The sequence below is a fragment of the Streptomyces sp. HUAS TT7 genome (assembly GCF_051550175.1).
GTDB lineage: Bacteria > Actinomycetota > Actinomycetes > Streptomycetales > Streptomycetaceae > Streptomyces.
Map to the genome: position 1 here is coordinate 1,699,473 of NZ_CP196175.1, position 449,268 is coordinate 2,148,740.

The 449,268-nt window shown below is 70.2% G+C and carries 403 protein-coding genes, 1 tRNA gene, 3 rRNA genes and 18 pseudogenes (1 of these 425 cut by a window edge); 190 read left to right on the forward strand and 235 right to left on the reverse strand.

The features are described 5' to 3' along the window. Positions 1–14: 14 nt before the first annotated feature. The 5 genes and pseudogenes from ACSHXC_RS07435 to ACSHXC_RS07455 form a co-directional block, all read right to left on the reverse strand. Positions 15–497 carry a hypothetical protein gene (locus ACSHXC_RS07435; protein WP_438290803.1) on the reverse strand — a complete coding sequence of 161 codons (483 nt, stop codon included), beginning with the start codon at positions 495–497 and terminating at the stop codon, positions 15–17. Between the two features lie 42 nt (positions 498–539). Next, positions 540–1,316 (reverse strand): hypothetical protein, encoded by a 777-nt coding sequence (locus ACSHXC_RS07440; RefSeq protein WP_438290804.1) that lies wholly within the window; start codon positions 1,314–1,316, stop codon positions 540–542. Between the two features lie 16 nt (positions 1,317–1,332). Next, the gene (locus ACSHXC_RS07445) at positions 1,333–2,052 is read right to left on the reverse strand and encodes a hypothetical protein (protein WP_438290805.1); all 720 of its coding nucleotides are present in this window, start codon (positions 2,050–2,052) and stop codon (positions 1,333–1,335) included. A 450-nt stretch (positions 2,053–2,502) separates the two neighbouring features. Further along, positions 2,503–3,069 (reverse strand): annotated as a pseudogene (locus ACSHXC_RS07450) (O-acetyl-ADP-ribose deacetylase). An 85-nt stretch (positions 3,070–3,154) separates the two neighbouring features. Further along, positions 3,155–4,579 (reverse strand): phytoene desaturase family protein, encoded by a 1,425-nt coding sequence (locus ACSHXC_RS07455; RefSeq protein WP_438290806.1) that lies wholly within the window; start codon positions 4,577–4,579, stop codon positions 3,155–3,157. An 80-nt stretch (positions 4,580–4,659) separates the two neighbouring features. Between ACSHXC_RS07455 and ACSHXC_RS07460 the strand changes: the two genes are divergently transcribed. Further along, positions 4,660–5,478 (forward strand): nucleotidyltransferase family protein, encoded by an 819-nt coding sequence (locus ACSHXC_RS07460; protein WP_438290807.1) that lies wholly within the window; start codon positions 4,660–4,662, stop codon positions 5,476–5,478. Between the two features lie 43 nt (positions 5,479–5,521). Here the strand turns inward: ACSHXC_RS07460 and ACSHXC_RS07465 are convergent, their stop codons facing one another. Further along, the gene (locus ACSHXC_RS07465; protein WP_438290808.1) at positions 5,522–6,382 is read right to left on the reverse strand and encodes a helix-turn-helix transcriptional regulator; all 861 of its coding nucleotides are present in this window, start codon (positions 6,380–6,382) and stop codon (positions 5,522–5,524) included. Between the two features lie 53 nt (positions 6,383–6,435). Here ACSHXC_RS07465 and ACSHXC_RS07470 point away from each other — a divergent pair, with 53 nt between their 5' ends. Beyond that, positions 6,436–7,263 carry an SDR family NAD(P)-dependent oxidoreductase gene (locus tag ACSHXC_RS07470; protein WP_438290809.1) on the forward strand — a complete coding sequence of 276 codons (828 nt, stop codon included), beginning with the start codon at positions 6,436–6,438 and terminating at the stop codon, positions 7,261–7,263. Positions 7,264–7,439: 176 nt separating this feature from the next. On the opposite strand, the gene ACSHXC_RS07475 is transcribed toward ACSHXC_RS07470, so the two are convergent. Further along, positions 7,440–8,267 (reverse strand): inositol monophosphatase family protein, encoded by an 828-nt coding sequence (locus tag ACSHXC_RS07475; RefSeq protein WP_438290810.1) that lies wholly within the window; start codon positions 8,265–8,267, stop codon positions 7,440–7,442. Positions 8,268–8,471: 204 nt separating this feature from the next. On the opposite strand from ACSHXC_RS07475, the gene ACSHXC_RS07480 reads away from it, so the two are divergent. Next, entirely contained in the window at positions 8,472–9,527 is a 1,056-nt protein-coding gene (locus ACSHXC_RS07480; RefSeq protein ID WP_438290811.1) for a lipoate--protein ligase family protein, read from the forward strand. 23 nt (positions 9,528–9,550) lie between these two features. Further along, positions 9,551–10,444 carry a hypothetical protein gene (locus ACSHXC_RS07485; RefSeq protein WP_438290812.1) on the forward strand — a complete coding sequence of 298 codons (894 nt, stop codon included), beginning with the start codon at positions 9,551–9,553 and terminating at the stop codon, positions 10,442–10,444. Here ACSHXC_RS07485 and ACSHXC_RS07490 read toward each other — a convergent pair. From ACSHXC_RS07490 to ACSHXC_RS07530, 9 genes are all read right to left on the reverse strand, one after another. Further along, positions 10,408–11,925, reverse strand: coding sequence for an NCS1 family nucleobase:cation symporter-1 (locus ACSHXC_RS07490; RefSeq protein ID WP_438290813.1), 1,518 nt, complete (start codon positions 11,923–11,925; stop codon positions 10,408–10,410). The two genes, ACSHXC_RS07485 and ACSHXC_RS07490, sit on opposite strands and share 37 nt — an antisense overlap. A 71-nt stretch (positions 11,926–11,996) precedes the next feature. Beyond that, complete coding sequence (locus ACSHXC_RS07495) at positions 11,997–12,995, reverse strand: TIGR03842 family LLM class F420-dependent oxidoreductase (RefSeq protein ID WP_438290814.1); 999 nt, start codon at positions 12,993–12,995, stop codon at positions 11,997–11,999. A 7-nt stretch (positions 12,996–13,002) separates the two neighbouring features. Continuing rightward, positions 13,003–14,406, reverse strand: a complete 1,404-nt coding sequence (hydA, locus tag ACSHXC_RS07500; RefSeq protein ID WP_438290815.1) for a dihydropyrimidinase — start codon at positions 14,404–14,406, stop codon at positions 13,003–13,005. Between the two features lie 47 nt (positions 14,407–14,453). Then, positions 14,454–15,737, reverse strand: coding sequence for an aspartate aminotransferase family protein (locus ACSHXC_RS07505; protein WP_438290816.1), 1,284 nt, complete (start codon positions 15,735–15,737; stop codon positions 14,454–14,456). Further along, a complete protein-coding gene (locus ACSHXC_RS07510; RefSeq protein ID WP_438290817.1) occupies positions 15,734–16,576 on the reverse strand; it encodes a nitrilase-related carbon-nitrogen hydrolase in 843 nt (280 codons plus the stop codon). Before ACSHXC_RS07510 ends, ACSHXC_RS07505 begins: the two co-directional genes overlap by 4 nt. A gap of 173 nt (positions 16,577–16,749) precedes the next feature. Beyond that, positions 16,750–17,250 carry an HAD family hydrolase gene (locus ACSHXC_RS07515; RefSeq protein ID WP_438290818.1) on the reverse strand — a complete coding sequence of 167 codons (501 nt, stop codon included), beginning with the start codon at positions 17,248–17,250 and terminating at the stop codon, positions 16,750–16,752. An 84-nt stretch (positions 17,251–17,334) separates the two neighbouring features. After that, the gene (locus ACSHXC_RS07520; protein ID WP_438290819.1) at positions 17,335–18,603 is read right to left on the reverse strand and encodes an alginate lyase family protein; all 1,269 of its coding nucleotides are present in this window, start codon (positions 18,601–18,603) and stop codon (positions 17,335–17,337) included. Positions 18,604–18,696: 93 nt separating this feature from the next. Continuing rightward, positions 18,697–18,957, reverse strand: a complete 261-nt coding sequence (locus ACSHXC_RS07525) for a helix-turn-helix domain-containing protein (protein ID WP_438290820.1) — start codon at positions 18,955–18,957, stop codon at positions 18,697–18,699. 131 nt (positions 18,958–19,088) lie between these two features. Beyond that, positions 19,089–19,604, reverse strand: coding sequence for a winged helix-turn-helix transcriptional regulator (locus ACSHXC_RS07530; protein WP_438290821.1), 516 nt, complete (start codon positions 19,602–19,604; stop codon positions 19,089–19,091). Between the two features lie 109 nt (positions 19,605–19,713). Here ACSHXC_RS07530 and ACSHXC_RS07535 point away from each other — a divergent pair. After that, positions 19,714–20,883 (forward strand): annotated as a pseudogene (locus ACSHXC_RS07535) (thiolase family protein). Between the two features lie 59 nt (positions 20,884–20,942). Next, the gene (map, locus tag ACSHXC_RS07540; RefSeq protein ID WP_438290822.1) at positions 20,943–21,710 is read left to right on the forward strand and encodes a type I methionyl aminopeptidase; all 768 of its coding nucleotides are present in this window, start codon (positions 20,943–20,945) and stop codon (positions 21,708–21,710) included. Between the two features lie 179 nt (positions 21,711–21,889). Here map and ACSHXC_RS07545 read toward each other — a convergent pair whose 3' ends face one another. Together ACSHXC_RS07545 and ggt are read right to left on the reverse strand one after the other, a co-directional pair. Beyond that, positions 21,890–22,591 carry a glycoside hydrolase family 75 protein gene (locus tag ACSHXC_RS07545; RefSeq protein WP_438290823.1) on the reverse strand — a complete coding sequence of 234 codons (702 nt, stop codon included), beginning with the start codon at positions 22,589–22,591 and terminating at the stop codon, positions 21,890–21,892. A gap of 149 nt (positions 22,592–22,740) precedes the next feature. Further along, positions 22,741–24,555, reverse strand: a complete 1,815-nt coding sequence (gene ggt, locus ACSHXC_RS07550) for a gamma-glutamyltransferase (protein ID WP_438290824.1) — start codon at positions 24,553–24,555, stop codon at positions 22,741–22,743. 306 nt (positions 24,556–24,861) lie between these two features. Between ggt and ACSHXC_RS07555 the strand changes: the two genes are divergently transcribed. Further along, positions 24,862–25,605, forward strand: coding sequence for a hypothetical protein (locus ACSHXC_RS07555; protein WP_438290825.1), 744 nt, complete (start codon positions 24,862–24,864; stop codon positions 25,603–25,605). On the opposite strand, the gene ACSHXC_RS07560 is transcribed toward ACSHXC_RS07555, so the two are convergent. The 8 genes from ACSHXC_RS07560 to ACSHXC_RS07595 all read right to left on the reverse strand — a co-directional run bounded on the left by ACSHXC_RS07560 (position 25,602) and on the right by ACSHXC_RS07595 (position 33,979). Then, the gene (locus tag ACSHXC_RS07560) at positions 25,602–26,834 is read right to left on the reverse strand and encodes a cytochrome P450 (protein ID WP_438290826.1); all 1,233 of its coding nucleotides are present in this window, start codon (positions 26,832–26,834) and stop codon (positions 25,602–25,604) included. The two genes, ACSHXC_RS07555 and ACSHXC_RS07560, sit on opposite strands and share 4 nt — an antisense overlap. A 38-nt stretch (positions 26,835–26,872) precedes the next feature. Then, the gene (locus ACSHXC_RS07565; RefSeq protein WP_438290827.1) at positions 26,873–27,646 is read right to left on the reverse strand and encodes an alpha/beta fold hydrolase; all 774 of its coding nucleotides are present in this window, start codon (positions 27,644–27,646) and stop codon (positions 26,873–26,875) included. Between the two features lie 115 nt (positions 27,647–27,761). After that, positions 27,762–28,364 (reverse strand): hypothetical protein, encoded by a 603-nt coding sequence (locus tag ACSHXC_RS07570; protein ID WP_438290828.1) that lies wholly within the window; start codon positions 28,362–28,364, stop codon positions 27,762–27,764. A gap of 130 nt (positions 28,365–28,494) precedes the next feature. Continuing rightward, positions 28,495–28,995, reverse strand: coding sequence for a hypothetical protein (locus tag ACSHXC_RS07575; RefSeq protein WP_438290829.1), 501 nt, complete (start codon positions 28,993–28,995; stop codon positions 28,495–28,497). After that, entirely contained in the window at positions 28,992–30,458 is a 1,467-nt protein-coding gene (locus ACSHXC_RS07580; protein WP_438290830.1) for an ATP-binding protein, read from the reverse strand. Before ACSHXC_RS07580 ends, ACSHXC_RS07575 begins: the two co-directional genes overlap by 4 nt. Further along, positions 30,455–31,147 carry a response regulator gene (locus ACSHXC_RS07585; protein ID WP_438290831.1) on the reverse strand — a complete coding sequence of 231 codons (693 nt, stop codon included), beginning with the start codon at positions 31,145–31,147 and terminating at the stop codon, positions 30,455–30,457. Before ACSHXC_RS07585 ends, ACSHXC_RS07580 begins: the two co-directional genes overlap by 4 nt. Before the next feature lie 34 nt (positions 31,148–31,181). Then, positions 31,182–32,822 (reverse strand): murein biosynthesis integral membrane protein MurJ, encoded by a 1,641-nt coding sequence (gene murJ / locus ACSHXC_RS07590; protein ID WP_438290832.1) that lies wholly within the window; start codon positions 32,820–32,822, stop codon positions 31,182–31,184. After that, on the reverse strand, positions 32,819–33,979 hold the full coding sequence (locus ACSHXC_RS07595; protein WP_438290833.1) for a lipid II:glycine glycyltransferase FemX: 1,161 nt from the start codon (positions 33,977–33,979) through the stop codon (positions 32,819–32,821). Before ACSHXC_RS07595 ends, murJ begins: the two co-directional genes overlap by 4 nt. Positions 33,980–34,227: 248 nt before the next feature. Between ACSHXC_RS07595 and ACSHXC_RS07600 the strand changes: the two genes are divergently transcribed. Together ACSHXC_RS07600 and ACSHXC_RS07605 are read left to right on the forward strand one after the other, a co-directional pair. Further along, positions 34,228–35,433: a L,D-transpeptidase gene (locus ACSHXC_RS07600; RefSeq protein WP_438290834.1), complete on the forward strand. Its 1,206-nt coding sequence runs from the start codon at positions 34,228–34,230 to the stop codon at positions 35,431–35,433. A gap of 111 nt (positions 35,434–35,544) precedes the next feature. Continuing rightward, complete coding sequence (locus tag ACSHXC_RS07605; RefSeq protein ID WP_438290835.1) at positions 35,545–37,152, forward strand: CocE/NonD family hydrolase; 1,608 nt, start codon at positions 35,545–35,547, stop codon at positions 37,150–37,152. Between the two features lie 36 nt (positions 37,153–37,188). On the opposite strand, the gene ACSHXC_RS07610 is transcribed toward ACSHXC_RS07605, so the two are convergent. The 9 genes from ACSHXC_RS07610 to ACSHXC_RS07650 all read right to left on the reverse strand — a co-directional run bounded on the left by ACSHXC_RS07610 (position 37,189) and on the right by ACSHXC_RS07650 (position 45,070). Further along, the gene (locus ACSHXC_RS07610; RefSeq protein ID WP_438290836.1) at positions 37,189–38,061 is read right to left on the reverse strand and encodes an amino acid ABC transporter permease; all 873 of its coding nucleotides are present in this window, start codon (positions 38,059–38,061) and stop codon (positions 37,189–37,191) included. Next, on the reverse strand, positions 38,058–38,702 hold the full coding sequence (locus ACSHXC_RS07615) for an amino acid ABC transporter permease (RefSeq protein WP_344374848.1): 645 nt from the start codon (positions 38,700–38,702) through the stop codon (positions 38,058–38,060). Before ACSHXC_RS07615 ends, ACSHXC_RS07610 begins: the two co-directional genes overlap by 4 nt. Before the next feature lie 7 nt (positions 38,703–38,709). Then, on the reverse strand, positions 38,710–39,615 hold the full coding sequence (locus ACSHXC_RS07620; protein ID WP_438290837.1) for a glutamate ABC transporter substrate-binding protein: 906 nt from the start codon (positions 39,613–39,615) through the stop codon (positions 38,710–38,712). A gap of 18 nt (positions 39,616–39,633) precedes the next feature. Continuing rightward, entirely contained in the window at positions 39,634–40,377 is a 744-nt protein-coding gene (locus ACSHXC_RS07625) for an amino acid ABC transporter ATP-binding protein (RefSeq protein ID WP_438290838.1), read from the reverse strand. A 144-nt stretch (positions 40,378–40,521) separates the two neighbouring features. After that, positions 40,522–40,956 carry a DUF6278 family protein gene (locus tag ACSHXC_RS07630; RefSeq protein WP_438290839.1) on the reverse strand — a complete coding sequence of 145 codons (435 nt, stop codon included), beginning with the start codon at positions 40,954–40,956 and terminating at the stop codon, positions 40,522–40,524. Positions 40,957–41,038: 82 nt separating this feature from the next. After that, positions 41,039–41,818, reverse strand: coding sequence for an exodeoxyribonuclease III (locus ACSHXC_RS07635; protein WP_438290840.1), 780 nt, complete (start codon positions 41,816–41,818; stop codon positions 41,039–41,041). Positions 41,819–41,848: 30 nt separating this feature from the next. Next, a complete protein-coding gene (locus tag ACSHXC_RS07640) occupies positions 41,849–42,487 on the reverse strand; it encodes an MBL fold metallo-hydrolase (protein WP_438290841.1) in 639 nt (212 codons plus the stop codon). A 44-nt stretch (positions 42,488–42,531) separates the two neighbouring features. Continuing rightward, entirely contained in the window at positions 42,532–43,842 is a 1,311-nt protein-coding gene (pcaDC, locus tag ACSHXC_RS07645) for a bifunctional 3-oxoadipate enol-lactonase/4-carboxymuconolactone decarboxylase PcaDC (RefSeq protein ID WP_438290842.1), read from the reverse strand. A gap of 19 nt (positions 43,843–43,861) precedes the next feature. Next, positions 43,862–45,070, reverse strand: coding sequence for a tyrosine-type recombinase/integrase (locus ACSHXC_RS07650; protein WP_438290843.1), 1,209 nt, complete (start codon positions 45,068–45,070; stop codon positions 43,862–43,864). Positions 45,071–46,164: 1,094 nt separating this feature from the next. Here ACSHXC_RS07650 and ACSHXC_RS07655 point away from each other — a divergent pair. Continuing rightward, the gene (locus ACSHXC_RS07655; protein ID WP_184351227.1) at positions 46,165–46,746 is read left to right on the forward strand and encodes a TetR/AcrR family transcriptional regulator; all 582 of its coding nucleotides are present in this window, start codon (positions 46,165–46,167) and stop codon (positions 46,744–46,746) included. 59 nt (positions 46,747–46,805) lie between these two features. Here the strand turns inward: ACSHXC_RS07655 and ACSHXC_RS07660 are convergent, their stop codons facing one another. Beyond that, on the reverse strand, positions 46,806–47,537 hold the full coding sequence (locus ACSHXC_RS07660; protein ID WP_438296476.1) for a transposase: 732 nt from the start codon (positions 47,535–47,537) through the stop codon (positions 46,806–46,808). Here ACSHXC_RS07660 and ACSHXC_RS07665 point away from each other — a divergent pair. After that, positions 47,421–47,720, forward strand: a complete 300-nt coding sequence (locus ACSHXC_RS07665; protein ID WP_438290844.1) for a hypothetical protein — start codon at positions 47,421–47,423, stop codon at positions 47,718–47,720. The genes ACSHXC_RS07660 and ACSHXC_RS07665 overlap by 117 nt on opposite strands. Positions 47,721–47,846: 126 nt before the next feature. Here the strand turns inward: ACSHXC_RS07665 and ACSHXC_RS07670 are convergent, their stop codons facing one another. The 4 genes and pseudogenes from ACSHXC_RS07670 to ACSHXC_RS07685 form a co-directional block, all read right to left on the reverse strand. Further along, the gene (locus ACSHXC_RS07670) at positions 47,847–48,374 is read right to left on the reverse strand and encodes a hypothetical protein (RefSeq protein ID WP_438297104.1); all 528 of its coding nucleotides are present in this window, start codon (positions 48,372–48,374) and stop codon (positions 47,847–47,849) included. A gap of 284 nt (positions 48,375–48,658) precedes the next feature. Continuing rightward, positions 48,659–48,877: pseudogene (locus ACSHXC_RS07675) on the reverse strand (transposase); the annotation flags it as partial. Continuing rightward, a complete protein-coding gene (locus ACSHXC_RS07680; RefSeq protein WP_438290845.1) occupies positions 48,822–49,322 on the reverse strand; it encodes a transposase family protein in 501 nt (166 codons plus the stop codon). The gene ACSHXC_RS07680 and the pseudogene ACSHXC_RS07675, both read right to left, overlap by 56 nt. Positions 49,323–49,441: 119 nt before the next feature. Then, positions 49,442–50,152, reverse strand: a pseudogene (locus tag ACSHXC_RS07685) (transposase); the annotation flags it as partial. 144 nt (positions 50,153–50,296) lie between these two features. Between ACSHXC_RS07685 and ACSHXC_RS07690 the strand changes: the two are divergent. The 6 genes and pseudogenes from ACSHXC_RS07690 to ACSHXC_RS07715 all read left to right on the forward strand — a co-directional run bounded on the left by ACSHXC_RS07690 (position 50,297) and on the right by ACSHXC_RS07715 (position 54,402). Further along, positions 50,297–50,710 (forward strand): nuclear transport factor 2 family protein, encoded by a 414-nt coding sequence (locus ACSHXC_RS07690; RefSeq protein ID WP_438290846.1) that lies wholly within the window; start codon positions 50,297–50,299, stop codon positions 50,708–50,710. Positions 50,711–50,876: 166 nt separating this feature from the next. Then, positions 50,877–51,455 carry an SRPBCC family protein gene (locus ACSHXC_RS07695; RefSeq protein WP_438290847.1) on the forward strand — a complete coding sequence of 193 codons (579 nt, stop codon included), beginning with the start codon at positions 50,877–50,879 and terminating at the stop codon, positions 51,453–51,455. A gap of 115 nt (positions 51,456–51,570) precedes the next feature. Then, a pseudogene (locus ACSHXC_RS07700) lies at positions 51,571–52,089 on the forward strand (DUF2867 domain-containing protein); the annotation flags it as partial. Positions 52,090–52,279: 190 nt separating this feature from the next. Further along, complete coding sequence (locus tag ACSHXC_RS07705) at positions 52,280–52,891, forward strand: DUF2867 domain-containing protein (RefSeq protein ID WP_184351231.1); 612 nt, start codon at positions 52,280–52,282, stop codon at positions 52,889–52,891. Continuing rightward, positions 52,875–53,336, forward strand: coding sequence for a DUF6463 family protein (locus ACSHXC_RS07710; RefSeq protein WP_438290848.1), 462 nt, complete (start codon positions 52,875–52,877; stop codon positions 53,334–53,336). The genes ACSHXC_RS07705 and ACSHXC_RS07710 overlap by 17 nt, the downstream gene beginning before the upstream one ends. A gap of 70 nt (positions 53,337–53,406) precedes the next feature. Then, a complete protein-coding gene (locus tag ACSHXC_RS07715; RefSeq protein ID WP_438290849.1) occupies positions 53,407–54,402 on the forward strand; it encodes a hypothetical protein in 996 nt (331 codons plus the stop codon). Between the two features lie 88 nt (positions 54,403–54,490). Here ACSHXC_RS07715 and ACSHXC_RS07720 read toward each other — a convergent pair whose 3' ends face one another. Together ACSHXC_RS07720 and ACSHXC_RS07725 are read right to left on the reverse strand one after the other, a co-directional pair. After that, positions 54,491–55,195: a ubiquinone/menaquinone biosynthesis methyltransferase gene (locus ACSHXC_RS07720; RefSeq protein WP_438290850.1), complete on the reverse strand. Its 705-nt coding sequence runs from the start codon at positions 55,193–55,195 to the stop codon at positions 54,491–54,493. Between the two features lie 102 nt (positions 55,196–55,297). Then, entirely contained in the window at positions 55,298–56,020 is a 723-nt protein-coding gene (locus ACSHXC_RS07725) for a hypothetical protein (protein ID WP_438290851.1), read from the reverse strand. Between ACSHXC_RS07725 and ACSHXC_RS07730 the strand changes: the two genes are divergently transcribed. Together ACSHXC_RS07730 and ACSHXC_RS07735 are read left to right on the forward strand one after the other, a co-directional pair. Beyond that, a complete protein-coding gene (locus tag ACSHXC_RS07730) occupies positions 56,006–56,251 on the forward strand; it encodes a hypothetical protein (protein ID WP_438290852.1) in 246 nt (81 codons plus the stop codon). The genes ACSHXC_RS07725 and ACSHXC_RS07730 overlap by 15 nt on opposite strands. Position 56,252: 1 nt before the next feature. Next, positions 56,253–56,378, forward strand: coding sequence for a hypothetical protein (locus ACSHXC_RS07735; protein ID WP_336417093.1), 126 nt, complete (start codon positions 56,253–56,255; stop codon positions 56,376–56,378). Here the strand turns inward: ACSHXC_RS07735 and ACSHXC_RS07740 are convergent. The 4 genes and pseudogenes from ACSHXC_RS07740 to ACSHXC_RS07755 form a co-directional block, all read right to left on the reverse strand. Next, positions 56,373–56,750 (reverse strand): DUF6463 family protein, encoded by a 378-nt coding sequence (locus ACSHXC_RS07740; protein ID WP_336417094.1) that lies wholly within the window; start codon positions 56,748–56,750, stop codon positions 56,373–56,375. The two genes, ACSHXC_RS07735 and ACSHXC_RS07740, sit on opposite strands and share 6 nt — an antisense overlap. 109 nt (positions 56,751–56,859) lie before the next feature. After that, on the reverse strand, positions 56,860–58,089 hold the full coding sequence (locus tag ACSHXC_RS07745; protein WP_438290853.1) for a hypothetical protein: 1,230 nt from the start codon (positions 58,087–58,089) through the stop codon (positions 56,860–56,862). 1,196 nt (positions 58,090–59,285) lie between these two features. After that, the gene (locus tag ACSHXC_RS07750; RefSeq protein ID WP_438290854.1) at positions 59,286–59,735 is read right to left on the reverse strand and encodes a hypothetical protein; all 450 of its coding nucleotides are present in this window, start codon (positions 59,733–59,735) and stop codon (positions 59,286–59,288) included. Between the two features lie 80 nt (positions 59,736–59,815). Continuing rightward, positions 59,816–60,259: pseudogene (locus tag ACSHXC_RS07755) on the reverse strand (transposase); the annotation flags it as partial. A gap of 562 nt (positions 60,260–60,821) precedes the next feature. Between ACSHXC_RS07755 and ACSHXC_RS07760 the strand changes: the two are divergent. After that, positions 60,822–61,934 (forward strand): helix-turn-helix domain-containing protein, encoded by a 1,113-nt coding sequence (locus ACSHXC_RS07760; protein WP_438290627.1) that lies wholly within the window; start codon positions 60,822–60,824, stop codon positions 61,932–61,934. Between the two features lie 3 nt (positions 61,935–61,937). Then, on the forward strand, positions 61,938–63,101 hold the full coding sequence (locus ACSHXC_RS07765) for a hypothetical protein (protein ID WP_438290628.1): 1,164 nt from the start codon (positions 61,938–61,940) through the stop codon (positions 63,099–63,101). 14 nt (positions 63,102–63,115) lie between these two features. On the opposite strand, the gene ACSHXC_RS07770 is transcribed toward ACSHXC_RS07765, so the two are convergent. Then, on the reverse strand, positions 63,116–63,733 hold the full coding sequence (locus ACSHXC_RS07770; protein ID WP_438290629.1) for a hypothetical protein: 618 nt from the start codon (positions 63,731–63,733) through the stop codon (positions 63,116–63,118). A 669-nt stretch (positions 63,734–64,402) separates the two neighbouring features. Here ACSHXC_RS07770 and ACSHXC_RS07775 point away from each other — a divergent pair. After that, a pseudogene (locus ACSHXC_RS07775) lies at positions 64,403–64,826 on the forward strand (TraM recognition domain-containing protein); the annotation flags it as partial. Between the two features lie 71 nt (positions 64,827–64,897). After that, positions 64,898–65,725 (forward strand): hypothetical protein, encoded by an 828-nt coding sequence (locus tag ACSHXC_RS07780; protein WP_438290855.1) that lies wholly within the window; start codon positions 64,898–64,900, stop codon positions 65,723–65,725. Between the two features lie 32 nt (positions 65,726–65,757). Here ACSHXC_RS07780 and ACSHXC_RS07785 read toward each other — a convergent pair whose 3' ends face one another. The 3 genes from ACSHXC_RS07785 to ACSHXC_RS07795 form a co-directional block, all read right to left on the reverse strand. Continuing rightward, entirely contained in the window at positions 65,758–66,051 is a 294-nt protein-coding gene (locus tag ACSHXC_RS07785; RefSeq protein WP_438290856.1) for a DUF1330 domain-containing protein, read from the reverse strand. Between the two features lie 33 nt (positions 66,052–66,084). Continuing rightward, on the reverse strand, positions 66,085–67,434 hold the full coding sequence (locus ACSHXC_RS07790) for an MFS transporter (RefSeq protein WP_438296477.1): 1,350 nt from the start codon (positions 67,432–67,434) through the stop codon (positions 66,085–66,087). Between the two features lie 68 nt (positions 67,435–67,502). Further along, positions 67,503–67,865: a MarR family winged helix-turn-helix transcriptional regulator gene (locus ACSHXC_RS07795; RefSeq protein ID WP_014173936.1), complete on the reverse strand. Its 363-nt coding sequence runs from the start codon at positions 67,863–67,865 to the stop codon at positions 67,503–67,505. 185 nt (positions 67,866–68,050) lie between these two features. Here ACSHXC_RS07795 and ACSHXC_RS07800 point away from each other — a divergent pair, with 185 nt between their 5' ends. After that, positions 68,051–68,335, forward strand: coding sequence for a hypothetical protein (locus tag ACSHXC_RS07800; RefSeq protein WP_438290857.1), 285 nt, complete (start codon positions 68,051–68,053; stop codon positions 68,333–68,335). A 123-nt stretch (positions 68,336–68,458) separates the two neighbouring features. On the opposite strand, the pseudogene ACSHXC_RS07805 reads toward ACSHXC_RS07800, so the two are convergent. Then, positions 68,459–68,620: pseudogene (locus ACSHXC_RS07805) on the reverse strand (Tn3 family transposase); the annotation flags it as partial. Positions 68,621–69,143: 523 nt separating this feature from the next. On the opposite strand from ACSHXC_RS07805, the gene ACSHXC_RS07810 reads away from it, so the two are divergent. After that, a complete protein-coding gene (locus ACSHXC_RS07810) occupies positions 69,144–69,449 on the forward strand; it encodes a hypothetical protein (protein ID WP_438290858.1) in 306 nt (101 codons plus the stop codon). Between the two features lie 629 nt (positions 69,450–70,078). Here the strand turns inward: ACSHXC_RS07810 and ACSHXC_RS07815 are convergent. After that, complete coding sequence (locus tag ACSHXC_RS07815; protein ID WP_438290859.1) at positions 70,079–70,285, reverse strand: hypothetical protein; 207 nt, start codon at positions 70,283–70,285, stop codon at positions 70,079–70,081. Positions 70,286–70,395: 110 nt separating this feature from the next. After that, entirely contained in the window at positions 70,396–70,677 is a 282-nt protein-coding gene (locus tag ACSHXC_RS07820; protein WP_438290860.1) for a hypothetical protein, read from the reverse strand. 26 nt (positions 70,678–70,703) lie between these two features. On the opposite strand from ACSHXC_RS07820, the gene ACSHXC_RS07825 reads away from it, so the two are divergent. Beyond that, positions 70,704–70,979 carry a helix-turn-helix domain-containing protein gene (locus ACSHXC_RS07825; protein WP_438290861.1) on the forward strand — a complete coding sequence of 92 codons (276 nt, stop codon included), beginning with the start codon at positions 70,704–70,706 and terminating at the stop codon, positions 70,977–70,979. Between the two features lie 307 nt (positions 70,980–71,286). Further along, positions 71,287–71,619, forward strand: coding sequence for a hypothetical protein (locus tag ACSHXC_RS07830; protein WP_438290862.1), 333 nt, complete (start codon positions 71,287–71,289; stop codon positions 71,617–71,619). Between the two features lie 745 nt (positions 71,620–72,364). On the opposite strand, the gene ACSHXC_RS07835 is transcribed toward ACSHXC_RS07830, so the two are convergent. Next, a complete protein-coding gene (locus ACSHXC_RS07835; protein ID WP_438290863.1) occupies positions 72,365–73,603 on the reverse strand; it encodes an IS110 family transposase in 1,239 nt (412 codons plus the stop codon). 553 nt (positions 73,604–74,156) lie between these two features. Between ACSHXC_RS07835 and ACSHXC_RS07840 the strand changes: the two are divergent. After that, a pseudogene (locus ACSHXC_RS07840) lies at positions 74,157–74,249 on the forward strand (IS5/IS1182 family transposase); the annotation flags it as partial. 602 nt (positions 74,250–74,851) lie between these two features. Beyond that, on the forward strand, positions 74,852–75,148 hold the full coding sequence (locus ACSHXC_RS07845) for a hypothetical protein (RefSeq protein WP_438290864.1): 297 nt from the start codon (positions 74,852–74,854) through the stop codon (positions 75,146–75,148). A 675-nt stretch (positions 75,149–75,823) separates the two neighbouring features. On the opposite strand, the gene ACSHXC_RS07850 is transcribed toward ACSHXC_RS07845, so the two are convergent. Further along, positions 75,824–76,846 (reverse strand): hypothetical protein, encoded by a 1,023-nt coding sequence (locus ACSHXC_RS07850; protein WP_438290865.1) that lies wholly within the window; start codon positions 76,844–76,846, stop codon positions 75,824–75,826. A 765-nt stretch (positions 76,847–77,611) separates the two neighbouring features. On the opposite strand from ACSHXC_RS07850, the gene ACSHXC_RS07855 reads away from it, so the two are divergent. After that, the gene (locus tag ACSHXC_RS07855; RefSeq protein WP_438290866.1) at positions 77,612–78,136 is read left to right on the forward strand and encodes a GNAT family N-acetyltransferase; all 525 of its coding nucleotides are present in this window, start codon (positions 77,612–77,614) and stop codon (positions 78,134–78,136) included. 1 nt (position 78,137) lies between these two features. Here ACSHXC_RS07855 and ACSHXC_RS07860 read toward each other — a convergent pair. Both ACSHXC_RS07860 and ACSHXC_RS07865 read right to left on the reverse strand, forming a co-directional pair. Further along, positions 78,138–78,320: pseudogene (locus tag ACSHXC_RS07860) on the reverse strand (IS256 family transposase); the annotation flags it as partial. 302 nt (positions 78,321–78,622) lie between these two features. After that, the gene (locus ACSHXC_RS07865; RefSeq protein ID WP_438290867.1) at positions 78,623–80,341 is read right to left on the reverse strand and encodes a S53 family peptidase; all 1,719 of its coding nucleotides are present in this window, start codon (positions 80,339–80,341) and stop codon (positions 78,623–78,625) included. Positions 80,342–81,145: 804 nt separating this feature from the next. On the opposite strand from ACSHXC_RS07865, the gene ACSHXC_RS07870 reads away from it, so the two are divergent. Then, a complete protein-coding gene (locus tag ACSHXC_RS07870) occupies positions 81,146–81,472 on the forward strand; it encodes a hypothetical protein (protein ID WP_438290868.1) in 327 nt (108 codons plus the stop codon). Positions 81,473–81,523: 51 nt separating this feature from the next. On the opposite strand, the gene ACSHXC_RS07875 is transcribed toward ACSHXC_RS07870, so the two are convergent. The 5 genes from ACSHXC_RS07875 to ACSHXC_RS07895 form a co-directional block, all read right to left on the reverse strand. After that, on the reverse strand, positions 81,524–81,832 hold the full coding sequence (locus ACSHXC_RS07875) for a hypothetical protein (protein ID WP_438290869.1): 309 nt from the start codon (positions 81,830–81,832) through the stop codon (positions 81,524–81,526). A gap of 61 nt (positions 81,833–81,893) precedes the next feature. Then, positions 81,894–82,295, reverse strand: a complete 402-nt coding sequence (locus ACSHXC_RS07880; RefSeq protein ID WP_438290870.1) for an SdpA family antimicrobial peptide system protein — start codon at positions 82,293–82,295, stop codon at positions 81,894–81,896. Positions 82,296–82,399: 104 nt separating this feature from the next. Continuing rightward, complete coding sequence (locus ACSHXC_RS07885) at positions 82,400–83,641, reverse strand: LCP family protein (protein ID WP_438290871.1); 1,242 nt, start codon at positions 83,639–83,641, stop codon at positions 82,400–82,402. A 90-nt stretch (positions 83,642–83,731) separates the two neighbouring features. Continuing rightward, positions 83,732–85,840 (reverse strand): bifunctional polysaccharide deacetylase/glycosyltransferase family 2 protein, encoded by a 2,109-nt coding sequence (locus ACSHXC_RS07890; protein WP_438290872.1) that lies wholly within the window; start codon positions 85,838–85,840, stop codon positions 83,732–83,734. Beyond that, entirely contained in the window at positions 85,837–86,229 is a 393-nt protein-coding gene (locus tag ACSHXC_RS07895) for a hypothetical protein (RefSeq protein WP_438290873.1), read from the reverse strand. The genes ACSHXC_RS07890 and ACSHXC_RS07895 overlap by 4 nt, the downstream gene beginning before the upstream one ends. Positions 86,230–87,165: 936 nt before the next feature. Here ACSHXC_RS07895 and ACSHXC_RS07900 point away from each other — a divergent pair. Continuing rightward, positions 87,166–87,342, forward strand: a complete 177-nt coding sequence (locus tag ACSHXC_RS07900; RefSeq protein ID WP_438290874.1) for a hypothetical protein — start codon at positions 87,166–87,168, stop codon at positions 87,340–87,342. 338 nt (positions 87,343–87,680) lie between these two features. Beyond that, complete coding sequence (locus tag ACSHXC_RS07905) at positions 87,681–88,973, forward strand: CAP domain-containing protein (protein WP_438290875.1); 1,293 nt, start codon at positions 87,681–87,683, stop codon at positions 88,971–88,973. 104 nt (positions 88,974–89,077) lie between these two features. Here the strand turns inward: ACSHXC_RS07905 and ACSHXC_RS07910 are convergent. From ACSHXC_RS07910 to ACSHXC_RS07930, 5 genes are all read right to left on the reverse strand, one after another. Continuing rightward, positions 89,078–89,154 (reverse strand) — tRNA-Pro (locus ACSHXC_RS07910). Between the two features lie 292 nt (positions 89,155–89,446). Beyond that, the gene (locus ACSHXC_RS07915; RefSeq protein ID WP_438290876.1) at positions 89,447–93,916 is read right to left on the reverse strand and encodes a NucA/NucB deoxyribonuclease domain-containing protein; all 4,470 of its coding nucleotides are present in this window, start codon (positions 93,914–93,916) and stop codon (positions 89,447–89,449) included. A gap of 293 nt (positions 93,917–94,209) precedes the next feature. After that, positions 94,210–95,235 carry a helix-turn-helix domain-containing protein gene (locus tag ACSHXC_RS07920; protein WP_438290877.1) on the reverse strand — a complete coding sequence of 342 codons (1,026 nt, stop codon included), beginning with the start codon at positions 95,233–95,235 and terminating at the stop codon, positions 94,210–94,212. Positions 95,236–96,262: 1,027 nt separating this feature from the next. Next, complete coding sequence (locus ACSHXC_RS07925; protein WP_438290878.1) at positions 96,263–96,841, reverse strand: DUF6461 domain-containing protein; 579 nt, start codon at positions 96,839–96,841, stop codon at positions 96,263–96,265. 212 nt (positions 96,842–97,053) lie between these two features. Further along, the gene (locus ACSHXC_RS07930) at positions 97,054–97,500 is read right to left on the reverse strand and encodes a peptidoglycan-binding domain-containing protein (protein WP_438290879.1); all 447 of its coding nucleotides are present in this window, start codon (positions 97,498–97,500) and stop codon (positions 97,054–97,056) included. 563 nt (positions 97,501–98,063) lie between these two features. Here ACSHXC_RS07930 and ACSHXC_RS07935 point away from each other — a divergent pair. The 4 genes and pseudogenes from ACSHXC_RS07935 to ACSHXC_RS07950 form a co-directional block, all read left to right on the forward strand. Further along, a pseudogene (locus ACSHXC_RS07935) lies at positions 98,064–98,219 on the forward strand (NAD(P)/FAD-dependent oxidoreductase); the annotation flags it as partial. A 64-nt stretch (positions 98,220–98,283) separates the two neighbouring features. Next, entirely contained in the window at positions 98,284–98,829 is a 546-nt protein-coding gene (locus ACSHXC_RS07940; RefSeq protein ID WP_438290880.1) for an N-acetyltransferase family protein, read from the forward strand. A gap of 79 nt (positions 98,830–98,908) precedes the next feature. Beyond that, positions 98,909–99,268 carry an ArsR/SmtB family transcription factor gene (locus ACSHXC_RS07945; protein ID WP_438290882.1) on the forward strand — a complete coding sequence of 120 codons (360 nt, stop codon included), beginning with the start codon at positions 98,909–98,911 and terminating at the stop codon, positions 99,266–99,268. A 113-nt stretch (positions 99,269–99,381) separates the two neighbouring features. Next, the gene (locus ACSHXC_RS07950; protein WP_438290883.1) at positions 99,382–100,746 is read left to right on the forward strand and encodes an MFS transporter; all 1,365 of its coding nucleotides are present in this window, start codon (positions 99,382–99,384) and stop codon (positions 100,744–100,746) included. A gap of 40 nt (positions 100,747–100,786) precedes the next feature. Here the strand turns inward: ACSHXC_RS07950 and ACSHXC_RS07955 are convergent, their stop codons facing one another. After that, positions 100,787–101,191 carry an ArsR/SmtB family transcription factor gene (locus ACSHXC_RS07955; RefSeq protein ID WP_438290884.1) on the reverse strand — a complete coding sequence of 135 codons (405 nt, stop codon included), beginning with the start codon at positions 101,189–101,191 and terminating at the stop codon, positions 100,787–100,789. 96 nt (positions 101,192–101,287) lie between these two features. Here ACSHXC_RS07955 and ACSHXC_RS07960 point away from each other — a divergent pair, with 96 nt between their 5' ends. Then, positions 101,288–103,282, forward strand: coding sequence for a heavy metal translocating P-type ATPase (locus ACSHXC_RS07960; RefSeq protein ID WP_438290885.1), 1,995 nt, complete (start codon positions 101,288–101,290; stop codon positions 103,280–103,282). Between the two features lie 217 nt (positions 103,283–103,499). Here ACSHXC_RS07960 and ACSHXC_RS07965 read toward each other — a convergent pair whose 3' ends face one another. Beyond that, positions 103,500–104,768: an MFS transporter gene (locus ACSHXC_RS07965; protein WP_438290886.1), complete on the reverse strand. Its 1,269-nt coding sequence runs from the start codon at positions 104,766–104,768 to the stop codon at positions 103,500–103,502. Continuing rightward, the gene (locus ACSHXC_RS07970) at positions 104,765–105,919 is read right to left on the reverse strand and encodes a PLP-dependent cysteine synthase family protein (RefSeq protein ID WP_438290887.1); all 1,155 of its coding nucleotides are present in this window, start codon (positions 105,917–105,919) and stop codon (positions 104,765–104,767) included. Before ACSHXC_RS07970 ends, ACSHXC_RS07965 begins: the two co-directional genes overlap by 4 nt. 820 nt (positions 105,920–106,739) lie before the next feature. Between ACSHXC_RS07970 and ACSHXC_RS07975 the strand changes: the two genes are divergently transcribed. From ACSHXC_RS07975 to ACSHXC_RS07995, 5 genes are all read left to right on the forward strand, one after another. Further along, a complete protein-coding gene (locus ACSHXC_RS07975; RefSeq protein ID WP_438290888.1) occupies positions 106,740–107,168 on the forward strand; it encodes a hypothetical protein in 429 nt (142 codons plus the stop codon). 104 nt (positions 107,169–107,272) lie between these two features. Further along, positions 107,273–108,196: a hypothetical protein gene (locus tag ACSHXC_RS07980; RefSeq protein ID WP_438290889.1), complete on the forward strand. Its 924-nt coding sequence runs from the start codon at positions 107,273–107,275 to the stop codon at positions 108,194–108,196. Positions 108,197–108,711: 515 nt separating this feature from the next. Next, positions 108,712–109,632 (forward strand): hypothetical protein, encoded by a 921-nt coding sequence (locus tag ACSHXC_RS07985; RefSeq protein WP_438290890.1) that lies wholly within the window; start codon positions 108,712–108,714, stop codon positions 109,630–109,632. A gap of 594 nt (positions 109,633–110,226) precedes the next feature. Then, complete coding sequence (locus tag ACSHXC_RS07990; RefSeq protein WP_438290891.1) at positions 110,227–110,739, forward strand: RICIN domain-containing protein; 513 nt, start codon at positions 110,227–110,229, stop codon at positions 110,737–110,739. Positions 110,740–110,973: 234 nt separating this feature from the next. Further along, positions 110,974–111,558, forward strand: a complete 585-nt coding sequence (locus tag ACSHXC_RS07995; RefSeq protein WP_438290892.1) for a DinB family protein — start codon at positions 110,974–110,976, stop codon at positions 111,556–111,558. Positions 111,559–111,667: 109 nt separating this feature from the next. On the opposite strand, the gene ACSHXC_RS08000 is transcribed toward ACSHXC_RS07995, so the two are convergent. From ACSHXC_RS08000 to ACSHXC_RS08030, 7 genes are all read right to left on the reverse strand, one after another. Then, entirely contained in the window at positions 111,668–112,255 is a 588-nt protein-coding gene (locus ACSHXC_RS08000) for a hypothetical protein (protein WP_438290893.1), read from the reverse strand. Next, positions 112,255–113,424, reverse strand: a complete 1,170-nt coding sequence (locus ACSHXC_RS08005; protein WP_438290894.1) for an ROK family glucokinase — start codon at positions 113,422–113,424, stop codon at positions 112,255–112,257. The genes ACSHXC_RS08000 and ACSHXC_RS08005 overlap by 1 nt, the downstream gene beginning before the upstream one ends. A gap of 75 nt (positions 113,425–113,499) precedes the next feature. Next, positions 113,500–114,342, reverse strand: coding sequence for an ATP-binding cassette domain-containing protein (locus tag ACSHXC_RS08010; protein ID WP_438290895.1), 843 nt, complete (start codon positions 114,340–114,342; stop codon positions 113,500–113,502). Then, the gene (locus ACSHXC_RS08015) at positions 114,339–115,376 is read right to left on the reverse strand and encodes an ABC transporter permease (protein ID WP_189964628.1); all 1,038 of its coding nucleotides are present in this window, start codon (positions 115,374–115,376) and stop codon (positions 114,339–114,341) included. The genes ACSHXC_RS08010 and ACSHXC_RS08015 overlap by 4 nt, the downstream gene beginning before the upstream one ends. After that, positions 115,373–116,386 (reverse strand): sugar ABC transporter substrate-binding protein, encoded by a 1,014-nt coding sequence (locus ACSHXC_RS08020; protein ID WP_438290896.1) that lies wholly within the window; start codon positions 116,384–116,386, stop codon positions 115,373–115,375. Before ACSHXC_RS08020 ends, ACSHXC_RS08015 begins: the two co-directional genes overlap by 4 nt. 98 nt (positions 116,387–116,484) lie before the next feature. Further along, on the reverse strand, positions 116,485–117,489 hold the full coding sequence (locus tag ACSHXC_RS08025) for a substrate-binding domain-containing protein (protein WP_438290897.1): 1,005 nt from the start codon (positions 117,487–117,489) through the stop codon (positions 116,485–116,487). 124 nt (positions 117,490–117,613) lie between these two features. Continuing rightward, positions 117,614–118,363, reverse strand: coding sequence for a GntR family transcriptional regulator (locus ACSHXC_RS08030; protein ID WP_438296480.1), 750 nt, complete (start codon positions 118,361–118,363; stop codon positions 117,614–117,616). Positions 118,364–118,487: 124 nt separating this feature from the next. Here ACSHXC_RS08030 and ACSHXC_RS08035 point away from each other — a divergent pair, with 124 nt between their 5' ends. Next, entirely contained in the window at positions 118,488–119,489 is a 1,002-nt protein-coding gene (locus tag ACSHXC_RS08035; RefSeq protein WP_438290898.1) for a Gfo/Idh/MocA family protein, read from the forward strand. Position 119,490: 1 nt separating this feature from the next. Here the strand turns inward: ACSHXC_RS08035 and ACSHXC_RS08040 are convergent, their stop codons facing one another. Further along, positions 119,491–120,693, reverse strand: coding sequence for a cytochrome P450 family protein (locus tag ACSHXC_RS08040; protein ID WP_438290899.1), 1,203 nt, complete (start codon positions 120,691–120,693; stop codon positions 119,491–119,493). Between the two features lie 11 nt (positions 120,694–120,704). Next, entirely contained in the window at positions 120,705–121,133 is a 429-nt protein-coding gene (locus tag ACSHXC_RS08045; protein WP_438290900.1) for a PaaI family thioesterase, read from the reverse strand. 90 nt (positions 121,134–121,223) lie between these two features. Here ACSHXC_RS08045 and ACSHXC_RS08050 point away from each other — a divergent pair, with 90 nt between their 5' ends. Then, the gene (locus tag ACSHXC_RS08050; RefSeq protein ID WP_438290901.1) at positions 121,224–121,997 is read left to right on the forward strand and encodes a hypothetical protein; all 774 of its coding nucleotides are present in this window, start codon (positions 121,224–121,226) and stop codon (positions 121,995–121,997) included. A gap of 21 nt (positions 121,998–122,018) precedes the next feature. Here the strand turns inward: ACSHXC_RS08050 and ACSHXC_RS08055 are convergent, their stop codons facing one another. From ACSHXC_RS08055 to ACSHXC_RS08065, 3 genes are read right to left on the reverse strand one after another with little or no spacing between them, the layout of a single operon-like run. Next, positions 122,019–123,209 (reverse strand): cytochrome P450 family protein, encoded by a 1,191-nt coding sequence (locus tag ACSHXC_RS08055; protein ID WP_438290902.1) that lies wholly within the window; start codon positions 123,207–123,209, stop codon positions 122,019–122,021. A 25-nt stretch (positions 123,210–123,234) separates the two neighbouring features. Continuing rightward, a complete protein-coding gene (locus ACSHXC_RS08060) occupies positions 123,235–123,912 on the reverse strand; it encodes a response regulator transcription factor (protein ID WP_438290903.1) in 678 nt (225 codons plus the stop codon). Further along, entirely contained in the window at positions 123,909–125,132 is a 1,224-nt protein-coding gene (locus ACSHXC_RS08065; protein ID WP_438290904.1) for a sensor histidine kinase, read from the reverse strand. Before ACSHXC_RS08065 ends, ACSHXC_RS08060 begins: the two co-directional genes overlap by 4 nt. Positions 125,133–125,279: 147 nt before the next feature. Between ACSHXC_RS08065 and ACSHXC_RS08070 the strand changes: the two genes are divergently transcribed. Then, a complete protein-coding gene (locus ACSHXC_RS08070) occupies positions 125,280–125,486 on the forward strand; it encodes a hypothetical protein (protein ID WP_438290906.1) in 207 nt (68 codons plus the stop codon). Here the strand turns inward: ACSHXC_RS08070 and ACSHXC_RS08075 are convergent, their stop codons facing one another. Both ACSHXC_RS08075 and ACSHXC_RS08080 read right to left on the reverse strand, forming a co-directional pair. Beyond that, the gene (locus tag ACSHXC_RS08075; protein ID WP_438296481.1) at positions 125,487–126,401 is read right to left on the reverse strand and encodes a DMT family transporter; all 915 of its coding nucleotides are present in this window, start codon (positions 126,399–126,401) and stop codon (positions 125,487–125,489) included. It abuts the gene before it with no gap. 197 nt (positions 126,402–126,598) lie between these two features. Continuing rightward, a pseudogene (locus tag ACSHXC_RS08080) lies at positions 126,599–126,847 on the reverse strand (AIM24 family protein); the annotation flags it as partial. 115 nt (positions 126,848–126,962) lie between these two features. Here ACSHXC_RS08080 and ACSHXC_RS08085 point away from each other — a divergent pair. After that, on the forward strand, positions 126,963–127,703 hold the full coding sequence (locus tag ACSHXC_RS08085) for an SDR family NAD(P)-dependent oxidoreductase (RefSeq protein ID WP_438290907.1): 741 nt from the start codon (positions 126,963–126,965) through the stop codon (positions 127,701–127,703). A 203-nt stretch (positions 127,704–127,906) separates the two neighbouring features. On the opposite strand, the gene alc is transcribed toward ACSHXC_RS08085, so the two are convergent. Further along, on the reverse strand, positions 127,907–129,022 hold the full coding sequence (alc, locus tag ACSHXC_RS08090; RefSeq protein ID WP_438290908.1) for an allantoicase: 1,116 nt from the start codon (positions 129,020–129,022) through the stop codon (positions 127,907–127,909). Positions 129,023–129,026: 4 nt separating this feature from the next. Next, the gene (gene allB, locus ACSHXC_RS08095; RefSeq protein WP_438290909.1) at positions 129,027–130,364 is read right to left on the reverse strand and encodes an allantoinase AllB; all 1,338 of its coding nucleotides are present in this window, start codon (positions 130,362–130,364) and stop codon (positions 129,027–129,029) included. 327 nt (positions 130,365–130,691) lie between these two features. On the opposite strand from allB, the gene ACSHXC_RS08100 reads away from it, so the two are divergent. Continuing rightward, positions 130,692–131,495, forward strand: coding sequence for an IclR family transcriptional regulator (locus tag ACSHXC_RS08100; protein ID WP_438290910.1), 804 nt, complete (start codon positions 130,692–130,694; stop codon positions 131,493–131,495). A 51-nt stretch (positions 131,496–131,546) separates the two neighbouring features. Here ACSHXC_RS08100 and ACSHXC_RS08105 read toward each other — a convergent pair whose 3' ends face one another. The 3 genes from ACSHXC_RS08105 to ACSHXC_RS08115 form a co-directional block, all read right to left on the reverse strand. Further along, entirely contained in the window at positions 131,547–133,196 is a 1,650-nt protein-coding gene (locus ACSHXC_RS08105) for an alkaline phosphatase family protein (protein ID WP_438290911.1), read from the reverse strand. A 164-nt stretch (positions 133,197–133,360) separates the two neighbouring features. Next, positions 133,361–134,056, reverse strand: a complete 696-nt coding sequence (locus ACSHXC_RS08110; RefSeq protein WP_438290912.1) for an ABC transporter ATP-binding protein — start codon at positions 134,054–134,056, stop codon at positions 133,361–133,363. Beyond that, positions 134,053–135,096 carry an ABC transporter permease gene (locus tag ACSHXC_RS08115; protein WP_438290913.1) on the reverse strand — a complete coding sequence of 348 codons (1,044 nt, stop codon included), beginning with the start codon at positions 135,094–135,096 and terminating at the stop codon, positions 134,053–134,055. The genes ACSHXC_RS08110 and ACSHXC_RS08115 overlap by 4 nt, the downstream gene beginning before the upstream one ends. 133 nt (positions 135,097–135,229) lie before the next feature. On the opposite strand from ACSHXC_RS08115, the gene ACSHXC_RS08120 reads away from it, so the two are divergent. The 4 genes from ACSHXC_RS08120 (at position 135,230) to ACSHXC_RS08135 (ending at position 139,250) form a co-directional block, all read left to right on the forward strand. Continuing rightward, positions 135,230–136,414, forward strand: coding sequence for a sensor histidine kinase (locus tag ACSHXC_RS08120; RefSeq protein ID WP_438290914.1), 1,185 nt, complete (start codon positions 135,230–135,232; stop codon positions 136,412–136,414). After that, on the forward strand, positions 136,411–137,052 hold the full coding sequence (locus ACSHXC_RS08125) for a response regulator (RefSeq protein ID WP_438290915.1): 642 nt from the start codon (positions 136,411–136,413) through the stop codon (positions 137,050–137,052). Before ACSHXC_RS08120 ends, ACSHXC_RS08125 begins: the two co-directional genes overlap by 4 nt. A gap of 223 nt (positions 137,053–137,275) precedes the next feature. Further along, positions 137,276–138,556, forward strand: coding sequence for an RNA-guided endonuclease InsQ/TnpB family protein (locus tag ACSHXC_RS08130; protein ID WP_438290916.1), 1,281 nt, complete (start codon positions 137,276–137,278; stop codon positions 138,554–138,556). Positions 138,557–138,689: 133 nt separating this feature from the next. Next, the gene (locus ACSHXC_RS08135) at positions 138,690–139,250 is read left to right on the forward strand and encodes a hypothetical protein (RefSeq protein WP_438290917.1); all 561 of its coding nucleotides are present in this window, start codon (positions 138,690–138,692) and stop codon (positions 139,248–139,250) included. 64 nt (positions 139,251–139,314) lie between these two features. Here the strand turns inward: ACSHXC_RS08135 and ACSHXC_RS08140 are convergent, their stop codons facing one another. After that, positions 139,315–139,806, reverse strand: a complete 492-nt coding sequence (locus ACSHXC_RS08140) for a universal stress protein (RefSeq protein WP_438290918.1) — start codon at positions 139,804–139,806, stop codon at positions 139,315–139,317. Further along, entirely contained in the window at positions 139,803–139,931 is a 129-nt protein-coding gene (locus tag ACSHXC_RS08145) for a hypothetical protein (protein ID WP_386156043.1), read from the reverse strand. The genes ACSHXC_RS08140 and ACSHXC_RS08145 overlap by 4 nt, the downstream gene beginning before the upstream one ends. Positions 139,932–140,031: 100 nt before the next feature. On the opposite strand from ACSHXC_RS08145, the gene ACSHXC_RS08150 reads away from it, so the two are divergent. Beyond that, a complete protein-coding gene (locus ACSHXC_RS08150) occupies positions 140,032–141,519 on the forward strand; it encodes a PLP-dependent aminotransferase family protein (RefSeq protein ID WP_438290919.1) in 1,488 nt (495 codons plus the stop codon). Positions 141,520–141,577: 58 nt separating this feature from the next. Here ACSHXC_RS08150 and ACSHXC_RS08155 read toward each other — a convergent pair whose 3' ends face one another. Next, positions 141,578–141,895: a DUF5955 family protein gene (locus ACSHXC_RS08155; protein WP_438290920.1), complete on the reverse strand. Its 318-nt coding sequence runs from the start codon at positions 141,893–141,895 to the stop codon at positions 141,578–141,580. A gap of 153 nt (positions 141,896–142,048) precedes the next feature. Here ACSHXC_RS08155 and ACSHXC_RS08160 point away from each other — a divergent pair, with 153 nt between their 5' ends. Together ACSHXC_RS08160 and aceB are read left to right on the forward strand one after the other, a co-directional pair. Next, positions 142,049–142,663, forward strand: a complete 615-nt coding sequence (locus tag ACSHXC_RS08160) for a nucleotidyltransferase family protein (RefSeq protein WP_438290921.1) — start codon at positions 142,049–142,051, stop codon at positions 142,661–142,663. A gap of 266 nt (positions 142,664–142,929) precedes the next feature. Further along, positions 142,930–144,549 (forward strand): malate synthase A, encoded by a 1,620-nt coding sequence (gene aceB, locus ACSHXC_RS08165; RefSeq protein WP_438290922.1) that lies wholly within the window; start codon positions 142,930–142,932, stop codon positions 144,547–144,549. Positions 144,550–144,628: 79 nt separating this feature from the next. On the opposite strand, the gene ACSHXC_RS08170 is transcribed toward aceB, so the two are convergent. Next, on the reverse strand, positions 144,629–146,242 hold the full coding sequence (locus tag ACSHXC_RS08170; RefSeq protein WP_438290923.1) for a YfcC family protein: 1,614 nt from the start codon (positions 146,240–146,242) through the stop codon (positions 144,629–144,631). Further along, positions 146,239–147,597 carry a M20/M25/M40 family metallo-hydrolase gene (locus ACSHXC_RS08175; RefSeq protein WP_438290924.1) on the reverse strand — a complete coding sequence of 453 codons (1,359 nt, stop codon included), beginning with the start codon at positions 147,595–147,597 and terminating at the stop codon, positions 146,239–146,241. The genes ACSHXC_RS08170 and ACSHXC_RS08175 overlap by 4 nt, the downstream gene beginning before the upstream one ends. A 157-nt stretch (positions 147,598–147,754) precedes the next feature. Between ACSHXC_RS08175 and ACSHXC_RS08180 the strand changes: the two genes are divergently transcribed. After that, positions 147,755–148,957, forward strand: coding sequence for an FAD-dependent monooxygenase (locus ACSHXC_RS08180; RefSeq protein ID WP_438290926.1), 1,203 nt, complete (start codon positions 147,755–147,757; stop codon positions 148,955–148,957). Positions 148,958–149,022: 65 nt separating this feature from the next. Here ACSHXC_RS08180 and ACSHXC_RS08185 read toward each other — a convergent pair whose 3' ends face one another. Further along, positions 149,023–150,021 carry a fibronectin type III domain-containing protein gene (locus ACSHXC_RS08185; RefSeq protein ID WP_438290927.1) on the reverse strand — a complete coding sequence of 333 codons (999 nt, stop codon included), beginning with the start codon at positions 150,019–150,021 and terminating at the stop codon, positions 149,023–149,025. Between the two features lie 215 nt (positions 150,022–150,236). On the opposite strand from ACSHXC_RS08185, the gene ACSHXC_RS08190 reads away from it, so the two are divergent. Further along, on the forward strand, positions 150,237–150,845 hold the full coding sequence (locus tag ACSHXC_RS08190; RefSeq protein ID WP_438290929.1) for a TIGR03086 family metal-binding protein: 609 nt from the start codon (positions 150,237–150,239) through the stop codon (positions 150,843–150,845). An 84-nt stretch (positions 150,846–150,929) separates the two neighbouring features. On the opposite strand, the gene ACSHXC_RS08195 is transcribed toward ACSHXC_RS08190, so the two are convergent. Further along, entirely contained in the window at positions 150,930–151,769 is an 840-nt protein-coding gene (locus ACSHXC_RS08195) for a pentapeptide repeat-containing protein (protein ID WP_438290930.1), read from the reverse strand. 51 nt (positions 151,770–151,820) lie between these two features. Continuing rightward, positions 151,821–152,177 carry a hypothetical protein gene (locus tag ACSHXC_RS08200; RefSeq protein ID WP_438290931.1) on the reverse strand — a complete coding sequence of 119 codons (357 nt, stop codon included), beginning with the start codon at positions 152,175–152,177 and terminating at the stop codon, positions 151,821–151,823. 219 nt (positions 152,178–152,396) lie between these two features. Between ACSHXC_RS08200 and ACSHXC_RS08205 the strand changes: the two genes are divergently transcribed. Both ACSHXC_RS08205 and ACSHXC_RS08210 read left to right on the forward strand, forming a co-directional pair. Continuing rightward, positions 152,397–153,263 (forward strand): chitosanase, encoded by an 867-nt coding sequence (locus ACSHXC_RS08205; RefSeq protein ID WP_438290932.1) that lies wholly within the window; start codon positions 152,397–152,399, stop codon positions 153,261–153,263. A 186-nt stretch (positions 153,264–153,449) separates the two neighbouring features. Further along, a complete protein-coding gene (locus tag ACSHXC_RS08210; RefSeq protein ID WP_438290933.1) occupies positions 153,450–153,908 on the forward strand; it encodes an excalibur calcium-binding domain-containing protein in 459 nt (152 codons plus the stop codon). 4 nt (positions 153,909–153,912) lie between these two features. Here ACSHXC_RS08210 and ACSHXC_RS08215 read toward each other — a convergent pair whose 3' ends face one another. The 11 genes from ACSHXC_RS08215 to ACSHXC_RS08265 form a co-directional block, all read right to left on the reverse strand. Then, complete coding sequence (locus ACSHXC_RS08215; RefSeq protein WP_438290934.1) at positions 153,913–154,161, reverse strand: DeoR family transcriptional regulator; 249 nt, start codon at positions 154,159–154,161, stop codon at positions 153,913–153,915. After that, positions 154,155–155,084 carry a DUF7916 family protein gene (locus tag ACSHXC_RS08220; RefSeq protein WP_438290935.1) on the reverse strand — a complete coding sequence of 310 codons (930 nt, stop codon included), beginning with the start codon at positions 155,082–155,084 and terminating at the stop codon, positions 154,155–154,157. Before ACSHXC_RS08220 ends, ACSHXC_RS08215 begins: the two co-directional genes overlap by 7 nt. Before the next feature lie 2 nt (positions 155,085–155,086). Then, positions 155,087–156,355, reverse strand: a complete 1,269-nt coding sequence (locus ACSHXC_RS08225; RefSeq protein ID WP_438290936.1) for a PTS transporter subunit EIIC — start codon at positions 156,353–156,355, stop codon at positions 155,087–155,089. 208 nt (positions 156,356–156,563) lie between these two features. Next, complete coding sequence (locus tag ACSHXC_RS08230; RefSeq protein WP_438290937.1) at positions 156,564–157,976, reverse strand: nucleobase:cation symporter-2 family protein; 1,413 nt, start codon at positions 157,974–157,976, stop codon at positions 156,564–156,566. Positions 157,977–158,396: 420 nt separating this feature from the next. After that, the gene (locus ACSHXC_RS08235) at positions 158,397–159,788 is read right to left on the reverse strand and encodes an 8-oxoguanine deaminase (RefSeq protein ID WP_399493509.1); all 1,392 of its coding nucleotides are present in this window, start codon (positions 159,786–159,788) and stop codon (positions 158,397–158,399) included. 51 nt (positions 159,789–159,839) lie between these two features. After that, positions 159,840–161,240 (reverse strand): nucleobase:cation symporter-2 family protein, encoded by a 1,401-nt coding sequence (locus ACSHXC_RS08240; RefSeq protein ID WP_438290938.1) that lies wholly within the window; start codon positions 161,238–161,240, stop codon positions 159,840–159,842. A gap of 68 nt (positions 161,241–161,308) precedes the next feature. Beyond that, on the reverse strand, positions 161,309–162,232 hold the full coding sequence (pucL, locus tag ACSHXC_RS08245; protein WP_438290939.1) for a factor-independent urate hydroxylase: 924 nt from the start codon (positions 162,230–162,232) through the stop codon (positions 161,309–161,311). Positions 162,233–162,237: 5 nt separating this feature from the next. After that, a complete protein-coding gene (gene uraH / locus ACSHXC_RS08250; protein WP_386139083.1) occupies positions 162,238–162,642 on the reverse strand; it encodes a hydroxyisourate hydrolase in 405 nt (134 codons plus the stop codon). Beyond that, positions 162,642–163,154 (reverse strand): 2-oxo-4-hydroxy-4-carboxy-5-ureidoimidazoline decarboxylase, encoded by a 513-nt coding sequence (uraD, locus tag ACSHXC_RS08255; protein WP_438290940.1) that lies wholly within the window; start codon positions 163,152–163,154, stop codon positions 162,642–162,644. The genes uraH and uraD overlap by 1 nt, the downstream gene beginning before the upstream one ends. Before the next feature lie 166 nt (positions 163,155–163,320). After that, complete coding sequence (locus ACSHXC_RS08260; RefSeq protein ID WP_438290941.1) at positions 163,321–163,692, reverse strand: helix-turn-helix domain-containing protein; 372 nt, start codon at positions 163,690–163,692, stop codon at positions 163,321–163,323. Next, complete coding sequence (locus ACSHXC_RS08265; RefSeq protein ID WP_053725798.1) at positions 163,689–163,940, reverse strand: hypothetical protein; 252 nt, start codon at positions 163,938–163,940, stop codon at positions 163,689–163,691. Before ACSHXC_RS08265 ends, ACSHXC_RS08260 begins: the two co-directional genes overlap by 4 nt. 124 nt (positions 163,941–164,064) lie before the next feature. On the opposite strand from ACSHXC_RS08265, the gene ACSHXC_RS08270 reads away from it, so the two are divergent. From ACSHXC_RS08270 to ACSHXC_RS08300, 7 genes and pseudogenes are all read left to right on the forward strand, one after another. Further along, entirely contained in the window at positions 164,065–164,898 is an 834-nt protein-coding gene (locus tag ACSHXC_RS08270) for a TIM barrel protein (RefSeq protein WP_438290942.1), read from the forward strand. 61 nt (positions 164,899–164,959) lie between these two features. Beyond that, positions 164,960–165,850 carry a 2-hydroxy-3-oxopropionate reductase gene (locus ACSHXC_RS08275; protein ID WP_438290943.1) on the forward strand — a complete coding sequence of 297 codons (891 nt, stop codon included), beginning with the start codon at positions 164,960–164,962 and terminating at the stop codon, positions 165,848–165,850. A gap of 203 nt (positions 165,851–166,053) precedes the next feature. Further along, on the forward strand, positions 166,054–167,520 hold the full coding sequence (locus ACSHXC_RS08280; RefSeq protein WP_438290944.1) for a catalase: 1,467 nt from the start codon (positions 166,054–166,056) through the stop codon (positions 167,518–167,520). Between the two features lie 433 nt (positions 167,521–167,953). Beyond that, positions 167,954–168,106: pseudogene (locus ACSHXC_RS08285) on the forward strand (methyltransferase domain-containing protein); the annotation flags it as partial. Positions 168,107–168,426: 320 nt separating this feature from the next. After that, a complete protein-coding gene (locus ACSHXC_RS08290; protein WP_438290945.1) occupies positions 168,427–168,894 on the forward strand; it encodes a hypothetical protein in 468 nt (155 codons plus the stop codon). A gap of 173 nt (positions 168,895–169,067) precedes the next feature. Next, complete coding sequence (locus ACSHXC_RS08295) at positions 169,068–169,253, forward strand: hypothetical protein (RefSeq protein WP_438290946.1); 186 nt, start codon at positions 169,068–169,070, stop codon at positions 169,251–169,253. A gap of 115 nt (positions 169,254–169,368) precedes the next feature. Next, positions 169,369–170,028 (forward strand): HAD family hydrolase, encoded by a 660-nt coding sequence (locus ACSHXC_RS08300; RefSeq protein ID WP_438290947.1) that lies wholly within the window; start codon positions 169,369–169,371, stop codon positions 170,026–170,028. Positions 170,029–170,288: 260 nt separating this feature from the next. On the opposite strand, the gene ACSHXC_RS08305 is transcribed toward ACSHXC_RS08300, so the two are convergent. Next, entirely contained in the window at positions 170,289–171,476 is a 1,188-nt protein-coding gene (locus tag ACSHXC_RS08305) for an alpha/beta hydrolase family protein (RefSeq protein WP_438290949.1), read from the reverse strand. Between the two features lie 293 nt (positions 171,477–171,769). Next, positions 171,770–171,991 (reverse strand): hypothetical protein, encoded by a 222-nt coding sequence (locus tag ACSHXC_RS08310; protein ID WP_053725806.1) that lies wholly within the window; start codon positions 171,989–171,991, stop codon positions 171,770–171,772. Between the two features lie 231 nt (positions 171,992–172,222). Between ACSHXC_RS08310 and ACSHXC_RS08315 the strand changes: the two genes are divergently transcribed. Next, positions 172,223–173,020 carry an ArsR/SmtB family transcription factor gene (locus ACSHXC_RS08315; protein ID WP_438290950.1) on the forward strand — a complete coding sequence of 266 codons (798 nt, stop codon included), beginning with the start codon at positions 172,223–172,225 and terminating at the stop codon, positions 173,018–173,020. Between the two features lie 66 nt (positions 173,021–173,086). Here the strand turns inward: ACSHXC_RS08315 and gcl are convergent, their stop codons facing one another. Then, complete coding sequence (gene gcl / locus ACSHXC_RS08320; protein ID WP_438290951.1) at positions 173,087–174,877, reverse strand: glyoxylate carboligase; 1,791 nt, start codon at positions 174,875–174,877, stop codon at positions 173,087–173,089. Between the two features lie 286 nt (positions 174,878–175,163). On the opposite strand from gcl, the gene ACSHXC_RS08325 reads away from it, so the two are divergent. After that, positions 175,164–175,859, forward strand: a complete 696-nt coding sequence (locus ACSHXC_RS08325) for a hypothetical protein (protein ID WP_438290952.1) — start codon at positions 175,164–175,166, stop codon at positions 175,857–175,859. On the opposite strand, the gene ACSHXC_RS08330 is transcribed toward ACSHXC_RS08325, so the two are convergent. The 5 genes from ACSHXC_RS08330 to ACSHXC_RS08350 form a co-directional block, all read right to left on the reverse strand. Then, on the reverse strand, positions 175,860–177,467 hold the full coding sequence (locus tag ACSHXC_RS08330; RefSeq protein WP_438290953.1) for an AMP-binding protein: 1,608 nt from the start codon (positions 177,465–177,467) through the stop codon (positions 175,860–175,862). A 61-nt stretch (positions 177,468–177,528) separates the two neighbouring features. After that, a complete protein-coding gene (locus ACSHXC_RS08335; RefSeq protein ID WP_438290954.1) occupies positions 177,529–177,669 on the reverse strand; it encodes a hypothetical protein in 141 nt (46 codons plus the stop codon). Between the two features lie 330 nt (positions 177,670–177,999). Next, positions 178,000–179,226, reverse strand: coding sequence for an MFS transporter (locus ACSHXC_RS08340; protein ID WP_438290955.1), 1,227 nt, complete (start codon positions 179,224–179,226; stop codon positions 178,000–178,002). 148 nt (positions 179,227–179,374) lie between these two features. After that, entirely contained in the window at positions 179,375–180,916 is a 1,542-nt protein-coding gene (locus ACSHXC_RS08345) for an AMP-binding protein (RefSeq protein ID WP_438290956.1), read from the reverse strand. Positions 180,917–181,051: 135 nt separating this feature from the next. Then, on the reverse strand, positions 181,052–181,867 hold the full coding sequence (locus tag ACSHXC_RS08350) for a helix-turn-helix domain-containing protein (RefSeq protein ID WP_438290957.1): 816 nt from the start codon (positions 181,865–181,867) through the stop codon (positions 181,052–181,054). A gap of 63 nt (positions 181,868–181,930) precedes the next feature. Here ACSHXC_RS08350 and ACSHXC_RS08355 point away from each other — a divergent pair, with 63 nt between their 5' ends. Continuing rightward, entirely contained in the window at positions 181,931–183,157 is a 1,227-nt protein-coding gene (locus ACSHXC_RS08355) for an MFS transporter (RefSeq protein WP_438290958.1), read from the forward strand. A 16-nt stretch (positions 183,158–183,173) separates the two neighbouring features. On the opposite strand, the gene dmpI is transcribed toward ACSHXC_RS08355, so the two are convergent. Beyond that, complete coding sequence (gene dmpI, locus ACSHXC_RS08360; protein ID WP_382590468.1) at positions 183,174–183,356, reverse strand: 4-oxalocrotonate tautomerase DmpI; 183 nt, start codon at positions 183,354–183,356, stop codon at positions 183,174–183,176. Positions 183,357–183,504: 148 nt separating this feature from the next. Then, on the reverse strand, positions 183,505–184,389 hold the full coding sequence (locus ACSHXC_RS08365) for a LysR substrate-binding domain-containing protein (RefSeq protein ID WP_438290959.1): 885 nt from the start codon (positions 184,387–184,389) through the stop codon (positions 183,505–183,507). Between the two features lie 135 nt (positions 184,390–184,524). Between ACSHXC_RS08365 and ACSHXC_RS08370 the strand changes: the two genes are divergently transcribed. Continuing rightward, on the forward strand, positions 184,525–185,184 hold the full coding sequence (locus ACSHXC_RS08370; protein WP_438290960.1) for a LysE family translocator: 660 nt from the start codon (positions 184,525–184,527) through the stop codon (positions 185,182–185,184). Positions 185,185–185,492: 308 nt separating this feature from the next. Beyond that, positions 185,493–185,843 carry an SAV_915 family protein gene (locus ACSHXC_RS08375; RefSeq protein WP_438290961.1) on the forward strand — a complete coding sequence of 117 codons (351 nt, stop codon included), beginning with the start codon at positions 185,493–185,495 and terminating at the stop codon, positions 185,841–185,843. Here the strand turns inward: ACSHXC_RS08375 and ACSHXC_RS08380 are convergent. Further along, on the reverse strand, positions 185,840–187,009 hold the full coding sequence (locus ACSHXC_RS08380; RefSeq protein WP_438290962.1) for a winged helix DNA-binding domain-containing protein: 1,170 nt from the start codon (positions 187,007–187,009) through the stop codon (positions 185,840–185,842). The genes ACSHXC_RS08375 and ACSHXC_RS08380 overlap by 4 nt on opposite strands. 263 nt (positions 187,010–187,272) lie before the next feature. Between ACSHXC_RS08380 and ACSHXC_RS08385 the strand changes: the two genes are divergently transcribed. Together ACSHXC_RS08385 and ACSHXC_RS08390 are read left to right on the forward strand one after the other, a co-directional pair. Further along, positions 187,273–188,445 (forward strand): magnesium and cobalt transport protein CorA, encoded by a 1,173-nt coding sequence (locus tag ACSHXC_RS08385; RefSeq protein WP_438290963.1) that lies wholly within the window; start codon positions 187,273–187,275, stop codon positions 188,443–188,445. Positions 188,446–188,679: 234 nt separating this feature from the next. Further along, the gene (locus ACSHXC_RS08390; protein ID WP_438290964.1) at positions 188,680–189,186 is read left to right on the forward strand and encodes a hypothetical protein; all 507 of its coding nucleotides are present in this window, start codon (positions 188,680–188,682) and stop codon (positions 189,184–189,186) included. Between the two features lie 69 nt (positions 189,187–189,255). Here ACSHXC_RS08390 and ACSHXC_RS08395 read toward each other — a convergent pair whose 3' ends face one another. The 3 genes from ACSHXC_RS08395 to ACSHXC_RS08405 all read right to left on the reverse strand — a co-directional run bounded on the left by ACSHXC_RS08395 (position 189,256) and on the right by ACSHXC_RS08405 (position 191,361). Further along, positions 189,256–190,503, reverse strand: coding sequence for a tyrosine-type recombinase/integrase (locus ACSHXC_RS08395; RefSeq protein WP_438290965.1), 1,248 nt, complete (start codon positions 190,501–190,503; stop codon positions 189,256–189,258). A 46-nt stretch (positions 190,504–190,549) separates the two neighbouring features. After that, complete coding sequence (locus tag ACSHXC_RS08400; protein WP_438290966.1) at positions 190,550–190,867, reverse strand: helix-turn-helix transcriptional regulator; 318 nt, start codon at positions 190,865–190,867, stop codon at positions 190,550–190,552. Between the two features lie 209 nt (positions 190,868–191,076). Beyond that, positions 191,077–191,361, reverse strand: coding sequence for a helix-turn-helix domain-containing protein (locus ACSHXC_RS08405; RefSeq protein WP_438290967.1), 285 nt, complete (start codon positions 191,359–191,361; stop codon positions 191,077–191,079). Positions 191,362–191,621: 260 nt separating this feature from the next. Here ACSHXC_RS08405 and ACSHXC_RS08410 point away from each other — a divergent pair, with 260 nt between their 5' ends. The 7 genes from ACSHXC_RS08410 (at position 191,622) to ACSHXC_RS08440 (ending at position 197,519) form a co-directional block, all read left to right on the forward strand. After that, a complete protein-coding gene (locus tag ACSHXC_RS08410; protein ID WP_438296483.1) occupies positions 191,622–192,506 on the forward strand; it encodes a hypothetical protein in 885 nt (294 codons plus the stop codon). Continuing rightward, on the forward strand, positions 192,503–193,219 hold the full coding sequence (locus tag ACSHXC_RS08415) for an ATP-binding protein (protein ID WP_438290968.1): 717 nt from the start codon (positions 192,503–192,505) through the stop codon (positions 193,217–193,219). The genes ACSHXC_RS08410 and ACSHXC_RS08415 overlap by 4 nt, the downstream gene beginning before the upstream one ends. A 259-nt stretch (positions 193,220–193,478) precedes the next feature. After that, positions 193,479–193,640 carry a hypothetical protein gene (locus ACSHXC_RS08420; RefSeq protein WP_438290969.1) on the forward strand — a complete coding sequence of 54 codons (162 nt, stop codon included), beginning with the start codon at positions 193,479–193,481 and terminating at the stop codon, positions 193,638–193,640. Continuing rightward, positions 193,637–194,608 carry a DUF2637 domain-containing protein gene (locus ACSHXC_RS08425; RefSeq protein WP_438290970.1) on the forward strand — a complete coding sequence of 324 codons (972 nt, stop codon included), beginning with the start codon at positions 193,637–193,639 and terminating at the stop codon, positions 194,606–194,608. The genes ACSHXC_RS08420 and ACSHXC_RS08425 overlap by 4 nt, the downstream gene beginning before the upstream one ends. Before the next feature lie 296 nt (positions 194,609–194,904). After that, positions 194,905–195,333, forward strand: coding sequence for a plasmid mobilization protein (locus ACSHXC_RS08430; RefSeq protein WP_438290971.1), 429 nt, complete (start codon positions 194,905–194,907; stop codon positions 195,331–195,333). Between the two features lie 4 nt (positions 195,334–195,337). Next, the gene (locus ACSHXC_RS08435) at positions 195,338–197,038 is read left to right on the forward strand and encodes a mobilization protein (protein ID WP_438290972.1); all 1,701 of its coding nucleotides are present in this window, start codon (positions 195,338–195,340) and stop codon (positions 197,036–197,038) included. 100 nt (positions 197,039–197,138) lie between these two features. After that, positions 197,139–197,519, forward strand: coding sequence for a hypothetical protein (locus ACSHXC_RS08440; RefSeq protein ID WP_438290973.1), 381 nt, complete (start codon positions 197,139–197,141; stop codon positions 197,517–197,519). Between the two features lie 153 nt (positions 197,520–197,672). Here the strand turns inward: ACSHXC_RS08440 and ACSHXC_RS08445 are convergent, their stop codons facing one another. Next, complete coding sequence (locus ACSHXC_RS08445) at positions 197,673–198,230, reverse strand: flavoprotein (RefSeq protein WP_438290974.1); 558 nt, start codon at positions 198,228–198,230, stop codon at positions 197,673–197,675. Continuing rightward, entirely contained in the window at positions 198,227–199,489 is a 1,263-nt protein-coding gene (locus ACSHXC_RS08450; protein WP_438290975.1) for a helix-turn-helix domain-containing protein, read from the reverse strand. The genes ACSHXC_RS08445 and ACSHXC_RS08450 overlap by 4 nt, the downstream gene beginning before the upstream one ends. A gap of 176 nt (positions 199,490–199,665) precedes the next feature. Here ACSHXC_RS08450 and ACSHXC_RS08455 point away from each other — a divergent pair, with 176 nt between their 5' ends. The 7 genes from ACSHXC_RS08455 (at position 199,666) to ACSHXC_RS08485 (ending at position 205,923) form a co-directional block, all read left to right on the forward strand. Beyond that, positions 199,666–200,103, forward strand: a complete 438-nt coding sequence (locus ACSHXC_RS08455) for an ATP-binding protein (protein WP_438290976.1) — start codon at positions 199,666–199,668, stop codon at positions 200,101–200,103. After that, positions 200,100–201,428: a UDP-N-acetylglucosamine 1-carboxyvinyltransferase gene (locus tag ACSHXC_RS08460; RefSeq protein WP_438290977.1), complete on the forward strand. Its 1,329-nt coding sequence runs from the start codon at positions 200,100–200,102 to the stop codon at positions 201,426–201,428. Before ACSHXC_RS08455 ends, ACSHXC_RS08460 begins: the two co-directional genes overlap by 4 nt. Then, a complete protein-coding gene (locus tag ACSHXC_RS08465; RefSeq protein WP_438290978.1) occupies positions 201,425–202,633 on the forward strand; it encodes a metallophosphoesterase in 1,209 nt (402 codons plus the stop codon). The genes ACSHXC_RS08460 and ACSHXC_RS08465 overlap by 4 nt, the downstream gene beginning before the upstream one ends. After that, on the forward strand, positions 202,630–203,169 hold the full coding sequence (gene dcd, locus ACSHXC_RS08470) for a dCTP deaminase (RefSeq protein ID WP_438290979.1): 540 nt from the start codon (positions 202,630–202,632) through the stop codon (positions 203,167–203,169). The genes ACSHXC_RS08465 and dcd overlap by 4 nt, the downstream gene beginning before the upstream one ends. Further along, complete coding sequence (locus ACSHXC_RS08475; RefSeq protein WP_438290980.1) at positions 203,166–203,702, forward strand: dCTP deaminase; 537 nt, start codon at positions 203,166–203,168, stop codon at positions 203,700–203,702. Before dcd ends, ACSHXC_RS08475 begins: the two co-directional genes overlap by 4 nt. Then, positions 203,699–204,796: a glycosyltransferase family 4 protein gene (locus ACSHXC_RS08480; protein WP_438290981.1), complete on the forward strand. Its 1,098-nt coding sequence runs from the start codon at positions 203,699–203,701 to the stop codon at positions 204,794–204,796. The genes ACSHXC_RS08475 and ACSHXC_RS08480 overlap by 4 nt, the downstream gene beginning before the upstream one ends. Before the next feature lie 83 nt (positions 204,797–204,879). Next, a complete protein-coding gene (locus tag ACSHXC_RS08485) occupies positions 204,880–205,923 on the forward strand; it encodes a serine hydrolase domain-containing protein (RefSeq protein WP_438290982.1) in 1,044 nt (347 codons plus the stop codon). 851 nt (positions 205,924–206,774) lie between these two features. Here the strand turns inward: ACSHXC_RS08485 and istB are convergent. Further along, on the reverse strand, positions 206,775–207,506 hold the full coding sequence (istB, locus tag ACSHXC_RS08490; protein WP_438290983.1) for an IS21-like element helper ATPase IstB: 732 nt from the start codon (positions 207,504–207,506) through the stop codon (positions 206,775–206,777). A gap of 123 nt (positions 207,507–207,629) precedes the next feature. Continuing rightward, complete coding sequence (locus tag ACSHXC_RS08495) at positions 207,630–208,214, reverse strand: Mu transposase domain-containing protein (RefSeq protein WP_438290984.1); 585 nt, start codon at positions 208,212–208,214, stop codon at positions 207,630–207,632. Positions 208,215–208,672: 458 nt separating this feature from the next. Here ACSHXC_RS08495 and ACSHXC_RS08500 point away from each other — a divergent pair, with 458 nt between their 5' ends. After that, positions 208,673–209,572 (forward strand): SGNH/GDSL hydrolase family protein, encoded by a 900-nt coding sequence (locus ACSHXC_RS08500; protein WP_438290985.1) that lies wholly within the window; start codon positions 208,673–208,675, stop codon positions 209,570–209,572. Between the two features lie 82 nt (positions 209,573–209,654). Here the strand turns inward: ACSHXC_RS08500 and ACSHXC_RS08505 are convergent, their stop codons facing one another. The 5 genes from ACSHXC_RS08505 to ACSHXC_RS08525 all read right to left on the reverse strand — a co-directional run bounded on the left by ACSHXC_RS08505 (position 209,655) and on the right by ACSHXC_RS08525 (position 223,373). Further along, positions 209,655–210,851: a glycosyltransferase gene (locus ACSHXC_RS08505; RefSeq protein ID WP_438290986.1), complete on the reverse strand. Its 1,197-nt coding sequence runs from the start codon at positions 210,849–210,851 to the stop codon at positions 209,655–209,657. Further along, on the reverse strand, positions 210,848–211,687 hold the full coding sequence (locus tag ACSHXC_RS08510; RefSeq protein ID WP_438290987.1) for an alpha/beta fold hydrolase: 840 nt from the start codon (positions 211,685–211,687) through the stop codon (positions 210,848–210,850). Before ACSHXC_RS08510 ends, ACSHXC_RS08505 begins: the two co-directional genes overlap by 4 nt. A 1-nt stretch (position 211,688) precedes the next feature. Beyond that, positions 211,689–212,024: an acyl carrier protein gene (locus tag ACSHXC_RS08515; protein WP_438290988.1), complete on the reverse strand. Its 336-nt coding sequence runs from the start codon at positions 212,022–212,024 to the stop codon at positions 211,689–211,691. Between the two features lie 61 nt (positions 212,025–212,085). Continuing rightward, a complete protein-coding gene (locus ACSHXC_RS08520; RefSeq protein WP_438290989.1) occupies positions 212,086–216,546 on the reverse strand; it encodes a beta-ketoacyl synthase N-terminal-like domain-containing protein in 4,461 nt (1,486 codons plus the stop codon). An 8-nt stretch (positions 216,547–216,554) separates the two neighbouring features. Beyond that, on the reverse strand, positions 216,555–223,373 hold the full coding sequence (locus ACSHXC_RS08525) for an SDR family oxidoreductase (RefSeq protein ID WP_438290990.1): 6,819 nt from the start codon (positions 223,371–223,373) through the stop codon (positions 216,555–216,557). Positions 223,374–223,886: 513 nt separating this feature from the next. Between ACSHXC_RS08525 and ACSHXC_RS08530 the strand changes: the two genes are divergently transcribed. From ACSHXC_RS08530 to ACSHXC_RS08540, 3 genes are all read left to right on the forward strand, one after another. Continuing rightward, on the forward strand, positions 223,887–224,279 hold the full coding sequence (locus tag ACSHXC_RS08530) for a DUF742 domain-containing protein (protein ID WP_438290991.1): 393 nt from the start codon (positions 223,887–223,889) through the stop codon (positions 224,277–224,279). A 258-nt stretch (positions 224,280–224,537) separates the two neighbouring features. Then, a complete protein-coding gene (locus tag ACSHXC_RS08535) occupies positions 224,538–225,884 on the forward strand; it encodes a hypothetical protein (RefSeq protein WP_438290992.1) in 1,347 nt (448 codons plus the stop codon). Positions 225,885–225,962: 78 nt separating this feature from the next. Beyond that, positions 225,963–227,219, forward strand: coding sequence for a helix-turn-helix domain-containing protein (locus ACSHXC_RS08540; RefSeq protein ID WP_438290993.1), 1,257 nt, complete (start codon positions 225,963–225,965; stop codon positions 227,217–227,219). Here ACSHXC_RS08540 and ACSHXC_RS08545 read toward each other — a convergent pair. Next, positions 227,174–227,845, reverse strand: a complete 672-nt coding sequence (locus tag ACSHXC_RS08545; RefSeq protein ID WP_438290994.1) for a hypothetical protein — start codon at positions 227,843–227,845, stop codon at positions 227,174–227,176. The genes ACSHXC_RS08540 and ACSHXC_RS08545 overlap by 46 nt on opposite strands. A gap of 430 nt (positions 227,846–228,275) precedes the next feature. Between ACSHXC_RS08545 and ACSHXC_RS08550 the strand changes: the two genes are divergently transcribed. Further along, positions 228,276–230,636, forward strand: coding sequence for a polysaccharide lyase 8 family protein (locus tag ACSHXC_RS08550; RefSeq protein WP_438290995.1), 2,361 nt, complete (start codon positions 228,276–228,278; stop codon positions 230,634–230,636). An 83-nt stretch (positions 230,637–230,719) separates the two neighbouring features. After that, positions 230,720–231,607: a polysaccharide lyase gene (locus ACSHXC_RS08555; protein ID WP_438290996.1), complete on the forward strand. Its 888-nt coding sequence runs from the start codon at positions 230,720–230,722 to the stop codon at positions 231,605–231,607. Positions 231,608–231,650: 43 nt separating this feature from the next. Here the strand turns inward: ACSHXC_RS08555 and ACSHXC_RS08560 are convergent, their stop codons facing one another. Continuing rightward, positions 231,651–232,334 carry a response regulator gene (locus ACSHXC_RS08560; RefSeq protein ID WP_438290997.1) on the reverse strand — a complete coding sequence of 228 codons (684 nt, stop codon included), beginning with the start codon at positions 232,332–232,334 and terminating at the stop codon, positions 231,651–231,653. Continuing rightward, complete coding sequence (locus tag ACSHXC_RS08565; protein ID WP_438290998.1) at positions 232,331–233,530, reverse strand: sensor histidine kinase; 1,200 nt, start codon at positions 233,528–233,530, stop codon at positions 232,331–232,333. Before ACSHXC_RS08565 ends, ACSHXC_RS08560 begins: the two co-directional genes overlap by 4 nt. 203 nt (positions 233,531–233,733) lie before the next feature. Between ACSHXC_RS08565 and ACSHXC_RS08570 the strand changes: the two genes are divergently transcribed. Then, positions 233,734–234,081 carry a hypothetical protein gene (locus tag ACSHXC_RS08570; RefSeq protein WP_438290999.1) on the forward strand — a complete coding sequence of 116 codons (348 nt, stop codon included), beginning with the start codon at positions 233,734–233,736 and terminating at the stop codon, positions 234,079–234,081. A gap of 31 nt (positions 234,082–234,112) precedes the next feature. Continuing rightward, positions 234,113–234,898, forward strand: a complete 786-nt coding sequence (locus ACSHXC_RS08575) for an RNA polymerase sigma factor (RefSeq protein ID WP_438291000.1) — start codon at positions 234,113–234,115, stop codon at positions 234,896–234,898. A 96-nt stretch (positions 234,899–234,994) separates the two neighbouring features. Here ACSHXC_RS08575 and ACSHXC_RS08580 read toward each other — a convergent pair whose 3' ends face one another. The 4 genes from ACSHXC_RS08580 to ACSHXC_RS08595 form a co-directional block, all read right to left on the reverse strand. Next, entirely contained in the window at positions 234,995–236,029 is a 1,035-nt protein-coding gene (locus ACSHXC_RS08580) for a PucR family transcriptional regulator (RefSeq protein ID WP_438291001.1), read from the reverse strand. Between the two features lie 221 nt (positions 236,030–236,250). Then, the gene (locus ACSHXC_RS08585) at positions 236,251–237,276 is read right to left on the reverse strand and encodes a TolB family protein (RefSeq protein WP_438291002.1); all 1,026 of its coding nucleotides are present in this window, start codon (positions 237,274–237,276) and stop codon (positions 236,251–236,253) included. Then, complete coding sequence (locus ACSHXC_RS08590; RefSeq protein WP_438291003.1) at positions 237,270–238,607, reverse strand: MFS transporter; 1,338 nt, start codon at positions 238,605–238,607, stop codon at positions 237,270–237,272. The genes ACSHXC_RS08585 and ACSHXC_RS08590 overlap by 7 nt, the downstream gene beginning before the upstream one ends. Before the next feature lie 2 nt (positions 238,608–238,609). Next, complete coding sequence (locus tag ACSHXC_RS08595; RefSeq protein WP_438291004.1) at positions 238,610–239,572, reverse strand: alkaline phosphatase family protein; 963 nt, start codon at positions 239,570–239,572, stop codon at positions 238,610–238,612. Positions 239,573–240,090: 518 nt separating this feature from the next. Between ACSHXC_RS08595 and ACSHXC_RS08600 the strand changes: the two genes are divergently transcribed. The 4 genes from ACSHXC_RS08600 to ACSHXC_RS08615 are packed head-to-tail and all read left to right on the forward strand — an operon-like array spanning position 240,091 to position 243,983. Then, the gene (locus ACSHXC_RS08600; protein WP_438291006.1) at positions 240,091–242,499 is read left to right on the forward strand and encodes a nitrate- and nitrite sensing domain-containing protein; all 2,409 of its coding nucleotides are present in this window, start codon (positions 240,091–240,093) and stop codon (positions 242,497–242,499) included. Beyond that, positions 242,496–242,933, forward strand: a complete 438-nt coding sequence (locus ACSHXC_RS08605) for a roadblock/LC7 domain-containing protein (protein ID WP_438291007.1) — start codon at positions 242,496–242,498, stop codon at positions 242,931–242,933. The genes ACSHXC_RS08600 and ACSHXC_RS08605 overlap by 4 nt, the downstream gene beginning before the upstream one ends. Further along, positions 242,930–243,346, forward strand: a complete 417-nt coding sequence (locus ACSHXC_RS08610; protein ID WP_438291008.1) for a DUF742 domain-containing protein — start codon at positions 242,930–242,932, stop codon at positions 243,344–243,346. Before ACSHXC_RS08605 ends, ACSHXC_RS08610 begins: the two co-directional genes overlap by 4 nt. After that, a complete protein-coding gene (locus ACSHXC_RS08615) occupies positions 243,327–243,983 on the forward strand; it encodes a GTP-binding protein (RefSeq protein ID WP_438291009.1) in 657 nt (218 codons plus the stop codon). Before ACSHXC_RS08610 ends, ACSHXC_RS08615 begins: the two co-directional genes overlap by 20 nt. A 40-nt stretch (positions 243,984–244,023) precedes the next feature. On the opposite strand, the gene ACSHXC_RS08620 is transcribed toward ACSHXC_RS08615, so the two are convergent. Continuing rightward, on the reverse strand, positions 244,024–244,869 hold the full coding sequence (locus ACSHXC_RS08620) for a PucR family transcriptional regulator (RefSeq protein WP_438291010.1): 846 nt from the start codon (positions 244,867–244,869) through the stop codon (positions 244,024–244,026). 215 nt (positions 244,870–245,084) lie between these two features. Between ACSHXC_RS08620 and ACSHXC_RS08625 the strand changes: the two genes are divergently transcribed. Then, positions 245,085–245,654 carry a hypothetical protein gene (locus ACSHXC_RS08625; RefSeq protein ID WP_438291011.1) on the forward strand — a complete coding sequence of 190 codons (570 nt, stop codon included), beginning with the start codon at positions 245,085–245,087 and terminating at the stop codon, positions 245,652–245,654. Between the two features lie 115 nt (positions 245,655–245,769). Here the strand turns inward: ACSHXC_RS08625 and ACSHXC_RS08630 are convergent, their stop codons facing one another. Both ACSHXC_RS08630 and ACSHXC_RS08635 read right to left on the reverse strand, forming a co-directional pair. Beyond that, positions 245,770–247,407: a sigma-70 family RNA polymerase sigma factor gene (locus ACSHXC_RS08630; RefSeq protein WP_438291012.1), complete on the reverse strand. Its 1,638-nt coding sequence runs from the start codon at positions 247,405–247,407 to the stop codon at positions 245,770–245,772. A 37-nt stretch (positions 247,408–247,444) separates the two neighbouring features. Beyond that, the gene (locus ACSHXC_RS08635) at positions 247,445–249,067 is read right to left on the reverse strand and encodes a sigma-70 family RNA polymerase sigma factor (RefSeq protein ID WP_438291013.1); all 1,623 of its coding nucleotides are present in this window, start codon (positions 249,065–249,067) and stop codon (positions 247,445–247,447) included. A 674-nt stretch (positions 249,068–249,741) separates the two neighbouring features. Between ACSHXC_RS08635 and ACSHXC_RS08640 the strand changes: the two genes are divergently transcribed. The 4 genes from ACSHXC_RS08640 (at position 249,742) to ACSHXC_RS08655 (ending at position 253,315) form a co-directional block, all read left to right on the forward strand. Then, positions 249,742–251,124 (forward strand): sugar porter family MFS transporter, encoded by a 1,383-nt coding sequence (locus ACSHXC_RS08640; protein ID WP_438291014.1) that lies wholly within the window; start codon positions 249,742–249,744, stop codon positions 251,122–251,124. A 64-nt stretch (positions 251,125–251,188) separates the two neighbouring features. Next, positions 251,189–252,103, forward strand: a complete 915-nt coding sequence (locus ACSHXC_RS08645) for a 2-hydroxy-3-oxopropionate reductase (RefSeq protein ID WP_438291015.1) — start codon at positions 251,189–251,191, stop codon at positions 252,101–252,103. Continuing rightward, positions 252,100–252,888, forward strand: a complete 789-nt coding sequence (locus tag ACSHXC_RS08650; protein WP_438291016.1) for an HpcH/HpaI aldolase family protein — start codon at positions 252,100–252,102, stop codon at positions 252,886–252,888. The genes ACSHXC_RS08645 and ACSHXC_RS08650 overlap by 4 nt, the downstream gene beginning before the upstream one ends. A gap of 175 nt (positions 252,889–253,063) precedes the next feature. Then, positions 253,064–253,315 (forward strand): hypothetical protein, encoded by a 252-nt coding sequence (locus ACSHXC_RS08655; protein WP_438291017.1) that lies wholly within the window; start codon positions 253,064–253,066, stop codon positions 253,313–253,315. 586 nt (positions 253,316–253,901) lie between these two features. On the opposite strand, the gene ACSHXC_RS08660 is transcribed toward ACSHXC_RS08655, so the two are convergent. Together ACSHXC_RS08660 and ACSHXC_RS08665 are read right to left on the reverse strand one after the other, a co-directional pair. Further along, positions 253,902–254,354, reverse strand: coding sequence for an integrase (locus tag ACSHXC_RS08660; protein WP_438291018.1), 453 nt, complete (start codon positions 254,352–254,354; stop codon positions 253,902–253,904). Beyond that, the gene (locus ACSHXC_RS08665; protein ID WP_438291019.1) at positions 254,329–255,057 is read right to left on the reverse strand and encodes a tyrosine-type recombinase/integrase; all 729 of its coding nucleotides are present in this window, start codon (positions 255,055–255,057) and stop codon (positions 254,329–254,331) included. Before ACSHXC_RS08665 ends, ACSHXC_RS08660 begins: the two co-directional genes overlap by 26 nt. Positions 255,058–255,784: 727 nt before the next feature. On the opposite strand from ACSHXC_RS08665, the pseudogene ACSHXC_RS08670 reads away from it, so the two are divergent. After that, a pseudogene (locus ACSHXC_RS08670) lies at positions 255,785–255,976 on the forward strand (CorA family divalent cation transporter); the annotation flags it as partial. A gap of 441 nt (positions 255,977–256,417) precedes the next feature. Here the strand turns inward: ACSHXC_RS08670 and ACSHXC_RS08675 are convergent. The 6 genes from ACSHXC_RS08675 to ACSHXC_RS08700 form a co-directional block, all read right to left on the reverse strand. Then, on the reverse strand, positions 256,418–256,849 hold the full coding sequence (locus ACSHXC_RS08675) for a hypothetical protein (RefSeq protein ID WP_438291021.1): 432 nt from the start codon (positions 256,847–256,849) through the stop codon (positions 256,418–256,420). Between the two features lie 667 nt (positions 256,850–257,516). Next, the gene (locus tag ACSHXC_RS08680; protein ID WP_438291022.1) at positions 257,517–257,876 is read right to left on the reverse strand and encodes an ANTAR domain-containing protein; all 360 of its coding nucleotides are present in this window, start codon (positions 257,874–257,876) and stop codon (positions 257,517–257,519) included. 317 nt (positions 257,877–258,193) lie between these two features. Beyond that, positions 258,194–258,442 carry a hypothetical protein gene (locus ACSHXC_RS08685; protein WP_438291023.1) on the reverse strand — a complete coding sequence of 83 codons (249 nt, stop codon included), beginning with the start codon at positions 258,440–258,442 and terminating at the stop codon, positions 258,194–258,196. Next, positions 258,439–258,732, reverse strand: a complete 294-nt coding sequence (locus ACSHXC_RS08690) for a DUF5994 family protein (RefSeq protein ID WP_438291024.1) — start codon at positions 258,730–258,732, stop codon at positions 258,439–258,441. Before ACSHXC_RS08690 ends, ACSHXC_RS08685 begins: the two co-directional genes overlap by 4 nt. A 445-nt stretch (positions 258,733–259,177) precedes the next feature. Then, positions 259,178–259,345, reverse strand: coding sequence for a hypothetical protein (locus ACSHXC_RS08695; RefSeq protein WP_344374667.1), 168 nt, complete (start codon positions 259,343–259,345; stop codon positions 259,178–259,180). 34 nt (positions 259,346–259,379) lie between these two features. Then, positions 259,380–259,736: a PRC-barrel domain-containing protein gene (locus ACSHXC_RS08700; protein ID WP_438291025.1), complete on the reverse strand. Its 357-nt coding sequence runs from the start codon at positions 259,734–259,736 to the stop codon at positions 259,380–259,382. 306 nt (positions 259,737–260,042) lie between these two features. On the opposite strand from ACSHXC_RS08700, the gene ACSHXC_RS08705 reads away from it, so the two are divergent. The 4 genes from ACSHXC_RS08705 to ACSHXC_RS08720 all read left to right on the forward strand — a co-directional run bounded on the left by ACSHXC_RS08705 (position 260,043) and on the right by ACSHXC_RS08720 (position 262,053). Next, complete coding sequence (locus ACSHXC_RS08705; protein ID WP_438291026.1) at positions 260,043–260,210, forward strand: hydrophobic protein; 168 nt, start codon at positions 260,043–260,045, stop codon at positions 260,208–260,210. Positions 260,211–260,301: 91 nt separating this feature from the next. Further along, positions 260,302–260,475 (forward strand): CsbD family protein, encoded by a 174-nt coding sequence (locus ACSHXC_RS08710; RefSeq protein WP_438291027.1) that lies wholly within the window; start codon positions 260,302–260,304, stop codon positions 260,473–260,475. A gap of 52 nt (positions 260,476–260,527) precedes the next feature. Further along, on the forward strand, positions 260,528–260,890 hold the full coding sequence (locus ACSHXC_RS08715) for a PRC-barrel domain-containing protein (RefSeq protein WP_344374661.1): 363 nt from the start codon (positions 260,528–260,530) through the stop codon (positions 260,888–260,890). A 314-nt stretch (positions 260,891–261,204) separates the two neighbouring features. Then, the gene (locus tag ACSHXC_RS08720) at positions 261,205–262,053 is read left to right on the forward strand and encodes a hypothetical protein (RefSeq protein ID WP_438291028.1); all 849 of its coding nucleotides are present in this window, start codon (positions 261,205–261,207) and stop codon (positions 262,051–262,053) included. Between the two features lie 160 nt (positions 262,054–262,213). Here the strand turns inward: ACSHXC_RS08720 and ACSHXC_RS08725 are convergent, their stop codons facing one another. The 3 genes from ACSHXC_RS08725 to ACSHXC_RS08735 all read right to left on the reverse strand — a co-directional run bounded on the left by ACSHXC_RS08725 (position 262,214) and on the right by ACSHXC_RS08735 (position 263,515). Continuing rightward, positions 262,214–262,618, reverse strand: coding sequence for a DUF1003 domain-containing protein (locus tag ACSHXC_RS08725; protein WP_438291029.1), 405 nt, complete (start codon positions 262,616–262,618; stop codon positions 262,214–262,216). A 199-nt stretch (positions 262,619–262,817) separates the two neighbouring features. Further along, on the reverse strand, positions 262,818–263,228 hold the full coding sequence (locus ACSHXC_RS08730) for an ANTAR domain-containing protein (RefSeq protein ID WP_438291030.1): 411 nt from the start codon (positions 263,226–263,228) through the stop codon (positions 262,818–262,820). 17 nt (positions 263,229–263,245) lie between these two features. After that, entirely contained in the window at positions 263,246–263,515 is a 270-nt protein-coding gene (locus ACSHXC_RS08735) for a hypothetical protein (protein WP_438291031.1), read from the reverse strand. Positions 263,516–263,847: 332 nt separating this feature from the next. Between ACSHXC_RS08735 and ACSHXC_RS08740 the strand changes: the two genes are divergently transcribed. The 3 genes from ACSHXC_RS08740 to ACSHXC_RS08750 all read left to right on the forward strand — a co-directional run bounded on the left by ACSHXC_RS08740 (position 263,848) and on the right by ACSHXC_RS08750 (position 265,083). After that, on the forward strand, positions 263,848–264,054 hold the full coding sequence (locus ACSHXC_RS08740) for a hypothetical protein (RefSeq protein WP_438291032.1): 207 nt from the start codon (positions 263,848–263,850) through the stop codon (positions 264,052–264,054). Positions 264,055–264,177: 123 nt separating this feature from the next. After that, positions 264,178–264,348 (forward strand): hydrophobic protein, encoded by a 171-nt coding sequence (locus tag ACSHXC_RS08745; protein ID WP_438291033.1) that lies wholly within the window; start codon positions 264,178–264,180, stop codon positions 264,346–264,348. Between the two features lie 138 nt (positions 264,349–264,486). Further along, on the forward strand, positions 264,487–265,083 hold the full coding sequence (locus ACSHXC_RS08750) for a hypothetical protein (protein WP_438291034.1): 597 nt from the start codon (positions 264,487–264,489) through the stop codon (positions 265,081–265,083). A gap of 454 nt (positions 265,084–265,537) precedes the next feature. Here the strand turns inward: ACSHXC_RS08750 and ACSHXC_RS08755 are convergent, their stop codons facing one another. The 7 genes from ACSHXC_RS08755 to ACSHXC_RS08785 form a co-directional block, all read right to left on the reverse strand. Beyond that, positions 265,538–266,602: a fatty acid desaturase family protein gene (locus tag ACSHXC_RS08755; protein WP_438291035.1), complete on the reverse strand. Its 1,065-nt coding sequence runs from the start codon at positions 266,600–266,602 to the stop codon at positions 265,538–265,540. 17 nt (positions 266,603–266,619) lie between these two features. Continuing rightward, positions 266,620–267,708, reverse strand: a complete 1,089-nt coding sequence (locus ACSHXC_RS08760) for a ferredoxin reductase (RefSeq protein ID WP_438291036.1) — start codon at positions 267,706–267,708, stop codon at positions 266,620–266,622. Between the two features lie 389 nt (positions 267,709–268,097). Beyond that, a complete protein-coding gene (locus ACSHXC_RS08765; RefSeq protein WP_438291037.1) occupies positions 268,098–269,489 on the reverse strand; it encodes a diacylglycerol/lipid kinase family protein in 1,392 nt (463 codons plus the stop codon). A gap of 149 nt (positions 269,490–269,638) precedes the next feature. Beyond that, positions 269,639–270,067 carry an STAS domain-containing protein gene (locus ACSHXC_RS08770; protein ID WP_438291038.1) on the reverse strand — a complete coding sequence of 143 codons (429 nt, stop codon included), beginning with the start codon at positions 270,065–270,067 and terminating at the stop codon, positions 269,639–269,641. 370 nt (positions 270,068–270,437) lie between these two features. Continuing rightward, on the reverse strand, positions 270,438–270,710 hold the full coding sequence (locus tag ACSHXC_RS08775) for a hypothetical protein (RefSeq protein WP_398877286.1): 273 nt from the start codon (positions 270,708–270,710) through the stop codon (positions 270,438–270,440). Between the two features lie 111 nt (positions 270,711–270,821). Next, positions 270,822–271,043, reverse strand: a complete 222-nt coding sequence (locus ACSHXC_RS08780) for a hypothetical protein (RefSeq protein ID WP_438291039.1) — start codon at positions 271,041–271,043, stop codon at positions 270,822–270,824. A 5-nt stretch (positions 271,044–271,048) separates the two neighbouring features. Beyond that, positions 271,049–271,621, reverse strand: a complete 573-nt coding sequence (locus ACSHXC_RS08785; RefSeq protein ID WP_438291040.1) for a DUF5994 family protein — start codon at positions 271,619–271,621, stop codon at positions 271,049–271,051. Positions 271,622–271,939: 318 nt separating this feature from the next. Here ACSHXC_RS08785 and ACSHXC_RS08790 point away from each other — a divergent pair, with 318 nt between their 5' ends. The 10 genes and pseudogenes from ACSHXC_RS08790 (at position 271,940) to ACSHXC_RS08835 (ending at position 279,453) form a co-directional block, all read left to right on the forward strand. Then, entirely contained in the window at positions 271,940–272,422 is a 483-nt protein-coding gene (locus tag ACSHXC_RS08790; protein WP_438291041.1) for a DUF5994 family protein, read from the forward strand. Between the two features lie 288 nt (positions 272,423–272,710). Further along, positions 272,711–272,848 carry a hypothetical protein gene (locus ACSHXC_RS08795; protein ID WP_438291042.1) on the forward strand — a complete coding sequence of 46 codons (138 nt, stop codon included), beginning with the start codon at positions 272,711–272,713 and terminating at the stop codon, positions 272,846–272,848. Between the two features lie 570 nt (positions 272,849–273,418). Beyond that, a complete protein-coding gene (locus tag ACSHXC_RS08800; protein ID WP_438291043.1) occupies positions 273,419–273,868 on the forward strand; it encodes an STAS domain-containing protein in 450 nt (149 codons plus the stop codon). After that, positions 273,865–274,530: a hypothetical protein gene (locus ACSHXC_RS08805; RefSeq protein ID WP_438291044.1), complete on the forward strand. Its 666-nt coding sequence runs from the start codon at positions 273,865–273,867 to the stop codon at positions 274,528–274,530. Before ACSHXC_RS08800 ends, ACSHXC_RS08805 begins: the two co-directional genes overlap by 4 nt. Then, the gene (locus ACSHXC_RS08810; RefSeq protein WP_438291046.1) at positions 274,527–275,276 is read left to right on the forward strand and encodes an ANTAR domain-containing protein; all 750 of its coding nucleotides are present in this window, start codon (positions 274,527–274,529) and stop codon (positions 275,274–275,276) included. The genes ACSHXC_RS08805 and ACSHXC_RS08810 overlap by 4 nt, the downstream gene beginning before the upstream one ends. Positions 275,277–275,365: 89 nt before the next feature. Further along, complete coding sequence (locus ACSHXC_RS08815) at positions 275,366–276,082, forward strand: GAF domain-containing protein (protein ID WP_438291047.1); 717 nt, start codon at positions 275,366–275,368, stop codon at positions 276,080–276,082. Between the two features lie 65 nt (positions 276,083–276,147). Next, positions 276,148–277,605 carry a PP2C family protein-serine/threonine phosphatase gene (locus ACSHXC_RS08820; RefSeq protein WP_438291048.1) on the forward strand — a complete coding sequence of 486 codons (1,458 nt, stop codon included), beginning with the start codon at positions 276,148–276,150 and terminating at the stop codon, positions 277,603–277,605. A 443-nt stretch (positions 277,606–278,048) separates the two neighbouring features. Next, positions 278,049–278,338 (forward strand): annotated as a pseudogene (locus ACSHXC_RS08825) (PRC-barrel domain containing protein). Positions 278,339–278,623: 285 nt separating this feature from the next. Continuing rightward, on the forward strand, positions 278,624–279,202 hold the full coding sequence (locus ACSHXC_RS08830) for a DUF5994 family protein (protein WP_438291049.1): 579 nt from the start codon (positions 278,624–278,626) through the stop codon (positions 279,200–279,202). A gap of 5 nt (positions 279,203–279,207) precedes the next feature. Continuing rightward, the gene (locus ACSHXC_RS08835; RefSeq protein ID WP_438291050.1) at positions 279,208–279,453 is read left to right on the forward strand and encodes a hypothetical protein; all 246 of its coding nucleotides are present in this window, start codon (positions 279,208–279,210) and stop codon (positions 279,451–279,453) included. A 9-nt stretch (positions 279,454–279,462) separates the two neighbouring features. Here ACSHXC_RS08835 and ACSHXC_RS08840 read toward each other — a convergent pair whose 3' ends face one another. Then, positions 279,463–280,050 carry a hypothetical protein gene (locus ACSHXC_RS08840; RefSeq protein WP_438291051.1) on the reverse strand — a complete coding sequence of 196 codons (588 nt, stop codon included), beginning with the start codon at positions 280,048–280,050 and terminating at the stop codon, positions 279,463–279,465. Positions 280,051–280,178: 128 nt separating this feature from the next. Between ACSHXC_RS08840 and ACSHXC_RS08845 the strand changes: the two are divergent. Further along, a pseudogene (locus ACSHXC_RS08845) lies at positions 280,179–280,709 on the forward strand (transposase family protein); the annotation flags it as partial. Between the two features lie 20 nt (positions 280,710–280,729). On the opposite strand, the gene ACSHXC_RS08850 reads toward ACSHXC_RS08845, so the two are convergent. Beyond that, the gene (locus tag ACSHXC_RS08850) at positions 280,730–281,995 is read right to left on the reverse strand and encodes an IS110 family transposase (RefSeq protein WP_438289952.1); all 1,266 of its coding nucleotides are present in this window, start codon (positions 281,993–281,995) and stop codon (positions 280,730–280,732) included. Positions 281,996–282,453: 458 nt separating this feature from the next. Between ACSHXC_RS08850 and ACSHXC_RS08855 the strand changes: the two are divergent. Further along, positions 282,454–282,675: pseudogene (locus ACSHXC_RS08855) on the forward strand (transposase family protein); the annotation flags it as partial. Positions 282,676–283,340: 665 nt separating this feature from the next. Further along, positions 283,341–283,970 carry a class I SAM-dependent methyltransferase gene (locus tag ACSHXC_RS08860; RefSeq protein WP_438296485.1) on the forward strand — a complete coding sequence of 210 codons (630 nt, stop codon included), beginning with the start codon at positions 283,341–283,343 and terminating at the stop codon, positions 283,968–283,970. Positions 283,971–284,021: 51 nt separating this feature from the next. On the opposite strand, the gene ACSHXC_RS08865 is transcribed toward ACSHXC_RS08860, so the two are convergent. From ACSHXC_RS08865 to kdpF, 6 genes are all read right to left on the reverse strand, one after another. After that, positions 284,022–286,562, reverse strand: a complete 2,541-nt coding sequence (locus tag ACSHXC_RS08865; RefSeq protein WP_438291052.1) for a DUF4118 domain-containing protein — start codon at positions 286,560–286,562, stop codon at positions 284,022–284,024. A 53-nt stretch (positions 286,563–286,615) separates the two neighbouring features. Beyond that, positions 286,616–287,299, reverse strand: a complete 684-nt coding sequence (locus ACSHXC_RS08870) for a response regulator (protein WP_438291053.1) — start codon at positions 287,297–287,299, stop codon at positions 286,616–286,618. A gap of 112 nt (positions 287,300–287,411) precedes the next feature. After that, on the reverse strand, positions 287,412–288,086 hold the full coding sequence (locus tag ACSHXC_RS08875) for a potassium-transporting ATPase subunit C (RefSeq protein WP_438291054.1): 675 nt from the start codon (positions 288,084–288,086) through the stop codon (positions 287,412–287,414). 6 nt (positions 288,087–288,092) lie between these two features. Beyond that, the gene (gene kdpB / locus ACSHXC_RS08880) at positions 288,093–290,231 is read right to left on the reverse strand and encodes a potassium-transporting ATPase subunit KdpB (RefSeq protein ID WP_438291055.1); all 2,139 of its coding nucleotides are present in this window, start codon (positions 290,229–290,231) and stop codon (positions 288,093–288,095) included. Next, a complete protein-coding gene (kdpA, locus tag ACSHXC_RS08885; RefSeq protein WP_438291056.1) occupies positions 290,228–291,892 on the reverse strand; it encodes a potassium-transporting ATPase subunit KdpA in 1,665 nt (554 codons plus the stop codon). Before kdpA ends, kdpB (ACSHXC_RS08880) begins: the two co-directional genes overlap by 4 nt. An 8-nt stretch (positions 291,893–291,900) precedes the next feature. After that, positions 291,901–291,990 (reverse strand): K(+)-transporting ATPase subunit F, encoded by a 90-nt coding sequence (gene kdpF / locus ACSHXC_RS08890; protein ID WP_063801986.1) that lies wholly within the window; start codon positions 291,988–291,990, stop codon positions 291,901–291,903. Between the two features lie 417 nt (positions 291,991–292,407). Here kdpF and kdpB (ACSHXC_RS08895) point away from each other — a divergent pair, with 417 nt between their 5' ends. Further along, on the forward strand, positions 292,408–294,573 hold the full coding sequence (gene kdpB, locus ACSHXC_RS08895) for a potassium-transporting ATPase subunit KdpB (protein ID WP_438291057.1): 2,166 nt from the start codon (positions 292,408–292,410) through the stop codon (positions 294,571–294,573). Positions 294,574–294,601: 28 nt separating this feature from the next. Here kdpB (ACSHXC_RS08895) and ACSHXC_RS08900 read toward each other — a convergent pair whose 3' ends face one another. Both ACSHXC_RS08900 and ACSHXC_RS08905 read right to left on the reverse strand, forming a co-directional pair. Continuing rightward, positions 294,602–296,122 (reverse strand): DEAD/DEAH box helicase, encoded by a 1,521-nt coding sequence (locus ACSHXC_RS08900; RefSeq protein WP_438291058.1) that lies wholly within the window; start codon positions 296,120–296,122, stop codon positions 294,602–294,604. 385 nt (positions 296,123–296,507) lie between these two features. Further along, positions 296,508–296,711: a cold-shock protein gene (locus ACSHXC_RS08905; protein ID WP_100580096.1), complete on the reverse strand. Its 204-nt coding sequence runs from the start codon at positions 296,709–296,711 to the stop codon at positions 296,508–296,510. 431 nt (positions 296,712–297,142) lie between these two features. Between ACSHXC_RS08905 and ACSHXC_RS08910 the strand changes: the two genes are divergently transcribed. From ACSHXC_RS08910 to ACSHXC_RS08925, 4 genes are all read left to right on the forward strand, one after another. After that, positions 297,143–297,907: an SDR family NAD(P)-dependent oxidoreductase gene (locus ACSHXC_RS08910; protein ID WP_438291059.1), complete on the forward strand. Its 765-nt coding sequence runs from the start codon at positions 297,143–297,145 to the stop codon at positions 297,905–297,907. A gap of 32 nt (positions 297,908–297,939) precedes the next feature. Further along, the gene (locus ACSHXC_RS08915) at positions 297,940–299,052 is read left to right on the forward strand and encodes a sensor histidine kinase (RefSeq protein WP_438296487.1); all 1,113 of its coding nucleotides are present in this window, start codon (positions 297,940–297,942) and stop codon (positions 299,050–299,052) included. Then, positions 299,049–299,711, forward strand: coding sequence for a response regulator (locus ACSHXC_RS08920; protein ID WP_438291060.1), 663 nt, complete (start codon positions 299,049–299,051; stop codon positions 299,709–299,711). The genes ACSHXC_RS08915 and ACSHXC_RS08920 overlap by 4 nt, the downstream gene beginning before the upstream one ends. A 113-nt stretch (positions 299,712–299,824) precedes the next feature. Further along, positions 299,825–300,463, forward strand: a complete 639-nt coding sequence (locus tag ACSHXC_RS08925) for a GOLPH3/VPS74 family protein (RefSeq protein ID WP_438291061.1) — start codon at positions 299,825–299,827, stop codon at positions 300,461–300,463. Positions 300,464–300,482: 19 nt separating this feature from the next. Here ACSHXC_RS08925 and ACSHXC_RS08930 read toward each other — a convergent pair whose 3' ends face one another. The 6 genes from ACSHXC_RS08930 to ACSHXC_RS08955 form a co-directional block, all read right to left on the reverse strand. Continuing rightward, complete coding sequence (locus ACSHXC_RS08930) at positions 300,483–301,595, reverse strand: ABC transporter substrate-binding protein (protein WP_438291062.1); 1,113 nt, start codon at positions 301,593–301,595, stop codon at positions 300,483–300,485. Between the two features lie 33 nt (positions 301,596–301,628). After that, positions 301,629–301,991 carry an IMP dehydrogenase gene (locus ACSHXC_RS08935; protein WP_438291063.1) on the reverse strand — a complete coding sequence of 121 codons (363 nt, stop codon included), beginning with the start codon at positions 301,989–301,991 and terminating at the stop codon, positions 301,629–301,631. Then, on the reverse strand, positions 301,922–303,250 hold the full coding sequence (locus ACSHXC_RS08940; protein ID WP_438291064.1) for an RNA-guided endonuclease InsQ/TnpB family protein: 1,329 nt from the start codon (positions 303,248–303,250) through the stop codon (positions 301,922–301,924). The genes ACSHXC_RS08935 and ACSHXC_RS08940 overlap by 70 nt, the downstream gene beginning before the upstream one ends. 251 nt (positions 303,251–303,501) lie before the next feature. Beyond that, entirely contained in the window at positions 303,502–304,386 is an 885-nt protein-coding gene (locus ACSHXC_RS08945; RefSeq protein ID WP_438291065.1) for a polysaccharide deacetylase family protein, read from the reverse strand. 372 nt (positions 304,387–304,758) lie between these two features. Continuing rightward, positions 304,759–305,991, reverse strand: coding sequence for a GNAT family N-acetyltransferase (locus tag ACSHXC_RS08950; RefSeq protein ID WP_438291066.1), 1,233 nt, complete (start codon positions 305,989–305,991; stop codon positions 304,759–304,761). Positions 305,992–306,071: 80 nt separating this feature from the next. Then, positions 306,072–307,316 (reverse strand): MFS transporter, encoded by a 1,245-nt coding sequence (locus ACSHXC_RS08955; protein WP_438291067.1) that lies wholly within the window; start codon positions 307,314–307,316, stop codon positions 306,072–306,074. 56 nt (positions 307,317–307,372) lie between these two features. Here ACSHXC_RS08955 and ACSHXC_RS08960 point away from each other — a divergent pair, with 56 nt between their 5' ends. Beyond that, complete coding sequence (locus tag ACSHXC_RS08960; RefSeq protein ID WP_438291068.1) at positions 307,373–308,371, forward strand: DUF5937 family protein; 999 nt, start codon at positions 307,373–307,375, stop codon at positions 308,369–308,371. Here ACSHXC_RS08960 and ACSHXC_RS08965 read toward each other — a convergent pair. The 5 genes from ACSHXC_RS08965 to ACSHXC_RS08985 form a co-directional block, all read right to left on the reverse strand. After that, complete coding sequence (locus tag ACSHXC_RS08965; protein ID WP_438291070.1) at positions 308,368–309,519, reverse strand: XdhC family protein; 1,152 nt, start codon at positions 309,517–309,519, stop codon at positions 308,368–308,370. The two genes, ACSHXC_RS08960 and ACSHXC_RS08965, sit on opposite strands and share 4 nt — an antisense overlap. Positions 309,520–309,565: 46 nt before the next feature. Then, positions 309,566–311,029, reverse strand: coding sequence for an NCS2 family permease (locus tag ACSHXC_RS08970; protein ID WP_438291071.1), 1,464 nt, complete (start codon positions 311,027–311,029; stop codon positions 309,566–309,568). A 353-nt stretch (positions 311,030–311,382) separates the two neighbouring features. After that, a complete protein-coding gene (gene pucD, locus ACSHXC_RS08975) occupies positions 311,383–313,788 on the reverse strand; it encodes a xanthine dehydrogenase subunit D (protein ID WP_438291072.1) in 2,406 nt (801 codons plus the stop codon). Between the two features lie 2 nt (positions 313,789–313,790). Then, the gene (locus tag ACSHXC_RS08980) at positions 313,791–314,384 is read right to left on the reverse strand and encodes a (2Fe-2S)-binding protein (protein ID WP_344374583.1); all 594 of its coding nucleotides are present in this window, start codon (positions 314,382–314,384) and stop codon (positions 313,791–313,793) included. A 2-nt stretch (positions 314,385–314,386) separates the two neighbouring features. Further along, positions 314,387–315,283: an FAD binding domain-containing protein gene (locus ACSHXC_RS08985; protein ID WP_053726063.1), complete on the reverse strand. Its 897-nt coding sequence runs from the start codon at positions 315,281–315,283 to the stop codon at positions 314,387–314,389. Between the two features lie 263 nt (positions 315,284–315,546). Here ACSHXC_RS08985 and ACSHXC_RS08990 point away from each other — a divergent pair, with 263 nt between their 5' ends. Further along, on the forward strand, positions 315,547–317,217 hold the full coding sequence (locus ACSHXC_RS08990; protein WP_438291073.1) for a PucR family transcriptional regulator: 1,671 nt from the start codon (positions 315,547–315,549) through the stop codon (positions 317,215–317,217). Between the two features lie 141 nt (positions 317,218–317,358). Then, positions 317,359–318,132 carry a hypothetical protein gene (locus ACSHXC_RS08995; protein ID WP_438291074.1) on the forward strand — a complete coding sequence of 258 codons (774 nt, stop codon included), beginning with the start codon at positions 317,359–317,361 and terminating at the stop codon, positions 318,130–318,132. Positions 318,133–318,171: 39 nt separating this feature from the next. On the opposite strand, the gene ACSHXC_RS09000 is transcribed toward ACSHXC_RS08995, so the two are convergent. Beyond that, positions 318,172–318,456: a hypothetical protein gene (locus ACSHXC_RS09000; protein WP_438291075.1), complete on the reverse strand. Its 285-nt coding sequence runs from the start codon at positions 318,454–318,456 to the stop codon at positions 318,172–318,174. Between the two features lie 146 nt (positions 318,457–318,602). Continuing rightward, on the reverse strand, positions 318,603–319,361 hold the full coding sequence (locus ACSHXC_RS09005; RefSeq protein WP_438291076.1) for a GntR family transcriptional regulator: 759 nt from the start codon (positions 319,359–319,361) through the stop codon (positions 318,603–318,605). 124 nt (positions 319,362–319,485) lie between these two features. Between ACSHXC_RS09005 and ACSHXC_RS09010 the strand changes: the two genes are divergently transcribed. Together ACSHXC_RS09010 and ACSHXC_RS09015 are read left to right on the forward strand one after the other, a co-directional pair. Continuing rightward, a complete protein-coding gene (locus ACSHXC_RS09010) occupies positions 319,486–320,334 on the forward strand; it encodes a (2Fe-2S)-binding protein (protein ID WP_438291077.1) in 849 nt (282 codons plus the stop codon). A 236-nt stretch (positions 320,335–320,570) separates the two neighbouring features. Next, the gene (locus ACSHXC_RS09015; RefSeq protein ID WP_438291078.1) at positions 320,571–321,629 is read left to right on the forward strand and encodes a DUF2637 domain-containing protein; all 1,059 of its coding nucleotides are present in this window, start codon (positions 320,571–320,573) and stop codon (positions 321,627–321,629) included. Between the two features lie 12 nt (positions 321,630–321,641). On the opposite strand, the gene ACSHXC_RS09020 is transcribed toward ACSHXC_RS09015, so the two are convergent. Beyond that, on the reverse strand, positions 321,642–322,118 hold the full coding sequence (locus ACSHXC_RS09020; RefSeq protein ID WP_438291079.1) for an ATP-binding protein: 477 nt from the start codon (positions 322,116–322,118) through the stop codon (positions 321,642–321,644). Between the two features lie 140 nt (positions 322,119–322,258). Between ACSHXC_RS09020 and ACSHXC_RS09025 the strand changes: the two genes are divergently transcribed. Then, entirely contained in the window at positions 322,259–325,366 is a 3,108-nt protein-coding gene (locus tag ACSHXC_RS09025) for an alpha-mannosidase (RefSeq protein WP_438291080.1), read from the forward strand. On the opposite strand, the gene ACSHXC_RS09030 is transcribed toward ACSHXC_RS09025, so the two are convergent. The 3 genes from ACSHXC_RS09030 to ACSHXC_RS09040 all read right to left on the reverse strand — a co-directional run bounded on the left by ACSHXC_RS09030 (position 325,363) and on the right by ACSHXC_RS09040 (position 330,871). Continuing rightward, a complete protein-coding gene (locus ACSHXC_RS09030; protein WP_438291081.1) occupies positions 325,363–327,225 on the reverse strand; it encodes a serine/threonine-protein kinase in 1,863 nt (620 codons plus the stop codon). The genes ACSHXC_RS09025 and ACSHXC_RS09030 overlap by 4 nt on opposite strands. Before the next feature lie 169 nt (positions 327,226–327,394). Continuing rightward, positions 327,395–329,137 (reverse strand): pyruvate dehydrogenase, encoded by a 1,743-nt coding sequence (locus ACSHXC_RS09035; protein WP_438291082.1) that lies wholly within the window; start codon positions 329,135–329,137, stop codon positions 327,395–327,397. Positions 329,138–329,164: 27 nt separating this feature from the next. Continuing rightward, a complete protein-coding gene (locus tag ACSHXC_RS09040) occupies positions 329,165–330,871 on the reverse strand; it encodes a protein phosphatase 2C domain-containing protein (protein WP_438291083.1) in 1,707 nt (568 codons plus the stop codon). Between the two features lie 475 nt (positions 330,872–331,346). Here ACSHXC_RS09040 and ACSHXC_RS09045 point away from each other — a divergent pair, with 475 nt between their 5' ends. The 3 genes from ACSHXC_RS09045 (at position 331,347) to ACSHXC_RS09055 (ending at position 333,303) form a co-directional block, all read left to right on the forward strand. Further along, a complete protein-coding gene (locus ACSHXC_RS09045) occupies positions 331,347–332,327 on the forward strand; it encodes a helix-turn-helix domain-containing protein (protein ID WP_438296489.1) in 981 nt (326 codons plus the stop codon). Between the two features lie 58 nt (positions 332,328–332,385). Next, positions 332,386–332,868 carry a DUF456 domain-containing protein gene (locus ACSHXC_RS09050; RefSeq protein WP_438291084.1) on the forward strand — a complete coding sequence of 161 codons (483 nt, stop codon included), beginning with the start codon at positions 332,386–332,388 and terminating at the stop codon, positions 332,866–332,868. A gap of 69 nt (positions 332,869–332,937) precedes the next feature. Next, a complete protein-coding gene (locus ACSHXC_RS09055; protein ID WP_438291085.1) occupies positions 332,938–333,303 on the forward strand; it encodes a PPOX class F420-dependent oxidoreductase in 366 nt (121 codons plus the stop codon). 8 nt (positions 333,304–333,311) lie between these two features. Here ACSHXC_RS09055 and asnB read toward each other — a convergent pair whose 3' ends face one another. From asnB to ACSHXC_RS09070, 3 genes are all read right to left on the reverse strand, one after another. Next, positions 333,312–335,153 (reverse strand): asparagine synthase (glutamine-hydrolyzing), encoded by a 1,842-nt coding sequence (gene asnB, locus ACSHXC_RS09060; RefSeq protein ID WP_438291086.1) that lies wholly within the window; start codon positions 335,151–335,153, stop codon positions 333,312–333,314. 184 nt (positions 335,154–335,337) lie between these two features. Continuing rightward, on the reverse strand, positions 335,338–336,438 hold the full coding sequence (locus ACSHXC_RS09065; RefSeq protein WP_438291087.1) for a calcium:proton antiporter: 1,101 nt from the start codon (positions 336,436–336,438) through the stop codon (positions 335,338–335,340). A 42-nt stretch (positions 336,439–336,480) separates the two neighbouring features. Further along, complete coding sequence (locus tag ACSHXC_RS09070) at positions 336,481–337,854, reverse strand: bifunctional transcriptional activator/DNA repair enzyme AdaA (RefSeq protein WP_438296490.1); 1,374 nt, start codon at positions 337,852–337,854, stop codon at positions 336,481–336,483. A 167-nt stretch (positions 337,855–338,021) separates the two neighbouring features. On the opposite strand from ACSHXC_RS09070, the gene ACSHXC_RS09075 reads away from it, so the two are divergent. Further along, positions 338,022–338,414 carry an ANTAR domain-containing protein gene (locus ACSHXC_RS09075; protein WP_438291088.1) on the forward strand — a complete coding sequence of 131 codons (393 nt, stop codon included), beginning with the start codon at positions 338,022–338,024 and terminating at the stop codon, positions 338,412–338,414. A 38-nt stretch (positions 338,415–338,452) separates the two neighbouring features. Here the strand turns inward: ACSHXC_RS09075 and rsgA are convergent, their stop codons facing one another. Further along, positions 338,453–339,586, reverse strand: coding sequence for a ribosome small subunit-dependent GTPase A (gene rsgA, locus ACSHXC_RS09080; RefSeq protein ID WP_438291089.1), 1,134 nt, complete (start codon positions 339,584–339,586; stop codon positions 338,453–338,455). A 353-nt stretch (positions 339,587–339,939) separates the two neighbouring features. On the opposite strand from rsgA, the gene ACSHXC_RS09085 reads away from it, so the two are divergent. The 3 genes from ACSHXC_RS09085 to ACSHXC_RS09095 all read left to right on the forward strand — a co-directional run bounded on the left by ACSHXC_RS09085 (position 339,940) and on the right by ACSHXC_RS09095 (position 344,501). Next, complete coding sequence (locus ACSHXC_RS09085) at positions 339,940–341,025, forward strand: hypothetical protein (RefSeq protein ID WP_438291090.1); 1,086 nt, start codon at positions 339,940–339,942, stop codon at positions 341,023–341,025. A 322-nt stretch (positions 341,026–341,347) separates the two neighbouring features. After that, a complete protein-coding gene (locus tag ACSHXC_RS09090; RefSeq protein ID WP_438291091.1) occupies positions 341,348–343,093 on the forward strand; it encodes an ABC transporter permease in 1,746 nt (581 codons plus the stop codon). A gap of 28 nt (positions 343,094–343,121) precedes the next feature. After that, complete coding sequence (locus ACSHXC_RS09095; RefSeq protein ID WP_438291092.1) at positions 343,122–344,501, forward strand: ABC transporter ATP-binding protein; 1,380 nt, start codon at positions 343,122–343,124, stop codon at positions 344,499–344,501. A gap of 111 nt (positions 344,502–344,612) precedes the next feature. Here the strand turns inward: ACSHXC_RS09095 and ACSHXC_RS09100 are convergent, their stop codons facing one another. After that, complete coding sequence (locus tag ACSHXC_RS09100; RefSeq protein WP_438291093.1) at positions 344,613–345,017, reverse strand: ArsR/SmtB family transcription factor; 405 nt, start codon at positions 345,015–345,017, stop codon at positions 344,613–344,615. Positions 345,018–345,165: 148 nt separating this feature from the next. On the opposite strand from ACSHXC_RS09100, the gene ACSHXC_RS09105 reads away from it, so the two are divergent. The 6 genes from ACSHXC_RS09105 to ACSHXC_RS09130 all read left to right on the forward strand — a co-directional run bounded on the left by ACSHXC_RS09105 (position 345,166) and on the right by ACSHXC_RS09130 (position 352,480). Next, a complete protein-coding gene (locus ACSHXC_RS09105) occupies positions 345,166–345,639 on the forward strand; it encodes an NADH-quinone oxidoreductase subunit B family protein (RefSeq protein WP_386104655.1) in 474 nt (157 codons plus the stop codon). Further along, positions 345,636–347,630 (forward strand): proton-conducting transporter transmembrane domain-containing protein, encoded by a 1,995-nt coding sequence (locus ACSHXC_RS09110; RefSeq protein ID WP_438291094.1) that lies wholly within the window; start codon positions 345,636–345,638, stop codon positions 347,628–347,630. The genes ACSHXC_RS09105 and ACSHXC_RS09110 overlap by 4 nt, the downstream gene beginning before the upstream one ends. Beyond that, positions 347,627–348,580 (forward strand): respiratory chain complex I subunit 1 family protein, encoded by a 954-nt coding sequence (locus ACSHXC_RS09115; protein ID WP_438291095.1) that lies wholly within the window; start codon positions 347,627–347,629, stop codon positions 348,578–348,580. Before ACSHXC_RS09110 ends, ACSHXC_RS09115 begins: the two co-directional genes overlap by 4 nt. 4 nt (positions 348,581–348,584) lie before the next feature. Beyond that, positions 348,585–349,250: a hypothetical protein gene (locus ACSHXC_RS09120; RefSeq protein ID WP_438291096.1), complete on the forward strand. Its 666-nt coding sequence runs from the start codon at positions 348,585–348,587 to the stop codon at positions 349,248–349,250. Between the two features lie 141 nt (positions 349,251–349,391). Next, positions 349,392–351,005 (forward strand): proton-conducting transporter transmembrane domain-containing protein, encoded by a 1,614-nt coding sequence (locus tag ACSHXC_RS09125; protein ID WP_438291097.1) that lies wholly within the window; start codon positions 349,392–349,394, stop codon positions 351,003–351,005. Further along, the gene (locus ACSHXC_RS09130) at positions 351,002–352,480 is read left to right on the forward strand and encodes an NADH-quinone oxidoreductase subunit C (RefSeq protein WP_438291098.1); all 1,479 of its coding nucleotides are present in this window, start codon (positions 351,002–351,004) and stop codon (positions 352,478–352,480) included. Before ACSHXC_RS09125 ends, ACSHXC_RS09130 begins: the two co-directional genes overlap by 4 nt. Before the next feature lie 18 nt (positions 352,481–352,498). Here the strand turns inward: ACSHXC_RS09130 and ACSHXC_RS09135 are convergent, their stop codons facing one another. Then, complete coding sequence (locus tag ACSHXC_RS09135; RefSeq protein ID WP_438296492.1) at positions 352,499–353,173, reverse strand: DUF4389 domain-containing protein; 675 nt, start codon at positions 353,171–353,173, stop codon at positions 352,499–352,501. A gap of 217 nt (positions 353,174–353,390) precedes the next feature. Here ACSHXC_RS09135 and ACSHXC_RS09140 point away from each other — a divergent pair, with 217 nt between their 5' ends. Beyond that, complete coding sequence (locus ACSHXC_RS09140) at positions 353,391–353,783, forward strand: VOC family protein (protein ID WP_438291099.1); 393 nt, start codon at positions 353,391–353,393, stop codon at positions 353,781–353,783. On the opposite strand, the gene ACSHXC_RS09145 is transcribed toward ACSHXC_RS09140, so the two are convergent. Both ACSHXC_RS09145 and ACSHXC_RS09150 read right to left on the reverse strand, forming a co-directional pair. Then, positions 353,723–354,445: a helix-turn-helix domain-containing protein gene (locus ACSHXC_RS09145; RefSeq protein ID WP_438291100.1), complete on the reverse strand. Its 723-nt coding sequence runs from the start codon at positions 354,443–354,445 to the stop codon at positions 353,723–353,725. The two genes, ACSHXC_RS09140 and ACSHXC_RS09145, sit on opposite strands and share 61 nt — an antisense overlap. A gap of 38 nt (positions 354,446–354,483) precedes the next feature. Further along, complete coding sequence (locus ACSHXC_RS09150) at positions 354,484–355,671, reverse strand: YihY/virulence factor BrkB family protein (RefSeq protein WP_438291101.1); 1,188 nt, start codon at positions 355,669–355,671, stop codon at positions 354,484–354,486. A 17-nt stretch (positions 355,672–355,688) separates the two neighbouring features. Here ACSHXC_RS09150 and ACSHXC_RS09155 point away from each other — a divergent pair, with 17 nt between their 5' ends. From ACSHXC_RS09155 to ACSHXC_RS09220, 14 genes are all read left to right on the forward strand, one after another. Next, positions 355,689–357,323 (forward strand): acyl-CoA dehydrogenase family protein, encoded by a 1,635-nt coding sequence (locus tag ACSHXC_RS09155; RefSeq protein WP_438291102.1) that lies wholly within the window; start codon positions 355,689–355,691, stop codon positions 357,321–357,323. Positions 357,324–357,643: 320 nt separating this feature from the next. Next, positions 357,644–358,897: a GAF domain-containing protein gene (locus ACSHXC_RS09160; RefSeq protein WP_438296494.1), complete on the forward strand. Its 1,254-nt coding sequence runs from the start codon at positions 357,644–357,646 to the stop codon at positions 358,895–358,897. A gap of 43 nt (positions 358,898–358,940) precedes the next feature. Further along, positions 358,941–359,528, forward strand: coding sequence for a GNAT family N-acetyltransferase (locus ACSHXC_RS09165; protein WP_438291103.1), 588 nt, complete (start codon positions 358,941–358,943; stop codon positions 359,526–359,528). 70 nt (positions 359,529–359,598) lie between these two features. Next, a complete protein-coding gene (locus ACSHXC_RS09170; protein ID WP_310591794.1) occupies positions 359,599–359,682 on the forward strand; it encodes a putative leader peptide in 84 nt (27 codons plus the stop codon). A 114-nt stretch (positions 359,683–359,796) separates the two neighbouring features. Beyond that, positions 359,797–361,494, forward strand: a complete 1,698-nt coding sequence (locus ACSHXC_RS09175) for a nitrite/sulfite reductase (RefSeq protein WP_438291104.1) — start codon at positions 359,797–359,799, stop codon at positions 361,492–361,494. Then, positions 361,491–361,670: a hypothetical protein gene (locus ACSHXC_RS09180; protein ID WP_053726037.1), complete on the forward strand. Its 180-nt coding sequence runs from the start codon at positions 361,491–361,493 to the stop codon at positions 361,668–361,670. Before ACSHXC_RS09175 ends, ACSHXC_RS09180 begins: the two co-directional genes overlap by 4 nt. Further along, on the forward strand, positions 361,667–362,380 hold the full coding sequence (locus tag ACSHXC_RS09185; protein ID WP_438291105.1) for a phosphoadenylyl-sulfate reductase: 714 nt from the start codon (positions 361,667–361,669) through the stop codon (positions 362,378–362,380). The genes ACSHXC_RS09180 and ACSHXC_RS09185 overlap by 4 nt, the downstream gene beginning before the upstream one ends. 32 nt (positions 362,381–362,412) lie before the next feature. Further along, positions 362,413–362,958, forward strand: coding sequence for an adenylyl-sulfate kinase (gene cysC / locus ACSHXC_RS09190; protein ID WP_438291106.1), 546 nt, complete (start codon positions 362,413–362,415; stop codon positions 362,956–362,958). After that, a complete protein-coding gene (gene cysD, locus ACSHXC_RS09195) occupies positions 362,955–363,890 on the forward strand; it encodes a sulfate adenylyltransferase subunit CysD (RefSeq protein ID WP_438291107.1) in 936 nt (311 codons plus the stop codon). The genes cysC and cysD overlap by 4 nt, the downstream gene beginning before the upstream one ends. A gap of 1 nt (position 363,891) precedes the next feature. Beyond that, on the forward strand, positions 363,892–365,241 hold the full coding sequence (locus ACSHXC_RS09200; protein WP_438291108.1) for a sulfate adenylyltransferase subunit 1: 1,350 nt from the start codon (positions 363,892–363,894) through the stop codon (positions 365,239–365,241). Positions 365,242–365,498: 257 nt separating this feature from the next. Next, positions 365,499–366,611, forward strand: a complete 1,113-nt coding sequence (locus ACSHXC_RS09205) for an aliphatic sulfonate ABC transporter substrate-binding protein (RefSeq protein WP_438291109.1) — start codon at positions 365,499–365,501, stop codon at positions 366,609–366,611. 42 nt (positions 366,612–366,653) lie between these two features. Next, positions 366,654–367,448 (forward strand): ABC transporter ATP-binding protein, encoded by a 795-nt coding sequence (locus ACSHXC_RS09210; RefSeq protein ID WP_438291110.1) that lies wholly within the window; start codon positions 366,654–366,656, stop codon positions 367,446–367,448. Then, the gene (locus tag ACSHXC_RS09215; protein WP_438291111.1) at positions 367,435–368,340 is read left to right on the forward strand and encodes an ABC transporter permease; all 906 of its coding nucleotides are present in this window, start codon (positions 367,435–367,437) and stop codon (positions 368,338–368,340) included. The genes ACSHXC_RS09210 and ACSHXC_RS09215 overlap by 14 nt, the downstream gene beginning before the upstream one ends. Positions 368,341–368,347: 7 nt before the next feature. Further along, complete coding sequence (locus ACSHXC_RS09220; RefSeq protein WP_438291112.1) at positions 368,348–369,088, forward strand: sirohydrochlorin chelatase; 741 nt, start codon at positions 368,348–368,350, stop codon at positions 369,086–369,088. Positions 369,089–369,410: 322 nt separating this feature from the next. Here the strand turns inward: ACSHXC_RS09220 and ACSHXC_RS09225 are convergent, their stop codons facing one another. The 3 genes and pseudogenes from ACSHXC_RS09225 to ACSHXC_RS09235 form a co-directional block, all read right to left on the reverse strand. After that, positions 369,411–372,065: a fibronectin type III domain-containing protein gene (locus ACSHXC_RS09225; RefSeq protein ID WP_438291113.1), complete on the reverse strand. Its 2,655-nt coding sequence runs from the start codon at positions 372,063–372,065 to the stop codon at positions 369,411–369,413. Positions 372,066–372,324: 259 nt separating this feature from the next. Further along, positions 372,325–372,450: pseudogene (locus ACSHXC_RS09230) on the reverse strand (maleylpyruvate isomerase N-terminal domain-containing protein); the annotation flags it as partial. A 68-nt stretch (positions 372,451–372,518) separates the two neighbouring features. Further along, a complete protein-coding gene (locus tag ACSHXC_RS09235) occupies positions 372,519–373,151 on the reverse strand; it encodes a mycothiol-dependent nitroreductase Rv2466c family protein (protein ID WP_438291114.1) in 633 nt (210 codons plus the stop codon). A gap of 161 nt (positions 373,152–373,312) precedes the next feature. Here ACSHXC_RS09235 and ACSHXC_RS09240 point away from each other — a divergent pair, with 161 nt between their 5' ends. Further along, positions 373,313–374,164, forward strand: coding sequence for an aldo/keto reductase (locus tag ACSHXC_RS09240; RefSeq protein WP_438291115.1), 852 nt, complete (start codon positions 373,313–373,315; stop codon positions 374,162–374,164). A gap of 132 nt (positions 374,165–374,296) precedes the next feature. Here ACSHXC_RS09240 and ACSHXC_RS09245 read toward each other — a convergent pair whose 3' ends face one another. From ACSHXC_RS09245 to ACSHXC_RS09265, 5 genes are all read right to left on the reverse strand, one after another. Further along, positions 374,297–374,857 (reverse strand): DUF1697 domain-containing protein, encoded by a 561-nt coding sequence (locus ACSHXC_RS09245; RefSeq protein WP_438291116.1) that lies wholly within the window; start codon positions 374,855–374,857, stop codon positions 374,297–374,299. A 77-nt stretch (positions 374,858–374,934) separates the two neighbouring features. Continuing rightward, entirely contained in the window at positions 374,935–376,143 is a 1,209-nt protein-coding gene (locus ACSHXC_RS09250) for a S8 family serine peptidase (RefSeq protein WP_438291117.1), read from the reverse strand. Positions 376,144–376,686: 543 nt separating this feature from the next. After that, positions 376,687–377,958 (reverse strand): ABC transporter substrate-binding protein, encoded by a 1,272-nt coding sequence (locus ACSHXC_RS09255; protein ID WP_438291118.1) that lies wholly within the window; start codon positions 377,956–377,958, stop codon positions 376,687–376,689. Positions 377,959–377,996: 38 nt separating this feature from the next. Next, entirely contained in the window at positions 377,997–378,836 is an 840-nt protein-coding gene (locus ACSHXC_RS09260; protein WP_438291119.1) for a carbohydrate ABC transporter permease, read from the reverse strand. Then, positions 378,833–379,750 (reverse strand): carbohydrate ABC transporter permease, encoded by a 918-nt coding sequence (locus ACSHXC_RS09265; protein ID WP_438291120.1) that lies wholly within the window; start codon positions 379,748–379,750, stop codon positions 378,833–378,835. The genes ACSHXC_RS09260 and ACSHXC_RS09265 overlap by 4 nt, the downstream gene beginning before the upstream one ends. 142 nt (positions 379,751–379,892) lie before the next feature. On the opposite strand from ACSHXC_RS09265, the gene ACSHXC_RS09270 reads away from it, so the two are divergent. Continuing rightward, positions 379,893–380,804, forward strand: coding sequence for a phosphotransferase enzyme family protein (locus ACSHXC_RS09270; protein ID WP_438291121.1), 912 nt, complete (start codon positions 379,893–379,895; stop codon positions 380,802–380,804). 10 nt (positions 380,805–380,814) lie between these two features. On the opposite strand, the gene ACSHXC_RS09275 is transcribed toward ACSHXC_RS09270, so the two are convergent. Together ACSHXC_RS09275 and ACSHXC_RS09280 are read right to left on the reverse strand one after the other, a co-directional pair. Beyond that, complete coding sequence (locus tag ACSHXC_RS09275) at positions 380,815–381,540, reverse strand: 3'-5' exonuclease (protein ID WP_438291122.1); 726 nt, start codon at positions 381,538–381,540, stop codon at positions 380,815–380,817. 106 nt (positions 381,541–381,646) lie between these two features. Further along, complete coding sequence (locus tag ACSHXC_RS09280; RefSeq protein WP_438291123.1) at positions 381,647–382,882, reverse strand: SAV2148 family HEPN domain-containing protein; 1,236 nt, start codon at positions 382,880–382,882, stop codon at positions 381,647–381,649. Positions 382,883–383,205: 323 nt separating this feature from the next. Between ACSHXC_RS09280 and glgX the strand changes: the two genes are divergently transcribed. Further along, positions 383,206–385,326: a glycogen debranching protein GlgX gene (glgX, locus tag ACSHXC_RS09285; RefSeq protein WP_438291124.1), complete on the forward strand. Its 2,121-nt coding sequence runs from the start codon at positions 383,206–383,208 to the stop codon at positions 385,324–385,326. Positions 385,327–385,435: 109 nt separating this feature from the next. On the opposite strand, the gene ACSHXC_RS09290 is transcribed toward glgX, so the two are convergent. Further along, positions 385,436–386,698 carry an MFS transporter gene (locus ACSHXC_RS09290; protein WP_438291125.1) on the reverse strand — a complete coding sequence of 421 codons (1,263 nt, stop codon included), beginning with the start codon at positions 386,696–386,698 and terminating at the stop codon, positions 385,436–385,438. 81 nt (positions 386,699–386,779) lie between these two features. On the opposite strand from ACSHXC_RS09290, the gene treY reads away from it, so the two are divergent. Continuing rightward, a complete protein-coding gene (gene treY / locus ACSHXC_RS09295) occupies positions 386,780–389,131 on the forward strand; it encodes a malto-oligosyltrehalose synthase (protein ID WP_438291126.1) in 2,352 nt (783 codons plus the stop codon). On the opposite strand, the gene ACSHXC_RS09300 is transcribed toward treY, so the two are convergent. Both ACSHXC_RS09300 and ACSHXC_RS09305 read right to left on the reverse strand, forming a co-directional pair. Further along, positions 389,091–389,261 (reverse strand): hypothetical protein, encoded by a 171-nt coding sequence (locus tag ACSHXC_RS09300; RefSeq protein ID WP_438291127.1) that lies wholly within the window; start codon positions 389,259–389,261, stop codon positions 389,091–389,093. The genes treY and ACSHXC_RS09300 overlap by 41 nt on opposite strands. Before the next feature lie 75 nt (positions 389,262–389,336). Continuing rightward, positions 389,337–390,269, reverse strand: coding sequence for a LysR family transcriptional regulator (locus ACSHXC_RS09305; RefSeq protein WP_438296495.1), 933 nt, complete (start codon positions 390,267–390,269; stop codon positions 389,337–389,339). Between the two features lie 147 nt (positions 390,270–390,416). Here ACSHXC_RS09305 and lpdA point away from each other — a divergent pair, with 147 nt between their 5' ends. Next, positions 390,417–391,862 (forward strand): dihydrolipoyl dehydrogenase, encoded by a 1,446-nt coding sequence (lpdA, locus tag ACSHXC_RS09310; RefSeq protein ID WP_438291128.1) that lies wholly within the window; start codon positions 390,417–390,419, stop codon positions 391,860–391,862. Between the two features lie 130 nt (positions 391,863–391,992). Here lpdA and ACSHXC_RS09315 read toward each other — a convergent pair whose 3' ends face one another. Next, positions 391,993–392,550, reverse strand: a complete 558-nt coding sequence (locus ACSHXC_RS09315; RefSeq protein WP_399492249.1) for an FHA domain-containing protein — start codon at positions 392,548–392,550, stop codon at positions 391,993–391,995. Positions 392,551–392,741: 191 nt separating this feature from the next. On the opposite strand from ACSHXC_RS09315, the gene ACSHXC_RS09320 reads away from it, so the two are divergent. Both ACSHXC_RS09320 and treZ read left to right on the forward strand, forming a co-directional pair. Beyond that, a complete protein-coding gene (locus ACSHXC_RS09320; RefSeq protein ID WP_438291129.1) occupies positions 392,742–393,695 on the forward strand; it encodes a GNAT family N-acetyltransferase in 954 nt (317 codons plus the stop codon). Between the two features lie 73 nt (positions 393,696–393,768). Beyond that, positions 393,769–395,508, forward strand: coding sequence for a malto-oligosyltrehalose trehalohydrolase (treZ, locus tag ACSHXC_RS09325; RefSeq protein WP_438291130.1), 1,740 nt, complete (start codon positions 393,769–393,771; stop codon positions 395,506–395,508). A 37-nt stretch (positions 395,509–395,545) separates the two neighbouring features. Here the strand turns inward: treZ and ACSHXC_RS09330 are convergent, their stop codons facing one another. From ACSHXC_RS09330 to ACSHXC_RS09340, 3 genes are all read right to left on the reverse strand, one after another. Further along, positions 395,546–396,676 (reverse strand): M24 family metallopeptidase, encoded by a 1,131-nt coding sequence (locus ACSHXC_RS09330; RefSeq protein ID WP_438291131.1) that lies wholly within the window; start codon positions 396,674–396,676, stop codon positions 395,546–395,548. Between the two features lie 104 nt (positions 396,677–396,780). Continuing rightward, positions 396,781–397,734 (reverse strand): hypothetical protein, encoded by a 954-nt coding sequence (locus tag ACSHXC_RS09335; protein ID WP_438291132.1) that lies wholly within the window; start codon positions 397,732–397,734, stop codon positions 396,781–396,783. Positions 397,735–397,775: 41 nt separating this feature from the next. Then, positions 397,776–398,408 carry a nucleoside/nucleotide kinase family protein gene (locus ACSHXC_RS09340; protein ID WP_438291133.1) on the reverse strand — a complete coding sequence of 211 codons (633 nt, stop codon included), beginning with the start codon at positions 398,406–398,408 and terminating at the stop codon, positions 397,776–397,778. Between the two features lie 58 nt (positions 398,409–398,466). Here ACSHXC_RS09340 and ACSHXC_RS09345 point away from each other — a divergent pair, with 58 nt between their 5' ends. After that, positions 398,467–398,859 (forward strand): VOC family protein, encoded by a 393-nt coding sequence (locus ACSHXC_RS09345; RefSeq protein ID WP_438291134.1) that lies wholly within the window; start codon positions 398,467–398,469, stop codon positions 398,857–398,859. Between the two features lie 122 nt (positions 398,860–398,981). Here the strand turns inward: ACSHXC_RS09345 and rrf are convergent. The 3 genes from rrf to ACSHXC_RS09360 form a co-directional block, all read right to left on the reverse strand. After that, positions 398,982–399,098 (reverse strand): 5S ribosomal RNA (gene rrf, locus ACSHXC_RS09350). A gap of 92 nt (positions 399,099–399,190) precedes the next feature. After that, a 23S ribosomal RNA gene (locus ACSHXC_RS09355) occupies positions 399,191–402,313 on the reverse strand. A 285-nt stretch (positions 402,314–402,598) separates the two neighbouring features. Next, positions 402,599–404,124, reverse strand: a 16S ribosomal RNA gene (locus tag ACSHXC_RS09360). The 16S, 23S and 5S rRNA genes sit together here, the layout of an rRNA operon. A gap of 612 nt (positions 404,125–404,736) precedes the next feature. Here ACSHXC_RS09360 and ACSHXC_RS09365 point away from each other — a divergent pair. Together ACSHXC_RS09365 and ACSHXC_RS09370 are read left to right on the forward strand one after the other, a co-directional pair. Beyond that, positions 404,737–405,471 carry a 4'-phosphopantetheinyl transferase family protein gene (locus tag ACSHXC_RS09365; protein WP_438291135.1) on the forward strand — a complete coding sequence of 245 codons (735 nt, stop codon included), beginning with the start codon at positions 404,737–404,739 and terminating at the stop codon, positions 405,469–405,471. A 239-nt stretch (positions 405,472–405,710) separates the two neighbouring features. Next, on the forward strand, positions 405,711–406,004 hold the full coding sequence (locus tag ACSHXC_RS09370) for a chorismate mutase (protein WP_438291136.1): 294 nt from the start codon (positions 405,711–405,713) through the stop codon (positions 406,002–406,004). Positions 406,005–406,061: 57 nt separating this feature from the next. Here ACSHXC_RS09370 and msrB read toward each other — a convergent pair whose 3' ends face one another. The 4 genes from msrB to ACSHXC_RS09390 form a co-directional block, all read right to left on the reverse strand. After that, the gene (gene msrB, locus ACSHXC_RS09375) at positions 406,062–406,463 is read right to left on the reverse strand and encodes a peptide-methionine (R)-S-oxide reductase MsrB (RefSeq protein ID WP_189965676.1); all 402 of its coding nucleotides are present in this window, start codon (positions 406,461–406,463) and stop codon (positions 406,062–406,064) included. Positions 406,464–406,483: 20 nt separating this feature from the next. Beyond that, positions 406,484–407,878: a UDP-N-acetylmuramate--L-alanine ligase gene (murC, locus tag ACSHXC_RS09380; RefSeq protein ID WP_438291137.1), complete on the reverse strand. Its 1,395-nt coding sequence runs from the start codon at positions 407,876–407,878 to the stop codon at positions 406,484–406,486. 99 nt (positions 407,879–407,977) lie between these two features. Continuing rightward, positions 407,978–408,445, reverse strand: a complete 468-nt coding sequence (locus tag ACSHXC_RS09385; RefSeq protein WP_438291138.1) for an indole-3-glycerol phosphate synthase — start codon at positions 408,443–408,445, stop codon at positions 407,978–407,980. A 153-nt stretch (positions 408,446–408,598) separates the two neighbouring features. Beyond that, positions 408,599–409,381, reverse strand: a complete 783-nt coding sequence (locus ACSHXC_RS09390; RefSeq protein WP_438291139.1) for a pyrimidine reductase family protein — start codon at positions 409,379–409,381, stop codon at positions 408,599–408,601. Here ACSHXC_RS09390 and zapE point away from each other — a divergent pair. Beyond that, entirely contained in the window at positions 409,380–410,486 is a 1,107-nt protein-coding gene (gene zapE, locus ACSHXC_RS09395) for a cell division protein ZapE (RefSeq protein ID WP_438291140.1), read from the forward strand. The genes ACSHXC_RS09390 and zapE overlap by 2 nt on opposite strands. A gap of 66 nt (positions 410,487–410,552) precedes the next feature. Beyond that, on the forward strand, positions 410,553–410,978 hold the full coding sequence (locus ACSHXC_RS09400) for an OsmC family protein (protein WP_189965666.1): 426 nt from the start codon (positions 410,553–410,555) through the stop codon (positions 410,976–410,978). A gap of 143 nt (positions 410,979–411,121) precedes the next feature. Here the strand turns inward: ACSHXC_RS09400 and ACSHXC_RS09405 are convergent, their stop codons facing one another. Next, complete coding sequence (locus tag ACSHXC_RS09405) at positions 411,122–411,874, reverse strand: hypothetical protein (protein ID WP_438291141.1); 753 nt, start codon at positions 411,872–411,874, stop codon at positions 411,122–411,124. Positions 411,875–412,119: 245 nt separating this feature from the next. Here ACSHXC_RS09405 and ACSHXC_RS09410 point away from each other — a divergent pair, with 245 nt between their 5' ends. Then, positions 412,120–412,965 carry a polysaccharide deacetylase family protein gene (locus tag ACSHXC_RS09410; RefSeq protein ID WP_438291142.1) on the forward strand — a complete coding sequence of 282 codons (846 nt, stop codon included), beginning with the start codon at positions 412,120–412,122 and terminating at the stop codon, positions 412,963–412,965. A 14-nt stretch (positions 412,966–412,979) separates the two neighbouring features. Here ACSHXC_RS09410 and ACSHXC_RS09415 read toward each other — a convergent pair whose 3' ends face one another. From ACSHXC_RS09415 to ACSHXC_RS09430, 4 genes are read right to left on the reverse strand one after another with little or no spacing between them, the layout of a single operon-like run. Continuing rightward, entirely contained in the window at positions 412,980–413,210 is a 231-nt protein-coding gene (locus ACSHXC_RS09415) for a hypothetical protein (RefSeq protein ID WP_438291143.1), read from the reverse strand. Positions 413,211–413,242: 32 nt separating this feature from the next. After that, the gene (locus ACSHXC_RS09420) at positions 413,243–413,911 is read right to left on the reverse strand and encodes an ABC transporter (protein WP_438291144.1); all 669 of its coding nucleotides are present in this window, start codon (positions 413,909–413,911) and stop codon (positions 413,243–413,245) included. Continuing rightward, a complete protein-coding gene (locus ACSHXC_RS09425; RefSeq protein WP_438291145.1) occupies positions 413,908–414,810 on the reverse strand; it encodes an ATP-binding cassette domain-containing protein in 903 nt (300 codons plus the stop codon). The genes ACSHXC_RS09420 and ACSHXC_RS09425 overlap by 4 nt, the downstream gene beginning before the upstream one ends. 23 nt (positions 414,811–414,833) lie before the next feature. After that, on the reverse strand, positions 414,834–415,511 hold the full coding sequence (locus ACSHXC_RS09430) for an AIM24 family protein (RefSeq protein WP_438291146.1): 678 nt from the start codon (positions 415,509–415,511) through the stop codon (positions 414,834–414,836). A gap of 70 nt (positions 415,512–415,581) precedes the next feature. Between ACSHXC_RS09430 and ACSHXC_RS09435 the strand changes: the two genes are divergently transcribed. From ACSHXC_RS09435 to ACSHXC_RS09460, 6 genes are all read left to right on the forward strand, one after another. Then, a complete protein-coding gene (locus tag ACSHXC_RS09435; RefSeq protein ID WP_438291147.1) occupies positions 415,582–416,310 on the forward strand; it encodes a peptidyl-tRNA hydrolase in 729 nt (242 codons plus the stop codon). 322 nt (positions 416,311–416,632) lie between these two features. Continuing rightward, entirely contained in the window at positions 416,633–417,238 is a 606-nt protein-coding gene (locus tag ACSHXC_RS09440; RefSeq protein ID WP_438296496.1) for a DUF4142 domain-containing protein, read from the forward strand. An 84-nt stretch (positions 417,239–417,322) separates the two neighbouring features. Beyond that, positions 417,323–418,609, forward strand: a complete 1,287-nt coding sequence (locus ACSHXC_RS09445) for a DUF692 domain-containing protein (RefSeq protein ID WP_438291148.1) — start codon at positions 417,323–417,325, stop codon at positions 418,607–418,609. A 187-nt stretch (positions 418,610–418,796) separates the two neighbouring features. Further along, complete coding sequence (locus ACSHXC_RS09450; RefSeq protein ID WP_438291149.1) at positions 418,797–419,576, forward strand: DUF4142 domain-containing protein; 780 nt, start codon at positions 418,797–418,799, stop codon at positions 419,574–419,576. Positions 419,577–419,657: 81 nt separating this feature from the next. Further along, positions 419,658–420,416, forward strand: coding sequence for a TIGR04222 domain-containing membrane protein (locus tag ACSHXC_RS09455; protein WP_438291150.1), 759 nt, complete (start codon positions 419,658–419,660; stop codon positions 420,414–420,416). Between the two features lie 107 nt (positions 420,417–420,523). Further along, the gene (locus ACSHXC_RS09460; RefSeq protein WP_438291151.1) at positions 420,524–422,122 is read left to right on the forward strand and encodes an alpha/beta hydrolase; all 1,599 of its coding nucleotides are present in this window, start codon (positions 420,524–420,526) and stop codon (positions 422,120–422,122) included. 157 nt (positions 422,123–422,279) lie between these two features. Here ACSHXC_RS09460 and hemQ read toward each other — a convergent pair whose 3' ends face one another. Both hemQ and hemG read right to left on the reverse strand, forming a co-directional pair. After that, entirely contained in the window at positions 422,280–422,996 is a 717-nt protein-coding gene (gene hemQ / locus ACSHXC_RS09465; RefSeq protein WP_399493710.1) for a hydrogen peroxide-dependent heme synthase, read from the reverse strand. A 4-nt stretch (positions 422,997–423,000) separates the two neighbouring features. Next, the gene (hemG, locus tag ACSHXC_RS09470; protein ID WP_438291153.1) at positions 423,001–424,431 is read right to left on the reverse strand and encodes a protoporphyrinogen oxidase; all 1,431 of its coding nucleotides are present in this window, start codon (positions 424,429–424,431) and stop codon (positions 423,001–423,003) included. Between the two features lie 206 nt (positions 424,432–424,637). On the opposite strand from hemG, the gene ACSHXC_RS09475 reads away from it, so the two are divergent. Continuing rightward, positions 424,638–426,014, forward strand: a complete 1,377-nt coding sequence (locus ACSHXC_RS09475) for an FAD-dependent oxidoreductase (RefSeq protein ID WP_438291154.1) — start codon at positions 424,638–424,640, stop codon at positions 426,012–426,014. A gap of 14 nt (positions 426,015–426,028) precedes the next feature. Here the strand turns inward: ACSHXC_RS09475 and hemE are convergent, their stop codons facing one another. Beyond that, positions 426,029–427,096: a uroporphyrinogen decarboxylase gene (hemE, locus tag ACSHXC_RS09480; RefSeq protein ID WP_438291155.1), complete on the reverse strand. Its 1,068-nt coding sequence runs from the start codon at positions 427,094–427,096 to the stop codon at positions 426,029–426,031. A 91-nt stretch (positions 427,097–427,187) separates the two neighbouring features. On the opposite strand from hemE, the gene ACSHXC_RS09485 reads away from it, so the two are divergent. From ACSHXC_RS09485 to ACSHXC_RS09510, 6 genes are all read left to right on the forward strand, one after another. Continuing rightward, entirely contained in the window at positions 427,188–427,841 is a 654-nt protein-coding gene (locus ACSHXC_RS09485) for a DUF3000 domain-containing protein (protein ID WP_438291156.1), read from the forward strand. Positions 427,842–428,113: 272 nt separating this feature from the next. Further along, the gene (locus tag ACSHXC_RS09490) at positions 428,114–428,776 is read left to right on the forward strand and encodes a helix-turn-helix transcriptional regulator (protein ID WP_053729434.1); all 663 of its coding nucleotides are present in this window, start codon (positions 428,114–428,116) and stop codon (positions 428,774–428,776) included. Between the two features lie 78 nt (positions 428,777–428,854). Then, positions 428,855–430,138 (forward strand): HRDC domain-containing protein, encoded by a 1,284-nt coding sequence (locus ACSHXC_RS09495; protein ID WP_438291157.1) that lies wholly within the window; start codon positions 428,855–428,857, stop codon positions 430,136–430,138. Positions 430,139–430,286: 148 nt separating this feature from the next. Continuing rightward, the gene (locus tag ACSHXC_RS09500) at positions 430,287–433,898 is read left to right on the forward strand and encodes a beta-galactosidase (protein WP_438291158.1); all 3,612 of its coding nucleotides are present in this window, start codon (positions 430,287–430,289) and stop codon (positions 433,896–433,898) included. 394 nt (positions 433,899–434,292) lie between these two features. Further along, entirely contained in the window at positions 434,293–435,519 is a 1,227-nt protein-coding gene (locus ACSHXC_RS09505) for a thiolase family protein (protein ID WP_189965629.1), read from the forward strand. Next, positions 435,516–437,648 carry a 3-hydroxyacyl-CoA dehydrogenase NAD-binding domain-containing protein gene (locus tag ACSHXC_RS09510; RefSeq protein ID WP_438291159.1) on the forward strand — a complete coding sequence of 711 codons (2,133 nt, stop codon included), beginning with the start codon at positions 435,516–435,518 and terminating at the stop codon, positions 437,646–437,648. The genes ACSHXC_RS09505 and ACSHXC_RS09510 overlap by 4 nt, the downstream gene beginning before the upstream one ends. 165 nt (positions 437,649–437,813) lie before the next feature. On the opposite strand, the gene ACSHXC_RS09515 is transcribed toward ACSHXC_RS09510, so the two are convergent. The 9 genes from ACSHXC_RS09515 to ACSHXC_RS09555 form a co-directional block, all read right to left on the reverse strand. Continuing rightward, positions 437,814–438,965 carry a hypothetical protein gene (locus ACSHXC_RS09515; protein WP_438291160.1) on the reverse strand — a complete coding sequence of 384 codons (1,152 nt, stop codon included), beginning with the start codon at positions 438,963–438,965 and terminating at the stop codon, positions 437,814–437,816. A 402-nt stretch (positions 438,966–439,367) separates the two neighbouring features. Next, a complete protein-coding gene (locus ACSHXC_RS09520) occupies positions 439,368–440,816 on the reverse strand; it encodes an amino acid permease (protein WP_438296498.1) in 1,449 nt (482 codons plus the stop codon). Between the two features lie 195 nt (positions 440,817–441,011). Beyond that, the gene (gene dxs / locus ACSHXC_RS09525; protein ID WP_438291161.1) at positions 441,012–442,937 is read right to left on the reverse strand and encodes a 1-deoxy-D-xylulose-5-phosphate synthase; all 1,926 of its coding nucleotides are present in this window, start codon (positions 442,935–442,937) and stop codon (positions 441,012–441,014) included. Between the two features lie 177 nt (positions 442,938–443,114). Beyond that, positions 443,115–444,419, reverse strand: coding sequence for a sugar ABC transporter permease (locus ACSHXC_RS09530; protein WP_438291162.1), 1,305 nt, complete (start codon positions 444,417–444,419; stop codon positions 443,115–443,117). Then, entirely contained in the window at positions 444,416–445,204 is a 789-nt protein-coding gene (locus ACSHXC_RS09535; RefSeq protein WP_399493699.1) for an ATP-binding cassette domain-containing protein, read from the reverse strand. Before ACSHXC_RS09535 ends, ACSHXC_RS09530 begins: the two co-directional genes overlap by 4 nt. A gap of 204 nt (positions 445,205–445,408) precedes the next feature. Then, a complete protein-coding gene (locus ACSHXC_RS09540) occupies positions 445,409–446,512 on the reverse strand; it encodes an ABC transporter substrate-binding protein (RefSeq protein WP_438296500.1) in 1,104 nt (367 codons plus the stop codon). A gap of 133 nt (positions 446,513–446,645) precedes the next feature. After that, the gene (locus ACSHXC_RS09545) at positions 446,646–447,845 is read right to left on the reverse strand and encodes an ROK family transcriptional regulator (RefSeq protein WP_438291163.1); all 1,200 of its coding nucleotides are present in this window, start codon (positions 447,843–447,845) and stop codon (positions 446,646–446,648) included. Positions 447,846–448,071: 226 nt separating this feature from the next. Then, entirely contained in the window at positions 448,072–448,983 is a 912-nt protein-coding gene (locus ACSHXC_RS09550) for a carbohydrate ABC transporter permease (protein ID WP_438291164.1), read from the reverse strand. 10 nt (positions 448,984–448,993) lie between these two features. Next, positions 448,994–449,268: the 3' portion of a carbohydrate ABC transporter permease gene (locus ACSHXC_RS09555; RefSeq protein ID WP_438291166.1), read on the reverse strand. The gene runs 652 nt beyond the window's last position; only the last 275 of its 927 coding nucleotides appear in the window; its start codon lies beyond the right edge, outside the window — the gene reads right to left on this strand; the stop codon is at positions 448,994–448,996.

Below are 449,268 nucleotides of genomic sequence, written 5' to 3' on the forward strand. Positions count from 1 at the left end.
CGTCTTCGTATCCGTCACGCCGCTTCCCGCAGATCTTTCCCTTCGTGCACCCGCCAGGCGTAGACGGTGTGTACGGGAAAGGCCGTGTCGCCCGAGCGGCGGCCGAGTCGCTGAAGGATCAGCGCGGCGAGCAACGCTGTTCCGGGCCGGGTGATCGGCCTCGGGTGCTGACCCACGTACAGGAATCCACCCCGCCCCATCGGCGGAGCTCCCTCCTGCACGGTGACCGCCAGAGCCAGGCAGAAGCCCCACAAGTCGGCTCTGAGCCCCGCGGGGAGGTCGGCCCGGACGCAGATCCACGGTTCGGCGACGCCAGCGGCGACTGCCGCCCCCACATCCCAGGGCAGGACCGCTTCTCCCGGCAGAATGTCTTCGGCGGTCCCGCCCAGGGTGTCAGTGATCAACGAGCGTACGGCCAGGATCACTTCCCGGTCCGGCTGCCAGCCGTCGCGCGGGGCCCACTGTCCCCCTCTGTACTGCTGTAGAAAGTCCCGCATCCTGGTGTGTGCCTCCCTCCGGTGCTTCGCCTTCTCCTCAAGTCATGCAGCAGCCGATGTGTCCGCCCCGTCCCATGGATCGTGAGGTGTCGAGGCAACTCCAGGGACGAGAAGGTACGCAGCCAGCCTCTCCTCTGCTCGTGCCCTGCCCGCCCGGCAGCTGAGGTAGCTGGTCTGAGCCTTGCGCGCCGCTTCGGTCAGGCCTTCCTCACCGAGGCGTGTACGCCCGATGAGATCCGCTTCGTCAGCGCTGAGTACACCGCTGCGGACCGCTCGTGCCAGGACTTCGTCGGGGTGCCCTTCCGGCCGCGGCCGCACCAGCGCGGCCATCCAATCCTCGTACGGGACAACGCCGCCACCCGGCCGGTACGTCGGGCGAGTCCTCAATCCGCAGCGGTAGGCAGCCCACCAAAGACGTCCGGGTACACCGGCGGCCTCGACGTCCACAGTCATCAGCTCGGTGAGAAAACCCTCGACCACATCCGCCTCGATGTCGACGTACGGGGCCCGTCCGCCCAGAAGGATTCGCCGTATCGCCTTGCGCAGCCCAGGCGTCATCAGCCACACCGCACCCACCGCCCAGTCCTGGTCACCCACCTGTGCCCGGAAGGCCACCTCGGCCCAGAGCAGCTCACGTAGTCGCCCCGAAGGTGCGGAGTTGAGCATGCGCTCGCGGAGTTCACGCAGCCCGATGCTCCGCACAGGGAGCCCCTCTCCCAGCTCTGAACCGTCGATGGTCAGCGCGTGCCGGCTTCCCTCAAGCGCGCGGAATGACCATTCGACACTGTCAAGCAGGGACTTGTCGCGTTCCCAGCGCACTGCGGCCTCCCGCACATCACGCGGCCGCGTCGATCGCGCCGAAGCCGTCCAGGCCTTCGGGCGATGCCGCCTGAAGGGCACCGGTCGCACTGGCGACTCCCACACCGAGAGGCGGTGCACATCCAAGGCAGCGCACGACACGACGCTCGGCCCGGCCACGTCGCTGTTTGCACGCCTGATAACTGATTCCCAGACGCTGAGCGGCCTTCGCCAGGGATTCCCCTTCGAGCCGGGTGCGCGCGATGAGCTCCTCCTCAGCGGTGGTAATCACACCACCGCGCCGCATCCGAGCCAGGGCCAGATCGGGGTGGCTGATGGCCACAGCCGACGGAATCGGACGCTCGACGGGACTCTCCTCAAGTTCATGGGCGGCTACGGCCTGTTGTGTCACGACGCTCCATGCACAGCGCTTGGCGGACCACCAGAGGCGATACGGAAGGCGTTCCCTGGTCAGATCGGCCTCGCTCAGGTCCGACAGGAACCGGGCTACCAACTCCGCATCCAATTCCTCCTGATCCCTGACACGAAAGCCGCCGAAGCGCCTGCTGAGCTTCCGGAGCCCGGGCAGCATCACGCCGAGCGCGGCCAGCATCCACGTCTGGGCCTCCGGACCCCTGCGAGCACGCAGGGCCAGCTCACGCCAGATCGCGTCGCACAGGCCCAGCGAGGGGCGCTGCAGCAGGAGCGCCCGAACCTCGCCGAGGGTGACCGCTCGCGCGGGCAGCCCGAACCCCACAGCTCTTCCGTCCAACGTCAGCGGATCCGGGCCAAACGCGAGGCGCTGAAAAGCGTCCTCCACTGCCCCCAACACCGAGTGCCCCGCAGCAGTCCTCATCGGTACGTCTCCCCATGTCGTTGCGTGCGACCACATCCACGCGTGCGTCTCGGCCCCAAGATCGGCACTCGTCGACGGGCGGTGGCATTCCACCCGTAGAGATAGACCGGCGAGAGTGCACGCAGGGAACAGCCTCATCGCAAGCGCCCCGAGATGTACCACCCGTGTACGGCTGTGACCGCTCTTCGACCGAAGTAAGCCGCACCCAGGCGGCTCCCCGACCGCTTTGGTCGAACTGGCTACAGACGCCCTTCTCTGGGAAACAAGGAGCCCATCCCGACGGATCGCACAGCCACAGCAGAAGCCGCACAGCGCGACACCCTTCTCAGGGTCACGCTGCGCGGCCTCCTGTCATGGGGACTCAGGCAAGCCGGGATCTCCGCCCCTGGACCTCGACGACCGGATCTGCTCCGAGAACACCTGGTGTGCCCGCTCGTCGAAGAGCACGAATCTGATCTCCTCGACGTCGGTCTCCGTGTCCCGCACCGTCTCCACGGCGATGCGAGCGGCGTCCGCCATCGGCCACCCGTAGGCACCGGTCGAAATGGCCGGGAAGGCGACTGTGCGCGCGCCCAGTTCGTCGGCGACTCGCAAGGACTCCCGGTAGCAGGAGGCCAACAGCGACGGGTCGCTGTTGGCCTCCTGCTACACCGGGCCCACGGTGTGGATCACATGGCCGGCGTGCAGCCGCCCGGCCGTGGTGGCGACGGCCTGTCCCGTCGCCAGGCCTTTGCCGTACTGCGAGGCCCGCAGCTTGCGGCAGTCCTCCAGGATGGCGGGGCCGCCGCGTCGGTGGATCGCGCCGTCAACCCCGCCGCCGCCGAGGAGTGAGGAGTTCGCCGCGTTGACGATGACGTCCACGGTCTGCTCGGTGATGTCACCGCGTACGAGGACGATCTCGGCCCGGGTCGATGTCATCGCTGGTCGGCCTTTCGCAGGGTTCGGTACACGGCCGGCGACGTGAGGTGGCCGCGCAGCAGCACGGTCTCCGCCCCCGTCGCCGTCATCGCTGATCCGCCTTCCGCAGGGCTCTCCACACCGCCTTCGCCGCATTGTGCCCCGACATGCCGTGCACGCCCGGGCCCGGCCACGCTGCCGACGAGCACAGGAACACCGACGGGTGGCGGGTCGCGTACGGGAACAGGGAGATCTTCGGGCGGAGCAGCAGCTGGATGCCGCGGGCCGCGCCGCAGGCGATGTCGCCGCCCACGTAGTTGGCGTTGCGCTCGGCGAGTTGGGGCGGACCCGCGGTCGCGCGGGCGAGGATCCGGTCGCGGAAGCCGGGGGCGAAGCGCTCGATCTGCCGCTCGATGGCGTCCGTGAAGTCGCCCTCCCACCCGTTGGGAACGTGCCCGTACGCCCAGAACACGTGCTTGCCCTCGGGGGCGCGGGACGGGTCGACGAGGCTGGGCTGGGCCGTGATCAGGAAGGGGGTGTCGGGGGCCGTGCCGCCGGAGGCCTGGCTCAGGGCGGTGGCGATGTCGCGGCTGGAGGGGCCGATCTGGACGGTCCCGGCGAGCCTGGGCTCCTGAGCCGTCCAGGGCACGGGCCCGTCCAGGGCGTAATCGATCTTGAAGACGGCGGCGCCGTACTTGAAGCCGTCGTACGCGCGGCCCAGTCCAGCGATCCGGGCCAGCGCGGTGGGCGAGGTGTCGAAGAGGTAGGTGCGGGCCGGCGGCAGGTCGTCGAGCCGCTTGACCTCGAACCCGGTGTGGACGGCGCCGCCCAGGTCGCGCAGGTACGCGGTGAGGGCGTCGGAGATCGACTGGGAGCCGCCGCGCGGCAGCGGCCAGCCGTTCTCGTGCGCGGCCAGCGCGAAGAGCATCCCGACGCCGCCGGTGGCCAGACCGCTCAGCGGGGCGATGACATGGGCGACGAGCCCGGCCATCAGGGCCCGCGCCCGGTCGTCCCGGAAGCGCCGCATCAGCCAGCTGTACGGCGGCAGGCCCACCGTCCCGAACCGGGCGAGGCCGATCGGGTCGCGCGGCAGCGCGGTCAGCGGCAGCGACATGAAGTCCCGTGCCAGGACGTCCCACTTGCCGAGGTAGGGGGCGAGGAGGCGGCGGTACGTTCCGGCGTCGCGCGGCCCGAAGGACGCCGCGGTCTCGGCGACCGAGCGGGAAAGGACCGCGGCCGTGCCGTCGTCGAAGGGGTGCGCCATCGGCAGCTCGGGGTGCAGCCATTCCAGGCCGTACCGGTCGAGCGGCATGTTCCGGAAGGCGGGCGAGCCGATGCCCAGGGGGTGGACCGCGGAACACGGGTCGTGGCGGAAGCCGGGGAGGGTGAGCTCCTCGGTCCTGGCGCCGCCGCCCACGGTGTCCTTGGCCTCGAAGACCTCAACGCGCAATCCCCTCCTGGCCAGTTCGACCGCAGCGGTCAGCCCGTTGGGTCCCGCCCCCACGACGACGGCATCGAGCATCGACGGCACCTAGGACTCCTCACGCCACGGCCAGGACCCCCAGGATATTCCGGTGCGCCGACAATCCCGCCCGGGGTAGCGTCCGGCCGGTGAACTCGCACACGGACGCCGCCTTCAGCCACCGTATTTCCGCAGTCGCCGAGCGGCTCACCGAGGTGCCCGGGGTGCGGGCCGTCGCCCTCGGCGGCAGCCGCGCCCGCGGTACGCACCGCCCGGACTCCGACTGGGACCTGGGTCTCTATTACCGGGGTGACCTGGACGTCGCCGCCCTCGCCAGGCTGGCCGAGGAGATCACGGGCGCCCGGGTGGAGGTGGCCGGGCCCGGCGGCTGGGGGCCCTGGGTGAACGGCGGGGCCTGGCTGACGCTCGACGGCGTCGCGGTCGACTGGATCCTGCGCGACCTCGACCGTGTCGAGCGCGTCTGGGCGGACTGCCGGGAGGGCCGGTACGAGGTCGGCGTACAGCCCGGCCATCCGCTCGGCTTCTGGTCGCCGACGTACCCCGGCGAGGTGGCCCTGGCTCGCGTACTGGCCGACCCCCACAGCGAGTTGACGGCCCTTCAGAAGGTGGTGCGGGACTATCCCGAGCCGTTGCGGGCGGCGCTGGTCGCGGCGTCCTGGGAGGCGGATTTCTCGGTGACGGTCGCCCGCAAGTCGGCCGGGTCCGGCGATCCGCTGCATGTGTCGCTCTGCCTGTCCCGGGCCTTCGGGATCCTCACCCAGTCGTTGCACGCCCACCACCGGCGCTGGCTCCTGAACGAAAAGGGAGCGCTGGCCTCGGCGGCGGCCCTCCCGGCGGCCCCGCCGGACTTCGCCGAGCGTGCGACGGCAGCCCTGACCGCCCTGGACGCGGAGGCGGTGGAGCTGGCGGCGGCCCTGGTGAGCGAGGTACGGGCAGCCATGTCCTGACCACCCCGGGGCTCCCGCCCAGGGTCGGGCCCGAGGCAGAGGGTCAGCCCGACACGCCCATGCGCTGTGTGCCGACGACCGACAGCAGACGCAGGGCCGCTTCCGACGGCGAGCCGGGTGCGGCGGTGTAAATGACGACCCGCTGGTCCCGGTCGGCGATGTCGAGGACGTCGCAGTTGACGGAGACCGGACCGACGACGGGGTGCTCGAAGGTCTTGCACAGGGTGGGACGGGCTGACACGTCATGGGTCGCCCAGAGCCGGGCGAACTCCGCGCTGCCGGCGATGAGCTCCTCGACCAGACCGGACACCTCCGGGTCATCGGGGTAGCGAGCCGCCGCGGCACGCAGGTGCTGGGCCGAGGTCCGGGTGAACTCGTCCGCGTCCGAGACCCCGTACAGCCGCCGACCGTTCCGGTACGGGCCGAGGAAGGCGCGCCGGATGAGGTTGCGGTCCCGGCGTGAGAGGCCGGAGAAGTCCTCCAACAGGGCAGCGGCCAGCTCGTTCCAGGCGATGACCTCGTACGTCGCCGAGATCACGACCACCGCGGCCTCCGGCAGCCGGTGCAGCAGGTCGACGATGCTCTGCCGGACCTCCCGCGAGGGCCCGGGCGGCGGTCCGGGCGGAGTACCGGCGAGGTGGTGGAGGTGGTCGCGCTCGGCGTCCGACAGGCGCAACGCGCGGGCGACTTGGGCCAGCACCTCGCGGGAGGGATGCGGGGCGCGGGCCTGCTCCAGGCGCGTGTAGTACTCGGTCGAGATGAACGCCAGCTGCGCCACCTCCTCGCGACGCAGCCCCGGGGTTCGGCGGCGCGGCCCTGCGGGCAACCCGACATCGGCGGGGGCGATCCGCTCACGCCTGGTGCGCAGGAAGTCACCAAGCTCTCGTTTTGCTCGTCGATCCACCTCCCCAGTGTGCGCGGCGCCGACGCGCCAAGCCAGGTACTGCCGGTGCCTGGATGAGCGGGGCGGCCGGCCCCAGGCTCGTCGGCATGAACGACACACCGATCACTCCCACCACGGCCTCGGGCCTGCTCGCCGACAAGGTCGCCTTCCTCACCGGTGCCGGACGCGGCATCGGCGCGGCGGCGGCGCGGCTGTTCGCCCGGGAGGGTGCCCGGGTACTCCTCGCGGCCCGCACGGAGGCCCAGCTCAAGGCGGTGACCGAGGAGATCCGGACGGCCGGCGGCAGCGCGGACTACGTGGTGTGCGACCTGGCCGACCCGGAAAGCGTCCGTGCCGCCGTCGACCGGTCCGTGGAGCTGTACGGCCGGCTCGACGTGGCCTTCAACAACGGTGCGACGGGCCAGCCGCCCGGCCCGATGGACCAGCTGTCCGAGGCCGACTTCGACCACGTCTGCGCTGTCGACTTCAAGGGCCCGTGGCTGGCCATGACCGCCGAGATCGCCGCCATCCGCGCCACCGCGAAACGCGGGGCCATCGTCAACACCTCCAGCGTCGGCAGCCTGATGGGCAACCCCTGGCTGCCCGCGTACGGCGCGGCGAAGCGGGCGGTCAACAGCCTCACCGAGTCGGCAGCCGTCACGTACGGCCCGGAAGGCATCCGCGTCAACGCCATCGCGCCGGGCACCACGCTCACCGAGATGCTGCACGAGTGGGACGAGAGGTCCCCCGGCACCATTGAGCAGCTCAACGCCCGGACGCCGCTGGGCCGCGCCGCCGATCCGGACGAGATCGCCCAGGCGGCTGCCTGGCTCCTCAGCGACCGGTCCTCCTACGTCACCGGCACGGTGCTGCGCGTCGACGGCGGCATGCAAGCCCAGTAGTCGAGCAAGTCCGCCGTTCCTTCAGACGCACAGGGGGAGGGTCTCACCGGTCGATGTGTGACGAACGACCGAGACCTTCCCGTACCTGCCGCGGCAATGGGGCTGCAACAAACGACGCGACGCCGTGTGACGTTCGGCCTGATCAAGCGGGTCGTGCGGATGCCCGCCGGCCGGCCTCACTTCCCCGCGAGCAGTCCCCGCATGCGCTCCGCCGTAGCCGCATCCCGCGCCGCCGTGAACGGAAGCGCGTTCCCTCCGGCGATCCGGAACGGCTCACCCGCGATCGTGGTCTGGGCGCCGCCCGCCTCGGCGACCAGGAGCAGGCCCGCCGCGTGGTCCCACGCGTACTCCCACGAGAAGGCGAGCGCGTCGAGCTCGCCGCGGGCTATCGCCAGGTATTCGAGACCGGCCGAGCCGCACGGACGCGGCTGGACTCCCTCGGTGCGCAGGCCGAGGAGGGCCCGCTTCTGCTCGGGCGTCGTGTAGTCCGGGTGGGACGTCGCGACCTCCAGAATCGCGCCGGGTTCGGGTGAACCGGCGTGCAGCGGCTCGCCGTTGAGGGTGGCGCCCCGGCCCCGTATCGCCACGGCCATCTCGTCGAGAGCCGGCGCATACGTCCAGGACGCGAGCAGCTCGCCCCGGTGGGCGAGGGCGACCAGCGTGCAGAATCCGGCTTCGCCGCGGACGAACTGACGGGTGCCGTCCACCGGGTCGACGATCCACACCGGCGCGTCGCCGCGCAGCGCGTCGTACACCGCCGGGTCCGCGTGCACGGCCTCCTCGCCGACCACCACCGAGCCGGGAAGTATCGCGGTGAGGGACGCGGTCAGGTGCTCCTCCGCGAGCCGGTCGGCGACCGTCACCAGGTCGTGCGGGCCGTTCTTCTCGACGATCTCGTGCGCGGCGAGCTGCCGGAAGCGCGGCATGATCTCGGCAGCGGCCGCCTTGCGGACCGCCTCTTCCACCGCTGCCATGTCACCTGCGAGAAAACCTTCGTCGATCATGCCTCCAGGAAAGCACGCACCACTGACAATCAGCGAGCCCCGTCCGAACCCCCGGCCAACACCACACGGCTTCGGCGTGAACGCCCCAGCCCTTGATCGAACCGCCCGATCCAGCTCCCGGTCCGCCCCTGCGGGGCCACCCACCCCGGAATACCCCCCACCCGATTACCGTTGAGCCCGCTCGGAGCAGATGGAGGCAAATCGGTGCACGGTGAATACAAGATCCCCGGCGGCAAGCTCGTCGTGGTGGACCTCGACAGCCGCGACGGGGTCCTGCGGGACGTGACGGTCGCGGGGGACTTCTTTCTCGAACCCGACGAGGCGATCCTGGCGATCAACGGGGCGCTCGAAGGCGCCCCCGCCGACACCGACGCTGCCGGGCTCGCGGCACGGATCGACGCTGCGGTGCCGCCGGGCACCACCATGTACGGGCTGACCTCGGAGGGCGTGGCGGTCGCCGTGCGGCGGGCGCTCGCCCACGCCACCGACTGGAACGACTACGACTGGCAGCTGATCCACGAGGCCCCGCAGTCGCCCGCGCTGCACATGGCGCTCGACGAGGTCATCACCGCCGAGGTCGCCGCCGGGCGCCGGCCGCCCACCCTGCGCGTGTGGGAGTGGGGCGCGCCCGCCGTGGTGATCGGCAGCTTCCAGTCGCTGCGCAACGAGGTCGACCCGGAGGGCGCCGAGCGCCACGGCATCACCGTCGTGCGCCGGATTTCCGGTGGGGGTGCCATGTTCATCGAGCCCGGGAACACGATCACGTACTCCCTTTCCGTGCCCGACGCCCTCGTGCAGGGCCTGTCCTTCGCGGACAGCTACGCCTATCTCGACGACTGGGTCCTGGGCGCGCTCGGCGACATGGGCGTCAAGGCCTGGTACCAGCCGCTCAACGACATCGCGACCGAGGCGGGCAAGATCGCGGGCGCGGCGCAGAAGCGGATGGTCGCGGACGACGGCGCGGTGCTGCACCACGTGACGATGGCGTACGACATCGACGCGGACAAGATGCTGGACGTGCTGCGCATCGGCAAGGAGAAGCTGTCCGACAAGGGCACCAAGAGCGCGAAGAAGCGCGTCGACCCGCTGCGGCGGCAGACCGGGCTGCCGCGCGAGGCCGTCATCGAGCGGATGATCGCTTCGTTCCGTTCCCGGTACGGTCTGTCCGAGGGCAAGGTCACCGACGAGGAGATGGCCCGGGCCCGCGAGCTCGCGGCGACCAAGTTCAGCAGCGAGGAATGGACTGCGCGCGTGCCGTAGCCCGGGCGGGGAGGGAGCGGGACATGGCGGAGCAGTCGCTGTACGTCGACGGGCCCGCCGTTCCCGCGCTGCGGGTCGAGACCGCGTCCGGCAGGCGGCTGCTCGTCCGCCAGGGCGCGGCCCCGGTCCTCTTCGCGGTCCAGCGGGCCACCCACCGCGGGCTGTACTACGCGAGGACCGGCCGCTATGTCTCGCCGGTCCCGCCGCTGCGGGCCACCCTCGCCCGCTCCTTCCGGGCATCGCCCGAGTGGTCGGCCCGCTGGGCGCACCATTTCGCCGCCGAGCTCCGCACGAGCCCCAACGGGCCCCTTCACCAAGGGAGTTGGCAGCTCCTTCGCTCACTTCCGAACTGGTTCGCCGACGTCAACTGGTCCAAGCTGCTCTCCCACGATCCCGACCGGGGCCACCTCACCTGGTTCGGCTACGGCGACCCGGTCGAGGACGCCCGCGACCTGCTCCCGCTGCGAGGGCTCTCCGCGCCGGACGCCCCGCGCGTGAAGGCCTACCGGCGCCAGTACCGCGAGGGCGTGCTGCCCCCGGTGCTCCTGTGGTGGGTCAGCGGGCTCAACTCCCCCGTCGTGCTCGACGGCCACGACCGCCTCACGGCCGCGCTCGCGGAAGGCGCCCGCCCCGAACTCCTCGTGCTGACCCGCGCGACGCCCGACGGCTGGGCCGAGCAGGCCATGCGCCAGCGCATCGAGGCGTACGAGCAGCAGGTGCGGGCGGAGGAGGTGAGGGGCGGGCCGCTCGCCTCCACGCGCATCTCCCATGCGTCCCGCAGGCTCGCGGACGACCTCACCGGCCTGGACGACGCCGCCGACCTCACCCGCGCCTGGCCCCTGCCGGGCGGCCCCGAGGCCTGGCAACGGGCGGTCGACGGCTACGCGCCGGGCTGGGAGCCGGGCCCCGAGGACTGACGGCGCGTCCCCGCCGACAGCACGACGTACAACAGCAGCGCCGAGCCGAGCCCCACCGCCCAGCCGTAGTCCGCGAGCGGCTTCAGGAACGGGATGAGGCCCTCGGTGGGGAACGGGCCCGCCTTGGCGCCCTTGTCGTCGAGGGTGGAGTACGAGCCGCCGATCGCGAGCACCCCGCCCGCCAGGAACGCGGCCACCGCCCGCCAGTTCCAGCCGCCCGCGTACCAGTAGCGGCCGCCCGGCCGGTACAGGTCGGCCACGTCCAGAACCGTGCGGCGCACCACCCAGTAGTCCGCGATGAGGATCCCGGCGACCGTGCCCAGCAGCCCGCCCACCACGCCGAGCCAGGTGAAGATGTACAGCTCGGGCGTCGAGGTCAGCTTCCACGGGAAGATCAGGACGCCGACAACGCCCGTAATGAGCGCTCCCCGGCGGAAGTCGATGAGTTTCGGGGCCAGGTTCGCCAGGTCGTACGCGGGAGACACGACATTCGCAGCGATGTTCACCGAGATCGTCGCCACCAGGACGGTCAGCAGCGCGAACAGCAGGCCGAAGACGTTGTCCGTCTTGGCGACCAGGTCGACCGGGCTCCAGATCGGCACCCCGTACACCGCCTGCGAGCCCGAAGTGACCAGGACCGACAGGAGGGCGAAGGCCGTCATCGTCGTGGGCAGGCCCAGCGTCTGGCCCCAGACCTGGGCTCGCTGGCCCTTGCCGAAGCGGGTGAAGTCCGGGATGTTCAGCGACAATGTCGCCCAGAACCCGATCATGCCCGTGAGGGACGGGAAGAAGACGGGCCAGAAGTCGGGGCCCCAGCCGTGCTTGGAGGGCTGGTCGAGGAGCGGGCCGAAGCCGCCCGCCTTGTGCGCGATCCAGACCAGCAGGACCAGCGCGCCGACGATCACGAAGGGCGCCGCCCAGTTCTCGAAGCGGCGCAGGGTGTCCATCCCCCGGTGGATGATGGCGAGTTCGAGCGCCCAGAAGAGCAGGAAGCAGAGCCAGAGGGTCCAGGGCTGGCCGCCGACCGACGCCACGTCCGCCCAGCCGCCGAAGATCTTGCCGAGCAGTACGAAGATGCCCTGGCCGCCGATCCAGGTCTGGATGCCGAACCAGCAGCAGGCGACGGCGGCACGGATCATCGCGGGAAGGTTGGCGCCGCGCAGCCCGAAGGAGGCGCGGGCCAGGACCGGGAACGGGATCCCGTATTTGGGGCCCGCGTGCCCGGTCAGGAGCATCGGGACCAGAACGATCAGGTTGGCGAGTGCGATGGTGAAGACCGCCTGCTTCCAGTCCATGCCGAGCGCGACCAGACCGGAAGCAAGCGTCCAGGAGGGGATGTTGTGGGCCATGCCGACCCACAGGGCGGCGAAGTTGTACGTCGTCCAGGTGCGCCCCTCGGGCGGCACCGGCCGCAGGTCCTCGTTGGTGAAACGGCCGTCCCGGCGGCCGACCGTGTCGGGTATGGCGGTGGTGTCGGTCATGGGCAGGCCATTCGTTCGGGGAGGACGGTGAGGGGCGAACGGGCCGTGCGGATGCGAGAGTTGACGGTACGTCAGCGCAGCGCGGGGATGACCTGCTGTCCGTAGGCGTCGATGGCTTCCTCGCGGGCGTCGTGCATGGCGTACAGGGCGAACTGGTCGACGCCGAGGTCGCGCAGTGCCTTCAGTTTGTCGATGTGGGCCTGGGGCGGGCCGAGCAGGCAGAAGCGGTCGACGATCTCGTCGGGGACGAAGGCGGTGTCGGGGTTGTCGGTGCGGCCGTGGTGGCTGTAGTCGTAGCCCTCGCGCGCCTTGATGTACTCGGTGAGCGCTTCGGGGACGAGGCCGGAGTGTTCGCCGTAGCGGGCGACGAGGTCGGCGACGTGGTTGCCGACCATGCCGCCGAACCAGCGGCACTGCTGGCGGGCGTGGGCGAGGTCGTCGCCGATGTAGGCGGGGGCGGCGACGCAGATCGTGATCGCGGCGGGGTCGCGGTCCGCGTCGGCGGCGGCCGTGCGGACCGCCTTGACCATCCACTCGGTGAGGAAGGGGTCGGCGAGCTGGAGGATGAAGCCGTCGGCCTTCTCGCCGGCGAGCGCGAGGGCCTTGGGGCCGTACGCCGCCATCCAGATGGGCAGCTTGCCGTTCTTCACCCAGGGCAGTCGCAGGCGCTGCCCGTCGACGTCGGCCTCGCGGCCCTCGGCGAGGTCACGGATGACGCCCATCGCCTCGCCAAGGCGGGCCAGCGTGTTGGGCTTGCGGCCCGCCACCCGCATCGCGGAGTCGCCACGCCCGATGCCGCACACCGTGCGGTTGCCGTACATGTCGTTCAGGGTGGCGAAGGTGGAGGCGGTGACCTCCCAGGTGCGGGTGCCGGGGTTGGTGACCATCGGGCCGACGGTCATCTTCGTGGTGTGTTCCAGGATGCGGCTGTAGATGACGAACGGCTCCTGCCAGAGCACCGCCGAGTCGAAGGTCCAGCCGTAGCGGAAGCCGTTGCGTTCCGCGCGCCGCATCAGGCCGACGACGGCCGAGGCGGGCGGATCGGTCTGCAGGACGAGTCCGAAGTCCATGGTGCTCCTAGCCGAGGTACTGACAGGTGGCGCGCGGTACGTAGCAGCCGTGCCCGGCCCGTCCGGTGAACTGCCGGTCGTGGATGACGGGTTCGCCCCGCGAGAGCACCGTCTCGACGCGGCCGGTGACCCGCCTGCCCTCGTACGCCGAGTAGTCCACGTTCATGTGGTGCGTCTCGGCGGAGATGACCTGCTCGGCGTGCGGATCGTAGATGACGACGTCGGCGTCGGCGCCCGGCGCGATGGTGCCCTTCTGCGGGTAGAGGCCGAACATCCGGGCCGGGGAGGCGCAGGCGATCTCGATCCAGCGGCGGCGCGAGATGTGCCCGTCGACGACCGCCTGGTGCAGCAGGTCCATCCGGTTCTCGACGCCGGGGAGCCCGTTGGGGATCTTGGAGAAGTCGCCCCGGCCCAGCTCCTTCTGCCCCGTGAAGCAGAACGGGCAGTGGTCGGTGGACACCACCTGGAGGTCGTTGGTGCGCAGGCCCCGCCACAGCGCGGCCTGATGTTCCTTGGGGCGCAAGGGAGTTGAGCAGACGTACTTGGCGCCCTCGAAGTCCGGCCCGGCGAGGTTGTCGGTGGACAGGAACAGATACTGCGGGCAGGTCTCGCCGAAGACCGGGAGCCCCTTGTCGCGGGCGCCGGCCAGTTCGGCGAGCGCCTCCTCGGCCGAGACGTGCACGACGTAGAGCGGGGCGCCCGCGACCCGGGCGAGCTGGATGGCGCGATGGGTGGCCTCGGCCTCCAACAGGGCCTTGCGCACCTCGCCGTGGTAGCGGGGGTCGGTCTCGCCGCGCGCGAGGGCCTGCTCGACCAGGACGTCGATGGCGATGCCGTTCTCGGCGTGCATCATGATCAGCCCGCCGTTGGCGGCCGAGCGCTGCATCGCGCGCAGGATCTGCCCGTCGTCGCTGTAGAAGACGCCCGGGTACGCCATGAACAGCTTGAAGGAGGTGATGCCCTCCGCGACCAGCAGGTCCATCTCCTTGAGCGAGGACTCGTTGACGTCGGAGAGGATCATGTGGAAGCCGTAGTCGATGGCGCACCGGCCGTCCGCCTTGGCGTACCAGGCGTCGAGCCCGGCCCGCAGGGCCTGGCCCTGCGACTGCACGGCGAAGTCGACGATGGTGGTGGTGCCGCCCCACGCGGCGGCGCGGGTGCCGGTCTCGAAGGTGTCGGAGGCGAAGGTGCCGCCGAAGGGCAGTTCCATGTGGGTGTGGGCGTCGACGCCGCCCGGGATCACGTACTTGCCGGTGGCGTCGAGGGTGCGGTCCGCGGTCCAGGCCTGGGCCGCGGTCGAGCCGTGCGCCGCCATGGCGGCGATCCGGCCGTCCTCGATCAGTACATCGGCGTGTGTCTCGTCGGCGGCGGTGATGACCAGGCCGCCGCGGATGAGGGTGCGGGTACTCATGGGTGGAGCTCCCTTTTGTACACGTACAGGTGCTTGAGTTACGTGAACTACACGGTGCGCAGGGCGCGTTCGAGGATCGCGGCGCCCTCCTCGGCCTCCGCGACGGTGAGCGTGAGGGGTGGTGCGACGCGCAGCACGCTGGTGTCGTGGCCGCCGCCCTTGCCGATGAGGAGGCCGCCTTCGCGGGCGGCTTCGAGGACGGCTGCGGCGGCTTCGGGATTGGCCTCCTCGGTGCCGGGCCTGACCAGTTCGATGCCGGCCATCAGGCCCCGGCCACGTACCTCACGGACGACGGGGAGCTGGGCGCCGATCGCGCGCAGCCGCTCGATGAGCAGTCCGCCGACGCGCCGGGCATTGCCCTGGAGGTCGTGTTCGAGGAGGTAGGTGAGGTTGGCGAGGCCGGCCGCCATGGTGACCGGGGAGCCGCCGAAGGTCGAAATGGAGTTGGCATCCAGGCAGTTCATGACCTCGGCGCGGGCGACGACACCGCCGATGGACATGCCGTTGCCGATGCCCTTGGCGAAGGTGAGCAGGTCGGGCGGGCCGCTCTGTGCGTGTGCCTGCCAGCCCCAGAAGTGGTCGCCGGTGCGGCCCCAGCCGGTCTGCACCTCGTCGGTGATCCACAGGATGCCGTGCCGGTCGAGGACCTCGCGGAACGCGGCGTACAGGCCGTCGGGCGGCGAGGTGAAGCCGCCGACGCCCTGGATGGGCTCGGCGATCAGCGCGGCCACGTTGCGGGTGTGGCCGAGGAGGTCTTCGAGGTCGGCGACACAGGCCTCGATGAACTGGCTGTCGCTGAGGTGCGCGTACGGGCCGCGGGCGCGGACGCCGCCGTGCACGTACAGCGTCTGGAGCGGCGAGAGGCCGGTCGGGGACCAGGCGTGGTTGCCGGTGATGCCCACCGCGCTGAAGGAGCGGCCGTGGTAGCTGTTGCGCATCGCGAGGATCTGGTTGGAATTGCGGTACGCGGTCGCGAGCAGCAGGGCGGTGTCGTTGGCCTCGGTGCCGGAGGTGGTGAAGAAGACCCGGGCGTCGGGGATGCCGGACAACTGGGCGACGCGCTCGGCGAGTTCGACCATCTGCCGGTTGAGGTAGAGGGTCGAGGTGTGGATGATCCGGCCGGCCTGCTCGGCGATGGCCTTGGTGACCTCGGGCAGGGCGTGCGCGGTCATCGTGGTGAGGATGCCGCCGAAGAAGTCGAGGTACTTGTTCCCGTCGGCGTCCCAGACGTGCCGGCCCTCGCCGTGGGTGATCTCGACGGGCTGCTTGTAGTAGAGCGCGAGCCAATCCGGCAGGACGGCGCGGTGGCGGTCGTGGAGGCGGCGGGTCACGGCTTCACCAGGCCTTCGTAGGCGTCGGGGCGGCGGTCGCGGTAGAACGCCCACTGCTGGCGCACTTCCTCGATGAGACCGAAGTCGAGGTCCCTGACCAGGAGTTCCTCCTCCTTGTCGCTGGCGACCTCGCCGACGAACTGCCCGCGCGGGTCGACGAAGTAACTCGTCCCGTAGAAGTCGTTGTCGCCGTACTCCTCGCGGCCGACCCGGTTGATCGCGGCGATGAAGTACTCGTTGGCGACGGCCGAGGCGGGCTGCTCCAGCTGCCACAGGTACGCGGAGAGGCCGCGCGAGGTGGCCGAGGGGTTGTAGACCAACTGGGCGCCGTTCAGGCCGAGTTGGCGCCAGCCCTCCGGGAAGTGGCGGTCGTAGCAGATGTACACGCCGACCTTGCCGACGGCCGTGTCGAAGACCGGCCAGCCCAGGTTGCCCGGTTTGAAGTAGTACTTCTCCCAGAAGCCCTTGACCTGGGGGATGTGGTGCTTGCGGTACTTGCCGAGGTAGCTGCCGTCGGCGTCGATGACGGCGGCGGTGTTGTAGTAGAAGCCCTCGCCCTCGATCTCGAAGACCGGGACGACGACGACCATCCCGGTTTCGCGGGCGAGTTCCTTCATCCGGGTGACGGTCGGGCCGTCCGGGACGGGTTCGGCCCAGCGGTAGTGCTCGGCCTCCTGCACCTGGCAGAAGTAGGGGGCGTTGAACACCTCCTGGAAGCCGATGATCTTCGCACCCTGGCGGGCCGCCTCGCGGGCGTGTTCCTCATGTTTGGCGATCATGGAATCGGTGTCGCCGGTCCAGGTCGCCTGAACCAGTGCGGCGCGCACGACATTGGCCATGAGCTGCTCCTTCGACGGGTCGTCAGCCAGCCAAATCCACACGCGTAGATCCGTGTGTGGATGAGACCGTAAGGCGCGTCACGCACCGTGGCAAGACCATCGCAGTTACGGCGAGGCTAATTGCGGCGCCACAGGTCAACCCCGGGTGGACGGACCGCTGACCTGACGCCACGTCACCTCGGACGGGGCTCGGCGGCCGGGAGGCGGCGCCAGTTGCCGCGCCGGGCGTGCCGCAGCAGGACCGGATCGTCGCCGACCACCACGGGGTGGCCGACCTCGGCGAGCAGCGGCAGGTCCGCCGCCTCGTCCGCGTACGCGTAGCAGCGGGCGGCCGGGATGGCGTGTTCACGCAGCAGGGCGCGGGCCGCGTACCCCTTGCCCTGGCCGATCATGGGGGCCCGCGGGCGGGAGCAGAGCACGGCGTCGGGGGCGAGGTGCTGGACGACCGGTTCGAGTTCGGCGGCGCTCGCGGGCGAGACGAGCACGACGAGGTGGCCGAGCGCCGCGTGGCCGTGCAGCGCCGCGAGGACCGGCGGGTGCCACAGCCGGCCGAGCGGCCCGGTGGCACCGGCCAGGTCCGGCGCGGCGAGCAGGGTGCCCTCCACGTCGAAGAAGGCGGCGGCGGTGGGCCGCTGCGGGCGGTCGTCGGGCCGGAGGCGGCTGGTCGTGTCCATTGCTACGGACCATGCCCAGCCCACCGCTCGGCTCAATCCCCAATCTTCAACATTCTGTTGAACTCGTCCGGAAATCCGCCCGCCCTACACCGCCGTTCCCGGATTCTGCGCGTGGGTCAGCGTCTCCCAGGCGACGAAGAGGTCATCGGTGCCGCCGGGGCGCTGCCGCTCGGCGAGCTCCCGCGTCTCGGGCAGCGTCGCGTGCAGCCGGTTCTGGAGGTGGTTGAGCAGGACCTCGACGTCCGGGCCCATGGTCCGCTGGACGTCGCCACCGCACAGCCAGGCCGGGGCCTGGGCGCCCAACTGGTAGCGGGCGTGGAACTCCAGTGCCGCCTTCAGCCGCTCGGCCGTCGGCCCGTACAGGTCGACGCCCTGCTGCCAGGCGGTCTCGGCGATGTGCCCGGAGGCGGCGAGGGAGTACCCGACGTGCATGAAGTTGCGGCAGGTCTCCTGGCCGAGCCCGTCCCTGTACGTGCGCTGGCCGAACCAGTACGCGGCGAGCTTGTCCGGGGTGTTCATCGAGCCGCCGGGCGGCGGCTTGGGCAGCTTGCCGTCCGAGGCGAGGTAGAAGTAGGCGGGAACCCGCGCCCGGTAGCGGTCGAGGGCCTCCGTGAAGACCTTGTGGTCCTCGACGAACACGGCGATTCCGATGGCCGCGTCCGTCATCGCGAGTTCCCAATTCCCGTTGTAATCGGGGACCTTGGCGGTCACGGCGGGCAGATACGCCTTGCGCAGCATCCATTTGAAGCGCTGCACGGCCGGGGCCTGCCACTGCGGATAGCCCGCGTGCACGATGTCGGCGGCGCGCGCCCAGGTCGAGCCCGCCCAGGCGGTCTGGAGATCGGCATTGCCCTCGGTGTGCCGCTCGATCACCTGTGCCCAGCCGTCCATGATCTCGACGGCCTTCCTGGCGTGCGCCGAGTTGCCGTTGACGCTCCACAGCAGCGCCTGGGTGTACGCGGCGATGGCGTCCTCGCGTTCCGCGAGACAGGCGGGCGGCCCCGCGTTCGGCGGGCACGGGACGACCTCGGCGGGGTGCGGGGTGTAGGCGAGCGAGCCGTAACGGCTGGTCCGCATCTGCTCGTACGCCGAGCGCCACGGCTCCTGGCCGGCCCGCACCTTCGCCCGCATCGTGTCGAGCTGACTCCTGCCGACGACGACGCCGGGGTGGCGGAAGACCAGCGCCGCGGGGGTCGCGTGGCCCGCGGCGGAGGCGGAAGAAACGTGCGGGCCGGGCGCACAGGCGGCGAGCAGCGCGAGCACGCTGAGAGCGGCCACCAGCACGGGACGGCGGCGGCGCTGAGGGGACTGCAACGGATTGGCCACGCTCCAACGGTCGCCCCGGGCACCCATCCGCGCAGGATCTGTTGCGCCGAACAGGCAGCGCCGGGGCCCCTCTCCGGGCGCGGCGCGCCGGCTACCTCGGCGTACGAGGCCTCGGCGGCGTCACGCGGCCACCGCGGGCGGCATCTCGCAGTCGCTCACGATCTCGTCCATGGACAGGCCGAGGACCGAGGCCAGTGCCGCCACCGTGAAGAACGCGGGTGTCGGGGCGCGGCCCGTTTCGATCTTGCGGAGGGTCTCGGCGGAGAGGCCCGCCGCGGCAGCGATCTCCGTCATGCTGCGGTCGCCCCGCGCCGAGCGGAGCAACCGGCCGAGCCGCTCACCACGTTCTCGCTCTGCGGGGGTCAGGGGGGTGCGGACCATTCTGGGATTCTAGGCGTTCGCGTGCCTGTGCGGTGAGTCGTCCGCGGGTCCGCCGCGGCTGGGCTATCCCCCAAGTTCTCGACTTCTCCCCCATCGCGGCGGAGCGGCACGATGTCACAGCCCCGCACCCCTCAAGGGCGCTCGCCCTCGGGCCCCTGCTCCGACCAGCCCGGCACCTCGAACCGTACGGTCATGTCCCTCCGGTGGACCTCTTCACCGCAGTCCCGGCACGTCACCGCGGGGTCCAGGTCCGCGCCGCACTTGTGGCGCCACACCGTCGGGGGGACCTCGGCGAGGTGGCGGTCGCCCCAGTTCATGAGCATCAGGAGGACCGGGCGGAGCTCCTGGCCCGCCGGGGTCGCGCGGTACTCGTAGCGGGCCGGGCGCTCGCTGTAGAGGGCGCGTTCCAGGACGCCGGCGTCCACCAGGGTGCGCAACCGGGTGGTGAGGATGTCGCGGGGAGCGCCGGTGTTCTTGGCGATCGCGTCGAAGCGGTGCACGCCGAAGAAGACCTCGCGCAGCACGAGCAGGGAGTACTTCTCGCCGACCACCGAGAGCGCGTCGGCAATCGAGCACGGCCGGGGGTTCTTGCCCCGGGCGGTACGCGACGGCTCGGGCTTCTGCTGCGGCTGCTCGGACACGTTCATGGGGCCACGGTAATCGAGCCGGACCCAGTCCGTTGGATTTTCCTACTCGCGGAGTTACAGTGAGTCCAGTTTTCCAACCTACTCATGAGTAGAGCCGAGGGAGCGCATCATGCGTGACGCCGTGATCGTGGAAGCCGTACGCACACCGATCGGCAGGGGAAAGCCCGGCGGGGCCCTGTCGGGGACCCATCCGGTCGAGCTGCTCGCCCACACTCTGCGCACCCTGGTGGAGCGCAGCGGGATCGACCCGGCGCTCGTCGACGACGTCATCGGCGGCACCGTCGACCAGGTCGGCGAGCAGGCCATGAACACCACGCGGTACGCCTGGCTGTCGGCCGGGTTCCCGGACTCCGTGCCCGCGACGACGGTCGACCGGCAGTGCGGGTCCTCGCAGCAGGCGGTGCACTTCGCCGCGCAGGGCGTGATCTCCGGCGCGTACGACCTGGTCGTGGCCTGCGGGGTGGAGTCGATGAGCCGGGTGCCGATGTGGTCCAACGTGCCTGCCGGGAAGGACCCGTTCGGGCCCGGGGTCGCCGCACGCTTCCCGGAGGGGCTCGTCCCGCAGGGGATCAGCGCCGAACTCATCGCCGCCAAGTAGTCGATCGGGCGGGGGCAGATGGACGAGTTCGCCACCGCCTCGCACCAGAAGGCCGCGCGCGCCTGGGAGAGCGGCCTGTTCGCGGCGGAGACCGCGCCGATCGCGGGCCTCACGCGGGACGAGTCCGTACGCCCGGCCACCACCCCCGAGATCCTCGCCGGGCTCAAGCCGTCGTTCGTGGACCCGGCCTTCGCCGAGCGGTTCCCCCAGATCGACTGGTCGGTGACGGCGGGGAACAGCAGCCCGACCAACGACGGGGCGTCGGCGGTCCTGATCACCTCCAGCGAGACGGCCGCCCGGCTCGGACTGCGCCCGGTCGCCCGGCTGCGCAGCTTCGCCGTGACCGGCTCCGACCCGGTCCTCATGCTGACCGGGGTCGTCCCGGCGACCGAGAAGGTACTGCGCAAGGCGGGGCTCGACCTCGGCGACATCGACCTCTTCGAGGTCAACGAGGCGTTCGCCAGCGTGGTCCTGGCCTGGCAGCAGGAGACCGGCGCCGACCCGGCGAAGGTGAACGTGCACGGCGGCGCGATCGCGCTCGGCCACCCGCTCGGCGCGAGCGGCACCCGCCTGATGACCACGCTGGTGCACGCGATGCGGGAGCGCGGGGCGCGCTACGCGCTGCAGACCATGTGCGAGGCGGGCGGCCTCGCCAACGCGACGATCCTGGAGGCCATTTGAGGTGACCCCGACGAGGACCCGGGCACCCACCCCATTCAAATACCGGTATAGTAATTGGAATGGTGGAGATCAAGAGCGATACCCAGATGGATGCGATGCGCGAGGCCGGTCGCGTGGTGGCCCAGGCCCTTGCGGCGGCACGGGAGGCGGCCGACGTCGGCGTCAGCCTCGTCGAACTCGACGCCGCCGCGCGGGAGATCCTGTTCAAGGCGGGCGCCACGTCGCCGTTCCTCGACTATCACCCCGAGTTCGCGCCGGTCCCCTTCCCGGCCACGGCATGCGTCTCCGTCAACGACGCGATCGTGCACGGCATCCCGGACGGCTACCGGCTGCGCGACGGCGACCTGGTCAGCGTCGACTTCGGCGCGGTCCTCGACGGCTGGGCCGGGGACTCGGCGATCAGCTTCACGGTCGGCCGGGCCCGGCCCGAGGACGTACGGCTCGTCGAGACGGCGTTCCGGGCGCTGGACGCGGGGATCGCGGCGGCGGTCGTCGGCAACCGCATCGGCGACATCGCGCACGCGATCGAGAAGGTCTGCCGGGGTGCGGGCTACGGCATCCCGGACGGGTTCGGCGGGCACGGCATCGGCCGCCACATGCACGAGGACCCGGCCGTGCCCAACGAGGGGCGGGCCGGGCGGGGCATGGTGCTGCGGCACGGGATGGTGCTGGCGATCGAGCCGATGCTGATCGCCGACGGGAGCGATGCGTACTATCCGGCGGCTGACGGGTGGACTCTGCGTGCCCTTAGCGGGGCTCGGGCGGCTCATGCTGAGCACACTGTTGCCATCACCGATGCGGGGCCTCGTATCCTCACCCTGCCCTAGCGGGGCGCGCTGTTCGCTTCCACGTGTTGTTGGTTGGGGGCGGGCCGTCTGTGGCTGGTCGCGCCCACGCGGCGGAGCCGCACCATGTCACAGGCCCGCGCCCCTTAAAGGCTGACGCGGCTGGCCCGCTCACACGGCGGAGCCGCACCATGTCACGAGCCCGCGCCCCTTCCAGGCAATCAGTTATTGGCCAGGAATCGCTGGGTCAGGTCGTGGCCCAGAGTCCTTGCCGCGCCGTGGCTTTCGATCGGCTTCGCCTGGGAGTTCTTGAACAGGATGTACGTGACGCCGGATGCCGCGCCGCCCGTCCTCGGGTCGGGGTCCATGCCGAGCGCCTTGGCCGTCGCGTACGACGCCTCGCCGATGGTGTTGCTCGGGCCCAAGTCGCCCACGACGGCGTACTCGACCTTGTTGCCGTAGATGACGGCGACGACGCCGCCGCCCTTGATGCCGTCCGAGGCGTAGTTCCAGATCGAGCCGGCGCTCGGCACCACCACGTACGGCAGCTGCTCCGCGCTGAGCGGCATGCCGTTCGACTGGTGGAAGGTGGTGTCGGGCTGGAACCAGGGGTCCGTGTTCTCGTTGCAGGCCTCGGTGATCTGGCCGTCGCAGTCGATGCCGAGTCCGGCCTTCCAGAACACGGCGCCGTCCATGCCGCAGACCGGCACAGCGGCCGCGGCCGAGGTGTCCGTCTTGTACTTGCCGTGGGAGATCTGGGAACAGGTCGCCACCTTGGCGAGGAGTTCGGCCGCCCCGACCGGGCCCGCGGCCGCCGAAACGGGCGCGGTGACCCGGAACGTCGCCGCGGTGCCCCGGAACGTCGCCGCGGCGAGCAGGGCGGCGCCGGATGCCGCAGCGAGGGCGAGCCTTCTGGTACGCACCCGGGGACCCTTCCTTCAGAAACGTTTCCTTAGCTTTTTCGCACGTGCGCTGCCGCCAACCGTGATCGCCGACCCCACGCAACAAGAGGCCCATGGTTCCCGGCCGTTCAGGACGGGACCATGGGCCTCACCGGCGACGTCAGCCGGGGCTACCGCTTTCCACTCGGATGGACCACCAGCGCCGAGCCGCCGCCCCGCCGCACCTTCTCGGCCGCGGCGAGCCAGCGCCCGTCCGGCAGCCGCTGCACCCCGGTCGCCGCCCCGATCTCCGGGTTCAGCGAGAACGAGTGGCCGAGCGCCTCCAGCCGGGCCCTCAAGGGGCTGTTGTAGAGGGCGGGTTCGAGCTCGGTCCGGGCCGCGTTGCGCTGGCTGGCGCGCGGTGCCGCGATCGCGTCGACCAGCGGCATCCCCCGGTCCAGATGGTTGATCAGTGTCTGGAGAACGGTGGTGATGATGGTCGCGCCGCCCGGTGAGCCGAGCGCGAGCACCGGCTTGTCGTGCCGGTCGAGCACGATCGTCGGCGAGATGGAGGAGCGCGGCCGCTTGCCCGGACCCGGCAGGTTCGGGTCGTGGACGGCCGGGTTCGCCGGGACGAAGGAGAAGTCGGTCAGCTCGTTGTTGAGCAGGAAGCCCCGGCCGGGCACGGTGATGGCGCTGCCGCCGGTCTGCTCGATGGTGAGCGTGTACGCGACGACGTTGCCCCACTTGTCGGCGACCGTCAGATGCGTGGTGTTGTCGCCCTCGTACGTGGTCGGGGCGGCCGGGCCCGACGTCTCGCACGCCGCGGGGTGGCGCGGGTCGCCGGGCGCCAGGGGGCTGGTCAGGACCGCGTCGTCCTTGATCAGGCAGGCCCGCGAGTCGGCGAAGCGCTGCGAGAGCAGGCCCTTGACCGGCACGTTCTCGAAGTCCGTGTCGCCGACCCAGCGGCTCCGGTCCGCGAACGCGATCCGGCTGGCCTCGATGTAGTGGTGCAGGAACTGCACGTCCGAGGCCTTCGACAGGTCGGTGTTCTCCAGGATGTTGAGCGCCTCGCCGACCGCCGTGCCGCCGGAGGTGGAGGGGGCCATGCCGTAGACGTCGAGCCCGCGGTAGTCGACCTTGGTGGGCGCCTGGAACTTAGCCTCGTACGCGCGCAGGTCCTTCTCGGTCAGGTCGCCGCTGCGCACTTTGCGGGTCGACTTGGGGTCGACGGGCGGCTTGCGGACGGTCTTGACGATGTCGTCGCCGAGGTCGCCCCGGTAGACCGCGTCGACGCCCTTGCGGCCCAACTCCTCGTAGGTGCGCGCCAGATCGGGGTTCTTGAAGGTCGAGCCGACCACCGGGAGCTGCCCGCCCGGCAGGAACAGCTTGGCGGTGTCGGGGAAGTCGGCGAACCGGGCCTGGTTGTCCTTGGTCTGCGAACGGAAGGTGTCGTCGACGGTGAACCCGTCGCGCGCGAGGCGCTCCGCGGGCTTCAGGAGCGTACGCAGCGACTTGCTGCCCCACGCGTCCAAAGCCCGGTCCCAGGTGGCCGCGGTGCCCGGGGTGCCGACGCCGAGTCCGCTGGTCACGGCGTCAGCGAAGGGCAGCGGTTTGCCGTTCTCCACGAACAGCGAGGACGTGGCGGAGGCGGGCGCGGTCTCGCGGCCGTCGAGGGTGTGCACGGAGCGCGAGGCGGCGTCGTAGTAGACGAAGTAGCCGCCTCCGCCGATGCCCGAGGAGTACGGCTCGGTGACGCCGAGGGCTGCGGCGGTGGCGACGGCCGCGTCCACCGCGTTGCCGCCGCCCCTGAGAACTTCGAGGCCGGCGGCGGACGCGTCCGCGTCCACGCTGGAAACCGCTCCCCCGTAGCCGACCGCCTCCGGAACCTTGGCCGGGGTCCGGCCGGGCGGCGCGGCCGTCGTGGGCGGCGCGGCGGCGACCGAGGCCGCGACGGCGGCCGCCGCGGCGAGGAGGGACAGGGTGCGGGCAGCAGGACGACGCATGCATACCTCCCGTTGGCGAACGTCCGCGCAGCGTAACGCCGCCCCGGGGTTCGCGTCATGGGCATGTCGAACAGGGGCACGAACTCCCGCGAGGCGCTCCGCGGGACGTGGAGACTCTGCGCACCGGTGGGGGCGATCGCTCCCCCGAGTTCTCGGCTTCTCCCCCAAGGCCTAAAGGGCCAGGGGACCCCCCTGAACAGGGGGACCCCCATCGCGGCGGAGCCGCACCGTGTCACAGGCCCGCGCCCCTTTCGGGGCGTGCCCCACTGCAGCGAACTTCGCGAAGACCGCCTAACATCCCCGCCCATGAATGACGACGTACGCAACATCGTGCTCGGCGTGGTGGCGGCGGGCATAAGCGCCGCCCTGGGCTGGGTCGCCCGGAACTATCTCTGGAAGCGCAAACTCCGCCGCAAACAGGCTTTCTTCGGGCTGCCCGACCACTCGGAGTGCCTGCTCGTTGTCAACCGCGACGCGGGGCACGACGGTTCGGTGCACCGCTTCGACGTGTTCGCGCTGCTCGAACTCTCCTCGCTCATCAAGGACTGCGGAGCGCACGCCCAGATCATCCAGCACGACCTGGCCCAGCAGGGCTTCGGCGAGCGCACCGAGTTCTGCCTCGGCGGGCCGGGCTCGAACCGGCGGATGGCGGCCCACCTCGCCTCGCTCCTGCCCGGCGTGAAGATGAACGTGGACACCGAGCCGGGCCCCGACCGGGGCGCCTTCCAGATCGGCTCGGAGCGCTACCGCCTGGAGGGCGGCGTCGCCGAGTACGTGATCCTGGCCCGGGTGACCGTCGGGCAGAACTCGCGCCCCGTATTCCTCTTCTGCGGCCAGCGCGCGATCACCAACCAGGCCGCCACCCGCTATCTCGCCCGGAATTCCGAGAGGCTCGCCCGCAAGCACGGCAACAATTCGTTCTGCCTGCTCCTGAAGGTCGTCAACTCGCATGCGTACGGGCCCGATGTGGTGGAGCTCGTCGCCGATGTGACCCGGGCGGCCCAGGAACCGGCCCCGGTGATCCGCACCTCGCACCGGGCGGGCAGTTAACCCACCCTCAGCGGCAGGGACTTGATGCCGTTGATGAAGTTGGAGACGAGCCGGCGCGGCGGGGCCGCGACTTCGGTGCGGGGCAGGATGCGCAGCGCCTCCTCGTGCAGCACCCTCAGCTGCAGCCGGGCGAAGTGCGCGCCGAGGCACACGTGCGGGCCGTCGCCGAACGAGACGTGCGGGTTCGGGGTGCGGGCGAGGTCCAGGCGGTGCGGGTCGGCGAAGACGCGCTCGTCGTGGTTGGCGGAGGCGTGGAAGACGACGACCTTGTCGCCGGCCGCGACGGGCTGCCCGGCGAGGACGGTGGCCCGGTCGGCGGTGCGCCGGAAGCTCAGCACCGGCGGATGCCATCGCAGGAGCTCCTCGACCGCCACGTCCAGAGGGACACGACCCTCCGTCAACTTCCTGCGCGCATCCGGGTGTTCGGCCAGTGCGAGCAAGCCTCCGGGGGCCGCGCTGCGTACGGTGTCGTTGCCCGCCACCGTCAGCAGGAAGAAGAACATCTCCAGCTCGGCGTCGGCGAGTTCCGAGTGGGCGAGCGAGGTCATGATGTCGTCGGCCGGACGCTCGCGCTTGTACGCGGCGAGCTCCTGGGCGTACGCGAACATCTCCGCCAGCATCGCGGGCGAGCGCGGGTTGACCGGCCGGCCGTCGGGGCCGGGCACCGGCGGCTCGTCCGGGTCCTGGTAGGCGATGACGCGCTCGGTCCACTCCAGGAGGAGGCCCCGGTCGCCCGGCGGCACCCCGAGGAGGTCGGCGAGGTTGAGCAGCGCGTAGTCGTCGGTGACGTCGGCGACCAGGTCGGCCACTTTGTCCTCGGCTCCGTCGCGGGCCCCGGTGAGCAGGGCGCGGGCCCGCTCGCGCGCCAGTGCCTCGAAGCGGTCGATCCGGCCGGGCGTGAAGGCGCGGCTGACCAGGCGGCGGAGCCTTCCGTGCTGCGGAGGGTCCTGGTTGAGCATCATGCGGCGGATGAACGGCAGGTCCGCGGGGTCGGGGTCGCGGATCTGGGTGGCCCCGAGCGCCGAGGAGAAGGTGCCCGCGTCCTTGAGGACCCGTACGACGTCCGCGTGGCGGGTGACCGCCCAGAAGCCGGGGCCGGCCGGCCAGCCGAGCACCTCGGGCTCCTCCTGCCACGCGACCGGGTGGTGGTCGCGCAGCTCGCGGTAGGCGGCGTGCGGCGGCCCGGCCGCGTACAGGCGGGGGTCGAAGACGTCGGGGGTGTCAGCCATGGTGGGGATGGCCCGGCCTGTCGGGGACATCGTGCGGGTCAGACATGGTCGGCTCGCAGGAAGTCCTCGACGGTGCGGATCAGGTCGAGCGGCGCCTCGTCCATGGCGTGGTGCCCGGCGTGGGGCAGTTCGACGAGCTGGCCCGCCGGGTACCAGCGCAGCCAAGTGGCGCGCAGGAACTGGGCGTTGAGGGCCGGGTCGAGCGCGCCGGTCACCGCGAGCGCGGGCACCGGGGAGCCCTCGGTCTCCTCGTGGAAGTCCTCGCCGGACCAGGAGTCGAGCCAGGCGCGGAACGCCTTGGCGTCGCTGCGGTCCACCGAGCGCCGGGTCATCCGGTCCAGCCAGGCGTCGGGGCGGTCGCCGCCGGTGGTGAGGTCGATGATGGCGCGGCGGTTGGCGGGGTGCTCGGCGGCCTCGGTGAACAGTTCGCGGGTCGCCTCGTCCATCGGCATGCCGCTCGCCGGGACCGGCGATATGCCGACCATGCGGCGCACCCGGTCGGGGGCGGCGGCCAGGACCCGCTGGACGACGGCGCCGCCCATCGAGTGGCCGATCAGCGAGAACCGGTGCCAGCCGAGCCGGTCGGCGAGGGCCAGGACGTCCTCGGCGCCCTCGCTCGTGGTGAACGCGCCGGTGGCGTCCCTGGCCTCGCCGTAGCCGCGCAGGTCGACGAAGGCGTAGGTGAAGGCTGCGGCGTCGAGGTCGGGCAGCACGGCGGCGTAGTCGCCGCGGTCGGCGAGCCAGCCGTGCACGGCGACGACCCGGTGGGCGCCGTCGCCGTGGAGGGTGTGGGGCAGCGTGAATCCGGCCATGGGCACTCCGATTCCGGGCAGCGGTCGTCGGCGTACGGCTCGCTGGTGGTGCTGTCGGCGCGCGAGACGTACGCGTACACGGTGGCGCTCGCCCTGCCACCTGGCAAGAAGCCGGTCAGAACTCCCAGGGACTCTCGGCCGGTTCCACCGTGCGGTTCTCGACGACGACCTCGGCGGGCGCGAACCCCCGCACCGCATCGAGCAGTCCGGCCGCGTCGAAGTCGAAGATCTGCTCCTCGAAGCAGAGCCCGTGGGCGTCCTTCGCGCGGCCGAGGACGGGCGCCAGGCGCCGGTACATGGAGCGCGGGCGGCTGATGTAGGGCAGCGCGGGTGAGCGCAGGTCCACGACGAGGAAGCGGCGCACCTTGTGGCCGGTCCGTACGGCGACCGCGGTCACGGCGGTCACGTCGTCCCAGTCGATACGGTCGGCCGGCCAGGTCGGCAGCCGCACGGTGAGCGCGTCGGCGTCCAGGCCGAGCCGCAGCGGGCGCAGCAGGTAGCCCGCGAAGGTGACCGCGGCGACCAGGACGGCCACGCCCGACACGGCCATCACGGGGCCCGCGAACCCGCTGTTCGGCCCGTCGAAGACGGAGGCGGCGGCGATGCACCAGATCACGGCCACGGCGATCGCGGCGAGCGGGACCCAGATCAGGGTGCGCCGCAGCCGCAGGACGATCGGGGCGGCCCCGGGCTGCGTTGCGCTGGCTGAATTCTCCACACGGAGAGCTTGGTCCGTCGGCAGCCCGGACGCCAGAGTGTTACCCATGGGTTTACTGAATTGAAGTCAACAATCCAAGATCATCCCGGCGTCTTTCCGGGGCAGGCGCCTTTCTCGGATCGGCGCCTTCTCAGGCCGGGCAGGCAAGGGGGCTGAGGGAGCTGTGGTCGTCGGTGCCGGTGATCGTCACCTTCAGGCGCCCGCCCGGCGCCACCGACTGCACGACGGTGCAGGCGATCTGTTGCTGGGCGAGCGGCGTGAGCCCCGCGACGTCCTGGTCGAGCGCGACCGTGATCATGCCCTGCGCCACGCGCATCCTGGGGACGCCCGAACCGGGTGGCAGTTCCGTACGGATCCCGGCGGCCGCCTCTTCCTTCGTGGGACCCGCGAAGAGCAGCGGGAGCTGCGGCCCGGAGCGCACCGGCCGCAGCACGGGCATCAGCCCGTCCGGTCCCGCGAAGTAGAGCACCGTCCCGTTCGCGTCGGCGTCGGGCGGCACGGCCTGCGCGCTCGCGGGCCCGCCCACCGCGATGACGTCGGTGGACTGGATGCCGCAGCCGGCCGCGAGGAGTCCGGCCGGGAGCAGGGCGAGCGCGGCCAGCGCACGGGGCCCGGCGGTCCTGGGCCTCATCGCACCGCCTCCGCGGGGGCGGCCGCGAGCAGCCCGGTGGGCAGCTCGACCCTGAAGACCGCGCCACCGTCAGGGCCGTTCGTCGCGCTCACCGTGCCGCCGTGCAGCCGTACGTTCTCCATCGTGATGGCGAGGCCGAGGCCGCTGCCCGCCGAGCGGGTACGGGCCGCGTCCGCCTTGAAGAAGCGGTCGAAGATGTGCGGCAGCACGGCCGCGTCGATGCCGGGCCCGCTGTCGGCGACCTCCACCACCAGCGGCCCGTCGCCGGAACCCGGACGCAGCCGTACGGTCACCGGCTCCGAGCCGTGCCGCAGGGCGTTGCCAACGAGGTTGGCCACCACGATGTCGAAGCGCCGCGGATCGATCATCGCCCGTACGCCGTCCGGGAGTTGAGTGACGACGCGGTCCTCCCAGCGCCGCCTCTGGAGGGTCTTGCGGATGGTCTCGGCGACATCGACCTCGTCGGCGTTGAGCTCGGCGGCCTTGGCGTCGAAGCGGGAGATCTCCATCAGGTCCTCGACAAGGGTGGCGAGCTTGCCAGTCTCGGCCGAGATGAGGCGCACCGCGCGCGCCGTGTCCGGGTCGAGCCCGTCGGCGTCCTCGTCGAGCACCTCGGTCACGGCGAGCATGCCGGCCAGCGGGGTGCGCAGCTCGTGCGAGACGTCGGAGGCGAACCGCCGCGCCCGCGCCTCGGCCTTCTGCAGCTCCTCGACGGAGCGCTCCAGTTCCTCCGCCGACTCGTTGAACGTCCAGGCCAGATCGGCGAGTTCGTCCGATCCCTTGACCTCGATGCGGGTGTCGAGCCGGCCCTTGCCCATGCTGCTCGCGGCCCGCCGCAGATCGCGCACCGGCCGCAGCACGCTGCGCGCGGCGAGCAGCGCCGGGACCACGGCGACCGCGAGGGCGGGCAGTGCCCCGTTCTTGGCCGCCGAGACCATGGCCCGGATGGTGACGCCCTCCGGCCTGAGGTCCATCACGGCGTACAGGTAGACCCCGCTGCGCTGCTGGTGGCCGTACTGGTCGAACATCACCGGCATGCCGATGGTCAGATACGGGGTGCCGTCCTGGACCACCCGCTGGAACGAGGCGTGGGTGTTGGCGTGGGTCTGGCGGCGCAGATCGTCGGTGATCACGGTCGAGGTGGGCCGCATGGTCGAGGACGCGCGCAGGCTGCCGTACTCGGCGAACACGATCCAGGGGCGCGGCTTGCCCGCCCTGGCCAGCGCCTGGCTGACGTCCTTCAGCACCGCGGGGGAGGGGGGCAGCCCGAAGTGCTGGTTGGCTATCTGCTCGCGGAACTGCTCGACGGCCTGGTCCTGGGTCTGCTGGAGGATGGCTGAGCGGGCCGACTGGTAGGTGAGGGCCGCGGTCGTGACCGCGCTGACCGCGGCCACCAGGAGGAACGCGGCGATCAGCCGGGTGCGCAGGCCGAGGCGCAGGGCCCGGCGGACGGGGAGTCTCACAGGGGCCCGAAGCGGTAGCCGAAGCCGCGCACGGTCTGGATGTAGCGGGGGCCGCCGTCGGGGCCCGCGGTGTCGCCGAGCTTCTGCCGCAGCCGCCGTACGCAGGCGTCGACCAGGCGGGCGTCGCCGTGGTAGCTGTGCTCCCACACCGATTCGAGGAGCTGCTGGCGGCTGAAGACCTGCTCGGGCGAGGCCGCGAGGTGCAGCAGGAGTTTGAGTTCCGAGGGGGCGAGCGCGAGCCGTTCGCCGTTCTTGGCGGCGGTCAGGCCCGCCCGGTCGAGGGCGAGCTCGCCGTGGAACTCGGGGCCGGGGCGGGCAGTCGTGGGGTCGGCGAGGCGGCGTAGTACGGCCCGGATGCGGGCCTCTATGACCTCAGTGCGGGCGGGTTTGACGATGTAGTCGTCGGCGCCCGCTTCGAGGCCGACCACCACGTCGAAGTCGTCGCCGCGCGCGGTGAGCATGATGATCGGCAGCTGGCTGGTCTCGCGTATCCGGCGGCAGACCTGGACGCCGTTCATGCCGGGCAGCATCAGGTCGAGCAGCACGAGGTCGGGCAGGAAGGTCTTGAGCGAGCCGAGTCCGGCCTCGCCGGTCCCGGCCGCCAGCACCTCGTGGCCGCGCCTGCGCAGCCCGAGCTCGACCCCTTCACGCACGGAGGGGTCGTCTTCTATGAGAAGCACGCGTGGCATGGAGGTCAGTATCCCAACCGTCTCTTTTGTCCCGTCACCGGGTTCGGCGGCGGCCGCCGCGGACCTTGGCGATCACGGCGTTGATGTCGGTGAGGCCGAGCGGCCGGGCCAGCACGGCGAGGGCGAGGGCGAGCGTCACCGCTCCGGCGCCCGCCGCCGCGACGCTGCCGAGCGGGTCGGCCGCGCGGGCAGCCGCACAGCCGAGCGCCGCCGCGGGGACGCACCCCAGGAGCAGCCGCAGATGGGCGAGCAGCGCCGGGGAGCGGAGCAGCGGGCCGCCGCCGATCCTGCGGTTCAGGGTGTACGCCGTGACCGCGAGCCCCGCGAAGAGGGCCACCGTGTAGGCCCCGGCGATCCCGGTCACCGCCCAGCGCGCGGGCAGCACCAGGTAGGCGACGACGGTGAGGCCCGCGTTCACCCCGGCGATGACGAGGTTGAGCAGGAACGGGGTGCGGGTGTCGCCGAGCGCGTAGAAGCCGCGGGACAGGACGTACTGGCCCGACAGCGCGATCAGGCCGGGCGCGAACGCCATGAGCATGCCCGCCATCACCGTGATGTCACCGGCGCCCGTCCTGCCGTACTCGTAGACCGAGCCGAGGATCCAGGGCGCGAGCGCGAACAGCGCGCAGGCCGCGGGGACGATCACCGCGGCACACGTCCGCAGCCCGTACGAGAGGTCCGCGCGCACCCCCGCGAGGTCGCCGTCCGCCGAGGCCCGGCTCATCCGGGGCATGAGCGCGGTGACCAGGGACACGGTGACGATGCCGTGCGGCACCATCCAGAGCACGTACGCGTTGGTGTACGCGGTGTATCCCGCTCCCCCGCCGACGCCCTCCGCCACGGCTTCGGCCCCCGCGGTGGTGGCGAGCCGGGTCACCACCCAGTACGCGAGCTGGTTGGAGACGACGAGCAGCACCGCCCAGCCCGCCGACTTCAGCGGCCGGCCGAGCCCGCTGCCGCGCCAGTCGAACCGGGGCCGCCAACGGAACCCTGCCGAGCGCAGCGAGGGGACGAGGGCGAGGGCCTGCACGGCTATGCCGGCCGTGGTGCCCCAGCCGAGCAGCCGGGCGTCGCCCGCGCTCAGCGTGCCCCCGCCGGACGCGGCCAGGGCGAGGTAGAGCCCGAACACCCCTATGACGACAAGGTTGTTGAGCACCGGCGTCCACATCATGGCGCCGAACCGGCCGCGCGCGTTGAGGACCTGGCCGAACAGGGTGAACAGGCCGTAGAAGAGGATCTGCGGCAGGCAGTAGCGGGCGAGCGCGACCGTGAGGTCGGCCTGGGTGCCGGTGTAGTCGGTGTACGCGCCGACGATCCACGGCGCGGCGAACACCGCGAGTGCCGTGAGACCGACCAGCGCGGTGGTGCAGGCGGTCATCAGCCGGTCGGTGTAGGCCGCGCCCCCGTCGGCGTGCTCCTTGGCGGCGCGCACCAGCTCGGGCACGAAGACCGCGTTGAGGGTGCCGCCGATGAGCAGCATGTAGAGGATGTTGGGGACGTTGTTGGCGACCGCGTAGCCGTCGCCGAGCAGGCCCACACCGAGCGCGGCCGCGATCACCGCGGAGCGTACGAAGCCGGTCGCGCGCGAGACGATCGAGCCCGCCGCCATCAGCGCGCTGCTGCGCAGCAGGCCTGAGCTCTTGTCCACGGCCTCCGCCGTGGCGGTCGCGGTCACCGGCGAGCCATATACGCCTGGAACGCGCGGTACAGCGCGTTGTTGGTGGTCCCGCCCATGGATGTCTCCCACTCGCCCAGCGTCTCGACGACCTGCCCTCCGGTGCCGAGCTTCCAGCGCAGGAGGCCGAAGGGCCGGTCCCGCGGATCAAGAGTGGAGGGTACCCCGCGCATGTCGTACACCTCGGCGCCCAGCGCTCGGGCGTCCTGGATCATCTGCCACTGGAGCGCGTTGCTGGGGCGGACCTCGCGGCGGTGGTCGGCGGAGGCACCGGTCTGGTACCAGACCCGCCGGCCCACCGTGATCATGGTGTGCGCGGCGAGCACCTCGCCCTGGTGGACGGCGAGGCAGAGCCGCATCCGGCCGGGCTGTTCGGCGTTCAGGGCCGCGTACTGCTGCTCGTAGTACGCGAGCGAGCGGCCGAGCCGGAACCCGTCGCGCTCCTCGGTGATCCTGAGCAGCCGGTAGAACTCGGGCAGGTCCCCGGCTCCCCCGGCGACGACCTGCACCCCGGCCCGGTCGGCGGCGCGCACGTTGCGCCGCCACTCCTGGTTGAGCCCGGCCCACAGCTCGTCGGTGCTGCGGCCGGCCAGGGGCAGCCGGAAGACGTGGCGGGGCTGGGCGTCCGCGTCGCCGTCGTCGTCCCCGCCGCACCGCTTCCAGCCCCGGGTCCGCAGGCGTTCCGCGACCGCGGAGCCGAGCGGGTCGACCTCGGTGGCCAGGACGTCGCCGATCCTGCGGCCGGTTCCGGTGGAGGCCTTCAGGCGGGCGGCGTCCCAGCGGCGGTAGGCGGGCGTGGGCCCGATCCGTACCGCGAAGGCGCCCGCCCGGCGCAGGTGGCGCAGCAACGGCTGGAGCCAGCGGTCCATTTCGGGGTCGGCCCAGTCGGCCACCGGGCCTTCCGGAAGGTAGGCGAAGTATTTCCGGGTGCCGGGGAATTGCCGGTAGAGGATCTGGGCGACCCCGGTCAATTCACCGTTGTCAAGGGACCATCCGACCCTTTCCGAGAACCATTGGTCCTTCACCTCGGCCCACGAGGGGCATTGCAGAAAGCTGACGTCGGCGCGGCCCGCGAGAAAGGAGCGGTACTCGGCGGCGGTGAGGCCGCGGACCCCGGCGTCCTGGTCGCGGTCACCGGTCACCAGCAGTGCGGACACGTCTGTGGCCTCCCAAGTGCGCCCCGCCGTCGGCCCGTCGGGGATGCACAGGATGCTCACAGCGATCCGTGACCGCCCTGCACTACGAATGTGACGGGACCATGACCATGGCGCTGCGGTCCTTGTCACACAACGAATCGAGAGTTTCCCGGCGCGTCCTGCAACCTAAAGTCCAGCTGGTGACTCTCACCTACGGAAAAGCATTTGCAACGGAGGTTTTCCAGTTGAGCCGCATACGCCGTCACACTTTGCCCCGCCGACCGGTCCGCCTGGCCGCCATAGCCGGAACGGCGGTGCTCGCCGCGGCGCTGACCGCCTGCGGCGGCGGCGATTCCTCGTCCGGCGCGAAGTCCGATCTCAAGTCCGACAAGAAGACCGAGATTTCGGTGAATCTGACGGGCAAGCAGGCGAAGGCGGGCGAGCCGGTGAAGGTGACGCTCGCCGACGGCAAGCTGCAGAGCGTCACGGTCACCGACACCAAGGGCGGCAAGCTCGACGGAAAGATATCCGCCGACGGCAAGACCTGGACCTCGGACCGGAAGGCCGCGCCCGGCACGTCGTACGCGGTCGAGGCCAAGGACGACAAGGGCGGCAGCGCGAAGGCCGACTTCGCGACCGCGGCCCCCGAGAAGGAGAACAAGCTGAGCCTGGCGCCCGGCAAGGACTCCACGGTCGGCATCGGCCAGCCGCTCTCGATCGTGTTCGACCACCCGGTGAAGAACAAGGCCGAGGTGGAGAAGCAGCTGAAGGTGACCACCTCCGACAACACCGAGGGTTCCTGGGGGTGGATGGAGGACTACTCCGGCAAGTCGCGCATCGACTGGCGTCCCAAGGACTACTGGAAGCCCGGCACGAAGGTGACCCTGGAGGCCGACCTCAACGGTGTGGACTCGGGCCCCTCGGGCGGCTGGTTCACCAAGGACTACAAGACCGGCTTCACCGTCGGCAAGAACCAGCTCGTCAAGGTCGACCTCGACAACCACCGCCTCAAGCTGTTCCGCGACGGCCAGTTGGTGAAGGACATCGCGATGTCGGCGGGCACCCCCGGCGGCGACAAGGCGTCCTGGCGCGGCAAGACCGTCCTCATGGCGAAGGAGGGGACGATCAACATGAACTCGGAGACCGTCGGCCTCGGCAGCTCGTACAACAAGATGGTCGACTACTCGATGCGGCTGACCTGGTCGGGCATGTACGCACACGCGGCGCCGTGGAACTCCGGCTACTTCGGCTCCGCCAACAAGAGCTCGGGCTGCATCGGCATGAGCGACTCCGACGCCAAGTTCGTGTACGACTCGGTGCAGGTGGGCGACCCGTTCGAGATCACCGGCGACGACGCGAAGGGCACCCAGGCCCTCAACAACGGCTACGGCGAGTGGAATCTGTCGTACGACGCCTGGAAGGCCAAGAGCGCACTCACGGGCAACACCGGCAACACAGGTACCACCGGCAACTGACACCCCGTCCAATAATCGTTACCCTCGCGTAACTTACCGACCAGTTACCTCAGGTAAGTCCTCACGGTTACCGTCGGGTCACTTTGCACCGGCGCGAGCGAGGAGCGATTCATGGCCCCCCACCACCTGTCCGGCCGGCCGTCCAGGACCACGGCCGCGGCGGTCACCGCCGCGGCCCTGTTCGCGGGCGCCGCCTTCGGCCTCGCCCCCGCGGCCGAGGCGGCCCCGGCGAGAGCCGCGGCCGCCGCCTCGGCGAGCAGCGGCCTGAAGTTCTACGACATCCCCGGCTCCGGCGGGATCACCCTCAAGGGCAATGTGTTCACCCCGGCCGGGGCCAAGGCCGGCGACAGGTACCCGCTGATCGTCTTCCCCACCAGCTGGGGCATGCCGCAGATCGAGTACCTCGCCCAGGCCCAGAAGCTCGCCGACGCGGGCTACACGGTGGTCAGTTACACCTCGCGCGGCTTCTGGCTCTCGGGCGGCAACATCGAGGTGGCGGGCCCGCCGGACGTCGCCGACGTCTCCTCCGTGATCGACTGGGCGCTCGCCCACACCCCCTCCGACCCCGCGCGGATCGGCATGGGCGGCGTCTCGTACGGCGCGGGCATCAGTCTGCTCGCCGCCGGTCACGACAAGCGGATCAAGGCAGTGGTGGCGATGAGCGGCTGGGCCGACCTCATCCAGTCCATCTACAGCGGCCGCACCCAGCACCTCCAGGCCGCCGCCATGCTGGGCGCCGCGGGGCAGATCACCGGCCGCCCGAGCGCCGAACTGAACCAGATCCTCAAGGAGTTCCTCGGCTCCGACCTGTCCAAGGAACAGGACATGATCGACTGGGGCAGGAAGCGCTCCCCCGCGACCCATCTGGACCAGATCAACAAGAACGGCGCCGCCCTCATGCTCGGCAACGCCTGGGGCGACAGCCTCTTCCCGCCCAACCAGTACGCCGACTTCTTCTCGAAGCTGACCGGCCCCAAGCGCCTCGAATTCCGCCCCGGCGACCACGCCACCGCCGAGGCGACCGGCCTGCTCGGGCTGCCCAACGACGTGTGGAGCGACGCCCACCGCTGGTTCGACCACTACCTCAAGGGCGCCGACAACGGCATCGACAAGGAGCAGCCCGTCCAGCTCAAGTCGCGTACCGACGGCTCGTACGAGGGCTATCCCAGCTGGCAGGCGGTCGGCGCGGCCACGGATAAGCTGGCGCTGAACGGCACGCAGAAGATCTGGGCGAACATCGACTCGGGCGCCGACGGCGGGATCATCTTCCTGTCCAGCATCCTGGACCAGTTCGCGAAGCTGCCGCCGATGGCGTCGATCCCGCTGCTTCCGCGCTCGTTCGCGGCGGTGTGGCAGTCCCCCGCGTACGGCGAGGACCGCAGGATCCGGGGAACCGCCAAACTGCACACCACACTCACCTCGACCAAGGAGAGCGGCACCCTCGTCGCATACCTCTACGACGTGGGCCCGCTCGGCCTCGGCAAGCTGGTCAGCAACGCCCCCTTCACCTTCCACGGACAGACGCCCGGCAAGCCGTTCCCCGTCGACCTGGAGCTCTTCTCCACGTCGTACGACGTTCCGGCCGGCCATCATCTGGCACTGGTGGTGGACACCGTCGACCCGCTCTACATCGAGCACAACCCGCTCGGCGCGCAGCTGACCTTCTCCTCGCCCGCGTCAGACCCGTCCAGTCTGACGGTCCCTCTCCGCGAGAAGTGATCACCGGCTGCTGCCGGGCGGGCTCTTGCCCCTCAGCTACTGCACACCCGGCAGCAGCGTCCCTGGTTCAGCCGGTGCGACGTCCACGGCCTCCGTCTTGGGATTGCGCTTCTGTCTCCTGGCCATCCAGGTGGCGAACCAGGAGAGCAGCATGCACATCCCGATGTAGATCGGCGAGATCACCATCACCACGGGGATGAACGGCAAATCGTAGTCGAGATTCGATGCGATGAGTTTCCCCGCGTGCAGGAACTCCTCATAGGTGATCAGGTAGCCGAGCGAGGTGTCCTTCAGGGCGACCACCAGCTGGCTGATGATGGTCGGCAGCATCGCCCGGATCCCCTGCGGGACCAGCACGTACGTCATGACCTGCGTCTTGCGCATGCCGAGTGAGAATGCCGCCTCCTTCTGGCCGCGTTCCACGGAGTTGACGCCGGTTCTGAAGACCTCGGCGAGCACCGAGCCGTTGTAGAGCGTGAGCCCGGCCACCAGGGCGGGCAGCGGCTGCACCTTCAGCGCCACGAAGATGAAGAAGATCATCACGAGGACGGGCATCGCGCGGAAGAACTCGACGAGCAGGGTCGCGATCCAGCGCAGCGGCCGGTGGTCGGAGAGCCGTCCGGTGGCGAGGACCGCGCCGAGCGCGATGGAGAACACCGAGGCGAACGCGAAGGCCCGCAGCGTGTTGCCGAGCCCGCGGAGCAGCAGCTCCTGGATGCCCTTGTACTCGAACGGCATCCACTTCGCCGAGGTGAACTGGTCGGTGTCGAAGAGGAGATAGACGACCCAGCCGAACAGGGCGAGGATCAGGGCCGTCGAGATGACCCCGTAGACCAGGTGCCGCTGCTGGGTCCTGGGCCCGGGGATGTCGTAGAGGGCGGTGGATTCCTTGGCCAGTGGCGCGGTCATCGGGCGACTCCCCAGCGCTTTTCGAGGATGTTGAAGACGGCGCTGATGAAGAGGGTGATGATCAGGTAGCCGATCGCGATCCAGACGAAGGTCCAGATGATGTTGTAGCCGAGCTCGCTCAACGTCTTGTACGTGCCGAGGAGTTCGGTGACGCTGAACGCCCCGGCGATCGCGGAGTTCTTCGCGAGTGCGATCAAGGTGGAGCCGATCGGCGGGATCACGGACCGGAAGGCCTGGGGAAGCACCACCGTGGACAGGGTCTGCCCGAAGGTCATCCCGAGGCTTCTGGCCGCCTCGCCCTGCCCCTTGGGCACGGTGTTGATGCCGGAGCGCAGCGCCTCGCAGATGAACGACGAGGTGTAGCAGCCGAGCGCGATCACCGCGAAGAGCTGGAAGGGCAGCACCAGGCCGAAGCGCGGCAGGCCGAGCAGCACGGCGAAGAACAACAGCGTCAGCGGGGTGTTGCGCAGCACGGTCACCCACACCGTGCCGAGCACCCGGAACGAGCCGACCGGCGAGACCCGGCAGGACGCCATGACGAAGCCGAGCGCGAGCGCCAGAACCGAGGCGTAGACGGTGAGTTCGACGGTGCCGAGGAATCCCTTGCCGTACAGCGAGAAGTTCTTGGTGAGTACGTCCATTGCGGCCTCAGCTCGCCGGGTAGCGGTCGATGGGCGGGGCGGGGGCGGCGGGGCGCCCGGACAGGCCGAGCGTCGCGGCGTACGCCTTCTTCCAGTCGCCGTTCTTCTCGTGGGCCTCGATGGCGTCGTCGAGCGCGAACCGCAGCGTGTTGTCGCTCTTGGGCACGCCGACGCCGTACGGCTCCTTGGAGAACGGCTTGCCGACGACCTTGAGTTCGTCGGGCACCTTGGCCGCGTAGCCGCTCAGGATGGTGTCGTCGGTGGTGACCGCGGAGACCTGGAAGGTGAGCAGGTTGTCCACGCACACGGAGTACGTGTCGTAGGCGACCATGTCGACCTTCGGGTAGTCCTTCTGCATCCGCTGGAACGGGGTCGACCCGGCGGCCGAGCAGACCCGCTTGCCGTCGAAGTCCTGGGGCGCGGTGAGGCCGTTCTCGTCCTTGCGGACAAGGAGGCCCTGCCCGGCCATGTAGTACGGGCCAGCGAAGCCGACGAGCTTCTTGCGCTTGTCGTTGATGGTGTAGGTGCCGACGTAGTAGTCGATCTGGCCGTTCTGCAGAGCGGTTTCGCGGTTCGCCGAGGCGATCGTCTTGAACTCGATGGTCTTCGGGTCGAAGCCGAGGGACGCGGACATCATCTTGGCGATCTCGATGTCGAACCCGGTGTAGACGCCGGTGGCCGGGTCCTTCTCGCCGAGATAGGGCTGGTCCTCCTTGGCACCGACGATCAGGTGGCCGCGGTTCTTCGCCCGCCGCCACACGGAGGACTCGGGGAGGCTGATGTCCTTGGCCACCGTGTAGTGCGGCAGCAGTTCGGCCTTCGGGCCCTTCACCGGCGGGCTGCCCGATTTGCCGCAGCCGGCCACGGCCAGGGCGAGGAACAGGGCGGCGAGCGCGCGTCGTGTGGCCATCATCGTTGCGTACACCCCCGCTCAGTGCTTGAGGATCTTGGAGAGGAAGTCCTTGGCCCGGTCGCTCTGCGGGTTGGTGAAGAAGTCGTCGGGGGTGCGGTCCTCGATGATGCGGCCGTCCGCCATGAACACGACGCGGTTGGCGGCGGAGCGGGCGAAGCCCATCTCGTGGGTGACGACGACCATGGTCATGCCGTCGCGGGCGAGCTGCTGCATGACTTCGAGCACCTCGTTGATCATCTCCGGGTCGAGCGCGGAGGTGGGCTCGTCGAAGAGCATGACCTTGGGGTCCATGGCCAGGGCGCGGGCGATGGCCACGCGCTGCTGCTGGCCGCCGGAGAGCTGGGCGGGGAGCTTATCCGCCTGCGAGGCGAGGCCGACCCGGTCCAGAAGCTCGCGCGAACGCTTGTCCGCGTCCTCTTTCTTGCGGCCCCGGACCTTGATCTGGGCCAGCGAGACATTGGCGAGGACGGTCTTGTGCGCGAAGAGGTTGAACGACTGGAAGACCATGCCCACTTCGGCGCGGAGCTCGGCGAGGCCCTTGCCCTCCTCGGGGAGGGGTCTGCCGTCGATGGCGATCGAGCCGGACTCGATCGTCTCCAGCCGGTTCATCGTCCGGCAGAGCGTCGATTTGCCCGAGCCGGACGGGCCGATGACCACCACCACCTCCCCGCGCCCGACGGTGAGGTTGATGTTCTGGAGGACGTGCAGCGTCCCGTAGTGCTTGTTGACGTCACGCAGCTCGATCAACGGATCGACGGCCATACGCTGTCCTGCCCACTCATCGCGGTGTCGAGGTCAGCGCAAACTATCCAGCCCGGTAGGGCACTTCATCTCGACACGCATAAATAGGGCATAAAGCGTATTTTGGCCGCGCCGGATCCGCAGGGCGCTCAGGTGCGGAGCCGGTCAGGCCTCCGAGGCCTCGGCGTACACCTGGAACAGCTCGGGAGCGCCCGTCGCGGCCCAGGTGAGGCCCGCGTCCACGACGTCGATCTCGCGGCCGGAGGCGAGCCGCACCACCGGCTGACCGCTGGGCCACACGTCCCAGCTCGCGCCCGGGACGGTGCGCACGATGACGGTGCCCAGATACAGGCCGGCGTCGTTGCCGAGCCAGGGCAGCTCCTCCGGATCCTCGCGCCAGCGCGGGGGCAGCTGGTCGAGCGCCTCCAACGACGTCGGGGAGTCGTCGAGTTCGAGCTTGTTCTGCCAGGCTCTGGTCCGCAGCAGCTCGCACTCCGAGAGCAGCTCGGCGACGCCCTCGGGATCTTCCCGGACGGCCCCGTAGACCGCCACCCCGGGCTCCGTTGTGTGCCGCTTTCGCCAGTTCTGGAGGAAGTTCATACGATCCAGACTCCCATTCGAGGCTCGGTTGCACTACAAGGCACGCGGGGTGCCACGTCAACCCCGGGGTGACCCGCGGCCCTCAGACCTCTAGGTCCACCACGACCGGCGCGTGGTCGGACGCGCCCTTGCCCTTGCGCTCCTCGCGGTCCACGTAGCTGTCCTTGACGGCCTTGGCGAACGGCGCGTTCCCGTAGACCAGGTCGATGCGCATGCCCCGGTTCTTGGGGAACGCCAGCTGGCGGTAGTCCCAGTACGTGTAGGGACGGTCGTACTTGAGCGGGCGGGGCACCACGTCGGACAGGCCCGCCTCGCGCAGGGCGGCGAGGGCCGCGCGCTCGGCGGGGGTGACATGGGTGAGGCCCTCGAAGACCGCCGGGTCGTAGACGTCCTCGTCGGTCGGCGCCACGTTGAAGTCGCCGAGCACCGCGAACGGGCGCTGGCCTGCGGCGTCCTCGGCGACGGCCGCCTTCAGGGCCTCGAACCAGGTCAGCTTGTACGCGTAGTGGTCGTGCTCGACCTCGCGGCCGTTGGGCACGTAGACCGACCAGAGGCGGACGCCGCCGCAGGTCGCGGAGATGGCGCGCGGCTCCTCGGTCCCCTCGTAGTCGGGGCCGCCGGGCAGGCCGAGCACGACGTCGTCGAGGCCGACGCGGGAGACCAGGGCCACCCCGTTCCACCGGCCAGTGGCGTTGACCGCGGACTCGTAGCCGAGCTCGCGCAGCTCGGCGGCGGGGAAGCCCTCGGCGGTGGTCTTGGTCTCCTGGATGCACAGCACGTCCGTGCCGGTGCTCTCCAGCCAGGCCAGCAGGCGGGGCAGCCGGGCGGTGATCGAGTTGACGTTCCAGGTGGCGATGCGCATGGATCCCAACCTACCGCCCGGCTCCGACACTCACAGCTGCGTCGAGTCCCCGGGCGTCAGACGCGCGTGCTCGGCGCCGCCGAGGCCGCCGATCTGCGAGTCGTAGATGGGCCGGGCGAGGTCGGTGAGCAGGGCGTCGTGGATGTCGATGGCACGGCGCGGCTTGACCTCGCGCACGTAGTCGATGACCTCGGAGATCTTGTTCCAGGGGGCCATCACCGGAAGCATCAGGGTGTCCACGGCGTGGTCGGGGACGGTGAGGGCGTCGCCGGGGTGGAAGACCGAACCGTCCACCAGGAAGCCGATGTTGGTGATGCGCGGGATGTCCGGGTGGATCACCGCATGCAGCTCGCCGTGGACCTGGATGTCGAAGCCGGCAGCGCTGAAGGCGTCGCCGTGGCCGACCGTGTGGACGCGGCCGGGAAAGGCCGCCGAGATCTTCTCCGCGACGCTGCGCAGGGTCCAGATCTCGGCGGCGGGGTTGGCTTCGAGGCCGGTCCGCAGCCGCTCCTCGTTGAAGTGGTCGAGGTGCTCGTGGGTGACCAGGACGGCGTCGGCACCGAGCGCCGCGTCGCTCTCGCTGAACGTACCCGGGTCGATGACGAGGGTGCGGCCGTCCTTCTCCAGCCGGACGCAGGCATGGGTCTTCTTGGTCAGCTTCAGGCTCATGCCCCCATCCTGCTCCCGGCGCCGCGGATGGGCGCGGAATCAGGTCATCCGCGCGGGGTCGTCTCCTCCCGGATGACCGCGCCGGCGACCCGGAAAGCGGCGTTCGCCGCGGGAACGCCGCAGTACACGCCGGTCTGGAGCAGCACTTCCTTGATCTCGTCCGGGGTGAGCCCGGCGCGCAGCGCGGCGCGGGTGTGGGCCGCGAGGTCGTCCAGGTGGCCGCCCGTCGCGAGCGCGGCGAGGGCCACCGCGGCCCGGGTCCGCCGGTCGAGGCCGTCGCGCGCCCACACCTCGCCCCAGGCGTGGCGGGTGGTGAGCTCGTCGAAGTCGGTGCCGAAGGCGTCGGCGCCGGCCGTCTCCGCGTCCACATGGGCATCGCCGAGGACTTCGCGCCGGATCTTCATCCCGAGCTCGTACGCGTCCGGCGTCACGGGCGGCTCGACGGGGGCGGGGGCCGCTTCCTCGGCCGGAGCCTCCGGCGCGAGCGATGCGTCGGGGGCCATGGGTGCCATCGGCGCGGCCACGGCGGGCGGCGCCGGAATCGCGGTGAGCCCCGTCGTTGAATCGGGCGCAGCCTGCCAGGCCGTCGAGAAGTGGCGTACGAGGAGGTCGGTGACGGCCGCCGGCTGCTCGACCGGGGCCAGGTGGGACGCACCCGGCACCACGGCGAGGCCGGCGCCGGGGATGCCCGCGACCAGCGTGCGCGCGTCCCCGGGCCCGGTCACCCGGTCCTCGGCGCCGACCAGGGCGAGCGTGGGGGCGGTGATACGGCCGAGCTCGGCGCGGATGTCGAAGGCGGCGAGCGCCTCGCAGGCCGCGATGTAGCAGGCGGGGTCGGTGGTGCGGACCATCTGCACGGCCCACTCCACGATCGCGGGCTGGGCGGCGGCGTAGGCGGGGGTGAACCAGCGCTCGGGCGCGGAGCGCGCCATCGGGTCCATGCCGTTGGCGCGGACGATCACACCGCGCTGGCGGAACTCGTCGGCGGTGCCGAACCGGGGAGAGGCCGCGACCAGGGCCAGCGAGGCGACCCGGTGCGGGTGGCGCAGCGCCAGATCGGCGCCGATCGCGCCGCCGATGGAACAGCCGGCGTAGCCGAAGCGCTGGACGCCGAGGCCGTCGAGGGTGGCGATCAGCCGGTCGCCAAGGTCGGCTATGGAGTGGGCCGGCTGGGCGGGGGCGCCACCGTGGCCCGGCAGGTCGAACCGGACGACCCGCCAGCTACCGGCCAGCTCGGGTATCTGGCGGTCCCACATGTGCCATGTGGTACCCAGGGAGGGGCCCAGAACCAGAACTGGAGCGTCTTCTGGCCCGTCAATGCGGTATTGCAGGGTATTCGCAGTCGTCTCACTCACCTGACCACGCTCCCACGTCTCACATTTCTCTCACGACAGGGGTCGGGGCACCGGTCAGACCACTCCAGACATCCGCCGCCGAGCGGAGGTCTTCCACGTCCGGCTTCACGTACCAGCGCTTCGTGGTCCTCACATCGGTGTGCCCCGCCCATCGGGCAAGGAGATGGTCGGAAACCCCGTTGTTCGCCAGGTAGGTGAAGCAACTCGCACGGGCATCGTACAAACGAACCCGTCGCAGCGCGTTGTCAGCCATGACCTTGTACGCCTGCTCACGCAATTGCTTCACGGTGAGCGGCATCCCGAGTTCGTCCACCAGCACGTACCCACTGTCCTCGTACGCCTGCCCCGCCGCCCGCTTTTCAGCAGCCTGGGCCGCCTTGAACCTCCGGAGGGCTTCTCTCACCGGAGCCGGCAGCGGGAGGTCCCGTTCCCCTGCGAGCGACTTCGTGTCCTTCTCGACCACGGTCTTGTTCCCCATCAGCGTGCGCGTATTGGCAACGATCAGGGTGGCTGTGTCCAAGTCCAGATCGACCCAACGCATGCCGCACACCTCCGCCGGGCGCAGGCCCATCAACGACAGGAGGAGCGGGGCGTACAGCCTGTGGTCCCTCACCGTGAGGACGAAAGCATGGACCTCCGCGAGACTCCAGGGCGGTACCTCAGCCTTGGCCTGCCGCTCCGCCTTGCGCACCTTTCGGGGGATCCTGACCTCCTGGGCCACGTTCACCGCGACCAGGCGGCGAGACACTGCCCGGTTGAGGGCTTCCTTCAGCCGCGTGAAGGACATCTCTACCGAGGTCACTCCCAGGCCGGAGCCCGCCTTCGTGGCACGTACGCGGCCCTCCCGAAGCGCCCACAGCATCCATGCTTCGACATCGTCCTCTGTGAGCTCTTGGAGCCGGATGTGCCCAAGCCTGCCCCGGACACGGTCCAGGGTCACGCGGTAGGTGGAGATCGTGGTCTCTTCCAGGTCTTCCGCCTTCTTGGCAAGCCACTGATCGAGCCACTCGTTCACGGTCATCTTGTTGCGCGACACGAGCGCCCCATTGTGGCGACGGACCGCAATACCTGCGTACTCGGCCTGCGCCTCCTTGAGCGTCCCGAGGGTACGGGTCAGCTGCTTGCGCTTCCCGGTGGCCGGGTCAGTCCCGACGTCAACCACAAACCGGTACCGGACGTGGCCCTTCGCGTTCGGCGGCAGCTTCTTGATCGGTTGAGACAGGGGCACTCACTCTCCTTGAGGGCGTAGAAACTCCACGTTGGCGGCGCCATCGCTGCCTTTCAGCGAAGGGACACCGCAGTCATCAGGGCAGCAGACAACAGCGCCCTCCTCGCGCGGTTTGCAGCGCTGTCTGCTTCGTCCGCCACGGCTCCACTGCCAAGCACAACCGAATGCGAACACCCTCAATACTCGGGACGATCCCCGGTTTCGCTAACCGGGGATCGTCTGCTATGTATCGCCCTGCACGACGAGACCTTGCCCGTCGCAGTCATAGCGGCCTCCTTCAGGAGGCCGCCTGGCAGAACTGCAGAACAGGGAAGACGCAGCGCGCGTCGAACACAAGTAATCCATCGCTGGTGACCCGATCGAGGACACAGGCCACAACGCATATTGAAGTACCAACGACGCGGGTATCGCACCGCGTCACCAGCCCGGAATCCAACGCTCAGCCTCACCCACTCATGTATTTCACGGCGAGCGCGCTGTTACGCACGCAAGGCAGTAAGAGACGACGCATTCCCGCCGGGTCTTGTCCAATTCGGCCCGAGTCCGCAGGGTCCGGTGGGCGGGGGCACGGTCTTCAGGCCGCAGGAAGCACAGTTCCTCGCGCCGCAAAGCCGCGTCATAGGCGAGGGCGACCATGACGCAGTAACGTCTTCTCAACGAAGGGGAGTGTCATCCCTGAAAGGGCGAGGCCGGTCAAGCCTGAGTCTTGTACAGGTTTTCCTGCTGAGCTGCTGGTCGTGAGCGTACTTGAGTAGGGGAACGGGTGTCCCCGTCCCTGGGGTGTGCTGTGGTCCCGCGGTGGCGGGGATGTAGGTGTGTGCTCTTCACCAGGTGTGATGCTGAGGTGGCGGCGCTCCGGCTGCCTGTCATCCCTCCGCCGCGCCCGAGGCGTACGAATTCCGGTGCGGCATGGTGTAGTTCGGCACACGGCCGACGGGATCAATCATGAATCCGGCCACGCCGCAGTGCGGGGGCCATACACTCCAGCGATCTCGCGTCGACCGCGGCTCCGGATGCTGCTCACACCGGGTCCCGGCGGACCAGGCAGCGACCACGGCTCGCTCCACCGCAATGTGGAGCGTACTCTCTATTTCATGGCCCGACCACCTCGCTACGACGAGACCCAGCTGCTGGACACCGCCGTGCGGATCGCGGCCGACGCGGGCCCGGCGGCGGTGACGATGTCGGCGATCGCCCGCGCCAGCGGCGTGCCTAACGGCTCCATCTACCACCGGTTCCCGCAGCGGCTCGCCCTGCTGGCCGAGTTGTGGCTGCGGACCGTCGAACACTTCCAAACCGGATACTTCGCCGCGCTGCAATCCGACGGGGATCCGCTGCGGGCCGGGGCCGCCGCGGCCCGACACGTCGTCGCCTGGAGTCGGCAGAACCCACGGGAGGCCGCGGTGCTCTTGCACGGGCCGCAATCCTTCGGCCGCGACGAATGGCCGGAGGAGTACGCACGGCGCGCCGACGACGGCAACAAGCGGGTGCTGGAGGCGGTGGCAGAACTCGCCGAGCGCGGGGGGGCCACCGCCGAGCTCGAAGTCGACCGGGTCATGCTGGCAGTCATCGAACTGCCGCTGGCAGTGGTCCGACGATATCTGCGCGCGGGTCGGCCGCTGCCCCCGCACGCCGAAGAACTCGCCGAGCGCTGCGCAGTGGACCTGCTGGCCTAGAAGATCACTGAAAACCTTGCCTGGTCAGTGGTAGTTTTCGAGGTGGGTGCACCCTGGCTTCAGGCGGTGGCGGCGTTGATCGTCCAGCTGTTTGCGGTGCGGGTGAGCCCGAGGTCGATCAGTCGGCGGAGGTTGAGAGCGGCGGCCCGGTGGTGGAGCCAAAGCTCGTTCTTGATGACGCCCCGGTAGCGGAGTCTGCGGTTGCCGTGTGCGACCAGCCAGGCGATGGCGCGCTCGACCGGGGGCCGCCAGCGGCGGTACCCGGCCCGCCAGACGGGATGGGTGGCAGCCTGGCGGGCGGCCGCCAGTTCGGCGTAGCGGGGGTGGATGTTGAGGAGCCGTTTGGTCTTGGAAGTGGTGCAGCGTTCCCGCAGCGGGCAGGTGGGGCAGCCCTTCTTGAACTGGGCGGTGCAGACGCCGCCTGGTTGTAGCCGGCCGAGGTTGACGGTGTGTCCGGCCGGGCAGGTGGCCGTGCCGGCGGCGGGGTCGATGTGGAAGTCGTCGATGGTGAAGCCGTCGGTGATGGCCTGGCGTTTCGCGGCGGGTTTGATGACCGCGGTGTGGCCCTGCCCGGCCAGCAGGACACGGAGGTCGCCGGTGCCGTAGGCGGCGTCGCCCAGAACCGTCAGCCCGGTCTCCTCGGCGGCCAGTAACTCCTGTGCGACCGTGGCCTCATGGTTGTCCGCGCCGTATCCGCAGGTCAGGGTGACAGCTGTGAACAGGCCCGCCTCCGGCTCGAAGGAGACGTGCCCTTTGAAGCCGTCCTGGTGGTGGGTGCGGTTCTTGTGGATGTGCCGGGATTCAGGGTCGACGGTGGAGATGATCCGATCGTGGGCGGTGCGGCGGGCGATCCGCCACCGTCCGTCGCTGCCGTCGGAATCGTCGGCGGGCTCGATGTCTTGACCCGCGACCAGCGCCAGGATGCCGACCGCTGTCCGCGTACAAGGATCGTGGCTGTGGCAAGATTTTCGTAGCCGAAGATCAGCCCGGGATGGGTGAGTTGGGTTCGGGGTAGCGGCGTCGGAGGTGTGCGATCTGCACGACTCGTTGCCGCAGTAGTGGGACTCCGGCCTGGCCTCCCATGATCCGTTTCTGGAGCTTCAGTCCGTGATGCGGCCTTCGTTCATTCCGGAGCTGAACGGCATGGTGATCCCTTGCACGACCGCTGCCTCGTCCTCGCGGATGGCCTTGACCATCCCAGCCAGGACCGGGAGACCGGCCGTGGTGAGGTGGTCGAGCCAGCCCAGCAGCAAGGCGGCGTCCTGGGCGTCGAGCATGTCGGCGAACTCGCGGACCAGGTCGTCGGCGCGCCGCAGTTCCGGGCAGTGTTCCAGCAGACGGGCCAGCCGCTGACCGGTCTCCAGAGTGTGCCAGTCCGGGTTGGTGGCGATCCAGCGGGCCACTTCCCGTGAGGAGGGCGGCCGTTCGTGTACCTCCTCCAGCGGCAGGTCACGGCGCAGGGGCTGGACGGCCATCTTCACCCGCTGGTAGTGCCCGCGATAGCCCTTGGCGACGATCTCCTGGTGCAGTATGAGGGCGTTGTGCTCGCCCTCCTCCCACCGCTGGCGCAGGTAGCCGAGGTAGGGGTCGAGAGGGTGGGCCTGCGCGGGGAGCGGCGACGGACACATTCCTGCCAGGTGGTGGCCCGCGCGTACTTGCGCACGGTGCGCCGGTTCAGCCCCAGCTCACGCGCTGCGGAGTGGTGGCTGCGGCCGGTGTCGGTCACCCCGTGCACCGTCTCGAACAACCGCTTCGCGTGCCGCCGGGCGGGTGTCTCAGCCGCATCAGGATCCTCAACTGCCTCGGGGCGAGGTGCGGCCGGTTCGGGCTCGGGGACGGCGGCGGGTAAGCAAGCGCGATGAGCTGCCGCGACCTCCTGCACGCGTCGGGACAGCCCCTGCCACAAGTGAAATCGGTCGCTGACCTGCAACGCTTCCGGTGCGCCGTCGGTGATTCCCTGCCGGTAGGCGAGCGAGCCGTCCCGGCACACCACCTCAACGCCGGGATGTTCCCGCAGCCACTGGCCGAGCGTCTCGGCGTCACGGCCCTCCCACAAAGTCAGTGTCAGCCGCGTCTCACCGTCCACCAGCAGCGTGCCGTACGTGTGGGCGTACAGTGCGAAGTCGTCCACGCCCAGGACCCGGGGCGTGGACGGTGGGCGGGAGCGGCACTCTCATCAGCTGGAATAGCACGCTGGTGCGCGAGAGCGTCACGTTCAGGATGCGCAGCAGCCGGGCGCCGCCCCGGCCGGCAAGGAGGATGCCGACGATCTCCACCAGGTGCTGCAGCAGCGGGGTGCGACGTTGATAACGAACCGTCAGGCGGTCGATCTGCTCGGCGAAGGTGGCCTTCGGGCAGGACGGATTCTCGCAGTACATACGGCGGACACTCAGGTCGATGCGCACCGGACGACCGCCGAGCGCAGCATCGGCGAGGTGGCGTAGGTAGCGGCTGTGGCACCAATCGCTCACAGTGCCGCAGCCCGTACACCGCACAGGAACGCCGTCGCGGGTACGGGCTTCGACGATCACCACAGGACCGGTCGCGTCGACAGAGACGACCACGACAGCCGTCAAGTGCGGAAGCAGCTCGAACAGTTCACTTGTACACGAAAAGAGGATTCCCCCGGTCTGCGTACCGGGCTGATCTTCGGCTACGAAAATCTTGCCACAGCCACTCAGACGAGTACGGGGACAACCGCGTTCGCGGCCTGCTCGCCCAGGGGCTGCTCGGGCAGCTGCCCGAGCACCTTGAAGGCATCGGTGACCAGCGCGTCGACCAGAGCGGCGCGGGCCGCCTCGTCGTTCCAGGCGATCTTCGGCTTGCCCGGAGTGGTGTAGTCGTGGGCGGTGCAGTACTTGGCGACGACCTCACGCGCGCCGGGGACCTCGCGGGCCACGGCCCGGATGGCAGAGACCAGCTGGGTGACGGTGTCCTGGGTGGCCACCGCATCCTCGAAGACCGTCGAGTCCAGCGCCCGCCGGCGCTTCCCCTTAAGTACACCGGTGGCCGCCACGACCTCCCTGACCTTGCCGAACAGCCGGTCCGGGGCTGGCGAACGCTGCAGGCGGCGCCGGAAGTAGGTCAGCAGCAACGGATCGAAAGCCGTATCGAGCAGACCCAGCCCGCACGCGGCCTTCCACCGCAGGTCACAGCGCAGTTCCAGGACCGTCTCGAAGCCCGACAGCCCGTGCAGGCTCTGCAGCACCACGGCAGCGGCCAGCACCTGCGGCGGCATGGACGGCCGCCCGTTGGACGAGGGATACATATCGGCGAACATCCCCGGCGGGAACAGCACTTCACGGTGCTCGGCCAGGAACGCGAAGACGCTGCCCGGCGGGATCAACTCCCGGCAGGTCTCCCACACATCGGGTCCGACCGGCTCCCCGGCCCACTCGCCCTGCATACCCACCAGACTGGCCCCGGCCGGGGCATCCGGGGCAACGCGGTCCTCACGGTGGCGCAGGCCGCCCAGTCCTGACGCCAAGCTCGGCCGAATCCCCGTCGAACGATTCGCCCAGCTGAGACGATCATCACGAAGGAGCAGGGAATGAGCACCATCTTGGACCCCAAGGCAGTCGTCGTCCGCTACGTCGAGGCCGTCCGCGACCGCGACGCGCAGGTCGTCATCGACAGCTTCGCCGAGGACGCCACCTGGCTGTACCCGGGCAGCCTGCCGATCTCCCGGTTGCGGGAAGGCCGCGAGGCCATCGTCAACGACTTCCTCGGCAGCATGGGCCGCCACCTGGACCCCACCGCGCCGGTCGTCATCGAACTCATCAACGCCTTCGCGGACGGCGAACAGGTGCTCGCGGAGTGGATCTCGAAGGCCACCGCTGCCAACGGCGCGGTTTATGACAACAAGTGCGCCGGAGTCTTCACCGTTCGGGACGGGAAGATCACCTCGGTGACGGAGTACGCCGACACCCACCACGTCGCAGCGACCCTGTTCGCCCAGGACTGACCAGGCAGGACAGGGGCTCGGCCGGGCCGGAACCGCGTCGGCGGCATCGGCTTCTCTGCCTCGCCATCCGGCAGGGTCCTCACAGCCGGTTGGCCCAGCTCTGAAATAGAGAGTATTCTCCATTTCAAGTGGAGAGATTTCTCTAATATCCGGGGAGGGCTGCACCATGGCAGTGCTGAACGTCCACGAGCGCTGGATTCCGGCGACACCCGAGCAGGTCGGTGCCTTGATCGATGCCTTGGCCGGCGACGACGACCCGCTGTGGCCGTATCCGGCCTGGCCGAGGATGAGGTTCGACCAAGGGCTGCGCGTCGGTTCGCGGGGCGGTCACGGCCCCATCGGCTACACCGTCGCGGCATACGTGCCCGGTCAATGGGTGAGGTTCCGCTTCAGTGCCCCGCGCGGCTTCGAGGGGTTCCACGAGTTCACCGTCGAGTCCGACGAACCGGGCAGCACCGTGCTCCGCCACGTCATCGCGATGCGATTGCACGGAACCGCCCGGTTCGCCTGGCCGCTGGTCTTCCGCTGGTTGCACGACACTCTGATCGAGGATTGCCTGAACCGGGCGCTTCACGCCTTCCGGCCGGACGACGGCGATCACCGCAAGATGACGGCACATGTCCGGATGCTGCGTCGCCTGACCTCGCAGACGGCCGCCCGGGCGAAGCCGCCGGTGGTGGAGCCGGAATCTCGTCCGGCCCCGGCGGCGGGTGCCATGACGGCGCCGGCGGCACCCGCGCCGTGACCGGACCGCGCTTCGACGTGACCGAGTGGCGGAGCGTGCGGAGCGCGGCCACAGCGGGTCCACCCTCACGAGAACCCCGATGAGCAGCACCATGCATGTCGATCGGAGTGCATCCATGCGCCTGCCGAACACGGCCCACGAGACACAGCCCTGGCTGATCCACCAGATCGCTCCCGACTTCCGGTTGGAGGATGTCTGGGCCCTGCCGACCCCCGGCGGCCCGGACGGCTTCACGGCTCTGGTGTCGGTGCTTCAGGACGGCGACTTCCAGCAGGACGCCCCGCCGGTCGCGCGCATGCTGTGGCAGCTGCGCTGGAAGCTCGGCGCCGCTTTGGGCCTGGACCGGGACCGGGGCGGACTCGACACCCGGGTGCGGTCCCTGCGCCACCGCCTGCCTCCGACGCTGCCTGAAGCGGCCGCCATCCACCCCGGCGACGGTCGGTCGCCGTTCACCTTCCTCTACCAGTCGGGCAATGAACGTGCCGCAGAGATCGCCAACCGGACCATGCACGGAGTGGTGCACCTGGGCTGGGTCCCCGACGAGCAGGGCGGCTGGCGCGGCCAGATGGCCGTCCTGGTGAAACCGAACGGCCGTCTCGGGACCGCCTACATGGCCGCCATCAGGCCTTTCAGGCACCAGGTCGTCTGCCCCGCCCTCATGCGCTCCTGGGAGCGCCGCTGGCAGCGCCAGTGGGAGCGCGACACCCGCCCGGCGCCGACCGGACAGCACGACGCCCCGGCGGCCGTTCAGCCTTGCCCAAGGAGGTCTCAAACATGGTGGTCCACCCATCCGACTCTCCATCTCGCCGCAGGGGTGATGCGATATGAGAATGCCCATCGAGGCCCACACCTCGCGTCCCTGGCTCATCCACGAGATCGCACCGGATTTCCGGATCGAGGACGTCTGGTCGTTCCGCACTCCCGGCGCCGGACCGGACGACTTCCCCGTGATGCTGGCCGCGCTGGAGGCCAGCAACCGGCCCGGGAAGACGACCTGGCCGACCCGGTTCCTGTTCGCGGTGCGCTGGAAACTCGGCGCGGTGTTCGGCTGGGACAAGCCGCAGGCCGGCCTGGACGCCGCCGTGACGTCCCTGCGGGATCGCCTTCCGGAGGACCTGCGCCGCTGCCCTGGACACAAGGATCCGAACATCCCGTTCACGCCGGTGTACCAGACCCATGACGAGTGCGTGGAGGAGATGGCCAACACCACCGCCCACATCGTGTGCCACCTGGGCTGGGTCGCGACCGACGACGGCGGCTACGAACTCCGGATGGCCGCCCTGACCAAACCCGGCGGCCGGCTCGGCCGGTTCTATCTGGCCTTCATCAAACCCTTCCGCTACCTGGTCATCTACCCAGCCCTGACCCGGCGCTGGGAGAGAGCCTGGCTCGACCGCGACCTGGACAAGAAGGTGCACCATGACCGCGAAAGCTGACTCAGGGCCGTCCCGGAACCGGCAGCTGATCACCTGGGCCGGATGGCTCCTGGTGACATTCGGAACAGCGCACACAGTGCTCGCGCTGACCATCGAGCACGCCGCGAGCCACGCCGGCGACTGGTTCAGCGGGAAGCTGTGGGGCTCCGACCTGGCCGCGATGAGCCCGGCCGGAAGCGCATATTGGCTGACCTACAACAGCTTTGGCCCGCCGATCGTCATCATCGGCTTGACAATCATGTGGCTGAACCGCCGCGGCATCGCCCCGCCGCCGTTCATCGCCTGGGCCCTGCTGACCTGGACGGTTGGCGGCACGGCGCTCGCCGGGTTCGCACCCCCGCTCGACTTGGCCGCGGAGATCCTCCTGCTCGTCGCCGCCCACCGTGCCAAGCAGGCGCCCCGGACGGACCCGGTCCACCACGCTACCGGACCACAAGGATCCTGATGGTAGAAGCATGACAAAGGAATTGAATTCACACCCCATGAAGCCTTCGGCAGGACCCGATGCGGACTTCGTGACGGAGCAGGCCCCTCCGATCAGTCGCCTGCGCGTCATCGCCTGCTACGGCACCATCGCGGCAACGTTCCCCAACCTCGCCCTCAAACTCGCCTGGGCCGCCGGCAGTCACATCGACGTCAAGGGCGACGCGATGGAGAACCCGACGATGGTCGGGGCGAATCTCGCGACACTGGGCATGGACGCCGCCGCCGCGACGCTGGCGCTCGCGCTCATCAGGCCCTGGGGCCGCCGGATCCCGGCCTGGCTGCTGGTGTTCCCACTGTGGGTCGCCACCGGATTCATCGGGCCGATCCTCATCGGCGCCCCACTGTCCGGCCTGGTGGCGGCGATGACCGGGACCGCGGGCGGCGAGCCGCGGCACGACCCGGCAGACGACATCGCCGGCTGGGTGTTCGGGATCGTCTACACCGGCTTCATTCTGCAGGGGATCGGCCTCGCGATCGGGTTCTTCCTCTACGCGCGCTCCCGCTGGGCCCCGGCATTCCGGCTGCAGCTTTGGGATCTGCCCACGGGCCCGACGTTCGCCGTGCAGAAGATCACGATCACCGGCGTCGCGGCCTTCAGCCTGCTCCCCGCCGGGATCCACCTGTACTGGGCGGCCGGCGGCACGAGACTGCGGCCGGACCTGGACCAGACATGGCAGGTACGGCTGGTCATGGAAGACGTGTTCGCGCTGCTGCCACTGACCGGGACCGTCGCCATGCTGATCCTGGCCGGCAGCCGAGACGCACGGCCGGCGCGCACGACGCTCGCCGCAGCCTGGCTGGGCACCGGCGCGCTCTTCTCATGGGGCTTCTGGTGGATGGTCTGCGCCTCCTTGAAGGTGCCGTTGTCGGAGGGCAAGGACATGCGCGGCCTGGGCCTGGTCGGCGGGATGATGACGCTGGCCGGAGCGGTGCTGGCGTCGGGGCTGGCGCAAACCGTGGCCACGGCGCTCGCGAAACGTGCACAGACTTCGAGGACTGAGATGGCTACCGCCGAGTCGTCGTAGCAGGGCGCCTCCGTCGGGCCGCACGCCCCTTCGTAGGGCGTGCGGCCTTGCGGCGTCGGTCGCATGCGAGCGCTGTCGCCGCCGTTCGTCACGCCGTCTTGGTGGCCCACATGATGACGTTGGTGCCGAAGAACGTCTTACGCCACCCGATGTCCTCGAAACCGAGCCCGTGCAGCACCTCGGCGATGCGCTGCGGCGACATGAAGTCCCGCGTGCTGGATTCGAGATAGGCATAGGACGTGCGGTCGCGCGCCACGACCTGTCCCAGCAGCGGAACGATGACACGCATTCCCCACTGCACGACCGGCTTCACCGGGCCGCTCGGGGGGCACGTTTCGAGGATCACGAGGCGGCCGCCGGATTTGAGGACCCGGCGCTGTTCGCTGAGCGCTCGGTCCAAGTCCTCGACGTTCCTGAGGAGGTAGCCCTCGGTGATCCCGTCGAAGGACTCGTCTTCGAAGGGCAGACAGGCCGCGTCGGCATGCTGCCAGCGCACCGCGGCGGCCCCGGGTTTGGCTTTCGCCCGGCGCAGCATCTCCTCCGAGAAGTCAAGGCCGGTCACCGTGGCGGCGGGGTACCTGCGAGCGGCCTCCAGAGCGATCGCGCCCGTCCCAGTCGCCAGATCCAACAGCTTCCCGCCTCCGGACGGCGCGACGAGAACGGCCACCTCCCGGCACCATTTCTCATGACGGCCGAGCGTCATGACGAAGTTCATCCGGTCGTAGTACCCGGCGATCTTCTGGAAGATCCCATGCACTTCGGAGTCCTTGCCGCGACGCGTGTGGGAACTCATCACCTGTTCTGCCTTTCTCTGCTGGAACGGCTTCTGCCGGATCGTCCGGGAAAGGCGACACGACTCCCGACGGCTTCGGGCTGAGCCGTTGACTTCGAACGCTCAGTGGTCACTGCTGTCGGGATCCCGGGTCGGATGCATGAGTTGGGAATCCATGCGGTCGACATGATCCGAGAACATCCACCTCGATAGCTTGGCCCGGATCTTCAGCGACCGATTCCTGGGCCGTGGCGCGCCGTTCTCATCGGTGTCCGGCTGGAGTTCCAGCGGCTTCTGCACCTCATGCGCGGTCAGCCGGTACCGTTCGCCTGCGGATAGCGGCTCATGGACCTCAGTGAACTTGCCTCCCACCGAGACCTTGATGATGCCGGTCTCACGACCGTGGAGGACCTTTTCCTGGTCGCGATGTTGCAGGCCGAGGGCGATGCGCTTGGTGCGCCAGAACGCGATGACCGGGCCGACGAAGGCCAGGACACGCAGCGTCCAGCTCAGGGTCTCCACTGAGAGGTGGAAGCGGGTCGCGATCAGGTCGTTGCCGCCGGCGAGCCACAGGACGCCGTAGAAGGTGACGCCGGCCACGCCGATCGCGGTGCGGGCCGGGCGGCTGCGTGGACGGTCCAGCAGGTGGTGCTCCCGCTCGTCGCCTGTGACCCACTGCTCGAAGAACGGCCACAGTGCCAGGCCGGTGAACAGGATGCCAGGCACAATCACCGCTGGGATCAGGAAGTTGAGGGACAGCGTGTGACCCCAGAGAGAGATCTCTCTCTGGGCGCTGCCGCTGAACGTGTGCTGGAACTGCTCGAGCAGGACATGGCCGCCGCCCACGGCCTGATCACCGGCCCGATCGGCCGCGAGGGCCTGATCGGGCTGCTGGCGATGTCGGTGGAGATCTCGGCGAAGCAGCACCGCAACCGGTACCTGGCGGTGTACGAACTCTCATTGGAAGCCACCCGCCGCCCCGCCCTGCAGCAGACCTTCGACGCCATGAAGAGCTCGGCGGTCGACTTCACCCGCGAGCAGCACCAAGCCCTCGGGCTGACCACATCGCGGGGCTGACGTGGAAACCCTGATCACCCTGTTCGGCGGTGCACTGTTCAATCTGATCACCGGCCAGGCCGGCGAAGTCGACGGTGCTACGTGCACCGCACTGGCCCGCACCATGGTCGCCGGCATCGCATCATGACCCGGCGGGGCGCGCGGACCGACGGACTCCCACCAAGAGCAGAACGGATGCGGCTGTCGCCAGCGGCGCGGGGGACGGCTCCACGCTGACCGTACAGACGACAGTCCACGGGAGCACCACCCAGGGGAGGAAGACCGGCGGCGTTATGCCGCGTCGATCCATCCACGTCACCAAGAGGCCGATGACGAACAGCGGCAGACCGAAGCCGGCCGGGCTGCCCCAGAAGGCATTGGCCGCGCGGGTGTCCTCCCACCAGTGGCCCCAAAGCCGCAAGAACAGCCAATCCCCGAAGTAAGTCCGGCTGAGCAGCAGTCCGACGAGAAGGTGTACGGCGCCGATGAACGCCAGAAGCCGGCCGGCCCATTTGATCATGCGAGTAAACGCTCCTGTCGCAGGGTTCATCGTTGGTTGTGGAGTTTCGGATGGGCGATTTGTGCAGGCCGACGAGGAATGCTGCGATCGTCGGCCACGCCTTGAGGACTCAGGCGCGATGGCGCCGGTAATAGGAGAAGGTGACGGCCGCGAGCAGCGGGCCCCAGAGCACCAGGGGCTGATAGCAGACTCCTACGATGTCGCGCCAGGGTCCCTGGAACGCCGGGTGGTGCTCATGGGACCACCACAACGCGAAGCCGCTCCAGATGGCCATGAGAGCCAGTGAGCCGAGCGCGGCGGGAATGACGGCCGCCAGCGGGTGAACACGTCGCCCTCCGATGAACGGTATCCAGCGTGGTACGACCTCGCCCCACGGCCGGACCAGTCCAAGGGTGAGCAGGGCCAGGGCCTCGGAGACCACGCTGAGGCCGATGACGGCGACACTGCCCCAGCCCGGGATCTGGAACGACCGGTGAAGTTCGGCATCGCTGTAGCCGACAGGCAGGCCGAACCCGAGAGCTATCCGCCACAGGCCCGAGGGCACGGCGGTGAGGGCGGCCGCGTGGGCGGCACGGACGGCCCATCGGGGAGCCGGGAGCGGAGTACTCCGGAAGGCGGCCTTGCGCTCGTGATCTCCGTCATGGCCAGCGCCGGGATCGGCCGGAGGGGCCGTCGTCGAACCAGAGACGTCACCGACGGAAGCCGACGTCCGCCGTCCGCGCCGGTCGGCGGTACGGCCACTGTATGTCCGGGTCCGACGCTGGTAGGACAGCGAACAGACGCCGAGGGAAAGGCCGATCGCGAAGAAGTTGACGAACCCGATGACGAACACCGTGGGAGACAGACCGGCCAGGTGCGCCGTGAACAGACCGCCGGTGGCCATGACGACAAGGCCAAGGCCCCCATAAGGCGTCAGCGTCGCTGCGACCGCCCAGCCGGGAGCCAGCAACAGCCACCGCGGGACCCGTCGGCCCCGGAGCCCCGGCACCCAGCGCGGGAAGACCTGACCCCACGGCCGGACGAGCGCGGCGAGCAAGGTGATGGCCAGCAGAATGCCGATCGCGGTGAAGTCGAGGCCGTGCCGCTCCATCCACACCAGGAAGCGGGGCGCCCCGTTCTTGGCGAACTCGTCGGCAAGGTCCATCCCGGCGGGCTTCCCCGCGGTGCCGCCCCAGGCCCAGTAGACCTTCATCGCGACATACGGGAGGGCTCCGACTGAGCCGGTGACCGCCGTCCACGCGGCTGCGCGTCCCGCGGCGACGATGGTGGCGTCGGTCCCCGCCAGCGCCCGCCCACGCCTTGGCGGAATCCGACGGTCACCGGAGTACAGCACGGTCATGGCCCAACCCTTCCGGAGGTATTAGAGAGATCGATCCAATTAATATAGAGGGTACTCTCCATTTGGCCGGGACTGGGACGCGGGACCCCTCCTACTTGGACGCCGGCAGGCGGCGACCCTATGCGGGCCCCGAGGACTTCGCCGGTGCGGTCGAGGCCGGTCGCCGGGGCGTGAGCCAGATGGTGACCGGTAACAGGGCACCCGTCGCAACCCCGGCTGCGGGGTATGCCGGTTTCGGGTCGAACACGGCCCGGTCTGACCGCTTCGTGCACCGCGCGTGGTGGCGAGTGATCCCATCACGGCGAAGCCGAGGACGGCTTGCCGGGAGGTGCCGACGGTTGCGGAGGCCAGGCTCGTGCGGGAGCGGAGCATGGCGGTCATCGCGATGTCGGTGAGCAGCGTGTTGGCCAGGCTCGCGCCGAGCAGCGGATAGACGGGTTCGGCGAACACCTGGTCGGCGTGGCCGTCGGCAGGACCAGCAATGCCGAGGCGCGGTCAAGGTGGTCGCGGCGGTCAGCAGGACGGGCCGCACCCGAGGTGGCGCCAGGCGCCCGGCGGCAATGCGGCCCAAGGCCAGCGCGGCGGGAGCGAGCAGCAGCCTCAGGCCGGCCTGCATCGGGGACAATCCGCGCACCTGCTGCAGTTGCAGAGAGTTGATGAACACGGTGCCGTTGAAGGCCAGGTGGTGCAACACCGTGAGCAGACTCGCGCCGGCGAAGGCCCGGTCCCGATACAGCGCCGGATCGATGAGCGGATAGTTCGATCCGCAATCCTCCGCACCGAAGCATCCGTATGTAGGAGCCAGCCTCAGCAGACGAATGACTAGGGCAGGGTCATGATCTCTGAAGCCGTTGCTCTGTCGATCATGGTGGGCGTCAGTTCGACTGGGATGACACGGTCGAATGATCGGCGGCGTGCGCGCACATGAAGACAGGGCCCCCGAGGCAGTGCGGAGTTGTTGATGCAAGGCCCGCCCCGGAGGCCCTGATGCCGCAGTCTTTCGTCTCGTTGCTGGCCGCGTCCAACTGGCCCCCTCTGTCGTGTGATTGTCTCGCCCACCGGTTCGGGAACGCGGCCGACCATTCGGACCGGCGGCCGGTGTACCCCACGGACATGCCGGACGCGGAGTGGGCGGTGGTGCGCGACGCGATGCCGGTTCCGGGCTGGCTGGAGGGGCGCGGCGGGCAGCCGGAGGGCTACTGCCACCGGCAGATGATCGACCAATGCCACGAAGTTATGGATTCGGTGATGGCGTCAAAGTGCCAGGGAGGGGGATCTTGTAGGTGCTCGGCGCGGTTGCGGATGAGTCGGCCGTTGCGGGCCCAGTAGCAGATCTGTGCGGTGAGGCTGCTCAGGGGGCGCCCCGCGGTGGGGAGTCCGAGATGGCGGGCGACGTCCCGGGTGTGCATGGCTTGGTTGGAGTTCGCGGCCAGGATCTGGCAGACCTGGCCCCAGCGTCCGGAGAGGGTCGGGCTCGAGTCCTGCGCGCTTGGCAGGGTTGGTGGGTGCACGGTGATCTCGATGGCGGTGATCCGGGTGCTGTCGCGTGGGCGTCCGTCGCGGTTCCAGATGGCGTAGCGGGAGGTCCCGCACTTGACGATGCGGGCGGACAGCCGCATCCGGCGCTCGGGAAGCAGTGCCTGCAAGACATGGGCGCCGATGTGTCCGACCAGGTCGGGGTGGCTGCCCGGGCCTGAGGCCGCGGTCGTCCCGGCGAGGCTGACGCCGCGGCGTTCTCGTGCGCGGAGGCCGCCAGGACGACGACCGCGATGACCAGGCCCAACGTGTCCACAGCCAGGCATCTCTTGCGGCCCGGCACCTTCTTCCCGGCATCCCGGCCCGTCGTGGCGGCCGGCACGCCGACGGAGGCATGGATACTCTGCGTGTCCAGAACGACGAGGCTCGGGTCGGCTAATCGCCGCTTCTTCTCCCGCAGTTGCCATCGCAGCAGATCATGAATGGTCTGGTCGGTGCCGTCGTCGCGCCACTTGTAGAAGTAGTACTTCACCGCACCGGCGGGCGGCAGGTCGTGGCGCAGCAGGTCCCACTGGCAGCCGCTGCGGTTCTGGTACAGGACCGCGTTCACGATCTCCCGCATCGCGTACTTGCCCTGGTGACCACTGACCGAGCGGTGCCCGGACTTCCACGCTGTGATCACGGGCTCGACCAGGGCCTACTGCTCGTCGGAGACGTCACTCGCGTACGGCTTGCGATCACTCATCCCACCACCCAGCGAACCACGAACGCTTGACCGGCAATGATGCCTCAACGTCACCCCATCGAGCGATGACAAGTCAGACATAAGGTCACGTACCGCACTCTCAGGAGTCGGACCCTGGATCTGGGACAGGACCCGCCGATCCTCCCGCCCCCACAGCATCCGCACCCGGCGTGCTCAAACTCGACCGCCGACCGCACCTATGCGGCAACTGATGTTCGTTGATGACGACGAACGTCCGAGAGGCACAGCAGCGACGAATGCAACGCGGCCGCTCCGCCTTCCTAGACAGAGCGACCTCCTGATCTGTGCAGCGATCCACCGTCTCGGGCTGCTCGTGTAGGCGAGTCCTTCACCCCGGCCCAACAACGGTCAACAGGCTTGCAGTTGGGGTGTCAGTGGCGCGTGATATCCCTGAAGGCACCACACTCTGCGGATCATGTGCGGAATATTTTGAGGCATAAAAGCGTTTATCCTTACTGGAATTGAGACTTGCCAGGGATGGGGGTGGACCGTGAGTGATCAGAAGGAGTTGCTGGCGGATCCCGCCATGCTCGCCTTGGCGCGCGACTCTCGGGGGTGGACCCAGTCCGAGCTTGCCGAGCGGATGTCGCACGTGGAGGGCAACCGCATCTCACAGGGGTACGTAAGCCGGGCCGAAGCCGGACGCATCCCGGTCCGGGCCGATCGGGTGCTCCTGTTCGCCGCCGCGCTTCGCTTCACCCCCGAGATGCTGTGCCAGGCCGCTGATACGGCCGGGGTGGGCATCGGGCTGATGCACCACCGGAAGCGGGCCTCGCTGGGTGCCCCTGCGCTGCGCCGGATCCATGCGACGCTGGCGCTCACCCGCCTCCAGGTCGAAGCGGTGACGCAGGCGGCAGCCCTCCGTCGCCCCCACCGGTTCAGGCCCATTGCGGTCAACGATTTCGACACTCCCGCGGACGCCGCGGAGACGGTACGCGAAGAGTGGAACGTTCCCTCCGGCCCCATCGACGACCTGGTCGCGCTGCTCGAAGACGCCGGCGCCCTGGTCGTCGTCCGCGATCTGGGCACCACCGACCTCGACGCCGTCAGCCAGTGGCCGCACGACCGGACGCCGCTGGTACTCCTCAACTCCACTGCGTCTGGAGACCGTTCACGCTTCAGCCTCGCTCACGAGCTGGGCCATCTGATCATGCACCGCGAACCGGGCGAGGGACGCACACAGGAGACCCAAGCCGACCGGTTCGCCGCCGAGTTCCTCATGCCGCACAAGGTGATCCTGAGCGAGCTCAAGCCCGGTATCGACATCGCCCGCCTCATCGACCTCAAAGCCCGCTGGGGGGTCTCCATGGCCGCTCTCATCCGGCGGGCCGTGGACCTGGGCGTGATCAGCGAATGGCAATACCGCACGCTCATGGTCGAGTTGTCCGCACTCGGCTACCGCACCAACGAACCAATCGCCATCCGGCGCGAGACCCCGCGCCATATCGCTCAGGCCGTCACCCGGCTTGAGGAACAGCACCACCTCAGTGCGACCGAGACCGCTCACCTGGCGGGCCTGGGCCGTGAGGAGTTCCACGAGATCTACTTGTGCGCTTCTTCTCCGTCCGGACACAAGGACGTGCCGGACCCTTCTGCGAGGTGATTCATGAGCAACGCCCCCGGTCCCAGGCGGCGACCGCCCGCCGTGAAGACGCTCGACCACACCGTGGCCGCGGTGCCGCTCCTACAGGGACGCGTACTGCTCCACGAACACGCCCAGTACACTCCCCGACCTCGCCGGGCCCTCAATGACGGCCTGAGCGGCGTGGTCATGACCGGCGCCAACGCCGACGCACGCGCCTTCCAGCTCCGCGCCGACGTCGGCTACCAGGGCACGCTGCTGATCGACAGCGCCGTGTACACCACCTACACGGCAACGGCGGAGGAGCCGTTCATGGTTCCCCCCGACGAACTGTTCGGCGCCGTGGACGACTCCTTGGACTTCCAGAAGGCTCGGGGAGCAAGCGCAGCACTGACACCCACCGGCTACATACCGCCGGCGAACTCCCGTGCCCTCAAGGCAGTACTGCGGGAAGCCAGCCAGATCGAGCGAGCGGACACCCTGGTCTCCTTGCCGATTGATGTCACCTGGCTGAACCGGGAGAACATCGGGCAGCTGATCGCGGTCTGCGCCAAGATCCACCACCCCAAGGCCATCATCCTCTTTCGCCAGTTCGACCCGCTGGAACAAGCGAAGGACATTCCGGCCAACCTGCGGCGGCTGTTCACCGAGGTCGAGCACATGGTGCTGCTACGCACAGACCTCGCAGCTCTCGACGTGATGGCGCACGGCGCCCTCTGCGCAGGGATCGGCGTTCAGAGTTCGCTCCGTCACGCGATACCGCCCGACGAGAAGGCCCGGACAGGCAAGCGCGGTGGCGGGCCCACGTTCCCGCACGTGCTGATGCCGCAGTTGATGTGCTTCAAGGGCGCCGAGTCGCTGTCCACCCTCTACGCCAACGCAGATCCAGCAGCCTGCGCCTGCGAGGAGTGCAACGGGCGCAGCCTCGACCGCTTCTTCCTGTCCGACGGAGAAACGCGGCGTGAGGCTGACAGCCACAACATTTTCACCTGGAGTGAATGGGTCAGCGATATGGCCGGCTACCGGGCGGGCACCGAGCGCAAGACGTGGTGGCGCAACAAATGCGCCGCAGCTGTCGACCGCTACGCCCTGGAAAACCAGCGCATCGGGCAGGGAGCTGCCCCCAGGTCCGGATTCCAAGTACCCGCGCCGCTCAAGGCATGGGCGACGCTGCCCGTCATGCCATAGCCGAACGCGAGACCTCAGGCCAGCTGGCGGTGGACGTCTTCCAGGAACTTCCAGCCGGCAACCGTATGGCGCCTGCGCACGAAGGGACTTGGCGGCACAACAACCTCGACCGCAGCCCCCTGAACGTGCAGCAATCCAATGCCGTAGAAGTCAGCGCGCATCACCGCCTCGTCCTTGCGCCGCAACACACCATCGATCAATACGGAACGAGCTGTGAACGGTGTGAACCGCTCGGCCTGCTCCATCGCCGACTCCCAGCGGCGTCCGGGCACCAACACCATGTCGACGTAGACCGGCTGGGTGGCCAGACGGGTAATCAATCCATCGCGTCGGACCACCGCCCCCTTCGGGAGGCACTTCAATGCCCGGCGCTCCCTGTCGCTCAGTGATCCGGCAGGAACAGGCTCGCCGAGTGGCAACGCCATCAAGAGGTTCAGGGCATCCGGTCGCGTCAGCGGAGCCATCCCCTCCGCTGCCCGTCGCTCCCGCTCTCGCGACTCGAAGCGGTAGGCCGCGACGGCCTTCACCCCAAAGGCTTCAACAACCGCCAGGCTCGCTTCGCGGGGTACAAGATCGCCAGGAGCCAGCGCTCCCGCAACCACACCCAGGGGCTCTCGTGCCGCGATTGCCATCGACCAACCCGCTCTCGTCCTGCACCGACGCTCTCCCCAGCAGGGCTGTACGCACTCATCCTTACCGCTTGCCCCGCGCCACCGGAAGCAGCCTCAACAACAAAACCAACCGCCCTCGACCGGCCCCAGACACAGGAACGCGTCCAAACGAACGGCAAGGCCAGTACGGACACCCGTGCGATCATCAGCCGCCTCCCGGATAGCTCCGCATCGGCCATCCGCCACCCTCTCGCTGCGCAATCTGCATCCACAACAGGTCGCGTACGGGCAACTCCGACCTTAGCCATCCCGCGCCACGATGCCCACAGTTGTTCGAATTCTTGCACCGCCCCGACCTACCGAGAGCATCTACTCCCAAACCGCAGCCGACCAGCGCCGCGCCATCAGCCCGGGAAGACAGAACCCCCGCCGAACTAGCCGACGGGGGCAACGTCTGTCACGCCCGAGTCACCAACAGCATTGACGGGCCTGGACGACAAGATCCGAACTCGCTCAAACGCTCCCGATCTGGACCACGTGGACGCCAGAAGACGGTTTCGCCCACCTGTGCCATGTCGTCCCAAGGGACGGGCCCACGACCAGGACCGGGGCGTCTTCTGGCCCGTCACAGCGGTATTGCAGGGTATTCGCAGTCGTCTCGCTCACCCGCCCGACCCTCTCATCCGTCACTTGCAGAGCTACCGCCAGGGCTAGAAAGTCTGGGGGCGCGAGCATGGACGCCATGTGGTCCGCGTCCACCATCAAGGTCATCGGGTCCGGCATTGACGACCCCGACTTCGCCGACAAGCTCTCCCGGCTGATCGGCGACCACGACGTCGAGACGACCTCCACTTCGCACTCCGAGTCCGGCAAGTCCACGTCGGTGTCGATGCGGCAGGAACGCATCCTGGCCGCCGACGCCATCCGGGCCCTGCCCAAGGGCACCGCGCTCGCATCGCCACCGGCATGCGCGCGGCCATGCTCGACCTGCGCCCCTTCCGACGCCTCCGCCCGCGCCTCCAAGGGCATCACCGCCCGCGCCATCGCCAAGGCCGCCCCACAGCAGAGCGACTTCGGCTCTGCCATCGCGCAGGCCGCCACCCGAAGCCGCTGAACCCTCACAGGAGCCGTCCCATCCCCACGCCCCCACTCGACCTGAACGAACAAGTCCGCCAACTGCGGCAGTTGGCGCGCGACTTCGAAGCCCTCAAGGCGCGCGTGCGCGACGTTTCCTACACGCCCGGCACGGACGCACTGCGCCACATCAGCCCGCTCCTCCTGCAGGCGCAGGACCTCACGGCCACCGCCCTGGTGCGCCTGACCACACTCGACAACAGCACGTACACCCACATCCCGGGCAGCCGGGCCAGCCTGGAGCTGCTGGCCTCGGTCGTTTCCTCGTCGTCGCTCGCCGGCACCGACCTGGCCCACGTGGTGCTCGCCAACCCGTACGAGGGCGCGCAGTTCGCCGGCTACCCGGCCGACGACGAGGCGGTGCGCACCGCCCGCCATGCAGAGGCCGTTCCGAAGATGAACGGGCACCTCGACGATGCCGCCCACCAGCTCGACCTGTGCGCGACTGGCTGTCACTATCTCGCCCACGGCATCACCGAGGACCTGGCCGCCGAGCGGCAGTACAAGCCGGAGGCCGTACGGCAGACAACCGGCCCCGCACTGGCCCCTGCCCAGTACGACGCCCTCACCGCCCTGAACGGCGGAGGCCAGCTGTATGAGAGCGCAGCTCGCGGGCCGGGCGTGACCCGGGTCGCCACCGACGACGGCACCCGCGCCCCCATCGCCACCTACCGAGCCCTGGCCAGACGCGAACTCGTCACCCGCGACACCAGCACCTCCCCGGCCGTCGGGCAGAAGATCACCGTCACCGAGCAGGGGCAGCAGGCCCTGGCCCGGCCGCGCCGACGACCGCCGCCGCCCGCTCATGTGCAGGAAGGCCCCGCAGGTGCTCGGCCGCAGCGTCCAGGTAGCGGGTCGTCCACAGGACGGTGGCCTTGAGGACCTTCACTGAAGATCCGACTGGACCTCGGTCAGTCGATGCCCTCGACGATGCGGAAGTCGCGCTCGACGCCGTCGGAGAGCGCGACCAGCGCCTCCTGGTAGGCCGCACTCTCGCGCGCCGCGACGGCCTGCTCGAAGCTGTCGAACTCGATCAGGATGGTGCGCTCGGCTATTCCGGCGTCATGCACCACGACCCGACCGCCACGGGAGAGGACCCGGCCGCCCCCGGCCCGGACGGCCGGACCGGCCAGCTTGTCGTAAGCAGCCAGCTTCTCGGGGTCTGAAATGGTGCGGTAGACGCTGACCCAGTAGCCCTTGGGCATGGAACCTCCAGTGTTGGGATGAGTGCATCCGACTTACGGGTTGGTCTCGGACGAGCGTCGGCGGGCGAGAGCGAGGCTTGCCAGCGTCGTGATCGCCATGGCGCCGATGCCGACCAGCGCCGCGGTGGTGTAGGCGCTGTCGTCGGGGAAAAGGTGGCCGGGGCCGGTGCCCGCGGCGAGGATCAGGCCGCCGATGGCGCTGCCCAGGGAGTACCCGACGCTGCGGACGACGTAGTTGAAGCTCATGGCGCTCGACGTCTCGCTCTTGGGGGTGACGGCCAGGATGACGCCGGGCATCGCGGCCGAGAAGCCGCCGACGCCGAAGCCGAGTACGCCCATCGCCACGAACAGTTCGGCCAGGTCCGACCGGGCCGCCACGAACAGGGCGAACCCGCCGCCGACCACGACGGCGCTGCCGGCCAGGAGCAGGGGGTCGGCGATCCGCGTCCGGACCCGCGGCGTGAGCTTGCCGGCGACGAACCCCAGCACCGAGAACGGGATGAGGACCAGCCCGGCGACGAAGGTCGTCAGCCCGAAGCCGTAGCCGGCGCCGTGCGGCGTCTGCGCGTACCGGGTGATGAGCGTGAGCAGGAGGTACATGCCGATACCGCCGACGAACATGGCGAGGTTCGCCCCGGCGACCGCCAGGTGCCGCACCGCCCGCACATCGACCAGGGGTGTCGTGCTGCGCAGCTCGATGACGGCCCAGACGCAGAGCAGCACCACATCGACGACGGCGAGGCCCGCCGCCACGGCGAGGTGCCGGCTCCACAGCTTCCGTTCACCGGCGAGGAACAGCACCAGGAGCAGCGCAGCGGCCAGGACGACCGCGCCTGCCACGTCCACGCGGGCGGAGCGGCCTTCGGGGGCTTCGGGCATGGAGCGCCACGCGGTCAGGAGGGCGGCGGCGGTGACGGCCAGGCCGAGGCCGTAGGCGGCCCGTACCCCGCCGAGCTCGGCGAGCAGTGAGGCCAGCGGGTAGCCGACGCCGACCCCGATGATCGAGACCACCGAGATCAGGGCGATCACGGCCGCGCTGCGCTCCTCGGGGAGGTGGTCCCGGGCCACGCCCATCATCAGCGCCGTCAGCCCGAGCCCGACGCCCTGGGCCGCCCTGCCGGCCAGCAGCCACACGAACGGCAGCGGCAGCACGGTGAGCGCGCTGCCTGCGACGACGACCGCCAGCGTGGCGAGGATCGTGGCCCGCCGGTACGGGCTGGCTCCGAGCCGGCCCAGGACCGGCGTGGCGACGGCGCCGCTGAGCAGCGCGACGGTCAGCGTCCACTGCGCGCTGCCGAGCGAGACGTGGAACGTAGTCGCCACGCTGGTGATGAGCGGCGCCCCGAGGCTGGCGACCGCCGCCACGACCAGAGCGATGAACATCAGGGCGGGGACCAGCAGCCGCGCCTCGGAACGCGCCACCGGGAACGCCTTCACCGCGATCCCGCCGGTCACTGCTTCGGCCCTTCGCGGTCCTGGCTTTCGAGCTCTGCCAGATGCTTCAGCGCCGGAAGGGCCGCCACCAGCGCCTCGACCTCGTCGCCGGTGAGCTCGCCGATCAACCGCTCGAACGCGTGGACACCCGCCTGGCGCCGCGTCCGGACGTAGGAGGCGCCGGCCTCGGTCAGGCACACCAGCGTGACCCGCTTGTCGGACGCGTCGCCCCGCCGCTCGACCAGGCCGGACTCCTCCATCACCCGGACCAGGGCGGTCATCGCGGGCTGGGTGACGCCCTCGACCGCGGCCAGATCGGTGATGCGCCGCGGGCCGGTCCGGTCCAGGGTGGCCAGGGTGGCGGCGGACGTCAGGCTCATGTCCCGGGGCAGGCGTCTCGCGGCCCTGGTGGCCAGGCCGTAGAGGGCTGCCCCGATGGCGGCGGACGCGCCAGGCGCGGTGTCTTGACGACTCACGCTCGAAGCATAGCATTTTTATATTCATAGTCTATGGAAATGTTCGACGGTCGAGGCAGCCTCGACCGCTGGGAGCCGGTGACGTCTCAGTGCCCAAACTGCTCGCCGCCCTCGCCCCGTTCCTCACCGATGACGTAGACGACGCCGTCCTCTCTCCGAAGGAGACGGCCGTTTTCAACGACCTGCGCATCGCCTGCGGGTACGGCGACACCGATGAGGCCAACCGACTTCGCACCCAGGCCCGTTCCCTCACCCGCGAGCTCGTGCAGGCCCAGCCACGTCGGCTCACCACCACCGAGGCCGGATGGGCACTGTTCGACGCGCTGCGCGTCTACGCGGCGGGCACGGTCACCGAGGACTCCCGAGACGCGTGAACTGCGACTCGCGCGTCATTCCTCGGCACCGTCGTCTTCGCCGAGGTGGACGGTCGATGGATCGCGCAGGGGCCGTAGCCCTTCGCGCGGCGGGCGAGCGGCGAAACCGTAGCGGCCCAGGCAGTTGACCTTGTTGCGGGCCAGGTCCTCCAGCGGCCCGTAGTCGCCGGTCTCCACGCCGGGCATCTCCGCCCGCCAGAACCGTTGGTCGCCCAGGTCCTTGGAGCGCGGCGAGAAGTTGTAGCCCAGCATCGCGAACAGGCCGAACACCATGTCGGAACATGAAGGCGGGGCCTTCTGCCCAGCCCGTGATTATCCGATTCTCAACGGGCCGATCGGGGGTTCGCCGACTGGCCGAAAAAACAACGGAGTAGGCCCTCGCCGTGAACGCCGCCGACTCCAAGAGGCGACGTGCCCCTGTTCGGAGGCCGCTTCCCACGCTGTCGGAGATCGTTGCCCGCGGTACGCGGCGCGTGACGTCGTCGAGATGCGCCGTCATGAGACGAACTCGGCGACGTCGCACGGGAGTTTCGTCGGCGCCCTGGGGCAGTGACGAAGAGCCTGGATGCCGCACGCTCGTGACGCGGCCACACGGGTGGTTCTGTGCGGAGCGCTTACGCCCGCGTCCGGCTTCTTGATGCCTTGGCCGTACAGGGAACTTGGGCCGGTCGCGGGGCCGGCACGCCTGCTCGGGGTCAGACGATCCGGCGCGCCGACAAACAGATCTCGGGCAATTGCGCATTAACCTCTCGTCACCTTATGACGTGGCGGAATCGCGTACGCGTCCGCTTCAACGCTCGGAGAAGATATGCGCAAGCCTCGAAAGACCGCTGTCGTAGCCGTCCTCATCAGCGCCATCGGCTTCCTCGGCACCGGCACCGCCTACGCCCACGGAGACGAACACCAGCACGCCGGCCAAGAGACCAAGACGCTCATCGTCAACCAGAGCAACGAATGCAGCACGGTCGAAAAGAACGAGGACGTACAGGGCCAGTCCGGGGTCCAGAACGGCCTGGAGGGCAACCGGTCCGGCGGCAAGGGCTCGCCCGGCACGCAGAACACCAACGTCGGCTCAAGCCAGGGCTGCGACAACACCGTCGTCTTCGGCAAGTAGCTCACGCGGGTCCCGGCTCCCGGGCGGCGGTGGGGAAGGCGGATCCGCAGCCGACATCGACGAAGTGCGGCTGGGACAGTACGAATCCGCCCTGGTCTCGGGGCGCGATGCGGTGGCCGTCTCACGGACTGCGCGGAACGGATTCAGCACACATGAGGCCGGGAAACCCTGGGAACATGCAAGAACCACTGAGGCATGTTTCCCCAGGCCAAACGCAGTCATGATGACGTTTCCCCAGGCCACGGCCTGATCAGGGAAACCTCCTAAAGCGGGTGTCGCAGGTTCGCATCCTGCCGGGGGCACCAGAGAAGTATCAGGCCAGAGGCTCTGCCGCCCTAGCGGGCGGCAGAGCCTCCTAGGAGACACATCAGGTGCCATCTCTACGGCCGCCCCGTCGTCCCGAGTTCACAAGGACTATCGCTCCCGGCTAATCGGCCTCGCACCCAAATATGTATCCGCCAAGGTGCTGCAACACAGCAGGTGGATCCCCGGTTACCGAAACCGGGGATCCACCCGCATCCTTGTAGCTCCACCGCCATTCCCTGGCCGCCGCGTCGAAGGGCAGCGCCGCGACAGCGGCCCACAACTGCACATCCCGGCCGCACACGACCGCGCCGGCCACCGGCCTGTTACGCCGCGGCGTAGCTGAGGCGGAACAGGTCCTGGGCCTGTTCCAGATCCCGCTCCGTACGCAGCTGCGGCTCCAGGTCGCCGGTGCCGTGGTGACCGAGCCCCGTCATGTCCCGGGTGAAGCCCGGAACGGGGCCGACCTCCTTCGGGTCGGCCTTGACGGCCTTGAGGTAGACGAGGAGCTTGGTCTGCTGCGGCGCGAGCATGCAGGCGAAGTTCCGCAGTCACTGGTAGGCGCGATACTGCTCGCGCTGGACCCGGGTGACGCCTGCCCCGAGGCCGACCAGCACCTCGTCGACCGCCGCGGCCAACTCGGTCATCGCACCGTACTGCCGTGGAACCGCCGGAAGTCCGGCCGCCCGCCGTCGAAACAGTCGATGACGTACTCGCTCGCCAGGAATGTGACGCCCAGCATCGTCTCCATGTGCGCCTCGACGAGATCCCGCACATCCGCCTCGACCTCCGCGAGACGCGGCATCACCTCGGCCACGCCACCTGCCGTACTGAACAGCTTCAGACCGACCACTCCCCCACTCGCGAACACGATGCCAGAGGGGAACGCCGCACCGCTCAGGGGTACTTCCGCCACCACCGCCATGTCGAGAAGGGACCAACGAGCAACACATGCACCCACTGGACAACCCAAGACAGGGCGCCCCCTACAGCCCCGCCCACATCCGCGCCACCTGGGGCGGAACAGGCAGCGTAGAAGATGCCTCCAGGGCTTTCGGGGTCTCGCGAGCCAAGGGCTACGACCTGGTCCGCCGCGGCGAGTTCCCCTGCCGGGCACTGCGCATCGGCCGCAGCACCCGCATCGTCACCGCCTCCCTGCTCCGCGTCCTCGACAACGGCGAGCCCGAGTACAGCGCAACCCACGACACACAGTCCACGCTGGCGTGACACGCGTGACAAGCAGAAGCCCCCGCCGGAGCATCGATGCTGTTGGCGAATCCGGACCTGATCTACGCCCCGCGCCATGCTCAGCCGACTGTCTGACCAAGCTGACCGGTGGCATGCCGTAGGCGTGCCGGGCTCCCGAAGGCGCGCGTCGGGCACCTTGGCTCCCCGGCTCTGACCGTTGGCGGGAGCCGCAATGCCATCCATTGGGGTGGTTATATGCCAAAACCCTCACACCGGCCCAACCACAGTGGACCCTTCTGCTGTGGGTGTGGTCCTCCGGGCCACGGCAAAGGGGAAGGGACCCTTCATGCGTGCACTCAACCGAATCGGCAGGGCAACTCTGACCATTGGCGCGGCCGCTGCGCTGGTCGTGGGCCTGTCCACCAGCAACGCCCAGGCCGCCACGGGCACGTTCTTCTACACGCGAGCGGACAATGGGCACGAGACGACCCTCAACGTCCCAACACCCAACGGCAAATGCATCGCCGTCAGCGGTGGTGCACGTGATGCGCACAACGACACAGACACCGACGCCACCATGTACACCAACAGCAATTGCACGGTGTTCGCCGGCTTCGTCGGCTCCCGGAACTTCGAGACGTTCTCGGCCCCGTTCCCGACCTTCGTGAAGTTCGGCTAGCCGAACGAAACCCCCTGCCGGACCGTCAGGCAGCGTACCGGCGAGGTCACCGCGTCGGCGGAGATTCGTCGCCGGGGCAGTCAGTTCGTGCTCGACGCCGGTCTTGGGCTCCGGGATTCTCCAACAGTGTCGAGCATCCGGCGGGGGCTTCTGCTTGTCACGGCCCCTATGAGCGGGGGTGCGGTTCTGCGCTCCTGACCAGGTCGAACACCTCCCGGGCCGCATAGCGCCTGAGGCAACTGACGATTGCGCGACGGGTCTTACCCGCCCTGATCCGGCGCTCGTAATAGCAGCGGCCACCGGGTTCGGCAAGAGGGCCTACATCCTTCACGGCACCGTGACCGCCACAGCAATTCGCCTGTGGCTTGGCTTTTCAACCAGCCGACGAGCCGGCCTGTAACAGGTCGCGCAGATAGGCACGGCGGGAGGACCGGAACTGTCGGTGGCGGCAGCGGTGATGCGGGGGATGGCGCTGGAGAACCAGAGTTGCTACAGATAATGGCGCAGTTGCGCGCGCTCCTGCGTGGCGAGGCGATGCCGCAGCACCAGAGCAAGAGCGACACCCCTGACCCCACCGTCACCGTGCACGGAACTGGCCCTGACGGCAGGTATGACGTTCAGGTCAATCGTGTCCTGCGGCCGGCGGAAGCCGCGCAGAGGTCGTCCGTACACCTTGTCGTCCAAAATCCGCTGCCTCGGCGAACAGGCCATGGCCGCCCTCAAGACATCCGATGCAGTTGATCTGTCAAGCGGCTGCGGGTAGATCCGTGCTCTCGGGTGGTGGGAATGCGGTGGTTTCGTCGTAGCGCACTCGCTGGGTGAGGCAGTGGTGGAGGCAGCCGAGCAACCGGTTGAAGAGGTGGCGCTGGGCGGCGGTGTGTCGGTCCCCGGCCTCCCGCCGGCGGTCGTAGTGGGCCCGGGCCCCGGGGGAGGACAGGGCGGAGACGGCCCAGACGTAGCCGACGGCGGCGAGCCGCTGGTTCTTGACCCGGCGGGCCATGACGGCGAGGCTTTTGCCGGACGCCCGGGTGACCGGTGCGGCCCCGGCGAAGGCTTTGAGTCCTTTTGCGTCGGTGAAGCGGGATCGGTCGTCGCCGATCTCGGCGAGCACCCGGGCGCCGGTGAGTGAGCCGAGCCCTGGCAAGCTGGTGATGATCTCGGCGTCCGGGTGTGTATCAAAAGACGTCACTGCCGCAGCGGTGAGGTCATCGGCACTGGTGCAGGCGGCTTCGAGTTGCCGCAGCAGCGCGAGGGCCTGGTGTCCCATGGCCTGTTCGACCTGGGGCAGTTGGCGCATCTGAGGAAGCTGGAACGCTTCGCGGAGCCGGTCTGCCTCGGCTTCGATGCCGCGCTGGCGGCCGGCTTTCTTCAGCAGCGACCGCAGCTGGGCGCGGGTGAGCTTGGCGGCGTGGGCCGGGGTGGGGGCGGCCGCCAGGATGACGCGCGCGACGGGTGAGCACAGTCCTTCGCGGGTGTGCTGGAAGGCGGCGAGGAAGCCGGGGAAGTACTCGCGCAGGTGTGAGCGGAGCTTGTTGCCGGCCTGGGTGCGGTCCCAGACCGCGTCCTGCTGGGCGCGGGCCAAGACGGCGATGGCCTGGGCGAGTTCGCTGTCGTCGGGCAGTGGCCGGTGGGCGGCCCGGTCCGTGCGCAGGATATTCGCCAGGACCATGGCGTCGAGGTGGTCGGACTTCTTTCGGGCGACCGCGTGACGGTCGCGGTAGCGGGAAGCGGCCATCGGATTGATGGCGAAGACGGGGCGTCTGGTGGCGCGGAGGCAGGCGACCAGTAAGCCGCGGGACGTCTCGATGGCCACGGGGATCGGGGAGTCCTCGCTGTCGCCGTGCTCGGTCAGGAGGGCAAGCAGCTGTTGCAGGCCAGCTGCGTCGTCTCCGATCCGGGCTCGGGCCACCAGATCTCCGTCGTGGTCGACCAGGGCGACATCGTGGTGGTCGCTGGCCCGGTCAGTGCCGCAGGACACTCTCATGGTGCTGTTCGGTTCCTCTCGATCGGGGTTGCTGCTGGTCGCAGCCGCGCGGGGGCACGCGTCTCCCTCATGGAAGGGCTCGATGGCCCTGCATCCGATGAGCCGTTCGTGACCCCAGCTGTCCGCAGGGCCCTCGGTCTGTGGAAGAGCTCGGCGGCTCCGGGTTCAGTGAGAGGTGGTCCCTGCGAACGGCTCGGACCACGAGCTTCAACGATCTGATCGTCAGACTGGATGCGCTGCGGTGGCAGTGGACGGGACCGGGGGCCGGCTCTTGTCCGGGGGCTCGAAGTCCCGGGGGCATGTTGCGACTTCCCCGGCACCGACCGCTACCACCGCAGCAGGTAGTGCCTTGATGAACTCTTGGGCACAGGATCGGGTCAGCCTGGGATCGGAGCTTTCTGCTCTGGTGATGTATAGACCTCGGTCCTGTGCCCGCGGCGGCAGCCATAGAGCAACTGCCGTACACAGAACCGGATCAGCCTTGAGAAGGGGCTTTGACGCCCTGGGCTGGCGAAGACCTCGATCCTGCGGCCGCTTCGGTACCCATTAGGGCTGGCGCCTCCTGCGAAAGCTCCGCTGCAGCACCAACCGCATCACCAACGTCGAGAAGGCCGTCCTCGTTCTCCACCACCACGCGTCAGCGTGAGGCTGAAATGAGCTCAATGTGACGCCGTAGACACTACGAAGAGTACGGGCGGCACAGCTTCCGGCGAGGCAGCACCGGCCGGCCGTAGACGCCGCGCGAGGAAGCGTCGAGCGGTGGGCAGCGGCGTGGCAAGGCACCCTTCGCGGCGTGGAGGCTGTCACTGCGGGGGAAGCGGAGAAGTGCTCCCTCAATGGTGCCCGCGCCCCTGATTCGGCCGTTGAGGTCGAGGAGGGCACCTCGCGCCCTTTGTACGTCTTCGGAGATCCGTCGCGGCGTGCTTGCCAACCCGGCCACAACGGGACTCGATTACCTGATCCGGGTGATCCGACGGCCTGCACAGGTCGCGTACCGGTCCGACCTCATCGACGGCTGCCTCGCCCAGACCGGCCTCACCCACAACGAGAACCGATCGACTCACCCGCTCCGACGAGTTCAACCTCAGTACTCACGGCGCGGGTTATGTCCCGCAATCGACCAAGGTGGTGAGGGTTTCCCGAATTCGGCGCGCCGCGGGGCGCTTTAGAGATACGTCGTATTACCTCTGTAACTACACGAAGTCGAGCTATCACAGTTCGCGACCTCTTCACTCTAACGGAGATGACATGCACACGCTTCGCAAGGCCGCCGTCCTGGTCGCTGCCCTCGGCAGCCTCGGAATGCTGGCCGCCGGCACCGCCCAGGCACACGACGGGGGTCACGGCGGGAAGGGCGGCGACCGCTTCAACATCGGGCAGAGCACCACCTGCAGGTCGCACGACCTGAACCTCAACATCCTCGGTCAGGTCGGCATCCTCAACGCCCTGCTGGGCAACGGACTCAACGGCGAGGGCAACACGGGCTCTCAGCAGACCTCCATGGGCTCCAGCATGGGCTGCAACAACAACGCCTTCAGCAAGTAAAGTCACCACCTGCCTCGGTGCCCCGGCCACAGGCCGGGACACCGAGGTATTTGTGTCGCCGGGAAGCCCTCTCAACTTTCGCGGGTTTCGTAGGTGATCCGACGGCATCCCTGCTGGCTGTGGCGCAGGCGTGCTGGACGGGGGCGCATCCTGGACCGGCAGCCAGAACGGCCTGGTTCCTGCCTGCTCACGGTCGCCGTCGACTTCTGCCCCTCCGGCGAGCACCATGTCCTGGTGCAATTCCCCTACTACGAAGCTGCCGAGACGGCCCCCGCCGTGGCCGCCGCGGCCGACCCCGGCCCGTCATCGCGGACACCAATGTCGAGGGCCTGGCACTGTTCTGAGCGAGCACCGGCAGACCTGCCACTCCAACGTCCTCGCAGCTGCTGGACCGATACAGCTAGGAGACACCCGGAACGCCTCGCCGGTAACCGGAACGCCTCGCCGGTAAGACGACATACGAGCGGGGTCCTGGCTGTAGCTGTCTGACCAGGTGGGAGACCTCCCGGGCCGGGTAGCGCTTGGGCAACGGATGTTTTCGCGCCGGGTCTTACCCTCATCAGCGGCGTGGCGGCGCTGTCCGGTCCGACGCCCACTCGTGCAAGCAACTGCCGTGCCGCTCCCACGTGGGTGCGGGAGCGGTACGGCGTACGAAGAGCGCGGCAGCAGGGGCGATCAGGAGAAGTGACGGACGAACACGTCCGACTTGCCGTTGGTGTCACCGGGCACGATGTCGTCGGCCGTGGACTGGAAGACCACGTCGCGTCCACCGGCGCTGACCGCGTCGACCCCGGCCGAGGCCGGCTGGTTCGAGACGACCTCGTCGGTGCCCGCGCGCAGGTCGCGCAGCATGAGCGACGGTCCGGTCGTGTCGTTCGGGGCGTACAGCAGATAGCCGCCGGTGGGATCGATGGCCACGCCCTTGCCGTTCGGTACCAGTTGGGCGGTGCCCGAGGCCACGTCGTGGACGTAGGTGTCGGAGCCCGAGAGGTAGACGACCTTGCTGCCGTCCTTGCTGATCTGGACGATTGCCGCCTCCTTGGACGGGCCCTCGATCGGGCCGGAGGTGGAGCCGTCGTTCCGGTCCCACACGAAGACGTCCCCGGCCTCGCCGTCCTGGTAGGCGACAAAGCGGCCGTCACCACTGATGGACGGCCGGGACGGGGCGGTGTGGTCGAACCGGGCGAGTTCCTGCTTGGTGTTGGCGTGCCAGTCCCATACGTCGATGCGCTGGCTGGACGACGGTCGACCGATGGTGGCCACATTGGCGACGTAGCGGCCGTCCCCGCTCAGCGACGGCTGACTGCAGTTGAGGGCATCGCAGTTGACGCCGATCGAACTTCCCGCGGTCCACTGAGCCAGCTTGACCTTGGTGTCCCTGAACAACCGCACCCAATAGGCGGCATACTCCCCGTCACCGCTGATCACCGGAGAGGCGATCGGGTAGCTGCCCACGTGCTTGAGCTGTCCCGACCGCTGGTCGCGCAGGTACACCCCTTCGTCTCCCGCACTATTGCCGGGCGTGAGGTTCTTCGCCGACGACGAGAAGACGATGCGGCTGCCGTCGGCCGAGATCGCGCCACCGGTGGAATCGCCGTCGGACTGAGTGCCGTCGGCCGCGACACTGATCCTCTCGACACCGGCTCCCCTGTCGCGCGCGACGCCCGCAGGATCTGCCGATGCGGCTCTGGGCGACACCGCAGTGACCGCACACACCACGACCGCCGCGCTTAACGCCCCCCACACACGTCTGGTGGTGCTCCGGTCTGTGTTTCCCCTCATTTTTTTTCCCCCAGTCAGGAATAGGGTCCGCCTCCGGCTCCCCACCAGAAGGCCCCCAGCATGCAACCGCGATGACACCAAGGGGTCAATGCGCAACGGACATGTGAGAGGCGTCGTTTCGGTCACCGGCGCCGAGACTCGAACACCGGCCGACAGAGAGGGGCTACGAGTCCCGGACGGCCGGCAAAGAAAGCGAGCGGGCTCACCGGGCTGGCCCTGGACTACCTCACCCACGGGGCTGGGGTGATCGCCCTGTTCCCCAGTCCCCCGGCCGACGACGCACCCGTGCCTCCGCCAGGATCCTGGGAGAAAGCGGACGAGGCGGCCCTCGCTACGGCTCGTGCCCGCCTTGGCCACGCGTGGTCGCGCCTCGGGTTCGAGCACTACAGGGACGGCACCTGGATCCTCGACCCTGGCTTGCGGACACTGCATGACGACGCGCTCCGCCGCGAACAGCAGCGTCTACAGGACCACAGATGGAATGTGACCTTCACCGATGCAGCAACTAGTGGGGCGGTCATCTCTGCTGGGATCCAAGGTCACCATGGCGAAGTGAGTAATTGTCAGCGCCTGTGGATCAGTTGAGCTCGCTCAGGCGACGATAGGCGCCTGTCCTTCTTCCGTGGAAGCCCCCTTGCGGCCGGTCGATACAGGGGCGAACCTCTGTGTGAGGATCGCGGCGTGAACGATCTACGCTTCCGTCTCGCTGACGACGCCGATGTTGCCGCCGTCGTGCGTCTGCGCGACGACGCGGCCCGCTGGATGCATGCCCAGGGCGTCACTGGTCAGTGGCAGCCTGGTGAGCTGGGCTGGGACCACTTCCGCCGGATCATGGAGAGCGGGGAGGTGTGGCTCGCGGAGGCTGCCGATCGTGTGGTCGGGGCCTGGGAGATCTGGTGGGAGGACGAGGACGCCTGGGGGCCGCAGCCGCCGACGGCCGGCTACGTGCACCGGCTGATGGTGGACCGCATAAGTGTCCCGCCCGGGACAGGGCGGCAGCTTCTGCGAGTCGCGGAGCGACGCGTGGCCGAGGCGGGCCGACCGTTGGTTCGTCTGGACTGCCTGGCCACCAACGCCCGCCTGAGTACGTACTACCTCAACGCCGGCTATCGGGTTGTGGGACGCAAGGAGGGTAAGCCGCAGCCGGGCGGTACGCCCAAGTCGTTCACGCTCCTCGAAAAGTCCGTACGGGATGAGTTGAGGTAGGTCATGCGGCGAGGGCCTCGGGACGTTCAACGAGCTGGCCGCGTTCGAAGCGGGCTCCGGCGCGGACGAGGGCAACGAGGTGGGGTCCGTTCACGGCCCGCCGGCGGGCCTGGGCAGACTCGACAAGCTTGAAGACCATGGCCAGGGCGGCGGCGCTGCCGGCGCCTCGGGTGACCTGGACTTGGTGCCCAGGTTCTGACCCAGTGAGCAGACCACTGCGGCGACATGACCCTCTCGATGCGTGTCCACGCCCAGGACGACTCGGCACGCCCTGACGCCAGTTCAGGCCGGCCGTGAGCCCTCCTCGAGCGCGCAGGCCGTTCGGCGGGTTGGGTGCGATCGAGGTGGACGGCAGGCGCTCGACGGCGTGCCCGGGTAGAGCCCGTAGACGAAGGGAGAGCTGCGGACAACGGACCCCTCCCCCATGCTTGTTCGGTGGGAGAGGGGTCCGGATGCGTGCCGGTGACGTCACACGTCAGTCTGGCGTCAGGAGACGGTCACGTCGTCGTAGTACGTGTACGTCTCGTCACCCACGTAGTCGTCGTCCTTGCTGGTGAGGGTGAGGGTGTAGCTGTGGCCCGCGGTCAGGGAGCCGGAGGCGGTCTTCCATCCGGCGCCGTTGGTGCAGGTCTTGGGCAGGACCGTCGTGGTGGTGCCGGTCGTGTTGTCCTTCAGCGTGGCGGTGGCCCAGTCGTAGGTGACGGTGTCCGGGCAGGTCACGTCGTAGCCGAAGGAGACCTTGGAGCTGCCGGTCGGTGCGGTGAAGGTCTGGGCGATGGAGGAGGTGTTGGTCGGGCTGGATGAGCCGACCAGGGCGCCGTAGCTGCCGGTGTGGGCGGCGGTGGTGCTGGCGGCGGCCGAGCCGGTGGAGGTCCAGCCACTCAGGGTGCCCGCCTCGAAGGTGCCGTTGGTCAGCGCGCTGCCGCCGCCGGTGCTGCCACCGGTGGCGAAGGCCGTGGTGCCGTTCGGGGTGCCGAGGCCGGTCGGGCCGTCGTAGCCGGGGCCGGCGGTGCACAGGTAGCTGGGCGAGCAGGTGCCGTTGTCGCCCGTGGTGACGTCGTTGAGCGCGCCGGTGTGCGCGTACGGGTACTTCGACGGGTAGTCGCCGGTGCCGGGGGTGCCGGCCAGCGCGTAGACGCCGGCGATGATCGGCGCGGAGGCGCTGGTGCCGCCGTACACGTTCCAGCCGCTGGCCTGGTAGCTGTCGTACACCGCGACACCGGTGGCCGGGTCGGCGACGGCCGACACGTCGGAGATGGCGCGCTTCGAGCAGCCGCTGTCGGTCTGCCAGCTGGGCTTGGGGTCATAGGCCGAGCAGCCGGAGCCGGTGCCCTCGGTGCTGTTGGTGTGCCACACCGACTCGGACCAGCCACGGGTGCTGGAGTCCCGCTTCAGGGCGGTGCCGCCGACCGAGGTCACGTACTGGGAGGCCGCCGGGTACTCGGCGCCGTATGCGGAGTCGCCCGCCGAGACGGTGATCGCGACCCCGGGGTGCTTGAAGTACTGGTTGTCCGCGGTCAGGTCCGAGGAGTCCTCGGAGCCGCCGTAGCTGTTGGACACATACTTGGCTCCCTGGGCGACGGCGGTGTTGACCGCGGTGCCCAGGTCGCTCATGTTGGCCGTGCTGGACTCGACCAGCAGGATGTGGGCGTTGGGGGCGATCGCCGAGACCATGTCGAGGTCCAGGGAGATCTCGCCCGCCCAACCGGCGTCTGCCGTCGGGTAGTTGGTGCCACCGTTCTGGTCGATCTTGCTGAAGCAGCCGTTCGCCGTGGTGCAGGCGGGCAGGCCGTACTGGCTGCGGTAGGCGGCCAGGTCGGACTCGGCGTTGGGGTCGTCCTGGGCGTCGACGATGGCGATCGTCGCGCCGGCACCTCCGTTCGCGGGAAGGTTGTAGGCGCTCAGCAGGTCGGACGGGCCGTAGCCGGACGGCACGGCGAGCGGCGAGACGGCGTTGACCGTGAGCGCATGCGGCTGGACGACGTCGGTGCGGGCCAGCGCCTTGCAGGCCATCACCCGGTGCTTGGTGGGCTGCGAGCAGAGCCGCTTCACGTGCGGGGTGGCCGAGGCCGACGCGCCGGTGCTCGCGGCGATCCGGGCCTGGGCCGAACCGGCCGCGACCAGGCCGGTGGTGGCGAAGGCGAGCGAGACGAGCCCGGTCAGGGCGGTCCGCTGCGCGGCTCTTGATATATGGGGGATACCCATGGGTGGGGGTGCCTCTCTCGTACCGGTCACCGCGCGTCGGTCGACGGCCGTGACCGCTCGGCTGGACGGCGGCGGACAGCGGGTCACGCCCCGAACGGACACTCGCCACCCCGCCGAAATATCCGCGTGAAGAGAGCAGCGGAAAGCAACACCGCGCTCGCACAGGGGATTTCCCTGGGCGTGCAGGGCGGCCGTTCCGCGGGGAATTGCTCTCGCCGCAGACAGGGAAGTAAGCCCCCGGACCGAAACGCGAACCCCATTTATCTAACGAACTGTCACCACGGGCTGTGGTGGCACCGTTCGCCGGGCGGAAGCAAAGCAGACTTGATGAGCACCGGTCAACGGGTTGGGCCTGGGGTTCGTCCGCTCAACTCGTTACGGGACCGTGAACAGGACGGACAGAACAGGGCCAGAGCAGGTAAATGCCTGACGGGTCACTACTCGCGGCCGGGCGGGAGTTGGCCTGCGCCTGAACCAGTAAACGGAAATGCATGGGCCGTTCTTGACCACTCGTTGACCGCGGCCTCAGGTGGGGCCGCTCAACCACAGTGCACCATATGGGTAGTTGGGGCTCGCCCGTTCGCTTTGCCGGGTTGCGAGCGGGAGGCGTGGACGTGACCCTTTCTCGCGGTGCCCGATGCCGGCCGGCACTTTGCCTGCCGTGCAGCGCTCGGCATCGTCGGCCCACACACCCGCCATGCTCCTGAACCCGTCCAGCCGGGAAGCCCTTGCGGAGTCTTACTCATACGGAATTCATCCCCCTGCCCGCCTATGAGTTACTGGACTGATTGCTAGGATCAACTCATGCATGATCAAGGGGCAGTTGTCTCGGTCAATGTCACACCGTCGCTCATCGCCGCGTGGTTCCACCGGCTGTTCACCCATCCCGTGGTCGAGATCGACGGGCAGGAACAGGCCGCGCGATGGGGTACCACGGAAATAGCGGTTTCGCCGGGCGAGCACTGCATAAGCGTGTTCTTCCGATATCGCAGGCAGCATCACACACGTCTCGCCGAGACCACCCGGGAATTCTCCACGGATACGGGCGTACAGCGTGTGGATATCACCGCGAGGCTCGGCCCGCGCAATGGAAGTAGGTTCCGCATAGAAACACCGTCGGCGCACCGGTAAATGCGAAAACGCCCGTCCCAACCGACGGGCGTTTTCACGTACTTACCGGCGTCACGGGACGGCGGCGACCGTGGGCAGGGCGCCGCATTCCGCGCAGTGCGGCACTCCCGGCTCGGCCAGTGGCGATCCACAGCCACCCCTCGGCTCCATGCCCAGCGCGTCACCGCCGAGGCACAGCGCCGACACACCACGGACGGAATCGCAGCGCGGGTATTCCCCCATCGCGACGACCGGCACGAGCAATGCCTTGACCGGCGTCAGCAACAGCACGCTCAACTGGGCCAGCGCGATGACGGTGCGCCCGGCCAACCGGTCGGCCATTTCCTGTACGGAATTCCGTACGGCGGGCATCACCTGCATCGGGCGTCCAGGTACACGATCCGCAGCACGCGTTCTTCGTAGGAAACCTGGTTGCGGAAGCTCAACGGCACCGTCTGTTCCTGGTGAGGTACGAGTCACCGCACACGGTCGGCACCGGACTGGTGTTGTCCACCTTCACGGCCGGTTTCCTGGACGCCTCCTTCATGCAGTCGTCCGGATAACCCCCGCAGTCGGACCAGTGCCCGGTCACCGCCGCGTTGAAGAAACCCAGCTCGGGCCCTTGTACACGCTGCGTACGCGACAGTCCGAACATGTTCGAGGGATTGCCCTGCGGCGTGTGCAGCAGGTTCCGGGGAGAGCCGTCGGCGCTCAGCGCGTAGGCGCCGGTCTGCTCGGACTGGGGATTCCGGGTGAAGAACGCCCACCCGGAGTGCCTCGCCGGGGAAGCGACATGTGGCGCGCAGCACGTCCTTGTCGCGGGTCCAGGGGACGGCCATCGCATCCTCCCCTGGTTCTCACCCGCCGGGCGAGTCCCGCGATGGCCGCTCCCTGTCCCACACCTCGCCCAACCCACCACGCCCCAGCGGACAGGGATGAAGACGAGGCTCAAGGGCGGGGCGGATTCCCCGCCTCCGTCACCGGCCGGTCATGCCGCAGGTCGTCGAACAGCTGGACCGACCTCATGGGGTCCCACTTCAGTACGTTGCCCTTGGGGGTGGGGACGCCCATCCCGGACACGGGCACGTTGAGCTGCTTGCCGTGTCCACCCGCGATGCTCTGTACGGCGCGGAACATCCTGCCGAGATCGCGCAGGCTCATGCCCTCGTCGACGATGAGTGTGTCGAGGCCGGCCTGCATGGCCGGACCGATCTCCAGCGGGTCGAAGAGGGTGTCGGGCTGGGCGGCCTGGTGGGCGAGGCTCGCCAGGAACTTCTGCTGGTTCCTCGACCGGCCCAGGTCGCCCTCCTTCTCCTGGTGCCGCTGACGGACGTAGGCGAGCGCCTGCCTGCCGTTCAGAGTCTGACAGCCCCGGCGCAGGTCGGCGCCCGACTTCTCGTCCTTGATGTCCCGGTCCAGGCACATCCGGACGCCGCCGACGGCGTCGACGATGTTCACGAACCCGGCGAAGCCGATCTCCGCATAGTGGTCGATACGCAGCCCGGTGTTCTTCTCGACGGTATGCACCAGGAGTTCGGGGCCTCCGTAGGAGAAGGCGGCGTTCAGTTTGTCCCCCTCGGGCCACTTGGTCTTGCCCGTCGATGTGTCGAGGCGGCCGGGCACGGTGACCCAGGAGTCGCGCGGCAGGCTGACCATGCTGGTGCCGTGGGCTCCGGTGTGCAGCAGCATCATCGAGTCGGTGCGCCGCCCGCCGCCCCCGCCGGCGTGCAGCTCCTTCGCGTCATCATCGGAGAGCCCGTCGCGGCTGTCCGAGCCCACGATGAGGTAGTTGGTGCCCTCCCCGGGCGGCGGACGGTCCCCGTACGCGCCGAGGTCGACGTCACGCTGGAGCCGGGTCTCGGCCCAGCCGTACGTGCCGCCCGCCGCGACAGCCACAACGGCCAGCAGAACGAGCACCGCGCGCCGCAGCCTCCTGCGCTTCTTCGGCTGCCGGGCGTGGGCGCGCCGGGGCCCGTAGCGAGAGCTGGGCCGTTCGGCGAACCGCTCACGAACGGCGGAGTCCTCCGGAGCCGCGTACGGGCCCTGGCCGGCGTACGGATCCGGACCTACGTACGGATCCGGGTCGGCGTACGGCCCCCGGCGTGCAGGACGGCTCCCGGCATCGCCGTGCCATCCCTGCTCCCCCGTGGGTATGGTGCGTCCGGCCCGCTGGTCAAGCGGGTCTGTCATCGTCAACTCCCTTGGTCACGTCCCAGCTCCGACTCGCGCGGCCGCTCGCCGGTTCCCCTCCTGTCACGTCCCGCCCCTCGCGGACCTGGATCACCGCGACGACAGGCTCCGCCGCGGGGGCGGCTCGTCGAGCGGATCTCCGGACGGCGCTTCGAGGAGATACGGGTCGGCGGTTCCGGCGCGCTTCATGCTGTGCCACTTCAGGCGGGTGCCGAGCAGCGCCGTGGTCACGGAGTGAATGACCACCAGGTACATCAACTGCCGGTAGACGAACTGCTGGAGCGGCAGCACCCACAGCACGCGCAGCCGTTCGCGGTCGAGCCGCAGCGCGTACACGGCGGTGACCAACTGGACGGAGAGGAACCCGAACCAGACGAGGGCTGCCTCCACGGGGTCGCGGAAGAGCGCCCCGAACAGCGCGAACATGTCCACGACCGGTGCGCACAGCGGCAGCGCGATCTGGAACAGCGTGACGTAGAGCAGCACGCGACGGCCGAAGCGTCCGGCGGGTCCGACCTCCGTCACCGCGTGACGGTGTTTCCACATCGACTGGAGGGTGCCGTAGCACCAGCGGTAGCGCTGGCGCCACAACTGCCGCAGGGTGGTGGGCACTTCGGTCCAGGCCACCGCCGACTGCTCGTAGACCACGCGCCAGCCGGCCCGCCAGAGCGCCATCGTGAGGTCGGTGTCCTCGGCCAGGGTCTCGTCGCTGACGCCGCCGACGCCCATCAGCGCGTCCCGGCGGAAGGCGCCGATCGCCCCCGGCACCGTCGGCATGCACTCCAGGACCTCGAACATCCGCCGGTCGAGGTTGAAGCCGAGTACGTACTCCAGGTGCTGCCATTTGCCCAGCAGGCGGCGCCGGTTGCCGACCTTGGTGTTGCCGCTGACCGCACCGACCGCCGGGTGGGCGAGCGGCTGGACAAGACGGGCCAGCGCCTCGGGTTCGAAGATGGTGTCCGCGTCCACCATGACGACGATGTCGTGCCGGGCGCGCGCCAGGCCGGTGTTGAGGGCGCTGGGCTTGCCGCCGTTGGGCTGCCGGATCACCGTCACCCGTGGGTCACCTATGTCCTCCGCGATGTCGGCGGTGGCGTCGGTCGAGCCGTCGTCGATCACGATGATCTCGAAGTGCGGGTGGGTGGAGGCGAGCAGCGAGTACACGGTGGAGGCGATGCCTGCCTCCTCGTTGTACGCGGGCACCAGGACCGTCACCGGGTCCCGCACCTCGCGCAGCCGCGGTGCGCCGGGCCGATATCGGTGCAGTCTGCGCACGTGGAGCCGGGCGAACACCGCGAACAGGAGCATCCGCAGGACACCGAGCGCGCCGGTGAGGGTGAGCGCCCACACCATCAGGGTGAGGAAGGTGTGCCCGAGCCGCGCCGACCAGATCAGGCCCTCGCCCTTGATCTCCTGGGCGGCCGGGACCTCGTTGACGAAGGAGGGACGCCCGAGCCCGCCACTGATGGTGGTGAACCGTTTCGCCCCGGGGTCCCGCAGCAGGTCCTCGGCTTCGTGGTAGCCCAGGTCGGTCTGGCTGTGCTGCGTCACCACTCCCCGCCACGGCTCGCGGTCCTTGTGGTCCGATGCGACCACCAGATACCCCTGCGCCGCCGCCCGCTTCGCGGCCGGCCACTCGGGGCCGCAGAGAGTGTCCGCGGCCGTGGTGTGCGGCAGCCGCAGCAGGGTGGTGTTGATGCCGGCCGCACCCGCGAAAGCGGTCTGGCTGAGCGACAGTTCGAGGCGCGAGCGCAGCGGCGAGGCGACGCCGAGGTCGCCACCGCTGTAGGTGTACGAGCCGATCTCGTGGCCCTCGTCCAGAATCCGCCGCATCAGCTTCGGGTGCCGGGCAGCGTCCTGCCCGTAGACGAAGAAGGTCGCCCGTGCGTGGTGCATGCGCAGCAGGTCGAGCAGGCGCGGCGTCCACACCGGGTCGAGCCCGCCGTCGAAGGTGAGCGCGACGGTCCCCGGCGGCATGGCCGCTGTGGTGACCCCCTCCGGGCCGAACCGCAGCAGCGGCTTCCCGTCGTCCGCCTCGCGCGGGATCGGCCGGGTGCATGGCGGCTTGACGCGCGCGGCGTCGACCTGGTGGGTCGTCCAGCCCTCGAAGAGGAGAGTGACGGCTACCACCAGGAGCACCAGCAGGAGCACCAGCCAGTGTCCGCGCGGCGGGCGACGGACGGCGGCGCGCCGGCTCACTGCTTCGGGCCCCCGGCCGACGGCGGGGCGGATCTGCCGGACAGCGGGCGGCGGTAGTGGTCCGCGTGGGCCTCGGCCCGGACCGGTATGCCGGAGCCGTACGAAGACTCGCCGGTGTCCGGGCCGGAACGCACCAGTCCGTTCGTACTCGTCATACTCGGCGGGTGCGTGCCGACGGGCTGCCGGAGTCCGCTGATCAGCACGCCGGCGAACAGCAGATACGCGAGGCAGGCGAGGCCCACGGCCAGCCCCACGCCTTGCAGCGTCCGCCTGCGCCAGCCCGACTGGTCGATGAAGACGGGGAGTTGAGGGGCGGCGGCGGCCCGGGGGCGCCGCGTCACCGGGGTCACACGAGGCGCCACCACCTGGTGCGGCAGGTGCTGCGTCATGTCACGCCCCGTGTGCTGCGCACTGCGCGCAGGGGGTACGGGCGACGATCGCCCGTCGTGCGGTGTGCTGGCTATGTGGGGGATGCCCTGCACTGGTGCTCCTGATCTGCGGCCGCGCACGCGCGACTCTTTGTGTAGGGGGATACGGCCCCGGGGGGCAGCTTCATGCCCGCGAAACGTCAGCAGTCGCATCCCGGTGCCCGACGCGTAGGGGGGTCCCATACGCGCGCATGCCTTGCACCCTTCCCGGGTGGGGCCGGGAAGGCCACGTACGCATGTGTCCCCACAAGGACCGGGAGGCCAGGGTGCAGCCGCCAGCCGTCACGCAGCCCCCGACCCTACTCGGGCACCCGGGTGACAGGGCAACAGGGCATCCGGGAGCGGCAGTCGACCGGAGGCCGTCGGCATCGGGCCCTTTGCATGAGGGACACCTCACCTGCTCATGTGGGGCGGTGTCGGACACATTGTCCTCTGGTCGCACTCCGTCCAACAACCAGATGGCGTGTTCAACGCGCCGCCTGACACCTGCTCCCCTCGGCCTCTCCCGCTCCACATCGAGATTCTGTCCCTGACCTACACACTCAGGGCCCGGGCTCCAGGGTGCTCATGCTCGAAGAGGACATTCCCCTGTTCTGAGACCTTCGCCACACCGTGGCCATGAACGCCGATGACACCCTTCGCGAACTCGCCCGTCACCGATACGCCGGTGACGATCTGCCAGTTGTCCACTGGATTGCCCGCGCTCGGCCACCAGGAGCGCCTCACGCACATCAGCCACTACCGCCTCAGCACCAAGGCACCGGCGAGGGCGGCGTCGTGCCCCTGCGCCGCGTACTCATGCACGCACCCTTCTGAGCCGTCCGGAGAGAATGAGCACATGCACCGACGGAGAAACCTTGCCTTTGCGGCCACCGCCACTGCCCTCGCGCTGACGGGATGGTGGGCGATCCACTGATCGGCACCGCGCTGACCAAGACGGAGGGCAGCGACTACGGCATCTGGATCGGCGATACGGCCTGCGTCAGCGGGGCCGTCACCAAGGACCGCGTATGGGCTGGGGTCAACGGCCACTACCCCGAGACCGGCTGCGTAGCCCCGCCGGCCGCCCACTGAGCGTTGTCGTGCTGGTGGCGCAGACTGCCGAAATTCACCTGACACCCCGCACCACACAGGAGATCGAGCCGGGCATGACCCGCACTCCCTTCAAGCCGTCCACGACCTCCGCCCTGCCGGCGCTCACCGCCACCGTGGTCCTCGCCCCGCCATCACGGTGTGGACGCGCAACCCCGATGACAGTGCCCAACCGTTCGATTCCCCCGACTGCTCCCCATCCCGGCTCCCGGCGTCCCGAGAATCACGACTTCGGGAACCACCCCCTCCCCCGTCGGCGTTCTCTCATCAACAGGCGCTCGGCGCGCCCAGGTGGCGCGGGCCGTGAACAGGTGGTGGTGATGGCCGAGTTGGTCCCCGGAGGCAATCAGCCGCTCCCGGACGGCGTCCTGAAGATCACCGTCCCCGGCCCCTTCGACCTGTCGCTCCTCATCACTGATGACACCGGGCAGGTCAGCGGCGACGCAGACTTCGTCTTCTACAACCAGCCGTCCGCACCAGGCACACGCCTTGACGCCAACGTCATCACCTTGGAACCCGCCCGGCTACGGCCGGGGGCCAGCCGGGTGACCGTGGTGGTCAGCCCCGCCGAGGAGGGAACAGTGCTGGGGCGGCTGCCCGCTCCGGTCATGTCCCTCACCAGCACCAGCGGAGCGACCTGCGCACGGTTCACCCCGCCGAAGCCGGTCCACGAAACCGTCCTTCTCCTCGCGGAGATCTATCGTCGCGGCACTGCATGGAAGGTGCGTGCCCTCGGCCAGGGATACGCGGACGGCCTGGCCGGCATCGCCCGCGACTTCGGCGTGGACGTATCCGACGATGCTCCGGAGCCCGCAACGGGACGGGACGCCCTGTCGGACGAGTTCACCGCACTGGTCAACGCCGAGCGGGCTCGCTCCGGTGTGCCGCCGGTGGCCCCGGACGCACGGCTCACCGCCGCGGCGCAGGCCCATGCCCGAGCCATGGCGGGCCAGCGCCGGCTGAGCGTGGAGAGTCCCGACGGCACCTCGCTCTACCAGCGCGTCACCGCCCAGGGGTTCGCCTATCTCGCGATCGCCGAGCACCTGGTCTCCGGCCCTCGGACACCCACGGATTTCCTCGCCTACTGCCTCAGCAGCCCCACGACCCGGCGTCCCGTACTGGACACCGCCCTCACATCGGCCGGGATCGCCCGGAGCTCTGACGACCGCGGCGGCAACGCCTATTGGACAGCGCTGTGGGCCAGGCCCTTCACCCCGGACGGGCTCGCCCGCACGGCATCCGAGGTCGTCGCCCTCACCAACGCCGAGCGGGCCGCGGCCGGGCTCCGGCCCCTCGCCGCCGATCCGGGACTGGCCTCGGTCGCGCAGGCGTACAGCGCGGACATGGCGGCCCGCGGCTTCTACTCCCACACCTCTCCCGAAGGGCTCGCACCGTGGGACCGTGCCAGAGCGGCGGGCTGCACGCACCGCGGCATCGGCGAGAACATAGCCTGCGGGCAGCGCACCGCCGCGGAGGTGGTCCAAGGCTGGATGAACAGCCCGGGCCACCGGGCCAACATCCTCAAGACGGACTTCAGCCACATCGGGGTCGGCTACGCCGGGGGCGGCCCGGCAGGAACGTACTGGACCCAGCTGTTCGGCCTCACCCCGTAGAACACGCGCGCAGCTCAAGTCCAGCGTGGCCACCACACCCCGCACAACATGAAAAGCCGTCCTCTCGTTTCCGAGAGAACGGCCTCCGACCCTGCGTGAAACGCTGGTCGGGACGACAGGATTTGAACCTGCGACCCCTTGACCCCCAGTCAAGTGCGCTACCAAGCTGCGCCACGTCCCGATACACCGTCTGACCTGGGGTTTCCCCCGGCCACTCGTGCAGGAGAACCATACCAGGGTGAAACCGACGCTTTGTCTGGGCCCTGGGCGGGGCCCGGCGGACAGCCGAGGCGCTGACGCACGTGCTGGAGGCGTCACCGGAACTCATGCTCACCGTCGACCACGCCCGGATCGCGGCCGAGAAGCTCTGACGCCGCCCTGCACGGCAGTCGGCGCGAGGAGCCTCGCGCCGACTGCTGTGCTGGTCCGTCTGGACAGTGACCAGTCGTCAATATCCGGGTAGGGGACGGCGGTCAGGGCAGATCGCACCGCGTCGGGGTGCAGTTTTCGAAGCCCGGTGCGTCGACGAAGTAGGCGTCATTGTCGTGAAGTCGCATCGCTGTGGTGAAGCGTCCGAGCTCGCCGCCGGCGCCGGTGTTCTGACTCAGCGGAATGCTGCCGCGGCCGCAGACCTCGCTCCAGGTCGGCAAAGGGAAGGACGTGTCGTATTTGAGCTGCCAGCGGGTGCCGACCTTCGTTGCGTAGAACTGGGCGCATTGGGCTCCCGAGGTCAAGGAACCTCCGCCACTCTCACGGGACTTGGCGAAGGGGTACTCGTCGCAGGACGGCTTGTCCGAGGTGCCCGTCGGGACGGGATTGAAGGTGCTGTTGCAGATCACCTTCCGGTTGTTCTCGGCGATGGTCTCATCGGCCTGCCGGTGCAGCGGGCTGTTGTACTTCTTGCTGCCCGGGTGGGTCTTGAGCTTCTCCATCAGGAGCCAGTACAGCGCGCTGGCGGCAGGCCGCTTGGCGCTGTTGAGGGTCAGGGTCGGGGTGTACTTGCTGAAGACGCAGCCCGGCTTGGTCTCGGGCACCTCCTCCCGGCCCATGATGACGTCGCACCGGACAGGCATGTCGCTGTCCGTCCACATGACCGTCGGGGTGTCGGTCGAGACCGGCGAGTGGGCGGTGAACGTCCAGGACAGGTCCAGTACCGAGGCTCCTGTGGTGCCGGTCCACCACTGCCCGACGCCGGCGGTCACCGAGTGCTGGTCGCCGGGTGCCCAGGTGGGTGTGCCCATCCAGCGCTGCGTACCGCTCGAACAGGCGCCCGCGCACTTCGCGTTCCAGTCGAGGGTCACGCTGACCAAGGAGGGGTCGATCTTCTCCGGGATGATCGTGATGCTCTGGTCGATGCTGTTCTCGTTCTTGTACAGCTGGATCTTCTGGTAGATGTTCCAGGTTGCGGTGCCGATCGGTGCCCGGTCCTTGTAGAGGACGGCCGTCACCGGGGTGTCATTGGTGAGGCATGCGACGTAGCGGTTGAAATTGCTCTTGCTGGCGGCGCAGGACACCGCGGAACCTGCCGAAGCGGAACCTGCGGTGCTGGGAGCGGCTGCCGCCGGAACGCCGGTGCCCCGCATGAACGGGCTCACCACCTTCTTCTGCCCCAGGCTGAGGCAGAGCGTGGTACCCGGCCTCTGCGCGGCCTCGCAGTGCGGTGGCGCGGCGACCGGACCCGGCACAGCCGTGAGACTGCTGCGCGTACCTGCGGGGACCGGCGCGTTGCCGAGGGCGTAGAAGACGGGTGCTGCCGCCGGGACCATCGGCTGGTTGTCGTAGTCGATCTCGGGCGCGTTGGGGTTGTCGTCCGGGAACGAGATCGGCGGCATGTCCGAGTAGTCACCGGGGACGAAGGCGACCGCGTCGAAGGCGATGTCGTCGTCACCGGTTCCGGAGGGGCTGATGGTGCTGAGCCGGACCGCCGGGACAGAGCCGCTGAACTGATAGGCGCCCAGCGAGATCCAGCGGTTGGTGCCCTCTCCGCCCTGCAGCCGCTGGTTGACCGGGGGCACCGCAACCCAGCCCTGCGGCGTCTTCACCTCGTAGTAGGCGTCCTGGGTCCGGGCGCCGTGGTCGGGGAGGTGGACCATGACCTTGGCGGCGCTGGCGGCGCTGTCCAGGGGCTTGTTCAACGTCCAGGTGCCGGTTGCCTTGAGACGCTGGCCCTTGGTGTCGCCCTTGCGGGTGTGGCCGAAGTAGAAGTGGCCGCCGAACCCGCCGCCCAGCTGGTGCACGTCGATCTTGGCGGGCCAGCCGGTGGTCGGGTTGCCGTTCTGGTCCTTGACGCTCTCCCCCGGACCGAAGTCCATGGTGAAGGTGCCGGAGTTGGACCAGGTGCGTGCGCAACCCGGCCGAATCGAGGGCACGTCGTCCGCCACATCGTCGACGATCAGCGCGCCGCCGGGCAGGCCGGTGGTCGAGCAGTTGGGCGGATAGGAGGTGCCGTCCGCCTCTTCGGGGTAGGTGCTGTCGAAGCGGACCAGTTCATTGCCGCACGAGTAGTCGCAGTCGTTCTTCCACTGCACGGGCTTGTTCCACCAGCAGTGGAAGTCGGCAAGGCCGCAGGGGCCGCCTCCCAGCGAGTTGGTGGCGCTGGTGCTGATCTTGCTGGCGTCGCAGTTGTTGTCCGCGGTGCAGAACGCACCGATCGGCGGCCTGGCATGTGCGCGGTTGTAGGTGGCGGTGCCGGGGACCAGCGCGGTTCCCGCGCCTCCGTTCCACCAGGCGGCGCGGAAACCTGCCACGGTCTTGCCCGGGGACTCCACACCCTCGACGGGGTGCGCGGCGAAGCCGATGACCTTCTCGGGGTAGGGCCAGTTCTGCGGGTGTGCGGCGTCGGCGTAGTGGTTGTTGCCGAGGCTGTCCTCCAGGAAGGGGTTGCGCGACTCGTCCCACTCGGGGTTGGCCGGGTTGTTGGCCCAGCCGACCCCCCACTTCCCCGCGTGGTTCCCGGCGTCGGCCTGCTCGTAGAAGCCGGAGTTGTAGGCCCACAGGGCGAAGAACCAGTTCTCGATCTTCGCGCTGTTGCCGTTGTTGATGACCATGCCGGCCCGACGGGTCTGGTTCCACTTTCCGGTGAGGATCTGCATGCCGGCGGCGAGGTTGGCTGTGTAGTCGAGGGAGACTGCGCGCTGCTTCTGGTAGTCCCAGGCCGCACCGCCCTTGTCACCCTCGCGCCCGGCCAGGCGCATGTGGTCGGTGACCTGTGTCATGCCGTAACCGCAGTCGGCCTTGGACCAGTCGATGTCCCAGTCATTGCCCGGGTCGCTGTCGTAGAGCTGCAGACCGTAGTAGTTGCCGATCAGCGGATTGCCGGTTTCGCCGGGGAGCGCGCTGCGGGTCGCCTGCCACATGTTCGACTCCTGAGCAGTGACACCCAGCATGATCTGCGCAGGAATCCTCCCGCCACCCTCAAGAGCATCGGCGGGGAAGAGTGACATGGGCTGGTACGCCGGCATGCCGAGGTTCTTCCAGTTCGCCGGGCGGCTGACGTTCAAGGTTCCCTTGACCGCCTGGTCGACGGCCCATTCCACCTGACGCGGCTTGGGTTGCATGGCTTGGTTCCGCGGATCGTTGCGCGGCACGGAGCAGCTGCGGTCCGACTCGACGATCTCACCGGCAGAGCCGGGCGAGGTGCCGACAGCCGCCTTGGCAGCAGCCGGTGCGGCGCTTCTCGGTTGCGGCAGCGCCGGGGACGGGGAACTCCCCTGGGCGGCGGATGAGATGGGAGCGGCGGTCGGGTCGACCGTGAAGGCGGCCTCGCGGTCGGTGCCCATGACGTGCAGATCGAGCGCGACCGGGCGGGCCGACGTGTCAGTGGACCGGGTGCGGGAATCCTTGCCGTCGGCCCACGCCGTCCTGTTGAGCACGGACTGGCCGCGAGTGGACACCACGGCATCCTTGGTCGCCCCGGGCAGCCGGCGCACCACGCTCGGGAGCTTGGCCGCGGACTGCTTGGTGTCGCCGGTGACGTACACCGTGCCCGCGCCGCGCGCCAGCCCGGTGACCGTGAGAGCGCCTTCCGCGAGGACCTCGGGCGTGGTGTGCGCGGCGTCGGGCGCAGCGACCTGGGCGGCGGTGATCCGCTTCGCCTTGGTGGTCGTCGCGGGGGACGCCTGCACGGCCGCGGTGAGACGAGGGCCGGCCTGCCGGCCGGCAGCGGCCGCATCGAGGAACACCACACCCCCGTCTCCGTCAGGGGTGATGCGGTACGGCACGGAGTCGGTACGGGCGAGGGTGGTCCGGCCACCGTCGCTGCCCACCTTCACCAGTTCGGCACCGGCCGCGGCCACGATGCTTCCGTCCTTGGTGGGCGAGGCCGAGGTGAGCTGGCCGGGAGTCTGGATCGCCGGGCTGAGCTTTCCGGTCTGCGTGTCGAGCCGGAACAGGCGTGTCGCCTGCTTGTCCTCGCCTGGTGACTGGGTCAGCACGGCCGTCTCACCGGCGCCGCAGCCCGGGTTGTAATAGGACAGCGAGGTCTGCAGCCCGAGCTTGGTCACCTTTCCGGTATCCAGTTCGACGATGGCGGTGAACCCTCCACGCGCCATGAGCTGCGACTTGTTGGTGAACGTTCGCGGTGCGTAGACGACGACGGCACGCTTGCCGGACCCGGTGACACACGCGTTGCCGATCCAGGCGTCGGTGTCGAAACCCGGTTCCTTCAGGCTGGCCGCGGTCTTCCAGGCGTAACCGCTGCTCTGCTCGGCGGTCAGCACATGGAAGCCCTGCGCGTCACCCGTGGTGGTCCAGGCCCGGTCGGCCGACGTGCGCCACCCGCCGCCGAGCACATCGGCCCGCTGCGCCACAGGTATCTCGCTGGCCGAGGGGGCGTCCTTCGGCGGCGTGGGCGGGGCGTCGGCCCGCGCGGTCGACTGGACGAGAGCGGCGCACAGGGCGCCGGTCACCAGGGCGGCCACAGCCGCCCGTGTTCTTCCTGGCACTCTCAAGTGGGGGTTCCTTCATAGGACGGGAGACGAAGTGGGGCGGCTCGGAACGCGCGGAGACCGCGCGCCGGTTCGTCACTTCGATGGGTGGCCGGCCGCGGACTTCGCCGCGGACCGGGTCAACTGGGGCCCCCTGCCCTCGTGTTGACCGATGCCCTGGTTGTACGGCCCCGTCCGGGCCCCAGGATGCGCGCCCATTAAACCAGACCGCCCACGCCCCTCCGCCCGGCCGGGGACGGCGGTGCTCCACGCTCGAATCCGTCCCGTCGGCAGTCGCCGCAGGGGGCGCGCTACGGCTGGACGTGGGAGCTGGGCGAGCACTCCGACTGCTTCTGGCTCGGTATCGCTCCGCAGATCGTCACGGTCTCAGCAGGAGCGTCATCGGTGACCGCGAGCATCTGGGTGTAGGTGTCCCGGTCCGTGCGGATCGTGGCCTGCAGTTCCAGGCCGGTCCGGTCCTTGATGGTGACGACGTCCCCCACGGCGCCGTTCTCGATCCGCCCCCACACGGCATGGCAGGCGGGACTGTAGCGCAGTTCGATGTGCATGCCGCGCAGCCAGGTGTCGTGCGCGGTGGCCGCATCCCATTGACAGTCCATGGCCTGCGGATCACGCCGCAGACAGGTGTCCCCGGAACAGTGGGCGTCGACCTTCCCGGCCGCGGGCACCACCGAGGCTCCGCGGTCGACGGCGGTACCCGACGCCTGGGCGCCGGGGGTGTCCGCGGACCCGCCGTGGGGGCCGGAGCCCGAACCCATGGCCAGCACTGCGGCGACCGCACCCATGACCGCGCCGGCCGAGATGAGACCCGCAGCCCGCAGCCCGCGCTGCCAGGACGGGCGGGCAACGATCCCGCGTCGGGCGAGCAACCGAGGAGTCGACTCCGGTGCACGGCGCATGATTCGAGGCGGCTCCGCGGCGGGGCGAGCGGGTTCCCGCACCTTCGAGGTCGCGGCGTCGAGCGCCTGTGCGGTCGGGGCTCTCTGCGCCCTTGAGGTCTCGGCAGCGGCGGGCGGTGCAGCAGGCGGTGACGCGTGCGCTTCGCCTGTGGCCGGTTCCCGGGCCGACGGCTGCCCCGCCCGTTCGAGCAGGGCGAGCAGAGGGCGCGGGTCGACTCCGGTGGCGGCCGCGAACTGCTCGACGGCGACCTTGGAAGGAGGCTGCTTCCCGTTCAGAAAGCGTTCCCAGGAGGAGCGGCTGTAGTGCGTCCTGTCCGCCAGCTGCCCGTAGCTGAACCCGGACGCCTGCTTGATGCGGCGCAGTTCCACGAAGAGCTGCTCCAGCGTGTCCGCAGACGCATCGGTCTGGTTGGACATGTGCCACCCCCGTCATGACTCGCGGCGGACGGCAACTCCCCTGGCCATCGCGCGGACCAAAGAGTAAGGCAGCTTCGAACGGTCTTCGGACACCTGCGGAGCCGGTCCTGCTACGGCCCGGAGGGGACACCTCGGGCGCTACGGCGGGCTGCCCGTCCCTGCCTTCCGCGGAGGAATGGAGGACGACCGCCGGCCGGAACAGCCGAGTCAAGCACGGTCGTCCCCTGGGGCGCCTCTGGAGTTTCCCACCACAGACGAGCTGTAATTCGCATATTGAGCCAGTAGATGGCTTACACATGGATATTACGGAATTCCTCTGAGTAATGGGGATGAATTGCCTGCGGCGCGGGCCGTTCTGGTCCGAATGGATTCGCCTGTTCGCCTCCAGCGAGTTGGGGATGGGCGCACCGATCGGCGTTTGCGAGGGCCGAAGGGGGTGGTGCGCCGTCGGCCATGCTGACGTGGACGGGAGCCGACAGCGATCACCGTAGACCCGGCAGGCCGCCCATTTCAGCACTTCAGAGCCTTGAGAGGCATCCCAGGGACGTCCCGGGGCGTCTCACGGGGCGAGCCGCCGCCGGGACGCCCCGTCGAGTCACCACGGAAGGACGGATCCACCACGAACGCTCCGGATTCGCCGACGGTGTCACGGAACTGAACGTCCCGGAATCCACGCTCCTTTCACCAAGGAGGCCAGACGGGACTACGTGTGCGCTTGGCCGTGGGTCCCATGCCTGGAGGGATCGCCTTCACCCCGAACCCCGGACGTCCGCCAATTCGCTGTGCCGGAATTCATCCCACCGACCCGCCGGGGATCCGGAACCGAGCAGTCCAGCACTTCCCACTGATCAATGAGGCAGCCGACACGGACGTTTCCCTCAGGGAACACGAATGTGCGCGCCCGGCACATACAGAAGCGCGGCACGGTGTGTGGATCGCCACACTTCCACGCCGTGCCCGCGGCTCGGAGTTGTGCCGCAGGCGGCTCGGCCCGGACACTTCCGGGCCGACGAACAGCCGTACCTGGTCAGTCGTTTGCGACCCCAGCCGCCAACTCGCCGGACTCCACCTCGTACCGTGGAAGTCCGAGTCCGAATTCTTGCTCAGCCAAGTGCAGCATGGCCTCGACCGCTCCGAGGGGTGCGGGGTTGCCGCCGACCGAGAACCCCGCACGTGCCATGGCAGGGACCAGCCGGTCCGCCCCCGTTCCGTAGCGGATGTCGGGAAGCCCTGGGTCGAAGGCACAGACCTCCTCACCGTTCACCGAGTGGGCGAACCAGGGAATGGTGGAGGTGCTGACCAACACGACGCTCTCCGTTCCGGCAGAGACAGCCGCCATGACCCCTGCATCGATTCCATGTGCGCCCCACAGCTGCAGGGCGTAGGCCCATTCACCGGCGGTGCCGGCCCTCAGAACAGCGCCCTCGCGTTCGTCCCCCAGCTCGTACGCTTCTGCGTCTGCACGCGTCATGGAAGTGAGGGAACCCGGCGCACACCCCATACGATGCAGCAGCTCGGCCGGCTCCAGCCCCCGCGAGAACGTCACCGAAAACCCCTGGCGAAACGAGACGGGCAGCCACTGAAGGCCTTCTGCCACGGTGTCCATCCGAGCTCCTTCGGAATCATGTCGGCCGAGTGGGTCTCACTCCGCGCGTGCCGGCGGCGAACGACCTCGTGGGCAAAGTGTGCTGGCTCTCGCCCGTCCCACCGGGCCGCGCGCACGACCTCACCGCGGCCCGCCGGCACCGCATCGTGACCACCCGCGTCCGCCGCGGCTGCCCTTCCGGGGAGGGCAGCCCCCGGAAGGGCACGGCCCGGCTAGCGCAGCGGCTGCGGCGCGGCGGTCAGGCGCAGGCACCGCGGCTGCCAGTTCAGGCTCCAGTACCAGCGAAGGGCGTCACGGGTGTTCGGCCCGTAGATGCCGTCGGGGGTGACGCCCGCCAGCCCCTGCGCCCGCTTGAGGGCCTTTGTGGTGGCGGGGCCGAACTGGCCGTCCTCCTTGAGGTAGGTGACTCCGTCGTAGTAGCACCCGTTGAGGGTCTTCTGGAGCTCGCGGACACCGCCGCCGGAGTCGCCCGCACGCAGGCTGCAGTAGTTGCTCTGAGCCGCGTCGAGCGGTACCCCGGTCGTGTAGCCGGCGGCATCGGTGTACCCGCCGAAGCTGGAGCAGACCGGTGCCGCGGCGGATGCCGTCGGCGCGCCGGTGGCGAGTGCGCCCAGCGCGATCGTGGCGATGGCGGCGAAGCCGGCGAGTGTGCGCTTCATGACTGGATTCCCCTTGAGGAGCGTGACCGGAACATGCCGCCGGAGGGCGACGGCCGAAAGCTAACAACGCGCCCGCGACCGCCGTCGCCCCACCGATCCCGTCCCACCCGTCCCGCCGAACCCCGGAAAGCCCTGGGACAGTCCCCGACCCCGCCCTCCCCCACTGGCCGCCACTCGCTTCTCGCCACATCCCAGAGACGGCCCGGATCCCGTCCCGCCTTCGGAGCAGGGCTTGAATGCGCCCCCGGGCGGCGCATGCCTCGTGGACGTTGCACAGCGGGCAGGTGGCGCCGCAGCGGGCGGAGTGGACCGGTCGCCGACCGGCGTTGGGCCAGGCTCACCGGGGCGGAGCGGGTTCTGCCCGGCCTCGCACGGGTGGCAGCGGACCGCGCACACCTCGTGATGGACCGCGATGGCGACTTCGACCTTCGTGTCCCGCGGGCGCGTGGCCTGCCGGTGCGGGTGGTCGGCCCGCCGGTGGTGAGCTGGGTTAAGAACATGCCGGCCGGGATGCTGTCGGCACGTGCTGGGGCCGTGTGGCGCCTGGTGGCTGCGTGACCTTCCCGCGCTTGGACAAGGGGTTGGGGTCGTCCGTGCCCGGGCTGTACTTCACCGGGCTGCCGGCGGCGGGCTCGTTCGGGCCCGTGCTGCGTTTTGTGTGCGGCACGCCGTTCGCCTCCGCGCGGCTGGCATCGGCCGTGGCCGCCCACAGCAGCTGACCCGGAAGGCTGGCCCGCGAGCCCGGCCGGACTCGCGGGCCAGCCGTTTGCGACACTCGCTCCCATGACCAGCAGCAACGCCCCCGGCTTCGTCCAGCTCACTCACCCGCACGAGATCAGCGCTGCGACGAGGCAGAGCTTGATCGACTGCTGGATCGAGGTCAGCGACGCCGGTGGCGCCGCCGGCTTCCCCTTCTCACCGGTCGATCCTCACGAGGTCACCGCTGCGGCCGACCTGATCATCGAGGGCCTCGACCCGCAGCGCAGCCGCCTGGTGATCGCCACCGTCGACGGCGCCCTCGCCGGGTGGCTGAACATCCGCCGCGACCCGCATCCGGTCGTCGCGCACTGGGGCACCGTGCACCACGTCCAGACCCGACTGGCCGCACGCGGGCAGGGCATCGGCGCTGCCCTGATGAACCGGGCCCGCGAGGCCGCCCGAGAGGAGATGGGCCTGGAACAGCTCCACCTGGCGGCTCGCGGCGGCGCCGGACTCGAAGACTTCTACAGCCGCCTCGGCTGGAAGGAGATCGGCCGACGGCCCGGCGCCCTGCGCCTGTCTCCCGGAGACGACCGGGACGAGATCCTCATGCTTCTCGCCCCGCTGTAGACCCAACACCCCGGCCCCCAGGCCGTGCAGCCCTGCCGCGTGCATCCGTGGCGGGCGTGCGGCTGCATACGATGACTCCATGGCCGCACGCGACGAAGCCCCACCAGCGAACGATGCGCATCAGCACACCCCTGGCCCCCGCCAGCTCACGGCGGCGGCGGGCGTCTTCGCGCTGCTGGCCGATCCCACCCGACTTCAGCTGGTGTGGCTGCTCGCCCGGAACGAGGCCGATGTCACCGCGCTGACGGCAGCCTGCGGCGTCGCGCGTCCGGCAGTGAGCCAGCACCTGGCCAAGCTGCGGCTGGCCGGCCTCGTGGAGTCCCGCAAGGACGGACGGCGCTCGGTCTACGCACTGACCGACGGACACTTGCGGCGCCTGGTCGTCGAGGCGATCAGCCACGCCGACCACCAGGTCACCGGAGAGCCCTGGCACGACTGAGCGGCCCCGATGGGGGGCAGTCCCGGGATCCACATCACTAACGCGTGCATGCATGCGCACATGTGCACTATCGTGGTGGGTATCCCCTGGCCCGCCGACCGAGGACTCGCCGCATGCTCGCCGTCCTGCGCAACCGCACCTACCGGCATCTGTTCGCCGCCCAGGTCATCGCCCTGGTCGGGACGGGCCTTGCGACCGTGGCCCTGAGCCTGCTCGCCTACGACATCGCCGGATCCAACGCCTCCGCCGTCCTCGGCACCGCCCTGGCCATCAAGATGGTCGCGTACGTGGGCATCGCGCCCGTGGTGAGCGCGTTCGCCGACCGGATACCCCGGCGCGTGCTCCTCGTCTCCATGGACCTCACCCGGGCCGGGGTCGCACTCGCGTTGCCGTTCGTGACGCAGGTGTGGCAGGTGTACGTCCTGATCTTCCTGCTCCAGTCCGCCTCGGCCGCCTTCACCCCGGCCTTCCAGGCCACCATCCCCGAAGTCCTGCCCGCCGAGCGCGACTACACCCAGGCGCTGTCGATGTCGCGCCTCGCCTATGACCTGGAGAGCCTGTTCAGCCCGGCACTGGCGGCCGGACTGCTGTCGCTGATCACGTACAACTGGCTGTTCGCCGGTACGACCGTGGGCTTCCTCGGCTCGGCAGCCCTGGTGGTGTCCGTCCTGCTGCCCAAGCCCGAGCCGGTCGAGCGCGCCGGGGGCGTGTACGCCAAGGCCGCCTTCGGCACCCGGCTGTTCCTCGCCACTCCGCGGCTGCGGGCCCTGCTCGCGCTGGACCTGGCCGTCGCGGCGGGCGGCGCGATGGTCACCGTGAACACGGTGGTGCTCGTCCGCGACAGCCTCGGCCGGGCGGCAGGCGACGTCTCGCTCGCGCTCGGAGCGTACGGCGCAGGCTCGATGACCGCCGCCCTGCTACTGCCACGGGTACTGGACCGGGCGAGCGAACGGGCTTTGATGCTGCCCGCCGCCTTCACCCTGGCGGGCGTGCTCGCCGCGCTCTCACTTGGGACCGCCCCGGCTCCGGGGGCCTGGTCGTGGCCTGCTCTGCTCAGCGCCTGGGCACTACTCGGCGCGGCCTCTTCCGTCGTACTGACCCCCGCCGGCCGGCTGCTGCGGCGCTCGGCAACCACAGCCGACCTGCCTGCCGCGTTCGCCGCCCAGTTCTCGCTGTCCCACAGCTGCTGGCTCCTCACCTACCCGCTCGCGGGCTGGCTCGCCGCCGGTGCCGGATTGCCTGTCGCTGCCGCCGCGCTCGCCGCGCTCGCGCTGATCGCCTCGGCAGCGGCGGTACGTCTCTGGCCACGCAGAGACCCTGCCGCGCTCGACCACGTACACCCCGAACTCCCGGCGGATCACCCGCACTTGACCGGAGCCGGCCCGACGGGCGACGGACGGCGGCACACCCACGACTACCGCATCGACCAGCTCCACCGATGCTGGCCCGCCGTCCGGCAGACACCGGCAGGCGTCTGACATCGGGAGCACACCCGGGATTCACAGCGGGGCGAGGCGGTCAGCGCTTGGCGGCGGCCGGCTCTGCGGTTGCCGCGCTGTCGGCGTCGGCGGGGCTGTCGCGGAGGCCCAGGCGCAGATGTTCCACGTGATAGAGGGCTTGTTCCAGGAGTTCCGCCACGTGGTTGTCGTACAGGCGGTACACGATGGAGCGGCCCCGGCGCTCGCCGGTGACCAGGCCGAGGTTGCGCAGCAGCCGCAACTGGTGGGAGCAGGCGGACTGTTCCATGCCTACGGCCTCGGCCAGCTCACCGGCCGCACACGGGCCCTCCTGGAGGCGGGCGAGGATGTAGAGACGCGAGGGTGTGGCCAGCGCCTGGAGCGTGGAGGCGACGTCGCCGGCCCCGGCGGCATCGAGGCGTTCGCGGGGGGTGGCGGTGGTGTTGTCGTCGACTCCGTGGCCCATGGCGGCCATCCTACAGACGACCAATGAAGAGGTGTTCATTCTTTCCTGTACGGTGGAGGTGCTGCCGTCCCCACGCCCGCGAAGGGTCCCTTTGGCATGTCTTCCACCCTCACCGAACGCCCGGCATCCGCCGCGGCTGCGCGCGGCGCGGCAGGCCCCCGGCGACGTACCCGTGTGTTCGCGCAGGCCGAGGCCCGCTGGGCCGCGGCCGCGCTGGTGCTGTTCCTGATCGCGCTGCCGCTCCAGCTGACCGGCGCCCCGGCCTGGGCCTGGGGCCCGCTGTACGCGCTGGCGTACGTGACCGGCGGCTGGGAACCGGCCTGGGCCGGGCTGACGGCCCTGCGCGAGAAGACCCTGGATGTGGACCTGCTGATGATCGTGGCCGCGATCGGCGCGGCGGCGATCGGCCAGGTGATGGACGGCGCACTGCTGATCGTCATCTTCGCCACCTCCGGCGCCCTGGAAGCGCTGGCCACCGCCCGCACCCAGGACGCCGTCCGCGGCCTCCTCGACCTTGCCCCCACCACCGCCACACGGCTGGCCGACGACGGAAGCGAACTGACCGTCGCCACCGCCGACTTGGCCGTCGGAGACACCATCCTGATCCACCCCGGCGAGCGTGTCGGCGCCGACGGGCGCGTGCTGGACGGGGCGAGCGAGGTCGACCAGGCCACCATCACGGGCGAACCCCTCCCGGTCGCGAAGGGGACGGGCGACGAGGTCTTCGCCGGCACCCTGAACGGCACCGGCGCGCTGCGGGTCAAGGTCGAGCGGGACGCCGCCGACTCGGTGATCGCCCGGATCGTGGCCATGGTCGAGGAAGCCTCCGAGACCAAGGCACCCACCCAGCTGTTCATCGAGAAGGTCGAACAGCGCTACAGCCTCGGCATGGTCGCGGCCACCCCGGCCGTCTTCGCCGTCCCACTCGCTTTCGGCGCCGACCTCACCAGTTCGCTCGTGCGCGCCATGACCTTCATGATCGTCGCCTCGCCGTGCGCCGTGGTCCTGGCGACCATGCCCCCGCTGCTGTCCGCGATCGCGAATGCCGGACGCCACGGCGTCCTGGTCAAGTCCGCCGTCATGATGGAACGCCTCGGCCAGATCGACTCCGTCGCCCTGGACAAGACGGGCACCCTGACGGAAGGCACTCCCCGCGTCACCGACATCCGCCCCCTCGCGGGCAGCAGCCTCGACGAGGGCGCCATGCTGGCCCTGGCGGCCGCCGCCGAGCGCCCCAGCGAACACCCCCTCGCACGCGCCATCGTGGACGCCGCCCGCGAACGCGGCCTCGGCATCCCCAAGACGCAGGACTTCAACTCCGCGCCCGGCATCGGCGTGACCGCCACCATCGACGGCACCACGGTCGCGGTCGGGGCTCCAGCACGGCTCCTGGGCGGCGCAACCGACGCGCGCTCGGCCAGGACGACAGCCGTCGCCGAGGAGCTGGAGAACGGCGGCCGCACCGCGGTACTCGTCGAGCGCGACGGCATCCCGGTCGGGATCCTCGGCCTCGCCGACCGCCTGCGTCCGGACGCCGCCGCCACCGTCACCGTTCTCAAGACGCTGACCGGCACGGCCCCGCTGCTGGTGACCGGCGACAACGCGCGCGCCGCGGCCCGCCTCGCCCGCGAGGTCGGCATCACCGACGTCCGCGCGGGCCTGCTGCCCCAGGACAAGGTCACCGCGGTGCGTGAACTGGAGACGGCCGGGCGAAGGGTGCTGGTCGTCGGTGACGGCGTCAACGACGCCCCGGCACTGGCCGCCGCCCACATCGGCATCGCCATGGGCCGGGCCGGATCCGACCTCGCCCTGGAGACCGCCGACGCGGTCGTCGTCCGAGACGAACTCGCCACCGTCCCCAAGGTCGTCGCCCTGTCCCGCGCGGCCCGCCGCCTGGTCGTCCAGAACCTGGTCATCGCCGGAATCTTCATCACCGGCCTGGTCATCTGGGACCTGGCGGCCACCCTTCCGCTGCCGCTCGGTGTCCTCGGCCACGAGGGCTCCACCGTCATCGTCGGCCTCAACGGCCTGCGCCTGCTGCGCGACGCGGCCTGGAACCGGGCCGCCGCCCCCGCCGGGGACGGCCGGTGAGCCCCGGCGCCCCCCGCACCGCCGGCACGCATGGCCTACTGATCGCCCCCACCGGCCGGCCGAGCGGTCTCGACCGGCCGGCGACGCCCTGGCCCACATCACTGAGCTGCCTGCCTACCTGGACACCATCGCCGCTCATCGCTCCGGCAGAACCGGCGCCGGTTCTCGCTGACATCCCTCCTTACGCCAACGGCGCCCGGTCCTGCCGGAGTCCAGATCAGGTCAGCGCGGGCTGCGGCGCCTGATGAGGCGTGGCGAGCCGCCCGGTGCGGGCCAGTGCGAAGACCCCGCTCGCGCAGGCCCCGCCGGTCAGGGCCAGGGCGGCCCACACCAGCCACAGCACGTGGTGCTCGGCGGCGTAGTCCCACAGGGCGCCGGTGGCCAGGTTCCCCAGGGTGATACCGAGGCCGGAAACGGTGTTGTAGAGGCCGTAATGGGTGGCCACCAGACGGTTGCCGGACAGGCAGACGACGGTGTCCATCTCGAAGGGATAGACGACGGCGCTGCCGGCCGACAGGGCGATCACCGCAGCTGCGAGTGCGGCCAGCGCCACAGCACCCGGCACGGCTTCGCCGCTTGCGGCGACCAGGGTGAGCGGCGCGAACGCCAGGCCCATCAGCGCGAGCCCGCGCACCAGGGCCTGCTCACCGCTCCAGCGCGCCTTCGCCCACCCGGTCAGCCGCAGCTGTCCGGCCACAGCCACTGCCGCCGAGATGACGAACAGCAAGCTGGTCGCCTTCGTGCCCGCCCGGCCGAAGGCATCCCCGGCCGCCAGCGGCAGCGACAGGTAGACCTGGAAGGTCAGCACATAGGAGCCGATCATTGCCAGGGAGAACAGCAGGAAGGGCCGGTTGGCGACGACCGAGCGCCACTGCGCCCACACCCCGCTCTCGCGCCCCTCGCTGCCAACGGCCCGCCGGGCGGGCAGGGCCCGCCCCTGGAGAAGTGTCAGGGCCGCGAAAATACCCGCTGCCACCAGGCACACCAGGCGGAAGTCGGCGGCCAGCAATGCCAGGCCGACCAGCGGCCCGGCCAGCATTCCGGCCTGGTAGTAGACGTTGAACGTCGCGAACGCCTCCACCCGCCGCTCCCCCGCCTCGGCCGCGAGGTAGGCACGCACGGCGGGGTTGAACAGTGCACCGGCGAACCCGGTGGCCGCCGACGCGATCACCAGGACCGGCAGGCTGTCCACGACCCCCAGCAGCGCGAACCCGGCCGTCCGCAGCAGGCAACCCGCCATGATCGGCGCCTTGTAGCCGTAGCGGTCGGCGATCGTGCCGCCGATGAGGAACATGCCCTGCTGGGACAGATTGCGCACGCCCAGGACCAGGCCGACCGCCCACGCGGCCAGCCCGAGTTCACCCGCGAGATGGGCGGCCAGGTAGGGCATGAGCATGTAGAAGGCGAGGTTGATGGCGAACTGATTGGCCATCAACAGCCGCACGGCGGGCGGGAACGAACAGGTCGTCGACCACAGGGTTTTCACCGGGCGGCTCCCGTCAGGCCGACGGTGCCCGCACCGGATCCGGTTGCCGCGGGGGCCGGGTCCAGCACGGTCGTACATGCCGTCCAACGCGACACGGTGCGCTCCCCGGGATGGCCGATCTCGTCGGGGGCCTCGGCCGGAACGCAGCCGAGCAGGTCGTGCCGGCGGCACCAGGCGTCGTCGAAAACCGTGCCGACGTAGCGCTGCGGGCCGTCGGGGAACACCGCCACGGTCTTCTCCTCCGCCGGGCCGACGGCGGCCAAATGACGGGCCACCAGGGCGACCGCGCCCACACTCCATCCCCCGCTCGCGTACCGGGAACGGGCCAAGGCGCGGGCGGCCCAGACCGCCTCCCCGGCGGCGACCCAGTGCACCTCGTCGAACAGCGCGTAGTCGACGTTGCGCGGATAGATGCTGCTGCCCAGTCCCCGCATCAGCCGGGGTCCCGCGGGCTGGCCGAAGATGGTCGAGCCGCAGGTGTCGACCCCGACGATCCGCAGCGAGGGGAAGAAGCCGCGCAGCACGGCGCCGATCCCGGCCGAGTGCCCGCCGGTACCCACGCTGACCACCAGCGTGTCGATCCGCCCGAGCTGGGCGACGAGTTCATGGGCCAGCGGCGCGTAGGCGGCCACGTTGTCCGGGTTGTTGTACTGGTCCGGACACCACGCACCCGGATGGAGCGCGAGCAGTTCCTCGACCCGTGTCCGGCGGGCCTGCTGCCAGCCCCCGGCCGGATGCGGCTCCGCCACGACCTGGATGTCCGCGCCGTAGGCGGTGAGCAGACCCGTCATCAACGGCTCCATACCCGGGTCGGTGACCACGGTGACCGGATGCCCGAAGGCGACCCCGGCCAGCGCCAGGCCGAGCCCGAGGGTGCCGGAGGTGGACTCCACGATCCGCGCTCCCGGCAGCAGTTCGCCGCGCTCGCGAGCACGGGCCACCATGTACAGCGCGGTACGGTCTTTGATTCCGCCCGGATTGTGGCCTTCGAGCTTGGCCCAGAAGCCCCGGCCGGCAGCCGTGAAGGGTTCGCCGATCCACAGGCTCGGCGTGTCACCCACCAACCCCGCGGGGGTCCAGGCGGGCAGGGACGGGGCAGACAGCAACTGCGCCGGCGCAGCGGGCAGTGCTGTCAGGGGAAAGGTATTCATCGCGTGGCTCTCCCGCGCCCCCCGGTCCCGCAGCGCGGGCAGGTGGGACGCGTCGCTAGAAATGCGGGTCTACCGACAGCGCAGAGCACCGCACGCGACCGGCCACGGCTCACTCCCGTCAGCCGATCCGGGCGCGCGGAGCAGGCCCCATCAGGTCCGCCACACCCCGAGCGCCGCCAAGGCCGCCCCCTGTCCCCGCCCGGCCCCTGGCACCACAGCCGACGGCGCCGGCCGCCGGACCGCCGCGCACTCAACAGCCTGCGCCGCCGCGCCCACGCCCGGGGCCGCCACCGCGGCCCCCACCACCGGAACCCAGCCAGGCGTGTCAACCCCGGCGCACTCCGCAGGTTCCGCGTCGCGCGGCAGCTTCGCCGAAGAGTGCTCCAGGGGAGTGGACGGGGCGCTCAGGAACGCATCCGCCCGACCGGCGCCGGCGTCCTGCGGGCCGTGTGCACACCCCAGGACATGCACCAGCCCGGCCACGACCACGGCGAGAACCACCGCGGCCCAGGCCGACGACTGCCGCCTCCGGAGCACCACCCACACCGACACGGCACATAGCGTATGCACGTCACTACATAAAGCGCCCGTAAGCGACAGCTATCAGCCACGGCGCCAAGGAGAGCGAACGGCCGGCCTTTCCCGTCCGGATCGACAGGGCGGGAACGACTCGTCTGCGCCACTCGAAGACCCCTGCCGCCTCACCCCGGCCGGCCCGTTCACGGACCGGCCCGGACGACAAGGCCAGGGGAAACCCGGTGGGGGTATTCTCGGGCTCGCACCGCAGGACTCGTACGAGCATGAAGGAGAGCGGGCGGCCATGGACCGCAGACAGGCGCGCGGGCCGGGAGTGTCCCGGCTGCTCGTGCTGTGTGCCGTTCTCTTCGGGCTGTTCCTCATGCACGGGGCTCCTGCCACCGCCGCCGAGGGCTGCCACGGTGCGATGTCTGCGCCCACCGGAATGCACGAGGCCCGCGCTGCGACGAGGACTTCGGCGGAGCCGTCGGTGGCGCATTCCGACGTACAGCGGGCTTTGGGCACGTCGGTGATGGACCGGGAGACGTGCGTCTCGACGCCTGCTCGTGACGGAAAACCGCTGCCGATGGGCGGCCTGGCGGCCGTCTTCACGGCGTTCGCGGGTGTGTTCCTTGTCTGCTGGTCTGCGGCCGCGGGCTGGGCGGGGCGGCGCGGACCGCCGCCACCGGGCGGGCGAAGTCTGTTGCTCCAGGTGTGTATCGCGCGGACCTGACCGGGCCGCGCCGGAACCCGGATCTCCTACCGGGGCCGGCGACGTGACCCGATCGTCTCCGCGCGCCCGCCCGGCGTGGTGCGCCCACCCGGAAAGACCACACCATGTTCGCTTCCACTCGTCCTACCGTGCGCCGCCGCACTCTCGCCGCGGCTGCTACCGCCGCCGTACTCGCGCTGACGCTGGCCGCTTGCGGTTCCTCCGGCAACTCCTCGATGCCCGGTATGGACCACGGCGCCAAGTCGTCCGCGTCCCCCTCGATGAAGGCGTCGCCCTCCATGGGTGACATGCCTGGCATGGACCACATGGCGTCCGGCAACGGCCTGTCCGACACCAAGGGCGGTTACCGACTCACCAGCCAGGACACGGCCTTGCAGTCCGGCAAGCAGGCTGCCTACCGGTTCGCGATCAGCGGCCCTGACGGTAAGCCGGTCACGAGCTTCGCCGTCGACCAGACCAAGCGGATGCACTTCTACGCCATTCGCTCGGACCTGACGGGCTTCCAGCACGTCCACCCCACGATGGCCGCCGACGGCACCTGGACCGCCGACCTGGCCTCTCTCGCGCCCGGCTCCTGGCGCATGTTCACCTCCTTCACCCCCGACAGCGGATCCGGCAAGGGCACGGCGCTCGTCCTCAGCCGTGCCGTCACCATCCCGGGCACCGAGACGAAGACCCCACTGCCCGGAGCCGCCAAGTCCACCGAGACCGACGGCTACACGGTCACCGTCAAGGGCGCTCCGATGGCCGGCATGGCCCACCCGCTGACCGTCACCGTCACCAAGGGCGGCAAGCCCGTCACCGACCTCCAGCCCTACCTCGACACCTACGCCCATCTGACCGCCTTCCACGCGGGCGACGCCGCGTTCGCCCACCTCCACCCGACCACCAAGGTCAACGGCGACCATGGTGGACCGGAACTGTCCTTCAACGCCGAACTGCCCACGGCCGGCAACTGGCGGCTGTTCCTGCAGTTCCAGACCGGCGACAAGCTGCACACCGCCGCGCTGACGTTGAACGTCGGCTGATCCGCGCCGGGGCGCCGTTTCCCAGCGGCGCCCCGTGGCGGCCTCTCCACGGCTGCGTGCGCCACGAGATCAGGAGCTCGGGCCGATCTTCAGTGGGTGGCCCCGCGGCGCCGCCCGTCGTGGGCACTCGATGCGTGCGCAGACGCCACAGCAGGACCCGGGAGACTTCGTCCGAACCGGCACTGAACCTGCTCTGCATGGGCCAATGATGAGTTGACTCCTCGTCCACCCGGGACCGGCATTGACGGCCGTGCCACCTGAACCACGAGGGCAGACCGCGGCCTCGGCGAAGTCACTGGGCTGCTTGATACTCCTGATCCTCATCCCTCTGATCGCCTGGATCTCGGTGTCCTTCCACCACTCGGGCGCAATCCCTTGGCAGACGCCGCTGCACCCGCACGCCAGGCTCCTGGGTTCACGGAATCAGACTCCGTCGGGACCGGGTTGGTCCGGCTTCCCAGCCCGTATAAGGGAGTTGGAGCAGAAAGCCGGCTGACGTCCGAAGGAGGACAGCCATGGGATCGGGAGCCGACAGTGCCGGGGACGACATGGTCGTGGGGCGGACCAACGAGAGCGAGGAGCGCACCATCCTGGTTGCCAAGGGAGGGGACGGAGCGCTCGACGGCTATGGCGAGGACTTCGTGCTGCGGGTGGCGATCGAGAACGACAAGGTGCTGCGGGGCGTTTCCGAGGGGGTGGACGCCATCCATGCCAAGGGGACCATTGCCTTCCCCGGCCAGGCGGCCGGCAACGGGGTGGTGGCCACCGGGGCGAACGGTGTCGTCGGTTACGTACACGGCGCACCCCGCGACAAATCGCAGGAACAGCAGGTGCAGGCGGGCGTGCTGGGCGCGGGCGGCGCCGCCCTGCCCGGCGTCTTCGGGCGCGGCACACCCGGCGTGCTCGGCTATGCGCAGGGCGCGGCCAGGGACACCGCCTGGGAGGCCGAGGATCCGTCGGCCGTGCTCGGAAGGGCCGGCGGTATCGGCGTCCGGGGCAAGGGCGACGACGGCGGAGTACGCGGCGAGAGCGAGAACAACTTCGGCGTGGAAGGCAAGAGCACCCTCGCCCCTGGCGTCCGCGGACAGAGCACGCTGGGCATCGGCGTCCACGGAGAAGGGTCTCCTGGCGTGTCCGGCCTCGGCCCGGGAAGCGCGAACGGCGGCCAGTTCGAGTCGGAGGCAGGTGCTCAACTCCGGCTGCTCCCCCGCCGGTCGGACGCGCTCAGCCCTCCGCTGCCCGTGACCCCCAGCGCGATCCCCGTCGAACGCGGCCGAGGTCCCGAACTCCCCAGGAACGGCCGGGCCGGCGAACTCACCGCGCTCCAGGACCCGTCCGGCACCTGCACCCTGTGGTTCTGCGTCAGCGACCCCGGCGAGGGACCGGCCCGCTGGGCCCAGGTCCTGCTCGGCCCGGCATTCGACGGCCGCGCCTGACCACAACGGTCCCGGGGCTCTTCCTGCGCTCTGGTGGGAGCGGCTCCGGCAGGACACTCGGCCGCCCACGAACTACGTACGCCCTACGGCCGATTCCGGCGGCCGCGCTGGTGAAGGCAGTGGGTTGTCCGGCCTGATTGAAGTAGTGCGGAGTCGCCTCTTCACCGCCTCGGCCGCCCGCGGTCCGCCCCCACGGGACGGCTTTCCCTGCGCCCCTGACGGTAGCCGGCCCCGGCATCTGCGTACGCCGCGGATCCAGTTGAGGCGGCCGGCCCAAGTGACGGCACCCGCCTGAAGCCGGGGTTGAGCTGCCCTCCTCTGCGGCTCAGCACGCCGCCGCCGAGGCGAGAGCGGGCACGTGCCCGCTCAGTCCCGTGTCCACGGCGTCCGGCCCATATGCGTGCCCGGCGAACAGGCCCGCTGAACACAGCACGTCTCGACACCGTACCCCGGCCCAACCAGGCTCGACGCACAATCCACCACAGAGGACCCCGCGCAAGAGATCCCCGGGACACCTGAGACACCGTCACCCGGGAACCGACCACCAGAAACGTTCCTCTCGCCAGTCCTCCAACAACCCAACCGGGAACGCCCATGCCCATCCGACACAGACTGTTCACCCTCGTCACCGCAGTACTGGCGCTGCTCGCCCTGGCCGTGGCCGCAGCACCCGCACACGCCGACAGCATCAACAGGATCAACGTCTGGAACTCGAGCCACTGCCTCGACAACGCCACCGAGAACAACGCGAAGCTCCAGATGTGGTCGTGCGACAGCGGCTCAGACGAGAAATGGATCACCGGCTACAACTCCGACACCGGCGTGTTCACCTTCACCAACCAGCGCACCGGCTGGTGCATCACCGCGCCCTCCTCGGGAGGCGGAGCCGTCTCCATGACAACGCCCTGCGACTGGTTCGCACCCACGCAGCAGTGGCGCGTCTACTTCGCAGACAACCCCAACGGACCGCCCTCCGGCTGGTACCAGGTGTGGCAGAACGTATCCAGCGGGCTCTGCCTGGCAACATCCAGCGTCCGCAACGGCACCGTCCCACAGACCCTGCCGTGCGATCCCTCCGACCTGTACTTCCGGTGGCACTTCAGCTGACCACCACTCCCGTCGGGGCCCGGCACCCCCGGCCCCGACATCAACCCGCGTCAGGTCACGACTGCCCCGAAACCACCGCTCAGGCCGTAGGGCCGAGGTTGTCAGGGGCACAGGGCTGACAGGTACGCACCCTGCGGGGCGGCGGCCATGGCCGGGCCTCGGCTCTGCCGGTCGTCGCGGACCGCGTACGGGAGATCTTGAGACCACGGGCAGCCCATGGCAGGCTCATGCCGCATGATCGACGAATTCGCGAAGGACAACCTGCACGGGAGACTGCGGCGGGATCGCAAGGCGCTGCTCTGGAAACTCGACGGCTTGTCCGAGTACGACGCCCGCCGGCCCTTGTCAGCGACCGGGACCAACCTCCTCGGCCTGGTCAAACACGTGGCCACCGTCGAGGCCAGGTACTTCGGCGAGGTCTTCGACCGCCCTTCCCCGGAACCGCTGCCCCGGTGGCAGGACTCCGACGGCAGCGATCTGTGGGCGACCGAGGACGAGACCCGCGATCAGATCATCGGGTTCTACCGGCGCACGTGGGAACACTCGGACGCGACGATCAACGAGCTTCCCCTCGACGCCCCCGGCCACGTGCCGTGGTGGCCTGAGCCTTGTCCCAACACGAACCTGTTCGCCGTCATGGTCCATGTCCTCGGCGAGTCCAACCGGCATACCGGGCACGCCGACATCCTCCGCGAGGGCCTCGACGGCCGGACCGGGCTGCGCCCCGAACACGAGCAGCAGATCGACGAGGGAGCCCGTGCAGCCTACTGCGCGAAGATCGAGCAGGCCGCCAGGTCGGCCGCACCGATCAAGGCTTAGCGGCTGTCTCACGTGACTTGACGTTCGTGCGGCACGATGCCGGTCGTGGGCGCCCACTCACTTGCTCCACCTCCACCGTAGTGAAGCGGCTGCCCGGCCCCGGGTGGGGTCAGGGGGTTGCCGTGGATACCACGAAAACGACCGGCTTGTCCGGGTCGGTCTCGTCGACGGTGATGTTCTGGGTGGGCAGCGGGTCCTTCTGGGCGTGGGTGGTGCCGGCCCAGTCGTGGCCCGCGGGGAAGGTCCAGCCGACCTTCAGGGCGTCCTCGGGGGCGATCGTCACGTCGCCGGGCTTGAGCGCGGCCGTGCTGGTGCCGCCGTCCTTCATGAACTCGGCGAGGCCCGCCGCACTGGTCTTGAACTGGACGTACAGCTTGCTGACCTTCCAGCTGTTCGTCTCGTAGTAGGCGACGGAGACCGCGTCGTTGGGGACCGGCACGTCGTAGATGCGCCGCTGGGTCTTGGACGGCCAGTCGTTCTGGAGGCCGTGCGCCGAGGCCTCGGACTCCTTGTCGCGGCCGCTGTCGCGGCTCTGCTCGGCGGAGATCGCCAGATAGCCGGCGGGCACCCCGATGAGCAGCACGATGATCACCGCGGTGATCCAGCGCCGCCGGATCATGTGCCGGCGGGTCTCCGGGGGCTTCTCGTCCGGCGGCGGGGACTGGCGCGGCACCGCGGGGCGGTCGGACGGTGTCATCAGTCGGATCCCTGGGTGGTGCGGGTGGTGCCCGTCCTGCGGACGGCTTCGGCGGCCTTGGCGTACCGCTCGTAGCGCTCGACGCGGCGGCGGTTGGCCCGGCGGAAGCGGCGGGCCACCAGGCGGGCGAGGTCGGCGGCGCCGACCATACCCGCCTCGGGGCCCAGCTGGGCCTTGGCGATCCTCGCCTCGGGGCGGTAGCCGCGGCCGGTGAGGTGGCGCTTGAAGGCGTCCCTTGCGGGGCCGATCAGGAGGTCGTCGGCGGCGCTCACGCCCCCGCCGATGACGAAGCAGGAGGGATCGAGCGCGGCCGCCAGGTTGGCGATGCCGACGCCTAGCCACTGGCCGATGTCCTGGAGCAGTTCGACGCACATGGCGTCGCCCTCGCGGGCCAGCTCGGTGATGAGCGGCCCGGTGATCTCGGGGATGTTCCCACCGACCCGCTCGATGATGTTGTACGCCACCGGGGAGTCGGCCGTGGCGAGCTCGCGGGCCTCGCGGACCAGGGCGTTGCCGGAGCTGTACTGCTCCCAGCAGCCGCGGTTGCCGCAGGCGCAGCGGTGTCCGCCGGGCACGACCTGCATATGGCCGAACTCGCCCGCCACCCCGTACTTGCCGCGCTTGACCTGCCCGTCCTCCAGGATCGCGCCGCCGATGCCGGTGCCCAGCGTGATCATGACCAGGTGGTCCTCGCCGCGTCCGGCGCCGAAGCGCCACTCGGCCCAGGCGGCCGTGTTGGCGTCGTTGTCGACCATGACCGGCACCGCGAGGCGGGCCTGGAGGGCGTCGCGCAGCGGCTCGTTGCGCCAGGCGAGGTGCGGGGCGAACAGGATGGTGGAGCGGTCGGCGTCGACCCAGCCGGCCGCGCCGATGCCGACCGCGTGCACGTCGTGCCGGTCGGAGAGGTCGAGGACCAGCTCGGTGATGGTGTCCTCGACGACCTTGGGGCTCTTGGACTTGTCCGGGGTCTCCGTGCGGAGCTTCTCCAGGATGTTCCCGTCCGCGTCCACGACGCCGGCCATCACCTTCGTACCGCCGATGTCGATGCCGACGGTGGGGACCCGGGGGGCCGTCAGGTGCGAGCGGCGTTCCCGGGTGCCTACGGTGCGCAGCACGGTGGCCCGGGCGGAACCCCGGTGGGCTAGGGCGAAGTCGCGGTACGTGGTCATCGGGGCCGATTCTGCCACCCCTGGGGGTGGCGGACCGCGTGCCGGGGGCCGCCCCGGTGGCCCGGGGCGGCCTGCTCACTCCTTGTCGGACGGGCCGCCGAGGTGGCCGGGGGCGGGGGCCCGCTGGAGTTCGTGGCTGAGCTCTTCGAGCTCGCTGCCGCCCGCCATCTGGCGGGTGAGCTCGTCCAGGGTGATGTCGGAGCGCAGGTGGCTGCCGGTCATCGTGCCGCGCTTGAGCAGCACGAAACGGTCGCCGACGAGGTAGGCGTGGTGCGGGTTGTGCGTGATGAGAACCACGCCCAGCCCGGCGTCCCGGGCGGCCGCCACGTACTTCAGGACGACACCGGACTGCTTGACGCCGAGCGCCGCGGTCGGCTCGTCGAGGACGAGGACCTTGGCGCCGAAGTAGACGGCGCGCGCGATGGCGACGCACTGGCGCTCGCCGCCGGACAGCGTGCCGATCGGCTGGTCGACGTCGCGCAGGTCGATGCCCATGCGGAGCAGCTCCGCGCGGGTGGTGGCGCGCATCTTCTCGACGTCGAGCCGCTTGAAGGGCCCCTTGCCCTTGGTGGGCTCGGAGCCGAGGAAGAAGTTGCGCCAGACCGGCATCAGCGGGACCACGGCCAGGTCCTGGTAGACGGTGGCGATGCCGCGGTCCAGGGCCTCGCGGGGGTTGTTCAGCGAGACGTCCTCGCCCTCGATGCGGAAGCCGCCGGCGTCGTGCCGGTGCAGCCCCGCGATGATCTTGATGAGGGTGGACTTGCCGGCTCCGTTGTCGCCCAGTACGCAGGTGATCTCCCCGGCGTGCACCTCCAGGGAGACGCCTTCGAGGGCGCGGATGTTGCCGTAGTACTTGCTGACGTCGTCGAGCTCGACGAGCGCTGTCCGCTCGGCCGTCTTCTCCGGGATCGTCGTCATGCTGTCGCCTCCGCCCGCTTGCGCACCCACGCGTTGAGGAGGGTGGCGAGCAGGAGCATCGCTCCGAGGAAGAACTTGAACCAGTCCGGGTTCCACTCCGCGTACACGATGCCCTTGCTGGTCATGCCGAAGATGAAGGCGCCCACGGCGGAGCCGATCGCCGAGCCGTAGCCGCCGGTGATCAGGCAGCCGCCGATGACGGCCGCGATGATGTAGATCAGCTCGTTGCCGACGCCCTCGCCGGACTGCACCACGTCGAACGAGAACAGCAGGTGCTGGCCGGAGACCCAGGCCGCGAACGCGACACCCATGTAGAGGCCGATCTTCGTCTTGAAGACCGGTACGCCGACCGCGCGGGCCGCGTCCGCCTCGCCGCCGACCGCGAAGATCCAGTTGCCGAAGCGGGTCCGCAGCAGGATCCAGGTGGCGACCGCGACCAGCGCGAACCACCACAGAATGGTGACCTTCAGGTCGACGGAGCCGACGGTCAGCTGGGAGGCGAAGAGCTTCTTCGCCGATTCGAAGCCCTCCATGTCGGCGATGGACTTCGTGGAGACCGTGCCGCTGATCAGCTTGGTGAAGCCGAGGTTGAGGCCGGTCAGCATCAGGAACGTACCGAGCGTGATGATGAAGCTCGGGAGCTTGGTGCGGGTCAGCATGAAGCCGTTGAACGCCCCGATGGCGAGGGTGACCAGGAGGGAAACCCCCACTCCCACCCAGACGTTCGCCGTCATCTGATAGCTGAACATCGACGAGACGAGGGCGGACGTCGTCACGAGGACACCGGCCGACAGGTCGAACTCGCCGCCGATCATGAGCAGCGCGACCGGCACCGCCATGATGCCGATGGTCGAGGCCGCGTACAGGACGGTGGAGAGGCTGGACGGCTGCAGGAAGCTTCCGGCGACGACCGAGAAGAAGAGGAAGACGGCGCCGGCGCCGACCACCGAGCCCAGTTCGGGACGGCCGATGATCTTGCGCCAGACCGAGCGGCGCAGCAGCCGCTCGTCCTCGGCGATGTCTGTCGCGCTCATCGCGTCCCCCGCTTCGTGTACTCCTCCAGCTTGGCGGCCTGGTCCTTGGTGATGATCTGGGGCCCGGTCAGGACCGGGAGACCGCCGCCGAGGACGTCGGCGTTGTACTTGTAGAGCCACAGCAGGTCCACCGCCTCGTACCCCTGGAGGTAGGGCTGCTGGTCGACGGCGAAGCCGAGCGTGCCGGCCTCCAGGGCCGTGGCCACCTTGGCGTTGAGGTCGAAGGTGTCGATCTCGGCGGAGCTGCCGGCCGACTGCTTGGCCTTGACGGCGGTGTCCGCGAAGGGCGCACCCAGGGTGACCACGGCGTCGATGGACGGGTCGGCCTGGAGCTTGGCCTCGATGGAGGACTGCACGTCGGGCATGTTGGTGCCGGTGACGTAGAGGTTCTGGACCTCGCCCTTGAACGTCTTCCTGGTGCCCGCGCAGCGCTGTTCGTGGCCGACGTTGCCCTGCTCGTGCAGGACGCAGAGGGCCTTCTTCCTGCCGCGCTTGGTGAGCTCGTCGCCGACGGCCTCGCCCGCGATGGTCTCGTCCTGGCCGATGTGGGTGAGCGCCCCGAACTCCTTGGACTTCTCCGAGCCCGAGTTCACGGTGATCACCGGGATGCCGGCCTTCTCGGCCTTGGCGACGACGTCTTTGAGGGCGTCCGGCTTTGCGAGCGTGACGATGAGGCCGTCGACCTTCTGGTCGATGGCGGCCTGCACGAACTGCGCCTGCTGCTGCCCCTGGTCGCTGTGCGAGTAGAGGAAGTCGATGTTGTCCTTCACCGCGGCCTGCTTGGCGCCGTTCTGGACGATGTCCCAGAACGTGTCGCCGTCGCCCGAGTGGGTGACCATCGCGATCTTCCAGCGGGGCGTGTTCACCGCGGCCCTGCCCTGGGCCTGCGCGGACTTGCGCGCATCCTCGGCGCGCTTGCCGCCGGTGCTGCTGCACCCCGCCAAGGAGGCCCCGAGCACCGCTGCCAGCACCGCGCCCATGACGCGTACCCCTGTCCGAACCCTTGCCACGACGCCGTGCCCTTCTTGCTGTACCACCGGGTGCCTCCGGGGCTGGTTCAGGCCTGCCCCGGCCGCCCAAGTATGGGTCACGCCGGGTCGCCGGGCGATCATCGGGTACCGCGGGCGGTGTACTTCTCCAGCGTCGGCACGTCCTTCTCGGTGACGATCGCGGGTCCGGTCAGGACCGGCCGGCCGCCGCCGATCACGTCCCCGTTGGTCTTGTTCAGCCACAACTCGTCGACGGCGAGATAGCCCTGGAGGTAGGGCTGCTGGTCGACGGCGAAGCCGATCTCCTTGGCCTTGAACTGCTTGATCACGGCCGCGTTGAGGTCGAAGGTGTCGATCTCGGCGGAGCTGTTCGCGTCGCCCTTCGCCTTGACCGCGGCGGCCGCCATCGGCGCGCCGAGCGTGACGACCGAGTCGATGTCCTTGGCCGACTGGAGCTTGGCCTCGACGGAGGAGGTGGACGCGGGCGTGTTGGTGCCGTCGACATTGAGGTTCTCGACGCTGCCCCGGAAGGTCTTCTTCACTCCCGCACAGCGCTGCTCCAGGGAGACGTTGCCCTGCTCGTGGATGACACACAGGGCCTTCTTCCTGCCCCGATTGTTGAGCTCGTCGCCGACCGCCTCACCGGCCACGCCCTCGTCCTGGCCGATGTGGCCGAGCGCGCCGACCTCCTTGGAGAAGTCGGCGCCGGAGTTGATCGTGACGACGGGTATCCCCGCGGCGACGGCCTTCTTGACGACGTCCTTGACCGCCTCCGGCTTGGCAAGCGTCACGACGATGCCGTCCACCTTCTGGTCGATGGCCGCCTGCACCAGCTGCGCCTGCTGCTGCCCCTCCTTGTTCGCCGAGTACAGGAAGTCGACGTTGTCCTTGGCCGCGGCCTGTTTCGCGCCGCTCTGGACGATGTCCCAGAAGGTGTCGCCCTCGCCGGAGTGGGTCACCATCGCGATCTTGAGACGGGGGGTGCTCACGCCCTTGCCGCCGCCCGGCGATCCGGAACCCTTGTCCTCGGAGCTCTTGCCCCCCGAGCTGCTGCAGCCGCCGAGCGCGAGCGCCAGTGCGGCGACGGCCACGGCCGCCGTGGTTGCCGTGCGGGGTGTGCGCATGGGTTCCGCCTTCTGTCCCGGCCGCCCGGTTGCGGCACGTGAGTTCTAGCGGCGGTTCCGCGACACCGTCAATACTTTGTCCGAACATTCTTACCCAGGCGCACTCCGGGGCCGCCCGCGCCCCTCATGGGCGTACGAGCAGCTGGAACTCGAAGGAGTAGCGCGAGGCCCGGTAGATGTGCGAGCCGAACTCGACGGCCCGGCCGGTGTCGTCGAAGGTGGTGCGCTCCATGGTGAGCAGCGGCGCGCCCTCGGTCTCGGTGAGGAGCTCGGCCTCCTGCGCGGTGGCCGCCCGCGCCCCCACCGTCTGACGCGCGCTGTGCAGCGTGATGCCCGCCCCCCGCATCAGCCGGTACAGGCCGGTGCCCTCCAGGTACTCCGTGTCCAGCGGGAGCAGCCCGGTCGGCAGGTGGTTGCGCAGCCGCGCCATGGGCTCGCCGTGCGCGTACCGCAGCCGCTCCACCAGGTGTACGTCGCTGCCCTCGGGCACCCCGAGGGCAGCGGCGACCTCGGCGGTGGCCGGCTCGAAGGTGTTGCGGAGGACGGTGGTGGCGGGCTTCTGGCCGGCCGCCTCCAGGTCGTCGTACAGGCTGCTCAGTTCGAGCGGGCGCTTGACCTGGCTGTGCACGACCTGGGTGCCCACCCCCCGGCGGCGGACCAGGAGGCCCTTGTCGACCAGGGCCTGGATGGCCTGGCGGACCGTGGGGCGGGACAGGCCGAGCCGGCCCGCCAGATCGATCTCGTTGCCGAGGAGGCTGCCGGGCGTGAGGGTGCCCTTCTCGATGGCCGCCTCCAGCTGCTGCGAGAGCTGGAAGTAGAGCGGGACCGGGCTGGTGCGGTCCACGCTGAGCTGGAGCGGCTTGGGGAAGTCCATCGCTGGTCTGGGCTGCTTGGGCACGGAGCGAGCGTAATGCGCCGGGATGTTGACGGGAAGTCGTGAAGTTCGATTGTCAGGACAAACTCTTGACAGGACGAGCCTCCACGGCCACGGTGTGCCCATGCGTATCGGACTGATCGGAACGGGACGGATCGGCTCTTTCCACGCGGGAGTCCTCGCCCGGCATCCCGGGGTCGAGCACCTGGTGGTCGCGGACACCGACGCCGCGCGGGCCGCCGAGGTCGCCGCGCTGACCGGCGCGACGGCCGCGGCCACCGTGGCGGAGGCGTTCTCGGGGGTCGATGCGGTGGTGATCGCCTCGGCGACCTCCGCGCACGCCGGGCTCATCACGGCCGCCGCGCACGCCCAACTGCCCGCCTTCTGCGAGAAACCGGTCGCCCTGGACGTGCCGGGGACGCTGGAGGCCCTCCGCGCGGTCGAGTCGGCGGGCACCGAGCTCCAGCTCGGCTTCATGCGCCGCTTCGACGCGGGCTACCGCAACGCCCGGGACCTCGTGCGCTCGGGGCGGCTCGGCCGGCTGCACACCGTGCGGGCCGTCACCTCCGACCCGGCACCGCCGCCCGCCGCCTACCTGCCGCTCTCGGGCGGGCTCTACCGCGACTGCCTGGTCCACGACTTCGACATCGTGCGCTGGGTGACCGGCCGCGAGGTCACCGAGGTGTACGCGATGGGCTCGGACGCGGGACCCGCGATGTTCCGCGCGGCCGGTGACGTGGACACGGCGGCCGTCGTCCTCACCCTGGACGACGGCACGCTGGCGACGGCGACGGCCGCCCGCTGCAACGGCGCGGGGTACGACGTACGGCTCGAACTGGCCGGAGAACAGGACCAGTTCGCGGTCGGCCTGGACGACCGCACCCCGCTGACCTCCGCCGAACCGCACGGCCCCGGCCGCCCCGACAAGCCGTGGCCCGGCTTCCTGGAACGCTTCGCCCCCGCCTACGAGGCCGAACTGGACGCCTTCGTCCGGCTCGTACGGGGCGAGGCGCCGAACCCCTGCGACGGCCGCGACGCCCTGCACGCGCTGCGCATCGCGGAGGCCTGCGAGGTGTCGCGCCGGGAGCGGCGGGTGGTACGGGTGGCGGAGATCCCGGCGGGGTGAGCTACCACCTGACCGGCAGCGCCTCCGGGCCCCGCACCAGCATCCCCGTACGCCACTGGATCGCCGCCGGATGGATGTCCAGGGTCAGGTCCGGGCAGCGGTCCAGCAGCGTGCGGACCGCGATGCGGGCCTCCAGGCGGGCCAGCGGGGCGCCCAGGCAGTAGTGGATGCCGTGGCCGAAGGCGACGTGGCCGCGGGCGTCGCGGCGGATGTCGAAGCGGTGCGGGTCCTCGAAGCGCGCCGGGTCGCGGTTGGCGTCGGCCATGGCGACGAGGACCAGCTGGCCGCCGCCGGGGATGAGGGTGCCGCCGATCTCGACGGGATCCTTGGTGAAGCGGTACGTCGGCGTCTCGACGGGCCCGTCGTAGCGCAGCATCTCCTCGACCGCGTTGTCGATGAGCCCGTCGAAGTCGGCCCGCAGAGCGGCCAGTTGCTCGGGGTGGGACAGCAGGGCGAGCATGCCGTTGGAGATGAGGTTGACGGTGGTCTCATGGCCCGCGACCAGCAGCAGCCAGGCCATGCCGAGGAGTTCGGGGCCGGACAGGTGGTCGCCGTCCTCGTCGTCGGCGGCCTGGATCAGCGCGCTGATCAGGTCGTCGCCGGGATCGGCGCGCTTCTCGTCGAGCAGGCGCCTCAGGTACTCGTCGATCGCCTTCGCGGCGGCGAGCCGGTCTTCGAGGGCAGGCGCCGAGATGGAGATGTTGGACCACTGGCGGAAGGTTTCCCGGTCGAGCGTGGGCACGCCGATCAGCTCGCAGATGACCGTGATCGGCAGCGGGAAGGACAGCGCCTCGACGAGGTCGGCCCTGCGGTCCGGGGCGGCCAGCATCGCGTCGACGAAGCCGTCCGTCATCTCCTGGACGCGCGGGGCGAGTTCATCGACCCGGCGGGGCGTGAAGTGCCGCGTCACCAGCTTGCGCAGCCGGGTGTGGGCGGGCGCGTCGGAGCTCAGCATGGTGGGCGCGGGCGAGACCGTCTGCACGCCGAGGCCGGGTGCGGCCCTGCGCCACTCCTTGGAGAGCCGGTCGTCGGCGAGCGCGGCCCGCCCGGCCTCGTACCCGACGACGAGCCAGGCGTCGGCTCCCTCGGGCATCCGGATGCGGTGCACGGGGCCCTGCGCCCGCAGCCCCGCGTACACCGGGTAGGGGTCGCGGGTGAAGTCCTCGCCCAGTGCGGCGAGATCGACTATGACATCGCTGGTCAACGCGTGTCCCTTCAGGACGGTCCGGTGGATACGGCGGACAGTACGGTGCCCTGGGCAACCGCGCACAGCTTTTCCCTGCCGTCGCCATCGAGGGCGAACAGGTCGCAGCGGACCGTGGCCTGGCGGCGTCCGCCGTGCACCACCGTGGCTCGGGCGATCAGGCTGCGGCCGGTGGCCGGACGCACGTACTGGATGGAGAAGCCGCTCGTGAGGACGGCGGAGCCGAGCGCGGTGCCGGCCGCGAAGGTGAGGGCGTTGTCGGCCGCGTAGGCCAGGACTCCGCCGTGCACGAAGCCGTTCTGCTGGAGGAGTTCCTCGCGGATGTCCAGCTCCAGGACCGCACCGCCGTCTCCGAACGCGGTGATCCGCGCGTCGAGGAGCCGGCTGAACGGCTGGCTCGCCAGCGCCCCGCGGGCCGATTCGAGATCGAGTTCCCCCATGCCACGCACCTCTCGTCGAGCGATCGGCCACACCCTAACTCTCCAGTAGCTTATGAGGCTTCTACCCTGGTCGGAGCGAGGGAGGCAAGGGTGCTGAGGCGTTGGTGGTTCTTGGACGGGCTGCGCCCCGCCGTGCCCGCGCAACGGCCCGGGGAGCTGTCGAAGGAACAGCAGCAGCTGGTCCTCGACGAGTGGGCGACGGCTCGCGAACGGCTCGACCGGCTGGTGTCGGCGCGGGTGACGGCGGTGGGTGACGTGCTGCGGACGGCCGAACTGCCGCTGCCCTCACATCGGTTGGCGGCACACTCCGGGTCCGATCCACGGGCCGAGGGCGACTGCGCCTGGGCCTTCGACGCGTTCCAGGCCGCGGGCAAGCTGCTCGACGAGGCATCCGATCTGCCGGACCTCGCGGCCGCGGCGGTGCTCGCCGACCGCGCGCTCGAACGGTTCGCCGCGGTCCACGCCCGGGCGGCCGGGCAGCCGGTGCCCAAGGCCGCCCAGCGCTGCTTCTACAACCCGCTGCACACGGCGGCCGAGGACGCCCACTCCCCCGTACGCAAACAGCACCGCAAGGAGGCGCGGCGCCGCACCGGTCCGCGCGAGGCGGCGGCCGACCGGCGCCCGGCCTGCCCGTCCTGCCGCCGCGCGATCCTGGCCGGCCAGACGCCGGACGTCCTGCCCGCGCTCGTTCCGGTGAAGCTGTCGCGGCTGCGGACGGCCAGGGTGCTCGTGCCGTACTACTCGGTGCCGCAGCAGTGGTCGCTGTGGTCGGTCTGCGCCTGCGGGGCGTACGGGGACGAGTGGCCCTCGCTCGTGCTGCGCGGCGAGCACCGCAAGCGGGCGGCGGCCGCACGCAAGGCGTGAGTCACCCGTGCACCGTGTGCGTCACCAGCGCACGGGCAGGTGGCGTACGCCCCTGATGAGCATGCCCGGCAACCACTCCAACTGAGCGGTGTGCGTTGCCAGTTGGAGGTCCGGGGCGCGTTCCAGGAGGGCGCGGACCGCGATCCGGCCTTCCATGCGGGCGAGCGGGGCACCGAGGCAGAAGTGGATGCCGTGGCCGAACGCGAGGTGGCCCTGCGGGGCGCGGCGGATGTCGAAGCGGTCCGGGTCCGCGTGGCGCAGCGGGTCGCGGCCGGCCGAGGCGAGGGAGACCAGGACGGGCGCGCCCGCCGGGATGAGGGCGTCGCCGACCAGGACCGGCTCCTTGGTGAAGCGATAGGTGGCGGTCTCGACCGGGCCCTCGTAGCGCAGGATCTCCTCGATGGCGCCGTCGATGAGCCCGTCGAGGTCGGCACGCAGGGCGGCGAGCTGGGCGGGGTGGGCGAGCAAGGTGCGCACACCGTTGGAGATCAGGTTGACGGTCGTCTCGTGGCCCGCGACGAGCAGCAGGAAGGCCATGCCGATGAGCTCTTCCGGGGACAGCTGGTCGCCGTCTTCTTCGTCACGTGTGCGGATCAGGGCACTCAACAGGTCGTCGCCGGGGCGCGTGCGGCGCTTGTCCTCGATCAGGCCGATGAGGTACTCGCCCATCTCGCGCACGGAGGTGTTCTTGCCGTCGTTCACGGTGGGCGCGACGGCCTCGTTGGACAGCACCCGGAAGGCCTCCTGGTCCAGGTCCGGCACGCCGAGGAGCTCGCAGATCACCGTCATGGGAAGCGGGAAGGCGAGCGAGTCGACCAGGTCGGCGGTGCGGCCGGGAGCAGCCAGCATGGTGTCGAGGAGGCTGTCGGTGATCTCCTGGACGCGCGGCCGGAGCGCCTCGATGCGGCGCGGCGTGAACTCCCGCGCCACCAGTTTGCGCAGCCGGGTGTGCTGCGGCGGGTCGGTCTCCAGCATGTTGGCGCTGACCGGCAGTTCGCCGTACTCCCAGTCGTCGTTGCTCCGCCAGTCCTTGGACAGGCGGGGGTCGGCGAGCGCGGCCCGTCCCTCCTCGTGCCCGACGATCAGCCACACCTCGCCGCCCTCGGGGGTGCGGACGAGATGGGCGGGACCCTCGGCCCGCAGCTTGGTGTAGACCGGATGGGGGTCGGCGGTGAACTCCTCGCCGTACTCCCCCAGATCGATGACAGTCATGGCCCCGCCCTCCGCTCGGTTCGTCTCAGCCTACGTCGCCCTCCGCATCGTCGAGCAGCCCTGCGTCGTGCACCAACAGGGCGATCTGGACCCGGTTGTTGAGGTCGAGCTTGGCCAGGACGCGGGAGACGTGGGTCTTCACGGTGGGCACGCTCAGATACAGGCGGGCGGAGATCTCGGCGTTGGAGAAGCCCCGGCCGACGGCGACGGCGACCTCGCGTTCACGGTCGGCGAGCAGCGCGATGCGCGCGCGGGCCCGGGCCGCCCGGTCGCCGGGTGGCGCGGTCGACACCTGGGTCATCAACTGCCGCATGACAGCCGGGGACAGGACGGGATCGCCCTTCGCGACCTGGCGTACGGCGGCGACGATCTCGGCGGGCGGGGTGTCCTTGAGGACGAATCCGGCGGCTCCGGCCCGTAGCGCCCGCAGCACCTGTTCGTCGGCGTGGAAGGTGGTCAGGACGATCACCTCGGGCGCGTCGGGGCGGGCGCGCAGCGTCTCGGTGGCGGTGAGCCCGTCGACATGGGGCATGCGGATGTCCATGAGGACGACGTCCGGGCGCAGTTCCCGGGCCAGTCGGTCGACCCCGGAGCCGTCGGCCGCCTCGCCGACGATCTCGATGTCCTCGGCGCCGCCGAGCATGAAGGCGAGTCCGGCGCGGACCAGGGGGTCGTCGTCGACGACGAGCAGGCGGATGGTCATGAGGGCCACGGTAGCCAGGCGACGACCGAGAACCCTCCGTCGGGCCCGCGCCCGTGGTCGAGCCGGCCGCCGGCCAGGGTGGCTCGTTCGGTGAGGCCGATGAGCCCCTGCCCCGACCCGGGGACCTCGGGCACCGGTCCCGGGGGCGCGGGGTTGCGCACCTCGACGGTGAGTCCCTCGCCGGGGCGGCCGGTCACGGTGACGGTGACCTCGGCGCCGGGCGCGTGTTTTCGGGCGTTGGTGAGGGCCTCCTGGGCGATGCGGTACGCGTTGCGCCCGGTGGCGGCCGGGACGCCCGCCGCGTCCGGGATGCGGCTGTCCAGGGCGACCTTCATCCCGGCCTCGCGGGATTCGGCGACGAGTGCGTCGAGAGTGGCGAGCGTCGGCTGGGGGCGGTCGTCGGCGCCCTCGCCGGGGCTGCGCAGGACCCCGATGATCTGCCGCAGGTCCTGGAGCGCCTCGTGTGCGCTGTCCCGGATGACGCCGGCGGCCCGGGCGACCTGGGCGGACGGTGCGTCGGGCCGGAATTCGAGGGCGCCCGCGTGCACGGAGAGCAGGGTGAGCCGGTGGGCGAGCACGTCGTGCATCTCGCGGGCGATGGCCTCGCGGGCGAGCCGCTGCGCGTTCTCGGCCCGCAGCGCCGCCTCGGCCTCGGCACGGGCGGCCCGTTCGCGCAGCGCGAGGACGAGCTGGCGCCGGGAGCGTACGAGCATGCCCCAGCCGGTGACCAGGAGGATCAGGACGGTACCCACGACGGCGTTGGTGAGGAAGCTGGTGGTCGGGTCGGGGCGGACCACCGGCTGGAGCAGCGAGCTCGCCATGGCGAGGCTGCCCACCACCAGCACGGCGGGCTTGAACGGCCGGTGCACGGCGAGGCTGAACAGGGCGACCAGGAAGCCGCCCGAGGCGACCGGCGCGAAGACCGACACCACGGTGAGCACCGCCGCGAGCCCCACCGGCCAGCGCCGCCGCAGCCACACCGCGCAGCAGGCCGCGGCGCCGACCAGCTGGTCGAGGAGCAGGAGGGTGTCGGAGTAGCCGGGCGTCTTGTCCAGGGTGTCGGCCGTGAGCATGCCGATGAGGGCGGCGGCGAGAAAGGCGCAGATGTCGACGACCCAGTCGCGTACGGTGCGCCGCGGCCGGGCCCGGTCGCCGGGCAGCTCGGGGTCGGCCACCGCCGAGGGCAGCAGCCAGCGGAACTCGGGTCCGGCTCGTGTCATGTCGACAAAGTTACGCAGCCCGGCGGGCTCGCGGCGTGATGCGGGCGCGGGACGCTACCAAAGTCGTACGGGCGGAGACTTTGGGCGCGGGGGCGGTGTCCCGATGGCCGACGCGGTGGCGCGGCCGGCCCGCGCAGGCTCGGGGGCATGAGGAAGTTTCTGGAGGTCGCCGGGTTCCTGCTGCTGCTCCAGGGCGTCGGTGGCCTGGTACACGAGTGGACCGGGTGGTTCAGCCTGTGGACGCTGGTGCACCACCCCGATGCGCTTGAGGGTCACGAGGTGTTCGCGAGCATTGTGCTGGCGGTGGCGGGCGTGGCGGTGCTGATCGCGTCGGAGCGGGCCGCGAAGAAGTAGTCAGGCCGCGGCCCGGCGGCCCCAGCCGGTGCCCGCGAGGACCAGGATTCCGCCCAACAGGCCGAGTGCGCCCAGGCGTTCGCCGCCGAGCGCGATGCCGGCGGCCGCGGCCCACAGCGGTTCGGTGCCGAGCAGCAGGCTGACGCGGGACGGGGAGGTACGGCGGACCGCCCACATCTGCACGAAGAACGCGAACAGCGTGCAGAACACGGACAGGAACAGCAGGCCGCTCCACTCGCGTACGCCGAAGCCCGAGGCCACCGTCCAGGGCGCGTCCCCCGTGCCGGGCGCGGCGGCCAGGACCGCGAACACCGCGACGGCGCCGCCCAGTTGGACGGTGGTCAGGGACAGCGAGTCGGCGTCCTGGACCGCCTTGACGCGGGCCATGAACAGGACGTGCGCGGTACGGGCGAGGGCCGCGAGCAGCATCAGCAGGTCGCCGGCCGAGGGCGCGGTGAAGCCGCCGCCCTGGGTCAGCAGGACGACGCCCGCCACCGAGAGGGCGGCCGCCGCGAGGAAGGCGCGCGGCGGGCGGACCCTCGTGACGGCGGCCTCCGCGAGCGGGGTGAAGATCATGGTGAGGCTGATGATGAGCCCGGCGTTGGTGGCCGAGGTGTGCACGACGCCGTACGTCTCCAGGAGGAAGATCCCGCTGAGGACGAGGCCGAGCAGGCCCGCGCCGCGCCACTGGGCGGCGGTCAGCGCCCGCAGACCGCGCCATCCGGCGGCCACCAGGACCGGCACGACGAGCCCGAAGCGCAGCACCAGGACGGCGGTCACGGTGTGGGCGGTGGTGATGTCCTTGGCCGCGAGGTAACTGGCGCCCCAGACGACGGCCACCAGCAGGACCGGCAGGTCGGTGAGCCAGGCGCGACGCGGGGCGAGGCCTGCGGAGGGAACGGCGATCGACGACACGGGCCCGGTCTCCAGACGGTGCGGGGGTGTGGAGACGTCGGCGGCTCTCACGGGGAACGATCACCGTACCCGTGCATGATCGACCCGGGAAGGGCGGTTTCGGACACCGGCTCTCACTCGTCGATGAGGTCGAAACTCCCGTACTGGGGACGGCCGGTGGGGCGGTAGCTGTTGACCGAGACGCCGGTGGGGGTGGTGCGGGTGTCGGCGAGTTCGAGGGCGCGCATCTCGCCGGGCAGCACGCCCGCGAAGCCGACCGTGCCCTCGCCGCCGGTGGAGGTGAAGTACTGGAAGGCGAGCGATTCGCCGGCGAGTGCGCGCTGGCCGACCTGCATCGCGGTGCCCATGGCCTGGCGCAGCATGCCTCCCATGCCTCCGCCGCCCTGGCCGGCCTGGTCGCGGCCGCCCGGGTCGGGGCCGGAAAGACGGGTCTCCAGTGGCAGGTTCCGCTGCTGGGGACTCGGTGTCCGAAGGCCGCCAGCGCAGAGGTCCCGCGAGGGCTTTGCTTGAACCCGCAACCACAGCAGGGATCAACGGAACCCTTGAGAAAAGGACCTCATCATGAACGCGCTCAACGGCAAGAAGGCCCTGGTCACGGGTGGCAGCCGGGGCATCGGGGCCGCCACCGCGCTGCGGCTCGCCGAGCAGGGTGCCGATGTCGCCATCACCTACGTCCAGGGCGAGGAGGCGGCCCGCGAGGTCGTCGCGAAGATCGAGGCGATGGGCCGGCGCGGGCTCGCCCTGCGCGCGGATCTCGGCCGGTCGGCGGATGCGGCCGACGCCGTCGAGCGGGCGGCCGAGGCCTTCGGCGGCCTCGACGTCCTGGTCAACAACGCGGGCGTGGGCGTGCTCGCCCCGCTCGACCAGCTCAGCCTCGCCGATGTCGACCGGGTGCTCGCGGTGAACGTACGCGGTGTCTTCCTCGCCTCCCAGGCCGCGGCGGCCCGCCTGCCGCGCGGCGGCCGGATCATCACGATCGGCTCGTGCCTGGCCCAGCGGGTGCCGGGTCCCGGCGGAACGCTGTACGGGACCAGCAAGGCCGCGCTCATCGGCCTCACCAAGGCGCTGGCGCGGGAGCTCGGGGGTCGCGGGATCAACGCCACGGTCATCCACCCGGGTCCCATCGACACCGACATGAACCCGGCGGACGGACCGACGGCGGCGGATCAGGCCGCGATGACCTCGCTCGGGCGGTACGGGACCGCCGACGAGGTCGCCTCGATGGTGGCGTACCTCGCAGGTGACGGCGCGGCGTATGTGACGGGCACGGAGCTGTCGGTGGACGGCGGCTACGCGGCCTGAGCGGTCCTGGGAGAAATACGCCGGGCAGTACGAGCCCCGAAGCGACCAGCCCTCCACCGGCCCGCGGATGAAGCACTCCGAGTCCCGCGGAGCGCGGAGCGCGTACGCACAAGAACGCGAGGCACCCCGGTGCTGTCGGGTCGGGGTGCCTCGCGGCTGCGGGCGGGTGTCGTGCCGCCCTGTTCTTGGGGGAACCGGCCGGGTCAGCCGCCCAGTTCCTGGTGGCGGGCGGCGAGCCGCGCCGAACCCTCGGCCGTCAGGGAGCCGAAGAGGCGCAGGCGCGAGATGCCGCCGTCGGGGAAGATGTCGATCCGCACATGGGTGCCCACGGCGGGGGCGTCCAGGACGAAGCGGTGGTTGGTGTCGGGCTGCAGGCGCGTGCGGGGCAGCACCTCGGCCCACTCGCCCGACTCTCCGTCGCGGACCGAGAGCGCCGCCCAGCCCGCCGAGTTGCCCTTCAGGTACGCCGTGTCGATCTCGATCGCGCGGATCTCCGACTGGGCCGCCAGCTGGTAGCGGATCCAGTCGTTGCCCTTGTCGCGGCGGCGCCGGGTCTCCCAGCCGTCGTCCATCTTGCGGGAGCGGCCCGGCTGGATGGTATTGGTGGCGGGCGAGTAGAAGCGGTCCGAGGCGTCCTCGACCTGGCCGCCGTTCTCCAGGGCCGCGAGGTCGAAGGTGCCGAGGGTGGCCAGCCAGCGCGGGTCGGGGGCGACCTCGCCGTACACACGCAGGCGGGCCACGCCGCCGTCGGGGTGCTGGTTGAGGCGCAGGTGGGTGAAGCGCTGCTCGACGTCCACCGCGAAGCCGTTGGCCGCGTGGCCGCCAACTGCCGTACAGGGCACGAGAGTTACCCACTTCACGTCGGGGGCGAGGAGCTCCTCGGGCGACGGGGAGCCTGCCACCGAGGTGGCCTCGACCGAGACGGCCTGCGGGTAGTTGCCGCGGAAGTGGGCGGTGTCGACGACGATGCCGCGGATCACGCCGGGCGCGCCGAGGCGGATGAGCGCCCAGTCGTGGTCCTCGTCGGTGGGGTGCGGCTGCGCGGCCGAGACGCCGCGGCGGCGCCGGGTCTCCCAGCCGTCCATGATCTTGCCCTTGTGCCCGAAGTGCTCGGGGTCGAACTCGGCGGCCTCGGGCTTGAGCAGGTTCTCGCGCTCGGCGAAGAACTCGTCGTTGGCGGCGATCACGCCCGCGCCGAGGCGCCGGTCGGCGAGGTCGGCGTACTGGGTGAAGCCGAAGTCCGCGGTGCGGTAGTCGGCGTACGGGTCGCCGCCGCCGAAGGGGCTGGCGTCACCGGTGAAGGAGGGAAGGGTGCTCACGGTGTCAGTTGTTCCTTTCGAGCAGGCGGCCGGTGGGCTCGGCGATGACGCCGTCGTGCTGGATGCGCTCGCCGCGCAGCCAGGTCGACTTGACGACACCGTGCAGCGTCTTGCCGGCGTAGGCGGTGACGCGGTTGCGGTGCTGGAGTGCGGCCGGGTCCACGGTGAAGGTCTCGTCGGGGGCGAGCACCGCGAAGTCGGCGTCGCGGCCGGCCTCGATGGCGCCCTTCTGGGTCAGCCCGACCAGGTTCGCGGTCGCGGTCGACATCCAGCGGACCACGTCCTCCAGGGTGTAGCCGCGCTTGCGGGCCTCGGTCCAGACCGCGGGGAGGCTGAGCTGGAGACCGGAGATGCCGCCCCAGGCGGTGGCGAAGTCGGCGGTCTTGAGGTCCGCGGTGGAGGGCGAGTGGTCGGTGACGATGCAGTCGATGGTGCCGTCGGCCAGCGCGTCCCAGAGCAGGTCGCGGTTGGCGTCCTCGCGGATCGGCGGGCAGCACTTGAACTCGCTCGCCCCGTCCGGGACTTCCTCGGCGGTGAGCGTGAGGTAGTGCGGGCAGGTCTCGACGGTGAGCTTGACGCCCTCGCGCTTGGCGGCGGCGATCAGGGGCAGCGCGTCCGAGGACGACAGGTGCAGGACGTGGACGCGGGCGCCGACGCGCTTGGCCGCGTTGATCAGGCCCTCGATCGCGGTGTTCTCCGAGACGCGCGGCCGGGTCGCCAGGTAGTCGGCGTACTTGGGGCCGGTCAGGTGCGGGGCGGCATCGAGCTCGTGCGGGTCCTCGGCGTGGATGATCATCAGGCCGTCGAAGCCCGCGATCTCGGCGAGCGAGCGCTCCAGCTGCTTCTGGTCGAGCTCGGGGAACTCCTCGACGCCGGAGGGCGACAGGAACGCCTTGAAGCCGAAGACGCCGGCCTCGTGCAGGGGCCCCAGGTCCTTGACGTTGTCGGGGAGCGCGCCGCCCCAGAAGCCGGTGTCGATGTGCGCCTTGCTCGCGGCGACCTCCCGCTTGACCCGCAGGTTCTCGACCGTGGTGGTCGGCGGCAGCGAGTTGAGCGGCATGTCGACGAGGGTGGTGATGCCTCCGGCGGCGGCCGCGCGGGTGGCCGTCCAGAAGCCCTCCCACTCGGTGCGGCCGGGGTCGTTCACATGCACATGGGTGTCGACGATGCCGGGCAGCAGCACGTCGTCACCGAAGTCCTCCAGGCGCGCGCCGGCCGGGACCTCGGCCTCGTACGGCAGTACGTCCGCGATCTTCCCGTCGGCGACGGCGACCGTCGCCGGGCGCGTCCCCTCGGGGGTGATGACGCGCGTCGAGCGCAGTACCAGGTTGACGTCGGACACCCGAGCCCCTCACTTCCCAGCGGATTCTTCCGTACACCGGTTTTCCGTACACCGGAATTCAACGATCTGTTGAAGGAGTTTGCGCCGCCGCCGACGAAGCCGTCAAGAGTGGCCGACGAGTGACGGCCGACACGGACGCGAGCCTTGGAGGTTTCCACAGAATGGAATTACAATTTCGCCAAGCAGAATGTAGGTATCGCCACGGGGCGCCGCGAACGAACGGACAAACCCGCTCTGACCGGCAAGGACACCTGACCTGTCCAGGGTAGGCCGGACAACCGCCCGATAGTCTGCTCCTTCGCCTGCCAGTACCGAAAGGAACGCGCCGTGCCGACGTCAAGCGCCAGCACCACCGACGCCTCCAAGCCCTCCGCCGCCAGCGGAGGAGTCCAGTCTCTTGAGCGCGCCTTCGATCTCCTTGAGCGGATGGCCGACGCCGGGGGCGAGGTCGGCCTCAGCGAGCTCTCCGCGAGCAGCGGCCTTCCCCTTCCGACCATCCACCGCCTGATGCGCACGCTGGTGGCCTGCGGCTACGTACGCCAGCAGGCCAACCGGCGCTATGCGCTCGGCCCCCGCCTGATCCGCCTCGGCGAGTCGGCCTCCCGGCTGCTCGGGACCTGGGCCCGGCCCTATCTGACGCGCCTGGTCGAGGAGACCGGCGAGACCGCGAACATGGCGCTGCTCGACGGCGACGAGATCGTGTACGTGGCCCAGGTGCCCTCCAAGCACTCGATGCGGATGTTCACCGAGGTCGGCCGCCGCGTGCTTCCGCACTCCACGGGCGTGGGCAAGGCGCTGCTCGCGCACACCCCGCCCGACGAGGTCCGCGCGCTGCTCGCCCGTACCGGCATGCCGGCCGCGACGGAGAAGACGATCACCACGGCGGACGGTTTCCTCGACGCCCTGGAGCAGGTGCGCCGCGCCGGGTACGCGGTGGACGACAACGAGCAGGAAATAGGGGTGCGCTGCCTCGCGGTGTCGGTGCCCAACTCCCCCACCGCGGCGGCCATTTCGATCTCGGGCCCGGCCGGCCGGGTCACCGAGGCGGCCACGGACCGGATCGTCCCGATCCTCCAGGGCATCGCGCAGGAGCTCTCGACGGCGCTGGCGAACACGGGCGCTCAGGCCTGAGCCGCCCCCGGTGGGCCCCCTGTCGACTGCGGCAGGGGGCCCACCGGCGTTTCAGCGCACGGGCAGCACCCGGGTGTGCTCGCGCCGTACGGCCTCCAGGTCCTGCGGGTCCAGGCCGAGCAGGGCCAGGATGGTGGGCGCGATCTGCGTGGTGCGGACGCGGCTTTGCTCGCGGACCCCGGCCGGGGTGCCCGCGCCGGAGACGACCAGCGGGACGTCCAGGTCGTCGGCGTTCGCGCCGCCGTGCTCGGCGATCTTCTTGGTGCCGCCGGTGTAGACGACGCCGTTCCGGGCGATGCCGAAGACGTCGGGGACGCGGGAGTCACCGATCGGCACGCCGAAGTAGCGGGCCGCTTCCCTGCCCGCGTACGCCTTGGCCAGGCCGCTCGCGGTGAAGGCCTTCGGCTTGGCGTCGATGTCGGTGCCGGTGCCGTGCTGGGCCAGCAGGTAGGCCTTGGCGAAGTCGGCGGCGGCCTGGGAGCGGTCGGTGAGCCACAGCATCACACCGTCGTCGTCCGCGGAGTGCGCGACGAGGTCGCCCGCGCCCGGGTGGGCCTTCTTCCAGGCCGCGTTGAGTCCGGCGAGCAGCGGCGCGTCGTCGATACGGGTCAGCGCTGCCGGGTCGGTCGGGGACTGGCCGTGCTTGGCGGACAGGACGATCGTCGTGCTCGTGTCGAGGTGGCGGGCCTTGAGCTCGGCGACCAGCGAGCCGAGCTCGGAGTCGACGAAGCCGATGCTCTTCTCGACCAGCGGCCCGGGCACGCCCTTGGCCACGTAGCCGCCCTTGAGGCCGTCGGAGGCGGGCAGCTTCTGCGCGGTCGACACGGACTGGAAGTTCAGGCCGAAGACCGCCGGGGTGCCGGTGCGGTGGCCGCGGCTGTGGTCGTAGCCGTCGATCTCGTTGCGGACGGCCAGGACCTTGTAGTGGTCGTACTGCTGGGTGGCCTTGTTGTCCTTGGTCCAGTCGGTGCCCTTGGGGTAGCCGATGGCGTCGGAGTTGATCTCGGGCGTGAACAGGTCCTGGATGCCGCTGCCCGAGGGCCCGTCGAGGATGTCGTACGCGGCGTGCTTGTCCGACCAGGCCGTACGCAGCCCGGCCCGGCGGGCCACGTCGAAGACGGTGTTGACGCGCAGGTAGGAGTGCGGGGCGAGTGGCTTGCAGGTCTTCGGGTCGACGGGCAGCGCGGCCGGGTTGAGCAGGGCGGCGGGGTGGCCCGTCATGTTCAGGATGCTGCCGGGCAGTCCGGTCAGGCCCTGGCCGGCGTCGAGGGCCGACTTGTCCTTGTCGAGGTCCTCGGTGAGGTCGACTTCCGCACCCGGCTTGGCTTTCTCGCAGTCGGTGGTGCCGGCCGGGAGCAGGGTGCGGTCGTAGGAGTCGTCGTAGTAGACCCCGGTGGTGCCCGGGCCGCCGCCGGTGACCTGTGCGGTCATGCCGGGGAACGAGTCGGAGGGCGTGGTGGTGCTGGCGTGCGTGTACTGCACGCCGCCGTGCGCGAGCCGGGCCAGCGCGGAGCGCGGGTGCTCGGCGGTGTACCGGTCGAGGTCGGCCTGGTGCAGTCCGTCCACGGAGATGAGCAGGACGTGCTGGGCGGCGGCCCGGTGCGGGCGCGCCGGGGTCGCGGCGGCGTGCAGCGCGGCCGTTCCGGCGAGCGCGCCGGCGGCGCCGAACGTGGCGGCAAGCCGGAGGAGCGGGCGGTTCACAGGTATCCCCTGACGTTGGTGGAACCGGGGTTGGGGGGTGCGCGCTCATGAGTAGTGGCGCCCTGTGTACCGCCGTGGCCGGGGAGGTGAACCTCCGGCGCACGGGCGGTATGGAGCAGCCCATGCGCCGGCCAATGTTGTGCCGCGCCGTGGATCCCGGGCGCTCAGCCCGCCACCGCGCTCGCCGCGCTCAGGCGCCCGTCGGCCATGGTCACCACGGCGTCCATCCGCTCCAGGTGGGCGCGGTCGTGGGTGACCAGGACGGTGGCCGTGCCGCGGTCGCGGGTGAGGGTGAGCAGGAGGTCGAGTATCGCGGCGCCCCGCTCGTGGTCGAGGGCGCTGGTGGGCTCGTCGACCAGGAGCACGGCGGGGTCGTTCATGAGGGCGCGGGCGATGTTGACGCGCTGGCGCTGGCCGCCGGAGAGCTGGTGCGGGCGGCGGTGGGCCTGGTCGGCGAGGCCGACGGCGGCCAGGAGTTCCAGGGCGCGCCCGCGCACCTCGCGCGGCCCGCGGCCCGCGAGGTGGGCCATCACCTGGAGCTGCTCGGCGGCCGTGAGCGAGGGCAGCAGATTGGGCTGCTGGAAGACGATGCCGATGGAGTCGCGGCGCAGCGCCGCCTTCTCGGCGGGGCCGAGCGCGCCGGTGTCGGTCCCGGCCACGACGACGCGTCCGCTGTCCGGGGTGACCAGGGTCGCGGCGACCGCGAGCAGGCTGGACTTGCCGGATCCGGACGGCCCGACGCAGGCCGTCACCGCGCCCGCGCCGACCGAGAGCGACACCGCGTCGAGGGCGGTGAGACGTCCCTCGCCGTCGGGGTAGGTCAACGTGATGTCGTCGAGGAGCAGGGTCGAGGCAGTCATCGGGCACTCCCGAGCGCGGTCAGCGGGTCGACGGCGGTGATGCGCCGGATGGACAGGGCGGCGCCGATCACACCGAGGACGATCAGGACGGCGGCAGGCGTGAGCGTCGTGGTGGGGTCGAGCACGAACGGCACGGCGCCGCCCACGAGCCCCCCGGCGAGCGAGGCGAGCCCGGTGCCGACGAGCGTGCCGACCGTCAGCATCACGACCGCCTGGCCGAGCGCGTCCTTGAGGAGGTAGGGCGTCGAGGCCCCGAGCGCCTTCAGTACGGCGATGTCGCCGCTGCGCTGGATCGTCCACACGGTGAAGAACGCGCCGACGACCAGCGCCGAGATGACGAAGAGGAAGCCGCGCATCAGCTGGAGCGAGCCGTTCTCGGCCTTGTACGAAGGCAGCGCCGAGAGCGCCTCGGAGAGCGTCAGGCTCTTGGTTCCGAGCTCTTTGTCGGTGGCCGCGAGGTCCGCGCCGCCGTCGAGGGTGAGCGCGACGACCGTGGCGGGCGCGTCGTCGGCGAGCGCCGTCCAGGCGACGGGGGTGTGGCTGTAGGAGTCCTCGCCCGCCACCGCAGACACGGTCAGCCGCTTGCCGCCCAGCGTCACGGTGTCGCCCGCCTTCGCGGCCAGGTCCTTGGCGGCGCCGTGGGAGAGGACTACGGATCCGGCGCGCACCGCGGCCGGGGCGAGGTCCGAGCCGGGTGGCACCGCGAACGAGGACACCGCGGCCGTGCGGGCGCCCGCCTTCGCGTTCAGCGTGGAGACGCCGATGGGCTGGGCCTCCCGCACGCCCGGCGCTTGGCGCCACTTGTGCCAACTACCGCTCGGCACAACGGAGTTGGTGAACGACACCGACTGCCCGGACGGCGGTGCGGCGAAGGCGAGCCGGTCGGCTGGCAGGGCGCTGACGGCCGAGGTGTTGTCCCTGGCCAGCCCGGCCGTGAGCCCGGAAAGCAGCCCCACCAGCAGGGTGATGAGCACCACGACCGTACCCATCAGCGCGAACCGGCCCTTGGCGAACCGGAGGTCTCTCCATGCGACGAACATGGGGCCAAGCCTTCCGTCCCGAGCCCCCCGCCACATCGCACCCGGGCATGTGTCCCCGTATCGAAGGATGCATCCGCACATCAAACTTTCGGTTGACCGGGGCCGCCCGCCTCACCCGTACGCTGGAAGGCCTATGGATTCCGCACGCCCCCACACCCCCGTCGCCGCCCTGCTGCGCCTGTGTCTGCACGCGCTGCTCGGCGGGCTGCTCACGCTCGCCGCGGTACGGTCCTTCGGCGACGGCGCGCCGCACGCGGGGGCCGTCGTGGCGGCGGTCGTCCTGATGGCCGCGGTGTACGCGGCGGGCGTCGCGCTGCCCGCCGTGCGGCCCGGGACGCCGGCGGCCGCGGTGTGGCTCGGGGCGCTCGGCGCGTCCTGGCTGGCACTGCTCGCCCTGTCCCCCGAGGCGCTGTGGGCCGCCTTCCCGCTCTACTTCCTGCTGCTCCACCTGCTGCCGCTGCGCTGGGCGCTGCCCGCCGTGCTCGCGACGGCGGGCGCGGCCATCGCCGGTTTCGTGCTGCACGGGCAGCAGGTCACGCCGGGCGCCTTCATAGGGCCGCTGCTGGGGGCGGCGGTCGCCGTCGCGACCGTGCTCGGGTACGACGCGCTGTACCGCGAGAGCGAGCGGCGCCGCGAGCTGATCGACGAGCTGGTGGCGACGCGGGCCGAGCTCGCCCAGGCCGAGCGCACGGCCGGCACGCTTGCCGAGCGGGAGCGTCTGGCCCGCGAGATCCACGACACGCTCGCCCAGGGCCTCTCCTCGATCCAGCTGCTCCTTCGCGCGGCCGAGCGCGCGCTGCCCGCCGGCGACCCGGCCCGCGAACATGTCGAGCAGGCCCGGCAGGCGGCCCAGGACAACCTGGCCGAGGCCCGCCGCTTCGTGAAGGCGCTGACCCCGCCGGACCTGGAGCACGGCTCGCTGTCCGGCGCCCTGGAGCGGCTGTGCGCGGCGGCGCCGGGCCCCGCCGTGCAGTTCGGCGTGAGCGGCACCCCGGTCGAGCTGCCGACGCCGTACGAGGTGGCGCTGCTGCGCATCGCGCAGTCGGCGCTCGCCAACACCGTGCAGCACGCGGGCGCCGGACGCGCCGAGATCACGCTCAGCTTCATGGACACCTCGGTGGCCCTGGACGTCGTCGACGACGGGCGCGGGTTCGACCCGGCGAAGCGGCGGCCGACGGAGGAGACCGGCGGCTTCGGCCTCCCGGCCATGCGCTCGCGCGCCAAGTCGCTCGGCGGCACGCTGAGCGTGGAGTCGGCGCCGGGCCAGGGCACGGCCGTCGCGATCACTCTGCCGCTGCCCGTGGCGGGTGCCCGGTGAACGCGGCGCCCATCCGGCTGCTGCTTGCCGACGACCACCCCATCGTGCGGGCCGGGCTGCGCGCGGTCCTCGACACCGAGCCGGACTTCGCGGTGGCCGGGGAGGCCGCCACCGCCGAGCGCGCGGTGGAGCTCGCGTCGTCCGATGCGTACGACGTCGTCCTGATGGACCTCCAGTTCGGGGCCGGGATGCACGGCGCCGAGGCGACCGCGAAGATCACGGCGCGGCCGGGCGCCCCGCGCGTCCTGGTGCTCACGACGTACGACACCGACGCGGACATCCTCGCGGCGGTGGAGGCGGGCGCGGCGGGCTATCTGCTCAAAGACGCCCCGCCCGAGGAGCTCGCGGCGGCGGTGCGCACCGCGGCCTCGGGCCAGTCGGCGCTCGCCCCGGCCGTGGCGCACCGGCTGATGGACCGGATGCGCACACCCGCCGAGGCGCTGACCCGGCGCGAGCTGGAGGTGCTGCAGCTGGTCGGCGACGGGCTCTCCAACCAGCAGATCAGCAAGCAGCTGTTCCTCAGCCAGGCCACCGTCAAGTCCCATCTCGTCCATATCTACGCCAAGTTGGGAGTGGACTCGCGCACGGCGGCGGTCGCCGCCGCGAGCGCGCGCCGTCTGATCCGCCAGCCGGGCTGAATGCTCCCGTCCCTCGCGGTTACCTCCTGCAAGGCTGGGTCCTTCCGCCCCCTGCCGCATGATCTCTTCGGTGTGGGCCAGCGTGGCGTGGTGAAAGCCTTCCGCCTGTACCTGGTGACGAAAGCCAAGTGAACGTGCAGGTTGTGGACAACATGGCGACCGGTTCAGACATCGAGATTAGGGTTACAGCGCGGCGACATAGACCATTGCTAGGTTCTCGATTGTGAGTCAAGACACCTTGTTCAAGCGGCAGTTCGGGCACCGTGCCCGGCTTGCGCTGTCGCCTGCCGGGGTGTTGAAGACCGATGAGCAGGCGCATGCGGCCCGCACTGTGTGGAACCTGCTGCACGCCTGGTGGCAGATGATGCCGAAGGGAAAACGGACTCTCGCGAACGCGGACGCCGCGATCCGCCAGGCCCACGAGGACATCGACTTTCTCGCTGTCCTGCCCGCGCAGGCCGCGCAAGCGGTGCTCAAGACGTACTTCCAGGCGTGGAAGAACTGCTGGGACGGCCGCGCCGACGCTCCGAACTTCAAGAGCCGCATCCGCACGGTGATGTCCGTGGACGTCCCGCAGGGCCGGGACCTGAACATCGTCCGCGTGCACCGCCGCTGGGGCATGGTCAACATTCCCAAGGTGGGCCGGGTCCGGTTCCGGTGGACCAAGGACCTGCCTGTGGGTAAGCGGGCCAATGCCGAGAACCGGATCACCGGGGCCCGGCTGGTCAAGGACGCGCTCGGCTGGCACATCGCCTTCCGTGTCCAGACTTTGGAGGCCAAACCCGAACCCCACCAAGGGCCGGACGTCGGCATCGACGTGGGCATCAAGGTACCCATCGCCCTCTCGGACGGTGAGACGTACGAGCACGTCGAGTGGCTGACCGACAAGGAAAAAGCCAAGCTCCTGCACTTGGAGCAGCGCGCCGCGCGGCGTCAGCGCCACCGCAAACCCGGCGAGCGCATCAGCCGCCGACTGCACCACACCTACGACCAGATCGCAGGACTCCGCGCGAAAGCCAAGCGCCGAACCCTGGACTGGCAGCATCAGACGACCACCGCCATCGCCCGCACCTACGGCACGGTCGTGGTCGAAGCACTCACCGTCACGAACATGGTCAAGTCCGCCAAGGGAACGGTCGAAGAGCCGGGAAGGGACGTCGCCCAGAAATCCGGGCTGAACCGCTCCATCAGCGGGGAAGCATGGGGCCGCACGGTCATCATGCTGACGTACAGGACCGCACGGCACGGCGGCATCCTGCACAAGGTCCCGGCCCCCAATACGTCCCGGCGATGCTCCGCGTGCGGCTTCATCACGCCCGGGAGCCGGGAGTCCCAGGCCGTGTTCGTGTGCAAGAACCCGGACTGCGGCTGGTCGGGCAGCGCCGACTGGAACGCGGCCCGGAACGTGTTGCATCTGTACCGGATGGGCCTTGCGCTCATCCCGGCTGTCGGGAGGGCAGTCGTCAGGCGCGTGAAACGCGTCAAGCCCGCTACCGCAAGGTAAGCAGGAATCTCCCGGCTTCAGCCGGGAGAGCACTTCAAGGCAAGTCCGACCAGGTGTACAACACCCTCGCCACCAGCTACCAGGGCAGCGGGACCTGGACGCACAGCTACTACACGAGGGGCTAGGACCGGCCATGACACTGCAGTCACCACAGCCCCCCGAGCAGTCGCGCGAGGCGGCCGAGGCCGGTCTCCGGCTGCTCGCCGGCCTCGGCCGGGTCCGCACCGAGACCCTGCTGCCGGCCGCCCCGGACGAGCTGCGCCTCGCGGACCCGGTGCCGATGTACACCGTCGGCCCCGCGAGCCCGCTGGCCGATGCGGAGCCGGTCGCCTGGCGCTATCTGGTCCGGCACGGCAGCGACGCGGTGGCACTCGCCGAGACCGTACGGGACGCGTCGGGCGAGCACGTCTTCAGCCAGCTGGGCTACGGCCCGTTCGTGGCCGGTACGGCGGCCGCGCTCGATGCCGCGAGCGGTCACCCCGGCGACGCCGAGGTGCGACTGCTGCACATTCCGGCCGTGCACCTGATCGCGGTCTGGCTGCACGCGGAGGCGGCCGACGCCCTGATCCCGGCGGCTCCGGCGCCCCCGGGCACCGAGGCCGGCCGCACCTATCCGGCGGACGAACTGCTCGGCCTGGTCGCGCAGTTGGCGCCGCACACCCTGGCTCCGGACGACGACCGGGGCGGCGGCTGACCGAGGACGGGGACGGTCCGGTGGGGGCCGGGCCGTCCCCCGTACGGCCCGGCCCCGGCTCTGTTCACCCGTGCAGGGCGAAGTCCTCGGCCCGGGCGTGCCGCAGGGCCCGCACCGTGTGCCGGGGAAGGCGGGGCGCCGGCGTCGTCAGGAAGGCGCTCCGCGCGTGCTGCTGTATGTAGCGGCGTACCGGAGCGCGCCGCACGCCCGGCCGCGCGCCGATGACCAGCAGGTCCTCGGGCCGGTCGGCGAGCGCGCACAGCACCCGCCCCGCCTTGCCGCGTACGACGAGTTTCCGCCCGGCCACGTCCTCGGGCAGTCCGCCGAGCGCCTCCTCGACGGCCCGGTCGAGCGTCTCGCGCGCCAGGTCCTCGTGGTACGCGGCCCACGCGCTGTCCGGGTTGCGCGCGTAGAGGATCTCGCCCTCCGGCGGCTCCCACGCGGTCACCGCGACCAGAGCGCGGCCGCCGTTACGGGCCTCGTCGACCGCGGCCCGCAGCGCCGCGAGGCTGCCCAGCGAACCGCTGACGCCCACGACCACCCGCCCCCCGGTCACTTCGCGCGCCCCTTGCGCAGCCGCAGCCCGCGGAACCGGACGAGCGAGATCCCTCTGGGGCCTTCCTCGCGACGCCGCTGCATCTCCCGCTCGAACCGGTCCGTGACCGCCACATCGCGTTCCATGACAACTCACCCTCCTCGGCCATCCAGGCCAATGCGCTGACAAGGCTGGAGTCTGTACGCTGATTGGCCTGGACGGCAGGGCCAATTCATGGAGGTTGGTATGGCAGGCATGCGGGTGGTCCGGTCCGTGGACACCGTCAGCAGTACCGCGCGCACGCTCGGCAGCCGTCAGCTCTCCGCCCAGGTCACCGCCATCACGGGCCCGCACCCCGGCTACCGCGCCCTCGCCCAGGGCGTGCGCACCCTGCTGCTCGACGGCCGCATCCCGCTGCACACGCGGCTGCCCGCCGAGCGCGAGCTGGCCACCGCCCTGGAGGTCAGCCGGGCCACCATCACGGCCGCGTACGACCTCCTTCGCGAGGGCGGGTACGCGCTGAGCCGGCGCGGCTCGGGCACCTGGACCGAGCTGCCCGAGGGCGCGGCCCCGGCCAATGTGGCCCGGTACCAGGCGCCGGACGGCGTCATCGACCTGGCGATGGCCGCGCCGTGCGCCCCGGCCGCCGAGCTGGCCGCCGCCTTCGAACTGGCCGGGCCCGAATTGGCCTGCCACGCCGCCACCAACGGCTACCACCCGCTCGGCCTGCCCGAGTTGCGGGCCGCCGTCGCCGAGCGCTACACCCGGCGCGGGCTGCCCACCCTGCCCGAGCAGATCCTGATCACCACCGGCGCCCAGTCCGCGGTGTCCCTGGTGGTGAATCTCCTCGGCCGCCCCGGCGACCGGGCCCTGATCGAGAGCCCCTCCTACCCCAACGCCCTGGACGCGGTGCGCCACACCGGGCTGCGGATCACTCCCGTACCGGTGACCGAGGACGGCTGGGACAGCGAGCTCCTCGAATGCACCCTGCGCCAGACCGCGCCCCGGCTCGCCTACCTCATCCCGGACTTCCAGAATCCGACCGGCGCGCTGATGAGCGCCGAGCAGCGGACCCGGGTCCTTCGCGCGGCCCGGGCTACGGGCACCTGGCTGCTCATCGACGAGACCATGGCCGAGATGTCCCTGGAGGGACCGGCCCCGGCGCCGTTCGTGTCACTGGCCCACCAGGGCGAGTCCGAGCAGATCGTCACGGTCGGCTCACTCAGCAAGACCCACTGGGGCGGGCTGCGGATCGGCTGGGTGCGGGCGGGCTCCCGGCTCGTCAACGAGCTGGCCGCGCTGCGCATCCATGTGGATCTGGCGCCCTCGCTCATCGACCAGGTGCTCGCCAAGACGCTGCTGCCCGGCATGGACGACGTGCTGGCCAGGCGGCTGCCCGAGCTGCGCGAGCGGCGCGACGCGCTGGCCGAGTCGCTGACCCGTCATCTCCCGGAGTGGCGCTGGCAGTTGCCGGTCGGCGGGCTCAGCCTCTGGGTCGACCTCGGCCGCCCGATCGCGGGTGCGCTGGCCCAGGCGGCCCTGGACCACGGCGTGAACATCCAGCCGGGTTCACGCTTCGCCGCCGACCCCGGCACGCACGAACACCGTCTGCGCATTCCCTTCGTGCACGAGCCGGAGCGGACGGACGAGGCGGTCCGCCGGCTTGCCGCGGCCCTGGACGCGGGCCTGCCCGCCGTTACCGGCGAGCAGAACCGGCCGCACTGGGTGGCGTGAACCCGGCCTGAATTTGGGGGAGTTCGGACCGGGCCGCCACAGGCAGACCTCCAGATGCTCAGTACTGGCCCGGCGGCTCGCCGAACAACTCGACCGCTTTCCGTACATCGGTGACCGCGCCCGCCAGCGCGCTGACCGAGCCGATCGAGCCGGCGATCAGCAGCAGCGAGCGGCGAAGGCGCGGCACCTCCGGGACGCCGCTGACGGCCATCGCGTCGAGCGCCGCCAGCTCGTCCTCGGCCACGGCCCGGTCCGGAAACTCCGCCGGATGACCGGCCAGCTCCCGGCGCAGCCGGGACACGGCCGCCCGCAACTCGCTCACTCTGGGGTCCTCACCACTGCCGGCCACGGCCCTCTGCTCCACGCTTCGCAACAAAAGCCCTCCCCCACGCACGTCCTTGTGCAGGTGTCAAAAACCCGTGCAGCGAAGGTCAACTGCCAGGATTCGCGGGCCAGTTAACGCCATCCGGTGTGTCGTGCGCCACTGCGCGGACGGAATTCGACAGAAGCATTAGGTATATGTGGGGGCATGACGCAACCACCGACAAATGCGGCACGGGTCACGGGGCTGCTGCTCGCGGCGGGCGGCGGCCGGCGGCTCGGCGGCCGCCCCAAGGCCCTGCTCCCGCACCGCGGCCGCCCGCTCGTCGAGAACGCGGTCCGGGTCCTGCGCGAGGGCGGCTGCCGCACGGTGTACGTGGTGCTCGGCGCCGCGGCCGAGGAGGTACGGGCCCGCGCAGACCTGGCGGGCTGTGTGCTCGTCGACAATCCGGACTGGGCGGAGGGCATGGGCTCCTCGCTCCGGGCAGGACTGGAGGCGCTGACCGCATCGGACGAGGCATCGGAGGCCGCCCTGGTCTCGCTCGTCGACCAGCCCGGCATCGGCCCCGAAGCGGTGGCCCGCGTGCTCGCCGCCCACCGTTCGGGCGATTCCCTGGCGGCGGCTTCGTACGACGGAAATCGGGGCCATCCGGTGCTGTTCGGCGCGGACCGCTGGGCGGACATCGCGGCGAGCGCCACGGGAGACCGGGGCGCGCGCGCCTATCTGAAGGCCCACGAGGCGGAGATCGCGCTCGTCGAGTGCGGGGACATCGCGGAGCCGTACGACATCGACACGGAGGCGGACCTCGGCCGCCTCCAGTAGACCTGGAGTACACGGAGTGCACGGGAAGACAGCCGGGACAGCGTGGAGTGAACGGGGTGGCACCCAGCGCCATGGTCTGTCGACCCGGAGAATCTCGACATCAACAAACCATTGAACTTCCACTATGAGGAAACTAGTATCCACTGTTCAGAAGCGCCCGTCAGATCAACCGGCGCCCGCAGTCGTACCTCGGAGCCCTGGCACTGAGTGCCATTTATGGCGACCCGGCGGCCGTCAGGGCACCGCCCGCGAAGGAGTGACAGCTCATGTCCGCACCAGCGCCGTCCCCGCTGGCCATCGTCGATGCCGAGCCCCTGCCCCGGCAGGACGAGGTACTCACCGACGCGGCCCTCGCCTTCGTGGCCGAGCTGCACCGGAACTTCACGGCCCGCCGTGACGAGCTCCTCACCCGCCGCCAGGACCGTCGCGCCGAGATCGCCCGCACCTCCACGCTGGACTTCCGCCCCGAGACCGCCGGGATCCGCGCGGCCGACTGGAAGGTCGCGCCGGCCCCGGCCGCGCTGAACGACCGCCGTGTGGAGATCACCGGTCCGACCGACCGCAAGATGACCATCAACGCCCTGAACTCGGGCGCGAAGGTCTGGCTCGCCGACTTCGAGGACGCCTCGGCCCCCACCTGGGAGAACGTCGTCCTCGGCCAGCTCAACCTGATCGACGCGTACGAGCGTCGCATCGACTTCACCGACGCCAGGTCCGGCAAGTCGTACGCCCTCAAGGACGCCGACCAGCTCGCGACCGTGGTCATGCGCCCGCGCGGCTGGCACCTGGAGGAGCGCCACCTCCAGTTCGACGGCCGCCCGGTCCCCGGCGCGCTCGTCGACTTCGGCCTGTACTTCTTCCACAACGCGCAGCGCCTGATCGACCTCGGCAAGGGCCCGTACTTCTACCTCCCGAAGACGGAGTCGTACCTGGAGGCCCGCCTCTGGAACGACATCTTCGTCTTCGCGCAGGACTACGTGGGCATCCCGCAGGGCACCGTCCGTGCCACCGTCCTGATCGAGACGATCACGGCCGCGTACGAGATGGAAGAGATCCTCTTCGAGCTCAAGGACCACGCGGCCGGCCTGAACGCGGGCCGCTGGGACTACCTCTTCTCCATCGTGAAGAACTTCCGGGACGGCGGCGCGAAGTTCGTCCTTCCGGACCGCAACGCGGTGACGATGACGGCCCCCTTCATGCGCGCGTACACCGAGCTCCTGGTGCGCACCTGCCACAAGCGCGGCGCCCACGCGATCGGCGGCATGGCCGCGTTCATCCCCTCGCGCCGGGACGCCGAGGTGAACAAGGTCGCCTTCGAGAAGGTCAAGGCCGACAAGGACCGCGAGGCGGGCGACGGCTTCGACGGCTCGTGGGTGGCCCACCCCGACCTGGTCCCGATCGCGATGGCCTCCTTCGACGCGGTCCTCGGCGACAAGCCGAACCAGAAGGACCGGCTGCGCGAGGACGTCTCGGTGGCCCCGGGCGACCTGATCGCCATCGACTCTCTCGACGCCAGGCCCACGTACGCGGGCCTGGTCTCCGCCGTCCAGGTCGGCACCCGCTACATCGAGGCGTGGCTGCGCGGCCTCGGCGCGGTCGCGATCTTCAACCTGATGGAGGACGCGGCCACCGCCGAGATCTCGCGCTCGCAGATCTGGCAGTGGATCAATGCGGGGGTGGTCTTCGAGAACGGCGAGAAGGCCACGGCTGAGCTCGCCCGCAAGGTCGCGGCCGAGGAGCTCGCGGCGATCCGCGCCGAGATCGGCGAGGAGGCCTTCGCGGCCGGCAAGTGGCAGCAGGCCCACGACCTCCTCCTGAAGGTCTCCCTGGACGCCGACTACGCCGACTTCCTGACCCTCCCGGCGTACGACCAACTGGTCGGCTAGCCCCAGCAGTTGTCCCCTGGCTCCGCCCCCGGTACCGCACAGCACCGGGGGCGGAGCCATTGCCAGGTGAACGCCGCTGCTAGGTGAATGCCGCGCCCACCGCCACGAACGCGCAGATCAGCACGAACAGGATGCCGAGCAGCGGCGCCACGAAGCGGAGGTACTTGTTGTAGCCGACCTTCGCCAGGGCCACGCCGCCGATCGTGACGGCGGTCGTCGGGACCCACAGGTTCATCCAGCCGCTCGCCGCCTGCCAGGCCGTCACCACCACCGCGCGGGAGACGCCCGCGAAGTCGGCCAGCGGGGCCAGGATCGGCATCGCGAGGGTGGCGTGGCCCGAGGTCGAGGGGATCAGGAAGGCCAGGGGGAGGTTCACCACGAAGACGATCACCGCGAACAGGGCGGACGGGGCGCCCTTCACGACGCCCTCGATCGAGTGCAGCACCGTGTCCGTGATCTGCGAGTTGTTCATGATCACCGTCACGCCCCGGGCGAGCACGATGACCAGCGCCGGGGAGATGAAGTCGGCCGCGCCCTGGATGACGGTCGCGCTCAGTCCGGCCTCGCCGAGGCGTGCCGCGACGCCCACCAGGACCGCCGCCACCAGGAACAGCGCCGCCAACTGCGGGAAGGACCAGCCCAGTTCCCAGCCGTACGGGGTGGCGTCGGCCTTGCCCGTCAGGGCGCTGGACCACGGCACCACCGAGAAGATCATGAAGGCGAAGACGAGGGCGAGGAGGGTCAGCACCGCTTTGTGGGTTCGGGTCAGCTCCGGGGGCTCGGCCCCGTCAGACGCCTCGGTCCCCCCGTCCGCCGGGCGCACCTCCGCCTCCCGGTGTTCCAGGTCTCCCGGCAGGAAACCCGTCAGGGATTTCGACGGGTCGCGCTGGACGCGCCGCCCGTAGCGGACCACGTACAGGATCGACACCGCCGTCAGGACCGCCCACATCACGAAGCGCAGGACGATGCCGTCGCCCAGGGAGATTCCGGCGGCCGAGGAGGCGACGCCCGTCGCGAAGGGGTTGACCGTCGAGCACAGCACGCCGATGCCCGCGCCCACGATGATCGTGCCGGTCGCGACCAGGCGGTCGTAGCCGAGCGCCAGCATCAGCGGCACGATCAGGCCGTAGAAGCCGAGGGTCTCCTCGGCGAAGCCCTCGACCGTGCCGAGGACGGAGAACACCGTCATCACGCCCGCGATCAGCAGCGCGCCGCGCTCGCGGAGGCGGTGGGCGAGGAGGCCGATGCCGCGGTCGAGGGCGCCGGTCGCGAAGACCACCGTGATGAACGCGCCGATGGCGAGCACGAAGAGGAACACCCCGGCGCTGCCGTACAGTTCGCCGGCCATCGAGGGGCCGACCCGGCCGGACTTGGCGTCCTGGATGCCGTACAGGCCGTTGACCGGCGAGAGGAAGAGATCGTTCAGGCGGTCCACGAAGCTCTGGCCGTTGTCGACCCGGTGGTAGGTGCCCTCGACGGGCGCCCCGTCGGCGTTGCGGTCGTACGCGCCGGACGGGATGACGAACGCCAGGGTCCACACGGCCACCGTGACGATCGCGAGGATCGTCAACGCGCTCGGGAAGCGGAATCCCCCGGTCTTGGACGGTGCCGGATCCTCGAACGGCGGCTCCGGTGGCGGTACTTGGGGTGGTGGCACGTGGGGCTGCCGTCCAGCCGGCGGCCCCGCTGTCATGACGCGCCCCCGAACCCCGCCGCGTACTCCCGCAGGAACGCCGCCTCCGCGATCACCGCGCCGCGCAGCTCGGAGAAGAGGACGCGTTCGTTCGGGGCGTGCAGCGCGCACATGCTGTCCTGCGCGCCGAAGAGCAGCACCTCCGCGCCGGGCGCCGCCTTGGCGAGGCCGTTGACCAGGGGGATCGAGCCGCCGCTCGCCGCGAAGGCGGGCTCCGCGCCCCAGCCCTCGCGCAGCGCGGCGAGCGCGGCGCGATAGGCCGGGCCGCCGGTCGCGGGCTCGAAGCCGGGGCCGGCGTCGCCCGGGGTGACGGTGAGCGGAATTCCGAACGGCCGCAGTGCCTCCAAATGGGCGACGAGCGCGCCCTGCGCCTCCTTCGGATCCTGCTGCGGATGGAAGCGGAGGTTCAGCTTGGCCCGGGCGTACGGCACGAGCGCGGACGCGGCGTGGTCCACGCTCGGGGCGTCGATGCCGATGACGGTGACGGCGGGCCCGCTCCACAGGCGCTCGCCCAGGCTGCCGGTGCCGATGAGCGGCACCCCGTCGCGCACGGCCGCGAGGTCGCGGAACTCCTCGTCGGTGTAGGAGGTGCCGGACCACGCCTCGCGGCGCAGGCCGGCGACGGCCACGTTGCCGTCGGCGTCGTGGAGGGTGGCGAGCGCGTGCAGCAGGACCAGCAGGGCGTCGGGGGCGGCGCCGCCGAACTCTCCGCTGTGCCGCGCCTCGGCCAGTGTGCGCACCTCGACGACCACCTCGCTCGCGCCGCGCAGGCCGGTGGTGAGGGTGGGTGAGCCGGGGCGGATGTTGCCCAGGTCGGCGACGATCACGGCGTCGCAGGCGAACCGCTCGGGGTCCGTGGGCGGGTAGTCGTCGAAGGGGCTGCCGTACTCCTCCTGGCCCTCGATCACGATCTTGATGCCGGTCGGCGGACGGCCGCCGTACGCCCGCAGCACGCCCAGGTGGACGATGATGTTGGACTTGTCGTCCGCGATGCCGCGGGCCCGCAGCCCGCCCTCGATGGGGGTCGGCTCGAACGGCGGCGAGCGCCACAGGGACTCGTCGCCGGGCGGCTGGACGTCGTAGTGGCCGTAGAGCAGCACCGTTGGAGCGTCCGGGGTGGGCGGGGGGATCTCGGCGTAGACGACGGGCGCCGTGTCCGGCAGGTCGAGTTGCTCGATGTGCTCGACTCCGGCGCCCCGCAGCAGCTCCACCACCAGGTCGTGCGCCTGGCGCACCGGTTCGGGAGGGAAGCCGGGGAAGGCGATCGAGGGGATGCGGGCCAGCCGTTCCAGATCTGCCCGCAGCCCGTCCATCAGTGCGTCGACCGTCGATCGCAGGTCCTGGTCCGCGTTCATGGGCTCAATGGACCATGCGGGGCACGGCGCCGCATCCCGTGATCACCCGAGCCCCCTCCTGCGCTTGCCACCGGTTGCTGCGACAATCCCGCGGGGGCGTCCGCCGGGCCGGGGAGGCACGGCACCCTGTCTGACGAGGACTGCGAGGGCGTTGGGGATGCGTGGAGGGCGAGTTGCCATTGTGGGCGGGAGCGTCGCGGGGTGTGCCGCGGCACTGGCCGCGCACCGCGGTGGCGCCGAGGGGATCACGGTGTACGAGCGGGCCGCAGGGCAGCTGGCCGACCGCGGGGTGGGGCTCGCGATGCACAACGACCGCTATGCCGAACTGGAGGCCGCCGGGTACGTGGACACGGCGATGCCCTGGATCCAACTGGTCAGGCGCTGCTGGTACGTTCGCGACGGCGATGCCCCGCTGGGCCGCCGTGTCGGGATCCTGCCCTTCCCGTTCCGCACGTACAACTGGGGCCCGCTCTGGCGCGAACTGCGGGCGCGGGTGCCGGAGTCGGTGGAGTTCCGCGCGGGCACCTCGGTCGAGCGTCTCGAAGTGGCCGCGGACGCCGCCGAGTTGAGCACGGCCGACGGACGGTCCGAACGGTTCGACTTCGTCATCGGCGCCGACGGCTACCGCTCGGTGGTCCGCACCGCCGCGTACCCCGAGGTGCGCCCGGAGTACGCGGGCTATCTCGCCTGGCGGGGCGCCTTCCCCGTCGAGCGGCTGCCCGACCCCGGACTCTGGCCGGTGGAGGACTGCGTGTACGCCGTCTTCCCGGGCGGGCACGCGATCATCTACCGCATCCCGGACGGCCGGGGCGGCCACCGCGTCAACTGGGTGCTGTACGCGGCGCCGCCGGACGGCCACGGACTGCCCCTCGACTCCCCCACCAGCCTGCCGCCCGGCACCCTCACCGACGCGCTGCGCGCCTGCGCCCTGGAGATCGCGGACACTCGACTCGCGCCGTACTGGGGCCAGTTGATGCATCTGACGGCACCCGAGGAACTCTTCATCCAGCCGATGTACGACTTCACCGCACCCCGGTACGCGGTCGGCCGGCTCGCCCTGGCCGGGGACGCCGCGACGGTGGCCAGGCCGCACACCGGCGGGGGCGCGGTGAAGGCGCTCCAGGACGCGACCGCCCTGGGGGCCGCGCTGGCCTCGGCCACTAGCTGGCCGGAGGCGCTTGCCGCGTACGACACCAGGCGGTCCGCGGTCGGCCGCAGCATGGTCGACCTCGGCCGACGCCTGGGCCTCGGACTCGTACAGGAGAGCCCCGACTGGAGCGCGATGGACCAGAGCGGCCTGGAGAAGTGGTGGCAACAGGCGGACGGCTCCAGCGCGTTCGGCGGCCGGAAGCTCTCCTGACAGACCATCAGGGCACGACCACGATCGACCGGCCTCTCGGGTGACGACCGCGCTCGACCGGCACGTCAGGGCACGACCACGGTCGGCTGCGCCGAGAAGTCGCCCCACTTCCCGTCCGCGAGCCTCGCGCGGATCTTCACGCTGTAGCGGGTGCCGGGCGGGTCGGGGACGGTGAAGGTGTACGAGGTGAGACCGCCCGGCGCCGGGATGCCGGGCACGATCGTGGTGGTCGGGGCGCCGTTGAGGAAGAGCTGGTAGGCCCCGATCCCGCCTCCGGTGCGCGGCGGAACCCAGTGCAGGGTGATGTCCGTTCCGCCGCCGGACGTGGCCCGTGCGGTGCTCGCGCGCAGCCCGGTGGGCGCGGTGCTCGGGGGCGCGCCGGGGGCGGCGGCCGTGGTGACGTCGACGGCGTTGCTGTCCGGCGAGGCGTTGTCGGCGGCGTCCCGGGCACGCACGGTGAAGGTGTAGACGGTGCCGGGCCGCAGCCCGGTCAGCCGCGCCGTGGTCAGGGTGCCGCCGACGCTGTGGATGCGGGCGCCCTCCTGGTAGACGTCGTACGCCGTCACGCCGACGTCGTCCGAGGCGTGGACCCAGGTCAGGATGGCCGTGCCGGTGCCGTCCGCGCGGCCCGCGAGGTGCGCCGGAGCGGTGGGCGGGCGCTTGTCGTCCGGGGTCGCGGCCGGGGTGGTGACGGCGGCGGGCACGCTGGGGGACGACAGGTTCCCGGCGGCGTCCCGGGCACGGACGGTGAAGCGGTACGCGGTCGAGGCGGCGAGCCCGTCGACGTCGGTCATGCTCCGGTCGGCCGGGACCCGCTTGACCACGGCCCCGTCGCGCAGGACCTCGTACCCTGCGACCGCCTTGTTGTCGGTCGACGGCTGCCACATCACGTGTACGGACGTGGCGCTGCTCGCCTGCGCGGTGACCGCGCCCGGCACGGACGGGCCCTGCCGGTCCTTGTCGTCCCCCACCCCGCACGCGGTGAGCAGCAGCGGCAGGGCGACGAGCAGGCCGACGGCTCCCCCGGTCCGGCGGCCGGCTCGGCGGCTGGTTCGGCTGCGCACGGCGGGGCCTCCCGTCCCACGGAAAAGGTCCAGACCTGTATGACATGGTGGGCGCGGGCACGGCAAGGGGCTGCGCATCAACTCCCTCTGATTTCAACGCTGTTGAGACCGTCCGAGCCCTTCACCGAAGCAGGGCGACACCCAGGCCATGCCCCCCGAACAGATTCATGGCGCAACCGGCGATGAGTTCTCGTTCCCCGGACCGTCTCCCTTTCATGAGCAGCGAAACGAACGCCCAAGCATCCCTCCCGGACCTCGGCCCCGCGGCGGCCGAGCTGACGCGCCTGCTCGAAGGCGTACGCGACGATCAACTGGAGAGCCCGACGCCCTGTCCCGCGTACGCGCTGCGGGATCTTCTCTCGCACATCGCGGGCCTCAGCGTCGCCTTCCAGGATGCCGCGCACAAGGAATTCGGCCCCTCGACCAGCACCGCCCCCGGCAGCGTGCCACCGCCCGAGCTGCCCGCGGACTGGCGCACGTCCATGCCGGAGAGCCTCGCCGCCATGGCCGCCGCCTGGCGGGACCCAGCGGCCTGGGAGGGCGACACACGGGCGGGCGGCGGCACCTTCCCCGCGGCGGCCGTGGGCCGCATCGCCCTCGACGAGCTGGTGGTGCACGGCTGGGACGTGGCGCGGGCCACCGGCCAGCCGTACCGGCCCGCCCCGGCCGACCTGGTGGTCTCCTACGAGCTCCTCGCCCCGTCGAAGGACGACCCGGCCGCGCGCGGCACGGCATTCGGCCCGGCCGTCGACGTACCCGCCGAGGCGCCGATGCTGGACCGCCTGATCGGCGTGAGCGGGCGGGATCCGGGCTGGGGGCGCTGAAACGCTCTGCTGGGTGCGCACCATTCGGCTGCGGGCCGCCAGTGGCCGGTCGCGCGGTTCCCCGCGCCCCTCAGGGTGCTGTCCTTACCAGTGCGTCGGCCTCACCAGTGACGGCGGAAGCTTGGTGGTCGCGTCACCCTTCGCCGCGTTCAGCTGGGCCTGGGTGAGGAAGAACGCCTCGGTCAGGTCGGCGCCGGAAAGCCGCGCGTCGCGGAAGTCCGCGCCGATCAGGTCGGCCATCCGCAGGTCGGCGCCGCGCAGGTCCGCGGCAATCAGGAAGGCGCCCCGCAGGTTCGCGCCGCGCAGGTCGGCACCCTTCAGCTTGGCGCCCATGAGGTCGGCGCCGCGGCGGTCCTTCTTCTTGCCCTTGAAGTCGGCCCTGACCAGCTCGCTCGCCTTGAGGAGCAGCTTGTTGACCTTGTCGCGGTGGGCGGGAACGTCCAGGTCGGCGAGGGCCTCGGGGGCCAGCGCCGTGAACGCCTCGGTCTCCTCCAGAGCGGCGCGCAGCTCGGCGTGGACGGGCCGCGCCTTGGGCAGGGCGAGCGCTTCGGTGACGTACCAGAGCAGCTCGTGGAGCTGGCGCATCACCGGGAAGGCCTCGAACATCGAGGCGGCGGTCTCCGGAGCCGTACGCCAGTCGCGGCCCCCGAAGGTCCCCTGTGAGACCTTCTGGCCGGCGCCGAAGCAGTCGTACACCGTGCAGCCCTGGAAGCCGCGCCCGCGCAGGTCGCGGTGGATTCCGCAGCGGAAGTCCTGCTGGAGGTTGGGGCAGGGCTTCCCGGCCGGCTTGTTGATCGCGAAGTCGGCGGACGCCGCGTAGGCGAGGGCGACACAGCACAGGCCGAAGCAGTTGCCGCAGTCGGAGACGAGGGTGAGGCGGGTCGCTCCCGGCGCCGGGACGGCTGCCTCGTGCTTCTCGGACAACGTGCGGGACTCCTTCTGGCTGGTCTTCTGACGTGCGGCAACGGCGGCCCGTCAGTTTAGCCCGGCCTCCGCGACCGGCACCTTGAGCTGGTTGAAGCCGTAGTACACGGCGAGCAGGCCGTGCGCGGCCAGGGTCAGCGGGGCCGAGACGAAGGCGAGGGCCACCGTCGCCGGGTAGGCGAGCGAGCCGATGGCGAATCGGGCGCGGGTGGCGCGGGCGGCCGTGTTGTCGACCCGGTCGTCGAAGAGGTGGCCCGTACGGGTCAAGTGCCACCACAGGGCTTGGTAGTTGAGGGCCATCACGACCATCAGGCCGCTGTAGACGACGGCCGCGACATGCGAGGCGCCGGGCTCCCGCAGGTACTCCGCCATCAGCGCGGCCGGCCGGGGAATGGCGACCACCGTCATCAGGAGCAGCAGGTTGAGGAGGGCCGTCGCCCAGCGGGTTGATCTTCTCCGCGTCGCCGTCGAACGCGAAGAGCAGCAGGTCGGCCATGGTGAAGGTTGACCCGGACGTCCGGCCACTTCAACTTCCTTGTGTCGCAGGGGTGTACGGCCGCTTCGCGGCAATGGTAGGAAAGTTTCCTAACAGAACACCGGAGCGACGAACTCCTCATGGAGGTCCAGGTGCACACCCCCCACCGCAAGACCACCGCACGTCGTACCAAGATCGCCGTACGCGCCCTGCTCGGCACCGCTCTCCTCGCGGTTCCGGTCACGGCGTATGCCGCCGAGAATCCGGCCGCCACCACAGCGGACAATGCGACGGTGAACAACGCCGCCGCGACCGGGCTCGACGACCCGGCGAAGAAAGACATAGCCATGCAGCTCGTCTCCAGCGCGGAGAACTCCTCGCTGAACTGGAAGGCGCAGTACAAGTACATCGAGGACATCAAGGACGGGCGCGGTTACACCGCCGGCATCATCGGATTCTGTTCCGGTACCGGCGACATGCTCGACCTGGTCAAGCTCTACACCGCCCGCAATCCCGGCAACGTCCTCGCGAAATACCTGCCGGCCCTGGAGAAGGTCAACGGGACCGACTCGCACAAGGGGCTCGACCCGAACTTCACCAAGGACTGGAAGACCGCCGCGTCCGAGACGGCCTTCAAGGACGCCCAGAACGACGAGCGCGACCGGGTCTACTTCGACCCGGCCGTCAAGCAGGGCAAGTCCGACGGAGTCGGCACGCTCGGGCAGTTCATCTACTACGACGCCATCGTGATGCACGGCGACGGCAGCGACCCGACCAGCTTCAGCTCCATCCGCAAGAAGGCACTCGCCAAGGCGAAGCCCCCGTCGCAGGGCGGCAACGAGACGACGTACCTCAACGCGTTCCTGGACGCCCGGGTCTGGGCTATGAAGCAGGAGGAGGCGCACAGCGACACCAGCCGCGTCGACACCGAGCAGCGGGTCTTCCTGAAGAAGGGCAATCTGAACCTGGACACCCCGCTCGATTGGAAGGTGTACGGCGACCCGTACCACATCGGCTGACGGCCCCCGCGGGAACGGCGGGTACGGCAGCGGAGGGCTGCCGTACCCGCCTTTTCGTGCGTTCTCCGACCGTACGGCGGCTGAATTCGGCCGAGTTGACCGAACTTGCTTTACGTAACCTTTGCGGCCCGTATTCTCTCTTCACCAGATCATTACAAGCACCCGATCGTCCGAAAGAGCCGCCGCATGCGCATATCAAGGCCAGCCGTCCGCACTCTGCTCATTTCCGGCCTGCTCGGTGCGCTCGCCTTCACCACGACCGGCTGCCAGGACGACACCGTCAAGCCCGCGGCCAGCAGCCCGGCCGCCGCTCCTTCGGCGTCCGCTTCCCCGACGCCGTCGGCCAGCCCGAGTCCGAGCCCGAGCGCCACGCCGTCCTCGACGCCCCCCGCCCCGACGCCCCCGGCCCCCAAGGCTCCGCCGAAGCCCAAGACGAACGGCCCAAGCCTGCCGCCCCCGATGAACGACGGCGGGGGCAATGGCGGAGGGGACAGCGGCGGTAGCGGCAAGGGCGGCGGAGGCAGCGTCTACTACAAGAACTGCGCCGCCGTCCGCGCCGCCGGAGCCGCTCCGCTCCACCGCGGCGACCCCGGCTACGCCGCCCACCTGGACCGGGACGGCGACGGCATCGCCTGCGAGAAGTAGGAGGTCAAGCGGCCTGCTGCTGGGTGAGCCGCCAGGTCATCCAGTCCGCGCCGTCCTCGAACCGGGCGCTCGGGAAGGCGGTCGCGCCGCAGCGCACGCGGTGCAGCCGCCCTTCCCCTTCGAGCAGTGCCAGATCTCGGTAGACCGTCATCCGGCTCACTCGCATCACCCTGATCAGCTCGGCGACCGAGACATGGCCCTTGTACTCGACCCGTTCCGCGATGCGGGCCCGGCGGACGTCGGAGGTCAGCATGCGACGCTCCGCGTGCCGCGGCCGCCGAGCGCCATGCGGTTCCAGGTGTGGCGCCGGCCGCGGATCGCGACGGAGTAGGCGTAGAGCAGCTCCGGGTCGCACATTCCGGGGATGAAGGAGTCCCCGAAGTGGTGGGCGTCGACGCCTGTCTCCTTTGCGGTGAGGGCGAGTTGGGGCACCACGTTGGTGTGCGAGCCCTCCTGGCTGGTGCCGATCGCGCCCATCACCACGGCGCCCGCGTCCTGCACGGCGGCGACCGCCTCGGCGGCCAGCTCCTTGGTGACGCCGGGCATGGTGCCGGGCAGCGGCAGGACGACACCGTCGGCGCCCGCCTCGACGAGCGAGGTGAGGCGGGCGGCGGTGACGCGTTCGGGGTGCCCGGCGTGGTGCATCTTGCCGCTCCACAGCGCCACGTCGTCGCCAAGTCCCCGGCGCAGCTCGTCGGTTACCCGGGCGAGCCCGTCGTACGAGCCGCCGGTGCCGGGGTTCGCGGTGAGACACAGCATGGCCGCGCCCATGTCGACCAGCCGCTTGGCGTACTCGGGCTTGGCCCGCCGGATCTCCGGTACGTCACCGGGTTCGAGGTTGATGCCGACCGGGCGGCCGATGTGCGCCGCCAGGTCGCCGATCGAGGTGAAGGTGCCAAGGCCCGGCAGGGTCAGCTTCGTACCGTCCCAGGCCCGTTCGATGAGGTTCAGGACGACGATGTCGGCGCCGAAGGCCGCGACGAGTTCCATGTTGTGGACGCCCCGGCCGTCCTCTCCGGGGATCAGCGCGGCGCGCTCGGCAAAGACCTCGGCGACCATGGTGCGGCCCTCGGCGGCCGCCACGGCGGCGGTGAGCTCGCGGCCGCGCAGTGCTGCGAGCCCTTCCCGGTCGAGGTCGAGGATGCGGGTGGTGTGCTCAACTGGCGTGTGATGCATGGCTACTTGGCCTCCGCCTTCAGGAGTTCTTCGAGCTCCTCGTCGGATTCCCGGCCCGGCGTCGGCAGGTTGAACCTGGTGATCGCGAAGCGGAAGACGACGTAGTACAGCGCCGCGAAACAGACGCCGACCAGGGCGAGCAGCCAGGGTTTCTGGGCGATGCCGATGTTGAGGAAGAAGTCGATGGCGCCGGCCGAGAAGCCGAAGCCGTCCTTCATGCCGAGCGCCCAGGTCAGCGCCATGGAGACGCCGGTGAGCACCGCGTGGATCGCGTACAGGACCGGCGCGATGAACATGAAGCTGAATTCGATCGGCTCGGTGATGCCGGTGATGAACGCGGTGAGCGCGAGCGACATCATCATGCCGCCGACGACCTTGCGGCGCTCGGGGCGCGCGCAGTGGGTGATCGCGAGGCAGGCGGCGGGGAGGGCGAACATCATGATCGGGAAGAAGCCGGTCATGAACTGTCCGGCGCTCGGGTCACCGGCGAGGAAGCGCGGGATGTCGCCGTGGGCGCCGTTGTAGTCGCCGGCCTGCCACCAGGGGAAGGAGTTCAGGAGGTGGTGCATGCCGACCGGGATGAGACCGCGGTTGGCGACGCCGAAGATGCCGGCACCGACGGCGCCGGAGCCGACCAGCCACTCGCCGAAGTGGTGCAGTCCGGCGCCGAGCACCGGCCAGATCAGACCGAAGACGATGCCGATGACCAGGCCCGCGAAGGAGGACAGGATCGGCACGAGGCGGCGTCCGCCGAAGAAGCCCGCCCAGTCCGGCAGCTTGGTCCGGTGGAACCTCTGGTACAGCAGCGCGACCACGATGCCCATGACGACACCGCCGAGGACACCCGCGTTGACCGGCGCCTCGTTCATGACGATCTTGCCGTCGACGACGGCCGCGACCTTCGGCAGGGTGCTGTCGGTGAAGGTGGCGAGCACCTTCTCGAAGACGAGGTATCCGGCGACGGCCGCGAGCCCGGTCGAACCGTCCGCCTTCTTGGCGAAGCCGATCGCGATGCCGACGCAGAACAACAGCGCGATGTTGTCGATGATCGCGCCGCCGCCCGCGGACATATATCCGGCGATCCTGGTGACGACGGCCGGGAAGGAGTCCCGGCCGAGCATGTCGGTGTTGCCAAGGCGTACGAGGAGGGCCGCGGCCGGCATCACGGCCACCGGCAGCATCAGGCTCCGGCCGATGCGCTGCATGACGGCCATCACGCCGGCGCCCCTTTTCTTCTTCTCGGTCGCGTCCCTCTGTGCGGCCGTACTCATCTGCTTCCTCCACGGAAAGGGGTGTTGCCGTGGCAGGGGGCGCAACATCCGAACGGGCCGCATCCCGTGGTGGGACGCGGCCCTTCCGTTCTAGCACCGTGAACAGCGGACAAAGGGGCTGAGCGGACCAGGGACGACCTAAGGCCCGGCAGGTGGTGCCACAGGTCCCGTGACCGGCCGGGACCTTCCGGGCCGAAGGGCTGAGCGGTCAGTGCAGGGCTACGGCCGGTTCGGCCGAGGTCAGGTCGTCGTCGGCCTCCGCCTCGGCGTGCTTCTTGCCGAAGTGGTTGAAGGCCAGGTTGAGGACGATGGCGACCACGCAGCCGGTGGAGATCCCGGAGTCGAGGACGACCAGTGCCTTGTCGGGGAAGGCGTGGTAGAAGTCCGGCTTGGCGATCGGGATCAGGCCGATGCCGACCGAGGCCGCCACGATCAGCGCGTTCTCACCCTTCTCCAGGGCGGCCGTCGACAGGGTCTGGATGCCGCTGGCGGCGACCGAGCCGAACAGCACGATGCCCGCGCCGCCGAGCACCGGCAGCGGTACGAGGGAGATCACCGAGGCCGCGACCGGGCAGAGCCCGACGACGATCAGGATGAGTCCGCCGGTCGCGACGACGAACCGGCTGCGCACCTTGGTCATCGCGACGAGCCCGATGTTCTGGGCGAAGGCACTGGCCATGAAGCCGTTGAAGACGGTGCTGAGCACGGATCCGAGGGTGTCGGCGCGCAGGCCGGCCGCGATGGTCTCCTGGTCGGCCGGGCGCTCGACGATCTTTCCGAGGGCCAGCATGTCGGCGGTGGACTCCGTCATGCAGACCAGCATCACGATGCACATCGAGACGATCGCGGCGATGTCGAACTGCGGGGCGCCGAAGTGGAACGGCGTCGGAAAGCCGATGACGTCCGCGTTCTTGATGGCGTCGAGGCTCGTCTTGCCCATCGGGATCGCAATGACCGAACCCGCCACCAGACCGAGCAGGATCGCGATCTGCTGCATGAAGCCGCGCAGCAGTTTGCGCAGCGCGAGCACGATGACCAGGGTGATCCCGGCGAGCGCGAGGTTGGAGAGCGAACCGTAGTCGGCGGCCTTCTCGTTGCCGCCGGAGGACCAGTTGAAGGCCACGGGGAGCAGCGAGACACCGATCAGGGTGATCACGGTGCCGGTGACGACCGGCGGGAAGAAGCGGACGAGCTTGCCGAAGTACGGGGCGGCTATGAACCCGAGCAGTCCGGCGACGATGATCCCGCCGAGGATGACGGGGATCGCGTTGTGGCCGTGCTCCTTGCCGATGGCGATCATCGGGGTGACGCCGGCGAACGAAACCCCGTTCACAAAGGGCAACTTGGCGCCGATCTTCCAGATCCCGAGGGTCTGCAGAAGTGTGGCGAGCCCTGCGGTGAACAGGCTCGCGGCGACCAGAAAAGCCGTCTCTTTGGTGTCGAGCCCCACAGCGGGGCCGACGATCATGGGCGGGGCCACCACACCCGCGTACATCGCGGCCACGTGCTGGAGGCCACTGGTGAACATTTTCAGCGGGGGGAGCGTCTCGTCGACCGGGTGCTTCTCGCCGGTCTGGGCGGGGCGGACTGCGAAGTTGCGAAACCTGGGCTGTGCGGCCACGGCGGTTCCTCCGGTCGGTTACACGTCGGCGGTGGACGCGGATGTCAGGGAGGTGTTGCGGTGTGGTGCGTTGAGCAGCTGGAACAGGTGGTGCAGGGCAGTGCGAACAGCGCGGCTGGCTGTGTGACGCGGGGTACTACCGATCGGGTTGCGGGTGGGGCCGAAGGGGTGGTGACCGGGCCGGGTGACGGCCGGTGGTGCCGGACGGTGCGGGCAGCGCGGGGATCACGCTTCCGGTACGGCTGACGGTCGGCGCGGCTCGCGCCAACTCACGGTATTCGTGCGGGGATCGACACGTTCACCGTTCCGGGGGGTGCGTACGTCCTTGTAGTACGCACCCCCCGGCCCAGCTGCCGTGCACCCCGCTCGGGTCCACGGCGACCGGCCGAGGGCCGTCCCCCTCGGCCGGACTCCTTGGGGTCAGGCCTGCGCGGCGATCCGGGCGAGGCGCTGGGCCTCCTCGCGGGTCGCGACCGCGATGGCGTCCTCGTCGACCGTGGTGAGACGGCTGTTCTCGACGATCTGCTTGCCGTTCACGAACGAGGCGGTGACCGGGGCCGCGGCACCGAAGACGAGCGCGGTGACCGGGTCGGCGATGGAGGCGTGGGCCAGGGTGTCCAGCTTCCACAGCACGAAGTCGGCGAGCTTGCCGGCCTCCAGCGAACCGATCTGGTCGGCGCGGCCGAGCACCTGGGCGCCGCCGTAGGTGCCCAGGCGCAGCGCCTGGCGGGCGTTGAGCGCGGCCTCGCGGTGCTGGGCGTTGAGGCGGTTGATGAGGAGCGCGTTGCGCAGCTCGGTGTGCAACTCACCCGACTCGTTGGACGCGGTGCCGTCGACGCCGAGGCCGACCGGGACGCCCGCCTTCAGCATGTCCGGGACCCGGGCGATGCCCGCGGCCAGGCGCGCGTTGGAGGAGGGGCAGTGGGCCACGCCCGTGCCGGTGCGGGCGAAGGCGGCGATGTCGGAGTCGTTCATGTGGACGCAGTGCGCCATCCACACGTCGTTGCCGAGCCAGCCGGTCGACTCGAAGTAGTCGGTCGGGCCCATGCCGAACAGCTCCTTGCAGAACTGCTCCTCCTCCACGGTCTCCGAGCCGTGGGTGTGCAGCCGTACGCCCTTGGCGCGGGCCAACTCGGCGCCCTGCTTCATGAGTTCGGTGGAGACCGAGAACGGCGAGCAGGGGGCGACGGCGACCTGGGTCATCGAGCCGAAGGAGGCGTCGTGGAAGCGGTCGACGGTCTCGGCGGTCGCCGAGAGCGCGCCTTCGAGGGTCTCGACGGCGAAGTCCGGCGGCAAGCCGCCGTCCTTCTCGCTGCGGTCCATGGAGCCGCGGGCCAGGGTGAAGCGCACGCCCATCTCGGAGGCAGCGCCGATGATCGCGCCGGACAGGTCGCCCGAGTTCCGCGGGTAGACGTAGTGGTGGTCCATCGCGGTGGTGACACCGCCGCGGGCCATCATCGCGAGCGAGCCCTGGGCCGCGACGCGCCCCATCTGCTCGTCGATGCGCGCCCACGTCGGGTAGAGGGCGACCAGCCAGTTGAAGAGGTTGTGGTCGGTGGCCAGACCACGCGTGATCCACTGGTAGAAGTGGTGGTGCGTGTTGATCAGGCCGGGGGTGACCAGGTGGCCGGTGCCGTCGATGCGGCGGACCACGTTCTCCAGGCCCTTCGGGGCCTGACCGGCTCCGATCGACTCGATCTTGTTGTCGGCGACGACGAGGTACCCGGAGGCGTACTCGGTGTCATTCGCGTCCACGGTGGCGATCGCACAGTTCTCGATGACGATGCGCTGGGGGGCTGCCGAAGGTGCCATGGTGCTTCCTTCTTTGTTCAGTGGCGGCTGTGACTTGGGCACGGCAGGACCCTACGAGGATTTGAGTACCGGGGCGGTGACGCTGCTCCGGGTGCCGAGATGGTGGAAGAAAAGGTTGAGCAGGACCGCGGCGAGCGCTCCCGCACTGATGCCGGACCCGAGCACGGTCTGTGCCCAGGCGGGGAATCCGGCGTAGAAGGTGGGCGCGGCGAGCGGGATGATGCCCGCCCCGAGCGCCACGGCCACCAGGACGATGTTGGAGCTGTCGTCGAGCCCGGCCTCGGAGAGGGTACGGATACCGCTCACCGCGATCGAGCCGAACAGGACGATTCCGGCGCCGCCGAGGACGGGCATCGGGACCAGCGAGACGACCGCGCCGAGCACCGGGAAGGCGCCGAGCACGAGCAGGGCTCCGCCCGCGACGGCGACAACGTACCTGCTGCGTACGCGAGTCAGCGAGACGACGCCGACGTTCTGGGCGAACGCGCTGGTCGGGAAGCCGCCGAAGACCGGGCCGAGCAGGGTCGCGATGCCGTCGGTGCGCAGGCCGCGGGCGATGGTGCGCCCGTCGGTGCGGCGTTCGCAGATCTCGCCGACGGCCAGCATGCCGGCGCTGGACTCGGTCATCAGGACCAGCATCACGATGCACAGCGACAGGACGGCGGCGGGGTGGAACTCGGGGGCGCCGAAGGAGAACGGCGTCGGCAGGGCCGCGACGGGCGCGGACTTCAGGGCGGAGAAGTCGGCCATCCCGAAGGGGATCGCCGCGAGCGTGCCGGTCAACAGGCCGAGCAGCAGGGCGACTTGGCGCAGGAAGCCGCGGCCGAAGCGCTGGAAGAGCAGGATCACGACGAGCGTGAAGGCGGCGAGCGCCAGGTGGTTCATGGACCCGAAGTCGGCGGCGTTCTTGTCGCCACCCTGGGCCCAGGACACGGGTACGGGCATCAGCGTGACGCCGATGAGCGTGATCACGACACCGGTCACCAGCGGCGGGAAGAAACGCAGCAGCCGGCCGAAGAAGGGCCCCACCAGGAGGCAGAAGACTCCGGCGACCATCACCGCGCCGTAGATGGCGGGGAGTTGATGGCCTTTGGCGCTGGTTTCGGCGATCGCGAGCATGGGCGCGATGCCGGCCGACGAGGCGGCGTTGACGAACGGGAGCCGGTTGCCGGCGAAGTTCGCGACGCCGAGGGTCTGCAGGACGGTGGCGAGCCCGGCGATGAGCAGGCTGGCCGCGATCAGACGGGTCTGTCCCGCGGTGTCCAGGCCGACGGCCTGGCCGATGATGAGCGGAGGGGTGACGACGCCCGCGTACATGGCGGCGATGTGCTGGAGCGCCGCGGGAACGAGCCGCGCGGCAGGAAGCTTTTCGTCCACCGGGTGCACGGCACCTTCAGGTGGGTTGGTACATGGGCCGTCGGCTGTTGCCGGCCCCATTGCGGGCTGTGCCATGGGATGTCCCTCCGGTCTGGCCGGCCCCCGCCCGACTGGGGCCGGGCTGGGGCGGGCTCAGTGCCGCGTCAGAGGTTGGTCATGTCGACCGGGATCTGCGGCTCGACGCCGTCGCGCAGGACGGTCGCCTCGATCAGACCGTACGGACGGTCCGCCGCGAAGTAGACCTCGTTGTCGTTCTTGAGCCCGAACGGTTCGAGGTCCACCAGGAAGTGGTGCTTGTTCGGCAGCGAGAAGCGAACCTCGTCGATCTCGGACCGGTTGTTGATGATGCGCGAACCCATCTGGTACAGGGTCTGCTGGAGCGAGAGCGAGTACGTCTCGGCGAAGGCCTGCAGCATGTGCTTGCGCACCTGCTCGTAGGACTTCTCCCAGTTCGGCGCCTTCTGCTCGTCGTCACTCCAGCTGAAGCGCCAGCGGGCCGAGACCTGCGTCGCCAGGATGCGGTCGTAGGCCTCCTGGAGCGTCGTGTACTTGTCCTTGACGTAGCCCCAGAACTCGGAGTTCGTCGAGTTCATCACGACGAGGTCCTTGAGGCCCGAGATGACCTCCCACTTCTCACCGTCGTAGGTGATCTGGGTGACCCGGGTCTCCTGGCCCTTGCGGACGAAGGAGTGCTTGACGTCGTCGGAGCCGATGAACTTCGAGTTGGCCTCGGAGGTCTCGATGCGCTCCCAGGCGTACTCCTCGATGCGGATGCGCGCGACCTTGATCGGCTCCTGCGAGGTCACGAAGTGCCGTGCGAGGTGGATGCCGAACTGCTCGGCGGACTCGATGCCGTACTCCTTGGCGAACGCGTACACCGTGTTCTTGGTGGTGTCGGTCGGGAGCACGTTGGCGTTCGAGCCGGAGTAGTGCACGTCCTCCATGTCGCCGGACAGGGCGACGGAGACGTTGAGGTCCTTGATGTGGTGCGTGTCGCCGTCCCGCGTGATCTTGACGACGCGGTTCTCTGCTTTGCCGTACTGGTTCTGGCCGAGAATCGTGGGCATGTCTGCTAGCTCCCTCGGTAAACGGAGTAGCCGAACGGGTTGAGCAGCAGCGGTACGTGATAGTGCTCGCCCGGGGTGACGGCGAAAGTGATCGCCACCTCCGGGAAGAACGCACCGCTGTCCCTTACGCGGGGGGCGTCCTGCTGCGCCTCGGCTTGCTTCACTGTCTTGATTGAACGCGTGAAATACGTCTCGACCTCGAAGTCGAGTCGTACGTGGGTGGTGCCCTCCGGCAGGGCCGGCAGGTCCTTGCAGCGCCCGTCCGCGTCGGTCGCGGAGCCGCCGAGCGAGATCCACTCCGCGTCGGAGCCCGAGCGGGCCGCCAGCGAGATGGCGACGCCCTCGGCGGGGCGTCCGATGCTGGTGTCCAGGATGTGCGTGGACACCGAGGCGGTGGTCGCGGTGCTCATCAGTCCTTGTCCTCTTCTACGAGACGGGTCAGCCGGATTCGGTTGATCTTCCCGAGTTCGGTGCGCACGATCTCGCGCTCCTCCTCGGCGGTGTTGCCGATCCGGGTCTTCACCGCGTCGCGCATCTGCTCACCGGTGGCACCGGTCGCGCAGATCAGGAAGACATGGCCGAACTTCTCCTGGTAGGCCAGGTTCAGTTCGAGCAGCTCGGCCTTGAGGGCCTCGGAGGCCCCGGCCATTCCGCGCTGTTCACGTGCGGAGGTGGGGTCACCGGGCTTCGGCCGGCCGATCGGCGGGTGCCCTGCCATCGCCTCTTCCAGGTCCTTCACACCCAGCTCGGCCAGAGCGGCGTCACTGGCGGTGAAGAGGTCCTCTGCGGTGGCGTACGGGCGCTGGGCGAGCAGCTTGCTCCCCCACGCCGAACTGGCGCACACCTCGTGGAGCGCGGCGAGGGCCGCATCATCCCGTGAGGTGTTGAACCGGGCGAGGCCCGGCGTCGAAGTCGTAGTCACGGCGGCCTCCGTGGCCTTGGTGCTGAACGGGCTGCGGATAGCTAACGCCCTCCGAAACATCACGTCAACACTTTGTTGAAAACTTCGCGTTACAAAAACCGCCGCCCGGTGTCCGGGCGGCGGTTCGTTGCGCGGGGGCGCCTGACCAGGCACCGAGCGTGCTCGCTCAGTCGCTCTTGGAGTCCCGGTTGAGGTAGTTGTACACGGTGAACCGGCTGACTCCGAGGGCCGAGGCGACCGTCTCGACGCCGTGTCGCACCGAGAAGGCGCCGCGTGCCTCCAGGGTCCGTACGGCGGACTGCTTGGCCTTGCGGTCCAGGGACGCGAGCGGCATGCCGTGGCGCCGCTCCATGGCGGCCAGGATGTGATCCAGCGAGTCGGAGAGCTGGGGCAGCCGCACGGCCACCACATCCTCGCCCTCCCAGGCGAGCACCACGTCGTCGGGCAGCGCGTGGGCGGGCGCCACTATCTCCGCACCCATGGCGTCGACGAGCGGCTTGACGGCCTGGATCAGAGGGTGGTCCGCGGGTTCGGTCACTTCTCGCCCTCCCCGATCACGTTGACCTGGAGCGAGACGCGGGTGGCGCCCGCTGCCAGGGCCTTGCGCAGCAGCGCGTCCACCGCGGTGAGCACCTCATCCGCGCCGCCCTCCGCGGTATTGCCGAAGGGGCCGACGTCGACCGCGTCGAGCCGGGCCGCCTGGATGACGTCGCGGGCGACCACCGCATGCGGGGGCGCCTCGTCGAGGTCGAAGGGCTCGGTCGTGAACTCCACTCTCAATCGCACGCGCTCAACCTACTGCGAGGTGGACGAAATCCGGGAGGCCCTCTTGACAAGCTCGCCGCTCCCCCTGCAACCTTCCATCAAGCAGAAAACAACTTCCGCAATACGGAAGGAGCGCACACCCCTCATGGGCTACTCGAACCAGCGCTTCGATGTAAACCTTTCGATCCTCTTCACGGAACTCCCGCTCCTGGAGCGCCCGGCGGCCGCGGCCGCGGCGGGCTTCACGGCGGTCGAGCTGTGGTGGCCCTGGATCGAGACCCCCACCCCCGAGCAGGCCGAGCTCGACGCCCTGAAGAAGGCGCTCGACGACGCCGGCACCCAGCTGGTGGGCCTCAACTTCTACGCCGGCGCCCTGCCGGGCCCGGACCGCGGCGCGCTGTCGGTTCCCGGTGAGGAGTCGGACCGCTTCCGCGCCAACATCGAGGTGGCGGCCGACTTCGCCGCCTCGGTCGGCTGCAAGGCGCTCAACGCGCTCTACGGCAACCGCGTCGAGGGCGCGGACCCGCAGGTGCAGGACGCGCTCGCCCTGGAGAACCTCGTCCTGGCGGCCCGCGCGGCCGACCGGGTCGGCGCGATCCTCCTGGTCGAGACCCTGAACAAGCCGGAGTCGCCGCTCTACCCGCTGGTGAGCGCCCCCGCCGCCATCGAAGTCATCGACAAGGTGAACGCCGCGACGGGTCTTGGCAACGCCAAGTTCCTGCTCGACATCTACCACCTTTCGATGAACGGCGAGAACGTCGCCGAGGTCATCGAGGCGTACGCCGACAAGACCGGCCACGTGCAGATCGCCGACAACCCGGGCCGCGGCGCGCCGGGCACCGGCTCGCTGCCGCTCGAAGAGCTCCTCGACCAGCTGGGCAAGGCCGGCTACGACGGCTGGGTGGGCCTGGAGTACAAGGCCGCCGACGCCGCCGCCTCCTTCGAGTGGCTCCCCGCCGAGGCCCGCGCGGCCCGCTGAGGCACGCCCCCCGGGCCTCAACTTCTCGACGTACCAAAGCTTTTAGGAAGGCAGCACCCTCATGAGCAACCTCCCCAAGATCGCATGGGTCGGCCTCGGCATCATGGGCTCCCCCATGTCCGAGAACCTGATCAAGGCCGGTTACTCGGTCACCGGCTTCACCCTGGAGCAGGACAAGCTGGACCGCCTCGCGGCGGCCGGCGGCACCGCGGCCGGCTCGATCGCCGAGGCCGTCAAGGACGCCGACGTGATCATCACGATGGTCCCGGCGTCCCCCCAGGTGGAGGCCATCGCGTACGGTGAGGCCGGCATCCTGGCCAACGCCAAGCAGGGCGCGCTGATCGTCGACATGTCGTCGATCACCCCGCAGACCTCGGTCGACCTCGCCAAGAACGCCGCCGAGAAGGGCATCCGCGTCCTGGACGCCCCCGTCTCCGGCGGCGAGGCCGGCGCCATCGAGGCCGTCCTGTCGATCATGGTGGGTGGCGAGCAGGCCGACTTCGACGCGGCGCTGCCGATCCTTCAGGCCCTCGGCAAGACCATCGTGCTCTGCGGCCCGCACGGCTCCGGCCAGACGGTGAAGGCCGCCAACCAGCTCATCGTCGCGGTCAACATCCAGGCCTGCGCCGAGGCCGTCGTCTTCCTTGAGAAGTCCGGCGTGAACCTCACCGCCGCCCTGGACGTCCTCAACGGCGGTCTGGCCGGCTCGACCGTGCTGACCCGCAAGAAGGACAACTTCCTGAACCGGGACTTCAAGCCCGGCTTCCGGATCGACCTGCACCACAAGGACATGGGCATCGTCACCGACGCCGCCCGCAACGTGGGCGCGGCTCTTCCGGTCGGCGCGGTCGTGGCCCAGCTGGTTGCCTCACTGCGCGCCCAGGGCGACGGCGGCCTGGACCACTCCGCCCTGCTCCGCGCCGTCGAGCGCCTCTCCGGCTCGCAGGTCTGACCCGCCGGAAACACCCCTTCGGGGGCCCCTGATTTCCGGGTGGCGGCGGCGCTGACACCTGTCCTGTCGCGCCCAGGCGCCGCCGCCGCCCGGAAGCTCACACCTCGTCTTTCAACAAACTGTTGACGTTCCCTTCCGGGCGTATTTACGCTCCAGGAACCGCGGAACAGCTCAGCGGTGCAGCTCCAGTACGGAAGGTCACCATGTCGAAGCGCGTGCTTACGACCGAGTCCGGCGCCCCCGTCGCCGACAACCAGAACTCCGCCACCGCCGGCGTCGGTGGCCCCATCCTGCTCCAGGACCAGCACCTCCTGGAGAAGCTCGCGCGCTTCAACCGTGAGCGCATCCCGGAGCGTGTGGTGCACGCCCGCGGCTCCGGCGCGTACGGCTACTTCGAGGTGACCGACGACGTCACCGGCTTCACCAAGGCCGACTTCCTCGGCGAGGTGGGCAAGCGCACGGAGACGTTCATCCGCTTCTCCACCGTGGCCGACTCGCTCGGCGGCGCGGACGCGGTCCGCGACCCGCGCGGCTTCGCGCTGAAGTTCTACACGGAGGAGGGCAACTACGACCTCGTAGGCAACAACACGCCCGTCTTCTTCATCAAGGACCCCATCAAGTTCCCCGACTTCATCCACTCCCAGAAGCGCGACCCGTTCACGGGCAAGCAGGAGCCGGACAACGTCTGGGACTTCTGGGCGCACGCCCCCGAGGCCACCCACCAGGTCACCTGGCTCATGGGCGACCGCGGCATCCCGGCCTCGTACCGCCACATGAACGGCTACGGTTCGCACACCTACCAGTGGACGAACGCGCAGGGCGAGGCCTTCTTCGTCAAGTACCACTTCAAGACCAACCAGGGCATCCGCTGCCTGTCCTCCGAGCAGGCCGCCGAGCAGGTCGGCAAGGACGCGAACAGCCACCAGACGGACCTGCTGCAGGCCATCGAGCGCGGCGTGAACCCGTCCTGGACGCTGTACGTCCAGATCATGCCCGCCGCCGAGGCCGCGGACTACCGCTTCAACCCGTTCGACCTCACCAAGGTGTGGCCGCACAGCGACTACCCGCTGCAGCGCGTGGGCCGCCTGGTCCTGGACCGCAACCCGGACAACGTGTTCCAGGAGGTCGAGCAGTCGGCCTTCTCGCCGAACAACTTCGTTCCCGGCATCGGCCCGTCCCCGGACAAGATGCTCCAGGGCCGCCTGTTCGCCTACGCCGACGCGCACCGCTACCGCCTGGGCGTCAACCACACCCAGCTCGCGGTGAACGCCCCGAAGGCTGTTTCCGGGGGGAGCGCGGACAACTACGGCCGCGACGGCCTGATGGCGACCCGCAACGGACGGCGCACCGACAAGAACTACGAGCCCAACTCGTACTCGGGCCCCGCCCAGACCGACGCGGCACTCTCGGCCCCGCTCGCCATCCACGGCTACACGGGCACGCACGCCGCCCCGGCCCATGTGAAGGACGACGACTTCTTCCAGGCCGGCGAGCTGTACCGCCTGATGTCGGACGACGAGAAGGCCCGCCTCATCGCGAACATCGCCGGCGGCCTCTCCCAGGTCTCCCGCGACGACGTCATCGAGAAGAACCTGGCCCACTTCCACGCCGCGGACGCCGACTACGGCAAGCGCGTCGAGGAAGCGGTCCGCGCCCTGCGCGAGGACTAGTCGGCCCGGTCCGACGAGGTAACTCCCAGACCGTGCAAGGGATTTGACGGGAGGTCAATTCCCCTGCACAGTCCGATCCGCCGACCCGGATGAGGGGTGGTCGGCGGATATGGACAACCCGAGGATCGCGGCGGCGTGGCGATGCCAGTGCGGTGGTGAAGGCGTGAGCGCCGCCCTTCCTGACCTGAAGGAAGGCCCCCGGCGCCCACACCAATCGCCGCCGCCGCGATCCCGGCAACCTCCCCCCAAGAACCCCGCCCGGCGGTGCGAACGTCCTGTCGCGCCAGCCTCGTTCCGCCGGGCGGCAACAACTCCACAGCCAGGACGCTGGGTTCGGTTTACGGTCCCGAACCGAGCGTCCGACGATCAAGGCCTCATTCGTTGATTCGGATGGGGCCTTGATCTTTTCGGGGCGCCGGGCCCGCGCGGCGAACTCGCCACCGTTCTCAAGCTCGACGGGCGCGGCCGGCTCATCGATGTGGGATGCGGGCCTGGCACCCTCGCCCTGAGCCTGGGGCACTTGTTCAGTGAGGTCGTCGGGGTCGACCCCGACAGCGGGATGATCAGCGAGGCCACTCGCCGAGCCGTCGAGTGAACGCTGCGACGCCTTCGAGGCGGACGTGCGTCGGCTGCTGAGGGACGTCTCCCCATCCGGGTGGTTCTCCGAGCGGCAGCCGAGCACCGAGGTCGTTGTCTGACGGAAGGGCTCCGCCAAGGTGTGATCCCGGACCCGGGACGCCTCGCTTCCGGCCTGCCGGGGCGCCCCCGTAAAGGGTTCGGTATCCGCCGTCACCAATTCGGTGTATTCAACCCCAAAAGTAGCGGCTTCGGCCCGAGCGCGCGCCACCCTGATCCCCGTGCGCAGAACCCGTCGTTCTGCCTGGTCCGGCTACCCTCGGAGGGGTCTTGAAGACGAAGGCATCGAAGTACCTTGCCGTTCCGCTGGCTTGGGGGCTGGCGCTGGGGCTGGCATCGGCCGTGAGCACCGCCGCCGCACCGGCTACCGCCCACCCCCGCTCCCCCTCGAAACACCACGCCCCCGCAGCCAAACGTGTCGTGCTGACGAACTCCGACGACGACCGGAGCATCGTCCTCACGGCCGGCGACGACGTCGAGGTCCGGCTCACCGGCTCTCGTTCCCAAGGGCTCAGCTACACCTGGAGCGTTCCGCAATCCGGCGACTTCGGGCCGCTCCGGCGGACCTCCGCCGGCACCACACCGGCGGGCGGTGCCAGCGCCGTCTTCCACGCCGAGAAACCCGGCGTCGTCATGGTCGGCGCCACCCGGTCCTGCCGCCCCGACCCCGGCCGCGTATGCCCTCTCGTCGTCGCGCCCTGGAAGATCACGGCAAAGGTCACGGAAGAGGTCACGTGAGTGACGGGAGCCGCCCCCTCCCCCTGAGTCGGCGGCTCCCGCTCGGTCCCGGCGTCCTCCGCGCCGCAGAGCCTGGCGATCAGCCATCCGGCACGACAACCACCCACGTACAACCGTCACTTGAGCCATCCGAAACGGCGCACAGCACAAGGCCCGGCCATGCACAATGAGGCATGACCACGATGCTTGTATCCGCCGCCGCCCGCCGCACCCTCCCGGTCGCCGCGACCGGCCCCCGCGTGGCGCTCGCCGCCCGCGCCGCCGCCCAGCACGCGGGGCTCACCCCCGTCGCCCTCGACCGCATCACGACGGTGGGTGACACCGTGCCCTCCGCGTCCGCATTCCAGTCCGCGTTGTAGGGGCAGTGAACGACGAGTAGCGGCGGGGCGAGCCGGCTCGTGGCGGCGGCGCCGGCCGGCTCATGGTGGCGTCGTCCCACGTACATGCCCGCCGCACCGCCTAGGATCGGCCTCGATGATTGAGACCATCGTGCTCGACATGGGCGAAACACTCGTACGCGACGACCGTTACTGGGCATCCTGGGCCGACTGGATCGGCGTGCCCAGGCACACCCTCGCCGCGCTCGTCGGGGCGGTCGTCACTCAAGGGCGCGACTCCGCGGACGCGCTGCGCATACTCAAACCCGGCATGGACGTCCGCGAGGCGTACCTGGCCCGTGAGGCGGCGGGCCGTGGTGAGCACCTCGACGAGACCGACCTGTACGACGACGTACGGCCCGCCCTCGGCGGGCTCCGCGAGCTCGGAATCCAGGTCATCGTCGCCGGGAACCAGACGGCCCGCGCCGGCGAACTCCTGCGCCGCCTCGACCTGCCCGCCGACCTGGTGGTCACCTCCGACGAATGGGGTGTCTCCAAGCCCCAACCCGCCTTCTTCGAGCGGGTGTTGGAGGCGGCCGAGTCGGCTCCGCACGAGACCGTGTACGTCGGCGATCACCCCGTGAACGACGTGTTCCCCGCCAAGGCGGCCGGGCTGCGCGTCGCACACCTGAGGCGCGGGCCATGGGGGCACTGGTGGGCGGACGACCCGGAGGTCGCCGCGGCTGCGGACTGGCGGATCGACTCCCTCACTCAGCTCGCATCCATCGTTGATGACGATTCATCAATGGCTCTATAGGCAAACAGAGTTGGTGGCTCGGGACAGAACAAGGGCTAGGCCCCACCCCCCGGTCTGGAGGGGTGGGGCCCAGCCGATGCACGGCCACAGCTATCGTCGCCTTGCGGATGGGTGCCATCGTTCCCCCCTGGTCGAGTGGGTTCCACGAGCGCTCTCGCGACTCACCACACCTTGCCGATCCGGCCCGGCCGGGGTCGTCAACCGGGGGTTGGAACCGGGGTAGACCCGGGCGGTAAGCCCCGGTTGGGGGCGGCCCGCGGTCAGGGGCTGTTGAACGTCACCTCGGGGTTGGCGGCGGTCGGTCCCGCGAGGACCGGCTGCTCGACGCCCCGCAACTGCTGGTCGAAGAAGGCACCCACATACGTCCGGATGAGGGCGACGGAGCGCTGCGCGGGCAGCGGCGAGTGCGGGAGGCCGAAGTGGTCGGCGATCACCGGCTCGTCGGAGAACGTCATGTGCTCGGCTCCGGCGACGGTCAGCCAGCGCTTCCAGCCGTCGAGGGCGGGCCACGTGGCGTCCCACGTCTTGTCCTTGCCGCCGGGACGGTGCGTCTCGTCGTCGGTGCCCAGCATCATGAACGGCCGCCCGCCCAGCCCCTTGGGCGGCAGCGTGTCCCAGAACGCCCCGTCCATGTTGGCCCCGGCATCGATGCGCCCGTCGCGCGTCATGGCGGCGAGCGCGGCGGCCCCGCCGATGGAGTGACCCGCCATGCCGATGTGCCGCTCGTCGATCGCGGAGGAGTACCGCCAGGCCGGGTGTTTTCCGGTGAGGCGGTCCAGGAGGTACGACGTGTCGGCCGCGCGCGTCGCGGTGACCACGCTGCCGGGTGTGCCGTCCTGCATGGCCTTGCAGGCGACGCAGGTCAGCAGGCGGCCGCCGGGGAAACTCGTGCCGAACGACTCGTAGGCGTGGTCCACCGACGCGACGACGTAGCCGCGGCTCGCGAGGTCCTCGGCGAGGGTGGTGAGCGAATAGCGCGGGGCGCCGAAGCCCGGTGAGAGCACGATCAGAGGATGGCCGCCCCGCGCGGGCTGCGCGCCGAGCCGGGCGTGTGTCCTCGTACCGGTGACCTCCCCCGCCCTCGCGGGGTCGATCCCGAGCTCCTTCAGGAGGACCGGGGCCTCGGCAGAGGTGGTGTACGGGGCGGGGTGGCCGGTGCCGGGGCGGGCCGCCGGGTAGGTGAGGGTCACCATGAGCTCGCGGTCCTGGCCCGGCACCCAGGGGTCGCGGCGGGAGTGGTCGACGAAGTGCAGGGTGTCGGCGCCGATCGCGTACTGGCCGGTCGGGCGAGGGAGTTCGATCCGCTCGGCGGCGAGCGTCGAGGCGGCGTGCGTCGAGTTGGCGGGAGGCTTCGGCGGGGCGGCCTGGGCGGTGGTCGCCGCGGCGAGCGGGGCCGCGAGGGCTAAGGACAGGGCGACGGCCGCGGCCGCGCGGGAGATTTTGACCATGGACGACACGCTAGGCGGACCGTCCGTGCGCACACGTCCGCCTCAGGTGTCGGAACACGTCCGACTCCGGTATCGGGGCAAGGGGCGGTTCATACACCCGGGGTTGGATACCGCCCGTATGGATGGGGTAGGCCCGGGCTGGATAGGGGCCGTACGGATTGCGGGCTCTGTGGATGCGGTCGGGGGCGCGGCGATTTCACTCGGAAGGGCAGTCCTCGCGGCGCCGCAGGGACCCACCCCCGGCCCGATCCGCGGCTGCGGTCCGGGCCGGCGGCTCTTGCCCGCGGCGCGATTTAGAGCTTGTCCATGCGCGTGTACGGGCTGACGATTCGGGCCTGGCGGGAGCCGAAGTCGACGAGCATCGCGACGCCGTCCTCAACCCCGATGATGGTGCCCAGGCCGAACTGGTCGTGTGTGACCCGGTCTCCCAGGATGAAGTGCTTGGCCGCCGGAGCGTCCGGAGCTTTGAAGGGGCTGGTGGGCAGGTGGCGCCGGGGCGCGGATGGCTTCGTCATCGTCACCCCAGTATGCGCCGCGAAACGGCCTGAAGGGCAGGCCCGCCGGATGACGATGGGGAATCGATCCGGTATCTGCGCCGACCGGAACGCATCCTGGTGCGAAAATCGTCACGAATTGACACGCAACCCCTGGGTTGCAAATCTGGAAACGAGCCGTGCTCGGCCGCGACGTCCCGGGTGTGCGGGCGGCCGCCTCGGAGGTACGTACGCACAACGCCGGAGGCGCGCGTGGACGACGTCTTCAGGGCGCTGGCCGACGCCAGCCGGCGGCGGCTGCTCGACCGGCTCCGGGCGCGGAACGGGCAGACGCTGCGGGAGCTGTGCGAGGGCCTCGCCATGTCACGCCAGGCGGTGAGCAAGCATCTCGCGTTGCTCGAAACGGCGCGCCTTGTCACGTCCGTGCGGCGCGGCCGGGAGAAGATCCATTACCTGAATCCGGTGCCGATCCAGGAGCTGTCGGAGCGCTGGATCGGCAAGTACGAGCGCGGCAGACTCGACGCGCCCGGCAGGCTGACGTGCGGTTTGGAGGAGCAACTCGCCATGGAAAAACCCGAGTTCGTCTATGTCATCTACATCCGGACCACTCCCGAGCGCCTCTACGAGGCCCTGACGGACGCCGAGTTCGCGCAGGAGTACTTCGGCGGCTGGGGGCCCATGTCCGACTGGAAGGTGGGCTCGCCGGTGCTGTGGAAGATGGGCCCGGACGGCACGTACGAGGATCTCGGCCAGGCGGTGATAGAGGCGGTGCCGGGCCGGAAGCTCGCGTACACCTGGCACCGGCTGCTTCCGATGCACCGTCAGCTCTTCGACACGGAAGGCGAGTTCGAGAGTGCGCGCACCGAGCAGTCCCAGGTCGCGTTCGACATCCAGCCGGCCGAGACGCCCGCGCTCGGGGTGAAGCTGACCATCACGCACGACGGCTTCGACAGCGTGGACAGCGAGATGCTCAAGGGTGTGAGCGATGGCTGGGTGATGATCCTCTCCACGCTCAAGACGCTGCTCGAACGCGAGGAGAGCGCGCGTTAGCCCACCGCATGCGTCCGGCCCCCGCTCCCCAGTGCGGGAGAACGGAGGCCGGACCGTTTGGGTGGCTCAGGAAGCCTGGAGGGGGCGGATCGCCGTCGGGGCGTGGCCCGGCTCGGTGGCCAGCTCCTCGAACTCGGAGACATCGCTGATGTCGGCCGTCTTGCTCATCGCGATGTTGGTGATGCGCTCCAGGATCGCCTCGACGACGACCGGGACGCGGAACTCGGCGGCCAGCTTCTTGGCCTCCTCGAACGCCGGCAGCAGCTGGTCCGGCTCGGTGACGCGGATGGCCTTGCAGCCCAGGCCCTCGACGACCTTGATGTGGTCGACGCCGTAGACGCCCAGCTCCGGGGAGTTGATGTTCTCGAACTCCAGGTTGACCTGGAAGTTGATGTCCAGGCCGATCTGCGCCTGACGGATCAGGCCCAGGTAGGCGTTGTTCACGAGAACGTGGACGTACGGGATCTTGTGCTGTGCGCCGACCGCCAGCTCCTCCAGCATGAACTGGAAGTCGTAGTCGCCGGACAGGGCGACGACCGGGACCTCCGGGTCGGCGGTCGCGGCACCCAGCGCGGCCGGGATGGTCCAGCCGAGCGGCCCTGCCTGGCCGCAGTTGATCCAGTTGCGCGGCTTGTAGACGTGCAGCATCTGCGCGCCGGCGATCTGGGAGAGGCCGATGGTGGTGACGTAGCGCGTCTCCGGGCCGAAGGCCTTGTTCATCTCCTCGTAGACCCGCTGCGGCTTCATCGGCACGTTGTCGAAGTGCGTGCGGCGCTGGAGGGTGGCCTTGCGCTCCAGGTGGGAGGCGACCCAGGCGGAGCGGTCGGGCAGCTCGCCGGCGGCCTTCAGCTCCTTGGCGACCTCGACGAAGAGCTCCAGGGCGGCCTTGGCGTCGGAGGCGATGCCGAAGTCCGGGGCGAAGATCTTGCCGATCTGGGTGGGCTCGATGTCGACGTGGACGAACTTGCGGTCACCGCGGTAGACGTCCAGCTTGTAGCCGGTGTGGCGGTTGGCCCAGCGGTTGCCGATGCCCAGGACGAAGTCCGACTCCAGGAACGTGGCGTTGCCGTAGCGGTGGGCGGTCTGGACGCCGACCATGCCGGCGTTCAGCTCGTGGTCGTCGGCGATGGCGCCCCAGCCCATCAGGGTGGGGATGACCGGAGTGTTGGTGATCTCGGCGAACTCGACCAGCAGGTCGGAGGCGTCCGCGTTGATGATGCCGCCACCGGCGACGATCAGCGGGCGCTCGGACTCCAGCAGGAACTGGATCGCCTTCTCGGCCTGGGCGCGGGTCGCGGCCGGCTTGTAGACGGGCAGCGGCGCGTACGTCTCGGGGTCGAACTCGATCTCGGTCAGCTGGATGTCGATCGGCAGGTCGATGAGGACCGGGCCGGGACGGCCGGAGCGCATCAGGTGGAAGGCCTGCTGGAAGACGCCGGGGACCTGGGCGGCCTCCAGGACGGTGGTCGCGGCCTTGGTGACCGGCTTGGCGATCGAGGCGATGTCGACGGCCTGGAAGTCCTCGGTGTGCAGCTTGGCGACCGGGGCCTGGCCGGTGATGCACAGGATCGGGATCGAGTCGGCGATAGCCGAGTACAGGCCGGTGATCATGTCGGTGCCCGCGGGGCCCGACGTGCCGATGCAGACACCGATGTTGCCCGGGTTGGAGCGCGTGTAGCCCTCCGCCATGTGGGAGGCGCCTTCGACGTGGCGGGCGAGCGTGTGGTTGATGCCACCGCCCTCCTTGAGCGCCTTGTAGAAGGGGTTGATCGCCGCGCCCGGCACGCCGAAGGCGTGGCTGACGCCTTCGAGCTTGAGGATCTCAACTGCCGCTCGGGCAGCGGTCATACGAGGCATGGGGTGCTCCTGCTTCGGCCGGCGGACTCGGCTCCGGCGGGCCGCTGGCCGCGCCACCTTCGAGCCTTATTCCGTAATGCGGAAGTATCATTCTGCTATGTGGAAGCAATGTAGGACGGGTTCGCCAGCGCGTCAAGGGAGGGCCGGGATGCGCGAATCGGCCACACCGCGGTCGCGGTTGATGGACCATGGACCGCGGAACCCCCCGGGCAGGCCGCGCCGGGGAACCACGTCGGGCGCGGAGCGGAACACGTACGGGGTCGCGTCGTCATGGAGGTGGGGGCGGATGAGCGGTGACGGCGTACCGGTGCGCTGTCCGACCTGTCGGCGCGAGCACGTCTTTGTGCCGCCGGCCTACCCCTGCGTCTGCGGGGCCCCGCTCGCGCCGCCCATCCAGCGGGGTGCCGCGCCCTCGCCGATCACACATCGCACCTGGACGGACGCCTGGGTCACGGTCCGGTGCCGGGCCTGCGGGCGGCAGAGCCAGTGGCCGCAGCCCGAGCTCGGCTGCTCCTGCGGCTGCGTTCTGAAGGTGCCGGTGCGGCCCGTGACGGCGCCGCCCGCGCCCGTGCAGGTCCCGCAGCCGTCGGCGGTACGGGCCCGCACGGCGTTCCGGCCGCTCACGATCCGTACCGCGAGGGACGCGGTGACCGCGGCCGGGCTCTATCTGACCTGGCTCGGCTTCAGCGACATACTGCAGGCCGAGCCGCCCCCGGCCTCCGGCATCGACCTGCGCGGCCGCGGCCTGGTGGCCCAGGTGGACCCGACGACGCGGCCCGCCTCACTGAGAGCCGTCGAGTGCCTGTGGCTGCACGGGATGACCGCATCGGCGCGCAGCGTCCACTTCTCGCTCGCCGGATACGCGCAGGACGCCAGGGCGCGCGCCGACCAGCTGCGCGTCCCGCTGTTCGTCCTGGACCTGACGGGCACGCCGCAGCCGGTGAACGACGCGGCTCAGGAACTCGTCACGACGGGTGCCTGATCACGCGCCGTAGCCCTCCCGCAGCTCCACCTTGCGGACCTTGCCGCTCACCGTCATCGGGAACGCGTCGAGAATCCGCAGGTGGCGGGGGATCTTGTAGTGGGCGAGCCGCTCGCGGCAGTACGCGGTGACCTCGTCCAGGGTGGGCGGGTCGGCCGGGTCGCGCGGGATGACACAGGCCAGGATCTCCTCTCCGTACTTCGCGTCGGGGACCCCGACCACCTGCACGTCGGCGATCTTGGGATGCCGGTACAGGAACTCCTCGATCTCGCGCGGGTACACGTTCTCGCCGCCCCGGATGATCATGTCCTTGATGCGGCCGACGATCTCGACGTAGCCGTCCTCGCGCATCACCGCGAGGTCGCCGGTGTGCATCCAGCGCCCGGCGTCGATGGTCTCGGCGGTCCGCTCCGGCTCGTCCCAGTAGCCGAGCATCACGCTGTAGCCCCGGGTGCGCAGCTCGCCCGGCTCGCCGCGCGGGACGGTGACGCCGCTCGCCGGGTCGACGATCTTCACCTCGACATGCGGCATGACCCGGCCGACCGTGCCGGTGCGCCGCTCCAGGTCGTCGTCCGTGCGGGTCTGGGTGGAGACCGGGGAGGTCTCGGTCATGCCGTAGCAGATGGACACCTCGGCCATGTGCATCTCGGCGACCACCCGCTTCATGACCTCGGCGGGGCACGGCGAGCCCGCCATGATGCCGGTACGCAGCGAGGAGAGGTCGTACGCGGCGAAGCCGGGCAGGTTCAGCTCGGCGATGAACATCGTGGGCACCCCGTAGAGCGAGGTGCAGCGCTCCTGCTCGACGGCCCGCAGCGTCGCCTCCGGGTCGAAGGACGCGGCCGGGATCACCATGCACGCGCCGTGCGAGGTGGCCGCCAGATTCCCCATGACCATGCCGAAACAGTGGTAGAAGGGCACCGGAACGCAGATCCGGTCGGCCTCGGTGTAGGCGAGCAACTCCCCCACGAAGTAACCGTTGTTGAGGACGTTGTGATGGGAGAGCGTGGCCCCCTTCGGGAAGCCGGTCGTACCCGAGGTGTACTGGATGTTGACCGGGTCGTCGCAGGACAACTCCGCCTCGCGGGCCGCCAGTTCCGCACGCGGGCGCCCCACACCGTCGGCCATGAGGCGGCCCCATCCGGGGTCGCCGATGAACACGGTCCGCCGCAACGCCGGGCAGCCGCCGCGCACTTGCTCGACCATCGCCCGGTAGTCGCTCGACTTGTGGGACAGCGAGGCGAAGAGCACGGAGATCCCGGCCTGGCGCAGCACGTACTCCAGCTCGTGCACGCGGTAGGCCGGGTTGATGTTCACCATGATCGCGCCGATCCGCGCGGTGGCGTACTGGACGAGCACCCACTCGGGGCAGTTCACCGCCCAGATTCCGACCCGGTCCCCCTTGGCGACCCCGGTGGCGAGCAGCGCACAGGCCAACTGCTCGACATCCGCGCCGAATTGGGCGTACGTCCAGCGCCGGCCGGAGGCGACGTCGACGAGCGCCTCTCGCTCCCCGTACGCCTGGACCGCACGGTCCAGGTTGCCGCCGATCGTGTCGCCGAGCAGGGCGGTACCGCTCACCCCATGGGCGTACGAGCCAGTCACCATCGCAGCGCGCCTCACTTCCTCAGCCGAGTCCCCCAGCATGCCCCGACCGGCCCTGACCTGCCTAGGCTTGCGCGAGGGGAAGATCGACTCGGCGGGCGTCCAGTTCATCGAGCCAGCGGGTGAACAGCGCGTGGACGAGGCCGGGCTGGTCGAGGTGGACGTTGTGGCCGGCTCCGTCGAGGACGGCGTACGTCGGCGGCATCGCCCCGGTGGTGGGCGCGCAGGCCGGGCAGCACGTGGTCGCGGCGATTGGCCCGAGCCGGGCAGGTCGACGTAGACGCGGCGCCAGTCCGGACGGTCGGCGAACACGGATTCCAGGGGCAGCAGGAGGCAGTGGTCGATGGTGAACCCGTGCAGCATCAGCAGAGGGGTTCCGTCGCCGCATTCGACATGGTTGAGCATCGGTGAGGTCATGACCACACCCTCCAGCCCTCACATATGTGTGAGGGTCAAGTCGGCGTTCCCACCCGGCAGTCGACGGCGAACGCCGGACACAGCGGCATCGGGCCGCGGTGTCCGGCGTCGTCGTTCCTCAGGCGGCACTGCCGCGTTCGGCGGGGAATCCGTGGGCGCGGGCGGCCAGGACCACGAGGAGGACCGGCGCGAGCAGAACCAGGATGCTCCAGGGGAAGGAGGTCGAGCCGAGCAGGTTCAGCAGGATGCCGCCGACGATGCCGCCTCCGGCCATCGCCACGTTCCACAGCGTCACCAGCATGGCCTGGGCCGCGTCCGCGTGCTCAGCGCCCGCGTCGCCGACCGCGGTCTGCAGCAGGGTCGGGGCGCCGCCCCAGCCGAGCCCCCACAGGGTGACGGCGACGTACACCATGGCGGTGCTGTCCGAGAGGACGGCGAGGATGGCGGCCGCTACGGCGATCAGCAGGGTGCTCGCGATCATCAGCGCACGCAGCCGGCGGTTGATCTGCGCGCCGACCACCCAGATGCTCACCAGCGAGGCGGCGCCGAACACCAGGAGCACCAGGTCGGTGGAGTTGCCCATGCCGAGCTCGTCGAGGAAAGTCGCGATGAATGTGTAGAGGATGGTGTGGGCGAGCACGAAGACCAGGGTCACGAACAGGACGGAGGTGACTCCGGGAACCTTCAGCGCCGCGGTCATGGGCGTCTTCTCACTCCGCCGCCGGCCCGGGTAGTCCGGGACCAGCGCGCCGATCCAGGCGAGCAGGAGCACGGTGAGCCCGGTCATGACCAGGAAGGCGACCTGCCAGTTGACGGCCTTGCCCAGGAAGGTGCCGGCCGGAACGCCCAGGGAGAGTGCGACCGGGATGCCGGCCATCGCGATGGCGATCGCCTTGCCCTGCAGGTGCGCCGGCGCCATGCGGCGGGCGTATCCGGCGAGCAGGGCCCAGGCCAGGCCCGCGGCCACACCGGCGACGAACCGGGCCACCATCGTCACGGAGTAGTTGCCCGAAAGGGCGGTCACCGTGTTGGCCACGGCGAACCCCGCCATCGACACCAGGAGCAGCCGCTTGCGCCGCCAGGCCGCTGTCGCGGCGGTCAGGGGGATCGCGGTGAGGGCCGTGCCGATGGCGTAGATCGTGACCGTCTGGCCGGTCGCGGACTCGCTGACACGCAGGTCCGAACTCATCGCGGGCAGCAGGCCCGCGGGCAGCGTTTCGGTCAGGCTCGTGATGAAGACCGCCGTGGCCAGCGCGAGCAGCGCGAGCAAGGGCAGCTTCTGGTCACTCTGATTCTTGATTCCGACTCGGGGAGCAACTGGGGTCTGCTTCTCACTGATCGACATGTGTGAATGCTCGAACCTTCACACCAATGTGATGGTCAACGAGAGGGGATGTGAGGTCGATCACATACGCACCTTGCGACCCCGGCCGCCCCGCCCCACACGGAGCGACCGGGCTCACAGGCGTACGCCAACTCCCTTACAGGGCACGTCAGTTGATCTCACGGCCGAGGCCCGACCAGTACGGCTCGCGGAGTTTGAACTTCTGGATCTTGCCGGTGGCGGTGCGCGGGATGGCCTCGCGGAACTCGACCGAGGTCGGTGCCTTGTAGCGGGCGAGGCGCTCCTTGCAGTACGCGATGATGTCGGCCTCCGTCACCGAGGCGCCTTCCGCGAGGACGATCAGCGCCTTGATCGTCTCGCCCCACTTCTCGTGCGGCACTCCGATGACGGCGACCTCGGCGACCGCCGGGTGACTGAAGATCGCGTCCTCCACCTCGATCGAGGACACGTTCTCGCCGCCCGTGATGATGACGTCCTTCTTGCGGTCCGAGATCGTCAGGGAGCCGTCGCTCTCGTCGATCGTGCCGCCGTCACCGGTGTGGAACCAGCCGTCCTCCAGAGCCGCCGCGGTCTCCTCCGGCTTCTCCCAGTAGCCGTCGAGCACCACGTTGGAGCGGGCGAGCACCTCGCCGGAGTCGGACACCTTCAGCTTGACGCCGAGGGCGGGCACGCCGGCCCGGGACAGATTGCGCGCCCGCTCGGCCGACGGCAGCTCCTTGTCGGCGGGCCGGCTCCGGTTCATGGTGAGCAGCGGGGACGTCTCGGTGAGGCCGTAGATCTGGGTGAACTCCCAGCCCAGTTCCTCGTCCATGCGCTGGATCATGCGGGTCGGCGGGGGCGCCCCCGCGCAGACGACCCGCACGCGATCGCGGCCCGGGATCTCGCCCTGCCACGACGCCGCCGCGTCCAGGACCATGTTCCACACCGCGGGCGCCCCGCACATCAGCGTGACCCCGTGCTCCTCCACCCGGCGCAGGATCTCGGCCCCGTCGACCTTGCGCAGCACGACCTGTTTGACGCCGAGTCCGGCCATCACGTACGGCATGCCCCAGCCGTTGCAGTGGAACATCGGCAGGGTGTGCATATAGACGTCACCCTCCCAGGCCCGGGTGTGCAGCCCGAACGTCAGGCCGTTGACCCAGATGTTGCGATGGGTGAGCTGAACTCCCTTGGGCCGTGCGGTAGTTCCGGAGGTGTAGTTGATCGTGGCCGTCGCGTCCTCGTCCGGGTTCGACCACGGGCGCGGCTCCACGCCGAACCGCATCACCTCGTTCTCGGTCTGCTCGCCGAGCACGAACCGGTGGCGGGCCTTGACGGCAGACAGCGCGTCGTCCACCTCCGGGTCGACGAGCAGGACCGAGGCCCCGCTCTGCCGCACCACGTACTCGATCTCCTCCGGCTTGAGGCGGAAGTTGACCGGTACGCAGATCCGGCCGCTCATCGGCACCGCGAACAACAGCTCAAGCAGGCGCGCCGAGTTGTGGCTGACGACCGCCACCCGCTCGCCCTCGCCGACACCGAGCGCGTCGAGTCCCGCCTGCCAGGCGCGCACCCGCTCGGCGACCCGTCCATAGGTGAGGCCGTGCACCGGTGGGCCCGGCTGGTCCGGCTCGTCGACGACGCCGGTACTGGAGGAGAAACCCAGCTCTGCCCGGTCGAGGAAGTCCGAGACCGTCATCGGAATCCGCATCGTTCTGCTCTCCTGTATCCGCAACATCAGCAACAGCTGTTCAGTGGGGAGTCTGGTACCTACCGACGCGCGCAGCGGCCGAAACCCCGAATCGACCTGCTGGGACGGCCGATCGGGCGCGCCCTTCAGCGCCTTTCAGCTCAGCCGGTGCAGGGCCGCCTCGGAGTCCGGGCCGTCCGGCAGATAGGCGAGGAAGTGGTGGCCGGGTTCGTCGACCGCGGCGAGCTTGACCGAGCGAAGACGCAGCTCGCCCGCCACCGGGTGCCAGAAGCGCTTGACGGCCGGGCGGAAGGCGGCGGTCTCCCGCTCGTCGAGCCAGCGCGCGGCACAGGGGTCGGCGCGGATCGCCTCGATGATCTCGGCGTACCGGGGGTCGTCGGGGTGGTGGGCGGCCCGGGCCCTGAACTGGCCGAGCAGGGAACGGGCCTCGGCCTCCCAGTCGGCGAGCAGCGTCCGGCACGGCGGCCAGCGGAACACCAGCCACAGCATGTTGCGCCGCTTGGGCGGCAGCCGGGCGAGGTCGGTCAGGAGGGCCGCGTACGAGGCGTTCCACGCGAGCAGGTCCCAGTGCGGGTCGATGACCATCGCGGGACGCGGAAGCATCGCGTCGACCAGGGAGCGCAGGTTCGGCGAGACCCAGCTGGCCGGGGCGGCGCCCGTCGGCGGCGCGTCCTCGACGAACGACAGCACGTGTGCGGTCTCGGCCGCGTCGAGACGAAGCGCCCGCGCGACCGACCGCAGCACCTGCTCGGAGGTGCGTACCCGGCCCTGCTCCAGCCACGCGTACCAGGAGGTGCTGATCCCGGCGGACTCGGCGACCTCCGCACGGCGCAGGCCCGGGGTGCGGCGCCGCGGTGCGACGGGCAGCCCGAGGGCGGCCGGCGCCAGGCGTTCACGGCGCGAGCGCAGGAACGCGCCGAGTTCCGCGCGGGGGTCCGGTGAGTGCGTCACGGTGTGAGTGATGGTAATCGGCTGAGCCCACACAGCCGTTGGCACCCCTGCTGAGCTGGGTACATGACCACTTCACCGCCCCGAGGGGGGCTGCTGTGCGCCGCCGGGTTCGTCAGCAACTTCGACCGCTTCTCCATCGCGCCGATGCTGGTGCTCATCGGCTCCGCGTTCGGTGTGCCGCTCGGCACGGCCGCGCTCGCCGCGAGCGCTTACACCCTGGGTTACGGGCTCGCGCAGCCGGCCTGGGGGATGGCGAGCGACCGGTTCGGCAGAGTGCGGGTGATGCGCCTGTCGCTCGCGGCGTCCGCCGTGGGAGCACTCGCGTCCGCGGCGGCACCGGGGGCCGCGTACCTCATCGCGGCGCGCGGGTTCACAGGAGCCTGTTTCGCGGCCGCCATCGCGGGCTCGCTGACGTATGTGGGCGACACGGTCGCGCCGGACGGGCGGCAGCGGGCGCTCGGCACACTGATGACGGCGTTCGCGCTCGGCACCGCGCTTGCCACCGTCATCGCCGGGGCGCTGGCCCACTGGTTGAGCTGGCGCCTGGTGTTCGCGCTGCCCGGACTGCTCGCCGGACATCTGGCGCTCGCCCTGCGCCGCCTGCCCGAACCGGAGCTCGCCCCGCGCGAGGGCGGCGCGCTGCGCACCGTCCTGCGCTCGCGCTGGCAGTGGTACGTGATGGGGGTGGCCCTCCTCGAAGGAGGCGTGCTGCTCGGCTGCTTCACCTATCTGCCGCCTGCCCTTGAGTCGCTCGGCGCGGCTCCGGCGACCGCGGGCGCGGTGGCGGCGCTGTACGGGGCGGCGGCGATGGGCGGGGCCCAGGTGGTGCGGCGGCTCGCGGGCCGGCTCGGCCCGGTCGCGCTGATCGTGGCGGGCGGCGCCCAGCTGACCCTCGCGTACGCCGTCGCCGCGCTGCACCCGTCGCTGGTGACGCTCGGGCTGAGCGCGCTCCTGCTCGGCGGCGGCTGGGCGTTCCTGCATTCGACGGTGCAGGCGTGGGCGACCCTCCTTGTACCGACCGCCCGCGCGACCGGGGTCGCCTTCTTCGGCGTCGCCCTCTACCTGGGCAGCGCACTGGGCACGGGCCTTGCCGCCGAATCCGCCCAACTGGGCCGATTCCAGGGCCTGTTCGGGGTGGCCGCGCTCGTCTCCGTACCGCTGACGGCACTCGCGGCGTACGGCCGGCGCCGTTACGGGGACGGCGGCCCGCCGCGCCGGGAGGACTCCCGGCGGGCGGGGGGCCTGCGGCCGTCCGACCCCCGTGCGGACGGCCCGGCCCGGCGGCGGTGAACCGGGGTGTGCGTGGTTACTTGTCGGCGGTCAGCGTGCCCGCCGCACCCCAGCTGTCCGTGGGCACCTCGTGGATCCACACCTGGACGGTCTCGGCCGGGATCTTGTACGCGTCGACGAAGGCGTCCGTGACCCGCTTGACCAGCTCGCGCTTGAGCTCGACGTCGCGGGGACCCTGCTGAATGGTGACGATGGGCATGGCCAACTCCTGTGTGGGCGGCGGCTTCCCGGCCTTTCCGGGTCGCTCACCGGCGTGACCTCAGTCCATCGGATCAGCCTGGCCCGACCAAGAAGCAGACCGCGACCACAGCGATCAGATTTCGTGATCGTCGCTGGTCACGGGCTGGTTATGAGGGCGTCACGGAGGACGTCATGGAGGTTGAGCACGCCTTCAGGAGCAGTTCGACAGCGGCGGGTATGTGGTCGGCACCCACTGCCAGACCGGTGGGCAGTGCGAGGCCAGGGGCACGTACCGGGCGGAAGGCTACCCGGGGGCTGCGCAGCACACGGGCATGCGCCGCGTACACCACGGTCCACAACTGGCCGAGGCCGATGGTCGCGAGGGTGTCCTGGAGCGAGCCGCCGACCGGTCCCGGCACCGGCTCGAAGCCCGCCGCATGACAGGCACCCACGACCAGGTCGACGAGCGCGGGGTTGTTGCGGCGGGCGGTGATGCACAGGGGCAGCGCGGCCAGGTCCGGGAGCGCTATCTCGTCCCGGCTCGCGAGCGGATGAGCCGCGGGGAGGGCCACGACCAGCGGGTCCTCCCACAGGGGCAGGATGCGCAGGCCCGGCGCGGGCTGCGGGGAGCGGACGAACGCGGCGTCCAGCCGCCCGTCGGCGACCTGCGTCAGGCGGTCGCGGGTGGGTGCGGAGACCAGCTCGACGGCGATGTCCGGGGCGATCCCGGCGAACGCGCCGAGCACCCGGTCGAGGTGTTCGCCGAGCCCGGTACTGGTGCCGAGCCGCAGGGTGGTGCCCTCACGGACGGCGGCCCGGGCCCGCTCGGCGGCGGCCAGGACCTCGCGCGCCTCGGGCAGCAGCCGCTCCCCCGCCCCGGTGAGCCGCACGTGCCGGGGCGACCGGTCGAAGAGGTCGGCGCCCAACTCCCGTTCCAGTCGCCGCACTTGCTGGCTGACCGCCGACTGGACGATGTGCAGCCGCTCGGCGGCCCGCCCGAAGTGCAGTTCCTCGGCGACGGTGACGAAGTAGCTGAGCTGCCGCAGTTCCATGCGGGGACTGTATCCAGGGGATCCTGGGGCGCCCCCGAACGGGCTGGGCACGGGCAGCCGCTGGTATGGGCGCGGCCCACAGTTGCGATGTCCATCCCCTGGGCCCGCACCACACGCGTGAGGTTGAATGACAAAATGGTGTCGACCGATCGCTTCCTCGCCTTCGCCGCGATGTCCCTGCTGGTGATCGTGATCCCGGGGCCGAGCGTGCTGTTCGTGATAGGCCGCGCCCTCGCGCACGGCCGCCGCACCGCGCTCGCGACGGTCCTGGGCAACGTCCTGGGCTCGTACGTCCTGGTGGTCGCGGTGGCGCTGGGCATCGGCACGCTGGTGGCGCGTTCGGCGTCGGTGTTCATGGCGGTGAAGCTGGCGGGCGCCGCGTATCTCGTGCTGCTGGGGGTGCAGGCGTACCGGCACCGCAAGGACATGCGGCTCGGGGTGGCCGCCATCGGCGAGACCGTCGCCGCGCTCCGGCCCGCCCACGGCGATCTGCGGACCGTCGCGGACGGCGTCCTGGTGGGCGTCACCAACCCGAAGGGCATCGTGTTCTTCGCGGCGGTGCTTCCGCAGTTCGTGGACCACTCGGTCGGGCACCTGCCCTCCCAGATGCTGCTGCTCGGCCTGATCCCCATCACGATCGGCCTGATCACGGACACCCTGTGGGGCCTGGGTGCGGCGGCGGCGCGCGGCTGGTTCGCCCGCTCCGAACGGCGCCTGTCGCTGATCGGCGGCGCGGGCGGCTTCGCGATGATCGGGCTCGGCGTGACGGTCGCGGCGACGGGGCGGGCGGACTGAGGCGCCCTCGGGCGGCGTGAGCGCTCGGGCCTCCCGACGGGCTGGACCTCCTGACCGGTTGGGCCGCCGGGGCGCTCGGGTCTCCCGAGCAGCGGGCCGCCACCCGGTGGGATGAAGTTGTCGTACGGGGCCGCCGCCACCCGGTCGGCCGACCCGCCCGCGCCGACCTGCGCCAGGAGCGCGTCAAAATCCAGGGCGTCGGGGTCAATGCCGCGTCATGGCGGGACACCGGGCCGGTGCCGGGGCATAACTTCAGGCGTACGGGCGCATGACGCGTACGGCATCCGACTTCCGCACCGGAGGACACCATGGACACCCTCACCATCCAGGACGCCGACCCCGAAGAACGCCGCCCGGCAGGGCCGCTGTATGTGCCGGTTCGGCTCGGCTCTGCCGGAGGACACCAACTGCGCTTCCTGCGCGACGAGTTCGGCACGCGCACCGCCGTCGGATTCACCAGCCCGGACCGGCTGAACGCCGTGCTGGGCGGCGACCAGACCTGGATCCGCCTCGCCGAACCCGCCCTGCGGGCGCTGTCGGCGCCGCTCGGAGTGACCCGGGTGACCGTCGACCCGCTGCTCGCCCCGCCCGCCCCACGCAGGCGGCACGGCCAGCCCTCGTCCGGCTGCGCCCGCCGGGACCACGCCCTGAGCCGCTAGCTCTTCGAGTTCCGGAGCTCTTTTCCGTTCCGGTTCACGCATTCCCCGAACCGTACGTCGTACGAAGTGGCCGAGGCCATGTCGGCGAGCAGCCGCGCACCCTCCTCCGCCACCACGGCGCGCTGGGCCTTGCCTAGCGCGCCGAACAGCTGAACCGTGAGGAGAGCGGGGCTGCCCTTCTGCTCCTCGATCCGCCAGATCCCGGCGAGGAAGCCGTCGACAAGCAGGGTGCAGTGGGCCTGGTTGCCGGTCCAGCTGCGCCCCTTGTACTCGGGCGGAGCGACCCTGCTGCGGTCGGCGTGCGAGAGCAGCAGGTTGTCGAACTCGGGCAGGAAGCGCGGCGGCGCCGGGGTGTCCTCGGCCGGACGGACGGCGTCCGGGAGATCGAAGAGTTCGACGCCGTTCTCGTCCCGGAACACCGCGAGCCCGGGCCGCAGCCGCTCGAAGGCGGCGCCGAGCCGGGTGAGCCCGGACCAGGTCTGCATGTCCTTGACCGAGGCGGGCCCGAAGGCACCGAGGTAGCGCAGCACGGTCTCGTCGGGGGCGGGCGCGGGCCGGGGCGAGCGGCCGAGCCAGTGCTCGACGCTGGTCAGCGCGACCGGCCCGCTGCGGCCCCACACCCCGCGCGGGGTGACCTGCACCAGCGGGACCACACAGCGGGCGGCGAGGGACAGCGCCAGGGGATCCGCGTCCGGCCACACCTTCAGAAGCTCCTCTCGCAGCTCCTTCATGGTGTGCGGCCGCTCCTCGACCAGCGTGCGGACGATCCCGCCGAGCCGCTCCAGACCGACCCCGACGAGCCCCTTGCGGAACGTGTTCAGCTCCCGGTCCCGGGCGGCCTGCACGAGCGGGCGCAGCGTCAGCGCGTCGTCCGCGGTGTGCGTGTGGATGGTGGACCGCAGGGTGACGATCCGCACCACCTCGCGCGCCTCCATCAGCTCCGAGAGCGCCTCCGGCCGGAACCCGGCGAGCCGCGACCAGAGGGCGAAGTACGGCGGCTTCACGTTCTGCGCCTGGAGCCCGAGGAGGTGGGCGACGGCGTCCTTGGCCGGGAGCGCGTCACTGCGGCGCAGCAGGAGCTGGCGGTCGAGGGTGGCGCGGTTGAGGGCGCGGCGCGAGAGGACGGGGTGGTGGTGCTGCGCGCTGGTGCCGGTCTTGGAGGCCATGCGGAGCACGGTACTCACCTTTGAGGACAGATCCTGTCCGCTTTCCCGCGCGATGTTGCCGCTCGACGGCCAGGGGGATGATGGGGACGAGGGGGACGCCCCTGATCATCAGGCCAGTGCCATTTGAGCCGTATATCCTGCGCAGAGGCATTCACCAGACGTATTCGTCAGAGGTGTCAGAGGCATTCCGAGGCATTCCGAGGGCGTACGGGCGAACGTTTCGGCCGCCCGTACGGGCTGGTTGCAGAGCGGGAGGTGAGATCGTGCCCGAGCGACGGGCCCGCCCAGAGCGGCCGCCGAAGAAGCACCCGTGGCGCAGGCAGCCTCCCGCCGACGCCCCACCCGCCGCCGAGCCCGTGCCCGCGGCGACCGGCCCCGGTAAAGCCCCACCCGTACCGGCGGGGAACGGGAAGGCCGGCAGCATCGTCCAGTCCACCCTGTACCGCGACGGCCGGCACATCGCCTCGCCGGGCTCCCTGGCCGAGACGTTCCGCCAGTTGCGGGAGACCTCCGAGGGCATGGCATGGATCGGCCTGCAACGCCCGTCGGAGTCCGAACTCCTTTCCCTGGCAGCCGAGTTCGACCTGCACGAGCTGGCCGTGGAGGACGCGCTGGAGGCCCACCAGCGCCCGAAGCTGGAACGCTACGGCGAGACCCTCTTCGTGGTGCTGCGCGCGGCCCGTTACCTGGACGCCCCCGAGGAGGTGGACTTCGGCGAGCTCCATGTCTTCGTCGGCCGGGACTTCGTGATCACGGTCCGCCACGGCGCGGCCCCCGACCTCTCGGCGGTCCGCCGCCGCATGGAGGCGGACCCCGAACTCCTGGCCCTCGGCCCGGAAGCGGTCCTGTACGCCATCCTCGACGCGGTGGTGGACGGGTACGCGCCGGTCGTGGCGGGGGTGCAGAACGACATCGACGAGATCGAGACGGAGGTCTTCCGCGGCGACCCGGAAGTCTCCCGCCGCATCTACGAACTCTCCCGCGAAATGGTCGAGTTCCAACGCGCGACCCGCCCCCTGGTCGGCATGCTGCACGCCCTGATGGCAGGCTTCGCGAAGTACGGCACGGACGAGGAACTCCAGCGCTACCTCCGCGACGTCGCCGACCACGTGACCCACATCAGCGAAAGAGTGGACGGCTTCCGCCAGGCCCTGACCGACATCCTCACGGTGAACGCAACGCTGGTCACGCAGCAACAGAACGCGGAAATGCGGGCGTTGGCCGAGGCGGGGTTCGAGCAGAACGAGGAGATCAAGAAGATCTCGTCGTGGGCGGCGATTCTGTTTGCACCCACGTTGGTGGGAACGATCTACGGGATGAACTTCGAGAACATGCCGGAGCTGGGGTGGAGGTGGGGGTATCCGTTTGCGATTCTGCTGATGGCTGGGGTGTGCGTGAGCTTGTACTTCATCTTCAAGCGGCGGCACTGGCTGTAGCCGGGAGCGCGAGCGCGTTGATCAACTTCGCAAATGCGAACACTATCGAAGATGCCTTCAGGCCCCCTGGGGAGAATCTGGGGAGAATGCGCGGCACTGGGGAGCGAGGCGGCGGCAGGTGGTCCGACGTGCGACACCCCGCTGCTCGGCTTGCCCTGTCCAGCGTTCCCTTCGCGCATCGTCACTGACGGTGTTGACTGGGGCTCGGGGCAACCACTCACAGGGGAGGGCTCATTGGAACCGAGAAGTGCCGCGGCAGCGGGGAAGGACTTCCCTTACACCGCACGTACGACGTGCTACATCGAGGTGCACGAGGACGGGTCGGTGACGCATGGGAGCGACCGCACCGCGTACGAGCGGGCCGTCGACGGCAAGTCCCGGCTGTTCGCAGTCTGGCCCGGCGAGTGGTCGAGCCACTTGTTCGCGATCGACGATCTGGACGAGTACGCCAAGGCGCACGGAATCAAGCACGACGAGGAGCGCACCGGCCTCAAGGAGCATGTCCACGACGTGCGTTGGGAGAAGAGTTCCTACGGGAACGACAACCCCCGGAGCCCGTACGTCAGCGTCCGCGTCTCGTTGACATGCGGCTGCACGATCCACGACCTGGACTCCTTCGCCGCGCAGATGAGAGACCAGCGGGGATGGGCCGTGGCCACGAGCGGCGGCTGGGGCAGCAGTAGTGGGCCCGAGGGAACGACGTACTCGCTGCGCGTTCGCCGCAAGAGCCTCGCCGGCTGAGGCGGGCGGAGCACCATCAAGCTGGCACAACAAAACGGGTGGCACAGCATGTGCTGTGCCACCCGTTGGTCAGGCCGCGACGACGCCTTCAGGGACGTAATCAGGTACTGGGCCGAGCAGTGCGTCGACCGCCGCGCGCCCCTTGCCGCCGGCTTCCGGCATGAAGTGGGCGTAATGGTCGAGGGTGATGGTCGGGCTGGAGTGGCCGAGCCATCGGGCCAGGGTCACGACGGACTCGCCCGCTTCGAGGATGATCGAGGCGTAGGTGTGCCGGAGGACGTGGAATCCGTCCTTGCGTGATGCCTTCCAGCGCTCCCCCTTCTTCCGCATCGGGATGACCCCAGCCGCAGCGAGGGCAGGCTTCCAGACCTCGTCGTTGAACATGTTCGCCCGCAGCGCGTTGCCGTACGTCGTGGTCAGGACGAGCGGGAACGTCCGCTTCTCGCGTTCCGGATCCGGCCCTCCCCACGGAAGCTCGACCTCGATTGCCGGGTACTGCAGAAAGTACGCGGCCAGCTCGGCGGCGACGGCCCCAGGCATGTCGACGATGCGCGTCTTTCCGCCCTTGGGCAGGGCGAAGTACAAGCGGCCGTTGAGCAGTTGGATCTGCCGGCGTACTCGGATGATCCCGCGCTGGAAGTCGACGTCTTCCGGTGAGAGGCCGAACACCTCCCCCTGCCGCAGCCCGCAGCCGAGCGCGACCACGACCGCGATGCGGTAGCGCGCTTTGATCGCGTCCCGGACGCGCTGCGCGGTCTCCAGCGGCCACGCTTCCCGTTGGTCCTCCGGCACTTTGGGCCAGCGCACCGACTTGGCGCGCATCGGGTTGCGTACGAGGCGCTTGTCGTCGATGGCCGTCTCGAAGATGTTCGAGAGGGTCGTGAGGATCTGCCGGGCATAGCGCGGCGCGCACTCGCCTTCGAGCGTGGCGATGTAGCTGCGCAGGACGGTCGCCGAGATGTCCCTCAGGCCCACCGTGCCGAGGTGCGGAAGGATGTGGAGGCGTACGCGCTCGTCGACGCGTTTGACCGTGCCTGGCGCGCCCCGCACGCCCTCCTGCCAGAAGCGGGTGACGTAGTCGGCCAGCGTGATGGAGCCGTCACGTGGGTCGACGAACTCGCCTCGTTCGCTGTCGGTTCCGGCCCTGCGCAGCCACGCCTTGGCGTCCTCCAGCGTGTCGAACGACATGTTCCGCACGCCGGGGATCCCGGCGACGCGGTACCGCGAGCCCTTCCCGTAGCGGGTGGTGCGCTCCCGCTTGCCGCTGGTGGGGTCCTTCTTCTTGTTGATCCAGCGGTCTTCGATGTAGCCGGCCAAGTACTTCCTCGGGATCGGGGGTGGGGGTGCCGTTGGCCCTGGGGCGTCAGGCTGTGGCCGAGCAGTCGACGCGGCGCTGCGGGGCGGCACTCACGGGGTCCAGGGCCGAGTTGGAGCGCGAGTCGGCCTGCTCCTGCTCGCGTATCCAGGCGTCGAGTGCGTCGAGCCGGTACGTCACACGCCCACGGGCGCCCAGGCGGAAGCTCGGTGGCCCCTGGCGACGGTGCCGCCAGACGTAGAGCGTGCAGGGCGAGAGGCCGAGGTAGGCGGCCGCTTCCTGCACGCCGAGAAATGCGCGGTCGATGGCGGAGGAATCCAGGAATGCGGACGCACGGCCAGAGGGAATCGAGGCGGTTTCAGGCAAGAGGGGTCCTTCAATGGGAGACGTAATGAAGAGCGGTCCATCACGACGACTGAGACCGCGCGTCGCGACAGATTTCCCGGAGGCGCCCGTTTCCACTGGCCGGAGATCTTGCTGCGCAAGGAATCACGAAACCAATGGAGGCGGGGGGGCCTCGCTGGGAAGTTCAATGATGCGGAGAATCACCGGTTTGGCTAACCGGCGATCGTCGGCTATGTTGCGCCCGCGCTGGCCGTCTCCAAGGATCGGGCGGGGCCGCCGAGGAGGGTGCACGGGGAGACGCCTAGGGCTGCGGCGATGGCGACGAGATCGTCGATGTCGCAGCGTCGGACCCTGCGTTCGATGCGGGAGAGCGCGGTGAAGGTCATGGGTCGGCCCTGCGCGGTGACGCGAGTGGCGAGCAGACGCTGGGAGTAGCCACGGGCGGTGCGGGTGCGCTCGATGGCGCGGGCGGCGGCCTGTCCGGCGGGACCTATTTCGAGAGGATGTGAGGGCATGGTTGTGTTGTAACTTCCGCCCGGCCCTTTATGGAAGCGCTATCCGTCTGCTGTGAGCGATGCACCGATCGACGGCGATTTCGGCAACCGGGGATCTGGGTCTACGGTATTGGCGGCCCGCACGGAAGTAGTACGGAGTTTATGAACTAACTCTGGACTTTCGCGCCCTGGGTGTGGCTGTGTTGTCCACGCCCCAGTACGCCCTCTCCCCCTCTCCTGTATTCCCTCGCCCCGATTTACGACGAAGGTGGTCGAACGACATCGCCCGCATCCGCACCATCAAGCCCGAAGCGTTCGCGTCCGAATCCCTGGCGGCCGTCTCCCTCTCCGCCGAGCGGACCTTCTTCGGCCTGCTCACCCAAGCCGACGACCACGGGCGGTACCGCGACCAAACCGCTGTCATCGCCGGCCTGCTGTGGTCCCTGCGCCCCGAGCACGGGCCCATGGGCGTCGAGGACGACCTCAACCAGCTCGACATCGCCGGCCTGATCTGCCGGTACGAGGGCGCGGACGGGAAGCGATACCTGCACATCGTCACCTTCGCCCTGCACCAGAAGGTCAACCGGCCCAGCGGCGTCCGGCACCCGGACTGCCCGCGCCACGACCTCGGCCTCACGCGTGAGCCCGCACCGCTGACACACGGAACCCTCACGGAGCCCTCCAAGCAGCCTCACGGAGGAGGCGCGGAGGGCTCCGTGAACTACAAAAGTGCAGGTCAGAGCAAATTCAGTGAGCCCTCACCACAGGTGCTGGAGGAAACGGTGAGCCCTCACGGTCCGGATCTAGGACCTAGGATCAGGGATCTAGGATCTACTCCGTTGGGGGGCGCAAGCGCCCCCGCACCCGACACCGTCTCGGCGAAGCAACTCATCGGCGAGTACGCCGCCGCCTGCCCCAATCGGCCTCCCAGCAGCTTCCTGGGGCATCTCGGCAAACAGACCGCCCAGTTGCTCGCCGATGGCATCGAAGCGGCGTACGTGCGCGCCGGGCTTGAGCGGCTGCGTGCCAAGGGTCTCCACCCCAGCGTGCTGCCGAGCCTGGTCAACGAGGCCATGAACCCGCCCACGGCGAGCGGCACGTCCGCAGGGCACCGGCCGTGGACCAACCCGGTCGACGCACAGGCCGCGTACGGGGGTGAGCTGTGACCACGAAGACCTCCCTCCGCGAGCCACGCCAACTGGGCGGCGCCGTGGCCAAGCTGGAGGCGATCTTGGCTGCACGTGACATCGACCCCACCGCCGTGGTCGACGCGGCGCCGTCGCCGGAGCCGGTGACCGCACTGGAGCTGGCCGCTGCCCGCATCCCGCGCCGCTACCGCGCCGCCCTGGCCGACCACCCCCGTGTATCGGCCTGGGTCGAGGAGATCGCGGCTGCCGGACGAAGGGGGCCGGGCGGCGCACCTGGCATCGCATACGGTCCCTCGCTGCTGATCGCGGGTCCGACTGGCACCGGCAAGACCTACCAGGCGTACGGCGCCATACGCTCGCTGCTCGGCGCCGGAGTCCGGCTGCGCTGGGAGGCCATCACGACCGCCGAACTGCACGCCACCCTGCGCCCACGCCAGGGCCACGACGGCGAACGACGCTTCCAGGAGCTGGCCCGCAGCCCGCTGCTGCTCCTCGACGACCTCGGCGCCGCCAAGGCATCGGAGTGGACCGAGGAGCTGACCTACCGGCTCATCGACCACCGGTACGTCCACGAGCTGCCCACCCTCATCACCACCAACGTCCCCATCGCCGACCTGCGCACCGCCGTCGGCGACCGCGTCGCCTCCCGCCTCGCCGAGATGACCCGCCGCGTCATCCTCGACGGCCCCGACCGCAGACGCAGCGCAGGCACCGGCCCGCACGGCTATTAACAGGCCCTTGCGCCCAGCGCCCCCTCACCCGCCTCATCGGCGGCAACTGGCACCAAGGCCGACGGCAACTCCGGAGGAGTCGTAGAGGGGCAGCAGACCCGCTACCGCGCCACCGCCCGCTACCTCACTGGCATCGGCTGAGCCTCTACCGGCCCTCTCGAAGCGATCACGCGACCGTACATGCGGGCCCCTCGCGTGCACACCGCCGTGAACACCCTTCACTCCCACCCCCACCAACCCCACCTTGGAGCCCAACGCCTTGCACTCCCCTGCCCCGAGCACCCTGGCAGCCATACGCGGCAGTCGCAGCACCAGCGCCGTCGCCAGCCTGCTCATGCTTGCCCCCGCCGCCGAGGACAAGGCCCTCGGCGGCGTGACGACGCTCGCCGAGCACCCGCACTCGCTGGGGGTTGTCGCGTGAACCAGAAGGGACGCATCACTCTCGTCATGGGCCTGGTCGCCGTCGTCCTCATGGCCTTCCGCGTCTCGTGGAACGCGCTGTCCGATGTAGCCGGCGCCATCGGAGCAGACTCCACCGCCGCCCTGCTCTACCCGATCGTGGTCGACGGGCTGATGGCCCTCGCGCTGGTCGCCACGCTCGTACTGACCGGTCCCGACCGGAAGTTCGCGCTGCGGGTCCTGGCGGCCTACACGATCGCCAGCCTCCTGTTGAACTACGTGCACGGCCTCATTCCGGCCCTGCACACCACGTCGGTCCAGTGGGGCCGACTGGCCGACTGGAACCCCGCCAACTGGGCCCTCGTGCTGCTGGCGACCTCGCTCCCGGTCGGGTCGATCTACTTCGGGTCGGACCTCGTGGCGAAGGTGCTGCACCACTACCCAGAGTCGGCCGACTCTGCCGAAGCGGCCTCTGCCCAGTCGGCAAGCGAGCAGGCCGCACAGTCGACGTCTGACCAGGCCGAACCGGCCCCTGAGCAGCTGACTGAGCCGACCCTCGTAAAGGTCGCCAAGGCCCCCGCGACGGAGCCAACCGAGGCCGACAAGTCGGCCCACGGTGCCCGACCGACCCGGTCGGGCACCGTGGCGGAGTCGACCGGAGTTGCCCCGAGTCAGGTGACCGGTCGGGTCCCCGCCGACAAGTCGGCCACCGACCGCCCCCGCACCCGCACCGACGCCGAAGTCCTTGACGAGGCCCGACTCCTGACCGCCGACTGGAGCGACGACCAGCTGACCGCCGAGCGCCTGCGCAGCGAACTACGGATCGCCCAGAACCGCGCCCGCACCGTGCGCGACCAGCTGCAGGCCGAGCGCACCGGCCAGGCCGAGCCCGTCGCACACGACGGCTCCGAGGCCGAGTCGCTCGACGGACGCGACGAAGCCGCCTCCCAGCCGCAGGGCGAACCCAACTCATCTGCCGACGCTGCCTAATTCCCCGCGTTCACCTCACATCCTCGCGGCCAACACCACGCCCCCGGGAGGCAACGCGGGGACACGGAGGCCAGACACAGCGAGACCCTCAACACCATCACCCCACGGAGATTCACCCCATGCACGACCCGCACCGCGAACCCCTCGCAGCTCAGCAGCAGACGATCATCACCCCCGTCACAGGCGCAGCAAGTTGTCGGGTAAGGAGTCCTTACCCGGCCTCCGCCCCACAGGGGGCGGAGGCATCCGGCGCCGAGGCGGCACCGGAGTCGGCTGGCCCGGGGGAGCCGACAGAGATGGGGGGCATCGAGCCGTCGTCGAGCGTGCCGCAGCAGTCTGCGCCGCGTCGCCGTCTGCGTGACAACCAGCTGCGCGAGCGCCGCGTCCATCCCCGCTACAACGACGACGAGTTCGCCCTCGTCCAGAACGCCGCTGCCCTGAGCGGCATGGCGCCCGGTGGCTATGTGGCCGAATGCTCGCTCGCCGCCGCTCGCGCCGACGACCCCACCGCCGCCGTCGCCGACTACCGCGCCATGGTCAAGGCACTGATGGCCTCCAACGGACAACTCGGCAAAGTCGGCAGCAACCTGAACCAGCTCACCCGCCACCTAAACCAGGACGGTGCCTTGCCCCACCCCGCCGCCGTCCAACGGCTCCTGGACCGCGTCGAGGCGTCCATCGCCGAGCTAGACACCGCCATCGCCATAGTCGTCGAGGGGCGCTGAGGTTGTGATACCCAAGATCATCCTCGGCTCAGGCCCGCACGCCACGCGCCGCACGATCAGCTACCTCTTCGGCAAGGGCCGGGCCAACGAACACACCGACCCGCACCTGGTGGCGTCCTGGAACGGCTTCGCCCCCGACCCCGGCCGCAGCCCCCACCGCGATCCGAAGGACGCGATGGACCAGCTGGTCACGCAACTCGACCAGCCCGTGAAGATGCTGGGGCACAAGGCACCCAAGGACACCGTGTGGCACTGCCCCGTCCGCGCGGCACCCGAAGACCCGATCCTCACCGACGCCCAGTGGGCCGACATCGCCCGCCGGATCGTGGCCGCCGCCGGCATCGCCCCCGACGGCGACGAAGAAGCCTGCCGCTGGGTAGCCGTCCGCCATGCCGACGACCACATCCACATCGCCGCCACCCTCGTACGCCAAGACGGCCGCCGACCCGAGCGCGGCTACGACCAGCGTGCCGTCCAGCGCGAAGCCCGCAGAATCGAAGTCGACTATGGGCTAAGGCGGTTGAAGCCGGGCGACGGCACCGGCGCCAAGCGCCCCACCAGCAAGGAGCACTTCAAGGCCAAGCGTCTGGGACAGGACGCCGCTACCCGCGATGTCCTGCGTCTGCGGGTACGCCGCGCCCTCGCCGCCGCGGCCGACGAGACCGAGTTCTTCGCCCTGCTGGACGCCACCGGCGTGACCGTACGCCTCAAACTCGGCCCTTCCGGCGACACCCTCGGCTGCAACTTCGCCCTGCCCGAGGACACCAACGACAAGGGCGAGCCGGTCTTCTACGCGGGCTCCACCCTCGCGCCCGACCTGTCCCTGCCCAAGATCCGCAAAAGCCTGGCCACCACCAACCCCGAACCGGCCGCCGCCCCACCGGGCAACCCCTGGCACCAGGCCACCGCCGCCACAGAACGCATCCCCCGCCACCTCACCCACAGCGACGATCCGACTGCCCAAGGGCAGCTGGTCGCGCTCGGCGCTGTGCTGGACCTGCTGCCGGTCAATGCGCCGACCGCAGTGAGAGGCGAACTTGAACGAGCCGCCGTCGCCTTCGAGCGCGCCACCCGCTCCCGCATCGCAGCCGACCTCGACAGCACCCGCGTCCTGCGCCGCAGCATCCAAGCGATCTGGCGCGACCGGCCCTCGGACGGCGACGGGTCCGGATTCGCGATGCTCCTGGACACCGTGCTCACGGCGGTGGCGTTCGCAGCGCACTGGCACCGCACCCACCAGCACGCCCAGCAGGAAGCAGCAGCCGAACAGGCCCTCGTCCACCTGCAGGTCGCGTACGCGCAGGTCGCCGAGCCGGTCCTTGCCGGCCTCGCGCAGCGCAAGCCCGGCCTTCAGATGAAGCAGCGCTTCGCCCGCTACCTCCAGCAGGCGGTCCCCGATCACGTCGAGCGCATCCTCAACGACGCTGCCTGGGAGGCGCTCGCCGCCGTGCTCGCCGAGGCAGAGGCCGCCGGGCACAAGGCGACCACCGTCCTCGACCAGGCGCTCGGCCTGCGGCCCCTGGGCGACGCCCACAGCCCCGCCCGCGCGCTGACCTGGCGTATCCGTCGTCTTGGGGAGCGCCACGTCCCCGGTCCTCAAGCCCAGGCAGCCAATGCCCGCAGCACAGCACGTCGGACCGGCGCCCCCGCCCACCCGACGGCTACCGCTCCTCCCCCGCAGCGGTCACCGACGCCGCGGCGCTGACCACCAAGCGGCGCAACATAGCCGACGATCGCCGGTTACCCAAACCGGCGATCGTCCGGACCATTGATGTCTCAACCCCAGCTTCGGAAGGAACCCCTGCATGCCCCAGACCGAAATCCGACCGCACGTCGTCGCCCTCCTGTGCCACGCGGACTTCAAGCGCCGGCTCGACACCAACACGTGGAGCCACCGCGACGGGCGCCCCTTCACCAAGGACGAGCAGGCAACCGCCTTCTCGGCCACCCGGGCAGAGTTCGAAGAGTTCCACGCACAGCACACGCGCTACATGGAGTATCTGCGGAAGACGGAGGAAGCCCCCGACGCCCTTCAGCGCTTCCTCGCCCCGTTCATGGAACAGCTCACCCGGAAGACTCTCGGCAACGCGGTCGAGCTCATGACCGAGGACGACCGAGCCGAACTCGACCGCCTCCTCAGGTCCGCGGTCGAACCGGCTCGCCCCTTCACCCCGTACGCCTTCTGACGAGCGCAGCCCCACAGGCCGATGTGAAAGGCCGACTGAGGCACCCGCACGCTGCCCGCGCCGACGCCCGACAGCCCCGCGCCGCAGGCCCTCTCGCCCCACACCCGTGCAGCCACTCCACCGCCGGAGGCACCACCAGCACGGCGGCGCTGGTCAGGCCGGTGCGGACAGCGCGGGAGTGAGCAGTTCCAGCGCTTCCTCCCAGCGGAAGCGGTCGGCACCGCCGCCGGCCTTCGGCCGGTGCGGTTCGTACGAGCCGATCAGGACGCCCATCTCGCGCAGCCGCTCCAGGCTGTGGCGGTACGCGGGATGGGCAGCCTGGGCCGAGTTGAGGTACGGGAGGACAGCGGTCGGAATGCCAAAGCCGTACGCCTCGCACAGGATGCCCAGGGCCAGGGTGTCGGAGATCCCGGCCGCCCACTTGTTGATCGTGTTGAAGGTGGCCGGCGCAACCGCGATCGCGTCAGCAGGGGGCAGCGGGCGCGGGTCACCCGGTGAGCGCCAGGCCGAGCGGATCGGGTAGCTGGTCTGGGCTTCGACCGCCTCGACATCGATGAAGCCGAGGCCCTGCGGAGTGGCGATGACGCCCACGTCCCAGTTCGCTTCCTGAGCGGCCGTGATCAGCTTTCCGACGTCGCCGGCGATTCCGGCCGCGCACACGACGACGTACAGGAAGGGCTTCTTGGTCTGCTGGTCGGGCTGATCGCTCACGCGGGGACTCCCAGTTGACGGCTGAAGTGGTGCAGTTCCGGCAGAGTACGGCGGCGGTCGCGGGCGGCCATGTCGGCGACCAGATCCCGGACGGCTGGGCGGCGGACGTCCTGGGCCGCGCAGCTCTCGGCGATGCGGAGCGCCTGGTAGCCGTCGGCGAGGCGACCCTGCTGGTTGTAGGCGCGAGCCGTCTCCACCCACAAGGCGGCACGTCGCTCCGGAGCGGGGATATGGCGGCGCATAAGCGGACCGGCGGTCTCCAGGGCGACGCCCGCGTCGCCAAATGCGTTGGCCGCGCTGACCGCGTGTAAGGCGACGTTGGTCGGGCTGAAGTTGGCCCACTCGTCAGGGCGGTCGAGGGCCACATAGCGGGCGACGTCCGTCGCCTCGGTCAGGAAGTCCTTGGTGGCGGAGCGGTCGCCGCCGGTACTGGCGGCGGTGACGCCGCGCAGGAGCAGGAGGCCCAGGGCCGCGAGGTAGCGCGGGGAGCGCTGGTCGTAGGAGCCGGTGAGTTGGTCGGCGGTGTGCCGGACCAGAGTGACGGCCTGGGCGGTGTGCTTCTCGCGGGCCAGCAGGTGGGCGTGGACGCGGACGCTGGAGGCGAGGATGACCGGGTCGCCGCAGCGTTCGGCCTCGGCCATGGCGCGGCCGACTGCGAGCCAGGCGTTGCCGTGGTCGCTGAGCTTGAGGAGCAGGCTGGCGGAGGTCTGGTATGCGGTGGCCAGCAGCCCCGTCGCATCGCCCGAGCCCGCCGCCGCGTGGCGGAGGTCGGTGATGAGCGGCGGCAGGGTCCGCTCCAGCGCGACGTAGTCGCAGGTGCAGAAGAGGCGGCGGACCGTGGAGACCCGACTGCCCAGCTCGGCAAGATCCTCAATTCCATCTCCAGCAGGCGGGATTGGGCCGGGCATGAGGGAGTGGATGAGGGCGCGGTGGCCGCTTGTCGGCGGGGCGGGTGTCGCGAGGGCGGCGAGGCTCGCGGCGAGGAAGGTGCGGCGGTGCATGTCCTCTGTCTCGGGGTCGCAGGTAGTGGCGTCCGGGATGGTGGCGAGGCCGACGGTGGGCAGCGGAATGCCCAGTTCCTGCGCGATCGCGCGTAACACCTGGGAGTCTTCGGTGCCCTTGCCCTGTTCGAGGCGGCTCACCTTGGACTGGTGGTAGCCCAGCGCGGCGCCGACGTTCGCCTGGGAACGTTTCGCGAGCACGCGGGCCCGGCGGATCACTTCGCCGATCCGTCTCGCCTCGTCTTGTGCATCGGCCATCTGCGCCACGGCCCCTTCCGCCGTCGCCGATCCTGCCTGCTCAACCGAGCGTAGATGAACCGCACTTGGAGTTCATGCCCCTCCTGCATAAGCGATGCAGTACCGGCACCTGAGCTGGTCGGCCCCCTGTCTCGGCCGGTTCTGTGGTGGGGCCGCACTCGCTTGGGAGGCAGCCCGTGGAACCGCAGCACCTCAGCTTTTCCTTACCCGGCACAGCGCGCGCCGTCACGGACGCACGGCACCAGGTCGTCGCCGAGATACGCGGCTGGGGCCTCCCGGTCAGCAGCGGCGTCGTGGAGACCGTGGCGCTGGTGACCAGCGAGCTGCTGACCAACGCCGTGCAGCATGCCGGGCACGGCCCCATCTCGGTGGCCGCCCGGTTGAAGGACGACACCGTACGGGTCGAGGTCTGCGACTCCAGCCGCGCCCTCCCCAAGCCAAGCCTGCCGGACGAGGACGACGAGCATGGCCGGGGGCTGTTCATCGTGGCCGCCCTCGCCGTCCGGCACGACGTCGAGGCGACCGAGTCGGGCAAGCGGTGCTGGGCCGAGATCCCCGTACATGACGAGCCAACTCCCCATGCGCCACTGCGCGTTCCTCTCCCGAGGAGATGACTGTGACAACGACCCAACTCCCTGCGGTGACCTCCGAGGTCATCGCGATCCGCCCCGGCCCGCCGCTCACCGGGGCGGTGACCGTCGACGGCTCCAAGAACGCCGCACTGCCGCTTCTCGCGGCAGCCGCCGCCCTGCGCCGGCCCCTACAGCTGGCCAACGTCCCCGCCAACGCGGACGTACAGGCCATGCTCACGCTGCTGCAGCACGCCGGGCACCGCATCGCCCGCCCGGTCGGCGAGCCGAACACGGTCCTCGTCCTGCCCGGCGACGGCACCCGCATCGCCCCGGAGCTGTTCGGGACCGCCGCCCGCATCCGTGCCTCGTACTACCTGATCCCCGCCCTTCTCGCCGCGCACGGCCGGACCTCGCTGCCCTGGCCGGGCGGCTGCCAGATCGGAGAGCGCGGCATGGAACAGCACTTCCGGGTGTACGAGACGTTCGGCGACCGCTACACAGTCGATGACCATGGCTACACGGTCGAAGCGGGAAGGCCCCACAGCAGCACGGTGTCGGTGGTGTTGCCGTTCCGCTCCCGCGGCGCCAGCATCGCGGCGATCCTGCGGGCGGTCGTCGCCGGACGCCCGTTGCGGCTGGGCCAGCCGAACCTCTCCCCTGAGGTCACCAGCGTCCTGGAGGCACTGCAGATCGCGGGTTGGTCAGCCCAGGCCACCGAACGCATCATCGCCCTCGCCCCACCGGCTTCCACCTCGCAGGAACCCGTGGCCTGGACGGTCCCTGGCGACAAGATCGAGGCTGGCACCCTGGCCTGTGCACTCGCCGCCACCGGCGGCAACGGCCGCATCGAGGGCGTACGCAGCAAAGACATAGCACCGGTGGTGGCGGCCCTGCGCTGGCTCGGCGTCCCCGTCGCCACCCAGGAGGACGCCCTCACCGTCCACGCCGCCGACATGCAGCCCACCCATCACCCGCTGCGCGCCATCGCCTCCCTCTCCCCCGGCGGCCTGGACGCCGACTTCGAACCCCCGCTGATGGCACTGACCTTGGGGCTACCCGGCACCCATCTCTTCGCCGACACCATCAACCCCGGCCGCCACGGCAACCTGCTCCCCCAGCTCGCCCGCCTCGGCGCCAACATCCACGAGATCTCTCCCACCCAGTGTCGTCTCACCGGACCACAGCAACTCACGGGCGCAGGCGTGGAAGCGACAGACATTCGCACCGGCTCCGCTCTTCTCGTCGCCGGCCTCACCGCCCGTGGGGTCACCACCCTCGGCGGCCTCGAACAGCTCCGTCGCGGCCACGCCGACCTCCCCACCAAGCTGCGCGCGCTCGGCGCCGACATCTGCGAGGTCACGCCATGACCCGACAGCTCCAGCGCATCATCGCCACCACCGACGTGCACTCTGCCTTCGAGGACGCCATGCCGTTGCTCACCCACCTGCACACCGCCCGGCCGGACTCCCTCGTCGTGGACTGCGGCGATTTTTTCGAGGGCACCGGCTACTACCGCCTCGGCCACGGCAGGATCGAGCGCCGGATCCTGACCAGTCTGTACGACGTGATCGCCCCTGGAAACCACGGCTGGGCCCATCACTTCGAACCCGACCTGCAGCGCCTCACCGTGTGCGCCAACGCCGTGGATGACGCCAGCGGCGACTCGCTGTTCCGACGCCTTCATCTGGCCGACATCGGCGGTCGGCGCGTGGCGGTAACCGGGGTCATCGGCCTCCAGGCGTTCAACGCCATCCCCCACTCTCAGCGCGTCGGACACCGCGCGACCGACCCGGTCCAGGCCCTGCGGGAGCTGACGCTCGCCCACCACCACGAGGTCGACGCCTGGGTCCTGCTCAGCCACTCCGGCTTCGACGAGGATCTCAAATTCGCCGCCGCCTGCCCGTTCCTCGACGTGATCTTCGCCGGACACTGCCACAGCGACCAGTACGGGCCCGTCCACGTCGGCGACACCCTCGTCCTGAAAGGCCGCGAACTCGCCGTCGGCTACGCCCAGGCCGACCCGATCGGCCAAGGCTGGGCAGGCCGTGCGGACCTCTTCCTCCCAACCTGGAGGAAGCTCTCGCCCGAACTCACGAATGTACAAAGGGAGATCGAGGAACTCAGCCGACAGCTGGCTGCGCCACTCGGCACGATCAGCGAGACCTACCGTTACCGCCATCCCGACCGTCGCGAACTGCTCACCGAGGTCGCTACGCGCCTGCACACCGGGCTCGGCGCGGAAGCCGTCGTCCTCAACGAGACCGCCCTGCGCCCCGTCCAGCTCGGCGACACCCTCACCCTCGGCGACCTGCTGGCGACCGAGCCCTTCGGCAACCAGCTCGTCCACGCCCACCTGCCCGACCGCCAGCGCGATGTCGAGGGCCTACGCGCGCGCCTGGCCGAGCAGGCCGGCCCATTGGTCACCGCGCCCGCCCCGCTGCCGAACGGTGCCCACACCGTGCTGACCACGGACTACCTAGCCGACACCTTCCTGCCCGGCCGCACCCAGCAGGCAGCCCTCCGTCTCGGCCAGGCCGTCCAGCACGTGCTGATCGAAGGAGAGCACCCGTGATCCTCACCGGCCCCGAGATCACCACGGCCGCAGCCGACGGCCGCTTGCGCATCGATCCGTTCGACCAGAGCCAGGTCAACCCGAACAGCTACAACGTCCAGCTCGGCCCGACCCTCCTGACCTACACGACCCCCGTCATCGACGCCCACCTCCCCAATCCCACTGCTGAATTGAAGATCGGAGATGACGGGTACGTCCTCCAGCCCGGCGAGCTGTACCTCGGCCACACCCTCGAGGAAGTCGGATCCGATGTCTTCGTCCCGCTCCTGTTCGGCCGCTCCTCCGTCGGGCGCCTCGGCCTGTTCGTCGAGATCACCGCACCGATCGGCGACATCGGCTTCCACGGCCAGTGGACCCTGATGCTCTCCCCGATCCGGCCGTTACGTGTCTACACGGGCATGAAGATCGGGCAGATCATGTTCTTCATCGCGGTCGGCCCCATCGACCGCTACGCGGGGAAGTACCAGGACGCCGTCGGCCCCCAGCCCTCCGCCTACTGGCGCGACCTCACCCCGCTCCGGGCGGTGGCCTCATGATCCTCACCGGCCCCGCCATCGCCGCGGCACGAGCCGCCGGCGAGATCACCATCGACCCCTACGAGCCCGACCGCCTCTCCCCCAACGCGTACGACTGGCGCCTTGGCGAGACGCTCCGCGTCTGCGACGGCGACCTCGACGCCGCCACCCGCACTCTCTGCCCAGAAGTCCCCATCCCAGCAACCGGGTTCGACCTCGCTCCAGGCGTCCTATACCTCGGCCTCACGTACGAGAGGACCGGCTCCGAGGCATACGCCCAGTTCCTCAACGGCAGCCGCACCATCGGTGCCCTCGGCATCTGGGTCCACGTCTCCGCCCCGCTCGGCCACCAGGGCCACGCCATCCGCTGGACCCTGGAGATCCGGGCCGCCCGCCCCGTCTGCATCTATCCGCTGATGACCTTCGGGAAGCTGGCCTTCCTCCAGACCTTCGGCGCCCCCGCCAGCTACCAGCAGCACGGCCTCAAGTACCAGGCCAGCCAAGGGATCGAGACGTCCCGCCTGTACGAGGAGATCCCCGGAGGCCGGCCATGAACCCGACGGTCGCCACCGCACTCGACCTCCCCTTCCTCAGCCCCGGTGGAAGCATCGAACTCTTCCTCGACCTCTACACCGGGCCACAACCGCTCATCCCAGCAAGGGCGTTCATGCTCGCTCCGACCGGACCGCGCCCCCGCACACCCCACGGGCTGGACCTTCTGAGCATCGACGGCAAGTGCCTGACCGGCCTGGCCTTCCAGCGGTACGTCGCCGACCTGCGCGACGCCTTGGTGTCCGCCGTCGACCCCGCGCAGGTCAGTGTCCTCCATTTACACCATCTCGCCTTCGGGGCGACCCCCGCACTCCTGAGAGCCCTGCCCGCACCGCCCCGTATCGCCCTGGTGCACGGCACGGACCTGCTGTTCGCCGAAACGCACCCCGACCAACTCGGCGTCCTTCAGCAGTCCGCCCACGCCGCGGACTGCATCGTGGTGCCGACCGCCGCCATGGCCGACCACCTGCTGAAACTCGCACCCAGGACCGGCCGTCGGAAGATCGAGCAAATCCCCTGGGGCATCCCCGACCACCTCATCGACAACCCGCCTTCGCGAGCGGGCCATCGCACGACGAGCCACCTGAGACTGCTCTACGCCGGCCGCCTCACCGAGGAGAAGGGCGTGGAAGCGCTGCTGCACACTGTTTCCCTCGCTCCGGCAGTGGAGCTCAGCATCGCCGCCCCTCCAGCGGAGTTCCACACCCTGGCTCCGCTGATCCGGCGTCCCGGCATCCATGTCCACTACCTCGGCTGGCTCCGCCGTCCACAACTGTGGAAAGCCTTCGCCGATCACGATGCGCTCGTCATGCCCTCCACCACGCTGGAGGCGATGGGCCTGGTCGCCCTCGAAGCCCAAGCCTGCGGCCTGCCCGTGCTCTACCAGCCCGTTCCCGGGCTGAATGAGACGCTCGACGCCACGGGCCTGGCCACCGACTTCACGAATCCCACCGCCGTCGCTCGAGACCTGGACCGGCTCTGCACAACGCAGGGGCTACTGCCAGCCCTCCAGGCGGCGGGCCGGGCCAACGCAGCCCGCTACCCCCTGAGCAGCACCGCAGCCGCTCTGTCCGACCTAGGCAAGCAGCTCGGCTGACCCGTTCGTGGCGCAGCCGGATCCATCCCGGCCACGTCACTACCCTGGCCGACGGGGAACCCACGGCACACGATCGGGAGACCATGACGCTCGACACCCACCGCATCGACCAGCTCCTGCACGACGGCGTCCGCGACAAGGTCTACCCCGGTGCCGTCTGGGCCATCGGCAACGCCACCGGCCCGACCGCGACCGGAACCGTTGGCCTGCTGGACCCCAGCCAACCCGACCAGCCGATGCGGCTCGACACCGTCTTCGACGCTGCCAGCCTCACCAAGATCCTCGCCGTATGGTCCTCCGTCGGCGCCCTGTGGGAGGACGGCAAACTCGATCTCGACACTCCGCTCGGCGCGTTCTGGCCGGAGGTCGAAGGCCACCCACTCGCAGTCGTGACCGCACGCCACCTGCTGACCCACACCGCCGGCGTCCCACTGCGAGCACAGCTCAAGAACCTGTACGGCACGGACCCACAGGACATCCGTGACGGAGTCCTCCACGAGGCTCTTCACCGCTCACCCGGCGAGGCCGTCGAATACACCGACCGAGCCGCCCTCATCCTCGGCTACCTCGCCGAGCACCTCTCCGGACGGCACCTCGACCAGCTCGCTACGGAACGGACCTGGCAACCACTGGGTATGAACTCCACCCGCTTCGGACCGCTGCCGAGCGATATGGCCACGCGGTGCGCACCGACCGAACTCGACCAGGACACCGACATCCATCTCCAGGGCGTCGCGCACGACTTCTCCGCCCGGCTACTGGGCGGGGTGTGCGGTATCGCCGGTGCCTTCAGCGTCCTCGACGACCTCATCGCCTTCCTGCGATACATGCTCGGCGTCACCACCTCACCCCGGCTGGCAGGATTCGGCCCCGCCTGGACGGCGGAGTCGTTGGCTATCCAGACCGGCGAACTGGAGCCCGTACGCGGCTTGTTCTGGCACCCCGCCCCCGGCACGGGTCCCATCGACGACGTCTGGGTCCACTACGGCTTCACCGGCACCGGCATGTGGGTCTCGCCTCGCCAGGGACGGTGGGCGGTGCTCCTAACCAACAAGCTCTACTACACCCGCGACCGTCAGCCTCTTACAGATGTCCGCAACTCCTTCCGCGCCTTCGCCTTCACGTGACAATCCGAGAACGTGTGGAGGGGTGGCCGTACAGAGTCGGCTCCTCATGCTGTCTGTCAAGCCGCGAGAGCCGGGGGAGGCACGAACTCGCCTCTCCCGGTTCGTCCCCGCGTCGGCAGCCGACGTGCTACACCAAAGGTCTTCCTGACAGGGAGTAGGTACATGCAGCACATCGTCAGGCTGGCGGCGGGCATTGAGGCTCCCCTATGGCTTCAAACGGCACTTGCGATCTTTGGCGGTGGTGTAGTCGGCTCGCTCGTCTCGACCTTTCTGACTGCTGGCCGGGAAGGTCGGGCCGCTCGCGCGAAGGTTCGAGAGCGACTCTCCGCAGCCGAGGACTTGCGTTGGACGGATTCGGACTACAAGGAGTTCCGGCGCGCAGTGTCTGAGCTCGAATCGGCTGCATTGATAGCCAGAGTCGATCCTGGGCTCATTGAGCGGTATGTGTATATCGCCACCGTCGCGCACTACACCGAGTTGCAGGAAAGGCAGCGGAATCCGGGGTACCCGCCTCGGACACTTCCCTTGGGGTTGTCGAACACCATCGAGTACACCCTCCAACGGATCATCCGCGAGCTCTGGGTGCCTTGGTACCGACGGAGGCCCGGCTGGTCTAAGTGGACGATCGATAGTATGACCAGGCAAGCACTCGCGCGACATCCGGGTTGGACATGGAACGCGCCGTCCACGAGTCCGGAGAGATTAGTTCAGGAGCCAGGTGTGCTGGCGTGGATCGTGGCGCGTACACCACCTTTGGCACGCCGGATGAGGGCGAGGATGTCGGCGGTGGCTGAACCGTGACCCACTTTGGCCGGGTCAAAAGTAACCCAGGTGTCTTCTGTTGCGTGTGTTCAGTCGTTGTCTTGGGGGTCGGTCGGGATGCGCCCGAGTTCGCGTCCCCGCATGCGATAGGAGTCGCCCTTGAACGAGTGGACTTCGGCGTGGTGGACGAGGCGGTCGATCATGGCGGCGGCCACGGTCTCGTCGCCGAAGACCTCTCCCCAGCGTCCGAAGGGCTTGTTGCTGGTGACGATCACGGACGCGCGTTCGTATCTGTTCGAGACCAGCTGGAAGAACAGGTTCGCTGCCTCGGCCTCGAAGGGGAGGTAGCCGACCTCATCCACCACAATCAGCGGGTAGCGGCCGAGCCGAGTGAGCTCGTCGGCGAGGCGTCCGGCCTGGTGGGCGGCGGCGAGCCGGTCGACCCACTCGGAGGCGGTGGCGAACGCGACGCGGTGCCCGGCCTGGCAGGCGCGGACTGCGAGCCCGATCGCGAGGTGTGTCTTCCCGGTGCCCGGCGAGCCCAGGAAAACGGCGTTCCCCTTCCCTGCGATGAAGTCCAACGTGCCCAGATGCGCGAGCTGTTGGCGCGTTATCCCGCGCAGATGGGTGACGTCGAGTTCCTCGATCGTCTTGATCGCGGGGAACCTTGCGGCGCGTACTCGTGCCTCGCCGCCGTGCGATTCGCGGGCGGAGACCTCGCGCTGGAGGACCGCGACGAGGTATTCGGCATGGGTCCAGGACTCCTTGCGGGCGCGTTCAGCGAGCCGTTCAGCGGCGTCCAGCAGGGCCGGGGCCTTCATCGCGCGAGCGAGGAAGGCCAGGTCAGAGGAGGTCTGCTGACCCCGTGCGGCGGCTCCCCGTCGTGGCGGTGACCTTCTCCTCGGGCGGCTCGTCGTCGCCGGTGGCTATCGGAGTGCGGGGCATCAGCCGGCCTCTCTCTGGTCGTCGGCGCCGCCGTCGATGACGGTGAACAGGCGGTCATAGGAGCCGAGCTTGCGTTGCTCGACCTCGACCAGCGGCCCCGAACCGGCCGCGGCGGCCCGGCGGCTGCCCTGCTGACGGTGTACTTCGCGGCGCATCACGTTGCCGGTGGCGGCGTGATCGGGGTCGGTGATGGTCTGGTGACGGGCCCAACGCCTGGGGTGCTCGGCGACGATCTCCCCGCCCGCGGCCAGTACGAGCACCTGGTCGTTGTCGCAGAGCACGGTCACCGTCCTGCCGATCGCCGCGGGATCGACGGAGTAGTCGCAGGTGTCGACGTGGACGTAGTGGTCACGGCCGAGCCGGATGGAGAACCGCCACCAGGACGGCGGGTCGACCGGCGGCAGCGCGATCGTCCCGGCCCGGTCGGCCTCCCACCGCTCGGTCGGATGAGCCATCAGGGTGCGGTGCTGGCGTCGGTTGGCGACCTTCAGCCACTCGCCCAGTTGCAGGTTGAAGTCGTTGGGGCCGGAGAAGTGCCGGCCGGGCAGGAAGCTGGTCTCCAGGTAGCCATCGGCCCTTTCCACCAGCCCTTTCGTTTCTGGATCTTGGGGGCGACAGAGATAGATCTTGGTGGAGAGCAGGCCCGCGAACGCCGCGAACTAGCCCGTCACCTTGCCGCGGCCGACCAAGGACCCAGACGCCCGCAGCGCAGCATGAAAGTCCCCGAACGGACGCCGGAACGTCCGGGTTGAGCCGGGTCCACACCGTACACAGCGAAGGCCGATATCCGCGCAGGGGGGCCAGCCCTCCCACCCCAAGTCTCGTTGCAGCGAGCGAGCGCCCGCCACCACGGCAGATTCAGCGAACTGAGCGACGCCCCCACTCACCGTCGCAATAATCCGGAAGCCAGAACAATCAAGAATGCCACGAAAGAACAACTCGTATGGCATTCCGTCATATCTCCTGTGCACGCTGTCCTCCAGCCGAATGCAATGTCGGCACACTCATCCGGAAATGACAACTCCGCCTGGAGGACAGAGACATGTTTCTGTGCAGAATCTCCCCACCGACTCGGAGATGGACGGTCGTCACCATTGCCGCCGCTCAACTCGCTCTGCTGGGAGGCGTGGCGGTGCCCGCCGCCCACGCGGAGGGCACCTCGGCCTTCCACGGCTCCTACGTCGCGCTCGGCGACTCCTTCTCTGCCGGCCCGGGTCTGCCGGGCGGCCTCCTGGAATCGGGGCTGTGCGCCCGTGCCCGCACCAACTTTCCGTCGCTCGTGGCGAAACAGCTGGCTCCGTCGTCGTTCAAAGACGTCTCGTGCACCTGGGCCGAGACCAAGGACATGGCCACGTCCCAACTCCCCTTCGTGGCGCCCCAACTCGACGCGCTCACCCCCGACACCGGTCTGGTGACCCTCACGATCGGAGGTAATGATCTCGGATTCGCGGGAATCATCGTGGACTGCTCACTGCGCGGCGTATTCGATCAACAAGGCGCTCCCTGCCGACACGAATACACCGCGGGTGGCTCCGACGCGCTGGTCAGGAGGATCACCGAGATCCGACCCAAACTCAGAGGCGTCCTCCAGGCCATCCGCGAGCGCGCGAAGAACGCACGCGTCCTGATGGTCGGCTATCCGGCACTCCTGCCCGACACAAAGGCCAAATGCAAGGTGGGCACTCCCATCGCCGCCGGTGACGTCCCCTACCTGGACGGCATTGAACGCCGGACGAACCAGATGTTCGCGCAAGAAGCGTCAGCCGCCGGCGTCGACTTCGTGGACACGTACTCCTCCAGCGTTGGCCACGACTTCTGCCAGACGCCGCAAACCCGTTGGGCCCAGGGTGTCCTCGACTTCCTCGAAGCCGCCCCGGTCCACCCGAACTCGGCCGGCATGCGGAACATGGCCGACCGCGTCCTGGACCGCGTCAAGGGTTGATACCAACAGTACGGCCGCCGAGCACGTCTCACGCGCTCGGCGGCCGTCGCAAGCGCCGTCTCCACATTCGGAAGCCGCATCCTCAAAAAATGGCCGGGCTACCGGCCGCGAGCCGTTCCAGCCGCGCGGCCGCCGCGGCGGCGCCACCGGCCCTGCGGAAGGCCTCCTGGACCCGCCGGGCTCCCGCGGTGAAGTCGTCACCCCCAAGGACCGCGTCCAGTGCCGCGCCGACCTGGCCCGTCGTTGCCCGGCCGAAGCGCACGCGAACGCCCGCCCCGGCATTCACCACTTGGCCCGCCACCACCGGCTGGTCGTCCCGGATGGGGGCGACGACGAGAGGCACGCCGTGCAGCAGCGCCTCGCAGACCGTGTTGTGGCCGGCGTGGCAGATCACCACCCCCATGTACGGGAGCAGTTCCAGTTGAGGCACGGCAGGGACGTCGAGCAGATCGGGGTCCAGCCGGCTCGGCGAATCAGTGGCGTGTACCGGCCGGGCACGTGGGTCGACGAGCACGGCCTGTACGCGGTCGGTGCGCTGCTTCACCGCGTCGCGGCACACCCCCAGGAAACGATCGCCCGCGCCGGGATTCGCCGTTCCCAGGCTGACCAGCACCGTTGTTCGGCCGGGGTCCAGCCAGGGCCAGGGGAACCACGGCTGCCCCGGCCTCGTCAACGGCACGGCCGGGCCGATGAGTTCCACCGGCCCCGGCCCGCTTCCGATGGGACCCGCCAGTTCCTCCGTCGTACAGACCAGGGTGAGATACGGGGAGAAGCGGAGGTCCCCGGCGCCGGTCGAGGCTCCCGTACGCAGTGTCAGACTCGTCAGTGCGTCGCGGATCCATTCCTGGACGCGCGGCATCCCGTCCAGGGCTCCGGTGAACTCGGCTGACGTCGTCGCCAGCGTCGCCCACACCAGACCGCCGCGTTCGGCCGCCACGGCCCCGCCGACCGCCTGCTGGTCGACGACCAGCACGTCGGGACGGAATGACGTCACGGCGTCGTCGACCACGGGGACCGTCGCCTCGGCGAGCGGCAGCAGAAACGCCTCCCACAGGAACTTCAGGGCGGCCACTCCCCGGATCTCCTGGGGGCGCAGCAACGACGAGGACGGGCAGCGGGCGGCGAACACCTGGGCGTCCTGGCCCACCAACCGTCCGATCAGAGCCGATTCGCCGACCCACGCGACCGTGTGGCCTTGGGCCGCCAGCCGTTCGGCCACGGCCGCCGCAGGATTGATGTGTCCGGTCAACGGCGGCACCACGAACAGAAACCGGCTCATCGTGCGCCGCCCCGGTCTCCATGCCCTTCGTCCCCGGCGAGGGAGCCACGGTGGGCGTTCTCCCGCAGCCACGGCAGGAGGTATCGAAGCACCGTGGCCGGCGCCTCCACCAGCAGCGAGTGTCCCTGGTCCGGCACGATCACGCTGCGGCACTCCCTGAGGGTCTCCGCCACTTGGCGCTGCCCTTTGGCCAGGTCCGACTCCGAGCCGTACAAGGCAAGGACCGGGCAGTGCAGTGCTCGTAGGTCCGACGCGGTGAGCACGCGGCTCAGCGGTATCTCCTCAGCGAGGGCGGTGTCCTCGAAAAAGGTCCGCGCCGTCCGGGCCAGCCGGGCGGCCTGCGCGCCGTAGCGGTGGGCGATGCCTTGCAAGGTGGCGTCACGTTCGATCTCTGCCCTCGCGTACCGCAGGAAGCGGTCCATCCTGAACGCCCAGCCCGGGGTGGGCGGTTCGGATTCGATCAGCGCGAGGCTGGCCACCCGATGGGGGAAGTGGTGGGCGAAGTCGAACAGCACCGCACCGCCGAAGGAGTTGCCCACCAGGTGCACCGGGCCGGTCAGGCCCTGGTCGTCGAGAACGGCCCGTAGATCGTCGGCGAACTCGTCGAGGCGGTATCCGCGATCCGGGCGGGAGCTGCGTCCGTGGCCCCGCTGGTCGTACAGCAGGACGTCGAACCCCGCTGTGCGCAAGGCCGGTGCGAGGAGTAGGTAGTAGCTGGCCAGGCTGTCCACCAGCAGGCCGTGGACCAGCACGACGGTTCCGGCGGGCGCCACCGTGGCGGCCGCGGCGAGCCGCTGCACGTGCAGAGTGACGCACCCGGTTTCCAGGAAAGGCATGTCAGTGTCCTGCCGTTACGTCGGTGCGGCTGACGATGTAGGTCACCAACTGGCCCGCGGTCAGGCCGAGTATCGTGTCGAGGTCCATGGCTGCGATGAACTCGGCGAAATTGACCTCGCTCCCCCAGCGCTCCTGGAGAGCTGCCGCCAGGGCGACCAGATCGATGCTCTCCACCTCAAGGTCCTCGAAGAAGCGCGTGTCCAGGGCTATGCCGAGGCCCTCCGGACCGTCTTCTTGCAGGATGTCGGCCATCATCACGGCGAGTTCGCCGAGGACCACCTCCATGTCGTTGTTCTTCCGTGCACCGCTGGTCGGTTCTCGCCCGCTGCCGTCCATCTGTTGCGCTCTCCTTCTGTGTCGGATTGTTTGTGGGGGCGCCTCGCCCCTGTTCGTGGGATCAGCGGTCGTTGTCGACCAGGCCGGTCGTCCACGCCACGACGTGGGTGCGCGCGGGAAGGTCCGACGGGGTGTCGAGCGTGGTGAACCGGACGTGGTGCAGCCGGTCCGGGCCGGAGCCCGGTGCGGTGAGCAGGAGCGCGTCCCTGCGCGCGTGCACCACCGGGAAGGCTGCGGGTCGTCCTTGCAGGCCGGTCCCCTCGGCTTTCGCCACGGCTTCCTTCGCCGCCCAGAAGCGCGTGAACCACAGGTCCTCGGTGTCCCCGTCGGTACAGCAGGCCGCCAGCAACTTCCGCTCCGCCTCGCCCAGCGCCACGGTCTTCATGTGCTCGGACCGGATGCCGACCGTCTCGATGTCGATCCCCGCACCGCTTTGTGACGCGGAGCCCTCGGAAGCCGGCCTTACCAGGGCCACGGCGGCGCCGTCGGTGTGTGCCAGCGAGACGTCGAGGGCGGGCAGGGTACGGCCGTGTACGCCGCGCACGTACGGTCGCCCCGACGGCTCGTTTCCGACCTCGACCTCGGCGGGAAAGACGGGGCCCTCCCCACGGGCCCAGAGCCATTGCCGGACGGCGTCCTTGGCCGCGACGCGCCCCAGTAGCCACGCGCGACGTCCACGCACGGGCTGCCGTTCGTAGCGGATGCGCTCCGCCGCTCCGAGATGTCCGCGCATCACCAACTCCCGTGACGCGGGGCCCGGCCATCGTTCGTGCAGCACCACCCAGTCCCCCGGCATGACCTGGGACAGCGTGTGCCGTTCCGGGAACCGGGTGGCCGGGGTCATGTCCCGGTGGCTGTCGAACCGCCGGTCCTGCCAGCCCGAGATCTCCGCCCAGACCTGTCCCCCCACCGTGAGCTGCACATCCGCCTCCAGTGTCGACGGGGTGAGGGAGGTGATGCGGGCCGCGCACTCGACGCGGGTGCCGGGCGGCGGCTGGGGACCGTAGAAGCGCAGTTCCCGGATCCCGACCGGGAAGACGACGGTGCGGTCGGCATGCCTGCTCATGATCCAGCAGCCGAGCAGCTGGCCGACGTTGTCGAGGAGCGAGCCCGGCGCCGTCCGGGCCGTGATCTCGCCGCGTACGTGGGTGTCGTCGACCGATATGAGCCTGGTGATGCCCTGGAACGCGGGCCCGTGGAACATCCAGCGCTGCCGGTACAGGTCGGCGGCGACGATGCCCGGCGGCTGCCCGGTGGGCCGGTCGGCCGCCCACGGAGGTGGCAACTGCAGGTAATTGTGGGCGAGTTGGACCACTCCTCGCGCATACGGGCCGAAAGTGACCGCCAACCGGCCAGGCCCCGTGCACTGCGCTGTGATCGGGACGTCGACGGGGGTCGCCGCGGCGGCCCACTGCTCGAAGCGCAGGTCGTGCAGGGCCGTGACCCGACGCCCGGGAGAGGCACGCCGGGCGGCGTCCGCCATGTGCTCGATGATTGTCGTGGCCGGGACGACGGGCCAGCGGTCGGACTGGTCCGGCCAGTCGGCACGCTGGCGGAAGAAGCAGTGGTCCAGGAGATAGGGCATCCGCTCGGTGGAGACGGGCAGCACGCTCTTGAACGGGGCTTCCTCAACTGGAGTGGCGGCTCGTGCGGCTGCCGCACGCACGGCGACCGCCGCTTGCTCCGTCTCCCCCAGCAGGGCCTCCAGTTCCCGGTCCGCCCGCGTCCCCGAGGGGGTACCGCCCATCGGCCGGGAAGAAGGACCGAGCGCCGCCTGGGCATGGGGCCGCAGCTCCGTCAAGGCCGCGGAGGGAAGCCGTATCAGCGGGGTGGCCAGGTCCAACGGCGTGCGCCCCGTGGTGTCGCCTCCGCCCGCCCGACCGCCGGAAGCGAGCAGACTGCCCGCGTCCGGTTCCGCCCCGTCCACCCACAGGGCCGCTGCGACCCGTCTGAGCTGTGCGAGGCCCGGCCGGTGCGCGGAGTTGGCGGCGAGGGCGAGGTGATCGAGCCCGTCGAGCGTGTCGCCCACGAGCGAGGCGAGCCGCCCGGGGCCCATCTGGATGAACGCGCGGGCCCCCGCATCGTGCAGTGCGCGGATCATCGGACGGAAGCGTACGGGTTCGACGAGGTGCCGGAGGAACAGGGCCCGGATCTCATCCGCGCGGCGCGGGTAGGGCGCGACCGTGGTCGCCGACCACAACGGCACGGAGGGCGGGCGCAGTTCGAAGCGTGCCAGCGATTGCCTCACGGACGTCAAGTAGGGGGCGAGCATCGGTGTGTGGAACCCCGACTGGAACGGCAGGATCTGCGCCACGATCCCCGTGGTACGGGTTGTCCGCACCAGTGCCTCGATCGCCTGCCGCTCCCCACAGACGACCGTCTGGTGGGGAGCGTTGTCGTGCGAGAGCACCATGCCGTGATCCCCACCGGCCTGCTGCAGCATCCGCGTGACGGTATCGACATCCGCGCCCAGGGCGGCGAACACGACCCCCGGGACCCGCAGATACTCGGCCTCGAATCCATGCAGGAAATCGTCCACGGCGGATTCCTCGAAGCAGCCCGCTGCGATCATCGCCGTCCACTCTCCGACGCTGTGCCCGGCGAGAGCGTCCGGCGTGATCCGCATCCGGCGCAGGACCGAGTCGAGCGTGCGTCCCACGGCCACCACCTCAAGACTGTGCCGGCCGATGTCTCCCACCGCAGCCGACCGCCTCGCACTCCCACGATCAAGGTCAGGCAGGCCAAGACCAAAGTGGTCCGCGACGTCCTGGATACGCGGCGCGAAGTGGCCCTCCAGACCGGGAAAGAGGAAGGCCACCTTTCCGCCTCTCGTGCCGAGCAGTGGTGCGGGGGTGAACCAGATGTCGTTGCGGCCCCGCCACGGCCTGCCCAGGGAGACGGCTCGCCGGGCCACTTCCAGACGCTGCGGGGTGGGCCCTGCCACGGCGATGCGGAAGGCTGCGGCGGGCTCCGTCGTGCGCTCTTCGCCGAGGTCGTGCACCTTCGGGTCGGTGGCATCGAGGGTCGCGGCGAGCCCTTCGAGGGTGGGGTTGGCGAGCCTCAGAACCCGTTCGGGCTCCCGGATCTCAGTCGCCGTCGTTAGGCGTGCCGACGGCGCGCGCGGGGCGGCTTCCGGCTCCGGTGCCTGTTCCAGCACGACATGGGCGTTGATGCCGCCGAACCCGAAGGCGTTGACCGCGGCCCGGCGCGGGGTCGCACCCTCGGCCGGCCACGGTTCGGCGGCGCCGATGGTGCGGAACCGGGTGGCTTCCACAGCGGGATGGGGATCCTCGCAGTGCAGGGTCGGCGGCAGCACTCCGTGGTGGACGGCGAGTGCGGCCTTCACCAGACCTGCCATGCCCGCGGTCGGCATGGTGTGCCCGATCATCGACTTCACGGAGCCCAGGACCGGCCGCGCTCCCGCGTGGGCGGGCCCGAACACCTCGGCCAAGGTAGCGAGTTCGGCCGAGTCTCCTGCCGGGGTGGCTGTACCGTGCGCCTCAAGGAGCCCGACCGAATGAGCCTTGGAAGGGTCGAGCCCGGCAGCTCGCCAGGCGGCGCGTACGGCTCTGGCCTGCCCCTGGGAGTCGGGGCTCGCCAGTGCGGCCGCTCGTCCGTCGCTGGCGATGCCCACCCCGCGGATCACCGCGTAGACGCGGTCGCCTTCCCGCACCGCGTCGGCCAGCCGCTTGAGGACCACCACGGCGGTGCCCTCGCCGATGAGGATGCCGTCGGCCGACCGGTGGAAGGGACGGATGCGGTGGGTCGCCGACAGCGCGCCCAGGCGGTCGAACACGCTCCACAGCGTGACGTCGTGGCAGTGGTGCACGCCCCCGGCGAGCATGACATCGCAGCGTCCGGTGGCCAGGTCGTCCACTGCATGCCGCAGCGCGACGAGTGAGGACGCGCAGGCGGCGTCCACCGTGTAGGCAGGACCGCGGAGGTCGAGACGGTTGGCGACGCGGGAGGCGGCGAGGTTGGGCACAAGACCGATCGCGGCCTCGGGCCGGTCTGGTTCCAGTCGGCCTTCCAACTTGTGTCGCAGTAAGGCGAGTTGCATGGTATCGAGCTGCGGCAGCAGTTCTCGTACGGTCAGCACGACCTGCCCCACGGTACGCACGCGCTGGTCTAGGCGGGCAAGGCCCGGGGTGAGGTAGCCGCCCCTGCCGAGGACCACACCGACCCGGTTCCGGTCGGGCAGGCGTTCCGCACCGCCCGCGTCCGCGATCGCGTCGGCAGCGACCTGCAGGGCGATCAGCTGGTCGGGTTCGGTTCCCGCCACCGAGCTGGGCATGATCCCGAAGCGGGCCGTGTCCACGGTGGCCAGGCCGTCGACGAACCCGCCACGCCGGACACCCGCGGGACCGGGCGGGCGCCCGCCGGACGCGCCCCAGCGCCGCTCGGGCATGTCGGTGATCGCGTCCACTCCGTGTATCAGGTTGCGCCAGTAGGCAGCCAGATCGGGGGCACCGGGAAGCAGCACCGCCATGCCGATCACCGCCGTCGCAGGGCTCGTCGCCATCGTGCCCCTCACCAGCCCGACACCGTGTAGACCACACTGCGCGAGGACTTCTCGCCCCAGGCCAGCTCGCGCAGTAGCGCCAGTGCGCCGGCCCCGGGTTCGATCAGCCGCACACCTCGCTGAACGTAGGCGCGGCCGAGTTCCTCGGAGACCATGCCGGGGTGGTCCGGAGACGGCGCCCAAGGGCCCCAGTGAACAGTGAGGGCCCTGTGTCCGGTGCGCCGGGCCCAGCGCGCGGCCAGGGACTCCATCGCGTCGTTGCCCGCCGCGTAATCGGCCTGGCCGCGATTGCCCAGAACGGCGGCGATGCTGCCGAACAGCACCGTGAAGCGCGGCGGGTCGGGCAGCTCGGCCACGGCCGTGAGCACGTTGCGCGCACCGACCGCCTTGCTGTTGTACACACGGTGGAAGGATGCGGGTTCCTTGTCCGCGAAGAGACGGTCCTCGATGACGCCCGCCGCATGGATCACTCCGTCGAGGCGGCCGTACTCGGCGTGGATCACCTGTACCGCCATCCGTACGGCTCGGGCGTCGCCCACGTCCACGACCTGGTAGCGGACCGACGCTCCGGCGTCCGTCAACTCCCTTATGGTGGCGGCGACTTCGCGCTGAGCCAGGATGCGGCCGACGGCCGCGTCGATCTCGCCGACCGGCATGCCCTGCGCCGCCAGTGCCGTGCGCAGGGCGGGGCGGTCGGCGGACGCGGCGATCTCCGGACTCTCCGGTCGGTCCGGCAACGGTGTCCTGCCCAAGATTTCCAGTCGGCAACGAGCCGCCGAGGCAAGCGTCGTGGCGACCGTGGCAGTGATCCCTCGCCCTCCGCCCACCAGGAGGACCACCGAGTCCGGACCGAGCCCCAGGGCGGCGGCCGCCGCCTCTGCGTCGCCCTCCCCTTCGGCTCCGGCCGCCTCCAGCGGGGCTTCCAGCAGTCGGAACCCGTACCGGCCGGCGGCACCTCGCGCCACGACCGGCTCGTCATCGGTCGAAAGGAGCTCGCCGAACAGCAGGTCGGCCATGGTGCCCGGCGACGTGGCGGCGTCGAGCTCGGCGAGCCGGGTCACGGTCTCGGGATGTTCCCGGGCGATCGTACGGAACAGTCCGCGCAGCCCGTCGGTGCGCGCGGCGGATTCCTCCGGGATGTCCCCTCCCCACCGGGGCCGAACCGCCAGCAACAGGCGCGGGTCGAGGGCCAGGATGCGCTGGAGCGCCTCGGCCGAGCCGGGCAGCACGGGCGGGCCCGACGGTTCCCAGGTGTCGAGCAGAACGACGCCGTGGACCAGACCGTGGATCTGCCCGATCGCGTGGCTGTCCGGCAGGGTCACGACCAAGGCGCCCTGAGCGGTGAGGCGTTGCTCCAACGGACCGGTCACCGCGTCGTTGCCGACCAGGAGGAACCGCTTGCCATCCAGAGCCTCGCGCACAGCTTCCGGAGCGTGCAGGACGCCCTTGAGCGGGACCCGCTCCTCGTGGAACCGCACAGGTGCGAGCGCTGGCATGCCGGTGTCCGGCTCCCCATGGAGAGGCGGCGCACCGGCCGTACCGTGTCCCGCGTCTTCGACATCCGGGGGCTCCTCGCTCCCGGGGTGCCGGTCCACATCGGCCGGAAAGAGCCGGGCCGCCAGCCACAAGGTAAGCGCCTGCGCCGTCCTGGCACGGGCGAGTTCCTGAAGGTCCTCATCGGGTAGTTCGGCGATCGCGAGACCGGGATGGTGGGCAGCGAGCTGCCGCCCCAGTTCGCCCACGATCTCTGTCCGTTTGATCGAGTCGATGCTCAGATCCGCCTCCAGGTCGAGCTCCGGCTCGATCAGATCGGCCGGGTACCCGGTGCGTTCGCTGATGACGCCGACGATCATGGCCATCAGGGCCGACGGGCCGATCCCGGGTCGTTCGGCGTCCTGGCCTTCCGGCGCCGGGGCCTCATGATGCGACGGGGTGATGTCCTGCCGCGGGCCGCCGAGAGGGTGTGCGGGTTCGGCGGGACGCGGCGGCGCGTCCGGGCGGATCAACTCGCCGTCCGCGTCCGCACCGCCGAGATGGGTGAGCAGTACGTCGCGCTGGGCGGCGATCAGTTCCCGGCTGGTACGGATGAACTCCGCGACCAGGGCATCGCGCCCGGTCTCGGCATCGTCACCAGGCAGTGGACCAGCCTGAGGGGTCGAGGTGGACACCACGCTCTCCTGTATGCGTCGGGCCGGTGCGACGGCACCGGGCAGGGGATCTCCGGTCGCGGTACGGACCGTCTGGCCGTCGACCGTCCAGCCGGGCAGGCCACTTCTGCGCGGATGCTCCGCGGCCACAGCGTCCCGGCCGGAGTGGAGCCAGCCGGTGCGCACCGGCACTCCCGCGACGGCCAGCCGCGCCAAGGTGTCCAGGAATCCGAGCAGTCCGCCCGCGCGTCCTTCGAGCGGTACGGCCAGATGCGGGCGGTCGCCGAGTATCGCGGGCACCAGCCGGCTCAGCACGGAACCGGGTCCGGCCTCCACGAACACCCGGGCTCCCGCCTCGTACATGGCCTCGATCTGATCTGCGAACCGCACTGGGGAAACGAGCTGTTGGGACAACTCGGCGCGGATGGCGTCGGGGTCGGCCGGGTAGGGCCGGGCGTTACGGTTGCCCCACACGGGGAATTCCGGCGCCCTGAATGTGCGGTCCGCGAGGACCTCGGCAAACTGTGGGGCCGCGTCTGCGATCAGCGGGCTGTGGAACGCGCAGGCCACGGGGAGCAGTTGGACGCCGAGCCCCGCGTCGCGCAGCGCCCGGACCGCTGCGTGCACGTCCTCGGTGGGGCCCGAGATCACCGTCTGGCGGGGCGCGTTGTCGTTGGCGGTCACGACCCGCCCGGTCAGCCCCGTACCGGCGAGCACACGGTTCGTCTCCGCAGCGGCGGCGCTCACCGCGGCCATGGTGCCGGGGTCGTCGCCGAGCGCTCCGAGCACCGCCTCGGCACGGGCCTCGCTGAGCGCGACGAGCTCCCGCGAGTCGAAGGCCCCGGCCGCGCAGAGGGCGACCACTTCGCCGTAGCTGTGCCCGCCCGCCATGGCGGGGCGCACCCCGGCACGCTCCAGGAGATCGAAGGCGGCGAGTCCGACGATGCCCAGGCCCGGCTGGGCGACGCGGGTGTCGGTCACCGCGGCCAGCTGATCCGCTGCCGACACCCCGCCCAGGGCCATCGGGGGATACAGCACCCCTCGCAGGGCCCTTCCGCCTTCGAAGGGGGACCGCAGCCAGGGAAACGTGGTGAGCAACTCGGCGAGCATGTAAGGGTGTTGGCTTCCCTGTCCGGGGAAGAGCAACGCCACCTCCGGAGGGCCGCCGACTGTGCTCTGCGCCTGCCCCCTCGCCGTGTCGTCCGCGGCGTGGAGCCCGGCGGACGGTTCGCCTCCTCTTCCGTCGACGACCCGGCGCAACAGGCTCGCGAGGTGGGGGATGTCGCGCGCCACGATCGCGTGCTGGACCGCGGTGTGGCGCCGTCGCTCGGCCCGGCGCGAGGCGACCAGGGCCAGGTCTCGCAGCCGATGGCCGGGCAGCGCCGGAGCGCCCGTGCAGCTTTCCGCAAGGCTGAGGAGTTCGGCGGCTTGTTGCACGGCGGCCGTACGGTCGGCGCCCCGCAGGAGGAAGAGTTCGGCCGGCCAGAACCATCGGCCGTGCGTGGGCGGCGGGCTGTCGTGGCCTCGGAGCACGACGTGGAAGTTGGTGCCGCCGAACCCGAAGGCACTGACTCCGGCGAGCCGTTCGGCCATCGGGGCCGGCCATGGTCCGGCACGGTCGCGGAAGGCGAACGGACTACCGGGCCGCCATGCGTCATGGGGCCGGGTCACGTGCAGGGTCGGTGGAAGGGTGCCGGTGCGCAGGGCCATCGCCGCCTTGATCACACCCGCTATGCCTGCCGCACACTTGGTGTGCCCGATCTGCGACTTCACCGACCCCAGCGTGCAGCTTCCAGGTGCCGCCCCCGATTCCTCGAACACCGCTGTCAGGGTGGCCAGTTCGGTCCGGTCGCCGACCACGGTGCCGGTTCCGTGCGCCTCGACCAGGCCCACGTCGGCAGGGCTCACCCCGGCGTCCCTGTAGGCCCGTTCTAGGGCGGACCGCTGCCCTTCTGGACGCGGAGCGGTCAGCCCCTGGGCGCGCCCGTCGCTGGCGCTGCCGATACCGGCGACCACCGCGTAGACACGGTCACCGTCGCGTTCGGCATCGGCCAGCCGCTTCAGCACCAGACAGCCGATCCCCTCCCCCAGCGCGATGCCGTCCGCCGCGGCATCGAAGGGCCGGGAACGGCCGCTGGGGGACAGCGCGCGCACCGAACCGAACAGCAGGTAGTCGTTGATGCCGTTGTGCAGGTCCGCGCCTCCGCACAGGGCCACATCGGCGGCCCCTGCCGCCAGTTGCCGACAGGCCACGTCCAAGGCGGCGAGCGAGGAGGCGCAAGCGGCGTCCACGGTGAAGTTGGAGCCACCCAGGTCGAGACGGTTGGCGATCCGCCCGGAGATGACGTTGGCGAGCATCCCGGGAAACGAATCCTCGGTCAGCGCGGGCAACTGGTCCGCCAAGGCCTTCGGCACCCGGTCGAAGTAGCCGGGCAGCAGGGCGGAGAGCACCGCGTTGTGCGAGAGGTCGCTGCCTGCTTCCGCGCCGAACACCACACTCGTACGGGACCGGTCCCACGGCCGCGCCGGTCGGCCGTCGTCGGACTCCGCGTACCCGGCGTCCTGAAGGGCCCGGCGTGCGGCCTCCAGGGCGAGCAGTTGCACCGGTTCGATGCTGCTCAGCGCCGTCGGCGGGATTCCGTACCGCAGGGCGTCGAAAGGGATCCTGGGCAGGAATCCGCCCCACTTGGACACGACCTTGCCCGGGCCTGCCTCGCGTGCGTAGTAGACCTCGGTGTCCCAGCGCTCGGCGGGCACTTCGGTGATCGCGTCGACGCCCGTTACCACGTTCGACCAGAAAGTGGCCAGGTCAGGAGCCTCGGGGAACATGCAGGACATGCCGACGACGGCGACATCGAGGGGATCGGGCACGTCGGCTGCCGGCTGCGGTTCCATCCGGTCGGCGAGCTGTGCCAGTCGTCCGGTGAGGAAGGCTGCCGCTTCGGTGGTGACCGAAGTGTGCAGGTCGGCGATCGTGGTGGTGTCCGCTCGCAGGGTGGCGACCTGACCGGCCATGAACAGCCCACGGGCAAACTGGTCGGCCTCGCCGACCGGGATCAGCTTTCCGTCCGTCCGGTCGAGGCCCTTGCTGGCGATCCGCAGTCGCCCGACGTTGAGCCGTTCCAGGTCCTCCCAGACCGCCGTCTCCGGTTGCCCGTCGTCCAGCAGCGCCTGCTTTCGCGCGCCGAATTCCGCCGTGAAGGGGCTGGGAAGGCAACGGGTGGCGTGACCGGGCGCGGTCCGCAGCACGACGGTCTCCTCGGCCGCGACCACCTGGTGCTGGAATCCGGCCTTGACCGCTCCGCACTCCACCGCCTCGTGCGTGAACAGATAAGCCGTGCCCATGAGGACGCCGATCGCCACGCCCCGTTCGGCCAGCGGTGCGGCGAGCGCCGCCACCATGGCGGCCGACCGGGCGTCGTGGACGCCGCCCGCGAACAGGACCTCCACGCCGCCGCCGGCTGATCCGCCGACCAGGAAGTCCTCCAGAACGGCGATTTGGGCCTCCCACAGCGCGAAGCTGTACCGAGGCCCGATGTGGCCGCCGCACTCGGCTCCTTCGAAGACGAACCTGCGTGCGCCGGCTTCCAGGAACTGCCGGAGCAGTCCGGGCGAGGGCACGTGGAGGAAGGTGCGGATCCCCGCTTCTTCGAGCATTCTGGCCTGCGAGGGGCGGCCCCCGGCGATCACTGCATGGGTGGGCCGGGTGCGCAGCACGGCCTCCATCTGGGCGCTCCACACCTCGTCCGGCGCGAAGCCGAGTAGTCCAACTCCCCACGGGGACGAGCCCAGTTCTGCCGCAGAGCGGCCCAGCAAGTCGTGCGCGGCCTCCGCACCGGCCAGGGCCAGAGCGACGACCGGCAGCCCTCCGGCCCGCGCGACGGCGTCTGCGAACCGCGGCTGGTCGCTGACGCGGGTCATCGGTCCCTGGACGACGGGGAGTTGAGTCCCCAGCGCCTTGCTCATTCGGGTTCCGGGGCCCAGTAGTGAGTCGACGGCTCCGCCCTCCCGCAGGCCCTTCACCGCATCCTCGATGTCGGCGCGCAAGCCTCGCACCGCACGGCTGACGGACTGCCAGCGCTGGGTGAAACGCTGGGCGAGGAACCCGTCCTGGCCCACCGGCAGGTCCCGCCTGTCCCCGGACGTCGCCGCGGACACGGGCGAAGCGGACGGCGGACGGGACGGCCCGGGGCGCAACACCCGTCGGCCGGCGACGACTTCCGTCTCGGAGCCGTCCATCGTGTGCAGCGCCGCAACCGCTTCCTCGGAGGCTTCCGACTCGTCCAGCAGAGCGAGCTGGGAGTCCAGCACAACACCGGCCGCGCCACCGGCGACCGCCGCGGCGGCCGTGCGGGGACCGATTCCGCCGCAGGCCCACACCGGGATCCTGATGCCCGGCTCGGCGAGCAGTTGTTGGAGCAGCACGAAGCTCCCGGATTCCCCGGTGACCCCACCGCTCTCGGCCCCGCGGGCAATGAGGCCGTGCGCACCAGCGGCGACCGCGCGCAGCGCCTGGGACCGGTCCGTCACTTCGACGAGCAGGCGGTACAGGAGGGTGAGGGCGGCCGGATTCCAGTCCGCCGCTCCGCTCTGCTCCTCCGGTTCGTCGCCGTGCCGGGCCGCGAGGATCACCGTGCCCGGGGCACGCCCGTCAGGGCCGGTCAGCTCTCCTTGCGACATCCGGCAGCTAGGCCCGACGCGCACCCCGAACGCATGGCCAGAGCCGCGCATCTGCTCCAGGGCCTCGCGCGCCCGTCGCCCTCCGACCCCGAGATCCAGGACGCCCAAGCCGCCCGCCCGGCACACCGCCGCCGCGAGTGAGGCATCCGGCTCTTCGAATGGGCTGATTCCGATGACTGATTCAGCAGGAGGAACAGGGCTTGGCATGGTTCTCCGTACATGGATGTCGTGGAATGGGATCGATGCGACGTCATCGACCGCGAACGTATCCAGCCCTTCAACCGCTCACCAGGCGATACTCACGAAGTGACGTGGTGACAGGAATCAGATTGTCGGCCACGTACAAATTTCGGAAATCCCGGGAGAATGCCCTACTCCGGATGTCTGTTTTGACGCATGAACGGACAAAATTCCGTGTCGGCTTGTTGTCTCTCGCACTACGAACCGTGCCGTCCGCCTTCCTAGCCTGATCACGAAGTTTTCCGCCTGGTGTGACATGAACAGGGAGTAACGATGGACGCACGGACGTTCCGTTCGCCCGCGGCAGGCAGGCGCACCGGTTTCGTGCGGCCGTACGCCGTCACCCGTGGTCGCACCCGACCGACCGGGCAGACGCCGATAGATCCACTCTGCCTCGTCGTCACGGTCCGCCGGCCCCCTCCCGGGCCGATGAGCACTGCTGCCGCGGATCCCGAGTACAGCGAGCTCCTCCACCGCTGTAGCACCAGGAGGATGACCGTCGCGCGGCTGACCGCCGATTCGGGTCTGTCGTTCGGAGTCCTGCGCGTTCTGCTCGACGATCTCCGCTCAGCGGGACTGATCCGGGTCCTGCGCCCCGCGCCGTGCGCTGAACTCCCTGATGTGCCCCTGCTCCGTGCAGTACTCAAGGGACTTGAGGCGCTCTGAACCTTTTTTGTCACGATCGGAGAAAAGAACGCACCTCGTGGCCGCCCGGTGCATCCTTTCTCTCGACTCGAACCGCACGGCAATCGTCCCGACCGGCAGGTGTCTTCCATGCCCCTCACCCCGCCAGGACTCAGCGCATCGACGCGTCACCGTTCCGATGTTGCCCTGTTGCACGCCGTCCGAAATGGCAGCCCACAGGCATTCCGGCACATCTACCGCAGGCACTACACGGCCGCGCACGCGTACGCAATGACCTGTATGCCTTCCCCGCTCGACGCCTATGAGCTGGTCTCGTATTCATTTGCCCAGCTCTTCCAGCGACTCCTCTCCGGCCAGACCAGAACGGAACGCGTATACGGCAGCTGCCTTCGCATTCAGCTTCTTGAAGCCGTTCGCAACGCGGCGCTGAGGCTTTCGCAGCGCGACGACACGGTCCTGGCGCCCACTTTCCGGTCCTGGGTCACCGCCGGCTCGCCCTGGCCCCTGGACGAGGACGGCCAACTGTCCCTCGCCTACCAGCACTTGACTCCACTCACACAGTGCCTGCTGTGGCACTCGCTGATCGAACGCGAAGACGCCGCATCGACGTCCCGCATCACCGGTCTGCCCGCACGGTCCGTGGAGGACCGGCACAAAGAGGCGGCGCGGTCGCTACGGCGGACCCGCACCGAGCTCTACCTCCGACGGCTGGAGCGTGAGGACTGCGTGGCCTTCGCGGAGACCATCGCCTCAGCCCCTGAGAAGCCTCTGAGCGGGCCTGCTGCCGAACACATCGCCAACTGCCCGGTCTGCCGCGAGATCTATCTGGACCTGGCCCGTCTCGACGCCCGCCTGACCACTCAGCTGCCGCCCCGCCTGCTGGGGTGGTGGCCGGCGGAGGAATACCGGCGGGCCAAGGAGACTGCCGTGATGCCGCTCGCCGACCCGCCGTTCCTGGAACTCGCCCTGCGCCGTGCCCTGCGGCAGTCCAGCCACCGCCGATCCGCCCGGCCCGCGGCACCCTTCGCATGCTTACGGAACGGAATGCCGACGGTCCTCGCTCCAGGCACGGCAAGGCGCGTGGTCATCACCTGCGTCCTGGCTTCGTCTCTCTCGGCCTCGGCGGCATTCGCGGCCACCGCACTCACCAACGCCCGCGAGTCCACCCAGCCGCCGCCCGCCGCATCATCTGGACCCGCCCGCCCGACGAGCGCCCCGAAGCCCTCTGCACGCCCCGCCCTTTCCGCCGATTCCGGCGTCGACGCGGACGCGTTCGCTTCCCAGCGCGGAACCGAACCGCTCACCACGCTCCGCCCGCACGCCCGGGTACTCGGCGACTCCGCTCTGCTCCGCTACGAGGCCGTCGACTTCGGCCCCGACGGCGGCCACGCGCTCGTCGCGCGGCTGTCGGGGCCCGTCGGCGGCGACGCCTGGCTGGACATCCAGGTCGACAGCTCCGCCGGCCGGCCACCGGTACGCGTCTTCACCACGGCCGACGGCTCGCTGCGCGACGTCCAAGTACCGATGCCGCCTGTCAGCGGCACCCATGAGGTCACCGTCACCGCCGCATGTCCCACCGCAACACCGTGCATCACCCTCGACAAGTTCGGAACGACGCCGCCATGAAGGGGCTCCATGTCCCCAGTGCACGGAGAACAGCCCCGCCGGCGCCGGTCCGGTGAAGGTGAGAAGGAAAGGTCGTTGATGGACCACCCGCAGGAATCGCCCTGGGCCTCGCTCTCCCCCGAGCTGGTCCCCCTCATGAACACAGGGCTGCTCGCGCTCCGCGACGAGATCGTCCGGGTCGTACGCGGGACGATTCCGGAGTATGCCCCCGGGTCCGGTGACACGCTCGGGCCACGCATCGTCTCCGGAGTCGAACTGGCCCTGCGGGAGTTCGTGGAACGGGTCGCAGCACCGGACTCCGTCGCGTCCGTCGGCCCAGTGGCCGAGGGCTGCCGCGAGCTGGGTCGGGCGGAGATGAAGGAGGGGCGCGGCCTGGACAGTCTGCACGCCGCGTATCGCCTGGGCGCGCGCCTGGCCTGGCGTCGGTTCGTCGATACCGGCAGGCGTGAACGCATCCCACCGAGCCAGATGTACGCACTGGCGGAAGCACTGTTCGTCTACATCGACGAGCTGACCGGCTACACCGTGCAGGGATATCTGGAGGAGCAGGCCCGCACGGCGGGCGAGGCGGAGCGCAGGCGGCAGCGTCTGGTCGAAGCGCTGACAGGGGAGACGCCTCTGTCGCCGCGTGCGGTGGCGGAGCTCGCACGGTCGGCGGGCTGGCCATTGCCGAGAGTGGTGCAGGCAGTGGCTCTGACCGGCCCCGCGCTCGGGAAGGTACCGGCACGAGGAACGCCGCGTCCGCCCGTGCCGGACGCCCTTGGAAATTCCGACGGTCCGGAACCGTTCTGGCTGATCCCCGATCCCGGACCCGGTACCCGGGCCGCGGTCGAGCGAGCGCTCGCGGGACACCGGGCGGCGGTCGGACTTGCGATGCCGCTCGCCGACTCGGCGGTCTCACTGCGCTCCGCACGGCGCCTGCTCGCCCTGGCCCGGCGCGGATTCGCGAGCGGCACCGCCGTGCCGCACTGCGCCGACCACCTGCCGAGCCTGTTGTTGCTCCAGGACCAGGCGCTGATCGGCACGCTGTCGGCCCGCCGCCTGGCGCCTCTACGGGAGCTGACGGTACGTCAACGGGACCGGCTGGCCGAGACGTTGTTGGCATGGCTGCAGCACGGGGGCAGCGCACCCGAAGTCGCCCGCGCCATCAACGTCCATCCACAGACCGTGCGCTATCGGGTGCGCCAGCTTGACCACCTCTTCGGACCAGCGCTGCGCGACCCGGACATCCGGTTCGAGCTGGAGATCGCCCTTCGGGCAGAGTCCCTGCGAGCCACGCTCCAGAACCCTCAGCCACCCGCGGCGAGGTACACCCCGTCGCCGGACAGCCGATAGTCGACCTTGGCGTCGCCCTTGCACCGGCCGTAGGCATAGGCCCCGGTGACGCTGCCCTTACCACCCCGACTCTTCAACGTGTAGGGCGCACCAAAGTAGATCTTGGCGTACGGGATGGACTCACACGAGGACACCGAGGCGTAGTACTCCACGAAACCCGTTCCCTTCGACTTGAGCAGGCCCGATCCGTCGGGGGCGGACCAGCGACCGATCTCGGTCACGGTTCCCGAACGGGGGTCGACGATCGAGCCCCTCCAGGCGTTCATTCCGATCTCGGCGATTTCCAGCCGGTAGGCGACCTTCTTGGCGATCGAGTAGGAGATGTTGCAGCTCACTCCGGAGCCGCCGTCCGCGCCGGCCCTGCAGTGCGAGCTGTCGGTGGTGAACCCCTCACCGAACGCACTGAACTTCACCTGGCCGCCGTTCTTCGAGGCAACGCCGATATAGCCGCCGTGACCGCCCTCGAACGAGAACTCCTGGGCCCAGTAGTAGCCCGCGGCGTCCGGCCGGTCGATCACCGTGACCGGGAACCCGATCTTCATCAGCCCCGCGTCAGGCGCGTTCGGGATCTCGTACTGATCCGCGACCAGACCACCGGGGACGACCGATGCCATCGCCTGGCTCATGGTCAGGAGCGTCGCACCCACCGCCGCGAGGGCCACGAGCCCGGACCCAACACCTTTCTGTCTCCGGGTGAGCCTTCGGCGGTGCATACCCAGTGCCGTCATGACCCGACCACCCCTATTCTCATCCATGGGCGTCATGCATGTATATGAACGAGCTGGAATCTATGAGCCCCTCCCGAAGGCGTCAAGGGCGCAGAACCGCCGCATCGACAGCAATCCGGCCCGACACACACATCACCCATTGACGCGAGCGTTGACTCGCTCTCCGCACCGGGGCTACCTTGAGCCCCGCTCATGCAGTTCCCGTATGTGAGTGAAGTTCAAATAGATGAACTGGACGAATCACTCTCATTCATCCCAGAACCTGACGTGAGGACGAGCGATGTCACTCGATCGCAGAGACGTACTGCGGTATGGAGCAACCGCCGCCGTGACCGCCGCTGTCTCCCTCCGATTCGGCGAGTCCGCCCTCGCCGTGCCGGCGGCTCCATCGGACCACGCCAAGATCGTGGCCGCGTACCGCGAGCTCCAGATCGGCAACGGCCGCGTCTCCCCCAAGCGGACCCAGGCCGTGGCCGCCCTGGACAAGGTGGCGCTCGGCTACGACACGGCCATGGATGTAGCCGCCGACCAGCTCTGGCCTGACCTGCCGACCGGCCCCGGCAGCACCTACTTCCCCACCATGTACTACCGGCTGAGGACTATCGCCGTTAACTGGGCGACGCCCGGATCCGTGCTGTCCACCCGCCCCGGCATGTCCGAGCGCCTCGTGACCGCGCTCAACACCCTCTACCGCACTCAGTACAACGAGCACACCTCCGAGCTCGGCAACTGGTACTCCTACGAGATAGGCGTGCCGTACTGGCTGCTGCAGACCGTCGTCGCCCTCGGCGACCAGCTACCCGCCGCCGACCGCGAACGCGTCCTGCGTCCGGTCCTGCGCTTCGTCGCCGACCCCAACCGGCGCACCACGACAGCGGGGGTGGTGGAGACCGGGGCCAACCGGGCCGACAAGGCGCTCATCACCGTGGTGTCCGGCGCCCTCGCGGGCGACGCCGCACGCGTCTCCGCCGGCCTCGCGGCCGTGACCGACACCGCGGGCAACGGAGCGGCGGACCTCACCAAGCGGTCGACCGAGGGCGACGGCTACCGCACCGACGGCTCCTTCATCCAGCACGAGGTGGTGCCCTACCCGGGCCACTACGGTCTGGTCCTGCTCAGCGCCATCGCCGCACTTACATACGTAACCGACGGGACATCGTCTCAACTACCCCTGACTGTACGGACATTGTTCGACCAGACCGTCACCGATGTGTACGCGCCGTTCCTGTTCGCGGGATCGATGATGGAGCCGGTGCGCGGCCGGATGCTGTCGCGGCAGGGAGAGACCGGGCACGACGCGGGGCACCAGTTCATCGCCGCCGTAGTGCTCCTCGCCAGAACCGCCAACGAGCCCACCCGGTCCCGGTTGGCCGGGCTCGCCGCGCGCTGGATCGCCGAGGGCACCTGGGCGCCGTATCTCGACGTGTCCGACCTGGTGCGGTTCTCGGGCGGACTGCAACCGGTCGGAGTGCCGGAGGTCGAGTTCGCCGAGCAACTACCCCTGCCACAGCGCCACTACACTGCCACCCCCGTGCACCGGGTGTTCCCGCAGATGGACCGGATGGTGCACACCACCGACGGATGGTCGGCCTCGCTCGGGGTCGGCTCGGCACGGATCTGCCGGTACGAGTCCATCAACGGCATGAACCTGCACGGCTGGTACACCGGCGACGGCGTCCTCTACACCTTCCTGCCCGACCAGCAGGGCCACTACAGCGACGCCTACTGGCCCACCGTGGATGCCACCTTGCTGCCGGGCACCACCGAGAAGGACACCACCCCGCCCGCCCTCCTCGCCGACCCGCCGCGCACCACGACCTCGTACGCGGGCGGAGTGCGCTTCGATGACCAACGCGGGGCCCACGGAATCGACTTCGCCTCCCAGGACGGCACCCTGACCGCCAAGAAGTCCTGGTTCTTCACCCCCGACGCCGTGATCTGCCTCGGCGCCGCCATCACCGACACCACCGGAGCCCACGTACGCACCACGATCGAGAACCGCAACCTCGGCGAGCACGGCACCCCCCGACTCCTCATCGACAACCGACCCGACCACACCCCACCCGGCCACACCACTCTTCTCCCCCGGGCACGGTGGCTGCACCTGGACGGCACCGCCGGATACGTACTGCTCGACGGATCCGACCGGCAACCAGTCACCCTGCTCCGCGAAGACCGCACCGGCAGCTGGCTCGGCATCGACACCGGCGCCAACACCCACGGCACGACGGACCCGTACACCCGCCGCTACCAGAAGATCGTCCTCGACCACGGGATCCACCCCAGCGGCGCGAGCTACGCGTACGCGGTGCTGCCCGGCGCCTCGCCCGCCCAGACCCGCCGGGCCTGCGGACGCTGGACCGTCCTGGCCAACTCCGCGCAGGTCCAAGCGGTGCACCTGGATGGGAAGTTGATCGCGGCGTCGTTCTTCACAGCCGGTGCCGTCGAGCAGATCCGAGTCTCCGAACCCGCCATCATGATGTGGGGCCGCACCGCACACGGACACACGTATACCGTGTCCGACCCCACACAGTCACAGGACACCATCCGCGTCACCGTCAACGCGCCCACACACCGCGTCCTGCACACCGACCCCTCCGTCACCGTGATCGCCACCCACCCACAGCTGATCGTTGACATCAAGGTCACTGGATCGTTCGGCGCCACCCACACCTTCACAACGGACTGACCCCGCGTCCGACACCCGCACTCCACGAAGCTCCGGCCGGACACCACTTCCCGCCAGACACCACACACTCACCCTCAAGGAGCATGATGACCCCGATATCCCATGCGCGCGGAGCCTGGAACCGCCGCCGCGTCACCTTCGCCGCCGCGGCAGCCGCCGCGACCACCGCCGTGCTGGCGTCCCTGAGCACGGCCTCCGCCACCTCGGCCCCAAACGCCACCTGGACCGGAGAGTTCACCGGATACAACTCCGCCGCCTGGCAGAAGTCCTGGGGCGTGGCTCCGAAGGGCGCCTGGGGCCAGGCCGACCTCAAGAAGGTCTCGGACTCCACCGCCCCCGGCGACGGCTCCGCGCTCCAAGTCACGTACGGCAAGGGCTCGTCGTCCAACTCGTGCACCAACTGCAGCACGAAAGGCGGCGGCCAGTTCTACACCGACCTCACCAAGCTCGGGCGGTCCGACCTGGCCAAGTCGGCCACGCTCGACCTCAAGTACAGCCTGAAGTTCCCCATCGGATTCGACTTCGGCCAGGGCGGCAAGCTGCCCGGACTATACGGCGGAGTCATCGGCCAGGAGTCCGGCGGTACGCACGGCAACGGCTGGTCGACTCGCTACATGTTCCGCGCCAAGTGCTACCCCAACGATGGTGAGCTCTACCTCTACACCCCGACCAATTCCGGTCCCACCGGCTACGGCGTCGATCTCGGCGTGGGCAACTGGCAGTGGACCGCCGACAACCACTGGCACACGGCCGAGCAGTTCGTGAACCGAGCCACCGGAGACATCACCGTCTGGTTCGACGGCAAGCAGGTCCTCGCCGCGAAGCACGCGGCCTCCGGCATCTCCAAGATCCCGTTCGGGGGCGTCTTCTTCTCCACGTTCTTCGGTGGCCACGACACGTCGTGGGGGCCGAAGAAGACCGAGAGCGCCCAGTTCGCGAACTTCTCGCTGTCGTCGGCACTTCAACACTGACCGGGTACTGCGGAGCCATCAACTGCCCTGTCCACTGGGCGAGTCACACGTCCCCGGTTCGCTCGCCGGGCACGAGCAGCCCGCTCTCGTACGCCACGACCACCAGTTGCGCGCGGTCCCGGGCGGAGAGCTTGGTGAGGATTCGGCTCACATGCGTCTTGGCCGTCAACGGCGAGAGCGTCAGCGCCTCGGCGATCTCCTCGTTCGAGAGACCTCCCCCGATCAGTGCCAGCACCTCGCGCTCACGGTCGGTGAGTGCGTCGAGTTCGGGAGTCCGGCGCTCCCTCTCGGGAGGGCGGCCTCGGGTGTATCCCTCGATGAGATGGCGTGTGCGTTGGGGCAGCAGAAGACTGTCACCCACGGCCGCTGTCCTGATGGCGGCAAGCAGTTCCGCAGGTGCCGTGTCCTTCATAAGGAATCCGGTGGCGCCTGCCCGTAGGGCGGTGAAGACCTGCTCGTCGTGCCCGAAGGTGGTCAGGACCACCACTCTCACCCCGGCCAGGTTGTCGTCGGCGCAGATCGCCTCGGTGGCGGCGATGCCGTCCATGACCGGCATCCGGACGTCCATCAGTACGACATCCGGATGCTCGGCTCGGACCAGCTCGACGGCTTCCGCTCCGTCGTCGGCCTCGCCCACCACTTCGAGGTCCGGTTCGGATTCGATCAGCGCCTTGAATCCGGCCCGTACCAGCACCTGGTCATCGGCCAGCAGAACTCTCACACTCACGGTGCCTCCGTCGGAATGCGCGCCATCACACGGAACCCCCTGGGCCGGAGCGGACTGGTCTGCAAAGTTCCTCCCACCGCTTCCACACGTTCCCGCATGCCCTGCAATCCCAGTCCGGAGCCCCCGCCCTGGCCTCCAGCGCCTTCACCGTCGTCCTCGACGGTGACTTCAAGGCCACCGCGGTACATCCGGACCCCGACGTCCACACGCGCCCCGGGGCCCGCGTGCTTGACCACATTGGTCAATGACTCCTGGATCAGCCGGTAGACGGTCGAACCGATGACCACCGGCACCTGTCCGCCATCGCCGAGCAGACGGTACGTGACCTCCAAGCCACCACCGCGGGCGTTGCTCACCAGCGCTGGAACATCCTCGAAACCGGGCGCCGGCTCCGCGGGCGGCCCCTCTCCCTCGGTGGCGCGCAGGAGGCCGAGCGTGGTGCGGATCTCCTCCATCGCGCCACTGCTCGCCAGGCGGATCAGTTCAAGCGACTCCTGCGCCCGTTCCGGCCGGGTGCCGATCAGATGCGACGCGACACCGGCCTGAACGTTGATCACCGCGATGTTGTGGCCGATCACGTCGTGCAGTTCCTGGGCGATCCGCAGCCGCTCCTCACTCACCCGGCGCCGCGCCTCGACCTCGCGGGACTGCTCCATCCGTGCGGCCCGCTCATCGGCCTCCGTCCGGAACCGGTGCTGGTTCTCCACGACGACCCCAGCGGCCGCCGCGACCACGAACCAGCCCAGCTGATTGGCGCTGCTCACGTCGAAGTGCTCGATGTCCTTCGCCAGGTCAGTCGTGATGTACACGGCCGCGACGGAGATGCATGTACAGGTCACCACTACGGGGAGGGAACAGGACCGCCCGACCCGGTACAGCGCCACGATGGTCATCAGCGCCATCGGGAAGACCAGCTCCTCCGAGTACATGGACACCAGGGTGGCCGCGAGCACCACGCACAGGACTACCAGTGGCCGACGTCGCCGTACCACCAGCGCCCCGCATCCGACGGTGGCGGCAATGCCCTGGGTCCAAGACAGCTGCTGGCCCTTGAACAGGATGGGCAGGGCGATGACCAAGGCGAACACCACCGCAGCCCCCAGCCAGTCCCTCAACCACCAGCGCACGCTCTCACAGTAAGTCGAACCACCCAGCGGCACCCGTTCGGACCGGGTGCACAGCACGTAGAAACCCACGAGGCCCGTACCCGAGTACATCTCCAGGAGTACCCGAGGCACAGGATTAACCCCGGGAGGGCGTCAAGTGTCATCCCGGGAGGGACGCGGCGTATGCGCCCCGCGGAGGAGTCTTGACGCACGATCCGCCCCGTCCGGCAGGGAAGCCCGGTCGGTCCGGCGAAGAGTTCCCCTTGATCCCGACACTCTCAGGAGAAGCGACCGTGCCTGCCCCGTTCGGTTCCATCGACCCCGTAGACCACGGCGAGCAGCGAGCGCCGACCACCGGATTCGCAGTCCCCGGGCCGCGCCCGGCAGACGCACCGCCCCCCTCGCTCATGTCAGAGCTGTACGGGCCTCCCCGTGCGACCGGCGACATGTGGGCCGTGACCCTGCCCACGCGAAGCAGCGATGGGCGCCCCGGCATCCACCACTTCGTCACCGAGAGCACCGGAGCCGACATCGCTGTGAAGCGCGTCCTGCAGGAAGCCATGACGGACCGTGCCCGAGCACACCGGAGGGACGCCTCACTCCTTACGGATGCCCTCGTCGTCGCCCGGTGGCAGGAGTAGGCAGCCGGCGAGTCGGATCTGCCCTTCAGACATGTGCAAGAACACGCCTCAGAGCGACATTCCACCGACCGCACTCACCGACGCCGAACTCACCGCCTCGATGCGCGCCTCGGACGGCAGTGCAGCCCTCACCGAGCTCTATGTACGTCACCGACCCATGGTCAGTGTCTACGCGCGTAGACACTGTCGCGATCCCCACACGGCCGAAGACCTCGTATCGGAGGCATTCACCCAGACCATCCGCGCGGTACGCGCAGGAGCAGGCCCCGAGTCGTCCTGGCGGCCCTACCTCCTCGTTGCCGTACGCAACGCCGCAGCCGCCTGGGACGTTGCGGCCCGCAGGGTCGAGCTCTCGGACGACCTGGAGAACCGGCTGGGCCGGGGTGCCGCGGCGTCGAAGCAGGACGACGGAGAGGAAAGCGCAATGCGGCGGGAGGACACCGGTCTGGTGTTTCGCGGGTTCCGCTCGCTGCCCCACCGCTGGCAGGCGGTCCTTTGGCACACCGTGGTGGAACGGGAATCCACCGCTGCGGTGGGGGCCCTGCTCGGCCTGACTGCCAGCGGCGTGACGTCGCTCGCCGCCCGCGCCCGAGAGGCGCTGCGCGAGGCGTACCTCGCCGCTCACGCCCAGGAGGCAGCCGGCAACGAGGTGTGCCTGCAGTACGCGCCCCTGATCGCGGCCGTCCTGCGCCGCCCCCGGCCGGGCAGTCGCCAGATCGGCCTGCTCGAGACACACCTGTCCGGCTGCGTCGGCTGCCGCCGAGCCATGAAGGATCTGACCGCCCTCAATCAGCAGCTGCACGCACCGCTGACGTAACCGGCCGGCATCCCACTCGACGAGCAGCCCAGCCGCAGCCCCGGATTCACATGGAGTGAGTCCAGGGCTGCGGATCCGACTCCCCGGTCGAAAAGGTCACTCACGCCTCTTCGGCACGTTGCGACGCCTTCTCGCACGCACTGCCCACAACTCTCGGCTGCGTAGCGCCAGTTCGAGTTCGAACCTGCTCTGCGGGTCGTGGAGGGCCTCGCCGAAGAGAACCTCTATCTGCCGCATCCGGTACCGGATCGTCTGGGGGTGAACGCGTAGCCTGCGGGCCGCTTCGGCACTGCTTCCGCCCTCCAGCCACGCGAGCAACGTCTCGGCTATGCGGTCTTTCTGCCGTGGCGTCAGTTCGTTCAGCGGGCGGAGCCATCGGCGGGCCAGGAGCCGGGTCAGGGATTCGTTCTGGAGAAGGATCAGGGTCGGCAACTGATCCTCCACGTAGACCGGCTGCGCCTCGGCCCCCGATCCGGCACGGGGCGTCACTGTCAGCAAGGTACGCGCCCACCGCAGTGATACGCCTACCTCATTGCGCAGCACAACGGGCCCGACCACGGCCGACAAGCCTTGCAGCGATGCGTGGAGCCGGGCTCGCGTGCTCTTCTGCGGGTCGGGTATCAGCAAGTACGGGGCTCCGCTGTCCCAGCCGACCAGCACGTCCACACCGTGGAGGGCAGGTGGCGGAGCGCCTTGATGGACCGGCAGCGCCACCGCTTGGATCCGGTCCGGAAGCGGCCAGCCGGCGAGCCCCGCGAGGTCGTCCAGTTTGGCGTCCGGTACGGCTCGTGCACTGACGAGCGCTTCGGCGAGAGTCCCCCGCACCGTGGCGGGTCCCGCACCGACACCATGCCGCTGCGGCTGCCTGGCCGCCGTCGGACCGCCCTGGGGCGGGACTCCCCCCTTGGAGGCAGCCCGGGCGCCGTCGATGACTCTGGCAACGGCACGTTCTATGACAGACCGGATCTTGGCGTCGCTCGCGCCGCCCGGGTGCATGCTGGGGCGCGGCAGTTCCGCCTGGATCAGCCCGGCGAGTTCCTCGACGATCAACGGGAGGTGTTCGTCCAGTAAATCGGCGGCGCCACGTTGAGCGCTCGACATCGACCGCGTTCCCTCGTCGTCGGCCTGCATCTCCACCTCATCGACGTACCGTTGTCCGTCCCGCCGCCGAGAGCGGCGGGATCAGTCGAAGAGAGAGTCTCGGCCTCGAACCGTCCCGGCGTTTTGCTCAAGCTTTGCATCGTCGAGACTGCGGCGTTTCGCTGTAAGAGGTCCGCCATACCTCAGACGGCGTGGGCACGGTTATCAAGCGTTCTCCTGCGCAGATTCCACGCACAGCATCGCCCGCTCCGTCACGGGGTGTAGACGGGGGAGAGCGCCGATGGAGTGACAAGCCGCGGTTTCCCGGTCCCGTCGGCCGGCACCGTCCACAGATCCGATCCGAAATCGCCGGGAAGGTCGTAGACGAGCTGATTGTTGCCGTGCCAAAGGGCCTGGTCGTCGATCGAGCGCTGTTCTCCGGTGGCCGTCTCGCGCATGGTCCGGAGATCGAGCACGTACAGCCGCCAAGGCACGTCCGGGTCACCGAAGCCGACTCGCTTCTTGAATGCGATATGGGTGCCGTCCGGGGACAAAGAGGGGCACTCCACGTTCTGCTTCATCGTCGTGAGTGTCTTCTTCTGCCGGTCGCCGTGCACCAGATACGTCTTCCCGCCGGTTGCCATCGTCGCGTAGAAGTGGTGGTCGTCGTCGGCGAACGTCACACCCCAGATGTTGACGTCCGCCGCTTTGTAGGGATGTCCGTCCAAAATGAGGCGGTAATCCTCCAGGTTCTGGTCGAAATCTCCCGTCCGGTTGTCAAGGATGGAGGTCCGGGTGGAGAACGAGGTGGTCGCGTACGAGTCGCCGCCCACGAAGACGGTCCAGGCCACCATCCGCCCGTCCGCGGAAACGCGTGCCCGCGTCGGGACGCCGGCCAGGTCGTATCGGCGCTTCTCGCGCAGATGGTCGTCGAGCACAACGGCGCGGTAGGTGTCATTCAGTGTGTGATGCACGACCTGCAGGCAGACGCCCGTTCCCGATGCGGCATGGAAGCGCAGGCAATTCACGCCTGAGGCGATCCGCGTCCCCGTCGGGTCGTTCGCCGGAACGGAGACGAGCTCGTCGAGGTGGGGCCCCTTGGCCATGCTGCGGAAGAGCATCCGCCCAGGACTGTCGAGCGCCACCGAACCCGCCACGATCTGCGGCCCGCCGGTCTGCGCGCGTGCTTGAGCCGCCGCACGGTTCCGTCCATGCAGCGTCGCCGCCACCGCGACTCCCAGCAGGAGCAGCGAGACGGCGAAGAGCGCGGCAAGGCGACGTGTTGTGCTGTTCAGCATGTGGCTTCCAGTGCGTGTGAGGGGTGGTGTCGGCGCAGCAGCCAGGAGCAGACGGCCACCGAGAGCGCAAGCCCGCCGGCGGCGACCGCGAGAGCGTTGCGGTCGCCCCAGGCGGCCCAGGCTGAGCCGAAGCCGATGGAACAGAGGAAGCGCGCACCGGCTTGGCCGGTCTGAACGACGGCCAGGCCGGTCCCTCGGACGGCCTCCGGTACTGCGTCCGCGGTCGCCGCGGCAAGCACGCCGTCCGTGGCCGCATAGAACCCGCCGTGCAGCGCCAGGACCACGACCGCCACCACGGGTGAGGTACCGAGCGGCGCGATCAACACCCCGTAGGCGCAGAGCAGTACGAGATGGCCGATCAGGAAGAGTCTTCTCCGGTCGATGCGGTCCGCCACCATGCCCACGGGTACAGCGAGCAGGAGGAACGCACTCGCCGTGCCCAGCGGCAGCAGCGGGAACCACGCTTCGGGCAGGTGAAGCGCGCGCTGCAACGACAGGTAGAGGAACGAGTCACTCACCGTGGTCAGCCCCAACAGGACGGCGCACGCCACCAGTCGGCGTACTTGCGGCCTGCGCACGAGTTCGCGCACGGCTTGAGTGCGCTGATCGCCCGCTGAGGACGGGACGATGGCGGGGTCGGTGTCCTCGGCGTCGCTGTCGGCCGCGTCGCTGGTCCCTGCCCGCGACCGCTGTCTGCCGGGTACGAACAGCAGAAGCACCATGACGCCGAGGGCCGCGACGCATCCGCTCACCGTGAACACGGTGTCGTAGCCGTCAACGGTGGTGCGCAGGATGAAGAAGGCCGTCAGGGGGCCAAGCAGTGCCCCCGCCGTGTCCATGGCCCGGTGAACGCCGAAGGCGCGCCCACGATTCGCCGGGGTGGAGGCGAGCGAGATCATCGCGTCGCGCGGCGCCGTACGCAGCCCCTTGCCCGTCCGGTCGGCGGCGAGCACGGCCCCGAACAACGACAGGCTGTGAGCCATCAACAGCAGGGGCTTGCACAAGGCCGAAAGGCCGTAGCCTACGACGGCGACAGCCTTGTGACTGACTCGGGGGCGGTCGGAGAGCCGACCTCCTATCAGCCGCACCAGCACGGTGACCCCGTTGTAGACACCGTCGAGTACGCCGAAGCCGAGGAGGCTCGTACCGAGTCCGGAGACGAGGTACAGCGGCAGCACGGCCGTGATCATCTCGGAGGAGACGTCGGTGATCAGACTGACGGCCCCGAGGGCGAGGACGGTGGAGGAAACGGCGGCGGCCCGTCGGCCGGGGCGGGAACCCCGGCCGACGGCGCGGCCGCCGTCAGCTTGTCGGCTGTCCGCGAGATACATCGCTACTTCCCGGTACAACCGCTGCCGCTGTCGGCCGCCCAGATCCCGGTGATGTCCTTGCCGGACGCCGCGTTCCCGGCATGCGTGGTGCCGTACATGTCCTCGATCGTGCGGAGCAGGTCGTAGTGGTCGTACGTGGTGCTTGACTTGCTCCCCGCCTTCACCGGCTGCCCATAGAAGACGGTCGCGATGGGGTCGTGGGCCTTGTGGTCGTCCTCGTCGAAGTCGAGGACGAGCAGGCTGTTGTGCGCCTGCGCCCAGTTCGCGTACGCCGCCATGTTCTTCTTCAGCCACGTGTCGCCGTACTGCACGGTGGTGTTGTGCATGTCGCTGTTGATGTTCGGCGTCACGAACGACACGGTCGGGAGCTTGCTGAAGTCACTCTGCGGGAAGTCGGCGAAGGTGTGCGCCGTAGCCGCCGGAACGTTCTTGAACGAGAACCATGGGTTGTGTTTCCGCCAGAAGGTGCTGCCACTGGGGTGGCACTTGGTGGGACCGTCCTTGGGCATCGACTCGTTGTAACTTCCCCAGGTCCTGCCTTTGGCGATCACCTCGGATGCCAGATTCGGCCCGCTCAGCGAGTTCGCGTCCGGACACGTGTCGCTCGTGAGCTTCTGCGTCGACCCCGAGAAGAGAGCGAAGTAGTTGGGCTGGCTCGGGTGGGTGATGGCGTGGGACGCGGTCAACAGCGCTCCCCTGTTGGCCAGTTGGTTGTAGTAGGGGGCGGACGAGGTGCCGATCACCTGACTGGCCCGGTGGTTCTCGAACATCACGACCACGACGTGATCGGGCGTGGGCAGGCCCGACGTGGGTGCCGCGGCGGCCGGGTTGACGGCAGGTGAGGCAGGCTCGGCCGCGAACCCGTTGCTCGCGAGGAGCCCGGCCCCTACCAGGGACAGCCCGCAGGCGATGGAGAGGCTTACGACCTTCGCCCGTGGACTCCGGGCGTGTTTCGACATGGCCATACCGATTCCTTCGGTTGGATTTCCTGACGATTGATGCGGGAGGAATTTCGGCCGATCGGCAGTACGGTGCACATGAATCGCGGCCGGTGGGGCAAGCAAAGAAAGCTGACCCGTCCGCGCACGCGGATCGAAAGAAGAGCATTGCGGCGGCTCGCAGAAGAACCCGATCGTCCCGCATCGGCGCTCGGCGTCTGAACGCCACGACATCCGTCACCAGCGGAACCGCCATCAAGGGAATGCAAGACCCTCCCTTTCACGGTGAGGCACTCTACAGACGGCGTACCTCGGCGCCGAGCAATGTCGCAGGATTTGTCTCCTGATTGACAAACCCTGTCCCCGTCGCCCCATTCGTGTCGTCTCAGCCTGTGAACACGTCGCCATCTGTGTCTAGAGTCGGCAAAACGCCGGGACCGGATTCGGCCTCGGCTCTCCTATTCGGACACGCACCTTCCGACGGCCTGTTCATTGCCGAGAACCTCAGAATTCCGAGATGCGAGGGCTCCATGCGGTTCCGTAGCATGTCCATACGTACCCAGATGATCGCGGTCATCGCAGTCCCGCTGGCCGCTCTGATCGCCCTGTGGGGCTACTCCCAGGCCACGGTTTCGAACGACGTGTGGGGGCTGCGTTCGGTCAGCGACTCCTACCAGCGGTTCGGCGCCCCGGTGGATGGCCTGACGAGGGGGCTTCAGGCCGAACGACTGGCCGCCGTGGCGTACCTCGCGAACCACGACGCGCAGGGTGCGGATCAGACATTTCTGAAGGCAGGGCAGCAGTCCGACCGGCTCGTGGAGACCATTCGCGAACATGCGCAGGGCGATGGGTCCGATGCGCTCGACGCCGAGCAGCGCAAGGCGTTGAGCGCCCTCCTCGGTGCCGTCGGGCAACTCACGGACCTCCGGCAGGCTGTGAGCGGTGGGACAGCCTCCGTCAGCGACGTCACGCAACGCTACGGCACTCTCATCTCCACCATGTTCCGGTTCCGGACCTCCTTCACGGGCTCTCAGGCGGACCGGCTCGCCCAACGTGCGGCTGTACTGGCCGAGTTGAACCGGGCACAGGAGTACGTATCCCAAGAAGAGGCGGCGTTGACCGTCCTGAGCAGCCAGGCAAAGCCGGACGCCGGACTCTTGCGCATCCTGGACAACGCCGTGGAGGCGCACCGGCTGCTCTTCGGCATCTACTTGCCCGAGCTCCACGGGGCGGACCGGCCGGCCTACGACCAGCTGACGCGTCAGTCGGCCTGGGGAGCCATGGGCAAGTACGAGGACGCCTTCCTCGAAAACGACTTCGGCCTGACGCACAGTCTTCCGCACCTCGCCGAGTGGCGGACGACGGCAAGCACCGTGGAGAGGTCCCTGGGGCAGCTCAACACCGCCTTCGCCGAGCGCGTCAGCGGCCAGGCGGCCGCCGACGCCGACCGTCTGAGCAAGGGCAATATGACAGCCGGCGGGATCAGTCTGCTCGCCATCGGCGTCTCTGTCCTGCTGTCGGTCCTGCTCGGCCGTCGACTCGTCAAGCAGCTGCTCCGGCTGCGGGATTCGGCACGGGACCTCGCTCACCACCGGCTCCCGCAGGTCATGGAGCGACTGCGGAGCGGTGAATCCGTGGATGGGCAGGAGGCCGTGCCTGCGCTTGAGGTCAGCCGCGACGAGATCGGTCAGGTGGCCCTGGCCTTCAACGTCGTACGTCTTGCGGCCGTCGAGGCAGCGGTCAACCAGGCCGAGCTGCGCACGGCGGCATCCGAGGTGTTCGTCAGTCTGGCCCGCCGGAGTCAGGGCCTGGTGCAGCGCCAGCACGCCGTGCTCGACGAGATGGAACGGTTGGTCGAGGACCCGGACGAGCTGGCCCAGCTCTACCGTCTCGACCATCTGACGACCAGGATGCGACGCCATGCAGAGGGGCTGATCGTCCTCTCCGGTGGATCGCCTCGACGCGGCCCCCAACACCCCATCCGCATGCTCGACTTGGTCCGCGCCGCAGTGTCGGAGGTGGAGACCTACACCCGCATCGCGCTGCGCCCGTTCCCTGACTCCTCCCTCATCGGGCCCGCGGTCGCCGACGTGACGCACCTGGTCGCGGAGCTCCTGGAGAACGCCACGCAATACTCGCCGCCGCACACCCAGGCCACGGCCCACGGCGAGCGAGTCGCCAACGGCTACGTCATCGAGATCAACGACCGCGGCCTGGGCATGCGGTTTGACGCGCTGGAGGACGCCAACCGACGACTTGCCCAGGACCTGGAGTTCGACCGGGTGGAGGCCGAACGCCTGGGGTTGTTCGTCGTCGGCAGGCTGGCACACCGGCACGGCGTCAAGGTCACGCTTCGCCGGTCCCCATACGGCGGGACGTGCGCCATCGTGCTCATCCCGGAGTGCCTGCTCGTCGAGAACACAACAACGACCGGTGACGGGGCCCGGCCCTCGGTTCCCGTACCTTCCCCCGCTCCTTCGCTGGGTTCTGGCGACGGGGACACCAGCCGTGCCGCACAGGATGCGAGCGCGCGAGGGCCGCAGCGACGCTCCGGGGCTCATCGGCGTTCCGGTACCAGACCGCCCGAGATCGAGCGGCTCCCGGCCGTGCCACGACAGGGCGAAGGAAGCACACGCGGCGGCCTCCCCCGCCCCGACACCGACGTCCGTCCGCTCCCGCGCCGGGTGCGCCAGCCGCGTCCGATACCCGGAACTCCGCCTTCCCCTACACCGGCGGACGCCACCGCGGCCGTTGGCACAGCTCCCGGCCCGGAAGCGGCACGCGCGACGTTCTCCGCGTATCAACGCGGCCTTGCGGCCGGCCGGGCCGACGCCGGAGCACCTCGTGGCAGCACATCCTTCCTGGGTTCCCAAGCCGACTTGCCACCCCGCGGTCCGAAGAACCGCACCCCAGACCCCACACCCGCACAGCCTGGAAAGGGACATCCGCAGTGACCACCACTCCCTCAACGCCCACCGATCTCGGGTGGCTGCTCCACGACCTCATTCAACGCGTGGTCGATGTCCGGCACGCTCTCCTGCTCTCGAGCGACGGACTCGTCACCAGCGCCTCATCCGCGCTGACCAGGGAGGACGCGGAGCACCTCGCTGCCGTGGCCTCCGGGTTCCACAGTCTGGCGCGGGGCGCCGGCTTCCAGTTCAACATCGGTCAAGTCCGCCAGACGATGATCGAGTACGCCGATGCGTTCCTGTTCGTCACAGCGGCGGGTGACGGCAGCTGTCTGGCCGTGCTGAGCAGCCCCAGCGCCGACGCCGGCCAGGTCGTCTACGAGATGGCCCTGCTGGTCAAGCGGATGGGTGAGCACATGGCTGTCGCGCCGCGCAATGAGGCAGTGGTGGACCCGGCCGCTCAGGGATGGACCGGGTGAACACCGGCCGCCCGGCGCGCCATTGGGCGGGCGGCGGCCCGGAAGACCCCGAGCCAGAGGCAAGCCCGGCCGTCCGGCCCTACGCGCTGACACAAGGGCGCACCCACACGCCGGGCGCGCCGCACTTGGATCTGATGGCCACGGTCGTCCTGGCCGACCCACCACACTCCACGCTGCTGCTCGATCCGCCGTCCGGCCCCGAGTACGACCTCATCCTCGCGTATTGCGCGCACGGCGCGGTCACTGTTGCCGAGCTCGCCTCCAGGGCCGGGCTGCTGCTGGGTGTGCTCCGAGTCCTGCTGGGAGACCTGCACACCGCCGGCCTTATCCATGTCGCTCATCCAGCGGCGCCCGCCCAACTGTCGGGCGACGAAACCCTTAAGGAAGTCATCGATGCCCTCGGCCCGCCCTGACGACGGCCGCCCCTCCTCGCCCGTCACACATAGGTCACCACGCACATATGGGTCGTCCGACTATGGGGCGTCCGACCACCCCGTTGCCCTGAAGATCCTCGTCGCCGGGGGCTTCGGCGTCGGGAAGACGACGTTAGTGAGTGCCGTAAGTCAGAGTCGGCCCCTGCGGACCGAGGCGGGACTCACAGCTCCGAGCCGTTCGGTCGACGACACCACAGGGGTGCGTACGAAGTCGACGACGACCGTCGTCATGGACTTCGGGCGCATCGACATCCGGGAGGGGTTGGCCCTCTACCTGTTTGGCACGCCCGGCCAGGACCGGTTCCGGTTCATGTGGGACGAGCTCGCCATTGGCGCGCTCGGCGGAGTGATCCTGGCGGACACCCGGCGCTTCGCCGAGTGCTTCTCAGCCGTCGACTTCTTCGAATCGCGCGGCATCCCCTTCATCGTCGGCGTGAACTGTTTCGACGACTCGCCGCGCCACCCGGCCGACGAGGTACGCACGGCGCTCGATCTGGCTCCCGATGTCCATGTAGAGCTCTTTGACGCCCGAAGCCGAGCAGATGTCCGGCGCCTGCTCGCCACGCTCGTCGACCACGCCCGGGTCCAGTGGTCCAGCGAGACCCGGCGCCGATGACTTGCGGAAGTGCTCCAACTGGCCGATCCCGCCTTGCCGTTCACACGCCGTTGACGCCTGCCCGCCCGTGGCCACGCAGGGGCAAAGAGCCTTCCGCCTCACGCAACGCACGCCGGCGCGCGAGGTACTGGCGGTGACGGAACTCCGCTATCAGCCGACCGCCACGCACCGCGAGCTCCAGCTCGAAGCGTCGCCTCGGATCACGCAGGGCGCCTCCGAACAGCCCCTCCATCAGTCGCATCCGGTAGCGGACAGTCTGGGGATGGACCCCTAGTGCCTTAGCAGTCTCCGGCGCCCGCCCGCCGAACTGCAGCCAGGTCAGAAGGGTTTCCACGATCCGCTGGCTCTGTGTGTAGGTCCTGCTCTCCAGCGGGTGCAGCCACCGCGCGGCAAGAAAGCGTGCCAGCTCCTGGTCCTGCAGGATCATCAACGTGACAAGGTGGTCTTCGACATGCATGAGCCGGGTCGTGGAGATGTCCCCCTCGGGGAAGAGCGCCAGCAACTTCCGCGCCCAGCCCAGCGAGGACCTCACCTCCCCGAGCCGAACGGCTGGTCCGACCGCGGCCGGCCGCCCGCGCAGTGCCCGGACCAGCATGCCCGCGGTGTCCTCGCCGGGATCGGGGATCAGCAAGTACGGCGCAGAGGTGTCGCCGCGCACCAGAGCTTGGGTGCGGGGAAGCACCGGTAGCGGCACACCGGTCGCCCCGGCGAGAGCCACCGGCTGAACGGTGGCCGACGGCGCCCAGCCGGCTCGGCGGGCCAGTTCCGCAAGAGCCTCCTCGGACACGGTCTCGTTTCCCACTACGGCTTCCAGAAGCGACTCCGCGTCCGGGCCGACGCCGGTGGCACCCGGCAGCTTCCCCATTTCCGTGGATTCCAATGACATGCAGACCTCCAGGCAGGACGGCCCTGCGTCGCTCGCGCCGGGCACACCATGAAGACCTCGTCATCCGCCCCCGATCCCGTTGATTTACATTTACTTTACCATCGGTCGATTCTTATCAAATTGCGGCGAAAATTCCAGAAGGCCACTCCACCTCGCACGCTCCACCGCTAGAAAGAATGCCAATCGTCAGAGGCGAACCTACGAGCGAGGTGACCATGACTTCCTACGTCGCCCCCAGCGGATCGACGAACGGATCCGCCCTGAAGTCTGCTTACGGAAGCGTGTACGGTGGGCCCACGCACCAGTACCCCGGCGCCCGGTTCACCCTGGGTCTGTACCAGAAGATTTCCGCGCTACCGCTCGATGAATTCAGTGCTCTGCGTGATCGTGCACTGGCCGACGAGTCCCACTCCACGGCGACCCGTGCTCTCAAGCGCACCTTCTATTCGGTCGGCTGCGCGTTGCTTCCGCGTTCGCTGCTCTCGGTCCAGGCGTGGATGGCCTGCACACTCCACGATTTCCGCTACACGGTGGGCCCCAATGTGTACAAGGGAACCGAGGAGGCAGCCGCGGCCGATCTCCGTGAGGCCGACATCCAGCTCGGTCGATCTCTCGGGCTGCCGGACGGACACTCTCTGCCGGAGTGGATGGAGGCCCTGCACCGCGAGTCGGGCCGGAGCGAGCCACTCGCCGCCCATTCCTGGCTCTACGCGCCGACACCGACCTGCGGTCCGCTGTTCTACAACCTGCGACAGCTTCAGCACCCGGCTCAGCACCCGCTCTGACGCGCATTCAGGCCGCCGCGGCCGGAGCTCCCTCAGTTCGAGCCGCGGTCGAAGGGGGTTGGCGCATGGCGATCGGGGACCCCGCCATGCGCCAACCCCTACTCCTTCAGCCGGTTCAGCCGGAGAAGAGCGCCCCCTCATAGCGGAAGCGCATCGAGTCGGAGCCGTTGTAGAACGGATTGGTGCTCATGAAGTGTCGGTGCACATCCCCCTTGTCGGCGGCGTACCAACCGTCGAGACCCAGCCGCGCGTCCTCCGCGTCCTCCATGAACTGCGCCTCGTGGTCCTTGGACTTCGTCTTCAGCCGCCACACCTCATGCGCGTCGGTGGAGGTACACGGCTGCTGGGACACCGGGCTGTGTCCCTTCGGACTGCCGGAGTTCCGCAGACAGAGCTTCGTCGCGCCGTTCTGCAGCATGACGGAGAACTGGTCGCCGTGATCCGTCCGGTCCAACAGCAGCACATTCCATACCTGTTGCTGACCGCCGTCACAGACAGCCTCCTGGGGCGCCCTTCCCGTCTGGGAGTCGCCCTGCGGCGCTTCCATGCACCACCCCGTGGACTGGACAGTCAGTGGAGTACGGGCCGTTTCGCGCGCACTCGCGCTGGGTGGGGCGGCAGGTGGGGAGCTGGACGGCACGGCCGGAACCGAACCTGTCGGTGTCGCCGAGGGGCTGTGAACGGGAAGCGACGCGGAACGAGTTGAGCCGGGCGCTGACGGCGACACCGCGGGGCTGCGGGGTGCGATCATCTGTGGCTGAGCGATGGCCGGATCACCGTCCCCGTCGGGCAAGGAGAGGTTCGCGACCCCCACGGCGAGCGCCGCCACGGCCGACAACGATGCCGCCGCCTTCGCGGCCACCGATGCCTTCGCCCAGAGGGCGGCCGGTCCCGATACGCCGAGGTGCTGCACAACAGCCGTGGCCGTACAGCCAGCCGCCCCCGAGGTGAGGTACGTCGAACCGCCCCACAACAAGAGCGCCGTCGGCAGCGCCGCGCCCAGTTGCTCGTTGAGACCATCGAGCGCGGTCAGCAGCCCATGGCAGTCCACGCAGCCCCCGAGGTGACGTTCGAGGTCCCGGGGCCTGCCGCGGGGGCGACGCAGAGAGGCGGCAAGCAGCGTGCGAGCCCGGCCGCACTCCTCGGCCGCGGGCTGACGCTGCTGTGCGTACGCGGTCAGATACGCCTCGCGCAGACCTTCGCGGGCCCGCGACGCGAGCGAGGCGGCGCCTGTGGCGCTGAGACCGAGCCTGGAGCCCACTTCCGCCGCGGATTCGCGCTCCACCACCATGTGCCACAGCACCGTCTGCCACCGTTCCGGCAACGTACGGAATGCCTTGAGTGCCAGGCTGCCGTCCTCCATGCGCAGCAGGCGCTCTTCAGCGGTCTCCGCCGGCGTCAACCCGTCCGGGCCGGACATCAGCCACCGCTCAAAGTCGTCGGACAGCTCGACGCGCCGCGCGGTGTCAGCCCAGTTGGCGGCGGTACGGCGGACCACCGTCAACAGGTAGGGGCGCCAGGCCACCTCGGGCCCTCGCCCGGCGCGAACGGCCTGGAGGGTACGGGCGAACGCCTCCGCCGCCAGGTCCTCGGCCGTGTGCGGATCACGGCAGCAGGACCGGGCATAGGCGAGGACCGCCGGCCGGTGGCACCGGTACAACTCGGCGAGAGCACGCTCGTCGTGCCCTCCCCGCACGGCCTCGACGAGTTCGGCATCCTTGAACGGATAGGAGGATTCGGTGTCGAGGTACATCTTGGTCCTTGCGTCCGGAGCCGGCATCGATTGCGTGTCAGCGAAGAACGAATGACATGTGCGCGCACCCGGAACCTTCGTCGGCATAGGTTGCGAAGGGTTGCCCCTCGTCAGAGGCGCCGTCCCGGCATGCATACCCGAGCCACTGCTGCGGGCCATAACTGGTGTAAAAGAACGAGGCACCCTCATCGGTTGAAATGGCCCATACTTGGCGAGAATCGTCGGCATCGCAGGTACTTTGATTGACCGGTTTCGCCATGTCGCTTCCGTTGACACTTGCGAGACAAAGGGAGCTGGCCACATTGCGCAACTGGACCAGTCGAGACCCCAGACTGTCTCGCGCCCCGGTATCCAGTACGTCCCATTTCTGGCCGGGAGAGTTGTCGCAGGGTTCCGCCAAGGTTCCGCCGTCCTGCGAATAACCGTCCATACACATAGTCGAATCCGCTACATGGAACACGTTTCGGCTCTTGGCCGGCGACGAAGCCCCGGCCGTAGGAGACACAGTTGGCCGTCTCACTGATCCGCTGGGGCTCGGTAATGGGGGCCGGCGAGAGCTGCGTACCTGCTCGGGGCTGCGCGGTGAAGGGTTATGGGGCGACGGGGAGGGCGACGGCGACAGCAGGGCAATACTCGGTTCGGACACAGCAGGCGCAGCCCCGACCTGATCTCCCGGTGCGCTGCCGCCCGGCATCAGACTCACAGCCAGGAGCCCTGCGGCGGCGACCACGGAGGCGGCAACCGCTGTCTTCGTCTTGCCGTTCAAGTCGCGGCCGTACTGCGAAGTCGCTGCGGTGACAGCCCCTCGCATCGCACCAGGCGCCGCCAGCCGCACCGCCATGTAGGCGGCGCCTCCCCACAACAGCACTCCTGCCGAAAGCAGTCTGCCCAGACCGTTGTTGACCTCCTCTGCCGCGACTAGCGCGGCATGACACCGTACGCAACTCGCCAGATGCCGTTGCAGGTCCCGGCCGGGACGGCGGGGCGCCCGGCGTACGGCCGCGCCGAGCGCACTCCTGTAGTACCGGCACTCCTCCGACTGCGCCCCGGCCTCGACGTGCGCCGTCAGGAATGCCTCCCGGAGCCCTTCCTTGGCGCGTGCGGTGAGCGAGGCGACCCCACTGGTACTGAGGCCCAGCAAGTCTCCTATCTCCGCCGCCGGTTCGCCCTCGACCACCGCGTGCCACAGGACGACCTGCCATCTCTCCGGGAGGGAGTGGAAGGCGCGCAGTACCAGGCTGTTGTCCTCGGCCCGCAGCATCCAGTCTTCGCTGCTCTCCACCGTGTCGAACGATGCCCCTGCCTCACCAAGCCAGCGTTCGAAGTCGTCGGAGAGTTGTACGCGCTGCGCGACGGCACCCCAGCCCACGGCGATGCGGCGGATCGTGGTCAACAGATAGGGCCGCCAGGCAACTTCGGGGCCACCCCCGGAACGCACCGCCTGGAGGGTCCTCGCGAAGGCTTCGGAGACCAAATCCTCGGCGGTGTGCGAATCCCGACAGCACGAGCGGGCGTAGCTGAGCACGGCCGGGCGGTGCCTGCGATAGAGCTCGGCCAGGGATCCCTCGTCGTTCTTCTCCCGTACGGCGGCGAGGAGTTCGGCATCTGGCACCACCCGCTGCTGCCCTGTGCCACCGAACACGGTATCGACCCCCTCCATCAATTCAGCGGCCGGTACCCGAGTAGCGGGCTGGACGTTCTAGGCGGCCACCCCGCCGACGAACGACGCCGTCTTCTCCACGTTGCACGACGTGGAGAACCCGTAACAGTGGCCCCAGCGGCCCATCGCGCGCCTTCCTCGCCGCATGGACCACTGGGCGCGACAGGACCAGCCCTCGACAACCTACGAGCGAAGCCCCGGCACCCGAGCCGCCGGCAGCGCGGCGATGCCCGCTCGTGATGGTCGAGTTCAACACCTGGGCTAGGGACATCACTTCCGGATCGTCCAAGTACCCCAGAACATCGGCCAGTTCCGGCTTGAGGAGCGACGACGCCCTCCCTTGATCCCGAACAAGCCCGGGACCGCACCCACACGCGAACCGCCGCAACCTCGGATGCACATCGAACCGCGTTCACGTATCTGAAGCTATCCATGCGCTCGGCCTGCCGTCAACAGCCAATCCCGGATATCGAGCATCACCATCGAGCAAAGTCGTTCACGTACATAATTTTCATTCACGATACTGAATCGTTACAGCTTGATGCGTTGCCTTCGAGTGGACCCGGTGTGAGCCTGTCCGCACCTCGTCGCCGCAAGGCGGCAGACCTCTCCGGGCGGTGACGGCCAACCCGCCCCAACTCACCCCGTCGATCGACAGAGAGGGCAGATCCGTCATGGAACAGTCCACAGCAGCGCCACCGCGGCGCCCGCGGACCAGGACGTCCGTCTCCTACCTCTACTTCTTCGGTGCCCTCGGCGGTGTCCTCTTCGGATACGACCTCGGGGTCATCTCCGGTGTCCTGCTGTTCATCAAAAGACTCTGGGCTCTTGACCCGGTGGCTCAGGGCGTCGTAGGCGGCTGCCTCGCCGCGGGTGCGGTGATAGGTGCGGTGTTCGCCAGCCGCACGACCGACCGTCTCGGCCGCCGCCGCACGATCATGCTCGCGGCCCTGGTCTTCTCGGTCGGCACCCTGGGCTGCGTGTTCGCCGAGAATGTGACGGTCCTCGTGGCCGCCCGCTTCGTGGTGGGCGTGGCGGTCGGCTGTTCATCGGCCACCGTGCCGACCTATCTGTGCGAGTTGGCTCCCGCCACGGCACGCGGCGCGCTGTCCACGCTCAATCAGCTCATGATCGTCAGCGGCATCCTGCTCGCGTATGTCGTCGACTGGGCGTTGAGCGGTCCGGCGAACTGGCGCGCCATGTTCGCCGCCGCGCTGGTGCCCGCACTGGTGTTGCTCGTCGGCATGTCCTTCATGCCGGAGACACCGCGCTGGCTGATCCAAGCCGGCCGGGACGAAGAAGCCCGTGCCGTGCTGGCCCGGACCCATCCCGGGGACGACATCGAGACAGAGATCGACAACATTCGCGCTGTGATGGACCTGGACGCCGGCCGGAAGGGAACCTTGAGCGACCTCCGGGCGGCCTGGGTACGTCCCGCGCTCTTCGTCGCCCTCCTGCTCGCGGTCGGGCAGCAGTTCTGCGGTGTGAATGCCATCAACCTCTACGCACCCACCATGTTCGCCGACCTCGGGTTCGGGAAGTCCGCGTCCCTGCTGGCCTCGATCGTGCTGGGCACGGTCAAGGTCGCTTTCACCGCCTGGGTGATCTTCACGGTCGACCGCTGGGGACGCAAGCCCCTGCTGCTCCTCGGCAACGTGTGCATGGCACTGACCCTCTTCCTGCTGGGCCTTGTGGTGCTGACGGTCCCTGACCACACGACCGCCGGACTGATTGCCCTGGTGCTGCTCGTCACCTACCTCGCGGGCTACGAACTCGGCTGGGGCGCCGTCGTGTGGGTGATGATGGCCGAGATCTTCCCGCAGAAGGTGCGCGGCATCGGCATGGGTGTCGGCAGCGTAGTGCTCTGGGCCTCGACCTTCGCCATCACCTTCATCTTCCCCGCGATGGAGAGCGGCCTGGGGTTGGCCCACTCGGCATGGATATTCGCCGCCGTCAGCCTCGTACTCTTCGCGCTCGTGCGACGCCTGGTGCCGGAGACCAAGGGACGCAGTCTCGAACAGATCGAGATGGACCTTCGGACCCGCGTCGGCAAGTAGCCCACCGTCGCGTCGCCACCGAACCCATTACTCATCCACGCACTGCCACGAGGCGGGAGACAACATGCGTATCGGCTTCATCGGACTGGGCATCATGGGCGGTCCCATGGCCGCCAACCTGGTCCGAGCAGGCTTCGACGTCATCGGCTACAACCGCAGCCCCGCAGCCGTAGAGCGGCTCGTCGTCGCCGGTGGCACCCGGGCCCACTCGATCAAGGAGGTGACAGCCAGCGCGGACATCGTCATCACGATGCTGCCGGACTCCCTGGATGTCGAGGACGTCGTCCTCGGCACGGACGGAGTCCTCGCGGCGAGCTCCCCCGGACAGGTGCTCATCGACATGAGTACCATCCGACCGCAGAGCGCCATCGCCATCGCGCGGGCCGCCAAAGACAAGGGGGTCTTGGCGCTCGACGCTCCCGTCTCCGGCGGAGAGCGGGGCGCGATCGACGGCGAGCTGTCCATCATGGCCGGCGGCGAACCCGCCGTGTTCGAGGCTGTGCTGCCCGTCCTCGAAGCGATGGGCACGACCGTCGTACGCGTAGGGCCGCACGGGGCCGGGCAGACCGTCAAGGCCGTCAACCAGTTCCTCGTGGCGGGCATCATCGAGCTGGTCGCCGAGGCGATCCTGCTCCTCGAGGCGACCGACACGGATGTCGATGCCGGTCTGCGAGTGCTCCGTGGCGGTCTGGCAGGCAACCGGATACTCGACCGCAAGGGCGCCGCCATGCTCGCCCGAGAGTTCACTCCGGGCTTCAGGGTCGACCTGCATCACAAAGACCTCGGCATAGGACTCTCCATCGCCCGGGACGCGGGCGTCACCGTCCCCGTCGGAGCCCTCGTCGCACAACTCCTTGCGGCTGTCCGCGCCCGGGGCGACGGCCGCCTCGATCACACCGCGCTGTTGCGCCTCCTCGAACAGCTCAGCCGCCCCCAGCCCGACCCAGCACCCAACTCACTTACGGAGCAGACGTCATGACCGACCTTCGCCGGCGCCTCGCCGCCGGGCACACCCTCTACGGCACCTTCCTCGGCCTGGGCTCCGCCCTCGCCACCGAGGCGTGTGCCCTGGCCGGCTTCGACTGGCTCCTGGTCGACCTGGAACACGGCGGAGGAGACGAAAGCACCGTGATCCACCAGCAGTTGACCGCCGAGGCACACCACGTACCCCTGCTCGTGCGTGTGGAGTCGGCGGACCGGATCCGGGCGGGCCGCGTGCTCGACATGGGTGCCACAGGGGTGATGTTCCCACGGCTCGGAACACCGGCACAGGTGCATCAGGCCGTGCGTCACCTGCGCTACCCGCCCCTGGGCGACCGCGGTGTCTCCGCCCACAACCGCGCCTACGGATTCGGCGCACGGGCCCAGGACTTCGACACCGCCCACCAGCGCATCCTCTCCGTCGTCCAGATCGAGAGTCGACAAGCCCTCGAATCCATCGAGGACATCGTGGCGCTCGACGGCATCGACGTCCTGTTCGTGGGCCCGCGGGACCTCTCGTACGACCTCGGCGTACCGGGCGACACCGCTGCGCCGGTCTTCCAGGACGCTCTCGCGCGGATCCTCGCCGCAGCCGAGTCAGCGGGCCTCGCTGCAGGGATCCTCGCGCCAGACGCCCGAGCCGCCCGCCAATACGCCGCCGAAGGCTTCCGCTTCATCGGGATCGGCTCCGACTCGGCGATGCTGCTCCAAGCTGGCCGAGCCGCGCTCGACTTGGTGCACGCCAGCAGCCCGACAGAGTCCACTTCTGGCCTTCCCTCGTAGTGAGGAGTTCGTGATTGCAGGGGAATTTGGTGTTCACCTGGTCCAAGTAACGGACGTACACGCCTGATTTACATACGGGTTCTTTACGCATTGTGATCGAGATGGACAGGCCGATCCCTGAGGTGGCCGAGGAGCTCGGCGTGCACTCCGGCACGCTGCACAGCTGGGTGTCGCGGTGGCGACGCAACAGGTCGAACGACGTCGGACCGGCACGCCCCGCAGCCATCGCGCCGCCGAACTCGCCCTGGACCGCGCCCGCTACGACGCCGAGCGCGCCTTCACCGGGTCGAGGTGGAAACCCGCCTGGTCGCCCGCGCCCTGGAGACCCGCTGGAAGGTCAAACTCGCCGATCTTTGCCGAGGCTGAACAGGCCCTGGAGACGGCCCGCCAAGCCTGGCCGACACTGCCCGAACCGGCCGCCGTCTAGGTCCTCGCCGCCGACCTGCCCCGCCTCTGGCACACGGAGGACACTGCCTCGACGTCCACACCCGGCTTCGCGACTTCCTCACCCGGTACGCCGAAGACCGCCCACTGCCCGGGGAAACCCTCGAAAACTGGCTCTACCCGCTGGCCTCCATGTCGGCCTACACCCTGACGCGGCTACGCCAGCCCCCCCTCGCGATCTGCTCAACATTGACCTGGACCACCTCAACGAGACGCTCATGACCCGCATGACCGGCCCCCTGGAACAGAACTTCAAAACCGCCCTGCGCCATAGCAAAGCCGACGGAGTCGACCGCATCGCCCGCACACCCGACTTCACACCAAGCTCCGGCAAGCCGTCATCACCCAAAACCGCTACCGCATCGAAAGGTGATCCGCACCTGCAGCCGGGCGGGAGCGGCGGGGGGGAAGCCCCTGCTCGCGGACACCACGGGCCGTGATCCGGACCATGTACGGACCAACTCAGCTCCGCAGCGCGAGACCCCACCCATTTCCGCAGGTCAGACGCAGGTGCGGCCGCGTACCACCAGCAGACGAAGAACCTGCTGTCATCCAGGCGAGCATCAACGTCACACCGGCACCACCCAGGCCATGCGTTGAAGGGCCTCGGTCCCTGGCGGCTCCGGTGCTCGTGAGGATTCGCCGGATGCCCAGGCGAGCAAGGCGTTGATGGCGCTGCGCCCCTTGGCCCCGGCCTTCGGCAGGAAGTGGGCGTAGTAGTGCAGGGTGATCACCGGGGATGAGTGTCCGAGCCAGCGTGCGAGGGTGACCACCGACTCGCCGGCCTCGAGGATGACGGACGCGTAGATGTCTCTCAGCACGTGGAAGCCGTCGCTGCGGGACGCCTGCCAGCGCTCGCCCTCAACTCGCGCGGGAATCACACCGGCGGCGGCCAGCGCCGGCTTCGAGATGTGAGCGCTGAAGTAGTTCGCACGGACGGCGTTGCCGTGCGTCGTGGTCAGGGTGAGGGCGAAGGTCCGGGTCCTCCTCCCCGGCTCAGGTCCTCCCCAGGGCAGCGTCACGTCCACTGACGGAAACTCGGCGAAATACCCGGCCAGCTCGCGAGCCACCGATTCCGGCATGTCGACGACGCGTGTCCTGCCAGCGCACGTGGAGGACGCCGCGTTCGAAATCAACGTCCGCCGGGGAGAGACCGAACGCCTCCCCCTGCCGCAGGCCGCATCCCAGCGCGAGTACGACAGCGATGCGATAACGCGCCCGGATCGCCCCGTGCACCCTCCGCGAGACGCTCGGCTCCCAGATCTCCCGAAGACTTTCCGGCACCCTCGGCCAGCGAACAGACTTGGCGCGCACCGGATTACGCGCCAGCCGCCGGTCATCGACGGCCGCCTCAAAAATGTTCGACAGGACAGTCAGGATCTGACGGCTGTAGCGCGGCGAGCATTTTGCCTCAAGTACCGGAATGTAGCCGCGGATACACGCGGGCGTGATCTCCCGCAGCGAAAGGGCACCCAAGTGCGGCAGGATATGCAGCCGCACGCGCCGCTCCACTCCCTGCCGCGTGCCGGCGGCACCACGCGCGCCCGCATGCCAGAACGACGCCACGTAGTCGGCAAGCGTGATCGAACCATCATGGGGATCGACGAGCTCTCCGGGCGCCTGATCGGCGATGGCGGTCCCGAGCCAGGTCTTGGCATCTTTCAGCTTCTTGAAAGACCTGTCCCGCACCCCGGGAATGCCTGCTACCCGGTAGCGCGAACCCACGCCGTACCGGGCCGTCCGTTCCCGCTTCCCCGTGCCCCCGGTCCCGCTTCTTCTTTACCCAGCGGTCTTCGATGTACCCGGCCAACCACAGGCTTCTCGCGCACGAGCCCAAAGAGCGCACGGCACGACGAACGAAGCGTCAGTTTCGGTCCGCGAGCCGAGGGCGACACCCAGAGAGAGGGGAATCCCGCTGACCTTGACCGTCCTATTCCAGCGTTTCAGCCCACGACCGGAAGCCCCCACGCCACTCTTCCCGGCCCGCACAAGACGCATCCGGATGAGGCAGCCCACTGCCACGCGGCTCGAAATGATGCGCTCATCAGACCGGCAGAGCAGTGCCCCACGGCACGACAGGACAGAGCCGTCGCCCAGACCCGGGCCGAGCAAGCGCACAGGCCAAGCGCAGCCACAGCGGACGAGCCCTCTCCAGGCCTTCCACTGCCTCACCGAGGTCCCCAACCCCGTAGCGGACGCCCGCCGATTTGGTTACGCCGTGTTTCACAGGGGACCCGCTTGAGGTGCTTGGGTGCAACAATGTTTGCAGGCTTCTGCAGAGCTGCCGCAGCGGCCTTCCTGGGGAGAATCTGGGGAGTTTCCGCGCCGCTGGGGAGCGCATGGGGAGAATCAGCTACATAAAACCGCGCGAAGCTGAAAGCCCCTGAAATACCTTCCCGCGCAGGCCAGAGGGCACGCCAGAGACAAATCCCCAGGTCAACGAGATGCACCAGAGGATTTCAAGAAGATCTCGTCGTGGGCGGCGATTCTGTTTGCACCCACGTTGGTGGGAACGATCTACGGGATGAACTTCGAGAACATGCCGGAGCTGAAGTGGGCGGCCGGGTATCCGTTCGCGATTCTGCTGATGGCTGGGGTGTGCGTCAGCTTGTACTTCATCTTCAAGCGGCGGCATTGGCTGTAGCCGGGAGCGCGAGCACGTTGATAAATTTTGCAAATGCGAACATTATCGAGGATGCCTTCAGGCCCTCTGGGGAGAATGCGCGGCGCTGGGGAGCGAGGCGGCGGGTAGTCCGGCGTGCGACAACCCGCTGCTCGGCTTGCTCTGTCCACTGTTCCCATCGCGCACCGTCACTGACGGTGTTGACTGGGGTTCGGGGGCAAACACTCATAGGGGAGGGCTCATTGGAACCGAGAAGTGCCGCGGCAGCGGGGAAGGTTCGCCGGCGGCCTGCTCATGGGTGAGATGCAGTCCCGGGTGCCGACTGCTGACGCGGCCGGCGGCCTCGCGCAGGACGCGCCCCCCCCCGCTCATCGCCGGTCGGCCTCGTTCACCGATGTCGAGGCGGAGGAAGGCGGCTTCATGTCGGAACAACAGGGACAGCCCCGTCCTCTTGCCGTCCCGCTATCTCATGCCGGGGTCCACACCGTCTGCTTCGCGGGGCCGCTCGGTGCCCGGATTGTGTGCGAGGCCGTCCGGTTTCTCAGCGGTCCATTCACCGAGGGGGAGGACCAGGGCCCGCAAGGCGGTTGGGCCTGGCTGCCGTTCGATCTCTCCGATGTCCTGCCAGCCCCAGGAGCGGAAGGCGTCGTACACAACCTGGTTCGTCTGGTTCAGCAGGGTGGCGCCGAGGGAGGCTTGGTGATCGGCGAGCAGCCGCTTCTGCAGATGGCGGGCGAGGCCACGGTCACGGTCGTGCGGGTGGACCACGATCTCGGTGATCGCGAAGACGTGACCGGACGCGGTGAGCTGCTCGATGCGTTGTGGCAGTGGTCCGTGGAATCCGCGCCACCAGGTCCCGTCGCGTCGTACGGGGAAGCCGAAGGCGCAGCCCACCAGGGCGGCAGCCTCCCCCCTCCACCGTCGCTTCCGCGGCCATCATGTCGAATCCGGGTTGCCGCACGTCGGCGGCGAGACGGCTCAGGAAGCCCTCCCTGCCGTGGTACTCCTCGCCGGATTCCACTCCGGTGGACTCCACATACAGGTCGGCCAGATCCTGCCGCTGTCCTTCGGCCTGCCAGCGGCTCAGACCGCGCAGGTACACAGCGCCGCCCCTGGACGGCTCGTAGCCTTCCAGCTTCTGCGCCTGCCCCGGGCCTGACCGGGGCATCACAGGCCTCCGCCCGGGCCAAGGGCGGTGTCGACGACGATGGAAAGACAGGGGACGAGCATGGCGGCGCTCCCGATCTGGGCATACATGCGAGAGTGGATCAACGTCCGTTCCGGCGGCCCGAGTTCCGGGCTCGGTCCCGGTCTATTCCGTCGAGGGATGTGCCGGACGGTCCGCTTCCGGCGGGCATCGTGGCCAACTGACGTGCTGCCGCCGGGGTCTGGGACGTCTCTTCAGCAGCATAGCCCCGGAACGTACGGGCGGCGGAGCGGAGCTCCTGGGTTTGAGGACCGGGCTCTGGGCTACCCGCCCGATGTCCGACAGGCATGCCGGGACGAAGGGCGCCGGCGGGTTGAAGACACAGCCCCCGGCGTCGCCGCACCGCAAGCGGCCTCACGCCCGCTCCGCCGACCGACAGCGGCGCAGCGCGAGGCGCAGTGGGCGGCGCAGCGCAGTGGGAAGCGGCTCGCCCTCCGCAGTGGCGACCAGGGCGGTCGCCACATCACGGAGCTTGACGTTGCAGTGCTGCGACACGTCCACCAGCACGTCCCATGCCTTGCCACACGAACACGGAGCGAGAGCCATCACCATGCCGCGCGCCTGGTCGATCGCTGCGCGGCTGTCCAGTGCCCGGCGCAACTGGGCACACTGGACACGTAGTTCGATGACTTCCACAGTCAGCGCGGCGTCCCCCGTCGAGGTGAGGGACACGGCGGAATGCTGTTCCTCGTGGATCGTGATCGCCTCGTGCACGGTGCACCCCCTGGCGCGGTCACCTGTGAAGCTCGCGGTCCCGGTAGCCACGGAAACCGGAATCGTCACCGCGGTCCCACCACGATCACGGCGGGCCTCCCGGACGTGGACCGGATCATCGCTGCCGGGGACTGATGCTGCCGCGGACTGGGGCCTCGCCCAACAGCGTAGCTCTGCCCCATGGTGGCGGACACCTACCGATGTCGGCTCGCCATCTGTTCAGACCTCGATGACCCGCCCCCTCGTACGTCAACACCTCGGTACTGCTTGGGCGTTGACGGGGTACTTGGCCCGGAGGTGACCGGCGGGGTGCGGTGTCAGGTGCGGATGCGGGTGCGGCCGCGCGCCCTTCGGCGAAGGCGGTGGTGCGGGCGCAGTCGTCCGCGGCCGCCTTCACGGTGGTCGCGCCGCGCAGGGTGGCCGACCGGGTCGGTGAGTTCCGGCAGTAGGCGGCCGTACCACAAGGCGGAGGGACGCTGGTTGAGCTGTGCGTTGCGCAGATGGATCACGAATGCCTCCAATGCGATCAGTCCAAGGATCGCCACCGTGGTGACGAAGGTGGTCATGGGGCGCACCTGGCTGCCGGGTCGGCTGCCTTCGGAACGTGCACCGCAGGTGCGAGGGCGAGGCAGTGCCCACCATCACGCGTCCGCTCCGTCTCGCCCTCGTCCAATGCCGCGGCCAGGGGCGGGAGTTCGAGGGAGAGGTCGCGCATGCAGGGCCACCACGCGTCGTCGAGAGGGCCGAGGGTTCTGTCTGCCGGAGTGAGGGCCAGGCGGGCCTGTGGCGGGGATGTACCTGCGGAAGTGGCCGACAAGGGCCTGGTGGTGGTCAAACGGTCGAGGGTCGTCGTCATGGCGCGGACCCGTCCCCGGGCACGTGGTCCACGTGCCCGGCCCGGTGGTTCGCCGGGAACGGCACCAGCATGAACGCCAACGCGCGAGAAGCTCTCGGTGCTTTGAGACTACTCCGCGCACCGTCGTCTGCGGGCGGGCGCGGGCCTCCCGGTTTCCCCGGCGGGGCAGCCCCGCACCCACCAAACTGGTCCCGCCAGCAGGGCAACAAAACGCCGAGTATCCACGAGCCGAACCGCTGGTTGTCACACCCGGCGGGGGCTACCTACCAGTAGTGCCTTCGGCCGCTGGACCACCAGGAGTGGTCACACGCAGCATCCGCTCCGTCCCGCTCTGCTTCATCCAGGAAGTCGGCGCCTGGCTCATTTCCGGGCAGCCCCACCGGCATCGAGCTGCCCGTGGACCGGCCCGGATCGACATCGGAAAGAGTCGGGGCCGTGCGTATGGTCAGCGCACCCGGCCTCGGCCGGAGCGCCGCCAGCGCACGGCGAGATGGACCAGCGCGCCGACGAACACCACGATCGCGATGAACAGCAGATACAGCAGTCCATGCGCGAGCACGCCGATGACGCCGAGCACAATCGCCGCGATGACCAGGAGCAGGAAGAAGACCATGACGCAAATGCCTCCTCGGCCGATGCCAGGCGTTCTATCGGCGGGCGAGCTGCCGCTCACCGCCGGCACCGGGTTGGTAGGTCAGGCCGTAGTGCGCGAAGACCGCCGCTTCGTCCTCGGCGGGCAGCACGTCGTCCGTGCCGATCGCCGGGCACTTCTTCACCAGCGCCTTTTCGTAGGCGACCTTCACATAGCCCGGCCCAACGACCGCGTCGTCCAGGGGTACGAAGACCAGGCGGTGCCGCGTGGGCAGACCGACCTGCACCGTGGCCATCGCCGGCTCATCGGTCCGGGTGTCCACATAGACCGCCTCCAACGAGCCGATCCTGTGCCCGTCCGGGTCGACCACGTCCTGAGTACGCCACTCACGGATATCCGCGGGCTGGATCATCCTCAACCCCTACACCCTCGACGGTGACTCCGGGTTCACTACTCAAGTCTGCTACCGCCCGTCCGCCTGCACCATAGGACGGGAAATCAATCGAAGGCGTCCGCCCGGTCCGTCACAGCGCCGGGAGCTGTGCGTCCGCGATGCCGGCGTCGCGGAGCCATTGACAGGGCATGCGGTGCGGCGTTGAGTGGCGGACAGGGCGCTGGGCCATGACGCTCCGGGATTTCCGGGCGCGACCTCCCGCCATTCGCTTCGCCGAGACCCCGCGGAACGCAGAGTGCACTCCTGCGAACCGGAGGTTCGGGCATGCTTCTCTGGATCGTTCTGATCGTGCTGGTCCTGGCGTTGTTCGGGTTCGGCTTCACCCTGCACGTCCTGTGGTACGTCGCCGTGGTGCTGCTGGTTCTGTGGGTCATCGGATTCTTCATGCGCGGCCGTATGGGCTCGGGCCGCTCCGCCGGCAGCCACCGCTAGCCCCCGCCTGCCCGTCCTCGCATCTGCGAGACGGGCAGCCTGCGCCGGGAGACTCCTCCCGGCGCCTCGTCGAACGAGAAGAGGGACCGTCATGGGCCTCGCCGACAAACTCAGGAACAGCGCCCAGTCGCTCACCGGGCGGCTCAAGGAAGGCGCCGGCCGTGCCACCGGAGACAGGCGGCTCAGGAGGAAGGGCCGCCGCGAACAGGTCGGTGGCGACCTGAAGCAGGCCGGGGAGAAGGCCAAGGACGCTTTCCGGGACTGAACACCGATCGAGCGTCCCACTCACCCAGAACTACTCGCGAAGGAGCACCTCCGTGGACGAGAACGTGTGGGTATACCGGCCAGTGGCCGCCTACCAGTCCGGCATGGATCTGACCGGCTTCAAGGTCGAGGCGAGTGACGGCAGCATCGGCAAGGTCGACAAGCACTCCGAGGACGTAGGCGCCGCGTACATCGTCGTCGACACGGGAGCATGGATCTTCGGCAAGGAGGTCCTCCTGCCGGCCGGGATCATCGTCCGCGTCGACCCGAAGGAAAAGAAGATCTACGTCGACCGCACCAAGGACCAGATCAAGAACGCGCCCGAGTTCGACAAGGAGAAGCACCTCGGCAACCCGGACTACCACCAGCAGGTGGGCACCTACTACGCGCACCCGCGTCCGCGACCGATGATGTAGGGCGACCGACCGGCCTCCCCGCCGGAACCGCGCTCTGGGTGCCCGGCTCCACTGGCCGGGCACCTGCCGTCGGCGAGGTCGCGCACATCCTCGCGCGGGGCCCTCTGCCACCTGGCCGAGCATCAGCAATAGCCACCGGCTGCACCACCCGGCAACCGGCCACATGGGCCCCGCAGGGAACAGGGACTGCCGTGTGAACAGCTCGGGGCGTCTCTTGGAGGTGCAGCATGAAGGGAGGTGAGAATTTCAGCTCCCCCGGGTGACAGCTCCAGGAGCTCCACCGCGCTGAGCTTCACAGTCGAGACGGAACGCAGATGCCTGTTCAGAGGTACACGGCACAGGAAATCGTCCGCAAGAACGTGCAGCGGAAGGCCACCGGGATGACCCGCGAGCGGGTGGCGGCGGAGACCAGGACGGCGCAAGGCTGGGAGCGCCGGACCGAGCGGGGTCCGCAGGAGCTGGGAAGGCTGGAGCCGGGGCGGTTGGAGGCGCTGCGGCTGGCGCGGTGGAAGCATACGGAGTGGCGCCGGATCGGCTCTGTGATGACCGAGGAGGCGATGGACCTCTACACGCCGGAGCGTGATTCGAGGGTCCAGGAGATGGAGCTCCGGCGCCTGGAGAGGGTGGCGGCTGAGGCTGCGGAGCAGGAGGGACGGGGGCCGGTCAAGGTCGAGGAGAACCGGGTCTACCGGGTCGTGGCGGAACGCATCAGCGCCTCCCTTCCTGGTGTCTCGTCCATCACCGTGCACCTGGAGGCGCCGTCGGTGGCCGAGGCCGCAATGTTCGCCCTGCGGGAGAATGAACGGGAGGACGGACTGTACGGAGTCGGCCGGTACCGGATCATCCGCGTGGAAGAGGACCTGCTCGGCGCCGATGGCGAGCTGGAGGCACTGCGGGCCTTCGTCCAGCGTGCCGCGCGCTCGGCTCGCGTCCACAGCACCGCGCGCCGCCGGGCCCTGGAGGCGCTCGGGGAAGCCGGGAACCTGTGCAACGCCACCACGGTCCACTCCCCCTCCGGGGTCAGGCTCACCTGCACCCGGGAAGCCGGCCACTACAACCCACAGGACCCACCGGCCCGCGGCCGCCCGGGCGGATGGCACATCGCGGACACCACCACATGGACCGACGACGAAGCGGAGTCCACCCCGCACCGGCCCGCCTGACCCCCGCCCGATGATTCCCGGCTGCCGCCCACCGGTTGGCCCGGAACCGCTTCATCGGCACGACCCTCCGGTTGGGGTGGACCGGAAGATGCAGCGGCTTCGGGCTGTGACCGGCCGCGTTGCAATCCGCCGAGTCTTGCTGCCGGACCGAGGGGACGGGCTACTGCTGCTCGGGTTCCGCCATCAGCCGACGGTGGAGTTCGGCGGTCATCGTGTGGATGGCCCGGGTCAGCTCGGTGTTGGTCTTGAGCTCCAGTTCCTGCTCGACGAAGTCGTGATCGGCTTTGGCCTGCTGGAACTCCGCCTGTCGATTCTGGCCGATCATGACGAACGTAGACAGGAAGATCGCCTCCAGGGACACGACGAGGGTCAGCGTGGGCCACGGGTCGGTCTCCACGAACAGCATCCAGACGGCGAAGCCGACCGCATGGAGATACACGAACACCATTGAGCCTGCGAACTTGGTGATCGCATCAGCGATGCGCAGCTGGATGTCACCGGCACGGCTGGATTGATGGGCGACGACGACCGGGTGGTGCCGCGTCGCGCTGTCGGGTTCACTCATCCGCTCCTGCCCGCTTCCCTGAGTCGGCGCTGCCGCTGTACCTGATGGGGCTGGATGATGTCAGACAGCCTGACGGACATTCCGCCTGTGCTCCTTGAACTGCGCGCAGGATCAGCTGAACTGGTCGTCCCGGTGGGCCGGTTGGACGGTTCACCGGCCGCAGCGGCCAGGCGGCAGCCACGGCGCTGGGCGGGGGCGGTCAGTTCGTCGTTACTGACAGCTCCTGGGGTGCCGGCCGCAGGGCAGACGGCCCCTCATGGCCGCTCGGCGCATGAAGGCGGCGCAGGGCATGACGTAGTGCATGCTGCATGTCCGCGGGCAACGCCTTGTCCTCAGCGGTGGCGACCAGGGCCGCGGCGACATCCCGGAGCTTGACGTTGCAGTGCTGCGACACGTCCACGAGCAGGTCCCAGGCCCTCTCGCCGGAGCACGGCGCCATCACCGTCAGCATGCCTCGCGCCTGGTCGATCGCCGTTCGGCTGTCCAGATCACGGAGCAACTGCTCGGACTGGGCCCGTAGTTCGAGGACTTCCACCACCAGCGCCGCGTCTCCTGCCCAGGTGATGGACGCCGCCCCGAGTTCCTCATGAACCGTGATCTCATCCCGCACGGCGCCCCCTGACACGGTCATCCGTGATGCTCGCGATCCCGGCGGTCCTGGCGGAGCCACCGACCTCGGCGCTGGCGGTCGTACCGGCGCCCCCACCGGTCCTCGCGGTCCCGGTAGTCACGGTAGTTCCGGAACCCGGCATCATCCCCGCGGTCCCATCCGCCGTATCCACCTCGTCCGTAACGGAAGAGGCCGAAGACCACCACAGCGCCGAGCACCCACCACAGGGCATTCACGAATCCGAGACCGAAGAGGGCCATGACCAGAAGAACGAGCAGCACGATCATGGCGGGCCTCCGGACACGAAACGGATCAGCGCAACCGGGGACTGGGGCCTGACTCAACAGCCTAGTCCTGTAGGGAGGTTGCGGATACCCAGCATTGGCGCCTTGACGTCTGTCCAGAGAATACGGGCGGCGCTAGCGTGCGCGGAGCGGCCCAGGACCCCGGCAGCGTCGAGCAGTTACCACGCACCCCCCTTTCCGGAGCGCACCGCGCACATCGGCGCCGACCCTCGCACCATGTTCCCGACGCGGCCTCGATGCGCCTCACCCGGGCGGTACCGGCAGGAGTCCGCTGCCACCGGCCCCCGCGCCATTCCAGACAACAGGCGGTACCCATGTACGCGCTACTGTTCCCCGTTCTGGCTCCCTTCGTCCTGCTCGCCATGCTCATGGGCCTGTCCTGGTGGGAGGATCACCTGCTGCCGTCGGCGACGCCGGAGGAGGCGGCCGCCGAGCCCGTGCGGGCTCCCGCCGTCTTGGTTCCGGACCGCGAACCCGGCCGTATCGCTGTTGCGTTGACAGGGCAGAGCGCGGGGAGTTGACTGGCAGGCACGGCGTCGGGCTATGCCGTTCGGGATTCTCCGGACAGCGCGCCCCCCGTTCTGTTTCGCCCGGACCCCGCGGAGAACAGGGCTTGCAGCCCTGTGACGCAGGGAGGTCCTGCCATGATCGTTCTTCTTCTCCTTCTCTTGCTGGCTCTGGTCCTGCTCGGGTTCGGCTTCACCATGCACGTCCTATGGATCGCCGCAGCCGTCCTGCTGATCTTCTGGATCCTCGGCTTCTCCCGTCACCACCGCAACGGCGGCGGACGCCGCTACGCCTGGAACCGCCGGTAGGCGGAACGGGAGGTCAGCCCCGGGCGGTGTCCACGTTGCGTGGGCGCCCCCCGGCAGGCATGCACACAAGCACTGGTAGGCGGGAGCTGACGGAATGCAGCAGAACACCTTCAGAGCCACACAGCAGAGAGGCACGTCATGTCAATGTTCGCCATCGTGGTGATCGCCGTGGTTGTCATGATCGTGGCCGCAGTCCTCTTCATCGGGTTCGGCCGGCGCGGTGGCGAGCGCGGGCTGAAGCGCCGCTTCGGCCCCGAGTACGGCCGCACCCTGGCCCACCACAACGGCAATGCCGAAGCCGCCGAACAAGAACTGAGCGAACGCGTACGGCAGTACGGATCCCTCAAGGAGCAGCGGCTTCCGCCCGAGGTCCGCGAGCGGTACCTCACCCAATGGGCCCAGATCCAGGAGCTGTTCGCCGAATCTCCGCACAAGGCGGTCGCCGAGGCCGACACGCTCCTGGCCCGACTGGCCGAGGACCGGGGATTCCCGGGCCGGGAGCAGTTCGACGAGCAACTGACCGCGCTCTCCGTCCACCACGCCGACCAAGTCCTCGGCTATCGCGACATGCACACAGCGGTCCGCGGCCGGAGCAGCACCGAAGAGATGCGCGAGGCCATGGTCGAGGCCCGCGGCCTCTTCTCCGCACTGGCCGACGAACAGGCAGCCGACTCGGGCCGACACCGCACGCAGTCCCCCGGCGACCACGGCCAAGCGCCCACCACACACGGCTGACACCAAGCAAAGGGAAGTGGCACGTAATCTGTACGACTCCGAACGCGCGAGGCAACCCGCGGCCGAAGGCCCGGATCTCACCAAGCAGCACGCCCCGCGGACAACTCGACCACAACCGTCCCAGGCGCCAGGCGGACCGTTAACCGGCGCCGCGGGCTCGGAGCAGCGGCTGCTGCCTGCGGGCGAACGGGACAAGCTGGCCGTCCGCCTCCAGCAGGCCGTCAACAACTTCGTCGACAGCCCACGTCATGCGGTGGAGGAGGCCGACGGCACCGTCGACGAGATGGTCACCCTCCTGACGAACGCCCTCCGCGGAACGGCAGCGCACTCTCCGCGCGAACTGGCAGAGCCAGGACACCCAAGCAGAGACCGAGGAACTGCGCGTCGCCCTACAGCAGTACCGCGAGACCGCAGAGCGGCTGCTGGCCATCTGAGCAATCGCGGCCTCTGTGGTTCAGCGGCCCGGTACGGCGAAGCGCAGGATGCGGTTCCAGGTGGAGGCGTACTGCCGCCACAGGGGGCCGGTGGTGTACGGGACGCCGTACTTGTCGCAGAGTTCGCGCACGCGCGGGGCGATCTCGGCGTAGCGGTTGCTGGGCAGGTCGGGGAAGGCGTGGTGCTCGATCTGGTGGCCGAGGTTGCCGCTGAGGACGTGGAAGAGGGGGCCGCCTTCGATGTTGGCCGAGCCTTGGATCTGCCGCAGGTACCAGCCGCCGCGCGTCTCACCGTCGAGGTGTTCCTCGGTGAATGTCCGGACGCCTTCGGGGAAGTGCCCGCAGAAGATGATGGTGTGCGACCAGAGATTGCGCACGGCGTTGGCGGTGAGGTTGCCGAGCAGGCAGGGCAGGGCGGAGGGACCGGCCAGGAGCGGGAAGAGGACGTAGTCCTTGGCGAGTTGCCGGGTCGCCTTGGTCAGGAACCCGGTCAGGTCGGCGCGGAAGGCACGCCAGGACTTGCCACCGGCGGCGACCGCGTCCGGCTCCAGGTCGTACAGCGCGATGCCCCACTCGAAGAGCGGCGCGAGCAGGAAGTTGTAGAGGGGCTGGGCGAGATGGCGCGGCCGCCAGGCCTGGTCGGCGCTCATCCGGAAGACGATGTAGCCGAGGTCGCGGTCACGGCCGACGACATTGGTCCAGGTGTGGTGCAGGTGGTTGTGGGTGCGCTTCCAGGCCCCGGCGGGCGTGAGGAAGTCCCACTCCCAGGTGGCCGAGTGGATCGCCGGGTCGCCCATCCAGTCCCATTGGCCGTGCAGGACGTTGTGGCCCAGCTCCATGTTCTCCAGGATCTTGGCGACGGAGAGCATGGCGGTGCCCGCCACCCACACGGGCGGGAACAGCGAGACGGCGAGAGCCACCCTGCCGCCCGCCTCCAGGCCCCGCTGCGTGGCGATCACGGTACGGACGTAGCGGGCGTCGTCGGCGCCGCGCGCGGCGATGATCTCGGCACGGATCCGGTCGAGTTCCCTGCCGAATTCTTCGTCGAGGGCGGCCTCGGCGATCTCGTTCACGATGAGGGTCACGGGTACTCCTTGCGTGCCTAGGCTTCAAGGGCGAGCGGTCCGGCCGCCGCCGTGACGCAGGTCTGGATCAACTGACCGGCTTGGTCCCGGAGTTCGCCCGTACACAGGTCGCGCAAACGGCCGTACGTGAGCGGGGTGAGACAGCCGAAGCAGATGCCGCGGCGGCATCCGTACGCCATCGGCACGCCCGCCGCCTCACCGACGGCCAGGAGTGGGGTGGACGCGTCGGCGTCGGCTTCGACACCGGTCCGGGTGAACAGGACGCGGCCGCCAGGAGCTTCTGTCGGGCCGGGCTGCGGGAACGGGGCGAGACGGAAGCGTTCCAGGTGGAGCCGGTCGCCGAGGCGTACCCGGTTCCAGTGGTCCTCGATCGCGTCGAGCAGGCCCTGGGGGCCGCAGACCCAGGTTTCGCGCTCGCCCCAGTCGGGACAGAGGCGAGCCACGTCTTCCGGAGTGATCCTGCCGAGCGCGCGGGTGTGGTGTTCGACGTAGGTCAGCCAGGTCAACTTTCCCTGGGTTTCGCGGAGTTCCGGACCGAAGATGCTGTCCGCGGCACTGGGTGCGCTGTGGACCAGTAGGACATCGGGGTGCGGCGGCTGGTGACCCATGAGCGTGCGGAGCATGGCCATGACCGGGGTGATGCCGCTGCCCGCGGTGACCATCAGGATGCGGGGCGGGAGGGGGTCCGGCAGGACGAACTCGCCTTGGGCTGGCCCGAGTCGGAGGATCGCACCCGCACGAGTCCGGTGCACCAGCCTCGGTGAGACCCTGCCGCCGGGCACCGCCTTCACAGTGATCGCCAGGAGTCCGTCCGCCGGGCCCGGTGGGGAGGTGAGCGAGTACGTGCGCCAGTGCCATACGCCGTCCACTTCGACGCCGATCGGGATGTACTGGCCGGCGCGGTGGCCCGACCAGCCGCGGCCGGGCCGGATGGTGAGCGTGGCGGCATCCGCGGTCTCCCGGTGTACCACCACCACGCGCCCCGCCGGATGGCGGCCGCCGAGCAGCGGATCGATCAGACCGAGATAGTCGTCCAGGGCGAGCGGGCTGGTCAGCCAGCGAGCAGCGTCCAGCAGCCTGCCGACCGGGCCCGGTAGCTGAGGCATGCACCGAATCCTCTCGTCGCACTTCACTACGGTGATGCGTACGTCGAGTCGTCCCGGGCCCGGCTGAAGCCACGTAACCACGACCGGATGAATGGATGTTGGGTCGGCAGGCGCATTCCCGCCACGCTCGGTCTGCACCTTCCATCGCGCGCAGCCCGGACGGCAGGACGATCTGCGGAGACGAGCCGGGACTCACCAGACGGAAATGACCGGATGACGATGCCCCACCCCGCAGTCAGCCGCGCCCGGAACCACATCAACTGACACCCTGTAGGCGGCAGTTGGCCCTTCACCCTGCCGAAGGCAACCGGACAGGCTCCGGCGCATAGCCTCCATCTACCTGTGCGCCGCCACCACGCTGTGGCCTTGGGAGTGGGCCGCTACACGCGTCACCGGGGAGTCGGCAGGTAGACGGTGAGCGCACGCGGGGCCTTGCCGAGGATGAGGGTGTCGGAGGCGGGGCTCACTTCGCCGTCCCGGGTGTAGTCGCCCGCCTTGCCCACACCGTCGATGCGCAGTCGGGTCGCGGTGGCTTCCCGGTAGACGCGGGAGCGCGCGAGGGTGCCGGTGAGGAAGGCCGCGACGAGGCGGGTGCGGGCGAAGGGGTGCTTGCCGTCGACGATGCGCAGGTCGAGCAGTCCGTCGTCGAGGCTGCGTCGGTAGGAAGGGGCGAAGCCCGGCGGGTCGTAGCGGCTGTTGCCGGCGAAGAGCAGCCACAGCCGCCGGGGCTGTCCGTCGACACTGACCTCGATGGGCGTGCCGTCAGCGAGGACCCGGAACAGACCCACGGCCAGCGCGGGCCACTTCCCTATGGATGCCTCGCGGGATTCGCGGGCCCGGACGAGTTCGGGGTAGACGCCGATGCTGAAGGTGTTGAGGAAGTACGTGTCGCGGCCGTCACCGGTGATCCTGCCCAGGTCGACGGCTCCGCCGGTGCCCTCCTCCACGGCGTCGGCGGTGTCCTTCAGGGTCGGCAGTCCGAGGTCGGTGGCGAAGTGGTTGAGGGTACCGGCGGGGAACACGGCGAGCGGCAGGTGGCTGTCGGCAGCCAGGACGGCCGCGGCGTTGACCGTGCCGTCGCCGCCGACGACGCCGAGTGCACCGCCACGCGCATGGATGTCCGCGACGGCCTGCTGAAGCACGGTGTGCAGGTCGTCGCCGCTCTCGCAGATCCGCAACTCCGCCTTCGGCAGGAGCGCCCGCAGTTCGACCTCGGCCGGGACGTCGCCGCCGGCATCGCTGTTGACGACCGCGACCAGGCATTCGCCGCCCGGCAGCGCGGGGACGGGCACGTTCGCCCGTGCGGTGTCGGCGGGCTCGTCGCGGCGCAGGGGCCACCAGTGACAGGTCGCCGCCGCGATCCCGGCGCCGATCGTGAAGTCTGCGAGGACGCGGCCGGGAGAGTACGTGCCCGAGCGGGCGCGGGAAACCGCAGCCACCAGCGCGACGGGGACGAGGACGGCGCCCAGTCGGGGCGACTCCAGGGCGGCGGCGGCCGCGAAGGCAGCAGCACCTGCCGTGCGGCCGGACGACAACGCCCCGGTCTGCGGCTGCCGGAGCTGCCCGCTCGTGCCGAGCTCCTGGGCGGAGATGCGGATGGCGGCGCAGGTCAGGACGGACGAGCCGGCGCCGCGCAGAGCGGCTCGGCGGACAGCGCGGCGGCCCGTCAAACCCGTCGCGGCCGCGACGGCCGGACGCAGCACGCTCTGGCGGACGGCACGGCCTACGTACGGCAGTACGCGGTCGACGAATCGCACGTCGCATGTACGGAGGTCTCCCATGCCAGCCGAGTACCCGAGGCGTTGATAAACACTCGGGCCGACCGACGGCATCTACACCCCCGGTCGGGGCGCCCGCGGCGACACCGACAGAGGGGCGGCGGCGCCAGAGGCTTCGGACGGTGCCGTCGACCCACGGGTTGGTGGAGCGTCTAGGCCGCTTCGCGGAGATCCGGGCTGGTCGCCTCGGTAGCCGAAGTCCTGGCCGGCGTGTCGAGAGCGGGAAAGACCTGGAGCAGCCGGATCAGCCCGCTGGTGCCGAGGGCCTCGGCAACGGCGGGGCTCGGGGCGACAAGACGCAGGCTGCCGCCGAAGGACCGGGCCCGGCGGGCGGTGGCGATGATCAGCCCGAGGCCCAGGAGGTCGCAGGAGGTGACGCCCGACAGGTCGAGGACCAACCGGATTCCAGGACCGTGGGACACGCGCAGCAGGCGGTCGCGCAGTCCTGGAACAGTGGCCAGGCCAAGACTTCCCCTGACCACGACGACCACCTGGTCCGCATGAACACCGGTGGGCGCGGGCTGCCCCTCCGGAACGGACACCGGCAGTGACGGCGAGGAGTGGCCGCTCCGTACAGGCACCTGTGTACCCACCGTCTCAGGGGGCGAGCGGAGCGCGTCCGCGGGGATGAGAGAAGTTCTGGCACCTCTGGACACCGTGCGCCTCCTCGGAGCGGATCCTCACGCTGCCGGGGACTGGGGCCGTGCCGACAGCCTAGTCCCGCCCCTGCGCCGCGAACAGCCCAAGCCACGTATCGGCGCTACGGCACGTGAACGTAGAAGGCGATACGGGCCGGCGCCGACCCGATTCGGTGAGACGGGAGCCGACGTCTGCCCAACAGGGTGTGTCGGCCGCGATGTCGCTTCACGTGCGGGCACCGGGGCGACGACCACGACCGTCCACGGCCGAGAGGGGGGTTCCACTGACCACACGCCCTGGCGACGCCTCAGCTCAGCCGCGCTCCTCTTCCTCGGCCTCCATGAGCCGGATTCCTTGGTGGGTCAGCATGACCATCGCGGGGATGTTGCCCGGGTCCCAGTCGACGGTGATCAGGCCCTCACCCGCCAGGTAGGTGCAGGCAGCGGCCAGATCCTGCTCCGGGACCTGGAGGGTGCTGCAGATCATTGCGCCGGTCACGCCGAGCAGGCGATTGCCCTCGGTGGCTTCGTACAGGGCCCGTAGAACCTGCTCACGGTAGGTCTTCCGCTCGCGCAGTGTCGCCATGACCGCGTCCTCTCGTGCGTGGAGTGGTTGGGTGGGCGCCGAGGCGGAAGGCCGACGGGCGGGACGCCTGAGGCGTCCCACTCGCTGCCCCCGATCAGATGGCGGTCTGGGTCATCGGGCTGTGCCGCTGCGGCCGGTGGTGTCGGTCGGTCGACCGGGAGCTGCCGGTGTGTGCCTGTGGTGCTTCCTGCTTCGTCGGCCGACGCCCGGCAGCGCGTCGCCGAAGTGGTAGGACGCGATCCGCGCGTTGTGCTGGGCATTGAGCAGTTGGACGAGGCGCACTCCTATGCCGGTCATGACAACGATCGCCGCGATGAGGAGGATGGTCTCCATGTTCCTCACCTCCACGTGTCCGTGGACGGAGGACCGAACCGGCATCCCATCGGGTACCCGAAGGGGGACATGCACGCCCCGCCTTCGGTCTCCCAGGCGTCTTCCCTACCCCGGGCGTCGACGGCACTGCCGGTCACGGCTTCGGCGGTCAGCAATGCGCCGGCGGTGAGGACGCTCCCCGGGATCGCGGCGGCGGACATCAGCCGAGCCGCGGCGGCGGGCCCGGTCTCCGGCGGAATCACCAGAAGGTCCCAGCGGCCGCCCCTGCGGGAGAGCAGGATCAGTTTGTCGGGGTCCTGCTCGGTGAACCAGCCCACGTGCACGGTGTGCCCGGTGACGGGCACCCTCTGCGGGATCACGGGCCAGTGAGTGGGGTTCACCGTGACGCGAGTGATGCGCCCCCAGGTCTCGTCCAGGGCGTCGAGGAGTGTCGGGAGTTCGGCGTCGAGGTTGCGGGAGCGGGGCCACCAGGCGCCGTCGAGCTGGCCGGCGAGCGTGGTCTTGGGTGTGAGGGACAGCCGCGCCGGAAGCGGTGGAGCAAGGACGCGGACTGCTGTGCTGTCGACGGTGATGGTCATGGCGCGGACCTGCCCCCGGGCCCGTCTGCGACAGCCCGGTGCTTTTGATCGCCGGAAACGACATCCGCATGGGGGCGGGCGTACGAAATGCTCCCGGTTCCCTCACTCTACTCCGGTCCAAGGCTCCCGAAGCGGCGGTGCGACCAGGCATTTTCGGGAGGTGACGGGCAGTCCCGGACGGGCGCTGCCGAGCCTCACGGCAGGCACCGGGGGTACCGTGAATCAAGGGCGGCATTTCACCGGCCACCATCGCGGTGCCGACGTCAGTACGGGCGACGGACCATGTGTCGCCGCACCTCGCGGACAGGCGAACCGATCATGGCTGAATCCGACACCCCCACTCCTGCGAAGCTGCTTCCGGACGCCATTCACCAGGCGGTGAAACCCGGAACGGCCCTCCTCCGGCTGGAGACGACGCAGTCCCGTGAAGGACTCCTGGACGGCGCGTGGTGGCCTCGATCCCGTGACATCGCGGCGGAGCTGCCGGCGCTGGTCAGCGCTCTCACCGAGCACCTCGGCCCCATCACTCGCGTGGGCCTGGACGCCACCGCCTGGAACGAAATCCCGACGCGCCTGGTGATCGACGACCGGGTCGTACACCTCGACTCCTTCCCGGTCGGTGACGACACCGTCCTCATCACCCGCGGTCACAACGACCACTTCGCGCTGCTCGTGGTCCCTCCGCACGCGAGCGTCGAGGCCGCGCGCACCGCCATGGCCCGTGCGGTCCGCGCCGACAACACCGCCCAGGCCGCACAACTCCTCATTGCCACCGCCCCCTCCGAGCAGCCGGCTCCCTGATACCCGCCAAGCCGCTCGGGCCAGAAGTCGAGCGTGTGGCTGGGCCGGTGCTGGCGTAGAGGTGTTGGACGGCCGCGGTGGCGCATGCATATCCGGTGGCGTCCTCGGCTAAGAGGTGTCCGCACCAGACGGCGCCAAGAGTGAAACCCGGCCAGATTCGGTATATGCCAGAGCCATGTTCCCTCGGGGCGAGGAGAGTGGAGACACGGACCCCACGGTCCTCCAACTCCAGGGACTGGCATGATCAACTCGCCCTCACAAGACCAGCGCAGGGCCATCGCAGACATCGTGACCGCGGTACATGACGGCCGGCAATGGCGCATCAGCATCCTGCTCGACCGCTTCGTCAACGAGGCCGACCTGTCCTCCCTCATGGCACTGCGCCAAGCCCTCGCCAACGACGTTGCGCGGCAGCACCCCTGCTGACCCGGGGGCATTCCCGGCTCGTGCCGCAGGCGGCGTCACCGCCCTGGTGCCGATGTTCGCCACGGTGCAGGAGGCGCTCGTCGCGACCCGGTCCGACTGAGCCCCCTCCTCCAGCGGCCCACGGAAGCTGCGCAGTACCACTTTCAAGGCGTATCGGCCCGGTCGGAGCGCGCGGAGCCCCGGACATCGGCGCTGATCAGTCCGGCGCCTCAATTCCCTTGCCCCGACGGCGTATCGGACGTGGCGTTGCCGAAACCGTCGCCGCTCGGGTGTTTCACAGGAACAGTCCTGGCGAGGACAGCCGGGACTATGCTGTTGTGTGGACGTCCCAGACCCCGGCGGACATGTTGCTGCTCCGAACTGAGGCTCGGGGAGCGGACCCTTCGTCCGGTCGCCGGCGCATCTCCTGAAGTGAATCGTGCGGGTCCCGCTTCCGATACAGGGGGTGTTGGGCCAGCCGCCGGTCTGCTTCTGCCGTTAGTACGCCCCTGTCGACAGCGTGCCAAGAGCGGCCGCGAGTCCGGCTCCGCCACTTCGCGTTGCCCGGCGGGTCTACCGAACCGAGGCGTCATGCCCCTGCCCCCGCTGAACATCTACCGCCACGACAGAAGGCAACGGTCGCTGATCACCCTGGCAGGCGAGATCGATCTGGACACCATCCCGCAGGTGCGCGAGGCTCTAGAACAGTGCCTGCGCGACGGCATCCGTACAATCGACGTCGACCTCACCCCGCTCACCTTCTGCGACGTGAGCGGGCTCAATGCCTTCCTCTACGCGGCGCAGCGGACCACCTCGCTCGGCGGATCCCTGCGGCTGCACCATCCGCCACCCATGCTGGCCTGGATGGTCAGGATCACGAGCACCGAATTCCTCTTCCTGGAGGGTCCGTTCGGACAGCAATCCCCTCCTCCCGGGGACGGCCCCCTCAGCGCGACACCGGTTTCGCCGCCGACGGCGTGCCGCGGAGCACCGCGCCGGCTCGCGTCCTTGGGACCTGCCGTCACGGATGGTGTGCTGTGAGCGGTCGGCCCCGGCCGGAGCAAGCCCACAGGCCCAGGAACGACGACCCGTACCTCATGGCCGCGGTGCGGCTGCTCCGGGTGAGTCGCTGGCGGGCCCAGGACTTGAGGGAGGACCTGGCGGATCTCTACACGGAGTCCTGCGAGGCGACGATCCGCGAGACGTACCGCAGCCTCCGACGGACGGGGTTCCTGCGTCGCCTCGCCGCCGACATCCGGCGACCGGGGTTCGCCCTCGTGATCGCGGAGACCGACTGCCTGGTGGGGTGCGCCTTCGGATTCCCCGTTCCAAGCGACGGCCGGTGGTGGTTCGGGTTCGACGGGACGCTCCCGTACGACGTGGAGCAACTCACCGCCTCCGGCGATGTCTTCGCAATCTCCAAGATCCTGGTCCGGCCGCACCCCGCGGGTCAGGAGTTGGCCTGCCGACTGCAAGAACGGCTCCTGACCGGCCGCCGGGCATCGCTCGGCGCGGCTTTGGTGGACCCGGCCGACCTGCCGACCCTCGCCAGCCTCCGGGCCGGAGGCTGGCAGGACATCGGAACCGTGTGGCACCCGACCGGTCCACCGCTGCTCCGGGCCCTGATTCTCCGCTTCGCGGAACGAACCTTCGTACGGCCGACGAAACCTCCGCACCCCAGCTGGACCCGGAGGACTGCGTGACGCCCGACAGCCGGTCGTCCCGGATCCAGGCGCTCGTCGCCCAGCAGGCGGCCCTGCGCGATGCTCGGGTCGGGGTCGTGGACGTGTGCACCGCTGCGGTCGCCACGCTGCCGGTCAGCGGCGCCGGCCTGTCCGCGATGTTCCCGAACACGGCCAGCCATCCACTGTGCAGCACCGACGAGATCAGCGAACGGCTTGAGGAACTCCAGCTCACCCTGGGTGAGGGACCGTGCGTGGATGCCTTCGCCCACGGCTCGGCGATCCTGACGCCCGACCTGCTCACCAGTGAACTCCAGGACTGCTGGCCGGTGTTCGCTGACGCGGCTCTGGAAGCGGGCGCGCGGGCGGTCTTCGCGCTCCCCCTGCAGATCGGGGCGATCAGCCCGGGGGTCCTTGACCTGTACGCCGGCGTGCCGGTCGAGCTGAGCACCGATGCGCTCGCCGACGCCCTGGCCTTCGCCGACACCGCGACGCTGCTCCTGCTCGACGCCCGGATCGACGAGTCCGGCGATACGGGGCCCGTGGGGCGCCGTGGCGACCTGGGCGCGTACCGGGCCGAGATCGACCAGGCCACCGGCGTGCTCACGGTGCAGCTCGGCGTCGGGATCGAGGAGGCGTTCATACGGCTGCGCGCGCACGCCTTCGCCCACGGACACCGGCTCGCCGACGTGGCCTCCGACATAGTCGCCCACCGCCTGCTCTTCTCCCCGGACATGGAGCCGAAGCAGACCGAGGAGGGCCGATGAGGACGACCGGTTCCCTCGCACGGTCCACTGAACTACACACGTTTCCCGGCCCGTTCGGGCGCAGCCGACCTCCATCAAGGGTGTAGCCGATGAATGAGCGACTCCTGGCCAAGACCTTCGTCGAGCTGGCGGACAACCTGGTCGCCGACTTCGACCTGATCGACTTCCTGCGCCTGCTCACCGACCGCTGCGTCGGGATGCTCGGCGCGAGCGCCGCAGGCGTCCTGCTCGCGGACCGCGACGGCGAACTCCGCGTCATGGCCGCCTCCGACGAACAAGTACGCTTCCTTGAACTCTTCCAGCTCCAGAACGACGAAGGCCCCTGCCTGGACTGCTACCGCACGGGAACACCAGTGGCCGTCCCCGACCTGCGTACGGAGACCGACCGCTGGCCGCGCTTCACCACACAGGCCGGGCTCCACGGATTCGGGACAGTCCAGGCCCTCCCCATGCGCCTGCGCGACGAAGTCGTCGGCGCCCTCAACCTCTTCCACACCGACCCCGGCCCCTTCGACCCGGGCAGCACTTCCATCGCCCAGGCCCTGGCCGACGTCGCCACCATCAGCCTCCTCCAGCATCGCTCCACCCACCGCAGCACCGTCCTCAACGAGCAGCTCCAGACCGCCCTCAACAGCCGCATCCTGATCGAACAGGCCAAGGGCAAACTCGCCGAACGCCACAGCATCGACATGGAACAGGCATTCACCGCCCTGCGCGGCTACGCCCGCGCCCACAACCGCCGCCTGTCCGACATCGCCCGCGCTTTCGTCGACGACTCCGAACCCCTAGTCGGATTGGGGGTCTGACCGTCCCCGCCAGCCGTCCATGGGCGCAAGCCCGCTGCACGAGGGCAGAGGGGGTGCCGACCCGGTTGGAAGCCGACGGAACACCAGGCTCCGAGGAATTACCGGACCTGACGCGCACGGGGCTTCCGCCGGAGCAGGAGGCCCGGCGCATCGAAGCCGTACGCCGCTACGACATCCTGGACACCCCGCCCGACGGGGCGTTCGACCGGATCGCCGCCCTGGCCGCCCGCCTCTTCGACGCCCCGGTGGCGACGGTGACGATCGTCGACGCCGACCGGGTCTGGTTCAAAGCCGCGTACGGACTGGAGGGAGTCACCCAGACCGGCCGGGATCCGGGGCTGTGCACCTCGGCGATCCTCACCGACGAGCCCCTGGTCATCCCCGACACCCTCCGCGATGCGGCCGCCCGTGCCAACGCCCTGGTCACCGGCCCGATGCGGGTGCGCTTCTACGCCGCCGCGCCCATCACCACCCGCGACGGGCACCGACTGGGCACCGTCGACGTCCTGGACACCCGGCCGCGCCGGATCGCGCCCGAACAGACCGCTGCCCTGACCGATCTGGCCGCGCTGGTCATGGACCAGCTCGAACTACGGCTCTCCGCACTCCGCATGCTGCGCGTGGAGCGGGAACTGGTGGACGTCGAGCACGCCGCGCGGGAGCGGGCCGAGCGGGACCGGGCGGAGATCGCCTCGTACGCCGCCACCCTGCAGAGCACCCTGCTGCCGCCCACCCTGCCGCGCGTGCCGGGACTTGAGGCGGCCTCGCACTACGCCACCGCGTCCGTGTCCGACATCGGCGGGGACTTCTACGACGTGTTCCCCCTGGGCCGCGACCAGTGGGCGTTCTTCCTCGGCGACGTGAGCGGCCGGGGCGCCCGGGCCGCCGAGCTCACCTCACTGATCCGCTACACCCTGCGCTCCACCGCACTCCTTGAGCCCGACCCCTGCCAGGTGCTGCAAGCGCTGAACTCCGCCCTTCTGTCGCACCCCACTGCCGACAGCCGCTTCTGCACCCTGATCTTCGGCACCCTGGCCCCCGACCCCACCAACGGCTTCACCATCGCCCTGGCAGGCGGCGGCCACCCGTCCGCCTTGCACCTGCAGCCGGCCCGCCGCGACGGGCCGGCCCGCGCGGCCTCCCGGGCAGAGCGGGTGGACCTCACCGGGGGCATGCTCATCGGCGTGCTGCCCGACGTGTTCATCGCCTCCCGTACGCTCCGGCTCCTGCCGGGTGAGGCGCTCCTGCTCTACAGCGACGGGCTCATCGCGTCCCGCAGCTCCCACGGCGCACGGTTCGACGAGACCGGGCTCGCCGCCCACCTCACCCATCACGCCGCCGCCAACACGGCACTCGGCGCCGCCGCGATCATCGACGACCTGACCTCGCTCCTGGCAACCTTCCCCGTCGGCCCCGCGGACGACGTGGCCCTCCTCGCCCTCAGCGCCGCCCCCGCCACGCCCGGCCGGACACCGGCCGGCGCCTCGGGCACGACCCGCACCAGCACGCCCCTGGAGGGATAGGACACCTGTTGAGCGTGCCGTCGCCAGGCGCGGCCTGCTCTGATGGCCGCCGTCAGAGCGAGAATGAGCGGTGAACCGGCGACGCCGGGGGCTGTGTCTCCAACCCTCCGGCGCCTTCGTCCCGGGCATGCCTGCCGGACACCGGGCGAGTAGCCCGGGCCTCGAACTTCACACTCCGGCACAGCAGTTGTTCCCACACCTGGTCGCGGCCCGGTCCGGAGAACAGCACCCAGGACTGTGCCGCCGTACAGACACCCCGGATCCCGACGCCTCACTGACCAGTGGCCGCGATACACGCCAGGGACGGGGCTTCCGTCCGATGTCCGGCACATCCCGTGGAGGGGGACCGGCCGAGCGCCGTACCTGGAACTTCAGGTTACGGACCGGCCTTCCGTTCCCTCCTCTCCCACGCTCCCCATGCCAGGGACGTCGGCAAGCACAGCATCGGCACACCGGAAGCGGTCTACGCGGACACCAGCACTGACGACCCGGCCACGGCCACCGTCCGGATGGCCTGCCCACCCGGCACCGCCTTGTCTTCGTCCCCCTGGACAGCGCGACCGTCGGGCCGGGCCAGATCGAGATCACCTACGGCAAGGCGCTGACAAAGGGCGGCCCCTCGATCGGCACGGACGACGTCCTGCCCGACGAACAGGAGAAAGCGGTCTTCCGGCACTACGGCCCGCCCCACAAGCAGGGCGCAGGCGGCGAACGCCGGCTCACCCGCCTTTGACCGCCTGACCGGCCGCCATGACCGTCGACCCGACCGTCACCTTCGCCTACGTCACCGATCAGGGCGCCAACTCGGTCTCGGAGATCAACACACGCACCAACGCGGTGACATCCCGATGACGAACCGAACCTCGTTGCCCCAGCCAGTCCTTTGGCCCTTGCCTCGGAGTACGCTGGAGGTACCGAGAGCACTTCGCACCCCGGCCACAGCGTCGGCCTCGTTCTCGGCGAGCAAAAACCCCCGGGCCGCTGTCCACGAACGGCGACCCGGAGACGGGTTCGCGCCATGTCCGCGACCACTGACCTCCTTCTGGCGCAGCGCGATCCCGCCGCAGCTCCGAACGTCCGCCTTGCGCTCAAGCCCGCTGGCGCCTCCCGTGGACTCCTGGACGGGGCCTGGTGGCCACGCTCCCGCGATCTGCTGCGTGAACTTCCCGCACTGATCGACGTACTCGACCCCCTGTGGGGCCGGATCACCCGCATCGCCGTCAACCCTGAGCACTGGCCCGTCATCCCCCGCAAGATCCCCGTCACCGGACACGTGGTGAAGGCCGGCTGGTTCAAGGCCGAGCAGGACCCGCACAAACTCCTGGTGCTGTCCTACGGAGCCGGCCGCTGGGACCTCCTGGTCATCCCGCCGCAGACCAGCACCGCCGCGGCCGCCCGGCTGATGGCCGCCGCGAGCGACCCCGCGGGCCTGGCCCTGACCGCGAGCGCGCTCATCGCGGGCGACGAAGCCCTACACGGCGCCTCAGCAGCCGACCGACTGCAGGACTTCGAAGAAGTATGGGAGCACGAGGGCGGTACCTCCTCGGCCTATGCCGCCGTTCCGGCCCGCCCCGACCGCCTCCTCGTGGGGATGTGACCGCCATGACCACGGCCCTGACCATCGTCATCACGCTGCTCCTGATCGTCGGAGCGGCACGCGTGATCCACCTGCTCAACGCACAGCACTCCGAGCGGATCGCGCTGCACCACTACAGCCGCTTCCACCCCGGTGGCCGAGGCGCTCGCAGCGGTCCCGCACGACCGGTCCCCGGCCAGGCCCGCCGCGACCAGGGTGAGCCGCGGACGGCTCCGCCCGCGGCGCCACGTCACCAGGAGCACGGCCATTGATCCGTGCCCCTAAACTCGCCGGGGCCTGTAGTCGTCCCCGCGCCTCTGGTGAGCACGATCGGTGAACTGGGCGCGTTCCTCGCCAGGGAATCCACGGGGGCCACGGCACTGCCGCCGAGACCGCACCCGGTCGACCTTGCCAAGACTGCTCACGCCCCAGGGCCGAACAACAACCAGGCCCGATTCCGCAACAGGTGTGACTCCCCACCCCCGGCCGCGCCCCGAGCCAACTCCCGAGCGCCACGAGGCCAGGAGCCGCTCGCATGCCAAGCGCTGCCGCGCGACCAGCTGGGTCTGCCCCCAGATCGCGAACGCTCCGCCCACCACGCGTTCACCGACCACCCCGGGGGTCGACGCTCCCCGTACCGCTACCGCGCCCACCTGCGCGGCCTGGTCCCCGCCCACGCCGACGTAGAGCAGGCCGTGCTCGCCGGCCAGGCGTGAACCTTCTGCACCTGAGTGCAGCGCGGTGTCGACGTCGTCCTCCCAGGAGGCCAGGACCGCGTCCGCGTAGAGGGCGAAGGCGTGGTCGGAAAGCCTGCTCGCGTACGCGGTCAACTGGAGCAGCGCCCCGCAGTCCAGAGCATTCGGGGCCAACCTGGCGGATCTGTGAGCCTTTTCCAAGCTGGCGGTGCTGACCGTGAGTTGGACGGTCCTGCGCAACGACGAAGCTCCTGGTAGACGGGTTCTCGACCAAGATCGCCCGTGTCTGCCAGGAGCTTCACGTGCTTGTCTACCCGTCCTCGATTGATCTGTCCAGCCGCACCTTGCGGTTCCTGACCGGACGACTCACCGCCAGGCGGCAGGAGATCGGGACGCGGTGGCGGCGCCTTCCTGCCGCGCGACAGGCCCTACTTGCTCTGGCCCACCTGCGGTGCGGTGACACCTACGCCCAACTGGCCGCCGGATTCGGCATCGGGATCGCGACCGTTTTCCGCTACATACGAGAAGCCGTCGAGTCCCTGGCCGCCCTCGCCCCGACCCTGGCCGAAGCGATGCGGACGATCCGGGAGAAGGCGTTCGTCATCCTCGACGGCACCCTGCTGCCGATCGACCGTATCGCCGCCGACACCCCGTACTATTCCGGGAAACACAAACGCCACGGCATGAACGTCCAGGTCCTCACCGATCCATTCGGACGGCTGCTCTGGGCCTCGCCGGCTCTGCCCGGCTCCACGCACGACCTGACCGCCGCACGACACCACGGCATCATCGGAGCCCTTACCGAAGCGGGGCTCAAATGCTGGGCGGACAAGACATCCCACGCGGATAAGAGTCAAGCCGCAGCGGCGGAACATTCGTCCTGCGGCTGGATCGGGAATGCCTTGAGCTCGTCGTAGAGCTGGCCGTGCTGGAGGCAGTAGAAGAGCATGCCCATGAAGCGGTTGAAGAGATTGCGTTGTGCCGCGACGTGCCGGTCGCCGACTTCCCTGCGGTGGTCGTAATGGGCCCTGGCGCCTGCTGACTTGGTGAGCGAGACGAAGGCCCACACGTAGCCAGCGGCCGCCAGCCTCTGATTCTTTATCCTCCGGCTCATGACCGTGCGGCTCTTACCACTTGCCCGAGTGACTGGGGCACTTCCGGCGTATGCCTTGAGCGAGTCGGCGCTCGCAAATCGGGCTCGGTCATCGCCTATCTCCGCCAGGACGCGGGCACCGGTTAAGGATCCGAGACCTGGAAAGCTACGGATGACCGGTGCATCAGGGTGTTCTTCAAATGCGGCAGCCGTAGATTTCTCAAGCTGATCCGCGTTGAGACAAGCGGTGTTGAGCTGTCTCAGCAGAGCAGACGTCTGCTGACCAAAAGCTGCTTCCACCTGCGGAAGCTGGTGGAGATAGTCACGCTGGAACACTTTATGGAGCCTGTCGGCTTCAGCCTCGATGCCGCGTACTCGGCCGGCCTTCTTGAGTAATGACTGCAACCGACGCCGCGTGAGTGTTGCGGCGATGGTCGGTGTCGGGGCTGCGGCAAGGATACTCCGGGCTTCCCGTGCGCATAGGCCGTGCTTGTGTGTGGCGAACGCGTTCAGGATGGCCGGGTAGAACTCGTGCAGCTGGGAGCGGAGCTTGTTGCTGGCCTGACCGCGAGCCCAGACGGCATCCTGTTGTGCTCGGGCAAGCACCGCGATGGCCTGCACGAGCTCGGAGTCCGCAGGCAACGGCCGATGAGCAGCCATGTCGGTCCGCAGGATGTTCGCCAACACCGCGGCGTCGATGGCGTCGGACTTCCTCCGGGCCACAGAGTGACGATCCCGGTAGCGGGCAACCGCCAGCGGGTTGATCGCGTAAACGGGGCGACCGGTGGCCCGCAGGCACGCGACGAGAAGTCCACGGGACGTCTCGATCGCAACGGGTATCGGGGTGTCAGCGCGGTCGCCGTGCTCGCCCAGCCGAGCAATCAACTGAGCAAATCCCTCTGCATCATCATTGATCCGCAGCTTGGCGAGTTGTTTCCCACCGGCATCGACCAGCGCGATGTCGTGGTGATCTTCGGCCCAGTCCACCCCGCAGAAGACGGGCGCCGGTAACGTAGTGACCTCCATGTACCTCTCCTCTGCCGTGGCTCTTTTCTAGTCTCAAGCCTGTGCAGGGTGCGCGTGCTCCCTAATGGAAGTGCTCAAGGCACGTCATCCCACCAGCCGTTCGCAACCCCAGCAAGCCGTGCGGCCCTCGGTCTGCTTCAGAGCTAAGGCTCCGGCAATGGTGAGAGGTGATCCACGAGGCCAGCTCGGACTGCGAATAGTCAATCGCGTTGCAGACGGGCCAGGAGCACAGTGACGGAACGTGCTCTCAACCGTCACCAGCGGTACCACTCGGGCACGCTTGCCGATACTCCTCTGCCTCACCTTGAACGAACACTGCTGGGCGCGGAAGCGACCTCGTCTTGTCAATAGGACTCGAAGGTCCGGGCATACTCAAAGGCTCGCCCCGCGCCCCGAAGGACGGCGAGACCATCACCCAAGAACTGGGCTCAGTACCGACCTTCGGGTCCCATTAGGCATACCAAGGCGCCGGCGGACCCGTCCGGGTGCCGTTTCGGGGCCGCCGCCTCAAGAGATGGAAGCGCCGTCACAACACCACCCACGCCAAAATCCGCTGCCTCGGCGAACAGGCCATGGCCACCCTCAAGAGCTGGCGCCTCCTACGGAAGCTCCGCTGCAGCACCAACCGAATCACCAACGCCGTGAAGGCCGTCCTCGTCCTTCACCACACGTCAGCGTGAGGTTGGAAAACCCCTCACTGGCTCCCTGGGAAGCAGACGGGGAGAATGCGGGGCGCTGGGAGCGCGGGACTCGACACGGTCCTGACGACACCGTACGAATGCGGCGGGGGCGAATCGTGCGACGCAGACTCAAAGGCAGTGTTCACACGCAGTTCGAGCCAGTGGCCCGGAGCACATTCGGGTCCCTGATGGACGAGCTCGGCTTCGGCGGACCCGTGAGCTCGGTGAGTCACCTCCACACCCTGGCCTACACCCGCGGGCAGCAGAAGATCCAGGTGGGTTACAACCCCTGGGGAAAAAGCCTGATCACCTATGTAACGAGCGCCTGGGAAGGAACCGAATACCGCACATCGCTGGGAGATCTCGTCTTCGCGGCGGGGCTGGGGCATCGCAATGCCCCGACCACGTCCGCCAACAACCTCCGCATCATGGCCAAATCGCTGGAATCGCAGGCCCACTACCTGCGCCTGCTCGCGCCCATGCTGCAAGACCCGGCGGAAGCGGCTGCTCTCATGCGCGCGGCGGGGGCCAAGCAGAGCGCCGTCTCAGTGGACAGCCCGCACTCGCCGCGGCGTTCGACGTCACCGGGGCGGGCGGGAAGCCCCGGTGGGAGAACACGATCGGCTCGGCCAACGGGCTGCGCGCCCGTGTGGCAAGGTCGCGGCATGCCCTTTGATCACAACGACCACTATCACCGGCTGCTGTTGCGCCAGATGCCGCCAAACTGCCGCACGGCATTGGACGTTGGCTGTGGGACCGGCCGGTTCGCGCGGCGGCTCGCCGGGCTCGGCATCGAGGTCGATGCGATCGATCCGTCGGAGGAGGTCGTCGCGGAGGCCCGTGCGATGGCCGCTGGGCCGGCACCTGGTGATCGGGGTCCGCGCTTCCGGTGCACGGACGTCACCGAAGTCCGACTCCCCCATGCTCACTACGACTTCATCTCTTGCCTCGCCAGCGTGCACCACATGCCGTTCGGCACCGTCGCCGCCCTGCGGGACGCGCTCGCACCCGGCGGCGTCCTCGTGATCCTGGGCTGCTATCCGGAGCGGACCCTGCTCGACTGGGCCTGGAGCCTGGCGGCCGTACCGGTCAACGCCGTAGTCAGGTTGGCCGTGTACGCGCGGGACGGGCTCGGCTCTGCCGCAACCGGCCGCACCCAGACGCAGGCGCCGGTGACTCGGCCCACCATGCCCTTGCTCCAGATCCGCCGGGAGGCCGCGGCGCTGCTGCCCGGATGCCGCATACGCAGGCTCCTCTTCTGGCGCTACCTGCTCGTCTTCCGGAACGCCGGCTGACGGTGCGCTGGGAAGCGCCGGCCGACCCCGCGGCCTCGTACCCCGCGCCCCTCAGGTGTCCTCGGACGCCGAAGCCCGCTGAGTCGGCACGTATCCCAGCGCCGGCCGCAGCGTGAGCACCATCGTCATGCCTCCGCCCGGGGTGTCCTCCGCCGCCAGCGTGCCTCCTATCGCCTCGGCGAAGCCCCGGGCGACCGCCAGGCCGAGGCCCACCCCCGCGCCCCGCGGGGCGTCCCCGTAGCGTTGGAACGGGGCGAATATGCGGTCCTTCGCGGCGTCGGGGACGCCGGGGCCCTGGTCCACCACGCGGACCTCGACCCGGTCGGCGATCGTGCTCGCCGAGACCAGGACGCGCTCCCCCTCGGGGCTGTACTTCACCGCGTTCTCCACGATGTTGGCCATCGCCCGCTCCAGGAGGCCCGGGTCCGCGCTGACCATCGGGAGGTCCTCGGGGATGTCCAGTACGACGCTGTCCTCGGGGACGCCGCCAAGGGCCATCGGCACGACCTCGTCGAGGTCCGTCTCGCGGATCAGCGGGGTGACCGTGCCGGTCTGGAGGCGGGACATGTCGAGCAGGTTGCCCACCAGGTGGTCGAGGCGGTCGGCGCCCGCCTCGATCCCTTCGAGCAGCTCCGCCTCGTCCGCCTCGGACCATTCCACGTCGTCCGAACGGAGCGATGTGACGGATGCCTTGATCGAGGCAAGCGGGGTGCGCAGGTCGTGGCTCACCGCGGCGAGCAGCGCCGTACGGATGCGGTCGCCCTCCGCGTACAGCCTTGCCTGGTCGGCTTCTTCCTTCAGACGGCGGCGGTCGAGCACCACCGCCGCCTGTGCCGCGAACGCGCCCAGGACTCGGCGGTCCTCCGCCGGCAGTACGCGGCCCGACAGGGCCAGCGCCATGTGGTCGCCCACCGGCATGTCCACGTCCGCGTCCTCGGGGCGCCCCACGGGGCGGGGCCCCACGCTCGCCGAACACGTCCACGGCTCGACCTCGCTCGGGCGCTCGAGCAGGGCGACCGATTCCATCGCGAATGTTTCCCGGACCCGCTCCAACAACGCGTCCAGACTCGTCTCGCCCCGCAGCACGCTGCCCGCCAGGAAGGACAGGATCTCCGACTCGGCGCGCAGCCGGGCCGCCTGCTGGGTGCGGCGGGCCGCGAGGTCGACGACGGACGCGACCGACACCGCCACCGAGCCGAAGATGACGATGGCCACGATGTTGTGCGGGTCGCTGATGGTCAGACGGTGGACCGGCGGGGTGAAGTAGTAGTTCAGGAGCAGGGAGCCGACCGCCGCCGACGCCAGCGCCGGGAGGAGTCCGCCGAGCAGCGCCGCAGCCACCGTCAACGAGAGGTAAAGCAGCATCTCGTTGGCCAGGCCGAGGTCTGTGTCGATGCAGGTCAGGAGCAGGGTGAGCAGGACGGGGCCGACCATCGCCGCCGCCCAGCCCCACATCGAGCGGGCTCGGCCCAGGCGGGCGCCGCGTGCCACCGGGAGGCCCCGGCCCTTGGCGGCCTCCTCGTGGGTGACGATGTGGACGTCGAGGTCGGGCCCCGAGTCGCGGGCCACGATCGCGCCCACCCCGGGGCCGAACACGTACTGCCACGTGCTGCGACGGCTCGTGCCCAGCACGATCTGCGTCGCGTTGACACCCCGCGCGAAGTCGAGCAGGGCCGGGGGCACGTCGTCGCCCACCACGTGATGGAAGCTTCCGCCCACGTCCTCGACCAGGGTGCGCTGGACCGCGAGTTCCCTGGGCGAGGCGGAGGCCAGGCCGTCGCCCCTCGCCACGTACACCGCCAGCACCTCGCCGCCCGCGCCCTTTTCGGCGAGGCGGGCGGCGCGGCGGATGAGGGTGCGGCCCTCGGGGCCGCCGGTCAGGCCGACGACGATGCGCTCGCGCGAGCCCCAGATCTTCGAGACGCTGTGCTCGCTGCGGTACTCCTGGAGGTACTCGTCGACCCGGTCGGCCACCCACAGCAGCGCCAACTCCCGCAGCGCGGTGAGGTTTCCGAGCCGGAAGAAGTTGGAGCGGGCCGCATCCACCTTGTCCGGCTTGTAGATGTTGCCGTGCGCCATGCGGCGGCGAAGCGCCTGCGGCGACATGTCGACGAGCTCGACCTGGTCGGCCCGCCGCACCACCTCATCGGGTACGGTCTCGCGCTGCCGCACTCCCGTTATCGACTCGACGACGTCGCCCAGGGATTCCAGGTGCTGGATGTTGACCGTGGACACGACGTCGATGCCCGCGTCGAGCAGCTCCTCGACGTCCTGCCAGCGCTTGGCATTGCGCGAGCCCGGGATGTTGGTGTGCGCCAGCTCGTCGACGAGTGCCACGGCGGGCCGCCGCTCCAGGACCGCGTCGACATCCATCTCGGTGAACTGCGCGCCCCGGTAGGCGAGTTCACGCCGGGGAAGCTGTTCGAGGCCGTGCAGCATCACCTCCGTACGCGGCCTGCTGTGGTGCTCGACCAGCGCGACCACGCAGTCCGTGCCGCGCTCCACCCGCCGGTGCGCCTCGGACAGCATCGCGTAGGTCTTGCCGACGCCCGGCGCCGCGCCGAGGTAGATCCGAAGCTTGCCGCGTGCCATGGTTCCGATCTCTGGGTACGAGGTGCACGGGGGTTACGACGTCCACAAGGGGCTCAGACCTCGAAGCGGTATCCCATGCCCGGTGCCGTGATGAGATACCGGGGGTGCGAGGGGTCCACTTCGAGTTTGCGCCTCAACTGGGCCATGTAGACGCGGAGATAGTTGCTCTGCGTACGGTAGCTGGGCCCCCACACCTCCTGCAGCAACTGGCGCTGGCTGACGAGGCGGCCGCGGTTGCGGATCAGGACTTCCAGGAGGTGCCACTCGGTCGGGGTGAGCCGCACGTCGTTCCCGGCGCGCTTCGCCTTCTTCGCGAGGAGGTCGAGCGTGAACGACTTGGTGGTGACGACTCCCCCGTCGGCGCTCTTCGTGGCGGGTTCGACCCTGCGGGTCGCGACCCGCAGCCGGGCCAGGAGCTCGTCCATGCTGAACGGCTTGGTGATGTAGTCGTCGGCGCCCGAGTCGAGGGCCTCGACCTTCTCGTCGGAGGTGTTGCGTGCGGAGACCACCAGGATCGGCGCCCGGCACCAGCTCCGCAGCCGGCGCATCACCTCGATGCCGTCCATGTCGGGCAGCCCGAGATCGAGCAGGACCGCGTCCGGGGGCTGCACGGCGGCGAGCTGGAGGGCGGTGGCGCCGTCCGTCGCCGCGTCCACGTCGTATTTTCGCGCCTTCAGGTTGATCTCAAGAGCCCGTACGAGCTGTGGTTCGTCCTCCACCACCAGCACCCGGGTCATCGGCGTGCCGCCTTCCTGTTGTGCGCGGTCTTCATGACACTGCCCGGCGGTGCGGGAGCCGGGGCCCGGAGGTCTTCCGGGGCCGGGGCTCCCGCCCGCCGTCGTAAGTGGCTCACTTCTGGGTGAGTTCCTTGAGTGCGATGTTGAGCTTGAGGACGTTGACGCCGGGCTCGCCCATGAAGCCGAGGATCCGGCCGCTGGTGTTGTCGGTGACGAGCTTCTCGACCTGCTTGACGTCGAGGTGGTTCTGCTCGGCGACCCGGTGGACCTGGATCTTCGCGTATTCAGGGGAGATCTGCGGGTCGAGGCCCGAGCCGGAGGAGGTGACCGCGTCCGCGGGCACATCGGCCGGGTTCACCTGGTAGTCGGCCGTGGAGTTGTCCTTGACCACGGCCGCCTTGGCGTCCTTGACCTGCTGGATCAGCTTCTCGTTGTCGCCGGAGAGGTTGGTCGCACCGGAGATGATCAGCTGGTACTGGGTGTTGATGCTGTTCGCGCCGAGCCCGTTGGAGGGGCGCGGCTGGAACCACTTCAGGTCCGGCTGCGCGGCCTCTTCGGCGTTGTTCGGGTCCTTCTTCGGGAGGTTGTACGTCTGCCCGATGAGCTCGGAGCCGACCACCTTCCCACCGGACTTGATCTCGGAACCGTTGGCCTTGTTGCTGAAGGCCACCTGCGCGATGCCGGTCACCACCAGCGGGTAGATCACGCCGCAGACGAGGGTCAGGACGAGCAGCGCGCGCAGGCCCGCGCCGAGCAACCGGGCGGTGTTTCCAACTGAGTTGTTCATGGCAGGTCAGCCGATTCCGGGGATGAGGGAGATGAGCAGGTCGATGATCTTGATGCCGATGAACGGGGCGATCAGACCGCCCAGGCCGTAGATGCCGAGGTTGCGCCGCAGCATCTTGTCGGCGCTGGTCGGCTTGTACTGCACGCCCTTCAGGGCCAGCGGTACGAGCGCGATGATGATCAGCGCGTTGAAGACGACCGCGGACAGGATCGCCGACTCGGGGCTGTGCAGGCTCATGATGTTGAGCTTGTCCAGGCCGGGGTAGACGACCGCGAACATCGCCGGGATGATCGCGAAGTACTTCGCGACGTCGTTGGCGATCGAGAACGTGGTCAGCGCGCCCCGGGTGATGAGGAGCTGCTTGCCGATCTCGACGATCTCGATCAGCTTCGTCGGGTTCGAGTCGAGGTCGACCATGTTGCCGGCCTCCTTCGCGGCCGACGTACCGGTGTTCATCGCGACACCGACATCCGCCTGGGCCAGGGCCGGGGCATCGTTGGTGCCGTCACCGGTCATCGCGACCAGCTTGCCGCCGGCCTGCTCCCGCTTGATGAGCGCCATCTTGTCCTCGGGAGTTGCCTCCGCGAGGAAGTCGTCCACGCCCGCCTCTTCGGCGATCGCCTTCGCGGTCAGCGGGTTGTCACCCGTGATCATGACCGTCTTGATGCCCATCCGGCGCAGCTCGTCGAACCGCTCCCTCATGCCCTCCTTGACGACGTCCTTGAGGTGGATGACACCGAGGACACGCGCCCCGTCCGCGTCTTCAACAGCCACCAGCAGCGGCGTGCCACCAGCCTGGGAAATCCGGTCGGTGAGCGCCTGGGCGTCCTCCGCAACACTGCCGCCCTGCTCCTTGACCCATGCGACCACCGAACCGGCCGCACCCTTGCGGACCTTGCGTCCGTCCACGTCCACGCCCGACATACGGGTCTGGGCGGTGAAGGCCACCCACTCCGCGCCGGTCAGCTCGCCCTGGTGACGCTCGCGCAGGCCGTACTTCTCCTTCGCGAGGACCACGATCGAGCGGCCCTCGGGCGTCTCGTCCGAGAGGGAGGAGAGCTGGGCGGCGTCGGCGACCTCGGCCTCGGTCGTGCCCTTGACCGGCACGAACTCGGAGGCCTGGCGGTTGCCCAGGGTGATGGTGCCGGTCTTGTCCAGGAGCAGCGTGGAGACGTCACCGGCGGCTTCCACCGCGCGGCCCGACATCGCCAGGACGTTGCGCTGGACCAGGCGGTCCATGCCGGCGATGCCGATCGCGGAGAGCAGCGCGCCGATGGTGGTCGGGATCAGGCAGACCAGCAGCGCCGCGAGAACGATCATGGACTGCTCGGCCTTCGCGTACATCGCGAAGGGCTGGAGGGTGACGACGGCGAGCAGGAAGACGATCGTGAGGGACGCCAGCAGGATGTTGAGGGCGATCTCGTTCGGGGTCTTCTGGCGGGCCGCGCCCTCGACCAGGTTGATCATCCGGTCGATGAACGTCTCGCCCGGCTTCGTCGTGATCTTGATGACGACGCGGTCGGACAGCACCTTCGTGCCGCCGGTGACCGCGCTGCGGTCGCCGCCCGACTCCCGGATGACCGGGGCCGACTCACCGGTGATGGCCGACTCGTCGACGGATGCGACACCCTCGACGACGTCACCGTCGCCGGGGATGATGTCGCCCGCCTCGCAGACCACCAGGTCACCGATCTTCAGCTCGGTGCCGGGAACCTGCTCCTCGGAACTCCCGTTCAGGCGGCGGGCGATCGTGTCCGTCTTGGCCTTGCGCAGGGTGTCCGCCTGCGCCTTGCCGCGGCCCTCGGCGACGGCCTCCGCCAGGTTGGCGAAGATCGTGGTCAGCCACAGCCACGCGGCGATCGCCCAGCCGAACCAGTCCCCCGGGCTCTTGATGGCCAGGATCGTCGTCAGGACCGAGCCGATCTCCACCACGAACATGACCGGAGACTTGATCATCGTCTTCGGGTTGAGCTTCTTGACCGCGTCCGGGAAGGACTTGACCAGCTGCTTCGGGTCGAACATGCCGCCCCCGACCCGTCCGGCATCGGGCTTGTGCCCGCTGGGGAGGTCGCTGTGGGGAGCGCGCGTGGGTGTTGCGGTGGACATGGAGCCGGGCTCCTCAGACTTCTTCGTGTCGGTGGTCATGACGCCAGCCCCTCGGCGAGCGGGCCGAGCGCCAGCGCCGGGAAGTAGGTCAGGCCCGCGACGATCATCACGGTGCCGACCAGCAGGCCGGTGAACAGCGGCTTCTCGGTGCGCAGGGTGCCCGCGGTCGCCGGGATCGGCTTCTGCTCGGCGAGCGAGCCGGCCAGGGCAAGGACGAACACCATGGGGACGAACCGGCCGAGCAGCATGGCCAGGCCGATGCTGGTGTTGAACCACGGGGTGTTCGCGTTGAGACCGGCGAACGCCGAGCCGTTGTTGTTGGCGCCCGAGGTGTAGGCGTACAGGACCTCGGAGAAGCCGTGCGCGCCCGAGTTCGTCATCGAGGTCAGCGTCGACGGCATCGCCATCGCGATGGCCGTGAAGATCAGCACGAGGGCCGGGGTGACCAGGATGTAGCAGGCCGCGAACTTGATCTCGCGGGTGCCGATCTTCTTGCCCAGGTACTCGGGCGTACGCCCCACCATCAGGCCCGCGATGAACACCGCGATGATCGCCATGATCAGCATGCCGTAGAGACCGGAGCCGGTGCCGCCGGGGGCGATCTCGCCGAGCTGCATGCCCAGCATGGTGATGCCGCCGCCGAAGCCGGTGAGCGAGGAGTGGAAGGCGTCGACCGCGCCGGTCGAGGTGAGGGTGGTGGCGACCGCGAAGATCGACGAGCCGCCGACTCCGAACCGGTTCTCCTTGCCCTCCATGGCGCCGCCGGCGATGTTGAACGCCGGGCCGCCGTGGTGGAACTCGGTCCACATCATCAGCGCGGTGAAGCCGACCCAGATGGTCACCATGGTCGCGAGGATCGCGTAGCCCTGCTTGACCGAGCCGACCATCTTGCCGAACGTGCGGGTCAGCGCGAACGGGATGACCAGGATCAGGAAGATCTCGAAGAGGTTGGTGAACCCGTTGGGGTTCTCGAAGGGGTGGGCGGAGTTGGCGTTGAAGTAACCGCCACCGTTCGTGCCCAGCTCCTTGATCGCCTCCTGCGAGGCGACCGCGCCGCCGTTCCACTGCTGCGAGCCGCCCATGAACTGGCCGACCTCGTGAATGCCGGAGAAGTTCTGGATCGCACCGCAGGCGACCAGGACGACCGCGCCGATCACCGAGATGGGCAGCAGGATGCGGACGGTGCCGCGCACCAGGTCCGACCAGAAGTTCCCGAGCTCACCGGTGCGCGAGCGGGCGAAGCCCCGCACCAGCGCGACGGCGACGGCGATGCCGACGGCGGCGGACACGAAGTTCTGCACCGCCAGGCCGCCCGTCTGCACGACGTGGCCCATCGCCTGCTCACCCGAGTACGACTGCCAGTTCGTGTTCGCCACGAAGGATGCGGCCGTGTTGAACGCCTGATCCGCAGGGATCGAGACGAATCCCAGCGAGCCGGGCAGCGAGCCCTGCACGCGCTGCATCAGGTAGAGGAAGAGGACGCTCACCGCGGAGAAGGCGAGGACGCCGCGCAGATAGGCGGGCCAGCGCATCTCGGTGGACGGGTTGGCGCCGATGGCCTTGTAGATCCACTTCTCGACGCGCAGGTGCTTGTCGGAGGAGTAGACCCGGGCCATGTAGTCGCCGAGCGGACGGTATGCGAGGCCCAGTGCCACGGCCAGAGCCAGGAACTGGAGCACACCAGCAAGAACAGGAGACATAGCGGGGCTCAGAACCTCTCCGGGTACACAAGGGCGAGGACGAGGTAACCCAGGAGGGCGACGGCCACGATCAGACCGACGATGTTCTCGGCAGTCACAGCTTTGCCACCCCCTTGGCGATGAACGCCACCAGCGCGAAAACCGCGATCGTGGTGACGACGAAGGCCACGTCGGCCATCGTGAACTCCTCATGGAGGCTCGGAAAGAACGGACACCCTGAGGAAACCTCCTCACCGGGCGCTTTCGGCCGCCGTTGACGCCCCTCTTACGGCCCGTGGCGACTCCTTTACGGGTCTCATACGCCCCTGGCCCCCGAGGACGGCCTCCCACATGCAGGAGGGCGTTTCGGCCGTATTGTCGCGGCCTTGACGCGGGCGGCATCCGCTGTCAGAGAGCCGTAAATACCCACGGAATCGGGTGAGTTGGGCTCCGGCGGTGACCTAGGTTTGCGTCCGGCCGCTCACAGGCTGTGTCCGAACCCCCGTCCGGCTGCCGGACCCTCCAGAAGGTCGTGCATGTCTCCCGCCGCCCCCCAGCAGGCCCCGACCGTCCTGGCCCCCAGTGGCCCGCCACCCAGGAATCCGCCGGGGCCGCGGCCGCACCGGCCGAAGCGGTCCGCCGGGCTCTTCGAACCCGTACAGCTCCTGACGGCGTTTCCCGATGCGCTGCGCAAGCTGCATCCGCGGGATCTGGTGCGTACGCCCGTGTTGTTCGTCGTGGCCATCGGGGCGGCGCTGACCACGCTGTCCGCGCTCGTCCACCCGTCCGTCTTCACGTGGGTGATCGGCGTCTGGCTGTGGCTCACGGTGATCTTCGCCAACCTCGCGGAGGCCGTCGCCGAGGGCCGGGGCAAGGCGCAGGCCGAGTCGCTGCGCCGGGCCCGTACGGACACGGTCGCGCTGCGGCTGCGGGACAACTGGCGGGTGGGCACCGATCTGGACCACGCCAGGACCGAGGCCGTCTCGGCCACCGACCTCAAGCCGTTCGACTTCGTCCTGGTCGAGGCGGGCGAGCTGATTCCGGCGGACGGCGATGTGGTGGACGGGGTCGCGGCCGTCGACGAGTCGGCGGTGACCGGCGAGTCGGCGCCCGTCATCCGCGAGTCGGGCGGTGACCGCTCGGGCGTCACCGGCGGCACGGCCGTCCTCTCGGACCGGATCGTCGTGCGCGTCACCTCACGGCCCGGGCACTCCTTCCTCGACCGGATGATCGCCCTGGTGGAGGGCGCGGCCCGGCAGAAGACGCCGAACGAGATAGCGCTGAACATCCTGCTCGCGGCGCTGACCATCGTCTTCGTCCTGGTGGTGGTCACGCTCCAGCCGATGGCCGAGTACGCGAATGCCGCGCAGTCCACCACCGTCCTGGTGGCGCTGCTCGTGACGCTGATCCCGACCACCATCGGGGCGCTGCTCTCCGCGATCGGCATCGCGGGCATGGACCGCCTCGTGCAGCGCAACGTCCTGGCGATGTCCGGCCGGGCGGTCGAGGCGGCGGGCGACATCAACACGCTGCTGCTCGACAAGACGGGCACGATCACGCTGGGCAACCGGGAGGCCGCGGCGTTCGTGCCGATGCCCGGGGTCCAGGAGACGCATCTCGCGGACGCCGCCCAGCTTGCCTCGCTCGCGGACGAGACGCCCGAGGGCCGCTCGGTGGTGGTGCTGGCCAAGGAGCGGTACGGGCTGCGCGAGCCGGCCGAGGGCGATCTGCGCGGCGCCCGCTTCGTGGAGTTCAGCGCGCAGACCCGGATGAGCGGGGTGGACCTGCGCTGGGAGAACGGCGCCGTGTCCCACATCCGCAAGGGCGCGGCCGCCCAGGTGATCGAGTGGGTGGCGATGTACGGGGGTCAAGTCCCGGACCAGGCGCGGTGGTTCGCCGATTCCATCGCAGCCTCCGGAGGCACCCCGCTGCTCGTCGGCGTGCACGACTGGAACGGGCCCCGCGTCCTCGGCGTGATCCACCTCAAGGACGTCGTCAAGGACGGCATCGCGGAACGCTTCTCGGAACTGCGCCGCATGGGCATCCGTACGGTCATGATCACCGGGGACAACCCGCTGACGGCCCGGGCCATCGCCCAGGAGGCCGGGGTGGACGACTTCCTCGCCGAGGCCACCCCCGAGGACAAGCTCGCCCTGATCAAGAAGGAGCAGGAGGGCGGCAAGCTGGTCGCGATGACGGGCGACGGAACGAACGACGCCCCGGCGCTCGCCCAGGCCGATGTGGGCGTGGCGATGAACACGGGGACCTCGGCCGCGAAGGAGGCCGGGAACATGGTCGACCTCGACTCCAACCCGACGAAACTCATCGAGATCGTCGAGATCGGCAAGCAACTCCTCATCACCCGGGGCGCGTTGACCACGTTCTCGATCACGAACGACGTCGCGAAGTACTTCGCGATCATCCCGGCGATGTTCGCCTCGGCCTATCCGGGGCTCGGCGCGCTGAACGTCATGGGCCTGCACAGCCCGACGTCCGCGATCACCTCGGCGATCATCTTCAACGCGCTGATCATCGTGGCGCTGATCCCACTCGCCCTGCGCGGCGTGCGCTACACCCCGGCCTCGGCGCACGACCTGCTGCGCCGCAACCTGGCGGTGTACGGGCTCGGCGGCCTGGTGCTGCCGTTCGTCGGGATCAAGCTCATCGACCTGGTCGTGTCGACGGTGCCGGGCCTGGGGTGACCGGTGCCGGCCGGCCACCCCGTGGGCGTCAGGCCGCGCGGCGGACCCGGGCGGCCTTGCGGGCCTCGGCCATCTCGCGGGTCTCGCCCGCGCGGCGCGAGCCGCCCGAACGGCCGCCGCCGGCCTGACCGCGGGCGGTGCCGCGGCCGCGGAACGGGGCCTGGCCGCGCTGCTTCGGGCGCTCCGCCGGGGCCGCCGCGGGGGTGACCGGGATGCCGGAGGGTGCCTGGGCGCCGGTGATGCGGCTCAGCTCCGCCTCGCCGGAGCGGACCTGGGTGATCGTCGGGGTGATCCCGGCGGCCATCATCAGGCGGCTCATCTCGCGGCGCTGGTTGGGCAGGACGAGGGTGACGACGCTGCCGGACTCGCCGGCGCGGGCGGTGCGGCCGCCGCGGTGCAGGTAGTCCTTGTGGTCGGTCGGCGGGTCGACGTTGACCACGAGGTCGAGGTTGTCGACGTGGATGCCGCGCGCCGCGACGTTGGTCGCGACCAGGACGGACACGGCACCGGTCTTGAACTGGGCCAGGGTCCGGGTGCGCTGCGGCTGGGACTTTCCGCCGTGCAGGGCGGCCGCCCGCACGCCGCTCTGGAGCAGGTGCTTGGTGAGCTGGTCGACGGCGTGCTTGGTGTCCAGGAACATGATCACCCGGCCGTCGCGGGCCGCGATCTCGGTGGTCGTGGCGTACTTGTCGGCGCTCTGCACGTGCAGCACGTGGTGCTCCATCGTGGTGACCGCGCCCGCCGACGGGTCGACGGAGTGGACCACCGGGTCGTGCAGGTACTTGCGGACCAGGAGGTCGACGTTGCGGTCCAGGGTGGCCGAGAACAGCATCCGCTGGCCGTCCGGGCGCACCTGGTCGAGGAGCTCGGTGACCTGCGGCATGAAGCCCATGTCGGCCATCTGGTCGGCTTCGTCGAGGACGGTGATGGCGACCTGGTCCAGGCGGCAGTCGCGGCGCTCGATGAGGTCCTTGAGGCGGCCCGGCGTGGCCACGACGACCTCGGCGCCGGAGCGCAGCGCACCGGCCTGGCGGCCGATCGACATGCCGCCGACGACGGTGGCCATCCGCAGCCGCAGGGCCTTGGCGTACGGGGTGAGCGCGTCGGTGACCTGCTGGGCCAGCTCGCGCGTGGGCACCAGGATCAGGGCGAGGGGCTTCTTGGAGTCGGCGCGGCGCCCCGCCGTACGGACCAGCAGGGCGAGGCCGAAGGCGAGGGTCTTGCCGGAGCCGGTGCGGCCGCGGCCCAGGACGTCGCGGCCGGCGAGCGAGTTCGGCAGGGTGGCGCCCTGGATCGGGAACGGCTCGGTCACACCCAGGCCGGCCAGCACGTCGAGGACCTCGCTCGGCATGTCCAGGTCGCCGAAGTTCGCGACCGGGGGCAGGGCCGGGGTGATCGTGACGGGGAGGGCGAACTCGCCCTGCGGTGCGGCGGGCCTGCGGCCGCCGCCGGAGCGGTTCTGGCCCTGGGGCCGGAAGCGGGCCCCGCGGTCGGCGCCGCTCTTACGGGCGGCGGAGTAGCGGTCGTTCGTGCGAGCTGAACGGTTCAAGGAGAACCTTCCTCGATATGGCACGTATCGAGGGAGCCCGGCGAAATGGAACCGCCGGGGCATCGCAAGAACGAGCCGAAAACAGAAGTCGAATTCCGATCCGGCCGCACGAGGGCGTGGAAATTCCCCGCCCGTTGTCGGAATGCCGGGCAGCCGCCGCCGGGGAAGGCGGGCGGGCCGGATCGGGACAGCGGGCAGATGCGCATCCCGGCCGTGGCCGGGAAGGTTCGTCCGCTGCGTGGCGGGACGGCCGGGCGGCGCCCGGCCGTCCCGCGGGCCGTGAAAATGCCGTCACGAAGTGGCGGCGGGCCCGGTGGAACAGCAACGGGCTGGGGCCCGCACCCCAAGGTGCGAGCCCCAGCCGCGTGCGAAAAACGCTTCAGCGTCAGGCAGGCGTGATGTTCTCGGCCTGCGGGCCCTTCTGGCCCTGCGTGACGTCGAAGTTCACCTTCTGGCCTTCCTGAAGCTCACGGAAGCCCTGGGCGGCGATGTTGGAGTAGTGGGCGAACACGTCCGGGCCGCCACCCTCCTGCTCGATGAAGCCGAAGCCCTTTTCCGCGTTGAACCACTTCACGGTGCCAGTAGCCATGTCATATCTCCTTCGGGGCAATGCCCGGGGGTCCGCACTGTGCTGACCCCGTCGTTACCGCGATGATTGCCCCGTCCGGAAAAAGCACCGGAAATACAAAAGCGCCCGACGGCATAAAACCATCAAGGCACTTGAAGTCTTTGGGAACCACAACTGCAACTGGGATCAACAGTAGCACGGATCCGCCAAGACGGCACGGCAAATACTACTGTTTTGCGTGCGCCGCCAGGAAGCCTCGCCGGATTTTGCGCAAATTTCCGTGGCCGTGGCGACAAATATTCAGGTTCCCCGGCCCTGGTGTCCTCTCAACAGAGTGTCCGAAGTGGCCAGTTATGGGCCCTCGCACTTGATCTTCGGCGGAGTCCGCGAACACTGGGGCGGTGCGCGGGCAGGTCCCGTGCGTCCCTGGCCCCGGAGGAATGAGAGCCACCATGACCACTGTTCTGATCACCGGTGCGACCTCGGGCATCGGCGCCGCCTTCACGCACCGCTTCGCGGGCTTCGGGTGCGCGCTCGTCCTGGTCGCCCGGGACGAGGAGCGGCTGCGGAAGACGGCCGAGGAGCTGCGGTCCCGGTACGGCGTACGGGTCGAGACGCTGGCGGCTGATCTCGTCGATCCGACACAGTGCCGCCTGGTCGAGGAACGGCTCGCGGCGGCTGAGAATCCGGTGGATGTGCTGGTCAACAACGCGGGATCCGGCCTTCCCGCGCCGTTCCCGCACAGCCCCGTCGACGACGAGGAGCGGATGCTCGATCTCCTGGTGCGGGCCCCGCTGCGGCTCACGCACGCGGCCGTGCCGGGGATGACCGCGCGCAGGCGGGGCGTCGTCCTCAACGTCTCCTCGGTGGCGGGCCTGCTGCCCACCGGCACGTACGGCGCCGCCAAGGCGTGGCTGACGGCGTTCAGCGAATCGCTGCGGGTCGATCTCGCCCCGCACGGTGTCCGCGTCCTCGCGCTCGTGCCCGGTTTCACGCGGACGGAGTTCCAGAAGCGGGCCGGGATGGACGTGAGCTCGCTTCCCGAATGGGCCTGGCTGGATGCCGAGAAGGTCGTGGAGCAGGCGCTGAAGGATCTGCGCCGCAGGCGTCCGGTCAGCATCACGGGGCTCCAGTACAAGGCGTACGCCTTCGCCGTACGTCATGTGCCGCGCACCGTCGCCGCGCGGATGGCCCGCTCGCGCACCCCGGCGAAGTGACGCGCGGTTGGTAGCGTCGCGGCGTGGGTCACATGCGCGGTCCGGACGACAGCGGCACCTCTCCCCCGGCCCGGGCGGTCGGGGCGCTGCGGGCGGCCTCCGCCGTGCTGGTGCTCGGGGTGGCCGTGCCCACCTACCTCGCGGCCGGTGCCGCTGGGCGGCCCGCCGGCGCGCTCGCCCTCGCCGTGGTGCAGGCCGCGGCCCTGTGGTGGGTGGTGGCCCGGCCCGCCGCCGTGCTCGCCGTGAGCGCACTGCTCGGGGCCGGGATGTGGCTGCTGTTCCCGGCGCTGAGCCTGACGGGCGCGCTGCTCGGGGCCCAGCTCGCCCTGTGCGTCCTTTCGGCGCTGCGGCCGGTGCGGGTGTCGCGCCGGTGGCTACTCGGGATGCTCGCGCTGGCCCCGCTCGCCTATGCGGGCGGCAGCACGCTGGTCCTCGTCAGCTACGTACTGGCCGTGACCCTGGCCTGGACGGCCGGGCAGTGGCGCCGGGCCCAGCAGGACCGGCTTGCCGCCGAGACGCGGCGGGCGGTGGCCGAGGAGCGGGCCAGGATCGCCCGTGAGGTGCACGACGTGGTGGCCCACACCGTGTCGGTGATGGTGATCCAGGCGAGCGCCGCCGAGGACGTGTTCACCGCCGACCCCGAACAGGCGAGGCAGGCGCTGCGCGCCATCGAGGGTGCGGGGCGCTCGGCGCTCGGGGAGCTGCGGCTCCTACTGCGTACGGAGTCCGGCGACGACGGACGGCGGCCGCCGCGTGGGCTCGGGGACCTCGCCGAGCTGGCCGCGAACGCGCGGGCCGCCGGGCTCGCCGTCGAGCTGCACGAGGAGGGCCGGGCGATCTCGCCGCCGTCCGCCGTGGACCTCGCCGGGTACCGGATCGTGCAGGAGGCGCTGACCAACACGCTGCGGCACGCGGGAGCCGGCCGGGTGCGGGTGTCGGTGTACCGCGACGAGGAGGCGGTGCGCATCGAGGTGAGCGACAACGGCCGCCCCGGCAACCGGAGTTGGCGCTCCCCCGGTTCGGGGCGGGGCCTCGCGGGAATGCGCGAACGGGCCTCGCTGCTCGGCGGCACCCTGGAGGCGGGGCCCGGCCCGGACGGAGGTTTCGAGGTGCGGGCGGTGCTGCCGATAAGGTTCGGCCCGTGACGATCCGAGTGGTGGTGGCCGACGACCAGGCGCTGGTGCGCGGCGGATTCCGCCTGATCATCGACGCCCGGGACGATCTCGAAGTGGTCGGCGAGGCGGCCGACGGGCATCACGCGGTGCGCCTGGTCGGGGAGTTGAGGCCGGACGTCGTCCTGATGGACGTACGGATGCCCGTGATGGACGGCATCGAGGCGACGCGGGCCATCGTCGCCTCGGGCAGTGCGGCCCGGGTCCTCGTCGTCACGACCTTCGACCTCGACGAGCACGTGGTGACCGCACTGCGGGCCGGCGCCAGCGGCTTTCTCCTCAAGGACATCCGGCCCGCCGAGCTCGCCGAGGCGGTCCGGGTGGTGGCGCGCGGGGACGCGCTGCTCGCGCCGACCGTGACCCGCCGCATGCTCGACCGCTTCGCGCACACCGCACCGGCCCCGCTCCCGGCCCCGGCCGTGCTGGCAGGGCTGTCGCCGCGCGAGCTCGAAGTGCTCACCCTGATCGGTCGGGCGCTGTCCAACACTGAGATCGCGGCCCAGCTCCATCTGTCGGAGGCGACGGTCAAGACCCATGTGTCGGCGGTACTGCGCAAGCTGCGGCTGCGCGACCGGGTGCAGGCGGTGGTCGCCGCCTACGACCACGGACTCGTCGAGCCGCGCCGCGGCTGACCCGCTCCCTCATCCCGCGGGCTGAACCGGCCGCGTACTCATCCCGTGGGCCCAGTGCGGATCCATCCGCCGGGTGGATCCCCGCACGGCGCGCAGTCCGTAGCGTCGGCTCCATGACGCACACCCTGTACGGCCGGATGTATCTCGCGGCCTACGACACCGCCGCCAAAGCCCTGTACGACCGCACCCGGACCGGCTTTCTGCTCCGCGTCGCGGTCCTCGCCGAACTGGCCTCGCTGGGCCGCATCGCCGACTCGGCGGGCGAGGTGAGGGTCACGGACTCCGGCCGCACCGGCGACCCCGTGCTCGATCTCGTACTGGACGGTATCGGGGCGCACCGGCGCACCTGGAAGGCGTGGGTCCGCTCCGATCGCCGGGAGACCCTGGTCGCGGTCGAGGACCGGCTCGCCGCCCTCGGCCTGATCACGGTGGAGGAGCGGCCCGTCTTCGCCCGCGCCGCGCGGCGCGAGGTGGCAGTGCGGGAAGCGACGGGCGTACGCGCGCTTCAGGCGGGGCTCACGGAGCTGCTGCGGAGCCGGGGGCCCGTCGAGCCGTACGACGCCGTCGTCCTGGCGCTCGCCTCCGCCGGCGGGGTGCGGCACGTCGTGTCGCGTGCGGACGCCCGCGCCCACAAGGACCGCCTCGATGCCCTGACCGGCCGGCTCGACGCGATCGCGCCCGCCCTGGGCAGGACCGTGCGCGGCCTCGGGACCACGCTGGTCGCCGCGCAGGGCGGGATGGGCGGCGGCTGACCCGGCTTCTTGGGCGCTCTCAGCCGGTGTGGAGCACCCGGAAGCGATCGGGTTCCGCCGGGTCCCGGTCGACGACTTGGACCGGCGTCCAGGTCCACTGCCACACGCTGATGCCCGGCGTCCGGGAGAACCGGATCTTCCCGCGGGTGCCCTCGACCGCGACGTGCGGCCAGGATGCGGTGGTGCGCGCCCGGTCCGCGCCCTCGGAGCGGAGCACATCGGCGAGGACGGCGATCGTGTCGTAGCCCTCGAAGGCGACGAAGGAGGGCGCCGAGCCGAGCCGCTCGCGCAGCGCCGTCGCGACTCGTGCGCCGAGCGGGCCGAGGCGCTCGGGCAGGTAGCGCAGGAACGGGATCGCGGCGCCGTCGTCGCCGAGGAGCGCCGCCCATGAGGCGAACTCCGGCTGCCCGGCCGGAGCGCCGATCAGGACCTCGGCGAGGCGGTGGTCGCGCCGGACGGCCTTGACGATCGGCACGGCCGGGTCCGGGTGGCCGACCAGAAGGAGGAGGGCTGTCGCGCCGCTGTCGACGAGGGCGTCGCACACCGCCTCGGGGGTGAGCGCGTTCATGGCGAGTTCGACGACGGCGCCGCCGCGCGGAGCGAGGTGGTCCCGCAGAATGCGGGTCCCCGACGCCCAGTACACGCTCGGCTGGGTCGCCACGGCTATGCGGCGGTGACCGGCGCCGAACAGGAAGTCCGCGTAGATCCGCCAGCCGTGGGACTGCGCCGGGGCGAGGCGCGCGACCCGGTCCGTCGGCCGGTCGGTGAGCTCGTCGAGGACCGCCGAGGAGCAGAGGAACGGCAGGCCGAGGGCGTCGGCCCGGGCGGCGGCCGCCCGGGCGACCACGCTGTGGTACTCCCCCGCCAGGGCGGCCACGCCCAGGCGGGCCAGTTCGTCCACGGCCGTCGCGGCCTTCTCCGGATCGGCCGCGGTGTCCCGGACCACCAGCTGGAGCGGCCGTCCACCGATCCCGCCGGCGTCATTGGCTTCGCTCACACCCAACTCCAGCCCGGCGAGCAGGTGTTGACCCGCCTCGGCCCAGCCGGGCCGGGTCAGCGGTACGAGAGCGCCGATCCGGACGGCTGATCCGTCGGTGTGCGCCTTTGTAAGAGGCAGGGGTGGCGTATTCATACGGTGGGGTCTCCTAGGGGCGATCCGGTTGCGTCAGGCGATGGTCGCCGGGGTGTCCCGGAGGGTGACGTTCGCGTGGCTCTCCTGGAAGCTCTGGTCGGAGACCAGGGTCAGCCGGGCCGTGGACCGGAACTCCGGCAGGGTGGTGGAGCCGCAGGAGACCATCGTGGTCTTGAGCTTGGCGATGGTGGTGGCGAGGCCCTCGTTGAGGTCACCCGCGTACGGGACGTAGCCGTCGACGCCCTCTTCGAAGATCAGGCCCTGGCCGCCCTGGCCGTAGCGCTGCCAGTTGCGGGCCCGGTTCGAGCCCTCGCCCCAGTATTCCTTCACGAAGCCGTCCCGGGTGGGGAGTTTGGCGCCGACGGCCTGGTCGAAGCGGGCGAAGTAGCGGCCCATCTTGAATCCTCCCCCTCGTGAACGAGGGGGATTCCTAGCTCACATCGCCTGACCCCCGGCGGGGGTTCAGGTCTTACACGATCAGCACTAGCCGGGTTGAGACCAGCCCGGACCAGCATCACGTGGGCGGAGTTCTTGTCTCTCGGCGAGACGGCTCCGCACGCGGTACAGGTATACGTTCTCTCGGAAAGAGGTAGGCGGTGCTTGGCTCTCGCTCCGCAGTGCGCACAGTCCATCGTGGTGTGCGCGGGGTGGATCAGGTGCACGGTGCGGTCGTGCTTGCGGCCCATCTCGATCAGCGCCGTCTTGGTGGCGCCGATAGCGGCGTCGGCGGCCTTGCGGGCCATGCTGGTCTTGGCGAGGAACTTCGGGCGGAAGTCCTCTACGGCGATGGCGTCGTGGTCGCGGACAACGCGTTTGGCCCACTTGCGGGCGGTGTCCTGGCGCTGGCGGGCCACCTTCTTGTGGAGCTTGGCGGTCTGCCGCTTCGCCTTCCGATAGCCCTTCGATCCCGGCTGGCCCTTGGCCGGTCGGCGTCGGGCCGCCATCCGCTGGTAGCGGGCGAGTTTCTGCGTGGCCGTCTTCCCGTGCTGGGCGTGGGGGAGGTCGTGGTCATCCGATGTGGTGGTCGCGGTCTCCTTCACGCCCCAGTCGATCCCGATCACACGGCCCGTGGCCGGAAGCTGTTCGGTCACGGCGGGGACGACGAACGACGCCCACCAATGGCCCACCGCGTCGCGGCACACGCGCACACTGGACGGCGATCCGGGCAGCTCCCGCGACCACACCGGCCGCACCACGATCCCACCGGCGAGGTGGAGGCGCCCGTCTTTGAGGCGGAACCCGCGCCTGGTGTATTCAAGAGTGGGCAGCGCCTCGCGCTTCTTCTTGTACTTCGGCATCCCGGCCCGCTGCCGCATCGGCAACCGCGCCTTGACGTCCCTGAGCGCCTTGGCCCGGGACTTCCCGAAATCATGTATCAACTGCTGCTGTGGCACACACGCGCCCTCGGCCAGCCAGGGCGTCACCTTGCGGGCCTCGGTCAGCATCGCCGCGAGCTGCACCGGTCCGCACGTCGTCTTCTCGCCGGTCGCCCGGTTGTGCGCGTGGACGGCCCTGGACTTGGCGACGCACTCATTCCAGATCCAGCGCGCCCGCTCCCACTCGGCTTCGAGCGCGCTCCGGGCCGACGTCGACAGGCGCAGCCGGTAGGTGTACCGGCAATGCCCGGCCGCCTCCGTGATCGCTTCTGTCGTCATGCATGCGAACCTACCCGGGAGGACTGACAGTTGAGCCCGATCGCTCTGCGTGGTGTCCCTCACCAGCGGTTTCGGTGTACGCCGATCCGCCCTGACCGGCCCGTGGAATCGAACGGGGTGCGGTCGTGACCAGGCACCTTATCGGCTGCCGGGCCGCCGCACGAATCGCGGCCCTCCCGGACGGAGCTGCCGTAGGTGTTCGATCCGGGCGGCCACGCACGGGTTATGACGGACCGTCAGCTACGAGTGCGTCAGACGGCGGGGAAGCTGAACGTGTAGCCCTGCTCTGCCAGCCAGGGCAGCAGTTCCTTCAGGGCGGCGACGGTCTGGGCGCGCTCGCCGCCGCCGTCGTGGAAGAGCACGATCGGGCCGTTCTTGAGCTCCTGCTTCACCGTCTTCACGATCGTCGCGGTGCCGGGCTGCTTCCAGTCCTTGGTGTCGACGTTCCAGCCCAGCGGGCGCATCCCGTGGGAGGCGGCGATGTGCCGGTTGTCCGGGGTGAAGGCGCCGCCGGGGGCACGGAAGTACTGCACCTTGGCGCCGCCGGCCGCGTCCTCGATCATCTTCTGGGCGTCGAGGACCTCGGAGCTCTGGTAGGCGACGGGCTTCTTGTTCATGGCCTCGTCGTGGCTGACCGTGTGGTCGCAGAGCCGGTGGCCGGCCGCGACGATCTGCTTGACCAGGTCGGGGTTGGCCTTGGCCTGCGGGCCGATCATGCAGAAGGTCGCCTTGACGTCGTACTGCTTGAGGACGGCAAGCATCTTCGGCGTCCAGACCGGGCTGGGCCCGTCGTCGATGGTGATCGAGACGGACTTGCCGCCGCTCTCGGTGGTGTGGTCGATCGTCTCGGATATCCCGGTGGCGCCGGGAGACGCGGGGCCGGTGGCGCCGGCGGAGCCGTCCGAGCCGTCCGGGGCGCTGTCGTCGCCGGATCCCGAGGACCCGGGCTTGCCGCTCGCGTGGCCGGGCTTGTCGTCGGACTTGCCGGTCGAGGAGGAGTGGGCGAGCGCGGGCCCTGGACCGTCGGCGGAGGTGTCGCTGCCGAGGACCACCGCGGCGGCCACGCCGCCCGTCAGGACCACGGCCGTTGCTGCGGCCATCACGATGCGGCGTGTGTGGGCGGTCAGTCGCGCCATGGTTTCCCCATCCCCTCGGTACGTGCCGGTTCGGCAGCGGAGCTTCACCGATTGGCCACGATCGCACGATCGCGCTCGAATCCCGAAATGTGAATTCTCCGCCCGGGTATCGCTGGAAAATACCCGATTTCAGGCAACTACCCTGGAGCACAAGGGGGTTGATGCGACCTCAGTGATACGAGGGGGTCGGTGCAGGTTCCGCACGCCGGGACTTTGGTCCCTAACGTGCAGGCAAAGACCCCTTCAAGGGGGCTTCCGGTTCCCCGTCCGAGCAGGCAGTTCACCGAAGGACCTTCGCCCCGGCCCCCGCCGCCCCCGTACGAGAGCCTCGTCACTTCTGCGCGAAATCCCCCCGCCTTCTCCCCCGGCCGCTCAGAACTCGTCGACCGTGTGCGGCAGTTCCGCGGTGCGCAGCGCCGCGTCCAGGGCCGCCGCCGCGCCGGGGGTGTGCTCGGTCACCAGGCCCGCGAGGACCAGGCGGCGGACCTCGGTGCCGCCGAGGTAGCAGGCGGCCAGGTCGCGCACGTCGAGGGTGAGGTCGGCCGGGGCCGGGGTCGGCTCGTACGTGCAGGCGTGCGGGGAGGCCGTCAGGCGGAAGCGGCCCGCGTTGGCCGGGATGCGGTCGTCGCGAACCTCCAGGACGAGCGAGGCCTCGGCCGCCCAGGAGCGGGCGGCGAGCGCGGCGCCGACGTCCACGAGACGGATCCACAGCGCCGGGAACTCGGCGACGGCCTTGACCTGGTCCCGGTCGGTGGCGAACAGGAGCAGCGGGTCGTCCGGGGCCAGGCCCCAGGCGCGGACGGTGCCGGTGAGGTCGATGCCGGCGAGGTAGTTCCACAGCGCGGCCTCGCCCGCCGGGGTGTCGGCCTCCAGCTCGGCGACCTGGACGGTGCCGGGCCTCGCGGGGTCGTCCTCGCGCCGGGTGCGGTAGACGGCGTACCCGGCGAGCGGCTCGTCGGCGGCGCCGAGGCCGACGATGCGGGGCGGGCCGAGCTCCTCGTCGTCCTCGTCGGTCTCGGGCAGCCACTCGCCGCGCCAGCGCCGGGTGTCGCGGGCGATGCGCCCGGCCCGGCGGGTGCGGGTCGCCTCGTAGTAGGGGCCTAGCTCGTCGGGCGCGTCGTCGGGGTCGATCAGGCGCAGGGGGCGCCGGTCGGCCTCGATGCGCAGGGCGAGCGGGCGGGTCGAGTTGATCTCGACCGAGGTGCCGTACGTGGCCGCGCCGAAGCCGAAGCGGCCGTAGATGGCGGCTTCGGAGGCCCACAGCGCGACGATGGGGCGGCCGTGTCCGGCGCAGCGGCGGAACACCTCGGCGATCAGGCCGGAGAGCACGCCGCGGCGGCGGTGGGTGGGGGCGACGGAGACGAACGTGAGCCCGGGGCAGGGGAGTTCACCGCCCGGCACGGACAGGGTGAAGCGGTGGGCCACGAGGAAGCCGACGAGCGAGTCGCCGTCGTACGCCCCGACGCGGTCGCAGCGCAGCACCATCGCACGGTGGTAGGCGCGCTTCTCCTTCTCGTCGGGGCGGTCGTGGAAGACGAGCCACCAGAGCTCCAGGGCACGGTCGACGTCGGACTCGGGCACGTCGCGGAACTCCAGCTCGCTCATGCGGCGACCCTAACCCGGACGAAACCGGCCGTCACTCGCATATCGCCCAGGTCGGGGACGGAGCCCCCGGGCGCCGCACGTCAGCCCACCCTCTGCTCCGCGGCCGCGGTGCCCGGGGCGCGGGCGGCCCGTCCGGCGACCGGGACGGTGAGGGTGCCCGCCGCCAGGAACAGGACGCCGAGCGCCAGCCAGCCCGTACCGCCTCCGTGGCTGACCAGGACCGCGACGAGCAGCGGGCCGCCCGCCCTGGCCAGGTCGGAGGAGAGGGTCCAGGCGCCGAGGTACTCGCCCTGCCGCTCCGGCGCGGCCAGCCCGTACGAGATGCCCCAGCCGCTGGCCGAGGAGAGCAGCTCGCCCGCCGTGAGCAGGGTGACCGCGACGACCAGGACGGCGACCGCGGCCACCGGCGGCAGCACGGATGTCGTCGCGGTCACCGCGCAGGCCGCGAGCAGCGCCACCCCCGACCGGCGGCCCGCCACGGCGGCCCCGGGGACGGTGTCGCTGCCGCGCGCCGCGCGCACCTGGAGCAGGATCGCGAGCGCCGTGTTGAGCAGCATGAGTACGGCGATCGACCAGCGCGGCGCCTCGGTACGCTCCGAAATCCACAGCGGGAGCCCGATGTTGAGCATGTCGGCGCTGACATAGAGAAGCCCGGAGAGCGCGGCCAGGAGCAGGAAGCGGCCGTCGCGCAGCGCGCGGCGCCGGGCCGGGTCCTCAGTTCGGGCGGCGCGCTCGCCCTCCGGCATCCGCAGCAGCACCGCAGCGACCAGCACGTACGAGAGGCAGTTGCCGAGGACGAGCACCGCGTACCCGGCGTGCGAGTCGAGGGCGAGCGCGGCGCCCGCGCCCAGGCTGCCGAGCGAGAAGCCGATGTTGAGCATCACCCTGCTGTACGCGCTGGCGCCCACCAGGGCCGTGGAGTCGGCGAGTTGGGCGAGGTAGGCGTTCTTGACCGGCCGTCCCGCGCTCTCGGCCAGCGTGATCGCGCAGACCACGGCGAGGAAGCCGGCGAAGGAGTCGACGAAGAGGTATCCGGCGAACGCCACCGCGCGGACCAGGATCGTCGCCAGATAGACACGGCGGTGGCCGAGCTTGTCGCCGAGCCGTCCGGCGGGCACGGACACGGCCGGGCCGAGCAGGGCGGCCACCGTGAGGCCGAGGCCGACCTGGGCGGCGCCGAGCCCGACGACACGGGTGAAGAAGACGATGGCGCCGGTGTGGAAGAGGCCGTTGCCGATCCAGTCGATCAGGGTGGTGACGGCGTAGGCGCGCAGCGGACCGCGGGGCGGCAGCAGCGCTGCCGCCCCCTTGGAGGTGGAGGACATGACCACCACTCAACGGCCTTGAGCGGCCGGGCGACAGAGATTTAGGCTCTGCCTCAATGCTCAGCTACCGACTCGGCGTCGACGACCTCGCCGACATGCGTTTCGCCTGCTCACCGCTGCTGGAGACGGCCACCAGCCTGTGGGCGCTGCGGCGACCCGAGAAGTACGCGCTGCACCTGCCGTGGATACGCCGTACGCGCGAGGCGCTGGCCTCGCCGGGCGGCCTCGACACCGAGTTGCTCGGCGAGCTCGCGGTGGGTGGCAGCGGCTGGATACCCGACTTCATCACACCGCGCCCCGAGTCCCCGCTGCCGGACGTCGCGGACGAGCTGCGCCGGGTGCGGGCGACCCCCGCGGACAAGGTCCTCTTCGATGTGCGGGCCGCTCACGCGAGCCGCCCGCCGGCACCCCGCCTCGCCCAACTGGCCGCGGATCCACGGCAGTTGAGGGAGGCGATCGCGGATGTGGTGGAGGCGTACTGGGAGCTGGCGATCGCCCCGCACTGGCCGCGGATGCGGGCCGTGCTCGAAGCGGACATGGTGCACCGGGCCCGGCTGCTCGCCCATGAGGGCGCGGCCGCGCTGCTCACCTCGCTCGATCCGTCGGCGACGTGGGACAACGGGCGGCTGACCCTGTTCGTGCACCGGGACCTGCAGATGGCCGCCGAGGTCGACGGGCGCGGGTTCTGGCTCGTACCGACGCTGTTCGCGCAGCACACGATCAGTCCGGTGGGGGCCGAGGAGCGGCCGACGATCGCGTATCCGGCGCGGGGTGTCGCCACCTTGTGGGAGACCCGGCCGCCGCGTCCCGCGGGAGCGCTGGCCTCGCTGGTGGGCCGGCCGAAGGCGGCGTTGCTGCTCGCGCTCGCGGGCCCGGCGTCGACGACCGAGCTCGCCCGGCGCCTGGGCGTCACGGCGAGCGCGGTCTCCCAGCATCTGGCGGTGCTGCACCGGACCGGTCTGGTCGGCCGCGCGCGGGCGGGCCGGGTGGTGCTCTACGCCCGCACGGAGCTGGGCGAAGAGCTGACGCGCGGCGACCGACCGGACACCCCCTAGGCCACCGAACCGATGCGCCCGACCGGCGTGTCCTTGCCGTCGTGGTGGATCGGGGTGTGGGCGCCGGTCAGCGAGACGCCGCTGCCGCCGCGCCGGTTGGCGACGATCTCCGCGGCGATGGACAGGGCGGTCTCCTCGGGCGTACGGGCGCCGAGGTCGAGGCCGATCGGGGAGCGCAGGCGGTTGAGTTCGAGCTCGGTGACGCCCACGTCGCGCAGCCGCTCGTTGCGGTCCAGGTGGGTGCGGCGCGAGCCCATCGCGCCGATGTAGGCGACCGGCAGTTTCAGCGCGGTCTCCAGGAGCGGGATGTCGAACTTGGCGTCGTGGGTCAGGACGCACAGGACCGTTCGGGAGTCGGTGTTCGTCCGCTCCAGGTACTTGTGCGGCCACTCCACGACGATCTCGTCCGCCTCGGGGAAGCGGGTCTTCGTCGCGAAGACGGGCCGGGCGTCGCACACGGTGACGTGGTAGTTCAGGAACTTGCCGACCCTGACCAGGGCGGAGGCGAAGTCGATGGCCCCGAAGACGATCATCCGGGGGGCCGGGACGCTCGATTCGACGAGCACGGTGAGCGGCTGGCCGCACAGCCGGCCGTCGGCGCCGAGGGAGAGGGTGCCGGTGCGGCCCCCGTCCAGCATGGCGGCGGCCTCGTCGGCCACGGCGCGGTCCAGCTCGGGGTGTCCGCCGAGGGCGCCCTCAAAGGAGCCGTCCGGGTGGACGAGGAGAGCGCGGCCCATGAGTTCGGCGGGGCCGTCGGTGACGCGGGCGACCGCGGCGGCCTCGCCGCTCGCGGCGGTGGCCAGGGCGGCCGCGAACACCTCGCGGGCGGGCGAGGTGGTGCGGACCGGGGTGACGAGTATGTCGATGATGCCGCCGCAGGTCAGGCCGACCGCGAAGGCGTCCTCGTCGCTGTAGCCGAAGCGTTCGAGGACGGTCTCCCCGTCTTCGAGCGCCTGCTGGCAGAGTTCGTAGACAGCGCCCTCCACACATCCGCCGGAGACCGAGCCGATCGCCGTGCCGTCGCTGTCGACGGCGAGGGCGGCTCCCGGCTGCCGGGGCGCGCTGCCGCCGACGGCCACCACGGTGGCCACGGCGAACTCGCGTCCCTGCTCGACCCACCGGTTCAGCTCTTCGGCGATGTCCAGCATGTTCGGTCTCCTTACGGATGTGTGGAGGGCGTCAGCGGCGCGGCCGCTACTTGACGCCGAGCCAGTTCTCGATGGGATGGAGGGCGAAGTAGATGGTGAAGACGGCTGTCAGGGCCCACATGAACCCGCCGATCTCACGCCACTTGCCCTGTGCTGCCTTGATCACGGTGTAGGCGACGACGCCCGCGCCGACACCGGCGGTGATGTTGTACGTGAACGGCATCAGAGCCACGGTGAGGAACACCGGGATGGAGACCGAACGGTCGCTCCAGTCCACGTGCTTGGCGGCGCTCATCATCATCGAGCCGATGACCACGAGGGCGGCGGAGGCGACCTGGGCCGGCACCAGCTGGGTGACCGGGGTGAAGAACAGGCAGGCCGCGAAGAAGAGGCCGGTGACGACCGAGGAGAGGCCGGTACGGGCGCCCTCACCGGCGCCGGAGGCGGACTCGATGAACACGGTCTGGCCGGAGGCGCCGCTGACGCCGCCGATCGCGCCGCCCGCACCGTCGATGAACAGCGCCTTGGACAGGCCCGGCATGCGGCCCTTGTCGTCGGCGAGCTTGGCCTCCTGGCCGACGCCGATGATGGTGGCCATCGCGTCGAAGAAGCCGGCGAGCACCAGGGTGAAGACGATCATGCCGACGCTGATGGCGCCGATGGAGCCCCAGCCGCCGAACTCGACGTGGCCGAAGAGGCCGAAGTCGGGCGTGGAGACCGCGCTGCCGCTGAGGCCGGGGGCGGTGCCGCCCCAGTCCGCGTCGGTCAGGCCTGCGGCCTTGGTGACCACGAAGGCCAGGACGCTGCCGGAGACGATGCCGATCAGGATCGCGCCGGGCACCTTGCGGGCCTGGAGGGCGAAGATCAGCAGCAGGGTGATCGCGAAGAAGAAGACGGGCCAGCCGACGAGCTGCCCGGTGGCGCCGAGGGTGACCGGCGGTCCGTGCTCGGGGCCCTTTCCCACGAACCCGGCCTTCACGAGGCCGAGCAGGGCGACGAACATGCCGATGCCCATGGTGATCGCGTGCTTGAGCGCCAGCGGGATGGCGTTCATGATCATTTCGCGGAGGCCGGTGACGACCAGGAGCATGATCACGACGCCGTACATGACACACATGCCCATGGCCTGCGGCCACGTCATGTTCGGGACCACCTGGGTGGTCAGGGCCGCGGAGACGTTCAGTCCGGCGGCGAGTGCGAGCGGGACCTTGCCGATGAAGCCCATCAGCAGGGTGCTCACCGCGGCGGCGAGCGCCGTGGCGGTCACCAGGCCCGCGTGGCCCAGCGTGTGCTTGTCGACATCGGGCGTCGAGAGGATCAGCGGGTTGAGCAGGAGGATGTAGCACATCGCCATGAAGGTGGTGATGCCGCCGCGCACTTCCTGCGCCAGCGTGGATCCCCGCTCGGATATGTGAAAGTACCGGTCGAGCCAAGACCTGCCGGCCTGGGGACGGGAGCCGGAGCCCGCGTCCTCGGCGGTGGTCTTCGGCTCCACAGACTGCTGGGTCATGGTGCCTACTCCCAAGGTTCACAGGGGCACCCGCATAAGACTTGAGTCCTCAGGTCAGACAAGCTGCGGGATTTGGGATGGTGCGTTGGCTGCACGACCCGGGGGACGGCCCGAGACGAACGGTGTCTGCTCCTGCCGGGGTACCGGAACCGGTACCGCAGTGCAGATGGCTACGGGTGTTGCTGGTGTGACTCGGTTTCGCCGGTGGTGCTGGTACTGCGGGTGTTGCCGTTTGCTGCGAGGACCGCGAGCGGTGCGGTACTCGATTGCTCCGGGCGGTGCGGGCGACGGAATTGTGACGTTCCTGGGAGGCACGCACCGCCCGGAGGGATCTGGGGATCCCCGGGGTGGGATCAGGCTCCGGTGCCCGTGAGGTGCTCGGGGCGGACCGGGGTCTTGTTGAGCTCCAGACCGGTCGCCGCCCGGATCGCCGCGAGGACGGCCGGGGTGGACGACAGGGTCGGGGCCTCGCCGAGACCGCGCAGGCCGTACGGCGCGTTCGGGTCGGCGAGCTCCAGGACGTCGACCGGGATGGTCGGGGTGTCCAGGATCGTCGGGATCAGGTAGTCCGTGAAGGAGGGGTTGCGCACCTTCGCGGTCTTCGGGTCCACGATGATCTCTTCCATCACCGCGACGCCGAGGCCCTGGGTGGTACCACCCTGGATCTGGCCGACGACGGAGAGCATGTTGAGCGCCTTGCCGACGTCCTGGGCGGTGGCCAGCTCGACGACCTTGACGAGGCCGAGCTCGGTGTCCACCTCGACCACCGCGCGGTGCGCGGCGAACGTGTACTGGACGTGGCCGTTGCCCTGGCCGGTGACGAGGTCGAAGGCCTGGGTCGGGCGGTGCCGGAACTCCAGCTCGACGTCGATCTCCTCGCCCTCCAGGACGTCCGCCAGGTCGGCGAGGACCTCGCCGCCGTCGGTGACGACCTTGCCGCCTTCGAGCAGCAGCTCGGCGGTGGCCCAGGCGGGGTGGTAGGAGCCGAACTTGCGGCGGCCGATCTCAAGCGCCTTGGCACGGACGGCCTCGCAGGTGTTCTTCACCGCGCCACCGGTCATGTACGTCTGCCGGGAGGCGGACGTGGAACCGGCGGAGCCGACCTGGGTGTCGGCCGGGTGGATGGTCACCTGCGTGACACCCAGCTCCGTACGGGCGATCTGGGCGTGCACGGTGACACCGCCCTGGCCGACCTCCGCCATGGCCGTGTGGACCATCGCGACGGGCTCGCCGTTGATGACCTCCAGGCGCACGCGGGCGGTCGAGTAGTCGTCGAAGCCCTCGGAGAAGCCGACGTTCTTGATGCCGACCGCGTAGCCGACGCCCCGTACGACACCCTCGCCGTGCGTGGTGTTGGACAGGCCGCCGGGCAGGGCGCGGACGTCCGCCTCCTCGCCTGCCGCCAGCCACTGCTGCTCGGGCGGCAGCGGGCGGGCCTTGACCCGGCGCAGCAGCTCGGCGACCGGGGCCGGCGAGTCCACGACCTGGCCGGTCGGCATGATCGTGCCCTGCTCCATGGCGTTGAGCTGGCGGAACTCGACCGGGTCCATGCCCAGCTTCGCCGCCACCTTGTCCATCTGGGCCTCGTACGCGAAGCAGGCCTGGACGGCGCCGAAGCCGCGCATCGCGCCACAGGGCGGGTTGTTCGTGTAGAGCGCGATCGCCTCGATGTCGACGTCGTCGATGACGTACGGGCCGACCGAGAGCGAGGAGGCGTTGCCGACGACCGCCGGGGAGGCCGACGCGTAGGCGCCGCCGTCCAGGACGATCTTGCACTTCATGTGCGTGAGCTTGCCGTCCTTGGTGGCGCCGTGCTCGTAGTAGAGCTTCGCCGGGTGGCGGTGCACATGGCCGAAGAAGGACTCGAACCGGTTGTAGACGATCTTGACCGGCTTGCCCGTGCGCAGCGCCAGGAGGCAGGCGTGGATCTGCATCGAGATGTCCTCGCGGCCACCGAAGGCACCGCCGACGCCGGAGAGCGTCATGCGGACCTTCTCCGGCGGCAGACCCAGGACCGGGGCGATCTGCTGGAGGTCCGAGTGCAGCCACTGGGTGGCGACGTAGAGGTCGACGCCGCCGTCCTCGGCGGGCACGGCGAGGCCGGACTCCGGGCCGAGGAAGGCCTGGTCCTGCATGCCGAAGGTGTACTCGCCCTCGACGATCACGTCGGCGCGCTTGCGCGCCTCCTCCACGTTGCCGCGGATGATCGGCTGGCGGTGCACGATGTTCGGGTGCGGGACGTGACCGGCGTGGTGGTCGTCGCGGCCCTCGTGGATCAGCGGCGCGTCGGGGGCGAGGGCGGAGGCCTCGTCGGTGACGACCGGCAGTTCCTTGTAGTCGATCTTGATCTTGGCGGCCGCGCGGCGGGCGGTCTCCGGGTGGTCGGCGGCCACGAGGGCCACCGGCTCACCGTGGTGCCGGACCCGGCCGTGGGCCAGGACGGGGGTGTCCTGGATCTCCAGGCCGTAGTTCTTCATCTTGGCCGGCAGGTCGTCGTAGGTGAGCACGGCGTAGACGCCGGGCATCGCGACGGCCTCGGAGATGTCGATGTTCTCGATCTCGGCGTGGGCCACGGTGGAGCGGAGCGTCTGGCCCCACAGCATGTCCTCGTGCCACATGTCCGAGGAGTACGCGAACTCACCGGTGACCTTGAGGGTGCCGTCCGGGCGGAGCGTCGACTCGCCGATGCCGCCCTTGGTGTGGTTCTGGGTGACGTTGGTGGGCGTACCGGCCGGAGTGGTGCGGGTGTTCTGCGCCATGATCAGACCGCCTCTTCCTGACGGGCGGCCGCGAGGCGGACCGCGTCGAGGATCTTCTCGTAACCGGTGCAGCGGCACAGGTTGCCGGAGAGCGCCTCGCGGATGTCCGCGTCGGACGGCTCGGAGTTGCGCTCCAGGAGCTCGTCGGCGGCGACCAGGAGGCCCGGAGTGCAGAAACCGCACTGCACGGCGCCCGCGTCGATGAACGCCTGCTGGATCGGCGAGAGCGCGCCCGCCTCTCCAGTCTGACTGTCCTGGGGCTTGGCCTGCCACCGCTTGGCGGCGTCGATGGAGGTACCGCAGGAACCGGAGGCGCAGCCGCCGCCGGGGTGGGCGTCGGAGCGGTGGGCGGCGTAGTCGGCCAGGCCCTCCACGGTGACGACCTCGCGGCCCTCGACCTGCCCCGCCGCGACCAGACACGAACACACCGGAACACCGTCGAGGCGGACCGTGCAGGAACCGCACTCGCCCTGCTCACAGGCGTTCTTCGAACCCGGAAGACCCATGCGCTCGCGCAGGACGTAGAGAAGGCTCTCGCCCTCCCACACGTCGTCGGCCTCCTGCTTACGGCCATTGACCGTGAAATTGACGCGCATGGTTATGCAGCTCCTTCAAGGGTGCGGCCGTTGCCGCCGCGGTACGTCTCCCAGGTCCACATCAGCGTGCGGCGCGCCATGACGCCGACGGCGTGACGGCGGTAGTTCGCGGTGCCGCGGACGTCGTCGATCGGGTTGCACGCGCCCGAGGCGAGCGTGGCGAACTGCTTCGCGACCGAGGGGGTGATGATCTTGCCGTTGTCCCAGAAGCCGCCCTCTTCGAGCGCCGCGTTCAGGAACTCCTCGGCCGCCTTCGCCCGGATGGGGGTGGGCGCGGCCGAGCCGATGCCGGTACGGACCGTACGGGTCTCGGGGTGCAGCGCCAGGCCGAACGCGCAGACCGCGATGACCATGGCGTTGCGGGTGCCGACCTTGGAGAACTGCTGGGGGCCGTCCGCCTTGGGGATGTGGATGGCCTTGATCAGCTCGTCCGCCTCAAGGGCGTTGCGCTTCACACCCTTGTAGAACTCGTCGATCGGGATGAGCCGCACGCCGCGCGCCTGCGACTCGACCTCGACGTCGGCGCCCGAGGAAAGCAGCGAGGGGTGCGCGTCACCGGCCGGCGAGGCGCAGCCGAGGTTGCCGCCGACGCCGCCGCGGTTGCGGATCTGCGGGGAGGCGACGGTGTGCGAGGCGAGCGCGAGGCCCGGCAGCTCCGTCCGCAGGTTCTCCATGATCTTGGTGTACGGGACGGAGGGTCCGAGCCGGACGCTGTCCTCCCCGACCTCCCACTGGGCCAACTCGCTGATGCGGTTCAGGTCCAGGAGGTACTCGGGCCGGCGGTGGTCGAAGTTGATCTCGACCATCACATCGGTGCCACCCGCAATGGGCACAGCGGTGGGGTGCTCTGCCTTGGCGGCGAGCGCCTCCTCCCAGCTGGCGGGGCGAAGGAAGTCCATGAGTGGCTCTCTTCCGATTCTCAAATTCGGGGTAGTTCGCGCGGGTCCCGGGGACGGCAGGCCCTCGACATCTCAGTCGTTCATGTGCTGTTAACGCGGTGTGGACTCAGTACACAAGCCTGCATCCCTCGGGTGCAGTCACCGAAACCATGAAGGAGTTGGCTGGTCTCCGCTCACGTCTTGTAGATTCGTATGAAAGGCGGTGCTCCGTAACCTCACCGCTTTCCAACGGCAACATCAAGACAGATCGGCGGCGACACGCGATGCGGCTGCGCGCACTTCTGGAAACCGACGCGCTGGGGCTGCGGCTGCTCGGCGGCGAGGACGAGCTGGACCGCACGGTGCGGGGAGTAATGACCACTGACCTGCGGGATCCGAGCCGCTACCTCACGGGTGGCGAGCTGGTTCTGACGGGTCTGGCCTGGCGCCGGGACGCCGAAGATTCCGAGCCATTCGTACGCATCCTCGCGGGGGCCGGTGTGGCGGGCCTGGCGGCCGGTGAGGCCGAGCTCGGCGCCATTCCCGACGATCTCGTTCTGGCTTGTTCTCGCCACCGGCTCCCGCTGTTCGCGGTGAACGAGTCGGTCGCGTTCGCAACCATCACCGAGCACGTCGTACGACAGGTCTCGGGCGAGCGCGCGGGCGACCTCGCGGCGGTCGTGGACCGCCACCGCAGGCTGATGACGTCGGGACCTGCGGGCGGCGGCCCCGAGGTGGTCCTCGACCTCCTCGGCTCCGACCTCGACCTGCGGGCCTGGGTGCTTTCTCCGACCGGCCGCCAGATCGCGGGCGCCGGCGACGCGCTGACCCCGGCGGTCGGCGCGGCGCTCGCCGCCGAGCACCTGGGTGCCACCCGCACCGGCCGCCGGGGCCCGCACCGGGCCACCGCCGAGGGCGTGACCTACTCGCTGTTCCCGATCCGCAACAACGGGCGGGGCGCGGCCCCCGCCGCCCGCGACGTGCGCGAGACGGTGCTTTCGGACTGGCTGCTCGCCGTCGAGGCCGACGCGAGCGACTGGCCGGCCGCGCGGCTCGACCTGCTCCAGGGCGTCACCCAGCTCATCGCGGTCGAGCGCGACCGGCGCGACGCGGCCCGCACGGTGCGCCGCCGCCTCGCCCAGGAGGTCCTGGAGCTGGTGCAGACCGGCGCCGCGCCCGCCGAGATCGCGGCCCGGCTCAGAGTCGCGGCCCCGGTGCTGCTGCCCGGCCTCGGCTCGGCACCGCACTGGCAGGTCGTGGTGGCCCGGGTGGACTGGGAGCGCGACTCCGGCGGGGAGATCGAGGGTGGCCCGGTCGCCCAGTCGCTCCTGGAGGAGATCCTGGTCGACCCCGCGGTGGTCGGCCCCGAGTCCTCCGACCGGATCGCGGTGGCCCACGCGGGCGACGAGGCGATCGCGCTCGTGCCGCTGCCCGCGGTGGCGAACGAGGGTGCCGAGGGCGGCCTGCACGCCGACGCGCTCCTGGCCGCCGTACGCACCCCGCTCTCGGCGGGGCTGGCGGACGACGGCCGCCTGACACTGGGTGTCAGCGCCGCGGTGCACTCCGCCGAGGGGCTGCGCGGCGCCCTGGAGGAGGCCCGGCACGCCCGCCGGGTCGCCGCCGCACGCCCCGGCCGGGTGTGCGCGGCCGGCCACCACGAGCTGGCCTCGCACGTACTGCTGCTGCCGTTCGTGCCGGACGACGTACGGCGCGCCTTCACGGCCCGGCTGCTCGACCCGCTGCGCGACTACGACCGGCGCCACCGGGCCGAACTCATCCCGACCCTGGAGGCCTTCCTCGACTGCGACGGCTCGTGGACGCGGTGCGCCACACGACTGCACCTGCACGTCAACACGCTGCGCTACCGGGTGGGCAGGATCGAGCAGTTGACGGCCCGTGACCTGTCCCGGCTTGAGGACAAGCTGGACTTCTTCCTGGCGCTTCGTATGAGCTGACAGTCGATCCCGGCCAGTGTCGGACGATTGTGAACTCATTCACGCACCCCCCTTGGCCCGGCGTGCCATTCCGTGTTGAGATGCGGATCTACTCAGCAGCTCGATGGCGCGCTCGGGGAGGGCAACGTGGCGCATACCGCCATGTCTGGTTCCGGAACGACTGCAGATGACGGGGATCCGCTCCAGACCGCGGTATGGCGGCTGCGCTCGCGCGGCTGCTGGACGGACGCCGCCGCCCTGCTCGAACCGCATGCGGGCGCGGCGGCCGGCGCGCTCCAGCGCACGGCCCTGCTGACCGAGCGCTGCGTCTACACCGAGTCCGGCTGGGCGGAGGCCGACGAGGCGCTGCGCGGCGCCGAGGCAGTCGCCCGCAGCGACGAGGAGCGCGGCGCCGCCGCCTGCGAGCGCGGCTATCTCGCGTACGCCTCAACGCTGTTCGGGGTACGGGACCGGGCGGACGAGGCGCGCTCCGCGTTCGGCCGGGCCGCCGCGCTGACCGCGCTCGCGGGCCGCGGCCGGGCGCTGCTCGACTTCCGGCGGGGGCTGCTCGCCGAGAACGTGGCCGACGCACCGCAGGCCGCCCGCGCCGCCTACCGCCGCGCCCACGAGGGCGCCGCGGCTCACGGCGACACCCTGCTGCTCTCCTTCACCTGGCGCCATCTGGCCGGACTCGCCCTGCGCGACGGCGAGTTGGCGGAGGCGCGGCACGGCTTCACCGAGTCCCTGCGCATCCGCGAGGAGCTCGGCTACCTCATCGGCACGGCCCCGGCGCTCGCCGCACTCGCCGACACCGAGGAGGAGCCGGTCTCGACCCGGCTGCGCACGGAGGCGGCCCGCCTCGTACGCCTCCTCGGCGTCCCCACCTGGCTTGCGGCCCATCTGGGAGCCGCGCCACCCCGGCCCGCCGCGATGTGACGGCCCGTCAATTCATCCGAGGCCATTCCTGATAGAGCTTCAATTGCCTGAACGCGCGTCGTCGATCAGCGAGTTGAGGTGGCTCCAGGCGTGCTGGGCGTACCCCCACAAGGTGGCTCGGACGTCCGGATGGTGGGCGAGGTAGACGACCGCCGCGAGCAACAGGACGAGCTGGACCAGGCTGGTGAGACGGCCCGAGGAGCCGCGCCGCACCGGGCCCTGGGCGAGCCGGTGCGCGTCGCGCCCACGCTCGGACGCGCGCCGGGCCGAGTCCGCAGCCTGTCGGCTCTGCCATTGCTGTTGCTGCATCTGCTGCTGTTGCATCCACGGATCCGGCATGGTGGCCCCCCGGCGCGCGATGGTTCAAGTACCCGCTGGGACGCGGCAGTTGACGGCCCGGGTTCCTCGCGGTGTGAGCTGTTGCACAGCACGGACGCGGCCGTGACGGCCCGGGGTTCAGCGGCGCGGCCTCAGAGCGCGGAGCCCGTGAAGTGCTCCTGTACCAGCGACTGGACGACCGACAGGTTCTGGGCGCACAGGGCGTCCAGGAGGGCCAGGTGTTCGGCAGCGTCGGCGACCAGGTCGGCGCGGCGCGCGACCGGCGCCGCGGTCAGCGGCCACTGGGCGCGCCGGTGCAGGTCGTCGGCGACCTGGACGAGCTGCTGATTGCCCGCGAGAGCGAGGAGCGCCCGGTGGAAGGCGCGGTCGCACTCGGCGTAGCCCGCGCGGTCGCCGGTCGCGGCGGCCTCGGTGGTGGCTTCGGCGAGCGGGCGAAGCTCGGCCCAGCGGGCCGCCGGGACGGTACGGGCGAGCCGCAGCATCACCGGCACCTCGATCATGGCCCGCACCTCGGCGAGCTCCGCGAGCTCGCGGGCGCTGCGCTCGGTGACCCGGAAGCCCCGGTTCGGCACGACCTCGACGGCGCCCTCGATGCTGAGCTGCTGCATCGCCTCGCGCACGGGGGTCGCGGAGACCCCGAACCGCTCACCGAGCGCCGGCGCCGAGTAGACCTCCCCCGGCACGAGATCGCCGTCGACCAGAGCGGTGCGCAGCGCCGCCAGGATCTGGCCGCGCACCGAGTGACGGTGGACGGTGCGGGGGGCCGGCGGCTCACTGTGGGTGTGCTCGCCGCGGGCGTCGCCGAGGTGCTCGCCGCCCCGGGCCTGGCCGGGAACGCGGGGCGACCCGTACGCGGGCACCACTGCCTCGCGCGCTCTGCCCTGTTCCACCCCGGCCTCCTACGGCTCCGTCTGCCCCTCACAGACCATAGGCGGACAAAGCACGAGTTCAAACATCGCCCTTATCCGCTAAGGTAAGCCTTACCTGTCAACGATCGTGATTCGGTGGTCCCGCATGGCCGTCTCCACCTTGCTGCCCAGCCCCACGCCGAGCCCCGTCGCGGACTCCTACGCCCGCCTGGCCGAGGTCTTTCCCGGACTGGGAATCAAGGAGCTGACCGGGACCGAGCAGGCGCCCGGCGGCGCCGGCTGGGTCGGCGCGGCGGAGCTCGCTGCGGGCGGCGCCGCCCTCGACGCCTTCCTGGCCTGGGACAACGCCCAGGTCGTACAGGACTTCGGGCACCAGGCCCGCCCCGACGTCATCGCCTCCTTCGGCTTCCACCGCTATGCCTGGCCCGTCTGCCTCCTCGTGACGGTGCCGTGGTTTCTGCACCGCCGGGTACCGCGGGTGCCGGTCGCCGATGTGACGTTCCAGCGCACCCTCGGCCAACTCGCCGTACGGGTAAGGGAGTTCGCCTGCCTGCCGGACGACCCGGCGGCCCAGCTCCCCGGCGCCCGCGTCGTACCGGACGAGGAGGCGCTGCGCGGCGAGGTGCGGGCGGCGGTGGCCGAGCACCTCGGGGCGGTGCTCGACGGATTCGGCCCGCGCATGCGGCGCGGCAAGCGGGCGCTGTGGGGCATGGCGACGGACGAGATCGTCGAGGGGCTCTGGTACATCGGCTCACTGCTCGGCGAGGAGCCGCGCGCGATGGCCGAGCTCGACGCGCTGCTCCCCGGCACCGCGAAGCCGTATGTGGGCACGCCCGGGTTCCGCGAGCTGACCGCGCCCGACGGCCGGCGCCTGCCGACCCGCGACCGGGCGAGCTGCTGCTTCTTCTACACCGTGCGCCCCGAGGACACCTGTGTGACCTGTCCGCGCACCTGTGACGCCGAGCGCGTGCAGAGGCTCAGCGCCGCCTCCTGAGAGACCGCGTCCCGTCCGGACGCGGTTCGGGCATGGGCTCCGGATCCATGCCACCCGTCCGGGTGAGCGCCAGTCGAACTCAACTCGCGCGCCGGGCACGGCAGTTCGATCGAATCCCCCCTATCCGACTGCCCTCCGCGTTTGTTGGCGCCCTCTTGCCCCGAAACCCCCTGCCGCCCCGTACGGCAGGAGCAGTATGGCGGCCGATACGCCCTACGCGATGCAAGGGACACCGCATGCGACTGACCGACATATCGCTGGACTGGCTGCTTCCGGGCGGCGTGATGATCGTGGGGGTCGTCGTGGCTCTGGTAGTGCTCGCGCGCGGCAAGCGCGCCGGTGACAACGCCACCGGCGACGACTCCTGGGAGCGCAGTGAGGAGCGCCGCAGAAGGAAAGAGGCGGTGTACGGCACCGCTTCCTATGTGCTCCTGTTCTGCTGCGCGGCGGTGGCCGCCGCGCTCTCCTTCCACGGCTTGGTCGGCTTCGGCCGACAGAACCTCAATCTGACGGACGGCTGGCAGTACCTGGTCCCGTTCGGCCTCGACGGCGCAGCCATGTTCTGCTCCGTACTCGCGGTGCGCGAGGCCAGCCACGGCGACGCGGCACTCGGCTCGCGCCTCCTGGTGTGGACGTTCGCGGGCGCCGCGGCCTGGTTCAACTGGGTGCACGCGCCGCGCGGCATGGCCCACGCGGGCGCCCCGCAGTTCTTCGCCGGGATGTCGCTGTCGGCGGCGGTCCTCTTCGACCGCGCGCTGAAGCAGACCCGCCGGGCGGCCCTTCGCGAGCAGGGCCTGGTGCCGCGGCCGCTGCCGCAGATCCGGATCGTACGGTGGCTGCGGGCCCCCAGGGAGACCTTCGGCGCCTGGTCGCTGATGCTCCTGGAGGGCGTACGCACCCTGGACGAGGCCGTCGAAGAGGTGCGCGAGGACAAGCGCGCCAAGGAGGAGAACAAGCTCCGCAGGCGCGACCAGGAGAAGCTGGACCGGGCGCACTTCCGGGCGCTCAGCCGGCAGAACCGGGCCTGGGGGCGCGGCAGGGGCGGCCGCCAGGTCGGCGTCCCGGCGATCGGCCCCGGCCAGGGCTCCGCACAGCCCAAAGCCGTCGCGGAGCCGGCCATAGCCGAGCCAGGACAGCTACCCCTGCGCACCCGGCACTCCCTCGCGGCCCTCGGGACCGCTGACGCTTCGGCGGCCATGACTGTGGACCTCACCGCCGAGGACGACACCCAGGCGCTGCCCCGGCTCGACTCCCTGGAACGCAAGCTCAAGGACCTTGAGCAGCAGTTCGGCTAGCCGCCGCGCCGTTCAATACTGCGGCGCCACCTCGTTGCCGTTGCAGCCGAGCTCGAACCAGACCACCTTCCCCATGCCGTGCTCGTGCACACCCCAGGCGTCCGCCAGCGCCTGGACGAGCAGCAGGCCCCTGCCATGCGTACCGTCGTCGGCGGACGGTACGTACGGCGTGGGAAGCGCGGCCACGAAATCCCGCACCTCCACGCGAAGGCCGGCCTCGCCGACCGTCGCCGTCACCACCGCACCGTGATCGGTGTGGACGAGGGCGTTGGTCACCAGCTCGCTGGTGAGCAGCTCGGCCACGTCCGCCGCCCCCGAATGCCTCGACGGGCCGAGGAGTTCCCTCAGCGCCCGGCGTATTTCCCCCACGGCGGTCAGATCCGCCTGCCCCACTCTCCTGCGCAGCAGATGCTGGTCCCCCTGCTGCGCATCAGGTGTCCGGACGGGCCCGCTCCCCGCGGGGCCGAGCCCTGCCTGATGCCTTGTCATATCCCCCACCTGCACGTGGTGACGACCTCTCCCCCTCGAACATGCACACGGGATGCATGCCCCGTCGGGCCACGGTCACGCATGGTGATTCCTCAACAACCGAACGGGAAACCCTTCAGTGAGCAGCTGGAGGAGAAGCGATGCATGATGACCGATCGCTGGTCGAGGGACGCCTTGAGCGGGCCATGCGCCAGTTCGTGCGCCCCGCGCAGTACGCCGCCCGGGCGCCGCTGACCCTGGCCGTCTGGCACGCGCCGGGCGAGCCGGTGCCCGTCGCCGAGGCGTTGACGGCGGCATACGAGCCGTTCGAGGCCGGTACGGAGTGGGGCCGCCCATGGTCGACGAGCTGGTTCCGGATCGAAGGACGGGTGCCCGGGGCGTGGGCGGGACGCAGGGTCGAGGCGGTCATCGACCCCGGTTTCACCGGGGCGGGTCCGGGCTTCCAGGCGGAGGGTCTGGTGTACGACGCCTCGGGCGTCCCGCTCAAGGGCATCCATCCACGCAACCGGCATATCCCGGTGGCAGCGCGTGCGGCGGGCGGGGAGGAGGTCGCCCTGCTCCTGGAGGCGGCCGCGAATCCGGCGGTGCTGCACGACTTCGAACCGACCCCGCTGGGGGACGTACTGACCGCCGGGCATGGGCCCATCTACCGATTCGCGGCTGCCGAGCTCGCCGTACTCGACGAGCAGGTGTGGCACCTGGTGCTGGATGTGGAGGTGTTGTCGGAGCTGATGCAGGAGCTGCCGGCCGACCGGGCCCGCCGGCACGAGATCCTGCGGGCGCTGGAGCGCATGCTGGACGCGCTCGACCTGCACGATGTGGCGGGCACCGCGGTGGCGGCGCGTGCCGAGCTGGCCGACGCGCTGTCCCGTCCGGCCGGTCCCAGCGCCCACCGCGTCTCGGCGGCCGGGCACGCGCACATCGACTCGGCATGGCTGTGGCCGCTGCGCGAGACGGTCCGCAAGGCGGCACGCACCTTCGCCAATGTGACGGCGCTGGCCGCCGACTACCCCGAGCTGGTCTTCGCCTGCTCACAGGCCCAGCAGTACGCCTGGGTCCGCGACCACCAGCCGCACATCTGGCTGCGCATCAAAAAGGCTGTGGAGCAAGGGAATTGGGCTCCGGTGGGCTCGATGTGGGTGGAGTCGGACGCCAACATGCCGGGCGGTGAGGCGCTGGCCCGGCAGATCGTGCACGGCAAGCGCTTCTTCCTGGAAGAGCTCGGCGTGGAGACCGAGGAGATCTGGCTGCCCGACTCCTTCGGCTACACCGCGGCCTTTCCGCAGCTCGCGAAGCTGGCCGGGGTGAAGTGGTTCCTCACCCAGAAGCTGTCGTGGAACCAGACGAACCGGATGCCGCACCACACGTTCTGGTGGGAGGGCATCGACGGCACCCGGGTCTTCACCCACTTCCCGCCGGTGGACACCTACAACTCCCAGTTCCACGGGGCCGAACTCGCCCACGCGGAGCGGAACTTCAGCGAGAAGGGGCTCGCCACGCGCTCCCTCGTCCCGTTCGGCTGGGGCGACGGTGGGGGCGGCCCGACCAGGGAGATGCTGGAGAAGGCGCGCCGGCTGCGCGACCTGGAGGGCTCGCCCCGAGTCACCGTCGAGAGGCCGTCCGCGTTCTTCGAGGCCGCGCACGCCGAGTACGGGGAGCGGGCGCCGGTGTGGTCGGGCGAGCTGTACCTGGAGCTGCACCGGGCGACCTATACGACCCAGGCCAAGACCAAGCAGGGCAACCGGCGCAGTGAACACCTCCTGCGGGAGGCGGAGTTGTGGGTGACGGCCGCCGCCCTCCACTCCCCCGACTACAGCGTCCCGTACGACGATCTCGACCGGTTGTGGAAGACGGTGCTGCTGCATCAGTTCCACGACATCCTGCCCGGCTCGTCGATCGCCTGGGTCCACCGGGAGGCGCGCGAGACGTACGAGCGGGTACGCGCGGAGCTGGAGGCCATCGTCGCGGGCGCGGTCTCGGCGCTGGGTGAGGCACGGCGGCCCGCCGTGCTCAACGCGTCGCCGTACGCGCGGAACGCGGTGGTCGAGACGGCGGCCGAGAACGCGCCGGACGGCCAGCCGCTGCCCGGCGGCCGGGCGCTGCAAGCCGTCCACGCCCCACCGCTCGCCGCGACGTCACTCCCTGGGGCGGCCGCTTCGCAACCTCCGGTGAGCGTGGTGCGGGATGGCTCAACTCTCGTACTGGACAACGGAGTTGTGCGGGTATCGGTGGACCACGAGGGGCTGCTGACCTCGGTCCGCGACCTCGTCGCCGACCGGGAGGTACTCGCCCCCGGCAGTCGGGGCAACCTGCTTCAGTTGCATCCCGATCACCCCAACCAGTGGGACGCCTGGGACATCGACCGGCACTACCGGCGCCGGCACACCGATCTCACCGACGCCGACTCGGTCGAGCTCGTCGAGGAAGGGCCGCTGCGGGCGGCCGTGCGGGTGGTGCGGAGCTTCGGGAGTTCGCGGGTCACCCAGGAGATCCGGCTCGCCTGCGGCAGCCCGCGCGTCGACGTCGTCACCGAGGTCGACTGGCGCGAGTCGGAGAAGGTGCTCAAGGCGGCGTTTCCGCTCGATGTGCACGCCGAACGGTCCACCGCCGAGATCCAGTTCGGGCATGTGCACCGCGCGACGCACGTCAACACGGGCTGGGACGCGGCCCGGTTCGAGATCTGCGCGCACCGCTGGCTGCGGGTCGCCGAGCCGTCGTACGGGGTGGCCGTGCTCAATGACTCGACGTACGGGCACGAGGTCACCCGGGTGCCGCACGAGGCCGGGCTCGGCACGACCGTACGGCTCACGCTCCTTCGGGCGCCGCACAGCCCGGACCCGGCGACCGATGTCGATGTGCACCGGTTCGCCTATGCGCTGCTTCCGGGGGCCGAGGTGAGCGATGCCGTCGCGGAGGGGCTCGCGCTGAACCTGCCGCTGCGGGTCGCGCCCGCCGCCGAGGTCGCCCCGCTGGTCACGGTGGACGACCCGGCGGTGACCGTCGAGGCGGTGAAGCTCGCGGAGGACCGGGGCGGGGATGTGGTGGTGCGGCTCTACGAGTCGGCGGGCAGCCGGGTCAGGGCGGTGCTGCGGCCCGGATTCCCTTGCGTGCGGGCCGAGTTCACCGATCTCCTGGAACGGCCGCGGGGCGCGGCCCCGCTCTCGGCGGAGGGGATCGCCCTGGAGCTGCGGCCGTTCCAGATCGTCACGCTGCGGCTGCGCAGGGACCGGGAGCGGTCACGGATTTAGTACGGCACCGTGCCGCACCAGGTCTCCGCCCAGGCCGAGGCTCCGTACTTGTTGGCGGCGCGCATCGTGACACAGATCTCGTCGCCGGAGTACGGGCCTGTGATCGTGTAGTTGAGGGAGCCGGTGGAGTAGACGGTGTCGACGTTCTTCTTCGTGAAGTTGCTGCCCTTGTTGGTGTAGTGGATGTCGTAGCGGGTCGCTGTGGAGACCGACGGCCAGGTCACCGCGATCGGCATGTCACAGGCGCCGACGCAGGAGTTGGTGTACTCGAGTTTGTAGGCCTTCATGTCGGGCGGCGGGGACCCCGCGGATGTGCCGCCGGAGCCGGACTGCCCCGAAGATCCGGACGCCCCTGCCGACCCCGCACCCGACGACGAGCCGGTCCCGCCGCCGGCGCCACCCCCGGCGCCTCTGGTGGAGCCGCCCCCGCCACCGGGCTGGCTGCCGCCTCCGCCCGGCTGCTGTGCCGAACTCCCGCCGTTGGACGGAGCGTTCGGCCCCTCGCCGGGCTTGGCATCCGGGCCCTTCGGGGTCGCGCTGGCCGGAGCGCTCGCCCCGGGGGAGGCCGGACTGCTCGGGGCGCCGGGCGAGCTGCTTCCGGAGGGCGTGGCGCTGGAACCCGCCCGGTCACCGCTGCTCGCGCTCGCGCTGCTGGCCGGGGTCTTGGCCTGCGCTCCGCCGCCGTCGCTCGCGAAGGGCTGGAGCACGGCGATGGTGCCGCCGCCGACGGTGAGCACGGCGACGACGGGCAGCACGATGAGCCGGCGGCGCCGGCGGGGCCGCTCTTCGGGCTCCCGCTGCGTGGCGCCGAGGCTCGCCACGACGGCCTCGGGGTCCCCGGCCGGTGCCCGCAGCCCGATGGTCGCCCGGTCCACGGGCTCTTCCCGGAGCGGCTCCGCCTCGGCGTCGAGCAGCCGCGCCGACTGCTGGGCCAGACGTGCGACCACGCGGGCGGGCAGCCAGGCGCCGCGCGCGGAGCGCGGCCGCGTCCGCTCCGGGTCCGCCAACAGCTCGTCCACGCCCGGACGTTCGTCGATGTCCTTCGCCAGACACCGGGAGATCAGGGCCCGCAGCGAGTCGTCCTCGACGCCCGCCAGATCGGGCTCGCCCTCCACGATCTGGAACATCACGGCGTGCTGGTTGCTGGCTCCGTGCCCGAACGGCAGCTGCCCGGTCGCCGCATAGGTGAGCACGCACCCGAGGGTGAACACATCGCTCTTGACCCCGGCGCTCTGCCCCCGCACCTGCTCCGGCGACATGAAACCGGGAGAGCCGACCGCCATTCCCGTACTGGTGAGGAGGGACTCCACGGACGTCTCCAGGGCCCGCGCGATTCCGAAGTCGATGACCTTCGTGCCGTCCACGGTGAGCATCACGTTGGACGGCTTCAGGTCGCGGTGCACGATTCCCGCGCCGTGGATGTCCCGGAGCGCCTTCAGGAGTTCCTCGGCGAGAGCGTGCAGGGACTCGGTCGGCAGCGGCCCGTGGCGCCGCACGATCTGTTCGAGCGAGAGCCCCGGCACGTATCCCGTCGCGACCCACGGCGGCTCGTCGCCCGGGCCCGCGTCGAGCACCGGCGCCGTGTACCGCTCCCCGACCTTGCGCGCCGCCTCGATCTCCCGCCTAAAGCGCGCCCTGAAGTGCTCGTCGGACACGTGCTCTTCGTGGACGACCTTCACGGCGACGGTGCGCCCGCTGTCCGAACGGGCGAGGAACACCCGCCCCATGCCGCCGGCACCGAGCCGCCCGAGCAGCAGATACGGCCCGATGCGCACCGGATCGCTCACCGCGAGCGGTTTGATGCCCCCCTCTATGTAGTCGTCCTTCTCGCCGCTTCCGTCCCCGTTGGTACCGCTCATGGTGGTGTGACTCCCCCGGCCCTTCTCGCCTGGTCATCGGCGTAACCCGGTTGAGAGTAGTCGCTGTTGACGGACCGGGTGAAGGCGAGGACGCGGGGGAAGATCCGAGCGGTTCTGCGGAGCACGGTGAAGGAGTGGTGTTCCTTGCCGCCCCCGAGGCCCGGGTTCCTCAGGGCCTCGGCACGTTGCGGAGGTTGGAGCGGGCCATCTGGAGCATGCGGCCCACCCCGCCGTCCAGGACGATCTTGCTGGCGGAGAGCGCGAAGCCCGACACCATCTCGGCGCTGATCTTCGGCGGGATGGACAGCGCGTTGGGGTCGGTGACGATGTCGACCAGGGCCGGGCCCTTGTGCCTGAAGGCGTCCTTGAGCGCGCCCGCGAGCTGCTTGGGCTTCTCCACGCGCACCCCGTACGCCCCGGCCGCCCGGGCGATGGCCGCGAAGTCGGGGTTGCGGTTGGCCGTCCCGTACGAGGGAAGTCCGGCGACCAGCATCTCCAGCTCGACCATGCCGAGCGAGGAGTTGTTGAACAGCACGATCTTTACCGGCAGTTCGTACTGGACCAGGGTCAGGAAGTCCCCCATGAGCATCGAGAACCCGCCGTCGCCCGACATCGAGATCACCTGACGGTTCCGGTCGATGAACTGGGCGCCGATGGCCTGCGGCAGCGCGTTGGCCATCGAGCCGTGACTGAACGAACCGATGATCCGGCGCCTGCCGTTGGGCGAGATGTAGCGGGCCGCCCAGACGTTGCACATACCGGTGTCGACGGTGAACACCGCGTCGTCGGCGGCGAGTTCGTCCAGTACGGAGGCGACGTACTCGGGGTGGATCGGGACGTGCTTCTCCACTTTGCGGGTGTACGCCTTGACGACGCCCTCCAGCGCGTCCGCGTGCTTCTTCAGCATCTTGTCGAGGAACCGGCGGTCCGTCTTGGCCTGCACGCGCGGCGTCAGACAGCGCAGCGTCTCCTTCACGTCGCCCCACACCGCGAGGTCCAGCTTCGAGCGGCGGCCCAGGTGTTCGGGGCGCACATCGACCTGGACGATCTTGACGTCGTCGGGCAGGAAGGCGTTGTACGGGAAGTCGGTGCCGAGCAGGATCAGCAGATCGCACTCATGGGTCGCCTCATAGGCCGCGCCGTAGCCGAGCAGGCCGCTCATGCCGACGTCGTACGGGTTGTCGTACTGGATCCACTCCTTGCCGCGCAGCGCGTGCCCGACGGGCGACTTGATCCGCTCGGCGAACTCCATGACCTCCGCGTGCGCCCCGGCGGTGCCGCTGCCGCAGAACAGGGTGACGCGCTTCGCCTTGTCGATGAGGGCCGCCAGCTTGTCGATCTCGCTGTCGCCGGGCCGCACCGAGGGCAGCGAGGTGACGAGGGCATGGTCGATCGCCTTGTCGGGGGCCTGCTCGGAGGCGATGTCGCCGGGCAGCGCCAGGACGCTGACGCCGCCGCGGCCGATGGCGTGCTGGATGGCGGTCTGGAGCACGCGGGGCATCTGCTGCGGGTTGGAGATCAGCTCGCTGTAGTGGGAGCACTCGCGGAACAGCTGGTCGGGGTGGGTCTCCTGGAAGTAGCCGAGGCCGATCTCGGAGGACGGGATGTGCGAGGCCAGAGCCAGGACGGGGGCCATCGAGCGGTGCGCGTCGTACAGGCCGTTGATGAGGTGCAGGTTGCCGGGCCCGCACGAGCCTGCGCAGGCGGCCAGCTTCCCGGTGAGCTGGGCCTCGGCGCCGGCCGCGAAGGCGGCGACCTCCTCGTGCCTGACCTGGATCCAGTCGATGGCCGAGTTGCGGCGGATGGCGTCGACGACGGGGTTCAGACTGTCGCCGACGACTCCGTACAGCCGCTTCACGCCCGCGCGGGTGAGGATGTCGACGAACTGCTCTGCAACATTCTGCTTGGCCATGGGTCCATCAACCCATGGCCTTGGCCGTCACGCCTCCCAGACCGCGACGGCCGTACGGTCGTCGGCGTACCCCTTCGCCCTCAACGTCACGTCGGCGAGGAACGCGGCGAGCCCCGGCGGCTCGGGGCGGGCCCAGCGTTCGGCGAGTTCCTTGGCGAGGGCGGGCTCGCCGCGCAGGGGTTCGGCGAGACCCCCGCTGCACAGCAGGAGGGTGTCGCCCGGACGAGCCACGGAGGCCCGGAAGCGGAACGGTTCGCCCGGTGGCGGGGGCGGGTCGATGTAGGGGCGGGCGGGCTCGACGGTGTTCAGGTCCATGGTGAGGCGGTCGCCCTGCGGGGTCTCGGCGGGGGCCGAGCCGAAGCCGACCACCGGCTCGCCGTAGACCGCACCCGCGTCGGGCACGGCGGGCTCGATGTCCTGCCAGACGCCGCCGCGCAGCCGGAAGAGGCCGCCGTGGCCGATGCCGAAGAACACCCGGGTGCGGCAGGCGGGGTCGGCGGAGAGCAGCAGACAGCGCAGGCTCGCGGTGTACTCCTCGGGCTCGGCGCCGAGCTCGGCGGCGCGGGCCCGCAGCATGCCGTAGCTGCGGTCGGTGAGCCGGTGCAGCCCCGACTTGAGGTCGCCGCGCCGGCCCGCCCTTATGTCCTCGGCGAGGCGGACATGGCTGCGGCCGATGGCGCCGCCGATCCAGTGGCAGGCGTCGGCGGCCGCGAGGTGGGCCCGCTCGCTGGTCCGTGCGCCGCTCGCCACGGCGACCAGGACCAGGGCGTTCTCGCCGGTGCCGAAGCGGGCGGTGAGCAGGGCGTCGCGGCGCGGCTCGCCCCGGTAGCGCGCGGAGTCCCCGCGCGAGGACGAGGCCCGCAGGACGTACGCGCCGTAGCGGGCCCCGTCGAGGACGGTGTCGGCGACGAGGTCGTCGAGCTCGTCCGGCCTGGCCGCGGGCAGCGCGGTGGGCTCGGCGTCGTAGGTGGGCGGACCGTCACCCACATGGCCGGTACGGGGCCGGGTCACCGGCGCGAACTGCTCGGGCGGCGCGGTCTCGGGCGGCCCGAACTGCTCGTCAGGAGCGACGGCGGGCGGGGCGGGGGTTTCCACGGTGGGGGTGCGGAGGCCCTGCGGGGCGCGCGGCTCATGGGTGGCGGCGGCACGGGGCGGGTCGGGCGGCGCGGTGATGGGCGCCGGGCGCCGCTCCTCGGCGGGGTGCGTCGCCTCGGCCTGATCCGGCGGGGCGCCCTCCGTCCAGCCGGGCGGCAGATCGGGCAGCGGGGCCGGGGCCGTCGGTGGCGGCGGAGCCGCCGGAACGGACTCCCACCAGGCGGCGGGTTTGCGCGGTGCGGACGGGGTTTCGGGCGGCTCCCAGGGCGCCCGGGGGCGCGGCGAGGCGCTGGGCGCGGCGGGTGGAGCGGCGCGTTCCGCCCGGGGTAAACCGGCCGGGTTCCGCCCGGCAACGTCCGAAGCCGCCGGGGTGAAACCCGCCGAGTCGGGACCCGTCACGTCCGAAGCCGCCGGGTTCGCGCCCGCCGTCTGCGAACCCTTCGCGCCCGAAGATCCCAGCGGCTTCGCATCCGCCGCACCGGAACCCGCGGAGCCCGAACCCACCGTGCCCGACGCCGAGTCGAAGCGGTCGTCGAGGCTGTCGCCCGAACCGTCGGGGCCGGCGTCCGGGGCCGACTCGTCGTACAGCCGGTTCCACCAGTCGTCGTCCCGGGTCGGCCTCTCCCCCTGCTGGCTCATGCCCTTATTGTCCACCGTCCGAGGCATACGAAAACGGGGCATCGGGAAAATGTCCGCAACGGACGAGCCGGGCAGGAAAGCCAAAGTCCGCCGGGCGACCCCACCCCCCACGGGAGGAACACCCGGCGGACCGGCTGCGCGGCTACCGCACCGCGTATGCGTCCACCACGGTCTGGGTGACCGAATTGCCGTTGGCGTCGGTCAGTTCGGTCTTCAGGGTCACGTTCCTGGCGGCGGCTCCCGCGTGGTTCACGGTCGCCGTCCGACTTCCGCTCCGGTGCGAGCGGAGCTTCCAGCTCGTGGTGACCTGCTGCGAGCGCTTCCACAAGAGCGCAAATGCCCCGTACCCGGAGGCTGTTGGTGCTGCGGTGGCTCGACATTGGCAGAGCGACGGGAGATACGGGGATGATGTTGTGAGGCGGGTTTGCGCCGGGGCGGTTTCCCGCCACCGCGCAGGTGAGGGAGGCGGTCCGTGGTGCTGGGAGCGATAGGTCTCGACGAGACGCAGGAGTCGGCGTACCGCGCCCTGGTCGCGGTCGGCGCGGCCGAGGTGAGTGACCTCGCGCACCGGCTCGCGCTGCCCGAGAACGAGACCGAGCGCGCGCTGCGCCGCCTGGGGCGCCAGGGCCTGGCCGCCCAGTCCTCGGCGCGCCCCGGGCGCTGGGTCGCGGCCCCGCCCGGCGTGGCGCTCGTGGCGCTGCTCACCCAGCAGCGCCACGAGCTGGACCAGGCCGAGCTGGCGGCGGCGCTGCTCGCCGCGGAGTACCGGGCCGAGGCCGCCGCGCCGGCCGTGCACGACCTCGTCGAGGTGGTGACCGGCGCGAGCGCGGTCGCCCACCGCTTCCACCAGTTGCAGCTGGGCGCGGCCGAGGAAGTGTGCGCCCTGGTGACGGGCAAGCCGGTCGCGGTCACCGGGATGGACAACGAGTCCGAGGAGCGGGCCTCGATCCGCGGGGTCGCCCACCGGGTGGTGATCGAGCGCGAGGTGCTCTCGCTGCCCGCGGGGATCGTCGAGCTGTCCGCGGCACTCGGCCGCGACGAGCAGGTGCGGACGGTGGACCGGGTACCGACCAAGCTCGTCGTCGCAGACCGCAGCCTCGCGATGGTGCCGCTGACCGGCCGGGACGCCGAGCCGGCCGCGCTCGTGGTGCACGCGAGCGGGCTGCTCGAATCCCTCATGGGCCTCTTCGAGGCGGTGTGGAAGGACGCGCTGCCGCTGCGGCTCGGCGGCGGGGGCCGCGGCATCGTCGAGGAGGCGCGGGGCCCGGACGCGACCGACCTGGAGATCCTGTCGCTGCTGCTGGCCGGGATGACGGACGCCAGTGCCGCCAAGCAGCTGGAGCTCGGCCTGCGGACCGTGCAGCGCCGGGTCAAGGGCCTGATGGAGCTCACCGGGGTCACGACCCGCCTCCAGCTGGGCTGGCACGCGTACGAGCGGGGCTGGGTGGCCCGCTGAGCCTTCCCGCGAGGGGCCCGGGACTGCGGGAACGGGCGGTTTCCTGCACCCTTGGCAGATGGGCGTGTGGCAGCTCCTCGCGGTCGGGGCGGTGATGCTGATGGGCCTGTGCGGCGTCCTCGTCCCGGGCGTCCCCGGGCAGGCGATCGTGTGGGCCGCCGTCGCGTGGTGGGCGCTCGACGACATCACCGGGCTCGCCTGGGCCGTCCTGGCCGGGGCCACCGGCGTGCTCCTGCTGAACCAGGCCCTGCGGCCCTTCCTCCCGCCGCGCCGCTTCAAAGCGGCCGGAGTGGCCAGGAGGTCGGTCCTCGTCGCGGGCGCGGCCGCCGTCGCGGGGTTCTTCGTGCTGCCCGTGGCGGGTGGGATCGCCGGGTTCGTCGGCGGGCTCTACGGCGCGGAACGGGTACGCCTCGGCAGCCGCGGGGACGCCTTGGCCTCGGCCCGTACGGTCCTTCGTGCGGGCGGCTACTCGGTGATGGCCGAGCTGTTCGCCTGCCTGCTCGTGGCCGGGGCGTGGCTCGGCGCGGTGATCTGGGGCTGAGCGCCCGTCCCGAAGACCTGGGTCCACGACCCGATGACGGCGTGGTGGCGGGCGTGTGAGGGTGGCCGCATGACCGCATTCAGCGAGGCCGAGCGCACGTATCTCAAGAGCCAGCGCCTTGGCCGGCTCGCCACCGTGGACGGGAAGGGCCAGCCGCAGGCCAACCCCGTCGGGTTCTTCCCGCAGGACGACGGGACGATCCTCATCGGCGGGTACGCCCTCGGCACCACCAAGAAGTGGCGCAACCTCCAGGGCAACCCGAAGGCGGCCCTGGTGGTCGACGACGTGGTGAGCGTACGGCCGTGGAAGGTGCGCGGGGTCGAGATCCGCGGAGTGGCCGAACTCCTCACCGGAGCACACGAGTTGGGCCCGCACTTCAGCGAGGAGCTCATCCGCATCCACCCGCACAAGATCCACAGCTGGGGTCTCGGCTAAGGGGCGCCTTACGCCATCTTCAGCTCCGGCTTGTACAGGTCGAGCCAGATCGCCAGGTCGAGCGTGCGCTCCAGGCCGCGGCGCGATGCCTGGTGGATCTGCGGCGCGCCGGCATCGGCCGCCCGGCGGAGATTGTCGCGGTCGATGAGGTCGAAGACCGGGTGCGAGGGCTGGGCGAGCAGGTCCTTGGCGTGACCCTGAAGGGCGATCGCGTACTTCGGGTCCTGCGTGGACGGGTACGGGCTCTTGACCCGGTCGTACACGGACTGCGGAATGACGTCCCTGGCCGCCTCGCGCAGCAGGCTCTTCTCGCGGCCGTCGAAGGACTTCACCGACCAGGGCGCGTTGTATACGTACTCGACGAGCCGGTGGTCGCAGAACGGCACCCGTACTTCGAGCCCGACGGCCATGCTCGCGCGGTCCTTGCGGTCGAGCAGGACGCGCACGAAGCGGGTCAGGTGGAGGTGGCAGATCTTGCGCATCCGGTACTCGAAGTCGCTCTCGCCGTCCAGGCGTTGGATGCCGGCGACGGCGGTGTCGTAGGAGTCCTTGACGTAGGCGGGGACGTTCAGCGCGGCCGAGAGGTCGGGGCGCAGCAGGCCGGAGTCGTCGCCGAACTGCTCGGCGAACCTGACGAGCCAGGGGAAGGTGTCGGCGTTGCGGGCCTCCTCGTCGAAGAACTGCTTGTAGCCGCCGAAGACCTCGTCCGCGGACTCGCCGGACAGGGCGACCGTGGAGTGTTCGCGGATCGACTTGAACAGCAGGTAGAGCGAGGTGTCCATGTCGCCGAAGCCCACGGGGATGTCTCGGGCCCGGATGACCTTGGCCCGCACCTCGGGGTCGGCGAGCGACTGGGCGTCCAGGACGATGTCCTGGTGGATCGTGCCGGAGCCGCGGGCCACGTCGTGGACGTAGGGGGTGTCGGGAGTGGCGCGGAGTTCGTCGGCGACGAAGTTCTCGGTCTGGCCGACGAAGTCCACGGCGAAGCTGCGCACCTGCTCGCCGACCTCGCCGAGCTGGCGGGCGGCGAGCGCGGTCAGCGCGGAGGAGTCGAGGCCGCCGGAGAGCAGCATGCAGCGCGGCACGTCGGCGACGAGCTGGCGCCGGACGATGTCGTCGAGCAGTTCGCGGACATGGGCGATGCTGGTGGCGCGGTCGTCCTCGTGCGGGCGGGTTTCGAGCGACCAGTAGGTGTGGGTGCGCAGGCCGCCGCGGTCGAGGGTGACGACGGTGCCGGGCTCGACCTCCTTCATGCCGTCCCACACGGCGTGGCCGGGCGTCTTGACGAAGGTGAACAGCTCGCGCAGGCCGTCGAGCGAGACCGAGCGGCCGGCCAGCGGGTTGGCGAGGATCGCCTTGGGCTCGGAGCCGAAGAGCACGCCGTCGGCGGTCTCGTAGTAGTAGAAGGGCTTGATGCCCATCCGGTCGCGGATCATGACGAGGCGCTGGACGCGCTCGTCCCAGATCGCGAAGGCGTACATGCCGTTGAGGCGTTCGGCGACGGCCTCGCCCCATTCGAGGTAGCCGTGCAGGACGACCTCGGTGTCGGAGTCGGTGGTGAACCGGTGTCCGCGGGCGGCGAGTTCGGCCCTCAGCTCGGTGAAGTTGTAGGCCTCGCCCGAGTAGACGAGGGCGACGGTCCTGCCGTCCGCTTCGACGGTCATGGGCTGGCGCCCGCCCGGAAGGTCGATGATGGCGAGCCTGCGGTGGCCGAGGGCGGCCGGCCCGTTGGCCCAGACGCCGCGGTCGTCGGGACCGCGGCAGTCCATCGTCTCGGTCATCGCGTTCAGGGTGTCCCGCTCGGCGCGCAGTTCACGGTCGAAGGAGATCCAGCCGGTGATGCCACACATGGTGCCTCCTGCTTGGCCTGTCCGGCCGGAGGGGGGACGTGCCGCCGGCCGAATAAGATGTATTGAGCAACTACCTACCTCTCGATCGTGTGCCTCGGCAGGCGGTCCGTCAACATGGGCGTAACACCGGTGACCTGAATGCACCGCTTAGTCGGCCGGGAACGTATGCAGAACGAGCCCCTGGCTACGGGCTGACCGCGAGCACGATGTACGCGGCGAACAGCGAGAGGTGCACACCCCCCTGCATCAGCGTGGCGCGGCCCGGCACGACGGTCAGGATGCCGACCGCGACGGTCAGCGCGAGCAGCACCATGTGGCTCGCGCCGAGGCCGAGCACCAGCGGCCCGGACAGCCAGATCGTCGCCAGCGCTACGGCCGGAATGGTGAGGCCGATGCTGGCCATGGCCGAGCCGAGCGCCAGGTTGAGGCTGGTCTGTACGCGGTCGCGGCGGGCCGCCCGCACCGCGGCGATGGTCTCGGGCAGCAGCACGAGCAGGGCGATCACGACGCCGACGACCGAGGCGGGAAGCCCGGCCGCGGCGACCCCCCGCTCGATGGTGGGCGAGACCCCCTTGGCCAGGCCCACCACCGCGACGAGCGCGACGCCGAGCAGGGCGACGCTGATCCAGGCGGTGCGAGCGGAGGGCGGGTTGGCGTGGGTGTCGTCCCGCATGACCTCGCCCTGCTGGGTCACCGGCAGGAAGTAGTCCCGGTGGCGCACGGTCTGGGTGGCGACGAACAGCCCGTACAGGAAGACGGAGGCGATCGCGGCGAAGATCAGCTGGGCGGCCGAGAACTCGGGGCCCGGCTTGCTGGTGGTGAAGGTCGGCAGGGCGAGGCTGAGGCCCGCGAGGGTGGTGACCGTCGCGAAGGCGGTGACGGTGCCCTCGGCGTTGAAGACGGCGTATCTGCGGCGCAGGGCGCCGACGAGCAGACACAGGCCGACGATGCCATTGCAGGTGATCATCACGGCGGCGAAGACGGTGTCGCGGGCGAGCGAGGCGCTCTTGTCGCCGCCGTCCGACATCAGAGTGACGATGAGCGCTACTTCGATGACCGTCACCGCGACCGCGAGCACCAGCGACCCGAACGGTTCGCCCACCCGGTGCGCGACCACCTCCGCGTGGTGCACCGCGGCGAGCACCGCGCCCGCCAGGAAGCACGCGACCAGGGCCACGAGCCAGGAGGGCAGGGAGCGCCCCCAGGTCAGCGCGAGCAGCACGACGGCGAGCAGCGGCATCAGCGCCGACCAGCGGTCCAGGGGCAGGCGCGCGAGACGGATCATGCCTTCGACGTTCCCAGAAGTGGCCGGGCCCCGCCCGTCGGGTTACTTCCCCCTGCCCGCCTCGACCTGGAGGTGGCGGTGGGCGTAGGAACGCCAGGGCCGCCAGGCGTCCTCCCCCGTCGCCGGCCCCGCATCGGGGTCGCCGAGCGCCCGCGTCCGGATCGCCGTCACCGTCTCCTCGTCCATGCCGGGCAGCGTGCGCAGGATGCGTGCGGCCTCGTCGCGGTCGGCTCCGGCGTCCAGGCGCAGGGTGGCGTCGGCGAGCGCGGCGGCCAGGGCGGCGAGCCGGGGATCGGGGTGGCCGGCGAGCACCGCGGACTCGGGGAACAGATGGGTGAGCGTGCCGCAGGGCACGTCGAGCCGCTTGCCGTACGTCTCGACGAGCGCGGCCGCACCTTCCCTCCCCACCAGCGCCCGCACCGCGCACTCGTCGGGATCGGCGGCGCCCGGCGAGCGCAGGCCGGGGGTGCGCGCGACGAGCGGGGCGAGCCGGGGATCGGCGCCGAGCCGCTCGTCGACGGCGTACGGGTCGGCGTCCAGGTCGAAAAGCCGGCGCAGGCGCTGCACGGCGGTGGTGAGATCGCGCAGGTCGGTGAGGTGGATCCGGGCATCCAGCCAGCCCTGGCGGGCCGCGGTGTGCGCGGGGGCGGCCTCGTCGACGGCCACGACGGCGGTGCCGTGGGGCAGCCGCAGGGTGCGGCGGTAGGTGCGGGCGCCGGGCTCGCCGACGACCTCCTCGACGCACGCGACGGCTTCGCCCGCCAGCAGATCGAAGGTCTCCTCGGTCGCGTACGGACCCCGGTAGGCGAGCCGCAGCGGAATGCCGGCGGCCGCCGTGACGCCGGGCTCGGTGGCCCGGGTGCCGGCCTCCTCGCGCAGGCCGCTGGGAGTACGGGCGTAGATCTGCCGGATCGTGTCGTTGAACTGGCGCACGCTGGCGAACCCGGAGGCGAAGGCGATCTCGGTGACCGGCAGCGAGGTGGTCTGGAGCAGCACCCGGGCCGAGTGGGCGCGCTGGGCCCTGGCCAGGGCGACGGGGCCCGCGCCCACCTCCGCGGTGAGCTGGCGCTGCACCTGCCGGGTGCTGTAGCCGAGCCGGGTCGCGAGCCCGGGCACGCCCTCCCGGTCCACCACGCCGTCCCCGATCATGCGCATGGCCCGGCCCACGACGTCGGCCCGCGCGTTCCACTCGGCGGAGCCGGGCACGGCGTCCGGGCGACAGCGGCGACAGGCTCGGAAGCCGTGTCCCTGGGCGGCGGCGGCGCTGGGGAAGAACCGGACGTTCTTGCGTCTCGGGGTGACCGCGGGGCAGCTCGGGCGGCAGTAGATGCCGGTGGTAGCCACGGCGAAGAAGAACTCCCCGTCGAACCGGGCGTCCCTGCTGCTGACGGCTTCGTACTGCGCTTCCTGATCCATCACGCGTTCCAGTGTGCGGCGCCGCGGGCCCGTACTGCTGGCGGTTTTCGGACGCGACGCTGCGGTCCCGGGACCGGCACCTCCCCGAAACCGCCCTGGTCCAGCCGGTCCAGTGCGCCCGTTGGCCCCGGTACGCGCCGCGAGCCCTGGCGTTGGGCCATGAGCAGGTGACGGCGCTGCCCCTGTATCTGCGCGACGCGTGCGTGGGCTCCCTGGTGCTGCTGCGGTCCGGCGGCGCGCCGCTGCCGCCGGACAAGCTGGCCCTGGCACGCGCACTGGCGGACGCCGCCGCCATCAGTCTGCTGCGCGAGAACCAGCTGCGGGAGAGCCGCACCCGGACCACCCAGCTGGAGCACGCGCTGACCAGCCGGATCACCATCGAGCAGGCCAAGGGCGTCCTCGCGACCAGGATGAGCGTCCTCGTGGACGAGGCCTTCGACGGACTGCGCCGTTACGCGCGCTCCCGCCGTCTCAAGGTGGCCGCCGTGGCGCTCGACATCGTGGCGGGCCGCCCGTTGCCGGGCCGGCCGTACCAGCGGGGCGAGACACCGCTCGGGTGACCTTCGGGGGCCCGGCCGCCGGGCCCCCGAAGGCCCGCTCAGCGCAGGCGGCCGCGTTTGGCCTCCATGTTCGCGCGGCCCTCCGCGCCCTTCGCCTTCCAGTCCCGCCGGATCTCCGCCCGCAGCCGCGCATCCGTCTTCGCCACGATGCGCTGGTTCTCGCGCAGAAGCTTGCGGTAGCTGTCCAGGCGGCGCTCTGCGAGCGAACCGTCCTCGATCGCGGCGAGCACCGCGCACCCCGGCTCGGCCTGGTGCGCGCAGTCGTGGAAGCGGCAGTCCGCGGCCAGTTCCTCGATCTCGGCGAAGACCTGGCCGACGCCGGACTCCGCGTCGTACAGACCGACGCCGCGCAGCCCGGGGGTGTCGATGAGCACGCCGCCGCCCGGCAGCACCAGCAGGTTGCGGGTGGTCGTGGTGTGGCGGCCCTTGCCGTCGACCTCGCGGGCCGCCTGCACCGCCATCACCTCCTCGCCGAGCAGCGCGTTGGCCAGCGTGGACTTGCCCGCGCCGGACTGCCCGAGCAGCACGCTCGTACCGCCGGCGACGACCGCCGCGAGGATCTCGACGCCCTCGCCGGTGGTGGCGCTGACCGGCAGCACCTGCACGCCGGGCGCGGTGTTCTCCACGTCCTGGACGAGGTAGGACAGCCCGACCGGGTCGGGCACCAGGTCGGCCTTGGTGAGCACGACGAGCGGCTGCGCGCCCGACTCCCAGGCCAGTGCCAGGAAGCGCTCGATGCGGCCGAGGTCGAGCTCGACGGCGAGCGACACCGCGATGATCGCGTGGTCGACATTGGCCGCGAGGATCTGCGCCTCGGACCGGTTGGAGGAGGTGCTGCGCACGAACGCGGTGCGGCGCGGCAGATACGTACGGACGAACCGGGGGTCGCCCACCGGCTCGACGGCGGCCCAGTCGCCGGTGCAGATGACCCGCATCGGGTCGTGCGGGGTGACGAACGCCGTGTCGGCGCGCAGGGTGCCGTCGGCGGTCACCACGTCGCACTGACCGCGGTCGACCCGGACGACCCGGCCGGGCACCAGGCCCTGTTCGGCGTACGGGGCGAACTCGGCCGCCCAGGCGTCGTCCCAGCCGTACGCGGCGAGCGGGCGCGACGAGGCGGATGTGTTGAACTCGGAGCTGTTGAACTCGGTGATGCTGAACGAGGAAGACAAGGGGAACCCTTCGAAGGGCGGCCCCGGCGCCACGCGCTCGGGCGTGGAGGAAGAGGTGGGTCAGCCGGCGGCCACGGGGATGCGTTGGATGAACTTCGGGATGCGGGCAGCGCCCTTCGCAACGACAGCCATCGTTCACACCTCCCCAACAAGGTCACTTCACCGGCGACAACCCTCGGTCGTCACTCGAACAGGCTCGACTTTAGACAGGGGCGGTGCGCGGCGCCAGTCAATTAATTCGCCCACCCCTAGCGCCCCTTCCACGAGACCTGCCGCCCAGGCCTGCGGAGTAGCACCGGCCGGGCCCGGGTATCGCGTAGGCACTTCGTCGTGTGGTGAACGGGGGCACAGGGATGAGCGGGAACCCGTACTTCTTACGGGACAGGGATCGGGACCAGGATCTGTCGCCGCGCGGTGCGCAGCGGGCGACCAAGGGGCGCGTGCTGGTCGGTGCCGGCTGGGCCCTGCGCGTGGCCGGCACGGTGGTCGGGCTGCTGGGCTTCGTCGAGTTCAAGGCGCGCCTCAAGGACGTCCTCGCGGGGTCCTTCGGGGACGCCTTCGTGTGGCTGGGCCTGCTGGGGTGGGCGGCGGCCGTCCTCGTGGGTCTCGCGGCCTTCTTCGTCGGCCGGCTCGCCGTGGTGCGCGGCAAGCAGCACACCGCCGACCTCGTCGTGTCCTGCGCCGGCCTGGCCGGGACCCGCTACGTCCTGTATCTGCGCCCGTTCTCGAACGACCCGGGGATGGCCGCCCTGAACAACGACCTCCAGGGCGGCGGGGCGAACCTGGAGAACATCTTCTTCATCTCCGGCCTCACCCACGAAGAGGCACTGGTCCGCCGTTTCGGGCGGTTCGGCCGGGTCGTCGCCATCGGCAGGCCCGGCGAGAACCTTCCGCTGCCCGGCGCGACCCGCGCCTACCTTCCGCTGGACGACTGGAAGGGCACGGTGAGCGATCTCATCACGGGCGCGCACGCGGTGCTGTTGTCGGCGGGCCCGGGGCCGGGGACGGTGTGGGAGTTCACCGAGGCGCTGCGCCTCCTGCCGCCCGACCGGCTCGTACTGCTCGCCTACTGCGACGCGGCGACGTACGACCGGTTCCGCGAAGCCGTCACCGAGGAGTACGAGCGGCGTTCGCGCACCGAGCCGGGGTCACCCGGGACGGGGTTGTGGCCGCCGCTTCCGGCGCTGCCCGGCTACCCGCCGCCCGCGCGCCCCGAGCGGCCCCGCTGGCAGGTGCTCCTGAACGGCGGCCGCAAGCGACTGAGCTGGGACTTCGCCCTCAAGGGGTTGATCATCTTCGGGCCGCGCTGGGAGGCGACGTTCATCCGGTTCGATCCGACGGCCCTCAAGTACCCGTCCGTATGGTCGCTGCGCAAGCTGGTGAAGCGTGAACTCAAGCCCGTCCAGGACCAGCTGGGCGCGCTGAACACCCGGAGCTGACCCGCCCCCACACCCCTTATTTGCACATCAGCGCAATAAGCGGCAGACTGCACGAGTCACTGGAAACCGCGTCACCGAAGGGGGCAGCCATGGACGCAGATCCTCCCAGTCCGCGCCGCCCCGCCGGGCGTCTCTGACCCTTCCCGTCACCTCCCGCCCCTCCGCACGGGGCCGGGGCGACGGCTCGGTGCGCCCGGATTCCCCGGGCTTCGCACCCCCTCCCCCTTTTTTCTTTCTCACCACGTCGGGCTCCGCCGCGCCGGGGTGCGCGGTCGCGCCCCCGGGACTCCTGTGCCCACAGTGTGGTCGGAGGTTTCTTGTGATGTCGTTCCGGACGAGTCCCGCGACGCGGGTCACCTCCCGGTTCGCCGGCCGCCTGGCCCGGCTGAGCTGGGTCGACGCGGTGGTCGCCGCGGCGGTGCTCGTGCTCTTCTACGTCGTGCTCCAGGTGGGCCACGGGACCACGGTCCGCTTCTCCACCGATCAGTCGATCAAGGTCGACACGGATCCCGCCCAACTGCCGTACGACGCCGCCCGCTCGCTGCTGCGCATGTTCATCGCGCTGGCCGCCTCGATCGTCTTCACGTTCGTGTACGCGCTGGCCGCCGCGAAGAGCAGGCGCCTGGAGCGCATCCTGATCCCGGCCCTTGACATCCTCCAGTCGGTGCCGGTGCTCGGCTTCCTCACGGTCGCCGTCAGCGGGTTCATCGCCCTGTTCCCCGGGTCCATGCTGGGCCTGGAATGCGCGTCGATCTTCGCGATCTTCACCTCGCAGGCCTGGAACATGACGTTCGGCTTCTACCACTCGCTGACCTCGCTCCCCCGTGAACTCGACGAGCTGTCACGGTCGTTCAGGTTCACGCGGTGGATGCGGTTCTGGAGGGTGGAGCTGCCGTCGGGGATGATCAGCCTCGTCTGGAACGGCATGATGAGCTTCGGCGGCGGCTGGTTCTTCCTGGTCGCCTCCGAGGCCATCAGCGTCAACAACAAGGACTACGCGCTGCCCGGCGTCGGCTCGTACGCGGGCGCCGCCATCACCGACGGCGACCTCGGCAAGGTCGGCTGGGCGATCCTCACCATGGCCGTCATGGTCATCGGCGTGAACTTCCTGTTCTGGCGGCCGCTGACCGCCTGGGCCGAGAAGTTCAAGAACGAGCAGTCCGAGGCGAGCGAGGTCCAGCGCTCGGTCGTCCTGGACTTCCTGCGCCGCTCCGCCTGGCCGCAGCTGCTCGGCAAGGTGCTGCGTCCGGCGGGCCGGGCCCTCGGCCGCGCGGGCCGCGTCTTCGGCACCGACGACCGGCCGCTGCACGTCGACGGGGCACGTCGGCGCACCGGCGACATCACCTTCACCGTCGTCGCGGGCGCCCTCATCCTGTGGGGCCTGTTCGACCTCGGCCGCTACCTCCACGACGAGACCGGCCTCGGCGTCTTCGGAGAGCCGCTGCTGCTCGGCCTCGCGACCCTGGCGCGGGTGGTCGTTCTGGTGGCCGCGGCCACCGTCATCTGGGTGCCGATCGGAGTGAAGATCGGCTTCTCGCCGAAGCTGACCCGGATCGCCCAGCCGATCGTCCAGGTCCTCGCGAGCTTCCCCGCCAACTTCCTCTTCCCGCTCGCCATGTGGTTCTTCCTCAAGACGGGCCTGTCCATCAACATCGGCGGCATGCTGCTGATGGCGCTCGGCGCCCAGTGGTACATCCTCTTCAACACCATCGCGGGCGCCATGTCGATCCCCAGCGACCTGCGCGAGGCCATGGACGACCTGGGCGTACGCGGCTGGCAGCGCTGGAAGCGGCTGATCCTGCCCGGCATCTTCCCCAGTTACGTCACCGGCGGCATCACCGCGTCCGGCGGCGCCTGGAACGCCTCGATCGTCGCGGAGGTCGTCGCCTTCAACGGCACGACCCTGACGGCGACCGGCCTCGGCGCCTACATCGCGAAGGCCACCGCCTCCGGCGACTTCCCCCATCTGATCGCGGGCGTGGCGGTGATGAGCCTGTACGTCGTCGGCCTCAACCGCCTGCTGTGGCGCCGCCTGTACCGGCTCGCCGACACCCGCTACGCCCTCTGACACCCCTGAGCTTTCCTGGAGCCCCCTCATGGTTCTCAACACCCTTCGCACCCTGCGCAACGCACGGCACGCGGTCGCCCCGGCCGCGCCCCGCCCGGCCGACGGCGAGATCCTCCTGGAGACGGTCGGCCTGACCAAGGCGTACGCCGGCGCCGACGGCGAGCTGCCCGTCCTCGGCGGCATCGACCTCCAGGTGCGGGCCGGCGAGGTCGTCGCGCTGCTCGGCAAGTCGGGCTCGGGCAAGTCGACGCTGCTGCGCTGCCTGGCCGGGCTCGTGCCGCCGAGCTCCGGCACGGTGTCCTACCGGGGCGCCCCGCTGACCGGCGCCAACCCGGGCACCGCCATGGTGTTCCAGACCTTCGCGCTGCTGCCCTGGCTGACGGTGCTGCAGAACGTCGAGCTGGGCCTGGAGGCCCGGGGCGTACCGGCGGACGCCCGCTCCGACGCGGCCCGCCAGGCCATCGACCTGATCGGCCTCGACGGCTTCGAGTCCGCCTACCCCAAGGAGCTGTCGGGCGGCATGCGCCAGCGCGTCGGCTTCGCACGGGCGCTGGTCGTCGAGCCGGACGTCCTGATGATGGACGAGCCGTTCTCCGCGCTCGACGTGCTGACCGCGGAGAACCTGCGCGGCGAGCTGATGGAGCTGTGGGAGTCGGGCCAGTTCCCGACCCGGGCGATCGTGCTGGTCACGCACAACATCGAGGAGGCGGTCCTGATGGCGGACCGGATCGTGGTGCTCGGCTCGCGGCCGTACGGCACGATCCGCGAGACCTTCGAGGTGGGTCTCGACCGGCCGCGCGACCGCAACGCGCCCGCCTTCGAGGAGCTCATCGACCGGGTCTACCGCACGATGACGGGCCGCGTGAAGGAGACCCGGCTCCCGGGCCGCCCCGAGGGCCTCGGACCCGACCGGCGCACCCCGGCGAACACCCCGCTCCCCGGGGCCAGCGTGGACGGCCTGTCCGGCCTGGCCGAAATGGTCGCGCACCGCGGCGGCAGCTGCGACCTGGCGGACCTCGCCGACGACCTCGGCCTGGAGATCGACGACGTACTGCCGCTGGTGGACGCCCTCGAACTGCTCGGCTTCGCGGCCGTCAGCGACGACGACCTGGTCCTGACCGACCGGGGCACGACGTTCGCGGGCGCGGACGTGCGGAGCTCCAAGCGCATCTTCGCGGAGGCGGGGGCGGATGCGCCGCTGGTCCGCCTGATCACGACCAGCCTGCGCCAGAGCCCCGACGGCACGCTGCGAGCGGGCTTCTTCCGCGATGTGCTGGCGCACCACTACACGAGCGAACAGGTCACCCAGCAGCTGGAGACGGCGACGGACTGGGGGCGGTACGCGGAGCTGTACGCGTATGACGCGGAGCGGGAGGAGTACCGGCTGGACGCGGAGGCCATTGCCTGACCCCGGCCGGCCCCGACGCCTTCCGCTCCGCGGAGGGGTGGGTATTCGGCTGCGGGCTGACTATGGCTGGTCGCGCTGTTCCCCGCGCCCCTTGAGGACGCGCAGGCCGGGCTACTGCTCCGTCACGGGGCGCGGGGCTCTGGCCCGACGGACGGCCCGTACCGGAGCGGCACCCTCGGCCTCAGCAGGGGCGGAGGCAACCCCCTCGGCCGATACAGCGAGGGCCACCACGGACGCCTCCTCCAAAAGCGTCCGCACGCCCGGCGCAGCCGCGCGGTAGAAGATCCGCGTGCCGTCACGCCGCGACGTGACAAGCCCGGCAGAACGCAGCTTGGCCAGGTGCTGCGACGTCGCGGCGACATGCGCCCCGAGCAGCTCCGCCAGCGCGCTCACCGGCAGCTCGGCCCCGCTGAGCGCCCACAGCAGGCGGTACCGCGAGGGGTCCGCCACCGCCTTCAGGACGGTGACCGCCCGGTCGGCCCGCTCCGCGTCCCAGCTCTCCATTTGCGCTCCCATGCAAATAGCGTAACGGAGCCGGGATGCGGCGTCGCAGGCAAGCCGCAGCCCACACAGCGGCCAACCGCTCCCCTCGGGGTCGCCAAACCTTGTCAAAGCCCGCGTTCCGCTCGTAACCGGAATCCGGCCATGGCCGGTTGTGCCGGGCATGAGTCTGCTGCGCAAGATCCGTGAGACCGGGCGGGTGGCGGAGGACGCCCCGCCGCGCCCGAGTCCCGGCGACTTCCCCGCGCTGGCCGGATCGGCGCAGGTCCGCTGCGTGGACGCCGGATCGTGCAACGGCTGCGAGATCGAGATCGCCGCGGCCTTCGGGCCGGTGTACGACGCCGAGCGGTACGGCGCCCACCTGGTGCCGTCGCCGCGGCACGCGGACGTCGTCCTGGTGACGGGCCCGGTCACGCGGAACATGAAGGTGCCGCTGCGCCGCACGGTGGCCGCGACGGCGGAGCCGAACGTGGTCGTGGCGGTCGGCGACTGCGCCCTCGACTGCGGTGAGTTCAGCGGAGGTTACGGGGTCGAGGGCGCCGTCGCCGATGTCGTGGACGTCGACCTCACGGTGCCCGGCTGCCCGCCGCGGCCGGAGCAGATCGTCGCGGCGCTGCGCACGGTGACGGGCCGATGAGCGCGGCCGGCGGCGCGCTGACCGCCGGGGTGGGGGCCGCCGGTCTCACCGCGGGCGTGGCCGCGCTCGGCGGCGGGCACTGGACCGCCGAGCTGCCCTGGCTGCTTCCACTCGGCGGGGTGCGCCTGGAGGTGGACGCGCTCTCGGGCCTGTTCATGGCCGTCGCGGGCGCGGTGGTGCTCGCGGTCGCGGTGTACGCGGCGGGGTACGGGCGCGCGTCGCGGACCACGAACTGGGTCCTTCCGGGGTTCGGCGCGGTCCTTGTGCTCGTCCCGGCCGCCGGTTCCGTCTCGACGTTCCTGCTCCTGTGGGAGCTGATGGCGATCGGCTCGCTGGTCCTGGTGCTCGGCGAGCACCGATGGGGGCACCTCCCTGGTCATGGGGGTCCCCCGTGTTCGAGCAAAGCCGAGAACTTGGGGGAGGAGTCGAGACGTTGGCGGAGGCGCGCGGTGCGCGAGGCCGGGGTCTGGTACGCGGTGCTGACCCAGCTCGGCTTCGTGGCCCTGCTCGCCGGGCTGGCGCTGTTCGCGGCACTGGCCGGCGGTCAGACCTTCCCGGAACTCCGCGCGGCATCAGGCCAGTTGGGGCCGACGTGGCGCGGCACGGTCTTCGCGCTGCTCGCCGTGGCGTTCACCTCGAAGGCCGGGATCGCCCCGCTGCACGCCTGGTTGCCGCGCGCCTACACCGAATCGCCGGACCCCGTCTCCGCGCTGATGAGCGCGACGATGGTCAACCTCGGCGTGTACGGGATCATCCGTTTCGGGCTCGACCTGCTCGGCGGAGGCTCGCCCTGGTGGTGGCTCGTGCTGATGGGCGCGGGCGGAGTGTCCGCCGTGTACGGAATCCTGCAGGCCGCGATGGCGTGCGACCTGAAGCGACTCCTCGCGTACTCCTCCAGCGAGAACATGGGCCTGGTGCTCATCGGGGTCGGCGCGGGCGGCCTGTTCGCGGCCGACGGCGACCGGCGCCTGGCCGGTTTCGCCCTCGCCGCGGCGCTGCTCCACCTCGTCAACCACTCCGCCTTCAAGGGCCTGTTGTTCTGCGCGGCCGGTTCGGTGGTCCGCGCGACGGGCGTACGCGATCTGGACCTGCTGGGCGGCCTGCGCGCCCGGATGCCGGTCACCGCGGCGCTGTTCGCGGTCGGCGCGCTCGGCGCGGTGGCCCTGCCGCCCGGCAACGGATTCGCCGGGGAGTGGCTGCTGCTCCAGTCGCTGATCCACGGGCTCGCGGTGCCGGGCATGGCGACGGCCGTGGTGCTGCCGCTCGCGGTCGCGGTGATCGCGCTCAGCGCCGGGCTCTCGGCCGCCGTGTTCGTGAAGGCGTTCGGCGTCGGCTTCTTCGCCCGGCCGCGCGGCGAGGCGGCGGCCGGGGCCCGGGAGAGCCCGCCCGCGATGCTCGCCGGCATGGGGCTGCTCGCCCTCGCCTGCACTGGACTCGCCCTGTTTCCAGGTGAGTTGGGGCCGGCGCTCGACCGGGTGGTGGCGATCGCGGGCGCCGGGCCGGCGGTCGGCGGGGGCGCCGGGGTGCGGCTGCGGACCGTCTCCGGTGGGCTTGCGCCGCTGTGGATCGCGCTCGCCCTCACGCTCGCCGCGCTGGGCACGGCCGCCCTCGTACGCCTGGTGGCGCGGCGGCCCCGGCGCACCGGCGCCAAGCTGTGGGACTGCGGGGGCGGTGCGCCGACGGCCCGTATGGCCTACACGGCGACATCGTTCGCCGAGCCGCTGCAACGCGTCTTCCAGCATGTGCTCGCGCCCGAGCAGGACGTCAGCGTCACGCCCGTACGGGAATCCGCCTATCTGGAGGAGCGGGTGCGGTTCAGACACCGGGTGCCCGACCGGATCGAGCACCGGCTCTACCGACCGGTCCTCGCGGCGCTGTCCGCCGCCGGGCAGTCCGCGCGGCGCCTGGCCACCGGGTCGATCCACCTCTATCTCGGCTACGGCTTCTTCGGCCTGGTCTCGCTGCTTCTCGTCCTGGCGGTGGGCTGGTGAGCGTCATCGCAGCGGCCGCGGTGGCCGTGCAGGTGGGCGGCGTGGTGGCCGGTGCGCCGCTGCTCTGCGGGCTGATGCGGCAGGTGCGGGCGAGGCTGGAGGGGCGGGCCGGGGCAGGCGTCGGCCAACCCTGGCGGGATCTGCGCAAGCTACTGCGCAAGGAGGCGGTGACCTCGCTCGGCACGGGCCCGGCGTTCCGCGCGGCTCCCGTCCTCCTGGTAGCGACGACCGCCGTGGTCGCCGCCCTCGTACCGCTGGCATCGACCGACATGGTGGTGAGCGGGAGTTCGGACCTGATCGTGGTGGTGGCGCTGCTCGCGCTCGGCACGGTCACGCTCCCGCTGGCCGGGCTCGACAGCGGGACGGCGTTCGGCGGGATGGGCGCATCGCGCGAAATGACTCTGGCCGCACTCGTCGAACCGACCATCCTGGTCTCGGTGTTCGCCCTGTCCCTGCCGACCGGCTCGACCAACCTCCCGGCGATCGTGTCGGGCGCGCTCTCGGACCCCGACCGGCTCGTCTCACCCGCCGGGCTGCTCGCCACGGCCGCCCTCGCGGTCGCCGTACTCGCCGAGACCGGACGCCTGCCCGTCGACAACCCCTCCACCCACCTCGAACTGACCATGGTGCACGAGGCGATGGTCCTGGAGTACGCGGGCCCCGACCTGGCGCTCGTCGAACTCGGCGCCCAGATGCGGCTCACCGTGCTGCTCGGCCTGCTCGCCTCGCTGTTCGCACCCTGGGGCATCGCCACGACCACCTCGGCGGGCGCGCTCGCCATCGGTCTCGCGGTGTGTGCGGGGAAGGTGGCGGTGCTCGGGGCGGCGCTCGCGGTGGCGGAGGTGTTCTGGGCGAAGCTCCGGCTCTTCCGGGTGCCCGAACTCCTCGCCGGTTCGTTCCTGCTGTCGCTGCTCGCGGTGACGGCTTCGTACTTTCTGAGCGGGACGTGAGCCGGTGCTGAGCGACACGCTGTTCACCAAGCTGCTCGACCTGTGCTGCGGGGCGTTCCTGCTCGCGGCCGTGGTGATGGTGTGGCGGCGCGAACTCGCCGCAGAGGTAAGGGCGTTCACCCTGCAAGGGATGGCTCTCGCGGGCGTCGCCGCGCTCATCGGCCTGCACGAGGCACGCTGGGACCTGGTCTCGGTGGCCGTCGGCATCGGACTGCTCCGGGCGGGTGCGCTCCCCTATCTGCTGCGCCGCGCCCTCGCGGGCAGCGGCGCCCACGAGGAGACACAACCCCTGGTCAACGGGGTCGGCTCGCTCCTGACCGCCGCCGCCCTCACCCTGCTCGCGTACGTGGTCGCCCGGCCGCTCGTGGCGCTGAACCCGAACCCGGTCACCCGGGCGCTGCCGGTGGGCCTCGCGGTCGTCCTGATCGGCTTCTTCGTCCTGGCCACCCGGCGGCACGCGGCCGCCCAGGTCATCGGATTCCTGTTGCTCGACAACGGCATCACGGCGATCGCGTTCCTCGCGGCATCCGGGGTGCCTCTGATCGTCGAACTCGGGGTGTCCTTCGACCTGTTGCTCGCGGTGCTCGTGCTGCACATCCTCACGACGCGGATGCGGGACGCCTTCGGGTCGGCGGCGCGGATCGACGACCTCCAGGAGCTGCACGATTGAGCGGACCGGACGGCTTCCACAACCCCGCGCCGAGCAGGCACCCGGCATGCCCGGGGGCGCTGCCCCCGAACCCCCGCTCCTCAAAACTCCCCCAAGGCCTGAAGGGCCAGGGAGGGGCCCCCACGAGAGGCTGACATACGCATGCTGATCACCCTGCTGCTCACCGCCCCCATCGCAACCCCACTCAGTGTCAGTGCCGGGCATGCCCTCCGTGCGCGGCGGGCCGACATCCGGGTCAGGATTCCGGCCGCACGCACCGCACCGGCCGACGTCCTCGTACCGGTCGGGGCCGGCGGGCCCACGGGAGCCGTACCGCTGGACACACCCCCACCCGAACCGCCACCACCGACGCGGAGCCGAGGCTGGACGGGACTCGTCTCCCCCGCCGCGATGCTCGCATCCGGGGGCGCGCTCGCCTCCCAAGTCCCTTACAGCGGGCCGGTGTCCGCCTTCGGCGAGGTGTTGCGGGCGGACGCCCTCACCGTGTGGATGCTGCTCGTCGTCGGGGCCGTGGCGGCCCTCGCCGTCGCGGCGGGGCCTGCGCATCTGGCCGGGGAGCGGGCGGCCGGGCGGGCCGCCGACCGGACCGTGCACCGCTACCACCTCCTGGTGCACGCCTTCCTCGCCGCGATGTGCCTGGCCGTACTCGCCGGAAATCTGGGCGTGTTGTGGGTGGCGGTGGAGGCGACCACCGTCGTCACCGCGTTCCTCGTCGGCCACCGCCGCACCCGCACCTCCGTCGAGGCGGCCTGGAAGTACGTGGTGATCTGCTCGGCGGGCATCGCGCTCGCCTTCCTCGGCACCGTGCTCATCTACTACGCCGCCCGCCGGGCCGGCATCCCGGAGGCGGGCGCACTCGACTGGCGGGTCCTGGTCGCGCACGCGGGCAGCCTCGACCCGAACGTCACCCGGCTCGGCATCGCCCTGGTCGTGCTCGGCTACGGTGCCAAGGCCGGGCTCGTACCGCTGCACGCCTGGCTTCCGGACGCGCACAGCCAGGCACCCTCGCCCGTGTCGGCGCTGATGTCCGGGGTGCTGCTCGCGGTGTCGTTCTGCGCGGTGCTGCGGTACAAGGTGATCGGGGACCTGGTGCTCGGCACCGGCTTCGCGCGCGGGCTGCTCGCCGCGGTCGCGCTGCTCACCCTCGCACTCGCGGCCGGGCTGCTGCTCGCGCAGCGCGACTACAAGCGGATGCTGGCGTATTCGAGCATGGAGCACATGGGGCTCATCGCGCTCGGCGCCTCGTTCGGGGGGCCGCTCGCCCTGTCGGCCGTACTGCTGCACATCGCCGGGCACGGGCTCGCCAAGACGGTCGCGTTCTGCTCCGCCGGGCAGCTGCACCAGTTGCGGGGGACCTCGCGGATCGGCCGGATCCGGGGGCTGATCGCCTTCTCGCCGGGCCTCGGCGGCGCACTCGCGCTGTCCGTCGTGGCACTGCTCGGGCTGCCGCCGTTCGCCCTGTTCGCCTCCGAACTCGGCCTCGCGCGAGCCGGGTTCGCGGCCGGGATGGGGTGGCCGCTGGCCGTCGCCCTGCTCCTCGCCCTGGTCGCGTTCGCGGCCCTCACCACCCGCACCGCCAAGATGGTGCTCGGCCCGGCGCCGGGTGACCTCACCGCGCCGGTACGGATCGGCGCCGCCCGCGGGCTGCCGCTCGGCGCGGGGCTGCTGTGCTGCGCCGCGCTCGGCCTGACCGTACAACCGCTGCTGCCGCTGCTCACCGCGGCCGCGGACATCGCCGCAGGGGCCGCCCGATGAACCGCAGGACCGAGCAGGTCGGTGCATCAGAACTCCCTTGCCAGGTAGGGAGGTTGCTCGACTCGGGGCAGCGGCTCGCGCTGGTGGCCGCGCACCACGACGAGGGCACCGTGCGGGTGGTGTACCTGTTCGTCTCGGGGCCGCCGGACACCCGTACCGAACTCCACGTACACCTCGATCCGGACCGCCCGTCCGTGCCCACGCTGGCCCAACTCTCCTTCCCTGCCGGGCGGTTCGAGCGCGAGATGCGGGATCTGCACGGCGTGGTGCCCCGCGAGCACCCGCTCCCGCACCGGCTCGTACGCCACTACCACTGGCCGCGCGGCTGGTACCCGATGCGGCCCGACGCCGGGGCCGCGCCGCCGTTCGGCGAGCAGGAGGGGCCGTATCCGTTCCTGGCGGTCGAGGGGGACGGGGTGTACGAGATCCCGGTGGGTCCCGTGCACGCCGGGCTCATCGAGCCGGGGCACTTCCGGTTCTCGGTCGTGGGCGAGACCATCATCCGGCTCAAGGCGCGGCTCTGGTTCGTGCACAAGGGCATCGAGAAGCTCTTCGAGGGGCGGGACGCGGCGGGCGGGCTGCGGCTCGCCGAGCGCGTCAGCGGGGACACCGCGGTCGGGCACGGGCTCGCGTACTGCCTCGCGGTCGAGGAGGCGTACGGCGTCGAGGTGCCCGAGGAGGCCCGCCGAGCCCGGGCGCTGGTGCTCGAACTGGAGCGGCTGCACAACCACGTCGCCGACCTCGGCGCGCTCTGCAACGACGTCGGCCACTCCGTCCTCAACTCCCATGCGCTGCGCGTCCGGGAGCAGTTGCTGCGGCTGGCCGACGCGACGACGGGACACCGGCTGCTGCGCGGCGCGGTCGTGCCCGGCGGCGCCCGCCTCGCCTCGGTGCCGGACCCGGCTCTGTTGGCGCGGGTCGCCGTGGACCTCGGGGAGATCACGGAACTCGCCCTCGGCCATGCGACGGTACGCGACCGGTTCACCGGCACGGCCGCGCTCAGCGCACAGGCTGCGCAGGATCTCGGCTGCCTGGGCTATGTGGCGCGGGCGAGCGGCCTGAGCGCGGATGCGCGGTTCGGCCATCCCTTCACCACCGGGGCCCGCCCGCAGGTGCCCGCCACGCAGGCCTCGGGCGATGTGCTCGCCCGGTTCCTGGTGCGGGCCGAGGAGGCACAGGCCTCGCTCGAACTCGCGGCGCACCTCGCGGCGGAGCTGCGGCCCGGCGACATGACGGTGCCGCTGCCCAGGCACCCCGCGGGTACCAGCGGAACCGGGATCGTCGAGGGCTGGCGCGGGGCGGTCACCACCCGCGTCGAGCTCACCCCCGACGGCACGCTGAGCCGGGTGAAGCCGGTGGACCCGTCGTTCTTCAACTGGCCTGCGCTGCCGGTGGCCCTGGCGGACACGATCGTCCCGGACTTCCCCCTCGCCAACAAGAGCTTCAACCTGTCGTACGCGGGCAACGACCTCTGACCGACGCCCGGTCGGGGCTCAGTGCGGGTCGTTCGGGCCCTGGTCGAGACGGAAGGGCGGATATGTGTCGGTCATCAGTGCCGCATAGGCGGCGACCCGGGCGACCCAGCGGTGGATGCCCACGTTGAGGTCGTACATGCCCGTGGGGTAGCGGCCCGTGAACAGGAGCGAGACTCCGGCGAAGAACGTCAGGACCGCGACGAGCCCCACGGACTCACCGGCCCGGACGCCGCCCGCCAGGATCATGACGAGGACGTACTGCGGGATCGCGAGCAGCCACCACTTGACGAGGACGAGGCCCCGCGAGAGCCGCTCGGGGTAGGCGACATCCAGGTGGGCCGGATAGCCGGCCACGTCGGCGACCGTGAAGGGCGGATAGCGGTCGGTGCCCAGGGTGCCGTACGCGTAGTAGGACACCCGCCAACTCCACCGCATCACACCCACGTTGAAGTCGAACAAGGGGCGGGGATAGCGCCCCGTGATCAGGATCGCGAAGAACGCCACGACCGTCACCGCGACGAACGCGACCGTCAGCAGGACGAGGATCAGGAAGTGCGGAAGGGCCAGGAGCCACTTCACCAGCCACAGCCACCGGGAGAGCCCCGGCTCGTGGACCGCGGTGAGCGTGACGGGGTGCGGTGGCGGCGCGGGCGGTGCGTAGGCCACGGACGGCCCCGACGGCTCGGACGACATGGAGGTCATGCCGATCATCTCCCTCGCCGGCCCGAGGAGGGGCCGGCCCTTCCTCCATTCTGTACGGCCGCGCGGGCGCGGAGACAAGAGCGGGCGCGGTGTCCGCGGCGGACGTGCCCAAGCCGCGTCCGGGTGTCCGCTCCGGCCCCGCTCCGGCGCCGGACACGTGTCCGTTTCGTACAAGACCCGCACCGGGCCCGCTGCCTACGGTGAGGGCATGACTCCACGACTCGACGCCATCGGCCTGGTAGCGGCCGACATGGCCGCATCGCTCGCCTTCTACCGACGCCTGGGCCTCGCCGTTCCCGCCGACGCGGACAGCCGCCCGCATGTGGAATACACGCTCCCCGGCGGCACGCGGGTCCTGTGGGACACCGAGGACACCGTCCGCTCCTTCGACCCGGACTGGACGCGCCCCGAGGGCGGCAGCCGTACCGGCCTTGCCTTCGCCTGTGACTCGCCCGCCGAGGTCGATGCCACGTACGACGCGCTCATGGCGGCCGGGTACGACGGCCGCCTCAAGCCGTGGGACGCCTTCTGGGGCCAGCGTTACGCGGTCGTCCACGACCCGGACGGCGTGGAGGTCTCGCTGTTCGCGGCGCTCGCGTAGGCGGTCAGCGTCATCCCGGCCAGCGCACGCATCTCGCGGGCGAGGTGCGCCTGGTCGGCGCAGCCCGCGGCGAGCGCGGCCTCCGCGTACGGCATGCCCCGGCGCACGAGGTCCAGGGCGCGCTGGAGGCGCAGGATGCGGGCCAGCGTCTTCGGGCCGTAGCCGAAGGCGTCGAGGCAGCGGCGGTGCAGCTGGCGGGCGCCGAGGCCGGCCTCGGCGGCGGTGGCCGTGACGCTCCATCCGGCGGCCAGCCGGGCCGCCACCGCGCGGGTCAGCGGGTCGGGGCCGGGTGCCTTGGCCAGGGCGACGGCTTCGAGGGCGGCGGCCGGGCGGGCCGCTTCCCCGATCCGGTCGGCCAGCGCGCGCACCTCGGCGCCGGGCCAGATCCCGTCGAGCGCGGCCCGGGTGTCGCGCAGCTCGTGCGCCGGGACGCCGAACACGGCGGGCCCGGCACCGGGCGCGAACCGGATCCCGGCGTACCGCGTGCCGGGGGCCGCTTCGGGCACGTAGGCGTGGGTGTCGGGGCCCGCCACCAGGAGGCGGCCCTCGCACCAGAGCAGATCCATGCAGCCGTCCGGAAGGACGGGGCGCGCATCGCCCTCGGCCACGGTCCGGGTCCACACCACGGCGCCGTACAGGCGTGACGGCCGCTCTCGGTACATGCCTGCGAGGGTAGTCCGGCCTCCCGACGGCCTGCCCGTCAGCCGTGGTCGCGCGAGGGCTTCTCCTGCGACTTGTCCTCGGGCTTCTTCGCGGTGTGCAGCCGGGACTTCACGTCGTCCGGGGGCAGGAACTTCGACCAGCGCTCGGGGAACTCGGACGGCATCCCCGGGTCGCCCGCCTCGTCGCCGTCCTCGCCGTCGCCGTCCTCACCGTCGTCGAAGAGCATCGGCTGGACCGGCTGGGAGCGGGCCACGAGCTGGGCGGCCTGCGCGGTGCGCACCCGGTCGCTGGCGGCGCGGGCGGCGGCCGTGGCGACCGACGGCCAGACCCGGTCTATGGCCGCGTTGACGGCCGCGCCGACCAGGACCGCGAACGCCGAGATGCCGATCCACAGCAGCACCGCGATGGGGGCCGCGAGCGAGCCGTAGATGGTGGGGCCCTCGACCGTGCTGGTCAGATAGATCCGCAGCAGGAACGAGCCGAGCACCCACATCGCGAGGGCCACCAGGGCGCCCGGCACGTCCTCGATCCACGGCGAGCGGACCGGCACCGAGACGTGGAAGAGGGTGGTCAGGAACGCGATGGACAGCAGGATCATCGTCGGCCAGTACAGAAAGCTGATCACGTCCGTGCCCCACGGAACCAGTTCCACCACCCGGTCCGGGCCGACCACCGCGAGCGGCAGCACGACCGCGCCGATGAGCAGCGCGACGATGTACAGGAGCAGCGAGAGCATCCGGGTCTTGACGATGCCGCGGTGCCCGTCGAGCCCGTACATCACGGTGATGGTGTCGATGAAGACGTTGACCGCGCGCGAGCCCGACCACAGGGCGATGGCGAAGCCGATGGAGACGATTTCCGGGCGTTTGCCCTTGGTGACGTCGTCGAGGAGCGGCTGGGCGAACTCGTGCACCCCGCGGTCGGACAGGACGGTTCCGGCCGCGTTGAGGATGTTCTGCTCGATGCTGGCGACGGTGTGGGTGCTGGTCCAGCCGTCCACGTAACCGAGCAGCGCGATGACACTGAGCAGCAGCGGAGGCAGCGAGAGGAGCGTGAAGAAGGCGGCCTCGGCGGCCAGGCCCAGGATGCGGTATTCGACGCAGGAGTTGACGGTGTCCTTGAGGAGCAGCCAGCCCAATTTCCGCTTCGAGACGTTGCGGTAGAGGACGCGGGCCCGATGAAGGCGGCCGGATGTCCGCTCGGGTGTTTCATTTGCTGGCTGCACGTCCTTACCGTATCGGCATGGCAGCCACCACCCACACAGTGACCAACCAGGCTCCGCCCCTGGTGGGGTACGACGTCTTCACCGCCGACCGGGCCCTGGCCGAGGCGGTCGAGCGGCACACCGAGCCGGAGCTCGTCGACGAGGTACGAGAGGAGCTCGCGGGCCTCGGACGGACCGCGGGATCGGCTCAGGCCCAGGAGTGGGGTGTGCTGGCGAACGAGAACCCGCCGAAGCTGCGCACCCACGACCGGTACGGCAACCGCATCGACGAGGTCGAGTTCCATCCCAGCTGGCACCGGCTGCTCGGCAAGGCCGTGTCCGCCGGGCTCACCGACGCCTGGGGGCGGCCCGCCGGGCATGTGCGGCGGGCGGCCGGGTTCCTGGTGTGGACGCAGGCCGAGGGCGGGCACGGATGCCCCGTCTCCATGACGCACGCGGCGGTACCCGCGCTGCGCACCGATCCGGCGCTCGCCGCCGAGTGGGAGCCGCGGCTCACTTCGCACGTGTACGAGGAGGGGCTGCGGCCCGCCGCCGAGAAGGGCGGGGCGCTCTTCGGGATGGGCATGACGGAGAAGCAGGGCGGCAGCGACGTACGGGCGAACACGACGTCGGCGGTGCCGCTCTCCGCCGACGGCGAGTACGTCCTGACCGGGCACAAGTGGTTCTGTTCGGCGCCGATGAGCGACGGGTTCCTGGTCCTGGCCCAGGCGCCGGGCGGGCTCACCTGTTTCCTGGTGCCGCGGGTGCTGGCGGACGGCACGCGCAACGTGTTCGCGATCCAGCGGCTCAAGGACAAGCTGGGCAACAAGTCGAACGCGTCGAGCGAGGTCGAGTTCGACGGGACGTGGGCGCGCCGGGTCGGTGAGGAGGGCCGCGGGGTGCGCACCATCATCGAGATGGTGGCGGCGACCCGGCTCGACTGCGTCATCGGCTCGGCGGCGATCATGCGGCAGGCCGTCGCGCAGGCGGTCCACCACGCCTCGTACCGAAGTGCGTTCGGTGGGTTGCTCGTCGAGAAGCCGCTGATGCGCAATGTGCTGGCCGATCTGGCCCTGGAGTCGGAGGCAGCGACCACGCTGGCGCTGCGGCTCGCGGCGGCCTACGACGCCGACACCGAGGAGGAGCGGGCGTTTCTGCGGCTCGCGGTGCCGGCCGCCAAGTACTGGGTCACCAAGCGGTGTACGCCGGTGGCGGGCGAGGCGCTCGAATGCCTCGGCGGCAACGGGTACGTCGAGGAGTCCGGGATGCCGCGGCTGCTGAGGGAGGCTCCGCTGAACTCGATCTGGGAGGGCTCGGGCAACGTCCAGGCCCTCGACGTGCTGCGGGCGCTCCAGCGCGAGCCGCAGGCGATCAACGCCTTCCTCCAGGAGGTCGGCAGGGCGCGCGGCGCGGACCACCGCCTCGACGCGGCGATCAAGGACCTGCTGACCGAACTGTCCGACCTGGACGGCATCGAGGCGCGGGCGCGGCGTCTGGTGGAGCGGATGGCGCTGGTGCTCCAGGGTTCGCTGCTCGTGCGCTGGGCGCCGCCTCAGGTGGCGGACGCGTTCTGTGCCTCGCGGCTCGGCGGCGACTGGGGGGCGGCGTTCGGGACGCTGCCGCACTCGCTGGATCTGGCGTCCGTGGTGGAGCGGGCCCGCGCCGAGGTGTGAGAGGAAGGCCGCACCGCGGTCGAAAAGATCCGTCGGGGGTGGTGCTGCGCCGACACGGCACCACCCCCGCACTCTTCATGCGTCCACGGGGGGAGCATGACGACCGGACTTCCGGTGCTCTCCCACCTTCGTACACTCGCACGGCCGTTCGCGAGGGTTGCAAAGGGTTGCAACCATGTGGGGCATATGGCCGCGCGCCAACTCCCGGACGGGCACGATGAATTCAGGACACGCGGGGCTCACTACCTGACGGACGCCGGTGTCGACAGCAGGAGGATTCCGTGGAGACCAACACGCTCGACGTGGCCCGGCTGGCCGCAATGGACTCCCGGGAGGCGACCCGGCTCCTGAAGAGCATGCGGGCGGCCGCTCTTGAGGGCCGGCGCACCAAGGTCGTGCCGCGTACGGACATCGAGGAGTCCTGGCGGCGGGTGCTCGACAGCGGGCTCAGTCCGGACGGGGAGAACCACGCCGGGCTGCTCTCCCTGGCCGAGGTCGAACGGCGCAGGCAGCACTCGCCGTTGACCGAGGTCCTTCCGGTGCTGCGGGACGCTCTGGTGTCGGTCGCGGACGCCGCGCAGCACATCATGGTGATCTCGGACGCCGAGGGCCGGCTGCTGTGGCGCGAGGGGCACCCCTCGGTCCTGAAGCTGGCCGACACCCTGGGCTTCGAGGTGGGTGCCGACTGGAGCGAGGCGGTCGTCGGCACCAACGGGGTGGGCACCCCGCTCGTCACCGGCCGCCCGGTGCAGGTGTTCTCGGCCGAGCACTTCGTCGCCGCCCACCACGCCTGGACCTGCGCGGGCGCGCCCATCGTCGACCCGCGGGACGGGCGGCTGCTCGGGGTGGTGGACATCAGCGGGCCGCTCAGCAGCATGCACCCGGCCACGCTGTCCTTCGTGACCTCGGTGACCCGGCTCGCCGCGGCCGAGCTGCGCAACCGGCACTTCGCCGCCCTCGACCGGCTGCGCACGGTGGCCGCGCCCGTGCTGTGCCGGATCGGCGGGCGGGCGCTGGCCGTCGACGACAACGGCTGGGTCGCCGCGGTCACCGGCATGCCGCCCACCGACCGGCTCGCGCTGCCGGGGTCGCCGCGCTCGGGCCGGGTGTGGCTGCCCTCGCTCGGCATGTGCACGGTCGAGCCGCTGCCCGGCGGCCGGCTCGTCCAGGTCGACGGGGAGGGCGGCGGCGCGGGCACCTCCACGGACCGGCGGGTCGTGCTCGACCTCAGCCGGCCCCGGCGCTGCTCGGTGACCGTCTCGGGCGACGCGGGCAGCTGGACGCAGGAGCTCAGCCCCCGCCATGCCGAGCTGCTGTTCGTCCTGGCCCAGAACCGGGAGGGCCGCAGCGCCGCCCAGCTCGCACAGGACATCTTCGAGGACCCGACGCGCACGGTGACCGTACGGGCCGAGATGTCACGCCTTCGCCGCCGTCTCGCGGAGGTGCTCGCGCACCGCCCGTACCGCTTCAGTGAGGACGTGCGCGTGGAGGTGATCCGGCCGGAGCGCCCGGCGGACCTGCTCCCCCACTCCTCGTCCCCGGCGGCGAGACTGGCCCGGGGCCGCCACCCCTGACCTGCGTTGGAAGCATCGCGAACCGCATGATTGCCTGAGCCGCATGAGTATCACCGTGACCACCTGGTCCCTTGAGCAGACCTCCGTCGACGATCTGCGCCCGGCCGCCGAGCCGCCCGGCGACATCACGATCGTGCGCGCCGAGGTCCCCTCCCCGGAGTTCAGCCGCTTCCTCTATACGGCGGTCGGCGGCGACATCATGTGGACCGACCGCCTGGGCATGTCGTACGCGGAGTGGGAGCGGGCACTGGCCAGGCCGGGCACGGAGACCTGGGTGGCCTACGACCGGGGGACGCCCGCGGGCTACGTCGAGCTGGAGGCACAGCCCGGCGGCTCGGTGGAGATCGTCTACTTCGGTCTGATCCCCGCCTTCCGCGGCCGGCGGATCGGCGGCCACCTCCTGTCGTACGGAGTCCGGCGGGCCTGGGACCTGGCCGAGCGCTGGCCGGAACTGCCCGCCACCGAGCGGGTGTGGCTGCACACCTGCTCGCTGGACGGCGAGCACGCCATGGACAACTATCTGCGGCGCGGCTTCAAGCTCTTCGAGACCAAGGAGGAGCAGGCCGAGGACGCGGCCGCGCCGGGGCCGTGGCCGGGGGCGTTCGGTGACCCGGACCACAGCGTCTCGTGATGTGGGACACCAGTGTCCACATGATGGACAGTGGTGGACTGGGTCTAAAGTCCCGTGACACGCTTCCGTCATGTCTGGAACTGGAATTGCCTTGGTGAGTCGGCGGCACGTCGACCTCGGCCGCATGTCCAGCGCCATCTGTCCGGCACGCTGACGCCTCCAGCAACGCCGCGATCCCTTTTCCTCAGTACCTGACTGCGCACCGCCGCGCCGAAGCGCGAGTGTGCAGGTCAGAGCCGCCCACCTGCAGTCCCGAAGGACATACGCCATGGCCGCCACCCCAGAAAACCCTGCCGCCACCACGCCCCGCCGCAAGCCCGGGCGCCACCGTGGTGAAGGCCAGTGGGCCGTCGGCCATTTCACGCCCCTCAACGGGAACGAGCAGTTCAAGAAGGACGACGACGGTCTCAATGTGCGGACACGCATTGAGACGATCTACTCCAAGCGCGGCTTCGACTCGATCGACCCCAACGACCTGCGCGGCCGGATGCGCTGGTGGGGGCTCTACACCCAGCGCCGGCAGGGCATCGACGGCGGCAAGACCGCGATCCTGGAGCCGGAGGAGCTGGACGACGAGTACTTCATGCTGCGCGTCCGCATCGACGGCGGCCGGCTGACCACCGAGCAGCTGCGGGTGATCGGCGAGATCTCGCAGGAGTTCGCGCGCGGCACCGCCGACCTCACCGACCGGCAGAACATCCAGTACCACTGGATCCGCATCGAGGACGTCCCGGAGATCTGGAACCGCCTCGAAGCGGTCGGCCTGTCCACCACCGAGGCCTGCGGCGACACCCCGCGCGTCATCCTCGGCTCGCCCGTCGCCGGGATCGCCGCGGACGAGATCATCGACGGCACCCCGGCCATCGACGAGATCCAGCGCCGCTTCATCGGCAACCCGGCCTTCTCGAACCTGCCCCGCAAGTTCAAGTCGGCCGTCTCGGGCTCCCCGCAGCTGGACGTCGCGCACGAGATCAACGACATCGCGTTCGTCGGCGTCGAGCACCCCGAGCACGGGCCCGGCTTCGACCTGTGGGTCGGCGGCGGCCTGTCCACCAACCCCAAACTCGGCGTGCGCCTCGGCGCCTGGGTACCCCTGGACGAGGTGCCGGACGTCTACGAAGGCGTCATCTCGATCTTCCGCGACTACGGCTACCGCCGCCTTCGCACCCGCGCCCGCCTGAAGTTCCTGGTCGCCGACTGGGGCCCGGAGAAGTTCCGCCAGGTCCTCCAGGACGAGTACCTGAAGCGCGAGCTGCTCGACGGGCCCGCGCCCGAGCAGCCCAAGGACGTCTGGCGCGACCACCTCGGGGTGCACCGCCAGAACGACGGCCGTTTCTACGTCGGCTTCGCGTCCCGCGTCGGACGCGTCGACGGCGCCACCCTGAGCAAGATCGCCGAGCTGGCCGAGACGCACGGCTCGGGCCGCCTTCGCACCACGGCCGAGCAGAAGCTGATCGTGCTCGACGTCGCCGAGGACCGCGTCGACTCGCTCGTCTCCGGTCTGGAGGCGCTCGGCCTCAAGGTCAACGCCTCGCCGTTCCGGCGCGGCACCATGGCCTGCACCGGCATCGAGTTCTGCAAGCTGGCCATCGTCGAGACGAAGGCGCGCGGCGCCTCGCTCATCGACGAACTGGAGCGGCGCATCCCGGAGTTCGACGAGCCCATCACCATCAACATCAACGGCTGCCCCAACTCCTGCGCCCGCATCCAGGTCGCCGACATCGGCCTCAAGGGCCAGCTCGTCCTGGACAGCGAGGGCAACCAGGTCGAGGGCTTCCAGGTGCACCTGGGCGGCGCGCTCGGCCTAGAGGCCGGCTTCGGCCGCAAGGTCCGCGGCCTGAAGGTCACCTCGGCCGAGCTGCCCGACTACGTCGAGCGGGTCCTCACGCGCTTCCAGGCGGAGCGCACCGAGGGCGAGCGGTTCGCCGCCTGGACCGCCCGCGCGAGCGAGGAGGCCCTGTCATGAGCGAGCGTGCGGCTCCCTTCCACTGCCCGTACTGCGGTGACGAGGACCTGCGTCCCAACGAGACCGGACACGGCGCGTGGGAATGCGCGGCGTGCAACCGGGCCTTCCAGCTGAAGTTCCTCGGGCTGCTCGCCCGTGGAGTGCAGCGCAACGACCGTGGAGGGGAAGCGATATGACGGCCACTCGGACCGGCGAGCGCACCGCCGAAGAGCTCAAGGCGCTCGCCGAGCAGGCGGGCCGGGACCTCGAAGAGGCCTCGCCCCTGGAGATCCTCCGCTGGGCCGCCGACACCTTCGGCAAGCGGTTCTGCGTCACCTCCTCGATGGAGGACGCGGTCGTGGCCCACCTCGCCTCGCGCGCGATGCCCGGCGTGGACGTGGTGTTCCTCGACACCGGCTACCACTTCCCCGAGACGATCGGCACCCGTGACGCCGTCGCCGAGGTGATGGACGTCAACGTCATCACGTTGACGCCCCGTCAGACGGTCGCCGAGCAGGACGCCGAGTACGGCCCCCGGCTGCACGACCGCGACCCCGATCTGTGCTGCGCCCTGCGCAAGGTCAAGCCCCTTGAGGAGGGCCTCGGTTCGTACGCGGCCTGGGCCACCGGGCTGCGCCGCGACGAGTCCCCGACCCGGGCGAACACCCCGGTCGTCGGCTGGGACGAGAAGCGGCAGAAGGTCAAGGTGTCGCCGATCGCCCGCTGGACGCAGGACGACGTGGACGCCTACGTCGCGGAGCACGGCGTGATCACCAACCTCCTCCTCATGGACGGCTACCCGTCGATCGGCTGCGCGCCCTGCACCCGCCGGGTCGCCGAGGGCGAGGACGCGCGCGCCGGGCGCTGGGCCGGACGCAACAAGACCGAGTGCGGGCTGCACGGATGACGGACCGCCAGAAGAACGATCAGGAGACTTCGATGAGCGTGACGGAGGCGGGAGCCACCATCTGGCTGACCGGTCTGCCGAGCGCCGGCAAGACCACCATCGCGTACGAGCTCGCGGGCCGGCTGCGCGAGGGCGGCCACCGGGTGGAGGTGCTCGACGGCGACGAGATCCGCGAGTTCCTCTCCGCGGGTCTCGGCTTCAGCCGCGAGGACCGGCACACCAATGTGCAGCGGATCGGCTTCGTCGCCGAACTGCTCGCCGCCAACGGCGTGAAGGCGCTCGTCCCGGTGATCGCCCCGTACGCCGACAGCCGCGAGGCCGTGCGCAAGCGCCACCAGAGCGAGGGCACCGCCTATCTGGAGGTGCACGTCGCGACGCCGGTGGAGGTCTGCTCCGTACGCGATGTGAAGGGTCTGTACGCCAAGCAGGCGGCGGGCGAGATCAGCGGTCTGACCGGTGTCGACGACCCGTACGAGGCGCCCGACGCGCCGGATCTGCGGATCGAGTCGCACACCCAGACCGTGCAGGAGTCCGCTGCCGCGCTCTTCGCGCTGCTCACCGAGAGGGGCCTGGCATGACGTCGGCAATCACCGTGAGCGAGGGCACCGACACCCCGTACGCGCTCAGCCACCTGGACGCCCTGGAGTCCGAGGCGGTGCACATCTTCCGTGAGGTGGCGGGTGAGTTCGAGCGGCCGGTGATCCTGTTCTCCGGTGGCAAGGACTCGATCGTCATGCTGCACCTGGCGCTGAAGGCGTTCGCCCCGGCGGCCGTTCCCTTCTCGCTGCTGCACGTGGACACCGGGCACAACTTCCCCGAGGTCCTCGCCTACCGCGACCGGGTGGTGGCCGAGCACGGCCTGCGCCTGCACGTCGCCTCGGTGCAGGAGTACATCGACGCGGGCAAGCTGCGCGAGCGCCCCGACGGCACGCGCAACCCGCTGCAGACGGTTCCGCTGACCGAGGCCATCCAGCAGCACCGCTTCGACGCGGTGTTCGGCGGCGGCCGCCGGGACGAGGAGAAGGCCCGCGCCAAGGAGCGGGTGTTCTCGCTGCGCGACGAGTTCTCGCAGTGGGACCCGCGCCGCCAGCGCCCCGAGCTGTGGCAGCTCTACAACGGCCGGCACGCTCCCGGCGAGCACGTCCGGGTGTTCCCGCTGTCCAACTGGACCGAGCTGGACGTGTGGCAGTACATCGCCCGCGAGGACATCGACCTGCCTCAGATCTACTTCGCCCACGAGCGCGAGGTGTTCCAGCGGTCGGGGATGTGGCTGACGGCCGGCGAGTGGGGCGGCCCCAAGGCCGACGAGACGGTCGAGACCCGCCTGGTGCGCTACCGCACCGTCGGCGACATGTCCTGCACCGGCGCCGTCGACTCCGACGCGACGACGCTGGACGCCGTCATCACCGAGATCGCCGCATCGAGGCTCACCGAGCGGGGCGCCACCCGCGCCGACGACAAGATGTCCGAGGCCGCGATGGAAGACCGCAAGCGCGAGGGGTACTTCTAGCATGTCCAACTCCGTTGAAACTGCGGTGCAGTTGGCCGACCTGTCGGCCACCACCCTGCTGCGCTTCGCGACCGCCGGGTCCGTCGACGACGGCAAGTCCACCCTGGTGGGCCGGCTCCTGCACGACTCCAAGTCGGTCCTGACCGACCAGCTCGAAGCCGTCGAGGCGGCCTCGCTCAAGCGCGGCCAGGAGGCGCCGGACCTGGCGCTGCTCACCGACGGCCTGCGGGCCGAGCGCGAGCAGGGCATCACCATCGACGTGGCCTACCGCTACTTCGCGACCCCGCGGCGCCGGTTCATCCTGGCCGACACCCCGGGCCACGTGCAGTACACCCGCAACATGGTGACCGGCGCCTCCACCGCCGACCTCGCCGTGGTCCTGGTCGACGCCCGCAACGGCGTCATCGAGCAGACCCGCCGGCACGCCGCGGTCGCCGCCCTCCTTCGCGTGCCGCACGTCGTCCTCGCCGTCAACAAGATGGACCTGGTGGCGTACGAGGAGAAGGTCTTCGCCAAGATCGCCGAGGAATTCACCGCGTACGCCAGCGAGTTGGGCGTTCCCGAGATCACTGCGATCCCCATCTCGGCGCTCGCCGGGGACAACGTGGTGGAGCCCAGCGCCAACATGGACTGGTACGGCGGCCCCACCGTTCTGGAGCACCTGGAGACGGTCCCGGTCAGCCACGACCTGACCTCCTGCCACGCACGCCTCCCCGTGCAGTACGTGATCCGCCCGCAGACCGCCGAGCTCCCGGACTACCGGGGCTACGCGGGCCAGATCGCCGCCGGTACGTTCCGGGTCGGCGAGCCGGTGACCGTGCTCCCCTCGGGGCGTACCAGCAAGATCGCGGGAATCGACCTGCTCGGCGAGTCCGTCGACATCGCCTGGACGCCGCAGTCCGTCACCCTCCTCCTGGAGGACGACATCGACATCTCGCGCGGCGATCTGATCGTGCCGAGCGGGGACGCGCCCGTCACCACCCAGGACGTGGAGGCGACCGTCTGCCACGTGGCCGACCAGCCCCTGACGGTGGGTCAGCGGGTGCTGCTCAAGCACACCACCCGCACGGTCAAGGCGATCGTCAAGGAGATCCCGTCCCGGCTGACCCTGGACGACCTCTCCCAGCACCCGAGCCCGGGGCAGCTGGTCGCCAACGACATCGGCCGGGTCAAGGTGCGCACCGCCGAGCCGCTCGCGCTCGACTCCTACGCCGACTCGCGGCGCACGGGCTCGTTCCTGCTGATCGACCCGGCGGACGGCACCACGCTCGCGGCCGGCATGGCGGGCGAGTCGTTCGCCACCGCCAAGGCCCTCAACACCGTTGGGGACGAAGCGGGTTGGGACTTCTGATGCTGAATCTCCTGATGCACAGTCACGACGTGTACTCGACCTTCGCGAAGGAGGGCGGCCGCGTAGGCAGCGGCGCCCTCGGCAGCGGCCAGGGCGGGGTTGCCCGATGTGCGCGATGACGTACGCGCACCGCTCGCGCGCCCGGATGCACCACCAGCACCGCCCGCACCGCCGAAGACCTGCCGACTTCCCGGCCGCGTCCTGGAGTTGAGACTCCGCCGGACGTAAGCACCGGGCCTCCGAGAGGACACCCTCCCGTGCCTGCCAGCTCTGCTTTGAGGCGCAGCCTCATCACCGCCGCCACCCTGCCCCTGCTGTTCGGGGCGCTCGCCGCCTGCGGCTACGGCTCCGCCTCCGACAAGGACAACGCCGGGAAGGCCGCGCCCGCCGCGGACGGCAAGAAGCTCTCCGCCGACTCCGTGAAGATCGGCTACTTCCCGAACCTGACCCACGCCACGGCGCTGGTCGGCGTGCAGGAGGGGCTGTTCCAGAAGGAGCTGGGCGGCACCGCGGTCAAGACGTCCACCTTCAACGCGGGGCCCTCCGAGATCGAGGCCCTCAACGCGGGCTCGATCGACATCGGCTGGATCGGCCCCTCCCCGTCCATCAACGGCTTCACCAAGTCGAAGGGGCAGAGCCTGCGCATCATCGGCGGCTCGGCCTCCGGCGGTGTGAAGCTGGTGGTCAACCCCAGCAAGATCAAGTCGGTGGACGAGCTCAAGGGCAAGAACATCGCGACCCCGCAGCTCGGCAACACCCAGGACGTGGCGTTCCTCAACTGGCTGGCCGACAAGGGCTGGAAGGTCGACGCGCAGAGCGGCAAGGGCGACGTCAACGTGGTCCGCACCGACAACAAGATCACCCCGGACGCCTACAAGTCCGGCTCGATCGACGGCGCCTGGGTGCCCGAGCCGACCGCGTCCAAGCTGGTCCAGGAGGGCGGCAAGGTCCTCGTGGACGAGTCCGACCTGTGGCCGGACCACCAGTTCGTGATCACCAACATCATCGTGTCGCAGAAGTTCCTCAAGGAGCACCCCGACGTCGTCGAGGCGGTCCTGCGCGGCTCGGTGAAGACCAACGAGTGGATCGCCACCCACCCCGACGACGCCAAGGCCTCGGCGAACGCCGCGCTCAAGAAGCTCTCCGGCAAGGCGCTGCCGACGGACATCATCGACCCGGCGTGGAAGTCCATCCAGACCCTGGACGACCCGCTGGCGGCCAGCCTCCAGGCACAGGCCGACCACGCGGTGAAGGCCGGCCTCCTCAAGAAGCCCGACCTCAAGGGCATCTACGACCTGGACCCGCTCAACAAGGTCCTCAAGTCCCTGGGCAGGCCCGAGGTCGGCGACGCCGGTCTCGGCGTCAACTAGTCCCACCCAGCCGGTTCACAGGTTTCCCAGGAGGTGACGACCATGGCCACCGCACTCGCCAAGGCCACGGACCGCACGGCGGCAGCGCACGAGTACGCCGCCCGGATCGGGCATGTCTCGAAGTCCTTCAACGGTCCCGCGGGACCGCAGCTCGTCCTCGACGACATCTCGCTCGATGTCGCTCCGGGCGAGTTCGTCACCCTCCTGGGCGCCTCCGGCTGCGGGAAGTCGACGCTCCTCAACCTGGTGGCGGGCCTGGACGCGCCGACCGCGGGCACCATCGAGACGCCCGGCGGGCGGCCCGCCCTGATGTTCCAGGAGCACGCCCTTTTCCCGTGGCTGACCGCGGGCAAGAACATCGAGCTCGCCCTGCGGCTGCGCGGGGTGGCGAAAAACGACCGGCGCGAGCGGGCCGAGGAACTCCTCGCCCTGGTCCGCCTCCAGGGCGCGTACGGCAAGCGCGTGCACGAGCTGTCCGGCGGCATGCGCCAGCGCGTCGCGATGGCCCGCGCCATCGCCCAGGACTCCCAACTGCTCCTGATGGACGAGCCGTTCGCAGCGCTAGACGCGATCACCCGCGACGTCCTGCACGACGAGCTGACCCGCATCTGGCGCGAGACAAACCTGTCGGTCCTCTTCGTGACGCACAACGTGCGCGAGGCGGTGCGGCTCGCGCAGCGCGTGGTGCTGCTCTCCTCGCGGCCCGGCCGGGTGGCCCACGAGTGGACGGTGGACATCGACCAGCCGCGCCGCATCGAGGACGCCGAAGTGGCGGAGCTCTCCGTCGAGATCACTGAACAACTGCGTGGGGAGATCCGCCGCCATGGCCAGCACTGAGACCACTGACGTCGAGACCACCACCGTCAGGGACTCCCCCGACCTGGGCAGCCTCGAAGCGGGGCTCGACGCGCTCGAAACCGTCCAGGCCCACCGCACCCCGGTGCGCGAGGTCCTGGTCAAGAAGGTGCTGCCCCCGCTGACCGCGATCGCCCTGGTCCTGGTCGTGTGGCAGATCCTGGTCTCGGCGAAGGTCACCGACTCGTACAAGCTGCCCGCGCCGTCCGCCGTGTGGTCGAGCCTGCGCGACATGTGGCTCCAGGGCACCCTGCTCGACGTCGTGTGGACCAGCGTCTCGCGCGGTCTGCTCGGCTTCCTGCTCGCGCTCGCCATCGGCACGCCGCTCGGCCTGCTGGTGGCCCGGGTCAAGTTCGTGCGGGCGGCGATCGGCCCGATCCTGTCCGGCCTCCAGTCGCTGCCGTCGGTGGCCTGGGTCCCGCCGGCCGTGCTCTGGCTGGGCCTCAACGACTCGATGATGTACGCCGTGATCCTGCTCGGCGCGGTCCCCTCGATCGCCAACGGTCTGGTCTCCGGCGTCGACCAGGTGCCGCCGCTGTATCTGCGGGCGGGCCGCACGCTGGGCGCGACCGGGGTGCGCGGGGCCTGGCACATCCTGATGCCAGCCGCGCTGCCCGGCTATCTCGCGGGGCTCAAGCAGGGCTGGGCGTTCTCCTGGCGTTCGCTGATGGCCGCCGAGATCATCGCCTCCTCGCCCGATCTGGGCCTGGGCCTCGGCCAGCTCCTGGAGAACGGCCGCAACAACTCCGACATGCCCGGCATCTTCCTCGCGATCATCCTGATCCTGATCGTCGGCATCGCCATCGACCTGCTGATCTTCAGCCCGCTGGAGCGCAGGGTGCTGCGCGGCCGCGGCCTGCTCGTGAAGGGCTGAGCCGCTCGTGCACCGCCCGGTCCTCCTCGTCATAGCCCACGGCAGCCGCGATCCCCGGCACGCCGCGACGGTGCACGCCCTGGTGCGGCGCGTGCGGTCACTGAGGCCCGGGGTGCGCGTGGAGCTCGGCTTCCTGGACTTCAACGCACCCTCCGTGCCACAGATCCTGGACCGCCTGTCCATGGAAGGCATACGGGACGTGGTGGCCCTCCCCCTCCTCCTGACCCGCGCCTTCCACGCCAAGGCGGACATCCCGGCGGTCCTCGACCGGGCCCCGGCCCGCCTGAACATCCGCCTCGCCGACGTCCTCGGCCCCTCCCCCCTGCTGCTCGCCACGCTGGAACGGCGGCTGTACGAAGCGGGCCTCGACCCCGCCGACAAAAGCTCGACCGGGCTCGTCGTGGCCTCGGCGGGCTCCACCGACCCGGAGGCGATCGCAGTGATCGCTGAAATTGCGCGGGAGCTGCGGCACACCGGTTGGTGCGCCGTGCGGCCTGCGTTCGCCTCCGCGGCCCTGCCCCGTACGGAAGACGCCGTACGGGAACTTCGGGCCCTGGGCGTGCGCCGGGTGGCCGTCGCCCCGTACGTCATCGCCCCCGGCTTCCTGCCGGACCGGATCGCGCGGGGTGCGGCGGGGGCGGATGTCCTGGCCGAAGTGCTGGGCGCGGCACCGGAGTTGGCCCGGCTGCTCCTCCTCCGGTACGACGAGTCCCGAACCCGGGGTGGACTCCCGGCCCTGACAGCCTGACCCCTGGGGCTCCGCCCCAGACCCCGTTCGCGCCTTAAGGGCGCTCGTCCTCAAACTCCCCCAAGGCCTTAAGGGCCAGGGGGGACCCCCATGACAGGCTGAAATGCCTCGGCGTGGGCCAGCACCGACCCTGTTAGGGGCGCGGGGAACTGCGCGAGCAACCACGATGGCCCGCAGCCGAAAACGGCCCGTATAGACAGCCCCTCCGGCGTTTGAGGAGCAGGGGTCTGGGGCGGAGCCCCAGGAACCCCTCCCTTTCCATCTCGCCCCCGGAGGGTCTAGGGAAGGGGCGGGGAGGGGCCGGCCCGCCGCAGGCGCCCCCCTACCCGGCGGCCGAAGTCGCCCCCCTGACCGTGACCGCAGGCCCGACCCCCGCCGCCGTCACCGCCGCGACAGCCAACGTGTACGCAGTCCCCGGCGCCAGCCCGCCCACCACCCGGAACATCCCCTTCCCCGACGGCTGCGTGACCAGCGCGTCCCGTCCGGAAACCTCTACGACCCGCCCGTCCGAGACGGTGACCCGATACCCGATGACCCGGGCGTCGCCCGGAGCCGCAGGCGGCGTCCACGCAAGGGTGACCGCCCGTGCGGCGGCCCGCACCTTGACCCCCGTCGGCGCCCCGGGCAACACCACGGCCGCAGTCGGCACGAGCGGCGCCGAGGCGAGCGAGGCCGCGCTCTCGCCCCGCGCGTTGCGCGCGGTGACGGTCACCCTGAACGGCCCCTCGGACGCCGCCAGCTGCCCGACCCGCACATACGCCTGCCGCTTGAACCCGGCCGCCGTGATGTCCGCCCGCGCGGCCTCCGTGCCGTCGGGCCGCAGGGCATGCACGGTGTAGCCGGTCAGCGGTGAACCTCCGTCCGCATAGGCCGGGTTGAAGGTCACGTACAACGCGTCCGCGCCCGCCGTGCTCGTGCCCACGCGCGCGGGCGCCTCGGGCACGGACACCGCCTGGGTCGTACGGTCGAGAACGGAGCGGTACGCGGGCTCGATACCGGCGCCCGCGAGAACGTCCGGCGGCACGTCGGCGAGGCCGGCCATGATGTGGTTGCCGGTGGTCACCAGGCCCTTGCTGTTGGCGTCGGCGGTGCCTTCCTCCCACCAGTTGCCCTTGACCAGCGTCGGGTCGTTGTTGCCGAGCCTGTCGCGGTAGTCGGTGTGGCGGCTGGCGACATTGGCGTACGCGGCGCCGTACAGGACATTGCTCTCGACGGTCTCGTACGTACAGCCGTTGTCGGTGTAGACGCTCTTGCCCAGGCCCCACTGGTCGTGGATGACGTTGCCGGTGACCTTCTCACCGTCGGCCATGGACGTGCCGGTCAGGCCCTGGGTGTAGACGCCTCCGCCGTCGTCCAGGAGCTGCATGTAGTCGAAGACCAGGTTGTCGCGCACGGCGTTGTCATGGCTCGGGTTGGGTGTCGCGGGCGAGCCGATCTTGTCGGGCCAGCCGCCCCAGCCCATCGAGATCGCGCTGTAGCCGAGGTGGTCGAGCTGGTTGTGCGCGATGGTGTTGTGCTGGGTGTAGCCGTTGAGGATGCCGACACCGCCGTGGAACTCCCTCGGCAGCGCGTAGAGATGATTGTCCGTCACCTCCACACCGGAGGCCGGCTCCTTCCCGTCCACTCCGCCGATCTCCAGCCCATTGCCGGAGATGTCGGTGAACACGCTCGCTTTGACGGTGGAGTTGGATGTTCCCGCGCCGAGTTCGAGCCCGGCCGCGCCCAGATGCGCGAAGGTGCTGTCGCTGATGTCGATGCCGCTCGCGTACGTGAAGGACACATTGCCCGGCATCTTCGTCCAGGAGGCGAAGGGGCAGGTGCCGCCCGGGGTGAAGCCGCACAGGCCCTGGGTCGCCCAGCCCTTGGCGCCGGTGATGGTGTAACCGGCCTGGATCTCGGAGAAGCCCTCGGGGCCGGACGGCGTCAGCCAGGTCGCGTAGCTGAAGTCCAGACCCTGGAAGGCGACATCATGCAGGGGCGCCTTCGCGGTGCCGTGGCCGTCGAGCAACTTCTCGGCGGAGGCCGCCTCGATGTCGGCGCTCCTCGGGTCCTCGCCCTGGCGGGGCAGGTAGTAGACGGTGTGCTCGGTGCGGTCGAGGTACCACTCGCCGGGCTGGTCGAGGAGTTCGTAGGCGTTCTCGACGTAGGACGCCTGGCCGTTGTTGGTGAGCTTGCCGGGGCCGACCATGCTCACCGTGCGGCCGGGCCGGTCGGGGAACTCGACGCGCTTGTTGGAGTTGTCCCAGCACGGCTGAGCCATGGCGATCGCGGTGCCCTCGGCGGATGCGATCTTGCAGCGGGGCTCGGTCCACTGGCCGAGCCCGTTGCGCTCGACGTTCCAGAGGGCCTCGCCGCTGGTGTACACGAACTCGGCGTCGGAGGGGTGGCGCCAGTGCGCGATGGCGTCGGAGGTCGCGGTGTACCCGGTGGACGTGACGGTGAGACCGACCGGCACCTCGCCTCTCGCACGCTGTCCACGTACGCCGTCGACGTACAACTGTCGTGTGTCGGTGAGGCCTTGGGGCGCGGGCGCCGACCAGAGCCCGGGGCGTCCGGACACCGGCTGCCAGCCCTCGACCTTGCGGCCGCCGCTGATGACCGTGGCCCCGGCGCCCGCGCCCTGCCAGATGATGCGGTGGCCGTTCCGGCCGGAGTCGCGGGCGTCGAGTTCGAGGGGCTTGTCGGTGCGGTACGTACCGGCGGCGAGGTGGACCGTGAGGTCGGCGGTCTGGTGCGCCGCCCTGCCGCGCGCCAGATCGCGGGCGCGCGGCAGGCTGCGCACGGGGTGCTGGGCGGTTCCGTCGGCGGAATCGCTTCCCGTGGGGGACACGTACACATCGGCGGAGGACGCGTGCGGCGAGCGCGCCGTGGCCGACGGCACGAGGCCCGGGCCCCCCAGGGCCAGGGCGGCGGCGAGTGCGAGGATCGGGGCGGCTCTTCGGGGCGCCGTCCGCGGCGCGCTCCGGGATGCGGGCATGTTCCCTCCCAGTGGGGCTCATGGGACCGGCCCCCTGAGCCACTGGAAAGGTAGGAGCATTGACGTACCACGGTCAACACATCGATCTGGATCTCGCCCGGATTCTTGTCAACTCTCCTTAGTCATCGGATCACTTGAGTACGGCTTGGGGTCAGGCGCCCCGGTGCGGGTCGCGGCCGGAGGCCGCCAGGGCGCGCTCGAAGGTGGCGGCCGTGGACGGCAGGTCGACCGGGTCGGCGAAGCCCTGGTACTGGCGGTAGACCAGCGCCCGCACGTCCCACTCCCCGCAGGGAGTGGGCCCGGCGAGCCGACCGGGGGTGACGCCGCGCGCGATGCGGGCGGCCTCTGCTGCGCATTCGGTCATGGCACGGTGTTCGTTCTTCATGCGCCCCAGCCTGCCGTCGCGCCCCTCCCCCGGTATTGAAAAAACGCGACAGCGCTCTTGAGGCGGCCTCAGTCGAAGCGGAGGGATCCCGTCCGGGTCCGCTTGAGCTCGAAGAAGTCGGGGTACGCGGCGATCGTGCGCACGCTGTCGAAGAGCCGGGCCGCCTCCTCGTCGCGCGGGATCGAGCTGAGCACCGGGCCGAAGTAGACCTTGCCGTCGAAGTGCATGGTCGGGGTGCCGACGTAGCCGTCCTCGGCCGGGTCCTTGCCCGCGTCGTGGCTGCGGCGCACGGCTTCGTCGTACGCCGGGTCGTGGGCGGCTTCGGCGAGGGCTGCGGGCAGGCCGAGCTCCGCTAGGGACTGGGCGATCACCTCGTCGAAGTCCTCGTTCTTGTCCTGGTGGATACGGGTGCCGAAGGCCGTGTACAGATCGCGCAGCACGCCGTCGCCGTGCGCCTCGGCCGCCGCGACCGCGACCCGGACGGGGCCGATCGACCGGTCGACCAAGTCCCGGTACCAGTCGGGCAGTTCATTGCCGATGTTGTGGAGGTAGAGGCTCATCGGCCGGAATCTCAGCTCGATGTCGCGGTGCCGTTCGACCTCCAGCATCCAGCGGGAGGTGATCCAGGCGAAGGGGCAGGCGGGGTCGAAGTAGAAGTCGACGGTGGTGCGCTGCGCGAGGTCTTTCGTGGTGTCCGTCATGGGTCGAGCGTAGCTCGGCAATGGCCCCTGCTCGTGGTCCAATTCCATTTGTGATCACTGGGCCATTTCGGCGTCGGCCGGCTCGGCCCGTTCCTTGGCGGCCGTGCCGCGACCCGGTCCGCCGGCCGGAGCGTGGAGGGTGGTCGGATACGGTCCTTCGCATGATCTCTGAGACCTTCGCGCTCGGCGGCGACCGGCCCCTGCGGCGGCTCGGCTTCGGTACCGCGCAGCTCACCGGGCCCGGCTACTGGGGCCCGCGCGGTGAGCGGGCGGACGCGCTCGCCGTGCTGCGCCGCGCGGTCGAGCGGGGTGTCACGCTGATCGACACCGCCGACAACTACGGCCCGGGCCTCGCCGAGGAACTCGTCGCGGAGGCCCTGCACCCCTACCCGGCCGATGTGGTGATCGCGACGAAGGGCGGTGTCGTACGGACCAGTGACAGCGCCTGGCACATCGCGGGGCGGCCCGAGCAGTTGCGGGCGATGTGCGAGGCGAGCCTGCGCCGGCTGCGGACGGAGGCCGTCGACCTGTACCAGCTGCACCGGCTCGACCCCGAGGTGCCCATGACCGAACAGCTGGGCGCGCTCGACGAGTTGAGGCGGGAGGGCAAGATCCGGCACATCGGCCTGGACAGCGTCTCGGCCGAACAGGTGGAGGCGGCGCTCCGGTTGACCGATGTCGCCTCGGTGCAGAACCGCTTCAACCTTCTGGACCGGGAGTCGGAGTCGGTGCTCGGCCTGTGCGAGGCGCACGGCCTGGCGTTTCTGCCCTGGTTCCCGCTGGCCAACGGCGCACTCACCGGCGAGGCGGCGGCCGACCTCGACCGGATCGCCCGGCAGCACGGCGCGACCCGGGGTCAGATCGCCCTGGCCTGGCTGCTGCACCGCTCGCCCGTCCTGTGCCCGACGCCGGGTACCGGCTCGCCGGCGCATCTGGACGAGAACCTGGATGCTGCCCAAGTCAGCTTGTCCCAGGACGAGTTGAACACACTGGATGCGCTTCAGGCGTCCTGAGCCGACCCCGGGCTCCAGGCGTCCTGAGCCGAGCCCGATGGAGGCGGCGGTGCCGTGAACCGGGCCGCCTGTACGGGGTCGAGCATTCGCGGCTCCCCCTCGATGGCCGCCTCGACGGGCGACCGTTCCACCTCAGGCACCGGCCGCCTCCGTCATCCGCACCAGCGCCTTGACGGTGTTCCAGTTGCGGGAGGTCGCGTCGATGCCCTTGAGCAGGCCGGGCCGGGACAGGGCGGCGCCGAGCTGCGACTTGCCGAGTCCCTCGGGCGCGTACAGATAGAGCACCTGGTCGCCGAGCCGGAACTCCTCGGGGAGGAAGGCGGCCCGGTCGATGGAGGCGAAGCGGTCGGCGGTGACGGGCGGGCCCGCGAAGAAGGTGGCGTGCAGCTGCTTGCCCTCCAGCTCGTCGGCCGGGAAGGGGCAGGCTTCGAGAACGGACCGCAGATAGGGGCCGCTGCGCACCATGCAGGCGACCCGGAAGCCGAAGTGCTTCTCGATGGCGGCCTCCAGGTCCGCGGCGAGCGCGTCCTGGTCGCGGGAGGTGCTGCTGAAGACGGCGTTTCCGCTGTTGAGGTACGTCTTCACAGCGCCGTGGCCGAGCTCGCCGAGGATTTTCCGGAGGTCGGCCATGGGAACTTTTTTGTTCCCGCCGACATTGATGCCGCGGAGCAGAGCAGCGTACGTCGTCGTCATGGGGTCACCCTAAAGCGGCCCCCGCGCCCCGTGGGGGACGGGCGCGGGGGCCGCCGTTCGATGCTGGTGAAGGGTGTCTACTCGACGATCTTCAGCAGCTTGTTCGGGGTGCCGGGGCTCGCGTTGGAGATCTTGTCGGCCGTGGCGCCCTTGGTGAGGGCGTCGGAGACCTGAGCCGGGGTGGCGTCCTTGTGGCCGGCCAGGTAGACGGCCGCGGCGCCGACGACGTGCGGGGTCGCCATGGACGTACCGGAGATGGTGTTGGTGGCCGTGTCGCTGGTGTTCCAGTCGGAGGTGATGTCCGAGCCCGGGGCGTAGAGGTCGACGACCGAACCGAAGTTGGAGAAGTCGGACTGCTTGTCGTCCTTGGTGGAGGAGGCGACGGTGATGGCCTCCTTCACGTGCGCCGGCGAGCTGTTGCCCGCGTCGGTGGACTCGTTGCCGGCCGCGATGCCGAAGGTGACGCCGGAGGCGATCGCCTTCTGGACGGCCTCGTCCAGCGCCGGGTCGGCGGTGCCGCCGAGGCTCATGTTGGCAACCGAGGGGCCCTTGTGGTTCTTGGTGACCCAGTCGATGCCGGCGACGACCTGCTCGGTGCTGCCGGAGCCCTGGTTGTCGAGGACGCGTACGGCGACGATCTTCGCCTTCTTGGCCACGCCGTGCTCGGCGCCCGCGATGGTGCCCGCCACGTGCGTGCCGTGGCCGTTGCCGTCGTCGGCCTTGTCGTTGTTGTCGACCGCGTTGAAGCCGTAGGAGGCCCGGCCGCCGAAGTCCTTGTGGGAGATGCGGACCCCGGTGTCGATCACATACGCGGTGACGCCGTCCCCGGCGCTGTCCGGGTAGGTGTACTTGCCGTCGCCCTTGGTGTCGGTCTGGTCGATCCGGTCGAGGCCCCAGGACGGCGGGCTCGCCTGCTCCGCGTTGATGTGGAACTTCTTGTTCTGTACGACCTTGCCGACGGACGGGTCGGCGGCGAGCCGCTTGGCCTGGGTCTCCGAAAGCCCGCTGGCGGAGAAGCCGTTGACGGCGGAGGAGTAGTCGCGCTGGAGGCTGCCGCCGTACTCCTCGGCGAGCTTGCGCTTGGAGTCGGCCGTGGCCGACTTGTCGAGCAGGACGATGTAGCTGCCGTCGACCGCGTCCTTGGCGTTGAGTCCGTAGACCGTGCCTTCGGCGGGGGTGGCTCCGGCGAACGGAGAGTTCAGTACGGTCACTCCGGCCGCCGCCACGACGGCGGTTATGGCTGCGGTGAGCTTGATCTTCTTGCTCGCACGCTTGTGAGTTGCCATGAAGAGGGGTCTCCTCGTCACTATTTGTGGGGGGTTTGCCTACCGGACGGAAACTTTCCGGGGCTGATTCGAAACCCTTGCCGATTGACGCGCGCAGATCAAGGCCTTCATGCAGCTGTGACTTACCCAACAAGCTTTCGTAATCAGAAACCGGCCAGGAACGGGCAACTCGGGCTTCGTGAAGGGCAGATGGACACTCTGTGTGAACCCTTTGACCTTTTGCCGGGCTCAACTCCCTTTACGTGTAAGGGGCTTCGGTACGCCTCGTCGGTGATGCCTCCACACCGCTGGGATGAGCCCGGCTCGGGCGGGCTCGCCTGGGAGCACGACGAGACGGCCGGATCGCACCCCTAACGTCGAAGGGTGGCTGGACGGCGCCGGGCCGTCGGCCACCGCCCGGGCGGCTTGCCCGGCCTCACGCACGACGAGGCCGTCGTGCCGCCGCCGGCCGAGTCCGCCCCGGCCCGTTCGGGGGACGGGCCGGGGCAACCCGCGGGGCTCCTTCCAGGGCTCCCCTTTCAGATCGGGCTCCCCTTTCAGAGCTCACCGCTGATAGCGCGCCAGGACCCGATTTCCGTCCTGGACCAGCCGTTTCTTCAGCTCGGCCGCGCCGATGGCCCCGCTGTAGTACTCCTGCAGGGCCGGCGTGGCCACCTTGTCCTTCCACTCCGGGTAGCCGCGCACGGACTGCGCGGGGGCCGAGCGCAGATACGGGGCGAGGGCCGCGCCGGTCGCCCAGCCGTCCTGGGCGGTGTGCAGGGCCGGGTCCTTGAGCGCCTCGGTTCCCGTCGGGAGCATCCAGTCGCCCCTGGCGAGCCGCACCATGTTCGGCGGGCTGAGCATGAAGTCGACGAACTGGGCGGCCTCCTTTTTGTGCGGGCTGTCCTGGGCGACCGACAGGGTCTGCGGGCTGACGCCCTGGTCCAGGCCCGCGCTGCCCGCCGGGGCCGGAAACACCGTCCAGTCGAAGCCGGGCGGGGCCTGCTGCACGATCTGCTGGCGGTAGGAGAACCCGAGCGGCACCATCGCGTACTTGCCGCCGAAGAAGCCGGGCAGGGTGTCCGAGCCGCCCATGCCGAGGGTGGTCCGCGCCGCGCTCCTGTCGGTGTTGACCTGGTCGTGAATGGTGTCGGGGACGACGGCGTCGCCCGCCGTGAACTCCACCTTCGCCTTGCCGTCGGCGCCCCGCGCGAACAGCCGGCCGCCTGCGGACAGGCTCAGGTTGAGGGTGACCGAGACGGGCTCCTTGAGCGGCCAGGCCACGCCGTACTTTCCGTTGCCGCTCAGCTTCTTCGCCACCTGTCCGAACTCGGCCCAGCTCCAGGGATGTTCGGGCGTGGGGATCCGAACCCCCGAGGACTTAAGGATCTTCGTGTTGGCGATGAGGACTCTCGGCTCCTGGAGGAACGGCACTCCGTAGACCCTCTTGTCGAAGGTGGCCGTCTCCCAGCTCTGCGCCGGGATGTCGCCCTTGAGCCGCTGCGGGAGCAGACCACCCAGGTCCGCGAGGTAGCCGCCGTACGCGAAGTCGGCCAGGTCGTCGGACGCGTCGTGGATGACGTCGGGCGCCTCCCCTCCCTCGAACGCGGTGAGGAGCTGATCGTGCACGGTGTCCCAACTGCCCTGTACGTACTGGACCTGGATGCCGGGGTGCGTCGCGTTCCACTCCTTGACCAGGGCCTTCGTCGCGTCGACCGACTCCTTCTGCCAGGCCAGGGACTGGAAGCGGAGCCTGACGACTCCCCCGCCTCCGGATCCGCCGTCCGAGCACCCGGCGAGCAGCGGCACGAGGAGGGCCAGCACGGCTGCCGGCATCAACAGACGTACGGGTGCGGTCCGTTCACGAGACCGCATCAGCTCTTCACCGCCCCGGTCAGCATGCCGCCGGTGATCCGCTTCTGGATGATCGCGAAGATCACCAGGGAGGGCAGGGTGGCGAGGAAGGCGGCTGCCGCGAGCGGGCCCAGGTCGGCGACTCCCTCCGCGCCGAGGAAGTGGGTGAGGACGACGGGCAGGGTCTGTTTCTCGGGGGTCTTCAGCAGAACGAGTGCGAAGAAGAATTCGTTCCACGCCGTGATGAAGGCGAAGAGCACGGTGGCCACGATGCCGGGGGCGAGCAGGGGCGCGGTGACCGAGACGAGGGTGCGCAGCCGCCCCGCGCCGTCGACGGCGGCCGCCTCCTCCAACTCGGGTGGCACGGCGCGTACGTAGCCGTTCAGCATCCAGAGCGCGAACGGCAGCGACCAGACCACGTACACCATGACCAGACCGCCCACCGAGTTGATCGCGTGCAGGTTCTTGAGGACCAGGAAGAGCGGAATGATCAGCAGGACGAACGGGAACGCCTGGCTGATCACCACCCAGCCCGTGGCGGCGGCCGCGAGCCGGCCCCGGTGGCGGGCCATGACATACGCCATCGGTGTCGCGATCACCACCGCGATGAGGGAGGCGGAGAGGGCCGCGATCAGGCTGTTCAGCCCCGCATGGAGCAGGGGCTGTTCGTCGAAGGCCTGGCGGAAGTTGGCGAGCGTGGGGTGCCGGGGGATCCAGGTGGGGTGGAGCGAGCCCAGTTCGCGCGGCGGCTTGAAGGCGGTCGAGATCAGCCAGAGGAACGGGAAGGCCAGGAAGACAAGATAGGCGAGCAGCGCGAGGTACTGTCCGGCGCGCCCCGACTTCCTTGCGCGCGCGGTCACTTGCCGTCCCCTTCCCGGAGGCGGCCCACCAGGAAGAGGGCGAGGCAGACGGCGATCACGGCGACCATCACACAGCCCATGGCCGCCGCGTATCCGAACTGCCCGTAGCGGAAGGCCTCTTCGTACGCGAAGAGCATCGGCAGCCGGGTGCGCCCGCCCGGACCGCCGTTGGTCAGGACGTAGACCAGGGCGAACGAGTTGAAGTTCCAGATGAAGTTGAGCGCCGTGATCGCGAGGGCCACCGGTTTCAGGGCGGGCCAAGTGACGGTGGTGAAGCGGCGCCAGGCCCCGGCCCCGTCGATGGCGGCGGCCTCGTGCAGTTCCTGCGGGGTGTTCTGCAGCCCGGCGAGGAGGGCGACCGTCGTCTGCGGCATGCCGGCCCAGACGCCGACGACGATCACGGCGGGCAGGGCGGTGGCGAGGCCGGTCAGCCAGTCCCTGCCGTCCCCGAGACCCAGGTCGCGGACGGTTTCGTTGAGGATGCCCGCGTCGGGCTGGTAGACGAGGCGCCACATGATGCCGACCACGACCTCGGGCATGGCCCAGGGGATGATCGCGAGCGCTCGGGCCAGCCAGCGCAGCCGGAGTTTCTGGTTGAGGAGCAGCGCGAGCCCGAGGGCGAGCAGGAACTGGGGCACGGTGACGCCCACCGCCCACAGCAGCCCGATCCTGAACGACTCCCAGAACAGGCCGTCGTGCGCCAGGTCCCAAAAGTTGAGCAGGCCGACCCACTGGGTGGGGGCGGTGCGGCCCGACTGGGAGTCGGTGAAGGCCAGCGCGATGCCGTAGAGGAGCGGTCCCACGCTGAGGACCAGAATGGGGATGAGAGCCGGGAGCACGAGGAACCAGGCCCCGCCCCCGTCACCACCCTTGTGTCTGTTCGTCGGCTTTCGGGTGGCTGACCGTGCGCTCACGGTCGCAGATGTCACTGTTACGACCCCTTTGTCCAGTAATGCCGAACAGCCTCCGTCATCGTGCTGACGGTCCGTCCGTTCGTCAAGACGACCTGCGTAAATGCGAGACTTGGCCAGTAGGAACGATCACCGGGAGACGATCATGGATGAGGCACGGGCACGCGAACTCCTTGCCGGAACGGCACTGAGCGATGCCGGCGGGCTTGCCGGAGTCGCCGACGCCGAGCTGCTCGCACTGGGCGAGAACGCGGTCTTCGCCCTGCCCGGCGCCGCACACGCCCTGCCGGACGGCCTGGTCGTCAAGGTCGGCCGCGATGCCACGCACCACCCCGAGCTGCTGGAGCGGGCCGAGCGCGAAGTGGCTGTCGCGACCTGGCTCGCCGAGGCCGGGGTGCCCGCGGTGCGGGCCGCCGAACCGAAGCCGAGGCTCGTCGAGGGCCACCCGGTGACGGTGTGGCACCGGCTGCCCGCGGCCGAACGCCCCGCGGGGCCAACCGATCTGGCCGAACTCCTGCGCCGCGTCCACGCCCTGCCGGCGCCCGCCTTCCCGCTGCCCCGCCGTGAACTCCTCGGCGGCGTCGAGCGCTGGCTACACCTGGCCGGTGACGCGATCGACCCCGCCGACGCCGCGTATCTGCGGGCGCGCCGGGACGGCTTCGCACAAGCTGCCGCGGCGCTCACCCCGCATCTGCCCCTCGGTCCCATCCATGGCGACGCCCTCCCCCGCAATGTCTACATCGGCCCCGAAGGGCCGGTCCTGGTCGACCTGGAGACGTTCTCCGCCGACTTCCGCGAGCACGACCTGGTCGTCATGGCCCTGTCCCGCGACCGGTACGGGCTGCCCGCCGAGCAGTACGACGCGTTCGTCACCGCCTATGGCTGGGACGTCCGCGCATGGGACGGCTGCGCGGTCCTGCGCGGTGCCCGCGAGACGGCCAGCTGCGCCTGGGTCGCCCAGCACGCCCCGACCAACCCGAAGGCGCTCGACGAGTTCCGCCGCCGCGTCGCCTCGCTGCGCGACGACGACCCCGAGGTGCGCTGGTACCCGTTCTGACCGCCCGGCCTCAGCCCCGGGCCGGGGCCGCCAGTTCGCGCAGCGGCCAGGAGCCGTCTATGACCGCGTCGGCCGTGCCCTTCTTGCGCAGGAACTCCTGGAAGTCGGCCGCCCACTCCGCGTACCAGCGGATCTGACGGTCATGCAGTTCCGCCGGTTCGAGCCGCGCCACCTGCGGGTGGCGCTCGGCTATCGCCACGGCCACCCGGGCCGCGGCCAGCGCGTCGGCCCCCGCGTCGTGCGCCGACTCCAGGACCACTCCGTATTCGGCACACACCGCTTCGAGCGTGCGCTTGCCCTTGCGGTAGCGGTCCACGGAGCGGTCGATCGTGTACGGATCGACGACGGGCCCTATGGCGGCGCCGTCCAGCCGGTCGCTGAGCGAGGGCAGTTGGTGGCGCCGCAGCTCGGCGGCGAGCAGCGTCAGATCGAAGGCGGCGTTGTAGGCGATCACGGGCACGCCCCGGCGCCAGTGGCCGGCCAGCGTCTCGGCGATCTCGTCGGCCACCTCGGCGGCGGGCCGGCCCTCGGCCGCGGCCCGCTCACTGCTGATCCCGTGGACCGCGGACGCCTGCGCCGGGATCCGTATCCCCGGATCCGCCAGCCAGCTCCGCTGCCCCACCACGTCGGCGCCCCGCAGTTCGACGACCGCGGCCGTCACGATGCGCGCCTCGCGCGGCTCGGTGCCGGTCGTCTCCAGGTCGAAGCCGACCAGCGGCTCCAGGTGCCAGCTCATGCTGCCCCTCCTTCGTGGTGCTTTCCCCCAGTTGACGACCACCCTCGCACGTGGCACTGACAATCGGCCGGGCGGCCGGAATTCACCCGGCGAAGCTCACCACAATTCAGGACACAGGGCGCGAATCGACCCAGACCGACTCGAACTCCTCACGGTACGTCTCGAAGAGCCCGTGCTCCACGTCCTGGCCCGGCCGCACCACGCCCCGCCGCCCGCCGCCGCGCAGCACGAGCACCGGCGCCTCCATCCCCCGCGCGCGGCGCAGATAGGACTGGACGACCGCGACGCCGTCCGCGCCGTCGCCGTCCACCAGGTAGGCGGTGAAGCGCGGCGTCTCGTCGAAGACCTGGATCTCGAAGGCCCCCGGGTCGCGCAGCCGGGCCCGCACCCGCCGCATGTGCAGAATGTTCATCTCCACGGCGCGGCTCAACTCGCCCTTCTTCAGGCCGAGTTCACGCTCACGGCGCTTGACGGCACTGCTCGCCGGGTTCAGGAAGAGCAGCCGGACGCGGCAGCCGGACTCGGCGAGCCGGACCAGGCGCCGGCCCGAGTAGTTCTGCACCAGGAGGTTGAGACCGATGCCTATCGCATCCAGTCGGCGGGCGCCCCCGAAGAGGTCCTCGGCCGGCAGCTGGCGTTGCAGGCGCACCCGGTCGGAGTGGACGGAGACGACATCGGCGTACCGGTCGCCGACCAGGTCCTCCACGGCGTCGATGGGCAGGCGGTGCGCGCCCGGCGCCCCGCCGGCGCCGCCGAGCACGTCCAGGAGCCGCGCCGAGGCCCGCTCCGCCTGGGCGAGCACGGCCTCGTTCAGCGCCCGGTTGCGCGAGACGACGTTGCGGGCCACCTCCAGCTCGTCCAGGGCGAGTTCGACATCGCGCCGGTCGTCCACGTACGGCTCGAAGCAGGGCCAGTGCTGCACCATGAGCTCGCGCAGCTGCGGGAGGGTGAGGAAGCTGAGCACGTTGTCGTCGGCGGGGTCGAGCAGATAGCCCTTGCGGCGCGAGACCTCGCGCACCGCGACGGCCCGCTGCACCCACTCCTGGCCCGCGGGGCCCGCCGCGGCGACCACCCAGTCGTCGCCGTGGACCGGCTCGTAGATAGGCCGCAGCACGGCGGCGACCACCGCGCGCAGCCGCTGCTCCACCAGGTTCAGCCAGATGTAGGCGCGCCCGGCCCGCTGCGCTCGCGTACGCACCTCGCTCCAGGCGTCCGCGCCCCAGTCCAGCTCCGCCCCGATCTCCATCGGGCGTGCGAGGGAGACCGCTCCGGGCGGGATGTCGCCGGACTCCCCCTCATGACCCGTGTCACCAGGGGGCAGCTCAAGACCTCCCGAGCTCACCCACGCACCGCCTTCCGCCCCCGGCAACCCCAGCGGGTCCGGCCCGCCCTGCACGCCCTTCAACGATCAAGGAAGGGTACTCCGGGAGCAGGAGGCGCTGCAGCCCGATGGCGGGTCGAGTTTCCCAACTGGCCCGAGGATACGGCCTGTTCTGATGGGCACTATCTGTCGGGGTGAGCGGATTCATAGCGCTTGCGCCGCACAGCCCCGAGCCGGGTCACCCATTGGCGCACGCGGACGTCCTGGGTGACCGTCGTCTTTTCGGGGAGGATCTGGCCGAACAGCCCGTCAGCACCCCGAGCGGAAGTGGAAGAGTCTTGCCCATGCAGGTATGGCCGGGACAGGCTTACCCACTCGGCGCCACGTACGACGGCGCCGGGACCAATTTCGCGGTCTTCTCCGAGACCGCCCGTCGGATCGAGTTGTGTCTGCTGCACGACGACGGCTCGGAGACCGCCGTCGAGCTGCGCGAGTCCGACGCGTTCGTACGCCACGCCTATCTGCCCGGCGTGCTGCCGGGCCAGCGGTACGGCTTCCGGGTGCACGGACCGTACGAGCCGCAGAAGGGGCATCGCTGCAACTCGGCGAAACTGCTGCTCGACCCGTACGCGCGCGCCATAAGCGGGCACGTCGAGTGGAACGAGGCTGTCTACGGCTACCACTTCGGGCGGCCCGACAGCCGCAACGACCTGGATTCGGCGCCGCACACGATGGCCTCCGTGGTGGTCAATCCGTTCTTCGACTGGGGCGACGACCGGCCGCCCCGCACCGAGTACCACCACACCGTGTTCTACGAGGCTCATGTCAAGGGCCTCACCATGCTCCATCCGGAGCTGCCTCCGGACCAGCGCGGCACCTATGCGGCGCTCGCGCACCCGGCCGTCATCGAGCACCTCACCCAACTGGGCGTCACGGCCCTTGAGTTGATGCCGGTGCACCAGTTCGTCAATGACCACCGGCTCGCGGACGCCGGAATGTCCAACTACTGGGGCTACAACACCATCGGCTTCTTCGCCCCGCACAACGCCTATGCCTCCTGGGGCGACCGCGGCCAGCAGGTGCTCGAGTTCAAGCAGGCGGTGCGGGCACTGCACGAGGCGGGCATCGAGGTCATCCTCGACGTCGTCTACAACCACACGGCGGAGGGCAACCACCTCGGCCCCACGCTCTCCTTCCGGGGCCTGGACAACACGCAGTACTACAGGCTCGCCGACGACCTCCGTTATTACGAGGACACCACGGGCACGGGCAACAGCCTCCTCATGAGGTCGCCGCACGTCCTCCAGCTGATCATGGATTCGCTGCGCTACTGGGTGACCGAGATGCATGTGGACGGCTTCCGCTTCGACCTCGCGGCGACGCTGGCCCGCCAGTTCCACGAGGTGGACCGGCTCTCGTCCTTCTTCGACCTGGTCCAGCAGGATCCGGTGGTCAGTCAGGTCAAGCTGATCGCCGAGCCGTGGGACGTGGGCGAGGGCGGCTACCAGGTGGGCAACTTCCCGCCGCTGTGGACCGAGTGGAACGGCAAGTACCGCGACACCGTACGGGACTTGTGGCGCGGTGAGCCGCGGACCCTCGCCGAGTTCGCCGGGCGGCTCACCGGCTCGTCGGACCTGTACCAGGACGACGGGAGGCGGCCGCTCGCCTCCATCAACTTCCACACCTGCCACGACGGCTTCACCCTCAACGACCTGGTCTCGTACAACGACAAGCACAACGACGCCAACGGCGAGGGCAACCGGGACGGCGAGAGCCACAACCGGTCCTGGAACTGCGGCGCGGAAGGCCCCACCGAAGACGGCGAGGTGGCGGAGCTGCGCGCCCGGCAGATGCGGAACTTCATCGCCACCCTGATGCTGTCGCAGGGCGTGCCGATGCTGAGCCACGGCGACGAGTTCGCCCGCACCCAGGGCGGCAACAACAACGCGTACTGCCAGGACAACGAGCTGTCCTGGGTGCACTGGCCGGACCCCGGGGACGACCCGGACGGCACGCTCCTCGCGTTCACCCGGGCCATGGTCGGGCTGCGCAAGGACCATCCGGTCTTCCGGCGCAGGCGGTTCTTCCACGGGCGCCCGGTGCAGGGCACGCACGACGAGCTCTCCGACATCGCCTGGTTCACCCCCGAGGGCGAGGAAATGGCCGACCGGGACTGGCAGTCGGCGAGCGCGAAGGCGCTGTCGGTCTTCCTCAACGGCAACGCGATCTCGGAACCGGGGCCGCGGGGCGAGCGGATCGGCGACGACTCGTTCCTGCTGATGTTCAACGCGAGTGCGGAGGCGATCGACTTCGTGGTGCCGGTCAATCACGGCCGGCAGTGGCAGGTGGTCGTGGACACCTCGCGGCCGGAGGGGGTACCGCCGGGCGAGGGACCGAAGGTGGCGGCGGGCGAGCGGGTCGGGCTCGTCGGCCGGAGCATGACCGTGCTGCGGCGGCCCGCGTAGCCGCCCACCGGGCTCCTCAACGGCCCTGACCTGCGCAGGAGTTCGATTGTCAGTGGGCTCGGGCACAGTGGGGACCATGAACGCGACCACCGCCCGGGCAGCTGCCGACTCAGCTGTCGACCGGAGTCCTCGGGGCCGCCGCGACGCCGCTGACGGCATCCGCGGTGGCCGCCTCCGCCCGCCGTCCACCGAGCCCGCGCACGGACCACGAGCACACCGCGCAGAGCGCCCCGGCCATCACCATCACGGTGAACGCGGCGACCGCACCGTGGTCCTGCGCGAGCCGTCCCGACAGCGCGAGCGCGAACGCCTGGCCGCCGACGATGCCGCTGGTGAGGAACGCCATCGACTCGGCGAGCCGGCCTGCCGGAACCAGGCGCTCCGTCAGCCCGAACACGGTGATCAGATGGGGCGCGTACGCCACCCCGAGCACGATCACCGTGGCGTACAGGCCGGCCAGCGTGTTCACGAAGAGCAGCGGCACGGAGAGCACGACCAGCGCCGCGGTGGCGATCCGCCACCGGACCGGCAGGGCGAGCCGCTCCGGCACGGCCACCATGGCGAGCCCGGCGGCCGCGCTCATCACGCCCATGGCCGCGTACACGAGCCCGGTCTGCGAAGGCCGGCCGAGCTGCTCGGTCAGGGCCGTGATGCCCGCCTGCGAGGCGCCGAACATGGCGCCCTGGAGAACCATCGTGGCGCGCAGCGCGTACACCGCGCCGGGCAGCCGGGTGCGGGCGGCTCCGGTGCGCTGCGCGGCGGTCACCTGACGTGCCGTCGGATGCAGCGCGAAGGCGGTGCCGCAGACGGCGAGCAGGGCCGCGGCCGTCATGAGTGCGGCGGCCGGGTGGGCGAGGGAGGCGGCCAGACCCACGAAGGCCGGGCCGAGGACGAACGAGATCTCGTCCAGGGTGCCTTCGAAGGAGAGCGCTCCGGCCACGGTCCGTTCGTCGGCCCCGGCCCGGTGCGCGAGGGCCACGGTCCGGCTCCGGGCGAGCGGCCCTACCTGGGGGACGCTGGCCCCGGCCAGGGCGCCGAGCAGGGCCAGCCAGCCGGTCGCGAGGTGGGAGAGCGCGGCGAGCACCAGGCCGGTCACGGCGGCGGCGTTGGCGAGCGCCGCCGCGAGCACCACGGTGCGCTGTCCGAGGCGGTCGGCGGCGCGCCCCAGGAGCGGGCCCGCGACGGTCTGCCCGGCGGCCAGCGCGCCTCCGGCAAGCCCGGCGGTGGCCAGGCTCCCGCTGGTCTCGGCTACCAGGAGCACGCTGCCGAGCTGGCACATGGCGGTCGGCAGCCGTCCGAGGAAGGAGATCACCGGCAGTACGGGCCCCGTCAGGGCGAGCACCTTGCGGTAGGTCTGAAGCGATCCGGCCATCAGGCGAAGCTAACGCGGCCGACCGGGGCATACGCATGGGCCGAAGGCACAGAAGCCGCCCGTCGGGGTACGTACGTTCATATGACCCCGCCCATCGCGACCTATCGGCTCCAGCTGCAGCCCGGATTCCCGTTCGCCGCCGCCGAGGAGGCACTGCCCTACCTTGCGGAGCTCGGAATCTCGCACCTCCATCTGTCGCCGGTCCTGGAGGCCGTGCCCGGCTCGACGCACGGCTACGACGTCACCGACCACGCGAAGGTGCGCGAGGAGCTGGGCGGCGAATCCGGGCTGCGCCAACTGGGAGCAGCAGCAAGGGAGTTGGGGCTCGGCCTGATTCTCGACATCGTGCCGAACCACATGTCGGCGGCCGCGCGCCACAACCGGCAGCTGTGGGACGTGCTGCGCTCCGGCCCTTCGTCGCCGTACGCCTCGTGGTTCGACATCGACTGGTCGGCGGGCGACGGGCGGATCCTGCTGCCGGTGCTCGCCGGCCCGCTGGGCGCAGAGCTGGACCGCCTGACGGTGGACGGCGGCGTACTGCGCTACGGCGAGGAGTGCTTCCCCCTGCGCGAGGGGACGGCGGGCCTGCCGCTGCCGGAGCTGCTCGACTCACAGTTCTACCGGCTCGGCTGGTGGCGCCTCGCCAGGACCGAGCTCAACTACCGGCGCTTCTTCACGATCGCGGAGCTGATCGGCCTCCGGGTGGAGGACGAGAGCGTCTTCGACGCGACGCACGCCAAGATCCTGGAGCTGGTCCACGACGGCGTGGTGGACGGGCTGCGGGTCGACCACCCGGACGGGCTGGCGGACCCCGAGGCCTACCTGCACCGTTTGAACGAGGCGACGGACGGCCGCTGGACGGTCGTCGAGAAGGTCCTCACCGGCGACGAGCGGCTGCCGGCGGGGTGGGCGGTCGCCGGGACGACCGGATACGACGCGCTGCGCCACATCGACGGCCTGTTCACCGATCCGGAAGGCATGGAGCAACTCCTCGCCATATATGGCGAGTTCACCGGAGCCAGCGGTGACCGGGGCGGGCACTGGGGACCGTCGGTGCGCCGTGCGGCATACCGGGTGCTGACCCATGAGCTGGTGGCCGAGACCGAGTACCTGGTGCGCCTGGCGCAGCGGATCTGCGCGATGGGCGGCCCCGAGCTGCGCGATCACGCCCCGTGGGCGCTGCGGCTCGCCCTGCGGGAGCTCCTGGTCCGGGTCCCCGTCTACCGGCCCTACCGGTTCGGGGCGGAGCTGATAATGCCCGCCTCGGCCGCCCTGGAGTCGAAGGCGGCCTTCCCTGTCGCGGAGGAGTCCGCAGCGGTGGACCTGATGCGCGACCTGGCGCTCGGCCGGCTCGGCGACACCCCGGACCGGGAACGGTTCCGTACGCGCTTCGCGCAGACGTCGTCGGCGCTGCACGCCAAGTCCGTCGAGGACACGGCCTTCTACCGGTACACGCCGCTGCTCTCGGTGAACGAGGTGGGCGGGGATCCGGGGCGGCCTTCGGTGGAGCCGGACGAGTTCCACGCGTTCTGCACACGGCTCGCGCGCGACTGGCCGAGCACCGGCACCGTCCTGTCAACGCACGACACCAAGCGCAGCGCGGACGTGCGGGCCCGGATCGCGGTCCTCTCCGAGTGTCCGCAGCGGTGGGCGGCGCTGCTCGACCAGGTGGCCGGGGCGCGGGCGCCCGATCCGCATCTCGCCTGGGTCGCGTGGCAGACCTCGGTCGGGCTCGGCGGGCTGCCGGAGCCGGAGCGGCTGGGGGCGGCGCTGCTCAAGTCGGTGCGCGAGGCCGGTCTGCACACGGGCTGGACGGAGCAGGACCCCGGCTACGAGAAGGCGGTGAGCGACTTCATCGAGGCGGGGCCGGGTGGTCAACTCGCTTCAGTTGTACGGGAGTTCACGCAGGAGGTCGAGGATGCCTGGCGGGCCAACAGCCTCGGGGCCGCGCTGCTGCATCTGACGATGCCGGGCGTGCCGGACCTCTACCAGGGGACGGAGGACGAGTACGCGGCGCTGGTGGATCCGGACAACCGGCGCCCGGTCCGGTTCGACCGTGCCTCTCTGGCCGACCCCGGCGACAAGCTCAGGGTGACCTTGGCGGCACTGCGGCTGCGGCGCGAACTCCCCGGAATATTCGGCGAATCCGGCACCTACGCGGAGCTGGCAGTGCGAGGCCCTCGCACCGGTCACTGCGTGGCGTTCTGCCGCTCGGGCGAGGTGGTGACGGCCGTGACCCGGCTCTCGCTGCGGCTCGCGGAGGCGGGCGGCTGGGCGGGGACGGAGCTGCGGCTTCCGGAGGGCCGATGGGCCGATGTCCTCAGCCCGGAGCGGCAGTTCAGCAGGGTGGTGGCGCTGGACGAGCTCTTCGCATCGCTCCCGGTGGCGCTGCTCAGGAGGGTCGCACAAGAAGGAGGCGCGGGGCCCGGGTGAGCAGTCCGCTCTCGGCCGCCGGGGTCAGCGCTACCTCGGGCGAGGAGAGCGCGTCCGGAGCCAATGCCGGCTCGCGTGAGGAGGGGTGGGGCGGGGTCAGCGCTGCCTCGGGCGGCTCGACGGTTGTCATCGCGCGCCTCCCCGCCGGATCCGGTGTTGACTGCCCGGCGGACCACCTCCGCCCGGCAGCCGCGGGTAACCGGTCTCAGCGGACCACCTCCGCCGGGCAGTCGCGATCGGCGTTGAGCCGTACGGGTGAGATGTCGCCGGTGCCGTACGGGGCTGACCTGCACAGCAGCTCGGTGAAGGCGGCCGCGGCGCCGACCAGCTCGACCCGTGAGAACACGGTCAGGGCGCGCTTCCAGGTGGGATCGACGGAGAGCAGCACACAGTCCTCACCGATACCCCCGCGTACGACGTGGGTGGGCACGGCGACCACGCCGACCCCGGCCGCGGCCATCCGTACCGCCGTGGAGGTGTGCTCGGTGCGCACGACGGTGCGCGGGGTGAAGCCGGCTCGCTCGCAGACCAGGTCGAGGAAGGGCCGGCCGTCGATGACGGGCTCCATCGCACAGCGCACCCAGGCGTGGTCGGCGAGCTCTTCGAGGCGCACCGAGGAGCGGCCCGCCAGCGGATCGTCGAAGGCGACGACGAGCGCGATCTCCTCCTCGCCGACGGGGACGACGGGCCCGTCCCAGTGCTCGGGCGGCGGGCCGACGGCCAGGTCGGCGGCGCCGCGTTCGAGCGACTCCTCAAGCGCCTCGGTGGTGGCGTACTCGTGGAGGAGCAGCCGCACGCCGGGGTGGATGCGCCGCCAGCGGGCGAATGCCTCGGGCAGCACGCCGACGGCCACCGAGTGCACGGAGGCGATGTGCAGTTCGCCGCCTTCGGAGCCGGCCGCCGCGCGGGCCGCTCGCCGGGCCTGGAGCGCGCTGCGCACCGCGAGCCTGGCGTGCGGCAGGTAGGCGCGGCCCATGGGGGTGAGCCGCACTCCGCGCGGCATCCGTTCGAGGAGCTCGCCGCCGACGGACTTCTCCAGCGCCTTGATCTGGTGGGACAGCGCGGGCTGGGTGACATGCAGCAGCTCGGCGGCGCGGGTGAACGACGTCTCCTCGACGACCGTGACGAAGTACTCCATCTGTCGCAGGCTCACGCCACGTCCCCCTGATCGCACCGGTTGATCACACCGGTCTCACGCGCCCCCTGCGCGCCATAAGCATTGTGCATCGGCCTCACAAGAACATTGCCTTGGACTCATGGCAGCGCCCGGGCGGAGGCTTGCCCCATGACTGAGCCCAAGACTGAGACCTTGACGGAACTCGCGACCGACGATGCTGTGGCCGATGTGATCGTGATCGGCGGCGGCACCGGCGGATATTCCACCGCTCTGCGAGCCGCAGCCCTCGGCCTGAAGGTGGTGCTCGCCGAGCGCGACAAGGTGGGCGGCACCTGCCTGCACCGCGGCTGCATCCCCAGCAAGGCGATGCTGCACGCTGCCGAGCTGGTTGACGGGATCGCCGAGGCGCGGGAGCGGTGGGGGGTGAAGGCGAGCGTGGACTCGATCGACTGGCAGGCGCTGGTGGCGACCCGCGACGACATCGTCTCCCGCAACCACAAGGGCGTCGAAGCCCATCTGGCCCACGCGAACGTCGAAGTGCTGTGCGGGCGCGCACAGTTGACGGGACCCCGAAGCGTATTCATCGAGGGGTACGGGAACTTTGTGGCCCGGCGCGGCATTGTGCTCGCCACGGGTTCGCGGCCCCGCATGCTGCCGGGCCTCGAAGCGGACGGACGGCGTGTGGTCACCAGCGACGACGCCCTGTTCGCCCCCGGGCTTCCGCAGTCCGTACTGGTCCTGGGCGGCGGTGCGATCGGCGTCGAGTACGCCTCGTTCCACCGGTCGATGGGCGCCGAGGTCACGCTGGTCGAGGCCGCCGACCGGCTCGTGCCGCTCGAAGACGCCGATGTCAGCCGACACTTGACCCGCGGTCTCAAGAAGCGCGGCATCGATGTACAGTCCGGCGCACGCTTCCTGGAAGCGAGTGTCTTGGAGGACGGGGTGCGCGCCTCGGTGCGCACCGCGCGCGGCGAGATCCGCACGATCGAGGCCCAGCGGCTCCTGCTCGCGGTGGGCCGGGCGCCGGTCACCGACGGGCTCGGCCTGGCCGCGGCCGGACTCGTCGTCGACGAGCGGGGCTTCGTCGCCCCGGCCGACTGGGCCCGGCTCGAAACCGCGGTTCCCGGCATTCATGTGGTGGGCGATCTGCTGCCGCCTCCCTCCCTCGGTCTGGCCCACGCCTCTTTCGCGGAGGGCCTGTTGGTCGCCGAAACGCTGGCCGGGGTCGCCTCCGCGCCCGTCGACTACGCGGCGGTGCCCCGGGTCACGTACTCCTCTCCGCAGACCGCCTCGGTGGGGCTGACCGAGGCGGACGCCCGCAACCGGGGGCATGACGTCGTGGTCAACACCATGCCGCTGACGGCCGTCGCCAAGGGCATGGTGCACGGGCAGGGCGGGGTGGTGAAGGTGGTCGCCGAACGCGCGGGGCAGGTGCTCGGCGTCCACCTCGTCGGCCCGAACGTGTCCGAGATGATCGCCGAGAGCCAGCTGATCGTCGGCTGGGACGCCGAGCCCTCGGACGTGGCCCGTCACATCCACGCCCACCCCACGCTCTCGGAGGCCGTCGGCGAAACCTTCCTCACGCTGGCCGGCCGTGGCCTGCACCAGCTGTGAACAGCCCCAAGTCCCGCCGTCCACAAGCAAGTTAGTTCGGGAGCCACTGGCAGGGAGTAGCGCACCTTGTCCTTGCCGGTGCGAGCCCAGGCGTTCGCCCTGGTCAGATGGTTTCAGCGGCCCGGTGGGCTCAGTGGGTGGCGAGGCGGAAGGCCATCCGGCCGAAGCTGACCTGGTCACCGTCGGCCACGGCGACCGCTCCCGTCACCCGGCGCCCGTTGACGCACGTCCCGTTGGTGGAGCCGAGGTCGCGCAATTGCCACATGCCGGACTGGAAGACAAGTTCGGCGTGCACCCGCGACACGGTCTCGTGGCTCAGGCGGAGCCCGTTGGCCGGGTCGCGGCCGATACGCAGGGGATAAGGGCCCGGCACCGGGAAGAGGAGTTTGGGCAGCCGCTCGGTCTGCCAGGCCCTGCGCAGCGAGACCGAGAACTCGGACACCCGGCTGACCGCGCCGAACACCGCCTTCGCCCAGCGATTGCCGCCGCTGTCCAAGTCGGCGGTGAGGGCGACCAGTTCGTCCGACCTGCGGGCGGCCAGGGCCAGTTCCATCCGGCGCAGGAACGTGTCGTGCGACAGCTTGCCCTCGGCGGCGCCCTCGCGGAGCACCTCCAGCACCCGGTCGCGCTCCGCGTCGGAGAGCCGCGCGGGCGCCGAGGAGGTCTGGAATTCGAAGGAGGGCGTCACATCAGCGATTGTCCTTCCAGAAGGCCGTAGGTGTCCAGCAGAGGGACCTCCTCCCAAAGAGGTCCGCGTTCCCGACCGCCCCAGCCCTGACCTGCGACGCAGAGTGGCATCCGTCGCCCTAATTCCCTTGCCGGGCAGCCCACGTGCCCTGTTAGGGTCTGCCGACTCGTCAAACCTCTGAGGGGACCCTCTTGCAGAATTCCGCGTCGGACATAACCATTCGTCCGCTCGCCGGGCCCGAGGAACTCGGGCTCTTCCAGCAGCTTTCCTACGTCCTGGACCACGAACTCCAGGACGATCTGGCCACCGGCCGCCGCATCCCGGCCTGGATGTGGGTGGCCGTGCGCGACGGCCGCGTACTGGCGCGCATCGCGTGGTGGGCCGTGAAGAGCGGCGAGGCGCCGCAGAGCCTCGACTTCTTCGACGTCGACGACTCCCTGCCCGCGGCCGAGCGCCACGAGATCGGTCTGCGCCTCCTCGAGACCGCGACCGCCGAGGTGGTGCCCGCGGATGCCGAGCGCCCCGAGTACGGCCGTTTCATGCCGGGCAACTGGCGCGAGGACCCCGTCGCCCGCGAAGTCGTCGAGACCCGGCTGAACATCATGGCCGCCTCCGGTGCGGCCCCGCTCGTCGAGCGGCTGCGCCTGGAGTGGCGGCCCGGCACACCGCTTCCCGAGGCCTCCACCAGGCTGTCGTTCCGTCCCGCCACCGATCGCGAGGAGCTCATCTCGCTGATGACACTCGTCGTGGAGGGAGGGCTCGACGAGCACACCCGCGAGGAACTGCTCACCATGACCCCGCGCGAGTCCGCGGAGCTCATGTACGAGGAGGAGTTCGAGACCTTCAGGACGCCGCGCGAGTGGTGGCGGATCGCAGAGCTCAACGACGGCGGCGAACCCGTCGGGTTCGTGATCCCGGCACGCAACAGCTACAACCCGATCATCGCCTACATCGGGGTGCTGCCCGCCCACCGCGGCCACGGCTACATCGACGACCTCCTGGCCGAGGGGACGCGCATCCTCGCCGAACAGGACGTGCCCCGGATCCGCGCCGCCACGGACCTGCCCAACGTCCCCATGGCGAACGCGTTCGCCCGTGCGGGCTATGTCGTCTTCGAGCGCGCGATCAACATGGTCTGGAAGTAGTCACGAATTACGGGCGTGTCCCCCTCGTCTGTCGCACCATGGTCGCAACCGGCAACGACAGGGGGACACACCAGTGCTGTTCGAAGTGTGGGCGCCGCACGCCGACCGGATCGCCCTTGTCCTGGAGGGCGCGACCCATCCCATGAGCCGCCACCCCGTGCGCGCGGGCTGGTGGCTGGCCGAGGCCGAGGCGCACTCGGGCGACCGCTACGGATACGTACTGGACGACGGCCCTCCGCTGCCCGACCCGCGGTCACGCCGGCAGCCCGAAGGCCCGGACGGCCTCAGCGCGGTCGTCGTCCACGAAACGTTCGACTGGCAGCACCCCTGGGATGGCCGCCCACTCCAGAGGGCCGTCCTGTACGAACTGCACATCGGCACCTTCACCCCCGAAGGCACCCTCGACGCGGCCGTCCAACAACTGCCCCATCTGGCCGAGTTGGGGATCACGCACATCGAGCTGATGCCGGTGTGCCCCTTCCCGGGGCGGCACGGCTGGGGGTACGAGGGCGTCTCCCTCTGGGCGGTGCACGAGCCCTATGGCGGACCCGAGGCGCTGAAGAGGTTTGTCGACGCGGCGCACGCCCATGGTCTCGGCGTCGTCCTGGACGTCGTGCACAACCATCTGGGCCCGTCCGGCAACTATCTGCCCGCCTTCGGCCCGTACTTCACGGACACCCACCACACGCCCTGGGGCTCGGCCGTCAACCTGGACGCCGCCGGCTCCGACGAGGTACGCGCCTTCCTCTTGGAGAGCGCGCTGGCCTGGCTGCGCGACTACCGCCTCGACGGGCTGCGCCTGGACGCGGTGCACACGCTGGCCGACACCCGCGCGTTCACCTTCCTCGAAGAGCTCTCGACGGCCGTCGACGTGCTCGCCGCCGAGCTCGGCCGGCCGCTCTTCCTCGTCGCCGAGTCCGACAGCTGCGATCCGCGCACCACCACACCGCGTCGCGAGGGCGGCCTCGGCCTGCACGCCCAGTGGAACGACGACTTCCACCACGCCCTGCACACCGCCCTCACGGGTGAATCCCAGGGCTACTACGCCGACTTCGCGCGTGCCCCGCTCTCCGCGCTCGCCAAGACCCTGCCCCGTGTGTTCTTCCACGACGGCACGTATTCGAGCTTCCGCGGCCGCGTCCACGGGAGGCCCGTCGACCGCGCCCGCACCCCCGCCCATCGCTTCCTGGGCTATGCGCAGACCCACGACCAGATCGGCAACCGGGCCCAGGGCGACCGCCTCTCCGCCGGCCTCTCCCCCGGCCTGCTGGCCTGCGCGGCGACGCTGACCCTGACGAGCCCGTACCCGCCGATGCTCTTCATGGGCGAGGAGTGGGGCGCCCGCACCCCCTGGCAGTTCTTCACCGACCACACCGACCCCGAGCTCGCCCGGGCCGTACGGGAGGGCAGGCGGCGGGAGTTCACGTCGCACGGCTGGTCCGCCGAGGACATCCCCGACCCTCAGGACCCGGCGACGCGGCAGCGCTCGTGCCTGGACTGGACGGAGCCCGCGAGCGAGCCGCACGCCAGGCTCCTTGCCTGGTACCGCGAACTCATCGCGCTGCGCCGCGACCGGGCCGATCTGACGGACCCCGACCTCGCGGCCGTCAAGGTGGCGTACGACGAGGAGGCGCGCTGGCTGACCTACAGGCGCGGCGACCTGCGGGTCGTGGTCAACCTCTCCGAGGAGGCGGCACGGATCAAGCTCGGGAACGGCGGCCGGGTCCTCGCCGCCTGGGAGCCGGTCGGGGCGCCGGATGGTGACGGCCTGCTGGTGATGCCGCCCGAGTCGTGTGCGATCCTCGGCCGCTGAGGACCGCACCACTCAACGCCTGTACTACTGACGGCGGTTACTCGACGATCGCCATGGCGCGGTCGGTGTTGTTCAAACGCCGGCCGCCGTCATCCGTAACGGTGACGATGTCCTCGATGCGGACGCCGAACCGGCCGGGCAGATAGATGCCCGGCTCGATGGAGAAACACATCCCGGGCACGAGCGGCCGCTCCTCTCCCTCGATCATGTACGGCGGCTCATGGGTGGTCACACCGATGCCGTGGCCGGTGCGGTGGATGAAGTACTCGCCGTACCCGGCGTCCGCGATCACGGCGCGCGCGGCACGGTCGATGTCCTGGCAGGCGACGCCGGGCCTGACCGCCTCGAAGCCGGCCTGCTGGGCCTCGCGCACCACGTCGTGGACGCGCTGCTCGGCGACGCTGGGTTCGCCGACATGGACGGTTCGGGTGGTGTCGGAGCCGTAGCCGTGCTTGAGTCCACCGAAGTCGAGGACGACCATGTCGCCGCGCTCGATGGTCCGGTCGCCGGCCTCGTGGTGCGGGTTGGCGCCGTTGGGCCCGGAGCCGACCACAGTGAAGTCCACTTGTGAATGGCCGTACTTCATAAGGAGGGCGGCGAGATCGGCGGCGACCTCCGTCTCCTTCCGGCCCGCGAAACGTACCTTCACGATCTCGTCGTACGCCTCGTCCGCCGCCGCGCCCGCCGCCTCCAGGCGGGCCAGCTCGTGCTCGTCCTTGACGGCCCGCAGCATGGGCAGCGCCTCGGTCAGTGCGACGTACGAGGTGCCGGGCAGCTCTTTCTGCAGCCCGAGCAGATGCATCGCCCAGGCGTTGTCGCTGACCCCGAAACGCCCGTCGACGTCGAGGAGCGGGGCCGTCACGGTGTACGGGTCCTTGCCGTCGGTCCAGTCCCGCAGGGTCAGCGCGGCGGCCCCTGCGGCGTGCGCGGCGTCGGGTGCCTCCAGGGTCGGCACGACCAGGACCGGGTCCTGACCGGCCGCGAGCACGAGGACGGTGAGCCGCTCGGTGATCGCGGTCGGCTGGTAGCCGGTGAGGTACACCAGGTCGGGGCCGGGCGCGACGAGCACGCCGGCCAGTCCGGCGTCGGCGGCGGACCGGGCGGCGCGGGCCATCCGGGCCCGGTAGTCGTCGGCCGTGAAGGGAGCGGGGGCGGGCGTCGTAGGCATGGCCTCATCCTGCCCGGACGCCCGTCGGCACGCGAGTGGGTTGAGCCTTCGTGCGGCCTCCTTCAAGGGTGGCTCAGCACGCCTCTCAGCCCCGGCTCGGCCCCTCAGAACCCATCCGTCTCGTCATCGACAAGTCGCTCAAGGAGTTCACCGAAGTCCTCCCCGACGACGATCCGCAGCCCCTCGCCGTCCCGGTCGCTGAGCTGAGTGAGCGTGCCGCCGCGCCACCAGTAGACGTACGGGCTGATCGACCCCGGCGTGTCCTCGTACCCCGAGGCCGCGAACGAGGCCATGGCGTTGAGGGCGAGCACCATGCCGGAGTCGCGGATGACGTGGAAGGCGAGCTGGTGGCGGAAAGGCATCGCCACAAGCGCGCCCTCCGGCGGGACCTCGCGACCGGTGACCTGGCGTACGACGGCGTCCAGGGCGAGCACCCGGCTGGCCGTGTAGAAGGAGTCGCCGACGACGATGTCGAAGCGCATCCCGTCGTCGCCCTTGACCGTCTCGTGCCCCTCGACGGGCAGTTCCCGCAGATTGCGCAGGGCTTGTTCGCGCAGGTCAGGAACCTTGCCGAGGGGTTCGAGAGCCTCGTCGGTGAGCATCATGACGCTCTCGGGGAGGTCGAGAGCGAGGATCTCGTAGAGGCCCGGCGCCACGCTGCGCGCATAGCCGAAGCTCTGCGCGTCGAGTCCGTCGCCGCTGATCACCCGGGGATACAGCTGAGCCCGGATCTGTTCGGGCGGCATGGTTTCAAGTGCGGAAGGAGCGTCCATGGTGCGCAGCACCATTCCGACGTGCTTACGGATCAATTCCGGCCACACGCGCGGGCCACGCGGCTCGTTGTGGCAGACGGCCGCGAGGTTGCCCAGGCCGAACTGGCGGCCGCCGCTGTCCTTCACCATGTCCGCGTAGACCGTGACCTCCAGGCCCAGCTCCGCGAACGCCTCCCTGACCACCGCACGGAACCGGGCGCCCTCGCCGTTCGAGAAGAAGCCGAACTCGGGGTCCCTCGGAACGTCGCTCGCGTCCCGCCTGGGCCCTCGTCGGAATATCCCCACGTCTGCTGCCTTCCCCTCGCACGGTCGCCAGAGCTGCGAGCCTACCCAGTGAGCGCACCCGTGATGACAAGATCCGCCCGCGCGCGCCCGGCGGCCACGAGACGTGCGTTGACCTCGTCGGACTCCTCGACCCACCGCTCTGCGTACGGCCGGGCCTTCCCGTGCCGCACATGCCGCTCGACCAGTCTGCGTACCCGCTCCCCATGGTCGACGTGGAGATACCAGATCTCGTCGACGAGATCTCTGACCTGAGCCCAGGGCCCCTCGTCATGAAGCAGGTAGTTGCCTTCGGTCACGACGAGCGGCACCTGAGGCTCGACGGGAATGCTCCCGGCCAGCGCCTCCTCCAACGACCGGTCGAAGTCCGGCGCGTACACGACCGTGCCGGCAGCGGGCGAGCGCAGCCGGGCGAGCAGCGCGGCATATCCAGCGGCGTCGAAGGTGTCGGGCGCGCCTTTGCGTTCGGTACGTCCGAGCCGGCGCAGCTCCCCATTGGCGAGATGGAACCCGTCCATGGGCACGAGCACGGCCTGGCCGTCGAGGCGCCTCACCAACTCACCGGCCAGCGTGGACTTTCCGGCACCGGGCGGCCCCGCGATGCCAAGAATGCGGCGACGCCCGGGAACGACGAGGCTGTGGGCGCGGCCCACGAGCCCGTCAAGGTCGAGATCCATACCCCGCATTGTTCCACCGGGCGCTCCCGGGGTTAGGTAGTACGTATAACCTGGCGGTATGCCGCACATTGCACTGATTACGCTCGTCGTGCGCGACTACGACGAGGCCATCGACTTCTACACCCGGGCCCTCGGATTCGAACTGGCCGAGGACACCGACCGCGGGGACGGTTCGCGCTGGGTGGTCGTCCGCCCGCCCGGCACCACAAGCGACGCGGTCTCGCTGCTCCTGGCCCGCGCGAAGGACGAGGCCCAGCTGGCGAGCGTAGGCGCCCAGACCGGCGGCCGGGTCGGATTCTTCCTCCACACCAAGGACTTCGCGGGCGACCATGCCCGCATGCTGGCGGCCGGCATCCGCTTTCTTGAGGAACCTCGGCACGAGCCGTACGGTTCGGTAGCGGTGTTCGAGGACCTCTACGGGAATCGCTGGGATCTGCTGCAGCCGGCTTAGGGCTTTGCATTCAGGGCTCAGATGGAGTCCTGAATGCATTCCTGATCCGGATGTGAAACGCGAAAAAGCCCCGCACCGTGATCCGTGTATACGGACCTGGTGCGGGGCTTTCCCCACAATTTGTTCGGCGGCGTCCTACTCTCCCACAGGGTCCCCCCTGCAGTACCATCGGCGCTGAAAGGCTTAGCTTCCGGGTTCGGAATGTAACCGGGCGTTTCCCTAACGCTATGACCACCGAAACACTATGAAGTTGAACACCGGAACCCACCGAAACCAGGGGTTCTCACGGCTGTTCATTGCTTCAGAACAAACACAGTGGACGCGAGCAACTGAGGACAAGCCCTCGGCCTATTAGTACCAGTCAGCTCCACCCGTTACCGGGCTTCCACATCTGGCCTATCAACCCAGTCGTCTACTGGGAGCCTTACCCCATCAAGTGGGTGGGAACACTCATCTCGAAGCAGGCTTCCCGCTTAGATGCTTTCAGCGGTTATCCTTTCCGAACGTAGCCAACCAGCCATGCCCTTGGCAGGACAACTGGCACACCAGAGGTTCGTCCGTCCCGGTCCTCTCGTACTAGGGACAGCCCTTCTCAATATTCCTGCGCGCGCAGCGGATAGGGACCGAACTGTCTCACGACGTTCTAAACCCAGCTCGCGTACCGCTTTAATGGGCGAACAGCCCAACCCTTGGGACCGACTCCAGCCCCAGGATGCGACGAGCCGACATCGAGGTGCCAAACCATCCCGTCGATATGGACTCTTGGGGAAGATCAGCCTGTTATCCCCGGGGTACCTTTTATCCGTTGAGCGACGGCGCTTCCACAAGCCACCGCCGGATCACTAGTCCCGACTTTCGTCCCTGCTCGACCCGTCGGTCTCACAGTCAAGCTCCCTTGTGCACTTACACTCAACACCTGATTGCCAACCAGGCTGAGGGAACCTTTGGGCGCCTCCGTTACTCTTTAGGAGGCAACCGCCCCAGTTAAACTACCCATCAGACACTGTCCCTGATCCGGATCACGGACCGAGGTTAGACATCCAGCACGACCAGAGTGGTATTTCAACGACGACTCCACCATGACTGGCGTCACGGCTTCACAGTCTCCCACCTATCCTACACAAGCCGAACCGAACACCAATATCAAACTGTAGTAAAGGTCCCGGGGTCTTTCCGTCCTGCTGCGCGAAACGAGCATCTTTACTCGTAGTGCAATTTCACCGGGCCTATGGTTGAGACAGTCGAGAAGTCGTTACGCCATTCGTGCAGGTCGGAACTTACCCGACAAGGAATTTCGCTACCTTAGGATGGTTATAGTTACCACCGCCGTTTACTGGCGCTTAAGTTCTCAGCTTCGCCACACCGAAATGTGACTAACCGGTCCCCTTAACGTTCCAGCACCGGGCAGGCGTCAGTCCGTATACATCGCCTTACGGCTTCGCACGGACCTGTGTTTTTAGTAAACAGTCGCTTCTCGCTGGTCTCTGCGGCCACCCCCAGCTCAGAGTGCAAGACTCATCACCAGTTGTGGCCCCCCTTCTCCCGAAGTTACGGGGGCATTTTGCCGAGTTCCTTAACCATAGTTCACCCGAACGCCTCGGTATTCTCTACCTGACCACCTGAGTCGGTTTAGGGTACGGGCCGCCATGAAACTCGCTAGAGGCTTTTCTCGACAGCATAGGATCATCCACTTCACCACAATCGGCTCGGCATCAGGTCTCAGCCTCAACGTGCGACGGATTTGCCTACCGCACGGCCTACACCCTTACCCCGGGACAACCACCGCCCGGGCTGGACTACCTTCCTGCGTCACCCCATCGCTTACCTACTACCACCTTGGGTCGACGGCTCCACCACTTTCCATTCCCCGAAGGGTCCGGAACGGCTTCACGGCCTTAGCATTAATGGGCTCGATACTGGGCGTTTCAAAGCGGGTACCGGAATATCAACCGGTTGTCCATCGACTACGCCTGTCGGCCTCGCCTTAGGTCCCGACTTACCCTGGGCAGATCAGCTTGACCCAGGAACCCTTAGTCAATCGGCGCACACGTTTCTCACGTGTGTATCGCTACTCATGCCTGCATTCTCACTCGTGAACCGTCCACCACTAGCTTCCGCTGCAGCTTCACCCGGCACACGACGCTCCCCTACCCAACCCAACAGGCGTTGGCCCTATTGCTGGATTGACACGACTTCGGCGGTACGCTTGAGCCCCGCTACATTGTCGGCGCGGAATCACTTGACCAGTGAGCTATTACGCACTCTTTCAAGGGTGGCTGCTTCTAAGCCAACCTCCTGGTTGTCTCTGCGACTCCACATCCTTTCCCACTTAGCGTACGCTTAGGGGCCTTAGTCGATGCTCTGGGCTGTTTCCCTCTCGACCATGGAGCTTATCCCCCACAGTCTCACTGCCGCGCTCTCACTTACCGGCATTCGGAGTTTGGCTAAGGTCAGTAACCCGGTAGGGCCCATCGCCTATCCAGTGCTCTACCTCCGGCAAGAAACACACGACGCTGCACCTAAATGCATTTCGGGGAGAACCAGCTATCACGGAGTTTGATTGGCCTTTCACCCCTAACCACAGGTCATCCCCCAGGTTTTCAACCCTGGTGGGTTCGGTCCTCCACGACCTCTTACAGCCGCTTCAACCTGCCCATGGCTAGATCACTCCGCTTCGGGTCTAGAGCGTGCAACTCAAACGCCCTGTTCGGACTCGCTTTCGCTACGGCTTCCCCACACGGGTTAACCTCGCTACACACCGCTAACTCGCAGGCTCATTCTTCAAAAGGCACGCAGTCACGACGCACCGAGCAAGCTCGATGCGCGACGCTCCCACGGCTTGTAGGCACACGGTTTCAGGTACTATTTCACTCCGCTCCCGCGGTACTTTTCACCATTCCCTCACGGTACTATCCGCTATCGGTCACCAGGGAATATTTAGGCTTAGCGGGTGGTCCCGCCAGATTCACACGGGATTTCTCGGGCCCCGTGCTACTTGGGTGTCTCTCAAACGAGCCGCATGAATTTCAGCTACGGGGGTCTTACCCTCTACGCCGGACCTTTCGCATGTCCTTCGCCTATCCATACGGTTTCTGACTCGCCCTGTCGCCGGCAGACGACAGAAGAGAGATCCCACAACCCCGCATGCGCAACCCCTGCCGGGTATCACACGCATACGGTTTGGCCTCATCCGGTTTCGCTCGCCACTACTCCCGGAATCACGGTTGTTTTCTCTTCCTGAGGGTACTGAGATGTTTCACTTCCCCTCGTTCCCTCCACATACCCTATGTGTTCAGGTACGGGTGACAGCCCATGACGACTGCCGGGTTTCCCCATTCGGAAACCCCCGGATCAAAGCCTGGTTGACGGCTCCCCGGGGACTATCGTGGCCTCCCACGTCCTTCATCGGTTCCTGGTGCCAAGGCATCCACCGTGCGCCCTTAAAAACTTGGCCACAGATGCTCGCGTCCACTGTGCAGTTCTCAAACAACGACCAGCCACCCATCACCCCGAACCAACCGGTTCGAGTGCACTGGGGCCGGCAACCGAAGACACAACCTTCACGGCCGCACCTTCAGACACCCAACAGCGTGCCCGGCCCAGCCAGCCGATGTATTTCGCGTTCCACGCCGAAGCAGTACTTGCAAAACCACCGAACCAACTGTGCCGAATAGTCAACGTTCCACCCATGAGCTGACCGTGCAGGACACTTGCCTGCAGACGGTGCTGTGCTCCTTAGAAAGGAGGTGATCCAGCCGCACCTTCCGGTACGGCTACCTTGTTACGACTTCGTCCCAATCGCCAGTCCCACCTTCGACAGCTCCCTCCCACAAGGGGTTGGGCCACCGGCTTCGGGTGTTACCGACTTTCGTGACGTGACGGGCGGTGTGTACAAGGCCCGGGAACGTATTCACCGCAGCAATGCTGATCTGCGATTACTAGCAACTCCGACTTCATGGGGTCGAGTTGCAGACCCCAATCCGAACTGAGACCGGCTTTTTGAGATTCGCTCCGCCTCACGGCATCGCAGCTCTTTGTACCGGCCATTGTAGCACGTGTGCAGCCCAAGACATAAGGGGCATGATGACTTGACGTCGTCCCCACCTTCCTCCGAGTTGACCCCGGCAGTCTCCTGTGAGTCCCCATCACCCCGAAGGGCATGCTGGCAACACAGAACAAGGGTTGCGCTCGTTGCGGGACTTAACCCAACATCTCACGACACGAGCTGACGACAGCCATGCACCACCTGTATACCGACCACAAGGGGGACACCATCTCTGATGTTTTCCGGTATATGTCAAGCCTTGGTAAGGTTCTTCGCGTTGCGTCGAATTAAGCCACATGCTCCGCTGCTTGTGCGGGCCCCCGTCAATTCCTTTGAGTTTTAGCCTTGCGGCCGTACTCCCCAGGCGGGGAACTTAATGCGTTAGCTGCGGCACCGACGACGTGGAATGTCGCCAACACCTAGTTCCCAACGTTTACGGCGTGGACTACCAGGGTATCTAATCCTGTTCGCTCCCCACGCTTTCGCTCCTCAGCGTCAGTAATGGCCCAGAGATCCGCCTTCGCCACCGGTGTTCCTCCTGATATCTGCGCATTTCACCGCTACACCAGGAATTCCGATCTCCCCTACCACACTCTAGCCAGCCCGTATCGAATGCAGACCCGGGGTTAAGCCCCGGGCTTTCACATCCGACGCGACTGGCCGCCTACGAGCTCTTTACGCCCAATAATTCCGGACAACGCTTGCGCCCTACGTATTACCGCGGCTGCTGGCACGTAGTTAGCCGGCGCTTCTTCTGCAGGTACCGTCACTTGCGCTTCTTCCCTGCTGAAAGAGGTTTACAACCCGAAGGCCGTCATCCCTCACGCGGCGTCGCTGCATCAGGCTTTCGCCCATTGTGCAATATTCCCCACTGCTGCCTCCCGTAGGAGTCTGGGCCGTGTCTCAGTCCCAGTGTGGCCGGTCGCCCTCTCAGGCCGGCTACCCGTCGTCGCCTTGGTAGGCCATCACCCCACCAACAAGCTGATAGGCCGCGGGCTCATCCTTCACCGCCGGAGCTTTCAACCCCCCACCATGCGGTGGAAGGTGTTATCCGGTATTAGACCCCGTTTCCAGGGCTTGTCCCAGAGTGAAGGGCAGATTGCCCACGTGTTACTCACCCGTTCGCCACTAATCCACCCCGAAGGGCTTCATCGTTCGACTTGCATGTGTTAAGCACGCCGCCAGCGTTCGTCCTGAGCCAGGATCAAACTCTCCATGAATGTTTACCCGTCATCGGGTGCACACATCACGTAAGAGCGGGACGGAACCACCGGAATAAGGCGGCCCGTCCACAGCGTCCTCGCTGTGTTTGTCGCCACCCACACCCCAAAAGGGGACGGATGGACTTTTCAAAGGAACCTCGATCCGCCGGAGCGGATACGGGGTTGTCAATCTGGCGTTGACTTTTGGCACGCTGTTGAGTTCTCAAGGAACGGACGCTTCCTTCGTACTCACCCTCGCGGGCTTTCCTCCGGGCGCTTCCCTTCGGTATTTCGTGTTCCCGACTCTATCAGACTCTTTCGTGTCCGATTCCCCGTCGAGATTGGGGTTTGTCTTCCCGGCTGTGGGCCGTTCCGACGTCCCGAACTCTAGCCGATTTCCCCGGCCGATTCATAATCGAGTCTTCCGGTCCGACCGGAAATAGAATTCGGCATGCCGAATTCACCCCGGGCGGGGGACAGTGCTGAGTTGGGTGCCGCAGAATCTGCGGCGGACGGCTGCTGCAGAACCGTTCCGGCTCCGTGGCAACTCGAAGGACCTTACGGCCCTGCCGGGCCCGCGTCAACTTCAGGCGTCAACCCGGCGCAACCCGGGGGCTGTAGCGTTCCTCCGTGACCTTGATCCTCGAACCCGACACCGCCGTCGCGCACGCCTGGTGGTGGCGTACCGGAGACGGCCCCATCGATCCGGCCGACCTGGCCCTGCTCAGCAAGGACGAGCGCGATCGCGCCGCACGGTTCGTGCACGTGAGGACGGCGGTGGGTTTCGTCGCCGGGCGCGCCGCGAGCCGGCGGATCCTCTCGGAGCTCCTCGATGTGCCACCCGCGGAGATAGGCCTCGGCCGCAGGCCGTGCCCGGGGTGCGGTGATCCGCTGCACGGGCCGCCCGCCGTGCTGCACCCGGACTCCCCTCTATGGATCAGCATTTCGCACACCGACGGCTGCGGCATGCTCGCCGTGGCCCGCGTCCCGGTGGGGGTGGACGTCGAGGTCGTGCGGGAGTTCCCGATCGAGGAGCTCGCGCCGTCCACGCTGACCGAGTCCGAGCGCCGGATCGTGCTCGGCGCTCCCGGAGGGGATGCCCGCACTCAGGCCTTCCTGCGCTGCTGGACGCGTAAGGAAGCCGTGCTCAAAGCGGTGGGCGTCGGGATCACCACCGACCTGTCCGCCGTCGAAACCCGGCCGGAGAGCTCCGGCCCGGCCGTCGTGGCCGCCGGGGTGCCGGGCACGCCCGCATCCTGGAGCGTGACGGACCTCGCCGTGCCCGGCACCTGGGCCGCAGCCATATCCGTACCCGCGGAAGCCGACGGTGGCCACCTCGAAGTCCGCCTCCACGAGCACGCCTGAGCGGCGCCACCAGCAGCCCCTCCGTCTCAGGAAAACCTTCTGACGCAGGGGTTCAGGTGCTGAACTGTCCTGTTCCATCCGGCGAGTTCATCCGACCGGCACGCCATCACTTGATAGGCGTTGAGGCATGGAAAACGACCCGTTGCCCGGCGCCGTCCATGACTGACCTTCCCGTACCGGGATCCGCACCAGGCCGACCGTCCAGCACGTCAACTGCCCTGCCCTACAAGGAGAGCACCATGACCCTGCAGACACTGCCGACCGGCGACAAGGCCACCACGGAAGCCGCCATCGCGGAGCTCAGAAGCTCCATCGACGTACTCGACGCCGAGATCCTCGGCCTCCTGGAGCGCCGCCGCGAACTGTCCGAGGCCGTCCAGGAGGTCCGGATCGCCGCGGGCGGTCGGCGTACCGAGTTCCGCCGCGAGAACGTCATCATCAAGCGGTACGCCGACCGGTTCGGGCGACCCGGAAGCGCCATCGCGATGAAGATCCTCGAAATCTGCCGGGGCACCATCAAAGTGAGCCGATAGAAAACGAAGGGCCGGGGCGGACTCGGTGTCCGTCCCGGCCCCTTTCGGCCTCCGGCACTACTTCTCGGTCAGCCGCAGCGAAATGCTGTTGATGCAGTACCGCTGGTCCGTCGGGGTCGGGTAGCCCTCGCCCTCGAAGACATGACCCAGGTGGGAGCCGCAGCGGGCGCAGCGGACCTCAGTGCGGACCATGCCGTGGGTGCGGTCCTCGATCAGTTCGACCGCGTCGGTGTCCTTCGGGTCGAAGAAGCTCGGCCAGCCGCAGTGCGACTCGAACTTCTCGCCGGAGGTGAAGAGCTCGGCCCCACAGGCGCGGCAGGAGTACACGCCCTCCGTCTTGGTGTCGGTGTACTCACCGACGAACGCGGGCTCCGTGCCGGCTTGGCGCAGCACCTGGTACTCGGCGGGCGTCAGTTCCGCGCGCCACTGCTCGTCCGGCTTCTCGACGTCGTACGACATGGGGGTGCTCCTCGGTCGGATCAGTTCGACAGGCGGGCCAGGATGGCCGGGCCGAGGTCCGTCACGTCGCCCGCGCCCATGGTGAGAACGAGATCGCCGGGTGCTGTCATTCCCGCGACGACGTCCGGGACGGTGGACTTGTCGTGCACGGCGGTCACCGTGGCACCTGCCGCCTTGGCCGCATCGATGATCAGTGCGCTGGTGACACCGGGGACCGGGTCCTCGCGGGCAGGGTAGATGTCGAGGACGACGGAGAGGTCGGCCAGCGCCAGGGCCTCGCCCATCTCCTTGCCGAGCTCCTGCGTGCGGGAGAACAGGTGGGGCTGGAAGACCACCAGGAGGCGGGAGTCGGATGCCGCGCCCCGCATCGCCTCCAGGTCCGCGGTCATCTCGGTGGGGTGGTGCGCGTACGAGTCGATGACCTGGACGCCCTTGGCCTCGCCCTTGAGCTGAAGGCGGCGCTTGACTCCGGTGTACTTGCCGAGCGCGGAGGCCAGGTTGTGCGCCGGGATACCGAGCGCGACGCCCGCGGCGAGCGCGGCCACCGCGTTGTGGGCGTAGTGGCGGCCGGGAACCGAGACCGTGAAGGTCAGGAACTTGCCGTTCAGGAGGACGGTCACCTCGGAGGTGAGGCCGCGCGGGGTGACCTTGTGGACGCGGACGTCCGCCGTCTCCGACTCTCCGTACGTGACGACCTTCAGCGAGGACAGGTCGCGGACGCGCTTCGTGAGCTCCACGGCGCCGGGCTGGTCGGCGGCGATCACCAGGGTGCCGCCGGGCCTGACCTTGCCGACGAAGGTCTCGAAGGAGTCGTAGATCTCGTCCATCGAGGCGTAGTTGGCGTGGTGGTCGAGCTCGACGTTGAGGACGATGGCGACCTCGGGGTCGTACTTCTGGAAGCTGCGGTCGCTCTCGTCGGCCTCGGCCACGAAGATGTCGCCCGCCCCGTGCCGGGCGTTGGTGCCGGGCCCTTCGAGGTCGCCGCCGATCGCGTACGAGGGGTCCAGGCCCAGCTCGGTCAGGGCGACGGCCAGCATCGAGGTGGTGGTCGTCTTGCCGTGGGTGCCCGCCACGGCGATGGCGCGCAGGCCGCCCATGAGCGAGGCGAGCGCGTCGGAGCGGTGCACGACGGGCACGGACAGCTCGGCGGCGCGGGCCAGCTCGGGGTTGTCGGCGCGGATGGCGCTGGAGACGACCACGCAGGTGGCGTCGTCGGCGAGGTGCTCGGCCGCATGGCCGATGTGGACGGTGGCGCCGAGCGCCCGCAGCGCTTCGGCAGTGGCGGACTCCTTCGCGTCGCTGCCCGCGACCTCGGCCCCGCGCTGGGCCAGGATCTTCGCGATGCCCGACATACCGGCACCGCCGATGCCGATGAAGTGCGGCCGTTCCATGGCGGTGGGAATGGCGGATGCCATGCGGTTCTCTCCCGGGGTGCGACGTACAGAAGGAGCCCCCACCCTAATTCCTGCGGGGGCTCCGGCCGCGACACGGCTCCGGACGGGGACCGCGCGGGGCTACTCGCTGTGGGCGAAAAGCTTGAGGACGGGGACGCCGACCTTGTGGCGGGCCCGCGATGCCCAGTCCCGGTGGAAGAACTCCTCCACGTAGTGCGGGGCCGTCAGGACGATGACCTCGTCGGCGCCCACCTCGTCGACCACGCCCTTCAGCTTGTCCAGGGGATGGTCGTCGACCACATGCCCCACGGCCTTGCTTCCGGCGTCCCGCAGCGACTGCACCGAGTGCTGGAGCGCCAGTTCGGCGGGGCCCTGCGCGGCGGAGCCCGCCGGTTCCTCACCCTCGTGGACGGCTTCGTCGAGTTCGCCGAGCGCCACGTCGTCGATGGCGCGCAGCAGCCGGTCCTGGTCGCCCCTGGGCTGCATGAGCACGACGAAGGAAACCGGCTCGTCCCCGTGCAGGGTGGTGACGAATTCCACGTCGACGGAGGTCAGGGGCTTCTCGATCATCAATACGCTCGTGAACACGACAGGCGCCCTTCTGTTTTCTCCATGGCCGCCGCCACCGCTGACTGGCGGGTACGGCCCCTGCGGAAACCATCCTTCCCCGTGCCCGCACGGGGTCTGCGTGAGTAAGTGTGCCCAGCGTGAGCAAACCGGAACGGTGAATTCCACCGATTGTCAGATTCGACGGTAACGCGTGTAGAGGAACCCGGCGTCCTCCAGCACGGACGTCGGCGCGAACCGCTGGGGAACCTTCACCGCGGGCCCGCCGGCGATGCGCTGCGCGTCGCCCGCGGTCAGCGTCGGGGACACCGTCAGGCACAGCTCGTCGAGCACCCCGGCGGCCACGAACTGGCCGAGCAGCCGCGGCCCGCCCTCGGTGAGCAGCCGCAGCAGGCCGCGGTCGGCCAGGGCCTGCAGGGCCCACTCGGGCTCGACGCCTGGGCCGTCGCCCGCGACCACCACCTCGGCGCCCGCCCGCTCGGCCGCCCGGACCCGGTCGGGGTCGGCGGCCGCCCCGGTCAGGATCAGGGTCGGGACCAGGGGCGAGGTGAAGAGGGGCAGCGAGAAGTCGAGGTCGAGGCTGGCGGTGACGACGGCGATCACGGGGGCGGGGCCCTGCCCCGCGGCCTTGCGGCGCTCGGCGAACTCGGCGCGCGCCCGGGCCGGCCGGTACCCCTCCAGGCGTACCGTTTCCGCACCCACCACCACCGCGTCCGCGAGCGCCCGCAGGGTGCCGAAGATCCGCATGTCGGTGTCGGAGGACAGCGGCTGTGAGCGGCCCTCGTGCTGGCCCGCGCCGTCCAGCGAGGACACCATGTTGGCCCGCAGCCAGGGGCGGTCCGTACGGGGATAGGCGTAGGCGTCGGCCAGCCGGTCGAGCGACCACTCTGCGCTTTCTGCCTGCTCGGCACCCTCGGCGTCCGGTGTCTGGTCGGTCACAGGGAACAGTTGTCGCATGCCGTGCAGTCTGGCACGGCCCTTACAGTTAGGGACTGTGTCGACCAGCCCCATAACCGAAGCGGCCCCGGTGTCGCTCTGCGCCCGCGCGCCGCATGTCCCCGCCGATCGTCTGGTCGCCGAGATGGTGCCGCCGCCGCGGTTCGACTCGGTCCGCTTCGAGACGTACGTACCGGACCCGAACCAGCCGAGCCAGAGCGAGGCGGTCACCGTCCTGTCGTCCTTCGCCGCGGGGCTCGGCGGGGCGCACGCCGTCGGTGCCAAGCGCCGCTGGTTCGCGAAGAAGCCGGCCGCCGTCACCGGGTCGCGCGGGGTGTACCTCGACGGCGGTTACGGCGTCGGCAAGACCCATCTGCTCGCCTCGCTGTGGCACGCCACTCCGGCCGAGCCCGCGCTGAAGGCCTTCGGCACGTTCGTCGAGCTGACGAACCTGGTGGGCGCCCTCGGTTTCCAGCAGACGGTCCAGACGCTGAGCGGCCACCGGCTGCTCTGCATCGACGAGTTCGAGCTCGACGACCCGGGTGACACCGTGCTCGTGTCCTCGCTGCTCCGCAAGCTCGTCGAGCACGGTGTGGCGCTCGCCGCGACGTCCAACACGCTGCCGGGCAAGCTCGGCGAGGGCCGGTTCGCGGCGGTCGACTTCCTGCGCGAGATCCAGGGCCTCTCGGCCCACTTCCGCCCGCTGAGGATCGACGGCGAGGACTACCGCCACCGGGGGCTGCCCGAGGCCCCGGCTCCGTACTCCGACGAGCAGGTCACCAAGGCGGCGTACGCCACCGAGGGCGCGGCGCTCGACGACTTCCCGCAGTTGCTCGACCACCTCTCGCGCGTCCACCCCAGCCGGTACGGCGCGCTGACGGACGGGGTGCGCGCGGTCTGCCTGACCGATGTGCGGCCGGTGCCCGACCAGTCGACCGCGCTGCGGCTCGTGGTGCTCGCCGACCGGCTGTACGACCGCGAGGTGCCGGTGCTCGCCTCGGGCGTGCCCTTCGACCGGCTGTTCAGTGACGAGATGCTGAACGGCGGCTACCGCAAGAAGTACTTCCGGGCGATCTCCCGCCTGACCGCGCTCGCCCGCGACGCGAAGGGCCTTGTGGCGCAGTAGGTTTGGGGCCGAGGGGGCCGAAGCTGCATCCGTCCGTGGCCCCCTCGGCCACAGAAGGGAATCACCATGGCCACCACGCGCACGGCGCACACGGTCTGGGAAGGCGAGCTCATCAAGGGCTCCGGCACCGTCACGTTCGACTCCTCGGGCATCGCGTCCCAGGCCGTCTCCTGGCCGTCCCGCGCCGAGCAGGCCAACGGCAAGACCAGCCCGGAGGAGCTCATCGCGGGCGCCCACTCCAGCTGCTTCTCGATGGCGCTTTCGCACGGTCTGACCGGCGCGGGCACCCCGCCCACCCGCCTGGAGACCAAGGCCGACGTCACCTTCCAGCCCGGCGAGGGCATCACCGGCATCCACCTCACCGTGCGCGGCGAGGTCCCCGGCCTCGACGAGGAGGGCTTCCAGGCTGCCGCTGAGGACGCCAAGAAGAACTGCCCGGTGAGCCAGGCCCTTTCGGGGACCACCATCACGCTCACCGCCGAGCTCGCCTGAGGCTGCGCCGGGCGGTACGTTCCCTCGCACGATCGAGGGAACGTACCGGGACGCCGGAGGGGATGCGCAGTGGCCGGGGCGGGACACGAGCTCCGCGAGCCGCCGCGCGTCCCCGCCCGGATGAGTGAATGTCTCGCCGGAGTTCAGGACGTGCGGCTCATCAGGCCCGAGATGTCGACCGTCTCGGCGGCGGACGGGGTCGCGGCCGGGACCGGCTGGTCGAAGCCGCCGAAACGTACGGTCGCATCCGGCGCCGCGCTGCCCTGGGCGACGGTGATCCGCACCGGGTAGGGCCTGCCGGTCGCCGCGACGTCGAGCGTGTAGGTGCGGCCCTGTTCGGTGGCCGTGACGGGGATGACCGCGGCGCCGTCGACCGTGGTCGGCCTGCCCTTGGTGAGGCCGGTGGCCGGCATCTTGGCGGAGGTGTCGAGGTACTTCTGGAAGGTGTCGAGGTCGCACACGCCGGTCGTGTCCCGCAGCACCGGGTCGTCGGTGGTGCCCTTCAGATACCGGTTGCCGACGAGCGAGGCCAGCGCGCTGCCGCCGCCCGGCACCTCGTTCCGCCAGAACGCCGCGTCCGGCTTCATCCACACGTCCGCGCCCCGCTTCACGATCTCGACCGAGCCCTGCGGGCCGAGGCTCACCGAACCGCGGCAGTTCCCGGACCGGTCCAGCGTGAGGTCGAAGGAGGCCGGGGAGCCGGGTGTGCGCAGGTCGCCCTTGGCCGTGATGTGCAGGGACTTCGCGCCGAGCAGGGCTTCGTGGGAACGCTGGGAGATCTCGTCGGCGGTGAGTGAGCCGGTGTCGTCGGCGTGAGCGGTGGCCGCGCCCGCGAGGGGGAGCAGGACCGCCGAGCAGAGTGCCGCCGAGCATGCTGCCGTACGGAATCCGGACACGTCGCCTCCCTGGGGCCTTGAACCGCGCCTTGCCTGCGAAGGGGCCTGTTCGGGCGTGTGATCCGTATGCAACGAGCGTAGTCCGCCGGGGCGGATCGGTCGCGTTGCGGAGCTGGAGGGCCGGGATCCCGGAGGCGTACGGGGGCGGGCCTTCGGAGGCACCGCTGTACGGCATTGGCCGGAATCTCCGGGGCAGCGGGAGCGGCGCGAACAAATGGGCCGATACGATCGGATACTTTCCGTTTGTGACCATTACTGTACGTAAACTGCTCGCGATTGCCCTGCTCGGTGCCTCGCTCGCGGGCTGCGGCTCCGACCCCGCCCCGCACAAGGCGGCTCCCTCGGCCTCGGCGGCTGCGGGCGCTCCCCAGGGCCCTCCCACCTTGGCCCCCGGCCCCGGCGGGATCACCCCGGTCTTCCAGCGGGCGCCCAAGAACCCCCAGGGCGAGAAGGTCGTCGCGCTGACCTTCGACGCGGACATGACGGCCGACCAGGGTCCGCGCGCGGCGGGCGGCGAGCACTTCGACAACCCCGCGCTCATCGCCGATCTGAAGCGGCTGAAGGTGCCGGCCACGGTGTTCATGACCGGGCGGTGGGCCAAGGAGTACCCGGCCGAGGCCCGCGCCATCGGGACCGACCCCAACTTCGAGATCGGCAACCACTCCTACAGCCACTACGCGTTCAAGTCCGACTGCTACGGGCTGCCCGTGGTCGAGAAGAACCGTAGGCGGGCCGATGTGGAGAAGGCGGCGGCCCAGTTCAAGAAGGCCGGGGTGCAGAACGCCGTGCCGTACTTCCGCTTCCCCGGCGGCTGTTACGACGACGAGGTGCTGCGCACGCTGGCCCCGCTGAAGATGACCGCCGTCCAGTGGGACGTGGTGAGCGGGGACGCCTTCGCCAAGGACGCGAACGCGGTGGCCGAGCAGGTCCTGGCCGGGGTGCAGCCGGGTTCGCTGGTGGTCATGCACTGCACGCGCAGCGCGGCGCCGGTCACCGACGCGGCGCTCCAGCGCATCGTGCCGGAGCTGCGCAAGCGCGGGTACCGCTTCGTGAAGGTCTCCGACCTGATCCGCAGCGCCACGCACCACTGAGCCCCGGCTGTGGGTCAGCCGGAGCAGGCCGTGCGCTGGGCCTCCTGCCACTCGCAGACCGGACACAGCGTGCTGCCCTTGGTCGACTCCGGGTACTCGGTCGGCCTGCGGCACAGCACGCACTCGGCGAAGGGGCCTTCCACCGGGCCGGGCGCGGCGGCCTTCACGGGCACGGCTTCGCAAGAGGCCGCGCCGTCCTCGTACGCCGTGTCCTCGTACGCCGTGTCGTCGCGCCTCTCGTCCATGCCGTCGAGCCTAGTCGGCGACGCGAGCGCGCTCAGCGGCGTCGCGAGCTGAGCGCACAGACCCCGGCGGCGGCCGCTCCCGCGAGGACGATCGCGGCGGCCAGAGGCAGTACCGCCAGGTGTACGGCGCCGGTCCGCGAGCCGCTGACCAGGCCGAACACCGCGTACTGCGCGGGCGACGGCGCGAGTACCAGGGCGAGCAGCGCGGCCAGTGCGGTGAGCGAGAGGGACCAGCCCCGGCCGTGCAGCACCGGACGGCTGCCCAGCGCGCCGACCGCGGCGCCGGTCAGCACGCAGACCCCGGTGGCGAGCAGCCCCGCCACGGCCGCGGCACCCAGCGGCACCGCGACCTTGTGGTCTCCGCTCATGGGATCGCTCACGGCGGCGACATACGCCGTGCTCGCGAGGCCAAGCAGGGCCGCCGAGCCGGTCGCCGCGAGCAGGGACGCGAGGTGGACCCGGGCCGGGCCCGCCGCCGCGGCGACGCAGGTGCGGGCGGCCTCCTGCTCCTGGGTGACGCAGATCCGCACGAGCCAGGCCGCGACCGGGAGCAGCCCGGCGGCCGCGTACCCCATGGAGTCCAGCACCGGCTCCCCCGCCTGCACACCGATGCCCATGAAGGCCGCGTACAGCAGGACCGGACCCAGCCAGCGCTGGGAACGCAGGAGCAGCGCGCTCTGGTAGCGGACGAGCGGGATCACTGACTGCGCACTCCTTGGATGTGCCAGGGCGGACGGGCCGCGAGCAGGGCGCGCAGCAGGTCGTCGGAGTGGGCGGCGGTCACACGGAGGGTGCGGGAGCCGTCGGGGGCCGCCAACTCCTCAGGGGAGCCCGGCAGTTGGGCCGGGAGCGGGGTGGTTCCGACTATGTCGATGAGGAGGGTCGGGACCACATGGGTCGGAGCCACAGGGGTGCGGCCTACATGGGTCGAGCCCACATAGCCCGGCACCACATGGTCCGGACGCACATGGCTCGGGCCCACACGACCCGGGCCCACATCGTTCAGCGCCACCGGCTTCAGGCCCGCCCCCACCACCGCGTACCGCGCGTCCTCCCCGCCGGACAGCCGCTTCGGGTCGTGGTCGACGAAGACGACCGTCGCGCCCGCCGCCACGCGTTCGTGCACCGCGCGGTCGAGTTCGGTGCGGGCCTCGGTGTCGAGGCCGGTCCATGCCTCGTCCAGGACGAGGAGTCCGGGGTCGGCGAGCAGGGCCTGGGCCACGGCGACCTTCTGGCTGGTGCCCTTGGAGAGTTCGGCGAGCGGGGTGCCCGCGTGCGCGGCCGCGCCGAACCGGTCGAGCCACTGTCCCGCCCGCTCCTTCGCCGTCCGGCGCGGCAGGCCGTGGATGCGGCCGAGGTGCGTCAGATAGCCGACGGCCGTGAAGGGCAGCGCCGCCGGGAAGCGTTCGGGGACGTACGCGGTGCGCGGGCGGCCGGTGACGCGGCCCTCGGTCGGCGCGTCGATGCCGGCCAGGAGCCTCAACAGGGTTGACTTTCCTGTGCCGTTGGCGCCTTCGACCCGGATCAGGGCACCCTCGGGCAGGTCGAGGTCGATGCCGCGCAGGACCCAGGGGCCGCCGATGGAGTACCGGCGGCCCACGCCCCGCAGTGCGCGTGCGGTGCTCAGTGCTGCTGCGCCTTCTGCGGGGTCGCCTCGCTCGGCCGGACGATGACGTAGCCCTCGCCCTGGAGCATCAGCTGGACGGCTTCGCCGGAGCCGCCGCGCAGCATCGAGCCGATGGACTGCGAACGGTGCAGGGAGGTCTGGAGGTTGGCGCTCCAGCCGACCACCGCGTCGGTGTCGACGTACACCGGCAGCTGCGGGGAGACCGGGATGACCAGCGGGTTGCCCTCGCAGACCAGGCCGAGCCGGCCGTAGCCGCTGAAGACGCTGTTGAAGAGGCCGCCGCCGGCGATGCCGGAGCCCTTGACCGTCTTGATCCCGTAGCTGAGCGAGGAGTCGAAGCACAGCACGTTGCGGCCGTTGATCGTGAGGGCGTCGCCCTGCTCGATGTCGACGATGAAGCAGTTCTGCGCCTCGTGCGCGAACCAGGCCTCGCCCTGGCCGCTGACCGACATCAGGGGCAGGCCCTCGCCGGTCACCGCGCGCTTGAGCATGCCGCCGATGCCCTGGCCCCGCCGCTCGAACTGGAGGGTGCCGCGGTAGGCGATCATCGCGCCCTGGCGCGCGAGCATCTCGCCGTTGACGGCGTACTTGATCGACTTGGCGTTCTCCAGCGTCATTCCGGCGACGGTCGCCGGCTGGGCCACGTTCTCTTTGGCAAAAAGGTCGCTCTTCATGCGCGCATCCTGTCCCGGAACGATTCATTCCGCCAAGAATCACCGGTTCGGCGGCTGGCAGACTGGTGGAGTGAGCACTCAGGACACCCCTTCCGACAGCCCCTTTCGCCACGAGTCCCCGCGCGACGAGGCGCCGCAGTTCGTGCTGCCGCTGGTCGTACGCATCGAGAAGGCCGAGCCCCCGGCGCGTACCGACGCCCTGGAGACGGCGGCCCGCGCGGTGCTCGTGATGCTCTCCGACGAGCGGTCGCTGGGCGAGGGCGACGACGAGGGCGAGTGGGCTCAGGTCATGCGCGACTGGCAGGACGCGCGGATCCGCAAGGTGGTGCGGCGGGCCCGCGGCGCGGAGTGGCGCAAGGCCTCGGCGCTGCCCGGCATCACGGTGACCGGGAAGGCGGCGGAGGTACGCGTCTTCCCGCCCGTGCCGCTCGACGGCTGGCCCAAGGAGCTGGCCAAGCTCCAGGTGTCGGGGACTGACCTGGACGACCCGGTGGACCCAGACGCCCCCGATCCGCTCGCGCCGGTCCTCTGGCTCAACCCGGAGCTCGGCATGTCCGCGGGCAAGGCCATGGCGCAGGCCGGGCACGGCGCCCAACTCGCCTGGTGGGAGCTGTCGGACGCGGACCGCAAGGCCTGGCGCGAGGCGGGCTTCCCCCTCTCGGTACGCACCGCGGACCCGGCCGCATGGCGCGAACTGACACTCAGCGGGCTCCCGGTGGTCCGCGACGCGGGGTTCACGGAGATCGCCCCCGGCTCGTGCACGGTCGTCGCGGACCACCCGGCCCTGCACGCGGTCTGACGCTCGCCCTCCTGGCGGTCACTGCTCGCGCGCCCGCCCGGAACCACTGATCCTCGCCCGCGGCGGCGCCGGCGCTCGGACGGGCCCCTCAGGCGTCACCACGGCCCGCGCGCTGGTACAGCCCCCGGGACCCATGGGGGCCATCCCCCGCTCACCTCCCTCCCGCCGAATGACGGTCGCTGAATTGCTCCTTCCGCCCTCCTGAACGCAACACCCGCCCCATCCGTATCCCCCGGTACCGCCGAGTAGCGCTCGCGCTCTCAACTGGCCGTCCCCGGGAGGCGTCTTGTCGCGTGGAATTGTTCGTTCCGGTCGTTTTGCCCTGCGTCGCGTCAACGGCACAGGGCTGCTCATCGCGGTGCTCGTGGCCACGCTCGGCGCGCTCGCCTTTCCCGTCTGGTCGTACGCCGACCGGGGCGGGACCCCGCAGGCCAACCTCGACTCCGCGTCCACGCCGACCCCTTGGGGTCCGCTGTCGGCGACCGACCGGGAGTTCGTCACCAAGGTGCGGCTCGCCGGGCTCTGGGAGGGGCCGGCCGGGCAGCAGGCACAGCAGCGGGCGCCCAGCGCGGCGATCAAGGCGGCAGGGGACCACCTCGTCATGGGGCACGCGGCGCTGGACCAGCACGACCGCGACGTCGCGGCCAAGCTCGGCATCGAGCTGCCGAGCCAGCCCAACGCGCAGCAGCAGGGCTGGCTGCGCCGGCTGACGGCGGACACCGGCATCGCCTACGAACGGGACTTCGCCAACCTCCTGCGCGCCGCCCACGGCAAGGTGTTCGCCCTGGTCGCCCAGGTCCGCGCGACCACCCGCAACTCCCTCGTACGGGACCTGGCGACCGACGCCAACACCACCGTGCTCGACCACATGACGATGCTGGAGGCCACCGGCCTGGTGGACTTCGACGCGCTGGCCACCTCCAGCTGATCGCCGAGGCCGACAACCTCAAATCAAGCTCTGAACGTGCCCCGCGCGGGATTCGGCGGCGGGGCTCCGGGCCATGACCTGTCCATGAAGCATTTGGGCATCGGCATCGGCTGGCGGCCTGAGATCGCTCGGGCTGTGGAGGGGCTCGACGGCATCGACTGGGTCGAGGCGGTCGCGGAGAACCTCTGCCCCGGCCACCTCCCCGATTCGGTGCTGCGCCTGCGCGAGCGCGGCGTCACCGTCGTGCCGCACGGGGTCTCGCTCGGCCTCGGCGGCGCCGAGCCGCCGGATGCGGGCCGCCTCGCCGATCTGGCGGCCCGGGCCGAGGCGCTCGGCTCCCCGCTCGTCACCGAGCACATCGCGTTCGTGCGCGCGGGCGGCGCGCTGACCGCCTCGCCGCCCCTGGAGGCGGGCCACCTCCTGCCGGTGCCGCGGACCCGGGACGCCCTGCGCGTCCTGTGCGAGAACGTCCGCATCGCCCAGGACGCGCTGCCCGTGCCGCTCGCCCTGGAGAACATCGCGGCCCTGATCGACTGGCCCGACGAGGAGTTGACGGAGGGTCAGTTCCTGGCGGAGCTGGTCGAGCGCACGGGCGTCGGGCTGCTCATCGACGTCGCCAACCTCCACACGAACCGGGTGAACCGCGGCGAGGACCCCGCGAAGGTCCTCGACGGGCTGCCCTTGGAGGCGATCGCCTACGTCCATGTCGCGGGCGGTGTCGAGCGCGACGGCGTGTGGCACGACACCCACGCCCACCCCGTGCCCCGAGCGGTCCTCGACGTCCTGGCCGAACTGGCCTCGCGGGTGACCCCGCCCGGCGTGCTCCTGGAGCGGGACGAGGCGTTTCCGCCAGCGGCGGAGCTGGCGGGCGAACTCGACGCGATCCGGGCCACGCTGCGGGCCCCGGAGCCGCCGAGCGCGCCCTCCGCCGCCATGGAGCCCGGGCCCCGCAGAGCCCCCGAGCACGTCGGCCGGTCGCGTGAGCGGCTCGCCCTCGCCCAGACCGCCCTGCTCTCCTCGCTCACCGCGGGCACGCCCGCGCCCGCCGGGTTCGACGGGCCACGCCTTCGGGTGCAGGCCCGGGCGCTCGCGGCCAAGCGGGCCGATGTGGTGGCCAAGGTGGCGCCCGAGCTGCCGCAGATCCTCGGGGACGGCTACCGGGAGGCGTTCGCCTCGTACACCAAGTCCCGTCCGATGCGGGGTGGTTACCGCCAGGACGCCCTGGACTTCGCTCGCTTCCTGCTCGACGCAGGACGGCCCGACGACGCGGAGGCCCGCCGCGCGCTCGCCCGCTGGCGGAAGGAGCGGGCCGGCGCCAGGCCGCCGGGCCGGGCGGCTCGACTCCTTCGCACGCTGACCCGGGCGGCCTGAGACAGGCCACGCAGGCCTTCGCACCCCGACCCGCGCAACCCGTCAACGTACCTCGCGCGCAAGGGAGTTGACCCGAACTCCCGTATCACGTGACGACCCCCACACCACCCGGCCACCCATTTCACGAAACCGCCTCCGGGATCAGCGGCACCCGCACTACCGTGCGGCACCGCACCAGGAGGCACCCATGCGTCGCTTGTTGTCCGGTACCGGGCTCGTCGTCATCGCCCTCGCGGCGACCCTGCTCGCGCTGCTCTTCCCCCTCTGGTCGTACGCCGACCGCTCCGGCACACCGCTCGCCGATCTCAACGCCGGTACGGTGGCGACCCGTTGGGGTCCGCTGTCCGCCGCCGACCGGGACTTCGTGGTGCGGGTGCGGCTCGCCGGGCTCTGGGAGGGACCGGCGGGCCGGCAGGCCATCGAGCGGGACCCCAGCGCCACGGTGAAGGCGGCGGGGCAGCACCTCGTCGACGGGCACGCCTTCCTCGACGCCCGGGTCCGCGAGGTCGCGGCCGACCTGGGCATGGAGCTGCCCGACCAGCCCAACGCGCAGCAGCAGGGCTGGCTGCGCCGGCTGACGGCGGACACCGGCATCGCCTACGAACGGGACTTCGCCAACCTCCTGCGCGCCGCCCACGGCAAGGTGTTCGCCCTGGTCGCCCAGGTCCGGGCCGACACCCGCAACTCGCTGGTGCGCGGGCTCGCAGACGATGCGAACACGACCGTCCTCGACCACATCAAGATGCTGGAGGCGACCGGGTTCGTCGATTTCGACGCGCTCGCGCGGGACGCCGCGACCGCGAGCCCCACCGGGCCGCCGCCGCCCGCCCCCGGAGCCACCCCGGCGAGCCCGGTTCCCCTCACGCCCCCGCCGTCCGACAGCGCGTCAGCGTCGTTCCCGCTACCGCCGGCCGCCTCCCGGCCCAAGGACGAGGCGTCGCCCGAACCCGCCTCCCACACTCCGTAACGAAGCGATCAAGCGATGACTGACGCCCAAAATGTGGACAGGCCATGGCGGCGAAGTGTCAACTTCGCATACAACTCGGCCATGTTCTGGGTCCTCTTCCTTCTGCCGGCGATCGTCGCGGCCGGGTTGTCCTGCGGCCGCCTGTGTCTCGCGGCCGTGGCCGCGGCCCGTCCCCAACCGCGGCCGGACGGGGAGCGGGGACTGTCCTGTTACGAGGCCGCGTTCCTGGCGGGCGGCCCCTGCCGGGTCGCCGACCTGACCCTGGTCTCCATGCACCGCGCCCGCCGGCTGCTGCTCGCGCACACCGGCTGGGCCACCGTCGTCGACCCGGAGGGGCGCGACGACCTGGAGCGGTCCGTCCTCACCGCGATCGGGCCCGGCGGCCAGGAGCGGATAGCGGCGATACGGTCCGGCGCGGCCGCGGCCGACGCGGTGCGCTCGCTCGCCGACCGGCTCGCCGGAGCCGGGCTCGCCGTCCCCGACGCCGTGCGGTCCGGGGTCAGCTCCTCGGTGCGCGCGGTGCGCAGCGCCACCCTGCTGATCACCGTGCTCGCGGTCAGCGCGCTGCTCAAGCCGGGCGAAGGGGACACCGGGCGGGGTGAGATCGCCGCCTGGTTCGCGCTCCCCCTCGTTCTCACGCTCGGCTGCCTCGTCATCGCCCGCGTCGAGATCCATCCGTACACCCGCTGGGCCTCGCCCGACGGCCGGCGTCTGCTCGGCAGGCTCGACCCGGCGGACGATCCGCTCACGGCGGTCGCGGTGCGCGGCCTGCGCGGGGTCGACGATCCCCAGCTGCGCAGCGCCCTGACGAGCGGTCGCTTCGCGCATCGGGGTCAATGACGGGGCCCGGAGCGGCCCCGCTGCTTTACTTCACCCCCGGCGAAGTATTCCCTTTCGAACTATATGTACTTCTGTAGTACCGCAGCACGAAAGGGAATGCACCGGCGATGAGAGCTGTAGCGCTGTACGGAACCCTGGGTTCCCTCGTCCTTTCCGCCCTCGTCGCCGCGCCCGCGGGCAGCGCCGACCCGCTGAGCGCCGAGGCCCGGGGGGTGGCGGCGGCCGCCCAGCGCGCGGCCGCGGCCCCGATCACCTTCGGCCGCTGCCCGCAGGCCGAGTCGCTGCCCGCCTCGGTCCAGTGCGGCACCGTCGAGGTCCCGCTCGACTACGCCCAGCCGACGGGCCGTCAGATCACCCTCACCGTCAGCCGGGTCAAGGCCCGGGGCAAACGCGCCCAGCGACAGGGCGCCCTGGTGTTCAACCCGGGCGGGCCGGGCGCCTCCAGCATGTACTTCCCGATGGTCGCCCAGCTCGCCGGCTGGAAGCGGATCGCCGCGGCGTACGACCTCGTCGGATACGCCCCGCGCGGCGTGGCCCGCTCGGCGCCGCTGTCCTGCCAGGACCCGGCCGACTTCACCAAGGCCCCGACCGAGTCGCCCTCGCTCCCCTCGGAGTCGTACAAGAAGGAGCGGATCGCGCAGGCCCAGGCGTACGCCCAGGGCTGTGCGCGCAACGCCGGGGCGGCGCTGCCGTACTACACCAGCATCAACAACGCACGTGACCTGGACGTGCTGCGGGCCGCGCTCGGCGAGCAGAAGCTGACCTTCATGGGCGCCTCGTACGGCACCTACTTCGGGGCGGTGTACGCGACGCTCTTCCCCTCGCACATCCGCCGGATGGTCTTCGACTCGGTGGTCGACCCGGATCCCCAGCAGATCTGGTACCGCAACAACCTCGACCAGTCGCTGGCCTTCGAGAGCCGCTGGCGGGACTTCCGCACCTGGGTCGCCAAGCACGACACGGTCTACCACCTGGGCGTCACGGCCGACGAGGTCCTTGAGAGCTACGAGAAGGTGCGGGCCAAGCTCACCCGGGAGCCGGCCGGCGGCATCGTGGGACCCGCGCAGCTGCAGGCCGCGATCCTCAAGGCCGGGTATTACGACGACTACTGGTCGAGCCGGGCCACCGCCCTGTCGGAGTACCTCAAGGGCGATCCGAAGCCGCTGATCGAACAGGCCGCGCCCAAGCCGGCGACGGCGCGCGACGACGAGAACAGCAACGCCGTGTACACGGCCGTCCTGTGCAACGACGCGGCGTGGCCGAGGGACTTCGAGACGTGGGACCGCGACAACAGCAAGCTCGCGGCGGTCGCGCCGTTCGAGACGTGGGACAACGCGTGGATGAACCTGCCGTGCGCCTTCTGGACGGCCCCGCAGCAGACGCCGATGGAGGTGGGGGCCAAGGAGGGGGAGCTGCCGTCGACGCTGATCCTGGCGGCCGAGCGGGACGCGGCGACGCCGTACCACGGGGCGCTGGAACTCCAGCGGCGGCTGCCGGGCTCCGTACTCGTCACGGAGAAGGACGCCGGTACGCATGGCATCGCGGGCGGCGCGAACTCCTGCATCAACGGCTATGTGGAGGACTATCTGCTGAACGGTCGGACGCCGGTGCGGCGCGCATCGTGCGCGCCGCACCCGGAGCCGAACCCGGTGTCGCTGGACGAGCGGGCAGCCGGCAGGCCGGGGCATGTGTTGCCCACTCTCTGATCTTCCGGGTCAGGGGTGACCGGGGCCCGCTCGCGTGGCGCGGGCCCCGGTCACCTGGTCTTGCTAGGCCAGTGAGGCCACGAGGTCGGCCACACTCTTGCGGCGGCCCGTGCTGCATCCCCCGGGGGACGACCCCCGGACCCCCGGCCGGAGGCCGTCAGGCGAGCCCGGCGACGAGATCCGCAACGGACTTCCTCCTGCCCGTGTAGAACGGCACCTCTTCGCGGACGTGCATGCGGGCCTCGGAGGCGCGCAGGTGGCGCATCAGGTCGACGATGCGGTGCAGTTCGTCGGCCTCGAAGGCGAGCAGCCACTCGTAGTCGCCGAGCGAGAACGAGGCGACCGTGTTGGCCCGCACGTCCGGGAAGCCGCGGGCCATCTTGCCGTGGTCGGCGAGCATGCGACGGCGGTCCTCGTCGGGCAGCAGGTACCAGTCGTAGCTGCGCACGAACGGGTACACCGACACGTAGTCGCGGGCGTGCTCGTCGGCGAGGAACGCCGGGATGTGCGCCTTGTTGAACTCGGCGGGCCGGTGCAGCGCCATGTTCGACCACACCGGCTCCAGCGCGCGGCCCAGCTTGGTGCGGCGGAACAGGTTGTAGGCGCTCTGGAGCTCGTCGGAGGTCTCCGCGTGCCACCAGATCATGATGTCGGCGTCCGCGCGCAGACCCGACAGGTCGTAGGTGCCGCGGACGGTGATGTCCTTGGCGGCGAGCTGGTCGAACAGCTCCTGGACCTCGTCGGCGTAACCGGCGCGATCCTCAGGAAGTACGTCGCGCAGCTTGAAGACAGACCACAGGGTGTAGCGGATGACCTCGTTGAGGTCCTTCGCCTTCTTCCCCGCGTTGGGAATCTTTTCCGGAGCAGCACTCATGTGGCTATTGTCCCGCGTCACTCTGGGTGTTCTGCGCCAGGGTCGACGTGGCGATGATCTCGTCCGCGGCGCGCCGGGCGCTGGCGATGCACGCCGGGATGCCGACACCGTCGTACGCGGCGCCGCAGACACGCAGTCCGGGCAGCTTGGCGACCTCGGCCCGGATGCGGGCGACCTTGGCGAGATGGCCCACCGGGTACTGCGGAAGCCCGCCGATCCAGCGGGTCACCTCGGTCGCGACGGGCCGGGCGGCCAGGCCGACTGCCTCGCCGAGGTCGCCGAGCGAGACGTCCACGAGGTCGGGGTCGTCCCAGTCCAGGTGCTGCTCCTCGCCGTAGCGCCCGATCGAGGTACGCAGCACGAACAGGTCCGAGCCGCGCTCCTTCACCCACTGCCACTTGTACGAGGAGAAGGTGGAGGCCTTGATGGTGCGGCCGTCCACCGGCGGCACCAGGAACCCGGAGCGCTCCTCAAGACCGGCCAGATCGGCGCGCCGGAAGGCGAGCGTGACCAGGACCATCGAGGCGTACTCGACCTCGGAGAGCTCGGCGGCCGCGACCGGCGACTCGGCGGCGAGCAGCGCGGAGGCGGACCAGGCGGGGGTGGAAAGGATCACTCCGTCGGCCTCGACGAATTCCGTGTCGGTACGGATCCGCCAGCCGTCGGCGGTCCGGGTGAGGCCGAGCACGGGGGTCTCGGTGCGGATCTCACCGCCCTGGGCGCGCACGGCGTCGGCGACCGCGCCGGGCAGGGTGCCGAGGCCGCCGTCGAGGCCCGCGAACACCGCGCCGGTCTGCTGCCTGGCCGCGGCCTTCGCCTGGATGTCCTGGACGCCGTCGAGCAGCGAGTCGTGGGTGCGGGCCGCCTCGAAGAGCTGGGGGACGGCGGCCCGCAGGGAGATCTTGTAGGCGTCGCCCGCGTACACGCCGCCGAGCAGCGGCTCCACCAGGCGGTCGACGACCTCACGGCCGACCCGCTTGGCGACGAACTCGCCGACCCCGATGTCCTCGCCGACCTCGGTCGGGGCGAGTTCGCGGTCCTGCTCGACGCGGGCCAGGCCCTCGGCGGACAGGATGCCGTGGAGCGTGCCGGGCTGCGCGGGGACGCCCATCACATGGCCCTTGGGCATCGGCCGCAGCGCGCCCCGGGTCCAGATGGAGGCGGCGGCGGTGGCGGGTGCCTGGAGCCGGTCGCCGAGGCCGACCGCGCGGGCCAGGTCGACGCCTTCGGGACGGCGGGCCAGCATCGACTCGGCGCCGAGGTCGACGGGCGCGCCCGCGATCTCCCCGGCCAGCAGCTTGCCGCCGAGCACCGCGCTGCCTTCGAGCACGGTCACCCGGGCACCGGCCCCGAGCAGCCGGTGGGCGGCGGCGAGTCCGGAGATCCCGCCTCCGACGACGACGATGTGCGGGGCACGGGTGACGGCGTTGTCCATGCCTCCACTGTCTCAGACCCCGGACGGCGACCCGAAACGAGTCCCGACCCCATGATCAACTCCCTTTCGGCGTGGGCGAGTTGACGGGCCTGCTGGACCAACACACGGGAGGCCACCGGCCGGGCGGGGAATTCCGCGCTCCCCCGGTACGTATCTTCACCAGGAGAAGGCGGATCCGGAGCGGCTCACGATCGGAGGCAACCCCCATGGCGGCGGAGCGACTGGTGGTCATCGGCGGTGACGCGGCGGGCATGTCCGCCGCCTCGCAGGCCCGCAGGCTGAAGGGCCCGAAGGAGCTGGAGATCGTCGCCTTCGAGCGCTCGGGCTTCACGTCGTACTCCGCGTGCGGGATTCCGTACTGGGTGGGCGGCGACGTGCCGGAGCACGACGACCTGATCGCCCGCACGCCCGAGGAGCACCGGGATCGCGGGATCGATCTGCGGATGCGTACGGAGGTGACGGAGCTCGATGTGGAGGGCCGCCGGGTGCGGTCCCGCGACCTCGCGTCCGGGGCCGAGGAGTGGACCTCGTACGACAAGCTCGTCATCGCGACGGGGGCGCGGCCGGTGCGGCCCGCGCTGCCGGGGATCGACGCGCCGGGGGTGCACGGGGTGCACACCATCGACGACGGGCGGGCCCTGCTCGACAGCCTGGAGGCGGCCGGGGAGCGGCGCGCGGTGGTGGTCGGCGGCGGCTACATCGGCATCGAGATGGCGGAGGCGATGCTCGCCCGGGGCTTCGAGGTGTCGCTGCTCACCCGCGGCCCCGAGCCCATGCACTCGCTCGACCCGGACATGGGCCGGCGCGTCACCGAGGCGATGGAGCGCTCCGGGATCCGGGTGGTCACGAACGCCGAGGTCACCAAGGTCCTCACGGCCGGGTCGGGGCGGGTGCGCGCGGTGGCGACGGAGTCCGCCGAGTACCTGGCGGACGTGGTGGTGCTCGGCCTGGGCGTCACGCCCCGTACCGAACTGGCCCGCGCGGCCGGTCTGCCGCTCGGCGTCGCCGGCGCGCTGCGTACGGACACGTCGATGCGGGTGCGCGGGCACGAGAACATCTGGGCGGGCGGCGACTGCGTCGAGGTGCTCGACCTGGTGTCGGGCCGGCACCGCCACATCGCGCTCGGCACGCACGCCAACAAGCAGGGCCAGGTCATCGGCTCCAACGTGGGCGGCGGGTACGGCACGTTCCCGGGCGTGGTCGGCACGGCGGTCACCAAGGTCTGCGAGACGGAGATCGCCCGCACCGGGCTCCTGGAGAGGGAGGCGTGGGAGGAGGGCCTCCAGTACGTCACGGCGGCCATCGAGTCGACCAACACCGCCGGGTACTACCCGGGCGCGGCCCCGATGACGGTGAAGATGCTGGCCGAGCGCCGCACGGGGCGGCTCCTCGGCGTGCAGATCGTGGGCGGCGCGGGTGCGGCGAAGCGGATCGACATCGCGGCGGTCGCCCTGACCGCCCGTATGACGGTGGATCAGATGACGGCCCTGGACCTCGGGTACGCCCCGCCGTTCTCGTCGGTGTGGGACCCGGTCCTGGTGGCGGCACGCAAGGCGGTGTCGGCCGTGCGCGCCGCCGGATAGGGACCGGATAGGGACTAGCGCGCCGTCTGCTCGTGGACGTATGCGACCAGGCGGGTCAGCGCGTCCGGGTCCATCGACGGGAGCACGCCGTGGCCGAGGTTGAAGACGTGGCCCTCCAGGCCGGCGGCCGCGTCCAGGACCTCGCGGGTCTTCGCCTCGACGGCCGCGGTCGGGGCGAACAGGACCGCCGGGTCGAGGTTGCCCTGGAGCGCCTTGCCGGGGCCGACCCGGCGGGCCGCCTCGTCGAGCGGGACGCGCCAGTCGACGCCGACGACGTCCGCGCCGGCCTCGCCCATGAGGCCGAGCAGTTCGCCCGTGCCGACGCCGAAGTGGATGCGGGGGACGTTGTAGGGGGCGACCGCGTCGAAGACCTTCGCCGAGGCGGGCAGGATCGAGCGCCGGTAGTCGGCGGGGGCGAGCGCGCCCACCCAGGAGTCGAAGAGCTGGACCGCGGAGGCGCCCGCCTCGATCTGCACCTTGAGGAACGCGGCGGTGATCTCGGCGAGGCGGTCGAGCAGGTCGGCCCACAGCTCCGGGTCGCCGTACATCATGGCCTTGGTGTTCTCGTGGTTGCGGGACGGGCCGCCCTCCACGAGGTAGCTGGCCAGCGTGAACGGGGCGCCCGCGAAGCCGATGAGCGGCGTGGCACCGAGCTCGCCGGTCAGCATGCCGATGGCCTCGGTGACGTAGTGGACGTCCTCGGGCGTCAGGTCGCGCAGCCGCGCGAGGTCGGCCCGGGTCCGGATCGGCTCGGCGACGACGGGGCCGACGCCCGGCTTGATGTCCAGGTCGATGCCGATGGCCTTGAGCGGGACCACGATGTCGCTGAAGTAGATGGCCGCGTCGACCTTGTGACGGCGCACCGGCTGGAGCGTGATCTCGGTGACCAGGTCGGGCCGCATGCACGACTCCAGCATGGGAACGCCCTCGCGCACCTTCAGGTACTCCGGCAGCGACCGGCCCGCCTGGCGCATGAACCAGACCGGCGTGCGCGGGACCGCTTCCCGCCTACATGCCTTGAGGAACGCGGAGTCGTGCGTCTTGCTGTTCGGCTGGCCCACAGGGCGGTCGTTGGCGCTCACGCCCAGAATCTTCGCATGTGGCCGCAAGCCGCTGCCCCGGGCCGGGTGTCCCTACCGGCGCCGGGCGCCCGTTCCGCCTAGTCTTCCCCGCATGGCTGCCGCTCAGGGACGAACTTCGGATGGCGCTGACGGCAGGGAAGCCGCGGACGGGACCACCGTTCCGATCTCCTTCCGTCAGGCCGTCGACGCACTGCGGACGGCGCGACTGCGCCCCCAGATCGAGGTGGACGAGACCCGCCCGCCACAGCGCCTGGCCCCGTACGCCTACGCCGTGGAGGCGGCGGTCGTCGAGGGCGAGGACGACCTGGCCGACGGCCGGCTCGTCCTGCTGCACGACCCCGCCGGGCACGACGCCTGGCAGGGCACCTTCCGCCTGGTCACGCTCGTACGGGCAGAACTGGAGCCGGAGATGGCGGCCGACCCGCTGCTGCCCGAGGTCTGCTGGTCGTGGCTGACCGGCGCCCTGGAGGCACGCGGACTCTCGTACGGGGAGGCGAGCGGCACGGTCACCCGGGCCGGATCGCACTACTTCGGCGGGCTCGCGGAGCGCCTTCCGGCCACCCAGATCGAGATCCGGGCGTCGTGGACGCCGCGCGAGGGCCTGGGCGGGGTGCCGGACACGGCGGGCCACCTCGCGGCCTGGTGCGATCTGCTGTGCCAGATCGCGGGCCTGCCGCCGGTGTCGGGTCCGACCGAGGCGGGCAGCGGTGTCGTCACCCTGCCGCAGCGCCGCGACCCCCGCTGACGCATCCCCGTATCCCTTCGTGACGGCCTGCGCCCCGCCTCTGGTGGGGCGCAGGCCGTTTCCGCAGCCCCCCCCGTGCGGGTCGACCCGCCCCGCCGATTACTCGACGATCGAGCACGCGTCCGAATTGCCCTAAATGTTTCTCACCAAATCGTGATCATTCTCTAAAGGCCGAGGGCTTTGGTGCCGAAGAGGTTTGTGACCCTAACTGCACGGTTCGCCCCGGCTTCATCCCCGAGCCGGCTACGTCCCGCACCTTTCCAGGAGGCCTGGTGTCCGTTCTTCTTGAGCAGCCCGCAAGCCTGGTCGCCTACCGCCCGAACAAGCCGACGGCCATGGTCGTCGTTGCCGACCCCCGAGTCCGCTCCACCGTCACCCGACACCTGTGGGCGCTCGGAGTACGTGACGTCATCGAGGCGTCGTCCATCGCGGAGGCCCGTCCCCGCGTCGGCAACCCGCGCGACATCTGCGTTGCCGACGTCCACCTGCCCGACGGTTCCGGGCTGACCCTGCTGTCCGAGACCCGAGCCGCGGGCTGGCCCAACGGCCTGGCCCTGTCCGCGGCCGACGACATCGGCGCCGTGCGCAACGCCCTCGCGGGCGGCGTGAAGGGCTATGTCGTCACCGGTACGCGTACCAACGTCGGGCACCCCGGCCGCCCCGGCGCCGCCCCCATCGGCGCCGCGGCCGCCCGTATGCACCGCCGCCCCCCGGGTGCCCCGAGTCACCCGGGCGGCTACCGCGAGCTCTCCGGCCGCGAGGTCGAGGTGCTCCGGCTGGTTGCGGAGGGCCAGTCGAACAAGGCGATCGGCGTCTCCATGGGGCTGTCCGCTCTGACCGTCAAGTCTCATCTCGCCCGGATCGCACGCAAGCTCGGCACGGGCGACCGCGCCGGCATGGTGGCCGTCGCGCTGCGTACCGGAATCATCCACTGACTGGTTTACGACCCTCGCGCGCCCGTCGACGGAACGTTCCGTCGACGGGCGCCGTGCATACACAGATACCCTTGACAGGTGACCGACGCCCATAAGACCGCAGCAGAGACAGCACTGCGAACCACCGGGGGCGCTCCCCCGGACGACGTCGACAAGGCGCCGATTCCCTTGCTGGAGCCCCGAGAGGGCATTCCGCCTGTCGTTGCCACCGATGAAGCACTGGCCGAAGTGGTCGCCGCCTTCGCGGCCGGCACCGGCCCCGTCGCCGTGGACGCCGAGCGCGCGTCCGGCTACCGCTACGGGCAGCGCGCCTACCTCGTGCAGATCCGCCGGGAGGGCGCGGGCACCGCGCTCGTCGACCCCGTCGGATGTCCGGATCTCTCCGCCCTCGGGGAGGCACTTTCGGACACCGAGTGGATCCTGCACGCCGCGACCCAGGACCTGCCGTGCCTGCGCGAAATAGGCATGGTGCCCTCCCGGATCTTCGACACCGAGCTCGCCGGGCGGCTCGCGGGCTTCCCGCGCGTGGGCCTCGGCGCGATGGTCGAGAGCGTGCTCGGGTACGCCCTGGAGAAGGGCCACTCGGCGGTCGACTGGTCGACCCGGCCGCTCCCCGAGCCCTGGCTGCGCTACGCCGCCCTCGACGTGGAGCTCCTGGTCGATCTGCGGGACGCGCTGGAGAAGGAGCTCGACCGGCAGGGCAAGCTGGAGTGGGCCCGCGAGGAGTTCGACGCGATCGCCTCCGCACCGCCCGCGCCGCCCCGCAAGGACCCCTGGCGCCGTACCTCCGGCATGCACAAGGTGCGCAGGCGCCGGCAGATGGCCGCCGTGCGCGAGCTGTGGAACGCCCGCGACAAGGTGGCGCAGCGCCGTGACGTCTCGCCGGGCAAGGTGCTGAGCGACTCCGCGATCATCGAGGCCTCGCTCGCGCTGCCCGCGCATGTGAACGCGCTGACCGCACTGCCCGGCTTCGGGCACCGGATGGGCCGGCGTCAGCTGGAGCAGTGGCAGGCGGCCGTCGACCGGGCGAAGGCCCTGACGGAGGCCGAACTTCCGCAGCCCGGCCAGCCGCTGCAGGGCCCGCCCCCGCCGCGTTCCTGGGCGGACAAGGACCCGGCCGCGGCGGCCCGGCTCTCGGCGGCCCGTACGGCCGTCTCCGAGCTCGCCGAGCGGCTGAACATGCCGCAGGAGAACCTGATCACCCCGGACACCGTGCGCCGGGTCTGCTGGGAGCCGCCGGGCGACCGCTCCGAGGCCGCCGTCGCCGAGGCGCTCGCGTCCTACGGCGCAAGGCGTTGGCAGATCGAGCAGGTCACGCCGCTGCTCTCGGCGGCGCTCACGGCCACACCGGCCAAGTCCTGACCGGCTGAACGGGTCGGGCCCGCGGCACCTCCAGGTCGCCGCGGGCCCAGAATTCCCCAAGACCGGACCGTATCCAACAGCCTCGAACAGCTTTAGGCTGTGCGCCGCATCAGATTCTTTCAGTGCACCGCACCACGGAAGGAATGACATGCGCACGCCATTACGCGCGGCGGCTCTCGCGGTCACCACCGTGCTCGCCCTGGGCGCCGCCGGCCTCACCGCCACCGCGCCCGCCGCACAGGCCCTCCCGAAGGCGCCGGCCGCCTCCCACACCGTCGGCCACGACGACCACGCCCTGACCATCGACGGCAAGCCGCTCTCCATCTGGTCCGGCGAGTTCCACTACTGGCGGCTGCCCAGCCCCGACGCGTGGCGCGACGTTCTGCAGAAGATGAAGGCGGGCGGCTTCAACGCGGCCTCCATCTACTTCGACTGGGACTTCCACTCCCCACGGCCCGGCGTGTACGACTTCACCGGTGTCCGGGACGTCGACAAGCTGCTGGACATCGCGCGGGAGGCGGGGATCTACGTCATCGCCCGCCCCGGCCCGTACATCAACGCCGAGACCGACGGCGGCGGCTTCCCCGGCTGGCTGGTTCCCCAGAAGGGCAAGGCCCGCACCACGGCGCCCGACTATCTGGCGGCCGCCGACGAATGGCTCTCCAGGATCGACCCCATCCTGGCCCGCCACCAGCTGACCAACGGCACCGGCACGCTCATCGCCTACCAGGTCGAGAACGAGTACTACCAGGACACCCCCGACGGCCACGCCTACATCCAGCACCTCGTCGACAAGGCGCACGCGGACGGCATCACCGTGCCGCTGACGGGCAACCACAACGGCGTGTTCGCCAAGGAACTCGACATCGACGGGCACGACTCCTACCCGCAGGGCTTCAACTGCTCCAGCCCCGACACCTGGCACGCTCTGCCCGATCTGTCCGGTGCGAAGAAGAGCGACGAACCGCTGTTTCTGGCCGAATTCCAGGGCGGCTCCTTCGACCCGTGGGGCGGCCCCGGCTTCGACAAGTGCCGCCGGCTCACCGACGGCGACTTCGAGAAGGCCGCGTACGAGAACAACATCGCCTCGGGCGCCACGATGCAGAACTTCTACATGGCCTACGGCGGCACCTCCTGGGGCTGGCTGCCCTCACCCGGCGCGGTCTACAGCTCGTACGACTACGGTGCGCCGATCCGCGAGGACCGCCAGCTCAGCGAGAAGTACCTGGTCGACAAGCGACTCGGGTACCTGGTGCAGTCGGTGGCACCGCTGACGAAGACCGAGAGCACGACGGCGAGCGCGCCCGACAACGCCTCCGTGCTGCGCCGTGACCGGCGCAACCCCGACGACGGCACCACGGTCACGGTCGTGCGGCACAAGGACGTCAACAACAAGGCGAAGGACACCACGCATCTCGCACTCGGCGGGTACGCGTCGGTGCCGCAGGAGCCCGGCACGGCCCTGACGGTCGACGGCCGCGACTCGAAGCTCCTGGTCTCCGACTACGCGATGGACCACCAGCGATTGAGGTATTCGACGTCCGAGCTCATGACGCACGGCACGTTCGGCGCGCGGGACGTGGCGCTGCTCTACGGGCGGCACGGGCAGGACGGCGAGAGCGTGCTGCGGTACGCGGCGCGGCCCGCCGTGAAGGTGCTGAGCGGGCAGGTCAAGCAGACGTGGGACGCGGCGAGCGGCGACCTGCGTCTGAACTACACGCACGACGGCCTGGCGCAGATCCTCATCACTCCACCCGACGGTTCAACTCCCTTGCTCCTACTGCTTGCTGACGATGCGACAGCCGATGCGTACTGGCGGCTCGACACCCCGCAGGGGCCGGTCCTGGCGAGCGGTCCGGAGCTGCTGAGGACCGCCTCGTACGACAAGGGTGTACTGAAGCTCACCGGGGACACCGACAAGGCGGCCTCGCTGCACGTCCTGACCGGCGCACCCACGACGTCCGTCAGCTGGAACGGGCGGCCCGCGCCGGGCGCGCTCGACACGACGGGCAGCGCCCTCGCCGGACCGAAGCCGGTCTCCCTTCCCACGCTGGGCAGCTGGAAGGTCCAGCGGGAGACCCCGGAGGCGGCGCCCGGGTTCGACGACGCGGCGTGGCGGGCCGCCGACAAGCCGGTGCTCTCGGCGGACGACTACGGCTTCCACGCCGGGTCGATCTGGTACCGGGGCCATTTCACGGCCACCGGCGCGGAGTCCGGGATCCAGGTACACGCCAGTACGGGCAAGGGCGGTGCGTACCTGGTGTGGCTCAACGGCACCTATCTGGGCAGCTCCGCCGACGCGACGCATCTGTTCACGGTGCCGGGCGGGGTCCTGAAGGCGGGCAAGGACAACGTCCTCGCGGTGCTCGCGGCCGACATGGCGCACGAACAGGACTGGTCGGCCGACGACAGCCACAAGCAGCCGCGCGGGCTGACCTCGGTGCGGCTCGTGGGCTCGGCGAAGCAGATCGGCTGGCGGCTGCAGGGCGCGCTCGGCGGCGAGGACCTCGTCGACCCGGTGCGCGGCGGGCTCAACACCGGTGGCCTGTACGGGGAACGCCAGGGCATGCATCTGCCCGGCTACCCGGACGGCGGCTGGCCTTCCACCTCCCTCCCCGACACTCGGGCGGGCGCGGCCGGGGTCTCCTGGTACCGCACCGCCTTCGACCTGGACCTGCCGCAGGGCCAGGACGTACCGCTCGGCCTGACGGTCTCGGACGACAAGGCGAAGCACTACCGGGCGCTCGTGTACGTCAACGGCTGGATGACCGGCCTGTACGTGAACGACCTCGGGCCGCAGAAGTCGTTCCCGGTGCAGCCCGGGATGCTGCGCACCCATGGCCACAACACGGTCGCCATCGCGGTGATCGGCGAGGACGCGGGCGGCGACGGGCTCGGGAAGGTGACCCTGGACGCATACGGGAACCACACGACGCCGCTGCGGTACGGGGACATCGCCTCACCGGGCTGGTCGGCGACGACGAACCGCGATCCTTCGGCGAGCGCGGATGTACGGATCGCGGCGCCGGACACGATCGCGCGGGGCGCGGCGGGCGAGGTGACGGCGTCCTTCACGCCGCGCCGGACGGCGGCGCGGGATGCCTCGCTCGCAGTGCGGCTGCCCGACGGGTGGACGGCCTCCACGCCGCTCACCCAGCCGCTGGGGGACGTACCGGCCGGGCGCACGGTGACGCGTACCTGGAAGGTGACGGCGGCAAGCGGTTCGGGTCCCTGGTCGGCGGTGCTCTCGGCGGCGGCGCGGTACCGGGGCGGCACGGCGTCCGCCGCGGCGGGGGTCGCCTCGCCGCCCCCTGCGCCGGGGTCCGGCGCGCACGACCTCGCGGATCTCGACTTCACCGCGACGAACGGGTGGGGGCCGGTGGAGCGCAACACCTCCAACGGGGAGGACGCGGCGGGTGACGGGCACCCGATGTCCATCGCGGGCGTGCCGTATGCGAAGGGGCTCGGGGTGCACGCGGCCGGGGACGTGACGGTGTTCCTCGGCGGGGCGTGCTCGCGGTTCACGGCGTCGGTGGGCGTGGACGACGAGACGGGTGGGGGCGGTTCGGTGGCCTTCTCGGTCCTGGCGGACGGGCGCGCGGTGGCCACGACGGGGGTGCTGCGGGGGCGGGGGGCCGCGATCCCGCTGGCCGCGGATGTGTCGGGCGCGCAGGTGATCGACCTGGTCGTGGCCGACGGGGGCGACGGGAACGGGCTGGACCATGGGGACTGGGCGGCAGCCCGGCTGACCTGCGGGTAGCCCGACGGGGTGCGCTGGGGCTCCGCCCCAGACCCCTTTGGCCCCACCCCGCCCCCTCCCTGGATCCTCCGGGGGTGAGTGGGCCGGCTGCGGCCGAGGGGTGGTCGGTCGACCGCGGATCGTGCGTGGCTGGTCGCGCAGTTCCCCGCGCCCCTAGCAGCGTGCGGTACGGGCATCTTCAGCCCGTCCGGCGATTGAGGACGAGCGCCCTTCAGGCGCGAACGGGGGTCCGGGGGCGGAGCCCCAGGGGTGCGGAACGGAGTGTGACGTTCGCCGCTCCCGAGCCCGGGGGTGGGCAGCCGGGTTACTCGTAAGTAGCATGGGCGGGGTGAGCGCGCGCTCAGTCGCGTGCGCAGCAGTGCAGTGCCACCCCGCACCCTGGAGGAGAGCCATCGTGCCTCGTACCGTCAGGGACGTCGTCTTCGTCGACGGCGTCCGCACCCCGTTCGGCAAGGCGGGCCCGAAGGGCATCTACCACGAGACCCGGGCCGACGATCTGGTCGTCAAGGCGATCCGGGAGCTGCTGCGCCGCAACCCGGCCCTCGACCCCGCGAAGATCGACGAGGTCGCCATCGCGGCCACCACGCAGATCGGTGACCAGGGCCTGACCCTGGGCCGTACCGCCGGCATCCTCGCGGGCCTCCCGCAGTCCGTCCCCGGCTACTCCATCGACCGCATGTGCGCGGGCGCCCTGACCGCCGTGACCTCGGTCGCCGGCTCGATCGCGTTCGGCGCGTACGACGCCGTGATCGCCGGTGGCGTCGAGCACATGGGCCGCCACCCCATGGGCGAGGGCGTCGACCCGAACCCGCGGTTCGTCAGCGAGAAGCTGGTCGACGAGTCCGCCCTCTTCATGGGCATGACCGCCGAGAACCTGCACGACCGCTACCCGCAGATCACCAAGCTGCGCGCCGACGAGTACGCGGTCCGCTCGCAGGAGAAGGCCGCCAAGGCGTACGCCGACGGCAAGATCCAGCAGGACCTGGTCCCGATCTCGGTGCGCAACACCAACGCCGAGGTGGGTGAGACCGGCTGGGGCCTCGTCACCGCCGACGAGCCGATGCGTCCGGGCACCACCCTGGAGAGCCTCGCGGGCCTCAAGACGCCGTTCCGCGTGCACGGCAACGTCACCGCGGGCAACGCGGCCGGCCTCAACGACGGCGCCACCGCGTCGATCATCGCGTCCGAGGAGTTCGCGCGGGAGAACAACCTCCCCGTGAAGATGCGCCTCGTCTCGTACGCCTTCGCCGGCGTCGAGCCGGAGGTCATGGGCTACGGCCCGATCCCGGCGACCGAGAAGGCCCTCGCCAAGGCCGGCCTGTCGATCGAGGACATCAACCTCTTCGAGATCAACGAGGCGTTCGCCGTCCAGGTCCTGGCGTTCCTGGACCACTACGGCATCGCCGACGACGACGCGCGCGTCAACCAGTACGGCGGCGCCATCGCCTACGGTCACCCGCTCGCCTCCTCCGGCGTACGCCTGATGACGCAGCTGGCCCGGCAGTTCGAGGAGCAGCCGGAGGTCCGCTACGGCCTCACCACCATGTGCGTCGGCTTCGGCATGGGCGCCACGGTCATCTGGGAGAACCCGCACCACAAGGACGCCGGAGGCAGCAAGTGAGCACCACCACCGCTGAGCTTCTCAAGGGCGCGGCCGAGCTGTTCCCCGACGAGGTCGTGACGTCCGCGCACGTCCGCCACCTGGAACTGCCGTACGGGGCGGGCAAGTTCGCCCTCATCACGCTCGACAACGGCTTCGACCACACCAAGCCGACCACCTTCGGCCCCGGCTCGCTGGCGAACCTCAACGCCGCCATCGACCAGGTCGAGAAGGAGGCCGCCGAGGGCACCATCGTCGCCGCCGGTGTCACGGGCAAGCCGTTCATCTTCGCGGTCGGCGCCGACCTCAAGGGCGTCGAGATCCTGAAGCGCCACGAGGACGCCCTGGCCATCGGCAAGAGCGGTCACGAGGTCTTCAAGCGCCTCTCCGCGCTGGCCGTGCCGACCTTCGCGTACTACAACGGTGCCGCGATGGGCGGCGGTGTCGAAGTCGGTCTGCACTGCACCTACCGCACCGTCTCCAAGGCGCTGCCCGCGTTCTCGCTGCCCGAGGTCTTCCTCGGCCTCGTCCCGGGCTGGGGCGGCTGCACGCTGCTCCCCAACCTGATCGGCGCCGACAAGGCCGTCTCGGTCATCATCGAGAACTCGCTGAACCAGAACCGCCAGCTCAAGGGCAAGCAGGTCTTCGAACTCGGCATCGCCGACGCCCTCTTCGAGGGTGCCGACTTCCTGGAGCGGTCCCTCGTCTGGACCGCGCAGGTCCTCAAGGGCGACGTCACCGTCGAGCGCCCCGAGGTCGACCGCGGCGAGGCCTGGGACCAGGCCGTCGCCAAGGGCCGCTTCATCGCCGACTCGAAGGTGCACGGCGCCGCCCCGGCCGCGTACCGCGCCCTCGACATCATCGCGGCGTCCAAGGACGGCGACCTCCAGGCCGGCTTCGACGCCGAGGACACCGCGCTCGCCGACCTGATCATGGGCGGCGAACTGCGGTCCGGCATCTACGCGTTCAACCTGGTCCAGAAGCGCGCCAAGCGCCCGGCCGGTGCCCCGGACAAGAATCTGGCGCGCCCGGTCACCAAGGTCGGCGTCGTGGGCGCGGGCCTGATGGCCTCGCAGCTCGCCCTGCTGTTCCTGCGCCGCCTGGAGGTGCCGGTCGTCCTGACCGACATCGATCAGGAGCGCGTCGACAAGGGTGTGGGCTACGTCCACGCCGAGATCGACAAGCTGCTCTCGAAGTCCCGGATCAACCAGGACAAGGCCAACCGTCTCAAGGGCCTGGTCTCCGGTGTCCTCGACAAGGCCGAGGGCTTCTCGGACGCCGACTTCATCATCGAGGCCGTCTTCGAGGAGATCGGCGTCAAGCAGCAGGTGTTCGCGGAGGTCGAGGCGGTCGCTCCGGCGCACGCGATCCTCGCCACCAACACCTCCTCGCTCTCGGTCACCGAGATGGCGTCGAAGCTGAAGCACCCCGAGCGGGTCGTCGGCTTCCACTTCTTCAACCCGGTCGCGATCCTGCCGCTCCTGGAGATCGTCCGCGGCGAGCAGACCGACGACGTCTCTCTGGCCACGGCCTTCGGCGTCGCGCGCAAGCTGAAGAAGACCGCGGTCCTGGTGAAGGACGCTCCGGCGTTCGTCGTCAACCGCATCCTGACCCGCTTCATGGGCGAGATCCAGAACGTCATCGACGAGGGCACCCCGGTCGCCGTCGCCGAGAAGGCCGTCGAGCCGCTCGGTCTGCCGATGTCGCCGCTGGTCCTCCTGGAGCTGGTCGGCCCGGCCATCGGTCTGCATGTGTCCGAGACCCTCAACCGCGCCTTCCCGGACCGCTTCACGGTCTCCGAGAACCTGGCCGCGGTCGTGAAGGCCGGCAAGCGCGGCTTCTACGTGTACGACTCCGGGAAGCCGGAGCTGGACCCCGAGGTCGCCGCTCTCCTCAAGCAGGGCGACGTCGCCCTGACCGAGGAGCAGACCCGCGACCGCGTCCTGGACGCGGTGGCGCAGGAGATCGGTCTGATGCTGGACGAGGGCGTCGTCGCCGAGGCCCAGGACATCGACCTCTGCCTGATCACGGGCGCCGGCTGGCCCTTCCACCTGGGCGGCATCACGCCGTACCTGGACCGCGAAGGCGTCTCGGAGCGCGTCAACGGCAAGAAGTTCCTGGCGCAGGGCGTCGCGAGCGTCCCCGCGTAGCACTGCCCCGAACGAGCAGAGGCCCCGCACTTCGGTGCGGGGCCTCTGTCGTGCCCAAGTGCCAGCCCGGGCAAGGCTGTTGACGGTGCGTCACCGCATCTCGTACGTGCGAAGGCCCGGGACCGGGCATGCGGTCCCGGGCCTCCCCGTGCGGTGCGGTGTGCGTCAGACCTGCTGCCAGGCCTCCAGGGCCAGGCCCGGCTCGTCCGTGCGCTGGCGGGTGATGCGCAGGCCGCCCTCCGGGGTGAACACGCCGAGGACGATCCGGCCGTCGGCGTCCAGCGCCAACGCCGGGGCGCCCGCGCAGACTTCGCCGGTCGGGGTCCAGGTGACCCCGGCGTCCTCCTGCTCGCTGGGGTAGGCCGCTATCGCGGGGCGGCCGTCGCTGTCGCGCTGGGCGAGCACCGTGCAGTCGACGCCGTCGATCTCCTTGCGGAGCAGCGCGACCGGGCCCGAACCCCGGCCGCCGAGCGGTGTGGCGGGGCCGTCGCCGCGCCAGGCGCGCAGCTCGCCGGACTTGGCGTCGCGCAGGAAGAAGGTGATGCGGCCGCCCTCCCCGGTGACCAGGCCCGTGATGGTGCCGGTCTCGGAGTCGGCGGCCAGCTTCTCGATCTCCTCGAAGGAGCCCTTCGCGTCGGCCCGTTCGAAGCGCATGATGCCGGTGTTGGACGGGGCGTGGATGACCATCCGGCCGGCCTCGCCCGCCACGACCGATATCGAGCGGTCGGCGCCGTTTCCGTTGAGGTCGGCCCAGCCCGCCCACTTGCCCGACGGCTCCTGGCCGCGCGCGGAGACCCCGCCGAAGGCGTTGCGCACCACGATCTGGGCGTTGCCCGCCGAGTCCACGCCCACCGAGGGGTGGCCCATCTTGAGGCCCTTCTCCCAGTCGCGGCGCGGGTAGGGGGAGCCGACCACGGCCCAGTTCTTGACCGGTCGGCCCGTCTGGTACTGGATGGCGTGGACGAGCTCGACCCAGGTGCCGCCGTCCTCCATGGGGGTGTGCCGCAGCGCCGTCATGTGCACATATCCGTCGGCGCCCTGCGCGATCGAGAGGTACGACTGGAGGCCCTTGCCCGGGGCGACCAGATCGGGGCCCGTCCAGGCGCCGCCCGGCCGCGACTCCGTCCAGCGGGCCACGCCGCCCGCGGCGGGCGCGTACGCGGAGAGCCGGCCGTCCTTGCCGAGCCGGAGCCAGCCGGTGACGGTGGGGCGGCCGTCCTCGGTCGCCACGGCCGGGGTGGCGCGGGTCGGCGCGGTGACGATGCCGCCGGACCTGGCGGGCTCCCCGCCCGATGTCTGTCGAGACCTCAGTGCCATGGTCCACGACCACCTTTCCCCACCGGATCCGCGAGACGCGTCCGGGTCCAGCAAACCAGCGACTTTCCGCCGACCATAACACTGGTAAGGGCCCCTGTTTTCCCCCGGGATTTCCGTCCCGACGTGCGGCTTTTCGACACCCGGCACAGCGGTGGAGGGCGGGGTTCCACTCGGTGCCGTTCACCCGGTCGGGTGAGGTTTGGCCGGCCCGTACGCAGCGGACGGCCCCGTCGACCACGGCACTCCGCTCGTACCGGGAGGCGAGGAAGCGGCGCGGGGATCCGGTGACCGCGGCGAGCCGTGCGTGCCACCCTGTGCGGCCCCGTACGCCCTGTTCAGGAGGGACATACGAGGCCGCGGTGGAATCGGGCTCCGGCTACGGGGAGTTGCGTGCGGCGCGGGCTACTGGGCGTCGTGTCCGACACGGGCTTCGACCCGGCTGTGCCTGCGGCCGTAGCCGAAGTAGATGACGACGCCGATCGCCATCCAGACGCCGAACCGGATCCAGGTCTCGGCGGGCAGGTTGAGCATCAGCCACAGCGAGGCGGCCACCGCGGCCGCGGGCACCCAGGGCACCAGCGGGGTGCGGAAGGCGCGGGGCAGGTCGGGGCGGGTGTGGCGCAGGATGACGACGCCGATCGCCACGACGACGAAGGCGAACAGGGTGCCGATGTTGACCAGTTCGGCGAGCTCGCTGAGGCTGGTGAAGCCCGCGACGATCGCGATGATCACGCCGAGCAGGATGGTCGGCCGGTGCGGGGTGCGAAAGCGCGGGTGGACGTGCGAGAAGAACCGGGGCAGCAGCCCGTCCCGGCTCATCGCGAAGAACACCCGGGTCTGGCCGAGCAGCAGGATCATGCACACGGTGGTCAGACCCACGGCGGCGCCGAAGCTGATGACGCCCGCGAACCAGGGGTGGCCGGTGGCCTTGAAGGCGTCGGCGAGCGGCGCGTCCACCGAGAGGTCGGTGTAGTGCTGCATGCCGGTGACGACGATGGAGACGGCCACGTAGAGGATCGTGCAGATGAGGAGGGAGCCGAGGATGCCGCGCGGCATGTCCCGCTGCGGGTTCTTGGTCTCCTCGGCGGCGGTCGCCACGACGTCGAAGCCGATGAAGGCGAAGAAGACGACCGAAGCCGCGGTGAAGATGCCCATCACGCCGAAGTTGGTGGGGGCGTAGCCGGACATCAGCTGGATGAGCGGCGCCTTGAGGTCGCTGCCCGCGGTCTGCGGCTGCGCGGTGGGGATGAACGGCGAGTAGTTGCCGGACTTGATGAAGAACGCGCCCGCGATGATCACGATGAGGACGACGGTCACCTTGATGGCGACGACGACCGAGGTGACCCGGGCCGACAGCTTCATGCCGAGCACGAGGATGCCGGTGAGCACCAGGACGAGGGCGGCCGCCAGGATGTCGAAGCCGAACCCGTGGGCGCCGTCGCGGCCGCTGAGCGACTCGGGCAGGTGCCAGCCCGCGTTGTCGAGCAGCGAGCGGACGTAGCCGGACCAGCCGACCGCCACCACCGCCGTCCCGAGGGCGAATTCGAGCACCAGGTCCCAGCCGATGATCCACGCGGGCAGCTCGCCGAGCGAGGCGTAGGAGAAGGTGTACGCGGATCCGGCCACCGGCACCGTCGAGGCGAACTCGGCGTAGCACAGGGCGGCCAGCGCGCAGACGATGCCCGCCACCACGAACGCGAGCGAGACCGCGGGCCCGGCGTTCTCCTTGGCGACCTTGCCCGTGAGGACGAAGATGCCGGTGCCGATGATGACTCCGACCCCGAAAACGGTGAGGTCGAGAGCGGACAGGGACTTTTTGAGTGCGTGTTCTGGCTCCTCCGTGTCCTGCATGGACTGCTCGATCGATTTGGTCCGGAACAGACCGGTACTGGCCACCCGTGCACCTCCGCTAGCTCAACGTCCTCGCCATGATCGGGAGGAGTGGCGGTACGGGTACCGGGCTGAGCGCTTTATTCACGCGAACGGGCCGGACCGATCACCCGTACAGGGAGATCGGTCCGGCCCGTTGACCGAACGGTCACATCATCAGTCGCGGGCGGGCTCCGCGGCGGCCCGGCTCTCCTCGAACCGGCCGTCCAGCTTCGAGACGAGACCGGTGACCTGACGCGCGATGTCCGGCGCGGTCAGGCCGATCTCCGCCATGACCTCGCCGCGCGAGGCGTGGTCGAGGAAGCGGGGCGGAATGCCGAAGTCGCGCAGCGGCACGTCCACGCCCGCGTCGCGCAGCGCCTGGCTGATCGCCGAACCGACGCCGCCCGCGCGGCTGTTGTCCTCGACGGTGACGACGACGCGGTGCTGCTCGGCGAGCGGCGCCATGGCCTCGTCGACCGGCTTGACCCAGCGCGGGTCGACCACGGTCGTCGAGATGCCCTGGGCGTCGAGCAGGTCGGCGATCTCCAGGCACATCGGCGCGAGCGCGCCGACGGAGACCAGGAGCACGTCCGGGCGCACGACACCGTCGGCGGGCCGGCGCAGTACGTCCATGCCGCCGATGCGGCCGACGGCCGTGACGGCCGGGCCGACCGCGCCCTTGGAGAAGCGCACCACGGTCGGGGCGTCCTCGACCTCGACGGCCTCGCGCAGCTGGGCCCGTACCTGGTCGGCGTCGCGCGGGGCCGCGATCCTGAGGTCGGGCACGACCTGGAGGATCGACATGTCCCACATGCCGTTGTGCGAGGCGCCGTCGGTGCCGGTGACACCGGCCCGGTCGAGCACGAAGGTCACGCCGCACTTGTGCAGGGCGACGTCCATGAGGACCTGGTCGAAGGCGCGGTTGAGGAACGTGGCGTACACCGCGAAGACGGGGTGCAGGCCGCCGGTGGCCAGGCCCGCGGCGGAGACCGCCGCGTGCTGCTCGGCGATGCCGACGTCGTAGACGCGCTCCGGGAAGGCCTTGGCGAACTTGTCGAGGCCGACCGGCTGGAGCATGGCCGCGGTGATCGCGACGATGTCCTCGCGCTCCTTGCCGAGCTTGACCATCTCCTCGCCGAACACGGAGGTCCAGTCGAGGCCGGAGGTCGACACGGGCAGGCCGGTGTCCGGGTGGATCTTGCCGACGGCGTGGAAGCGGTCGGCCTCGTCGGCGAGCGCCGGCTGGTAGCCGCGGCCCTTCTCGGTGAGGCAGTGCACGATGACCGGGCCGCCGAAGCGCTTGGCGCGCTGCAGGGCCGACTCCAGGGCGTCGATGTCGTGCCCGTCGATGGGGCCGACGTACTTCAGGCCCAGGTCCTCGAACATGCCCTGCGGGGCGATGAAGTCCTTGAGGCCCTTCTTGGCGCCGTGCAGCGTCTCGTACAGCGGCTTGCCGACGACCGGGGTGCGCTCCAGGAGGTCCTTGCCCTTGGCCAGGAAGCGCTCGTAGCCGTCGGTGGTGCGCAGGGTGGCCAGGTGGTTGGCGAGGCCGCCGATGGTCGGCGCGTACGAGCGCTCGTTGTCGTTCACCACGATCACCAGGGGGCGGTCCTTGGCGGCGGCGATGTTGTTCAGCGCCTCCCAGGCCATGCCGCCGGTGAGGGCGCCGTCGCCGATGACGGCCACCACGTGGTCGTCCTTCTTCAGCACCTCGTTCGCCTTGGCGAGGCCGTCGGCCCAGCCGAGGACCGTGGAGGCGTGGCTGTTCTCGATGAAGTCGTGCTCCGACTCGGCGCGCGCCGGGTAGCCGGACAGACCGCCCTTCATCTTCAGCTTGGAGAAGTCCTGCCGCCCGGTGAGCAGCTTGTGGACGTAACTCTGGTGTCCGGTGTCCCAGAGGACCTTGTCCTTGGGGGATTCGAAAACGCGGTGCAGTGCGATGGTCAGTTCCACCACACCGAGGTTCGGACCGAGGTGTCCGCCGGTCTTGGAGACCGCGTCCACCAGGAAGGTCCGGATCTCTGCCGCCAGCTGGTCGAGCTGCTCCGGGCTGAGCCGGTCAAGATCGCGCGGTCCCCTGATACGGGTAAGCAGCGGCACCCGTGCCTCCTTGCATCCGTGCTGGTCGAGCATGCCGATCCGTTGAGTCTAATGTTCCGCCCGGGACCGCGGTCGCGGGGCGGTGCGTTCTGTGTCACCCGTGCGGCTGACGGGCGCCGCGACGCGCAGACGTGCCCGGCACCTCAGGGGCACCGGGCACGTCGGCAAGCGGGCAGGTCAGGCGCGGCCCGCGGACTTCTGGGTCTTCCGGGTCACGGCGTCGATGATCACGGTGATCAGGAGCACACCGCCGGTGATCATCTGCTGGACGGCCGCGGCGACGCCTTCGAGGGCGAGGCCGTACTGGATCGAGACGATCACCAGCACACCGAGGAGCGCGTTCCAGGTGCGGCCGCGGCCGCCGAAAAGGCTGGTGCCGCCGATGACGGCCGCCGCGATGGCGTTCATCAGGAGCTCGCCGCTGCCCGCGCCCTGGTTGGCCGCGCTGATCTTGGACGCGATGAAGAGGCCGCCGACGGCCGCGAAGGTGCCGGAGATCGCGAAGACCGAGGTGCGGACCAGCACGATGTTGATGCCGGCCCGGCGGGAGGCCTCGACACTGCCGCCCAGCGCGAAGATCTTTCGGCCGTACGAGGTGCGGCGGAGCACGAAGTCGGTGAGGATCAGCACCGCGAGGAAGATCACCACGGCCAGCGGCAGGCCCTTGTACTGGTTGAACATGTAGGCCGCCGCGAAGGCCACCACGGCGAGCAGCGCCGTGCGGAGCACGATCTCGTTGAGCGGCCGCGACGGGACGCCCGCGGCCTCACGGCGGCGGCTGTCGAAGAACGCGGACAGGAAGTACACGGCGACGGCCACCGCGGCGGCGCCGTAGGCCACCGCCACATCGCTGAAGAAGTAGTTCGACAGGTTGTAGAAGACACCGGAGCCGTTGGTGTTGATCGTGCCGTTGTCGCCCAGGATCTTCAGCATGAAGCCGTTCCAGAACAGCAGACCGGCCAGCGTGACGGCGAAGGCGGGGACGCCGATCCTCGCGAAGATGAAGCCGTGGATGGCGCCCGCGACCGCACCCGAGAGGATGGCCAGGACCAGCGCCAGCCACTCGGGCACGCCGTGCAGGATGCTCAGCACCGCGAAGGACGCGCCCGCCACACCGCTGACCGAACCGACCGACAGGTCGATCTCGCCGAGCAGCAGCACGAAGACGATGCCGACCGCGATCATGCCCGTGCCGACCATGGCGACGGAGATGTCGGACAGGTTGCCCGCGGTGAGGAAGTTCGAGTTCAGGCTCTGGAAGACGATGCAGATGATGACCAGGCCGACGATGACGGGCAGCGCGCCCAGGTCACCGGCCCGCACCTTGCGCTTGAACTCGCCGATGTAGCCGGTGAGGCCCTGCTCGCGCACGAGGAGGCGGGGGTCGACTGCGGTGGACGCCGCGTCGGCGGCGGGCGGCGCGTCCACGGGAGCCGCGTGCGGCTTGCCGAGGTCGGTCGGGGAGGTCTTGTCGGTGTTCACTTCTGAGCCTCCGCGTTGCGCGCCGCACGGCGGGTCACGGCGTTGTCCGTGGCCCCGGTGATGGCGGAGATGATCTCTTCCTGCGAGGTGCTCTTCACATCGAAGACACCGTTGTTCCGGCCGAGCCGGAGCACCGCGACCTTGTCGGCGACGGCCTTCACATCGGCCATGTTGTGGCTGATGAGGACGACCGCGTGGCCGCGCTCGCGCAGCCGCTCCACCAGGTCGAGGACCTGCGCGGTCTGCTCGACGCCGAGCGCCGCGGTCGGCTCGTCGAGGATGACGAGCTTGGGCTCGCCGAGCATCGAGCGGGCGATGGCCACGGTCTGGCGCTGGCCGCCGGAGAGCGAGGCGATCGGGATGCGCACGCTCGGGATGCGGATCGACAGCGTGGTGAGCAGCTCGCGCGAGCGGCGCTCCATCTCGACCTCGTCGAGGACGCCGCGCTTCTTCAGCTCGCGTCCGAGGTAGAGGTTGCCGACGACGTCGATGTTGTCGCACAGCGCGAGGTCCTGGTAGACGGTCGCGATGCCGAGGTTCTGGGCGTCGTGCGGCTTGCCGATCTGGACGGCCTTGCCCTCCCACTCGATGACGCCGTCATCGATGGGGTGCACGCCGGCGATCGTCTTGACCAGCGTGGACTTTCCGGCGCCGTTGTCGCCCACCAGGGCGACCACTTCACCGGCGTGGACCTCAAGCTCTACGTCGGTGAGCGCCTGAACGGCACCGAACCGCTTGGAGACCCCGCGCAACGCCAACACGGGCGTAGCGGACACGTGAACCATCTCCTTCGCCGCCTGACCGGCGGGGATGCCGCGCCCTGAGGGGTGGGGGCGCGGAGGTCGAGCAGAAGAGAACAGAAAAGACAGAGCAGGGAAACGTTCCGCCCGGCGCCCGCGCCGCAGCGGGGGCTGAAAGGCGGGCGCGGGGCGCCGGAGGAGCCTTCGGAGTGCTCAAGTTCCTTGTACGGCAAGGAACTTGGCGGGGACCTACTTGAGGCCGAGCGCGTCGCAGGCGGCCTTGTAGTTGGCCGTGCAGATGTCGGCGATCGTGTAGATCTTGTCCTTGATGACGGTGCCGTTGATGTTGTCCTTGGTCAGCGAGACGACCGGGACGATCGTGGACGGGACGGCCTTGGTGGTCGGCGAGTCGACCTTCTTGGCGCCCAGCGAGCCGAGGTCCTGGCCCTTGGCGAGCTTGACCGCCATCTCGGCGGCGATGGCGTCCTCCTGCGGGTAGGACTTGTAGACGCTCATGTACTGCTCGCCCGAGATGATCCGCTGCACACCCGCGAGCTCGGCGTCCTGGCCGGTGACCGGCGGAAGCTTGGAGAGGCCGGCCGCCTTGAGGGCGGTGATGATGCCGCCGGCCATGCCGTCGTTGGCGGAGTAGACGCCGATGACCTTGTCCTTGCCGAGGGCGGAGAGCGCGGCCTCCATGTTGGAGTTGGCGTTCTCGGGCTTCCACTCCTTGGTGTCGTACTCCTTCCCGATGTTCACCTTGCCGTCGAGCTCGGCGTGGGCGCCCTTCTTGAAGAGCGCGGCGTTCGGGTCGGTGACGGCGCCGTTCATCATGACGATGTCGCCGGACTTGGCCTTGTCGCCCAGGGCCTGGAGGAGGGCCTTGCCCTGCACGTGGCCGACTTCCTCGTTGTCGAAGGACACGTAGGAGTCGATGGGCCCCTGGGCGAGGCGGTCGAAGGCGACGACGGGGATCCCGGCGTCCTTGGCCTTCTTGACCGAGCTGGCGATGGCAGCGGAGTCGACCGAGTCCACGATGAGGGCGTCCACCTTGTTGGTGATCATCGTGTCGGCCTGCTGGTTCTGGGTCGTCGCGTCCTGCTTGGCGTTCGCGTAGACGATCTGGCCCTTGCCGTTGGTCAGCTCCTTGACCTTGGCCTCGATCAGCGGCTTGTCGAACTTCTCGTAGCGCGCGGTCTGGTTCTCGGGGAGCAGCAGACCGATCTTGAGGTCGTCGCCCTTCTTGGAGCTGCCGGACGACTTGGTGCCGCCGCCGGACTCCTTGGCACTGCCACAGGCGGCGAGCGAGACGGCCATCGCGGTGGCGGCAACGGCTACAGCGGCACGACGCATGTTCGTGTTCACTTCAGAAACCTCCCTGACGAGGCCGCGACGTTGCGGCCGAGGTGGCTGGAAGTCAACTCGGCGTTAAGCCCACCGTCAAGGAGTAAATCCTTAACGAGATGACAACGGTGCCATCCGTTATCTAAGTGAAGGCAGGCGCCGAGGCGGGGAGAGCGCTGTCCAACAGGGTCGAATCCCCCATCTCACTGAGTACGAGAGCGAGCGCGCCGAGCACTTCCGCGCGACCGCCGAGCGCCCCCGGAAGAACCGACAACTGCCGTGCTGCGCTGGGGATCGCGTACCGCGACACGGAGTCCCTGATGGGCCCGAGAACGAGCTCTCCGGCCTCCGCGAGGTCGCCGCCGAGGACGACCCGGCTGGGGTTCAGGAGGTTGCAGAGGTTGGCGACGCCGCTGCCGATGTGGCGTCCGACGTCGGCGATGACCCGGCGGCAGCCCGGGTCGCCCTCGCGGGCCAACTGGACCACACGCTCCATGGTCAGGTCCGCCCCGTGGCTGGATTGCAGCAGGGGGAGCACATAGCGGGCCGCGGTGAAGGTCTCCAGGCAGCCCCGGTTGCCGCAGCGGCAGACCGGGCCCGACTCGTCCAGGGTGATGTGCCCGATCTCGCCCGCGGTGCCGCCGGGCCCCCGGTAGATCTGCCCGTCGATCACCAGACCGGCGCCGACACCGCTCGCGACCTTGATGTACGCCAGGTCGCGCACCCCGCGCCCGCCGCCCCAGACCAGCTCGCCGAGCGCGCCCAGGTTGGCGTCGTTGTCGACGTACACCGGAACGCCCAGGCGCCCGGAGAGCTCCTCGCTGGGGTTGATGCCGGTCCAGCCCGGCAGGATCGAGGTGGAGCCGAGCGTGCCGGACTCCATGTCGATGGGTCCCGGCACGCCGAGGCCTACGCCGATGACCTTGTCCTGGCCGATGCCGGTGGCCGCGATCAGCCGCTTGACCAGCTCTTCCGCCCGGCCGAAGCCCTGCGCGGAGGAGGCGTCGACGTCCAGCGGCTCGGACTCCTCGGCGAGCACCTGGTGGGCCAGGTTGCCGACTGCCACCCGCAGGTGCGTATGGCCGAAATCGACGCCGATGACGATGCCGGCCGAGCCGCTGAGCGAGACGCTGCGGGCCCGGCGGCCGCCAGCCGAGGTGGGGGTGACCTCGACGGTCCCGCCGTCCTTCAGCTCGCGGACGATGTTGGAGACCGTGGCCGCGGAGAGGCCGGTCGTCCTGGCGATCTCGGCCTGGGTGAGCGAGCCCGCCATGCGCACGGCGCGTACGACCCGCTCAAGGTTGGCCCGGTGCAGTGACGTCTGCGACCCCGGAGTCTCCATCGACTCATCCACTCCCGCCGTAGGCGGACGGCACGACGGCCGCCCCCGCACGGAGCCGCAGCAATGAGGCTCCGTCTTTTCTCCAACATGTGAACTCTAAGCTCAGCCTTCTGGGTGGTCTCCCGTCAAGACCTGAGGAGATGCGGAGCGAGGCGGGGAAACGCACGACCGCCCGCGGGCACGGGGCCCACGGGCGGTCGGGGAAAGAGGGCGGACTACGGATCGCCTACTTGAGCGCTCCCGCCGTCAGGCCCGCCTGGACCTGCTTCTGGAAGACGATGTAGACGGCGAGCACGGGCAGCATCGCGATCGAGAGCCCCGCGAAGAGCGCCCCCCAGTCGCCCTGGTAGCCCTGCTGCACGGCGAGGTCCGCGAGGCCCTGGGTGAGCACCCAGTTCTTGGTGTCGCCCTGGTTGAGCACCAGGGGCAGCAGGTACTGGTTCCACTGGCCGAGCACGTTGAAGATGCCGATGCTGATGATGCCGGGCTTGGCCATCGGCAGCATGATCTGGAAGAACGTGCGGGTGTGCGAGGCCCCGTCGATCAGCGCGGCCTCGGCGACCGTGGTCGGCAGCGTACGGAAGAACGCCGTCATGAAGAACACCGTGAACGGCAGCGAGTACGCGATGTAGATCAGGATCAGCCCGGGCAGCGTGTTCAGGATGCCCAGGTTCTTGGTGACGAAGAAGAGCGGTACGAGCACCATCACCACGGGGAAGGCCATGCCGCCGACGAACAGGAAGTAGATGAATCGGTTGCCGGGGAACTCGAACCGGGCGAGCACATAGGCCGCCATGGAGCCGAGCAGCATCGTGCCGAAGGTCGAAAGGCCCACCACGAACGCGGTGTTGAGGAAGTACTGCCCGATGTTGGCCTTGCTCCAGGCCCGCGACCAGTTGTCGAAGTGGAACTCGGCCGGCAGCGACCAGGGGTGGGTCAGGATGTCACCCGAGGTCTTGAACGAGCTCCACAGTGCCCACAGCAGGGGGACGCCCACCATCAGCGCCCACACCAGGAGGAACACGTGGGAGAAGGCGTTGAGCACGCCCCCCTCGCTGCTGCGCCACTTCCAGCGCGCGGCGCTGGCGGCGGGTGCGGACGACTGCTCGCCGGCCGTCTTCATCGTTTCGGTCGTCATCGCGCCATCCCTAGAATTCGATGCGCTCGCGGCGCGAAAGACGCATGCTGAGAACGGCGAACACCAGGGTCACGATGAGCATCGCGACACCCATGGCCGCGGCCATTCCGTACTGGCTGTTGTCCCGGAACGCCGTCTTGTAGAGGAGCAGCGGGACCACGTCGGTGGATTCGTCGGGGCCGCCGACATTCACGGACATCAGCTGTACGTAGATGAAGGCGTCCATGGCGATGATGCCCATGTAGACCCAGGCGGTGGCGACGGTGTCCCGCAGCAGCGGCAGGG

What these genes read in the sequence shown, in the direction of transcription:
- ACSHXC_RS07435 (WP_438290803.1), bottom strand. Translation starts at nt 497, where the DNA reads ATGCGGGACTTTCTACAGCAGTACAGAGGGGGACAGTGGGCCCCGCGC.
- ACSHXC_RS07470 (WP_438290809.1), top strand. Translation starts at nt 6,436, where the DNA reads ATGAGCGGGGCGGCCGGCCCCAGGCTCGTCGGCATGAACGACACACCG.
- ACSHXC_RS07475 (WP_438290810.1), bottom strand. Translation starts at nt 8,267, where the DNA reads ATGATCGACGAAGGTTTTCTCGCAGGTGACATGGCAGCGGTGGAAGAG.
- ACSHXC_RS07485 (WP_438290812.1), top strand. Translation starts at nt 9,551, where the DNA reads ATGGCGGAGCAGTCGCTGTACGTCGACGGGCCCGCCGTTCCCGCGCTG.
- ACSHXC_RS07490 (WP_438290813.1), bottom strand. Translation starts at nt 11,925, where the DNA reads ATGACCGACACCACCGCCATACCCGACACGGTCGGCCGCCGGGACGGC.
- ACSHXC_RS07495 (WP_438290814.1), bottom strand. Translation starts at nt 12,995, where the DNA reads ATGGACTTCGGACTCGTCCTGCAGACCGATCCGCCCGCCTCGGCCGTC.
- hydA (WP_438290815.1), bottom strand. Translation starts at nt 14,406, where the DNA reads ATGAGTACCCGCACCCTCATCCGCGGCGGCCTGGTCATCACCGCCGCC.
- ACSHXC_RS07510 (WP_438290817.1), bottom strand. Translation starts at nt 16,576, where the DNA reads ATGGCCAATGTCGTGCGCGCCGCACTGGTTCAGGCGACCTGGACCGGC.
- ACSHXC_RS07515 (WP_438290818.1), bottom strand. Translation starts at nt 17,250, where the DNA reads ATGGACACGACCAGCCGCCTCCGGCCCGACGACCGCCCGCAGCGGCCC.
- ACSHXC_RS07520 (WP_438290819.1), bottom strand. Translation starts at nt 18,603, where the DNA reads ATGGGTGCCCGGGGCGACCGTTGGAGCGTGGCCAATCCGTTGCAGTCC.
- ACSHXC_RS07525 (WP_438290820.1), bottom strand. Translation starts at nt 18,957, where the DNA reads ATGGTCCGCACCCCCCTGACCCCCGCAGAGCGAGAACGTGGTGAGCGG.
- ACSHXC_RS07530 (WP_438290821.1), bottom strand. Translation starts at nt 19,604, where the DNA reads ATGAACGTGTCCGAGCAGCCGCAGCAGAAGCCCGAGCCGTCGCGTACC.
- map (WP_438290822.1), top strand. Translation starts at nt 20,943, where the DNA reads ATGGTGGAGATCAAGAGCGATACCCAGATGGATGCGATGCGCGAGGCC.
- ggt (WP_438290824.1), bottom strand. Translation starts at nt 24,555, where the DNA reads ATGCGTCGTCCTGCTGCCCGCACCCTGTCCCTCCTCGCCGCGGCGGCC.
- ACSHXC_RS07555 (WP_438290825.1), top strand. Translation starts at nt 24,862, where the DNA reads ATGAATGACGACGTACGCAACATCGTGCTCGGCGTGGTGGCGGCGGGC.
- ACSHXC_RS07560 (WP_438290826.1), bottom strand. Translation starts at nt 26,834, where the DNA reads ATGGCTGACACCCCCGACGTCTTCGACCCCCGCCTGTACGCGGCCGGG.
- ACSHXC_RS07565 (WP_438290827.1), bottom strand. Translation starts at nt 27,646, where the DNA reads ATGGCCGGATTCACGCTGCCCCACACCCTCCACGGCGACGGCGCCCAC.
- ACSHXC_RS07575 (WP_438290829.1), bottom strand. Translation starts at nt 28,995, where the DNA reads ATGAGGCCCAGGACCGCCGGGCCCCGTGCGCTGGCCGCGCTCGCCCTG.
- ACSHXC_RS07585 (WP_438290831.1), bottom strand. Translation starts at nt 31,147, where the DNA reads ATGCCACGCGTGCTTCTCATAGAAGACGACCCCTCCGTGCGTGAAGGG.
- ACSHXC_RS07605 (WP_438290835.1), top strand. Translation starts at nt 35,545, where the DNA reads ATGGCCCCCCACCACCTGTCCGGCCGGCCGTCCAGGACCACGGCCGCG.
- ACSHXC_RS07610 (WP_438290836.1), bottom strand. Translation starts at nt 38,061, where the DNA reads ATGACCGCGCCACTGGCCAAGGAATCCACCGCCCTCTACGACATCCCC.
- ACSHXC_RS07615 (WP_344374848.1), bottom strand. Translation starts at nt 38,702, where the DNA reads ATGGACGTACTCACCAAGAACTTCTCGCTGTACGGCAAGGGATTCCTC.
- ACSHXC_RS07620 (WP_438290837.1), bottom strand. Translation starts at nt 39,615, where the DNA reads ATGATGGCCACACGACGCGCGCTCGCCGCCCTGTTCCTCGCCCTGGCC.
- ACSHXC_RS07625 (WP_438290838.1), bottom strand. Translation starts at nt 40,377, where the DNA reads ATGGCCGTCGATCCGTTGATCGAGCTGCGTGACGTCAACAAGCACTAC.
- ACSHXC_RS07630 (WP_438290839.1), bottom strand. Translation starts at nt 40,956, where the DNA reads ATGAACTTCCTCCAGAACTGGCGAAAGCGGCACACAACGGAGCCCGGG.
- ACSHXC_RS07635 (WP_438290840.1), bottom strand. Translation starts at nt 41,818, where the DNA reads ATGCGCATCGCCACCTGGAACGTCAACTCGATCACCGCCCGGCTGCCC.
- ACSHXC_RS07640 (WP_438290841.1), bottom strand. Translation starts at nt 42,487, where the DNA reads ATGAGCCTGAAGCTGACCAAGAAGACCCATGCCTGCGTCCGGCTGGAG.
- ACSHXC_RS07655 (WP_184351227.1), top strand. Translation starts at nt 46,165, where the DNA reads ATGGCCCGACCACCTCGCTACGACGAGACCCAGCTGCTGGACACCGCC.
- ACSHXC_RS07665 (WP_438290844.1), top strand. Translation starts at nt 47,421, where the DNA reads ATGGTTGTCCGCGCCGTATCCGCAGGTCAGGGTGACAGCTGTGAACAG.
- ACSHXC_RS07670 (WP_438297104.1), bottom strand. Translation starts at nt 48,374, where the DNA reads ATGTGTCCGTCGCCGCTCCCCGCGCAGGCCCACCCTCTCGACCCCTAC.
- ACSHXC_RS07690 (WP_438290846.1), top strand. Translation starts at nt 50,297, where the DNA reads ATGAGCACCATCTTGGACCCCAAGGCAGTCGTCGTCCGCTACGTCGAG.
- ACSHXC_RS07695 (WP_438290847.1), top strand. Translation starts at nt 50,877, where the DNA reads ATGGCAGTGCTGAACGTCCACGAGCGCTGGATTCCGGCGACACCCGAG.
- ACSHXC_RS07705 (WP_184351231.1), top strand. Translation starts at nt 52,280, where the DNA reads ATGAGAATGCCCATCGAGGCCCACACCTCGCGTCCCTGGCTCATCCAC.
- ACSHXC_RS07710 (WP_438290848.1), top strand. Translation starts at nt 52,875, where the DNA reads ATGACCGCGAAAGCTGACTCAGGGCCGTCCCGGAACCGGCAGCTGATC.
- ACSHXC_RS07720 (WP_438290850.1), bottom strand. Translation starts at nt 55,195, where the DNA reads ATGAGTTCCCACACGCGTCGCGGCAAGGACTCCGAAGTGCATGGGATC.
- ACSHXC_RS07730 (WP_438290852.1), top strand. Translation starts at nt 56,006, where the DNA reads ATGGCCGCCGCCCACGGCCTGATCACCGGCCCGATCGGCCGCGAGGGC.
- ACSHXC_RS07740 (WP_336417094.1), bottom strand. Translation starts at nt 56,750, where the DNA reads ATGATCAAATGGGCCGGCCGGCTTCTGGCGTTCATCGGCGCCGTACAC.
- ACSHXC_RS07745 (WP_438290853.1), bottom strand. Translation starts at nt 58,089, where the DNA reads ATGACCGTGCTGTACTCCGGTGACCGTCGGATTCCGCCAAGGCGTGGG.
- ACSHXC_RS07765 (WP_438290628.1), top strand. Translation starts at nt 61,938, where the DNA reads ATGAGCAACGCCCCCGGTCCCAGGCGGCGACCGCCCGCCGTGAAGACG.
- ACSHXC_RS07770 (WP_438290629.1), bottom strand. Translation starts at nt 63,733, where the DNA reads ATGGCAATCGCGGCACGAGAGCCCCTGGGTGTGGTTGCGGGAGCGCTG.
- ACSHXC_RS07785 (WP_438290856.1), bottom strand. Translation starts at nt 66,051, where the DNA reads ATGCCCAAGGGCTACTGGGTCAGCGTCTACCGCACCATTTCAGACCCC.
- ACSHXC_RS07790 (WP_438296477.1), bottom strand. Translation starts at nt 67,434, where the DNA reads ATGTTCATCGCTCTGGTCGTGGCGGCGGTCGCCAGCCTCGGGGCGCCG.
- ACSHXC_RS07795 (WP_014173936.1), bottom strand. Translation starts at nt 67,865, where the DNA reads ATGAGCCTGACGTCCGCCGCCACCCTGGCCACCCTGGACCGGACCGGC.
- ACSHXC_RS07810 (WP_438290858.1), top strand. Translation starts at nt 69,144, where the DNA reads ATGCGCAAGCCTCGAAAGACCGCTGTCGTAGCCGTCCTCATCAGCGCC.
- ACSHXC_RS07815 (WP_438290859.1), bottom strand. Translation starts at nt 70,285, where the DNA reads ATGCTCGCGCCGCAGCAGACCAAGCTCCTCGTCTACCTCAAGGCCGTC.
- ACSHXC_RS07820 (WP_438290860.1), bottom strand. Translation starts at nt 70,677, where the DNA reads ATGGCGGTGGTGGCGGAAGTACCCCTGAGCGGTGCGGCGTTCCCCTCT.
- ACSHXC_RS07825 (WP_438290861.1), top strand. Translation starts at nt 70,704, where the DNA reads ATGCACCCACTGGACAACCCAAGACAGGGCGCCCCCTACAGCCCCGCC.
- ACSHXC_RS07830 (WP_438290862.1), top strand. Translation starts at nt 71,287, where the DNA reads ATGCGTGCACTCAACCGAATCGGCAGGGCAACTCTGACCATTGGCGCG.
- ACSHXC_RS07835 (WP_438290863.1), bottom strand. Translation starts at nt 73,603, where the DNA reads ATGAGAGTGTCCTGCGGCACTGACCGGGCCAGCGACCACCACGATGTC.
- ACSHXC_RS07845 (WP_438290864.1), top strand. Translation starts at nt 74,852, where the DNA reads ATGCACACGCTTCGCAAGGCCGCCGTCCTGGTCGCTGCCCTCGGCAGC.
- ACSHXC_RS07865 (WP_438290867.1), bottom strand. Translation starts at nt 80,341, where the DNA reads ATGGGTATCCCCCATATATCAAGAGCCGCGCAGCGGACCGCCCTGACC.
- ACSHXC_RS07870 (WP_438290868.1), top strand. Translation starts at nt 81,146, where the DNA reads ATGCATGATCAAGGGGCAGTTGTCTCGGTCAATGTCACACCGTCGCTC.
- ACSHXC_RS07875 (WP_438290869.1), bottom strand. Translation starts at nt 81,832, where the DNA reads ATGCAGGTGATGCCCGCCGTACGGAATTCCGTACAGGAAATGGCCGAC.
- ACSHXC_RS07880 (WP_438290870.1), bottom strand. Translation starts at nt 82,295, where the DNA reads ATGCGATGGCCGTCCCCTGGACCCGCGACAAGGACGTGCTGCGCGCCA.
- ACSHXC_RS07885 (WP_438290871.1), bottom strand. Translation starts at nt 83,641, where the DNA reads ATGACAGACCCGCTTGACCAGCGGGCCGGACGCACCATACCCACGGGG.
- ACSHXC_RS07895 (WP_438290873.1), bottom strand. Translation starts at nt 86,229, where the DNA reads ATGACGCAGCACCTGCCGCACCAGGTGGTGGCGCCTCGTGTGACCCCG.
- ACSHXC_RS07900 (WP_438290874.1), top strand. Translation starts at nt 87,166, where the DNA reads ATGGTGGGCGATCCACTGATCGGCACCGCGCTGACCAAGACGGAGGGC.
- ACSHXC_RS07905 (WP_438290875.1), top strand. Translation starts at nt 87,681, where the DNA reads ATGGCCGAGTTGGTCCCCGGAGGCAATCAGCCGCTCCCGGACGGCGTC.
- ACSHXC_RS07920 (WP_438290877.1), bottom strand. Translation starts at nt 95,235, where the DNA reads ATGTCCAACCAGACCGATGCGTCTGCGGACACGCTGGAGCAGCTCTTC.
- ACSHXC_RS07925 (WP_438290878.1), bottom strand. Translation starts at nt 96,841, where the DNA reads ATGGACACCGTGGCAGAAGGCCTTCAGTGGCTGCCCGTCTCGTTTCGC.
- ACSHXC_RS07930 (WP_438290879.1), bottom strand. Translation starts at nt 97,500, where the DNA reads ATGAAGCGCACACTCGCCGGCTTCGCCGCCATCGCCACGATCGCGCTG.
- ACSHXC_RS07940 (WP_438290880.1), top strand. Translation starts at nt 98,284, where the DNA reads ATGACCAGCAGCAACGCCCCCGGCTTCGTCCAGCTCACTCACCCGCAC.
- ACSHXC_RS07945 (WP_438290882.1), top strand. Translation starts at nt 98,909, where the DNA reads ATGGCCGCACGCGACGAAGCCCCACCAGCGAACGATGCGCATCAGCAC.
- ACSHXC_RS07950 (WP_438290883.1), top strand. Translation starts at nt 99,382, where the DNA reads ATGCTCGCCGTCCTGCGCAACCGCACCTACCGGCATCTGTTCGCCGCC.
- ACSHXC_RS07955 (WP_438290884.1), bottom strand. Translation starts at nt 101,191, where the DNA reads ATGGGCCACGGAGTCGACGACAACACCACCGCCACCCCCCGCGAACGC.
- ACSHXC_RS07960 (WP_438290885.1), top strand. Translation starts at nt 101,288, where the DNA reads ATGTCTTCCACCCTCACCGAACGCCCGGCATCCGCCGCGGCTGCGCGC.
- ACSHXC_RS07970 (WP_438290887.1), bottom strand. Translation starts at nt 105,919, where the DNA reads ATGAATACCTTTCCCCTGACAGCACTGCCCGCTGCGCCGGCGCAGTTG.
- ACSHXC_RS07975 (WP_438290888.1), top strand. Translation starts at nt 106,740, where the DNA reads ATGGACCGCAGACAGGCGCGCGGGCCGGGAGTGTCCCGGCTGCTCGTG.
- ACSHXC_RS07980 (WP_438290889.1), top strand. Translation starts at nt 107,273, where the DNA reads ATGTTCGCTTCCACTCGTCCTACCGTGCGCCGCCGCACTCTCGCCGCG.
- ACSHXC_RS07985 (WP_438290890.1), top strand. Translation starts at nt 108,712, where the DNA reads ATGGGATCGGGAGCCGACAGTGCCGGGGACGACATGGTCGTGGGGCGG.
- ACSHXC_RS07990 (WP_438290891.1), top strand. Translation starts at nt 110,227, where the DNA reads ATGCCCATCCGACACAGACTGTTCACCCTCGTCACCGCAGTACTGGCG.
- ACSHXC_RS07995 (WP_438290892.1), top strand. Translation starts at nt 110,974, where the DNA reads ATGATCGACGAATTCGCGAAGGACAACCTGCACGGGAGACTGCGGCGG.
- ACSHXC_RS08000 (WP_438290893.1), bottom strand. Translation starts at nt 112,255, where the DNA reads ATGACACCGTCCGACCGCCCCGCGGTGCCGCGCCAGTCCCCGCCGCCG.
- ACSHXC_RS08005 (WP_438290894.1), bottom strand. Translation starts at nt 113,424, where the DNA reads ATGACCACGTACCGCGACTTCGCCCTAGCCCACCGGGGTTCCGCCCGG.
- ACSHXC_RS08010 (WP_438290895.1), bottom strand. Translation starts at nt 114,342, where the DNA reads ATGACGACGATCCCGGAGAAGACGGCCGAGCGGACAGCGCTCGTCGAG.
- ACSHXC_RS08015 (WP_189964628.1), bottom strand. Translation starts at nt 115,376, where the DNA reads ATGAGCGCGACAGACATCGCCGAGGACGAGCGGCTGCTGCGCCGCTCG.
- ACSHXC_RS08025 (WP_438290897.1), bottom strand. Translation starts at nt 117,489, where the DNA reads ATGCGCACACCCCGCACGGCAACCACGGCGGCCGTGGCCGTCGCCGCA.
- ACSHXC_RS08030 (WP_438296480.1), bottom strand. Translation starts at nt 118,363, where the DNA reads ATGGACTTCCCCAAGCCGCTCCAGCTCAGCGTGGACCGCACCAGCCCG.
- ACSHXC_RS08035 (WP_438290898.1), top strand. Translation starts at nt 118,488, where the DNA reads ATGCGTATCGGACTGATCGGAACGGGACGGATCGGCTCTTTCCACGCG.
- ACSHXC_RS08045 (WP_438290900.1), bottom strand. Translation starts at nt 121,133, where the DNA reads ATGGGGGAACTCGATCTCGAATCGGCCCGCGGGGCGCTGGCGAGCCAG.
- ACSHXC_RS08055 (WP_438290902.1), bottom strand. Translation starts at nt 123,209, where the DNA reads ATGACTGTCATCGATCTGGGGGAGTACGGCGAGGAGTTCACCGCCGAC.
- ACSHXC_RS08060 (WP_438290903.1), bottom strand. Translation starts at nt 123,912, where the DNA reads ATGACCATCCGCCTGCTCGTCGTCGACGACGACCCCCTGGTCCGCGCC.
- ACSHXC_RS08065 (WP_438290904.1), bottom strand. Translation starts at nt 125,132, where the DNA reads ATGACACGAGCCGGACCCGAGTTCCGCTGGCTGCTGCCCTCGGCGGTG.
- ACSHXC_RS08070 (WP_438290906.1), top strand. Translation starts at nt 125,280, where the DNA reads ATGAGGAAGTTTCTGGAGGTCGCCGGGTTCCTGCTGCTGCTCCAGGGC.
- ACSHXC_RS08085 (WP_438290907.1), top strand. Translation starts at nt 126,963, where the DNA reads ATGAACGCGCTCAACGGCAAGAAGGCCCTGGTCACGGGTGGCAGCCGG.
- ACSHXC_RS08110 (WP_438290912.1), bottom strand. Translation starts at nt 134,056, where the DNA reads ATGACTGCCTCGACCCTGCTCCTCGACGACATCACGTTGACCTACCCC.
- ACSHXC_RS08115 (WP_438290913.1), bottom strand. Translation starts at nt 135,096, where the DNA reads ATGTTCGTCGCATGGAGAGACCTCCGGTTCGCCAAGGGCCGGTTCGCG.
- ACSHXC_RS08120 (WP_438290914.1), top strand. Translation starts at nt 135,230, where the DNA reads ATGGATTCCGCACGCCCCCACACCCCCGTCGCCGCCCTGCTGCGCCTG.
- ACSHXC_RS08135 (WP_438290917.1), top strand. Translation starts at nt 138,690, where the DNA reads ATGACACTGCAGTCACCACAGCCCCCCGAGCAGTCGCGCGAGGCGGCC.
- ACSHXC_RS08145 (WP_386156043.1), bottom strand. Translation starts at nt 139,931, where the DNA reads ATGGAACGCGATGTGGCGGTCACGGACCGGTTCGAGCGGGAGATGCAG.
- ACSHXC_RS08150 (WP_438290919.1), top strand. Translation starts at nt 140,032, where the DNA reads ATGGCAGGCATGCGGGTGGTCCGGTCCGTGGACACCGTCAGCAGTACC.
- ACSHXC_RS08160 (WP_438290921.1), top strand. Translation starts at nt 142,049, where the DNA reads ATGACGCAACCACCGACAAATGCGGCACGGGTCACGGGGCTGCTGCTC.
- aceB (WP_438290922.1), top strand. Translation starts at nt 142,930, where the DNA reads ATGTCCGCACCAGCGCCGTCCCCGCTGGCCATCGTCGATGCCGAGCCC.
- ACSHXC_RS08170 (WP_438290923.1), bottom strand. Translation starts at nt 146,242, where the DNA reads ATGACAGCGGGGCCGCCGGCTGGACGGCAGCCCCACGTGCCACCACCC.
- ACSHXC_RS08175 (WP_438290924.1), bottom strand. Translation starts at nt 147,597, where the DNA reads ATGAACGCGGACCAGGACCTGCGATCGACGGTCGACGCACTGATGGAC.
- ACSHXC_RS08180 (WP_438290926.1), top strand. Translation starts at nt 147,755, where the DNA reads ATGCGTGGAGGGCGAGTTGCCATTGTGGGCGGGAGCGTCGCGGGGTGT.
- ACSHXC_RS08190 (WP_438290929.1), top strand. Translation starts at nt 150,237, where the DNA reads ATGAGCAGCGAAACGAACGCCCAAGCATCCCTCCCGGACCTCGGCCCC.
- ACSHXC_RS08200 (WP_438290931.1), bottom strand. Translation starts at nt 152,177, where the DNA reads ATGACGGTGGTCGCCATTCCCCGGCCGGCCGCGCTGATGGCGGAGTAC.
- ACSHXC_RS08210 (WP_438290933.1), top strand. Translation starts at nt 153,450, where the DNA reads ATGCGCATATCAAGGCCAGCCGTCCGCACTCTGCTCATTTCCGGCCTG.
- ACSHXC_RS08215 (WP_438290934.1), bottom strand. Translation starts at nt 154,161, where the DNA reads ATGCTGACCTCCGACGTCCGCCGGGCCCGCATCGCGGAACGGGTCGAG.
- ACSHXC_RS08220 (WP_438290935.1), bottom strand. Translation starts at nt 155,084, where the DNA reads ATGCATCACACGCCAGTTGAGCACACCACCCGCATCCTCGACCTCGAC.
- ACSHXC_RS08225 (WP_438290936.1), bottom strand. Translation starts at nt 156,355, where the DNA reads ATGAGTACGGCCGCACAGAGGGACGCGACCGAGAAGAAGAAAAGGGGC.
- ACSHXC_RS08235 (WP_399493509.1), bottom strand. Translation starts at nt 159,788, where the DNA reads ATGGCACCTTCGGCAGCCCCCCAGCGCATCGTCATCGAGAACTGTGCG.
- ACSHXC_RS08240 (WP_438290938.1), bottom strand. Translation starts at nt 161,240, where the DNA reads ATGGCACAGCCCGCAATGGGGCCGGCAACAGCCGACGGCCCATGTACC.
- pucL (WP_438290939.1), bottom strand. Translation starts at nt 162,232, where the DNA reads ATGCCCACGATTCTCGGCCAGAACCAGTACGGCAAAGCAGAGAACCGC.
- uraH (WP_386139083.1), bottom strand. Translation starts at nt 162,642, where the DNA reads ATGAGCACCGCGACCACCGCCTCGGTGTCCACGCACATCCTGGACACC.
- ACSHXC_RS08270 (WP_438290942.1), top strand. Translation starts at nt 164,065, where the DNA reads ATGGGCTACTCGAACCAGCGCTTCGATGTAAACCTTTCGATCCTCTTC.
- ACSHXC_RS08275 (WP_438290943.1), top strand. Translation starts at nt 164,960, where the DNA reads ATGAGCAACCTCCCCAAGATCGCATGGGTCGGCCTCGGCATCATGGGC.
- ACSHXC_RS08280 (WP_438290944.1), top strand. Translation starts at nt 166,054, where the DNA reads ATGTCGAAGCGCGTGCTTACGACCGAGTCCGGCGCCCCCGTCGCCGAC.
- ACSHXC_RS08295 (WP_438290946.1), top strand. Translation starts at nt 169,068, where the DNA reads ATGACCACGATGCTTGTATCCGCCGCCGCCCGCCGCACCCTCCCGGTC.
- ACSHXC_RS08300 (WP_438290947.1), top strand. Translation starts at nt 169,369, where the DNA reads ATGATTGAGACCATCGTGCTCGACATGGGCGAAACACTCGTACGCGAC.
- ACSHXC_RS08305 (WP_438290949.1), bottom strand. Translation starts at nt 171,476, where the DNA reads ATGGTCAAAATCTCCCGCGCGGCCGCGGCCGTCGCCCTGTCCTTAGCC.
- ACSHXC_RS08310 (WP_053725806.1), bottom strand. Translation starts at nt 171,991, where the DNA reads ATGACGAAGCCATCCGCGCCCCGGCGCCACCTGCCCACCAGCCCCTTC.
- gcl (WP_438290951.1), bottom strand. Translation starts at nt 174,877, where the DNA reads ATGCCTCGTATGACCGCTGCCCGAGCGGCAGTTGAGATCCTCAAGCTC.
- ACSHXC_RS08325 (WP_438290952.1), top strand. Translation starts at nt 175,164, where the DNA reads ATGAGCGGTGACGGCGTACCGGTGCGCTGTCCGACCTGTCGGCGCGAG.
- ACSHXC_RS08330 (WP_438290953.1), bottom strand. Translation starts at nt 177,467, where the DNA reads ATGGTGACTGGCTCGTACGCCCATGGGGTGAGCGGTACCGCCCTGCTC.
- ACSHXC_RS08335 (WP_438290954.1), bottom strand. Translation starts at nt 177,669, where the DNA reads ATGCCGCCGACGTACGCCGTCCTCGACGGAGCCGGCCACAACGTCCAC.
- ACSHXC_RS08340 (WP_438290955.1), bottom strand. Translation starts at nt 179,226, where the DNA reads ATGTCGATCAGTGAGAAGCAGACCCCAGTTGCTCCCCGAGTCGGAATC.
- ACSHXC_RS08345 (WP_438290956.1), bottom strand. Translation starts at nt 180,916, where the DNA reads ATGCGGATTCCGATGACGGTCTCGGACTTCCTCGACCGGGCAGAGCTG.
- ACSHXC_RS08355 (WP_438290958.1), top strand. Translation starts at nt 181,931, where the DNA reads ATGACCACTTCACCGCCCCGAGGGGGGCTGCTGTGCGCCGCCGGGTTC.
- dmpI (WP_382590468.1), bottom strand. Translation starts at nt 183,356, where the DNA reads ATGCCCATCGTCACCATTCAGCAGGGTCCCCGCGACGTCGAGCTCAAG.
- ACSHXC_RS08365 (WP_438290959.1), bottom strand. Translation starts at nt 184,389, where the DNA reads ATGGAACTGCGGCAGCTCAGCTACTTCGTCACCGTCGCCGAGGAACTG.
- ACSHXC_RS08370 (WP_438290960.1), top strand. Translation starts at nt 184,525, where the DNA reads ATGGTGTCGACCGATCGCTTCCTCGCCTTCGCCGCGATGTCCCTGCTG.
- ACSHXC_RS08375 (WP_438290961.1), top strand. Translation starts at nt 185,493, where the DNA reads ATGGACACCCTCACCATCCAGGACGCCGACCCCGAAGAACGCCGCCCG.
- ACSHXC_RS08380 (WP_438290962.1), bottom strand. Translation starts at nt 187,009, where the DNA reads ATGGCCTCCAAGACCGGCACCAGCGCGCAGCACCACCACCCCGTCCTC.
- ACSHXC_RS08405 (WP_438290967.1), bottom strand. Translation starts at nt 191,361, where the DNA reads ATGCCCTCACATCCTCTCGAAATAGGTCCCGCCGGACAGGCCGCCGCC.
- ACSHXC_RS08430 (WP_438290971.1), top strand. Translation starts at nt 194,905, where the DNA reads ATGGGGGGCATCGAGCCGTCGTCGAGCGTGCCGCAGCAGTCTGCGCCG.
- ACSHXC_RS08440 (WP_438290973.1), top strand. Translation starts at nt 197,139, where the DNA reads ATGCCCCAGACCGAAATCCGACCGCACGTCGTCGCCCTCCTGTGCCAC.
- ACSHXC_RS08450 (WP_438290975.1), bottom strand. Translation starts at nt 199,489, where the DNA reads ATGGCCGATGCACAAGACGAGGCGAGACGGATCGGCGAAGTGATCCGC.
- ACSHXC_RS08460 (WP_438290977.1), top strand. Translation starts at nt 200,100, where the DNA reads ATGACTGTGACAACGACCCAACTCCCTGCGGTGACCTCCGAGGTCATC.
- ACSHXC_RS08465 (WP_438290978.1), top strand. Translation starts at nt 201,425, where the DNA reads ATGACCCGACAGCTCCAGCGCATCATCGCCACCACCGACGTGCACTCT.
- ACSHXC_RS08475 (WP_438290980.1), top strand. Translation starts at nt 203,166, where the DNA reads ATGATCCTCACCGGCCCCGCCATCGCCGCGGCACGAGCCGCCGGCGAG.
- ACSHXC_RS08480 (WP_438290981.1), top strand. Translation starts at nt 203,699, where the DNA reads ATGAACCCGACGGTCGCCACCGCACTCGACCTCCCCTTCCTCAGCCCC.
- ACSHXC_RS08485 (WP_438290982.1), top strand. Translation starts at nt 204,880, where the DNA reads ATGACGCTCGACACCCACCGCATCGACCAGCTCCTGCACGACGGCGTC.
- istB (WP_438290983.1), bottom strand. Translation starts at nt 207,506, where the DNA reads ATGAAGGCCCCGGCCCTGCTGGACGCCGCTGAACGGCTCGCTGAACGC.
- ACSHXC_RS08500 (WP_438290985.1), top strand. Translation starts at nt 208,673, where the DNA reads ATGTTTCTGTGCAGAATCTCCCCACCGACTCGGAGATGGACGGTCGTC.
- ACSHXC_RS08505 (WP_438290986.1), bottom strand. Translation starts at nt 210,851, where the DNA reads ATGAGCCGGTTTCTGTTCGTGGTGCCGCCGTTGACCGGACACATCAAT.
- ACSHXC_RS08510 (WP_438290987.1), bottom strand. Translation starts at nt 211,687, where the DNA reads ATGCCTTTCCTGGAAACCGGGTGCGTCACTCTGCACGTGCAGCGGCTC.
- ACSHXC_RS08515 (WP_438290988.1), bottom strand. Translation starts at nt 212,024, where the DNA reads ATGGACGGCAGCGGGCGAGAACCGACCAGCGGTGCACGGAAGAACAAC.
- ACSHXC_RS08520 (WP_438290989.1), bottom strand. Translation starts at nt 216,546, where the DNA reads ATGGCGACGAGCCCTGCGACGGCGGTGATCGGCATGGCGGTGCTGCTT.
- ACSHXC_RS08525 (WP_438290990.1), bottom strand. Translation starts at nt 223,373, where the DNA reads ATGTCGCAAGGAGAGCTGACCGGCCCTGACGGGCGTGCCCCGGGCACG.
- ACSHXC_RS08530 (WP_438290991.1), top strand. Translation starts at nt 223,887, where the DNA reads ATGGACGCACGGACGTTCCGTTCGCCCGCGGCAGGCAGGCGCACCGGT.
- ACSHXC_RS08535 (WP_438290992.1), top strand. Translation starts at nt 224,538, where the DNA reads ATGCCTTCCCCGCTCGACGCCTATGAGCTGGTCTCGTATTCATTTGCC.
- ACSHXC_RS08540 (WP_438290993.1), top strand. Translation starts at nt 225,963, where the DNA reads ATGGACCACCCGCAGGAATCGCCCTGGGCCTCGCTCTCCCCCGAGCTG.
- ACSHXC_RS08545 (WP_438290994.1), bottom strand. Translation starts at nt 227,845, where the DNA reads ATGAGCCAGGCGATGGCATCGGTCGTCCCCGGTGGTCTGGTCGCGGAT.
- ACSHXC_RS08555 (WP_438290996.1), top strand. Translation starts at nt 230,720, where the DNA reads ATGATGACCCCGATATCCCATGCGCGCGGAGCCTGGAACCGCCGCCGC.
- ACSHXC_RS08575 (WP_438291000.1), top strand. Translation starts at nt 234,113, where the DNA reads ATGTGCAAGAACACGCCTCAGAGCGACATTCCACCGACCGCACTCACC.
- ACSHXC_RS08580 (WP_438291001.1), bottom strand. Translation starts at nt 236,029, where the DNA reads ATGCAGGCCGACGACGAGGGAACGCGGTCGATGTCGAGCGCTCAACGT.
- ACSHXC_RS08585 (WP_438291002.1), bottom strand. Translation starts at nt 237,276, where the DNA reads ATGCTGAACAGCACAACACGTCGCCTTGCCGCGCTCTTCGCCGTCTCG.
- ACSHXC_RS08590 (WP_438291003.1), bottom strand. Translation starts at nt 238,607, where the DNA reads ATGTATCTCGCGGACAGCCGACAAGCTGACGGCGGCCGCGCCGTCGGC.
- ACSHXC_RS08595 (WP_438291004.1), bottom strand. Translation starts at nt 239,572, where the DNA reads ATGGCCATGTCGAAACACGCCCGGAGTCCACGGGCGAAGGTCGTAAGC.
- ACSHXC_RS08600 (WP_438291006.1), top strand. Translation starts at nt 240,091, where the DNA reads ATGTCCATACGTACCCAGATGATCGCGGTCATCGCAGTCCCGCTGGCC.
- ACSHXC_RS08615 (WP_438291009.1), top strand. Translation starts at nt 243,327, where the DNA reads ATGCCCTCGGCCCGCCCTGACGACGGCCGCCCCTCCTCGCCCGTCACA.
- ACSHXC_RS08620 (WP_438291010.1), bottom strand. Translation starts at nt 244,869, where the DNA reads ATGTCATTGGAATCCACGGAAATGGGGAAGCTGCCGGGTGCCACCGGC.
- ACSHXC_RS08625 (WP_438291011.1), top strand. Translation starts at nt 245,085, where the DNA reads ATGACTTCCTACGTCGCCCCCAGCGGATCGACGAACGGATCCGCCCTG.
- ACSHXC_RS08630 (WP_438291012.1), bottom strand. Translation starts at nt 247,407, where the DNA reads ATGTACCTCGACACCGAATCCTCCTATCCGTTCAAGGATGCCGAACTC.
- ACSHXC_RS08635 (WP_438291013.1), bottom strand. Translation starts at nt 249,067, where the DNA reads ATGGAGGGGGTCGATACCGTGTTCGGTGGCACAGGGCAGCAGCGGGTG.
- ACSHXC_RS08640 (WP_438291014.1), top strand. Translation starts at nt 249,742, where the DNA reads ATGGAACAGTCCACAGCAGCGCCACCGCGGCGCCCGCGGACCAGGACG.
- ACSHXC_RS08645 (WP_438291015.1), top strand. Translation starts at nt 251,189, where the DNA reads ATGCGTATCGGCTTCATCGGACTGGGCATCATGGGCGGTCCCATGGCC.
- ACSHXC_RS08650 (WP_438291016.1), top strand. Translation starts at nt 252,100, where the DNA reads ATGACCGACCTTCGCCGGCGCCTCGCCGCCGGGCACACCCTCTACGGC.
- ACSHXC_RS08685 (WP_438291023.1), bottom strand. Translation starts at nt 258,442, where the DNA reads ATGACCACCTTCGTCACCACGGTGGCGATCCTTGGACTGATCGCATTG.
- ACSHXC_RS08690 (WP_438291024.1), bottom strand. Translation starts at nt 258,732, where the DNA reads ATGACGACGACCCTCGACCGTTTGACCACCACCAGGCCCTTGTCGGCC.
- ACSHXC_RS08695 (WP_344374667.1), bottom strand. Translation starts at nt 259,345, where the DNA reads ATGGTCTTCTTCCTGCTCCTGGTCATCGCGGCGATTGTGCTCGGCGTC.
- ACSHXC_RS08700 (WP_438291025.1), bottom strand. Translation starts at nt 259,736, where the DNA reads ATGATCCAGCCCGCGGATATCCGTGAGTGGCGTACTCAGGACGTGGTC.
- ACSHXC_RS08705 (WP_438291026.1), top strand. Translation starts at nt 260,043, where the DNA reads ATGCTTCTCTGGATCGTTCTGATCGTGCTGGTCCTGGCGTTGTTCGGG.
- ACSHXC_RS08710 (WP_438291027.1), top strand. Translation starts at nt 260,302, where the DNA reads ATGGGCCTCGCCGACAAACTCAGGAACAGCGCCCAGTCGCTCACCGGG.
- ACSHXC_RS08720 (WP_438291028.1), top strand. Translation starts at nt 261,205, where the DNA reads ATGCCTGTTCAGAGGTACACGGCACAGGAAATCGTCCGCAAGAACGTG.
- ACSHXC_RS08725 (WP_438291029.1), bottom strand. Translation starts at nt 262,618, where the DNA reads ATGAGTGAACCCGACAGCGCGACGCGGCACCACCCGGTCGTCGTCGCC.
- ACSHXC_RS08735 (WP_438291031.1), bottom strand. Translation starts at nt 263,515, where the DNA reads ATGATCGTGCTGCTCGTTCTTCTGGTCATGGCCCTCTTCGGTCTCGGA.
- ACSHXC_RS08740 (WP_438291032.1), top strand. Translation starts at nt 263,848, where the DNA reads ATGTACGCGCTACTGTTCCCCGTTCTGGCTCCCTTCGTCCTGCTCGCC.
- ACSHXC_RS08745 (WP_438291033.1), top strand. Translation starts at nt 264,178, where the DNA reads ATGATCGTTCTTCTTCTCCTTCTCTTGCTGGCTCTGGTCCTGCTCGGG.
- ACSHXC_RS08750 (WP_438291034.1), top strand. Translation starts at nt 264,487, where the DNA reads ATGTCAATGTTCGCCATCGTGGTGATCGCCGTGGTTGTCATGATCGTG.
- ACSHXC_RS08760 (WP_438291036.1), bottom strand. Translation starts at nt 267,708, where the DNA reads ATGCCTCAGCTACCGGGCCCGGTCGGCAGGCTGCTGGACGCTGCTCGC.
- ACSHXC_RS08765 (WP_438291037.1), bottom strand. Translation starts at nt 269,489, where the DNA reads ATGGGAGACCTCCGTACATGCGACGTGCGATTCGTCGACCGCGTACTG.
- ACSHXC_RS08775 (WP_398877286.1), bottom strand. Translation starts at nt 270,710, where the DNA reads ATGGCGACACTGCGCGAGCGGAAGACCTACCGTGAGCAGGTTCTACGG.
- ACSHXC_RS08780 (WP_438291039.1), bottom strand. Translation starts at nt 271,043, where the DNA reads ATGGAGACCATCCTCCTCATCGCGGCGATCGTTGTCATGACCGGCATA.
- ACSHXC_RS08785 (WP_438291040.1), bottom strand. Translation starts at nt 271,621, where the DNA reads ATGACCATCACCGTCGACAGCACAGCAGTCCGCGTCCTTGCTCCACCG.
- ACSHXC_RS08790 (WP_438291041.1), top strand. Translation starts at nt 271,940, where the DNA reads ATGGCTGAATCCGACACCCCCACTCCTGCGAAGCTGCTTCCGGACGCC.
- ACSHXC_RS08800 (WP_438291043.1), top strand. Translation starts at nt 273,419, where the DNA reads ATGCCCCTGCCCCCGCTGAACATCTACCGCCACGACAGAAGGCAACGG.
- ACSHXC_RS08815 (WP_438291047.1), top strand. Translation starts at nt 275,366, where the DNA reads ATGAATGAGCGACTCCTGGCCAAGACCTTCGTCGAGCTGGCGGACAAC.
- ACSHXC_RS08830 (WP_438291049.1), top strand. Translation starts at nt 278,624, where the DNA reads ATGTCCGCGACCACTGACCTCCTTCTGGCGCAGCGCGATCCCGCCGCA.
- ACSHXC_RS08835 (WP_438291050.1), top strand. Translation starts at nt 279,208, where the DNA reads ATGACCACGGCCCTGACCATCGTCATCACGCTGCTCCTGATCGTCGGA.
- ACSHXC_RS08850 (WP_438289952.1), bottom strand. Translation starts at nt 281,995, where the DNA reads ATGGAGGTCACTACGTTACCGGCGCCCGTCTTCTGCGGGGTGGACTGG.
- ACSHXC_RS08860 (WP_438296485.1), top strand. Translation starts at nt 283,341, where the DNA reads ATGCCCTTTGATCACAACGACCACTATCACCGGCTGCTGTTGCGCCAG.
- ACSHXC_RS08865 (WP_438291052.1), bottom strand. Translation starts at nt 286,562, where the DNA reads ATGGCACGCGGCAAGCTTCGGATCTACCTCGGCGCGGCGCCGGGCGTC.
- ACSHXC_RS08870 (WP_438291053.1), bottom strand. Translation starts at nt 287,299, where the DNA reads ATGACCCGGGTGCTGGTGGTGGAGGACGAACCACAGCTCGTACGGGCT.
- ACSHXC_RS08875 (WP_438291054.1), bottom strand. Translation starts at nt 288,086, where the DNA reads ATGAACAACTCAGTTGGAAACACCGCCCGGTTGCTCGGCGCGGGCCTG.
- kdpB (WP_438291055.1), bottom strand. Translation starts at nt 290,231, where the DNA reads ATGACCACCGACACGAAGAAGTCTGAGGAGCCCGGCTCCATGTCCACC.
- kdpA (WP_438291056.1), bottom strand. Translation starts at nt 291,892, where the DNA reads ATGTCTCCTGTTCTTGCTGGTGTGCTCCAGTTCCTGGCTCTGGCCGTG.
- kdpB (WP_438291057.1), top strand. Translation starts at nt 292,408, where the DNA reads ATGTCTCCCGCCGCCCCCCAGCAGGCCCCGACCGTCCTGGCCCCCAGT.
- ACSHXC_RS08905 (WP_100580096.1), bottom strand. Translation starts at nt 296,711, where the DNA reads ATGGCTACTGGCACCGTGAAGTGGTTCAACGCGGAAAAGGGCTTCGGC.
- ACSHXC_RS08910 (WP_438291059.1), top strand. Translation starts at nt 297,143, where the DNA reads ATGACCACTGTTCTGATCACCGGTGCGACCTCGGGCATCGGCGCCGCC.
- ACSHXC_RS08915 (WP_438296487.1), top strand. Translation starts at nt 297,940, where the DNA reads ATGCGCGGTCCGGACGACAGCGGCACCTCTCCCCCGGCCCGGGCGGTC.
- ACSHXC_RS08925 (WP_438291061.1), top strand. Translation starts at nt 299,825, where the DNA reads ATGACGCACACCCTGTACGGCCGGATGTATCTCGCGGCCTACGACACC.
- ACSHXC_RS08930 (WP_438291062.1), bottom strand. Translation starts at nt 301,595, where the DNA reads ATGAATACGCCACCCCTGCCTCTTACAAAGGCGCACACCGACGGATCA.
- ACSHXC_RS08935 (WP_438291063.1), bottom strand. Translation starts at nt 301,991, where the DNA reads ATGGGCCGCTACTTCGCCCGCTTCGACCAGGCCGTCGGCGCCAAACTC.
- ACSHXC_RS08940 (WP_438291064.1), bottom strand. Translation starts at nt 303,250, where the DNA reads ATGACGACAGAAGCGATCACGGAGGCGGCCGGGCATTGCCGGTACACC.
- ACSHXC_RS08945 (WP_438291065.1), bottom strand. Translation starts at nt 304,386, where the DNA reads ATGGCGCGACTGACCGCCCACACACGCCGCATCGTGATGGCCGCAGCA.
- ACSHXC_RS08950 (WP_438291066.1), bottom strand. Translation starts at nt 305,991, where the DNA reads ATGAGCGAGCTGGAGTTCCGCGACGTGCCCGAGTCCGACGTCGACCGT.
- ACSHXC_RS08955 (WP_438291067.1), bottom strand. Translation starts at nt 307,316, where the DNA reads ATGTCCTCCACCTCCAAGGGGGCGGCAGCGCTGCTGCCGCCCCGCGGT.
- ACSHXC_RS08960 (WP_438291068.1), top strand. Translation starts at nt 307,373, where the DNA reads ATGCTCAGCTACCGACTCGGCGTCGACGACCTCGCCGACATGCGTTTC.
- ACSHXC_RS08965 (WP_438291070.1), bottom strand. Translation starts at nt 309,519, where the DNA reads ATGCTGGACATCGCCGAAGAGCTGAACCGGTGGGTCGAGCAGGGACGC.
- ACSHXC_RS08970 (WP_438291071.1), bottom strand. Translation starts at nt 311,029, where the DNA reads ATGACCCAGCAGTCTGTGGAGCCGAAGACCACCGCCGAGGACGCGGGC.
- pucD (WP_438291072.1), bottom strand. Translation starts at nt 313,788, where the DNA reads ATGGCGCAGAACACCCGCACCACTCCGGCCGGTACGCCCACCAACGTC.
- ACSHXC_RS08980 (WP_344374583.1), bottom strand. Translation starts at nt 314,384, where the DNA reads ATGCGCGTCAATTTCACGGTCAATGGCCGTAAGCAGGAGGCCGACGAC.
- ACSHXC_RS08985 (WP_053726063.1), bottom strand. Translation starts at nt 315,283, where the DNA reads ATGGACTTCCTTCGCCCCGCCAGCTGGGAGGAGGCGCTCGCCGCCAAG.
- ACSHXC_RS08990 (WP_438291073.1), top strand. Translation starts at nt 315,547, where the DNA reads ATGCGGCTGCGCGCACTTCTGGAAACCGACGCGCTGGGGCTGCGGCTG.
- ACSHXC_RS08995 (WP_438291074.1), top strand. Translation starts at nt 317,359, where the DNA reads ATGTCTGGTTCCGGAACGACTGCAGATGACGGGGATCCGCTCCAGACC.
- ACSHXC_RS09000 (WP_438291075.1), bottom strand. Translation starts at nt 318,456, where the DNA reads ATGCAACAGCAGCAGATGCAGCAACAGCAATGGCAGAGCCGACAGGCT.
- ACSHXC_RS09010 (WP_438291077.1), top strand. Translation starts at nt 319,486, where the DNA reads ATGGCCGTCTCCACCTTGCTGCCCAGCCCCACGCCGAGCCCCGTCGCG.
- ACSHXC_RS09015 (WP_438291078.1), top strand. Translation starts at nt 320,571, where the DNA reads ATGCGACTGACCGACATATCGCTGGACTGGCTGCTTCCGGGCGGCGTG.
- ACSHXC_RS09020 (WP_438291079.1), bottom strand. Translation starts at nt 322,118, where the DNA reads ATGACAAGGCATCAGGCAGGGCTCGGCCCCGCGGGGAGCGGGCCCGTC.
- ACSHXC_RS09025 (WP_438291080.1), top strand. Translation starts at nt 322,259, where the DNA reads ATGCATGATGACCGATCGCTGGTCGAGGGACGCCTTGAGCGGGCCATG.
- ACSHXC_RS09030 (WP_438291081.1), bottom strand. Translation starts at nt 327,225, where the DNA reads ATGAGCGGTACCAACGGGGACGGAAGCGGCGAGAAGGACGACTACATA.
- ACSHXC_RS09035 (WP_438291082.1), bottom strand. Translation starts at nt 329,137, where the DNA reads ATGGCCAAGCAGAATGTTGCAGAGCAGTTCGTCGACATCCTCACCCGC.
- ACSHXC_RS09040 (WP_438291083.1), bottom strand. Translation starts at nt 330,871, where the DNA reads ATGAGCCAGCAGGGGGAGAGGCCGACCCGGGACGACGACTGGTGGAAC.
- ACSHXC_RS09050 (WP_438291084.1), top strand. Translation starts at nt 332,386, where the DNA reads ATGGGCGTGTGGCAGCTCCTCGCGGTCGGGGCGGTGATGCTGATGGGC.
- ACSHXC_RS09055 (WP_438291085.1), top strand. Translation starts at nt 332,938, where the DNA reads ATGACCGCATTCAGCGAGGCCGAGCGCACGTATCTCAAGAGCCAGCGC.
- asnB (WP_438291086.1), bottom strand. Translation starts at nt 335,153, where the DNA reads ATGTGTGGCATCACCGGCTGGATCTCCTTCGACCGTGAACTGCGCGCC.
- ACSHXC_RS09065 (WP_438291087.1), bottom strand. Translation starts at nt 336,438, where the DNA reads ATGATCCGTCTCGCGCGCCTGCCCCTGGACCGCTGGTCGGCGCTGATG.
- ACSHXC_RS09070 (WP_438296490.1), bottom strand. Translation starts at nt 337,854, where the DNA reads ATGGATCAGGAAGCGCAGTACGAAGCCGTCAGCAGCAGGGACGCCCGG.
- ACSHXC_RS09085 (WP_438291090.1), top strand. Translation starts at nt 339,940, where the DNA reads ATGAGCGGGAACCCGTACTTCTTACGGGACAGGGATCGGGACCAGGAT.
- ACSHXC_RS09090 (WP_438291091.1), top strand. Translation starts at nt 341,348, where the DNA reads ATGTCGTTCCGGACGAGTCCCGCGACGCGGGTCACCTCCCGGTTCGCC.
- ACSHXC_RS09095 (WP_438291092.1), top strand. Translation starts at nt 343,122, where the DNA reads ATGGTTCTCAACACCCTTCGCACCCTGCGCAACGCACGGCACGCGGTC.
- ACSHXC_RS09100 (WP_438291093.1), bottom strand. Translation starts at nt 345,017, where the DNA reads ATGGGAGCGCAAATGGAGAGCTGGGACGCGGAGCGGGCCGACCGGGCG.
- ACSHXC_RS09105 (WP_386104655.1), top strand. Translation starts at nt 345,166, where the DNA reads ATGAGTCTGCTGCGCAAGATCCGTGAGACCGGGCGGGTGGCGGAGGAC.
- ACSHXC_RS09110 (WP_438291094.1), top strand. Translation starts at nt 345,636, where the DNA reads ATGAGCGCGGCCGGCGGCGCGCTGACCGCCGGGGTGGGGGCCGCCGGT.
- ACSHXC_RS09125 (WP_438291097.1), top strand. Translation starts at nt 349,392, where the DNA reads ATGCTGATCACCCTGCTGCTCACCGCCCCCATCGCAACCCCACTCAGT.
- ACSHXC_RS09130 (WP_438291098.1), top strand. Translation starts at nt 351,002, where the DNA reads ATGAACCGCAGGACCGAGCAGGTCGGTGCATCAGAACTCCCTTGCCAG.
- ACSHXC_RS09135 (WP_438296492.1), bottom strand. Translation starts at nt 353,173, where the DNA reads ATGTCGTCCGAGCCGTCGGGGCCGTCCGTGGCCTACGCACCGCCCGCG.
- ACSHXC_RS09140 (WP_438291099.1), top strand. Translation starts at nt 353,391, where the DNA reads ATGACTCCACGACTCGACGCCATCGGCCTGGTAGCGGCCGACATGGCC.
- ACSHXC_RS09145 (WP_438291100.1), bottom strand. Translation starts at nt 354,445, where the DNA reads ATGTACCGAGAGCGGCCGTCACGCCTGTACGGCGCCGTGGTGTGGACC.
- ACSHXC_RS09155 (WP_438291102.1), top strand. Translation starts at nt 355,689, where the DNA reads ATGGCAGCCACCACCCACACAGTGACCAACCAGGCTCCGCCCCTGGTG.
- ACSHXC_RS09160 (WP_438296494.1), top strand. Translation starts at nt 357,644, where the DNA reads ATGGACTCCCGGGAGGCGACCCGGCTCCTGAAGAGCATGCGGGCGGCC.
- ACSHXC_RS09165 (WP_438291103.1), top strand. Translation starts at nt 358,941, where the DNA reads ATGAGTATCACCGTGACCACCTGGTCCCTTGAGCAGACCTCCGTCGAC.
- ACSHXC_RS09170 (WP_310591794.1), top strand. Translation starts at nt 359,599, where the DNA reads ATGTCTGGAACTGGAATTGCCTTGGTGAGTCGGCGGCACGTCGACCTC.
- ACSHXC_RS09175 (WP_438291104.1), top strand. Translation starts at nt 359,797, where the DNA reads ATGGCCGCCACCCCAGAAAACCCTGCCGCCACCACGCCCCGCCGCAAG.
- ACSHXC_RS09180 (WP_053726037.1), top strand. Translation starts at nt 361,491, where the DNA reads ATGAGCGAGCGTGCGGCTCCCTTCCACTGCCCGTACTGCGGTGACGAG.
- ACSHXC_RS09185 (WP_438291105.1), top strand. Translation starts at nt 361,667, where the DNA reads ATGACGGCCACTCGGACCGGCGAGCGCACCGCCGAAGAGCTCAAGGCG.
- cysC (WP_438291106.1), top strand. Translation starts at nt 362,413, where the DNA reads ATGAGCGTGACGGAGGCGGGAGCCACCATCTGGCTGACCGGTCTGCCG.
- cysD (WP_438291107.1), top strand. Translation starts at nt 362,955, where the DNA reads ATGACGTCGGCAATCACCGTGAGCGAGGGCACCGACACCCCGTACGCG.
- ACSHXC_RS09200 (WP_438291108.1), top strand. Translation starts at nt 363,892, where the DNA reads ATGTCCAACTCCGTTGAAACTGCGGTGCAGTTGGCCGACCTGTCGGCC.
- ACSHXC_RS09210 (WP_438291110.1), top strand. Translation starts at nt 366,654, where the DNA reads ATGGCCACCGCACTCGCCAAGGCCACGGACCGCACGGCGGCAGCGCAC.
- ACSHXC_RS09215 (WP_438291111.1), top strand. Translation starts at nt 367,435, where the DNA reads ATGGCCAGCACTGAGACCACTGACGTCGAGACCACCACCGTCAGGGAC.
- ACSHXC_RS09225 (WP_438291113.1), bottom strand. Translation starts at nt 372,065, where the DNA reads ATGCCCGCATCCCGGAGCGCGCCGCGGACGGCGCCCCGAAGAGCCGCC.
- ACSHXC_RS09235 (WP_438291114.1), bottom strand. Translation starts at nt 373,151, where the DNA reads ATGACGGACACCACGAAAGACCTCGCGCAGCGCACCACCGTCGACTTC.
- ACSHXC_RS09240 (WP_438291115.1), top strand. Translation starts at nt 373,313, where the DNA reads ATGATCTCTGAGACCTTCGCGCTCGGCGGCGACCGGCCCCTGCGGCGG.
- ACSHXC_RS09245 (WP_438291116.1), bottom strand. Translation starts at nt 374,857, where the DNA reads ATGACGACGACGTACGCTGCTCTGCTCCGCGGCATCAATGTCGGCGGG.
- ACSHXC_RS09250 (WP_438291117.1), bottom strand. Translation starts at nt 376,143, where the DNA reads ATGGCAACTCACAAGCGTGCGAGCAAGAAGATCAAGCTCACCGCAGCC.
- ACSHXC_RS09255 (WP_438291118.1), bottom strand. Translation starts at nt 377,958, where the DNA reads ATGCCGGCAGCCGTGCTGGCCCTCCTCGTGCCGCTGCTCGCCGGGTGC.
- ACSHXC_RS09270 (WP_438291121.1), top strand. Translation starts at nt 379,893, where the DNA reads ATGGATGAGGCACGGGCACGCGAACTCCTTGCCGGAACGGCACTGAGC.
- ACSHXC_RS09275 (WP_438291122.1), bottom strand. Translation starts at nt 381,540, where the DNA reads ATGAGCTGGCACCTGGAGCCGCTGGTCGGCTTCGACCTGGAGACGACC.
- glgX (WP_438291124.1), top strand. Translation starts at nt 383,206, where the DNA reads ATGCAGGTATGGCCGGGACAGGCTTACCCACTCGGCGCCACGTACGAC.
- ACSHXC_RS09290 (WP_438291125.1), bottom strand. Translation starts at nt 386,698, where the DNA reads ATGGCCGGATCGCTTCAGACCTACCGCAAGGTGCTCGCCCTGACGGGG.
- treY (WP_438291126.1), top strand. Translation starts at nt 386,780, where the DNA reads ATGACCCCGCCCATCGCGACCTATCGGCTCCAGCTGCAGCCCGGATTC.
- ACSHXC_RS09300 (WP_438291127.1), bottom strand. Translation starts at nt 389,261, where the DNA reads ATGACAACCGTCGAGCCGCCCGAGGCAGCGCTGACCCCGCCCCACCCC.
- ACSHXC_RS09305 (WP_438296495.1), bottom strand. Translation starts at nt 390,269, where the DNA reads ATGGAGTACTTCGTCACGGTCGTCGAGGAGACGTCGTTCACCCGCGCC.
- lpdA (WP_438291128.1), top strand. Translation starts at nt 390,417, where the DNA reads ATGACTGAGCCCAAGACTGAGACCTTGACGGAACTCGCGACCGACGAT.
- ACSHXC_RS09330 (WP_438291131.1), bottom strand. Translation starts at nt 396,676, where the DNA reads ATGCCTACGACGCCCGCCCCCGCTCCCTTCACGGCCGACGACTACCGG.
- ACSHXC_RS09340 (WP_438291133.1), bottom strand. Translation starts at nt 398,408, where the DNA reads ATGGATCTCGACCTTGACGGGCTCGTGGGCCGCGCCCACAGCCTCGTC.
- ACSHXC_RS09345 (WP_438291134.1), top strand. Translation starts at nt 398,467, where the DNA reads ATGCCGCACATTGCACTGATTACGCTCGTCGTGCGCGACTACGACGAG.
- ACSHXC_RS09370 (WP_438291136.1), top strand. Translation starts at nt 405,711, where the DNA reads ATGACCCTGCAGACACTGCCGACCGGCGACAAGGCCACCACGGAAGCC.
- msrB (WP_189965676.1), bottom strand. Translation starts at nt 406,463, where the DNA reads ATGTCGTACGACGTCGAGAAGCCGGACGAGCAGTGGCGCGCGGAACTG.
- murC (WP_438291137.1), bottom strand. Translation starts at nt 407,878, where the DNA reads ATGGCATCCGCCATTCCCACCGCCATGGAACGGCCGCACTTCATCGGC.
- zapE (WP_438291140.1), top strand. Translation starts at nt 409,380, where the DNA reads ATGCCGTGCAGTCTGGCACGGCCCTTACAGTTAGGGACTGTGTCGACC.
- ACSHXC_RS09390 (WP_438291139.1), bottom strand. Translation starts at nt 409,381, where the DNA reads ATGCGACAACTGTTCCCTGTGACCGACCAGACACCGGACGCCGAGGGT.
- ACSHXC_RS09400 (WP_189965666.1), top strand. Translation starts at nt 410,553, where the DNA reads ATGGCCACCACGCGCACGGCGCACACGGTCTGGGAAGGCGAGCTCATC.
- ACSHXC_RS09415 (WP_438291143.1), bottom strand. Translation starts at nt 413,210, where the DNA reads ATGGACGAGAGGCGCGACGACACGGCGTACGAGGACACGGCGTACGAG.
- ACSHXC_RS09430 (WP_438291146.1), bottom strand. Translation starts at nt 415,511, where the DNA reads ATGAAGAGCGACCTTTTTGCCAAAGAGAACGTGGCCCAGCCGGCGACC.
- ACSHXC_RS09445 (WP_438291148.1), top strand. Translation starts at nt 417,323, where the DNA reads ATGAAGCATTTGGGCATCGGCATCGGCTGGCGGCCTGAGATCGCTCGG.
- ACSHXC_RS09450 (WP_438291149.1), top strand. Translation starts at nt 418,797, where the DNA reads ATGCGTCGCTTGTTGTCCGGTACCGGGCTCGTCGTCATCGCCCTCGCG.
- ACSHXC_RS09455 (WP_438291150.1), top strand. Translation starts at nt 419,658, where the DNA reads ATGTTCTGGGTCCTCTTCCTTCTGCCGGCGATCGTCGCGGCCGGGTTG.
- ACSHXC_RS09460 (WP_438291151.1), top strand. Translation starts at nt 420,524, where the DNA reads ATGAGAGCTGTAGCGCTGTACGGAACCCTGGGTTCCCTCGTCCTTTCC.
- hemQ (WP_399493710.1), bottom strand. Translation starts at nt 422,996, where the DNA reads ATGAGTGCTGCTCCGGAAAAGATTCCCAACGCGGGGAAGAAGGCGAAG.
- hemG (WP_438291153.1), bottom strand. Translation starts at nt 424,431, where the DNA reads ATGGACAACGCCGTCACCCGTGCCCCGCACATCGTCGTCGTCGGAGGC.
- ACSHXC_RS09475 (WP_438291154.1), top strand. Translation starts at nt 424,638, where the DNA reads ATGGCGGCGGAGCGACTGGTGGTCATCGGCGGTGACGCGGCGGGCATG.
- ACSHXC_RS09485 (WP_438291156.1), top strand. Translation starts at nt 427,188, where the DNA reads ATGGCTGCCGCTCAGGGACGAACTTCGGATGGCGCTGACGGCAGGGAA.
- ACSHXC_RS09500 (WP_438291158.1), top strand. Translation starts at nt 430,287, where the DNA reads ATGCGCACGCCATTACGCGCGGCGGCTCTCGCGGTCACCACCGTGCTC.
- ACSHXC_RS09515 (WP_438291160.1), bottom strand. Translation starts at nt 438,965, where the DNA reads ATGGCACTGAGGTCTCGACAGACATCGGGCGGGGAGCCCGCCAGGTCC.
- ACSHXC_RS09520 (WP_438296498.1), bottom strand. Translation starts at nt 440,816, where the DNA reads ATGCAGGACACGGAGGAGCCAGAACACGCACTCAAAAAGTCCCTGTCC.
- ACSHXC_RS09535 (WP_399493699.1), bottom strand. Translation starts at nt 445,204, where the DNA reads ATGGTTCACGTGTCCGCTACGCCCGTGTTGGCGTTGCGCGGGGTCTCC.
- ACSHXC_RS09540 (WP_438296500.1), bottom strand. Translation starts at nt 446,512, where the DNA reads ATGCGTCGTGCCGCTGTAGCCGTTGCCGCCACCGCGATGGCCGTCTCG.
- ACSHXC_RS09545 (WP_438291163.1), bottom strand. Translation starts at nt 447,845, where the DNA reads ATGGAGACTCCGGGGTCGCAGACGTCACTGCACCGGGCCAACCTTGAG.
- ACSHXC_RS09550 (WP_438291164.1), bottom strand. Translation starts at nt 448,983, where the DNA reads ATGACGACCGAAACGATGAAGACGGCCGGCGAGCAGTCGTCCGCACCC.